Origin of the sequence: Bradyrhizobium sp. ORS 86, from assembly GCF_045571475.1 — a bacterium.
Taxonomy (GTDB): Bacteria; Pseudomonadota; Alphaproteobacteria; order Rhizobiales; family Xanthobacteraceae; genus Bradyrhizobium.
The window spans coordinates 4534701-4996073 of sequence record NZ_CP120699.1; the positions used below are offsets into that span (position 1 = coordinate 4534701).

Consider the following 461373-nt stretch of genomic DNA (forward strand, 5'->3'; position numbering starts at 1 on the left):
TCACTTCATGCCCGAATTGATCTCCGCCAAGGCGATCTGAAGCGACATGGCGCCGGGATCCTGCTCGAGCATCTTTTGAACCGCGCCCAGGTGGCTGCGCATCAGCCGGGCCGCGGCGACGGCATTCCGCTCCCGAAGCGCCGCCAGGAATTGCCGGCGCCGCTCACCCAGTCGCGTCATCGCAACGCCGCTGGACGCGACCTTTGCGTAAACGAACCGCATGTGGATCTCGGTGACCGCATCGGTGATCATGGCAATCACCTTGTTGCCGCAGGCGAGGCCGAGCAGCTTGTAGAACTCCCGCGCGCATTCCACCCGCTCCAGCAGCCGGCCCTCGCGGGTAAAAAGCTCCGTCCGTTCGACGTTGGCCTGCAACGCCTCGAAATCCGCCTGCCGGGCGTTCGCGCAGGCAAGGCGCACCACAAGGTCGAGCACCTGCACGCGAGCTTCCGACAATTCGCGGATCGAGATCGTTCCGAGGCTCAGCATGTCGCGCATGACCACGTTCATGCGGCTGGTATCGCCCTCCTGGACGAAGGCGCCACCTTTGACTCCCTTCTGCAGCCGCAGCACGCCGGCCATTTCGAGACTGCGAAGCGCTTCCCGAAGGACGTTACGGCTCACGCCGAGCTGCTGCGCAAGATCGCGCTCCGGCGGCAGCTTGTCGCCCGGCTTGAGAGCTCCGCGCGCGAGCTGCTCGCGAATCCGGTCGCAGATTTCCTCGAAGGCCCGACGCGTGTGGATCGGGCGAAACGCCACGGGGGCCGACGATCCCGCCATGCGATGATCCGAGGCTCGCTCGCGACGCTGGGATGACGCAGCGCGCACGCTGCCAGTTTTGTGGGGGCTTGACTTGGTCGACATTGGATGGATTATTAAATGGATCACCCATTCAATGGAAGCCCTTTTTTGGTCTTCCCAAAGAAAAAAACCCAACGGAGACGTTCATGAGCTTCAGCGAAGAGCAGATCGCCTTTCGCGACAGCATCCGCAAGATGGCCACCAAACACGTGGCACCGATCGCAGCCGAGATCGACGAGACGGACCGCTTTCCCCTCGAGCTCGTGAAGCTCTTCGGCGAGATGGGATTGATGCAACTGTGGGTCCCCGAACAATACGGCGGGCCGAACGGCAACCTGACCATGGCGTGCATCGCCCGCGAGGAGATCTCGCGATTCTCTCCCGCCTGCGCGTCAATCGCCGCACTGAACACGATGTTCATCATGCCGCTGCTCCACTTCGGCTCCGAGGAGCAGCGGAAGAAATACCTGCCGATCATCGCCAAGGGCGGCATCGTGACGGCAATCGCAATCTCCGAGCCACAAGCCGGCTCCGACGTGACCGCGATCAACACGCGCGCGAGGAAGGACGGCGATTGCTATGTCCTGAACGGCCGAAAGCAATGGTGCAGTTACGGAGTGGCGGCCGACTACATCGTCGTGATGGCGCGAACGAGCGACAGTTCCGGAGCGGACGGCATCAGCGCCTTCATCGTCGAACCGAGGAACATGCCGGGGATCACCTTCGGCCGGCACGAGCGCAAAATGGGCTTTCGCGGCGCACCGAACACGCCGATCTTCTTCGACAACGTCCGGGTACCCGTCGAAAATCTCGTCGGAGAGGAAGGCAAGGGATTTCGTGCGTCCATGCGCGCCCTCGACCTCAATCGTCCCACCATCGGCGCTCAGTCCGTCGGACTGGCCCAGGGAGCACTCGACGTTTGCGTCGCCTACGCGAAGGAGCGCAAGCAGTTCAAGAAATCGATCTCGGAATTCCAGGGCGTGCAGTTCATGCTCGCCGACATGGCCATGCAGATCGAGGCGGCGCGCGCCCTGGTCTACGAATGCGCGCGCGCGGGTGATGCGGGCGACTGGAAGCGACTGAACGTCCTTGCCAGCATGGCCAAGTGCGTCAGCAGCGACATGGCCATGAGAGTGACAACCGACGCCGTGCAGATCTTCGGCGGCTACGGCTACACCATGGATTATCCGGTCGAGCGCATGATGCGGGACGCCAAGCTGACCCAGATTTTCGAGGGTACCAACCAGATCCAGAAGATGGTCATCGCCCGCGAGCTTCTTCGATAGGCCTGAAAAACAATCAAAATTGGGAGGAAAGATCTTGAACAGCCATTTTGGGCGAACTCTGGGCATAATAGCCGCATCAGCGGTGCTGGCATCGACGCCAATCTACGCGCAAAAGGCCTATGGGCCGGGAGTCAGCGATACCGAGATCAAGCTAGGGCAGTCAACGCCGCTCAGCGGCTCCGCCTCCGCGTTCGGCGCCGGTGCGGGACGCGCCGTCGTCGGCTATTTCGAGATGATCAACGAACAGGGTGGCATCAACGGGCGCAAGATCATCTTCACCCAGCTCGACAACGCCTACAGTGCTCCAAAGGCCGTTGAGCAGTCGCGCAAGCTCATCGAGGACGTCGGGGTCCTCGCCGAGGTCGGCACCATTGGCACAGTCCCGAACGTCGCCATCCAGAAATATCTGAATTCGAAGCAGGTGCCGCAGCTCTTCATCACCGCCGGGGGGCGTCGCTTCAACGATCCGAAGACATTCCCCTGGACGGTGCCGCTCTATCCGGACTTCGAGACCGAAGGCCGCGTCATCGCAAAGTACATCCTGAATGCCAAGCCGGACGCGAAGATCGGCGTCCTGTTCCAGAACGACGATTTCGGGCGGGACTATGTCAAAGGCCTCCGCGCCGGCCTTGGCCTGAAAGCGTCGCAAATTGTCGCCGAAGCATCTTATGAGCTGGCGGACCCGACGATCGACTCCCAGATCGTTCAGCTCAAGGCGGCCGGGGTCGACACGTTGATCGAACAGTCCTCGGCCAAGGCGGCGGCGCAGTCCATCCGCAAGGTGCATGAGCTCGGCTGGAGGCCGCTCCACGTCATCGGCGGCTCGACGGCGTCGGTCGAGACCGTCCTGAAGCCGGCCGGCCTCGATGCATCGAAGGGATTGGTCACCACGCAATTCCTCAAGCAACCGGGCGATCCCGCCTGGGCGGACGATGAGGAGATGAAGGCCTACAAAGGATTCCTGAAGAAGTATGCCCCTTCGGCCAATCCCGACGACTACTCCGTCCTGGTCGCGTACATGAACGTGAACGCTCTCACCACCGTGCTCAAGAAATGTGGCGACAAGCTGACCCGGGAAAACCTGATCCGCCAGGCGACCTCGCTCCACGGCACGCGGATGCCCCTGATGCTCCCCGGCGTCTCCATCAGCACTTCCCCCGGGGACTATACTCCGTTCAAGATCCTCCGGATCGCCAAGTTCGACGGAACGAGCTGGGCGCTGTCCGGAGATCCCATCTCCGCTGAGTAGCACGGGGCGGCGATGGCCGCCGCAAGCATCAGGCGCCCGCCATCGCAGCGATCGCCTCCAGCGCATCAATCTCGTCGGGCGCGATGCCCCAATCCGCGAGAGCGCCGCGGCTGTCGCGCCCTGGCGTGGGCGGCGTTCGATGGAGATCGGATGGCGTACGGGAAAAGCGCGGCGCCGGGCTCGGGTGGCGCACGCCGTCGAACGCCGCGTAGACGTTCCGCGCCATCATCTGCGGGTGCGACGGTGCTTCGTCGATCGTCAAGACCGGCGCGAGACAGGCGTCTCGCCTGCTGGCGAGGGCAACCCATTCATCCCGGGTTCGTTCGGCGAATATCGCCGCGAAGCGTTCGCGCATCGCCGGCCACGCCGAGCGATCGTTCTGGGCCGGGAGCTCGCTCTCCTTTAGGCCCATCACCTCCAGCAAATTGGTGTAGAACTGCGGCTCGATCGCCCCCACCGCGATGAACTTACCGTCCCTGGTCGCATACGTCCGGTAGAATGGCGCACCGCCATCGACGATGTTGTCGCTTCGCCGTCCTGTCCAGCTTCCCTGCTGACGAAAGGCTTGAAATGCAGACATCAGATGCGTCACGCCATCGATCATGGCGACGTCGACGGTCTGCCCTTGTCCCGATCGCCTCACCTCCATGGCCGCCGAGAGCAGCCCCACGACAAGGTAGAGTGCTCCACCCCCGAGATCGGCGACGAGATTGAGCGGCGGCGGAGGCGCCCGATCGGCCTCGCCGAGACAATGCAGCGCACCGGTCAGCGCGAGATAGTTGATGTCGTGCCCAGCTTCCTGCGCCAGCGGGCCCTCCTGCCCCCACCCGGTCATGCGCGCATAGACCAGGCGCGGATTGACTGAACGGCAAACCTCGGGGCCGAGCCCCAGCCGCTCCATCACCGTCGGACGAAACCCCTCGATCAGCGCATCCGCCTGCGATGTCAGCTTCAGGACCGTTGCAACCGCCTGCGGCTGCTTGAGATCGAGCGCGATCGAACGCTTGTTGCGGTTATAGAAATCAAATCGCGCCGGCAGATCAGGTTCGGTGCCCGCTCGCGCGATCCGATCGATGCGCACAACATCCGCGCCGAGGTCGCCGAGCAGCGCGCCCGCAAAAGGCGCTGGCCCAATGCCGCCCATTTCGATGACACGAAAGCCTTCCAACGGTCCCGTCAAGACGCACTCCGTTCGTCAACAATCGGCCAATTGACTTCAGCGGTGAAAGTGCACGGTGTCATCGATCTTTGCCCGGTTCACACGCGCCGTGTTGGCCTTGACGTCGCAATCCTCGTAGCCGAACGAGATGCCGAACAGCAGTTTATAGTTACCGGGAATCTCGAGCTGCTCGCGGACAATGTCTGGAAACAGACCGAGCGCGCCTTGCGCGCATGAGCCGATTCCACGCGCGGTCAGCGCCAGCATGAGGGTTTGCGCATACATGCCGATATCGGTCGCTTCGCGTGTATCGAACGGCTCCGGCATGAAGATGAGCACTGCATGCGGCGCATCGAAGAATGCATAGTTGCGGACATAGGCAAGCTTGCGCCCCACCGTATCGCTGCGCGCAACACCCATCGCGCCATAGAGGGCCTGCGCCGCGCCGACCTGCCGCTCCCGATAAATGCCCGTGAACTTGCCGTCGGCCGGCCAGTCCGGCTTGATCGGCTCGTCTCGCAGCCCTGCCGCAACAAGCGCCTCGCGAAGGCGTTTGAGCTTCTCGCCTGACATCACATGCGGCGTCCATGGCTGCACGTTGCAGTTCGACGGGGCGCATTGCGCCAGGGCAAAGACCTCCCGCAGGATCGCATCAGGCACCTCGCGCGGAAGGAAGCCCCGCACCGAGCGCCGGAGGCGGATGGCCTCGTCGACATTCATCATGGGCTGCTCCGCCAGGCTCATCGCTCGTTCTCGATCATCGCCATCCCACGGGTCGCATACGCGCGCGCAAGGCGTCGCCCGATATTGGCGGCATCGGGCAGCACGTTGTTGCCGAGATCACCGCGCGCCGCCACGCCGGCACTTCCGACCGCGCCGCGAAACATCGCAAAGACCTGATGGAAGACCGTCAGGCGCTCGACTGCTCCCGAGTCTTCATAGTAGCGATCCAGATAGTCCTGCTCCGACGGAATCCCCGTGTCGCCGAGCAGCATCCCTAAAAGTCCCCCGTTCTCGTCCGGGGCCATGCGCCAGGCCTGGGTGTTGAAGGCGAGGTCGACGAGCGGATGGCCCAGGGTCGACAATTCCCAGTCGAGCACGCCGATCACGCGTGGCTCGGTTGGATGAAAGATGACGTTCGCCATCCTGAAATCACCATGGCAGAGCGCAAGGGTCTCGCTGTCCGGTACGCGGTCCCCCAGCCAGCGCACCATCCTGTCCAGGGCCGGATTGTCCTCATCACCCTGGCGATACTCGCTCCAGAGCCTGGACCAGCGATTGAGCTGCCGGGCAAAGTAGTTTCCCGGTCGGCCGAAGTCGCCGAGCCCCAATTCTTTGTAGTCGAGGGTGTGGATTGCAGCGAGCGTCGCGCCCATCGAGCGATAGCAGGCGGCGCGCTCCTCGCGCCCAAGTCCTGGCAGCGCGTAATCGTAGATGGCACGTCCGTTCAGCCACTCCATCAGATAGAATGGCGTGCCGAGGACCTCGCGATCCTCGCAATAACGGTACGGCTTTGGCGTCGGCACACTGCTGCCCTGAAGCGCGGTGAGCACGCGATATTCGCGATCGATAGCATGGGCCGAGGGCATCAGTACACTGTTTGGCTGCTTGCGCAGCACGGCGCGCCAGTCGCCGTATGTCACGAAGTAGGTCGGATTCGACATCCCGCCGCTGGTGCGCGCGACGCGCGTTGCGGCACCGCCACCCAGCCAATTCCTCAGATAAGCGTCGAGCCGTCGGAGATCAAAATCAAGGCCGCCTTCGCTCGCCTGCCCGCTCATCGCAATCAGCTCGCGCTCTTGCCGCTGAAGCCGAACAGATATTGCGCCACGCGCCGCATCTGCACCTCTTCCGTTCCTTCCGTGATGCGGTAGCGGCGATGATGGCGATAGATGTGCTCGAACGGCAAGGCGCGGCTATAGCCCATGCCGCCATGGACCTGCATCGCGCGGTCCGCGGCCTCGCAACACAAGCGGTTGGCACGGAAATTACAGATCGAGACCATGTCGCTGATTGTCAGCGGGTTCTGACGATCCATCTGCCACGCCGTGCGGAATATGAAGTTGCGCAGCATTTGATAGTCCGCCCAGAGCTCGACGATCGGGAACTGGACGGCCTGCTTCTTGGCGAGCGGCTCACCGAACGCGACGCGTGATTTCGCGTATTTGACCGCCTCTTGAATGCAATAGCGCGCCGCGCCAGCGCTGGCCGCGGCCTGACGGATACGGTTCTCATGCACAAAGCGTTGCGCGACGACGAGCCCCTCGCCTTCCCTGTGCAGGATCGCGCTGTCGGGCACGCGCACATTGACGAGCTCCGTTTCGGCGTGATCGCTCGGCATGTTGAAGGTCCAGTGATTGTAGAGCACGTTATGGCCGGGCGTGTTGGTCGGCACGACGAAGGCGGTAATACCCTTGGCTTCGCCCGGCTTGCCCGAAGTGCGGGCGAATACCAGATTGGCATGCGCCCGCGCGACCTGACTGTTCCAGCGCTTGCGGCCGTTGATGATCCAATGGTCTCCGTCGCGCACGCCGGTGGTCTCAAGCCGTGTCGCGTCGCTGCCATGCCCCGGCTCGGTCAGGCCGAAGGAGAGATGCTTCTTCCCCGTGATGATGCCTTCGATATAGGTCTTCTGCTCCTCCGTCCCGTAGTCGGACAGCGCCGGGATGATCGGAAAATTGCCGACGATCGATGATTCATCCTGCAAGTCGTTGTGCAAGCCCAGCCCCTTGGCCGCGAGATGCTCGCGGATCGCGGCGATCGCCAGATTCGAGGCGCCTTGCCCGCCGCAGGATTTCGGCAGGCCGTAGCGCAGATGCCCCGCCTTGTCAGCGCGGCGCTCCATCTCGCCGATGAGCGCCCGCCATTCATCGCGGGGACGGCCGTCATTGTCCCAGTCGGTTCGGGCGTTCTCGCGGCGGTGATCGAAGAACTTGACGTTCTCTCGCTCGAGCGGCTTGATCTCCGCCTCAATGAACGCGTCGAGCTCGGCGAGCTTGTCGGTGATCTCCTTCGGCAGTTCGAAATCCACGGCGTCTCTCCTGTCTCTGTTCTTGTTGGGCTGGCGGCCTTGCTAGAGCGCGATCCGGCCGTAGGGATGGGTGCTGCTGACGCCGCCGTCCACGGACAGCAGTTGACCGTCGACATAGGAAGAATCGTCACTCGCCAGGAATGCCGCAGCCGCCGCGATCTCCTCGGAGCGGCCCGGGCGTTTCAGCGGCGTCACGTGACCGAGCTTGAATTCGATGCCACGCGCGCGGGCGTCCTCGAACACTTTGCGCGTCAACTGCGTCTCAACGAGACCCGGCAGCACCGCATTGACGCGCACGCCAGTGCCGGCAAAGGCGTTGGCCGCGGTCTGCGCCAGACTGTTCACGGCGGCCTTGCTTGCGCTGTAGGAGATCGCACCCGCATTGGCGCGCAGCGAGGCGGCGGACGATGTCAGGATAATCGAACCATAGCCCTGCGCGGTCATATGGCGTCCGGCGTACTTGACGGCGAGGAAGCAGCTGATCGTATTGATACGGTAGACCTCGGACCATTCCTCCACCGTTTGCTCGAGCAACGGCGTATTGGTCCCGGTAACCCCGATATTGGCGAAGAAGATTTCCAGCCCACCAAGCTCCGAGACGCAGCGCGATACGATCGCGGCGACATTCTCCTCGACTGCGGCATCCGTGATCATGGCGGATGCGACGCCACCCTCGCCGCGGATCGCCGACGCGGTCTCTTCGGCATTGCCTGCGCGACCCACCACCAGAACGGATGCACCTTCACGCGCGAAGCGAATGGCGCTGGCGCGGCCGATGCCGCTTCCGCCACCCGTGACGACCGCACGCTTGCCTTCGAGCCGCTTCATGCGCCTTCTCCTATTTTGCAGGAACGGTCCAGCCGCCGTCGGCGGTGATGATGGCCCCCTGGATGTAGCTCGCGTCATCGCTCGCAAGGAACGCAGCGAGCGAGGCGATCTCCTCGGGCTGACCGAAGCGACCGGCGGGCATCTCGGCCTGACGTGCCGCAATCGTCTCTTCATCGAACTGCGCGATCGAGGCCGGCGTTCCGATCATGCCCGGCGCGATCACATTGACGCGGATCTTCTTAGCGGCAAGCTCGATGGCGGAAGCCCGCGAGAGCCCGACGACGGCTGCTTTGACCGCAGAGTAGGCAATTGAATCCTTGGCCGGATGAAACGCCGAGACCGAACTCAGATTCACGATCGCGCCGCCGCCGCGCCGCTCCATCTGCGGCACCACCGCCTGCGTCGCCCAGATCAGTCCATGCACGCCGACGGCAAACATCCGCTCCACCGTATCGACAGCGATCTCCGCCAGTGGCTCGAATCGCGCGAACACGGCATTGTTGACGAGCACCGCGACCGGTGCGTCGAAGTCGCGCTCGACGCGGGCGAACAGCGCATGAACGTCATCGCGACGGCCGACATCGATCTCGTATCCCCTAGCCTCGAACCCCAGGTCCTTCAGCCTGTTGACCGCGGGCTCCAGCCGCTTTGCGCTGATATCGACACAGGCGAGGCGGCCGCCCTCGCGGCCGAAGCGCTCGGCAATGGAAAAACCGATGCCGCGCGCCGCGCCCGTGACGACGCAGACTAGATCTTTCAGGCGTGCATTCATGCGCTGGCCTTTTGGGCCGGCTCGGCGAACGCCTTGGCCATTTCGCGGAGCTGATATTTCTGCACCTTGCCGGCCGGCGTCTTGGGCAGGTCGGCGACGATTTCAAGGCGCTCGGGCCAATACTGCTTGGCGACCTTGTGCTCGGCCATATGGGCCTGCACGGCGGCGAGATCGAGCGTCATGCCGGGACGCAGCACGACGAACGCGCAAGCCCGCTCTCCGAGCCGTGGATCCGGATAGCCAACGATCGCTACGGACAGCACAGCGGGAAGTTTGAACATCAGGTTTTCGATGTCCAGGACGGGGATGTTTTCCCCGCCTCGGATGATGATGTCCTTGATGCGGCCGTCGATCCGGATGTAGCCCTCGTCGTCCATATAAGCCATGTCGCCGGTGTCGAACCACCCCTCCGCGTCGAACGGCTCCATGTCCTGTCGCTTGTAGTAACCGAGGAACATCTGCGCGCCGCGGACCTTGAGCAGGCCGCGCTCACCGACCGCGGCCGGCGAGCCGTCCATGCGCAAGACCTTGACCGCGACGCCTTCGACCGGACGCCCGTCGGTCTTCGACGATTTCTCAAGCGCCCGCTCCGGCTCGGTCAGCGTGCTCGCGAGCGACTCGGTCATGCCCCAGAGCGAGCAGACCTTGAGATCGAGCTCCCGATAGGCGCGATCGATCAGCGCCGGCGGGATCGGCGCACCTGCGCAGAGGAACTTGCGCAGCTCAGCCGGCTTCGCGGCTCCCGCCGCAACCGCCTCGCACATGTCGGCCAAGAACGTCGCCGCGCCAGCGGAATAGGTGACGCCCTCCTTCGCCATGATCGAGACGCCGCGCTTCGGCTCCCAGATATCCTGGAAGATCACGGTCGCACCGATCTTTAGCCCGAGCAGCATACCAGCGGCAAAGCCGGTCATGTGGCCGAGCGGCGAGCAGACCAGCACCGTATCGCCGGTGTCGAGGCCGAAGCGCCCGGCGAGTCCGATGCAGCAGCCCATAAGCGTGTTGAGGCAATGCATGACGCCCTTCGGCGAGCCGGTCGTGCCCGAAGTGAACATCAGCACGGCCATCCGGTCTGCTGGCAGCGTGCCGATCTCACCGACCGGCGGCGGGCCGAGACGCTCGCTGCCGGACAGCAAAGCCTGCTCGAAGCCATCAGGCCCCTTGCCGTCGACGACGATGACGTGCGTTAGCTTCGGCAGGCTCGGCTGCAGCGAGAGTGCCATCGCCTCATGATCGAAACCGCGGAACAGCTTTGGCACCACCAGCAGCTTCGTCTCGGCAAAGCCGAGCATGTAGCTGAGTTCGTGCTCGCGGAAGATCGGCATCAGGGGATTGACGACCGCGCCGACCCGGAACGCCGCCAGCGCAATCACTGCGAATTCCCACCAGTTCGGCAACTGGACCGACACGACATCCGCTGGGCCGATACCAAGACGACGCAGCGCCGCCGCCGCACGCGAAATCATGTCACCCAGCTCTGCGTAAGTCAGGCGCTTCGGCGCGTCACGATCGGCACGGTCCGCCATCAACGCAAGCTTGTTGGGTGTGGCTGCGATCGCCTGCTGCAGGAACTCGTCGAAGTTCTTGTCGATCCAGAAACCGCCGGCACGCATCGCGCGCGCATGCGCCACGGGATCGAAACGATTCTCGCTCATGACGTTGCCTCCATGACGATTGATCGATGCACTTGACGGCATGTTAGTTCGCTAGTGTATTATATTTGAAGTGAACTGCAACACTAAATCAGACGGCAATCTCGGCGACCAGCGGTGCACGGAGCTCGATGTTTCGTGAGCTAGTGCATTAGTTTTTCGGTGCGACCGCGAGCAGGGAGGCGACCATGAAGGCAGCAGTGCTGGAACGACGCGGACCGGACGGGGCGGCCTGGCGCGATTTCCCCGACCCGGCACCAGTTGCGGGCGAGTCCGTGCTCAAGGTCGCAGCGTCCTCGGTCAATCGTGTCGATCTCTACATGCGCGACAATGGCGGCGGCATCACCCACACATTGCCGCAGGTGATGGGGGTCGAGGCCGCCGGGGAGATCGTCGAGGCCGCGCCCGGCAGCGGCCTGGAGCCGGGCATGAAGGCGGTGCTCTTCTCCGAGGCGTTTTGCGGCAAGTGCCGATACTGCCTGGCCGGCGACCAGCCGCTTTGCGAGAACGTCAAGATCATGGGCGAGCATCGCAACGGCGGCTTCGCAGACTACGTCGCGATGCCCAGCCGCTGCTTCTTTCCCCTGCCCGGCGATGCTGATCTGGTGGCGGCGGGCGCGCTGATGACTGGCCATCTGACGGCCTGGCGGATGCTGTTCGGCAAGCGCGGCTTGCAGCCCGGCGAAAGCGTCATGATCGTCGGCATCGGTGGCGGCGTCGCGGTAGCCTGCCTGCAACTCGCCAAGCTGGTCGGTGCTCGCGTCTTTGTCACCTCCTCGAGCGACGAGAAGATCGCCAGGGCCGTGGCGATGGGCGCGGATGGCGGCATCAACTATCGGAGCGACAAGGTGTCGGCTGCCATCCAGCAGATGAGCGGCGGCGGTGTCGACATGGTGATCGACAGCGTCGGCGAAGCCAGTTGGGGTGAATCGCTGCGTTCCTTGCGCCGTGGCGGCCGGCTCGTCACCTGCGGTGCCACGACCGGCTCGAACCCACCGGCCGATCTGCAGCGGGTCTTCATCCGCCAGCTCGAAGTCTATGGCTCGACCGGCGGCAGCATCGCGGAGTTCCGCCAGTTGCTCGACGTGTTCAATCGCGGCCTGATCCGGCCTGTGATCGACTCATCGTTCAGGATGGCAGACGCTCCTGCGGCCCTTGCTCGTCTCGCCTCCGGGGCACAGTTTGGCAAGGTGTCGCTCGTAGCATAGGTCTCGGTTCCACGAGCGACATGAGATCGACAGCGTCCGGGCGTCACATCTTGCAGGCGGGATCGAGGGGCGAGATGATGTCCTGTCCCGGCTCGATTTTCTTGATCTGGTAGACCGGCTTGCCCTCCGGACCCATCACGATCTGGCTGATCGCCATCCGCCGCGCAGTCTGATGGTCACCTGCACGTATTTCGACATCGCCGAGGACCGTTTCGGTTTTCAGGCCGGACAGCGCGGCGCGAACCGCGTTGATGTCGGTCGAATTCGCTTTCTGAAGCCCGGCAGCAATGAGCTGAATGGCAGCGTATTGATCGGCGCTGGTGTAAGGCGGAAGCTCACCGTTGTATTTCTCCTTGTACGCCTTCACGAAGGCTTCGGCCTGCGCGCCGGGGAAGCCGGCCACGAAACCGATATTCTGATAGACACCGAGCACGGTCTCACCCTGCGCCGGCAGGGTCTGCGGGATTACGAAGGAGTTTCCCAGCACCATCTTGTACTTCTTGAACAGCCCGAATTGCTGCTGCTGCTTGGCGAGGTTGATCGCGTCGCTGCCGAAGATGGTGACGAACAGGCCGTCGGCCGGATCGGCTCCCAGCTCCGAAATCTTGGCGCCGAAATCCGGCGTCCCGTTCGGCGAGAACAGGGTCTTTCCGATCGTTCCGCCCTGCGAGGTCACCAGCGCCTTGAACTTGTCCGCGGAGTCACGTCCTGCGGCGTAGTCGACCGCGATGATGTCCCATTTCTTGATGCCCTGATCTTTCAGGAATTCCCTGAAAGTCCCCATGATCATGGAGTCGTTGGCATTGACCCGAAAGTAATTCGGCGAGCAGTTCTTCCCGGTCAGCCCATCGGCATTGGCCATCACCTCCAGCATCAAAGCTTTCAGCGCCGGAAGCTTGGCTTGAAGCGCCGGCGTCACAGCGGACGTGTCCATGCCGGTGATGAACATTGCACCGTCCTTCTGGACGGCCCGGGTGGCGCCGTCCACCGCCGTATCGGGCGTGCCGGGATAGGAGATGAAAGTTGCCTCCAGCTTCTTGCCCGCCGCGCCGCCGGCGGCGTTGATCTGCTCGATCGCGAGGTTGACGGCCTTGACCTGGGTGTCCTTCAGGCCGGCGAGCGGTCCGCTATCGATCAGGAGAACGCCGATCTTGACCGTGTCCTCGGCCGAGGCCGTGGCCGCGACGGCAACAGCCATCGTTGCGCCGATGGTCGCCGCGCGCAGCATGCCGAAAGCCAGCCGCATGGATGATTTCTTCATTTTCCTCCCTCCTCCGTTTAGCCCGATGTTTCGCTACAAGGCCATGAGCGCCTGGTTCGCCGGCTTGCCGATGGCGCTGATCGCGCCCGAACCGACAACCTCGCCCTTCGCCAGGATGACGAACCGATCGGTGGCGCGCTTGACGAGACTGAGGTGTTGCTCGACCACGAGCACGCCGGTTCCGGCACCCCGGATCTTGTTGAGCGTGTCGACCAGACCGTCGATCAGAACAGGTGAAAGCCCTTCCGAGGGCTCATCGAGCAGAATGAGGCTCGGATTGGCCATCAACGCACGACCGATCGCCAGCATCTGCTGCTGGCCGCCGCTCAGCATGGTTCCCATGCGATCGGCGCGCTCCTCGAGCACCGGGAAGAGCTCGTAGACAGTCTTCAGCGTCCAGTGCCCTGCCCTGCCCGTCGACCGGCCCAGCAGCAGGTTCTCCTTGACGGTCAAGTTCGGCAGGATGCGCCGCCCCTGCGGTGCGATCGCCACACCAAGCTTGGCAGCCGCATAGCCTGGCAGGGCATCGATCCGGTGCTCGCCAACCCAGATCTCGCCGGACAAGATATTCGTCTCGCGAAAGACGGAGAGCAGCAGCGTCGACTTGCCGGCGCCGTTGCGACCGACCAAGGCCACCGACTCGCCCGCTTCGACTGTCAGGTCGATGCCGCGCAGCACGGTCGACGCCCCATAGCCGGCGAACAGCGATTGGATCCGAAGCGCACTCATGCCGCGGTCCCCAGATACGCCGCGATGACGCGATGGTCGGCGCGGATGGCTTCAGGCGTCCCTGTGGCAAGGTGCCGTCCGAGATCGAGCACGGTGACCATGCCGCAGCAGGCGAACACTGCGTCGACATCGTGCTCGACCACGACGGCCGCGATCCCGCGCTCGCGGACGAGCTCTCGCACATGCTCGAACAGGCGCAACGTCTCCGTGGCCGAGAGACCGGCTCCCGGCTCGTCCATCAGGAGAAGGCGCGGACACCCGATCAGGGCCAGCGCGACGTCGACCCGCCGCTGCACACCATAGGCGATGCGCCCGGCTTTCTGGTCGAGATAGGAGCCGAGATCCATGACCTCGATGACGTCGCCCACCCTGTCGTCGCCCAGATGTTGAGCAACGAGTTGAAGCTGCTCGTGCACGGTCAGGTCCTGGAAGATGCTGGTGCGCTGGAACGATCGCGCCATGCCTTGCCGGCGACGCCAGCCGATCGACCGCCGCGTGATATCCTCGCCGCAATACCGAACGCGCCCAGAGGTCGGACGCCGCCGGCCGCAGATCGCATCAAGCAACGTGGACTTGCCTGCGCCATTCGGACCAATGATGCCGTGGAGCAGGCCTTCGCCGCCAATCTCGAGATCGACATCGGTCAAGGCCCGCACCGACCCATAGCTCACCGACAGTTTTTCGATCGCGAGCATGTCAGGGTGCCTCCCGCCGCCAGCCGAACCGCTTCGACAGGCCCGGCAGCCCGCCGACGACACCGCGTGGGAACACCACGATGAACAGGACGATGGCGACACCGGTCAGAAGCTGCGTGAGCCCGCGCGCACCAAACTCGTCCTGCGCAAAGGAAAAAATCAGTCCGCCGAGAATCGGGCCGAGCGAGCCGGAGATGCCACCGATCAGCGCGGCGACCAGTGTATTGGTGCTGACGAACAGCCCCAGGCTCTCCGGCGAGACGAAACCGGCATTGAGCACATGCAGGAAGCCGGTGATCGCCGCCACGATATTGACGAGCACATATCCGATCAGCCTTGGCAGGAACGTGTTGAAGCCCGAGAAGCGCATGCGCTCCTCGTTCTCCCTGATGGCGCGAAGCACCGCGCCGAGACGGGAACGTGCGATGGCCCAGAACGCCAGTCCAACCAGGACGGTCACGACCCAGGCGATTGACCAGAACTGCGCCGGATCAGTAAAGCTAACGGCGTCGATGCCGAGGACGGTTCCGTTGGTCCGCACAACCAATCCGTCTGCGCCACCCGTATAATCGCGCAATCCCTCGAGCAGAACGGCATGACTGATCATTTCGCCGGCGGCGAGCGTCAGCATCATGAAGGCGAGCGGATTGGTCCGGACGATCAATGCGCCGAGCATGGCGGCATAGGCAAGAAGGATCAGGAACGCGACGCATAGCGCCGCCGTCGGCGTCAAGCCCCAATCGCTCATGCCGATCGCAAACAGATATCCGGCGCCGCCGTAGATACTGGCTGCGCCGAGCGCGACGAGGCCCGCCTGGTTCATCAGGAAAGCGACGCTGAGCGCGAGCAAGCCCAGCAGGAGGCCTTCGCTGCCAAGCCGAAGCACGAAATCGCCGGCAAGATAGGTCGGAACGACCGTACCCGCACCAAGCCCGATCAGTCCGACGACAATGACGAGCGAGACCCGTGACGGCGAGCCGCCGAACGTCGCCGTTGCAGATGCACGGAAATCGTCAGTCATCGTGCCGTTGCTCAACTCAGCACCCTCCCGCGCCCGATCCCACCCGGCGCGATCAACAGCACGACCATCAACAAGATGTAGGGCACCAGCGCCGCGAGATTGGGAAGAAACACCGACCCCGCCACCTGAACGAAGCCAAACAACAAGGCAGCAATGATTGCGCCGCCGATGCTGCCGGTGCCGCCGATCACGACAATGATCAGGCAGTTCACGATCATCACGACGTCCATTCCGGGATCGACCGACAGATAGGGCCCAGCCAGCACGCCGGCGATACCGGCGAAGGCCGTGCTGAGGCTGGTCACGAGCAGGCTGAGGCGATCGGCGTTGATGCCCATCATGCGCGCGACCGACGGATCCTGACTGACCGCGCGCACATAGAGCCCCGACGCAGTCCATCGAAGCCACAAGGCGAGCAGCGCGCAGGAGCCGAGCCCCATCACAATCAGGAAGAGGCGATAGACGGGGTAGGACAGGTGCAGGATGGTTACGGAGCCGGAAAGGATTTTTGGCGCATCGACGCTGCGCGCCTCGCCGCCGTAGATGTAGATGATGATCTGGCCGAGGATGATGCCCAGGCCCAAGGTGACTAGGGCCACTTCGATGTGCGAGCGTCGCTGCAGCGGCCGCAGCGCCAGATACTCGAAAGCTAGTCCGAGCAGCGCCAGCAGGATGGGAACAAGCAGCAGGGCCAGCCAGAATCCGCCGACAAGGGCGATCGTGTAGCCGAGATAGGCGCCGAGCATGTAGATCGCGCCGTGGCCGAAATTGATGACGTCGCGCAGGCCGTAGATCAAGGCGAGTCCGCTCGACAGCATGATCAGCAATGACGCGAGCGCCAACGAATTCGCGATCAGCAGCGCGATCATGGCAGCGATCTCCTGCCCGAGCGCATCCCAAGACGGCATACGACCGTCCGATGCGCCAGTCTGCGCGCTAGACCTCGCAAAGGGCCCTCCTGCCATTGCCCGGCGTTCGCAGCGGACTTCAATCGCGCTCCGGGCCGGCCTTCAGCATTTCCCCGTCCTGTCGGACGATTTCGAGTTCGACGCTCGATTAGTACACTGGCTTATCATATACTAGTATTCACCGCAAATCCAAATCGGGACCCGGCGCTGCGGCATCTCGTGCGCAGCGGCGTCTGGTCAGAGGCGTGCGAGCATTTCCGGGAGCCCTTATGGATATTGATCATGTCGTCGCTCGGCGTTTCACGCCGATCTGCCAATGCTACGACTGGCGCGACTCCGCCCTTTATGCGCTCGGCCTTGGTATGGGCGACGATCCGCTCGATGAGGACGAATTGCCCTACGTGTACGAAGGCCGCGATCAACGCGCCGTACCCAGCATGAGCGTGACGCTCGGCTGGCCGCCGCTGTGGATCGCCGAGCCCGAAACCGGGATTGCCTGGACCAAGGCATTACATGGCGAGCAGCGCCTGACGCTGCACCACCCTGTTCCGGTCAGCGCATCCATCCGCGCCGAGCATCGCATCAGCGCGATCGAAGACAAAGGGCCGATGCGCGGCGCCCTCCTCTATTTCGATACCGAGCTGTTCGACGCCACGAGCGGCGAGCGGCTGGCCACTCTTCAGGCGACGGAATTCCTGCGCGGCGACGGAGGCTGCGGCAACTACGGTTTGCCGCCCGCCGCGATCGCACCGATTGGGCGCGACGGAAGACCCAGCGCCAGCATTGCCTACCGAACGCCGCATCAGGCCGCGTTGCTGTATCGCCTTGTCAGCCGCGACTACATGCCGATCCACGCCGATCCAACCATTGCCCGCGAGGCTGGCTTCGACCGCCCGATCTCTCACGGCCTGAACACGCTAGGCCTCGCCTGCCGCGCGATCCTGAAGCGTTATGCGCCGGGACGTCCCGAGCTGATTAATGCGATGGCGGTGCGCTTCGTCGCGCCCGCCTTTCCCGGCGACACCGTCCGGATCGACATGTTCGAGGAAGGCAACGTCATCAGGTTCAGGGCGTGGGCGGCGGAGCGGCACACGATGGTGATCGATCGCGGCGAATGCCGGCTGACGGCGGCCTGACAGGCTGCCACTCCCCCTTCGTCGACGCCGATCAGCTGCGTAATGAATCCAGATCGGCCATCGCCGTCGAGATTCGCTCGATCATCGCGAGCGTCGTCGCCTCCGATTGCATGGCCGGCAACAAGGGCGAATGGCACAAGGTGATCGTCCACATCAGCAGCGCGTGCACCATCTGTTGCCGATAGTTGAGGAAACTCCGGTCGAAATCTGGCCTGGTCCCCGTCAATCCGGCAAACCGGTCGAGATAGCGAGAGAGCAGGTCCTTTTCCCAGTTGCGGCGGTCATCCGGTGTCAGCGCCGCCGTGACGGCATAGGAAAAGTCCCGTGACCAGTGACCGCGGGCAAGACACTGCCAATCGCACAGACCCATCTTCCCGGCCCCGGTGCGATACCAATTGCCGATATGCACGTCGGAATGGATCAATCCCTGCGGCTCGTTGTCGTGGACGGCAAGCGCCTGCACGGCGGCCGGCCAGACCGCGTCACGCTGCGCCAGCACGCTGTTCGGAATGACGTGGGCGGCAGCGTCGAACGCCTTCCGGGTGTAGTGCTCGAGGCTCATCTTGTCCGCACCGATGGTGAACCAGCGCGGATAGCTGGCGACCCACGGATACCGTGCCGAAAGCTCGCTATCGCCGTAGAAGCGCGCATGCAATGCGGCAAGAGCGTCGACCATGTCTTCCGCCATCTCGCGATCGACATAGGTCTTGTAGTTGCAAAAGGTCGCCGATTTGGTTGCGACCATGTCCTCCAGGAGAAGAATCGAGGCGTAGGTCTGGCGATCGAACGCCGCGTGATAGCCGATGGGCGCCTCGATATCGAGCTGCGGCCGTAGCTGCATGTAGAAGCGGCCTTCGACCCGCGCGGTGCCGTTGAAGCCGCCGATCATGCGCGTGACGACGCTCGGCAGCGACTTCGTGAACATCGACCGCGGCAAGCCTGCGCGCTGACCCGCGTCATTGTAGCTGACGATCAATTGGTGACGTTCGTGCGTCCCGGCGCTCGCGGGCTTCACCACGACGTCGGTGACGGCGGCGCCGGGATTCTGCTGGCAGAGCACGGCGGTCAGCCACTCCGGGGTGACGGCCCCCGGCGAGCACGGGACATCCTCGGCGCGGCGGGCTTTCGGCCGCACCAGGCGTTCGAAAGCGACGCGTCCGCCAATCCTGAGCGCAGCCAGTGCCGTTGCACCCGACGCAGCCATGGTCCCTCCCTTCGCCGGTAAGCGGCCGCAGCGCTTGCGACACGCCCCCGATATTTCGTACGCTTCCGTACTATCTTAGCCACAATCGCCTTGACGTCAAGGCGATGCCAGCGCCGACATGCGGATCGGCGGCCGGCGGCCTTCCGGTTGCAGCGCGACACATTTCGAGGTCCCCGACGTCAGCGCATTCTGCATTTTTCGGCTTCCAGGATATCGTACTATAGTGTACTTCTTTAATCCATAAAACAAGAAGCGATATGGGAGCCAGCATGAGAACTTCGATTTTGGTGAGCGCTTCGGTCCTGTTTCTATCCGGCGCAGCCGTGGAGGCGGGAGCCGCCGAAACGCAATATGGCCCAGGTGTTAGCGACACCGAGATCAAGATCGGTCAGACCGTCCCCTATAGCGGGCCGGCATCGGCTTTCTCGAGCTACGGCCGTGTGATGACCGGCTACTTCCAGATGCTGAACCAGCAGGGCGGGATCAACGGCAGAAGGGTCAACCTGATCTCCCTCGACAACGCATTCAGCCCGCCAAAGGCCATCGAACAGACCCGCAAGCTGATCGACGACGACGGGGTTCTGGCCGAGGTCGGCACCGTGGGTACCGTTCCCAACGTTGCCGTTCAAAAGTATCTCAACCAGAACAAGGTACCTCAGGTCTTCATCTCGGCAGGCGGCCGCCGATTCAACGATCCGAAGAATTTCCCGTGGACCGTCCCGTTCTATCCGCCATTCGAGATGGAGGGAGCCACCTTCGGCAAGTTCATCCTCAAAAAGCTGCCGAGCGCCAAGATCGCCGTGCTCTACCAAAACGATGACTATGGGAAGGACTACCTCGCGGGCCTCAAGGCCGGCTTGGGCTCTGCCGGACAGGCGAAGATCGTGGCGGAAGCTTCGTACGAGCTCAGCTATCCCACGATCGACTCCGAGATCCTCAAACTGAAGGCGGCCGGCGCCGATACGCTGATCTATTTCACGACGCCGAAATTTGCAGCTCAGGGCATCAAGAAGGCCAATGAGCTGAACTGGAAGCCGGTCCAGTTCCTCGCCAGTCCAGTCAACTCGATCCAAGGCGTTCTGACGCCTGCCGGCCTCGACAACGTCCAAGGCGCCTATACGACCCAATTCGCCAAGCAGGCCAATGATCCCGCCTGGGCCGAGGATGCCGAGGTCAAGGACTATGTCGCCTTCATGAAGAAATGGGCGCCGAACGACAGCCCGAACGACTTCATTGCACTGTCCGGTTACGTCAATGCGCAGGCGATCGCGAAGGGCCTCCAGCGATGCGGCGATAATCTGACCCGCGAGAATCTGCTCGCTCAGGCGACGAGCTTCAACAAGGAGCGGGTTGGCATGCTGCTTCCGGGAATCGAACTCACCAACTCCAAGGAGAACTACGCCCCCTACCGCTCGTTACGGATGGCCATCTTCGACAAGACCTCCTGGAGGCTGCTCGAAGACTAGCGATGGCAGCGCCCTGCCGCGCGACACGTGGCAGGGCAGACAACCCAACGGAGACTCTCTTTGACAATCAAGGCCAAGGCTTACATTGCCGGGATCTATGAACATCCAACTCGGCATGCGCCGGACAAATCCACCGCCCAGCTCCATGCCGAGGTTGCCAAGGGCGCGATCGAGGATGCCGGGCTGACCAAGGATGACATCGACGGCTACTTCCTCTCCGGCGACGCGCCGGGTGGCGCCTGGCCGATGGTGGATTATCTCGGGCTGAAGGTGCGCCATGTCGACAGCACCGATACCGGCGGCTGCTCCTACATTATCCATCTCGGTCACGCCGCCGAAGCCATTGCCGCCGGCAAGTGCTCGATCGCGCTGATCACGCTGGCGGGCAAGCCGCGCACGGGTCCGGCGCAGGTGCGCGCTCCGGGCGCCGAGGCCGATTTCGAGACCGCCTATGGCGCAACGACCCACAATGCCTATGGCATGTGCGCCATGCGCCACATGCACGACTATGGCACCACGAGCAAGCAACTGGCCTGGATCAAGGTCGCAGCTTCCCATCACGCGCAATACAACCCCCATGCGATGCTCAAGGACGTCGTCACGGTCGAAGATGTCGTGAACTCGCCGATGATCTCCGACCCGCTGCACAGGCTCGACTGTTGCGTCGTCACCGATGGTGGCGGCGCCCTGATCGTGACCACGCCGGAGATTGCGAAGAGCCTGAAGAAGCCGCTCGTGCGCCTGATCGGCCATGGCGAAGCCATGAAGGGCCCGCGTGGGGGCAAGGATCTCGACCTCACATACTCCGCCGGCGTCTGGTCCGGCCCGCGCGCCTTCGAGGAAGCCGGCATCACGCCGAAGGACATCAAATACGCCTCGATCTACGACAGCTTCACCATCACAGTGCTGATGCAGCTCGAGGACCTCGGCTTCTGCAAGAAGGGCGAGGGCGGCAAGTTCGTTGCCGACGGCAATCTGATCTCGGGCGTCGGCAAGCTGCCGTTCAACACCGATGGCGGCGGCCTGTGCAGCAATCATCCGGTCAACCGCGGCGGCATGACCAAGATCATCGAGGCCGTGCGCCAGTTGCGCGGCGAGGCGCATCCGAAGGTGCAGGTCAAGAATTGCGATCTCGCCATCGCCCATGGCACCGGCGGCCTTCTGGGCGTCCGCCACGCCGCCTCGACCGCCATTCTGGAGCGCGTGTGACGAGCGAAGCAAGAAAATACCCGGCACCGGTCACGAACCCCGAGACCGCTGCGTTCTGGGACGCGGCCAAGGAAGGCAAGTTCATGATCAAGCGCTGCACCGCCTGCGGCGAAGCACATTACTTTCCGCGCTCGATCTGCCCGTTCTGCTTCTCCGACAAGACGGAATGGGAGGAGTCTTCCGGCGAGGGCACGATCTACACCTATAGCCTGATGCGGAAGTCGCCGACCGGGCCGTATGCGATCGGTTACGTCACGCTGAAGGAGGGCCCGTCAGTGCAGACCAACTTCGTCGACTGCGAACTGGAGAAGCTGAAGATCGGCCAGAAGGTGAAGGTCGTGTTCAAGCCGACCGACGGCGCGCCGCTGCCATTTTTTACGACGATCTGACGCGCCAGGTTCCGATGTCGGACGCTGTGACACGCAGGCCGATCAGCTTACGATTTCCTCGCGACGCAATTCTGCAATGCTCGCGGCAGAAAGACCCAACTCCTTGAGGACATCATCGGTATGCTGCCCGAGAGCAGGTGGCGGCAGGCCAGGGCTGCGCTCCTCTCCGACAAACGTGACGGGATGGCCGACGCAATTCAGCCGTCCCGCCGCAGGATGATCATACTGCATGATCAGCTTGTCCGCCTTGGTGTGCGGGTGGTCGAGAAGTTGCGCCAGCGTGTTGATCGGCGAGCAGGGAATGCCGACCTCGTTCAGCGCTGCGTTCCAATGCTCAACGCTCTTGGTCGCGATCACCGCCTGGACGTGGCGCAATGTTTCGGCGCGATGCTTGACGCGATCCGCATTGGTCCGGAATTTCGGGTCATCCACGATGGCGTTCAACCCCGCGACTGCGCAGAATTTGCGCCAAAGATTGTCGTTGGCCACTCCGATCATGATCGGCCCGTCCGCGGCCTCGAACGCCTGATACGGGCATAACGATTCATGACTGGAGCCACATTTGGCGGGCTGCGTTCCCCGCTCCCAAAAAGTCTGGAGGTTGTAGCCGAGCAGCCCAAGCGCTGTGTCGAACAGCGACACCTGGATCGCCGCTCCCCTGCCCGACCTCTCGCGCGCAAACAGGCTAGCAAGTATGCCGCTGAAAGCATGCACGCCGGTCATCTGGTCGATCGGCGAGATGGGGCTGCGGATATAGCCGCCGCCCTCATCGCCCGTCATGGACATGATGCCGCTGAAAGCCTGCAAGATCACGTCGTAGCCCGGCGAGTTCTTGAGCGGTCCGGTCCGGCCGAAGCCTGAGATGCTGCAATGGATCAGCCGGTCATTGAGCGCGCAAAGGCTCGGAGCGTCGATTCCTAGCCGCTCGGCGACCCCGGTGCCGAAGCTTTCGATTGCGACATCAGCGGACCTCGCGAGCTCGTGCACGAGCTTGCGTCCCTTGTTGGATTTCATGTTGATCGCAATGCTGCGCTTGTTGCGGTTTGCACTCAGAAACACCGTGCCTAGCCCCGGCGCGGGAAACGGCGGCCAGCCCCGGGTCTCATCCCCTTGCCCCACCACCTCGACCTTGATCACCTCGGCGCCGAGATCGCCGAGATACTGCGCGCAGAGCGGACCTGCGAGCACCTTCGAAAGATCGAGAACCTTGATGCCTTCAAGAGGTCTGGACACGATATCTCTCCTTGTCCGAAACATGACTAGCTCAGCCCAGCGGCAAACAGGCCGCCGAGATAGGCGGGAAAGCCGGCCTGCGTGACCAGGACATAGTCCGCAGCGCGGCGCTCGGACTCGTCAAGCTGGGGGCGCCAGCTCGCGGCGGCGGCTTCGGCATCCTTCAGCCGCGCACGCAGCAGCTCCTTGCCCCAGGTTCGCGGCTCGTCGTCATGCCAGTAGACGGCGCCGGCGACACGCCCATCGAACTCGACCTTCTGCTCGACCCGAAAGCCCGCCCGCGCGAACGCCTCGGAGAGCTCCTTGCCACGCTCCGATGGAACCCCAAGCGCGTTCGAGACGGCGGCGACGGCCTCGGCGATCTTGGGATTCATGCCCTTTTTCCTCAGCCGCTCATGATCGAGCCGGCCGAGGAACAATGTCCTGATCATATTGCGCGGCTCCCGTCGCTGGATCAGCTTCGCGAAGATCTGCATCTCAGTGCGGATGGCTGTATCGAAGTCCTGCGGGAGCCCGTGCTCGACGCAGACGAGAATAGCGGAGAGCGCCGGATAGTGGCCGAGCGTCTCGGCCAGCATCTTGCTTCGTTTCGCTTCGATCGTCGTCCCGACCTGCAGTGCATCCGCCGCATGCCAATTCGGCCGATCCCATGGCTGCGCGGCCTGCGGTCGCGACAGCACCCAGCGCTCTGCAGCGGCGACTTCCTCCCCTGGCGCTACCAATTCCTGCGCAAGTCCCGCCGCGATCGCCGCCTGTCCGCCGATCCGCGCGCCGTCCAGCAACACGGGCAGCGCCGCCTCCATCCCGATAAGGCGAGGCAGACGCTGAGTTCCACCGCCGCCCGGCAGCAATCCGACAAGTGATTCCGGCAGGCCGAACGTCGCCTGCGGATAATCGGCAATGACCCTGTGATGCGCAGCAAGCGCAAACTCGCAGCCGCCACCCAAGGCAAGGCCGGCGATCGCAACCGCAACCGGCTTGCCAGCCGTCTCGAGCCTGCGCAGACCGTGGCTCAACCGGAAGAAATGATCAAAGGCAAGCCGATCGCGCTCGCCGGGCGGCGCCGCCATAATCATGTCATAGGCCGTTTCCAGCTCCGCCAGGTCCGCGCCCGCGCAGAAGGCGGATGATTTGCCGGAACGGATGACGACGCCCGCCAGATCGCTTTGCCTGAGCCAATCCGCAAACAAGCCAAGCTCCTCGATTGCCGCATTCGAGAACACGTTCATCGATCGTCCCGGCATGTCGAAGATGAGGTGCAGGACGCCATGCTCCGACAATTCGATGCGAAACTGCTTCAGCTCCGGCCCGACCGTCATCGTTCTCTCTCCCTTCCGGTTACCGTTCGTTGGTGTACGATCGTACTTCCAAGCGTGTCTTTTCGTGTTGTATGGCTCGACCAAATACTGTACACTAGCAAACTAAATCAGACAGAAAGCACTTTGACAATGATCGAGCGCACGATCTTTCGCGAGGAACACGAGATTTTCCGGCAGACGGTCCGCCGCTTCGTCGAGCGCGAAATCGTGCCCTTTCACGCCCAGTGGGAAGAAGATGGCATCGTTCCGCGGGATTTGTGGCTGAAGGCCGGCGCGGCCGGCCTGCTCTGCTGCACTGTCCCTGAGGAATATGGCGGCATGGGCCTCGACTACCTCTTCGATGTGGTCGTGTTCGAAGAGCTGTGGCGGGCCGGCGCCAGCGGTCCCGGCTTTCTCATCCACACCGACCTGGTCGCCACCTATCTTCTGTCCTTCGGAAGCGAGGCGCAAAAGCGCCAATGGCTGCCCAGGATGGTCTCGGGCGAAGCCATCGGCTCGCTGGGAATGACGGAACCTCACGCCGGCAGTGACCTCAAGGCGATCCGCACGCGCGCTGCGCGCGATGGCGACGAGTTCGTCATCAACGGCCAGAAGGTCTTCATCTCCAATGGCCAGCTTTGCGACTTCATCGTGCTCGCGACCAAGACCGACGGCCATGCCGGCGCCAAGGGCGTGACCCTGTTCATCGTCGAAAGCAATCGGCCCGGCTTCAAGCGCGGCCGAAATCTGGAAAAGCTCGGCATGAGGGCGCAAGATACCTCCGAGCTATTCTTCGACAATGTCCGCATTCCCGCCAGCAACATGCTGGGTGCGGAAGGCCGGGGCTTTGCGCAGATGATGACAAAACTATCGCAGGAGCGTCTGGCGCAAGCCATCCGGTCGGCGACCGTTGCCGAGACCGTGATCGACTGGACGCTGCAATATACCTCAGAAAGAAGCGCCTTCGGCCAGAAGCTTGCCGACTTCCAGAACACGCAATTCAAGCTGGCCGAGCTCAGGACCAAGGCTGCCGTCGCGCGTGTCTTCACCGACAAGTGCATCGCCCTTTTCATGGACGGCAAGCTCGACCCTGTCGATGCCGCCATGGCCAAGATGTTCACGTCAGAGCTGCACTGCGAGACGGTCGACGAGTGCCTGCAGCTTTTCGGCGGCTGGGGCTATATGTGGGAATACCCGATCGCCCGGGCCTATGCCGACGCTCGCGTCGTCAAGATCGCCGGCGGCTCGATCGAGATCATGAAGACGATCATCGCGCGACAAATGTACTCGCAGCGCGGATACGACATTCAGAAGAACGGGTCGGCCTCATAGCCCCCGCGCCTTCGCCTCATCGAAGGCCGTCAAAGAAACGACAAAACAACAAGGGAGATCGACGTTGAAGGGCCTATCGGGAAAAGTTGCCGTCGTGACCGGCGGCGGACAGGGCATCGGACGAGGATTGACGCTGCGGCTGGCCGAAGAAGGCTGCAAGATCGCCATCTTCGACATCAACCCGCAAGGCGGCGAGGAGACCGCAAAGCTCGCACCGCAGGCGGTCATCGAGACCTATGCCGTCGATGTGGGCGATGCGGATTCCGTCAACGCCGCGGTCGCTAAGGTCGAGGCCGAGCTCGGGCCGATCTGGCTGCTGGTCAACAATGCCGGCTGGGACCGGCCGATGCCGTTCCTGAAGACCGATCGGGAGTTGTGGGACAAGATCATCCGCATCAACCTCTATGGGCCGCTCAACACCCACAAGGCGATTGCTCCCCTGATGGCCGAACGCGGCGGCGGGCGGATCGTCAATATTGCTTCCGACGCCGCGCGCGTCGGCACCAGCGACGAGGCCGTCTACTCCGCCTGCAAGGGCGGACTCATTTCCTTCACCAAATCGCTGGCGCGCGAGCTGGCGCGCAAGAACGTCCTGCTCAACACCGTCTGCCCCGGCCCTACCAACACGCCGATGATGGCGGCGGTGCTTGGCGAGGGCGAGCACGCGGTGAAATGGAAGGATGCCATGCTCAGAGGTATCCCGCTGCGCCGCATGGGCGAGCCCGAGGACTACGGCGGGATCGTCGCGATGCTTGCCTCCGACGATGGCAAATTCATCACCGGACAAACCATCTCCGTCTCCGGCGGAATGAACATGATCTAACCTGCGCGAGGACATGCCATGACCGATCCCAAACAATTCACCGACGTCATCTACGAAGTTCGCGACCGCGCCGGGTGGATCATTATCAACCGTCCGAAGGTCTACAACGCCTTCCGGGGACAAACCCTCGAGGAACTCATCCAGGCTTTTCACTTGGCCGCTAACGATCGGCAGGTGGCAAGCATCGTCCTTACCGGCGCAGGCGAGAAGGCGTTCTGCACTGGCGGCGATCAATCCGCCCATGAAGGCCAGTATGACGGCCGCGGCGTGGTCGGCCTGCCTATCGATGAATTGCAGGGCCTGATCCGCGACGTGCCCAAGCCTGTCATTGCCAGGGTCAACGGTTTTGCGATTGGCGGCGGCAACGTTCTTGCAACCCTGTGCGATCTTACGATTGCGGCCGATACCGCCCAGTTTGGCCAGGTCGGCCCCAAGGTCGGCTCAGTCGATCCCGGCTGGGGCACGGCTTTCCTGGCGCGCCATGTCGGAGACAAGAAGGCGCGCGAGATCTGGTATCTCAACGAACGCTATACAGCAGAACAGGCGCGCGAGATGGGACTGGTCAACAAGGTCGTCCCCGCCGCACAGCTCGACGCTGCCGTGAAGGACTGGACCGACAAACTCGCGCAGCGATCGCCCACTGCCATCGCGCTGGCAAAACGGTCCTTCAATGCCGACTCCGACAACATCCGCGGAATCAGCAGCTTCGGTCTCCATGCGGTCAAGTTGTTCTACGACACGGCAGAGTCGAAGGAAGGCGTCGCGGCCTTCAACGAGAAGCGCGATCCGGACTTTCATAAGTTCGTGCGCTGAGCGGCCACGTCATGGCGCCCCACAAAGTTATCATCTCCTGCGCGATTACCGGGTCGATCCATACGCCGTCGATGTCACCGCACCTGCCGGTGACGCCGGCGGAGATCGCCGAGTCCGCGCTCGGCGCTGCGGCGGCGGGGGCGGCAATCGTGCACCTGCACGCGCGAAATCCGGTCGATGGACGACCGGACCAGTCGCCGGAGGCGTTCGAGCCCTTTCTACGTGTCATAAAGCAGAGTTCCAACGTTGTCGTGAATCTCACGACCGGCGGCTCGCCCTACATGACGGTCGAAGAGCGCGTGCGTCCGGCGGCAACCTGGAGGCCGGAAGTCGCGAGCCTGAACATGGGGTCGATGAACTTCGGCCTGTTTCCGATGCTGAAGCGGTACAAGTCGTTCAAATACGACTGGGAGCCGCAGATGCTGGAGGGCTCGCATGATCTCGTCTTCCGCAACTCGTTCAAGGACATCCGCTACGCGCTGGAGACGCTGAACAGCTCCGGCGCACGGTACGAGTTCGAGTGTTACGACACGAGCCATCTCTATAACCTGCACTATTTCTGGACGGAGGGCCTGGTGAAGGCGCCCCTCTTCATCCAGACCTGCTTCGGACTGCTCGGGGGCATCGGCTCGCATCCGGACGACGTCATGCACATGAAGCGAACTGCCGACCGGCTGTTCGGCGACAACTACCGCTGGTCGGTGCTTGGCGCCGGTCGTGCACAGATGCCGGTTGCGGCCATGGCAGCGGCGATGGGCGGCAACGTCCGCGTGGGGCTTGAGGACAGCCTCTGGCTCGGTGCCGGCCGCCTCGCCGAAACCAATGCGGCACAGGTGACGCAGGTACGCAAGATCGTCGAGGGTCTCGGGCTCGAGATCGCAAGTCCTGACGAGGCACGTGAAATCCTTCAGCTCAAGGGCGGCGACAAGGTCGCCTTCTAGCTCTCAACTCATGGCGAAACAGACATGCTGCCCAATCGCCCCGTATTCGACGAAGAGCACGCCCTCCTGCGCGAAAGCGTCCGACGTTTCGCCGCCTCGAAGATCGAACCGCACTTCCAGGAATGGGAGAAGGCCGGGATCATTGATCGCGCGCTGTGGCCTGCGGCAGGCGAAGCCGGCCTGCTCTGCCCCCAGGTGCCAGAGCAATATGGCGGCATCGGCGGCGATTTCCGCCACAACGCCGTTGTCATCGAGGAGCTCGCTTATTCGGGCTTCGCTGGCCCGGCGACCGACTTCTCGGTCCACAATGACGTCTGCTGCGGCTATCTCCTGAGCTACGGCACCGAAGAGCAGAAGAAGAAATGGCTGCCGCGGATGATTTCGGGTGAGGCCGTCTGTGCCATCGCCATGACCGAGCCCGGAACCGGCAGCGATCTCCAGGGCATTCGCACCCGCGCCGTGCGCGAAGACGATGACTACGTCATCTCCGGTCAGAAGACCTTTATTTCGAACGGCCAGATGTGCGACCTCGTCATCGCGGTGACGCGCACCAATCCGGACGGCGGATCCCGCGGCATGAGCCTGATCCTCGTCGAAACCGATCGGCCCGGCTTTCGCCACGGTCGCAACCTCGACAAGCTCGGGCATCTCTCCTCCGATACCTCGGAGCTGTTCTTCGATCAGGTCCGCGTGCCCGTAACCAATTTGCTTGGCTCCGAGGGTGGCGCGATGGCCGCGCTCATGAGCGAGCTGCCCCAGGAGCGCCTGACGATTGCGCTCCACTCGATTGCGTCGGCGCAGAAGGCGTTCGACATCACCAAGGCCTACGTCCTCGAACGCAAGGCATTCGGACAGGCGATCGGCTCCTATCAGAACACGCGGTTCAAACTTGCGGACCTCAAATCCGACCTTCAGGTCGGGTGGGCTTACGTCGATCAGTGCCTCAGCCAGCATGTTCGTGGAGAGTTGACGACCTACGCCGCGTCGACCGCAAAGCTGTGGGTCACCGAAATGCACGGGCGACTGGTAGATCAGTGCCTCCAGTTCTTCGGTGGCTACGGCTTCATGCGTGAATACGAGATCTGCCGGCTGTTCGCGGACGCACGGGTGCTGCGGATCTATGGCGGGACGTCGGAGATCATGCGGGAGTTGATCTCCCGCAATCTCTGACGCGCGATAGAAGCGCGTCAGTAGCTCTTCGGCAGATCCAGCACCTTCTCGGCAATGAAGCTCAGCATGAGCTGCTCGGTGATCGGAGCAAGGCGGGTAATCGAGACCTCGCGGAACAGCCGCTCGACGTGATACTCCTTGGCATAGCCGAAGCCGCCATGCGTCATGATAGCCTGCCAAGCGGCATCATGCCCGGCGCGCGCACCGAGGAATTTGGCACTGTTGGCCTCGGCGCCACACGGCTTTCCGGCATCGTAGAGCCAAGCGGCGCGCATCGCCATCAGCCACGCTGACTCGAGGTACATCCATTTCTCGGCAAGCGGGTGCTGGATGCCCTGGTTCTGACCGATCGGACGGTCGAACACGACCCGCTCCCTGGCATAGCGGGTTGCGCGGCGTAGCGCATCCTGCCCGATCCCGATGGCCTCGACCGCGATCAGGATACGCTCGGGATTGAGGCTGTGGAGGATATACGAGAAACCCTTGCCTTCCTCGCCGATCCGATCGGCCTCGGGGATGAAGAGACCATCGATGAAGATGGCGTTAGAATCGACGGCCTTGCGTCCCATCTTCGGGATACGACGGACCTCGATCTTGGAGCGATCGAGGTCGGTATAGAAGATGGTGATGCCGTCGGTCGGCCGCTTGCAGTCCTCGAACTTTGTCGTCCGCGTCAGCAGCATGATCTTGTTCGCAATCTGCGCGGTCGATGTCCAGACCTTTTGTCCGTGCACCCGATAACCACCGGGGACTTTCTCGGCGAAGGTCTTGATACGCGTGGTGTTCAACCCGGCATCCGGCTCGGTGAAGCCGAAGCAGCATTGATCCTCACCCGAAACCAGACGTGGCACCCAGCGGCGCTTCTGGTCGTCGGTCCCCTTCACCACAATCGGGTGCGGCCCGAAGAGGTTGATATGCACGGCCGATGCCGACGTCATCCCGCCGCCGTGGCTCGCGACCTCATGCATCATGATTGCGGCCTCGGTGACGCCGAGCCCGGCGCCGCCATACTCCTCGGGCATGGTGATGCCGAGCCAGCCGGCGGCCGCCATGGCGCGATGGAATTCGCGCGGGAACTCGCCGTCGCCGTCGCGCGCCAGCCAATATTCGTCATCGAACTGCGTGACGACCGCGCGCACACCTTCGCGGATCGCGGCGTGATCCTCAGGCACGTCGAGCTGATTGGAGAACGATCTATTGTCCATTCGAATGTCCCTCCCCGACCGAGGTCAAGGTTCGTCGCGCCGCAACCAGATGCGGAATGTCGTACATCTTTCCGTCGATCCCGACGGTGCCGACGTCAGGTGCCGCGGCGAACGCTGCGACGACACGCCGTGCATGAGCAAGATCGGCATCCGAGGGCGTGAAACAGGTATTGATGATCGCGACTTGATCCGGGTGGATCGCGACCCGACCGACGAAGCCGTCGCGGCGTGCGAGGCGGCAGCTCTCGGCGAGCCCGTCCTGATCCCTGAAATCCGCATAGAGCGTATCCAGCGCAGCGACACCGGCCGCACCCGCGGCGAACAGGCATTGCGCGCGAGCCACCTGGTAGGGGAAGGTCCAGTTGCCGTCCGCCTCCTTGTTCGTGAGCGCGCCCAAGGCCGCGCTCAGGTCTTCCGCTCCCCAGGTCATCGCAACCAGCCGCTCGTTCTTGCGAACGTAGCCGTTGAAGCCGACCATCGCGGCCGGTGTTTCGGTCGCAACAACCAGCAGCTTGACGTGCCCAGGTGCAACGCCAGTTGCGACCTCCAGCACATCGACATAGTGCGATACGAGATCGACGTCCTCGATGCCGTTGACCTTCGGGATGAGGATACCGTCGAGGCCCGGACGAACCACTGCCGCCAGATCTTCCAGCGTGAGCCCCGTACCGAACGGATTGATACGGACCAGGAACGACCAGTTGCGCGGCCCGCCGCCCAACAGATCCTTCACCGCACCTCGCGCAAAAGCCTTACGCCCCGGTGCCACGGAGTCCTCGAGATCAAGGATCAGCGCATCGGCGCCGATTCCGTCTGCCTTGGCGAACTTGCGTTCACTGTCGGCCGGAACAAAGAGCAGCGAGCGGAGCTTCATGCGGACCTCCGCAGCATCAACCCGCTCCTGCGGCAGTATACCACTTCCTCATCGCGCTGATTAAAGCCGCGATGTTCGAACGTCACGATGCCCTGCGTCGGACGCGACTTGCTCTCCCTGACCGCAATCACTTTGGTCTCGGCCCGCAATGTGTCACCGGCAAACACCGGCCGCGGGAATTTGGTGTCCTCCATGCCCAGGTTGCCGACGGTGGTTCCAAGCGTTGTGTCCTGAACCGACAAGCCGATGATCAGGCCCAGCGTGAAGATCGAATTCATCAAGGGCTTTCCGAACTCGGTGCCCTTGGCATATTCGTGGTCGATGTGGACCGCCGCCGGATTGTAGGTCAGCGACGAGAACAGGATGTTGTCCATGTCCGTCACCGTGCGCCGGATCTCGTGGACAAAGGCCTGTCCGACCGAGAACTGCTCGAAATAGAGCCCCGCCATGTTGCTTGCCTCTTGCTGTATCTTGCAGGGTAAGGCGGCCGCAGCCGCCGCGATGTCCTTGTCTCCCGATCAACTTCTACCGTATACTCATATCGTACACAAGCGTACTAATTATGAGGATCGCTCATGTCCCTGCGCGAAAATCGACAAGTGCGGCTGATGACCCGGCCATGTGGGATACCGCAAGCCGTGCATTTTTCGCTCGTAACCGAGCCGATCGTCGCGCCCGGCAAAGGCGAGATCCTGATCGAAAACCGCTATCTCTCGGTCGATCCTGCGCAGCGCGGATGGGCCAATGACGAGGGGAACTACAGCGCGCCGGTGCCGCTGAACACACCGATGCGCGCCCTAGCTGTCGGCGAGATCGTCGAAAGCAATGTACCGGAGTTTCGAACCGGCGAGTTCGTTTACGGATGGTTTGGCTGGCAGCGCTATTGCGTTGCCGCACCCGATGCCGTTCTGCGGCGCGTCGTTCCATCCGCCCTCCCGCTCAGCGCCAATCTGAGCGTGCTCGGCATGAACGGCCTGACGGCCTATCTTGCCTTTCACGGCCTCGGGGATCCCAAGCCGGGCGAGCACGTCCTGGTGTCGACGGCAGCGGGCAGCGTCGGGAGCTTCGTCGGCCAGCTTGCGAACATTGCGGGATGCCGCGCCGTCGGGCTCACCAGTTCCGCCGACAAGATTGCGCAGGCCAAGGCCCGCTACGGCTATCAGGACATGGTCAACTACCGCGAGACCGGCGATCTCGGCGCAGCGCTCCGCGCGGCGTGTCCTGATGGCAATGACATCTTCTTCGACAACACCGGCGGTGCGATCGCTGATGCCGCCATCCGGACCATGCGGTTGCGTGGACGCATCATCCAGTGTGGCACGGCCGCGAATGCGTCCTGGACTCCCGTCCCGAGCGGCCCGCGCCCCGAACGCGAGGTTCTCACGCGTCGCCTGCGCTGGTCGGGCTTCATCATTTTCGACCACCTCGCCGAATTCGACGCGGCTGCGGCGCGCCTCGCCGAGCTCGCGCTGGCCGGCAAGATCGTCCATGACGAGGAGGTGCTCCCGGGGCTGGAGCATGCCCCCGGCGCGATCGCGCAGCTTTACCGCGGTGAAAACCACGGCAAGCTGATCATCGCCGTCGACTAGGCTGTCGCTCCCTAGTCGCTGGCCTTCCGCTTCATTACCTCGGGCAGTTTTGCGCGATGGAAGCCCTCGAAGGGCAGGCTGCGGCTGTGCGGTTCGAGCTTCCAGGTCGTGCGGGCATTCGGCGTCCCGCCATCGACGCGCACGCAGGATCCGGTGATATAGGCGGCCGCCGGCGACAGCAGGTAGGTGATTGCAGCCGATATCTCGGCTTCGGTGCCGAAGCGCTGAAGCGGCACGCCTGCGGTGAAGTCATGGAGCTTCTTCTGCATCTCGGGCGTGTAGGTATCGAACCCGCTGGAGACGATGCCACCCGGAGCGACGGCATTGACACGAACGCCCGAGGACGACCATTCGCAGGCAGCCGTTTCCGTCAGGGTGAGCATGCCGCCGCGGGCCGCTGCCGAATGGCCGAACTCCGGCCAGCCATGCCAGATGTCGGCGATGATGTTCACGATCGACCCACCATTGGCTTCCATCCACCGGTTATAGACCTCGCGCATGAAGATGAAGCCGCCGGTCAGATTGTTGCGTACGACAGCCTCGAAGCCCTTGGTCGAGATGGCCTTCAACGGCGCGCGAAACTGCCCTCCGGCATTGTTGACCAGGCCGTCGATGCGGCCGTAACGCGCGAGCACGGCGTCGATCGCGCCAATTACCAAGGCTTCATCGCGGATGTCGCAGGCGCGGCTCATCGCCTGTCCGCCGTCTTCCTCGATCTCGTGCTGCACCTCGACCAGCTTTTCCATCGTCCGGCCGAGGATTGCGACATTCGCACCAAGGGCCGCCAGTTCGTGAGCGGTGCAACGCCCGATCCCGCTGCCACCACCGGTCACGATGATGGTTTGTCCCTCGAACAGGTCCGGCCTGAACACGGACTGGTATGGCATCTCCTGTCTCCCTTGAAGGTCGTATCGTTGGCCGTTCCGGCTTGCGCAACCGACGACGGCATTGCGCTCCATGATCGTACACTTTATTACTATATGGAATCAAAGACAATCAACGATGGAGAGCGAGCCCATGACGCAGCGGAGCACCATCACCGTCGAGAGCCGCGGCGCGATCGAAATCCTGACGTTGAACCGTCCGGCCCAGCTCAACGCCGTCTCCCCCGACATGATCGCGGAACTGACCGGCTATTTCTCGGGTCTGCACGATCGGCCGACGACGCGCGTCGTGTTGTTGCGCGGCAACGGGCCTCAATTCTCCGCCGGCGCCGAGCTCGGATCGGATGCGTTTGCCGCGCCCGGCGAGGGCCGGCCTCAACGTCAGCTCAAGATGCAGCAGAACTACTCCGGTGTGATCCGCCTGATGCGGTCATGTCCGCAGCCGATCATCGGGCTCGTCCACGGTGCGGCGTGCGGCGCCGGCTTCTCTTTCGTGCTCGCCTGCGACGTCCGATTCGCGGCACCCGATGCCCGGATGAATGCCGCCTATATCCGCATCGGGGTCGGCGGCTGCGATATGGGCTCCGGCTATCTGCTGCCCCGTCTCGTGGGTCTCTCCGTAGCCTCTGAGCTTCTTCTCACTGGCCGCTTCCTCAAGGCTGAACGGGCGAAGGCAATTGGACTGGTCAGCGACATCGTTCCTGCTGAAGATCTTCTCACAAAGGGCATCGAGCTCGCCGAGGATATGTTACGTGTGTCGCCGATGGGTCTGCGCATGACGAAGCAGGCGCTCAACACACTAATCGACGCGCCGAGCCTCGACGCGGCGCTGATGATGGAGGACCGGCAGCAGGTCATCCTCCTGGAAACCAATGATCATGCGGAAGCCGTCGCCGCGTTTCGCGAGCGACGAAGTCCGACCTACTCCGACCAATGATCTACTTTGCTTCGGCAATTGCCGCGGCAAGCTCGCGCAGCTTGAATTTCTGGATCTTGCCGCTGGCTGTGCGCGGAAGCTCGGCCACTAGTGCAATACGTTCCGGCCAAAACTGCTTCGCCATCCTCGCCTCGCCCAGATAGGCCTGCACCGCCGTCAGGTCGATCGTGCAGCCGCTGCGAGGTACGATGAACGCGCAGCCGCGCTCGCCGAGTCGGGCATCCGGAAATCCGACGACCGCGACTGCGGACACTGCGGGATGCTTGTAGAGCAGGTTCTCGATCTCGACGACGGGGACATTCTCGCCGCCGCGGATCAGGATGTCCTTCACTCGGCCAGAAATCCGGATGTACCCATCCTTGTCCATGTAGGCGAGGTCGCCGGAGTCGAACCAGCCATCGCTGTCGAAGGTCGGCAGCTCCGGCCGCTTATAGTAACCCTTGAACATCTGGGCGCCTCGGACCAACAATCGGCCCGGCTCGCCCGCAGGCACCGGATTGCCCTCGGTGTCGACGATCCTGACTTCCATCCCCTCCAGCGATCGGCCGTCCGTGCTCGCCGACTTCTCGGCTGCGCACGACGGCTCCGTCAACGTACCCGACAGGACTTCAGTCATGCCCCAAAGCGAGCAGACCTTGAGACCGAGCTCACCGGCCGCACGCTCGATGAGAACCGACGGAATCGGCGCCCCGCCACACAGGAACGACCGCAGACACTTCGGCTGCGGCGAGCCACTCTTCACGGCATCGCAGATGTCGCTCAGGAACGGCGTCGACGCCGCGGTATAGGTGACACCTTCTCGAGCCATCAGGCCGACGCCGCGCTTGGCTTCCCAGATGTCCTGAAGGATCATCGTGCCGCCGAGATAGACGGACAGCAGGACGATCGCAGCATAGCCGGTCATGTGGCCCACCGGAGAGGCCACCAGCAGCACGTCGCTGGAAACGAGCCCGAACCGACCTGACAACGCCTTGCAGCATGCAATCAGCGAATTCGACGTGTGCATGACGCCTTTTGGCTCGCCGGTCGTGCCTGACGTGAACATCAGCACAGCCATGTCATCCGGACGCAAGCCGGGCTGGAGCTCGTCCGCCTCGGACGATAGCAGCATCCTCTCAAAACCCGTGTCGCCCTCGACGTCGGCAACGATCACGTGCTTCAGGTGCGGCAGCTCGGCGCGCATGCCCTGCGCCATCGCGGCGTAGTCAAAGCCACGATATGTCTTCGGCACGATGAAGACCTTGGCCTGGCAGAAATTCAGGATGTAGAGCAGCTCGCGCTCCCGCAGGATCGGCATCACCGGATTCGTGACCGCGCCGATCTTGCTGCATGCGAACGCTGTGACGACAAACTCCCACCAATTGGGCAATTGCACGGTGACGACATCACCGCGCCCGACACCGAGCCGCAGCAGCGAACTCGCGGCCCGATTGGCGAGATCATCCAACTCCCTGTAGGTGAAGCGTGGGGCCTGGTCGCGATCGGCGCGGTCGGCAGCGATCGCGACCTTGTCGGGGGCTCTTGCAACGGCTTCCGTCAGAAGCTGGTCAACGGTTTTATCCAGCCAATAGCCGGCTTGCCGAAAGTTCGCATGAGACGCATCTCGTATGGCGGCGGCCACGGTCATTTCTCCCTCTGTCGTGTCCTTTCCGACTTCGGCGCCGGATTATTTCGTTGACTGATATACGTTACGGCAGCGTACGATTTGCTGCCACTGGTCAATATTGTCGCCTCCGGCGCGATCATTTTCCGGAAAACACCGGCTTGCGCTTCTCGACGAAGGCCCTGACGCCCTCCTGCGCGTCGGCCGTTCGCGACATCGCAGCGAGCGTCTGCGCCTCCTCCTCGAGCTGGCTCTCGAACGATCGATCAGCCGTTTGTGAAAACAGACGCTTGATCGCGCCAAACGCCTCGGTCGGGCCTACCGCGAACTCCTTTGCAAGCCGCGCAGCCTCGGACTGCACCCCAGCATCCGGAACGACGAAATCAACCAGTCCGAGCGACAGCGCCGTCGCAGCATCGAGCGTCTCACCGAGCAGGAAAAAACGCCTTGCGCGCGCGATACCGATGCGCCGCGTGACAGTCGTGGTCGATCCACTGTCCGGGCTAAAGCCAATCCTCGAGAATGCAGCCGAAATCTTCGCCGATTCCGCCATCACCACGAGGTCCGCCGCCGCCATCAGCGACACGCTGCCGCCCGCGACGTTCCCGTGAACCGCCGCGACGACGGGCGCCCGCATGCGCACCATCCTTGAGAGCGCTACGTGAAGATCAGCGGTCCAGGCCTTGATCGTTCCAGGCAGCGCGTCGCCCTGCTTCACCAACGCCATGAGGTCGCCGCCCACACTGAACAACCGCCCGCGTGCGGATAGGAGCACGGCCCTCACGTCGGCACGCTCGCTCAGTTCGGCAATCGCCAGGCCGAACTCGCGACAAAAGTCGCCGTCGATCGGATTGCCACGGTCAGGCTGGTCCAGAACAATGTGGGCAAGACCAGCGTCGATGGTGCATTCGAAGCTCTTTGTCGGTATGGCCAGTCCCATCGGCTCTCCCCTTCACAACGCGCTCGAAGCGCCGGCTCCCCGGAAGCTCAGATGGAGCGCGCCTGCTTCTCTTTCTGGACCGATGATTGAATAGCTTCGCGCGCACGCTGCCAGTCGGCCGCCGACAGTTTTGAAAGCCCCGCGAAAGTGCTCGGCGCGGCCAGATGATGCCCGCCATCGATACTGATCGTGTCACCCGTGATGTAACCGGAGCCATCCGACATCAGGAAGATCAGGAGATTGCGCAGCTCGTCCATCTTGCCGAAACGGCGTAGCGGCACCTCCTCGGCCTGGGTCGCTCCGACACCTGTCTCGGCGAGCGGATTAAGCTTGTCCCACGCCCCCTCAGTCGGGAACGGGCCGGGCGCGATGGCATTGACGCGGATACCCTTGGATCCCCACTCGACCGCGAGCGACATGGTCATGGCGTGCACGGCGGCCTTCGCCATCGCCGACGGCACCACATACGCCGATCCGGTCCACACCCAGGTGACCAGGTTGCTGATGATGCTGCCTGGGAGGCCCGCGGCGATCCACCGCTTGCCGCAGGCAAGTGAGGCATAGAACGAACCATCCATCACCGTGGAGCGGACGGCCTCGTAGCCGCGCGGCGACAGGCTTTCGGTGGGGGCGAGGAAGTTGGCCGCGGCGTTGTTGACGAGCCCGGTGAGCGGCCCCTCCGCCCAGATGCTCGACATCATCGCTTCGATGCTGTCGGGATCACGCACGTTGGCAAGCAGCGCGAAGACCGTTCCCCCGGACCGCTCGCCGATTTCCCGCACGGCCTGGTCGAGGACCTCTTTCCTCCGCCCGCAGATGTAGACGTGAGCACCGTGGGCGGCGAACCCCACTGACATCTCCTTGCCGAGTCCCGTCCCTCCGCCCGTTACCAGGATGCGCTTTCCCTTGAGCACGGCGGCGTCGAACATGGGCGACTTCCTTCCTGCGATTGAATTCCTATGAAGCGGGCGCTTTCCGCGGTCCAACGAGCGGGCGTCTCTTTACGGACTAATACACTAGCGTACTTCTTTTGTAAATCCGCGAATCGACAGCTAATTGGGGAATTTTCAGCCGATCCCACGACCTTTCCTTTAAAATACGCTGGTGTATGGTATTAGTGGAACCTCTACCTCCGAGTCGCCTCAAGGGAAACATCGATGGTTGATCAGCCCGATTGGGATCTTCGGCTTGGATATCTCATCCATGACGTGTCGCGGCTCAGGAGGATGATGTTCGATCGGGCGCTTGCGCCGCTCGGGATCACCCGCTCGCAATGGTGGGTCCTGGCGTTCATTTCGCGCAAGGATGGCCTTCCCCAGGTGCAGCTCGCCAACGAGCTCGACGTCGGCAAGGTCGCCGTCGGGGCCCTGATCGATCGGCTGGAGACATCGGGGTTCGTGATACGGCAGGCCGATCCGGTCGACCGGCGGATCAAGCGCGTCTATGTCACCAAGCAGGCCCGCGGATTCCTCGAAAAGCTCCGGAAGGAAACCGACAAGTTCAATGCAAGAATCGTCAACGGCATCGACCGCAAGCAACTGGAAGCCGCTTCGGAAGCCCTCCTTGCGATGAAGCACAACCTTCTGGCCATGTCTGATGGCACGGAGACCCAGAGCGGAGAGGACGAGGAGGAAGACGCGCCGCGGTCCAAAACCCGGAAAAAACGGCGGGCGGCGGCCTGAGGCCAGCCACCCGCCCAAGGTGCTCCGGGAGGAGTTCTTGGGAAGCTCACGAGACGATGTCGCGCCCCCAGATATCGGCGTTGGGCCGCGCTTCCTGCATCAGTTTCGCCACCTGAGGGCCGAGTTCGTTGGGATCCTCGACCGGGTCAATTCCCGGGCCCGCGTGCCAGCCCTCTGCCACCTTGAGAATCCCATCGCCTGCCTCGAATACGCGACCGGTCACGTCCCTGGACTCTTCGCTCGCGAGCCAGACCACGATCGGCGCGACCCAACGCGGATTCCGGCGCTTGATCTCCTCCTCGGTGCGCTCACGCAATCCTTCGGTCATGCGGGTCTGCGCGCGTGGCGCGATCGCATTCACCGTGATGCCGTATTGGCGGAGCTCCATCGCGCTGATGATGGTAAAGGCGGCGATACCGGCCTTGGCAGCCCCATAGTTGCTCTGGCCGACATTGCCGAACAATCCGGAGGCCGACGAGGTGTTGATCAGGCGGGCGCTGACCGGGGCTCCACGCTTCTTGGTTTCCTGACGCCAGTACTGCGCGGCATGGTGAGACGGGGCGAAGGTGCCTTTGAGATGCACCTTGATCACGGCGTCCCATTCCGCCTCGGTCATGTTGACCATCATGCGATCCCGCAAGATACCGGCGTTGTTGATGAGGACGTCGAGCCGGCCGAACGCGTCGATGGCGGCGTCGATCAGAGCCTTGGCGCCGGCCCAATCGCTGACATCGCTACCGTTCACAATGGCTTCGCCGCCGGCGCGCCTGATCTCGTCGACAACCTCCTGAGCAGGCGACATATCGGCGCCCTCACCCGCTGCCGTGCTGCCGAGATCGTTGACCACGACCCTGGCGCCCTGCTCCGCCAGCATCAGCGCGTATTCGCGGCCGAGTCCGCGGCCGGCACCCGTCACGATCGCGACCCGCCCAGCACATAGTCGTCCCATTTGTCGTCTCCCTGCCTAGTTCTTCGTTTCGCCGCTCATGACGTCGCCGAACAGATGCCAGTTCGCTCCCTCGAAGCGCATCAACTGCCATTGCTTCACCGGCGCGAAATCGTCCGGTGACGTATTCAAGCGGATGCCGGGAAGCAGCATACCCAGCTCGACGTCCTTCAGCTGGGCCGCCTGCCGCATCACGTTCTCGCGCGTGAGATCGTTGCCACATTGCTTCAGCAGGTAGACGAGCCCCTGCGCCGTGTTGTAGCCGTTCACGATCAGCGTATCGCTGCGATCAGCGCCGGGAAAATAGCCGTCAAGGAACTGATTGAGCTCCTTAAGGCCGGAATCGTCCGTCCACGCGAGGTCGTTCGGATCCTTGAAATAGGCTGCCGAGATCAACCCCTGTGCATGTTCGAACCCTGCGGGCTTGATCACGCTTCCGATCGACGCCGAGACATAGCTAAGAAACTGCAGCGGCTTCCAACCGAGCTCCGAAACCTTCTTGATTGCCTGCGCCGCAGATTTCGGTGTTGCGATATCGAACAGCACGTCCGCGCCGGTCGCCTTCAGCTTGACGAGGTGCGAGTCGATCGTCGGCTCCGACACGTCCGCGACGATCATTGACGCGGCCTTGTCACCGAGCGCCTTCCTGATCCCCCTGAGGTAGTCCTTTCCGAAATCGTCGTTCTGAAAGAAGATCGCGATCCTCGCCGTCGGCCGTTCCCGCAGCACATATCTTGCGTAAATGTAGCCCTCGGTCTCGTAGCTTGGGGTAAATCCCATCGTCCAGGGAAAGTTCTGCGGATCGTTCCACTTGGCCGCCCCGCTCGACACGAATAGTTGCGGCACCTTCCTGGCGTTCAGATATTTTTGCACGGCCGAGTTGGCCGCGGTGCCGAGCGCATTGAAGACCAGCAGGACCTCGTCGCTCTCGACCAGCCGTCTCGTCTGCTCGACCGTTTTCGGCGGCGAGTACGCGTCATCGTATGACAGAAAGACGATGCGGCGACCGTTGATGCCTCCCTCCGCGTTGATCTTGCGGAAGTAGGCCTCCTCGGTCTTGGCGACCATGCTGAAGGCGGATGCCGGGCCGCTATAGGGAGACGTGTTGCCGATCTTGATCTCAGTGTCGGTGACGCCTGGGCCATATCGCTTCTCGCCGGCCGCCGCCTGACTTGCGTGCAGACCAACCAGGATCACCGCCACGGCCCGGACGGCGCCGCGGCTTCCGTATCTGCCGAAAAGCCGTCTGTACGGTCCCACGACACGGTCCGCCCGACTTGAATGGCCAGCACTCCACTTCACGGCGCCTCTCCCTTTCCGTTCTCCTATTGCGTCGCCAATCGCAAATTAGTACGCTTGTGTACTATGTGTAGAAGCATGATTGCAACTGTCATTCGAACCGCACCCCGATGAATCGGGCCTCGCAAGCGTTGGAGGACATCTTGAACCTCGAAGCCGTACGACATTTCCGTTTTGAGCCGGTCACGCAGAGCTACACCCGTCGCGACACCATGCTGTACGCGCTCGGCCTCGGCTTTGGTTCCGATCCACTCGACCCGGCGCAGCTCGATTTCGTCTATGAGGCAAATCTCAAGGCCGTGCCGTCGATCTGCTGTGTCCTCGCGCATCCCGGATTCTGGGCGAAACGGCCGGAGTTCGGCATCGATTGGCTGAAGCTCCTGCATGGTGAGCAGCACTTCGAAATTCACGTTCCGATGCCGGCCGAAGGCACGGTGAGAGCCAACTATGAGATTGTCGCGGTGGCGGATAAGGGCGCAGAAAAGGGCGCGATCCTTCACCTCGTCAAGACACTCGACGACGCCGTCAGCGGACTGAAGTTGGCGACGGTTCGCAGCATGCTGTTCCTGCGTGGTGACGGCGGCTGCGGCAGCTTTGGTGATGTCCCTGCCGAGCCCGGTGCCCTTCCGGAAGAGGCTCCCTCGCAAACCTGTGACATCGCGACGCTGCCCCAAAGCGCACTGATCTATCGGCTGAGCGGCGACTACAATCCGATACACGCCGATCCTGCCGCTGCCGCAAAGGCCGGCTTCGACCGCCCGATCCTCCACGGCCTGTGCACGCTGGGGATTGCAACGCGCGGGGTCCTCGCCATGTTCGCGGATGGCCGGCCCGAACGTCTCCTCTCACTGTCGGCCCGCTTCAGCCGTCCGGTCTTTCCGGGAGAGACAATCCGAACGGAATTCCTCTCCGTCGGCGACCAAATCCGCTTTCGCTCACGGGTCCTCGAGCGCGACGTGGTGGTGCTCGATCGAGGAACAGCTGTGCTCCGCGATTAACCTACTTCTTCTCAATATTCGCGATCGCTACGATCTCGGCCCAGCGCCGCGTGTCGGCCTCCTCGAATGCCTTTAGCTCGCCGGGGCTGGCGGGAAACGGCTTTGCACCCACCGACTCGAGATAACCGGCAGTATCCTTGCTATTGACGAAGGCCAGCACAGCCTGGCTGAGCTTCGCGACGATGTCGGGAGCCGTGCCCGCCCGCACGAACACACCTACCCATGCGGTGAGCTCCGCACCGGACAGCCCAGCCTGCGCGAGCGTCGGAACGTCGGCCATGCCCGCCAGCCGATCGCTGCTCGTCACGGCGAGAATGCGGAGCCGGCCGTCCTGGATCAGTCCTTGCGCACTGGCGGGATCGGCGAAGACGCAGTCGATCTCGCCCGCCAGCACATCCGTCAGAGCCTGTGGCATTCCGCGATACGGAACATGCTGCATGTTGATCCCGGCCCTGGCCCGAAACAACTCCGCAGCACCCCGGCTCGATGTGTTGCCGCTTCCAAATGAGAGCGGCCTCTCGCGCGTCTTTGCCAAGGCGATGAACTCTGCAACGGTCTTTGCCGGAAACTCCGGCTTGACGGCCAGCATCATCGGAATGGTCATGATCCCCGCGACAGGCGCAAAGTCCGCCGCAGGATCATAGGGCATCGCGTTGAACAGGCTGATGTTGGCCGCCTGCGTCGAGTTCGTGGTGACGAACACGGTGTAGCCGTCGGCCTCGGCCTTCAGAACCGCAAGCGCCGCCAGATTGCCGTCGGCACCCGGCTTGTTTTCGATCAGCACGGTCGCACCGGTCGCGATGCGGATGCTTTCGGCGAGACGCCGCGTCACGGCATCGGTTGCGCTGCCTGCCGGAAACGGCACGATGAGGTTGATGCGTCGCGACGGATATGATTCCGCCGAGGCCTGCCACGAACCGGCTCCGACCGACACGGCAATCAGCCACAGGACCATCACAATCCGAAATCGCATGGTTTCTCCTTGGATGGGACGCGCTTGGCGTTCCCGCGCGGCGGCTTATGCGAGCCTCAGTCCCTGATCTGTTCCGATCGTACTCTACTTTACGATCTATGAGAACATTCCTTTAACGGCCGGATACAAGCAGCTTCCAATGCATATTTCGCTAGCTGAACGGCCCCGACTCACCGCTCGTCCCGCTCAATTCGACACGATCTACTCTCGGAAAGAGCGCGTCGTCGAGGCTGATATCGGCCGCAAAGTGCATGGCATCGGCGTGACCGCAGATCACATCCGGAAAGTGCCAGCTCGCGGTCCCCAGAACGGTTTCGCCGGCGAGCACGGCAATGTTCAGCGGATGCCTCGCACCCACCCCGCGCGCGCTCTGATAGCCGTCGGCGAAGCAGTAAAGTTCGAGCCGCAGTTTGTTCTCGCTGACGCGTTGGACGGATAGCTCGATCTCGCAGAAGCCAAAGGCGGGGTCATCCTGCGAGCCCTCAGCGTAGAAGTAGAAAGCGCCAATCTTGCCGTGCACGCACGGACCGAGCTTATAATCCTTCGGGACTTGCGGATCCGGCCGCGCCGGCGTGCGCGGCGGCAACGGACCGAGCGAGCAGAACTGGCGATAGGAATAGCACTGTCCCAATTTCTCCTCCCTACCCGAGCGCAAACAGCCGCCTTGCATTGGCGGCCAACGCTGCACGCGAAACTGACAAGGCCCGCTCGGCGAATTGCGCAGACCTGTCCTGCTTGATCGTGAACGGATAGTCAGATCCCACTACAAGTTGGTTCGTCCCGACCTTGTCAGCGAGGTATTGCAACGCCGGCCCGTCGTAGAGAATCGTGTCGTAGTAGAAGGATTGGGCGATCTCCGCCGGCGTTCTCGCGAAGAGGCTTTGGAGCGGCGCCCCCACCCCATAAGCGTGGCCCAGCCTTGGCAACAGCCAAGACAATGCGCCGCCGCCATGGCTCAGCAGGATGCGCAAAGTTGGAAAGCGCTCCAGCACGCCGTTGGTCATCAGCGAAACCGCGGCGAACGCCGTCTCCAACGGAAATGCCGCCACGGCCGCAAGCTCCGGGCGGCCGCCCATTCGATCAAGCCCGAGAGGATGCAGCGGATGGACCATCACCATCAACCCAGCCTGCTCCGCCGCGGCATAGACATCATCAAGGCGCGCGTCGCCGAGCGGCACGCCATTAATGTGCGTGCCGATCTCGACGCCGCGCAGACCAAGCAATCTGATATCTTCCATGTGCCGAACTGCGAGCGTGACATCCTGCATGGGAACCATTCCAATGCCGACGAAATGCCGCGGATGATCTGCGCACAGCGCGGCGATTCCCTCGTTGACATGACGGCATAGCGCGTCCGCGTCGGCGGGCGGAAACCAATGCGAGAGCAATTCCGGCATCGGTGAGACGACCTGCACCTCGATGTCGTCGATTGCCATATCCTCGAGCCGCCGGCGCGCGTCCCAGCTTCGGGAGTCGATTACCCGAAATACTTTGCCGCCCACGATAACCGCGGCCGATGCGTCCCGCAGCTCGACCGAGGGCCAGAGCGGATTGCGGGCCGGTTCCGCGGGGATGTGCCGCGGAACGAAATGGGTGTGTGTGTCGATCGCTTCGACCAAGGCGCTTCCCCGATGGATTTTTGCACCGCACCCCGCAGGACGTCCTTGGCCGGTGCAGGCCATTCACTTACAAGCAGGTTGGACTGTTTTTATCGTCTAGGCAATCTCATATTCGTATGCTAGTGAACAATCTAACCAACAATGCGGTCTGCGATCGGATCAGGGAGCGAAGCAAGCGTGGCGCGGACGATCAACGACATCGTGATCGCAGGAGCCGGCCAAGCCGGAGCGCGAGCCGCCGAGGCGCTGCGGGCGCGAGGCTTCAAGGGCTCGATCACCATGATTGGCGAAGAGCCTCACCCGCCCTACGAACGGCCGCAGCTCTCCAAAAGTTTGCTGCAATCCTCCGATGCGACTGTCGCCTACATCAAGAAAGCCGCGAACTGGACCGAGACGCTCGATGTCCGCATTGAGACCGGTGCCGCGGCCATCGATTGCGATCCCGATCGCCGCATCGTGTCGACCGCGGACGGCCGCACCTTCCATTTCGACGGCCTGCTGCTTGCGACCGGAACGCGGCCGCGGCGGCTTGCTGCCCTCGAAGATGCGCACATCGAGGTCCAGTATCTGCGCAGCCTTGAGGACGCACTCCAATTTCGTCGTCACATCCAGGCCGGATCGCGCATTGCGATCGTCGGCGGCGGCGTTATCGGCCTCGAAGCTGCTTGCGCTGCCGCCAGGAACGGCTGCCACGTCACTGTGATCGAGAGCGAGGAGCGTCTCCTCGCACGAGCCTTCCCAGGCCTGATAAGCCGTCTCGTTGCCGACAGGCATCGTAGTCACGGCGTCGAGTTTGTCTTCGGCGCGACGGTGATTGGAAGCACTTCAGCTTCTGTTGGGCTGAGCAACGGCGCGCAGATTCCAGCCGATCTGGTGCTGGTCGGCATCGGCGTCACCCCTTCCACCGAACTCGCCATCCGGCTCGGCCTGCCCGCCGCCGAAGGCATCGCTGTCGATAATTGCGGTCGCACCGCCGCTCCCGAGGTCTTCTGTGCGGGTGATGCCGCCCTGCAGTGGAGCCGCTGCCACGGCCGTGCGGTCCGCGTCGAGACCTGGGCCAACGCACAGAACCAGGCGATCTCGGTCGCCGCCAATATGATCGGCGACGCCGTGGAATACAACGATCCTCCCTGGTTCTGGACCGACCAATACGACCTGAACATCCAAGTCGCCGGCGACATGCGCGAGGCCGAGCACATCGTGCGCGGCAACCCGGACAGCGGACGGTTCTCGATCATTGCCATGCGGGGCGCCGAACCTGTCGGCGCGCTCTCGGTGAATGCGGCGAAGGACATGGCGATGCTGCGGCGGATCATTGCTGCCAACGCAAAGCCGCAGCGCGCCGATCTGGAGTCGCCGGGTTACGACCTCCGGGCCGCGTTGAAACCGCACTGACAAGTCCGAGGGAGGGACTGCAATGAATGCGTTTCAGCGAATGAATACCGCGCTGATGGTCGACGAGGCCAAGCAGATCTTCAAGGTGTCTCGCCAGGCTTTCGTCGACCCCGACATTCTCGAGGCCGAGCGCGCGTGCATCTTCGACAAATGCTGGCTCTATCTCGGCCACGCTTCGGAGCTTCCCAAACCCGGCGACTTCGTCACGCGCCAAGTCGGCGGGCGCGGTATTCTGTTTGCGCGCGACGCCAAGGCGGGCTTGCGCGCCATGTTCAACACCTGTCCGCATCGCGGCGCGCAGGTTTGCCGCGAGAAGCACGGCAACGCAAAGTCCTTCCAGTGTTTCTATCATGGGTGGGTCTTTGGGCTTGATGGCGCGTTGCGCAGCCAACCCGGCGAGGCTTCCTATGCCCCCGATTTCAAGGAGCGCAGCACGTCCAATATGCAGCAGGTGCCGCGGTTCGAAACCTACCGCGATTTCTGCTTCGTGTGCTTCGATCGGAACGCCGAGACGCTCGAGTCCTATCTCGGCCCGGTGAAGGAATATCTCAATATCATCGGCGATCAGGCCGAAACCGGTATGACCATCGTCGGCGGCACACAGGAATACTCGATGCGCGCCAACTGGAAGCTGCTCACCGAAAACTCGATCGACGGCTATCACGCGCTCACCACGCACGCGACCTATTTCGACTACCTCAAGGCCACCAATGGCGGCCTCGTGCCGGTGCCGCTGGAGGGTGCTGCGCGCGACCTCGGCAATGGACATGCGGTGCTGGAGTACAAGGCGCCGTGGGGACGTCCGGTCGCACAATGGGTTCCCATGTGGGGCGAGGAGGGCAAGCGCGAGGTCGAGCGGCTCTACCAGGGACTGGTGACGCGCTTCGGCGAGGAGCGCGCTAAGCGGATCGCCCTCTTCAATCGCAATCTGTTCGTGTTCCCCAACCTGGTCGTCAACGACATCATGGCCGTGACGATCCGCACCTATTATCCGCACGCACCCGATTTCATGACAGTCAGCGCATGGGCGCTCGCGCCCAAGGAAGAGACCGACTGGGCGCGCAAATACCGCCTGTTCAATTTCCTTGAATTCCTCGGTCCCGGCGGCTTCGCGACGCCCGACGACGTCGAGGCGCTGGAGCAGTGTCAGCGCGGCTTCCGCAACTCAACTGAAGCGCAGTGGAACGACATTTCCAAGGGGATGGGCAAGGAGACGCCCGCTTATGACGACGAGCTCCAGATGCGCGCGTTCTGGTCAAACTGGAACAAACACGTCTTCGCGGCATCTGCCTGAGAGAGGAGAGGCACATGCAGAACATCACCCGGGCCGATGTCGAGGATTTCCTGTTCGCCGAGGCCGAGCTGCTGGATGAATGGCGGCTACCGGAATGGCTCGAGCTGTTCACGGAGGACGCGATCTACTACGTGCCGTCGACCGACGTTCCCGCGGACTCTTCGCCCGACAAGAACCTTTTTTATGTTGCCGATGACCGCTTTCGCCTGAGCGAACGCGTCAAGCGGTTAATGAAGCGCACCGCGCACGCCGAATTTCCCCATTCGCGGACGCGGCACCTGATCAGCAATGTACGGATCCGCAGCCGCAGCGACAGCGAGATGGAAGTCGCCGCCGCCTTCATCACCTATCGCACCAAGGATGGCGTCACCGACACCTATTTCGGCAGCAACCGCTATCGGCTGGTTGCCGACGAAGGTCGCCTTCGCATCAAGGAGAAGCGCTGTCTGCTGGACAGCGAGGGATTGCGCACGCAAGGGCGCGTCAGCATCATTCTCTAGGAACGATCGACGGTGGACAAGAAGCTCAAAAACAATGTTGCCGTGGTGACCGGCGCCGCCAAGGGCATTGGCCTTGCAATCGCGGAGCGGCTCGCAAGGGACGGCGCGAGGTTGATCCTTGCCGATCTCGATGAGGCTGGGCTGAAGGAGGCCTCGGCTCGTCTTGCCAGCCAGTTCGACGTGGAGGTCGCGAGCGAGGCCGGCGATCTCGCGGAGCAAGGCGTCGCCGAAAAGACCATTCGCCTTGCGTCCGAACGGTTCGGCCGCCTCGACATCCTCGTCAACAATGCCGGCGGTGGTATTATCAAGCCGTTCGCGGAGCATACGCCGGAGACGTTGAAGACGACGATCGATCGCAATCTCTGGACGGTGCTGTGGTGCTCCTGGTACGCGGTACCAACGATGCGCAAGCAGGGGTACGGGCGCATCATCAATCTCGGCGCCGATTCCGTGCGCAACGGTCTCTGGGACCATGCCGCCTATAATGCGGCCAAGGGCGGCGTCCATGGCCTTACCACAGGCATGGCGCGCGAGTTCGCCAGGGACGGCATCACCGTGAACACAGTAGCTCCCTGCGCGGTGAATACGCCGCAGATGGCCGCCATCACCAAGAGCAACCCGGCTCTTGCGGCCAAATTCGTCAACATCATCCCGATGGGGCGTCCGGCCGAAATGGAGGAAGTCGCCTCAATGGTCTCCTATCTCGCGTCCGCCGAAGCGTCGTTCGTGACCGGCCAGGTCATCAGCGTCAATGGCGGCAGCACCATGCTCTAGGCTCTCGCCATGGCGGAAACAGTTGTTCTCTGCACTGCCGATGAAATCGTCGAAGGTGAGATCAAGCAGGCCACCCTGCCCGACGGCACCAACGTCGCGCTGTATCGGGTGGCCGGCAAAATCTACGCCACCGCCGACATGTGCACCCATGGCGAGGCTTCGCTGTCGGAGGAAGGCATCATCAACGGCAAGATCGTGGAATGCACCTTCCACTTCGGGACGTTCGACGTCACCACGGGCGAGCCCACTGGCATGCCCTGTGAGATTCCCTTGAAGACCTATCCCGTCACGGTCGTGGACGGGAAAGCCCAGATCGAGGTCTGACATGCCACCCCGCCCCAATCGCGCTTCTATCCCCCTTAAGACGGCACGGCGGTCGCTGGCGCCGCTGCGCCGCCGGACCCAGGCCGAGCGAACCGCCGAGACGCGGCTGCGGATCCTGAAGGCGGCTGCCAATCTGGTCCGGCGGCGCGGCTATGCGCGATTTCGCACCGCCGAGGTTGCTGCCGAAGCCGGCGTTTCCCGTGGCGCCCAGCTTCATCACTTCCCGACCAAGGATTCCCTCGTCGTCGCCACACTCGAATATGTGTTCGAGCAGGCGCAGATCCTCAGCCGCCGCCGCGCTGCTGCAGTGAACCGGCCACGGGATCTGATCGAGGCTGTCATCGCGGACGCGAGAGAATTCTTCTTCAGCGAGCATTTCATGGTGGCGATCGACATCGTTCTTTCGACCTCCACCGACCAGGCGGTGCGCCGGCGAATTCTCGATATCTCGCGCAAGGCACGCCGTCCGGTCGAGGCGGCCTGGGCCGAGGCGCTGGTGGCGGGCGGTGTGCCCCCAGCCGTCGCGGCCGATATCATCGCGCTCACCCTCAGCGTCGTTCGCGGCATGGCATTGCGGACGCTCTGGGACAACGATCCCAAATGGTTCGACCATCTGTTCGGGCTCTGGCGGCAGATGATCAGGATCTTCATCGAAGCCGAGCAAAAACGAGGGCGGCTGCGATGAAGGCGAACGGGATAGCGCCGTTAGTCACGTCAGTCTGCTACGTCCGCCACTCGGTGGACGAACCGCAGGCCTGCGCGCGCTTTGTCTCCAATATCTTCGGACTGCAACAGGTCGCGAGCCGGGACGGCGAGCTTGCCTTTCGCTCAGACGATCGCTTCCGCACCGTGAGCCTCAGCCGCGATCAGGACGACGGCACCAGCATCGGCATTGAGGCCTGGGACGACGCAGCGCTTCAGGAGATCGGCGAACGGCTGCGCGCGCATGGCTTTAGCGCTAGATCGGCCAGTCCGGAGGAATGCCAGCGACGATATGTGCAATCAGCCCTGCTGACGGAGGACGCCTCCGGAAATCGGATCGATCTCGTAACCCGCCCCACACGGAGCGGGCGGCGCTTTTTTCCGCCCCGGGATGCCGGCATCGTGCAATTCCAGGGCATCGGCCTGTGCAGCATCGATCACGCGCGCGATCTCGCCTTCTGGCGCCTGCTCGGCGCCGAGGTGACTGATTGGGTCGGTGACATCGCATATTTGCGCATCGACCGCCTGCACCATCGCATCGCGCTCTATCCGTCGCAGCGCCGCGGACTGCTCTACGCCGCCTTCGAGGTCGAGGCGCTCGATCAGATCATGCAGAACAGCTACTTCATGGAGGAAAATCAGATGCGAATCGTGCAAGGCCCCGGCCGGCAGCCTGCCTCGCAGCAGATCTTCCTTCATGTCGAAGGACCAGACGGGCTGATCCTGTCCTATGTCACCGGCACGGCCGAGATCGGCGATAGACCACGCCCTGCCCGGCAATTTCCGCTCACCGCAACCTCGCTCTGCAATTGGGGCAGCGAAAGCAGGGGCGTTCCCGAGCTGACGCCAAGCGCTAGCTGAACAGGAGAGAGGCATGATCCAATTGAAGGATGTGAGCTATGTCCGCTTGGGATCGCCGGATCTCGAGCAGGCCGAGCAATTCGCCACCACTTGCCTCGGCCTGCAGATCGCCGAACGCGGCAAGGCCGATCTCTACCTTCGGTCGGACGAGCGCGCGCATACACTGTGCTACTTCGAAGGCGATCCGAGGGACCAGACGGTCGGCTTTGAGGTCGAGGACGAAGCGAGCCTTCAGAACGCGGCGGCCACACTCGAGTCACTCGGCCACACCGTCCACGCAGGGACCACAGAGCAGGCAGAGCGGCGCAAGGTGAAGGCGTTCATCGGCTTCCGTGACCCCACCGGCAACCACATCGAGCTGGTAGTGCGGCCGGAACGCAGCGGGCGCCGCTATTTCGGAAGCCGCGATGCGGGCATCACAGGTTTCAGTCACGTCGGCCTCAACTCGACCGATCCCACCCGCGACGAGCGATTCTGGACCGAGGTCTGCAACGCCCGAGTCAGCGATCGCATCGGCGACATCCCGCTGATGCGGGTCAATGCCATCCATCACACCATTGCGCTGGTCCGCGCGCCGCAGGCCGGCATCCAGCACATCAATCACCAGGTTGAGAACAGCGACGATGTGCTGCGCTCCTATTACTTCCTAAACGAACAGCGCGTGCCGATCGTGTTCGGTCCGGGTCGCCATCCGACGTCGGGAGCCCGCTTCGTCTACTTCAAAGGACCGGACGGGATGATTTTCGAATATTCGGTGGGTGTCGATGAAATCGAAGATGAGGCAACGCACCGCCCGCGCCAGTTTGGATTCGAGCCAACGAGCTTTTGCATGTGGGGTTCCAAACCCGCCAGCATGACACTTCCGAACAAGTAACATGTCGCGCCGCAGTCGCGGCTAACCTCCAACGAGGACGCATGGATCTGGGATTGCGAGGCCGCAAGGCCATCGTCTGCGCGGCGAGCCAAGGCCTTGGAAAAGCAAGCGCCATGGCGCTGGCCCGCGAGGGTGTCGAAGTCGTGATTGTCGCCCGGCGGTGCGAGAACCTCGACAGTGCTTCTCGAGAAATCGAGTTGGCCACAGGCAACCGACCTCAAACAGTCGTTGCGGATGTAACGAGCCGCGAGGGACGCGAGGCCATCCTGTCCACCTACCCTGAGCCCGATATTCTCATCAACAATGCAGGTGGACCACCGCCGGGCGATTTCAGGAACTTCGAGCGTGACGATTGGATAACGGCGCTTGATGGCAACATGCTGGCGCCGATTGCGCTGATCAAATCCACCATAGACGGGATGATCGCGCGTAAATTCGGCCGCATTGTCAATATCACGTCGCACGCGGTCAAGGCGCCGGTCGCAATGCTCGCACTATCGAACGGTGCGCGAAGTGGACTCACGGGCTTCGTCGCGGGCCTAGCGCGCTCTGCCACCGAGCACAACGTGACCGTCAACAACCTGTTGCCGGGCACGTTCGATACGGACCGGCTGAGATCCAATCTTGCGGCACTCGCCCGAAACTCGTCACGTAGCTTGGCAGAGGTCACCGAGGAAGTCCGTACCAGCAACCCAAGCAAACGGTTCGGCCATCCGGACGAGTTCGGTGCGACTTGCACCTTTCTCTGTTCGGCTCAAGCGAGCTACATCACGGGACAGAACATTCTGATCGACGGCGGAGCCTACCCCGGCGCATTTTAATTCCGACATGTTCATCATGTCTAAATCTGCCGATCTGTTGGACAAGATTCGATACCAAAAATCGCACGATCGCAGGTTGGCGCGCAAAATCGCACGATTGGTAGCGGGAAAGCGCTACCAACCCACACGACACGAGTTCTTCACTCTCAGGATTGAGCAAGAGTAGTTGCTTTCCGCCAACAGTTGCCGCCGCCTGAGGCTTGGACCATCGCCTTCTTTACGATTGACTGCGCTGCAACACTCCACGAGTGAGAACGCGGTAGAATTCTGATCTCGATCGGACTAAACCAAGCTCACGAGTTCGGTGGCGTCCTCGATGCGAAAGGAAGAACGACTTCACCAAACTACGCCAAACTGCGCGATAGCAGCAGGTCGCACTACTCCCACTCGATCGTCCCTGGCGGCTTGCTCGTCACGTCGTACACCACCCGGTTCACGCCCTTCACCTCGTTGATGATGCGCGTCGCGGTTTCCCCTAAGAACTTCATCTCGAAGGGATAGAAGTCCGCGGTCATGCCGTCGGTCGAGGTCACGGCGCGCAGGCCGACGACGTAGTCGTAGGTGCGACCGTCGCCCATCACGCCGACGGTCTTCACCGGAAGCAGCACGGCGAAGGCCTGCCAGATTTCATCGTAGAGACCGTGCTTGCGGATCTGGTCGATATAGACGGCGTCCGCATTGCGGAGGATGTCGAGCTTCTCCTTGGTGATGTCACCGGGGCAGCGGATCGCAAGGCCCGGGCCCGGGAACGGGTGGCGGCCGACGAAGATCTCGGGCAGGCCGAGCTCGCGGCCGAGCACGCGCACCTCGTCCTTGAACAATTCGCGCAGGGGCTCGACGAGCTTCATGTTCATCCGCTCAGGCAGGCCACCGACATTGTGGTGCGACTTGATCGTCACCGAGGGGCCGCCGGTGAAGGAGACGCTCTCGATCACGTCGGGATAGAGCGTGCCCTGCGCCAGGAATTCGGCGCCGCCGATCTTCTTCGCCTCCGCCTCGAACACGTCGATGAAGAGCCGGCCGATGGTCTTGCGCTTCTTTTCCGGATCGGTGACGCCGGCGAGCTCGCCGAGGAACTGCTTCGACGCGTCCACGTGCACCAGCGGGATGTTGTAGTGGTGGCGGAACAGGTCGACGACCGTCTTGGCCTCGTCGAGCCGGAGCAGGCCGTGATCGACGAACACGCAGGTGAGCTGGTCGCCGATCGCCTCGTGGATCAGCACAGCGGCGACCGCGGAATCGACGCCGCCGGACAGGCCGCAGATCACCTTGCCCTTCCCGACCTGGGCGCGGATCTTCTCGATCGCCTCCTCGCGAAACGCGCGCATGGTCCAGTCGCCGGAGAACCCTGCGATCTTGCGCACGAAGTTGCGCAACAGCAATGCGCCGTCGGGCGTGTGCGCCACCTCCGGGTGGAACTGCATCGCGTAGAACTTGCGCTTGTCGTCGGCGATGACAGAGATCGGCGAGCCCGGCGCGCGCGCCACGGCGCGAAAGCCGTCGGGCAGCTTGGTGACGCGATCGCCATGGCTCATCCAGACGTCATACTGGCCGCCCTTCAGCCAGACGCCCTCGAACAGCGCGCAGTCCTCGGTGACCTCGATGGTGGCGCGGCCGAATTCGCGGTGATGCCCGCCCTCGACGATGCCGCCGAGCTGCTGGGCCATGGTCTGCTCGCCATAACAGATGCCGAGCACCGGCACGCCCGCAGTCAGCACCGACATCGGCGCCGACGGCGCGTTGGCGTCGAGCACGGAGGCCGGCCCGCCGGAGAGGATCACCGCCTTCGGCTTCATCTCTCCGAAGGCGGCCTCGGCCTTCTGGAACGGGACGATCTCGGAATAGACGCCCATCTCGCGGACGCGGCGGGCGATCAGTTGCGTCACCTGACTGCCGAAATCGACAATCAGAATCTTGTCATGCGCCGAGGCCACGGAGGGCGTCGACGACTCGCGGGCTGTTTGCTGGGCTGTCATGGCAAGCAGATACGCGACACCGCCCGCCCCCGCAACCGCGCCAAGCGGCACGCCCACATTCTTCTTTGGGCATGGACAAATCCATATAGGTAAGTAATGTTGACCTAATTTGGCCTAGACCGAAGACGGAGGAAATCATGCCAGACCACCACGATCCCGCCCGCCTCGCCGCGCTCGGCCGCGACTGGATCGCCGCCTGGAACTCGCACGACCTCGAGCGCGTGCTGGCGCTCTATGCCGAGGAGACCGAGATGACCTCGGACCGGATCCCGGCACTCGGCTTCGGTGCCTCCGGCACCGTGCGCGGCAAGGAGCGCTTGCGCGCCTATTGGAGCGCGGCGCTGGCCAAGCTGCCCGATCTGCATTTCGAGCTGATCGATTTGTTCGTCAGTCCTGACAGCATCGTGGTGTTTTACCAGAACGAGCGCGGCATGAAGATCTGCGAGTATCTGCGGCTCGATGCCGAGGGCAAGATCCGGCAGGGTTCGGCGAACCATCCGGTGCATTGAGCCAGCCGCGCGAGACCGTTGGTTGGGTTAAGCGCCAGCGTGCCCACCATGTCTTGCACCGCTCGCGATGCAGGGCACGGCGCTTAGCGCCTTAGCCCACTCTACCCATCTGATACCAGGACTGTGCCCATGAAAATCCCGACCCTTCCCTTCACCGTCACGGACTGGAGCAAAATCGAGCCGACCGTGCATCCCGGCGAGACCGGACAAGCCCTGTGGCGCACGCTCAATATCGGCGCCTTGCGGGTGCGCATGGTCGAGTATTCGCCCGATTATCTCGCCGATCATTGGTGCGATCGCGGCCACGTGCTGTTTGTCGTCCAGGGCGAGCTTGACACCGAGCTGCGCGACGGCCGCAAATTCAAGCTGAAGCCCGGCATGAGCTACCAGGTCTCGGATTTCGGCGACGCCGCGCACCGCTCGTCGACGGCAATGGGCGCGATGCTGTTCATCGTGGATTGAACGGCACTTCTCCTCTCTCCCGTCCCCCTGAGGAAATCGCGAAGCGATCGTCTCGAAGAGCGACAGCCCCGCTGCATCCCCATCCTTCGAGACCCCGACGCGCGCTGCTAACGCATCGTCCGTCGCGCGCCTATGCACGATGAGAGTCCATCGCTCAGCGCTTGCGCACACCGGCTTTCCGCACGCGGGTGTCCGACCATGTCAGCGCGCGGCCAGTCCTCGACGGCAGCACCAGTTGGCCGACCGGTTGGCCTGCGCCGTCGAGTAGCACCGAATGCGCCTCGCCCCGCGCGTAAAGATGCGCCTCGCCCCATTGCCGGAGACCGACCACGACCGGGAACAAATCCCGTCCCCTCTTCGTCAGCGCATATTCCTGATAGGCGCTGCCGTCGGAGGCCGCGACCTGCTCCAGCACGCCGGTTTCAACCAGCTTGCGCAGCCGTGTCGTCAGCATGCCCTTGGCGATGCCGAGATTCTTCTGGAACTCGCCGAACCGGCGCAGGCCGTCGAAGGCGTCGCGCACGATCAGCAGCGACCACCAGTCGCCGATCGCATCCAACGCGCGCGCCACCGGACATTCGGCCTTGGCAAAGCCGGTGCGCTTCATCCCGTCCTCCCGCTCGTTCACGATTTGAGATGGTCTTAAAATAAGACTAGACAGCAGGCGATGCAACTGGTCTCATTATAGGACCACGTGGATACGGAGGCGATAATGACAAACCGGGATGCGACGCAGGCGGAAGCGGCAAGCGCGGGCGGCGCTTCGACCCGCGATCTGTCGCCGGCCACCGTGCTGTTGTTCGCGGTCGCCTGCGGCCTGAGCGTCGCCAACATCTACTTCGCCCAGCCGCTGCTCGACACCATGGCGCGGGATCTCGAGATCGCACCGGCCGTGATCGGCATCGTGGTGACGCTGACCCAGATCGGCTACGCCTTCGGTCTTGTGCTGATCGTGCCGCTCGGCGATCTCGTGGATCGGCGCCGGCTGATCGTCGGCCAGACCCTGCTGTCGGCACTCGCGCTCGTCGTGGTCGGCACGGCGTCGAATGCGGTGGTGCTGCTCGCAGGCATGGTGCTGGTCGGGCTGTTGGCCGTCGTGATCCAGGTGCTGGTCGCGTTCGCTGCGACGCTGGCGACGCCGGCCGCGCGGGGACGCACCATCGGCACGGTCACCAGCGGCGTGGTGTCCGGCATCCTGCTCGCCCGCTTCGCCGCAGGCGCACTCGCCGACATCGGCGGGTGGCGGCTGGTCTACCTCACCTCGGCCGCGCTAACCCTCGTGCTGTCGGCGCTGCTGGCGCGGGCGCTGCCGCGGCATCAGCCGCAGCCGATGGCGGGCGCGTCCTATGCCAAGCTGCTGCGCTCGACGGCCGAATTATTCGTGCAGGAGCCGATCCTGCGCGAGCGCGCCACCTTCGCGCTGCTGATCTTCGCAAGCTTCAGCGTGTTCTGGAGCTCGGTGGTGCTGCCGCTCGCTGCTCCCCCGTTTTCGCTGTCGCATGCGACGATCGGGATGCTCGGGATCGCCGGCCTCGCCGGCGCGCTCGCGACGCGCAATTCGGGCCGTCTCGCCGATCGCGGCTGGGCGCAGCGCACCACCGGCCTGTCCTTGTTCCTGATGCTCGCCGGCTGGGCTCCCATTGCCTGCCTGCACAGCTCGCTGTGGCTGGTGCTGGCCGGCGTCGTCATGATCGACTTCGCGGTGCAGGCGATCCATGTCACCAATCAGAGCCTGATCGTCGCGGCACGGCCCGATGCGGCGAGCCGCCTGGTCGGCGGCTACATGGTGTTCTATTCGATCGGAAGCGGTGCCGGCGCGATCAGCTCGACGATGGCCTATGCGACGGCCGGCTGGATCGGCGTCTGCATGCTCGGCGCGGCGATCAGCGCCACAGCGCTGCTGTTCTGGATCGTGGTGGTGAGCAAGACGCCGGCGCGGGCGGGCTGCGTACAGACGTACTAGCAGCGATCGTCATTCCGGGGCGCGCCAAGCGCGAACTATGGCGCGCACTTGCGCGCCTGAGAATCTCGAGGTTCCCCGGTGCGCGACTGCGTACCTGAGGTTCGATGCTGCACATCCACCGAACGACGGAATTCAAATCACGCCTTCTTCAGCACCGACATGAAGAACCCGTCCGTGCCGGTCCGGCGCGGCGTCATCAGCCAGCCTTCGTCGGACCGCAGTGCGGCTTGCGCAAAAGTCTCGGCCTTGTCCCACAGCACGGATGCGGTCTGCTCCGGCGGCTGCGCGGAGAATTCCGGATGGCGCGCGATGAAGGCCCGCACCTGCTCGCCGTTCTCCTCTGGCAGCACCGAGCAGGTGATGTAGGCGATCCGTCCGCCCGGCTTCACCATCGGTGCGGCGCGGTCGAGCACCTCGGCCTGATCCTTCAGCCGCACCTCCAGCGCGCCGGGGCGCATCCGCCATTTGGCGTCGGGGTTGCGGCGCCAGGTACCGGTGCCCGTGCAGGGCGCGTCGATTAGGACGAGATCGGCGGAGGCCTTGATGTCGGACATCACATCCGCCTCGCCGCGCGGCGTGCGCACCTCGCAATTGTGCACACCGGCGCGCGACAGCCGCTCATGGATCGGCGCGAGCTGGCGCTTGTCATGATCAGTCGCGATCAGGCGGCCCTTGCCGCCCATCATCGCTGCCAGCGCCAGCGTCTTGCCACCGGCGCCGGCGCAGAGGTCGATCACCTGCTCGCCCGGCTTGGCGGCCGAGAACAGCGCTGCAAGCTGCGAGCCCTCGTCCTGCACCTCGATCGCGCCCTTGATGAAGTCCTCCTCGGAATGGATGCCGGGATTGCGGGCGTCGGCGCCGAGCTCGATGCGCAGGCCAAGCGGCGACCACGGCGTCTCCTTCGCGCCGAGATGCGCAAGTCGCGGCAGGATCTTCTCGCGCTTGCCTCTCAGCGTGTTGACGCGCAGGTCGAGCGGCGCGCGGCTCGCCATCGCGGTCGCTTCCGCCGCGCGCTCATCTCCGAACACCTTGGCAAGGTACGGATCGAGCCATTCCGGATAATCGCCCGCAACCGGCGCCGGCGCACCGCTGAGCGAGCGCGAGGTCAGCGCGGCCTCCTCGGTCGCGGTCAGCGGTTCCGGCGCGAAACGACTCCCGTCGAAGAACGCGGCGATCGTCGCCAGATCCATGCCGCGCTCGAGCTTGAGCATGCCGAGCACGCGCGCGCGGGCGCTGTCGTCGTCCATCAGATAGGCCGCGGAGGATTGCCGCCGCAGCACGTCCCAGATCAGGCCGGAGATCGCGGCGCGATCGCCGGATCCGGCATAGCGGTGCGCGGTGCCCCATTCCTTCAGCGCCTTGGCGGCGGGAACACGCTGGGCGTCGATGGTGGCGATCAGGTCGATAGCGGCGGAAAGCCGGGCAGCGGGTGTCATTGGTCTCTTTCGGTTGGGCGCGTCAGATCGCAAGCAGGATCCGGAGCGCGAAATACAGCCACATCGCCAGCAGCACCAGCACACCGGCGAACCAAGCGAGTGAACGCGGCCGCACGTCGTTGGAGGTGACGAAGATGCCGGCATGGACAAAGCGCGTCACCACGAACACCCAGGACATCAGCACGATGAACAGATCGGCATGCCGCAGCGGCAGCGCCAGTGCGATCAGAACGTAGAACAGGACCGGGAGTTCGAACTGGTTGGCGAAGCAGTTGCCGACCTGGGTGGCGCGGACCGGCCAATTCGGCTGGCGCAGCGCGATATCACCGGTCTTGGTTTCGCCGCTCGAAAGCGCCTGGCCGCGCATCGATGCCATTGCGAACAAAAGCGCGAAGGTCAATCCAATCTGGATGAAGACCGGCAGCAAAACCATTTGAATAGACATGAGAATCTCCGTCAGCCGCGGACGCTGCAGCTCCCTCTTAGCGGCCGCGCTCGCCGCTGACAATGAAGGCGTCGCGGGAGTTGCTTGAACCATCATCCGAGCTATCGTGACCAACCCACAGGAATGCGGTGGTTTCAGCCCTCTGGTCCAGCGGGAGTTCGCGATGAACATCACTTCCCCGATCCTGGCCGGCACAATCCGCTCGGCCAAGTTCCCCGGCGATTCCGCGGCCCCGTTGCTCAACCTGACCTGGCCTGTCACCGGTTGGTTCGATGAGTCCCTGGACGGCGGGCTAGGCGTGGTGATGTCGGGCCTCGCCGGTGTCGCGGCTGCGCTGCTGGTCGCAATCGTGCTCTCGTTCTATTTCCGCACCGGCTATCGTTCGACGCGCGACATCGTCAAGCACGGGCTGGCCACCGCGCTGCTGGTCGGGCTGGTGGCCTTCGCGATCTATGACCTGCGGCACACGGCCCTCACCTATCTTGGGCTCACCGCCGCGACGACCACGACGGTCGTGCCACCTCACGCTGGCCTGATCGCGATCGCCGACAGGCGGATCGTGCCGTAAGCCTCTCGCCAGCGTGCGACCGTCCCGGCCCGACAAATCGTCATCGTTCCGACTTCGCTGCGGCCTATGATCGGACCGAAAGGAACGATGCATGGCCCAGTTTCGTCTGACGCAAATCTCCGACACCCACCTCGCCCGCCGCTTCAAGCTCCTCACGGATAACTTCCACCGCGTGAGCGAGCACATTGACGTGACGCGGCCCGATCTCGTCCTCAACAGCGGTGACGTGTCGTTCGACGGACCGACCAGCCGCGACGACCTGGCCTTCGCCAGGGAGATGCATGACGCGCTGCCGGTCGATTGCCGGTATCTGCCGGGCAATCACGATATCGGCGACAACCCGACCGCGGTCGGCCCGACGCCGACGCAATTGCCCACCGAAGAGAGCCGTGCGGCATTCCGGACCGTGCTCGGCGACGACCGCTGGCGGTTCGAGGCTGCCGGCTGGTGCTTCATCGGCCTGAACTCGCTGATTATGAACACCGGCCTCGACAGCGAGGCCGAACAGTTCGATTGGCTCGCTGCGCAGCTCGACAAGATCGGCGGCAAGCCGGTCGCGCTGTTCCTGCACAAGCCGCTCTATCTCGACACGCCCGACGATCCGGAACGCGAGGCGACCGCGATCCGCTTCGTGCCGCAGCCTGCGCGCAGCCGCCTGGTCGAGATGTTCGGCCAGGTCGATTTGCGGCTGGTCGGCAGCGGCCACGTCCACCAGCGCCGCGACTACACCTTCGGGCGTATCAGACAGATCTGGGCCCCCTCGGTCGGCTTCATCATTTCCGACGAGAAGCAGGAGCGGATCGGCATCAAGGAAACAGGGATCGTCGAATACCGCTTCCAGCCTGATCGCTTTGAAGTGCGACACCTGAGGGCCAAGGGCCAGCTCGATGTCGACCTCGACATGCTGTTCGCCAAGCAACCGGCGAACTGAAGGGCCTCAGCTCTGCGGCGCCACCTCCAGATCCCGTTTTAGCTAGCGACCGGTCGCGGCGCCACCGGATGCGTGGTGCCGGTCAAGCAAATGGGGGCCAAAAAGCCCCCAAAGCCCATCGTTATGCGATCTTGAACCTTCTCCCTGCGGAACGGGAGCTGGCAGCCCGCCGCACTCACGCCTTGTCCGGCCCGACCCGAACGAGTTGCTTGCCGAAATTGGCGCCCTTGAGCAGACCCATAAAGGCCTCCGGCGCGCTGTCGAGTCCCTCGGTCACGAACTCCTTGTACTTGACCTTGCCCTCGCGCACCCACTGCGACATGTCGCGGATGAAGTCGCCGTGCATGGCGTTGAAGTCGCTGACGATGAAGCCGCGGAAGGTCAGCCGCTTGGTCAGGATGTTGCGCATCATCGCGCCGGCCCATTTCGGTGCATGAGCCTCTGTATCGTTGTAGTGCGCGATCAGGCCGCAGACCGGGATACGCGCAAATGCATTGAGCAGTGGAAACACCGCATCGAACACCGCGCCGCCGACATTCTCGAAATAGACGTCGATGCCTTTCGGGCAGGCTTCCTTGAGCTTCGCGGCAAGGTTGGGATCGCGATGGTCGAGGCAGTCGTCGAAGCCGAGCTCGTTCTTGACGTAGGCGCACTTGTCCTTGCCGCCGGCGATGCCGATCGCATGCGCGCCCTTGATCTTCGCGATCTGACCGACAGCCGAGCCGACCGCGCCGGATGCAGCCGCGACCACCACGGTCTCGCCCGCCTGCGGCTTGCCGATCTCGAGCAGCCCCGTATAGGCGGTCATGCCGGGCATGCCGAGCACGCCGACTGCGGTCGAGATCGGCGCGATCTTCGGATCGATCTTGGCGAGCCCCTTGCCGTCGGACAGCGCATGCGTCTGCCAGCCCGCGCGCGACAGCACGATGTCACCCTTGGCAAAGCCCGGATTGTTCGACGCCATCACCTCGCTGACGGTGCCGCCCTCCATCACGCCGCCGACCGGCACTGGCGCGGCATAGGACGGACCGTCGGCCATGCGACCACGCATGTAGGGATCGAGCGACAGCCAGATGGTGCGGAGCAGAACCTGCCCGTCACCGGGCGCAGGCGGCGTGAAGTCTTCGATCCGGAAATTGGCGGCCGTGGGCTCGCCGTGGGGACGCGAGGCGAGAATGACGCGCTTGCCTTGGAACATGGGGATTTCCTCCGCTCGTGGTTTCGTGGCGCACACGTAGGCATGCAATCCGCCTCCCCGCAAGGGAGACGGATGTGCTGTTTCACGTAGCGTGTTGTTTGAAATGTTGTTTGAAATGATGGCCGTCATTCGGACGAGTGAGATCCGAAATTGCGCCGCAATCGCCACATGGTAGTCGCCTGATGCCGTCCATAGAACGAGTTGACTATGCGCACGTCAACTCCAGATGACCGTTACGGTTTCGCTCCAATAAGAATGCGAACCTTTGCATCCGCGGCCTGTCCCGCCGGACCATTGTACGCGCCTGAGGGCGGCTCGTTGGCGGGGAATGGTGCCCAGCTTCCCGCCGCAAGACCAACGGAATTGAAGGCATCAACAATTCGCGCGGCAGCTTTCTTATCGTCGTCTAGCGCATCGGTGGAGTGACGAACTAGAATTCCCTTTACGACCGTGCCGTCAGCAAACGGCGTAAAGACATAAGCTTTAAATCCGGCCCTCCCGAGACCATCTCCAATCTGCCCAGCTAGCGCAGCAACGTCTGACGATCCTGTTTCATAGGACACTATGTCAACCCGCAAACCAGCCATCCCGGCAAGTTGGGATGCCAGAACTATTGGGTTGATAGAGCGGGGCGCCAGTTTCAATTCTAATTTTACGCGCTCAGCTCGCTCTGTTTCCGCCTTAAGATTTGCCTCTGCCGCACGGGCATTCGCTGAAGCGACGCCCTCGTTGGCTTTGGCTATTTCGCTGTTCGCCTTTGCAATGTCGGCCTGCGCTATCCCCAGCGCGGCATTTGCTTTGTCAGACTCCGCGACCGCCTTGCGCGTCTCAGCCTCATTGATAGAAATGCGCTCGTCAGAGAATTTCTCTTTTATGCCAGAGAACTTTATCGTTCCATAGGTTCCAGCCGCGACCAATACGGCTCCGGCGAGCAGAACTATATTTGAGATATCAAACCAAAGATTAGCCCCTTCTGGGGAAACGTCGAACATAAGGAATTTCGCCGATTTCTTGTTCGGTTTGTTCTGGCTCGCAGTCATCTTCGATGCCGAAAAGAGGTCGTAACAGCGCACAAGGACTCTAGGTTGAATTTCTACCGATACTATGTGTTCGCGTTCGACAGCCCAGGGACTGCACTCACCTCAATAAGCGGTTTGGCGCCAGGGTGACGATATTCTTCGTTGCTCGCCCAGATTCGCCATTGCAGGAACGGCGTAAAATCCACCGGGTGTTTATCCGTGAATTTGTTAGCTCTGAGATCGAAGCATGATTCTCTCCCCAATGGTTCTCTGAACTCGGCTGAAGCGACAGTCAGACGGCATGGCTATCCACCAATATTGCACCTGCGGACGCTAAATGGCTTCTGTTCCCAGCCCAGCTTTCATCATTGCCGACCCGATCAACGACCCAATTGAGACCGTATGAGAGGCACTTGAGGCCTTTGCTAACTTGTTTGAATGTTGGATATCGACTTCTCTGGTTGGTTTCTAAAAAGCCAACCAACGTTCCCTGGGCATCGCTATCTAGGATAACCGCAAACAGATTGCCAGCGGGTGTCTTGAGTTTCACAAACTCGCCCACGCTTGCCTGATCAAGCGTCTTCGTTGAAATGGTTTGGATCAAAAGCATTTTGCGTCCCCAAATAAGCGGCTACGCAGCCTTAGCGCGTTTGACACCAAGTCCGCAGCTATCCTTTAGGAGGTTATTTCAAATATGCCAGCCTATGATCGTGATGAGGACCGCCACTGCCACTATGATCCCGCACATAATCGAGACGTGCCATTGGTAATGATGGTCGCGCTCAACACTGCGACGGATTTCGCCGCGATCAACTTTCATGACGCTCTCCGTCGCAACGCCTGCCGCATCAGCGTCCGAGTAGTGCAGATCGGTCACCGCGAACGGCTGTCTTCAGTCAAGTCGAGTAAGCCAAGGACCTTTAATGAGTCTCTCACCTCGACCGCGGTCGAAAGTACCGCGAATTGTCGATTGGGGGACAAGGGTCGCCGCCAGTCGAACACGATAAACTGATCCGAATATCGATCGCGGTGGATTCCTCTAAATCCACCGACATTCCACTCAAATCGCGTCATCCAACTCTCGATTTCCGGAATGCGAGGGTGGGTTGTAACAGAGGCGCCCGACGCCCAGTTCTGCAGGCTGATCCGTGCGTTGCACAAGTTTGGAAAGCGGGCCATCCACACGCCCTCCCTTGCGAAGCGTGTGTCGAACGCGCAGCGTTCCAGCAGAAAGCACCGAACCGGAAATCCGTCGCGCCATTCCTCGTGAAACCACGCCCGCAAGCAGTCGTTCGGCCTGCGGAGGTGCTCAAGGAAACGATCCTGGCAAGCCCCCGAGGTTTCCCCGACGTAACGGACCTTGCCGTCTCTGCCCGAAACCAGCCCATAGATTTCAGCGGCCATAGTCTTGCCCTCGGAAGGCGGAGGAATCTCGAGATTCCGGGTTCGGTCCTTCGGACCGCCCCGGAATGACGGTGGCGAGGCTAACCGCCGCCCGGATAGTTCGGGGCTTCGCGGGTGATCGTCACGTCGTGGACGTGGCTTTCACGCAGGCCCGCACCGGTGATGCGGACGAACTCGGCCTTGTCGTGGAAATCCCCGATATTGCGCGCGCCGACATAGCCCATCGCGGCGCGGAGGCCGCCGGCGAGCTGGTGCATGACATTGCCGACCGGTCCCTTGTAGGGCACCTGGCCCTCGATGCCCTCGGGCACGAGCTTCAGCGTGTCCTTGATGTCCTGCTGGAAGTAGCGGTCCGCCGAGCCGCGCGCCATCGCGCCGACCGAGCCCATGCCGCGATAGGCCTTGTAGGAGCGGCCCTGCCACAGGAAGACTTCACCTGGCGTCTCGTCGGTGCCGGCGAGCAGCGAGCCGACCATCACGATGTCGGCACCGGCGGCCAGCGCCTTGGCGAGGTCGCCGGAATATTTGATGCCGCCATCGGCGATGACAGGGATGTCGGACTTCTTCGCCGCGGCCACCGCATCCATGATCGCGGTGAGTTGCGGCACGCCGACGCCGGCGACAATGCGGGTGGTGCAGATCGAGCCCGGGCCGATGCCGACCTTGATGCAATCGGCGCCGGCATCGATCAGCGCCTGCGCGCCGTCCTCGGTCGCGATGTTGCCGGCGACGACCTGCACCGCGTTGGAGAGCCGCTTGATGCGATTGACGGCGTTCAGCACATGGCGGGAATGGCCGTGCGCGGTATCGACCACGACGACGTCGACGCCGGCATCGATCAGCCGCTCGGTGCGCTCGTAGCCGGTCTCGCCGACCGTGGTGGCGGCAGCGACGCGAAGCCGGCCGTGCTCGTCCTTGCAGGCGAGCGGATGCGCCACCGCCTTCTCGATATCCTTCACTGTGATCAGGCCGACGCAGCGATATTGATCGTCGACCACCAACAGCTTCTCGATGCGGTGCTTGTGCAGCATCCGCTTCGCCTCGTCCTGGCTGACGCTTTCGCGCACCGTCACGAGGTTCTCATGCGTCATCAGCTCCGAGACCTTCTGCCGCGGATCGCTGGCAAAGCGCACATCGCGGTTGGTCAGGATGCCGACCAGCTTGCCCGGCGTGTTCTTGGCCCCGCCGGTGACGACCGGAATGCCGGAAATGCCGTGGTCCTTCATCAGCGTCAGGGCGTCGGACAGCGTCGCGTCCGGGCCGATGGTAAGCGGATTGACTACCATGCCGGATTCGAACTTCTTCACCTGCCGCACCTGCGCGGCCTGGCCTTCGGGATCGAAGTTGCGGTGGATGACGCCGAGGCCGCCCGCCTGCGCCATCGCGATCGCCATGCGCGCCTCGGTCACGGTGTCCATCGCGGAAGCGATAATCGGAATGTTGAGCGGAATCGCGCGGGTGACGCGCGAGCGAATGTCGACTTCCGAGGGAAGAACGTCCGACAGACCGGGCTTCAGAAGCACATCGTCGAACGTGAAGGCTTCACGGATAGTCCGAAGTCCCGTGGCCATTGCCAACTCCTTTCAGCGGCATCAGCCGCAACGATCTTACGGATGAACGCCGCCTGCGGCGACGCTGGCTGCGTCACCGTCGAATCGGTGCCCATCGGTGGGGTTGACGCTGGTCGATAGCATGGCGGCATGACGAATCAAAGTGTTTGCCAGCCATGCACAGGCTTTTTACGGGTTACGGGGCCCGATAGCCGGACGGCGGCCCGTGGCGGCGGATCGCCTCGACCACCTCCCGGTGGCGTCGCTCCTCCCGCTTCATATGGACCGCGATCACGGCATGGGCCGAGGGCACCACCAGCAACACGTGGAAAATCAGCCCGAAAATCGCGCAAAACACGATCAGAACCAGGTTGAACAGCGCCGAGAACGGCTGCCCGTTGAGGAGCAGCCCGATCGGCGGCAACAGGGCGGCGAGGACGTAGATCACGGCGTACACCTCAAACGCTGGCGGATGCATACCAGCGTCACGCTGGATTTAGGTGGTTTGGCCGGTTCCGCAATGGCATGGGGGGCAGCAGGGTGATACAGCCCCCTCGCCCGCCTTTTCAGCTCCCCCAACCGTCCGCTTCAATGAACAAAGAACGCCTGATCCCGCTCATCGTGGCCACCGCTCTGTTCATGGAGAACATGGATTCCACTGTTATCGCGACCTCGCTGCCGGCGATCGCCGCGGATATCGGCACCAGTCCCCTGACGCTGAAACTAGCGATCACCTCCTATCTGCTCTCGCTTGCGGTGTTTATCCCGGCCAGCGGCTGGACCGCAGATCGCTTCGGACCGCGCATCGTGTTCGCCGGCGCGGTCGGCGTCTTCATGCTGGGCTCGATCGGTTGTGCGCTGTCGTCTTCGGTGACCAATTTCGTGTTCGCCCGCATTCTGCAGGGCCTCGGCGGAGCGATGATGACGCCGGTCGGGCGTCTCGTGCTGCTGCGCTCGGTCGACAAGAGCGCTCTGGTCAATGCGATGGCCTGGGTAACCGTTCCCGCCCTGATCGGCCCCGTGATCGGGCCGCCGCTCGGCGGCTTCATCACCACCTATTTCTCCTGGCATTGGATCTTCCTGATCAACATCCCGATCGGGTTGCTCGGCATCTTCATGGCGCTGAAATATATCGACCCGATCAAGAGCGTCGATCCGGAGCGCTTCGACCTTTACGGCCTGGTGCTCGCCGGCATCGGCCTTGCCGGCATCGCCTTCGGCCTGTCGGTCGCCGGGCTCAACCTGCTGCCGTGGACGATCGTCGCGGCGCTGGTCGGCATCGGCGTCGTCTCGATCACGCTCTATGTCCTCCACGCGAGGCGCACCGGTTCGCCGGTGCTGGATTTTTCGCTGCTGCGGTTGTCGACGATGCGCGCAGCCATCATCGGCGGCTTCATGTTCCGCGTCGGCATCGGCGCGCTGCCGTTCCTGCTGCCGCTGTTGATGCAGGTCGGCTTCGGCCTGACGCCGTTCCAGTCGGGCCTTGTCACCTTCGCGTCCGCAGTAGGCGCCATGGGCATGAAAACGCTCGCCGCGAGCATCATCCGTGCCTTCGGCTTCCGCAATATGATGACTGTCAACGCGGTCGTCAGTTCGGCCTTCCTTGCCGCTTGCGCCCTGTTCACGATCTCGACGCCGCTGCTGCTGATCTTCATCATCCTGGTGGTCGGCGGCTTCTTCCGTTCGCTGCAATTCACGGCGATCAACACCGTGGCCTATGCCGAGGTCGAGGCCCCCCAGATGAGCCGCGCCACCACCCTCGTCAGCGTCAATCAGCAGCTCGCAGTGTCCGCGGGCGTCGCCATCGGCGCCTTCTCGGTCGAAACGGTGCTTGCGCTGCATCGCCAGACCGAGCTCACCGCCGATGCGTTCGCGCCAGCCTTCGTGGTGGTTTCGTTGATCTCGGCAGCGTCAGCGTGGTTCTTCTGGCAGATGCCGACCGATGCCGGCCACGAGATCTCCGGTCGCAAGGCGATCGAGATTTCCAGCCGCAAGGGCGCCGAACGTGGCGCGGCGGCCGCCGCCGTCAAACACGCAACCGAAGATACCCAGAACGCGCGGGATCAGCGGCTGGGCTAGTCAACCGAAGCGGTTAGCGCGAGGCACGGACATTCAGTGCAGACGTGTCGTCCAGTTGCGTCCAGGCCTTGGGGGCGGCCGGTCATGCCGGTCGTCTGTCTGATCCGGACATTCAACAAGTTCATATTGGGGAACGTGGGTGCTCTCCAGCCACGATTCCAGCGCTGCTCCGCAGACCATGCAGATCGCGTCACCCGTATGCGGCACCAAGAACTTTTCTTCAGTGCGTCTGTACTCAGCGCCGCAATTGCATTGAACAATTGTCGACATTACCGAATTATGCGCCTGACGTCGCCGATTTTCCAGTGCTCAAACAATCGGCCACGGGACGTCGCCCGCGATCCGCCGCCAATTAGCCGGCAGAACGGCAGGCGGAGCCGCAGCTAACCCCGATCGGATTGCCCGCGAAAACCCGTCGCCAGCACGTAGCGCTCGGAGGAATCCTGCCGGCTTGCCGCCGGCTTGACGTGGCGAACGGTGGCGAAGTCGCGCTTGAGCTGTGCCAGCAATTCCGCATCCGCCCCGCTCTGAAACACCTTCGCCAGGAAGGCCCCGCCCGGATTGAGCACTTCGCAGGCGAAATGCGCCGCGGTTTCGACCAGGCCGATGATGCGGAGCTGGTCGGTCTTGCGATGACCGGTGGTGTTGGCGGCCATGTCGGACATCACGACGTCGGCGCGGCCGCCCATCATCACGATCAGCTTTTCCGGGGCGTCGTGATCGAGGAAGTCGAGCTGCGCGAAGGTGACGCCGGGGATTTCGCCCATCTCCAGCAGATCGATCGCGACCACCTTGCCCTTGCCATCGGCAGAGCCAGTACGCTTGGCCGCGATCTGGCTCCAGCCGCCAGGCGCGGCACCGAGATCGACCACCGTCATGCCCGGCTTGAGCAGGCGATACTTGTCGTCGATCTCGAGCAGCTTGAAGGCCGCGCGCGAGCGGTAGCCCATCGCCTTGGCTTTGGCGACATAGGGATCGTTGAGCTGGCGCTCCAGCCAGAGTTTCGACGACAGCTTGCGCTTGCCGCCGCTCTTGACCGTGACGTGCAGCCGCCCGGTGGTATCTTTCGCCATTGTGCTTCTTGCGTCTCGGTGTGTGGTTCTCCCTCGCCCCGCTCTTGCGGGGAGAGGGTTGGGGTGAGGGGCTGCTTCCGCTCACGAGATGCGTGGAAACGGCCCCTCACCCGGATTGCACCGGACGATGCTTCGCATCGCCGAGAGCAATCCGACCTCTCCCCGCAAGAGCGGGGCGAGGTGATTCAGCGTCTAGCATGCCCGCAGGGCGCCGTCCTCGCGCATCATCTCCACCAGCATGCCCTCGCGAAGGCCGCGGTCGGCGACCCGCAGCCGCGGCATCGGGAACGCGTTGCGGATCGCGTCGAGGATGGCGCAGCCGGCGAGCACCAGGTCGGCGCGCTCGATGCTGATGCAGTTGTTGCTGACACGGTCCTCGTAGCTCATGCCGAGCAGCTTCTGGATCGTCGCTGACACGTCGGCATCGTTCATCCAGATGCCGTCGATGCGGCGGCGGTCATAACGCGGCAGATTGAGGAACACGCCGGCGAGCGTGGTCACGGTGCCGGAGGTGCCGAGCATGTGCATGTCGCGCAGGTCCCTGCCGTGCTCGGCCGCGAACGGCGCGACGTGCTGCGCGACCTCGTCCACCATGCGCGCATACAGCTCCTTCGTGACGTTCCTGCCGCCGAAATGTTCGGCCAGCGTGACGACGCCGAGCGGGATCGACATCCACGCCTTGATGCGCGGCGGCGCGTCAGGCGCATGCGGATCGCGCTCGATCCGCACCAGTTCGGTCGAGCCGCCGCCGATGTCGAACAGGATGGCGCCCCGCCCTTTTGGATCGAGCAGCGGGGAACAGCCGATCACCGCCAGCGTCGCCTCGGTCTCGCGGTCGATCACCTCGAGCTTGATGCCTGTCTCGGCGGCGACGCGGGCGCGAAAGCTCTCGGCATTGCCAGCGGCACGACAGGCTTCGGTCGCGATCAGCCGCAACCGCCGGGCCTTGCGATGGCGGATCTTGTCGCTGCAAATGCTCAGCGCCGCGATGGCGCGCTCGATCGCGGCCTCGCTGATGGAACCGGTCGCGGCGATCCCCTCGCCGAGCCGGATGATCCGCGAAAAGGAATCGACCACGCGGAACCCGTCGCCCGACGGACAGGCGATCAAGAGCCGGCAATTGTTGGTGCCAAGGTCGAGCGCGGCGTAGACGCCGGTGTCCGCGCCTACCACGGCTAAGCCTGACAGGACTTCGCGGGCCGGAGGACCGTCGCAAAGCCGCACATCGCTAGTCATCAAAACTGTCTTTCCGTCGGACCCGCGGTCAGCGGTCCACCGAAGAATTGTCCATTCACGGAAACTTTAGCAGCGCCAAGGACCTGTGCAATATCCGTTCACATTGGGACCATGCCCAATCGGGCGTTGTCGTTAAGGAGGGTGTGCGTTATCTGGTCGGCGCCCGCCAAAACGGCGCAAATCCGGGCATTTCAGGTCATTTCCGATGCAAGATCACACGCCTTCCGCCTCTATCGAGAACGCTATCGCACTGCAAAAATATGGTGTCGGCCAGCCTGTGCGCCGCAAGGAGGACGACACCCTGGTACGCGGTAAGGGCCGATACACCGACGATTTCTCGCTCGCCAACCAGGCCTATTGCTGGATGGTTCGTTCGTCCCATGCCCACGGCATCATCAAGAGCATCGACACTGCGGCCGCCAAGGCGATGCCCGGCGTGCTCGGGGTCTGGACGGGCGCCGATCTTGCGGCTGCCGGCTACAATCCCTTCACCTGCGGGCTACCACTGAAAAACCGCGACGGCTCGCCGCTGCTGCAGACCAACCGCCCGGCGCTGCCGACCGACAAGGTGCGCTTCGTCGGCGACCCCGTGGCTTTCGTGGTCGCGGAAACCGCGGCGCAGGCGCGCGATGCGGCCGAAGCCGTCGTAACGGAGATTGAGCCGCTGCCGGCCGTCACCGACGCGGCCGAGGCCGTCAAGCCCAGCGCACCGCAGCTCTATGACCACATCCCGAACAACGTCGCGCTCGATTACCACTATGGCGACAGCGCCAAGATCGAGGCGGCGTTCGCCGGCGCCGCGCACGTCACCAAGCTCGACATCGTCAACACCCGCGTCGCCGTGGTGTCGATGGAGCCACGGGTGGCGCTGGCCGATTATGACAAGAAGACCGAGCGCTTCACGCTGCAGGTGCCGACCCAGGGCGTCTCCGGCAACAAGGCGATCCTCGCGCGCCTGCTCAACGTGCCGCCGGAGAAGGTCCGCATCCTCACCGCCAATGTCGGCGGCTCCTTCGGCATGAAGAACCTCAACTATCCCGAATACACCTGCATCGCGCATGCCGCGCGGGAGCTCGGCCGCCCGGTGAAATGGCTGGACGAGCGCTCGACGAGCTTCCTCTCCGACAGCCAGGGCCGCGCGCAAAAGATCCATGCAGAGCTTGCGCTCGATGCGGACGGAAAGTTCCTCGCGGTACGGCTCTCGGGCTACGGCAATCTCGGCGCCTACATCACCGGCGTCGCGCCGGGCCCGCTGTCGCTCAATACCGGCAAGAACCTCGCCAGCGTCTACCGCACGCCGCTGCTTGGCGTCGACATCAAGACGGTCGTGACCAACACCACGCTGATGGGCGCCTATCGCGGCGCCGGACGGCCAGAGGCCAACTACTACATGGAGCGGCTGATCGATGCCGCCGCCGACGAGATGGGCATCAGCCGTCTCACCTTGCGCAAGCGCAACTTCATCAAGCCGTCACAACTGCCCTTCCCGGCGGCGAGCGGCGTCACCTACGACAGCGGCGATTTCGCCGGCGTGTTCCAGAAGGCGCTGGAGATCTCCGACTACGAGAACTTCGCCAAGCGCAAGAAGGAGAGCAAGAAAGCCGGCAAACTGCGCGGCATCGCCGTCGGCTCCTATCTCGAGGTTACCGCGCCGCCGAGTGGCGAGCTCGGCAAGATCACCTTCGAGCCGGACGGATCGGTGAAGCTCACCACCGGCACGCTCGATTACGGCCAGGGCCATGCCACACCGTTCGCGCAGGTGCTGTCCGACCAGCTCGGCATCCCCTTCGAGAAGATCACGCTCGATCAGAATGATAGCGACCGCGTCCGCTTCGGCAACGGCACCGGCGGCTCGCGCTCGATCACCGCGACCGGACAGGCGATCGTCGAGGCCTCCGCACTGGTCGTCGAGAAGGGCAAGAAGGCCGCCGCCCATGTCCTCGAAGCGTCCGAGGCCGACATCGAGTTCGGGCATGGCCGCTTCACCATCGCCGGCACCGACCGTTCGATCGGGATCATGGAGCTTGCCGAGCGCATGCGCGACAGCAAGATGCCGGAGGGCACCCCCGAGACGCTTGACGTGGATCACGCCACCAAGGAGACGGCATCGACCTTCCCGAACGGCTGCCACGTCGCCGAGGTCGAAATCGATCCGGACACCGGCGTGACGCAGATCGTCCGCTACTTCGCGGTCAACGATTTCGGCACCGTGGTCAATCCGATGATCGTCGCCGGTCAGTTGCACGGGGGCGTCGCGCAGGGCATCGGCCAGGCGATGATGGAGGAAGTGAACTACGATGGTTCGGGCCAGCCGATCACCGGCTCGTTCATGGACTACGCCTTGCCGCGCGCCGGCGACGTCCCGCCGATGCAGATCGACAATCACCCCTCGCCTGCGAAGTCGAACCCACTCGGCACCAAGGGCTGCGGCGAAGCCGGCTGCGCCGGCAGCCTCGTCTGCGTCGTCAACGCCGTGGTGGACGCGCTGTCGGACTACGGCATCAAGCACATCAACATGCCGCTGACGCCGGAACGGGTCTGGCGTGCGATCCAGGACGCCAAGGCCAAGGCGGCGTAAGGAAAGCCGCCCGCCCCCACAAGCAAGATGTCGTCACCCGCGCATGCGGGTGACCCAGTACTCCAGAGACGTTAGCGACGGGGCCGAGGCGCCGCAGCGTACTGGATCCCCCGCATGCGCGGGGGACGACGGCTGTGGATGCGGATGGATTGCCGGGTCAAGCCGGTCAAGGCTGGCAATGACAGTTTGGAAGTTGCCGCTGCCACAACCGTTGTTGTCGTCACCCGCGCATGCGGGTGATCCATCATGCCTTCTCGACCGCGCCGCCGCTGTCCACCCACCCCTTGAAGCCGCCGAGGTTGCGTACGTCCTTGTAGCCCATGTCTTGCAGGGTCTTACCCGCAAGCGCGGAGCGCCCGCCGGAGGCGCAGTAGACGATCACGGTTTTCTCGCGGTCGAACGCATTGTCATAATAGGGACTGGCAGGATCGGCCTTGAATTCAATCATTCCGCGCGCGACGTGTTTGGCTCCCTGAACCTTGCCTGAGGCCTGCAGCTCAAGTCCGTCGCGCACGTCCACCACCAGAGCCTTGCCGCTCTCGATCAGGACTTTTGCGTCCTGCGGGCTGATCCCAGGCACCGAACTGTTCGCGGCAGCGAGCATGTCCTTGACTGAACTCGACATCGCATTCTCCTTTGTTTTGCCGTCAGGGAGAGGATCGTAACGGACTTTATGGCGAAGCGCGGTCGTCGCGCCGGGGAAAGACATTTTGCCGCGAGTTGGCCGCAGGCGAGCGGCTTTCTTTGAACTGAAAGCAAAGCCGCGAGACTAAGCGGGCTGGCTCATGCGCCTACACCACGCCCTACGCCGCCGCCTGCTCGCGTGGCTGGGTGATCGCGATGTGCCAGCAATGCGCCAGCGGCGTTGTGCCGTTGGCGAGCACCAGGGCGTCGAGCTCGACGAAGCGGTGCCCTTTCTTGTCGTAATTGCCGACGACCTTGGCCCGCGCCGTCAGCTCGTCGCCGATCTTGCCCGCCGACAGAAGCTGCATGCGGGTGCCGACATGGATCCAGGGGCCGAGGATCGCGTTGTCGACCAGCACCTTGTTCATCACCCGCGGCAGCAGGCCGGGATGGCCGAGACCTTCGCGCAGGTAGATCGGATCGGTCTCCCTGATATCAGTGAGATATTCCTTCGCGGCATCGCCGGACCAATCGCGCGGGATGGTGCCGAGCCATTTGCCAAGCTCATAGGACGACGCGCTGACCGGCTTGCGCTCGGCCACCGCCGCAACCTCCTTGTAGTCGTCGATCGCGACCTTCGGCGCCGAGGCCGGTAGCGACGCAGTGCCGGTGGCGCAGAGCTCACCGCGGCTGTGCAGCTCGATCGACAACCCATTGCCGGTCTCCTGGCCGGTCAATTCCGCGATCTCGCCGTCATAGACCGGCTTCACGAAGCGCGCTTCGATCAGGCCACGCTCGAGGAAATCGCGGCCCCATTTCTCGACCGGCAGATGCATCATGTAGGCCATGACGTCGACGCCGGGCACCAGGCCGCCGGAGAAGCCGAACTTCCGCGCCACCGTATCGTCGTGGATCTTGTTCTCGGACAGTTTCGAGGTGTTGTAGGCCGAGACACGGTAGGTTTGCGGAGCCGCCATGGGGTTTCCCCTTATTTCGGTTGCTTTTCTGGCGATGATCGTAGTTGAACCGAACAGTGTGGCAAGCCTCTCGTTTTGCTCGCAATTTTCCGCCCGATGGAGTACACGCGGAGCCCGCGCGCGCCGCCACCCCCTGGATCGATGACTGAAACTCCTGCCCCCACCCGAATCTATGTCGATGCCGACGCCTGCCCGGTGAAGGACGAGATCTACCGCGTCGCGATCCGTCTCGGCGTGCCGGTCAGCGTGGTTGCAGGCGGCTTCATCCGCGTGCCCCAGGATCCGCTGATCGAGCGCGTCGCTGCCGGTTCCGCGATGGATGCCGCCGACGACTGGATCGCGGAACGCGCGCGTGAGGGCGACGTCGTGATCACGGCGGACATTCCGCTGGCGAGCCGCTGCGTCAAGGCCGGCGCCGAAGTAATCGCGCCGAACGGCAAGCCGTTCACGGAACAATCGATCGGCATGACGCTTGCCATGCGCAACCTGATGACCGATCTGCGGTCGTCGGGTGAAGTCACCGGCGGGCCGAAATCGTTCTCACCGCGCGACCGCTCGACATTCCTCTCGACGCTCGACCAGACCATCCGCCGCATCCAGCGCCGCCGCGCGGAGCAGGCGACGACGAGCCAGGGCTGACGCAATGGCACCACCGCTCATTCAGCTCAAGGACATCAGCCTCACCTTCGGCGGCACGCCGCTCTTGACCGGCGTCGAGCTGTCGGTTTCAGCCGGCGAGCGCGTCTGCCTGATCGGACGCAATGGCTCCGGCAAATCGACGCTGCTGCGGATCGCGGCCGGCCTGGTCGAGCCCGACTCCGGCAGCCGCTTCGTGCAGCCCGGCTCCACCATCCGCTATTTGCCGCAGGAGCCGGATTTCGCCGGACATGCGACCACGCTGTCCTATGTCGAGGCCGGGCTCGGCCCGGGCGATGACCACTACCAGGCGCGCTATCTGCTCGAACAGCTCGGCCTCAGCGGCGAGGAAGATCCCGCGCATGTCTCCGGCGGCGAAGCGCGGCGCACGGCGCTGGCGCGGGTGCTGGCGCCCTCGCCGGACATCCTGCTGCTCGACGAGCCGACCAACCATCTCGACCTGCCGACCATCGAATGGCTTGAGGGCGAACTGGAGAGCCGGCGCTGCGCGCTCGTGCTGATCAGCCACGACCGCCGCTTTCTCACCAACCTGTCGCGCACCACCGCCTGGCTCGACCGCGGCCAGATCAGGCAGATCGACCGCGGCTTCGGCGCGTTCGAGGCGTGGCGTGACGAGGTGCTGGCGGAAGAAGAGCGCGAGCAGCACAAGCTCGACCGCAAGATCGTCAACGAAGAACACTGGCTGCGCTACGGCGTCTCCGGGCGTCGCAAGCGCAACGTCAAGCGGCTTGGCAATCTGCACGCGCTGCGCGATCAGCGGAAGAACTATCGCGGCGCCACCGGCAACGCCACGCTGGCTGCTGCCGAGGCCGAAAAATCCGGCCGCCTCGTGATCGAGGCGAAGAGCATCTCCAAGGCCTATGGCGAGCGCACCATCGTCGACGGCTTCTCGACCAGAATTCAGCGCGGCGACCGCGTCGGCATCGTCGGCCCCAATGGCGCCGGCAAGACCACGCTGGTGCATCTCCTGATCGGCAACGATCCGCCCGATAGCGGCTCGGTGCGGCTTGGTGCCAATATCGAGATGGCAACGCTCGATCAGCACCGCGAAAGCCTCGATCCAAAGCTCACGCTGGCCGAAGCTTTGACCGGCGGCCGCGGCGACCATGTGATGGTCGGCGATAAGCCGAAGCACGTGATCGGCTACATGAAGGACTTTCTGTTCGCGCAGGAGCAGCGCGGCACGCCGCTCGAAGCGCTGTCGGGCGGTGAGCGCGGCCGGCTGATGCTGGCGCGCGCGCTGGCGAAGCCGTCCAATCTTCTGGTGCTGGACGAGCCGACCAACGATCTCGATCTCGAAACCCTCGACGTGCTCGAAGAGATGCTCGGCGACTACGAGGGCACCGTGATCCTGATCAGCCACGACCGCGACTTCCTCGATCGCGTCGTGACCTCGGTGATCGTGCCTGAAGGCCAGGGCCGCTGGATCGAATATGCCGGCGGCTATACCGACATGCTGGCGCAGCGCGGCGCCGACGTGAAGCGCGAGGCGGTGAAGGCGCAAAGCCCGGTCGAGGAGAAAAAGGAAGCGAAAGCCGCGGCGCCCGAGGCGGGCCCCAGGCGCCGGCTGAGCTTCAACGAGAAGCACGCGCTGGAAACGCTGCCGAAGACGATCGACAAGCTGCACGCCGAGATCGCCAGGCAGCAGAAGCTGCTCGACGACCCTGACCTCTACACCAAGGATCGCAACAAGTTCGATGCCGCATCTGCAGCGATCGCCAAGGCGCAGGAAGAGCTCGCCGCCGCCGAGGACCGCTGGCTCGAACTCGAAGTGCTGCGCGAAGAGATCGAACAGGCGTGAAGCGTAGGATGGGTAGAGCGAAGCGAAACCCATCATGACACGCCGATGCAATTGATGGGTTCGCTGCGCTCTACCCATCCTACGAGGCCGGAGAAGAGAAAAACATGACCACGCCCCTCGCCGCCAAGATCGCCCGCGAATACGGCACGCCCTGCGCCGCGATCGACATGGATCGGGTCGAGCGCAACATCGCCCGCATCCAGGCGGCCTGCGATGCCGCCGGCGTCGCCAACAGGCCGCATATCAAGACGCACAAGAATCCGACGTTGGCGCAGCTACAGGTCAAGGCCGGTGCGAAGGGCATCACCTGCCAGAAGCTCGGCGAGGCCGAGATCATGGCGGATGCCGGGATCGACAACATCCTGATCAGCTACAATCTGCTGGGCGACGAGAAGATGGCGCGGCTCGGCGCGCTGCAGGGTAAGGCGAACGTCACCGTCGCGGCCGACAATTCCGTCGTGGTCGGCGACCTGCCGAAGGCGGCCGCGGCGTCCGGCCGTCCGCTCTCCGTCGTCGTGGAATGCGACACCGGCCGCAAGCGCGCCGGCGTCGAGACGCCAGCGGAGGCGATCGCGCTGGCGCGGGAGATCGCAGGCTCAAAGGGGCTGAGCTTCGCGGGCTTCATGCTGTATCCGACCGAGACCGGCTGGGCTGACGCGCAGAAATTCTACGACGAGGCGCTGGCCGGCGTCCGCGCGCATGGGCTCGATGCTCCGATCGTCTCGACCGGCGGCACGCCGAACCTGAAGAATCTCGGCAAGCTGAAGGGTGGCACCGAGCACCGCTTCGGCACCTACATCTACAACGACCGCATGCAGGTCGCCGCAGGCGTCGCCACCTGGGACGATTGCGCGCTGCACATTTACTCCACCGTCGTCAGCCGCGCCGGTCCGGAGCGCGGCATCCTCGATGCCGGCTCGAAGACGCTGACCACGGATACCGGCGGCCTCGAGGGTCACGGCCTGATCCTCGAGCATCCCGAAGCCAAGATCGCGCGCTTTGCCGAGGAGCACGGCTTCCTCGATCTGTCCCGCAGCAACACCCGGCCCGGTGTCGGCGATGTCGTGCGGATCGTACCCAATCACGTCTGCGTCGTGGTCAACATGATGGACGAGGTCGTGATGGTGCGCGGCGATGAGATCATCGGCACGCTGCCAGTCGCGGCAAGGGGGAAGTTGCGGTAGCCTCCTGTCCACCTCTCCCGCTTGCGGGGGAGGTCGTATCGCATCGCCAGATGCGATACGGGTGGGGGCTCTCTCGACAATATGATTCGGGGTAATACCCCCACCCCAGCCCTCCCCCGCAAGCGGGAGAGGGAGCGCAGTGCCGTCGCGGTGCTATCCCGCCTAAGATCGACCTAGGCCCGCACCAGCGCCTGCAACTCCCGATTCAGCGCCTCGCGAAACACCTCGATCGGCCGCGCCAATCGGCCGGCCGGCGGGCGGTGCACGATCCAGGCGCGGACCGCGGGGTTGAAATCCTCGATCCTGACGATCTTGAGCCGGTTGCGGATCGGGCTGCGCTTCAGCGCCACCGGGGTCACGAGCCCGATGCCGAGCCCGCGTGCCACCAGCGACAGGCGCAGCTCGCTGTCCAGTGCCTCGACCGCGACGGTGAACGGCAGATGCGCCGCGTCGAAGTGGCGCTTCAGCGTCTGGCGAAAGCCGCACCCATCCTGGTTGATCACCCAGCCCATGCGGGACAGCCATTCGAGGCCGACCGACTTCGGCGTCTTCATGTCGCGCGCGACGACGAACACCACCGGCTGCGCGCCGAGATCGTCGGCAAGGAGCTCCGCCGGCGGCGCGGTGCCGTCAGGCAGGCAGATCGCCGCCGCGTCGAGCTCGTTGCGCGACACAGCCTCCAGGTGATGCGGCGACCAGCCGGAGACGACGCGCACCGCGAGCGCGGGAAATTCCGCGCGCACGGCATCGAGCGGCCCGGTGAGCCCCGCCTCCGACAGGAACGGCGTCAAGCCGAGCCTGAACTCGCCGCGCACCACGCCATCATTTGCGACCCCGGACTTGAGATCGTCGAGCATCCGCAGCAGGCGTCGGCCCTGCTCGTAGGCCTCGTATCCGGCCGGCGTCGGCTTCAGCGGCTTCGACAGCCGGTCCAAAAGCTGCGCACCGAGCATCTCCTCGAGATTCTGGATCCGTCGCGTCACGCCGGGCTGGGTCAGGTTCAGCCGCGCCGACGCCGCGACGATCGATCCGGTCTCCACCACCGCGACGAAGGCGACAAGGTCATGCGTATTCATAACAAACTCGCATATTCTTCATTATCTTATTTGAATTGTAGCATATTAGGCCGACCCTCTAAAGGGGGCTTCGCAACTCCATCCGCGAGGTCCCATGACCATCTCCGACGTCACCAAGCTCTCTCCGGCGCGCCCCGTCTCGGTGCGTCCCCTGATCTGGATCGGCGCCATCACGACCGGCACCGTCGTCACCAATCTGTTCGCGCCGCAAATCCTGATCGGACTGATGGGCCGTTCGCTCGGGATGACCGCATTCCAGGCCGGCCTGATCTCGACGCTGACGCTGCTCGGTTATGCCCTCGGCCTGTTGCTGCTGGTGCCGCTGGTCGATCTGGTCGAGAACAAGCGGCTGATCCTGCGCACGCTGGCTTGTGCGATCGTGGCGGCGCTGGGCACCGCGCTCGCGCCCACGCCCGACTTTCTGCTTGCCGCAACCTTCATCCTCGGCGCGTCCTGCGCTGCGATCCAGATGGTGGTGCCGCTGGTCGCCTCCATGGTGGCGCCGGAGCGTCGTGGTCAGGCGATCGGCGACGTCATGAGCGGATTGATGATCGGCATCCTGCTGTCGCGCCCCGCGGCGAGCCTGATCGCGGACGCCTGGAACTGGCGCGGCTACTACATCACCTCGGCCGTCCTAATGGTTGTGCTTACCGCGGCGCTGGCCCGCTGCCTGCCGACGCTCAAACCAGTCGCTGCCACGAGCTACGGTACATTGCTGCGCTCGTTTCCGAGGCTGCTGCGCGAGGAGCCGGTGCTGCGCGTGCGTGCCTGGACAGCGGCGCTGGTGATGGCATCGTTCACCGCGTTCTGGGCCGCGGTCGCATTGCGCCTGCCGGATGCGCCGTTCAATCTCGACGCCAGGGGGATCGCGTTGTTCGCGCTGATCGGCGTGGCCGGAGCCGCGGCGACCTCGGTCGCCGGCCGCTGGGGCGATAGAGGCTTTGCGCGGCCGCTCTTGATCGGCTCGCATCTGCTCATCATCATCGCGGTTGCGCTGTGCATCTGGGCCGCCATGCTCGAATCCCGGATCGCGGCACTGCTGGTGATGAGCATCGGCGCGATCCTGCTCGATCTCGGCATCACCACGGATCAGACGCTCGGCCGCCGCGCGGTCAACCTGCTGCGGCCCGAGGCGCGCGGGCGCATCAATGGGCTGTTCGTGGCGCTGTTCTTCATCGGCGGCGCGGTCGGAGCTGCGGCCGCCTCCGCCGCCTGGAGCTTTGGCGGCTGGACGATGGTGTGCCTGGTAGCCGGCGCCTTCGGCGTGCTCGGCGTCATCACCGATCTCGTAACAAAGACCGGCTCGTCATGAGATGTCGTAGGATGGATAGAGCGCAGCGAAACCTATCAAATCTCATCGGTGCGGGAGCTTGATGGGATTCGCTGCGCTCTACCTATCCTACCGTTTGAGCCATCTGAGCGCACCATTCCCTGCGGCGACACCGGTCGCGAACGCCGCCTGCAACAAATAGCCGCCGGTCGGAGCTTCCCAGTCGAGCATCTCGCCGGCGGCGAAGGTGCCGGGCAGCCGACGCAGCATGAAATGCTCGTCAAGCTCGTCGAACCTGATCCCGCCCGCGCTCGAGATTGCACGCGCGATCGGCGCCACGCCGGTGATCCGGATCGGCACCCTATTGATCATTGCGGCGAGATCGGCCGCCGGCAGCGACGCGAGCGGTCGGCCGGCAACGGCTGCCGCCTCCTGCAACAACCCGATGCCGACAGGCGAGAGCTGCGCGGCCTTGCGCAGGAAGTTGGAGAAGGATTGCTTGCCCTTCGGCGCCGACAGCCGCGCGGTCAATTCGCCCGTCGTAACATCAGGGCGCAGCGCCGCGTGAAGTGTTGCAGCTCCCTTCGCCAGCACCGCCTCGCGCAGTTCAGCCGACAATGCGTAGATCGCACCGCCTTCGATGCCCGCACCGGTGACGATTGCCTCGCCGCGCACGGTGTGCGCGCCGATCGTCAATGCGACGCCCTTCAGCGGCTGGCCCTCGAAGCGATCGCGGAAGACATTGGACCAGGCGACGGTGAAGCCTGAGTTGGCCGCTTTCATCGGCGCCACGGCAAAGCCCCTCGCGGCCAAGATCTCCGTCCATGCGCCGTCGGATCCAAGCCGCGGCCAGCTCGCGCCGCCGAGCGCGAGCACCGTTGCGTTGGGCTTGATCACGCGCGGACCATCGGGCGTCGCGAACTCCAGTCCGCCCGCCTCCCATCCGACCCAGCGATGCCGGAACGCAAACCGGACACCAGCAGCATCGAGCCGCAGCAGCCAGGCGCGCAGCAGTGGCGATGCCTTGAACGCCTTGGGGAAGACGCGGCCACTGGTGCCGACGAAGGTCGACTGTCCCAGCGCCTCGCACCACGTGCGCAGGGCGTCAGGCGGAAACGCCTCGACCGCAGCTTTCAGGTGCGGCATCGCCTCGCGATAGCGTGCGAGGAAATCCGGCAGCGGTTCAGAGTGGGTGAGATTGAGCCCGCCGCGGCCAGCGATCAGGAATTTGCGGCCAGCCGATGGCATCGCGTCATAGACGGTGACATCGGCACCATCAGCCGCAAGCACCTCCGCCGCCATTAGGCCGGCGGGGCCGGCTCCGATGACGGCGGCGTGCTTGGCGGATGACGATGACATGCTGCGAGAATAGAGCGAATCCGCGTCACACAAAATCGGTCGTCATGCCCGGGCTTGACCCGGGCATCCACGTGCCAACACCACAACGCACTGCAAGACGTGGATGGCCGGGTCAAGCCTGGCCATGACGAGTGCGTGCGTTGAAAGGACAGTGCGTCCCTTACAGCTTGATCCCCGCGCGCGCGGCGGCCTGGGCGACATATTTCTGCGTCTGCTCGAACGCGCCCTGCAGCGCCTTCGCGGTCGACATGTCGCCGATCTCATTGAAATGCGCGGCGACCGCGTCAGGCGTCCACTCGGACTGTGGCAGGTTGACGCCTTCGGTCTCCAGCACTTTGATGACGGCGAACGAGCCGGCGCCGGCGCCCATGATGGTGCGGGTCGGCGCGTCTTCGCTGAGCAGAAACTCGACCGCCGGCGTGATCGCTTCCGGCTTCATCAGCGCCAGCGCCTGCGGCGGCAGCAGTTCCTCGGTCATGCGGGTGGCCGCGGTCGGCGAGATCGTGTTGACCTTGATATTGTTCTTGCGGCCCTCCTCGGCGAGCACGTTCATCAGGCCGACCATGCCGGCCTTGGCGGCGCCGTAATTGGCCTGGCCGAAATTGCCGAACAGGCCCGACGACGAAGTCGTCAGCACGATGCGGCCGTAGTTGCGCTCGCGCATGCCGGCCCACACCGCCTTGCAACAGTAGAACGTGCCGGTGAGATGCACGCCGAGCACCTTGTCCCAGTCGGCGACCTCGAGCTTGGCGAACGACTTGTCGCGCAGGATCCCGGCATTGGCGCACAATAGGTCGACGCTGCCCCACTCCTTGGTGGCGCGCTCGACCATCGCGGTGACCTGCTCGAAATTCGAGACGTCGGCGCCGTCGGCCATTGCAGTGCCGCCCGCCTTGCGGATTTCCTCGACCACGGTCTCGGCCGGCGACAGCGAGCCGCCGGTGCCGTCGCGTGCGCCGCCGAAATCGTTGACCACGACCTTGGCGCCGCGGCTCGCGAGCCCCAGCGCATGTGCCCGTCCGAGGCCGTTGCCCGCGCCGGTGACGATAGCGACGCGTCCGTCAAACCTGATTGCCATGCCGTCGATTCCTGTACTTCTTCCCTTCTCCCCTTGTGGGAGAAGGTGGCGCGCAGCGCCGGATGAGGGGTTCTCTCCACAGATGAGCTCGCGGAGAGAGACCCCTCACCCGGCTTCATCTCGCTCCGCTCGATTGCGCCACCCTCTCCCGCAAGGGGAGAGGGTGTAGCTCGAACGGCCTGAAGAGGCTGGAGACGTTTTGAGCAGCGATGGATGGCCGGGTCAAGCCCGACCCTGACCGCCACGGGCGCGCTATACCGAAGGGGTCATCGATCCGCAGGGCTTCAAGGTTTTGAGCAGGTGCCCGTTCCAGCACTCGTGGTGCTCTTGGGCGAAGCTAATGAGACCAATCACAATCAAAGCGACCACGACAAGTCCGGCGACGATGTTCTGCACCATGGCTGCCACTCCCGGGACCGCACCGCCTACGGAGGGATGATGAACACCAGGGATCGTCGCCGTCAATGCGCTACGTGGACCAAGCGAGCAATGCACCACCTATGACGGCAGGTTGATCCGGGCTCGCTCCACCTCTCCCGCTTGCAGACCCGCAGGCGGGAGCGCAGTCTCTTCGCGACTGCTATTCACTCGATCTCATGACGCCTTAGTTGAAATAGATCAGGCCGAGCCAGTCGGCGACCAAGGCGGGCTTTTCCTCACCCTCGATCTCGACCGTGACGTTGGTGCGCGACAGCAATTCCTTCGGCTTGCGCAGCGTGGCCTCCGCCAGGACGAAGCGGCCACGGACCCGCTTGCCGGCGCGCACCGGCGAGATGAAGCGCAGCTTGTCGAACCCGTAGTTGACGCCCATCGCGGTGCCGTCGACGACAGGCATGACCTCGTAGGACATGATTGACATCAGCGACATCGTGAGGAAGCCGTGCGCGATCGTGGTGCCGAAGGCAGTTTCCTTGCTGGCGCGCTCGGGATCGACATGGATGAACTGGTGATCTTCGATCACGTCGGCATAGGTGTTGATGCGGCCCTGATCGATCAGATGCCATGAGGACACACCGATCTCCTTGCCGACCATGCCCTGGTAGGTTTCCAGGGACACCGGCGGTTTCTTCCAGACTTCATTCATCGATTAGCTCTCCGAACCCGACCGCACTTTCTGCAGCTCCGGGAATTCTTCCTCACGGAACTCGACTCCGCGCAACGCATCGCTGCGATTATCGTCATGTTCGAGCCGGCGCAACTGCACCCGGCGGATTTTTCCGGAGATCGTCTTCGGCAGTTCGGTGACCAGTTCGAGCTTGCGGATGCGCTTGAATGGCGCAAGGCGGCTGTGCAGATGCTTGAAGATCGAGAGTGCCGTCTCCGGCGTGCGCTCGACGCCGGAGACCAGCAGCACATAAGCCTTCGGGATCGCAAGCCGGATCGGATCCGGACTCGGCACCACGGCGGCCTCGGCCACCGCATCGTGCTCGAGCAGCACGCTCTCGAGCTCGAACGGCGAGATCCGGTAGTCGGAGGACTTGAACACGTCGTCGGTGCGGCCCACGAAGGTGAGATAGCCTTCGTCATCGGTGAACACGACGTCCCCGCTGCGATAGATGTCGCCGTCGGCGCCGCCGAGCTTGCCATCATCGCCCTGGTAGCCTTGCATCAGCCCAGCCGGCCGGTTGGCGCCGAGCAGCAGCGTCACCTCGCCTTCCCTGGCCGGCTGGCCGTCATTGTCTGACACCTGGACGCGATAGCCCGGCAGCGGACGGCCCATCGAGCCGACCTTCACCTTTTGTCCCGGCGGGTTGCCGGCGAGCGCCGTGGTTTCGGTCTGGCCGTAGCCGTCACGGATGGTGAGACCCCAGGCCGATTTGACCTGGTCGATGATCTCGGGATTGAGCGGCTCGCCGGCACCACAGACCTCGCGCAGCGAGACCTTGTAGCTCGCAAGCTGCTCCTGGATGAACATCCGCCACACCGTCGGTGGCGCGCACAGCGTGGTGACGCCGCAGCGGCCGATGATCGAGAGCAGTCCTTTCGCCTCGAAGCGTGGCTGGTTCGCGATGAAGATCGTGGCGCCGGCGTTCCACGGCGCGAAGAAGCAGCTCCAGGCGTGCTTGGCCCAGCCGGGCGAAGAGATGTTGAGGTGGATGTCGCCGGGCTGCAGCCCGATCCAGTACATCGTCGAGAGATGGCCGACCGGATAGCTGCGCTGACTGTGCCGCACCAGCTTCGGCTTCGCCGTGGTGCCCGACGTGAAATACAGCAGCATCGGGTCGTCGGCCTGGGTCGGGTCATCGGGCGTGAAGCTCTCGGAGGCCTTGGCCGCATCCTCGAACGGCAGCCAGCCCTCGGGCGACTGCGTCGCGCCGATCACGATGCGCACGAGCTTGTCGCTGCCAAGGCCTGCGAACTTCGCGACCTGATCCTGCGCCGCGACAACCGCCTTTGCCTTGCCGCGATCGAGCCGGTCGCGCAATTCGTCTCCCGTCAGCAGCGTGGTCGCGGGGATCACCACGACGCCGAGCTTGATCGCCGCCAGCATGGTCTCCCAGAGCGGCACGACGTTGCCGAGCAGCAGCAGGAGATGATCGCCGCGCTTCAGCCCCTGCGCACGCAGGAAGTTTGCCACCCGGTTGGAACGGCGCGACAGTTCGGCGAAGGAGAGCTTCGTCTCGTTGTTACTGGCGGCATCGACGATCCACAGCGCCGGCCGGTCGCGACTGTCGGGATGGCGTGCCAATTCGGCGTCGAACCAGTCCAGCGCCCAGTTGAACGGCACCGGGTCGGGCCAGCGAAAATTTTTGACCGCGGTCTCGTAGTCGGTGCGGTACTTGAGCAGAAAAGCGCGTGCGTCCTGAAATGTGGTCATGGTGCTTCACCACGTCTTCTGGGCGTCATCCTGAGAAGCCACGCCATTGCGCGGCGTCTCGAAGGATGGGCCACGGGCACCGCATCCTTCGAGGCTCGCTGGTGCTCGCACCTCAGGATGACGCAACCAAAATTACTTTCCAGCGAGGCTCCGAACGTGCTGGATAATCCCGGAAAAGTCGACCCCGCCATGACCGGTTGCGTCGAAGGTCTTATAGATCTCCTGCGCATGCTGGCCGAGCGGCGTCGCCGTCCCGGCGGTCCTGGCCGCGTCCTGCGCCAGCGTCAGGTCCTTCAGCATCAAGTTGGTCGCGAAGCCCGGCTTGTAGTCATTGTTGGCCGGCGAGGTCGGCACCGGGCCGGGAACCGGGCAATAAGTCGTCAGCGACCAGCACTGCCCCGACGAGGTCGAGGCGACGTCGAACAGCGCCTGATGCGACAGGCCGAGCTTTTCGCCGAGCACGAAGGCTTCGCCCACCGCGATCATGGAAATGCCGAGGATCATGTTGTTGCAGATCTTGGCTGCCTGCCCCGCGCCGGCGGCGCCGCAATGCACGATCTTCTTGCCCATGTTCTCCAGCACGGGCTTTGCCGTCGCAAACGCCTTGTCCGCGCCGCCGCACATGAAGGTCAGCGTCGCGCCCTTGGCGCCACCGGTGCCGCCCGAGACCGGCGCATCGACCGAGGCCATGCCGTGCTTGGCCGCAAGCGCGTGCGCCTGCTTGGCGCTTTCGACGTCGATGGTCGAGCAGTCGATGATCAGCGTGCCCTTGGCCATCACCGGAAGAACGTCGGTCCAGACGCCGAGCACATGCTTGCCGGCCGGCAGCATGGTGATGACGACGTCGGCGCCCTTCACCGCGGCGACGCTGCTTTCAGCGATCGCGGCGCCATCTGCCTTGGCCTGATCGCGCAACGCCGCGACCAGATCGAACGCGGTGACCTTGTGGCCGGCCTTGACCAAATTGGCCGCCATCGGCCCGCCCATATTGCCGAGCCCGATGAATGCAACGTTTGCCATGGAAGCTCCTCCGCTTGCGACGTTTCTATTTGCTGTCTGGAAATGTCAGTTCGTCGGCGCCGATCCCGGCGAAGTATGGCGCCACCATCTCCGGCGTCACGTCCTCAATTCGCGGCGGCGACCATTTCGGATTGCGGTCCTTGTCGATCACGGCGGCGCGCACGCCCTCGCGGAAGTCGTCGCTGGCGAACACTTCGAGCGCGGCGCGATATTCGCGCACCAGGCACTCCTCCAGCGTTGCAGTCGCCCGCGCCAGCCGCAGCAGCTTGAGCGTCACGACCATGCCGCGCGGCGACTTCTCGCCCAGCGTCGTGAGCATCGCCTGCGCAAGGTCGGACCCGTCGGCCTTCAGCGCCTCGACAATGTCTTCCATCCGACCGCGTGCGAACCAGCCATCGATTTTCGCCTGCAGCGCAGCGACCGGACCGGCCGTCTCGCCGGTCGCAAAGCCGCGGATCAGGCTGTCGATCGCGGCCGACGTCGTGCCCGGCCGAACCTGGGTCAGCGCCTCACGCAGCGCCGCAAGCTTCGCGCTCGGCACCACTGCGTCAGCGAACTTGGCGTAGATCGCGTCAGGGCCATTCATCGTCGCTCCGGTCAATCCAAAATAGGTGCCGAGCTCGCCCGGGGCGCGGGACAGCAGATAGGTGCCGCCAACGTCGGGGAAGAAGCCGAGCCCGACCTCGGGCATCGCGAGCTTGGTCTTCTCCGTCACCACGCGATGACGGCCGTGCGCGGACAGCCCGACGCCGCCGCCCATCACGAGGCCGTCCATGAACGCGACGTAGGGCTTCGGATATTTCGCGATCCGCGCATTCATGATGTATTCCTGGCGCCAGAAGACCTTGCCGAGGTCTCCCCCCACCTTCGAGCTCTCGTACAGCCCGCGGATGTCGCCGCCGGCGCACAGGCCGCGCTCGCCGGCGCCTTCCAGCAGCACCACGGCGACCTCGCCATCGTGCTCGAACCGGTCCAGCGCCGCGTCGATGCCCTCGGACATCTCGAGCGTCATCGCGTTGATCGCCTTCGGCCGGTTGAGCCGGATCACGCCCAGCGCCCCTTCGCGCCGGACGATCAGGTCGCCGTCTGCCGCTGTCGCGTCATTCATCGCGCGCCCTCGATCAACTTGCGCGACACGATCAGCCGCATGATTTCATTGGTGCCTTCGAGGATCTGGTGCACGCGCAGGTCGCGCACGATCTTCTCGATGCCATATTCGCTCAAATAGCCGTAGCCGCCGTGCAGTTGCAGCGCCTGGTTGGCGACCTCGAAGCCGACATCGGTGCCGAAGCGCTTGGCCATCGCGCAGAGCATGCCGGCGTCCGGATCCTTGCGGTCGAGCGCGGCCGCGGCGCGCCACAGGAAGGTGCGCGCAGCCTCGAGCTCGGTCGCCATGTCGGCGATCTTGAACTGCAATGCCTGGAATTCGTCGAGCCGCTTTCCGAACGCCTTGCGGTCCTTCATGTAGGCCAGCGCCTTGTCGAGCGCCGCCTGCGCGCCGCCGAGCGAGCACGCCGCGATGTTGAGACGGCCGCCGTCGAGACCGGCCATCGCGATCTTGAAGCCGATGCCCTCCTCACCGAGCCGGTTCTCGACCGGCACGCGCGCATTCTCGAACATGACCGCGCGGGTCGGCTGCGCGTTCCAGCCCATCTTGCGCTCATTGGCGCCGAACGATACGCCCGGCGTCTTGCCGTCGATCACCAGCGTCGAGACGCCGCCGGGTCCGTCGCCGCCGGTTCGCACCATCGCAACTAGAAGGTCGGTGCCGCCGGCGCCGGAGATGAACTGCTTCTGACCGTTGAGCACGTAGTGGTCGCCATCGCGCACCGCGCGCGTGCGGAGCGCAGCGGCGTCGGAGCCTGCGCCGGGCTCGGTCAGGCAGTAGCTTGCCAGCAGCTCCATGGTGCAGAGCTTCGGCAGCCACTTGTGGCGCTGGATGTCGTTGCCGTAGGCATCGATCATCCAGGACGCCATGTTGTGGATCGAGATGAAGGCCGACGTGGTCGGGCAGCCCATCGCCAGCGCCTCGAAGATCAACGCCGCGTCGAAGCGGGTCATCGCCGAACCGCCGACGTCGTCGCGGATGTAGATGCCGCCGATGCCGAGGCTCGCCGCCTCGCGCATCACGTCGACAGGAAAGTGCTTCTTCTCGTCCCATTCGAGCGCATGCGGCGCGATCTTCTCCGCGGCAAACGCGCGCGCCATGTCTCGAACCGCGATCTGGTCCTCGTTGAGAGCGAACTGCATCTCAATGCCCCCACAGGGTGAGGTCACCTCTCCCCAACGGGGAGCGGTCGATTTGCGCAGCAAATCGGGTGAGAGGGTACCGCTCCAACGAGAGACCGTGCCCCCTCACCCGGCGCTTCGCGCCGACCTCTCCCAAAGGGAGAGGTGATTTCCCGATACTGCCGAAGCTCACTCCAATCTCGCGTTACTTCATCGTCGGGATCGAGAACTCAGCGCCTTCCTTGACGCCGGACGGCCAGCGCGACGTCACCGTCTTGGTCTTGGTGTAGAAGCGGATCGAATCCGGACCATGCTGGTTGAGGTCGCCGAAGCCCGACTTCTTCCAGCCGCCGAAGGTGTAATAGGCGATCGGCACCGGGATCGGCACGTTGATGCCGACCATGCCGACATTCACCTTGGCCGCGAAGTCGCGTGCCGCGTCGCCGTCGCGGGTGAAGATCGCAACGCCATTGCCGTAGTCGTGGTCGGACGGCAGCGCCAGCGCCTCCTTGTAGTCGTGGGCACGCACCACCGACAGCACCGGGCCAAAAATCTCTTCCTTGTAGATCCGCATGTCCTTGGTGACGTTGTCGAACAGCGAGCCGCCGAGATAGAAGCCCTTTTCATAGCCCTGCATCTTGAAGCCGCGGCCGTCGACGGCGAGCGTGGCGCCTTCCTTGACGCCGACGTCGATGTAGTTCTTGACCTTCTCGACCGCCTCGCGCGTCACCAGCGGACCGTAATCGGCGGACGGATCGACCGAGGTGCCGATCTTGAGCGACTCGACGCGCGGGATCAGCTTTTCCATCAGGCGGTCGCCGGTGGTCTTGCCCACGGGCACAGCGACCGACACTGCCATGCAGCGCTCGCCGGCGGAGCCGTAGCCCGCGCCGATCAGCGCGTCGACGGCCTGGTCCATATCGGCATCGGGCATCACGATGGCGTGGTTCTTGGCGCCGCCGAAGCACTGGCAGCGCTTACCGGTCTGGGCCGCGCGGGTGTAGATGTATTCCGCGATCGCGGTCGAGCCGACGAAGCCAATCGCCTTGATGTCGGGATCGTCGAGGATGGCGTCGACCGCTTCCTTGTCGCCGTTGACGACGTTGAGGATGCCGGCCGGCAGGCCCGCTTCGATCATCAGCTCGGCAAGCGCCATCGGCACGCCGGGATCGCGCTCGGAGGGCTTCAGGATGAAGGCGTTGCCGCAGGCGATCGCCGGCGCGAACTTCCACATCGGGATCATCGCCGGGAAATTGAACGGCGTGATGCCGGCGACGACTCCGAGCGGCTGCCGCAGCGAATAGATGTCGATGCCGGGGCCGGCGCCTTCGGTGTACTCACCCTTCATCAGGTGCGGAATGCCGCAGGCGAACTCGACCACTTCGAGGCCGCGCTGGATGTCGCCCTTGGCGTCGGGAACGGTCTTGCCGTGCTCCCGCGCAAGCAGCTCGGCGAGCTTGTCATAGTCGCGCTGCACCAGTTCGAGGAAGCGCATCATGACGCGAGCGCGGCGCTGCGGGTTGGTCGATGCCCATTCCGGCTGCGCGGCCTTGGCGTTCTCGACCGCGGCGCGGACCTCGGCCTTGGAGGCCAGCGCCACCTTGCCCTGGACCTCGCCGGTCATCGGCTCGAAGACGTCAGCCGTGCGGCCCGAGGTGCCCTTGACCTCCTTGCCACCGATGAAATGTCCGATTGAGCGCATGAAAAACCTCCCTTGAAGACCTGAATCGCCAGCCTGCCGGCGAGATCGCTTTACAAACCCTATTGACCCTGCATTTTATAGGATTCAAGTCCGATAAATTGCACCATAGATGTGCGGAAATGCTGGATCAAGGCGGCGGCACAATCGACTGGGACGACTTCCGTTTCGTGCTCGCCATCGTGCGCGGCGGATCGGTTTCGGCCGCCGCCAAGCAGCTCGGCGTCGATCATGCCACAGTGATCCGGCGTGTCGACCGGCTGGAGCGCCACCTCTCCGCAAAACTGTTTGATCGCCGCAAGACCGGCTACCTGCTGACCGAGGCCGGCCAGCGCGTCGCCGACAGCGCGGAGGCGATGGAATCCACCATCGCAGCCAACCAAGAGGCGGTCGGCGGCTCGCGCGCGCATTTGACCGGCACGGTGCGGATCGGCGCCCCCGACGGGTTCGGCAGCCACTTCCTGGCCTCGCGGCTGGTCAAATTCGCCGAGAGGTATCCCGATCTCGACCTGCAGCTTGTCGCGACCGCCCGTCTCTTCAGCCTGTCAAAGCGCGAGGCCGACATCGCGATCAGCCTGACCATGCCGAAGGAAGGCCGGATCGTCGGCCGCAAGCTGCTCGACTATACGCTTGGGCTATATGCCGCACCCGCCTATCTCGCACAGGCGCCTGACATCACCGGACGAAGCGACCTGCCGCGCCACCGCTTCGTCGGCTACATCGAGGAACTCCTGTTCACGCCGGAGCTGGACTATCTGCCGCAGGTCTCGCCGAAGATCTCGGCCAAGTTCCGCAGCGCCAATCTGATCGCCCAGCTCAACGCGACCATCGCGGGCTTCGGCATCGCCGTGCTGCCGCACTTCATGGCGACCGCACATCCGGAATTGCAGGCCGTGCTGCCGGACGAGGTGCGGATCTCGCGCACCTTCTGGCTCTTGATGCACGCCGACAGCAAGGACCTCGCGCGCATCCGCGCGGCGGCCGATTACATCTACGAGACGGTCGAGGCCGAGCGTGGCCTGTTCAGCGGGCCGTGAGGAGTCTCGCCACTCAACCCGTCATCCTGAGGAGCGCGGTACGCGCGTCTCGAAGGATGCACGGCCCCGCTTGTGCCCGTCGCCCTTCGAGGCTCGCCGAAGAGGCGAGCACCTCAGGGTGACGGACCGGGCCGTCGCGACGAGCCTAACTCACCTTCGCCTTCTTCGCCGGCGCCTTCGCCGCCGCGGCGCGGCCGAGCACCGCCTCGCGGCCGGCGGCGAGCACCTCGTCGGACAATTCGCCGCTGCCTGCGATCCGCGCCATCACGATGGTGCCCATCATCGTCGCAAGCGTCGCCATCGCCTGCTTGCGCGCGGTCTTGCGCGGCACATCCAGGATCTGGTCGGCGATCATGTCGATCATCTGCTCGAGCTTGAGCGCGAACGCCTTGCGGGTCTTCGGGCTCTCGCGCGCGAGTTCGGCACCGAGCGCCGGGATCGCGCAGCCATGGCCGGGATCGTCGCGATGGACCTGCGTCAGATAGCCCTCGACGATGGTCGCAAGCCGCTTCTCTGGCGGCATCTCGGCGACAATCTTGCGCCAGCGTTCGGTGCCACGGTCCATCGCATGGTTGAAGGCCTCGATCACCAGCGCCTCGCGCGAGTCGAAATGCGCGTAGAAGCCGCCATGGGTCAGGCCGGCGTCCTTCATCAGATCGGCGACGCCGATGCCGTGCGCGCCCTTTTCGCGCAGCCGGACCGATGCCTTCCGCACGATCCGCGCATGGGTTTCCTGCTTGTGTTCTTTCGAATAGCGCATGCCGGTCTCATGGAATGTTTCCAATCATATAATAGCAGATTTGCGCCGGAAAAGCTGTAGTTATTTCGTCATTGCATCCGCCGCGATCGTGGAAAAGGTCGCGGTTGCGTGCACTGCAAGATTGCCGTTGCTGGTCTGGCGGCGGAGCTTGATTTGCCTTGCCTACGACCGAATGGTTCCCGAACGCACTGGCGCGTAACCGCGGCCTCGATCCCTTGACAGGAGCATACCTTGTCCGGGAAGTGGCGCGACCTATTCCTGTTGCGAGACTATCACCATGGACATGCTCAATCCCCATTGCGGTATCGACCGCGACTCGAGAGGCGTCGTCCGCTTGACGATCTGCAACGCCGGCAAGCTGAACATCGTGAGCTCGGCGGTGACCAACGGCGTCCGCGAGGGGTTCGAGCATCTCTCCGCCGACCCGTCCATCCGCGCGGTGATCCTGTCGGGCGAAAGCGAGCGGAGCATGATCGGCGGCGCCGACATCAAGGAGATGGCGAAGCTCGACCAAAAGTCCGCCGAGCAGTTCATCAGCCGCCTGCGCGACCTCTGCGAGGCCGTGCGCAAGTTTCCGGCGCCTGTCATCGCCCGGCTGCCCGGCTGGTGCCTCGGCGGCGGGCTCGAGGTCGCGGCCGCCTGCGATGTGCGGGTCGCCGCGCATGATGCGATGTTCGGCATGCCCGAGGTGCGCGTCGGCATCCCCTCGGTGATCCACGCCGCGCTGCTGCCGCGGCTGATCGGCTGGGGTCGCGCGCGCTGGCTGATGATGACGGCGGAAAACATCGACGCGCCTACCGCGCTCGCCTGGGGCCTGGTCGATACGGTCGCAAAGCCCGGCGGCCTCGACGAGGCCGTCGAGCACACCGTGAAGGCGCTGCTGGAATGCGGCCCGGAGGCGCTGCGGATCCAGAAGGATTTGCTGCGGCGATGGGAAGAGCTGCCGCTCACCGAGTCGGTCAATCTCAGCGTCGGCGTATTCGGACAGTCGTTCCTGACCGGCGAGCCGCAGCGGCTCATGCAGGGATTCCTGGATCGCAAACGGTAGCTGCCTGAAGCCTTGTAGCCCGGATGGAGCGCAGCGAAATCCGGGAGCGCGTCATCCAAGGGACGAGTTACCCCGGATTACGCGGAGCCTGTCATCGGGCGCGCATTCGCGCGACCCGTTGGCTGCATCAGGGTTACGCTCGCTTGCTGACAGTATTTCTTCGACAGCAGCCAAATGCCGATAGCGTTCAAGCTACCCGGAGCACTAAAGTCAATTGACGTTTGGATTTATAACCACCGAGGGTGCGCCGTGACGCTTGTTGTTGCCTATTGCACGGACGACATTTGCTTCATGGTAGGTGATACATTGGTAACCCATCAACACTTTGAACTGAAGGGAGATTTGGGGCCGATCAACGGGGAATATCACAGCCTTAAGATTCAAATCCTGAATGGAGCACTTGCTGTGGCATTCGCGGGCGACTTCGACGCTGCGTACAGCGCGGTTCAGGCACTCAAGTCACACCTCTATACGAATCCTAACATTGATCCCGTCATTTGGCTCTCGCAGCAAGAAGGGCTCAGCGGATGTGAATTTTTGGTACTGGTGAACCAAAAAGAGAAGCGATTATTCCTCGTTCGGAATGACGAACTTTTCGAATGCCGGAGGGCATACATCGGATCGGCCGATGACTACAAAAGATACACTGTACTGAGAAAGGAATATGCCGGCCCCGATGAGCGCCAAGTCGTAGCGGCTGACGGCAAACAGCTAAGGCTGCCGGTGACAGATGGCGAGAAAGAGTTCGACATTGTCTCAGATGCTATGGAAGCGCTCTCTCGTGATCTGGTGGGAAAGAAATACCAGCTTGTTGGAGCTGTAAGCGGGTTTGTGACACGCGTCGCTGACGCACGAACTTCCAAAGAGCTTGAATATCTTCAAAGCGTTGAGATTTCGTCCCAACCTTGGGAGCCTGCTGGCGGGTATTCGGTGCTTGCAGACAATACTGATACCCGTGGCTTGGGTATTTATTTTCGTGCTGGCGGCCGGGGATTCGTATTTCCCGTATGCGGCACACCTCCGTGCGTTCCAAGTGGTGCCGATAGTTTGAGTGCCTTCATCCAGGAAGCGCATGATAGATGGGGCATGAAGCTTGTTGGCGGGACTTGGCCATGACCTTTTGGACCGCACTGTTAGATCTAAGGATCGGGTAGCCAGCCGTTGCCACGATGTTGGCCATTGCGCCGCAGAGGAATGCAGCCTGTCCCAAGGCAACGCCCCTTAGGCCGGGCCGTCTACCGAACTTTCGTCGCGCTCAGCTCGCGACGGGAATCTCGACGAACACCCGCGTGCCGCAACCGGGCTTGCTCTCCAGCGCGATCCGGCCGCTCAGCGACGACACGACGATGTTGAACACAACGTGCAAGCCGAGCCCGATATTGCCCTTCTCCCGTCCGGTGGTGATGAACGGGTCGAACACACGCGCCTGCAACTCCTCGGCGACGCCAACGCCTTGATCGGCGCAGGCAATCCGCACCAGTGCCTGATCCGGTTGTGTCACCGTCACCGTGAACGGCCCGCCGCGGCCGTCGGGATAGGCGTGCGCCGCCGCGTTGAACGCCAAGTTGCTGATCACCTGCGCCAGCGCGCCCGGATAGCTGTTGAGAACGATTCCTTGCGGGCACGCGATGTCGACGATCAAACCCTGACGGGAGAGCAACGGCCCGAGCTTCGAGATCAGCTCGGCGAGCCATCCCCCGAGTTCAAATGTATGGCGCTGCTCGTCGGCTTGATGGATCGCGACCTGCTTGAAGCTGTGCACCATCTCGGATGCCCGATGCAGGTTTTCAAAGGTGATCCGCAACCCCTCCTCGATCCGCCCGATGCCCTTCGTCAGGTCGGAGCGTCGGACGGCGACACCGCTCAACGTGCCACGCAGCGCGCGCAGGTCAGCCTCCATCGCCGTGGACGTGGTCAGCGCCAGGCCGAGCGGCGTGCTGACCTCATGCGCGACACCGGCGACGAGCTGCCCGAGCGAGGCTAGCTTCTCGGCCTGCACGAGATGCGATTGAGTTGCGTGCAGATCGCGCAACGAGGCTTCCGAGCGCTCCTTTTCCTGCTTGAGCGCCTCCGCCGTCCGAAACTGCTGGCGCGCGCGGTACTCGCGCGCGGCGACGGCATAGAGCGACAGCGCATAGGCGTTGAGGACGAGGGAATGGTTGATGAAGCGCAGCCCTGCCGGCAAGCCCGGCGCGACGGATTCGGCGATACAGAGCGCGATCCACGTCGTGAGACAGAACACCGCCAGCGGCCCAATCCGCAGCGGCAGCATGGTCGAGACGAACAGGATCACCATGATCATGCCGGGTGCCGCATAGGTGAAGCCCGAGGGCAAGACGAGATAGACCGTCGGCAGCACGCAGCCCGGGATGACGCAATAAACCAGGAAGATCGTCTCGGCCCAGGCCTTCATCGCGGGCACGGCGAGCAAGGCCGTCAGCGGCAGCAGAACGAACACGGCGATGCCGCCGCGGATCGCAAGCGTAGTCGACACGATCTCGGGATAGAGAAACCAGTCCCAGAACGTATATCCGGCATAGGTCAGCGCGCCGAGCAGCATCGCGACCTGGGTCCAGCCGATGTTGCCCCGCACATACTGGTCCACGAACCGGCGCTCTTCGACGATGTCGTCGAAGCGCAGTCCAAGCCGGGTCAACAGGCTGAGCATCGCGGTATCAAGGTATGAAATCTCTTGGCACGGGCAATCGGCGCGCGAAAAACGATCCACGATAGCGTCTCCCCACCGCCGCGTCTTTGCCGCACGCCCGATCATGGCGCGGCATCGCGCCGCGCCCCCGCAACCTGCCTCTCACCTGGCATTCGCCGGGGCGTGGAGTGGCCAGAGGTCGGCGCGCCAATGCAGCGTGATGGCCAGCATCGCGACGAGACCGGCGGCGGCGTAGAGCGTGCCGGTCGCGGAATAGCCGATCAGGTCGATCAGGCTGCCCGCCGCCAGCAGGCCGAGCGGCAGGCCGTAGATCACCATCATGCGCACGCCCATCACGCGGCCGCGCAGATGAGCGCTGGCGTTGCGCATCAGCATCACCGCTGCCGAGATCATCGACATGCTCTGCGCGATGCCGGCGAGCACGAGGCAGGCCATCGCCACCGGCATGGTCCTGATCTCCACGAACACCAGCAGCATGGCGTACCACGCCACGGTCGCCCCGATCAGGAGCCGGGCGATGCGGACGCCGCCAGCCATGCTGAGCGTGATCGAGCCGATCAGCGAGCCGACCGCGAAGCTCGCCGACAGATAGCCGAGGCCGGTCTGGTCGGTCTGGAAGATGTCGCGGGCGACGTAAGGCAACAGTCCGTTGGTGAGGGGAAAGGCGGTGAGATTAGCGAGGAACGCGACGCAAAGCGCCGCGCTCATTCCCGGCCCGCTCCAGGCGTAGACGATGCCTTCCTTGAGATCCCGCAGCAGGGTGACCGCGAGCGTGGCATCCGCCGGACGGTCGGCCGTGCCATGGGATTGAACCGGACGGCTCATGCAGAGCATCAGGATGGCCGCCACGAAATAGAAGCAGGCGATTCCGACATAGACAAAACCGATGCCGAGCGCGGCGAACAGGCTGGCGCCGGTCAGGGCGCCGGCGATGCGCGCACTGTCCTGCGTCGTGCGCGCCAGGCTGATGGCACCGACCAGTTGCCCCGGCGGCATGATGTCGGCGAGCAGCGCGCCGCGCACGCCGAGATCGGAAGGCCGAATCAGCCCCATGATCGCGACGATGATCATGACGTTGAGCGGCGCCAGGTGGCCTGACAGCGCCAGCGTCATGATGGTGCCGGAGAGCGCCGTATAGGCAAAGCGCATCACGGCCAGCAGATCGCGATGCCCCATGCGGTCGCCGATCATGCCGACCACAGGCGCGATCAGCGTCCCGACATATTGCAGCGAGGCGAGCACCGTCAGCAGCAGCACCGAGCCGGTCTCGACCATGATGTACCAGCCGAGCACAAGAGTCTCGACCTCGAATGCCCAGGAGGTGAGCAGATCGGACGGCCATTGAAAGCGATAGTTGCGGATGCGGAATGGTGCGAGCGCGGATGTCCGCGTGCCTCCCCTCAAGACGCGATAACGCGTGTCACGGCGTTCCCTGCCCTTTTCTTGTTGTTTTGGGTCTTGATTATTTCGATTCCGGGGACAACGCCCCTTTCGGCAAGGTACCGCCGAGGTGGTCGCTGTCAATCGCGGCTGCTGCATGCGCCCATGCCGGGCGGCATGTGCTGCGCCGCAATCCAGCGATGAAGCGATGACCGTCTAGCCGCGGGCTTCGCCGAGGATGAGATCGACCGTGTGCGCTGCGATGCGGCGAAGCTTGGCCCCGTCGCCGAAGGCGCGTTCGAGCACCGCCAGGCCGCGCGTCACGGTGGCAATGTGGAGCGCCGCCGTCTCAGGCACGCCGTTGAACTCTCCGCGCGCGGCGCCCTCCGACAACGCCGATTGCAGCAGAGCGGAGATGCGCGACATCAACGCCGCGAAGGCCTGTCGCGCGTCCTCGTCGAGCCCCTCGCCTTCGGCCGATCCCAACTCCATCAATCCGCGCGTGGTCGGACAGCCGCGCGGCGGCGAGCCCGCGCACATGTTCTTGATCGTCACGTCGAAGAACGCGGTGAGGCGCGCGCGCAGGCTCCCGGAGCTCAGCGCGCGTTCGATGGAGGCGAGATAGTCGCGCGCGTAGCACTCATAGGCGGACAGAAACAGCGCCTCCTTGCTGCCGAAGGCGTTGTACAAACTGCCGCGCTGGACGCCGGCATCGCGCGCGATATCCGAGAGCGACGTGCCACGCACACCTTTGCGCCAGAACTGGTCGAACGCGATGCGCAGGACATCGTCATGATCAAACTCGCGCGGCCTCACGGCTGTCTCCTCTCGATGTCCGCAGGCGATCGCCTCGGGCTCTTGCCGGATATTATTTGACACAATGTCAAGAATGTGTTTTTGACATCACGTCAAGAACAAAACCGGTAGTTCAAGGCGACCCCGGCGCTGCGCCGGCCGCCTGACCGACAGGATCCGCGATGCCCCTCGTCCACATCTCCCTGCGCGCCGGAAAGCCGGACGCCTATCGCCGCGCCATCTTCGACGGCCTGTACCGCGCGATGCGCGAGACACTCAACGTGCCCGAAGGCGATTACTTCATGACGATCAGCGAGCATGACGCCGCCAACTTCCACTACGGCAACGGTTACGGCATCGCGCGCAGCGCCGGCGTCGTCTACATCCAGGTCACCGTGTTCAACACCCGCACCGCGGAACAGAAGCAGGCGCTGTTCCGGCGCACGGCGGAGCTGCTCAGCGAGAATCCGGGAATCCGGCCAGAAGACGTGTTCATCGTTGTGCTCGACGCCCCGAAAGAGAACTGGTCGGTCGGCCACGGCCTTGCGCAGTTCGCCTGACGCGCCGGATGCGAATGTGGCCGCTTCGTGCCGGCAGATTGTGCTAGTCTCGCGGCCTCGAAATCGCGGAGGAATGTCATGAGAGCCTTCGAAGTTTTCGCGATCTACGTGACGCCCTTTGTGATTATTGCGGTGGTGATCAAGCTTCTGATGAAGCGCTATGCCGTCGATCTGTCCGACGTCAAGAAGCAGGCCGGCCCGGCGCCGAAGCGACGATTCCTGCTCGGAATCTGGCGCACGGACTAAGGGAAAGTCGCGCGCCTCGCATGCGGGACAATCGCGCGCGCTGATCTTGCTGCGCGTTCGGTGCCTGCGGTTCGGCTGGTCTCCCGGGCGTGACAACGCGATCCCGTTTGTCAGGTGAGCCGATCAATGATGTTGAAAAGCTGGTCGCAGGATGCCTCGATTCTCTTTTGTGGAGACGTGGCGATGCCAAGCAGCAGACCGGATCGCGCCGAAGCTTTGGACGCATACCAGAGCGATAGAGGCGTAGGCGCCAGTCCGAATGATGCCGTTTCCCTGGCGATCGAGAGGTCAGAAGCGCCGTCCGGCAATCGCAGGACTGCGGCTAGTCCGCCGATCGTCACTGTTCTGCCGCGGGCCCTCAAGCATTTCAGCAATGCGTCGCGCTGCGCTGCATAGACCCGCTTCGTGCGGCGAAGATGCCGCAGATAGTGGCCGTCGCGGACGAATTCGGCGGTCGCGAGTTGCACCGACGGGCCAGGCGCCGGCGCGAGGCATGCGGCAACTTCGGCAAACCGGGGGGCCAGAGATGGAGGCGCAACGACGAAGCCCAGCCGCAAGGCAGGCGTCAAGGTTTTGCTGAACGACCCGATGTGAATGACGCGCCCGGCACGATCGAGAGAGGCGAGTGCCGGCGTAGCCCGGCCCTTCAACTGAAGCTCGCTCAGATAGTCGTCCTCGATCACCCACACCCGCTCCTGAGCGGCCCAATCGAGAAGCCGCGCGCGTCTTGCCAGCGATAATGTGAATCCGAGCGGCGCCTGCTGTCCGGGGGTTACGACGACGAGCGCTGCGTCAGCAGCGTGTTCCAGGCCGTAGCTGACGTCGATGCCATCTGTGTCAACCGGGATCGGTTCGATCGACAACCCGGCCAGCTCGAGACCGTGCCGGGTGAAGGGAAAGCCTGGATCCTCCATCCAGACCTTCTTCCGTTCGAGACCCAGAACACGAAGCGCCAGTCCGAGGCCGCTGCTGAAGCCTCCCGTGACGATGACCTGGGACGGCGTACACTCGATCCCACGTGCCAGCGCAAGGTACCCCGCGATCTCGCGCCGCAATTCCAACTCGCCACGCGGATCCGGGTAGAGCGCCGGCGCGCTCATTTCCGCGCGAACCGCCTGCGTGTACATTCTCGAGAATAGCTTGGCGGGAAATGTCTCTTGCGCGGGCACGCCCATCTGGAAGATGGCCGGCCCCGCGGTGAGTTCCTGATACATCTCCATGAACGAGCCCGCGTCGGGCGCTTCTTCCTGCACAACGGCGAAGGAAGGCCGATCCGCGACATGTGTTCCGGTCGCGCGCGAAGCGACGATCAGTTGAGCGGAGGAAAGTCTTTCATACGCCGCCCGCACGGTGCCTCGCGCGACACCAAGCTGAGCCGCCAAATCCTGCCACGAGGGCAGACGAGCCCCCGGGGCGAGCAGGCCGCTCTCGATCGCGGCGCCGATACCTTTGCGGATCTGCTCCGCCAGAGGCGTCTTCGCAGATCGATCAAGCTCCAATCGCAGCGGCCTGGCCATACCCCCTGGTACACGATTTTTGTGCATTCTTGGTACTTTTTTATGGACCAAGCCGGGAGCACCTATGGGAGCAAAGGAGAGCCCGACCATGCAAATTCCGTCCATCCTCGCCGCCTGTGCCGCCCTTGCGATTGCCACGGCAATACCTGCCTCCGCCGATGGAGCGGGCCAGACGGTCACCCCGACCTTCCAGCAGGCGATCACCAACATTCCCGGCAAGTCGCTGGTTGCCGTCGTCGTCGACTATGCGCCGGGCGGCGCGTCGCCTTCGCATGTCCACGCCAAGTCGGCTTTCATCTTCGGCTACGTGCTGTCTGGAGAAATTGAATCGCAGGTCAATGACGGGCCGACGCGGGTCTACCGCACCGGCGAAAGCTTCTACGAGACGCCGGGCTCTCGCCATCCGGTGAGCCGCAACGCGAGCAAGACGAAGCCTGCAAAGCTGCTCGCCGTGTTCGTCGTCGATACCGACGATAAGCAACTGACCGTCCCCATCGAACAGCACGATCATTGAGGAGCGCAACATGACCATGCGCCTCGACTACAACCGCATCGCGCCGGCAGGGGCAAAAGCCCTGGGCGGAGTCTACGGCTACGTCCTGCAGAGCAAGCTTCCGGCGACGCTGATCAATCTCGTCTACCTGCGTGTATCGCAGATCAACAACTGCGCCTATTGCCTCGACATGCACACGCGCGAGCTGCTCAAGAGCGGGCAGAAGATCGAAAAGCTGACGCTGGTGCAGGCGTGGGCTGAAGCGGGCAATCTGTTCGACGAGCGCGAACGCGCCGCCCTTGCATGGGCCGAAACAGTGACTCGCGTCGCGGATACCGGCATTCCAGATCACGCCTACGAGGCCGCCCGTGGGGTCTTCGATGAACGTGAACTCGTCGATCTTACCATCGCGGTCAGCGTGATGAATGCGTATAACCGCATGGCAATCAGTTTCCGGAATACGCCGCAGGCTGCCGTCGCAGTAGCGGCGGCTTGATGAAGATCGATGATTGAGCGAGGAGACTGGAAATGACCAACGTGATTTCCGGCGTCAAGATCCCCGACAGCAAGCTGGCACGGGATGCCGCCGAGCTGGTGCGCCAGTATGAAAACGAGATGTTGTTCAACCATTCAGTTCGCGTCTATGTGTTCGGCGCGATGAAGGGTATTCGCCAGAATCTGAAATTCGATTCCGAACTGCTCTATGTCGCGGCGTTGTTTCACGATCTCGGCCTGATCGATCACTACCACACCGAGACAAAGCGATTTGAGGTCGACGGCGCCGACGCAGCGCGCGAATTTCTCCGGGCACATGGCATCGCAGAGCCAAAGGCCGATCTGGTGTGGGAAGCGATTGCGTTACACACCACGCCCGGGATTCCACAATACATGCGACCGGAAATCGCTCTCACCAACGCAGGCGTTTTGGTGGATGTCGTGGGTATCGGATATGACGACTACACGCCAGAGCAGCGCGCGCACGTGATCGCCGCATTTCCGCGCGGCGACTTCAAGAACGAATTTCTCGAGATACAGACTTGCTCGGCCTTGAAGAAGCCTCAGACCACGTTCGGGACGGTCAACTTCGATTACATCGAGCATCGCGATCCTGCATTTCGCAAGCCGAACGCCTGCGTCCGCATCCGCAACACGCCCTGGCATAGCTGAACCTTCGTCGAGCCGTCCAGATCAGAGATCGATGTTGTCCGTGGCGCGAAGCCGACATGCGTCCGCGTCGGCTTCAGCGTCGCCGCTTGAGAGTGAAGCAGACGTGACGCATGTATGAGGCGCCGGCATGGTCGAGGTTTTCCGCCTCGTCGGCATCGCGAACTCTGAATCCTTGAGTTGCCCGACGGGTCAAGCCCCCGCAGCAAAAATATTTCGGTTTATCGTAATGACAACTCAGTGTATGAATAGCTCCGTCTCACCCGCCTGAGGGGCGCTTCGCGATCGTCACGAGTGCTAGGTCGAGATGCGGTGGACGCCGCTTGCGCAACTGACGAGTGCGCATAAGGCGGACGGCGAAGTCGTGCAGGCCTGACGCCCTCGTGGCAGGTGTCCTGTTGCAAGACGCAATTGCGTCTTGCAACGGCGGTGACAACCAAGCCCAGTCTCGCCGGGGCGAGCACGTATAAGCCGTAACCCATCGCGCAGGGAAAGCCGGAGTGTTTCCGGTTACACCTGTGGTCCTACCCCCGAGCTTTCTACCATTGCTCGGGGCCCATGGGTGCGATCGGCACCCGGCTTTCCCTGCGCCCTCGGTCCAAGAGAGGGCGGAACGAGATGCAAAGCTCGGGCAGATCATGTCGCGAGAACGCGAATGTATGACTCACAAGCTGCGCCACATACTCGCTGTCGTCCCGGCCTTGAGCCGGGACCCATAACCACGGCTGCGCATTGTCTTGCGAGGTTGGAGCCAGAGTGCGCTTCAGCAACGCAATCCTGTGGTTATGGGTCCCTGCTTTCGCAGGGACGACAGCGGAGAACTTGGCACTGTCGCGAGGTCATCCCGGACTTTCGCGGGTGATGACAGTGCGCTGCTTGAGATATGAACCTGGAACTATCCCCGTCATTTGCGAGGCGCGTGGCGCCGCGACAATCCGTGATCCCGCATATGCGGCGCAATGGATTGCTTCGTCGCGGAGCCTGTCATCGGGCGCGCGTTCGCGCGACCCGTTGGCGCCTCGCAATGACGGCGTTGAGACATCGAGCGAGATCTATCCCAGCGTCGTCCCGGCCTAGTGCGCAGTTGCGCACGGGGGCCGGGACGACGGCATGAATGAATGGCTCGAATTCATGCGACCACGACAATTTGTCATGTCGGTTGCCATTTTTTGCAATGCATCATATGATGTACATAATTCAATAGAACCTCCGGCACGCAAGGGAGTCCCGCCATGGCAACCAGCCACGATCCCGTCGTCATCCTCTCCGCCGCCCGCACTCCGCTCGGCCGCTTCATGGGTGACCTCACGCCCTTTCCCGCACACAAACTCGGATCACATGTGATCGGCGCGGCGCTGGAGCGGGCCAAGCTCGCGCCCGAACGCATCGACGAGGTGTTCATGGGCAACGTGTTGCCGGCCGGCCAAGGGCAGGCTCCGGCACGCCAGGCTGCGCGCGGCGCAAAACTGCCCGACGCCACTGGGGCGACTACCGTCAACAAGGTCTGCGGCTCCGGCATGAAGGCGACCATGCTGGCGCACGACATCATCAAGGCCGGCTCGGCCGAGATCGTGGTATCCGGCGGCATGGAGAGCATGAGCAACGCGCCGTATCTGTTGCAGAAGGCGCGCAGCGGCTATCGCGCCGGTCACGACCGCATCATCGACCACATGATGATGGACGGGCTGGAGGACGCCTACGAGACCGGCCGTTCGATGGGTGATTTCGGCGAGGCGACCGCGGAGGCCTATCAGTTCACCCGCGCCGACCAGGACACCTACGCGATGGAAACGCTGACACGCGCCCGCAAGGCGGTCGAGGGCGGCGCGTTCAAGGCCGAGATCGTGCCGATCACCCTGGCCGAGAAGGCCGGGTCGCGCGTCATCGCCAACGACGAGCACCCGCTGAAAGTCGATCCGGCCAAGATCCCCGGCCTCAAGCCGGCGTTCCGCGTGGGCGGCACCATTACGCCAGCCGCCTCCTCGGCCAATGCCGACGGTGCCGCGGCGCTGATCCTGGCGAAGCGCTCGCTCGCCGATCGCGACGGCCTGCCTGTGCTGGCCGAGATCAAGGGCCACGCCACCCACAGCCAGGAGCCGCAGTGGTTCACCACGGCGCCGATCCCGGCGATCCGCAAATTGCTCGACCAGGTCGGCTGGAGCGTCGACGACGTCGATCTGTTTGAGATCAACGAGGCGTTCGCCGTGGTCGCGATGGCGGCGCAGCGCGACCTTGGAATCGACAGGGGCAGGCTCAACATCAACGGCGGCGCCTGCGCGCTCGGTCATCCGATCGGCGCGACCGGCGCCCGGCTGATCGTGACGCTGCTGCATGCGCTGGAGGCGCAGAACCTGAAGCGCGGCGTCGCGGCGCTCTGCATCGGCGGCGGCGAAGCCACCGCGATCGCAGTCGAGCGGGTGACGAATTAGTCCTACTGCGTCGTCGGCCCCTCATGGTGAGGAGCACAAAGCGCGTCTCGAACCATGAGGTCCGTGCACGGCCTGCATTCTTCGAGACGCCGCTGCGCGGACTCCTCAGGAGTCCGAAAACGAGGGAACAATGTCATTTTAGACATGGCGTCCACGTGCCATAGTGAGCATCACGAATAAGACCCTCGCCCCGCTTTTCACCTCTGCTATTCACTTTGGACCCCAATGATCTCGAACTGGCTTGCTTCCGCCCTCGCCCGCCGCAACATCCACTACGGTTGGGTGATGGTCGGCGTCACCTTCCTCGCCGCGCTGATCTCGGCAGGCACCGTCGGCGCGCCCGGCGTCTTCATCGTGCCCTTGCAGAAAGAGTTCGGCTGGAGCACCGCCGAGATCTCGTCGGCGCTGTCGATCCGCTTCATCCTGTTCGGGCTGATGGCGCCGTTCGCCGCCGCACTGATGAACCGCTACGGCCTGCGCAACGTGACGCTGGCCGCACAGTTGATCGTCGTGTCCGGATTGCTGGCGTCCCTGTTCATGACGCAGGTCTGGCAATTGATGCTGCTGTGGGGCGTCGTGATCGGCATCGGCACCGGGATGACCGCGCTGGTGCTGGGCGCGACGATCGCTGCGCGCTGGTTCGTGGCGCGGCGCGGCCTCGTGGTCGGCATCCTCACCGCGAGCGTCGCGACCGGGCAGCTCGCTTTCCTGCCGCTGCTCGCGACCATCACCGATCACTACGGCTGGCGTGTCGCGCTCGGGCTGGTCTGCGTCCTACTCGGCGTCGCCGCCTTTGCCGTTCTGCTGGTGATGCGCGACCGGCCGAGCGATGTCGGTCTGCGCCCGTTCGGCGATGACGGCACCGCGCCCCTCCCCGCGCCACCGCCGGCCCATGCGCCGATCCTGGCGGCCGCGCTCGGCACGCTGCGCGACTCCTCGAAGTCACCTGCGTTCTGGATTCTGTTCGCGACCTTCTTCGTCTGCGGCGCCTCGACCAACGGCCTCGTGCAGGTGCACCTGATCCCGATGTGTCTCGACTACGGCATTCCGCAGGTGCAGGCTGCGAGCCTGCTCGCCGCGATGGGCATCTTCGACTTCTTCGGCACGATCGTCTCGGGCTGGCTGTCGGACCGTTACGACAACCGCTATCTGCTGTTCTGGTATTACGGTCTGCGCGGGCTGTCGCTGATCTACCTGCCGTTCTCGGATTTCACGTTTTACAGCCTGTCGCTGTTCGCGATGTTCTACGGCCTCGACTGGATCGCGACCGTGCCACCGACCGTGCGCCTGACCGCGCAGCGATTCGGCGCCGAGCGCGCCAATCTGGTGTTCGGCTGGATCTTCGCCGGTCACCAGCTCGGCGCCGGCGCCGCCGCATTCGGCGCGGGCCTGTCGCGAACGATCTATCAGACCTACCTGCCGGCCTTCTTCATCGCCGGCGCGCTCTGCGTGATCGCCTCGCTGATCGTGTTGGCGATCGCACGGCAGCAGGCTCAAGCCGAGGTGAAGCCAGCGGTGAAGCCGGCAGCGGCCTGATCCAGGCTGCGTCGTGCTATCCGCAGCGAGACCAGGACAACCGTTAAGGCCGCGTCACCATGTTGCGGGGTGGGCCCGGCGTGCGGATCGGCTCGGCGAGGCGCGCGAACTCGCACAACAGCGAGCGCGTCTTGCGCGGGTCGATCACCTCCTCCACCCAGAACTTCTCGGCGGAGCGGAACGGCGAGCGCAGCTTGTTGAGACGATCCTCGATCTCGCGCAGCTTCGCGGCGGGGTCGGCGGCCGCCTCGATCTCGGCGCGATAGGCCGCCTCGATGCCGCCCTCGAGCGGCAGCGAACCCCAATAGGCCGACGGCCAGGCGTAGCGCATCGAGAAGCGGTTGGCCGGCTGGTGTACCACGCCGGCGACGCCGAACGCATTGCGGATGATGATGGTGCACCAGGGCACCGTGCTCTGGTTGACCGCTGCCATCGCCCGCACGCCGTGGCGGATGGTCGCCGTCTTCTCCGCCTCGAGCCCGATCATGAAGCCGGGGCAGTCCATCAGATAGACCACCGGCAGATGGAAGGTTTCGGCGAAGTCGACCCAGCGTACCACCTTCTGGCAGGCGTCCGCCGTCCACGAGCCGCCGTAATGGAACGGATCGCTCGCCAGCAGCAGCACCGCCCGGCCCTCGATCCGCGCCAGCCCCGTGATCATCGGCCGGCCGAAATTGGCGCTGACCTCGAAGAACGAGCCCTTGTCGACGACCGCGTCGATGATCGGGCGCATCTTGTAGACCTGCCGGCGATTGCGCGGCACCGCCCTCAGCAGCGACTCCTCGGCCCGCTCAGGATCGTCGGTGCACGGGATCGTGGGCGGCAGCTCATAGACCGACGACGGCAAATAGGACAGGAAGCGCCGAGCATATTCGAATGCCTCCTCCTCGGTCTCGACGGCCTGGTCGATTCCGCCGGCGCGGGTCTGGATATCGGCGCCGCCGAGCTCCTGCTTGGTCAGATCCTGGCCCAGCCGCTTCACGACGGGGGGACCGGCGACGAACATCGCGGAATCCTTCGTCATGACGGAGTAATGCGTCGCCGCCAGCCGCGCCGCGCCGAGGCCGGCGACCGAGCCGAGCCCGAGCCCGACCACAGGCACGCGCGCCAGATTGGCGAGCGTGAACCAGTAGGAGCGCGTGCCGCCGACGCCGCCGGGCAGATTGGCGGCGCCCCTGGTCTCGATGGTCTTCACCGAACCGCCGCCGCCCGAGCCTTCGATCATACGGATGATCGGCAGCCGGAAGTCATGCGCCATCTCCTCCGCCATCAGCGGCTTGGCGGAAATCGACGCGTCGGCCGAGCCTCCGCGCACGGTGAAGTCGTCGCCGACCACCACCACGGTGCGGCCGTCGACCCTGGCGCGACCGAACACGCAGTTCGCCGGCGTCAGATGCTTGAGCTCGTTGTTCTCGTCATATTCGGCGATGCCGGAGATGGCACCGATCTCGTGGAAGCTGTTCTGGTCGACGAGCTTGTCGATGCGTTCGCGAACGGTCAGCCGGCCCTGGTCACGTTGTCGCTTGACCTTGTCAACGCCTCCCATCTCCCGCGCGAATGCTTCGCGCCGGGCGAGGTCGTCGAGTTCCGGCTTCCAGGTCATTCATTGCCTCCGTCTTGATCATCTTGTTGTTGTTATGAGCGGTCACCGGAAGCGACTTACGATCGAGCCGGTTGGAGAAGATATCGCCGTCGGCGCCTTCGAGCAGGCTGCCGACCGCGGCGCCGAGTTCGACCATCTGCGGCGCGACTTCGGCATGCAGCCGCTTCTCGTCATACATCGCCGACAGCAGGCCGATCGTGGTCACGACATAGGTCTGATATTGCGGCGACCACAGCGGCACCGCGACGCCGTTGATGTGCGGGCTCCAGAGCCCGCAGGCGACGACATAGCCATGTTCGCGCAGATGTCGGCGATTAGTCTCGATGCGCGGCGTCAACAGCTTCGCGCCATCGGGCATCTCGCGCTCCATCTCCGCAATCAGTGCATCGCCGACCTCCGGATCGAGCGCGGCCGTATAGGCGTGGCCGGCGGCCGTGGTCGCCATCGAGATGCGGCTGCCGGTGGTCTCGTGCAGTCCGAGTGCGTTCGCAGCGCGGGCAAATTCGAGATAGACCAGATGGAAGCGATCCGGGATCACGAAGCCCACGGTGCCCGGCAGTTGTTCGGCGACGTCCTGCAGGCGCAGCCGGATCAGATTGCGAAGCTGCAGCCCCTTCATCATCGTCGTGCTCATCGCCACCGCGCTCGGGCCGATGCGATATTTCTGATCGCGGGGCAGATAGACGAGCTGTCCCATCCGCGTCAGCGTGTGCGTCAGGCGCGACACCGTCGAACGCGGCAGACCGCAGCGATTTGAGATCTCGAGGTTGCCGAGCCGAGACTCGTGGCCCTCGAAGCACCGCAACACATCAAAGGCGCGCGAAACTACCTGAATGACATCGCCGTCGCCTGTCTCGCCGACGAGCATTCCCTGCCTGCTAAGCCGTTCCGAGCGCCGTCCCATATCCTTGGCTCCGTTCCGTCCTGCGGAATAAAATTCCGCTTGCAGAACAAGCTACCTCAGGCAATGTGCGGCCACAACAAAAAGCCGTTCGCCGGATGAAATTTCGGCAAGGCGGTATCGGAGGGTGGAATGCCAGACATCAAGATCGTGACCGAAGTCGCCGGGCGCGTTTGCGCGCTTCCTGTTGAGACCGGCAGCAGCGTCGGCGATGGCGACGAGATCGCGTTCGTCGAAGCCATGAAGATGGAAATACCGGTCACCTCGTCAACAGCAGGGAAAATCAAGTCGATTCTGGTCAAGATTGACGACGTGATCGCTGAAGGTCAGGCCGTCGCAATCATCGAGGCCTGAGTGCCGCCGCCCAAAGCTCACCCGCGACAATCTGTCTGGTGATGCCATGGCACAAATCGCCAGCTCGTCGCGTGCTGGCGTTGCCATCGCAGGATCGTGATGCAATCTTTCCCCCGCGAAAAGTTTCGCACAGCGAAACATTGGGAGGAATTATGATTCATCGGCTGATGGCGCTCGCGCCTGCCGCTCTTGCCGGCCTTTCCCTGACGACAGCGCTGCCCGCCTCGGCCGAGGACATCAAGCTGCCGCCGACCATGGCGGTGACGGCCTATGATACCGGAACCGCCGGCTTCAATATCGCGGTCGGTGTCGGCAAGATGCTGAAGGACAAATACGGCACCGACGTTCGGGTGCTTCCGGCCGGCAACGATGTCGCGCGCCTGGCGCCGCTGCGCGCCAAGCGTGCGATCTCCTCGGCGATGGGATCGGGGACCTACTTTGCGCAGGAAGGCGTGTTCGAATTCGGCGCCAAGGAATGGGGCCCGCAGCCGCTGCAATTGCTGCTGTCGTCGGTTGACTGCAATTGCGGCGCGCTCGGCGTCGCCGCCGATGCGGGCGTCAAGGAGATCAAGGATCTCCGCGGCAAGCGCGTCGGCTTCGTGGTCGGCTCGCCGGCCCTGAACCAGAACTCGCTCGCGATGCTTGCCTTTGGCGGGCTCACCAAGGACGACGTCAAGGTCGTCGAATTCGCCAGCTATGGCGCGATGTGGAAGGGCCTCGTCAACAACGACGCCGACGCCGCTTTCGGTACTACGATTACCGGCCCCGCCAAGGAGGCCGAGACATCGCCGCGCGGCCTGGTCTGGCCGCCGCTGCCCGCCAGCGACAAGGAGGGCTGGGCGCGCGTGCACAAGGTTGGCTCGTTCTTCTTCCCGCAGACTGCGACCTGCGGTGCCGGCATCTCGCCCGACAAGCCGATCGAGCTCGGCAACTACCCCTACCCGATCTTCGTCGCCTATGCCTCGCAGCCGGTCGAGCAGGTTTATGCCATCACCAAGGCGATGATCGTGAACTACGACGCCTACAAGGATTCCGCGCCGGGTGCCGCGGGGCTCGGCGCCGATCGTCAGACCAAGAACTGGGTCGTGCCGGTGCATCCTGGCGCCGTGAAGGCGCTCAAGGAGGCCGGTCACTGGAGCGACGAGCAGGACGCCCACAACAACGCGCTTTACAAGCGCCAGGAAGTGCTGGCCGCGGCATGGACGGAATATGGCAAGTCCAGCCCGCCCTCCGACGACAAGGCCTTCCTCGACGGCTGGATGAAAGCGCGCGCATCGGCGCTCGCCAAGGCCAACATGCCGAACGGCTTCGAGTAGCGGCGGAAAGCCGTCCACCGCATAAGGCAATCAGGATCCTGGGGGGACTGCGATGTCCGATAGCGCCGCGGCTGCGCCCGCGAAGAAGATCGAGTTCGAGGATCCTCATGCCGGCCTCGGCAACCTCCAGGAGGCCGAGGTCACGCGCGTGCGCACACTGCATGGCGGCTGGCGCTGGACGCTGGTCGTTGCCACCGCCGCCACCATCCTGCTCTGCATCAACCAGCAGTTCTCGCTGCGCTTCTTCATCGATTACACCCAGCTCAACACCGAGTATTTCTATCTCCTGATCGCGTTGATGCTTCCCTTCACGTTCCTGATCTTCCCGGGGGCGGACAGCGCGCCACTGAACCGCATCCCCTGGTACGACGTCGCGCTATCGTTGGTGACGTTTGCCGCCGCGATCTGGCTGATGCTGAACGTGCGCAAGGCCGCGCAGTTCGGTTGGGAATCCGATGGTGCACCACAGAACGTCATCGTTGCGGGCCTCGTGATGTGGGCCGCGCTGATGGAGGCGCTGCGCCGCACCGGCGGCTGGAGCCTCTTGCTCTGCGTGCTCCCCTTCACCGTCTATCCGCTGTTCGCCGAGGCCAACTGGCTTGGACCCTTCAGAGGCTCGCAACTCACGCTCGACCAGACCACGGCTTATCATGTGCTGTCGGGCGAGAGCCTGCTCGGCATTCCGATCCAGGCCTTTGCTGACACCGTGATCGGCTTTCTGGTGTTCGGCACCGCGCTGATGATGACCGGGGCTGGAAAGTTCTTCATCAACCTCGCCTTCGCGCTCTGCGGCACCTTCCGCGGCGGTGCCGCCAAGGTATGTATCTTTGCCTCGGGCCTGCTCGGCATGATGTCGGGCTCGATCGTCTCCAATGTTTTGACCGCCGGCACCATGACGATTCCCGTCATGAAGAAGAGCGGATTCCGCGCCTCCTATGCCGGCGCGATCGAAGCCTGCGCTTCGACCGGTGCGGTGCTGGCGCCGCCGGTGATGGGCGCAACCGCGTTCGTGATCGCGCAATTCCTCAACGTCAGTTACGCCGAGGTCGCGGTCGCCGCCATCATCCCGGCCGTGCTGTACTATGTCGGCCTGTTCATGCAGGTCGACTGCTACGCCGCACGCCATGGGCTGAGGGGTATTCCGCGCGCCGAGCTGCCGCGCGTGATGGATACGATCAAGGGCGGCTGGTACTACGTGTTCGTGATCGCGCTGCTGATCGTGATGCTGCTCTACTTCAAGCGCGAGAGCCACGCACCGTTCTACGCGACCGCATTGCTGTTGGTGCTGAACCAGATCTTCTCCAAGGATTCCCGCTGGACGCTGGCGACCATCGGCAAGTTCCTCGAGGTCAACGGCCGCACCTTCGTCGAGCTGGTCGGCATCCTTGCCGGCTGCGGCCTCCTGATCGGCGCGTTCTCGATGACCGGCGTGGTCTCGAGCCTCGCCAACGACCTGCTGACGCTCGCCGGCGACAATGCGCTCCTGCTGCTCGTGATGTGCGCGTTCACCAGCCTGATCCTCGGCCTCGGGCTGACGACGACGGCCTGCTATATCTTCCTCGCGATCCTGGTGGCGCCGGCGCTGGAGAAGCTCGGGCTCAACCGGATGGCGGTGCACATGTTCATCTTCTATTGGGGCATGCTGTCGTCGATCACGCCGCCGGTCGCGATCGCCTCGTTCGCCGCCGCCGGCATCGCAGGCTCGCCGGCGATGAAGACCGGATGGGAATCGATGTGGGTGGGCAGCATCATCTACTTCATCCCGTTCTTCTTCGTGCTCAATCCGGCACTGGTGCTGCAGGGACCGAGCCCCTACCTCGCCGGCCTCGGCTTGATGGCGCTCGCCGCTTTCGGCACGCTGTTTATCTGCGGCGGCATCCAAGGCTACCTGGCCTATGTCGGCGATCTCCGCGGCGCAGGCGCCCTGGAGTGGCCACTGCGCGTGCTGCTGGTGATTGGCGGCTTCGTGGTGGCGACGCCCGGCGGCGGCATCAACCCGCTCTCGCAGGTTCAGGTTACGCTGCTGGGGCTGGCAATCCTCGCCCCAACGGCTCTGATTGCACTCTTGTTAACCCGCCGTCGGGCGCCGGTCCTCAACCAGTTATGACGCAATCGCGACCGTTGCCGCGGCTTGCTGAACAAAGGACGACATAACCGTCTCGAGCCCCAGCCAAAAGCATGACGGCGGCCGATCAGAGGTCAGCATGTTGTCGAGCCTGTCGCTCCGGGCGATAGAGCCGCTGGGCGCGCGCGGTTTTAGGCCACTACAGGCGGCAATCTAATTACGATTGCGATCTGGTTGCCGCCTCGCACGGCGTCAATATATTTCCTCAGAGGTCAGGTCGCCGATCTCGGGGCGCTTGGCGTCAGTACTGGCCACGATAATAGCGCTCATCGCACTCGGCGACGTAGATGCTGCCGTCCGGAGCACGATAGCGGCACATGGTGCGCCCGCCGTACTGTGGCTGCTGTGTGGAATTGGCAACAGCAGCGCCAAGCAAGGCGCCTGCACCTGCGCCGAGAACCGTGCCTGCGGTGTTTCTGCCGATGGCCTGACCAATCAGCGCCCCGCTGGCCGCGCCCAAGCCTGCGCCAGCCAGTGTGCGCTGGTCTTGGGGGGTTTGCGCGCAGCCGGCAAGCGAAGTGCCAAGGGCCACCATAGCTACGGCGGCGATCTTTAGAACGTTCATAATGATCCTTTGCGTTGAGCGTACACGAATGGTCCTGGCCAAGCTTTGCGGTTGGATCGGCCGGAAGCCGCGCGAGAGCAATTTCGATTCGGACTTGGGCTGGGGAATGGGGCATAGTTAGGTCAACACGAATAACGCCCCGCGCAGAAGTGGCGAAAGTCATGTCGGCACGTTGCTCAGTGCGCAGGATTGCGCTCGTAAGATGCCGGCACGATAGGACGAGGCCCCTGCGGGCCTTTGTGTATGAGGAAGCAAGAGACGGCCCGGCGCCAAGGGCCTTGGGGTAGTCCTAGGAGTGGCCGGGCCGTCTATGCTGGGTGCCGCGTGTGTGGCGCCCAAGCATTACCAATAACCGGTTCTAGCAAGAGGGCGCGATCTCGGCCGCGGGGCTGGCTGAAGATGGTCTGACCGAAATCGCGCTAACCTCACGCTGGTGTTGCGACCGTGGCGAGCCATCATGGCGACGCTCTGGCCAGACCATGGCGTGATCATGGTTCACCACAGTTCGCGCCTATTGCGCACGAGATCATCGAGCATTGGAGCCAAGTCCGCAGGACGAAAGTAACTTGCCTCTCCCAAGGCTTCGTCATGTTGTCCGAGGCTCGCGACCTGAGGAGGACGGAGACTCGATGACCATTGCTAACGACGTTCTGCGTGTTGTGATGGCGCAGCCCGGACTGTCTGCGGAAGACATCGCCGGCAGGCTGTTCGGTGACAAGGCCACGATGCAACGCGTCAATGCAGCATGCCGTAAGCTTGTGGAAGAGCGGCGGCTCGTTCGCAGCGGCAGGGGCGGCCCAAGCGACCCATTCACCTATCACCTGCCGACGCATCCCAGCATCTTGACGCCGACCTGACGCGTCCAGCGACGGCTCGCACAGGCGCGTTTACCACCGGTGCAGCCGGCGACCAATGAGCGACAGCGGCGAGATCTGACAATGATCCTGACGCGATAGGCCGATCGGGACTAACCAGCGGTTTCCACGCCAAATGCGAGCCACGGGCCATCGTGGCAAGGAACGGTCGATGTTCGCTGCCGTTACATCGGTTCAACCTCAAGGAGGAAGTTCCGATGTTGAAGATTACTCTTGTCTTGGCGATAGCCGCAGCCGCGCTGACGACGACCCCGCTTGCCACTCCAGCCAGGGCTCAAAACGTCAAGATGGCGCAAGGCGTTGATGTCCAGGTCGGACGGGATCGCGACGACCGCTACTACCGAGACCGCTACAATCGCGACACGACAGTTGGCATCGGCCCCGGGGGCGTCACCGTCGGCCCAGGACGGCGATGCCGCACTGAGACAGTCACGGTGGAACGTGACGATGGCCGCAGGATCACGCGCAGGGAGCGCCGCTGCGACTAATTCGGTCGAGGGCGTCTCCGGCTCGTTCACTGACGAGGTCGTTATCCTCCGCGGTCGACCCCGCGGTACATCATCGGTCACACGCTGAAATCACTGACCGTCGTGAAAAAAAGCCCCCGGTCGTCGCGGCCGAGGGCCTAAGGACGTCTCTCGTCCGTCAGGCAGGGAGACACAACGCATCATCCCTGAGCCCGCCTCCAGCACAACGGTACTAAGGAAGTAGCGACGAGCGGAAGGCCGCCATGGCAACCCTTCTATCGTCAAGGACCGTCGATCATCCGAAACATCGCGGTGATCGCGGATTCCCCGTCATTGGACTGGTTCCGGATCAGTTGCGCGCGCCCTAATTGCGTTGCACAACGGAGGCGATGAAACGATCACCTCCACCCGTCACGCCCACCACCACGGCCTGGTCCAGCTCGAAGCCACCGTTGCTGCGGTTTCTGCACACTTGTTACGCAGATTTCCTGCTCGAGACCGGCGGCGCCGTCGCTGACTACATTCCCGAGCTCGGCAAGGCCGATCCTGCCCATTTTGGCATCAGCCTCGCGACCCTCGACGGCCACGTCTACGAGGTCGGCGACACCCGCACCCCCTTCACCATCCAGTCGATGTCGAAGCCGTTCGTGTTCGCGCTGGCGCTGGACACGCTCGGTGCCGAGCGGGTCGAGAGCGTGATCGGCGTCGAACCGTCGGGCGATCCCTTCAACTCGATCCGGCTGAATGCGCAAAACCACCCCTTCAACCCGATGGTCAACGCCGGCGCGATCGCCTGCACCGGCCTGATCCACGCGGCCAAGGGCGACGGTGCGTTCGCGTATATCCGCGAGGCGCTGGGGCGCTTCGCCGGCCGCGAGCTCGATGTCGACGAGGCGGTCTATGCCTCCGAGAGCGCGACTGGCGACCGCAACCGGGCGATCGGCTATCTGCTGCGCACCAATGACGTGATCACCGAGAACGTGCCTGACGTGCTCAACGTCTATTTCCGGCAATGCGCCATCCTCGTCACCGCGCGCGACACCGCGGTGATGGCGGCAACGCTCGCCAATCACGGCGTCAACCCGCTGACCGGCGAGCAGGTGGTGACGCCCTACGCGATCTCCCGCACGCTCTCGGTGATGACATCGTCGGGCATGTACGACTACGCGGGCGAATGGATCTACCGCGTCGGCATCCCCGCCAAGAGCGGCGTCGGCGGCGGCATCCTGGCGGCGCTGCCGGCGCGGCTCGGGCTCGGCAGCTATTCGCCGAAGCTCGACAAGCACGGCAACAGCGTGCGCGGCATCAAGGTATGCAAGGCGCTGTCGGCGCATTACGACCTGCACATGCTCAACCGCAGCGACGACGCGCGCCACAGCATCATTGCCGACTACAACATCGGCAAGAACCCGTCGCGGCGGGTGCGCCGGCCCCAGGAACAGGAGATTCTGGCCAGGCACTTCCAGGAGGTGCGTGTGATCGAGCTGGTCGGCACGCTGTCGCTCTCCAATGTCGACTACGTCTCGCGCCGCCTCGCCGGCGCGCCGCGTCCACAGTTCGTGATCTTCGACCTTCGCCGCGTCACCGCGACGACGCGCGCTGGCGCGCGGCTGGTGGCGGAAGCCTTCAAGGAGCTGGCCGAGCTCGGCGTCACCGTGGTCCTCTCAGGCATCAAGCGGACGTCGCGGGAGTGGGCGACGATCAGCGAGTGGACCAGCCGGCTCGGCAATATCAGGGACTTCTACCTGCTCGACACCGCGATCGAATGGGCCGAGGACCAGATCGTCTACCGCTACGGCGGCTCGATCGACTTCTTCGAGACCACCGAACTTTCGGAGCAGCCGCTACTCGCCGGACTGAGCGAGCAAGAACTCGCCAGCCTTAATGCGCTCAGCACGATCATGACCTATCAGCCGAACGAGAAGATAGTCGCAGCCGGCGACGAGGCGACCTCGTTGTTCTTCCTGCGCAGCGGCGTCGTCCATGTCACCCTGCCCGACGGCATCAGGCTGGCGACGCTGACCGCCGGCATGGCCTTTGGCGAGATGGCGCTGCTGGAGCCGCGACGCTCCGCCGACGTGCTCGCCGACATGTCGGCGACCGCCTATGAGGTGGCGATCAAGGACTTCGAACACTTCCGGCGCGAGCATCCCCATGCCGGTGAGCGGATCATGCGCAACCTCGCGCAGATCCTCGCCGAGCGGCTGATCATCGCGAATGCGAAGGTCGAACTGCTCACCTCGGGCTGAGTCTTCCCTCTCCCCGCTCTTCGCGGGGAGAGGGTTGGGGTGAGGGGCTGCATCAGCAAAATGACTCGGAATGGAACCCGCGGAGACTTCCCCCTCACCCGGATCGCATTTCATGCGATCCGGCCTCTCCCCGCGCGCGGGGAGAGGCAAAAGGAAGTGCTGCTCGCGCACTGACCTCAGCTCACCACTTCCGTCACAGGCTGCATGTCGATCTCGAAGGTCTCCAGGAACTTCGACGTCATGATGTAGAAGCCGACCGAGAGCTGCAGCTCGATCAGCGCGCCCGGCGTCAGCTTCGAGGCGATCGCCTTGAAGGTCGCGTCCGTCGGCTTCTTGAGCTTGACGATCTCGTCGGTGAAGGCGAGCGCCGCGCGCTGCACGTCGTTGAAGCAGGTCGCGACCTGCCAGTTCTCCAGCGCCGCGTTCTGCTCGTCGGTGACACCGACATTCTTGCCGATCCGTTTGTGCGCAACGATCTCGTAGGGAGCTTCGCAGAGAATGCCGGTGCGGGTGATCGCAAGCTCGCGTACGACGGGATCTAGCTCGCCCTTGTGACGGATCGCGCCGCCGAGCCGGCAGTACTGTTCGAAATAGCTCGGCGAATGCGCCATCATGCGAAAGATGTTGGCGTTGCGGTTCTTGTCGAGGATCTCGCGGGTCCGCGGGCTTGCCTGTGCGGGATCTGAGTAATCGATACGGGCCATTTCCTAACCTTGATCGTGTTGCCGTTTCTGTCGGTTCCAAAACACTATCTGCCGGCCGTCGCGCGAGCAACACGCCCGAGCCAAATTGCCGCCGCAATGCTAATCAACCTTCACGCGGTCGATATTCGCTGAGTGGGGACTCGTCAAAAGCGAATACTCGTCGCGGGGTGTTCCGAGTACAAAATCTGACCGTCGAGCGCTTGCAGCGCAACGATGAGTCACGCCCGGGTCTAGGGAGAACGCATGAAGGAAGCCACCAAGAGGGCGGCCTCGGAGGCGCTTGCGCAAGTGCTGGCGGTGACGGCGATGCTCGTCATCGCCAGCGTCATTTTCTACTGGCGATAGTATCTGTGACTTGGAGGGGCGAAGGCGAATGTTCAGGCTGGGTATCGCGTCCTGATCGGTTCGCCCTCGCCCCTCACCTTGCCTTCTCGAAATACGGAACGAGCCGTCCCGCGAATTGCGTGAAGCGGGCGGTGACCTTGTCGCCGATGGCAAGCGCATTGTCGCCGTGAGCCATCATGCGGAATCCCTCATCGGTATCGACGAGCACGATGTTGTAGGGCACGTGTGCCCGCGTCTCCGGCGTGGCGGCGCGGCAGACCAGCGAGGTCGCATACACCGTGCCTGCCCCGCTGGCGCGATGCTCGGCCACATCAGGCGAGCCACAGGCCGCGCAAAAGCTGCGGCGGAAATATTGCCGGGCGCCGCACGCGTTGCAGGTTTGATAGACGATGGCTTCTGCGCCCTTGGTCCAATCAATGATCTGCCCGCTCATCGTACGCGCTCCAGGAACATGCTGACATGCGAGGACAGCACGCCGCCGTCGCCATGGAGCAGCGCGATCGAGGCATCGCGGACCTGACGAGTGCCGGCGCGGCCGGTCATCTGCAGATGGGTCTCGACCAGATGGGCCATCGCACCGCCGACGCCGCAATGGCCGTAGCTGAGCAGACCGCCATGAGTGTTGAGCGGCATCTCGCCGTTCTGGTCGAAATATCCCGCTCGGACGCGGGCCGCCGCTTCGCCGCGCTTCGCGAGCCCCAGATCCTCCAGCAGCATCGCAAGCGTGATCGTAAAGCTGTCATAGACCGCAGCATAGCGGACATCCGAAATCGCAAGGCCTGCTGACTGCTTCGCCTTCGCGATCGAAATCTCCGCGCCGAGTTCGCTCAATGCGGGCGCGGCCGTGACATGCTGATGGGTGTGGGCCTGCGCGCAACCGCGGACCCGCACCTGCCTGTCGCCGGTCGCTTCGCGGCTGATCACGAACGCAGCGCCGCCATCGGACACCGGGCAGCAATCCAGCAGCTTGAGCGGCATCGCCACCGGCTTCGAGGCCATCACGTCGGCAACCGTGATCGGCTCGTGGAACTGCGCACCGGGATGCGTCAGCGCGTGCTTGCGCATCAGCACCGCGAACTCGGCAAGGTCCTCCTGCGTCACGCCGTACTCATGCATGTAGCGCGTCGCCACCAGGCCGTAATAGGCCGGGATCGTCGGCCCCAGCGCCACCTCGTAATCGGGATGACCGACCTGAGCCAACGCCTGGATCGAGGCGTCGCGGCTCTGCCCAGTCAGCCGGTTCTCGCCGCCGACCACCAGCACGTGCTTGGCGATGCCCGCATCGACCAATTGATGCGCCAGCATGGTCATCGCAAGACCGGTGGCGCCGCCGACCTGCACGGCGTGGGCATAGGACGGGCGAATGCCGAAATGCTCGGCGAACACGGTCGCCAGCATGATGTGTGGTGAGACCGTCGAATAGCCGCACAGGATGCCGTCGATATCGGAGCGCTTCAGCCCTGCATCAGCGATTGCGAGCTCGGCTGCCTTGCTCATCAGGTCGAGCGAGGACGAGCCTTCATGCTTGCCGTAGGACGTGAGGCCGACGCCGGTGATGAAGCTCATCGGTTCACCTCCCCTTGCAAACGGGAGGTCGGCTTGCGCAGCAAGCCGGGTGGGGATCTGTCTCCGCCCCATCTGCTCTCAGCCGTGGCTGACCCCGACCCTGCCCTCCCCCTTTCAGGGGAAGGAGAAGACAGCGGCGCGCCTCCCGGAACCCATTCTCATCAATACGACTTCGGCAGACCAAGCACCTTCTCCCCGATGAAGCTGAGGATCAGTTGCGGGCTGATCGGCGCGATGCGCGGGATCAGGGATTCCCGCAGATAGCGCTCGACGTGATACTCCTTGGCGTAACCGAAGCCGCCGTGAGTCATCACCGCCTGCTCGCAGGCGTGGAAGCCGGCCTCGGCCGCGAGATATTTGGCGGAGTTCGCCGCGGGGCCGCAGGGCAGGTTCTGGTCATACTGCCAGCCGGCGCGCAGCACCATCAGCCAGGCGGCCTCGAGCTCCATCCAGCACTTCGCCAGCGGATGCTGGATCGCCTGGTTCATACCGATCGGGCGGTTGAATACGATCCGACCCTTGGCGTATTCCGACGCCCGCTTCAGCGCAATCTGCCCGAGGCCGACGGCTTCGGCCGCGATCAGGATGCGCTCGGGATTCATGCCGTGCAGGATGTATTCGAAACCGCGGCCCTCCTCGCCGATGCGGTCCTCGACCGGGATCTCGAAGTTCTCGAAGAACAATTCGTTGGAGTCGACGGGCTTGCGGCCCATCTTCTCGATCTCGTGCACGGTGACGCGCTTGCGATCGAAGTCGGTGTAGAACAGGCTGAGACCATGGGTCGCGCTGCGCACCTCCTCGAGCGGCGTGGTGCGCGCGAGCAGCAGGATCTTGTTGGCGACCTGCGCGGTCGAGATCCACACCTTCTGGCCATTGACGATGTACTTGTCGCCCTGGCGCACCGCGCGGGTCTTGAGCTGGGTGGTGTTGAGGCCGGTGTTCGGCTCAGTGACGGCGAAGCAGGATTTGTCGCGGCCGTCGATGATCGGCGGCAGCATGCGCTGGCACTGCTCCTTGGTGCCGAACACCACCACGGGATTGAGCCCGAACACGTTCATGTGCACGGCGGAGGCACCGGACATACCGGCGCCCGACTCCGAGATCGTGCGCATCATGATCGCGGCGTCGGTGATGCCGAGACCGGAGCCGCCATATTCCTCGGGGATGCAGATGCCGAGCCAGCCGGCATCGGCCAGCGCGCGATGGAAGTCGACCGGATAGCCGCCCTCCTTGTCCTTCTTCAACCAGTAGGCATCGTCGAAGCGCGAGCAGATCTTCCCGATGGCGTCGCGGATCGATTCCTGGTTAGCCGAGAGTGCGAAATCCATGGGTGCTGTCCTTAAATGTTGTTCGCAAGCTTGGTGACGCCGTCGCGCACCATCGCGGCGATCTCCTCAGTGGAGTAGCCCATCTCCCGCAGGATCTCTTCGCCGTGCTGGCCGAGCCGTGGTGCCAGGCGTTGCGGCTCTGCCTTGGTCTCCGACCAGCGCGCCGACACCTTCATGCTGCGGATGCGCCCCTCGGTCGGATGCTCCGCAGCCGGGAACATGCCGGTTGCGACCATATGCGGATCCTGCAACAGGCTCTCGAGGTCATGCATCGGCATGACCGGCACATCGGCCTGCTCGAGGATCTCGTTCCACTCGGCCGTGGTCTTGGTCAGCAGGATACGCGCGAGCTCGGCATAGACCGTATCGATATTGGTGGCACGGCCGGCGAAGGTCGCGAACTTCGGATTGCTGCGCAGATCGTCGCGCCCGGTCGCCTTGAAGAAATTCTCCCACTGCTTGTCGTTATAGACGATCACGCAGATGTAGCCGTCGGACGTCTTGTACGGCCGCCGGTCCGGCGAAAGGTGGCGCGCATAGCCACCCTTGTCGAGCGGTGGATCGTAGGTCAGCCCGCCCATGTGATCGCCCATGACGAAACCGGCCATCGTCTCGAACATCGGAATGTCGACGCGCTGGCCCAGCCCGGTCCGGTCGCGATGCACGAGGCTCGCGCAGATCGCGCCGACCGCGGTGAGACCGACGATGCGATCGACCAGGGCATTCGGCACGTAGCGCGGTACGCCGTCGGACGTCTGCGCCATCAGCGCCGGCAACGCGGTGGCGCCCTGAATCAGATCGTCATAGGCCGGCTTGGCGGCATACGGCCCTTCCTGGCCGAAGCCGAACACGCCGGCATAGACCAGCCGCGGATTGACCTTCGCCACCACGTCGTAGCCGAGTTGCAGCCGGCCCATCGCCTGCGGGCGCACGTTGTAGACGAGCACGTCGGCCTTCGCGATCAGCCGCAGCACCGCCTCGCGCCCGTCCGGCTTCTTCAGATCGAGGCAGATCGAGCGCTTGCTTCGGTTGGTATTGAGGAACACCGGCCCCATGCCGGGATGTCGCGTCGGACCGATCTGCCGCGTCACGTCGCCATCGGGCGATTCCACCTTGATGACGTCGGCACCGTAATCGCCAAGCATCTGGGTGGCATAGGGGCCCATCAACACGGTCGTCATGTCGACGACCTTGATGCCCTGCAGTGGTCCCATCGTTCCGTTCACTCCCGGCTGTTCTGGATTGAAACCTAGTAACGGGAGGTTTTTGCCAAGATCAAGCTGCGCCGGGCGTATGGGCGTATGCGTGCCGGCGCCAGCCGCGCCGGCCGGGGCAGACAGGCGGAGATGCCGGACTATTTGTCGATCATCGCATCGCGTGCCTTCACGAGCTTCTCCAGCTCCGCATTCTGCTGCTCGATCCGCTCGGAAATGCGCTCCTCGACTTCGGCGCCTGCCGCACCGGCGGCCTGCTCGATCAGTTGCCTGATATTGTCCCGGAGGATCGCGATGCGGTCGTTCAGTTCCGAAAGCGACAGAGAGGTTTCAATTCCCATGGCAGGTACTCCGGATGACAGGCGCCCATGAGGTTAGCGCGACCGGGCGCAGCCGCCTATAGCCATCGCAAATGTCCGGGGCAGGCGGACCGGCCTACTTCGCCATCATATCCCGCAGCGCGGTCTTCAGCACCTTGCCGTAGTTGTTCTTCGGCAGCGCATCGAGATAGACGTAGCGCTTCGGGCGCTTGAACCGCGCGATCGAGGCGAGGCAATGCGCGTCGAGCTTGCGGTCGTCAGCCGCGGCGCCGTCCTGCAGCACGACGCAGGCGACGACGATCTCGCCCCATTCCGGATCCGGCACACCGATGGCCGAGACCTCGCGGACATCGGGATGGGTCAGCAAGGCTTCCTCGACCTCGCGCGGATAGATGTTGGTGCCGCCGGAGATGATCACGTCCTTGGAACGATCCGACAGCGTGAGGAAGCCGTCGGCGTCGAGGCGGCCGACGTCGCCGGTCCGCAGCCAGCCGTCCTTCAGGGTTTCCGCATTGGCCTTCGGATTGTTCCAGTAGCCGAGCATCACGGTTGAGCCCTTGACCTCGATCTCGCCGGTCTCGCCGGCGGGCAAGGGCTTGCCTTCGTTGTCGGTGATGCGCACGGTGACGACGCTCTGCGCGGTGCCGACCGAGGCCAGCCGCTCCAGATAGCGCGGATGATCGCTGCGCCGGTGCCAGTCGCGCGACAGCGCGGTGATGGTCATCGGCGATTCACCCTGACCATAGATCTGCACGAAGCGCTGGCCCATGGTCGTGATCGCGTCCCTGATGTCCGCGAGATACATCGGCCCGCCGCCATAGATGATGGTGCGCAGCCCCTCGCCGTTCTCGCCGCGCCGCTTCGCGGCATCGACCAGGCGGCGCACCATGGTGGGCGCCGCGAACATCACGACATTGTCGAGCTGACGGCCGAGGTTGAGCACTTCGTCCGGATCGAAGCCGCCGGACTGCGGAACAACGTGCCGACCGCCCATGCGCACATGCGGGAAATTGTAGAGGCCGGCGCCGTGCGAGATCGGCGCGGCATAAAGCGAGGCATCGTTCGGCGTTGCCGCATCGACATCGGCGAGATAACACAGCGACATCGCAACGAGGTTGCCGTGGCTGAGCATCACACCCTTGGGCCGGCCGGTGGTGCCCGAGGTGTAGAACAGCCAAGCGAGATCATCGGTCTCGCGTGGCAGCGGGGTGGGCGCGCCCTCGCCGCTGCGCATGGCGCGGTAGGTATCGCTGTCGACGGAGAGCATGGTCATGCCGGCGGGACAATCGTCCTTGGCCTCGGTCAGCGCGGCGATTGTGTCGTCGGACACGAAGGCGAGCTTGGCGCCGCCATTGCCACAGATCCACGCCGCCTCGCGGCCGTGCAGCTTGGCATTGATCGGGATCGCGGCCGCGCCGATCCACCAGATGCCGTAGAGACATTCGAGATATTGCGTGCAATTGCTGGCAAACAGCGCGACGCGGTCGCCGGCGGTGATGCCGTAATCACGCGCCAGCGCTGCCCCGATCGAGGCGGCGCGACGCGCAAAGGTCGCGTAGTCAGCGTCGAGGTCGAAGCCGGTCAGCAGCGCCGGCGCGTCGGGACGTGCCCGCGCCGTCGCTGCCAGCCATTCGGCAATGTTCATCGCCGAAGGCCCGCGATTACTTCGCCGGCTCGAGGATCGAGACGTAGTTGGCGACCGCGGCACCGCCCATGTTGAAGATGCCGCCGAGCTGGGCGTTCTTGAGCTGCATGCCCTCGGGCGCCTGCCCGGTGAGCTGCATCGCCGTCATGACGTGCATCGAGACACCGGTCGCGCCGATCGGATGGCCCTTGGCCTTGAGGCCGCCGGACGGGTTGACCGGCAGCTTGCCGTCCTTCTGGGTCCAGCCTTCCTTGATGGCGCGCGCGCCCTGCCCTTTCGGCGCCAGGCCCATCGCTTCATATTCGATCAACTCGGCGACCGTGAAGCAGTCATGGGTCTCGACAAAGGAGAGATCGGAGAGCTGCAGGCCGCCCTTCTGCAGCGCGCGCTGCCAGGCGACGGTGCAGCCTTCGAATTGCAGGATGTCGCGCTTGGACATCGGCAGAAAATCCTGGGCGTGCGCGGTGGCGCGGATGTTCACGGCCTTGCCCATCTTCTTCGCGGTCTCGGCATCGGTCAGCACCAGCGCCGCGGCGCCATCCGACACCAGCGAGCAGTCGGTCCGCTTCAAGGGACCGGCGACATAGGGGTTCTTCTCGCTCTCGGAGCGGCAGAACTCGAAGCCGAAATCCTTGCGCATCTGGGCGTAGGGATTGGCGACGCCGTTCTTGTGGTTCTTAGCAGCTATCATCGCCAGCGCGTCCGACTGGTCGCCGTATTTCTGGAAATAGGCCTGCGCGATCTTGCCGAACACGCCGGCAAAGCCGCCGACGGTGTCGCCGTCTTCCGGCAGGTACGACGCCTTCAACAGGTTCTTGCCGATCTCCGGGCCGGGCGTCCGCGTCATCTGCTCGACACCGACCACCAGCACGATCTTCGCCGCTCCAGCTTCGATGGCGCGAATGCCCTGGTGCACAGCGGCGGATCCCGTGGCGCAGGCGTTCTCGACCCGGGTGGTCGGCTTGAAGCGCAGCGCGGGATCAGCCTGCAGCACTAGCGAGGCGGTAAAGTCCTGCGGCGAGAAGCCGGCGTTGAAATGGCCGAGCATGATCTCGTCAACGTCGGAGGCGGAAATGCCGGCGTCAGCGAGCGCCTCGTTGGCGACCTTCACGACGAGACCTTCGATGGTCTCTGCGTCGAACTTTCCGAATGGCGTGTGGGCCCAACCCACGATGCTGGCTGTCATGGCCGATCTCCCTGTTCCTGTTCGAAATCCATGTAACCTATCTTCAGGCCGCTTTCAGCGATTTCATCGTCTGCGCACACATGGCGGTTATGCCGGACCAGTTGCCGGCGCGGATGTCCGAGGCCGGGCACAGCCAGGAGCCGCCGACGGCCAGCACGTTCGGCTCGGCGAGCCAGGTCGCCGCATTGGCCTCGCCGATCCCGCCGGTCGGGCACACTCTGACATTCGGGAATGGGCCGGCCAGCGCCCGCAGTGCCTTGATACCGCCAGCCTGCTCGGCCGGGAAGAATTTGACCACGTCAAAGCCATGCGCCAGAGCCTGCATCAGCTCGGATGCCGTGGCGATCCCCGGCGCGAAGGGCAACCGGCTGGCGGAGGCGGCCTTGAGCAGTTCGGGCGTCGCGCCCGGGCTGATGCCGAACCTGGCGCCGAGCGCCTCCGCGCGTGCCAGATCGTCGCCATTGAGGATCGTGCCGATACCGACGATCGCCTCAGGCACGTCGGCGATGATCGCCTTGGCCGCCTCGACCGCCACCGACGTGCGTAGCGTCACCTCGAGCGTCCGCACCCCGCCGGCGACCAGCGCCTTCGCAAGCGGCACCGCATCCTGCAGCCGCTCGATGGTCAGCACCGGGATCACAGTGGCTTGCCGGATCAGCTCCGCGGTCTGGTGCTGCTTTGATGCTGTCATGAGGAGGCCTTGCGGGATGTTGAGGGCCGTGGCGCCCGCTTGGGCGGCATGGCGTAGCGTGGAATGATCGCGCCGGGATAGCACACCACGACGCCGGCAAGACGATGGCCCGCGCGGGCGGCATCCTCCGGTCCGGCACCGCTGAGACGCGCCGCGAGATAGGCGGCGGCAAAGCTGTCACCTGCCGCGGTGGTATCGACTGCCGGCTTGATCAGTGGCTCCGCCCTCACCTCGCCCGATCCACCGGCGAAGCGCAGGATACAAGCCGGCTCCGCGAGCTTGAGCACCACCTCGGGGCTCGATATGCCGGCAAGCAGCGCTGCGGTGCTCTCGCCGGGATAAAGCGGCGCCAGATCTTCGGTCGATGCGAGCACGATATCCGCGCCCTCGAAGGCGGCACTGAACGCCTTGCGCGCGATATTGAGGTCAGGCCAGCCGCGGACCCGGAAATTGGTGTCGAACGCAAACCGCGTGCCCAGCAGCCGTGCCCGCTTCAGTGCCGTCATCAGGCGTTCCCGGCCGGCCTCGTCCAGGATGGAGAGCGTGATCGCCGAAAAATAGACCACGTCATAGCTCGCCAGCGAGTTCAGGATGTCTTCGGTCTCGGGCAGGTCCATTAGGCTGCGCGCGGCCGCACTCTCGCGCCAATGGAAGAAGCGCCGCTCGCCCTTGTCGTCGGTCTGGATCAGATACAGCCCCGGCAATTTGCCGGGCAGCCGCGCGACACGCTTGGTGCCGATGCCCTCCGCGGTCCAGCCCGCGATCATCTCGTCGCTCAGCGCGTCGTCGCCGAGCGCGGTGATGTAATCGACATCGACGCCGAGCCGGGACAGATAGACGGCGGTGTTGAGCGTGTCACCGCCGTAGCCGCGCGCGAAGAGGCCGCTGCTCGGACCACCCGTGGCCTGGCGCAGCTCGATCATGCATTCGCCGATGCAGGCAACCCGGGTCATCTCGGAACCCGTCTGAACGACACTTTAGGCGGCAAATTTACCGCCAAGCTCGTCCTCGATGTGGATACGAATGATGTCGTCGAACGTCTTCTCGGCCGTGGTGAACCCGAGCTTGAGCGCGCGCTCCGTGGCGAAATCGCGCGGCCATCCCGAGACGATGCTGATGATGGTCGGATCGGGCACCCGCTTGATGCGCGCGGTGACGTTCTTGCCGGCGACGCGCTCCAGCGCCGCGATCTGCTCGCCGACGGTGGCTGATAGCCCGGGCATGCTGAGATTGCGCCGTGGGCCGATCGCGCTGAGGTCCATGGTGCCGGCATGGATCAGGAAGCCGACCGCCGATTTCGGCGAGGCGTGCCAATGCCGCACGTCCTCGGAGACCGGCAGGATGGCCTCCTCGCCTGCGAGCGGCTCGCGGATGATGTTGGAGAAGAAGCCGGACGCCGCCTTGTTCGGCCTGCCCGGCCGCACGCAAATCGTCGGCAGGCGGATCGAGATGCCGTCGAGCAGGCCCTTGCGGGTGTAATCATTGATCAGGAGTTCGCAGATCGACTTCTGCGTGCCATAGCTCGTCAGCGGCGTGTGGAAGAATTCGTCGCCGATCTTCTCGGGGAACGGCGCACCGAACACGGCGATCGAGGACGTGAACACCAGCCGCGGCCTGTAGCCGCCGCCGACGGTGCGGATCGCATCGATCAGATGGCGGGTGCCGTCGAGATTGATCCGGTAGCCCTTGTCGAATTCGGCCTCTGCCTCGCCCGACACGATCGCGGCAAGATGGAAGATCACCTCAGGCCGCTCGGCGATCAGCGGCGCTGCGGCGCCGGCATCGGCGAAATCGGAGGCGACGACGTTGACCGGAATCTGCGCGTTCGCCGGCTTGGCCGGCGCCACCACGTCCTGCAGCGTCATTTTGGTGATGTCTTGCTTGCCGAGGCGGCCTTCGCGCAGCAGGCGTTCCGTCAGTTTCCGGCCGACCATGCCGGCGGCGCCGAGGATCAGAATATGCAAGACCCAACTCCTGTTGACTTGTCCAGTTGACTTGGACTTCGGACGCGGGGCCTTAGGTGCTCACTCTTTCACGGCTCCCGTCATGGCGGAGACATAATGCTCAACGAAGAACGCGTAAAGGATAACCAGCGGCAGCGAACCGCATAGCGCCCCTGCCATCAGGGAACCCCAGCGATAGACGTCGCCGTCGACGAATTCGTTGACGATGGCAACCGGCACCGTCTTGTTCGGGGTCGATTGCAGGAACGTCAGCGCGTAGATGAACTCGTTCCAGCACAGCGTGAAGCAGAAGATGAAGGCCGAGATCAGGCCGGGAACGGCGAGCGGCAGTACGATCTTGATCAGGATCTGCCAGCGGCTGGCACCGTCGATCAGCGCGCATTCCTCGAGCTCGAACGGGATGGTCTTGAAGTAGCCCATCAAGAGCCAGGTCGAGAACGGAATCAGGATCGTCGGGTAGGTCAGGATCAGCGCCAGCGGCGAATCGAACAGGCCATACTGGAAGACGACGGTCGCCAACGGGATGAACAAGATCGACGGTGGCACCAGATAGGCCAGGAAGATCAGGCCGCCGACAACGTTCGCGCCCTTGTAGCGCAGCCGCACGATCGCATAGGCCGCAAGCACGCTCGCGATGATCGAGAGCACCGTGGCGCCGACCGCCACATACATCGTGTTCCACAACCAGTGCGGATAGTAGCTCTCGAACAGGAGCTTGTGGATGTGCTTGAAGGTCGGATTCCAGGTCCAGAACGGATTGTACTTGTCGAGGTCGAGCAACTGGTCGTCCGGCTTCACCGCCGTCAGCGCCATCCAGTAGAACGGAAACAGCAGGATGACGACGATGATCGACAGCGGGAGATAGAGCGTCACGATGCGCCGCGGCACCGATTGCAGGTAGCTCATGCCCTCGCTGTTGTCGACGCGGGAAGCCGTCGACAGGATGGTCTTGAGATCGAGTTTCGATGCTGGGAGATCAGTCATTGTTCTCTCCCGGGCGCGCGCGGGGCCTGCCCCGTTCGCGCAAACGAATACGCAATACGGCAGGGATCAATCATTGTTCTCTCCCTGTTGCCACTTCCTGCGCTGCAGTCCGAACCAGGAGATCATGATCGCGCCGAGCAGGAACGGGATCATCGCGCTCGAGATCGCGGCGCCCTCGCCCAGTTGCCCTCCGATGATCGCGCGTTGATAGGACAAGGTCGCCATCAGATGCGTCGCGTTGACAGGGCCGCCGCGGGTCATTGCCCAGATGAGCTGGAAGTCGGTGAAGGTGAACAGCACCGAGAACGTCATGACGACGGCGATGATTGGCGTGAGCAGCGGGTACGTGATGTGGCGGAACATCTGCCAGGAGCTCGCACCATCCAGGGTCGCCGCTTCGTAAAGCGACGGCGAGACCGTTTGCAGACCTGCCAGAAGCGTGATCGCGACAAACGGCACGCCACGCCAGATGTTGGCGAAGATCACGCAGATGCGCGCCCATGTGGGATCGCCGAGGAAGTTGATGTTCTGGCTGATTAGCCCGAGATGCTTCAGCGACCAGGAAATGATCGAGAACTGGGAGTCGAAGATCCACCAGAAGGCCAGCGCCGACAGCACCGTCGGCACGATGAACGGGATCAGCACGGCGGCGCGCAGCAGCGCCTTGAACGGCATCCGCTCGTTGAGCAGCAGTGCCAGATACAGACCGATGGCGAATTTCAGGGTGCTCGCGACGAAGGTGTAGAGCAGCGTGTTGAACACCGAGAGCCAGAAGATGGCGTCGCCCCACAGCCACTCATAGTTCTCGGCGCCGATGAACTGGCCGATCCGGCCGATGCGGGCATCCGTGAACGACAGCCAGATGCCAAGCCCCAATGGATAGGCCAGGAAAAAGATCAGGAACGCCATCGCCGGCAGCATGAACCAGAAGCCGAGCCAGTTCCTGTTGTGGCGGAGTTGGTCCCAGGCGGTCGCTTCGCGCATTTCGGTCTTCGCGCGTCTTGGTGCAAGGGCGATGTCAGCCATAGGCAATGTCCCGGTTGCTCAACTGATTGAGCATGACCACGCAATAGTCCAACGATGGCATTCCAATGATGGCGCGGGCTGCGGATCGCGCCGCCCGCGCCAGTCTCGTCAGCGATAGATTCGCTTCAACTGCCGTTCGGCCTCGGCGATGGCGGTCTTGGCATCCTTGGCGCCGGTGCAGTAGTTGGCGAACATGTCGACCACGATGAAGTCCGCGATCGCGGTCGCGGCCTTTTCACCGGGCGAGCCAATGCCGGACGCCGGCAACGCCCGCTTGCTCGCCTCGGCGAACACCGCGTTCTTCGGGTCCGCGGTCCATACCGGGGCCGAGTCGTAGGCGTTCAGCGTATGCGTGAGGTAGCCGCGCGCGCCGGACAGCCATTTCTCGAAGTTTTCCTTCTCCAACATGAAGGCGATAAAGGCCTTTGCAGCGTTGGGGTATTTGCAGAAGTTGAAGGCAAGGATCGGCACCGCGAGCTGCAATTCGGTCGGCTTGCCGATCGGTCCGACCGGCCAGAGCGCGTGATAGGTGTCCTCGGCCAGGTCCTTCTTGCTCGGGTCGTCCTTTGCCGCGACGTAGATGGAAATGCCGTTCGAGGTGCAGTAAAGCTCGCCAGCGAGGAACGCCTTGTTGTTCGAGGAATCGTTCCATGAGGCCACGCCGGGAATGAAGGTCTCGGAAAGCGATTTGGCATATTCGAGCGCCTTCGCAGTCTCCGGCGAGTTGATGATGACCTTATCATCTTTGTCGACGGTCCAGGCGTTGTGGCCCCAAAGAACCCAGTACAGCCAAGCGTTGGCGTCTCCGGTCGCATGGCCAAGCGCGAATCCAGCGGGCGTATTGTTCGCCTTCATCGCCTTGCACATTTCCAGGAAGCCCGGAAAATCCTTCGGGAAATCCTTGAAGCCCGCCTTGTCGGTCGCCGACTTGCGATAGGTCATGTAGCCGCCGATGGTCGCGACGGGAATGCCGAGCCAGTCGTTGCCCTGCTTGCAGGTCTTGGCGGCTGCGTCGGTCCACCCGCCGTACTTCTTGCCGAGATAGTCGGCAACGTCGTTCATCTTGATGACCTTGGTCGGGAAGAGCTGCGGCAGCGTGTGCAGACCCCAGGCCATATCGAGACCCGAACCGGTGTTGGCAGCAACCGAGGCCTTGGGCTGGACGTCCTCGAACGACTCGCTGAACACGTTCATCTCGACGCCGGTCGCCGTCTTGAACGCAGCCACGATGGCGTTGAACGCGTCATCCTCGGCAGGCACGAAACGCTTCCAGCGCATCAAAGTGAGTTTGGCGCCGGGCTCCGCCTTCCAGGGCGCGGTCTGCGCCCAAGCCTTAGCGAAATCGAGCAGCGCCGGCCCGGTCAACATGCCGGTTGCGGCCAGCGCAGTGCCGCCCTGAAGTAGCGAGCGGCGAGTAAAATCGTGCATCGTCCTTCCCTCCCTATGAATGATTCTTATTACTCTTGAGCCCGGCTTGTTGGTCAGCCGTTGCAATCAGTCCGTCAGTCAGCCATTGAGCCGCTTCCCCGTTCCATCGTCGAACAGATGGACGAGCGCCGGATCCGGCTTGAGCCGAACCTTGTCGCCGGGGTTGAACAGATGCCGCTCGCGGAACACCGCGACCACCTGCTCACCGCCGAGCTTGGCGAACACCTGCGTCTCCGACCCGGTCGGCTCGACCACGACGATCTCAGCCTCCGCGCCGTCATCGGCGATGGTGAAATGCTCCGGCCGCACGCCATAGACCGCGGGCTTGCCGTCGGAATTGGCGGGCGCCGTTTTCAACGGCAGTTGGACCCCGTTCGGCCCCTCGAAATAGGCGGCGCCGTTCACCTTGACGTTGCCCTTGAGGAAATTCATCGCGGGCGAGCCGATAAAGCCGGCAACAAACTGGTTCGCCGGCGTGTCGTAGAGCTCGAGCGGCGAGCCCATCTGCTCGACGATGCCGTCATGCATCACCACGATCTTGTCGGCCATGGTCATGGCCTCGATCTGGTCGTGGGTGACGTAGACGGTTGTGGTGCGCAGACGCTGATGCAGTTCCTTGATCTCGGTGCGCATCGCGACGCGCAGCTTGGCGTCGAGGTTGGATAGCGGCTCGTCGAACAGGAACACCTGCGGATCGCGCACGATGGCGCGGCCCATGGCGACGCGCTGGCGCTGGCCGCCGGACAGTTGCCGGGGATAGCGATCGAGCAGCGGCGTCAGCGCCAGGATTTCCGCGGCGCGCTTGACGCCGGTTGCGATCTCATCGGGCTTGGCGCCGCGCAGCTTGAGCGAGAAGCCCATATTGTCGGCGACGGTCATGTGCGGATAGAGCGCGTAGTTCTGGAACACCATCGCGATGTCGCGCTCTTTGGGCTGGACATTGTTGACGACGCGGTCGCCGATCGAGATCGTGCCGGAGGTGATGTTCTCGAGCCCGGCCAGCATGCGCAGCAGGGTGGACTTGCCGCAGCCGGAGGGACCGACCAGAACGACGAACTCGCCGTCTTCGATCGGAATCGTCACGCCGTGCAGGACTTCAAAATTACCGAATGATTTCCGCACGTCGCGAATTTGGACCGACGACATCCACTTCCCTCCCTCAAGTTCCCGGCGGCGTCCGACGGATGCCGCGACCGCTCTGCTTTTCGATCGGCTTCGCTGTCACGACGCCCGATTGGACCAACGTTATTGTCCGCAGTTTGTCTGGTTTTGGCAATCGTTCGATTAGCAACGCCTTGGTAGCGCTGTCAATATCGGTTTGTCCGCGGCAAAGCCTGTGATATGAGCGATAAATGGCCCGAAAGCGCATCACGCCAGGCAAAATCCGGCTTACCGAAGTCGCCAAGCTTGCCGGCGTCAGCCCGATCACCGCTTCGCGCTTCTTCAGGAATCCCGAGGCTCTTTCCGCCGGCAAGCGCGCCCGGGTCGAGAGTGCGGCAAAAGAACTCGGCTATGTGCCCAACCTGGCCGCGCGCGCGCTGGCTTCGCAGCGCACCGAGGTGATCGGTGTCCTGATCCCGTCGCTGACCAACAACGTGTTCGCCGACGTGCTGCGCGGCATCTATGACGCGCTCGACGGCAGCCGTTACAGCATCCAGCTCGCCAATACCCGCTACAGCATCCTGCAGGAAGAGCGGCTGCTGCGTCTCTTCCTGGCACAGAAGCCCGCCGGCCTGATCGTGACAGGCATCAATCAGACCGCGGAGTCCCGCACCATCATGGAATCGGTCGATTGCCCGATCGTCCAGATCATGGAGACTGGTCCCGCGCCGCTCGACATGATGATCGGATTCTCGCATTTTGACGCCGCGAAAGCCGCCATCTCCCACCTGCTCGACCAGGGCTGCCGCCGGATCGGCTTTCTCGGTGCGCGGATGGATCCGCGGGTGCAGCGGCGGCTCGACGGCTATCGATCCGCCATGAACGAGGCCGCGCTGTTCGATCCGACGCTGATTGTCACCACGGCGGTGCCGACCTCGGTGACGTTGGGCGGCACGCTGTTCGCCGACCTGCTCGCCAAGGCTCCGGAGATCGATGCGGTGTTCTGCGTGAACGACGACCTCGCGCTCGGCGCACTCTTCGAATGCAAGCGCCGGCACATGGTGGTGCCGGACCAGATGGCGATCATCGGCTTCAACGATCTCGAATTCATGGCTTCGAGCGTGCCGACGCTGAGCAGCGTACGCACCAACCGCTACGAAATGGGCAGGAACGCAGCCACCATGGTGCTCGAGGCGCTGGACGGGCGCCGGCCTGCCGAGCCAGTGGTCGATCTCGGCTTCAGTATCATGGAGCGGCAAAGCTCAGCGCGCCGCGGCTGACATCCATCCGACGACGATTCGTCACAGATCGGCAAAAATGACAAAATGATAGCGCAACCAAAACTCTTCAACTAAGGTCCAATTCCGCCGGCAATCACATCTGCTCGCGATCGCCGGGTTTGTAATGCGCGACAATTTGCGCAAGGTAGAAACGACGTCGACATCAGCGCCCTTAGAACGGGCCGATACGAGTTTGCATTGCGGGAGAAACCAATGACAAAACCCCACACCAACGGGCACAGCGCCGCAGACCAGTCCAGCAAGGGCAAAGGCCGCAAACTCCGCTCGCAGGAATGGTTCAACAACCCACACAATCCGGGCATGACGGCGCTCTATCTCGAGCGCTACCTCAATTATGGGCTGACGCGTGAGGAACTGCAGTCGGGCAAGCCGATCATCGGCATCGCCCAGACCGGCAACGATCTGTCGCCCTGCAACCGGCATCACCTCGAGCTGGCGCATCGGGTGCGCGAGGGCATCCGCGCCGCCGGCGGCATCGCGATGGAGTTCCCGACCCATCCGATCCAGGAAACCGGCAAGCGCCCGACCGCAGCGCTCGACCGTAACCTCGCCTATCTCGGCCTGGTCGAGGTGCTGTTCGGCTATCCGCTCGACGGCGTGGTGCTAACCACCGGCTGCGACAAGACCACACCGGCCTGCATGATGGCGGCAGCGACCGTCAACCTGCCCGCGATCGTGCTGTCGGGCGGGCCGATGCTGAACGGCTGGCACGAAGGCCAGCGCACCGGCTCCGGCACGGTGGTGTGGAAGGCGCGCGAGCGGCTGGCGGCGGGCGAGATCAACTATGAGCAGTTTATCGAGATCGTCGCCTCCTCCGCCCCCTCGGTCGGCCATTGCAACACCATGGGCACCGCCTCGACGATGAATTCGCTGGCGGAGGCGCTGGGCTTCTCGCTGCCGGGCTGCGCGGCGATTCCGGCGCCCTACCGTGAGCGCGGCCAGATCGCCTATGAAACCGGAAAACGCATCGTCGAGATGGTCTGGGAAGACCTCAAGCCGTCGGACTTCCTGACCCGAGAGGCGTTCGAGAACTGCATCGTGGTCAACTCCGCGATCGGCGGCTCGACCAATGCGCCGATCCACATCAATGCGCTGGCGCGCCACGTCGGCGTCGAACTGTCGATCGACGACTGGCAGAAATACGGCCACGACGTGCCGCTGCTTGTGAACATGCAGCCGGCCGGCTTCTATCTCGGCGAAGAATATCACCGCGCCGGCGGCGTGCCTTCCGTGGTCCGCGAATTGATGAAGCATAGACGCATCCATGAAGGCGCCCTCACCGTCAACGGCCGCACCATGGGCGAGAACTGCAAGGATGCGCCGGCTCCGGACGGCGACGTGATCTGGAGCTACGACAAGCCGCTGGTGCAGGACGCCGGCTTCATCGTGCTGCGCGGCAACCTGTTTGATTCCGCGATCATGAAGACCAGCGTGATCTCCACAGAATTCCGCGAGCGTTACCTCTCCAACCCGAAGAACCTCAACGCCTTCGAGGGCCGCGCCATCGTGTTCGAGGGCCCGGAGGACTATCACGAGCGGATCGAAGACCCCGCGCTCGACATCGACGAGCACTGCATCCTGTTCATCCGCGGCACCGGCCCGATCGGCTATCCCGGCGGCGCGGAGGTCGTCAACATGCAGCCGCCGGCGGCGCTGATCAAACGCGGCATCCTGTCCCTGCCCTGCATCGGCGACGGCCGGCAGTCCGGCACCTCGGGCTCGCCGTCGATCCTCAACGCCTCGCCGGAAGCGGCTGCCGACGGCGGACTCGCGATCCTGAAAACCGGCGACAAGGTCCGTATCGACCTCAACAAGGGCAGCGCCAACATCCTGATCTCAGAGGATGAGCTGCGGACGCGCCGCGCCGAGCTGAAGGCCAAGGGCGGCTTCCCGCATCCGGCGAACCAGACGCCGTGGCAGGAGCTGTACCGGCAGACCGTCGGCCAGCACGCGACCGGCGCCTGCCTCGAGCTCGCGACCCGCTACCACGACATCGCTGGCAAGGTCGGCGTGGCACGCGACAACCACTGATACCTCAATCCGTCATTGCGAGGAGCGCAGCGACGAAGCAATCCATGGCCCCCGCAGCGGATAGTGGATTGCTTCGCTTCGCGCGCAATGACGACACCAACGCCAAGACGAATTCCGGGAGAAATAAATGGCTGATCGACTGAAGGGTAAGCGCGCCGTGATCACCGCCGCCGCGGCGGGCATCGGGCGCGCATGCGCCATCGCATTCGCGCGTGAAGGCGCCACGGTGATCGCGACCGATATCAACGAAACCGGCGTGTCCACCCTGGGCAAAGAGGGCATCGCCGAAGCCGTCCGGCTCGACGTTCGCAACACCGCCGATGTCAATGCCTTCGCCAAGCGCGTTGGAAAGATCGACATCCTGCTCAATGCAGCGGGCTTCGTGCACAATGGGACCATCCTGGACTGTTCGGAAGAAGACTGGGACTTCTCCTTCGACCTCAACGTCAAGTCCATGCATCGGACCATCAAGGCGTTTCTTCCGGCGATGCTGGCGGGCGGAGGCGGTAGCATCGTCAATATCTCGTCCTGCGCCGCACTGCGGCCGCCCGCCAACCGCTATGTCTACAGCGCGTCGAAGGCGGCGGTCTCGCTGCTGACGCGCGCGGTCGCGCTCGATTTCATCACCCAGGGCATCCGCTGCAACAGCATTTGCCCCGGCACCGTGGAGACGCCATCGATGCTCGATCGCGCGGCTGCCGCGGGCCCCGACGGGCGCGAGAAGTTCGTCGCGCGCCAGAAGATGGGCCGGCTCGGCACCGCTGAGGAAATCGCGGCCATGGCGGTCTATCTTGCGAGCGACGAGGCCGCGTTCACCACCGGTGTCGACATGGTCGTCGACGGCGGCTTCATGCTCTGACGTCGACGCGATCAAGGGCTTCTACATGAACAAGATCGATCTCAACGGCCGCTGCGCCGTCGTCACCGGGGGCGCGCAGGGATTCGGCCGCGCGATCACCGAGCGCTTTGTCGCATCCGGTGCCAAGGTCGCGATCTGGGATTTCGACCAGCCGCTGGCCGACAAGACGGCGAAAGCGATCGGCGACGGCGTGATCGCGATCAAGGTCGACGTCACCGATCCCGCCGCCGTGGATGCCGCGCGCGACGCGACGCTGAAGGCGTTCGGCAGGATCGACATCCTCATCAACAATGCCGGCATCACCGGAGCCAACAAGCCGGTATGGGAAACCGATCTCGACGACTGGCGCAGGGTGATGCGGATCAATCTCGAGGGTCCCTTCATCTGCTGCAAGGCGATCGTGCCCAGCATGATCGGCCAGAAATACGGCCGCATCGTCAACATCGCCTCGATCGCCGGCAAGGAAGGCAACCCGAATGCCGCGCACTATTCGTCGTCGAAGGCCGGACTGATCGCGCTGACAAAGTCGCTGGGCAAGGAGCTCGCGCAGCACGACATCCTGGTCAATGCAGTGACGCCGGCCGCGGCGAAGACGGCAATCTTCGACCAGATGACGCAAGCGCATATCGACTTCATGCTGTCGAAGATCCCGAAGGGCCGCTTCGTGCTGGTTGAGGAACTCGCCTCGATGGTGGCATGGCTCGCTTCCGAGGATTGCGCCTTCTCGACCGGCGCGGTGTTCGACATCTCCGGCGGCCGCGCGACCTACTAGACATGAACGGATTTTGGGTCGATCGGACACAAGCCCGGCCATGACGAGACGCGATTGCCTGACCGCCACAGGCGCGCGCAACCAAAAAAGTCGAAAACAACCCCATGCAAAGGAGCTGGCGGTTGCCGGCTTCGACAAGGCAACTTGACACGTCGGGCAAATCAGGGATACATTTCCAATATTCCGAAATTGCGCACGCGCCTCCGCCCTGCCCGCAAGCGGGAGGGGGGACGCCGTTCCGACGCGGCAGATACCTGTTCTAACTCGCTCGCTTCGCCGGCTGCCGAAGCGCGGCGACGAGATGATCAGCCAACAGTGATGCCGCACGCGACAGGTTTTGCGCGCGGTGCAGCCGGATCTCCGCCCGCGGCAGCGGCGGAAGACCGTCGCGTGCGCTCAGCCGTCGCAGCGTCGGCGGAAACGTGCCCGACTTCACCACGGTCACGGCGAGGCCCTGCGCCGCGATCGCCTCGACCGCGGACAGACTATGGCTGACGAAGGCGAGCCGCCACGGCCGGTTCGCTTGGTCGAGCGCCTGCATCGCCCAGCTCCGGAACAGGCAACCCTGCGGATAGAGCGCGACCGGGAGCGGGTCGCGCTGCTCAACACGATGCTCTGCGCTCGCGGCCCACACCGCCTGCTCGGTTCTCAGCAACTCACCCTCGCCGCGCCCTTCCGGATGCATGGCGATGACGAGGTCGTAAGCATCTCCGAGCCGGTCCGTCATCGATGACGTCAGGCCGGTTTCCATCTCGACATGGATCAGCGGGTAATTGGCGACAAAGCCCGCAAGCAGCGGCGGGACGATCAATGAGCCGTAGTCGTCCATCACCCCGAGGCGAACGCGCCCATCCATTCTGTGCGCGCGCACCCGGCCGACGGCCTCATCATTCAGGCTGAGAATGCGCCTTGCGTGGCCGAGCAATCCCTCTCCGGCTGCGCTCAGGTCGACATTGGACGTGGTGCGGTGAAACAGCTCCGCCTGCAGCCGCTCCTCGAGCCGCTTCACCTGCATGCTGATGGCTGATTGCGTCCGGTTCAGCGCCGAGGCTGCGCGGGTGAAGGACCGATGGTCCGCCACCGCGACAAAAGCGCGTAGGAGATCGGGATCGAGAATTGGAGTGCTCATAACAGTCTGTGATTTATCCCATCAGATATATTCCATTCCATGATTATGGCCCCAGCCCTAGATTGCGCAAGCAAAACGGAAGGATCGAACGGAATGGGCGAGGCTTGGGGAGTCCTGGCGGCGGTGCTGTCGAGTGCGCTCGGCGGCACGTCGATCGGGGCGACGCGCTTTCTGGTCGGGTTCATCGATCCGCTGGCGATCGGTTCGTTCCGGTTCGGCATTGGCATGCTGCTGCTGCTTCCACTGGCTCTGTCACAGCTCCGGGCCTGGCCGCCGCGGCGTGACTGGCCTGGGGTCGCGGCCCTCGGCCTGTTGTTCTTCGCGGCGTTTCCGATCCTGTTCAACGCATCGCTGATCTTCACCACGGCGGCGCGCGGCGCGCTGGCGCTCTCCACGCTGCCCTTGCTCACGATGCTGGTCGGCGCCGCGCTCGGCAGCGAGCCGCTCAGCGCCCGGAAGACTGCCGGCGTCCTGGTCACGATCCTCGGAGTTGCGCTCGCCCTGCTCTCCGGGCTTGCGATGGCGCCGGCAGGTGCCTGGCGCGGTGACCTTCTGATGGTCGCCGCCGCGCTTTGCATGGCGCTCTACAGCATCTGGTCCAAACCCTTCATCCGCCGCTCCGGCCCGATTGTCTTTACCACGCTGGCGATGGCAGCCGGCGCCGCGTTCCTCGTCGCGGCGTCGCTGGTTCGCGGCAGCTTCGCACCGGTCGCGGATTTCGGCGCAGCGCAATGGTTCGGCGCAATCTATCTCGGCGCCTTCGGCGCCGCCCTGACCTTCTACCTCTGGTCATTCGCGCTGGAACGGACAACCCCGACCCGCGTCGCGATCTCCGTCACGGTCAATCCCATCGCTGCCTCGCTCGTCGGCGCCGCATTCCTCGGCGAACCGCTGCGCTGGAACGTGGTGGCCGGGATCGTGACCGTCTTCGCCGGCATCTGGATCGCCACCACCGAGCCGCGCCCGCCGCAGGTGGACGCCGCCGTCGCCCCGGATACGCGCTGACCCCGGGGAACCCGCCACCGCTCGGCCAGCACAGGCGTTGGCAAATTCGTGCTAGCCTGACGGTTCGGTCCCTCGCGAACCAAGGCGGAGCGCATTTGAACATCTCTCTTTATGGCATCTCCGTCTGGGTGCTTCCGCTCATCATCGCCATCACCTTCCACGAGGCCGCGCACGGCTTCGTGGCGCACCGGCTCGGCGACAACACCGCCTGGCAGCTCGGCCGCGTCACCTTCAACCCGCTCAAGCACATCGATCCGTTCGGCACGCTGATCTTGCCGGCCGTGCTGCTCATGGCACAATCGCCGTTCCTGTTCGGTTATGCGAAGCCGGTGCCGGTGAACTTCCGCAAGCTCAACCATCCGAAGCTCGACATGGTGTGGGTGGCGTTGGCAGGTCCGATCACCAACATCATCCTTGCGATCGCGGCCGCGCTGGCGTTTCACGCGCTGCCTTTCGTGCCGGCGAACGCCGCGCAATGGACTGCAGACAATCTGAAAAACGCGTTCCTGATCAACATTGTGCTCGCGATCTTCAACATGATGCCGATTCCGCCGCTGGACGGCGGCCGGGTCGCGGTTGGGCTGCTGCCGCGTCCGCTGGCGATCCCGCTGGCGCGGCTGGAGCCGTTCGGCATGCTGATCCTGATCGGGCTTCTGATCCTGCTGCCCATGATCGGCGCCCGCCTCGGCCTAAATCTTGATGTTATTTCCGCGATACTGCGAACACTGACCGGATATGTAATCCAGGCCCTTCTCCTTATAACCGGGAACACATAGTTTGATTTTGGGCAGGAACGCTTCGAGGCCATGGTGATCAAAGCTGCCGATATGCTGATTGCACGACGTGCCGATACGCGTGCGCGTGCCGACTTTGCAACCTGGAAGATGATGGCCAAGCTGAACGGCACGTCCGCCCTGCCGCCGGAAGCGCAGAATTTCCTGGTCACCTACAAGAAGCTTCTGGACCAGATGGACGATGCCAAGGCCAGCGAAGCCACCATTCAGCTAATGTACCGGACCTATTATGCCGAGATGGGCGGGGCCGGCGCGGCTCCCGAGGTTCCAGCCCGCACGCGCGAACCGGTCGCCGACAGCGGAAACGTCACCGCCTTCCGCCGCCTTCCGGCCAAGCCGAAGCAAAGCGCATCCGGCCCGAACGCTCAGCGTCCGCTGCCGGTCGCGCTGATCTTCGGCTGCCTCGTCGTGGTCTACGTCGCGATCCGCTATTATTGGCGTTAGCACCGACGCGAACCGGCATCCGCTTCGCTCGACAACCCTCACCCGACAGCGCTCCAACAAACAACCGCGAGGCGGTCGCGTTCATGCGCGCGGGCGCGCTCGCTCCCGCTTCGCGTCGATCCATCGCCGGCCTGGCTCATTCGCCGCGACATGGAATATCGCGCGTGCTCGATTGGGTCGCACGACCTAGGCGACATCATTGCGGCCGGGCATAATGAGGAACTCAAAAACAAAATCATACTGGAGGAAAGATGAAGCGATCCATTGCAGCCCTTGCGGTGACCACGAGTCTGATGATCACCGGCAGCGCGCTGGCCCAGACCATGGACAAGATCGTCAAGGTCGGTGCGCTCGGCGATCAGTCCGGTCTCTATCAGGATATCGGCGGACCCGGCTCGACAGTGGCGGCGCAGATGGCGATCGAGGATTCCGGGCTGCTGGCAAAGGGCTGGAAGATCGACCTGATCTCGGCCGATCACCAGAACAAGCCCGACGTCGCCGTCAACATCGGCAAGCAGTGGATCGACGTCGACAAGGTCGACGTGTTCGTGGACCTCGCGGCCTCCAACGTGGGGCTCGCGATCGCCAACCTCTCCAAGGAGAAGAACGTCGTCAACCTGAACTCCGGCTCGGGCTCCTCCGATCTCACCGGCTCACAGTGCACGCCTAATACGGTGCACTGGCCCTACGACACCTATATGCTCGCCAACGGAACCGGCAAGGCGCTGGTGAAATCCGGCGGCGAAAGCTGGTTCTTCATCACCGCGGACTATGCGTTCGGCCAGGCACTGGAGCGTGACACCAGTGCGGCCGTCGCCGCAAGCGGCGGCAAGGTGCTCGGAAGCGTCAAGCATCCGCTCAACACTGCCGACTTCTCGTCCTTCCTGCTGCAAGCCCAGAGTTCGAAGGCGAAGGTCATCGGCCTTGCCAATGCCGGCGGCGACACCACCAACGCGATCAAGCAGGCGGCCGAATTCGGTATCGTCTCAGGCGGTCAGAAGCTTGCGGGCATGCTGATGTTCATCACCGACGTGCACGCGCTCGGCCTCAACATCGCGCAGGGTCTGAACTTCACGGAAAGCTTCTACTGGGACATGAACGACCAGACCCGCGCCTTCTCGAAGCGCTTCATGGAACGATTCAAGAAGAACCCACCGACCATGGTGCAGGCCGGCGTCTACGCGTCGCTGATCCATTACTTCAAGGCGCTGGAGGCGCTCGGCGGCAATCCGCACGATGGTCGCATGGTGGTCGCCAAGATGAAGGAACTACCCACCGACGATCCCCTGTTCGGCAAGGGCTCGATCCGCGCCGATGGCCGCAAGATCCACCCGGCCTATCTGTTCGAGGTGAAGAAGCCCTCGGAATCGAAGTATCCGTGGGACTATTACAAGCTGGTCGCGACCATCCCTGCGGAGGATGCCTTCCTGCCGCTCGACAAGAGCGCCTGCCCGCTGGTGAAGAAGAACTGATTGGTTCGCGCGACATGTACGGCGGATGGACACCATCCGCCTTCTCCGCGACATACCCCGGTCACGGCTTGTGGAACGGTCCGCGTTCCCGGAGCCGTGAATGCGTCAGCCTTTGCCCTTGACGCGGAAGATCACCGGGAGCGTGAAGCTGAGGCCCTCGTCGGCAACCAGCGGCGGCGGTGCCGGAACTGGATCTGAGCGTTTAATCATCGAAAGCGCCGCCTGATCGAACGCAGCGTCGCCCGATCCCTTCTCGATCGCCATGTCGAGGACATGGCCGAGCCGGTCGAGCGTAAAGCGGACATAGATTTCGGCCGACTTAAGCGCACGGTCGGTGGGATACTTCTTGTGCTTGTCGAGATGCGCCATCAGGCGCTTCTGCCAGGTTTCGCGTGCGTGCCGCAGGGCGTTGCCATTGCCGATGACCGGTGCCACCGAGCGCGGCGCTTCGGGCGCGGCTTCCACGGTCGGCATCGCCGTCGCCTCGGCGGCGACCGACTCCTGCGATGCCGCGGTCTGGACGGCGGCAACCTTCTGCTCTTCTTCGGTTGGCTTCTTGTTGTCGTTCTCGGTCACCACCCGATCGGCGTCTTCGGTCTCGGTCGGCGTGTCCTTCGGCAGATCGGTCTCCTTGACCTCGGCCTTTTGTTCGTTGACCTGCGGCGAGGCCACCGACGCATCCGCATCCGGACCCGCCGGCAAATCGGTGACCTCACGATTGGGTGCTGCCAGTTCGACCCCGACCTCGATTGCCGACACACCGGAGACATCCTCCGGCTCTTCCTCCTGCAGATTGGTCAGGGCAAGCGCCGCCCCGCCGACGTGCAGCACAAGGGCGATCACCGCGGCCGAGACCCACAGCGTTTGGGACGGCTTCTGTTCGAGATCGGACATCGGCGTCAGGCCTTCGTCATGGGTTCGGTGTCGTCGGCGCGCCCTGTGCCGCCGCCGCCGCATCCGGAACCCCTTCCAACGCGACCAGCTTGACCTTGGAATAACCGCCCTTGCGCAGGAACTCCAGGACATCCATCAGTTCGCCGTAGGGGACCGCCCGGTCGGCGCGCACGAAGATGTACTTGTCCTTGCTCATGTCAGGAATAGCGTCGAGCGCGCTCACCAGATCGACCCGCTTGACGAATGTTTCCCCGATCGCCAGCGACAGGTCCGGTTTGATGCTGACATAGGTCGGCTTGTCAGGCTTCTTGGTCGGCGTCGCGGTCGAGGTCGGCAGATCGATCGGCAGATCCACGGTCGAGAGCGGCGCCGCCACCATGAAGATGATCAGCAGCACCAGCATCACGTCGATGAACGGCGTGACGTTGATCTCGTGCGACTCCGCGAAATCGTCGTCGGTATCGTTCTCTGCGACTGAGAAAGCCATCGCCTACTCCGCCGCCGCAGCGCGCGCGTGCGAACCTTGCGGCAGGCTGCCATGGGTGCGGTCGAGATCGCGTGACAGCAGCCGTGCCGCGGCGCCCGAGGCGCGGCTGACGAGCTCGAGGTAGGTCTTCGTCACGCGCGAGAAATGGTTGTAGATGATGACCGCGGGGATCGCCGCGACCAGGCCGATCGCGGTGGCGAGCAGCGCCTCGGCAATGCCCGGCGCCACCACGGCGAGGTTCGTGGTCTGCGACTTCGAAATGCCGATGAAGCTGTTCATGATGCCCCAGACCGTGCCGAACAGGCCGACGAAGGGCGACGTCGCGCCGATGGTCGCGAGCAGGCCCATGCCGAGCCGGATCCGGCGAGCCTCTGCCCGGACGATCTCGGAGAAGCTGGACGCGGCGCGTTCCTTGATGCCGCTGTCGCTGGAGATGCCGGCCGACAGCCGGCCCTCGCGCATCGCGGCCGCGATGAAGGACGACAGCACATTGCCCTTGGCACCGAGCGCGAACTGCGCTTCCGCCAGCGAGCGCGCTTCGCTGATCTTGGCGAGCGCAGCCCGCAGCTTGCCTTGGGCCACGGTGAGCTCGATCATCTTAGCGATGAACACCGTCCAGGTGACCAGTGAAGCGAAGGCCAGACCGATCATCACTGCCTTCACGATGATGTCGGCGTTCATGAACATGGTCCACGGCGACAATTCGTGCAGACCGGTGGCGGTCGTTTTCAGCGACTTGGTCTCGCCGCCCGCCGCCGCGGGCGACGATGCACCGGTTGCCGGCGATTCCGACGTCTGCGCTGGGGCAGCGGCCGGCGCCGGGGCGGCGGGTGCCGGCGCGGCCTGCGCTTGCGGAACCGTTGGGGCCGGCTGAGCCAGCGGCGCGGGCTGCTCCGTCACGGCGGCTGGCGGCTGTGCCGCCGGTGCCGCCTGAGGCCTGACCGCGGGCGCAGCCTGCGCGGCAGGCGCCGCCTGCTGTTGCGCCGACGCCGGCGCAGCGAGCATCAACATTGCCAGCGAGGCGACCATGGCGGATGCAGCACGGAACAAGGATGTCTTCATCGTTACACTTCAGCCCAGTGGCGGATCAGGTTGTGATAAATGCCGGTCAATTTGACCGTTTCAGGGTCGTCGCGCCCCAGCCGTTCCACCAGGGCCTGTATCGCCGTATCGAGATCAAAGATCAGGCTGCGCGCGTGCGCATCCCGTACCATGCTCTGCAACCAGAAAAAAGACGCCACCCGCGTCCCCCTGGTGACGGGCGTGACCAGATGCAGGCTGGACGCAGGATAAAGGACCAGATCGCCCGCCGGCAACTTGATTTCATGCGAGCCGTAGAGGTCTTCGATGACGAGCTCGCCGCCGTCGTAATCTTCCGGCTCCGATAAAAACAGCGTGACCGACAGGTCGGTGCGGATCCGCATGCCGGTCAACCGGTCGCCACGCACCGCATTGTCGACGTGCAGGCCGAAATGATGCCCGTCGCTTGCGGCGTAGCGATTGAACAAGGGTGGAAAGATTCTAAGCGGGATCGCCGCCGAGATGAAGCGCGGGCTCGCCGACAGCGCAGTCAGAATCCGGTTGCCGAGTTGCCGCGCGACCTCGCTGTCGGGCGGCAGTTGCTGGTTGCGCTTCACCAGCGCGGAGGCCGCCCCGGCCGTCGAGCGGCCGTCTTCCCAGTCGCCGGCATCCATGATGCGGCGGAAGTCCGCCACATCCGATTTGCTCAAAACATTGGGGACACAGACCAGCATCTCGACGCTTCGAAGCCTCTCTCAGTAACGCGCTGAAACAACCAGATACGCGGCGCGTCCCGGCGCTTCCAGGACGAACGGTGCCGCACTCTGATACAGAGCGTCGTAGTAGCGCTTGTCGAAGATGTTGTTGACGAACAGCTTCACCGTCCAGTTCTTGTCGATCTTTGCTTCGGCAAAGGCGTCGAAGCGCCAATAGCTCGGGATCGACGTGCCCTGGTTGGCGGCGAGCAGCGTGCCACCATACACCTTCGAGCGATACACGGCCTGCCCGCCGATCTCCCAGACGTCGGTGAGCTGGTACTTCGTGAGCATGCTGAACGACTGATGCGCGACGTTGGCGAGCGGCAGCCCGATGTTGCTGGCGTACAGTATCCTGTTGGCCGGCGGTGCCAGCGACTGCGTCACCTCCGACTGCATCAACACGAGGCCGCCGAACACGCTCCACTTGTCTGTAATCTTGCCGCCGACGCCGAGATCGATGCCGCGGATGCGGTAAGCGGCGCCTGCTGTAATGCAGGACACATTGCCGGTCGTTCCCGCGGGATAGACACATCCCGGGATCGCGGCGGCTGCGGTCGCGCTAGCGACATTCTGCGCTTCGCGCGCGTTCTCCTTCTCGGTCTGGAACAAGGCTGCCGTCACCAGCAGATGGCGGTCGAACAGCTCCCACTTGGTGCCGATCTCGATGGCCGTGTTCTTTTCCGGCCCGAAGATCTGATTGTTGCCGCCGTTGAGAACCGGATTGATACCGCCATAGGCGGTGCTGGTGCCGTCGAACTCGGCGCCGACAGGGTTGGACGACGTCGCATAGGCCGCATAGACGCTACCGTTCGGCAGCGGCTTCAAGGTGAGCCCCAGGTTAAAGTTCGGCATCCCGAAGTCAGCCGACTGCCGGCCGATGGTGCCATTCGTCGCGTATCCGGACGTGTTGATGTTGTAATCGTCGTAACGGATGCCGCCATTGAGGATGACGAAGTCGTTGTAGTTGGCGGTATCCATGACGTACCCGCTCACGGTATCGATACCGATCTTGGTCGGCCTGCCATTGAGAGTTGGGCCGGTCGGGAACGGGATATTCGTGTATTGCGGATAAAAGACGCTGACGCCCGCCAGCGAGCCGGTGCCGTTGAAGGATGTCGGCCCCGTCGTCAGCTCCGACCGAAGTCCTGAATAGCTGTCGATCGAAGACCGCTCGTTGTCGTACTCGACGCCTGCCGTCGTCGTATGCTGGAACCCAAGGCCGTCGACCGACTTGTAGGTCGCTTCGGTCTGGTTCGCGAATACGTCGGTAATCTGGAGCCGGCTCTGCGGATTCGCAGTTAGCGTGTACGCGGTGAACGGAGCGCCAGGAGCCAGCGTCGGCGATTCAGGCAGAGTGCCGATATAGTTCTGGGTCGAACGCGATTCCCGTATCTTGTTGCTGATCACGAGGTCCGGCGTGACCTGGACCTCTGCGTTGATCGTGCCGATATCCTGCCCGGTCCTGAAGAAGTCGCGATTGACGAAGCCGTAGAAGTTGTTGCGGTTGACGCCAAAATCCGGGAACGGTCCGCCGGCCGTGCTGGCGGTGCTCGGCCGATAATAGGGCACGCCGAAATCCGGGATGCCGGTGAGCTCGGTATGGATGTAATTGCCGGTGATCTTCACCGCATCGATCGGCTTCCACGTTCCAGCGACAAATGCGCCGTCGCGATTGTCGGTGACATAGCTGCGTCCGGCGACGCCGGCATCTTGGAACAGACCGCCGGCGCGGATCGCCAGCGTCGGGCTGATCACCTGGTTGACATCGAGGGTCACCCGCTTGGTACGATCGGTGCCGAACGTGGTGTCCATGTTGTAGAAGCTGTTCTGCGTCGTCGCCTGCTTGGTGACGATGTTGATCGCGCCGCCGGTGGTGCCGCGTCCCGCAAAGGACGAGCCGGGCCCACGCAGGATCTCGACCTGCTCGGTGAAGAAGTTCTCGCGGACGCTGACGCCGGCGTCACGCACGCCGTCGATGAAGATATCGTTGCGCGCGTCGAAGCCGCGGATGAAGAAGCGGTCGCCGAAGGCATTGCCGCCCTCGCCGGTGCCGAGTGTCACGCCGGCCGTGCTCAGGATCGCAGATTTCAGCGAGGTTGCATTCTTGTCTTCGAGCACGTCCTTGGTCAGCACGGTGACCGACTTCGGCGTGTTCAAGATCGGCTCGGGAAATTTCCCGGATTCCTGCAAGCGGTCGCCTTTGTACGGCGCGGCCGGATCGGCGTAGGGATCGCGGTCGGCGGAAAGACCGCCGGCGTTGGAAAACGGCACCGGCGCCTGCTGCGCCTGCTGATTGCGCCGCGCCGCACGGCGCAGTGCCGTGCGGGCGCGGACCTGATCGGGCGTCGGTTTGGACGTCGCAGGACGCGGGCGAGCGACCGGGGCATCGACCGTCACCGGCGGGAGGTTAGACTGCTGCGCTTCGGCACCCGAAAAGGATGCCACGGCGATCAGACCTGCGACCGCCGACACCTTCGTACCCGAATAGCTCGCACCATCGTCGATCGAACCGAGCGCCGCGTCAAAGCGCAGCGACCTTGGTGCCTTTGCATTGCTCATTCCACACGCCCCCGAAATCAAGTTCGTCCACGAGTCCGAATTGCGACGAACTGTCTCCTCGGTTACTGAGCGTGAATTTTCGGGTCAATGCGATCGCAGCAACAACGCTCTTGAATCGCCCCAATTCAAAGCGATTCTAATCTGCGGTCTGAAATCGTTCTAAATCCAGATTTTTAAGCGTTCTAATAATCGTTCTAATAAGTACGAAGATACTGTTGGTTGACGGCGTTGCCCGCACCGGAGGCACGCAACATCAATCCGTGCTTGGCGGCTTCATCAGCGAAAACAGCTCATCGACGGTGCGTTGCGCGACCTGCCGCACACGCTCGGTATTGTCCATGCCGGCGATGTTGACGCCGTTGACTACGGCTTTGATCTCGTCGCGGAAGTCGGTGAGGAAGCGCAGGGGGTCACGCTGCTCGTTGGCAACCCGCGCGATCAGCCCCGTGATCAGGATCTGACACGCCATCATGCGCCCGTTCAATTCGTCCATCGCGGCCCTCCCCGTCTCACATCATCGACGCGCGATATGAACGACATCGCCCGGCGTTTCAACCGGCGCATGGCCCGCGGCGAACGAGTTGGCCGACGAACGCGGCGACAGGCTATTTCGCGGCGATGGTCTCCGGTCCGTCGCCGAGAGCCTTGATGCGATCCTTGACCGAGCGGAGCGTCGCCAGTCCGCTTTCTACATGCGCGTCCGACACACCGCGCAGCACGTCACTTGCGATCGCATCGCGCAGACTGTCGAGATCGTCCACGAGTTGACGTCCACGCCTGGTCAAGAACAAGCGATTGGCGCGCCGATCCTTTGGATCTGGCCGCCGTTCGAGCAGGCCGTGCTCAACCAGGCGATCGAGCAGCCGCACCAGCGAGATCGGCTGCAACTCGAGCACGTCGGCAAGATCGACCTGCGACAGTCCCTCCTGCTCGCGCAGACGGAAGAGCACGATCCATTGCGCGCGGGTTGTGCCACGTGCCTTGGCGCGGTGATCAATGTAGTTGCGGAGCAGTCGCGAGCTCTCGACAAGCTGTGCAATAAATTGGCGTTTGAGATCGGTCGACATCGTATTTCCCGGTCGGGACGTTTCCGTTTGTTTCTGACCTAAATCTTTCCAAATGTTTAGGATTCTCAAGTCGTAGTGTGTTTACACATTAAGTGCACGCATATTATATCCGCAAGCTCTGGGAACGGTTTCCATGACCCCCTATTGTTCGTCCGACCCAAGATTGTCCGTCGAAAGCAAGAGCGAGCATGTCCAAGTCACGCGCAATTGGTTGGGTTTTGCTGATCGCCGCGATAGGCGCAGCGGGCTACTTTGGCTGGCAGAAATATCAGGGCAACAAGCTGGCGGCTGAGGCCGCGCAGAAGCGCGCTGCCGCGCGCCCGGCGGTCCCGGTCAAGATTGCACCGGTCGAGAAGGCGGATTTCCCGGTCTACCTGACCGGTCTCGGCACCGTGCAAGCCTTCAACACAGTTCAGGTCCGCACCCGGATCGACGGCCAGATCACCAACATCCACTTCAGGGAAGGCCAGTTCGTCAAGGCGGGCGACACGCTGGTCGATATTGATGCGCGGCCGTATCAGGCAGCGCTTGACCAGGCCAAGGCGAAGAAGGCGCAAGACGAGGCCAATCTCGCCAATGCCAATCTGGACCTGCAGCGCTACACCAGGCTCGGCGAATTCGCCACCCGCCAGCAGACCGACACGCAGCGTTCCACGGTCGCTCAGTTGACTGCGCAGATTGCGGCCGACGATGCCGCCATCTTCAACGCACAGACCCAGGTGGACTACGCAACGGTGAAGTCTCCAATCGACGGCATCGTTGGGCTCCGACTGGTCGATATCGGCAACATCGTCAATGCCGCGACCCAGACCGCGATCGTGTCGATCACGCAGATCGAGCCGATCGCGGTGATTTTCACCGCACCCGAAGACCAGCTACCCGACATCCAGGCCGCGCTGGCCGAGGCGCCGCCGAAGACGATCGCCCTGTCCACCGACGGCAAGCGCCCGTTGTCGACGGGAACGCTGGCGCTGATCAACAACCAAGTCGACACCACCAGCGGAACAATTCGGCTGAAGGCGGTGTTCGACAACAAGGACCATGCGCTGTGGCCGGGCCAGTCGGTCTCGACCCGGCTGCTGGTCCGAACCTTGAAAGGTGCAACCGTCGTCCCGGATGATGCAGTGCAACACGGCACCGACGGCCTTTATGCATTTTCGGTGAATCAGGACAACAAGGCCGAGCTCCGCAAGATCAAGGTCAGCCAGTCGATCGACGGCAAATCGGTGGTCGACGAAGGCCTGTCGCCAGGCCAGCAGGTGATCGTTGCGGGCCAGTACAAGGTGTCACCGGGGACTCTGGTGACGACCGCGGTGGCCAGCTCGGACCAGGCTCACTCGAAGGTTAAGGACGAATGAGCGACGGAATTTCCGCACCATTCATTCGCTACCCCATCGGCACCTCGCTGCTGATGGCCGGCATCCTCTTTGTCGGTCTCGTCGCCTATCCGTTGCTGCCGGTGGCGCCGCTGCCGCAGGTCGACTTCCCGACCATCCAGATCACCGCGAGCTTGCCGGGCGCCAGTCCTGAGACGATGGCAACCTCGGTCGCCCAGCCGCTGGAGCGCCAGTTCGCCCAGATCCCGGGCATCGCCCAGATGACCTCGACGAGTTATCTCGGCACCGCGTCGGTCACGATCCAGTTCGATCTCAACCGCAGCATCGACGGCGCCGCCAATGACGTGCAGGGTGCGATTAACGCGGCAAGCGGCCAGTTGCCCAAGACCCTCCCCTCGCCGCCGACCTATCGCAAGGTGAATCCAGCGGACGCGCCGATCATGCTGCTGTCGGCGACCTCGGACACGCTGCCGCTGACCACGGTCAGCGACTCCGTCGACGCCCAGCTTGCTCAGCAGATCAGCCAGATTTCCGGCGTCGCGCAGGTCATCATCGGCGGGCAGCAGAAGCCATCGGTGCGCGTCCAGATCGATCCGGCCAAGCTGGTCGCGAAAGGGCTGTCGCTGGAAGACGTCCGCACCGCGATCGCAAACTCCACCGTCGACAGTCCCAAGGGCAATATCGACGGCGTCAGTCGCGCCTACACGATCTATGCCAACGACCAGTTACTCAAGGCAGACCCTTGGAACGACGTCATAATCGCTTACCGCAACGGCGGGCCGCTGCGGATCCGTGACATCGGTCAGGCGGTCGACGGGCCCGAAGACGCCAAGCAGGCCGCCTGGGCGAACGGCAAGCGCGGCGTGTTCCTTGTCATCTTCAAGCAGCCGGGCGCCAACGTCATCGACACCGTCGACAAGATCAAAGAGGCGTTGCCACGCCTGGTCGCGGCGATCCCGCCAGCGATCAAGATCGACGTGATCAGCGACCGCACCACGACGATCCGCGCCGCGGTCGAGGACGTTCAGTTCACCTTGCTCCTGACGATCTTCCTGGTCGTGATGGTGATCTTCATATTCCTGCGCAGCTTCTGGGCGACCGTGATCCCCGCGGTGACGGTGCCGCTTGCCCTGCTCGGCGCCTGCGCGCTGATGTGGATTTTCGGCTACACGCTCGACAACCTGTCACTGATGGCGCTGACGATCGCGGTCGGCTTCGTGGTCGACGACGCCATCGTGATGCTGGAGAACATCAGCCGCTACATCGAGGACGGCGAAAGACCATTGGCCGCCGCCTTCAAGGGGTCGAGCGAGATCGGCTTCACCATCGTCTCGATCAGCGTCTCGCTGGTCGCGGTGCTGATCCCGCTGCTTCTGATGGGCGGCATCATCGGCCGCCTGTTCCGCGAATTCGCGGTCGTGTTGGCGATGACGATCTTCGTTTCGATGTTCGTGTCGCTGACCTTGACCCCGATGATGGCGTCGCGCTTCCTGCGCGCCCACAGCGAGGAGCGGCACGGCCGCTTCTATCAGCTCAGCGAGCGCGGTTTCGTTGCGATGCTGCGCGGCTATGAACGCGGGCTCAACCTCGCACTACGCTGGAAGTTCACGACATTGATGATCTTCTTCGCCACGCTGGCGTTGTCGGTCTACCTGTTCGTCATCATCCCGAAAGGCTTCTTCCCGCAGCAGGACGTCGGCCTGATCACCGCGACCTCGGAAGCCAACCAGGACATTTCCTTCGCCGACATGAAGCGAAAGCAGGAGGCGCTCGGCAAGATCATCCTGGAAGATCCCGCCGTGGCGTCCGTGGCGATGGCGATCGGCGGCAGCGGCCGGGCCGGCAACAACGGCAACCTGTTCATCACGCTGAAACCGCTGAAGGATCGCGATGCGAACGCCCAGCAGATCATCGCCCGCCTGCGGCCGAAGCTTGAAAAGGTCGAGGGCGCCCGGCTGTTCATGCAGGCCGCACAGGACGTCCGCCTCGGCGGGCGGCCGACCCGCACCCAGTTCGAATTCACGCTGCAGGACGCCAACCTCGCCGAGCTGAACGAATGGGCGCCCAAGATCCTGACCAAGATGCAGACGCTGCCCGAGCTGCGCGATGTCGCGACCGACCAGCAGACCAAGGGCACCACGGTCGAGCTGCAGATCAACCGCGACACCGCCTCGCGCTACGGCATCCAGCCGCAACTGATCGACGACACGCTCTATGATGCCTTCGGCCAGCGTCAGGTGACGCAGTATTTCACCCAGCTCAACAGCTACCACGTCATCCTCGAGGTGCTGCCGGAGTTGCAGGGCGCGATCGACACGCTGAACAAGATCTACGTCAAGTCGCCACTGACTGGCGACCAGGTGCCGCTGTCGACCTTCGCGAAATGGACCAGCGTACCAGTGCGGCCGCTCTCGATCAGCCACCAGGGCCAATTCCCGGCGATCACCATCTCGTTCAACCTGGCGCAGGGCGTCGCGCTCGGCCAGGCGACTGAGGCCGTGCAGAGGGCGATGGTCGAGCTCGGCGCGCCGCCGACCCTGAGCTCGAGCTTCCAGGGCACCGCGCAGGCGTTCCAGCAGTCGCTGTCGACCGTGCCACTGCTGATCCTCGCCGCGCTCGTGGTGGTCTACCTGATCCTCGGCATTCTCTACGAGAGCTACATCCACCCGATCACGATTCTGTCGACGCTGCCGTCGGCCGGTGTCGGCGCGCTGGCGATCCTGATGGCGGCCGGCTTCGACTTCTCGCTGATCGCGCTGATCGGCATCATCCTGCTGATCGGCATCGTGAAGAAGAACGGCATCATGATGGTCGACTTCGCCATCGCCGCCGAGCGCGACGATCATCTGGAGCCGGAAGCGGCGATCCGTCAGGCTGCCCTGCTTCGCTTCCGTCCGATCATGATGACGACGATGGCCGCACTGCTCGGCGGCGTGCCGCTGATGCTCGGCACCGGCACCGGCTCGGAAATCCGCCAGCCGCTCGGCTATGCCATGGTTGGCGGCCTGATCGTCAGCCAGGCGCTGACGCTGTTCACCACGCCCGTGGTCTATCTCTACCTTGACCGGGTCTCCAACGCCTTCGCGAATTGGGGCCGCTCGCAGCGGCCGGGCGATGACACCGACGACCGCAGGGACGGATCAGTCAAGGAAGCTGCCGAGTGACTTGACTTTGCGCGTCCACCGGCACATCCGAAAGGCGTTCAGTTCGGAGCCGCTGCCGTGAAGGTTGTCACAAAGTCGCTGTTGGTCGTGCTTACCCTGTTCGGCATTGTCGGGTTTAGCCATGCCCAACCTTCCAAGGGCAAGAACGCGCCGGCCCCGGCTCCCGTCGCACCCCATGCCGACGCCGCGCCTTCGAACAATCCCGGCTGGGTCGCACGCTGCACCAGCGCAAGCCGCGACGCGCCGCTCGAATGCGCGATGGAGCAGACGGCCGTGCTCAGCAAGACCGGCCAGCTCGTCGTGCTGGTCAATATTCGCGTGCCGGGCGACACCCGCACTCCCGTCGCGCTGATCCAGCTACCGCTCGGGCTCAACCTGCCGGGCGGCGCCAGGCTGCAGATCGACGATGGCAAGAGCGCCGACGTGGCGATCCAGACCTGCGAGGCGCGCGGCTGCTACGTCAACACGCCGATCGCCGCCGACATCCTGAACGCGCTGAGATCGGGCAAGCAGCTCAAGATCTCGTTCCAGAATCTCGCCAAGGAAACCATCACCATACCGATGCCGCTCAATGACTTCGCGGCGGTGTACGACAAGATCAAGTAAGCAGACTGGCACCTGCGCCACTCCGCATCACGATCATCCGCCGAGATACGCCTTCTGCACTTGCGGATCGTCGGCGAGTGCGGCGGCCGTCCCCGAGAGCACGCTCCTGCCGACCTGTAGCACGGTCGCGAAATCGGAAACTTCAAGCGCCAGCTCGATCGACTGTTCGGCGAGCAGGATAGTCAACCCCTCGCGGTGCAGGCGGCCGAACGTCTCGTACATGGATTCGACCACCGCGGGCGCCAGCCCCAGCGACGGCTCGTCCAGCATCAGCAGCTTCGGATCGCTCATCAGCGCGCGGCCGACCGCCAGCATCTGGCGCTCGCCGCCGGACATGGTGCCGGCGCGCTGGAGGCGGCGCTCCTTCAGCCGCGGAAAGATGTCGTAGACGCGCTCCAGCAGCGTCTTGACGCGGCTCTTGTCGCGCAGCGGGGTTGCGCCGAGCAACAGATTGTTCTCGACGCTCTGCTGCACGAACAGCCGCCAGCCTTCCGGCGAGAGCGCGAGCCCTCTGCGCACGACCGCGAACGCGCTTTGCCCCGCGAGCTGTTGCCCGGCGAAGCTGATCGTTCCGGAATGCACGGGGATGAGACCCGCGATCGCGTTCAGCGTCGTGGTCTTACCGCCGCCATTGGAGCCGAGCAGCGCGACAACGCTACCCGCCGGCACCTCGAGCGAGACATCGGACACGCCGATCAGATCGCCGTAGCGCACCTCCAGATGCTCGATCTTGAGCAGCGGACCGGTCATGTCGTGGGCCCGCCCATCAGCTCGATCGGGGTGTGGCCGGCGGCGACCTTGGCAGCGGCGCGGGTACCGAGATAGGCGGCAATCACGGCCGGATTGGAGGTGACCTCCTGCGGCGTGCCGCGGGCGATCTCCCTGCCCTGATGGAACACCATGACGCGGCTCGCCAGCGACATGATCACTTCCATGATGTGCTCGACGATCACGAGCGTGATGCCGGAGCGATGAATGTTGCGGACGAGGTCGATCGCAAGCTGCACCTCGCGCTGGGTCAGCCCGGCCATGGCCTCGTCGAGCAGCAGGACCGTGGGTTCGGTGGCGAGCGCCCGCGCGATCTCAAGCCGCTTGCGGCCGGGCGTGCCGAGCGAGCGCGCCGGCGCGTCGGCGAGCCGTTCCATGCCGACCTGCGCCAGCACAGCGCGCGCCTTGGTCTCGGCCTCGGCGCGATGGCTGGTGCGCAGGAAGGCGCCGATCATGACGTTTTCGAGCACGGTCATGCCCTCAAAGGTCTGCGGCACCTGGAAGGTGCGCGCAAGCCCGAGCCGCGCCCTCGTCTCCGGCGACATGCTGGTGATGTCGTGGCCTTCGAGGAACACCTTGCCGGAGGTCAGCGCGAGATCTCCGGTCAGGCAGTTGAAGAAGGTGGATTTGCCGGCGCCATTCGGGCCGATCAGGCCGAGGATGTCGCCCTGCTCAAGCGTGACGCTCGCCGCGTTCACCGCCTTGAAGCTACCGAACGCCTTGGTGATGTCGCGTGCTTCAAGGAGCATTGGCCGCCCCCTTCGTGGAATCGTCCTTCGATTTCTTTGCCCGCAGGCGGCTGACCAGCGCCAGGATACCGCCCGGCTGGAAGCGCGCGATCAGCACGATGATTGCACCGTACACCACGAAGGTCAGGCCGGCGCCCTTGCCGCCGAGCAGGCTGTTGGAGATTTCCTCCAGCGGCACCAGGATTGCCGCGCCGACCAGCGGCCCGAACAGGAGGCCCGCGCCGCCGAGCGCGGCCATGATGAGGATCTTCACCGAGATCAACAAGCCGAGCCCGGACTCCGGGTCGACGAAGCCGAACATCATCGCGTAGAGCGCGCCGGCGACGCTGGTGAACCCCGCGCTCAGCATGTAGGCGTACAGCTTGACGCGGCTGGCCGGTGCTCCAAGCGAGCGTGCCGCGCGCTCGGAATCCCTGATCGCACGCAAATAGAATCCCATCCGGCTGCTCGCCATCCACCAGGTGATCAGGAGCGTGATCGCGAGGACAGCGAGGAAGAGATAGTAGTATGGCAGTGCCGAGATGAAGGAGAGATCGAACACGTTGCGCGGTACGGTCGGGCCGCTCAGACCGACCGCGGCGCCGAGATAATCGGTGTTGGTGACGATCAGCCGGGCGAGCTCGGCGACCGCGATTGTCGCCATGCTGAAATAATGCCCCGACAGCCGCAGCGTCGGCACGCCGATCACAGCCGCGATCGCAACGCTGGCGACTAGCCCGACCGGGATGCCAACCAGCGGCGACAGCCCATAATGCGCATAGGCTCCCATCGCGGCATAGGCGCCGCAGCCGAAGAACACGGCGTGCCCCACCGAGACCTGACCGGCATAGCCGCCGATGATGTTCCAAGCCGACGCCGCAATCGCATAGAGCAGCACCAGCGCGCCGAGCCGCTGCTGGAACGGCGTCGAGAACACCCAGGGGTAAGCCACGATCAGCACGATCGCGATTGCGGGCCAGAAAGTGCGGCGCATCACGTCTTGCCCATCAGGCCCTGCGGCCTGAACCAGAGGAAGCCGAGGAACAGGGCATATACCACCATGTCCTTGTAGACGGCGCCGATCAGATAGCCCGACAGCGACTCGATCACGCCGATCAGAAGGCCCGCGACCAACGCTCCCGGCACGCTGCCGAAGCCACCGAGCGAAACCGTGACGAAGGCGACGATGCCGAGCGTCTCGCCGACAGTCGGCACGACATAGAAGAAGGTCGCGATCAGCGCGCCGGCGAGCCCGGTGGCGCCCGCCGCGATCGCCCAGGCGATCGCCTGCATGCTATCCGGGCGGATACCCATCAACTGCGCCGCCGTGGAATCCTCGGCGACCGCGAGCATCCGCGAACCGAGCGTGGTGCGCGTCAACAGCAGATGCAGCCCGAGCGTCACTAACAGCGCGACGATGCCGGCGAGCAACCGCGACGCCTCGATGCGGATGCCAAGCACATCGAATGTGCCGCCGACGAGATCTCCGGGTAGCGACAAAAAATTGGCGCCGAACCACCAGAACACGGAATAGCGCAGCAGCAGCGCCAGCCCGAACGTGCCGAGGATCTGCGCCAGCATCGGCCCCTTCATGACGTCGCGGATCAGGCCGAAATAGACGGCGATGCCGAGCGTCGCGAGCAGCAGCGTCGCCAGCGGCGCGCCGGCGAGCGGGCCGCCACCGAGCAGCGTGTACACCACATAGGCGACGTACATGCCGAGCATGACGAAATCGCCGTGGGCAAAATTGACCACGTTCATCATGCCCCACACCAGCGTCAGGCCGGAAGAGAACAGCGCGTAAACGGCCCCGAGCAGGAGGCCACCCACGATCACCTGGACAAGAACAATGGACATCGATTAGCGCCCGATCAGGTGTGATGTCGCCGTGAAAGCACCTTGCACCTCTCCATGTCGGGGAGAGGTCGGCGCGCAGCGCCGGGTGAAGGGCCGCGGCTCCAACGAGAGAGCGTACCCCTCACCCGCGTCTTCGGCGCGACCTCTCCCGGCGGGAGAGGTCGAGCTTCAGCGTGGAGCCAGTTCAATCTCATCTCAAGCGCACCAATGCGTTGATGCCTTCGCCCCCATCGACGCCAGCAGGAAGGGCGGAGCCCTGCGCCCCGCCCTCCACCTCATCACCAGCCTTTGAAGGGCATGACCGGCGGCTTCACGGCATTCGCTTTCGGGAACACCGCGACGTAGTTCTCGCCGTCTTGCAACTGGATGATCAGGCCGGAGGCGAGGACGTTCTGGCCCTTGTCGTCGAACTTGACGCCCTTGTATCCGATCATCAGTTGATCCGGCTTCAGATCGGTCGCTTTCAGCGCGGCCTGGATCTTGGCCGGCTCGGTCGAGCCTGCGCGATCGATCGCATCGGCCAGCACGAAGAAGGCCTGCATCTGGCGCGCAGCCGTGTCGTCCATCTCGTCGCCGCTCTTCTCCTTGTACAGCTTGGCGATGACCGCGGTCGGCGAGCCGGCGGGGCCGACGCTCCAGGACGATCGGTTGAACACGCCTTGCGAGATCTTGCCCACCGCCTTGATGAAGGACGGGTCGGAATAGCCGGAGTCGTCGGCGAGCAGCATCGGCGGCTTGTAGTCCAGCGCCTGCATGGTCTTGGCGAACAGAATCGCATCCGACGTGTAGGAGATCATGATGACGATGTCGGGCTTCTTGTCCTTGAGCTGCAGCACCTGGCTCTGCACATCGGTCGCGTTTGTTGTGTAGGCGACATCCTGCGCGATCGGATGCCCCTTCTCCTTGAAGGTTGCGGCGAGCGTGTTGGCGACGGAGACGCCGTATTCGGTGGTGTCGTGCACCACCGCGATGTTGTCGGTCTTGGCGCCGGAGGCCTTCATCTCGGTGAAGAAGTCGTAGTAGACCTTGGCGAAATCGGTCGCGATCGGCGTGGTGCGGAAGAACCATTTGAAGCCGCGCTCGGTGAGATTGGAGGCAACCGACTCGCCGTTGACGAAGGGAATGCCGTACTTCTCGGCGATCGCGCTGGCGGTCAGCGTGATGCCAGATTGATAGGCGCCGGTGAGGGCCACCACCTTCTCTTCGGTGATCAGCCGCAGCGCCTGGTTCTGCCCGGTCGCGGGGCTGCCCTGGTTGTCGGCGAACACCACTTCGAGCTTGGCGCCACCGAGGCCGGCGAGCCCGGCATTCTTCGCAAGCGGGAAATTGCCGAGCTCGGGATGCGCATTGTTAATGATGTCGAGCGCGACCTCGATCGCGGCCTTGGCGTGCACGCCGGCGCTGGCGGCATTGCCGCTAAGGGGAAACACCGCGCCGATCTTGACGGTCTTCTGCTGTGCCATCGCACCCGAAGCCAGACCCATCGCGATCGCGGCCGCGACAAGCGGCCCGATAAATTTCGACACTCTCATGTGGACGTCTCCGAGATCCCGTGGCCGTGTTCGCGGAAAACGCTCGGGCAAACTGCCGCCGTCTCCCCGTTTTGTTTTTCTTGGTGTGCCAGCATCGCACGGGCCTCAGGAGCCGGCAAGCTAAGGCGCCGCCGGCGGCCTTCACCTGCAACTAAAGTCGCTGCAGCGGGGATGCCAGCGGCGATCCCGCGCGCGTGGCGTATGGTAGGCGCTTGCGCTTGCGATCGCGATCTGCGCGCAATGGTTGCACGGCGCTGTCGCCGCGCGATGGACGGTGAGGACCTGGGCAAGGCGGCACGGCTGCGCCGACCGATCAAGGTCAGCGATTTGCAGCGAACGCGGGTACCGACCGGGGCGAGATAGATATCACCAAATCTGGCTGGGGAACCTGGATTCGAACCAAGACAAACAGAGTCAGAGTCTGTTGTGCTACCGTTACACCATTCCCCAAAAATTGCTCAGCAGAGTCAATAGCTTAGCTGAATGACCGGGCAATCCTTGCGGCGAAGGCGGCCGACAAATCAGCGCCTCGCGCGAATGGGGTCCTTCTACCCGCTTGGTCCCGGACTTGGCAAGCATTGATGATATCTGATTGGCGCCAAATTGCCTTTCCTTTGGCGCTGGCCGGCGTTGGCGTGTCCGGACCGCCGTTCCCGGCGCTCGAAGCGAACTGGTCGACGCTACCGCTGCATCCGCATGATCTGATCCATCGGCATCATGTTATGGTTCAGGTTGGCCATGATCCACAACGATCCGCCGATCACGAGAAAGACGATCAGGACGCCAAAGGCCAGTGCCATCACGTTGTTGGTGTTATCGGGTCCCGTCGTGATGTGCAGGAAGAACACCAGATGCACGCCCATCTGGGCGATTGCCAGCACGATGATCGCCACGGGGATGCTCGGCTGCCACACCAGATCGGTGCCGGCGATGAAGAATGAGGTGACGGTCAGCACGATGGCGAGGCCCAGGCCGACCACGTAGCCGAGGATCCGGGTACGAACCTGGATTTCGCCTTCATCGCCCGGTGCGACGTCGATCGCGTGATGTTCCAGAAGATCGCTCATTGTCCTGCTCCAAGCAGATAGACCACCGAAAACAGCGCCACCCAGATGATGTCGAGCGCGTGCCAGAACAGTGCGAAGCACATGATGCGGCGCTGGATGTCGGCACGAAATCCCTTGGCCGTGACTTGCGCCATCATCGTCAGCAGCCAGAGCACGCCCGCCGACACATGCAAGCCGTGACAGCCCACCAGGCTGAAGAAGGCGGTCAGAAAGGCGCTCCGCGTCGGACCGGCTCCACGTGCGACGAGGCTGGCAAACTCCCGCGCCTCGAGCAAGAGGAATGCCAGCCCGAGCGCGCAGGTCAGCGCCATCGCCAACTGATAGAGCGTCTTCTCCCGCACATCGGCGGCGATGGTCGCGAGCCCGCAGGTGAAGCTCGACAACAACAGGCAGCCCGTCTCGGCCGCGACTGAGCGAAGATCGAATAGTTCGGATGCCTTTGGTCCTCCCGCGGTCCCTGATAGCACCGCATAGCTTGCGAAGAAGCACGAGAACATCACGATGTCGCTGAGCAGGAAGATCCAGAAGCCATAGCCGGTCACGATCCGCTTGGACGCAGGCCCGGCATGCTCGGCGGCGGCGGCGAGGCCACCCAGGTGATGCGGATCGGCGTGTGCAGTGGCGACCGTTGCCATCAGACCGCTCCGCTCATCAAGGCGCGGCGCTCGGCACGATTGGCCTGGTCGATCCGCGCCACCTCGGCCGCCGGGATCACGTACTCATCGTGGTCGCGCCAGGCGAACACCACAAACGTCGCGAAAGCGCCGATCGCGCCGGCGGCGACCATCCACCAGATGTGCCAGATTAGTGCGAACCCCATGACGGTGGCGAAGAATGCGCAGACGAATCCAGTCGGCGAGTTGCGCGGCATCTCGATATCCTGGTAGTCGGGCTTCTGATCGCCCATCCCCTGCAGCTTCGCGCGCTCCTTCATCGCCCAATAGGCGTCCTCCCCGCGCACATCGGGCGCAATGGCGAAATTGAACACCGGCGGCGGCGAGGCCGTCGCCCATTCGAGCGACCGGCCGTCCCAGGGATCGCCGGTGCGATCGCGCAGCTCGGCGCGACGGCGAATGCTGACCACGAGCTGCAGGATCTGACACACGACGCCGATGAGAATGATGATGGCGCCGACCGATGCGACCATCAGCCACGGACGCCACTCCGGGACATCGTAGTGCTGCATGCGCCGGGTCATGCCGAGCAGGCCGAGCACATAGAGCGGCATGAACGCCACGTAGAATCCGATCAGCCAGCACCAGAACGCCGCCTTCCCGAGCCCCTCGTGCAGGCGAAAGCCGAACGCCTTCGGAAACCAGTAGGTGTAGCCGGCGAACGCACCGAACAGCACACCGCCGATGATGACGTTGTGGAAGTGCGCAACCAGAAAGAGGCTGTTGTGCAGCAGGAAATCGGCCGGCGGCACCGCGACCAGGACGCCGGTAAGGCCACCGATCAGGAACGTGACCATGAATCCGATCGCCCACAGCATCGGCGACGTAAAGCGGACCCGCCCGAGGAACATGGTGAACAGCCAGTTGTAGATCTTCACGCCGGTCGGCACTGCGATGATCATGCTGGCGATGCCGAAGATCGCGTTGACGTTCGGCCCGGCCCCCATCGTGAAGAAATGGTGCAGCCACACCATGAACGAGATGACGCAAATCGCCATGGTCGCGAGCACCATCGAGCGGTAGCCGAACAGCGGCTTGCCAGAGAACGTCGACACGACCTCCGAATAGATCCCGAACGCCGGCAGGACGAGGATGTAGACCTCTGGATGTCCCCATGCCCAGATCAGGTTCATGAACATCATGACGTTGCCGCCGGCCTCGTTGGTGAAGAAATGGAAGCCGAAGTAGCGGTCGAGGATCAGCATCGCCAGCGTGGCGGTAAGGATCGGGAATGCCGCGACGATCAGCAGGTTCGAGGCGAGCGTGGTCCAGCAGAACATCGGCATCCGCAGATAGTTCATGCCCCGGGTGCGCAGCTTCAACACCGTGGTGACGAGGTTGATGCCGGCAACCAGTGTTCCGATGCCCGAGATCTGCAGCGACCAGAGATAGTAGTCGACGCCGACGCCGGGCGAATAGGTCAGCTCAGACAGCGGTGGATAAGGCAGCCATCCGGTTCGTGCGAACTCGCCGACAACAAGCGAGATATTGACGAGGAGCGCCCCGGTCGCCGTCAACCAGAAGCCCACCGAATTGAGCGTGGGAAACGCGACGTCGCGCACGCCGAGTTGCAGCGGGACGACGAGGTTCATCAACCCGATCACGAACGGCATCGCGACGAAGAAGATCATGATCGTGCCGTGCGCCGAGAAGATCTGGTTATAGTGCTCCGGTGGCAGATAGCCCTGCGACTGAAACGCGATCGCCTGCTGTCCCCGCATCATCAGCGCGTCGGAAAAGCCACGCAGCAACATCACCAAAGCGAGCAAGGTGTACATCACGCCGATCCGCTTGTGATCGACGCTTGTGATCCACTCTCGCCAGAGATACGGCAGGTGACCCGCGAGCACGATCCAGGCGAGCACCGCAAGGATGATGAACATGACCACGCCCGAGGCCACCATGGGAATCGGCTGGTCGATCGGGATCGCCGACCAGCTCAGCTTGCCGAACATCAGTGACTCCGTGGCGAGACTTCGGCCTCCCGATCCAGCGACGGACCGGGCCCTGCCGGGATATGCTGGGTCGCCACCGCCTGGAACAGCAGCGGGTCATCCAGCCGATAAGTGCGTTTCGCATCGTCCACCGATTGACGTGCCAGTTTGACGTAGCTGTCCGCGTTCATGGCTTCGCTGCTCTTGGCCGCTTGCGCCACCCAGTCGGTAAACCCCATCTGCGAGACGACATGCACGTCGAACATCATGTCGGGAAAGCCGTCGCCGCTGAAATGCGCGGACAACCCTTGATAGGTGCCCTCGTTGTCAGCGCGCAGTTGCAGACGCGTCACCATCCCGTTCATCGTGTAGATCATGCTGCCGAGTTGCGGGATGAAGAACGCGTTCATCACACTCGACGAGGTCAATTCGAATTGAAGCGGCGACCCGATGGGGACGGTCAGCGTGTTGACACTGGCGACCCGCTGATCGGGATAGATGAACAGCCACTTCCAATCGAGCGAGACGACCTGGATCCTGAGCGGCGGCCCTGTCCCCTCGACGGGACGCGCCGGATCGAGCTGATGCGAGCCGATCCAGGCGACGCCGCCGAGCAGGATGATCGTGAGTGCGGGAATTGCCCAGACCACCAATTCCACGCGGCCGGAATAGGCCCAGTCCGGTCGGTATTCGGCGCGAGGATTGGAGGCGCGGTACCAGTAGGCGAATCCGAGGATGGCTGCGATCGTGGGCAGGATGATCGCAAGCATGATGGCAACGGAATCCACCAGGATCGTCCGCTCCGCCGCGGCAATGGGGCCTTGGGGATCCAGGATATTCATTGCGGGATTGACCCTGCCCGGAACGCCTTCACAGCGACCAACGAAACCGGAACCAAACGGTTCCCGAAAACTGAGAACCCGTTGGGCGAAAGTCCCCCGGCAGCCCAGGGTCGCCTAGCTTCCTGCTCCAAGATCGATCAGCGCGATCCCCAATTCTGGCCGCTTGGTGCGCCTCAACCGGGCCGGCGTCTCCGTCATCACGACCTCGAGCGTCGGGCGGACCGTCGCGGCGAGAAGGTGCCCGCCCCGGGTCGTACCATCTGCCAGCCCCAGGACGACATGCATATGCAGACTTGGCCGGCCGTCGTCGGCCAGTGCGACATCGCCGATCGCGCTCAAGACCTCACACTGCTCACGCACCTCGATCTTCTTGTACGTCTTGCGCTCAAGATCAAACCATCCGACTGTCGCCTTCTCGAACGCGCCGATCGCAGTCAGCGACGCGGCCGGTATCGCCAGCTTTCTTGCGACGTCCGTGAGCGCTGCAAACGCCTCTTCACCGGAATCGAGAATCACGACGTGAATCCGATGTCCGGCCTCATCGGCCACGAGCTTCGTTTTCATCAATGCACCTCTGCCTGACCACGTTGGCGAACGCTAACGCTTATGGCGCCGGCTGGCCCAAAGCGGCTTCACCCTCCTGCCTTGCGGGGACGCTGACGTGGACCTCATGACCTTCCCGGATCGCCAGCGACGCCGCGGTCGCGGCCGCCTCGAACGCCGCCTCCTTGGTGGCGTATCCGCCGTTCAGATTGCCGTCGTGCAGGACGCCCCATTCGTTGTGAACCGGAACCACCGCGTACTGAGCCAATCCCATGATCCTCTCCTCATGCGTATCAATTCGACCGGGCTACATCTCGGGCTGCGCCCTCGCGGTAGCGCCGGCAGCCGTCGTCCGGCTTGGCCTATCGCAGGCTCGCGTTGGTCGGCTGGCGGTTCGAGCCGGTGACGCGCCAGACGGTGTTGCCGACGTCGTCCGCGATCAGAAGACCGCCCGACTTGTCGATCGCCAGCCCAACGGGACGGCCGCGCGACCTTTCGTCCTTGTTCAGGAAGCCAGTCACGACATCCTGTGCGGGGCCGTTGGGATGGCCGTCGGCGAATGGGACGAACACGACCTTGTAGCCGTTAAGCTCAGGCCTGTTCCAACTGCCGTGCTCGCCGACGAAAGCGCCGCCGCGATAACGCTCCGGAAGCGCGTCGCCGTTATAAAACGCAAGACCGAGCGGCGCGACGTGCGAGCTCAGCGCATAATCGGGGACGATCGCCTTCGCGACGAGATCGGGCCGCTGCGGCTGCACGCGCGGATCGATATGCTGACCGAAGTAGCTGTAGGGCCAGCCGTAGAAGGCGCCGTCCTTGACCGACGTCAGATAGTCCGGGACGAGATTGGGTCCGATCTCGTCGCGCTCGTTCACGACGGTCCACAGCGCGTGACTTTGCGGCTCGAAGGTCAACCCGTTCGGATTGCGCAATCCGCTCGCGAAGATTCGCCAGCGCCCGGTCGCACGATCGACCTCCAGGATCGCGGCGCGGTTCTTCTCCGCCTCGATACCGTTCTCGGTAATGTTGCTGTTCGAGCCGACGCCGACATAGAGCAACGAGCCGTCCGGGCTTGCCACCAGACTCTTGGTCCAATGGTGATCGATCGGCCCTCCGGGCAGCGGCGTCAGGGTTTGTCCGGGGACCGTGATCTTCGTCTCTCCGGTTTGATAGGGATAGCGGACGATCGCATCGGTATTGGCAACGTACAGATCGTTGCCCACCAACGCGACGCCGAACGGCGACTTGAGGTGATCGAGGAAAACGCTCTGCACCTCGGGCTTGCCGTCGCCATTCGCGCCGCGCAGCAGCGTGATGCGATTGCTTTCTCCGGTGTCGCCACCCGATGTCGCCCATGACTCCACCCACTTCATGATGAAGTCCTTCGGACGCTTGATCGGCTCGGTGCCCGGCGCCTTTGATTCGACGACGAGAATGTCTCCATTGGGCAGCACATAGAGCGATCGCGGATGCTGCAAGCCGGTGGCAAGCGCGTTGATCTGGAGACCGTCGGGCACTGCTGGCTTCTCGCCTTGCTGCCATCCCACGACCGGCGCGATGTGCATCGGCGGGATGAGGTACTGTTGCAGCGCCGGCAGGTCGGGCTTCGCACCGATCTGGGTTTTCGGATCAGGCGCGGATTCACCGCACCCTGCAAGGCATAGGACGGCCGAGAGCACCACGGCGAGCCGGATGCCGCTGATCTCGATCGGGCTGTTGATTGCAGGCATCAATTCGCAACTCCGACGTGACGGCGATAGACCATTTCCCAACCCATCCACCCCGTGAACAGCATCACGAGCACTGTGAGAGCGGACAGCACCAGTCCGACAGGAACGACCGAAGTCCAGGCATCGCGGCTGTGAATGAACGAGTTGAACAAGGCGAGCAGCAGCACCACCACGTTGCCGGCCATGTGCAGCCAGGCCGGTGCCAACTCGCGGATGCGGCGACTGGCGAGGAAATCAATCAGGCCCGCGATCGCCGCAAGCACGCCAAGGACCACGCCGGCAAACAGCAGCCACGCCGAGAAATCGGCCCACATCATCTGGGCGGTTTGCCAATAGGCGATGTCGCTGATTAGCGCGCCGACGAAGCACACGATCGGAAACGGCACCAACATCGGATGGATGGGGTGCGTGGCGATCCGCGCCGTCGAGTCCGGATTTGACGTGTGGGTGCCGGCTTGCGCTGCCTGTGACATTCCGAGCCTCCGAGATGAGCCACCAACGGCTCGCCCGAGGCGATGTTCCTAAGGGGCGCCGGTAGTCCCCGGAACAACAGGAACGAAGGCGCCGCAACGACGTCGACCCGTGGTCGTGATCACAGCGCAAGAGGCCTACCATGGTCCGCGAAGGTCCCGCTGAACCGCCACCCCCTCCCGCCGCAGAAACCACGGAAGCCAGGCAGACGCGCCCGTATGGGCTGCTGGCCACATCGCTGATCATCGCGGTGGTCGTCGTCGTTGTTGCATACATTATATTCAGATAGGTCACGATTGCCGCTTGCTGCCTTCCGGCAGTGCCGGCGCCTTCTTCCGAGCCCCTGCATCCTGGACCGCTTCGGTCCCGCTGCCCACGATATCGGCGTTTACGTCGGCCGCCTTCGGCAGATCTTGCAAAGGTCACTTAGAGCTGCGGCTGTTCGAGAACGTCGCTCCGGCGGGGCCGTCGTATTGGGAACAGCATAACGGTCAAGAAGCGACGTTGCGCCTCGAACCTGCGCGCTGCGTCAAACGCGCCGTTGATCGGGACTGAAGTCTTGATCGGACCCAAGTCTGCCTTGTCGCGTTGGTTCCTGTGCACCGCACCGACCTGCCGCTTCGCAATAAGCGCGCACCAGTGGAGTTCCGCTCGAGATCGACGGGCGCGTCAGACGATGACCAGCCGAAAAACCAAGGCACTTGCCATGACGGGGCCGTTGTGGGCGCTGCTCGCACTGAATTTCTTCATGGCCGATATGCAGTCGGGGATTGGACCGTTCGTCGGGGTCTTCCTGCAGAGTCACGGCTGGACCAGCGGGCTGATCGGAACGGCGCTTACGATCGGGAGCGTCGCGGGGATGCTGATCACCACGCCGATCGGCGGCTTCATCGATACGACCAATCACAAGCGCGCGTGGGTCATCGTTCCCGGTGTCGCAGTCGTCGTCTCATCGGCCATCATCCTGGTGTCGCAGACGTTCTGGGCCGTCGCGCTGTCCCAGATCGCAACCTCGGTCGCGGGCGCCGCAATCGTCCCGGCGGTGACCGGCATCACGCTCGGCATGGTCAAGCAACGCGGCTTCAACCGGCAGAACGGCCGCAACCAGGCCTTCAACCACGCAGGAAACATGCTGGGCGCAGCAGCCTCAGGCTATCTCGGTTGGCGCTACGGCTATGTCGCAGTGTTCCTGCTCGCGGCCGCGTTCGGCGTGCTGACGATTGTGAGCGTGATGTTGATCCCGGCCGATGCCATCGATCATCACGCCGCGCGCGGCAAGGAAGACGACCCCGAAAGCGCGCCGCACCGATTCCGCGTTCTCGCCAGGCACAAGCCGCTGCTGGTGCTTGCCGTCGCGCTCGCGATCTTCCATCTCGGTAACGCCGCGATCGTACCATTGTACGGATTGGCCGCGGTCGCGGCAGGTCTCACGAATGGAGCTGGCGTGGTGGCGACCACGATCGTGGTTGCGCAGGGCGTGATGGTGATCATGTCCGTCGTCGGCATGCATGCCGCCGAACGCCGCAATTTCTGGCCGGTCCTGCTTGCGTCGTTTCTGGCCCTGCCCGCGCGCGGCGTGCTGGCGTATTTCCTGTCGGGCTGGTGGGGCGTGTTTCCGGTGCAAATCCTGGATGGCATCGGCGCGGGTCTGCAAAGCGTCGCCGTCCCCGGCATCGTGGCCCGCACGCTCAATGGCACCGGGCGCGTGAACCTCGGCCAGGGGGCGGTCATCACTGTGCAAGGAGTCGGCGCCTCACTGAGCCCTGCGCTTGGTGGCTGGATCGCCCAATGGGTCGGCTACCACCTCGCATTCCTGTGTCTCGCGGGCTTCGGCCTGCTCTCGGTCGCGCTGTGGGTTTCGCTTCGAGGCGTCGTGAAGCACTATTGAGAGCGTCCACGCGCAACCGGACACAATATCGCGCTATCGTGACCCGCGAAGCGGATCTCTCAACGCCTCAGTACAGCCCGCCTGTCCCCGACCGCACGATCGCGCGATCGGCGTCCGGCGAAATTCCGGCCTGGGTGCCGTCGATCACGTCGGTGCCCGGCACGGTGTCATAGATCGGTGGCGCCTGGCCGGGCTTGAAGGCTTCAAGCAGCGTGCCGCTGGTCTCGCCCGGGCCCGCGCGCGCACCGGTCTTGGCCACGACCCGAACCAGCCGGATGCCGGGAGGGATCTTGAACGGAACCGGCGGCTTGTCGGCCAGCGCGAGCTTCATGAAGTCCCGTGCGATCGGCGCTGCGGTGTGGCCGGCCTGCGCGCTCCGGCCGAGCGAGCGCGGCTTGTCATAGCCGACATAGAGACCGACCACGAGGTCCGGTGAGAAGCCGACGAACCAGAGATCCTTGGCCTCGTTGGAGGTACCGGTCTTGCCGGCGATCGGCTTGCCGACCTCCTTCAGTGCCGCGCCGGTACCGGCCTGCACCACCCCCTCCATCAGCGATGTGATCTGGTAGGCGGTCATGGCGTCGAGCACCTGTTCGCGGTGGTCGATCAGTTGCGGCTCGGGCTGGTTCTTCCATCCTTCCGGCGCATCGCAGCCAATGCATTCGCGCTGGTCGTGCTTGAAGATGGTGTGGCCGTAGCGATCCTGGATGCGGTCGATCAGGGTCGGCTTCACCCGGCGGCCGCCGTTGTCGATCATCGAATACGCCGTCACCATGCGCATGACCGTGGTCTCGCCGGCGCCGAGTGCGTAAGAGAGATAGTTTGGCAGCTCGTCATAGACGCCGAAGCGCTTGGCATACTCGCCGATCAGCGGCATGCCGATCTCCTGCGCTAGCCGCACCGTCACCGTGTTCAGCGACAGCCGCAGCGCATTGCGCAGCGTGACCTGTCCTTGATAGCGGCCCGTGGAGAAATTCTCCGGCCGCCAGACGTTGCCCTGCCCGAGGTCGATCTCGATCGGCGCGTCGATCATCATCGTCGATCCCGTGTAGCCATTGTCGAGCGCCGACGAATAGACGATCGGTTTGAACGTCGATCCGGGCTGCCGATAGGCCTGCGTCGCGCGGTTGAACTGGCTCTGGTCGAACGAGAAGCCGCCGACCATCGCGAGTACACGGCCGGTCCGCGGATCCATCGCGACCATCGCGCCCGAAATCTCGGGGATCTGGCGCAGCCGGTATTGGCCCTCGACGAGATGGCCGTCCTTGTAGAGCGGGTCGGCGTAGATCACGTCGCCAGGCTGCAGCACCTGCGCGACCGAGGTTGGCGTCTTGCCCTTCAGCGGCCCGGAAGCAGCTCTCGCCCATCTCACGCCGTCGAGCGAGACAAGTCCGGTCTCGCGCTGCTTGCTGATGGCGCCGCCGAGCTCGCGGCCCGGCTGGAAGCCGATCCGCGCCGACTGCGGGCTGGTCTCCAGCACCACCGCCATCCGCCACGGCGAGATATCCGACAGTGACTTGATGTCTGCGAGACGTACGCCCCAGTCGCCGGAGATGTCGAGCTTTTGAATCGCGCCGCGATAGCCCTGCTGCTCGTCATAGTTCACGAGCCCCGCCACCATGGTCTTGCGCGCCATCACCTGGATCTTGGGATCCAGCGTGGTGCGCACCGACAGGCCGCCCTCATAGAGTTTCTTCTCGCCGTAGCGCTCGAAGATGTCGCGGCGGACTTCTTCCGAGAAATACTCGCCGGCGAAGGTATGCGCGCCGCTGGCGCGGTTGGTGACGACCAGCGGCTCCTTGCGCGCCTTGTCGGCGTCGGCCGCAGTGATCCAGCCGTTCTCCTGCAGACGGTCGATCACATAGTTGCGCCGCTCGACGGCGCGTGCGTGGTTACGCACCGGATGCAGGCTGGCGGGCATCTTCGGCAGCGCCGCCAGATACGCGGCTTCCGCGATGGTGAGCTCGTTCACCGACTTGTCGAAATAGACCAGCGAGGCTGCCGCGATGCCGTAGGCGCCGAGACCGAGGTAGATTTCGTTGAGATAGAGCTCGAGGATCTTGTCCTTGGAATAAGCCTTCTCGATCCGCATCGCGAGCAAGGCTTCCTTGATCTTGCGGGAGAACGACACCTCGTTGGTCAGCAGGAAGTTCTTGGCGACCTGCTGGGTGATCGTGGAGGCGCCCTGAGGACGACGGTTGGAACCGTAGTTCTGGATATAGGCGAGGCCAGCGCGCGCCATGCCGGTATAATCGACGCCGCCGTGCTCGTAGAAATTCTTGTCTTCTGCGGCGAGGAAGCTGTTGATCACGAGCTTCGGCACCGCCTGGATCGGGAGATAAAGCCTGCGCTCCCTGGCGTATTCAGCGAGCAGCGAGCCATCGGCCGCGTGTACGCGCGTCATCACCGGCGGCTCATAGTTCTGAAGCTGCGTATAGTCGGGCAGATCCTTGGAAAAATGCCAGAACAGCCCCGCGACCGCGGCCAGGCCAGCCAGAAACAGGATCGATCCTGCAGTGAACAGAAATCCAAAGAACCGAAACAGCAATCTCATCGACGAAGTCCCGTGGCGAATACGCGGCTCATTCTGAGCCCGCTGCCGGCCACACAGGCGGTCGGTATATCGGTCGCTCCAGGTACCTGCAATTCGATGCGGGAGAATAATAGCGGGTCAGCCGCCAAACTTATGCCATAGAGCCGGGTTCGCGCTCCCGGCCAAATCAGCGAGCGGCCGAGGAGCCGCGATCGGCGGGCCGAACCGAGCGATCCGCCGTGCTCGGCGCGCCCTGTCCCTCGTCGATTGAACCGGTCAATTCGGCTGGCGTCACATTTCGGTCGTCATCGCGTCGATCACATGCGCGCGACGTCGCCGATTCGCTCCGCCCACAACCCCTTCCCGTGCGTTGCCGGGCCCGTTGTGGAAACGGATTCGCGCCCCCGCCGGCTCCGGCAACTGCACCAGTGAGGCTTCCGCCCCCCGTCGGCACAACCAGAAATCGGCCACGATTAGCCATTCGTTAACCATATCGGCCACATCGTGACATCGCCCATAATGACTCGGCTGACCATCATGGCACTGCGCGGCTTCAGAAAGCCTTTTGCAACCGGCGAAAACATTCTCGACCTTCCGAAGCCACCCCCCTCCAATGTGGGTGCCGAGGCCCTCGACCTCGTCCATCAGGCGGCGGAGCTGTTTCGCAGCATCGAGGACCGGGCTCGCGCCACCGAGACGCGCGCCGAGGCCGCCGAGCGGGCCCAACTCGAGATCATCAACGCGGCCGAACGCAAGCTGAGACAGGCTTCCCGGGCGCTGGACGAAGCGCAAAAGCGCATCGAAGTCCAGCAGAAGCAACTGGAGGCGATCGAGTTTCGCGCCCAAGCCGCCGAGGCCGAGGCACGCGAAGCCCGCCAGACCCTGGCATTGGTCGAGGACGCGATTCGCCGGCGGCTCCTCCTCGCGGTCGAGCCTGCGGACAACAGGTCATCGGCCGTCGCCTGAGATGCGGCCGATTCCGCGAGCGGCTGAGTCCTCCCTTCATCGCAACGACGCTCAGTAGCCGGCCGCCAGTCCGGTGTTGAGCCGTGGATCGTTCGCCCCGTAGAAGCGATTGTTGCCGACCGGCTTGCCGCCTAGCGCCGGTGCGCCAACGATGATCATCGCGAGATGATTGGGGGGCTGCGGCGGACCGAACTTGTGTCCCATCCCTTCCAGGATCTTCTGCGTGTCCGGCGACAGCGTGTAGCGCTCCAGGTTGGTCGGCTCCGGAAGCCATTGCTGGTGGAAGCGCGGCATGTCGACAGCTTCCTGCGCGTTCATGCCGTAATCGATCGCGTTGATCATCGTCAACATCACGGCGGTAATGATGCGGCTGCCGCCCGGCGTGCCCACCACGATGACCGGCTTGCCGTCCCTGGTAACGATGGTCGGGCTCATCGAGGACAGCGGACGCTTGCCCGGCACGACTGCATTGGTCTCGCCCTGCACCAGGCCATACAGGTTCGGCACGCCGATCTTGGCGGTGAAGTCGTCCATCTCGTCGTTGAGCAGGACGCCGGTCTTGGCCGCCGTCACCTTGGCGCCGAACCAGTCGTTCAAGGTATAGGTCACCGACACCGCGTTGCCGTCCTTGTCGGCGATCGAATAATGCGTGGTGTTGCTGCCCTCGTGCGGTGCGACGCCTGGCTTGATGTCCCTGGACACACCGGCCTTGTTCGGATCGATCGCGGCGCGGATCTTCGCGGCGTAGGCCTTGTCGAGCAGATGCTCGAGCGGATTCTTCACGAAGTCGGGGTCGCCGAGATAGCTGTTGCGGTCGACATAGGCATGCCGCATCGCCTCGATCTGGTAGTGCACGGCCTGCGCGGAGTGATAGCCCAGCTCCTTGAGCGGATAGCCCTCCAGGATGTTCAGCATCTCGCAGATGATCACACCGCCCGAGCTCGGCGGCGGCGCGGAGATCACGTGGTAGCCGCGGTAGTCGCATTCGACCGGCGCCAGTTCGCGAACCTTGTAGTGGTCGAGGTCCTCCTGCGTGAGCAGGCCCTTGCCGGCCTGACTCGAGGCCACGATCGCGGCGCCGACCCAGCCCTTGTAGAATCCGTCGGTGCCGCGCTTGCTGATCTCGCGCAGGGTTTCGGCGAGCTCGTGCTGCACCAGCCGCTCGCCGACCTCGAACGGCTTGCCGTTGTTGAGGAAGATCGCGGCCGAAGCCGGGTCGTCCTTGAGGTCGTCGGTCGCGGAATGCAGCATGTCGACGTCGCCCTGGCGCAGCGCAAAGCCGTCCTCCGCCAGTTGCAACGCCGGCGCGATCAGGTCGGCGCGCTTCATGGTGCCGTATTTCTCGCGCGCATATTCCATGCCGGCGACCGAACCCGGCACGCCGACGGCGAGATGGCCCTTGGTCGACAGGCCCTTGATGACGTTGCCGTCCTTGTCGAGATACATGTTGGCGGTGGCGCCCTTCGGCGCCGTTTCGCGGAAATCCAGGAAGGTCTTTCGACCATCCGCGAGCTGGATGGTCATGAAGCCGCCACCACCGAGATTGCCGGCCGCCGGATAGACCACGGCGAGCGCATAACCGACCGCCACCGCGGCGTCCACCGCATTGCCGCCCCGCTTGAGCACATCCACACCCACCATCGTCGCCAGATGCTGGGCAGTCACCACCATGCCGTTCTCGGCCGCGACCGGCACAACGGACGCAGCATGGCCGGGCGCGGTTGTCGCAACGCCGATCGATACAATCGCGGCGACGACCCACCGCACGCCGGTCACTTTCTCTTGCATTGGAATTCCCCCGCGAAACGCCGACTGCTGCGGCGCTTGTTGCTATCTAGGCGCGCAAACCTAGCAGGCTGCGCGGCCATTCACCATGGGGGATGTTTCGCACGGCAGCGCGTCAGCCCGACGCCCGCATATTCGCCGGTCCGGCAAAGTCGAACACCGGCGTCGCCGCCAGCAGCGCCTTGGTGTAGTCATGCTGCGGGCGATCGAACACATCGTCGCGCGTGCCCTGCTCGACGATGCGGCCGCCCTGCATCACCACCACGCGATCGGCGACCTGCTCGACCGCGGCAAGGTCATGGCTGATGAACAGACACGCAAAGCCATATTGCGCCTGCAGCCGCTCGAACAGTTTGAGCACCTGGGCCTGGATGGTCATGTCGAGCGCAGAGACCGGTTCGTCCGCCACCACGAACGACGGATGCCGCACGATCGCGCGCGCAATCGCGATGCGCTGACGCTGCCCGCCGGAGAGCTCATGCGGCCAGCGCTGCGCGAAGCCGGCGAGCCCGACCTCGTCGAGCATGCCGGCGACGCGCTTGTCACGCTCGGCGGCCGAAAGTCCCGCGACATGACGCAGCGGCTCGGCAACGATCTCGCCGACGCGCATGCGCGGGTCGAGCGACGAATACGGGTCCTGGAACACGAGCTGCGCGGCAAGGCGAAACGCGCGGTCATGCGATGTCACGTCCCTGCCCTGAAAGCGGATCACGCCGCCGGTCGCAGGCACCAGCCGCAGCATGGCGCGGCCCAGCGTGGTCTTGCCCGAGCCGCTGCCGCCGACCACGGCCACCGTCTCGCCGGCACCGATATCGAGATCGACGCTGTTGACTGCCGCGACGTCGGCGTCGCGTCGGAACAGGCGCTGCCGGCCAGCGAACGACACCTTCAGGCCACGCACGCTCATCAGCGGCTCACCCGCAGCGCGCCGGGGCGCCGCGGCGCGACGGCGCGGCAGGGCGTCGACGAGCTGGCGCGTGTAGGCTTCGCGCGGCGCGGACAATATTTGCCGGACGCTGCCGGTTTCCACCACCCGTCCCTGCCGAAGCACCACCGCGCGCTGCGCGTAGCGCGATACCAGGCCGAGATTGTGCGTGATCAGCATCACCGAGGTGCCGTGATCGCGTGCCAGCTCCACCATCAGGTCGAGCACCTCGCGCTGGCTCAGCGTGTCGAGCGCGGTGGTGGGCTCATCTGCCAGCAAGAGCTTCGGCTTCAACAGCATCACCGAGGCCAACATGATGCGCTGGCGCATGCCGCCGGAGAACTCGTGCGGATAGGCGTTGAAGGTGTGCTCGGGATCTCGGATCTGCACCCGCGCCAGCATGTCGAGGCAGCGGCGCTTGATCTCGCGCTTGGTCAGCTTCTCATGCAACGCAAGGCCCTCGGCCATCTGCGCGCCGACGCTGATCGCCGGATTGAGCGAGACCATCGGCTCCTGGAATACCATGCCGACCGAACGGCCGCGCAGCGCGCGCATGCGGTTCGGCGCAACGGTCGCGAGGTCCTCGCCGTCAAGCCTGATCCGGCCGCCGGCCCGGCGCAGCCCCGGCGGCAGCAGACCAAGAATGGCACGCGCCGCCGCAGTCTTGCCGCTGCCGGACTCGCCAACCACGGCGAGGAATTCGCCGCGCTCGATCGCGAACGAGACGTCGTCGACCACCACGAGCCCGGTCCTGCCGGCCTCGATGCGCAGATGATCGACGGTGAGCAGCGGTGTCGTCATCCGTGTGCCATCCTGGGATCGAGACGATCCCGCAAGGAATCGCCGAGCAGGTTGATGCCGAGCAGCGTGAGCGCGATACACAGCCCCGGCGCGATGCTGAGCCAGGCCGCGGTTTCCATGTAGGGACGGCTCGCCGCCAGCATGTTGCCCCAGGTCGGCGCCGGGGGCGGCACGCCGAGGCCGAGGAAGCTCAGCGCGCTCTCGGCCAGCAGCACCCAGCCGAACATGCTGGTTGCGAGCACGGCGACCGGCGCCACCGCGTTCGGCAGCACGTGGCGGACCATCGAATAGAATTCCGAGTTTCCGATCACCCGCGAGGCCTCGATATATTCCTTCTCGCGGATCGACAGCACGGTGCCGCGCACCACGCGCGCGACCGAAGGAATGTAGGCGAGCCCGAGCGCCAGCACGAGGCCGGACTTGTTGGCGCCGATCACGATCATCACCGCCAGCGCCAGCAGGATGCCGGGAAAGGCCAGCAGCGCGTCATTGATCGCCATGATGATGCGGTCGGTCCAGCCGCGCAGATAGCCAGCGACGCCGCCGACCACGACGCCGATGCAGACCGCAAGCACGACGGTAGCGAGCGCCACCACGACGCTGGCGCTAGCGCCCGCCATCAGGCGGCTCAGCACGTCGCGGCCGAACTCGTCGGTGCCAAGCCAGTACATCGACGACGGCGGCTGCAGCCGCGCCTTCAGATTGATCCGCAAGGGATCGAACGGCGTCCAGAACGCCGCAGTGAGCGCGGTGCCGAGCAGCAGCGCGATCAGCGCCCCGCCGATGATGGTGTTGGCGCGCCACCTCATGCGATGGTTACCCTTGGATCGAACAGCGGATAGCAGAGGTCGACGATCAGGTTGACGACGACATAGATCACCGCGGTGAACAGCAGGCAGCCCTGCACCACCGGATAATCCCGCGCGAAGATCGAATCGACCAGTAGCCGCCCGAGGCCCGGCAGCGTGAACACGGTCTCGATGACAGCGATGCCGCCGAGCAGATGGCCGAGCACGAGGCCAATCAGGGTCCAGGTCGGCGCGAAGGCGTTGGGCAGTACGTGACGGCCGAGCACCAACCATTCCGGTACGCCCTTGGCGCGCGCATGCGTGACATATTCGAGCCGCAGCACCTCGATCGAGGACGCCCGCGCCATCCGCGTCAGCACGCCGATCTCGACGATGGTCAGCGTTGCGATCGGCAGCAGCATGAACATCAAAGCCTGCCAGAAATTCTCCGAGAACGGCACGTAGCCGATCACGGGCAGCCATTTCAGCGTGAGGCCGAACAGCAGGAGCAGCAGCAGGCCGAGCCAGAAGCTCGGGATCGACAGCAGCAGCGTGGCGCCACCGACGATCGCCAGATCGAGCGCGCTGTTCTGCTTCCAGGCCGCGATCAGGCCGGCCACGACCGCGATACAGGCGGCAAGGCCCACCGCGACCAACACGATGACGGCGCTGACCTGGAAGCGCTCCAGGATCAGCGGCAGCACCGAAAGGTTGTTGGTGATGGAGTGGCCGAGGTCGCCAGTCGCGAGCTTGCCGAGCCAATAGACGAATTGCAGCGGCACCGGCTGGTCGAGCCCGAGCTGCGCGCGCAGTTGCGCGGCCTGCGCGGCATCGGCGTTGTCGCCGAGCATCACCTGCACGGGATCGCCCGGGATCAGGCGCACCAGCGTGAACACCGCGACCGCCACCAGCAGCAGCGTCGGGATCGTCATCGCCAGCCGTCTTGCAAGGTAGCCCAGCATCGCCGCGATTCCTTCCCGTTACTCGACGCTGACGCCCCAGAAGCGCGGCTGCGCGAACAGCCAGCCGGCGTACCCCTTGACGTTCTTGCACAGAGCGGAAATCTCGGAGCCGTTGAACAGCACGACCATCGGCACGTCGTCGATGAAGCGCCGATGCAGCTCGTCGAACAGCTTCTGGCGCTTGGCCTTGTCATCGATCATCATCGACTCCTGCAGCATCCGCTGCGCTTCAGGATTGTCCCAGACCTTGCGCGGCTGCGTCGCCTTCGGTCCGGTCAGCATCTCGAAGCTCAGCGAGGGGTCGAGCCGCGCCGAGTAGACGAAGGCCATCGACTGGTAGTCGCCGCGGTTGTAGCGGTCGAGTTGGGCAGCCCAGTCCAGCACCTCGATGTCGATATTGATGCCGACCGCCTGCGCCATCGCCTGCACCAGCACCGCGGAATCGAACACGAAGGCGTAGCGCTTGTTGGCGATCATCCTGATCGGCTGGCCGTGATAGCCGGCCTGCGCCAGGAGCTTCTTGGCCTCCGCGATATTCTGGGTGTAACCGTGCGCCTCCACCTCGCCGTAGAACGGACTGCCGATCGGCAGCGCCGAATTGTTCGGCCGCGCCGTGCCCTGCATCACCGCATCGACGATCTGCGGCGTGTCGAGACAGAGTGCGATTGCGCGGCGGATGCGGACGTCCTTCAACAGCGGATCGCGGGTCTGGAACAGGATCCCGGTGAGGCCGAGGGCCGGCGTGACGCTGAGCTGCACGTCCGACCGCGCCTTGAGATCGTCGCGGTCCGGGATCGCGAGGTTGCTGATCACGTCCAGTGAGCCCGAGAGCAGACCCGCTTTCGCCGCCGAGCTGTCCGGAATGACGTTGAAGCGGACGCGATCGACCAACGCGGTCTTGTTGCCGGTGTAGCCGGTGCGCGGCTCGTTACGCGAAGCGTAGCCGTCGAAGCGCACTAGGTCGACATACTGTCCCCGCTTCCACTCGCCGAGCTTGAACGGCCCGGTGCCAACAGGCGCGATCCACTTGCCGTCCGCACCGACCGAGTCGCGATGGACTATGGCGGTCTGCCCGCAATCCGGCCGCGCGATGGTCGGCAGGAACAGCGCGGTCGGCTGGTCGAGCGTGATGACGACGGTCTGCGCATCAGGCGCCTCGATCTTGTCGATGCGGGCGATCCCATTCGCGCTGAACTCGGACAGGCAGCGCCACTGCGTGGCAGGATCGAGCCAGCGCTTGAACGACCACACCACGTCGGCCGCGGTCATGTCGGCGCCGTTATGGAATTTGACGCCCTGGCGCAGGTGGAAGGTGTAGGTCTTACCCTCGTTCGAGATCGTCCAGCTCTCCGCCAGCATCGGCCCGATCGAGGTATCGTCGCGGAACGCGACCAGCCCCTCGACGATGTGCGCCATCACGCCGTCGGTGTTGGCGTCGCGGTTGGTGCCGGGATCGGTCGAGCGGATGTCGGCGTTGAGCCGCGTGCGCAGCAGGGTCTCGGCGCCGGCGCGCATCGGCAGAGCTGCGAGCACGGCCGACAGCGCCATCAGGCCGACCATCAGCGCGCGCGATGGCCGACGCGACCTCATCACGACGCCCTCGCGGCCGCGGACGGCGCGGCCTCGTTGCGCGGGCTCGCCGCCACCTCGAGCCGATAGCTCGTGAACTGCCGGTTCAGCGCCGGCAGCGGCGCGACCTCCATCAGCCCGCTGGCCGGCTCCATCAGCACCATCGCGACCGTGGCGCTGAGATTGTTGCTGAGATTGCGGCGCGGCGGCCGGCACACCGACCAGGGATAGGCAAAGTCGTCGAACAGCGCCGACTTGACTGTCTCGAAGCTGATTGCGCCGAGATGCGGCCGCAGCAATTCGCGCACCCGGATGTCGCGATAGAGGCTATCCGGCGTGCTGGCGATACCGGTGTCCCTGAGCTTGCCGAGCGCCACCGGGCTGACGAAATGGTTGGCATGCACCAGGAGCCCGCGATCGGGATGCACCTGAAAGGTCTCGTCCGGCGCGCATTCGAAGTCGATCGCGACACCGTCGCGATGGCTGACGATCATGTTGTTGGCGGCGGATTTCCTCGTGCAATAGACCGTGCGCATCGCCAGCGCGACGTGATCGCTCTCCAGCACCTTGCGCCGGATCAGCGCCAGCGGCGCACCGATCTGACGATAGTCGCGGTCGCACTGCAGATAGTTCGCTGTGATCGCGATGCCGACCGCATTGAAGCCGCAGCGGCCGAGTGCGCCGGCCTCCGTGAAGGTCATGAGATCGGGACCATCATCGCGGCGCACCTTCAGCACGACGGCGGTCTCGGCACATTCGCGCTTCCAGTCCCAGTTCTGGGCGTGAATCAGGCGCCCGGAGGCGCTCGCCTGCGGCAGCACGACAACGCCGGTGCAGCCATCGGGCTCGTCTGGCGTCTTCAGCCGCGCCCGCACCGACGGCTCTGCGAGCTTGAGGATTTCGGTGCGGGCATTGAGCAGCACGATGTCCTCGAAGGGAACGCCGGCGCCCTCGGCGATGCCGCGCATCTCCTCAAGATAGGTCGGCTCGAACGATTCGATGATGGGAAGATAGTCGCGCACCAGCGCGGCGACGCCGGCGGCGTCGAGCGAAAGCTCCTTGAGCTGCGCGAAATAATGCGAGGTGCCCTTGCGGATGCGATCCGCTGCCTGGCGGCCGTATTGCTTGCCGCGCTCATGCGGCGGCCCGGAAATCTCGATCAGGGGAAATGGTTCGACCATCGCTTGCGCCAACTTCCTTTTGCTTTTCGAGGAAGGCTAATGTATTTTGTGCTGACATGAAACAAAAATCTTTGCCCATCCCCAAGGCGGCACCGAGCCGCCTTCAACGCGAACTTTCGGCGAGCATCCTGGAGGTGATCCGGGCGGACAAGCTCGCGCCCGGTGCGCGGCTGGCGGAGGTGGCGCTGGCGGAGCGGTTGCAAGTGTCGCGCACGCCGGTGCGCGCGGCGCTGAAGCTACTGGCAAGCCGCCGCCTGGTGCGGCCCGGCGCGAGCCGCGGCTATTTCGTGGCCGATACGATGCCGCCTGCTCGGAAGCCTCCAGCCAAGCCCGTCCCCGCCGACACCGATCGCTTGTTCCTTGCGATCGCGCGCGACCGGCGGAGCGGGCGCCTTCCGGTCGATGTCTCCGAGCGCGACCTGATGCAGCGCTACGGAGCGACGCGTCCCGTCGTGCAGCGCGTGCTGACCAAGCTTGCCGAGGTCGCGGCCGTGCAGCGCAAGCCCGGGCACGGCTGGCGCTTCCAGCCGATCATCGCAGATGCCGCCGCGCGCGACGAAAGCTACCGTTATCGGATCCTGATCGAGCCCGCCGGCCTGCTGGAGCCCGGCTTCCACCTCGATCCGTCGTGGGCGGCAGAGATGCGCGAACGCCATCAGGAGACGATGAAGCTGCCGTGGAACGACACCGCAAGCATCGCGCTCTACGAGATGAATGCGGCCTTCCATGAAGGCCTGGCCGCCGCCTCCGGCAACCGCTTCCTGCTGGTCGCCGTGCAGCAGCAGAACCGGCTGCGCCGATTTGCGAACTACGACTGGACCTTCGGCTATGAGCGCGTGCTGGTGAACTGCCGCGAGCATCTTGAAATCCTCGACCGGCTCGAGGCCGGCGAGCGCGAGACCGCGGCGGCGCTGCTGCGCAGCCACCTCGAAAACGCTTCGAAGCTCACGCGCATCACCGACAATCCGGCCTATGGCCGCATCACCAACGTCAGGAAGTAGCAGGAGGCCTCCATGCATTCGCCGCACGTCGCACCATCGAACACGCCCCTCACCCGCGAGGCGATGGAGCCGTTCTGGATGCCGATGACGCCGAACCGCCAGTTCAAATCCAATCCGCGCCTGTTCGTCAGCGCCGAGGGCATGCATTACATCACGCAGGATGGCCGCCGCATTCTCGACGGCATGGCGGGGCTTTGGTGCGTCAATGCCGGACACGGCCAGAAGCGGATCACCGAGGCGATCCAGAACCAGGCCGCGAAGCTCGATTTCGTCTCGTCGTTCCAGATGAGCCACCCGGCCGCGTTCGAACTGGCCGGACGCATTGCCGAGATCGCGCCCGAGGGGCTCGATCACGTGTTCTTCACCAATTCCGGCTCGGAATCGGTCGATACCGCGCTCAAGATCGCGCGCGGCTATCACCGCGCCCGCGGTGACGCGAGCCGCATCCGCTTCATCTCGCGCGCCAAGGCCTATCACGGCATGGGCTGGGGCGGACTGTCGGTGAGCGGCATCGTCCGCCATCGCCGCGACTTCGGCCCGCTGCTGCCCGAGGTCGACCACCTACCGCATACCCATGATCCCGAGCATGCGGCGTTCTCGCGCGGCCAGCCGCAATGGGGCGCGCATTTCGCCGACGAGTTGGAGAAGCTGCTGGCGATCCACGATCCCTCGACGATCGCGGCCGTCATCGTCGAGCCCGTCACCGGCTCGGGCGGCGTCTACCCGCCACCGGTCGGCTATCTGGAGCGGCTGCGCAAGATCTGCGACCAGCACGGCATCCTCTTGATCTTCGACGAAGTCATCACCGGCTTCGGCCGGCTCGGCGCGCCGTTCGCTGCCAACGCGCTCGGCGTGACGCCCGATCTCATCACCTGCGCCAAGGGCATGACCAACGCAGCGGTGCCGATGGGCGGCGTCATCACCAGCGGCAAGGTCTACCAGGCGCTGATGAACGGGCCGGAAAACACCGTCGAGCTGTTCCACGGGTACACCTATTCGGCGCATCCGCTGGCCTGCGCGGCGGGGCTCGCCGCGCTCGACGTCTATCAGGATCTCGGCCTGTTCGACCGCGCGCGGCGCATCGCGCCGGTCTGGGAGGCGGCCGCGCATGCGCTGAGAGACGCGCCCCACGTCACCGATATCAGGAACATCGGCCTGCTCGCGGCGATCGATCTCAAGCCGCGCGACGGCGCGGTGGGTGCGCGCGGCACCGAATGCGCAACGCGCAGCTACGATGACGGCATCCTGATCCGCGCGGCCGGCGACACCTTGATGATCTCGCCGCCGCTGATCATCACCGAGGAGCAGATCGAGGCGATCTTCGCAGCGATCCGACGCGCGCTAGGCGCGATCGCCTGACGCTTAAGCGAAATCGCTGGCCGCGAGCAGCGCGCGTAACTCCGCATCGCTCGCCGCGGCCAGTTCGAGCAATCCACGATAGGGATCGCCGCCGATGCCGAGCACGGCGGCGAAGGCCGGCTCGGTCTTCATCCCAGCACCTCTTTGTGTGCCGACGGCCTGACGGAGCCGCCCATCATCGAGCGCGAGCAACCGCCGCTCGACCTCGAAGTGGAGCCAGCCCGACTGCTCCTCCACGGGACGCGTATCACCGAACAGCTCGAACGGCCAGCCGTCCCACATGAACCGCGCGATCGCAGGGCTCGTACCCGACCTCCATCGGTAGAGCACAAAGCCGTCGGCCAGGTGGTAATGCTCCCACACAACCGCCGCGAAAGCGTTCAGGTCAGCCGCGTGGCAGACGATATCGATGTCGCTGCCGGGTACCGCGAGGCCAAGCGGCAGCGTGCCGACCACACGCGGATCGAACGGACCGAGCGTCGTGGTCACGGCAGAATTCGTGATCGCCGCCACATAGTCCGGAACAACCATCCCACAGCCCTCGCTGTTGCCGAACACCGGCAATAGCAACTCTTGCTGGAGATGTCTGCGTCGTCCGCGCCGCTACCGCCCGTCGCAGGCCGCTGTTCGTGCCGCCTGCGATCAAGCGCCGTCAGTAATGTCGATGGTACGCTTTGCCGACAGAGCGACCGCTGTACCCGCGCATTTCCGCATGTGCGTTCCTCGTGGAACGCGGCAATGTGGCACTGTTTGGCCGGACCGCCGGTGCCGGCGTCTGCTTCACCACCAAGCCCTGGGTGAAGGGATCACGATCCGGATACTGCGCACATTCCTGACACTGCGCCGACGCGTTCGACGCATACGCGACGGACGCGAACGCCGCTGCTGCAACCGTAAGCGACGTGACAGCCAACTGTTTCTTGCGGTTCCTCATTGTTCTTTTCCTTTTTTCTCCATCATCAGCCCGCGTTTGAGGTGGCGTGTCTTCCGCGAACAGTTAGCCCGCATCTGGTGGGGCTGGTATGCATTGAACGGTCAGGCTACATGCGCCCGTCGCGACGGCCATTCGGAACAGGACCAACGCCGCGAACGTTGGGACTGCGCTTTCCGTTGGCGCCTGTCGCGTGATCGACCTCCAGCGGCAATTCGGAGACGACAATGCGCAAGAACAACTACGCGATCGTGATCATCGTCGGTCTCGCCCTCGCACCGGCTCACCTGCTCGCGCAAGGCGTGGGGGGCGCCGCGCCGCCGCCACGCCCCGGAGATCGAGCGGCTCCCTCAGGCGGCGTCGGCGGCAGCGCGCTTCCATCCAAGCCCGGACAACGGATCGGACCTTCCGGTGGCGTTGGTGGCGCCGCGCCACCCGCCGCTCCTGGAGCAGCGAGCGGCGATTCCGGCAGCAGCCGGAGCACAACAGGAAGCAGGAATACAAGGGGAAGATGAGCCGACACGTAGCCGGATCGACAGCAACTGTGGTCCTACCCCGGTGCCTTTTTTCACTGCACCGGGCCCATGGGTGCGATCGGCACGCGGCTTTCCCTGCGCCCTTGTTCTCAGAGTGGGCGGAACGAGACGCAAACCTCGGACAGTTCATGTCGCGAAAACGCGAACGTATGACTCACAAGCGGCGCCACATCCTCACCGTCGTCCCGGCCTGGTGCGCAGTTGAGCACTAGGCCGGGACGACGCGATGGAGCGAGCCGCAGCCTCTCATTTCAGTCGCTGGCGTCTCTGGAATACTGGGTCACCCGCATGCGCGGGTGATGACAGCAGCACGCTGTTTGACAATCAAAGCCGAAATTCGTGTGTGCGCAGGGACGACAGCGCTGATGACGCCCACAGATCGGCCTACCCGCCGCTCGCGCGCAGCCGGCTGTGGCGTCGACCGTAGACCGCGTAGATCGCGAGCCCGACGACCAGCCACACCACGAGCCTGATCCAGGTGTCGAGCGGCAGGCCGAGCATCAGGAACAGCGAGGTCACGGCACCGGCGGGCGCCACCAGCCAGATCGCGGGCGCCCTGAACGGGCGCGGCAAGTCGGGATCGTGCAGGCGCAGCACCAGCGTGCCGATCGAAACCACCATGAACGCAAACAGCGTGCCGATGCTGACGAGCTCGCCGACCAGCCCGATCGGCAGCAGACCGGCGAGAATCGCGGCGACCACACCAGACACGATGGTCGAGACATAGGGCGTCTGGAAGCGCGGATGGATTTTTGCGGCGACCGCCGGCAGCAGGCCGTCATGCGCCATCGAGCGGAAGATCCGCGGCTGCGCCAGCAGCATGATCAGGATCACCGAGGTCAGCCCGAACAGGATTCCGAGCTTGATGAAGGGGCCGAGCCAGCGGACGCCGACGGTGTCGATGCCGACCGCGATCGGATCGGGCACGTTCAGCCGGTCGTACGGCACGATGCCGGTCAGCACGAAGCCGACGGCGACATAGAGCGCGGCGCAAATGACGAGCGAACCGAGAATGCCGATCGGCATGTCGCGCTCCGGCGTCTTCGCCTCCTGCGCCGTGGTCGAGACCGCGTCGAAGCCGATATAGGCGAAGAACACCACGGCCGCGCCCCGGATCACGCCGGACCAGCCAAAGGCGCCCGGGCCGGCATTCGGCGGGATCAGCAAGCCATCTGGATTGCTCGCGGTGACCCAGTTCGCGGTCGTCACCGACGACGCTGTGGTAGCGAGGAACAGCGCGATGACGATCAGCTTGAGCACAACGATGAAGCTGGTGAAGCGCGCGGATTCGCGGATGCCGATCACCAGGAGCGTCGTGATGAAGGCGATGATCGCCATCGCCGGAATATTGATGATCGCGCCGGTCGACGACCACCCCCCGGTGTTGACGTCATAGGCGAGCGGCGCCGAAGTCAGTTGCTGCGGCAGGTTGATGCCGAAATCGCGTACGAAGCTGACGAAATAGCCGGACCAGCCGACCGACACTGCAATCGCACCGACCGCGTATTCGAGGATCAGGTCCCAGCCGATGATCCAGGCGATCAATTCACCGAGCGTCGCATAGGCATAGGTATAAGCGCTGCCGCAGATCGGCACGGTCGACGCCATTTCGGCGTAGCACAGCCCGGCAAAGGCGCAGGCAACGGCGCCGAGCGCGAAAGAGATGGTGACCGCGGGGCCGGCATTCGCGGCTGCCGCGTGGCCGGTCAGCACGAAGATGCCGGCGCCGATGATGCCGCCGATGCCAAGGCTCACCAGTTGCAGCGCCGAGAGCGAGCGTTTGAAGCGAGGTGCCTCCGCGTCGCCAACCGCCTGAACCGCCTCCTGCAGCAGCTCGGCCGTCGATTTCCGCATCCAGACGTCGGTCAAATCGCTCACCTCCGCCGTCGCCCCGTCGAGGTCCGACACGATCTCCGCAACTATAACGCGTTGAACGCAAGGGCGTTCAAACAAGCGGCAGCCAACGGCGCCTTTATCCACCGCAGCGATCGGTGCGTGGCGCCATCGCAAGGCGCACCGGCGGCTGTCGAAGCCGCTGGGCGCTGGGTTGCGCGACCGTCAGTGGTTATGCACGTCGGGCCGCGGATCGCCGACGAAGCCGCCACGGTTCGGCATCTTGATCGCGGCAAGCGACTTGGCGTCGAGCACGGCGTCGGCCGGCACGATGCCGTTGAGGCTGAGGATGTAGGCGGATACCGCGTAGACATCCTCATTGCTCAGCGACTGCGGCGCATTCTGCGGCATGGCGCGGCGGATGTAGTCGAACAGCGTCGGGGCGTAGGGCCAGTAGCTGCCGACGGTGCGGATCGGCTTGGCGGTCGCGAGCGTACCCTGTCCGCCGACAAGGCGATCGCCCACGCCGCCCTGCCCCTTGTCGCCATGACAGGCCACGCATTGCTCGCTGAACACCACCCGGCCGCGCTCGGCGCTGCCGCTGCCCGGCGGCAGGTTCGAGCCGTCACGTCCGATATCGATATTCCAGCCGGCGATCTCGGCAGGTGTGGCCGGCCGGCCGATGCCGTAGCGCTCCTCGGCCTGCGCAGCAAAACCGATCGCGGCGATGGCGCCCGCCAGCAGCGCGACCTTGAGATCAAGCCTGCGCATTGCTCACCTCGCCGTTCGCATCGATCCGCCAGGGCCAGATCGCATTGTTGTGGTAGAAGGAGTTGACGCCACGCACCGCCACCAATTCAGCAAGCGTCGGCTGCACGTAGCCGGTTTCGTCGATGGCGCGGCTCTGGATCACCGCGGGCGCTCCATCCCAATGCCAGGGCAAGCGGAAGCGCGTCAGCGCCCGCGTCAACACCGGCTCCTGCAGCACGGCGTCCTGCCAGGTCTTGCCGTCATCGACCGACACCTCGACCCGCTTGATCTTGCCGTGGCCGCTCCAGGCAAGCCCCATGATCTCATGGAAGCCCTTGGTGGTCAGCTTCTGCCCACCCGAGGGCCGCGTGATGATCGATTTGGCTTCCATATAGAAGGTGAATTCGCGCGCCGTGCCATCGGGCATCGGGTCGGTATATTTCGAGGTCTCCTCGCGCGAATAGGCGGGCTCTGCCACTACCTTGAGCCGGCGCAGCCACTTCACGTTCATGTTGCCTTCGAAGCCGGGCAACAGCAGCCGCAGCGGATAGCCCTGCTGCGGGCGCAGCCGCTCGCCGTTCTGGCTGTAGACCAGCATCGCGTCGTCGAGGCATTTCTCGATCGGGATGCTGCGGGTCAGCGCGGCGGCATCGGCGCCTTCGGCCACGACCCATTTGGCGCCGGCCTGCAAACCGGCCTCGTTCAGCACCGTCTTCAGTGGCACGCCGGTCCATTCGGCACAGCTCACGAGGCCGACGAGGTCCGATGCCGTTTTGCCGTAAGGCTTGGTGTAGACCGGGTTACCGGAGCACTCGAGGAAATGGATCCGCGACTGCGACGGAAAACGGCGGATGTCGTCCATCGTGAACACCAGCGGACGATCGACCATGCCATGCAGCATCAGCCGATGCTCGGCCGGATCGATGGTCGGCACGCCGCCATGGTGGCGCTCATAGAACAGGCCGTTCGGCGTGATGATGCCGTCGAGCTCCTGCAGCGGCGTGCGGCCGGAGGCAGAGATGTATTGCGGCAGCGTCTTCGAGATGTTCTTGATGACGCCCTTCTCATGAACCGAGGGCGTGCCGTAGGGTTGGCTTCCCATCGGATCGCCCGGCGCCTTCATCCATTCGGGGACGTTGGGCGGAAGGTTGCTCTCGGCTTCGGCAAGCGCGCGCGAGCCACCGAGCCCCGCCACAGCGGAGCCACCGGCCAATGCCGCACCGGCCTGCAGGAAATGCCTGCGGGACGCCTCCCGCACGCGCTTGTCCGTCGTCTGTTCGCTCATCGACGTTTTCCTCTGACGTTCGTGTCGCAGCGCAGCCTAGCACCGAACGCCGGAGGTCAAGCAACGATCCAGTCGCATACCCCGTCAGCCGCCGGCGACGACCGGCAATGTGTCGATCGCGCGGATGCCCGGACGCCCGCGCCAGCGAACTTGCTCAGGCTTGACCGCAAGCTGCAGGCGGGGCCACCGGGTGAACAGGGCCTGCAGCGCGCAGGCCGCCTCGATTCGCGCGAGCTGGTGGCCGAGACAGAAATGGATTCCGGTCCCGAACGAGACGTGCCGGTTCGGCCGGCGTTCGAGATCCATCCGTTCAGGATGCTCGTGCGCGGTCGGATCGATGTTGGCGGCTGCGATCATCGCCATCACACGATCACCCTTCTTCAGCCTGACGCCACCGAGCTCGACATCGCGCCTGACATAGCGCGGCTTGGTGAACTGCACCGGCGACACGAAGCGCAGGAATTCCTCCACCGCGAGGCCGATGCGGCTCCAATCGGCCGCGAGCCAATCGCGCCGCGCGGGATCCCGCAGCAGTTCGAACACCGATCCGCTGATCAGATGCGTCGTGGTCTCGGAGCCGGCGCCGAGCAACAGGAACATCATCGAGACCATCTCGTCCGGCGTGATCCGGCCGCCCTCCTTCTCAACCTGCACCAGCTCGGCGATCAGCCCCTCACCGCCACGCTCGCGCGCCGACTGCAATTGCTCCGCGAGATAGCGCCGCATCTTCGACAGCGAGCCCATCATGCGCAGGAAGCTGATCGGGCCCCTGAGCTGCGTCATCGCATTGGCCCAGGCGATGAATTTCGGCCGGTCTGCCGTCGGCAGGCCGAGCAGTTCGCAGATCACCGACACCGGCAGGATGCGCGCATAGCGCTGAACGAGATCGGCCGGGCTTCCGGCCGCGAACAGCTCGTCGGCCAGGCGATCGGCGATGGCACGGATATGCGGCTCCATGCCGAGCACGGCGCGACGGCGGAAGGCCTCATCGACGATGCTGCGCAGCCGCGTATGATCGGGCTCGTCCATCGTCAGCATGTTGTTGGCGACGGTCGCGATCGACTTCGGCATCCACCAGCGCAGACCGGCGACCTCGCCATCCTCCTTGCGGAGCGTGAAGGTCGTGCTGTCCTTCAGCATCTCCGACGCCGTCTCGTAGGTGGTCGTCAGCCAGACCCGCCCGATGATCGGAAATTTCACCTCGACGAGCCGCCCGCGAGCACGCAAAGCCGCGATGCCGGCGGCGGGATCTCGGTTGAAGGTCTCACTGGAGAAGTCGGGTTGCGACGCCATGGCGCCACCTCGTGCTGCCGTTCGGGCCTCCGAGACATGGTGAGGAACGCAGCGCCCGCAAGGCCGCAGCGCCACTTACATTCGTTCGCCGGGCAGTTGACTGGCTTGCTTGACCCAGGCGGCGAACTGGGTTTCGTCCAACTCATCGGTCTGGTGGATGTTGAGATAGCGCGTATCCGGCCGCTTGGATTCGCCCGGCGGGACAGGACGCAGCGATGCGCCGCGGAAAAACGCCACTTTGACGTAATTCGTGAAGGTGTGAATTCCGAGGAACCAGCCTTGGCCTTCCATGCCGTAAAGCGGCGAATTCCATTTCACTGCCTTGTGCACACTGGGCACGGTGCGCGAGATCAGCGCGTCGAGGCTGCGTCCGACGTCGCGCTTCCAGCCCGGCATCGCCGCGATATAGGCCTGCACGGGAGCGTCGCCCTCACCCTTCGGAATCTGGGGATTGCCGCCCGCAAGGAGACGCGGCTTTGCAGCACTCCGTTTGGCGGGGACTTTCCTTGCGATCTTCGCCGATCCCTTCGACGTCATGCCTTTCATTGTGCCGATCCTCTCGAACCAGACCATGTCGATCATGCGTCAGATACTATAGCCATCGACCGCTTGTGGTCGCGGCGGCGTATCGACGCGTTTCGCAATCGGCGCCGTGTAGCCGGCCGGCGATGCCGGATCGCGAGTTGCGTCTCAGCGCGTCACCGGCGGTGTACCGTGGGTGTGGAACGACTCGATCGTCTTCAAACCCCACGCCTGCCCCTTCTTGCGCTCCGCCTCGGTCCAGACGATCGGCTTCCAGTCCGGCGCGAGGATCAGGCGGGCGCCGGCATTGGCGACCTCGACGCGATTGCCGCCGGGCTCGTAGACATAGAGGAAGAACGTCTGCTGGATCGCGTGCTTGTGCGGCCCGGTCTCGATGTGCACGCCGTTCTCGAGAAAGATATCGGCGGCGCGCAGGATCTCCTCGCGGCTGTCGAGCGCGTAGGTGACGTGATGGAAGCGGCCGGAAACACCGTAGTGATCGCGCGTATAGGCGAAGTCATAGCTCTTGTTCGACATCGTCATCCACATCGCGGCTTCGCTGCCGTCATTCAGCACGATCTGCTCGGTGGTCCGGCAACCGAGATAATTTTCGAAGAACAGACGATTGGCCTTGATGTCGACCGCGAGGCAGTTGAGATGATCGAGCCGGCGGACATTGACGCCGCGCGCCGGAAAGCGCTGCGCCTGATTCTTCAGCGCGGGCTTCAGCTCGGCAGGCGCCTCGTACCACTCCGTCTCGTAATAGAGTTCGATGACGTGACCGTCGGGATCACGGCAGCGGAATGCCGGCCCCTGCCCCATGTCGCCATCGATCCAGCCGATGTCGAAACCCGAGCCCTTCAGCGCCGCGACGCGACGCTCGAGCGCCTGCGGGCTGCGGGCACGCAACGCCATGTGCTCCATGCCCGAGGTCTTCGACGCCGTGAGCTTGAGCGAATAGCGTTCATAGTCGTCCCAGCCCCGCAGATAGACCGACTCGCCTTTCCGCCCGCTGACGGTCATGCCCATGACATCGACGAAGAATTTGAGGCTCTCGTCCGGTTTCGGCGTCAGCAGCTCCGTATGGCCGAGATGAGCGAGATCGAAGATCGGTTCGGGCTTCATGAGGCGACCTCCTTCCGCGGGCGACTCCAGATCGATATCGCAAGCGATTGCTGTGACGGGATCAGCGCGGCATTTGTACTAGTGTATAAAGGATTAGGTCTCATCAACAAGATGGTGGACGGCGGCCAGCACCGCGCGAAACCAACCGGGAGACCCCACGCTCAACCGCGGCGCCGGCACATGTGGCCTCAGCGCAATCGCCGACACCGTCAACACGCCGGTGAGCGCGCACACCATGGACAATGCCTGGCGTCAGGCGACCGAGGCCACATTCTCGCGGCGCGACGACAGCAGCTTGCGGATCTCGACCGCCGGCACCGGCCGGCTGAACAGATAGCCCTGCATTTCGGTGCAGCCGAGGATACGGAGCATGTTGCGCTGCTGCTCGGTCTCGACGCCCTCGGCGGTGGTGGTCATGTCGCTGGCAGCGGCAATGTTCACGACCGCCTGCACAATCGTCGAGGACGCACCAGCGCCGGCGAGATCCTTGATGAAGGCGCGATCGATCTTGATCTTGTCGAACGGGAACCGCTGCAAATAACTCAGCGAGGAATAGCCGGTGCCGAAATCGTCCAGCGCGATCCGCACGCCGAGCCCGCGCAATTGATGCAGGATATCGAGCGCGGCATCGTCGTCGCGGATCAGCACTGCTTCGGTGATCTCGAGCTCGAGCCGCGAGGCCGGAAGCCCCGATGCCGCAAGCGCGGCGGCGACGTTCAACGCCAGCGTCTGACTCTTGAACTGAATTGGGGACACGTTGACCGCGACATGAACGTGGTCGGGCCAGTTCACCGCCTCGCGACATGCGCTATTGAGCACCCAGTGCCCGATATCGTTGATCAGGCCGGTCTCCTCGGCGACCGGAATGAAATCCGCCGGCGAGATGGTGCCGCGTTCGGGATGGCGCCAGCGCAGCAGCGCTTCGCAGCAACGGACCTGGCCGGCCTCGAGATGGAGCAGCGGCTGATAGTGGAGCTCGAAGCTGCCATCGGCGATGGCTCGACGCAGCTCGAGTTCGAGGCTGCGCCGCGCCTTGGCACGCGCATCCATGCCGGCCTCGAAGAACCGGTAGGTGCGGCGACCATCGCTCTTCGCCCCGTGCAACGCGAGGTCCGCGTTGCGCAGCAATTGATCGAGTTCGAGGCCGTCGGCGGGCGCCACCGCGATCCCGACGCTGGCGTCGGTGGTGATCAGATGTCCGACGCAATCGATCGGCTCGCGGATCGTCTGATAGATCGCAGCCAGCAACTGCATGGTCTCGGTGTGGTTGCGGATGGCGGTCTGGATCACGGCGAACTCGTCACCGCCGAGCCGCGCCACGACGTCGGTGTCCTTCAGACAGGAGCTCAGGCGGTCGGCGATCGCCTTGAGCAGCTCGTCACCAATATCATGGCCAAACGCGTCGTTGACGCTCTTGAACTCGTCGATGTCGATGTACATGACGGCGAGCTGCTCGCCCGGCCGGATCGCCTTCAGCGCCTGCTCCAGCCGCTCGCGGAACAGCACACGGTTAGGCAGATCGGTCAGCGCATCATAGTGCGCCATATGGGCAATCTTCTCGTCGGCGCGGGTGCGCTCGGTAATGTCCTCGATCGTCGCGACCCATCCGCCCTGGGGCAGCGGCTTGTTGACGATCTCGATTGCACGCCCACCCGGCGCCTCCGTGAGCTGACGCGTTGCCTTGCCGAGCGCCACATTGCGGATGATGGCATTGCAGAATTCGTCGACGTCGCCGTCGAACGATCCGGTCTCCTGGCGGTGCGCGATCAGCCGCTGCATCGTGCAGCCTGGCTTTGCGATGTCAGGCGAGAGGCCGAACATCTCGAGGTAAGTCCGGTTGCAGATGATGATGCGGGCCGACGCATCGTAAAGGACAAGTCCCTGCGGAATGTTGTTCACCGCGGTCGAGAGATTGCGGCGCTCGACGGCGAGCCGCTCATCCGAGATCTGATGTCGCTTCAACACCAGGAAGACAATGACGCCCAAGATCGCGACCGCCGCCATCAGCAGCCCTTCGCGCACGCTCCAGCTCGATGTCGCACTCCCAAGCAGGCTGCCCACCAACAGGCCGGCGCAGAACGCAAGCCCTTTGGCCGAGCCGCTCTCGACATTTCCTGGCGTCGGATTGCGATCCTCGATGCTCACGTTGGTCTCCCCCCGAGAGACCGCATCGTTACGCGCGACAAATGGAGAGCGCGTTACAACTCGCAGTTAGCAATCGGTTACACGATACCGAGAAACGGCGTGGCAATGCATGCAACACGCCGACGACGATGATCCGCAGAATGCACTCGTTGAACATGGTAAATCCGACGTTAACGGAAACACTGCGAAACAATTGCGGGCTGTCCCGGAAAGCGACGATTTCTTCCCGGAGACCACGCCGCTTCATCGCACCTCATCGCATTACGAGAACAAATCGTCACTGCGAAGCACTAGATTTAGCCGACCAGGAACCGTGACGATTTAACGGATTGTCCAACCCCGCCCCGGCATATTGGTCCGGACGTTTAATTTTTCGGAACAACCAGGCCACATCAGTGACATCCTTCGGACGTGTGATCTCTGTGCGCGGCTCGCAGGCCCGGGTCGGGCTGATGGCCACTGGCCAGATGCCACTTTCGGAAATGCGTGCGACGGTCGGCCGGTTCGTCAGCATCCGTTGTGCGACCTCGGTCATCGTCGCCATGATCACCGAAGTCTCGTGCGAGGACCTGCCGCCTTCCGACACCTATGTCGCGACCGCATCGGTCGACCTGCTCGGCGAGATCCTCGGTGGCGAGCGCCCCAAGTTCCAACGTGGCGTCACCCACTATCCGACGATCGGCGACGGCGTCGAGCTGATCACCAACCAGGAGCTGCGCACGGTTTACGCGCCGAACGGCTCGGACCAGATCAACGTCGGCACGCTGCAGCAGGACCGCTCGGTGATTGCCTATGTCGATGTCGAGGAAATGCTCTCCAAACACTTCGCGGTGCTCGGCTCGACCGGCGTCGGCAAGTCGACCGGCGTGTCGCTCCTGCTCAACGAGATCCTGAGGTCGCGGCCGAACCTGCGCATCTTCCTGCTCGATGTTCACAACGAATACGGCCGCTGCTTCGGCGAGCGCGCGCAGGTGCTCAACCCGCGAAACCTGAAGCTGCCGTTCTGGCTGTTCAACTTCGAGGAGATCGTCGACGTGCTGTTCGGCGGGCGCCCGGGCGTGCCCGACGAACTCGACATCCTCGCCGAAGTGATTCCGCTCGCAAAGGGCATCTATACCCAATACCAGAGCTCCGACCGGGTCGGCCTTGGGTTGAAGCGTGTTGACCCCAAGCAAGTCGGCTACACCGTGGATACGCCGGTGCCCTATCGCCTCGTCGACCTGATCTCGCTGATCGACGAGCGCATGGGCAAGCTGGAGAACCGCTCCTCGCGCATCATCTATCACAAGCTGATCTCGCGCATCGACACCGTGCGCAACGATCCGCGCTACGCCTTCATGTTCGACAACGCCAATGTCGGCGGCGACACCATGGCGGAAGTGATCAGCCACTTGTTCCGCCTGCCGGCCAACGGCAAGCCGATGACCATCATGCAGCTCGCCGGCTTCCCGGTCGAAGTCGTCGATTCCGTCGTGTCGGTGCTGTGCCGCATGGCGTTCGATTTCGGCCTGTGGAGCGACGGCGTCTCGCCGATGCTGTTCGTCTGCGAGGAGGCGCATCGCTACGCCTCTGCTGACCGCAACATCGGGTTTGGTCCGACCCGCAAGGCGGTGTCGCGCATCGCCAAGGAAGGCCGCAAATACGGCGTCTATCTCGGCCTCATCACCCAGCGTCCAGCCGAGCTCGACGCCACCATCATCTCCCAGTGCAATACGCTGTTCACGATGCGCCTTGCCAACGACCGCGACCAGGCGCTGCTGCGCTCCGCGGTGTCGGACGCAGCAGCCAACCTGCTGTCGTTCGTGCCCTCGCTCGGCACCCGCGAGGTGCTGGCGTTCGGCGAAGGCGTGGCGCTGCCGACGCGGCTGCGCTTCAAGGAGGTTCCGCCGCATCAGGTGCCGCGCGGCGAAGCCACCATCGCCACGGTGCCGTCGGTCACCGCCGGCCACGACCTGCATTTCGTCAGCGCCGTGCTGGAACGCTGGCGCGGCGCCACCTCGCATCGCGACGCGCTCGGCGATTCCGGCGCCAACGACCGGGCGCCGCCGCGCTCGCTCGCTCCGGCGGAAACCCCGATGCTCCAGCCCTCGCTCGGGCTCGATCCGGATCGCTTCTCGCTGCTGAAGAAGCCGCTGCGCTAGCCCGCCGTCATCCGCCGACAAGGACCACGGCCGCGGGCCGATGCGCCTTGCACCGCGGCGATCATCCACTATGGTTTCGGATGACGCCGCATTCCTGCGGCATGCCGGAAACCATCTCATGACCCAGCCGACCGCAAAGCGTTTCGCTCCACCCGCTCTCGACAAGCTTCCCGATGACATCCGCACGCGTATCCTCGCGGTACAGGAGAAGTCGGGTTTCGTGCCGAACGTGTTCCTGTCGCTGGCCTATCGCCCCGACGAATTTCGCGCGTTCTTCGCCTATCACGACGCGCTGATGGAGAAGGACAGCGGGCTCTCCAAGGCCGAGCGCGAGATGATCGTGGTCGCGACCAGCGCCGCCAACCAATGCCAGTATTGCGTGATCGCCCATGGCGCGATCCTGCGCATCCGCGCCAAGAACCCGCTGATCGCTGACCAGATCGCAACCAACTACCGCAAGGCCGATATTACGCCGCGGCAGCGCGCGATGCTCGATTTCGCGATGAAGGTGAGCCGCGCGGCCGAAGAGGTCTCGGAGGCCGACTTCGCCGCCCTCGCCGCTCACGGCTTCAGCGACGACGACATCTGGGATATCGCCGCGGTCGCGGCGTTCTTCGCGCTCTCGAACCGGATGGCCAACGTCACCGCAATGCGTCCGAACGACGAGTTCTACATGCTCGGGCGGCAGCCGAGGTAGATCCCGCCTGGGCCGACTGGAGCAGGATCATCCGCGTCTCGGCGCGCCATCCTGGTCGGAGGTTCGGCGGCGCCGGATCCGACACCGACGCACGCCAAGGTTGATCAGTCGTCCGATGCCGGCCCGCACCAACCCGGCAGGTAGACCGCATCCTTGCTGCGTCCGAGCGCCAGCCCCTTCTCCAGCGCCTTCTCGAAATTGTTCTCCACCGTCTTTCGCGGGATATGCCGGCGCAGGAAATCCGCCCACAGGAATTCACTGAACGGCGTCGTGTCCTTCGCGAAGCCGCCGGCCCGGCGCATCTCGCCGGCCAGGCTGCGGAACGGATCGTCCTTCAGATCCTTGATCGTTTTCGGAATGTCCTTGAAATGCCGCCGTTCGCCCTTGGCATCGTAAGGGTAGACCCAGCGCTTGTTGTCCATCACGCCCCAGAACACGTCACGTTCGACCATCGTCAGGTCGCCGATCACCGTGACCAGGATGTCCTTCACGCCCTCTTCGTGCAGCGCACGCGCCATGTGATGGTGATCGACGACGTAGTACCGATCATCCGGCCCATGGACTACGGGGATCATATGCTTGCCGAGCAGTTCCGCGCGCTTCTTGTCGGAGGCGTGCTCGCGCCAGCGCTTCCGCTTCTCCTTCACCTCATGCATGCCGACCGTCATCTGGGTCGGCCGCAGCGACAGGATCGGTACCGGCTTGACGTAGGGCTCGCGCGTATGGGCCATGATTTGTGCTCCCCTTAGCCGGCATCGCCGGCCGGGTTCCATTATGACATGACGTCTCAGCGGAGTGAAAGGCCAGCTTCGCGCGATTGACCGCAACGCGTGGACGCGGAAATCATCCGTTCGAGGCGCGGTCGTATCGTTTCGGGATATGACGCCGTTGCAGCGCAAACTGTGCATGCGCGAAAGTCATCCGACCATTCCGACATCCGCAGCGGCCATCGCCCGCTGAGATTCTCCGGCCTTTAGCGATGGTCGGCTCAGGATCCGCGACGGCTGGTTCCACGCCAGGGTTTGGCGCATGAATACCACCTCCGCGAGCACTAAGATTTTAGGTGAGGAGCACGGCGAACGTGCTACATATTGGTTGCGACGCGACCGGACTAACAGCAGTGAAAACGCAGCGGCCAATCACCTCGGATGAGGAGCACGTGGTGCTCAAATTCCGGCCGCGTACCTCAGCGCAAACGCCCGGCAAGCATCAGGAGCCGACCCGGCCGGTCCGTCCGGCGTCAGTCGCCAATGACTTGTCCCGCTACGAGAAGCCGCGCGAGGAGCCCGACGACTTCCGCCAGCGCATGCTTGCCAACGTCGCCGCCTTCGCCTTCACGGTCGCGCTCACCGCGATCGGGATCTGGCTCGCCGTGAGCATCGCCGACCTCCGCAAGACCCAAGACTGCGTGCTGATGGGCCGGCGCGACTGCGCGAAGATTTCGGTGATGCCGCGAAGCTAGCGCATGATCCGGAAAGGCGTGAGGCGGCTTCCCTCAAGAGCGTTCAAACAAGGAGCCGAAGCGCGAGGACGCTTCCATGCAATCTCATCGCGCCTCGGGCTGGCCGGAACCCCTGCCCGGAAAAACAGCCCCCTGCCGGGTCGGCCAGCTCCATTGAACTAACGGCCCCGCTCCGATATACGGGCACACGACTCCGGCAACAAAACTAGGGGAGGCTGGGGCGACGCATCCGTTTTCTCCGAAGCCGCTCCGGAATTACCCCCAATATATCAAAGGCTTAATGATGTCCTCCACATTCGAGCAGATCGCCAACATTATCGCGGAGACCTGCGATATTCCGCGCGACACGATCAAGCCGGAGAGCCATGCGATCGACGATCTGGGAATCGACAGCCTCGACTTCCTGGACATCGCCTTCGCCATCGACAAGGCGTTCGGAATCAAGATGCCGCTCGAGAAGTGGACCCAGGAGGTCAACGACGGCAAGGCGACCACGGAGCAGTACTTCGTGCTGAAGAACCTCGCCGATCGCATCGACGAGCTGGTCGCGGCCAAGAACGCGGGCACGGGCACGGGCTCGTAATCGCCCGCCATGCAGCTTGACACTTTTCAGCTCATTGACCGGATCGTCGACCTCAACCTCGACGCCAAGACGATTACGGTCGAAGCGCAGGTTCCGGCGACGCACAGCATTTTCCAAGGGCATTTTCCGGGTTTCCCCATCATGCCCGGGGTGCTGCTAACCGAAGCGATGGCGCAGAGCTCGGGATGGCTCTTGCTCGGCCTGTTGAAGTTCGAACGCATGCCGTTTCTCGCAATCGTAAAGGAAGCGAAGATGCGGGGCTTCGTCAGCCCCGGTCAGCTCTTGACGATCGATGCAAAGCTCGAGCACGAAGGCTCAGGCTTTGCGGTCACGAAGGCCAAAGGCCGCGTCGGCAAGGACTTGAAGTGCAGCGCTGAAATAACCTTCGGCCTTACACCCTTCCCCGATCCCGCCCTCCGCGTCCACATGGATGCGATGGCCAACAAGATCGGATTCCCGCTGCAGGCAATTGCCCATGGCTGAGCCAAAAGAAGTCTGGATCACAGGAATTGGTCTGCTGTCCTCGCTTGGCGAGGGGTTGGACGCGCATTGGGAGGCACTGGCCGCCAAGCGCGTCAACGTCGATGAGCAGCGCATCGCGCCTTACGTGATCCACCCGATCGCCCCGGTCAGCTTCGACGCTCAGATCCCCAAGAAAGGCGATCAACGCCAGATGGAGATGTGGCAGCGCATCGGCACCTATGCGGCCGGCCTTGCGCTCGACTCCGCCGGCGTCAAAGGCAATCAGGAAATCCTGTCGCGGATGGACATGATCATCGCGGCCGGTGGCGGCGAGCGCGATCTCACGGTCGACCTGGCGATCATGAATGCCGACGCGCAAGGCAACTTGCCGTCCGGCGCCATCAACGAGAAGCTGATGAACGAGCTGCGGCCGACGCTGTTCCTGGCGCAGCTCTCCAACCTGCTCGCCGGCAATATCGCGATCGTCCACGGCGTGTGCGGCACCTCGCGCACCTTCATGGGCGAGGAAGCCTCGAGCATCGACGCGGCGCGCAACGCGGTCGCCCGCATCGGCGCCGGCCAGAGCGACATCGCCTTGGTCGGTGCCGCCCACAACGGCGATCGCGGCGACCTCTTGATGCTCTATCAATTCGGCGGCTTCAGCCTGAAGGACCGGTATGTGCCGGTCTGGGCCCGCAAGGACAAGCCGGGGTTCGCAATCGGTTCGGCCGGCGCATTCTTGGTGATGGAATCGCGCGAGCATGCCGAAGCCCGCGGCGCGAAGCCCTACGCCAAGTTGACCAAGGTGGTGGCCGATCTCGCCCGGCGCAAGGAATCCGGCGCCCTGACACGATCGCTGCAGGCGATGTGGCCGCAGCTCGGGGTCAACGACGAGCATCCGGTCCTGATCACGGGAGCGACCGGTGCCGAACCCGCCACCGCGGAAGAGCGCGCCTTCCTGAGCGAACATCCCGGCCTCGCAGTACGGGCCACCGGGACGACCTTCGGCCATTTGGTTGAAGCGCAGTTTCCGCTCGGGCTGGCGCTCGCCGCATTGTCGATCTCGCGTGGAGCGCTCTACCCGGCCAACGATCCGACCGGGTTCGAGGTTGAAAAGGCGGATGCACCAACCCAGATTGTCGTCATGGGGGCCGGTCACTACCAGGGCGAAGGCATGGCGCTGGTCGAGGCCGTCAAGTAGGTCTGGCGCAGCACCGACGGGGAAACCATGACAGCACCACGCGATAAATTCGGCCGGCCGATCGTTGTCGTGACCGGCATGGGAATCGTGACCTCGCTCGGCGCGGGCAAGACGGACAACTGGAAGCGGCTGACGGCGGGCGAATCCGGCATCAAGACCGTAACGCGCTTCCCGATTGACGGCATGAAGACGACGATGGCCGGTGCGGTTGATTTCGTCACGGTCGATCCGTTCTCGTCGACCAGTCTTTCCGAACGCCTCGCGGTGATGGCCACCGAGGAAGCGCTCGAGCAATCCGCCATCGGCAGCAAGGGCGATTTTCCCGGTCCGCTGTTTCTGGCCGTTGCCCCGATCGAGACCGAATGGCCGCAACGGCTGGAGGTCGCGCGCGCCGTCGAGACCAAGGATTTCGGACTAGTTGAGTATCTGGCAGCCTGCGGCAGCGGCAAGTTCACCAGTTTCCATCGCCGTTTCACCTTCGGCTCCGTCGCGCTCCATCTCGCGGAAACCTTCGGCACCAAGGGGTCGCCGATTTCGCTGTCGACGGCCTGCGCGTCCGGTGCAACCGCGATCCAGCTCGGCGTCGAGGCGATCCGACGCGGTGAGGCCGATGCGGCGCTGTGCATCGCAACCGACGGTTCGGTCAATCCGGAAGCCATGGTGCGCTTCTCGCTGCTGTCGGCCCTCTCGACCCAGAACGATCCGCCACAGGGCGCCTCGAAGCCATTCTCGAAGAACCGCGATGGTTTCGTTATGGCCGAAGGTGCCGGCGCGCTCGTGCTCGAAAGTTACGACGCCGCGATGGCGCGTGGCGCAACCATCCTCGGCGTCGTCGCCGGCTGCGGCGAACTCACCGACTCCTTCCACCGCACGCGTTCGAGCCCGGATGGCAAGCCTGCGATCGGCTGCGTGCGCAAGACGCTTGCCGATGCGGGCATGGAGCCGAACCAGATCGACCACATCAACGCGCACGGCACATCGACGCCGGAGAACGACAAGATGGAATATCTTGCGACCGCGGCAGTGTTCGGCGAACACACGCCCAATATCCCCGTGTCGTCGAACAAGTCGATGGTAGGCCACACCATCTCGGCGGCCGGCGCGGTCGAGGCGATCTTCTCGCTGCTCACGCTTGAGCATCAGCGGATTCCGCCGACCATCAACTACGAGGTGCCTGATCCGGCAATCCCGTTCGACGTAGTCGGTAACAAGGCGCGCGACGCCCGCGTCACCGCCGTGATGTCGAACTCGTTCGGTTTCGGCGGGCAAAATGCCTCGCTGATCCTCACGCGCGAACCCGCCTGAGCCCACGCTCTCGCTGCGCGCGATGAACCGCCTGCTCCTTCGCACCAGGGCGCGCCTTCGCGATGCCGCGAAGCCGATAACCGAGGTTGCGGTCGGCGCGCTGACGATCGGCCTGTTGCGGGCCACGCGCTATTTCGATCCGGACAAGACGGCGGACTTCTTCGGCCGGGCCGCCCATTTCATCGGCCGCAGGTTGCGCGAGGACCGCATCGGCCGCGAGAACCTCAGGGCGGCGTTCCCGGAAAAGTCGCCGGAGGAAATCGAGACGATTCTCGCCGGCGTCTGGCATAATCTCGGCCGTCTCGGCGCCGAGTTCGTCCATCTCGATCACATCTGGGACTACGATATCGATCACCCGGAGAAGTCCAGCCGGATCGAAGTCTCGCCTCGCAGCAAGGAGCTGTTCGATCAGCTCCGCGACGACGGCAAACCGGCGCTGTTCTTCGCCGCGCATCTCGGCAACTGGGAGCTTCCAGCGCTTGGCGCGGTGGCCCACGGGCTCGATGCCGCAATCCTGTTCCGCCGCCCGAACATCGAATCCGCCGACCGCGCCATCGAACGCATCCGGGCGGTCAAGATGGGAACGCTGATCCCGGCCGGCCGAAACGCACCGCTACGGCTCGGACAGGCCCTGCAGAACGGCCAGCACGTTGCGATGCTGGTCGACCAGTACCTCACCAACGGCGTTCCGGTCACCTTCTTCGGCCGCAAGACGACCGCCAATCCGCTGCTGGCGCGTCTGCGCCGCCTCGTCGACTGCCCGATCCATGGCACCCGCATCATCCGCCTGCCCAACAACCGATTCCGTGCCGAGCTGTCGGAGGAAGTGAAGCCGGTGTTCGATGCATCCGGCCAAATCGACATCCAGGGCACGATGCAGGCGGTCACCGATGTCGTCGAGGGCTGGGTTCGCGAATATCCGGATCAGTGGCTCTGGCTGCACCGGCGCTGGCGATAAGGCCAAACCCTTGGTTACGTCATTGGGTCGCGCGAACGCGTGCCCGATGACAGGCTTCGCGAAGCAATCCATCTTGCCGTTTGTAGAACCACGGATTGCTTCGTCGCCAGCGCTCCTCGTAATGACGGTGTACGGCGCGCCGACGAGAACGTCACCGCCCCGTCTTCACCCGGGTCCACAGCCGGTTGATGATCCGCTGGGTCGCGGGGTCGCGCGCCGTGATCACGAACAGCTTCTTCTGCATCGCCTCGTCGGGATAGATGTTCTTGTCGTTGAATATCTTCGGATCGATCAGCTTCTGGCTCGCCAGATTGCCGTTGGCGTAGGACAGGAAGTTCGAATTCTTCGCCGCAACATCTGGGCGGTAGAGGTAGTTGATCAGCGCGTAGGCCTCCTCGACATTCTTCGCGTCGGCAGGGATCGCGAGATTGTCGAAGAACATCTGCGCTCCCTCCTTCGGGATCGTGTAGCCGATCTCGATGCCGGACTTGGCCTCCGCTGCGCGGCTGCGCGCCTGCATGATGTCACCCGACCATCCGACCACGAAGCAGATCTCGCCCGAGGCCAGCGCGCTGAGATATTCGGACGAATGGAATTTGCGCACATAGGGCCGGATCTTCATGACGAGCTCGGCGGCCTTCTCGAGGTCCGCCTGCTTGGTCGAATTCGGATCGAGCCCGAGATAGTTCAGAGCCGCCGGCAGGATATCGTCGGGGGAATCCAGCATGTGGATCCCGCAATCCCTGAACTTGGCGAGGTTCTCCGGCTTGAACACCATCTCCCAACTGTCGATCTTGGCGTCGGGCCCCAGGACCTGCTGTGCCTTCTTGACGTTGTAGCCGATGCCGGTGGTGCCCCACATGTAGTTGGCGCCATACGTATTGCCGGGGTCATAGGTCGCAAGCTGCTTGGTCACCACGGGCCACGCATTGGCGAGGTTGGGCAGCTTCGACTTGTCCAGCGGCAGAAGCACCTTCGCAGTGATCTGACGCTGCAGGAAATAGCCGGTCGGCACGACGACGTCGTAGCCCGACCTGCCGGCGAGCAGGCGGGTCTCGAGCGTCTCGTTGGCGTCGAACGTGTCGTAGACAACCTTGATGCCGGTTTCCTTGGTGAAATCCTCCAAAACCCCGGGCGCGATATAGTTCGACCAGTTGTAGAAGTTGACCGTGCGCTCTTGCGCATGGACGGAGACGGACAACAGCAACGCCGCGGCGACGACACCGATCAGGCACACGTGACGACGGCTCTGCTCTCGCATTCCGGGCTTACCTCCTGCGGCGGTGGACCGCATCCGACAGACGCTCCAATGCCGCATCGAGCGTGGCGTCCTTCTTGGCGAAACAAAAACGCACGACCGACGTCACCGCGTCCTGTTCATAGAATGCCGACACCGGGATCGCCGCGACCTTGTAGTCCTTGACGATACGCCAACAGAACTCCGCATCGGTCTCGTTGAGGCCGAGCGGCGACAGGTCCACGGTGAGGAAATAGGTTCCCTGTGACTTCAGCACTGGAAAGCCGAGGCTTTCGAGCCCCTTGGTCAGGCGGTCCCGGCTCCGCGCCATATCCTTGCGCATGTCCAGGAAGTAATCGTCGGGCTTGTTGAGGCCGTAGGCCACGGCCGCCTGCAGATTTGGTGCGGTCGTGAAGGTGAGGAACTGGTGCACCTTCGCTGCGACCCGCAACAGCGGCGGCGCAGCGCAGACGAAGCCGATCTTCCATCCCGTCAGCGAGAAGATCTTGCCGGCGCTGCCGACCTTGATCGTGCGGTCGCGCATGCCCGGGATCGTGATCAGCGGGATGTGCTCGCGTCCGTCGAACACCACGTGCTCCCAGACCTCGTCGCAGATCGCGACGCTGTCGAACTCCTGGCAGAACCGCGCGAGCAGTTCGAGGTCCTCACGCGGATAGACCACGGCCGCCGGATTGAGCGGGTTGTTGAACAGCACCGCCTTGGTCTTGCGATTGAACGCGTTCCTCAGCATCTCCTCGTTCAGCCGCCAGTGCGGCGGCTCCAGACGCAGCAGCCGCGGAATGCCGCCGGCCTGCCGGATGATCGGCAGATAGGAATCATAGACCGGCTGAAACACGATCACTTCGTCGCCGGGCTCGACGACGGCGAGGATCGCGGAGGTCAGCGCCTCGGTGCCCCCTGACGTCACCATCACCTCGGTCATCGGATCGAGCGCGAGGCCGTGCCAGCGGCCATAGTGTGAGGCAATCGCCTGACGGAGCTCCGGAATGCCCATCATCGACGGATACTGGTTGTAACCGTTCACCGAAGCGTCCGCGGCGGCGCGGCGGATATCCTCCGGCCCGGGATCGTCGGGAAAGCCTTGTCCGAGATTGATGGCGTTGTTGTCGCGAGCGGCTTGCGACATCGCCTCGAAGATCGTGACTGGAAGGTCTGCGAAGACCTTGTTCATGGAGGTCATGTCGAGGATCAGCCGCCCGTCCTGGTGGGCAATCCCGCAGCCTTCCAGCCGATGATGCCGCCGGCCAGATGCTTGTCGTAAGGCAAGCCGGCCGCCTGGGCGGCCAGCGAGGCTGTCACCGAGCGCTTGCCGGAGCGGCAGGCAAACACCACCTGCTTGCCCTGTGGATCCGGAATCGCCGCCGGGTCGAAGGTCGACAGCGGCACGACGACGCCATCGGGATAGGCCTCGACGGCGACCTCATTCGGCTCGCGGACGTCGACCAGGAGATAGCGACCTTCGGCTACTCCCTTTGACACCTCGTCCGGAAACAAATCTTGCACCTTGTGGTCCGCCACGGAAAAATCCTCCCGATATCAGAATGGCCGGCTGCGCGCCCCGCCGGTCCGGGCCGCAAAGTCGCCTCTCGCGCTGAGAAAATCAAGCGCCCAAAACGGGTTACGGCCCTGCGTTGAGCTAGATCGTGACCTGGGTGCCGACCTCGACCACCCGCCCGGTGGGGATCTGGAAATAGTCGGTGGCATCGTTGGACGCGCGGCTCAAGGCAATGAACAGATGGTCCTGCCAGCGCGGCATGCCGGAATGGGCGGCCGGCTTCAGCGCTCGGCGGGACAGGAAGAACGACGTCGACATGATGTCGAACTGCCAGCCGAGCTTGCGAGCGATCGCCAGCGTCTTCGGCACGTTCGGCGATTCCATGAAGCCGAACTTCAGCGTCACCTTGGAGAAGGTTTCGCTCAATTGCTCCATCCGAACCCGCTCGGCGGGATCGATGCGCGGCGTCGGCGCGGTTTCGATGGTGAGGATGACGTTCTTCTCGTGCAGCACCTTGTAGTGCTTGAGGCTGTGCATCAGCGCGGTCGGCGCGCTGACGGGATCGCTGGTCAGGAACACGGCAGTGCCGGAGACCCGCTGCGGCGGCCGCTTTTCCAGCATCGCGACGAGATCGGCGAGCGGGAATTCCAGCTTGCGCGACTTCTCGAACAACAGCCGGCTACCGTGACGCCAGGTGTACATCACGATGATCATGGCGCCGCCGAGCGCCAACGGCACCCAGCCGCCCTCGAATACCTTCAGGAGATTGGCGGCAAGGAAAGTGAGATCGAGGAACAGGAACGGCGCGACCAGCGCGGCGGCCGCGATCGGTGACCACCTCCAGACCCGCCAGATCACGACAAAGCCCATCATCGCCGTCACCACCATGGTGCCGGTCACGGAGATGCCATAGGCCGAGGCGAGCGCGCTTGACGAACGGAACATCAGGACCAGCACGATGACCGCGATGAACAGCATGCGGTTGATGCGCGGCATATAGATCTGCCCGGAATGCGCTTCCGAGGTGTGGCGGATTTCGAACCGCGGCAGCAGGCCCAACTGGATCGCCTGGCGCGTCAGTGAATAGGCACCGGTGATAACCGCCTGGCTCGCGATCACGGTCGCTACCGTCGCAAGCGCAACCATGGGGATCAGCGCCCAGTCCGGGAACATCAGGAAGAACGGGTTCTCGATACCCTTGGGATCACCGATCAGGAGCGCGCCCTGCCCCAGATAGTTCAGCGCCAGCGACGGCAGCACGATGACCAGCCACGCGGTCTGGATCGGCCGCTTGCCGAAATGGCCGAGATCGGCATAGAGCGCCTCGGCACCGGTCACGGCAAGGAAGACGGCACCGAGCGTGATGAAGCCGATCACGCCGTGATGCAGCATGAACGACACCGCGAGGGCCGGATTGAAAGCGTACAAGACTTCCGGATGCCGCACGATCTGTGGCAGCGCGGCGGTCGCAATCAGCGCGAACCATACGCACATCACCGGGCCGAAGAACGCGGCGACGCGGGCCGTGCCCCGCGACTGCACCGAGAACAGCACGACCAGGATGACCACCGTGATCGGCACGACATAGGGATCGAAGGTCGCGGTGACGAGCTTGATGCCTTCGATCGCTGACAGCACCGAGAGCGCCGGGGTGATGACGGCGTCGCCGTAGAACAATGCGCCGCTGATGATGCCGAGCAGCACGATCACGGCGGCGCCCCTGGTCGCGGCACGCTGTGCCAGCGCCATCAGCGCCAGCGTACCGCCTTCGCCGTTGTTGTCGGCCCGGAGCAGGATCACGACATATTTCAGCGTGACGACGACGATCAGCGCCCAGAGGATCAGCGAGATCACGCCGAGCACCACATGGGCGGTTACGCCCGCTTCACCGCCGCTCGCCGCGACGACAGCCTCACGCAGCGCGTATAGCGGGCTGGTGCCGATGTCGCCATAAACGACACCGATGCTGCCGAGCATCAGCGCCTTGAAGCCTGCAGTGGAATGCGCCTCGCCATGCCCATTGGCCGCGGGCGTTTCCGCCGCGGTGATCGCACTCTCGGATGACATGGGAAGCCGTGCCTCTACCTTCTACCGCACCGCACAATACAAGGCGCGGGCTATACTCCCGGCCGGAATGCATAGGTTAGCCCGGATTCAGGCCCCGGCTATGCATTTGATGCATGGGTTGATGCGTGCTTTTCTGTGATTCCTATAGCCGTGTCAGATAGTTACCTGAGTACCGACTTCAACGACCCGCCCGGTCGGGATCTGGAAATAGTCGGTGGCATCGTTGGCCGACCGGCTCATCGCGATGAACAGGTGATCCTGCCACTGCGGCATGCCGGATTGCGCCGCCGGCTTCAACGAACGGCGCGACACGAAGAACGACGTCGCCATGATGTCGAACTGCCAGCCGAGCTTGCGGGCGATCGCCAGCGCCTTCGGCACGTTCGGCGATTCCATGTAGCCAAAGCGCAGCCGCACGGTGGAGAACTTGTCGCTGATCTTCTCCATGTTTACCCGCTCGGAGAGATCGACGCGCGGTGTCGGCGCAGTCTCGATGGTCAGGATCACGTTGTGCTCGTGCAGCACCTTGTTGTGCTTGAGATTGTGCAGCAGCGCGGTCGGCACGAAGTTCGGGTCGCTGGTGAGGAATACCGCCGTGCCTTTCACGACATGGGGCGGCCGCTTCTCCAGACTGTGGATCAGATCGCGCAGCGGCACCTCGGTGCGGCGGGTCTTCGCCACCAGGATCGCGGCGCCGCGCAGCCAGGTCCAGATCATGATCGCGACAGTCGCGCCGAACAGCAGCGGTACCCAAGCGCCCTCGAGCAGCTTCAGCAGGTTGGCGCTGAAGAAGGTCATGTCGATGATCACGAACGGCAGGATCAACGCCGCCGCCGACGCCACGCGCCAATTCCACAATTTCCAGATCACGATGAAGCCCATGATGCCGTCGGCGACCATGGTCGTGGAGACCGCGATGCCGTAAGCGGAAGCGAGCCCGCTCGAGGTCCGGAACAGCAGCACCAGCAGCAGCACACCGATCAGCAGCAGCCGGTTGACGCGCGGCAAATAGATCTGGCCGGCATGGGTCTCCGAGGTGTAGCGGACCTCGAAGCGCGGCAGCAGCCCGAGTTGCACCGCCTGGCTGATCAGCGAATAGGCGCCGGTGATGACGGCCTGGCTTGCGATCACGGTCGCTACCGTCGCGAGCACCACCAGCGGCAGCAGCAGCACATCCGGCACCATCCGGTAGAACGAGTTCTCGATCGCGGCCGGATCGGACAGCACCAGCGCGCCCTGCCCGAAATAGTTCAGCAGCAGCGACGGCAGCACGAAGAACAGCCAGCCGGACTGGATCGGCTTGCGGCCGAAATGCCCGAGGTCGGCGTACAGCGCCTCGCCGCCGGTCACCGCGAGGAACACCGCGCCCAGCGTCACCAGGCCGATGGTACCGTGGGTCAGCACGAACTGGACCGCGTAGTACGGATTGATCGCCGCCAGCACCGACGGATTGTCGGAGATATGTGCGAGCCCCATCGCCGCCAGCGTGGCGAACCACACCACCATCACCGGCCCGAAGGCGGAGGCGACCCGCGCGGTGCCGCTGCTCTGCACCGAGAACAGCAGGACGAGAATCAGGATCGTCAGCGGCACCACATAGTGCTCGAGATGCGGGGTGGCGAGCTTGAGGCCTTCGACTGCCGACAGCACCGAGATCGCCGGCGTGATCATGGAATCGCCGATGAACATCGAGGCGCCGATCACGCCGAGCACCAGTAGCGGCCAGCTCCGGCTTCCGATCGCGCGCTGGCCGAGCGCCATCAGGGACAGCGTGCCGCCCTCACCGTTGTTGTCGGCGCGCAGCAGCAACAGCACGTATTTCGCGGTGACGACGGTGAATAGCGCCCACAGAATCAGGCTGAGCACACCGAGCACCATGATGCGGGTGACCGGCTGGCCGTGCGCGGCGCCGCCTACCGCCTCGCGGAATGCGTAGAGTGGCGAAGTTCCGATGTCGCCAAACACCACGCCAATGCTGCCCAACGTCAGGGCCCAGAAGCCCGAGGTGCCTTGCCCCTCTTGGGCTTCGGTGGATGAGACGCTGACAGCCATGGCGAGGTTGGAACGCTCGATCGGTTGATTTGATCCGCGCGGCTATCGACGCTTCCGTCGCGCGTGTCAACAGAGCAACACAGCCGCGCCTACAGCAACATGATACCTCAGATTTACGGTTTCAAGTCTGGCGGCAACGGTGGATTTTCGCGCATTAACGTGATGGTCACGCGACGATTGGCGGGAAGCGTTGGATCGTCGGGAAACAGCGGTTCGCCGTCAGCCTTGCCGGAAACCGCGAAAATATGGGACGGCGGCAATCCTTCCCGCTCCAGGATCTGGCGCACCGCATTGGCGCGGTCCGCCGACAGGTCGAAGCCGTCGTAATCGCTGCGCGCAGGCACGAAACCTGCGGCAGTATGTCCTACGATCGCAATCCGGAGCGGCGTCGCCTTCAGCGGCGCGGCGAGCTTCTGGATCAGCCGGCGGGTGCGGTCATACGGCTCCCTGGAGCCGTCGGCGAACATCGAGCGGCCATCCTGGTCGACGATCTCGAGGTTGAGTCCCTCTTTCGTCTCCTCGAACATGATGTTCTTGGAGATCTCGGTCAGCTCAGGCATGTCCTGCAGCGCCTGCCTCAGCGAAGCGGAGGCCAGTGCAAACTCGCGGTCGATCTTTAGCCGGGCGCCATTGATCTGACTGCGCTCCTTCTCGTCCGGAGTAGGATTGGCGGAGGACTCCTCCGGCGAGATGTGGTCGACATTCTTCAGCTTCGGCCGCGTCGGCAGGCCATCGGACTCGACGATGCCGGAATAGCGCACGTTGCTCTGCACGCCGAAGGCATCGCGCATCGAGCCGGCGACGATCTTCAGCTTGTTGTTGTCCATGGTGGAGAAGGCGACGAGCATCACGAAGAAGCTCATCATCAGTCCCATCAGGTCGGCGAAGGTCACGAACCAGCCGTGACCTCCGGTGTGGGCGTCGCCGCGCTTCTTCTTTGCCATCGCTGCTGTCCCGAGAGCGTCGGTCCGGATCGTCAAGCCGGAACGGGCTCACCCTCCTCCTGGCGGTGTTTCTCCGGCAGATAGGCCAGCAGCATTTCACGGACCAGCGCCGGGCTCTTGGAATCGCGGATCATCAGGATGCCGTCGATGATCAGCGTGCGGTTGGTCTCCTCGTCGAGCAACTTGCCGTGCAGCTTGTCGGCGATCGGCAGGCAGAACAGGTTGGCGACCAGCGCGCCGTACAGCGTCGCGAGCAGCGCGGTGGCCATGAACGGGCCGAGCTTGGAGGGGTCGGTCATGTTGGCGAACATCTGCACCATGCCGATCAGCGTGCCGATCATGCCGAAGGCCGGCGCGCAGTCGCCGATCGCGCGGTAGATCTTGCTGCCTTCATCGAGGTGCATCAGGAAATTGTCGCGATCGCGTTCCATGTTGTCGCGGATGAATTCGAGGTCGTAACCGTCGGCGACATAACGGATTCCCTTGGCGAGGAACGGCTCGTCGGTCTCGACCTTTTCGAGCCCGACCGGGCCCTGCTTGCGGGCGATCTCGGCGATGCGGGCGAGCTCGTCGACGAGGTCGCGCGCCGACAGCCGGCTCATGGTGAAAGCATATTTTGCGCCGAGCGGCAGGCCATGCAGCATCACACCGAGCGGGAAGCGGATCATGGTCGCCGAGATCGAGCCGCCGAAGATGATGATGATGGCGTGCTCGGAAATGAACATGTGCAGGTCGCCGCCCATGAACATCATGACCGAAATGACAATCGTGCCAGCCAACAGCCCGGCGCCTGTCATGATATCCATCAGAGACTCCAACGCGAACGCGACAGCCGCCTGTCCTGGACGGCGCGCAGCCCAACGCGGGCCGCGTGGAAAAACCCTAGCGTTGCTGCCATTAAGGACGCGTTACTGAATTCGGTAGGGATAACAACGGGTAAATGCGCCTCTTTTCGTGATGTCGTTGAAGATGCTGGCTTTCCGCAACGACCGTCGCGGCATGCGCGAAGGGCCTCCCCGTAGAACAACGGACATGACATACCTTCTCTCATCAGAGGAAACGAACCAGCGAGCAGGACACAATGAAGGCGGTCGTCGTCGAGCAATATGCGCCCATTGACCAGATCGGACTGAAGGAGATCGCCGCGCCCGAACCTGGGCCGGGACAGATCCGGGTCCGGGTGCAGGCCGCGAGCATCGGCTTCGTCGATGGATTGAAAGTCGAGGGCCGCTACCAGACCAGAGATCCCCTGCCCTTCACCCCCGGCGCCGAGTTCGCCGGCGTGGTCGATGCCGTCGCCGACGGCGTCACCGGCATTGCGCCGGGCATGCGTGTGATGGGCGCGGCGCGCTCGGGCGCACTCGCCGAGCAGATCGTCGTGCCGGCCGCCGCGGCCGAGATCATGCCCGACGGGCTGTCGATGGAGGCCGGCGCTGCCTTCCGCACCAACTACCTCACCGCGCTCTACGCGCTCGGCGAACGCGGCCGGCTGCGCACCGGCGAGCAGTTGCTCGTCCTCGGCGCCGCCGGCGGCACCGGGATTGCCGCGATCCAGATCGGCAAGCTGCTCGGCGCGCGCGTCATCGCCGCGGCCTCGACCGAAGAGAAGCGCAACTTCGCCGCAAGCTTCGGCGCCGATGCGGTCGTCGATTACACGAAGTCCGACTGGCGCGATGCGCTGAAAGAGGCGAGCGGCGGCCACGGCCCCGACGTGATCTTCGACCCCGTCGGCGGCGAGGTCTCCGTGCAGGCCTTCCGTTCGATCGCCTGGAACGGCCGTCATCTCGTGGTGGGGTTTGCCGCCGGCAGCATCCCTGCGCTGCCGTTCAATCTGCCGCTGCTGAAAGGCGGCCTGTTGATCGGCGTCGACGCCGCCCAAATCGCGCGCCGCGAACCGGACGCGCAAACGCGCGTGATGACGCAATTGTCGGCCTGGCTGAACGATGGCAAACTGACGCCCGTCGTCGGCAAGGTTTTCACATTTGATGACTTCCGCGCCGCGTTCAAGACCATGCAGACCCGCGCCGCGCTGGGGAAGATGGTCGTGAAGATCGGGTAGTAGTAGAGGACGCACGACGGTGAGAATAGTTTTCGCTCGATGTCTCACGCCGTCATTGCGAGGAGCCAACGGGTCGCGCGAACGCGCGCCCGATGACAGGCTCCGCGACGAAGCAATCCATTGTGTCACATATGCGGAACCATGGATTGCTTCCGCCTTCGCCAAGGCTTCGACGGACAAGTCGCTTCGCTCGGCGGACGCGAGTTTGCGATTTAACTGTCAAACAGCGTAGTGCCGTCATCACCCGCGCATGCGGGTGATCCAGTATTCCAGAGACGCCAGTGCTTGAGCCGAGAGGCCGCAGCGTACTGGATGCCCGCCTGCGCGAGCATGACGACTGAGAGGGATGTGACTCCGCATTTCTCGCGACATGATGTGTCCGAGCTGTGCATCTCGTTTCGCCGCTCTGAAAGAAGGCGCGGGGAAAGCCGGGTGCCGATCGCACAGTTCTGTGCGTCAAGTTCAGCAAAATTGATCATGGGGTCCGGCCGAACCATCCTCTCGGAGCCGCCGTCGCTCGCTTGCCCAACAGCGCAGCGCTGGCGAGCGACGGCGGCCCAGGCAGCGCCGCGGCTCGCCGATCAATCGCTCGAGGATTGCATTTGCGCGCTATCGGGAATCCGCGTCACGGTATGCCGCATCGCCGTCGAAGCCCAAGGAGGGTCTCCGTGGCGAAGCCCGCCAAGAGTCGCAGCATCAAGATCGAGTTCGAAAAAACGGATGAAGACCCGGCACTCGGCGCAGCGGAAACCAGAGGCTCCGTCGCTGGCCATCGGCCTATTGCACGAGATGCAATTCATGTGTCCTGCAATGCGAGAGCATTCCATTGGTTCCAAAATTCGGACCATGCGTCGCTTCGGCGTAGGAACCGATTGAATCTGCTGGCGTCGGTGAACTCGGGCAACCTCGCCATTGAATTAACAAAGGGCAACCGAGACGGCGATCTCTGCGGTTACGGTCTGTCGAGAGCGCAACGCCTCTCACCCGGATTGCGCCGGACGATGCCTCGCATCGCCGAGCGCAATCCGACCTCTCCCAACGGTGAGAGGTGGACCGACGCCCCGGCGAGTCGATCGACCCAAACTCATCTCGCTTTTAGGCAGCAGGACGAAAGCAGCACGAAGACGGTTGTCCGCGCCCTGCTCGGTCAAACGCAAGACATCAAGCATCGCCGGCGATCAGCCTGCACCGGCCAAGACACGTGATCGCACCCGCCGCCACCGCGGCGCGGCAAGATCTGAGGCCGGCGCCGCGGCTAGAGGAAACGTGACGGCGCAAACGGCTGAAGCCGGATCTCCGGCTGTTTGCCGCTCACCAATTGCGCGACGACCCGGCCGGTGCGCGCCGAGCCGACCAGACCGACATGACCGTGGCCGAACGCGTAAACGACGTCGCGGGTGGCGCGCGCATAGCCAATACAGGGCCGTCCATCGGGCATGCTCGGGCGGTGGCCGAACCAGGTCTTGATGCGTGATGCGGGAATAGTCCTGGGCAGCTTCGGAAACATGCTGAGCAGATTGTCGCGCAGGATCTCGGCGCGCTTCCAGTTCGGCTCGGCGTCCAGCCCTGCGATCTCGACGGTGCCCGCGGCGCGCAGACCCTTGTCGGTCCAGTTGACGACCATCTTGGCGTCTGACGCCATCATCGAATTGCGCGGACCCGATTCCGGATCCTCGATCATGACGTGATAGCCGCGCTCGGTCTCCAACGGCAGCGGATCGCCGATCGATGCGGTGAGTTGCTTCGAGCGCGCGCCGGCGGCGACGACGGCGGCATCGCAGGCGATCTCGCCGCGCTCGGTGACCACGGCGACGAGCTTGTCGCCGTCGAGCTTTAGGCCGATTGCCTTGGCCGCGACGCGGACGGCGCCGTTCGCGATCGCAAGACTGGCGAGCGCTGCGACATAGGCCCCGGGATCGCGGCAGCGCCCGGCCTCCTCCACCACGACGCCGAATTTGTAGCGCGGATCGAGATCGGGCTCGCGCTGGCGCATCTCGTCTTCATCGAGCTCCAGCCATTCGATGCCGACGCGCTTGCGGATGCGCCAGCCGAGATCGCGGTCGAACGGCGCGCGGGACGGAAACACGTGCATCACCCCTCGCCGCTCGATCAATTCAGGCACGCCGGCTTCTTCGGCGAGTTGCCTGTGCAGCAGCGGCGCATCCTTCAAGAGATCGCGCATCGCCCGCGCGGTGGCTTCGACCTGCGCCTCGGTCCAGCTCGACAGCAGATACCTGACCAGCCAGGGCAAGGCCTTCGGCAGATAGGACCAGCGGATCGCCAGCGGCCCGAGCGGATCCATCAGATAGCCAGGGACCTTCTTCCAGGTGCCCGGCTCGGCCGGCGGGATTACCGAATGCGACGAGAGCCAGCCGGCATTGCCATAGCTCGCCGCCTGTTCACCTCCAGGCTCGCCCGGATCGATCAGCGTGACGCGATGGCCTTCGCGCAAGGCCTCGATGGCGCTGATGACGCCGACCGCGCCGGCGCCGATGATCGCGACGTGACGACCCGCAGGCTGTGCCATCAACGCGCCGCCTGCTGCGGCACAAAGTCCTTGCCGACCGACAGCGCGCGCTGATCGACCAGGCAATGCAGGATTGCGGGCTTGCGGGAGGCCAGCGCGCGCTCGAATGCCGGCGCGAAGTCCTCGGTGCGCTCGACGCGTTCGCCGTGGCCGCCGAACGCCTTGGCGTAGAGCGCGAAGTCCGGATTCTTCAGTTGTGTGCCGACGACGCGGCCCGGATAATCGCGCTCCTGGTGCATGCGGATGGTGCCGTATTGCGCGTTGTCGATAATGACGACGATCAGCGGCGCGTCGTACTGCACGGCGGTGGCGAACTCCTGCCCGTTCATCAGGAAGCAGCCGTCACCGGCGAACGCCACGACGACGCGATCCGGAAAGTGCCGCTTGGCCATCACAGCCGCCGGCACGCCGTAGCCCATCGAGCCCGAGGTCGGCGCAAGCTGGGCCGCGAACGCGTGGAAGCGATGGTGGCGATGCAGCCAGCCGGCGTAATTGCCGGCGCCGTTGCAGACGATCGCGTCCTTCGGCAGCCGGTCGCGCAGCCAGGTGACGACCTGACCGTACTGGAAGTTACCGGGCAATTCGCGCGGCTTCTCGGTCCAGGCGAGATAGTCCGCATGCGCCTTCGCGGCCTCACCCTTCCAGGCCGGCGTTGCTGATGGCTTCATGGCCTCGACCGCGGCGGCGAAGGCGGCCGGCGTTGCCTGGATCGCGAGCGCCGGCTGATAGACGCGACCGAGCTCGTCAGAGCCGGGATGGACGTGAATGAGCTTCTGCTGCGGTACCGGAATGTCGAGCAACGTATAGGACGAGGACGGCATTTCCGACATGCGGCCGCCGATCAGCAGGATAACGTCGGCACCGGTGATGCGGTCCTTTAACTTCGGGCTGGGGCCAATGCCGAGGTCGCCGGCGTAATGCTGATGATCGGCATCGAACAACGAGGCGCGGCGGAACGAGGTCGCGACCGGCAGATCGAACCGTTCGGCAAAGCGCGCAATGCCCTTGGCCGCCTCCGCCGTCCAGGCCGAGCCGCCGAGCACGACGATCGGCGCCTTGGCCGAGGCCAGCATCGCGCCGAGACGCTCGAGATCTGATGGCGCCGGCCAGGTTGCGGCGGGCTCGACGCGCGGCGCATCGGCGACCGCCGCGGTCTCGGTGAGCATGTTCTCGGGCAGCGAGATCACGACAGGACCGGGGCGGCCCTGCAACGCGACACGGAAGGCGCGCGCGACCAGTTCCGGGATGCGGTCGGGGCGATCGATCTCGACCGCCCATTTCGCCATGGTGCCGAATACTGCCTTGTAGTCGAGTTCCTGGAACGCCTCGCGCTCGCGCATGCCGGTGTCGACCTGGCCGACGAACAGGATCATGGGGGTCGAGTCCTGCATCGCGATGTGCACGCCATGAGCGGCATTGGTCGAGCCGGGGCCACGGGTCACGAAGCAGATGCCCGGACGTCCGGTGAGCTTGCCATAGGCCTCCGCCATCATCGCCGCCCCGCCTTCAGCGCGACAGATCATCACATCGATCGGGCTGTCATGGAGGGCGTCCAGCGCCGCGAGATAGCTCTCGCCCGGCACGCAGGTAACGCGCTCCACCCCTTGCGCGACCAGTTGGTCGATCAGGATCTGGCCTCCGGTGCGGGCATTGCTTTTGGTCATGAGGGCTCCCTAACGGATAGTGGCGCGTGTCGAGGCGTCGCGCGGATTGCTCCGAACGGGGTATGATAGACGGAAATACGGCGCAAGGCCGAAGTCGCCGCGGGAGACCGCGGCAACGACGAGCCATGCGACAGGGAAAGGACAGCGCGGCGGCGTCACCGATTTCCGCAGAACGGGCGGTTGCTGCCCGATCGGCCCAGCACGTCTGCGGACGCCGCGTTGCCCCTCATGGTGAGGAGCGCGGAACGCGCGTCTCGAACCATGAGGCCCCGCCTTCGGCCTGCATCCTTCGAAACGCCGCTTCGCGGCTCCTCAGGATGAGGGGTTATGGCGCTTGTGACGCAGCAGAACGGTTGCCAGCCTCACAGCGAGCGCGCGATGAGGAGCTTCATGATCTCGTTAGTGCCGCCATAGATCTTCTGGATGCGGGAATCGATGAACATCCGCGAGATCGGATATTCCTGCATGTAGCCGTAGCCGCCGTGGAGCTGGAGGCATTCGTCCGCAGTCTCGACCTGCTTCTGCGAACACCACCATTTCGCCATCGAGGCCGTCACCGTATCGAGATCGCCGGCAACCAGGCGCTCGACGCACCAGTCGACAAAGACGCGGGCGATCATCGCCTCGGTCTTGCGCTCGGCCAGCTTGAAGGCGGTATTCTGGAACTCGAGCAGGGGCTTGCCGAACGCGTTACGCTCTTTGGTGTACTCAGCGGTGATCTTCACCGCGCGCTCCATCGAGGCGACGGCGCCGATCGCGAGCGACAGCCGCTCTTGCGGCAGTTGCTGCATCAACTGCACGAAGCCGTTGCCCTCCTCGCTTCCGAGCAGGTTCTCCGGCGGCACCACGACATTGTCGAAGAACAATTCGGAGGTGTCGGAGGCGTGCAGGCCAATCTTGTCGAGGTTGCGGCCGCGCCGATACCCTTCCGCGCCTGCGGTCTCGACCACGATCAGCGACAGCCCCTTGGCGCCCGGACCGCCGGTGCGCGCGACCACGACGACGAGATCGGCAGCCTGGCCGTTGGTGATGAAGGTCTTCTGGCCGTTGATGACGTAGGAATTGCCCTGCTTCCTCGCCGTGGTCTTGACGCTCTGCAAATCCGAGCCGGTGCCGGGCTCGGTCATCGCGATGGCGCCGACCATCTCGCCGGACGCCATCTTGGGCAGCCAGCGCGTCTTCTGCTCCTCCGAACCGTAGTTGAGGATGTAGTGGGCGACGATCGCGCTGTGCACGGAGACGCCGGTGGTCAGCTCCGGCACCGTGCTCTCGAGATCGTCGAGCACGGCGGCGTCATAGGCAAAGGTGGTGCCGAGACCGCCATAGGCCTCCGGCACGCTCGGCAGCAACGCGCCCATCTCGCCGAGCGCGCGCCAGGCCGAGCGGTCGACCAGTTTCTGCGCGCGCCAGGTCTCGGCGTGCGGCGCCAGATCCTTGGCGAGAAACTTGCGGAACTGGTCACGGAAGGTGTCCAGCTCCTCGGTCATCCAGGACGATCGGTATTGCATCATGCCCTCGCAATCAAATCGGCAGACCGCCGCCCGCGACGATCACCCGACCGCTGATGTAATTCGATTCCTGGGAGCAGAACAGATCGACCATGCGGGACCTCAGGCACGCTCGTAGAGCGTCACGACGCAGGCGCCGCCGAGGCCGAGATTGTGCTGCAGCCCGATCCGCGCGCCCTCCACTTGCGTGGCCGCCGCGATGCCGCGCAACTGCCGCGTCAGTTCGTAGCATTGCGCAAGTCCGGTGGCGCCGAGTGGATGGCCCTTCGAGAGCAGGCCGCCGGACGGATTGGTCACGATCCTGCCGCCATAGGTGTTGTCGCCGTCATCGATAAAGCGCGCCGCCTCGCCCTCGCCGCACAGCCCAAGCCCTTCATAAGTGATCAGCTCGTTGTGGGCGAAGCAATCATGCAGTTCGACGACGTCGAGATCGTCAGGCCCGATGCCGGCCTCTTCATAGACCTTCTTTGCGGCATCGCGCGCCATGTCGTAGCCGACCACCTGCATCATGTCGCCGGCCGCAAAGGTCGAGGGCGTATCCGTCGTCATCGCCTGCGCCGCGATGCGCACCTGCTTGTTGAGGCCGTGCTGGTCGGCGAATTTCTCCGAGACCAGGATCGCTGCGGCGCCGCCGCAGGTCGGCGGGCACGCCATCAGCCGCGTCATCACGCCGGGCCAGATCACCTGGTCGTTCATCACGTCGTCGGCCGTGACTTCTTTACGGAACAGCGCCAGCGGATTGTTCTTGGCATGGCGGCTCGCTTTCGCGCGCACCTTGGCGAAGGCGTTCAGCGGCGTGCCGTATCTCTTCATGTGGCTTAAGCCCGCGCCGCCGAAATAGCGCAGCGCCAGCGGCACGCCGGGCGCGTCGACCAGCTTGGCGGCGGCGGCATCGAAATCGTCGAACGCGCTGGGGCGATCGGTGAAGACAGCCCCTAACGCGCCGGGCTTCATCTGCTCGAAGCCGAGCGCCATCACACAATCGGCCGCGCCTGATTCAATCGCCTGCCGTGCCAGGAACAGAGCGGTCGACCCGGTCGAGCAGTTGTTGTTGACGTTGACGATCGGGATGCCGGTCATGCCGACCGGATAGAGCGCGCGTTGCCCGCAGGTGGAGTCGCCGTAGACGTAACCGACATAGGCCTGCTGCACACGGCCGTAATCGACCCCGGCGTCGGCCAGCGCGAGCTTGGCGGCTTCCGCGCCCATCACGTGATACGGCGCGTTGGCGCCGGGCTTGACGAACGGGATCATGCCGACCCCGGCAACATAGGCGCGCGACGTCATGGTCGTCCTCCCGAAATTACTCCCTGGACTATTTATTACCCATGGGTAATATACGGCACATTTCCTGGAGTCAATGCGACACGCACCGCACGCCATGGACGCCCGCGCTCCCTCCTCCAACTCCCCCTCGCCCTGGCTGCCGTTCGAAAGCCGGCGTCGCGCCCGCGACGAGAAGCGCGAAGCGGTGTTGCGCACTGCCGTCGCGCTGTTCCTGGAACAGGGCTATCACCGCGCCACGCTGAACGATGTCGCCAAGCGACTCCACATCACCAAGCCGGCACTCTACAATTACTTCCGCAGCAAGGACGAGATCCTGTTCGAGTGCTGGTCGCTCGGCAACGAGCTGGTCGACGATTGCATCGCCGAGACTTCGGCCGGCGGCGGCAGCGGCCTCGACAAGCTGCGCAAGCTGACCGTCCGCTACGCCGAGCTGATGACCACCGACTACGGCAAGAGCCTGGTCCGCTTCGACCTCCGCGATCTCAACGAGGACAATCGCAAGATCGTGCAGACGGCGAAGCGGCGGATCGACCGCGCCTTCCGCAGCTATATCGCCGAGGGTATCGACGACGGGTCAATCAGGTCGTGCGATCCGAAGCTTTCGGCCTTCGCGATCGCGGGCTCGTTGAACTGGATCGGTCACTGGTTTCAGCCCGGCGGCCCGATGACCGGCAAGGCGGTCGCCGAGGAATTCGCGATCCGCCTGACCGAGGGGATCGTCGCGACGACAACGCGCAAGAAGGCGGACAAACCGCCTCGCACGGGAAACGCAGCAAGGGAGGACAGGAGTGAACATCACGCACGGACTGCGGCGCGCGCTGCAGGTCAATCCAAACGGGCTCGCGGTCGTCTGCGGTGAGCGGCGTCGCAACTGGCGCGAGGTCGGCGACCGCGTCGCCCGACTCGCCGCCGGCATGCGCGCTATCGGCGCCAGCGACGGCGACCGCGTCGCGATCCTGTCGCTGAATTCCGACCGTTATCTCGAACTTTATCTCGCCGTCGGCTGGGCCGGCGCGGTGATCGTCCCGCTCAACATCCGCTGGTCGCAGATCGAGAACGAGGACGCGCTGCGTGATTGCCGCGCTGGGATCCTGTTCGTCGATAAGGCGTTCGCGCCGGTCGGCTCGACGCTGGCCAAGGCCATTCCAGGATTGACCCTCGTCTATGCCGACGATGGTGCGACGCCCGAGGGCATGGAGAACTACGAGACTCTGATCGCGCACAACCAGCCGATCCCGGACGCGATGCGCGGCGCGAGCGACCTCGCCGGCATCTTCTATACCGGCGGCACCACCGGCCGCTCCAAGGGCGTGATGCTGAGCCACGGCAATCTGATGGCCAACGCGCTGAACGCGCTCGGCGAAGGCCTGTGGCCGGGCACCTCGGTGTACCTGCACGCCGCACCGATGTTCCACCTCGCCAACGGCGCGGCGATGTATTCGGTGCTGCTGTCCGGTGGCTCCAATGTCGTGATCCAGAGCTTTACGCCCGAGGGCGTCGCAGCGGCCATGCAGAAGGAGCGCGTCACCGACGTCTTGCTGGTGCCGACCATGATCCAGATGTTCGTCGATCATCCGACCCTCGGCAATTACGACCTGTCATCGCTGCGACGAATCTCGTACGGCGCCTCGCCGATCAGCGATGCCGTGCTGACGCGCGCGATGAAGGCGCTGCCGCATGTCGAGTTCACCCAGGCCTACGGCATGACCGAGCTGTCGCCGATCGCAACGCTGCTGCACTGGAAGGAGCATATCGGCGAGGGCCGCGCCAAGGGCCGGCATCGCGCTGCCGGCCGCGCCACGCTCGGCTGCGAGGTCAAGATCGTCGACGCGAACGACAAGATCGTGCCGGCGGGCACCGTCGGCGAGATTGCGGTGCGCGGCGACGTCGTGATGATGGGCTATTGGGAACGGCCGGAGGAGACCGCGCGCGCGGTGATCGACGGCTGGATGCACACCGGCGACGGCGGCTACATGGACGAGGACGGCTTCGTCTACGTCGTCGACCGCGTCAAGGACATGATCATCTCCGGCGGCGAGAACGTCTATTCGGCCGAGGTCGAGAACGCGCTGGCGCAGCATCCTGCGGTGGCGCAATGCGCCGTGATCGGCATCCCGAGCGAGCGCTGGGGTGAGCAGGTCCATGCCGTCGTCGTGATGAAGAGCGGCGCCAGCGCCACGCCGGACGAGCTGATGGAGCACTGCAAGGCGCTGATCGCCGGCTACAAGTGTCCGCGCAGTGTCGACATCACCTCGACACCGCTGCCGCTCTCCGGCGCCGGCAAGATCCTGAAGCGCGAGTTGCGGCGGCCGTACTGGGAGAACCGCGACCGGCGCGTGAGCTGACGCGCGCTACGTGGCGCTGCTACAGACCGCAGCGTGGATGAACGATGCGTAACCACCGTTTCGCGGCCAAGATGGTGGGTTACGCCTCCGGCTAATCCATCCCACGCGGTCAACCCGACAATCCGGCCAACTTTAGGCTTAGCGCTCGTAACTTGCTGCGCGCTTCGGCATCGTAGGCTTGCGCGTGGGCGCGGGCCTCGCGCATGCCATCGAAGAACAATCCGCTTCGGTCGGCGACGTCGTCGCCATGGACCAGATGCAGGATGGCGTCGCCGCCCTGCTCCACGGTCGACATCGGCGTGGTGCCGCTGGCCCGGACCATCGTGGTGTTCATGTAGGTCGCCGGATGCAGCGCGTTCACGGTGACGCCGCTTCCCTGTAACTCCGCTGCGAGGTCGATCGTGAACATGATCTGCGACAGCTTGCTCTGCGCGTAGGCCCTGCCGCCGCTGTAGTTCCTCGTGATCATCACGTCGTCGAAATCGATCGGATGCTGGCCGAGCGAGGCGACTTGTACAATGCGCGCCGGGGCGCTCGCCTTCAGCCGCGGCAGCAGCAGATGCGTGAGCAAGAATCCGGCGAGATAGTTCACCGCGAAACGCAGCTCGTGCCCGTCCTTGCTGGTCTGTCGCGCCGGCCCTTCATTCTGCGAACCGATGCCGGCGTTGCTGACGAAAACGTCGAGCCGCTCCTGATCGTCCAGCACCAATTGGGCGAACTCGCGGACATCAGCGAGCGAGGAGAGATCGGCCTGATAGAACATCGGCTCGCGGCCGCTGACGCGCTTGATCTCGTCGGCGAGCGTCTGCGCCCGCTGCGTGTCGCGGCCATGGATCAGGACGTGGGCGCCGGCGGTGGCGAGCTTCATCGCCACATAGCGACCGACGCCATCGGTGGACCCGGTGATCAGCACCGTCTTGCCTTCCATCTTCATCGCCGTCGTCCTTTTGTCGTCCGTGCACCAGCATCAAAGATAGTCGGCGATATCGACTTTGCCATGGCGTGAGACCTGCCGCCAGAACGGCTTTATAAGTGCAACGATGTAGTCAGACACCTTAAGATCGTCGTGATCGTCTCCACCCCGGGTCATTGCCACGCAGTCGGTCGCGCGGCGCGGCGCCGCACGGAACACCCGCTCCTGCGGCGCCACGCCGCGTCTCGACATCAAGCGGTTCTGGTATCCTCCGCATAAGTCGACGAAGCCAAGGCGGGCGATTGCGGCCAGGCAGGCGCGAACGGGCACAGGATGTTCCGATCGTCTACAGACAGGATCATGCGGAATACTCCATCACCGGAGCCATTCGGCATGCTGGTCCTGTTCGGCGTGCTGACCGCATTGCCGGCGATCGTGGCGCTCCGGCTGCTTGAGCCGGGGCTGGTCCTGCCCGTGCTCAGCATCCTGCTGTTCGCGCAGGCCGCAATCGCCGCGGTCGTGGCGTACGCCATCCGCGTGCGAACCACTTCGGCGCACTTGAACCTATGGGATCTTGCCGGTGCGTTCACCCTGATGGGATGTGCAGCGGCGATCCTCGGCGAGCCGGATCAGGCGGCGCTGTTCTTCGAGGAACAGGCCGCGCTGCGTCCGGCGTCGCGACCGTAAATCCCAGGCCGGGCCCCTCTGGCAGCCACAAGCTGCGATGTCGGACTGGAACATTTGGAGTGGCCCTGCTTCGACCCGCGACGCGAATTTGCGCCGTGGTGGATTTTGTCGTCGCACGACGGCAACAACCAGCACTGTCGAACCCGGTCCACTCTCCGACCTCAAGGGGAGCATGACCCATGTCCGAACTTCTCACACTCGATACGTTCAGCGCGTTGTTGCAGGTCATCCTGATCGACCTCGTGCTGGCCGGCGACAACGCCGTCGTCATTGGTCTTGCCGCCGCGGGCCTGCCCGAGCGGCAACGCACCAAGGCGATCCTGATCGGCATCGGCGCCGCGACGCTGCTGCGCATCCTGTTCGCCGTCGTCACGACGCAGCTCATGCAGGTCGTCGGTCTGTTGCTGGCGGGCGGCATCCTGCTGCTGTGGGTATGTTGGAAGATGTGGCGTGAGCTGCGCGCGTCCGCGGCCGGCGAAACGGGGGGGCACGGCGCTGACGGCGCGAAGGTGCCGCGCAAGACGCTGCTTCAGGCCACCACCCAGATCATCGTCGCTGACGTCTCGATGTCGCTGGACAACGTGCTGGCGGTCGCGGGCGCCGCGCGCGAGCAGCCGATCGTGCTGGTGTTCGGCCTGATGCTCTCGATCGCGCTGATGGGCGCGGCCGCCTCGTTCATCGCCCGGCTGCTGCAAACCCATCGCTGGATCGCCTATGTCGGCCTGCTGGTGATCCTCTATGTCGCGATCGACATGATCGTTCGCGGCGTCTCCGATGTCGCCCGGATCGCGCCGGCCTGACCGGCACCGGCGGTGCCGGAAATTTACCTCTCCCTTGGGAGAGGTCGGCGCGTAGCGCCGGGTGAGGGGTCACGGTCTCTCGTAAGAGTTGCGCCCCTCACCCGATTTGCTGCGCAAATCGACCTCTCCCCGCTGGGGAGAGGTGATCGAGAGAGCGCGTGGAAACCTTGTACGTCAGTGGATTTCGGCCGAGCGCTTCAGGGCGTCCTTCAGCTTCTCGAGCGTGAAATCCTTGGAGCGCGCGATCTCCAGGATCGGCGCCTCGCGGCGGCCACACAGCTCGGCCGCTTCGGGCAGCTTGGCCGCGACCTCGTAGGGGATCACGACAGCGCCGTGGCTGTCGGCGTGGATCAGGTCATTGGAGCGTACCGTCATCCCAGCGACGCGGACCTCGCCGCCGAAGCTCTCCGCATGCACCCAGGCATGCGACGGGCCGATCGAGCCGGCCAGCGCCTGGAAGCCCGGCGCCCATTGCGGCGTGTCGCGGATCGAGCCGTCGGTGATGACGCCGAGGCAGCCCAGCGCCTTGTGCACGTTGCTCTGCACCTCGCCCCAGAACGCGCCGTAGCCGACGTCGGGCCCGTCGATGTCCTGAATCACCGAAATACGCGGTCCGGCGCCGGTGCCGACATATTCGTAATATTCGATGCGGCGCTTCGACTGCTCCTCGGCCGAAAGGCCGGATTTCAGCACCGAGCGAATCGTCGCGGTGCGGGCGTAGCCGACGATCGGCGGCAGGGTCGGAAACGGGCAAACCAGCGGCTTCACGGTGTAGCCGATCAGACGGCGCTCCGGCGCCACGATCTCCATCGCGTTGCAGATCGTCGGCGTGTCGTAGCGCGCCAACGCTTCGAGGACGGAGGCTGGAAGCGGGGCGGAAGCGGATGTCGTCACGGCGTTTCTCTCCTGATTATTTGGCATCGGCCGGCCTCAGGCTATAGCCGAGATCGAGCACGAACCCAACCAAGGCAACGCTCATGGCTGATATTTGGGAGATGCGAACCGGCGTTCTCCGTCATTGCGAGTTCGGACCGGCTTGAAGTCGCCTAGATGCACTGGACCAAACTTGATCTGGCACTCACCCACTTCTTCCTAGAGGGCGGATTCTTCCTAGAGGGCGGAACGAGATGCAAAGCTCGACAAATCATGTCGCGAGCATGCGGATGCACATTCTCTCTCAATCGTCATGGCCCGCCACCGGGTCGCGCGAACGCGCGCCCGATGACAGGCTCCGGCGGGCCATCCAGTACACCGCGGCCTCTCGGTTCAAGCACCGGCCCCTCTGGAATACTGGATCACCCGCATGCGCGGGTGATGACACCGCGCTGTTTGACGGAGCGAAGCGACGAAGCAATCCACGGTTCAGCATGTGTGGCCGGATGGATTGCTTCGCGGCCTGTCATCGGGCGCGCATTCGCGCGGCCCGTTGCCTCGCAATGACGTGGATAGGGCTTGGCTTTCAGACCTGCGGCCCGCCTCAGTTCAACCTTGCCGGACGATTGTCCTGGTCGTTGCTGGCGGCCGGCGGCGCATAGGCCGGTGCCGCTGTCGGCGCCGGTGCGCTCGCTCCCTGGGTCTGCACGGCAAGCTTGCGCTCCTGGTCGCGATACGACTTCCAGCCCCACGGCAGGCTGATCAGATAGAGCACCGAGCCCGCCGACAGGATGTGCCAGGGATAGCCGATCAAGAGCGCGACGAAGAACACCACCGCGACGAACACCGGCAGCACCATTTCCGGCGGCACCCGCATCTTCACCGTCTTGCCGGAGAATACCGGCAGCCGCGACACCATCAGGAACGCAACCAGCAGCGTATAGAATGCCGTCAGCGTCGCCGGCGGCATCGGCACGCCGAGGAAAGCGAGATAGATCGGCAGCAGCACGGTGATCGCGCCGGCCGGCGCTGGCACGCCGGTGAAGTAATTGGCGGCGAAGGCCGGCTTGTTGGGATCGTCGATCGAAGCATTGAAGCGCGCCAGCCGCAGGCCGCCGGAGATCGCGAACACCATCGCGGCGATCCAGCCGCCATTGTTCAGCTCATGCAACTGCCAGAAATACAGGATCAGGCCGGGCGCGACGCCGAAATTGACGAAGTCGGCCAGGCTGTCGAGCTCGGCGCCAAATTTCGACTGGCCCTTGATCATGCGCGCGACCCGGCCGTCGATGCCGTCGAGGATCGCGGCGAACACGATCGCGGCGACCGCAAGCTCCATCCGCCCTTCCGTCGACAGGCGGATCGCGGTCAAGCCGGCACAGATCGCCAGCAGGGTGATCATGTTCGGCACGAGCATCCGCACCGGGATCGGGCGGAACCGCCGGCGGCGAAACTCGGGGGAGTCTGGGTCGAATGGCATCATGGCTTACGAATATAGCAAGCACGCGCCCGCTCCGCCAATGGCAGGAACCGGCTGATTGGGCTGGCAAAAGCAGCGTTAATCGGCGCGGAACGTCCGGCCGGCATCGGCGCCGCGGAAATCCGCCAAAATCGTCTCGCCGGCGATCGCGGTCTGGCCCTCGGAGACCAGCGCCCTGGTGCCCTCGGGCAGATAGACGTCGAGCCGCGAACCGAAGCGGATCAGGCCGAAGCGCTCGCCGGCGCCGATCGACTGTCCTTCCTTGACGAAGCAGACGATGCGCCGCGCCACCAGCCCGGCGATCTGGATCACGCCGATCCGGCCGTTCGGCGTCGAGATCACCAGCGAATTGCGCTCATTGTCCTCGCTCGCCTTGTCGAGCTCGGCATTGATGAAGGCGCCCGGCCGATAGGCGATGCGGTCGACGCGGCCGGCCACCGGGCTACGGTTCACGTGGCAGTTGAACACGCTCATGAAGACCGAGACCCGCGGCAGCGGCTTGTCGCCGAGACCGAGTTCGGCCGGCGGCAGTGCCTGGCCCACCATGGAGACGCGGCCGTCGGCCGGCGACACCACGATGCCGTCGCGCACCGGCGTCACGCGCACCGGATCGCGGAAGAACAGCGCGCACCAGATGGTGAGCAGCGTCCCGATCCACCCCAGCGGGGTCCAGATCCAGAACAGGATCAGACTCGCGAGCGCGAAGCCACCGATGAAGGGATAGCCCTCCGGGTGGATCGGCGGGATCTGCGCGCGGATGGAATTGGCGATGGACATCAGGACTCGCTGGGTTCCCCGCCCCTTCGGCGGGAGATCGGCGCCCTACTTCCTCTATTCCGCGGCGGTCGGCAAGGGTTTCTCGACCGTGACGGGGGCGGAATCCTGGCCCGGCTCGGCGACTGAGGGCGGCAGGCGGTTGGGCGTCTCGCTGTCGTCATCGATCTGCGCAAGCCGCTCGCGGGCCTCTTCGGCCTCGCGCTGCCGGTTCCACATGCCGGCATACAGCCCGCCGGCGGCCAGCAGCCGCGCGTGCGTGCCGCGCTCGGCGATGCGGCCCTGATCCAGCACGATGATCTCGTCGGCGCCGACGATGGTCGACAGCCGGTGCGCGATCACCAGCGAGGTGCGGTTGCGCGAGACCCGCTCCAACGCGTCCCGGATCTCGGCCTCGGTATGGCTGTCGAGCGCGGAGGTCGCCTCGTCCAGCACCAGGATCGGCGGCGCCTTCAGCACCGTGCGCGCGATCGCGACCCGCTGCTTTTCGCCGCCGGAGAGTTTCAGCCCGCGCTCGCCGACCTGCGTCTCATAGCCCTTCGGCGACATCCGGATGAAATGATCGATCTGAGCCAGCCGCGCCGCCTCCTCGACTTCGGTGTCGCTGGCGTCCCAGCGGCCGTAGCGGATGTTGTAGCGGATGGTGTCGTTGAACAGCACGGTGTCCTGCGGCACCATGCCGATCGCCGATCTGAGCGACGCCTGCGTCACCGATTTGATGTCCTGGCCGTCAATCAGGATGCGGCCGCCCGAGACGTCATAGAGTCGAAACAGCAGCCGCGAGATGGTCGACTTGCCGGCCCCGGACGGACCGACGATCGCGACCGTCTTGCCGGCCGGCACCTCGAAGCTGAGCCCTTTGAGGATCGGCCGGTCAGCCTCATAGGCGAAGCGGACGTCCTCGAAGCGCACACTGCCGGACGACACCACGAGCGGCCGGGCGTCCACCGTATCCTTCACTTCCGGATTACGCGCCAGCACATCGAACATCTTCTCGATGTCGATGATTGCCTGCTTGATCTCGCGATACACCATGCCCATGAAATTGAGCGGCTGGTAGAGCTGGATCATCATGGCATTGATCATGACGAAATCGCCCACGCTATGGGTGCCATTGCGGATGCCGAACGCACACATCAGCATCGTCGCGGTGAGACCCACGGTGAAGATCACCGCCTGCCCGGTGTTGAGCACCGCGAGCGAGGTATAGGTCTTCACGCTGGCCTGCTCGTAGCGCTCCATCGAGCGGTCGTAGCGCTTCGCCTCGCGTTCCTCGGCGCCGAAATACTTCACGGTCTCGTAGTTGAGCAGCGAGTCGATCGCCTTGGTGTTCGCCTCGGTGTCGGAATCATTCATCTTGCGGCGGATCTCGATCCGCCATTCGGTCGCGACATAGGTGAAATACATGAACACGACGACGGTGAGCAGCACCGCCAGCACGTAGCGCCAGTCGAACTGCCAGAGCAGCACCGCCGCCAGCAGGGCGACCTCGACGATGGTCGGGATCAACTGCAGGATCACCATCCGCACGATGGTCTCGATACCGGTGCGGCCGCGTTCGAGGACGCGGGTCAGCCCGCCGGTCTTGCGCTCGAGGTGGAAGCGCAACGACAGCTCGTGCATGTGGACGAAGGTGATGTAGGCAAGCCGCCGCACCGCGTGCATGGCGACATGGGCGAAGATGCCGTCGCGCCATTGCGTCAGCACCGCCATGATGACGCGCACCGCGCCGTAGCCGATCGTCATCAAGAGCGGCGACGCAATCAGCCACATCATCCAGTTGGAGGAAGCGACGGGCGCCGAGCCGGCGCCGTTCAGCGCATCGATCGCCCATTTGAAGGTGAACGGCACCGACAGCGTCGCAAGTTTCGCGAACAGCAGCAGCACCACCGACCAGACCACGCGCATCTTCAGATCGGCGCGATCGCCCGGCCAGATGTACGGCCAGAGATGAACGAGCGTGCCGATCAGCGTCGCCTTTTCGGCCGCCTGCGTCGTGGCTGCGGGCGGCTCGACGGCAGGCACATGCGCGTGCGGGGGCGCCATCAGGAGCCCGCCCGGGCCGCGGCGGCGCGCCCACTTGCCGACACATCTTTTCCACGGTTTGACATTCTCGCCGTCATATAGACCGTTTGATTGCCGCGTACAGAGTTGCGGCGAAAATCTTTCGCGATTCGCGGGAATTTACGGGATTTTTTCGCTCTCAATCCCCATATGCTATGCTTGACCCTTTTTACGCTGCAGTGCCACAAGGATCACATGAACCAAATTAAGACTGTCTGTGTCTATTGCGGCTCCGGCCCCGGTAACAATCCCCGCTTCGTTGAAGCTGCTGTCGCGCTCGGCAAGACCTTCGCCGAGAACAACGTTCGCCTGGTTTATGGCGGCGGGTCGATCGGCCTGATGGGCGCGGTCGCCAAATCCACCCTTCAGCACGGTGGCTCCGTCACCGGCATCATTCCGGAATTCTTGCGGGCGCGTGAGAACGCGCTGACATCGGTTCAGGAAATGATCGTCACGCCCGACATGCATGAGCGCAAGCGGCTGATGTTCGAGCGCTCGGATGCGTTCGTCGCCCTGCCCGGCGGCGTCGGCACGCTGGAGGAATTGGTCGAGCAATTGACCTGGCAGCAGCTCGGCCGTCACTCCAAGCCGGTGCTGCTCGCCAATATCGACAATTTCTGGGTGCCCCTGCTCTCGCTGTTGAACCACATGCGCTCGACCGACTTCATCCGCTCGACGCTCGACGTCAACGTCCTGATGGCCGACCGCGTCGAGGACATCCTGCCGCGGTTGCGCACGGCGCTGGCGCGGACGCCGGAGAGTGCCAAGGAGCTCGCACCGGACGTCGCGCGGCGGCTGTAACGCCGCCACGCGCTCGCAATCTATCTCCGTCATGCTGAGGAGCGGCGCTTGCGCCGCGTCTCGAAGCACAACGGCCCCGCCGGTAGCCGTCCGCCCTTCGAGGCTCGCTTCGCGAGCACCTCAGGACGACGGGTCGACAGCGACGCGGGGCTGAGTCCACCTCACTCGCTCGGAAAGGTCACGGCCTCGATACGATTGCCGTCGGGGTCGAGCACGAATGCTGCGTAGTAGCGGACGCGATCATGCGGGCGCAGGCCCGGCGCTCCATCGGAGCGGCCGCCCGCGGCAAGCGCGGCAACATGGAATGCGTCGACATCGGCGGTAGTTTTCGCGCGCAGGCAGATGTGCGTGCCGCTCTCGTGCGGCACTGGCGGCATTCCGGCGCGCAGATTGATCCAGAATTCCGGATAGGCCTTGCCGAAGCCGATCGTCGCCGGCCGGGTGACCAGGCACGTCAACCCGAGTGCGGCGAGCGTCGGCTCATAGAAGTGCGCCGCGTGTTCGAGATCGCGGACGCCGACGGAGATGTGATCGATCATGACTCCCTCCCTCCCGTCATTGCGAGGAGCGAAGCGACGAAGCAATCCATGCCACAGCGGGTGCGGAGGGATGGATTGCTTCGCTCGCAATGACGGCTGGCGCGCACCGCCCTCACGTCGGTGCGCCCGACTTCACCAGCTTGTACACCAGCGAATCCATTAGTGCCTGGAACGAGGCATCGATGATATTCGGCGAAACGCCGACCGTCGTCCAGTTGTCGCCGCTCTCGTCCTCGCTCTCGATCAGGACGCGGGTGACCGCCTCGGAGCCGCCATTGAGGATACGCACCCGATAGTCGATCAGCTTCAGGCCGTCGATGTACTTCTGGTACTTGCCGAGATCCTTGCGCAGCGCGACGTCGAGTGCGTTGACCGGGCCGTTGCCTTCGGCGGCCGAGATCAGCCGTTCGCCGTCGACGTCGACCTTCACCACGGCGAGCGCCACCGTGACGCGCTTGCCGTTGGCGTTGTAGCGCTGCTCGACGTTGACGTCGAACTGCTCGACCTTGAAATATTCCGGCACCTTGCCGAGCGTGCGCCGCGCCAGCAGCTCGAACGAGGCGTTGGCGGATTCATAGGCGAAGCCCGCCGCCTCGCGTTCCTTTAACTCTTCGACCAGTCGCGTCAGCCGCGGATCGCTCTTGTCGTAGGCGATACCGGCGCGGTCGAGCTCGGCCATGACGTTGGAGCGGCCGGCCTGGTCCGACACCAGCACCTTGCGGTGATTGCCGACCGATTCCGGCAGCACGTGCTCGTAAGTGTGCGGATCCTTCAGCACCGCGGAGGCATGGATGCCGGTCTTGGTGACGAAGGCGCTCTCGCCGACATAGGCCGCATGACGGTTGGGCGCCCGGTTCAGCATGTCGTCGAGCGTGCGCGACACCTTCATCAGCGTCGCCATCTTGTCCGCGGTGACGCCGATCTCGAACTTCTCCGCAAACTCTTGCTTCAACCGCAAGGTCGGGATCAGTGAGCACAGATTGGCGTTGCCGCAACGCTCGCCGAGCCCGTTGAGCGTACCCTGGATCTGCCGCGCGCCGGCACGCACCGCGGCCAGCGAATTGGCCACCGCCTGCTCGGTGTCGTTATGGGCGTGGATGCCGAGATTGGCGCCCGGTACATGCTGGATGACATCGCCGACGATGGTCTCGACCTCGTGCGGCATCGTGCCGCCATTGGTGTCGCACAGCACCACCCAGCGCGCGCCGGACTCGTAGGCTGCTTTCGCGCAGGCCAGCGCATAGTCTCGGTTTTCCTTGTAGCCGTCAAAGAAGTGCTCGCAGTCGACCATCACCTCGCGGCCGAGGGCCTTGGCCGCGGCGACGCTGTCGCGGATCGAGGCGAGGTTTTCCTCGTTGGTGGTCTCGAGCGCGACACGGACCTGGTAGGCGGAGGACTTTGCGACGAAGCAGATCGCATCCGCCTTGGCCTCGAGGATGCCGGCCAATCCCGGATCGTTGGAGGCCGAGCGGCCAGGCCGCCGCGTCATGCCGAAGGCGGTAAAGCGGGCATGGTCGAACACGGGCTTCTTGCTGAAGAACTCGCTGTCGGTCGGGTTGGCGCCGGGATAGCCGCCCTCGACATAGTCGATGCCGAGCTCATCGAGCATCCTGGCGATCACCTGCTTGTCCTGCAAGGTGAAGTCGACGCCGTTGGTCTGCGCGCCATCGCGCAGCGTGGTGTCGAACAGATAGAGGCGCTCGCGGCTCATGCGTGGCCTCCCGGGGTCGCAACACCGTCGAGCTTCTTCTGCATCGTGGTGTTGGCGAGCCATTCGCCATTGATGGTCACCGAATTGCGCTGCTGCGCGACGTAGCCGCGCTTGCGGAAGAACTCGAGCGCGGTGTCGCTGGCATCGACGGTCAGGGTCTTGGCGCCGCGCGCGCCCGCGATCTTCTCCAGCGCATCGCACAGCGCCGCGCCGACCCCCTGCCCCACCGCACTCGGATGCACGTAGAGCATGTCGATTTGGTCGGTGCCCTTCAGCGAGGCGAAGCCGACCGGCGCGCCCTGCAGCGTTGCGATCAGCGTGAGCTGGCCGGCGAGCTTCTTGCCGAACGCCGCTTCGTCCTCGGCGGCCAGCGCCCAGGCTTCCTGCTGCGCCTCGCTGTAGTCATCGCCAGTGAGGTCCGTGATCGACGCCGCGAAGATCGCCGCCAGGATCGGCGCATCTTCCGGCAGGAACGGACGGAGTGCGGGGGCGGAACGGCTCATGGTGCGACCTCCCAGGTCGTCATTGGCTTTCCTTCGGCATCCTTGCCGTCCTTGATCGCCACGCCCATGGCGGCGAGCAGATCACGGATCCGGTCGGACTCCTTGAAGTCCTTGCGCGCACGGGCCGCGCTGCGCTCAGCGATCAGCGCTTCGACCGCGTTGGCGTCGATCCCGCTGGCTTGCTGCTTGCGGCTCTTCCATGCAGCCGCGCTCTCCGACAAGAAGCCGAGCTGCCGCAGCGAACCGGCGAGCTCCCTGCGAGCCTGCTCGTCGGTTGATGCGGCGTGCCGCAGACCGTGCAGCACGGCCATCGCCTGCGCGGTGTTGAGGTCGTCGTAGAGCGCTTCGATCATCGCCGGCGACGGCGAGCCGGGTTCGGCGTCGGCCGCGACCGCGTACCAGTCGTCGAGCGTCTTCGCGGCCTCTTCGGTCGCCTTCACCGTCCAGTCGAGCGGCGAGCGATAATGCGTCTTCAGCATCGCAAGCCGCAGCACCTCGCCCGGCCAGTCGGCCAAGAGATCGCGGATCGTGAAGAAGTTGCCGAGCGACTTCGACATCTTCTCGCTCTCGATCTGCAGGAAGCCGTTATGCATCCAGACATTGGCCATGCGGTCGGCGTGGAAGGCGCAGCAGGTCTGCGCCAGCTCGTTCTCGTGGTGCGGGAACACCAGGTCGATGCCGCCGCCGTGGATGTCGAACTTCTCGCCGAGATGCTTCCAGGCCATCGCCGAGCACTCGATGTGCCAGCCGGGCCGGCCTTCGACCTTGATGCCCGCGGGTGACGGCCACGACGGCTCGCCCGGCTTCGACGGCTTCCACAGCACGAAGTCGGTATTGTCGCGCTTGTAGGGCGCGACGTCGACGCGGGCGCCCGCGATCATCTCGTCGAGCGAGCGCTTGGACAGCGAGCCATAGCGCGGCAGCACCGAATTGGCCGCATTCATCGCCTGCGGCGAGAACAGCACGTGATCCTCGGCGACATAGGCGAAGCCGCCGGCGACCAGCTTCTCGATGATCGCGCGCATCTCCGGGATGTGCTCGGTCGCGCGCGGCTGCACCGTCGGGGCCAAGCAGCCGAGCGCCGTGACGTCGTCCTGGTACTGCTGGTAGGTCTGCTCGGTGACCTTGCGGATCGCCTCGTTCAGCGGCACGCCGGGAAAGTCCCGCGCGGCGCGAACGTTGATCTTGTCGTCGACGTCGGTGATGTTGCGGACATAGGTCACATGACCCTCGCCATAGCGATAGCGCAGCACGCGGAACAGCACGTCGAAGACAATCGCGGCGCGGCCGTTGCCGATATGGGCAAAGTCATAGACCGTCGGTCCGCAGGCATACATGCGGACGTTATCGGCATCGAGCGGCACGAACGGCCGCTTCTCCCGGGTCAGCGTATCGTAGAGTCGCAATTCCATGGAAAACCCATCCCTTGCGGCCGGGCGGTCCAATGATCTCAGGGTGATTGAGAAAAGACGGCCTCAGCCAGCGAATCGCTAGCTAATAATCTCGCGGCAAATGCTGCAGATGGCGAGGTGGCCGTTCATGGTTCCACCGTGTCTCATGGCCGCTTTGTGCCGTCAAGAGCCTGTTCTTGGATCGCTTGCACCTGTCCAGCAGCGAAAATCGCTCCAAGCCCCTCAAGGTTAATCATTATTAAGGATTCGGGCGTATCCGGTGATGCAACGGAGACCATCCGGTTCCCTTGTGCACCATGCGGTTCATTTCAGCATTCATCGCCTGCGCGTCCCTGCTCAGTGCCTCAGCCGCGCTCGCCGACAGCCGTGTCTTCATCATCGCCAACCAGGCCGATGGCTACGGTGTCGACCAGTGCCTGGCGCACGGTGACAAATGCGGCGCCTATGCCGCGCGCGCCTACTGCCAGTCACGCGATTTTGCACAGGCGACGAATTACCGCCGCGTCGAGCCTTCCGAGATCACCGCCGCGATTCCGGGCGCAGCCAGCGACAAATGCAACGGGAATAGCTGCGGCGACTACGTCGCCATCACCTGCCAGCGCTGAATGCGGGCCAAGCGGCTGGTCAAGCCGGGCTTTTTGCCACATCGGTGCCCCGGAAACGACGTGACGCTGCCCCGAGAAAAGGCTATTGCAGGCCCGCCTTGGCCGCACTTTGGCGTTTGCTCGCTGCGCGGCGTCGTTCTAATGGCCAGATATGCCCAAGACCTCCGATCTTCGCTTCTCCCGATGGCTTTTGACCTGCGCCGTTCTTGCCGGCATTGCCCTGCCCGCCTCCGACGCTTTCGCGCAAGTGAACCCGGGCCCGCCCGGACCGGCTCCGCAACAGGCGCAAGCCAACCCGATGTGCGCGCGGCTTGAGGGACAATTGGCGTCTATCGACCGCGGCGGCGGCAGCGGCGATCCGGCCAGGGAAGAGCAGATCCGCCGCTACCAGGACGCGGCAACCAGGCAGCAGGGCGAGCTTGATCGCGTGACCGCGCAGGCTCGCCGCATGGGCTGCGACAGCTCCGGCTTCTTTTCGCTGTTCAACAACAACTCGGCGCAGTGCGGTCCGGTCAACAACCAGATCCAGCAGATGCGCGCCAATCTCGACCAGATGACCGCCAATCTCGAGCGGCTGCGCTCCGGCGGGCTCGGCGGCGCCGACCGCGAGAACCAGCGCCGCTCGGTGCTGACCGCGCTGGCGCAAAACAATTGCGGCCCGCAATATGCGGCGGCCGCAGCGCGCGGCCCGGGCAGCTTCCTCGAGAACCTGTTCGGTGGCGGCGGCAACGCCAGCCCGGACCCGGAGATACCCCCGCCCGGTCCCGAATACGGCGCGCAGTCCGGCACCTATCGCACCGTCTGCGTGCGCACCTGCGATGGCGCTTATTTCCCGATCTCGTTTGCGACCGTGCAGGCGCGCTTCGCCGACGACGAGCGCGTGTGCAAGGCGCAGTGCCCTGCCGCTGAAGCGAGCCTGTTCGCCTATCGCAATCCCGGCGAGGACATCAACCAGGCGGTGTCGATCAGCGGTCAGCCCTACACCTCGCTGCCGAACGCCTTCAAGTACCGCACCGAGTTCAACCCTTCCTGCTCCTGCAAGGCGGCCGGCCAGAGCTGGGCGGAGGCGCTGAAGGGCATCGACGACAGGGCCAGTGTCGAGCAGGGCGACATCGTCGTCACCGAGGAGAGCGCGCGGAAAATGCAGTTGCGGGCGCAGCAGCAGGCGACGAAGTCCGGCAAGAAGGGTGCGCCAGCAGCGGCGCAGCAGCAGCCGGCAGCAGCGGACGCCACGGCTCCAGCCGTGCCGTCCAGCGACGGTCAGATCCGCACGGTCGGACCGACCTTCATTCCACCGAAGCACTAGATTCTTGTTTTGACGCGTTTTCTTCACGCGAACCGGTAGCCAATTCGCTCGAAAACGCTCGATGACTCAGCCCTCGAACGCCTCCGCCGACGCACGGCTGGTGCGCGCCACGAGTTGCTCGTCCGGCGCGGGCCAGACCTTGCCGGGATCGCGGAAGCGGTTGGTGATGGGATAGCGGCGGTCGCGGCCGAAATTCTTGGCGGTGACCTTGACGCCCGGCGCCGCCTGCCGGCGCTTGTACTCGGCGATATAGAGCAGGCGGTCGACGCGTGTCACCACGTCGCGGTCGAAGCCGGCGGCGATGATGGTTGCCAGCGGCTCCTCGCGCTCGACCAGACGTTCGAGGATCGCGTCCAGCACGTCGTAAGGCGGCAGCGAATCCTGGTCGGTCTGGTTCTCGCGCAATTCCGCGCTCGGCGGACGGGTGATGATGTTGACCGGGATCACCTCGCCCGACGGTCCGAGCGCGCCGTCCGGCTTCCACGAATTGCGCAGGGACGACAGGCGGAACACCTCGGTCTTGTAGATGTCCTTGATCGGGTTGAATCCGCCGTTCATGTCGCCATAGAGCGTGGCGTAGCCGACCGACATCTCCGACTTGTTGCCGGTGGTCACTACCATGGCGCCGGTCTTGTTGGAGATCGCCATCAACAGGGTGCCGCGGGCGCGCGCCTGCAGGTTCTCCTCGGTGATGTCGCGCTCCAGGCCGGCGAACGCCGGCGCCAGGATCTTCTCGAAGCCGTTCACGGCGTCGGCAATCGGCAGCACCTCGTAGCGGATGCCGAGCGCGGCCGCGAGCTTGGCGGCATCGTCGAGCGACACCTGCGCGGTGTAACGGAACGGCAGCATCACGCCACGCACCATCTGGGTGCCGAGCGCATCCACCGCGATCGCGGCGCACAGCGCGGAATCGATGCCGCCGGAGATGCCGAGCAGCACGCCCGGAAAACCGTTCTTGCGGACATAGTCGCGCAGGCCGAGCACGCAGGCCGCGTAATCCGCCTTGTCGCCCTCGACAAGCTCGACGATCGGACCATTGCAGCGCCAGCCGTCCGGCGTCTTGCGCCAGGACAATGTGGTGATGTTCTCCTCGAACGCCGGAAGCTGCGCCGCGAGCGAGAGGTCGGCGTTCAGCGCGAACGAGGCGCCGTCGAAGACCAATTCGTCCTGACCGCCGATCTCGTTGAGATAGATCAGCGGCAACCCGCTCTCGGTGACACGCGCCACCACGATCGACAGGCGGAGGTCGGTCTTGTCGCGGGCGTAGGGCGAACCGTTCGGCACGATCAGGATTTCGGCGCCGGTCTCGGCCAGGCACTCGACGACGTTCTCGTATTCCTCTGATTCCTCGAGCCAGATGTCCTCGCAGATCGGCACCCCGATCCGCACGCCGCGCACCGTTATCGGGCCCGAGGCCGGCCCGCGCGCGAACAGCCGCTTCTCGTCGAACACGCCGTAGTTCGGCAGGTTGGCCTTGAAGCGAAGTGCAGCGATACGGCCCTCGTCGAGCAGCGCGCAGGCATTGTAGAGCTTGCCGTCCTCGACCCAGGGCGTGCCGATCAGCATCGCCGGCCCGCCATCGGCGGTCTCACGCGCCAGCTCCTCGATCGCAAGCCGGCAGGCCGACTGGAACGCCGGTTTCAAGACCAGATCTTCCGGCGGATAGCCGGCGATGAACAGTTCCGAGAGCACCACCAGATCGGCGCCGTCGGCCTTCGCCCGCTCGCGCGCGGTGCGCGCCTTCGCGGTGTTCGCGGTGACGTCACCCACCGTCGGGTTGAGTTGCGCCAGGGTGATCTTGATCTGTTGTTCGCTCATATCCTTAAGTTGTCCTGCTCGAGGCCAAACTTCAATCTGCCCGGATTAGAACGCGCCCATGCGTTCGGCGAGGGCGAACAGCCAGAACAGCCCGGCCATGACCAGCGCGACGCCGACCGCGGCGGAGCCCATGTCCTTGACCCGCCCGATCTGCGGATCGTGATCCATGGTCAGGCGATCGGCGAGCTTCTCGATCGCCGTGTTGAGCAGCTCGATGACCAGCACCAGCACCACGGTCGCAACCAGCTCGACCCGGCGCATCATCGTGGCGCCGACCAGCCAGGCCAGCGGCAGCGAGAGCGCCAGCGCCACCACCTCCTCGCGTATCGCCTGCTCCGAGCGAATCGCGAAGGCCAGCCCGTTGCGCGAGTTGATGGTGGCTCGCCAGAACCTCAGCAAGTCACTGCCCCCAAATCACAGCCCCGCGACGGCCGGCATCGGCTTGGTCCTGCCGGCGCGTTCCTGCTTTAGAAGCTCGGCGATCAGGAAAGCCATGTCGATCGACTGTTCAGCGTTGAGGCGCGGATCGCAGACCGTGTGGTAGCGGTCGTTGAGATCCTCATCGGTGATGGCGCGCGCGCCGCCGATGCATTCAGTGACGTCCTGCCCGGTCATCTCCAGATGCACGCCGCCGGCATGCGTGCCCTCGGCGGCGTGGGCCTGGAAGAACGACTTCACCTCCGACAGCACGCGGTCGAACGGCCGGGTCTTGTAGCCTGATGTCGATGTGATGGTATTGCCATGCATCGGGTCGCACGACCACACCACCACGCGCCCTTCCCGCTGCACGGCGCGGATCAGGCCCGGCAGATGGTCACCGACCTTGTCGGCGCCGAACCGGTTGATCAGCGTCAACCGTCCCGGCTCGTTGTCCGGATTCAGCACATCGATCAGCTTCAGCAGCTCGTCCGGCTTCAGCGACGGACCGCATTTCAGGCCGATCGGGTTCTTGATGCCGCGGAAATACTCCACATGGCCGTGGTCGAGCTGACGGGTGCGGTCGCCGATCCAGATCATGTGGCCCGAGGTCGCGTACCAGTCGCCGGTCGTGGAATCGACCCGCGTCATCGCCTGCTCGTAGCCGAGCAACAGCGCCTCGTGGCTGGTGTAGAAGTCGGTGGCGCGCAGCTCGGGATGGCTTTCGAGGTCGAGGCCGCAGGCACGCATGAAGTTCAGCGCGTCCGAGATGCGGTCGGCCAGCTCTTTGTAGCGGCGTGACTGCGGCGAATCCTTCAAGAAGCCGAGCATCCACTGATGCACGCTGCCGAGATTGGCGAAGCCACCGGTCGCGAACGCGCGCAGCAGGTTCAGCGTCGCCGCCGACTGGCGATAGGCCATCAACTGCCGCTGCGGGTCGGGAATCCGCGCTTCGGGCGTGAACGCGATGTCGTTGACGATGTCGCCGCGATAGCTCGGCAGCTCGACGCCGTTCTGCTTCTCGGTCGGCGACGAGCGCGGCTTGGCGAACTGCCCGGCGATGCGGCCGACCTTCACCACCGGCAGCGCGCCTGCATAGGTAAGCACGACCGCCATCTGGAGCAGCACGCGGAAGAAGTCGCGGATGTTGTTGGCGCCGTGCTCGGCAAAGCTCTCGGCGCAATCGCCGCCCTGCAGCAGGAAGGCTTCGCCCGCGGCGACCCGGCCCAGCGCCTTCTTCAGGTTGCGCGCTTCGCCGGCGAACACCAGCGGCGGAAAGGTCGCAAGCTGGGCCTCGACGTCCGCCAATGCCTTGGCATCGGGATAGTCGGGAACCTGCACGACCTTCTTGGCGCGCCAGCTATCGGGTGTCCACCGCTCGGACATGAGGTCAACTCCTGAGCAAAAACCGCAAGTTAATCCACGGTCGAGGAAAGGCCCGGGTTATACACAGGCTCCCCCAACCCCGCTAGAAGGATTCCGGCAACTCCGTCAATCTCTTGCAGGAAAGGCCGGATTTGCATTTGTTGGATCATACCATGAATGCTCGAGGCCATCTCGGTTCTTCCGCGGGGAGCATCGCGACAGGTTGTGGCGCGGTGCGGCGGAGTGGATCGAGACGGAAGACTAAGCGCAGACCTCCGTCATTGAATCGCAAGCTCGCCCCATCTGTAGTGTCATCGCCCGCGCATGCGGGCGATCCAGTATTGCAGAGACGCCGGTGCTTGAGCCGAGAGGCCGCAGCGTACTGGATGCCCGCATGCGCGGGCATGACGACGGAGGATGTGCCCCGCATTCTCGCGGCAGGTTTCGCCCGAGGCTTGCGTCTCGTTTCGCCTTCTCCTCAAACAAAGGGCGCAGGGAAAGCCGGGCGGCACACGACGTGCGCTCTCCGCATTCGTAACAACGACAAGCGAACGCAAGTTGCGAGGGCGATGCCGTCATCGGTGATCTCGCCCCGGGACTACCCCTCTCCCTACCCTGACGAACGTACCCACCTCACCACGGACGCGGACGGCCGAGTCGGGAATGGCTACAATCTCAACTGCGGTGCTGGACCGCCTTTCTTGGCTTGCTGGATTTCCTCCAACGCTCCGCCTGATGGGAGGGCTCCTTCTGGCATTCGGCCACGTCGGAGGAGCCGTCTCGGCGGCCGGATTTCTTTGAGAGCAATTCCTTTTCGGCCTGATACCAGAGCACGTCCATCTTGCACCGAGGTTCGCCGGCAGCCTTCCAGAGTTCGTAGGCGCGGGTCCGGATCTCCTGCTCGGTTGGACCAGTCATGGATGGCCTCCCTCCTGAGAAATCGTTTGGAAATGCAATCGCTACCGCAACGACGTAGCTCATCTGCCGCGCTTTACGCCCGGAACACCCGGGATCGCCGCGCAGCTCTTGCTACGTAAGTCCAACTTCCAGCCCGCCGCGAGGTTCCTCGATCACTCTGCTGACGCTCTTTGGGATCGCAGCCGGCCGGGCGCGTCAGCATAGCACACCTATGGCAGGTCTGTCGCAGCCCGCGTCAGCATGGGAGCGGCTGGGTGCTGGCGCACCGTCCGATCTCAGGTCCCTTTCGGGGGCATCGGGATAATCATCGACACACGCTGCTGGTACTCGACATAAGCCTGGCCGTGGAATTTCACGAGGTCGCGCTCCTCCAGCAAGATGCCGATCAGGATGTAGCAGGTCGTCGCGACTGCAAACAGCAGATGCCCGACCGTCATCGTCGGAGTGGACCAGAAGGCCAGCATAAAGCCCAGATAGATCGGATGGCGAACGAACCTGTAGAACAGCGGCGTCTTGAAGCTCGGTGACTCCGCCACCTTTCCTTGCGAATGGGCGTAGACCTGCTGAAGCCCAAAGAGATCAAAATGATTGATCAGGAACGTGCCGAGCAACACGATGCCCCACCCGATCCAGAAGATGGCTTGCAGGATCGCAACGCCGGCCGGGGCGCTGACGGTCCAGACCTCGGAGGTCAGCGGACGCCATTGCCAGAACAACAGGATCAAGATCAACGTGGCGAACAGCACATATGTGCTGCGCTCGACATAAGCCGGTACAAATCCGGTCCACCATCGCTTGAAGCCCTGCCTGGCCATGACGCTGTGCTGGACCGCGAACAGACCGAGCAGCACGAGATCGACGACAAATGCTTCCGTGGTCGAGGCGGCTGCACCGCCATGATCGATGGATTTGGGAACGACGATATTCCCGACGAAGCCGATGGCATACAGGAACGTCAACAGAAATAGGATGTAAGAAAGCACTCCATAAACCAGCGCGGCCATGAGTCCCTCCCGTGTCGCCGGGCAGCACCCTTGCGCACAACAAGTGCCGCATCGAGGCTGCACCGTCGCCATCATAGGACAACGGAACCGGCACGCCAATCAGCCCGCGGCGAGTCGGCGGGGTAACTCGAACGGCTGTAGCGCGATGCGATTAGGTTGAGCTGGAGGAGCACAACCGAGGCTCACCTCTCCCTCGGGAGAGGTCGGCGCGTGGCGCCGGGTGACGGTTACGGTCTCTCGTGAGTGTGAAAGGCCCTCACCCGATTTGCTGCGCAAATCGACCTCTCTCCACTGGGGCCACCGGGGAGAGGTGAAGCGAGTCCGTAGCCGAACCAATTCGATCCAAATTCATCTGCCCTGAACGTCGCCGGGCTCGGAGAAGTCGCGCACAGTTTTCAGGTCTTTCAGGCCGCGAGGGCGCACCCTACTCCGCCGCCTGCCGGACGTGGCGCGCGGTGGGGCTGCGCATCGTCACCAGCTCTTCGGCGGCTGTCGGATGCAGCGCCATCGTGGCATCGAAATCGGCCTTGGTCGCCTTCATCTTCACGGCGATCGCGACGACTTGCGTGATTTCGGCGGCATCATCGCCGACGATATGGCAGCCGAGCACGCGGTCGCTTGTGCCGTCGACCACGAGCTTCATCAGCACGCGGGTGTCGCGCCCGGACATCGTCGCCTTGATCGGACGGAAATCGGTCTTGTAGATGTCGACGTGGCTGAACTGCGCCCGCGCCTCTTCTTCCGTGAGGCCGACGGTGCCGATCTCGGGCTGTGAGAACACCGCAGTCGGGATCGTCGCGTGATCGACCTGCACAGGCCGCTTGCCGAACACGGTGTCGGCAAAGGCGTGCCCCTCGCGGATCGCGACCGGCGTCAAATTGGTACGGTGGGTGACGTCGCCGATTGCGTAGATGTTGTCGACCGAGGACTTGGACCAGCCGTCGACCTGGATGCCGCCGTTGGCCGGATTGATGGCGACGCCCGCCGTCTCGAGGCCGAGATTGGCGACGTTGGGATGCCGGCCGATCGCGAACATCACCTGGTCGGAGGCGATGCTTGAGCCGCTGGAGAGATGCGTGGTGAACCCCTCACCGTGCTTGTCGACCTTCGTCACCGTGCAGCCGGTGATGATGGTGATGCCACGCTTCTCCATCTCGGCCCGGGCATGCTTGCGCACGTCCTCGTCGAAGCCGCGCAGAATGTTGTCGCCGCGATAAATCACGGTGACGTCCGAGCCGAAGCCGGCGAAGATGCCGGCGAATTCCAGCGCGATATAGCCGCCGCCCTGGATCACGATGCGCTTCGGCAACTCCTTCAGGTGAAATGCCTCGTTGGAGGAGATCACGTGCTCGATGCCGGGAATCGCCGGGCCGTGATTGGGCGCGCCGCCGGTCGCAATCAGGACGTACTTCGCCGTGACCTGCTCGCCGGTCGCGAGCCTGAGGGTGTGAGCGTCTTCCAGCACCGCGCGGGTCTTCACCACCGTGGCGCCGGATTTCTCGACATTGGCGGTATAGGCGCGCTCGAGGCGGGCGATCTCCTTGTCCTTGTTGGCGACCAGCGTCGCCCAATCGAAGGAGACCTGCCCGATGCTCCAGCCGAAACCGGCTGCGTCCTCGATCTCTTCATGGACGTGGCTGCCGATCACGAAGAGCTTCTTCGGCACGCAGCCGCGGATCACGCAGGTGCCGCCCATCCGATACTCTTCGGCGACCATCACCCTGGCGCCATGGCCGGCCGCGATGCGGGCGGCGCGAACCCCGCCCGAACCACCACCGATGACAAACAGGTCGACGTCGAAATCAGCCATGGTCAAATCTCAGTTTCAGCAACTCCGCCGGAAACCGGCTCGCACAACTCGCTCTCCTCATCCTGAGGAGCCCGCGAAGCGGACGTCTCGAAGAATTGAGGCCGCTGGTGGAGGCCTCATGGTTCGAGACGCATGGTCCGCGCTCCTCACCATGAGGAGGCCCAATGGCATGGCGCGCTTTAGATGTCCTTGCCGCGCTTCTTCATTTCGGCCTTGAACTGGGCCGCGACGATCACGCCGAACTGCTGCGCCCATTGCTGCATATAGTTCAGCGAGTCCGTGATTGCCTTAGGCTCGGAGGTCAAAAGTTTCTGACCGAGCGGCGACTTGTAGAACGCCACGAGGTCCTTGAGCTCCTGCTCGGTGAACTCGCTGGCATAGATTTGCGCCATGCCCTCGCCGATCTCCTTCTCACGGCCGGCCATGTTCTTGGCGACGATGACCGCGACCTCGTCGAGATCCTTCTGGTAGTTGAGATATTGTTGCAGCAGACCGGTCTTGGTCTTCTCGACAATGCCCGGAACGGCGCCCGCATACATGGTCGCCACGTTCTTGAGCGCCAGGATCTCCTTGGCGTAGGCGATCGCCGCGGGCGAGGACTGCTTGACCTTCGGCGGCGCGGGCTGCTGCTGCTGCGCCATGGCCGGCGCCGAAGCCAGCGCCAATCCGACCGCAAGGGTCGCAGCCGACAAAAGTCCCGAGAAACGCTTCATTCCAAGTCTCCTTGCTTGCGGCGTCATCGCCGTTCAACAACCCGAATTCCCTGCGCGCCGGCCAGAACGACACCGCTCGCGAGCCCAATGAACAAACCATGCTCCACCACGCCCGGGATCACGCTGAGCAGACCGGCCAAGCGCGGCGGATCGCCGATCCGGCCAAGATGGGCGTCGACGATCCAGTGGCCGCCATCGGTGACGAAAACGTGACCGTCCTTGCCTTTGCGAATAACCATTTCTCCGGACACGCCGGCCTTTGCGAAGGCGTGCGCCATCGCCGCCCTGGTCGCGGCAAGCCCGAACGGAATCACCTCGACCGGCAAGGGAAAGCGGCCGAGCGCCTCGACCCACTTGCTGTCATCGGCAATCACGATCATGCGATCGCTGGCGGCCGCGACGATCTTCTCACGCAACAGCGCGCCGCCGCCGCCCTTGATCAGGTTGAACGCGGGATCGATCTCGTCGGCGCCGTCGACGGTGAGGTCGAGATGATCGATGTCGTCCAGAGTGGCCAGCGGGACACCGCAGCGGATCGCATCCGCGCGGGTTGCCTCCGAGGTCGGCACGCCGACGACATTCAGGCCGGACCGCACCTTCTCGCCGAGTAGTTCGACGAAATGCTTGGCGGTGGAGCCCGTGCCGAGCCCGAGCTTCATGCCGTCGTGCACCTCGTCGAGCGCGCGCGCCGCCGCCTGGCGTTTCAGTGCGTCCATGTCCACGTGCCGAGCCCCTATGTTCTGCGCCTTGCCGGCGGGCATGCCATCCGCCCCATCCGGCGGGCGCATATCTAGCGTCGTTTTGTGGGGAGGAATAGCACCATCAACGGTCCGTCAGACCTATTGCCGAGACCGGCTATTGGTCGGAAAACGCATCGATTGCGGCCAGAATCGTCGCAAAACGGTCTTCGACCTCGGCCCGCATGCCGGGATGGGTGAAAATGTAGAGCCGATTCTCGCGGATCGCGGAAACAACTCGCGCCGCCACCACCGCAGGATCGAGCCCGGCCTCAAGCTGCTGCGCGATCTCCGCGACCATCGCGGCCGCCGGCCCGGTGGGATCGAACTCGGGGGTCGGCCCGTACCGCCGGGGGCGGTTGCGCCCGCTCTCGCCGATCCGGGTGCGCACATAGCTCGGGCAGAGCACGCTGACCCCGATGCCATCAGGCGCGAGCTGCCAGGCGAGTCCCTCGGACATGCTGACGACGGCGAACTTGCTCGCCGAGTACGGGCTGAAGCCGAGCCCGGCATTCATCCCGCCCATCGACGCGGTGTTGACGATATGGCCGCCTTCGCCGTGCCGGCGGATATGCGGCAGGAAACTCTTGATGCCGTGCACGACGCCCATCAGGTTGACGTCGATCACCCAGCGCCAGCTCTCGATCGAAATCTGCTCGATGCCGCCGCCGGCGGCGACGCCGGCATTGTTGCAGAGAACATGGACATTGCCGAAGGCGCGGAACGCGGCGTCTGCTGCGTCATCCATGCTGACGGGATCGGCGACATCACAGACGACGCCACGGACCTCCGCTCCGGAGGCGCGCAGCGCCTCGACGGCCCGGTCCAGCGGCGCCGATTCGATGTCGGCGAGCATGACTTTCATGCCTTCGCCGGCAAAGGCCGTGGCCAACGCCAATCCGATGCCGCTGGCCGCACCGGTGATAAATGCGGTCTTTCCAGCAAGTTGCCGCATCGCCGCCTCCCTTTTGCGACGTCCCAGCATCTACTCTTGCATCACGGCGCGCCGCCCGATAGCCAAATGCATCATGCCCGCCTCATCTCCCCCCATCATTGTCTTCGATCTCGACGGGACGCTGGTCGAGACCGCTCCAGACCTGATCGGCGCACTCAATTACGTGCTCGACCGGGAGGGCCTGCGGCCGGTGCCGTTCACCTCCGCGCGCAACATGATCGGCGCCGGCGCACGCAAGCTGATCGAACGCGGGCTGGAGGTGGAGGGACGCGCCGTCACCACGGCCGAACTCAACCGCCTGACGACGGATTTCGTCGATTATTACGCCGAGCATATTGCCGACGGCTCGCGGCCATTCGACGGGCTCGAAGCCGCGCTCGACAGGCTCGACGCGCAGGGCCATCGGCTTGCGGTTTGCACCAACAAGCTCGAATGGCTGTCGAAACTGCTGCTCGACCGGCTCGGTCTGAGCCCGCGCTTCGCCGCGATTTGCGGCGCCGACACATTCGGCGTGGCAAAGCCGGATCCCGCGTTCCTGCGCGAGACCGTCGCGCGCGCCGGCGGTCAGCTCCCGGGGGCCATCATGGTGGGTGATGCTGGGACCGATGTCGGGGTGGCGCGGCGCGCCCAGGTTCCGGTCATCGGGGTCGATTTCGGCTATACCGACGTACCGATGGCGGAGCTCAAGCCGGACCGGCTGATCAGCCATATGCGCGACCTGCCGGACGCCGTCGCTAGCCTGACGAGGCCATAAAATATGTCCAAGCCATTGATATTGCTTGGATATGTTGAGCTATGCGATTTTTCTGTTAACTATCCTTTAAGGAACAGGGCCCACCCGGTTGCGCCTCTGTTCCGACGCCCCTATGGTCCGCCCGGGGATTGTGGCTGATAGCCGCAGTAGAGTGTGGATCATGCGTCGTGTCATCGCGATTGCGGCCGCCGGGTTGAGCCTGGCCGGCTGCTCTTCCTTTTCACTGGATTCGTTCAAGTCGGCGCCGCCGCCGATGCAGGTTCAGCTCGATTCCGCGCCGCAGGGCGCGGATGCGGTGACCTCGCTCGGGCCGGGCTGCAAGACGCCGTGCTCAGTATCGGTGCCGACGCCGGAAACGAACTTCTCCGTCACCTTCAACCTGCCGAAGTACCAGCCGGAGACGGTGCCGGTGACAGTGACGCATACGCCGGGTGACTTCACCACGCCGGCCACGACCGCGCTCGATCCGAGCCCGGTGTTCGCGGAACTGAAGCCGTCCGGCCCGCCGCCGCGCAAGGCGCATCCGAAGCACAAGAAACCGAAGCCGGCCGCCGCCGCAGCAGCGCCCGCACCCGCCGCCGGCGGCTCACCGTTCCCCGATCCGAACGCAGCGCCGGCAGCCACGGCCGCGGCTCCGGCTGCCGCTGCGCCGGCCCATTGAATCAGGATCGCACTGCACAAGACCCGGCTCCGGCAACAGAGCCGGGCCTTTTGCCTTGGCCGTACTGCGATCGAGATCCGGCATCGAGCGATGTCCTGCGCCTATCGTGCGCGAGCCGCTGTGCATGTTGCGGATCATCGCTTGGATCATCCGTTGGGACGCATTGTGAGGCCGCACCAACATGCATAGATTGCGGGAAGCGGAGCCCGTCGTCGCGGCTCCCGTGCGGGGAACAAGGTGCAGGGCCTGAGTTGAATGAACGGATCCACGCAGCCGCCTTCTGATACGCTGTCCCGTCCGATGACCGATCCGTTCGGCCGGACGATCCGCTACTTGCGTGTCTCCGTGACCGACCGCTGCGACCTGCGCTGCTTCTACTGCATGTCCGAGGACATGACCTTCCTGCCGAAGGCCGATCTTCTGACGCTGGAAGAGCTCGACCGGCTGTGCTCGGCCTTTGTCGCCAAGGGGGTGCGCAAGATCCGCCTCACCGGCGGCGAGCCGCTGGTCCGCCGCAACGTAATGAGCCTGGTGCGCTCGCTGTCGCGCCACCTGTCGACCGGCGCGCTCGACGAGCTGACGCTGACCACCAACGGCTCGCAGCTCGCACGCTTCGCCAGGGAACTCGCCGATTGTGGCGTCCGCCGCGTCAACGTCTCGCTCGACACGCTCGATGCCGCCAAGTTCCGCGCCATTACCCGTTGGGGCGACATCGACAAGGTGCTGGCCGGGATCGAGGCCGCGCGATCAGCAGGGCTCGCGGTCAAGATCAACGCGGTGGCGCTGAAGAACCTGAACGAGAACGAGATCCCCGCGCTGATGGAATGGGCGCACGGCAAGGGGATGGGCCTGACCCTGATCGAGGTGATGCCGATGGGCGACATCGGCGAAGGCCGCATCGATCAGTATGTGCCGCTGTCGCTGCTCCGCGCCCGGCTCGAGACGCACTACACGCTGACCGATCTCGACGACAACACCGGCGGCCCTGCCCGCTACGTCAGCGTCGCCGAGACCGGCGGCAAGCTCGGCTTCATCACGCCGATGACCCATAATTTTTGTGAATCCTGCAACCGGGTGCGGATCACCTGCACCGGCACGCTGCACACCTGCCTCGGCCACGAGGACGCCTCCGATCTGCGCCGTCCGCTGCGGGCCTCGCCCGACAATGACCTGCTCGCGGCCGCGATCGACCGCGCCATCGGGTTGAAGCCGAAGGGGCACGACTTCATCATCGACCGCCGCCACAACCGCCCAAGCGTCAGCCGCCATATGAGCGTGACCGGCGGGTAGGGTTACCGGCACCTGGCCGCAGATCCGGCCGAAATCCCTTTCAATATCAACAAACTTCCGATTGACGGCAGCACTCCCCGCTGGTTTGGTGCGCCGGCTTCAGGCTAGCTCGGCTGGATAGGCCACTGCGCCTCCCGGGCGCGGTCAAGACTGCTGGGGCCCATTTGGGGAGGAATGACGTTGCAATCGCTCTTGAAATTGAGCAGTGGAATCGACGCGTTCACGCGCTGGATCGGCAAACGCCTGTCATGGCTGATTCTCGTCGCGGTCATCATCTCGGCAATCAATGCGATCGTCCGCAAGACCCTGGACATGTCCTCAAATTCCTGGCTCGAGCTGCAGTGGGTGCTGTTCAGCATCGTCTTCCTGTTGTGCTCGCCGTGGACCCTGCTTGACAACGAGCACATCCGGATCGACATCGTGAACAACCTTCTGCCGAAGCGCGTGCGTGACGCAATCGACGTGGTCGGGCATCTGTTCTTTCTGCTGCCGCTGTGTGTCGTCATGATCATCACCGGCGGCCCGTTCTTCTGGCGCTCCTATGAAATCAACGAGCAGTCGGGCAACGCCGGCGGACTGCCGCAATGGCCTGCCAAGTCGCTGATCATCATCGCCTTCTCGTTCCTGTTCATTCAGGGCATTTCCGAATTGATCAAGCGTATTGCGGTGATGCGCGGGCTCATTCCCGATCCGCACGCATCCCAGGTGACGGCTATCGAAGCCGAAGTCGAACACCTCGTCGAGGCGATCGAAAAGCGCTGATCGTCGGTCGCGATCGCAGGGGGACACTGGATGACTGCGTTTCTTATCGAGAATATGGCGCCGATTATGTTCGCGTCGCTGGTGGTCATGCTTCTGCTTGGCTATCCCGCGGCCTTTTCGCTCGGCGCGGTCGGCCTGATCTATGCCGTCGTCGGGATTCAGCTCGGGGAATTCCGGCCGGACTTCCTGCAAGCGCTGCCGGAACGCGTGTACGGCGTAATGAACAACGACACGCTGCTTGCCATTCCATTCTTCACATTCATGGGCCTTGTGCTGGAGCGATCTGGGATGGCGGAGGATCTGCTCGACACGATCGGGCAGTTGTTCGGGACCATTCGCGGCGGCCTTGCCTATGCGGTCGTGTTCGTCGGCGCGCTGCTTGCCGCGACCACCGGCGTGGTTGCGGCCTCCGTGATCTCGATGGGCCTGATCTCGCTCCCGATCATGCTCCGCTACGGCTACGACCGCCGCGTAGCGACCGGCGTCATCGCGGCATCCGGCACGCTGGCGCAAATCATCCCGCCGTCGCTAGTGCTGATCGTGATGGCCGATCAGCTCGGCAAGTCGGTCGGCGACATGTACGAGGGAGCGTTCATTCCAGGACTGGTGCTGGCTGGCCTCTATGCCGGCTACGCCTTCCTCATCACGCTGATCTTTCCAAAGGCGGCTCCTGGCCTGCCCGCTGAGGCCATCGGCTTTCGCGAGAAAGACGGCAGCCGCGGACTGTGGTCGCTCGGCGTCTTGTTCCTGGCGAGCTGCGTGTTCGGTTGGTTCATGATGCGAAATTCGGAAGCGCACGGCGCCGATTTCGTCGTGCTCAGCATGTTCTTCGGCATCCTGTTCGCGTTCTTCGTCGCGGTGATGAACTGGATCGTCAACAAGCTTACCGGCTTCCGCTTCCTTTCCGCGATGGCGCAGCAGACCACCTTCGTGATGGTGCCGCCGCTCTTCCTGATCTTCCTGGTGCTCGGCACCATCTTCATCGGCGTTGCGACTCCGACCGAGGGTGGCGCGATGGGGGCCGCGGGGGCCTTGATCCTCGGCGCGTTCAAGCGCCGGCTAAGCTGGGATCTGATCCGTCAGGCCACGGAATCGACCGCGAAACTCTCCGCCTTCGTCGTCTTCATCCTGGTCGGCGCGCGCGTCTTCTCGCTCACCTTCTATGGCGTGAGCGGCCATGTCTGGGTCGAGCATCTCTTGACCTCCCTGCCCGGCGGACAAGTCGGCTTTCTGATCTTCGTCAACTTCTTCGTGTTCGTGCTCGCCTTCTTCCTCGATTTCTTCGAGCTCGCCTTCATCGTTATCCCATTGCTCGGACCGGCCGCGGAGAAGCTCGGCATCGACCTGATTTGGTTCGGCGTGATCCTCGGCGTCAACATGCAGACCTCTTTCATGCATCCGCCGTTCGGCTTCGCGCTGTTCTACCTGCGCTCGGTGGCGCCCAAGGACTCGTATCTCGACCGCGTGACCGGCAAGCGCATGCAACCGGTCACCACAGGGCAGATCTACTGGGGTGCGGTGCCGTTTGTCGTGATCCAGATCATCATGGTCGGGCTCGTCATTCTGTTCCCCGCGATGGTCATGCACTACAAAGGCGCCGCATCAACTATCGATCCCAACTCCGTCAAGATCGAGGTGCCGCAGATCGACCTGCCGCCGCTGGACTTTGGACAGCCGAAGAACTGAGCGGTCGACGCCGACCGGCTCCTGAAGCCGGCCGGGCCACCCGCAAGTCCAGGGGATCTCGATGCTGGCCGCCGCAATCGTCGCAATTTTCGTGGTCGCCTATGCCGCGATCGCGCTCGAACATCCGATCGGGATCAACAAGTCGGCCTCGGCGTTGCTCGGCGCAGGACTGACGTGGACGGTCTACGCGATCTGGAGCGGCGATCCCGCCCTGATCGATAGGCAACTCAGCGAGTCGGTCTCCTCCACTGCCCAGATCGTGTTCTTCCTGATCGGTGCCATGACGATCGTCGAAGTCATCGACGCCCACAATGGCTTCGAGGTCATCACGTCGCTGATCAACACGAGGAAGCAGGTCACCCTGATGTGGCTCGTGGGCTTCGTGACATTCTTTCTCAGCTCCGTGCTGGACAATCTGACGACCACGATCGTCATGATCTCCCTGATGCGCAAGCTGCTCGACCGCCAAAGCGATCGCCTGTTCTTTGCTGCGATGATCGTGATCGCGGCCAATGCGGGCGGCGCCTGGTCGGCAATCGGCGACGTCACCACCACGATGCTATGGATCGGTGGCCAGATCACCCCGATTGCGATCGTCAAGGGTGTGTTCCTTGCCTCCCTGATCAATCTTGTCGTGCCGCTGCTTGTCGTCAGCGCGTCGCTGAGAGGAAAAATGGTGGTGGCGCCGGACAGGCAGGCGCAGTCCGCATCGATCGGCGTGTTCGAGCGCAATGTGACCTTCTACCTCGGTCTTGGCATTCTGATCATGGTCCCGGCGTTCAAGGCCGTCACCCATCTGCCGCCCTTCATGGGGATTCTGTTTGGTCTCGGTGTCCTCTGGACGGTCGGCGAACTGATCCATCGCGACAAGGAAGAGGATGAAAAGAAACGCCTGACGCTGGTTCACGCCCTGACCAGAATCGACATGAGCTCGATCGTCTTCTTCATCGGGATATTGCTGGCGGTGGCCGCGCTCGAGCACACACATGTTCTCGAAATGCTGGCCAATTGGCTCGACGCCACTTTCGGACGATTGGACGTCATCGTGGTGCTGCTCGGTCTGCTCAGCGCGGTCATCGACAACGTTCCGCTGGTGGCAGCTTCGATGGGCATGTACAGCTTGAACCAGTATCCTCCCGACAGCTTCCTGTGGGAGTTCATCGCCTACTGCGCGGGCACCGGCGGCTCGATCCTGATCATCGGCTCGGCCTCCGGTGTCGCCGCGATGGGCCTCGAGAAGATCGAGTTCTTCTGGTATGTCCGCCGCATAACCGGGCTCGCGCTCCTGGGCTATTTCGGCGGTGCCGCAGCCTACATTGTTCAATACCGGCTGCTTCACTGATCAGCGCGGCTGATCGGCGCAGCCCGACCTGCTCAGGCCCCGATTTCGGGAAATCGGACCCGCAAGACGTTCAGGATGCGACGTCTGCGAGCCGGAAGCTCAGTGTGAACTGGGCGCCGCCCTCAGGCAGATTCTCCACCTTGACCGCTGCCGCGTGGTCGTCGACCACGCCCTGCACGATGGAGAGCCCCAGCCCGGCGCCGTCGGTGCGCCGGCGATCGCCGCGCCAGAAGCGCTGGAAGATCAGGCTCTGCTCGCCCAGCGGAATGCCCGGCCCGCAATCCCGCACCCGGACCGAGCCGTCGTCGCGCACCTCGACATCGACGGAGGTCTGGTCCGCGGTGTACTTGATTGCGTTCTCGGCGAGGTTGAAGATCGCGCGTTGCAGCATCTCGGCATTGCCCTTGACCGGCACCGGGTCCTCGGTGCCGCGCAGCGCGATATCCTTCTGCCGGGCCAGCGCATAGGGCGCAATCGAGCCAACCACCTCGGCGCACACTGCGCGCAGATCGGCGGTCTCGCCGGGATCGAGCACCAGCGTGTCGAGCTCGGCGATCTCCAGCAATTGGCTGACGATGCGGCTCATGCTTTCGATGTCGGCATGCAGCTCCTCGGTGCCCTCGCCCGCCTTGAGCGTCTCGATCCGGGTCCGCAGAATCGCAAGCGGCGTGCGGAGCTGATGCGCGGCGTCCGCCGTGAATTGCCGCTGTACGCGAAATCCGTCCTCAAGCCGGTCGAAGGCTTGGTTGACGGCCGTCACCAGCGGCAGGATCTCGCTCGGAATCCGCTCCGTCGGCAGGCGGATGCCGGTTCGCGCCGGCCCGATGTTCTTGGCCTCATCCGATGCCCGCAACAGCGGCACAACGGCGCGGCGGAAAATCACGATGTCGGTGGCGAGCAGGAGCAGGAGTGTCGGAATCGTGATCCAGCCGACCCGGCGGAAGAAATTGGCGACGATGTCGTCGGTGATGACGTCCCGGTGCGACAGGTCCTCGGCAACGTGGATGCGGACGGTCTCCCCTCCGACGTTCCTGATCACGCTAGCGCCCGCGATCGTGTCTGATGACGTCTGCCCTGATCGGTTGCCGCTATGCGATGAAAACAGAACGCGGCCATCGGCATCGTAGATGTCGTAGCGGTAGCGGCCATAGGCCTCGGAATAGAGATCCTTCAAGCTCTCCGGCAGGTTGAGCGCCACCTTGCCGTCGCGGCCGACGGCGAGCTTCTCGCCGAGCACATCGGCCTGGTCGCGCATCGCCTCGCGATGCAACTGGTCGATTTCGGAATTCAAGAGCCAGAGCAGCAGGACCGGCAGGAAAACCGCAGCGATCGTGACAGCGACGATGTGCAGGAACACGATCCGCGAGGTCAGCGACGTGAAGCGGAACACGCTATTTCTCCTCGGCCATCAGGTAGCCGACCCCGCGGATGGTGTGGATCGTGATCCTGGCATTGTGTTCAGCGAGCAGCTTGCGCAGCCGCGACACATAGACCTCGACAGCGTTCGAGGCGACCTCGCCGGCAAGCCCGAAGATGTGGTCCTCGACGTTCTTCTTCGGCACCACCCGCCCCTGCCGCCGCAGCAGGATCTCGAGCACCGAAGTCTCGCGCGAAGAGAACACGTGGGGCGCGCCATCGATGAAGACCTGCCGGCTCTCGGTGTCATAGACGAGATTGGCAAGGTTCAGCGAGGAGCCGAGCAACTGGCCAGGGCGGCGCAGGATCGCCTCGAGCCGCGCCACGAGCTCCTCAAGCGCGAACGGCTTGGCGAGATAATCATCGGCGCCGCTGCGCAGACCGTTGACCCGATCCTGCAATCCATCGCGCGCGGTCAACACCAGCACCGGCAGCGGGTCCGTCTTGCGGCGAAGCTCGGACAGCACCGACAGGCCGTCGCCGTCGGGCAGGCCGAGGTCGAGGATCATGGCAGCGTAGGTCACACTGCGCAACGCGTCGCGAGCCTCGGCAACGCTGTGCACGACATCAGCTTCATAGCCTGCGGCCATCAGCCCGGCGGCCAACAGGCGCGACAGCTCGATGTTGTCCTCGACGATCAGAAGTCGCACCGTAACAATCCTGTCTTCATTCAAGCGTACGTCCGATTGTACCACACCGGCCACGCCGCGCATTCCCGGACCAGCACTCCCCGGGCAACTGGATCGCGCAAACAACGCACATCTAGCACGCACATCTGTTGTCAGACCGCATGGCACACACATCATACGCTATGTTCTCTCCGCGACAGCTCAGTCGAGTCCTATAAGACATAGATAAAAGCGCGCATGCCGCAACGGAAATTCGTCTGCCGCCGACGTCAATATGCGAAGCAATGTCAGGTTTGCGTAAGCTCGCCCTGATAACAGGTTCCTGGCCTCGCCGAGACCAACGCTCCTGCCCGCGATGCGGATAGGTCTCAGGTCGTGTGCGGCCCCTCAAATCTCGGCGAACCAGGCAGGCGATGTCATTTCGGACGAAGTATGCAGGTTATCTGGCGTTGCCCGTGCTGGCAGGGCTCATGGCAGCCGTATGGCTGCTGACGCGCACGGATGGCGTCGAGAGCGTCAAGGCGGCGCAGACCACGACTGCGCCTGACGTCAACGTCGAGGAGCAGTACGTCGTCCTGACCGACAAGCAAGCCGCCAACCTCAAGGTCATGGCTGCGGAGCGGCGCTCGTTCAGGACATTGAGGAACGCGGTCGGCTCGATCGACTTCAACCAGAACATGCTGGTGCAAGCGTTCACGCCGTATCCCGGGCGGATTGTCGATACGTTCTTCAACGTCGGCGACGAGGTCAAGAAGGGCGACACGCTGTTCACCATCGACAGTCCCGATCTGCTGCAGGCCGAATCCGGCCTGCTCGCGTCGGCCGGCGTGCTCGAGCTGCAGACGAGGACGCTCGCGCGGGTCAAGCAGCTCCTCAAGACCGGCGGCGGTGCGCAGAAGGATGTCGATCAGGCGACGTCGGATCAGCAGACCGCCGAAGGCAACTTCAAGGCCGGGCGCGACGCGGTCCGCCTGTTCGGCAAGACCGACGCCGAGATCGATCGCATCCTCGCCGACCGCAAGGTCGATTCCACCCTGGTCGTTCCGAGCACGATCTCCGGCCGGATCATCGCACGCAACGCCGCACCCGGCCTCTATGTGCAGCCTGGCAATGCGCCGGCCCCCTATTCGCTCGCTGACATCTCGACCATGTGGATGGTGGCCAACGTGATCGAAACCGACGCGCCCGCCTACCGGATCGGCCAGCCGGTCGAGGTGCGACTGCCAGCCTATCCGGACGAAGTGTTTCGCGGCCGCGTGACCACGCTCGGCCTCAACATCGATCCGAACTCGCACCGGCAGCTCGTGCGTTCGGTGATTGATGATCCCCAGCACAAGCTGCGCGCCGGCATGCTCGCGAGCTTCACCATCGAGACGGAGCCGCCGAAGCTGTCGGTCAGCGTGCCGATCGACGCCATCGTGCGCGAGGGCGATGGAACGATGACGGTGTGGGTTACGACCGACGGCCGGCGCTTCGACCGAAGAGCTGTGAAGATTGGAATGGAGCAGGACGGCTGGCGCCAGATCATCGATGGCCTTGCCGCGGGCGAGACGATCGCCTCCACCGGCGCAATCTTCCTCAGCAACAAGTTCGCCAATGCAGCCACGGGATAGCCGTGGCGCACAGTGCTAGCCGCGCCATCCGCCGTTCAAGACCGAGTGCAGCAATCCTTTGATCAAGAGCATCCTCCAGTTCGGTCTGACACGAAGCGCCGTCATTGTGCTCGGTCTTGCGGTGTTTTGCGCCGCCGGCATTGCCGCGTTCTACAGGCTGAACATCGAGGCCTATCCTAATCCGGCGCCGGTGATCCTCGAGATCACCGCGCAGGCCGCCGGCCTCTCCGCCGAGGAGATGGAGAAGTACTACACGATCCCGATGGAGGTCGGCCTCTACCCGACGCCCGGCGTCGTCAACATCCGCTCGACCTCGTTCTACGGCCTGTCGTTCGTACGGGTCACGTTCAAATACGGCGTGGACTACTATTTTGCGCTCACGCAGGCCACCAACAGCATCACCCAGAACGTCCAGCTTCCCGGCAACCAGGTCCCGCAAATCCAGCAATCGAGCCTGGTCGGCGAGATCTATCGCTACCAGCTCGTCGGCCCGCCGAATTTCGGCCTCACCAACCTCAGAACATTGCAGGATTACGTCGTCGCCCGCCGGCTGATGACGATTCCCGGCGTGGTGCAGATCAACTCCTGGGGCGGGACGACCAAACAATTCAACGTCGACGCGGACCTCGAAAAGCTCGAGGCCTACAACATCACCGTCCCCCAACTGATCAGCGCGCTCGGCAACTCCAACGTCAATGTCGGCGGCCGAGAAATCGCGATCGGGCAGCAGTCCGTCAACATCCGTGGCATCGGCCTGATCAATTCCGGCGGCGAGGACGATGTGACCCAGGGTTACAGGGTCCGGGACATCGAGAAGATCGTCCTGACCCAGTCGAACGGGTTGCCGATCCTGATCAAGGACGTCGCCAAGGTTTCGGTCGGCTATGTGCCGCGGCTCGGCATCGCCGGAAAGGACAGGGATGACGACGTCGCGGCAGCCATTGTCGTCATGGGACGCACGCAGCATACCAACGACATCGTCCCCAAGGTCGAGGAGGAGGTCGCCAAGATCAACAGCGACGGCACCCTGCCTCCCGGCGTCAAGGTCGTCCCCTACTACGATCGCACCTCGCTGGTCAGCGTCACAACCCACACCGTGCTGCATAACCTGGTGTTCGGTTGCCTTCTGGTGTTCGTAATCCAGTGGGTCTTCCTGGGCGACCTGCGCAGCGCGCTGATCGTCAGCGCCAACATCCCGTTCGCGCTGTTCTTCGCCATCATCATCCTGGTGCTGCAGGGCGAGGACGCCAACCTGCTGTCGCTCGGCGCGGTCGACTTCGGCATCATCGTCGATTCCGCGGTCATCATGATGGAGAACATCTTCCGCAACTTCCAGTCCCCGCCCGAGACCCGGCTGCGGGTGCTGCAACACCTTGCCCAGGGCTATTGGGGGACCGATCCGACCACATCGGCAAATGGTGAGGCCGCACCCGGCTGGACCGAGCGGCTGCGCATGATCTTCGTCAGCGCATTGCAGGTCGACAAGGCGGTGTTCTTCACGGCGGCCATTACGGTCACTGCTTTCGTGCCGCTGTTCACCATGCAGGGCGTCGAAGGCCAGATCTTCGGACCCATGGCACGCACTTACGGCTATGCGCTCGCCGGCGCGCTGCTCGCGACGTTCACGGTGACGCCGGTATTGGCTTCGCTCCTGCTGCCGAGGCATATCGAGGAAACCGAAACCGTGATCGTGCGCGGCCTGCGCAGGACCTACACGCCGCTGCTGCGCTGGTCGCTGGCGCATCTGAAGGTCGCCGTCGCAGCCGGCGTCATTTTCCTCGGCCTCAGCGGCCTCGCCGCGAGCCGGCTCGGCAGCGAGTTCCTGCCTGCGCTCGAGGAAGGCAATTTCTGGATTCGCGCCTCGATGCCGCCGACCATGTCGCTCAAGGCCGGCACAGAGCCGACCCGCAAGATGCGCGAGATCCTGTTGCGTCACCCCGAGATCATCACGGTGGTGTCGCAGCACGGCCGTCCCGACAACGGCAGCGACGCCTCGCCATTTTCCAATGTCGAGCTGTTCGCGCCGATCAAGCCGTTCGACCAATGGCCGCCCGGCCTGACGAAGGAGAAGCTCACCGAGCAATTGCAGAAGGAGTTCGACGAGGAACTGCCCGGCGTCACCTTCAACTTCTCGCAATATATCCAGGACAACGTCGAGGAGGCGCTGTCGGGTGTCAAGGGTGCGAACTCGGTCAAGATCATCGGGCCGAACCTTGCCGTGCTCGAACAGCTCGCGACCAAGGTCGCCCAGGAAATGGCCAAGGTGCGCGGCGTGGCCGATCTCGGCATCTTCCATCTGATCGGGCAACCCAACCTCAACATCAAGGTGAACCGTGAGAAGACCGCGCGCTACGGTCTCAACTCCGGCGACGTGACCACCGTGGTGCAGGCCGCGCTCGGCGGCACCAATGCGACGACGGTTCTCGAGGCCGACAGGCAGTTTGGCGTGGTGGTGCGGCTCGACCCGAAATTCCGCCAGAGCATCGACGCGGTGCGCGAGATCAAGGTGGCCTACCAGACCCCATCAGGCACCAACGCCTATATTCCCCTGAGCGAGCTCGCCGACATTTCGCTCGATACCGGCGCGTCATTCATCTATCGCGAGCGCAGCCAGCGCTACATCCCCATCAAGTTCAGCGTGCGCGGCCGCGACCTCGGCAGCACCGTGGCGGAGGCCCAGGCGCGCGTCGCCGAGGCCGTGCCGCTTCCGACCGGTTACCGGATGATCTGGTCGGGCGAGTTCGACAATCTGCAAGCCGCCAAGGCGCGCCTGATGATCGTGGTGCCGGTGACGCTGCTGTTGATCTTCGTCTTGCTCTACAGCCTGTTCAACTCGTTGCGCGACAGCCTGCTGGCGCTGGCCGGCATCCCCTTCGCGGTCGGCGGCGGCCTGATCGCACTGTACCTTACCGGGCTCGATTTCTCGATCTCGGCCGCGATCGGCTTCATCTCGCTGTTCGGCGTCGCAGTGATGGACGGTATCCTCAACATCACCTATTTCCGCGAACTGCGGGCCTCGGGCCTGAGCATCGCGGAGGCGGTGTTCAACGGTGCCGAGCAGCGCATGCGTCCGATGTTGATGACGGCCCTGTCGGCGGGTGTCGGCTTGTTCCCGGCCGCGCTGTCGCATGGCATCGGCAGTCAGGTGCAGCGGCCGCTTGCGACGGTCGTGGTCGGCGGCATGTTCATCGGGCCGCTGTTGCTGCTGATCGTCGCACCGGCGTTGCGCAAGATATTCTTGTCGCGCGAGCGTGTCCCATCACCTGACGAGGCGTCTGCCGCGGCGCCGCCCGAAGTAGCGCATTAGAGGCGCCCGGTCATGTACGCCCTCCGCGCAAAGACACCTCGTCGCACAACTGTCGCCCCGGTGCACGCGCTGGCGGTGGCCGCTTGTGCGCTCATGCTTGCGAGCTGCGCGGTCGGCCCGAATTTCGTCCCGCCGGCCGCTCCGGACGTCAGTCGCTACACGCCGGAGAAGCTGTCTTCCCCCAGCATCAGTGCCGGGGGCCCCAGCGTGCCAAAGCAGCATTTCGTCAGCGGAGAGGACGTGTCTCTGCGGTGGTGGACGGCATTTCGGTCGAAGCCGCTCGACGAGTTGATCAAGATGTCGGTCGAGCACAACCCTTCCCTGCAGTCAGCCGAAGCGTCGATCAGAATCGCGCAATACAACGCGCTGGCCCAGCGCGGGCTCTTCTTCCCGCAAGTCGGCGCAAATTACACGCCCTCTCAGCAACAAATTTCAGGAGCATCGGGTTCGGGCCCGGGTGGCCAGTCTCCCTCGGTATTTTCGCTTCATACCGCGCAATTGAATGTCAGTTTCGTGCCGGACATTTGGGGCCAGAATATTCGCGCGGTCGAGAGTCTCGACGCGATATCCGAGCAGCAACTATTCCAACTGGAAGCGGCCTACCTCACGCTGACGGCCAACGTCGTCACCGCGGCAATCCAGGAAGCATCACTCCGCGGCCAGATTGCCGCAATCCAGCGCGTTGTGAAGATTGAACGCGGCATTCTGGACATCGTGAAGAACCAGTTCAAAGCGGGCAGCGCCGCCCAAGTCGACGTGCTGGCGCAGGAGGCCGCACTGGCCCAGTCCGAGCAACTCCTGCCACCGCTCGAAAAGCAGCTCGCCGTTCAGCGCGACCTCTTGACGTCGCTAGCCGGGCAATTCTCTGCGGACGAAATCCTGCAAAAGTTTACGCTCGACCGCCTGGCGCTACCAGCAAACTTGCCGGTAAGCCTGCCGAGCAAGATGCTACGCCAGCGTCCGGACGTCAGAGCCGCTGAGGCGCTGTTGCATTCGACGAACGCCCTGCTCGGCGTGTCGATCGCGGCGCGGCTGCCCAATGTCACGATCACCGGAAATGCCGGAGCCGCTGCCTTCAGCCTGGCCGAGTTGTTCACGCCGGGGACCAGCTTCTATGTCATCGCGGCGAGCATGACCCAGCCATTGTTCGATGGCCTGACACTTTACCACAAGCAGAAGGCCGCGGAGGCCGCGGTGGACCAGGCCGACGCACTCTATCGTCAAGCTGTCATCACGGCGATGCAGAACGTTGCCGACGCCTTGCGAAGTCTGCAAGCGGACGCACGCGCCTTGCAAGCTGCGGTCAAGGCCGAACTCGCCGCAAAGGCCAGCCTCGACATCATTCAGAAGCAGCTTGCTCTCGGGCAGGTCAATCAGGTGGTCGTGCTCAATGCCCAGCAAGTATACCTGACGGCTGCAGTCGTCCGCGTTCAGGCCCAGGCGACGCGCCTGTCGGACAGCGCCGCCCTTTTCATGGCGCTTGGTGGCGGTTGGCCGACAAACTGCGCATCCGACGACTGGCGCAAATGTGCCCTGGAGGACGTGCCTGTCACCACGCCGCAGTTGGCTAGCGAAAACGGTGCCCCTGCCCGCTGACAAACCCTCGTGCAAGATGACCAACTGGAGGAGCCGACGAATGAAAAACATGCTTGCTCCGGCGGCAATTCTCGCCGCGCTCTGGGCGGGATCCGCGACCGCGCAAAGCGCCATCGGCGGTCCGAAAAAGCAGAACAATCTCGGCGGGCCCACCGTCCAGAAGAACCCGGTGGTCCGGGCTACGCAGAGTGTCGCATCAACGCTCCCATCATCGCCGCCAAAGCAATCGCCAAGGAAATAGAGGCGCGCGTCCGCAACTGAGTTGCCCCCGTGATTCACCTTGATCCGCTCGAAGGATCGGTAGCCTCGCAAGCGTCACGATGAGACAAATATGAAAAACATAACGCTTCTGTTTCTCATCGCCGCGGCTGCTGCGATGGTGGCATCGGACGTCTGGGCGATGCCCGTTCACGTCGCGATGCTGTCGTCGCAACACCCCGCTAGCGTCGACCGGGTTCGGCTCGCTTGTGACCAGAACTGCCGTTGCTGGCAGACACTCTATCGACAGCGAAGCCATCACCGGAAGATCGACGATCGAGAGCGTCAGGATCCGGATTATTGCCCAGGTGGGGGGCATTATAACGGCCATTACCGCACCGGACCGGCTATCGGATTGGGCTTCGAAAGTCGTCTTCCCGTGCGCTCCTTCCCGTTCCCATTCTGATCGACAGGGTCGTGCAAATGGCAGCCACTCGGTACGGTGTCGGGCAGGTCCTTTGAAGGAAAGACGCCTTGAAACCGCCGCCTTGGGCGTTGTGCCATTGGTGGCCGCGGAATGCTTGGGGGCCTCGTCGAACGTCCAGGCGTCCCCGCCAGCCCCGACAATTACACCGCCCGACGCGATCAGCGGAGGCGTCTACCAGATAACGACCGCGAATAGCAGCGCCAACGGCACCGCGGCGCTCCCGATGACAACCCACCTGCGCATGTCCGCAGGATCTCTGGAATACCTGAATATCTGGACCGCTACGAAGGCGCAGACCGCAGCACCCAGGATGATGCGAAACAAATCGGATGGCGTATCGTATGCCGACAAAAAGGTTTCGTTTTGCGGGCTTGCGACGCGGGCAGTTATGACCACTACAAGGATCAGAAACAGCGTCCGTAGGATAAGACCGAGGAAACGCATGTGGCGCCCTGATTCACGCTCCCTGGGCAACGATAGCACGAATTTGGCAAAAAAGTATTGATTTGCCGGATTCTCGCCGGCTCCAAATAAAAAATCCCGGAATTCTGCCTCCGGGATTTTTGCTGGCGATGAAGGTGAGTGTCGTCACGTCTGCGCGTGGCGCGCCATGAAGTTGTCGTAGCCGACTTCGGCGACCTGGAACCACTGATAGCCATTGCTGGCAAAGCTACTGAGGGACTCGTAGACCTTCTTGAAGTCCGCGTTGCTCGCGGAGACCTCGTTGTGCAGTTCCTTCGCCGCCTTGAACGAAGCCTCCATCACCGGAGCCGGGAAGGCGTGCAGCTTGGCGCCGGCCGCAAGCAGCCGCTTGAGAGCTGGCGGATTTGTCTGGTCGTACTTCGCCATCATCCAGTTGTTGGCGTAGTGACCGGCCTGTTCGAGAACGGACTGATAGTATTTCGGCAGTGCGTTCCACTTGTCGAGGTTGACGAACGACAGCAGCATCGGACCGCCTTCCCACCAACCCGGATAGTAATAGTGCGGAGCGACCTTGACGAATCCCAACCTCTCATCGTCGTAGGGACCGACCCATTCAGCCGCGTCGATGGTGCCCTTCTCAAGCGCGGGATAGATGTCGCCGCCCGCGATCTGCTGCGGCACCGCACCCAACTTCTGCATCACGCGTCCGGCAAAGCCACCGATGCGGAATTTGAGCCCCTTCAGGTCGTCGACGCTGGCGATCGGCTTGCGGAACCAGCCGCCCATCTGACAGCCGGTGTTGCCGGCGAGCAGAGAGGTGACGTTGTATTTCTTGTAGAACGCGTTGAGCATGTCCCTGCCGCCGCCCAGCACGTACCAAGCCTGGTTGATGCGCATGTTCGGGCCGAACGGCACTGCCGAGCCGAAGGTGAAGGTCGGATCCTTGCCAAAGTAGTAGTACGATGCCGTGTGTCCGATCTCGACGGTGCCGTTTTGCACGGCGTCAAGCACCTGCAGTCCGGGAACGATCTCGCCGGCAGCGAATGTCTGAATCTGGAATTTGTTGTCGGTGGCCTCGCCGACCATCTTGGCCATGATCTCGGCGCCACCGTACAGCGTATCGAGCGATTTCGGCCAGCTCGTCGGCATTCGCCATTTGAGTTCCGGCATCGACTGCGCGATAGCCGGCGCAGCGATCGTCGCAGTGCCCGCGACACCCAAACCCGTGACCTTGATGAAATCTCTTCGCTTCATTTTGAATCCTGCCCTTTGTGCTTGTGTTCACACGAGCGGTGACGTTCTGACCGTCCTTACGCTCAGCCTTTTCTTGCCACGACCCGACCAGGGGTCGTGCATGCCTTCGTAGCGAGGCTTGGCGGGAGCATGGAACATCCTCTCCCCGAACACCAGACGCAAAAAGCCCGGCCTTCTGGCGAAGGCCGGGCGACTTAAGTCGAAGAGAGGTCAGATCAGCCGCGGGTGCGCGAGCGGATCATGAAGCTGTCGAAGGTGTATTCGGCAACCTGCCACCACAGATACTGATCGGAACGGTAGGCCTGCATGGCCTCGATCGATTTCTTGAAGTCGGCGTTCTTGGCCGAGATTTCACCCCACAGCTCGTTGGTCGCCTTGAGGCAGGCCTCGAGCACCTCGTTGGTGAACGGACGCAGCTGCGTGCCGCCGGCAACCAGCCGCTTCAGCGCTGACGGGTTCTGCATGTCGTAGCGCGCAGCCATCCAGCTATTGGCGTTGGCACAGGCGTTGGCCAGGATCGCCTGGTAGCCCTTCGGCAGCGCATTCCACTTCTCGAGATTGGCGAAGGCGTGGACCGTGGGACCGCCCTCCCAGAAGCCCGGATAATAGTAATACTTCGCGACCTTGGCGAAGCCGAGCTTCTCGTCGTCATAGGGGCCGACCCACTCGGCGGCGTCGATCGTGCCCTTCTCAAGCGCCGGATAGATGTCGCCGCCGGCGAGCTGCTGCGGCACCACGCCAACCTTCTGGAGGACCTGGCCGGCGATACCGCCGATGCGGAATTTCAGGCCGGAAAGATCGGCGACCGTCTTGATCTCCTTGCGGAACCAGCCGCCCATCTGGGTGCCGGTGTTGCCGCAGGGAAAGCCGATCACGCCGAACTTCTTGAAGAACTCGTTGCCGAGCTCCTGGCCGCCGCCCTGGTACCACCAGGAATTCTGCATGCGGGCATTGAGGCCGAACGGCACCGACGCGTAGATCGCAAAGGTCGGATCCTTGCCGACATAGTAGTAGGCGACCGTGTGCGACATCTCGACAGTGCCGTTGGAGGTCGCGTCCAGCGCTTGCAGACCGGGCGCGAGCTCACCGGCCGCGAACACCTGGATCTGGAACTTGTTGTCGGTCATTTCGGCGACGTACTTCGAGACCTGCTCCGCGCCGCCATAGATGGTGTCAAGCGACTTCGGGAAGCTCGAGGTCAAGCGCCACTTGATTTCCGGGGAGGACTGCGCGATCGCCGGCGAGGCAACGGCCGTCGCGGCAGCACCGGCCGCAGAAACTTTCAAAAAATCACGACGCTTCATCGTAAGGCATCTCCTTGAGGGGCGTTTCCCACTGACTGCAAGCCTCTCCTCCGGCGAAAAGGCAGCCGGGGCGCTCTGGCGGGCCCTTTAACACGGAAGCGGCTTCACGGAAACGCGACGATGGCATGACTGCGCCGATTAAACGAAAGTCTGATGGCGCGGAAATGTGCCGGGAAATGCAGGCTGCGGCCGCGGCCATGACGCCTTACAGCAGCTCGCGGAGCTTGGGCCGGTCGCGCGGTAAATCGCCGCGTGCGGGCGGCGTTACCTGGGCAATCAGCGCCGCGGCGTCTCCCGCGACTTCTTGGCTTGATTGGCCAAATGTCGCCCACGCCGAATCCAGCTCTGCGCGGTCGTCTTGCTGACGCCAAACGTCTTCGCGATCGCCATGGCGGCCTCGCCGATCGAGTCGGATTTCTTCGCAATGTTGAATGCCATGCGGGACGCCTCTTCGCGTTTCTCCCGCGTCAGATGTTTGCGGCGTTCTTTCTTTGCTTCGCGTGCTGCTGCCATGTCGACGCTCGCCAGACGGCCCTTCCCACAGTTTGGGCTTCACCCGTGGCCGCCTTCAACTGATGGAATGGTGGTACGATTCGGCCGATCCTGTACAAACGTACAGCACTGAACCGATTCAGCAATCGTCCGGGACGACAGGCCTGTGAAGAAAGCCGCCGGGGCGCGGCCTCAAGCCGCGGCAATGACGCCTTGGAGCTGGTCGCGGACCTTGGCGCCGATCGCGCGGTATATCGCTGCGTGCGGGCCGTCCGGCTCGCTCGCGACCACCGGGTTACCGGAATCGGAGGTGGTGCGGATCGCCATATGCAGCGGGATTTCGCCGAGGAACGGCACGCCCAGCCGTTCGGCCTCGTGGCGGGCGCCGCCATGGCCGAAAATGTCCGAACGCGTGCCGCAATGCGGGCATTGGAAATAGCTCATGTTCTCGACAATGCCGAACACGGGCACGTTGACCTTCTTGAACATGGCAAGCCCGCGCCGCGCGTCAATCAGTGAGAGGTCCTGCGGCGTCGAGATGATGATGGCGCCCTTGAGCGGAACGTTCTGCGCCAGCGTAAGCTGGGCATCGCCGGTGCCCGGCGGCATGTCGACCACCAGCACATCGAGCGTGCCCCAGGCAACGTCGCGCAGCATCTGGGTGATTGCCGACATCACCATCGGCCCGCGCCAGATCATCGCGGTGTCCTCCTCGACCAGGAAGCCGATCGACATGATCGACAGGCCGAAGCGGTTGAGCGGAATCATCTTCTTGTCGTCGTTGAGCTGCGGCTTCTCGCGGATGCCGGTCAGCCGCGGCACCGACGGCCCGTAGATGTCGGCGTCGAGCAGACCGACGCGCAGGCCAAGGTCGCGCAGGCCGAGCGCAAGGTTGAGCGCGGTGGTCGACTTGCCGACCCCGCCCTTGCCGGAGGCAACCGCGATGACCGCGGAGATGCCGGGGATCTCGGCCTGCCGCGCCATCGGCGAGCCGGCCGCGCCCTGCGGCGGGTGGCGATGCGCTGACGCAGGCGGAACACCGCCTGGCGGGCGCGGCGGCGGCGCAGCTCCCGCACTTCCCGGCTTGCGCTCCGCGGTCAGCGCGACCATCGCGACGCTGACGCCGGGAAGGGCACGCACGGCGTTCTCGGCCTGCGCCCGCACGCTCTCCCAGGCGCGGGCCTCTGCGGCATCGACGTTGATCGAGAAGAACACCTTGCCGTCGGTGACGGTGACCGCCGACAGCACATTGGCGTTGGTCAAGGCGACGCCGCGCGGCGACATCACCTTGGCAAGGCAATCGAGGACCTGTTGTTGCGTCACGCTCACCGCGCATCTCCTAAAGCAGTTCGGATGCGACCCTTAGAGCGTTGCGGCGCAAAAGGCTACCTCGCTCCGACGTCGTCCCGACGCTCGGCCGGGGCCGCACCGGCCTCTTCCTTGGCGGCTTCGTAGTTCAGCTCGATCATGACCCCGTTGGGATCGTTCACGAAGATCTGCCAGAGATCGCCGCCCGGAACCTGGCGCGAGTCGAATTCCATGCCCTTGGACCGCAGGCGGTCCTTCATCCCGGCAAAGCCCCGGCTGGCAAAGGCGACATGATGGACGACGCCCGAATCCGGCTTTTGTGCCTCGTCGGTCTTCGAAATATCGACCAGATGCACCACGGCCTTGCCCTCGCTGTACATCCACGCGCCGGGAAACGCGAAGTTCGGCCGCGGGCCCTTTTCCAGGCCCAGAATGTCCTCATAGAACCGCACCGTATCGGCGAGATTCCTGGTCCTGATGTTGAAATGGTCGAGCACGCCCACGCTCACGCCCATGCGAAACACTCCCGTTTTTGTGAGGTTCTTTGGTACCCCGATCCTAGCACGAAACCGGCGGGCGCCACCAAACGAAGGCGTTGCCCTCCGCTGCTGAGGGGGTATGGTGCGGCTCCCTCCATGGAAGGAATGCCCCGCCCGCCCCAGAGTTGCCGGCGCGGCCTCGGGGCGATCACCAAGGCAAATACCAAGACAAAACAAGGTAGCAGACATGGCTAAAGTCGCTTTTCTCGGTCTCGGCGTGATGGGTTTCCCGATGGCGGGACACCTCGTGAAAAAAGGCGGCCATGAGGTGACCGTGTACAACCGGACCGCAGCGAAGGCGAAGGACTGGGCCGACAAGTTCGGCGGCAAGACCGCGCCGACGCCGAAGGCTGCTGCCGAAGGTCAGGACTTCGTGATGTGCTGTGTCGGCAACGACAATGACCTGCGCTCGGTCACGATCGGCCCCGACGGCGCCTTCGCCGGGATGAAGAAAGGCGCGACCTTCGTCGACCACACCACCGCCTCCGCCGAGGTCGCCCGCGAACTCGACGCCGCCGCCACCAAGGGCGGCTTCAAGTTCGTCGACGCGCCGGTGTCCGGCGGCCAGGCCGGCGCCGAGAACGGCGTGCTGACGGTGATGTGCGGCGGCGCCGAAGATGCTTACGCGGGCGCGGAGCCGATCATCACCGGCGCCTATGCGCGGATGTGCAAGCGGCTCGGACCGGCAGGCGCCGGCCAGTTGACCAAGATGGTCAACCAGATCTGCATCGCCGGCCTCGTGCAGGGCTTGTCGGAGGGCATCCACTTCGCCAAGAAGTCGGGCCTCGACGTTGCCGACGTGATCGAAACCATCTCCAAGGGCGCCGCGCAATCCTGGCAGATGGAAAACCGCTACAAGACTATGAACGAGGGCAAGTACGATTTCGGCTTCGCCGTCGAGTGGATGCGCAAAGACCTCTCGATTGCACTGGCGGAAGCCCGCCGCAACGGTGCCACCCTGCCGGCGACCGCGCTGGTCGACCAGTTCTATGCCGAGGTCGAGAAGATGGGCGGCAGGCGCTGGGATACGTCGAGCCTGCTGGCCCGGCTGCAGCGCTAAATCCTTCGCAGAACGAAGAGGCACCGGCGCGGTGCGACCGCGCTTGGCCATCCGTTACCGATGGTCCACGGAGCCGACCGCGCAACGGGCTTTGCGCGGTCGGCTCAACGCGAGGCCAAAGGTTAATTTAACTCCCGGTTAACGCGTTTCTTTAGCTCTTTAAGTTATCGCTTAATGATTTGGCGTCACAGATAGACGATGCAAAAAGCTCGCGCGGTCCGCGAGCAGGATTTGTGTTGTTTATGAGTAATCCCGCAGAAAAGCCTGAAGTTGTACAGCTTCCGGCAGGGCCTCAGGTGGTGGCGCCGGTGAACAACCGGCGCGCCTCTGCGCAGCGGGTGCGCGAAGCGCGCGATCGGTTAACGTCGACCAGTGGAACCCGCCCCGCCTTCGACGCCGAACTGCTCAGACAATACGCCCAGACGAGGATGTCGGCATCCTACGTCGTCATGCTGCTGGTGGTTGCAACCGGCGCGCTGTTTGGCTTCTGGATGCAGCCGATCGTGGCCGCCGCGTGGACCTGCGGCATGCTCTGCATCCACGCCGCGATCATTCGCGGTTGCTCCCGCTTCCTCGCCGAGCAGCCCTCGGTCGCGGTGACCCGCAAATGGCGCACGCGCTTCGTGCTGCTCGACCTGCTCTATGGCCTGTGCTGGACCGCGATCCTGATGCATCCCGCCGGCCGCGACCTCGCCTCCAACACGCTGATGATGTTCCTGATGCTGCTGGTGATCGCGGTGTCGAGCATGCTGGCGGCGAGCCTGCCGATCGCCGCGCTCGCGGCGACGATCCCGGTGACGGTGGCGATTGCGCTCGATCTGGTGCTGAGGGGCTCTTTCGACAATTACGTGCTGGCGCTGCTGGCGCTCGCGGCCGAAGGCTACTTTGCGCTGCTCGCCCACCGCCTGCATTCGACCACGCTCGCGACGCTGGAGGCACGTGCCGAAAAGGACGCGCTGATCGGCGAACTGGAACAGGCCAAGGCGATCTCCGACGAGGCGCGGCATCGTGCCGAATCCGCCAACGTCGCCAAGTCGCGCTTCCTCGCCCAGATGAGCCACGAGCTGCGCACGCCGCTCAATGCGATCCTCGGCTTCTCCGAAGTGATGAAGAGCGAGATCTTCGGTGCGCACACGGTGCCGGTCTACCGGGAATATTCCGCTGACATCCATAATTCCGGCGTGCACCTGCTCAACCTCATCAACGAGATCCTCGATCTGTCGCGGATCGAAGCCGGCCGCTACGAGCTGAACGAGGAAGCCGTGGCGCTGGTGCATGTCGTCGCCGACTGCCACCATCTCCTGAAGCTGCGCGCCTCGAGCCGCGGCATCACCATCCACGAGGTGTTCGAGCACGGCATGCCGCGGATCTGGGGCGACGAGCGCGCCATCCGCCAGGTCGTGCTCAACCTGCTCTCCAACTCGATCAAGTTCACCCCGCAGGGCGGCGAGATCTGGCTGAAGGTCGGCTGGACCGCGTCTGGTGGACAATATCTGAGCGTCAAGGACACCGGCTCCGGCATAGCAGAAGACGAGATCCCGGTCGTGCTGGCCTCCTTCGGCCAGGGCTCCAACTCGATCAAGTCGGCCGAACAGGGCGCGGGGCTTGGGCTGCCGATCGCCAAGAGCCTCATCGACATGCACGGCGGCACCTTCACGCTGAAATCGAAGCTGCGCATCGGCACCGAAGTGATCGTCACGTTCCCGCCTGAGCGGGTCATGAGCGCGCTGGCGCCGATGTCGGAGGACGCGCCGCCGATGCAGCCGGAGCCCGTGGTGAGCTCGGCGAGCAGCGACCGGCAGCGTGTACGCCGCAGATCGATCATGAGTGCAGGCACCGGATTGTAGAGCATGGCCCGGAAAGGTGTGACGCGGTTTTCCGAAGATCATGCTCTGGACAAGCAGCAGAAGCGCGAGGGAACCGTTGCGCTTCGACCCGCTTGTGCAAACGGCTGAAACCGTTCAACACTGAAGAATGAGCTCAGAAACGCCGTGTATCGCAGTCTGCATGATGGATCCCAGGACCAAGCTCTGCTTCGGATGCGGTCGCACGCTTCCGGAGATCGCGCGCTGGCACAAGATGGACAGCGCGGAGCGGTTGGCGGTGATGGCACTGCTCCCCGCGCGCATGGCGGATGCCGGGCTCGAGCGTATGGAGCCGCGTCCGAAACGCGCCTGAGCCTGCGCGGGATGCGCGGAGGCGCACGATGAGCCGCATCCTCCTCGTCATCCTGCTGCTGATGGCGACCGCCGGTGCGGTCGTCGCCTACGGCGATCCCAACCAGATCGCGCGCGCCAGAGAAAACATCTCGCAAATCCTCGGCCGGAGCAGCGGTAGCGGCAATCCGTCCGCAGCCCCTGCGGTTGAGATCGCGCGCAGCCTGGGCGGCGAGTTCGCATTCCGCGCCAAGATCAACGGCGTCAGCGCGCCAATGGTGATCGACACCGGCGCGACCTCGGTCGTGCTGACCTGGGAAACGGCGAGGGCGATCGGCCTGCCCACCGAGATGCTCGAATACAATGTCGACCTCGAAACCGCCGGCGGTCACACCAAGGCGGCGCGGCTGACACTCGATCGGCTCGCTGTCGGAAAGCTCGTCGAGAAATCGGTACCGGCGCTGGTGGTCCAGCGCGGCCAGATGAAGACCAACCTGCTCGGCATGAGCTTCCTCGACCGGCTCGAAAGCTGGGGCGTGCGCGCCGACAAGCTGATGCTGACCGGCTACCCCGAACTGTCCGCGCACAGTCATCGGCGCCCGCGCACGGCGGTCGATTAAAGCATGGGATTACCTTGACCTGACACAGCACGGAAGGTCACCTCTCCCTTGGGAGAGGTCGATTTGCGCAGCAAATCGGGTGAGGGGTTGCGGTCGATCGAGAGGCCAAGGCCCCCTCACCCGGATTGCTTCGCAATCCGACCTCTCCCCGATGGGGAGAGGTGGGCCGAAGCCGCAGCAAGGTCGATTCAACTCAAATTCATCCGCCTCACCGCCATCGTTGCGACCTCAGACTCGCTTCTGATGGAAGCGATAAAGCAGGATGCCGAGCGTGATCGCCGCAATCACGTAGAACGTCAGGGCATCGGTGTTGGGATGTCCCTCGAAGAAAGCCAGCATCATTCCCCTCCTCGCTAAGAAAATCACAGATGTCTCGGCGTCATCGCATTGCGCCCTGGTGCTCGCCCACGGCCCATTCCTTCGCACTGGCGCCGGCCATCGAGCGGACGCGCTCCTCGTCGGTTGCAAGCTCGGCGGCGCTGCCGCTGTAGATGATGGCACCGTCGTCCAGCACATAGGCGCGATCGGCGATGGCGAGGCTGACGCGAACATTCTGCTCGACCAGCAACACCGAGATCCCCTCCTTGCGCATCGCTTGAATGATCTGGAAGACCTCCTTGACGATCAGCGGAGCCAGCCCCTGGCTCGGCTCGTCCAGCAGAAGCAGCTTGGGATTGAGCAGCAATGCTCGCGCGATCGAAAGCATCTCCTGCTCGCCCCCGGAAAGCTGACGGCCACGACTGTCCCGCCGCTCCGCGAGGCGCGGAAAGGTCTTGAAGACGCGCTCGGTGTCCCAAGGACCGGGCCGCGCGACCGGCACCCGCAAATTGTCCTCGACGGTCAGGTTGGCGAAGATCTTGCGGCCTTCCGGGACGTAGCCCACGCCGAGCGCCGCCACCTGATAGGGTGACATCCGGGTCGCGTCGATTCCGAACAAGGTGACATTGCCATTACGCGGTGGCGTCAGTCCCATGATGCTGCGCAGCGTCGTCGTCTTGCCGGCGCCGTTGCGGCCAAGCAGCACGACGATCTCGCCTTCGTTCACCGTCAGGCCGACATTGTGCAGGATATGGCTCTTGCCATAGAACGTTTGCAGCCCCGCGACCGTCAGCGGCGTCATCGGCTCTCTCCAAGATAAGCTGCCTGCACCGCTTCGGAGGCTGCGATCTCGTCAGGCCGCCCCTCGGCAAGCAAGCCGCCCTGATCGAGCACCGTGATGTAGTCGGCCAGGTGGAACACCACGCGCATATCGTGTTCGATCAGCACGATGGTGTAATTTCTTTCCCTGTGCAGGCGACGAATGAGGGTCGTGATCTCGTAGGTCTCCTGGTCGCCCATGCCGGCGGTCGGCTCATCGAGCAGCAGCAGGCGCGGAAGCTGCGCCAGCGCCATCGCGATCTCGGTGGTCCTCTGGTCGCCGTGAGAGAGTTCGCCGACCAGCCGGTCAGCCTTGGCGCTGAGCCCCACGAGCGCCAGCATTTCAGCCGCGACGTCGTTGGCGAGCTTTGCATCAGCCCGGTTCGGCAGCATGTGCAACGTCTGTCGCGCCGCGACCTCGGCCGCGGTGAGCACGTTCTCATGGACGGTCAGTTCCGGAAACACTTCGGTGATCTGGAACGTGCGTCCCATGCCGAGCCCGACCCGCAGGTGCGCCGGCAGGCGCGTCACGTCCTTCCCTTGAAACAGGATCGATCCCCTGGTCGGCGGAAAGTAGCCGCTGATCATGTTGAAGAAGGTCGTCTTGCCCGCCCCGTTCGGGCCGATGATGGCGCGCAGCTCGCCCGCCTTGACGGACATCGACACGTCCTTCACGGCGACCAGGTTGCCAAATCGCTTGGTGATGTTGCGAACCTCGAGCATGGTTACACCGACTTGCGCGCACGCCGCATGCCGAGCAGGCCGCGCGGGAAGAACAGCACCACGATCACGAAGATCGCGCCGACAAAGGACATCCAGTTCACAGTCATTGACGAGATGTAGTCCTGCAACACCACGAACACGGTTGCACCGACCAGCGGTCCCCAAAACGTCCGCATGCCGCCCATCACGCACATCACGACCAGATAGCCAGACAGCGAGTAGTGCAGCGCCAGGGGATCGGCGAAGTTATTGAGGAGCGCGTAGAGGGTGCCCGCAAGTGCGGTGAAGAAGCACGAGATCGAGAACGACAGCCAGATTTGTCGTTCGACCGGGATCGCCAGGAACCGCGCGCGGCGCTCGTTCTCCCGGATTGCCCGCAAGGTGTGGCCGAACGGAGAACGCACCAGTAGGCCCAACAAGCCCACGGCGAGCGCGAAGACGGCGAGAAGGAAGAAATAGAATCTGTTACCGCCGTCGGTGATGTCGAGCGTCAGCGGACCAAACCCGATCGGCTCGCGGTGAAAATCGCGCAGGCCGTCAAAGCCGCCGGTGAAGTCGTTCCAGCTATAGGCGAGATAGTACCAGAGCTGCCCGAACGCGATCGTGCACATCGCAAAGTAGACGCCGCGGCGGCGCACGATCAGAAGACCGAACAGCGTCCCGGCCAATCCGCCCAGCAGCGTTCCCAACAGCATGGCGAGCGGCGTGCTGTGCACGAGATATCGCAAGGTGAGCCCAGCCCCATAGGCGCCAAGGCCAAAATAGGCGGCGTGGCCGAAGCTCAAGACACCGGTGAAGCCCAGCAGCAGATTCAGTCCCATCGCGGCAAGCCCGAACACCAGCACGCGTCCGGCGAGCGCCGTGTAGCCGCCGAGCAAGGGGAGCCAGTACGGCACCGCGAGCAGGACGGCCCAGACGACGGCGAGCATGACCCATCTGGGAACGGCGGGCGTCCGTCTTGCACCAATCGCCGCGGCGGTTGCGCTCGTGCCGACGTCGGCGCTCATGCCATCATTCCTTCCTCGCCCATCAGACCTCGCGGACGAACAAGAAGCACGATCATCATGATGGCATAGATCACAGCCTCACTTGCCGAAGGATAGAAGACTGTGGTGAGCGCCGCGGCCACTCCGATCAGCAGCCCACCGAACAGCGTGCCGATCAGGCTGCCGACGCCGCCGACGATGATGGCGATGAAGCTCGGCATCAGCAGGTCGTCGCCCATATTGGGATTGAGGCCGATCTGCCCGGCGGCCAACACTCCGCTCAACCCGGCGAGCAGGCAGCCAAGCGCGAAATTGAACGTGCGTAACAGGCTGATGTTGACCCCGAGCGACGCCACCGTCTCGAGATCAAGCGTGCCTGCCCGGATGCGTATGCCGACTTGGGTGTAGCGCAGGAATGCGAACAGTCCGGCCACCGCAATGACGACGACGCCGACCATGAAGACGCGGTACCAGGTGATGAAGAATAGTGTCGCGCTGATCGGCTGCGACAGGAACTCCGGCAATCCGAGCGGCAGCCCGTTCGGTCCCCAGATGTAGCGGGCCGCATCTTGCATTACGAAGGCGAAGCCGAAGGTCAGCAACAGGCTATAGACCGGATCCCGGTTATAGACCCGCCGGATCATCAGCCGCTCGACCGCAAGACCGATCAGCGCCGTGATGAAGGGCGAGACCAGCAAGGCGCCCCAGTAACCCAACGTCGGCGACAAGGTAAAGGCAAGATAGCCGCCGAGCGCCAGGAAGTTGCCGTGAGCGAAGTTGATGACGTTGCTGAGGTTGAGGATCAGGGATAAGCCCAGCGCCATCAGCACGTAGAATGCACCGATGATCAGACCATTGGTGACGTTGAACAATATAACTTGGAACATCCCGCCCTCGGCTCTGGTGATGGTTCAGGGGCGGTTGACTCAGGCCGGCGCCACCATCTTGCAGCCGGTGTCGGCCACCGAGCCGGCAGCCTCATCGCCCGGGACGAGCGACGAGACTGCGAACAGATCATCCGGTTCACCCTTCGGCGGATGAACTTCGCCGACGAAGATATTCGGCATCAGTTCATGATCTCCCGCGCGATAGCGCACCCTGCCCGGCTGCAGTGCGACGTCCGGCGGCAGCTCGAGGTCCTCCAGTGCCTTCGCCATCTTCGGACCTTCGAGGGACTTCGCTTTCTCCGCGGCAAGCCGGACCGTATGCATCGCCACGTAGCCGAACCAGTCGCGCGCAGTGGGCGTCTTCTTCGTGGCAGCGCGGAAATCGCCCACAAACTTGACGACCTCGGGCACCTTGGGCTGGTTCCACCACCATTCCATGACCCACCAGCCGGTCTGCGCATCAGGCGGACATCCCTTGACGCTTTCCAGCTCGAACAGCGCACCGCCCAGTGCCATTTCCTTCTGCATTCCGAACTGGGTGAACTGCTTCATGCAATTGATCTGCGTCAGGCCGCCCATGTTGTTGAGCAGAACGTTCGGCTTATAGGCCTTCGCCTTGATCAAGGTCGCGGAGAAATCGGTATTGTTGATCGGGAGCATATCGCCTTCGAATGTTCCGCCGGCCTTCTTCAGTGCCTTGATGAAGGCGTCCTGCAAGGTGTGGCCGTAAGCATAGTCCGGCGTGATGAAGAACCACTTCTTGCCGAACTTCTTCACCAATTCCGGCGTGATGGCATTGGCGTCCATCGTCGTGGTGTTGCAGATGCGGAAGACGTTCCACTTACAGCTCGTTCCGGTGATCGGGTCGGTATGACCGCCAGGAACGATGTGAAAGATCTTCTTCTCGTTGGTCACCTGCGACATCGCATAAGCGATGCCGGAATTCACGTCACCGAGGATGACTGCGACATTGTCGCGATCGATCAACTTCCGGGTCTTCTGCACCCCGGTCCCGACATCGTTCGCGGAATCTTCGACGAGGAGCTGGACCTGGCGACCGAGAATACCGCCCTTCTTGTTGAGTTCGGCTTCGGCATATCGGGCGCCGTCGACCTCACTCTGCGCCAGCGCGGAAAGCACGCCGGTCAGTGGATTGACCATTCCGATCTTGACCGGCTCGTCCGCGAGCGACTTGACGATGAAGGGCGCGCCAATCGCCTGGCTGCCGGCCAAAGCCAATCCGGACTTGATGAGCGTGCGACGATTGATCGACAACCGAATCGTAGCCATTCCAGACCTCCCGGTTTTGTAATTTTTCGCGGACGTTATTTCATGAAGACAAGGTCACTCCGGCTGCTCCAAGTGATCGTGAAGAGATCACGATCTCAGAGATCAAGGGCGATTTGACATCGCTGTTTGGAATTGGGCGCGCGAGGCGGCTGGCTCTTCTTCCCGCATCGAAGGATGCGGCAGTCGCGGCGCTCCGGTGCGGCAGATTGCCCCACTCCTCCTGCGGCACAAATCCACAATTCGTCTAACCGGATGCAGATGTAGCGCCCGGGCCGCCGCCGGTGGTGTCACACACCGAAACGACAGCCAACGTTTGGTTCGGCGTGGCGGCAGCGTGGCTGACCTGGAAGATCAAGGCGATCGGTCCGTCGGTCGAGATGCCCGGATCACCGGCGGTCACTGCTGGCGCGGCGGACGCTCGGCAAGGCGTTCCGCACGATCATGCGCTTGGTGCGGCCGCGACGCATCGCGATGAGATCATCACGCCAACTGATCTATTTGAACATATAATACACTTAGTCGTCTGCGTCCACCCGCTCGAGCTGGGGATGGGCGAGCCGGCTGGCCGCATCGATGTGGCTGCGCATCAGCGCCGCCGCGACCTCCAATTCGCCGCGCTCGATCCGGTCCAGGATCTCCAGATGCTCGTTGCAGGATGCGACGACGCGCTCATGGCCGAACGTCCAATCGTAGTTGACGAAACGCCGCAACCGGTTCTGCTGCTCGAGCGCCAGAAGCAAGTAGCGATTGTCGGCGCCGGCCGCGATCCCCTGATGGAACGCAGCGTTCATCTCGAAGAAATCGACACTCGAGGATTTGCGCCAGGGCGCGGCCAGTGCAGCGCGATGGCGTGCGCGCATCTCGGCCATCCAGGCCGGATCGAGGCGAAAGCCCGGCATCAGGATCGCCGCAGGCTCCAGCAGCCGACGGAAGGCAAAACTCTCCGCCCTCGCTTTGGGATCGTCGATCGCTTGCGAAAACAGCCAGCCCCGCCCCGGCTTGCGCTCGATCAGCGCGACCCCGGCAAGCCTGTTCAAGACCTTGAGCAGGAACGGCCGCGTCACCTGATAGCGCCGCATCAGATCGGACTCGGAGACTTCGAGCGGCAGGGCGCCGGCGAGCCGGTCGCGGGCGATCTCGACGCAGAGCTCGCTCGCCTCGTCGGAAATGGCCGGCGCATCGTCAAGCGACAGGCTCGTGACGCTCTTGCGCAACACGAAACCGCGGCGCGGGCGCGCCTCGACGAGACCGCGCCGCGCCAGATGCTGGAGGGCGGCGCGCACCGGCGTGCGCGACACCTGCAGCCGCGCCGCAAGGTCGGCTTCGGTCAGACGCGCGCCCGGCCCGAGCCCGTCGCCGCGCACGAGCTCGACGATTTGCGGCAACAGGTCCCGTTGCAGGCGGGTGGGACGAGATGTCGATTTTTGTTTCATGTGACTATAAAATACACTAGTGTCCCCGCCATGACCAGAGGAGAGTGAGCATGACCGAGCGGATCGCTGATGACGCGAGGCGCGCGCAAGACGCGCCCGGATCGCTCGACGGCCCACTCTGGCGCGCTGACGCCACCGCGCTCGCCGCAGCAATCCGGGCGCGGAAGATTTCGGCGCGCGAGGCGGTCGAAGCGGCACTCGCGCGCATGGCCGACGTCAATCCTTCGCTCAATGCCATCGTTCTGTCGCTCGCCGACGAAGCGCTCGCCACCGCGGACGCGCTGGACGCCAAGCAGCGCGCCGGCGAGGAATTGGGCCCGCTGCATGGCGTGCCGGCGACGATCAAGATCAACATCGATCAACGAGGCTGCCCGACCGACAACGGCATCGTCGCCAACAAGGGTCTGATCGCCGAGCACGACAACCCGGTCGTCGCCAACCTTCGCCAGGCCGGCGCCATCCTGATCGGACGCACCAACGCGCCGGGCTATTCGATGCGCTGGCACACCGGCAACGCGTTGCATGGCGAGACTCGCAATCCATGGCGCGCCGACCGCACCTGCGGCGGCTCCAGCGGCGGCGCGGCGGTCGCGACCGCCATTGGCATGGCACCGATCTCCCATGGCAACGATATCGCCGGCTCGATTCGCTACCCGGCCTATTGTTGCGGCGTGTTCGGCCTGAAGCCGTCGCTTGGACGGGTCCCCTCCTACAATCCGAGCTTCCAGGGACTATCGCCGATCTCGTCGCAGTTGATGGCGGTGCAAGGCCCGCTGACGCGCAGCGTCAGGGATTTGCGCCTCGCCTTCGCAGCGATGGCGAAACCCGATGTGCTCGATCCCCGCACCGTCGCACCGGCTCCCTTCCCTCCGGCGCGCCAGCCGATCCGGGTTGCACTCGTCGACAGCCTTGACGGCACCGCTTTCCATCCGGCGGTGAGCGCAGCGCTCAGGGCTGCCGCACGTGTACTCGAGGACGCCGGCTATCACGTCGAGCCGGCTTCGCCGCCGGAGCTCATCACCGCCGCCGAAACCTGGCCGCGCCTCGCCATGCCCGATCTTCTCGCCCAGCTCGAACCCTATATCGAGACGAACGGCGATGACGGCGTCCGCCGCGCCGCCGGTCTGTGGCGGCGGGTGTGGCCGCAACACGATCCGGCCGAAGTGCTCGTTGCGCTCGGCGAACGGCTGAGATTGCTGCGGCAGTGGCAGATCTTCCTGATCCGCCATCCGCTCATCCTCATGCCGGTCTCGACTGAACCGGCTTTCGAGGTCGACGCCGACGCGCGCGACGAAGCGATGACGGCTGCGATCATCCGCTCCCAGCGACCGATGACTGCGGTCTCGCTGCTCGGCCTGCCCGCAATCTCGGCGCCTACGCTGGTGTCCGATGGACTGCCGATCGGCGTCCAGCTCGTCGCTGCGCCCTTCCGCGAGGACCTCTGCTTCGATGCGGCCGGAGCGATCGAGGCGCGGCTGCCGCCGGCGCTGCCGCCCGAGCCGCGGCGATGAGCGCATCCGCCCCGAAGCCCCAAGGCCACCGTGCGCGCCTCTCTTACTATGATTTCGGCCGCACGACCGTCTATTGCTGCCAGCGCGACCCGCGCTTTTCCTATTGCGCCTATGTTCCGGAAAGCTATGGGGAGGATGGCGCTGGTCGCTACCGCCTGCTCGTTGCCGTCCATGGCTCGCGCCGCGAGATGATCGCCTATCGTGACGTCTTCATCGCGCTTGCCGAGCGGCGCCGGCTGATCGTCCTTGCGCCCTTGTTTCCGGTCGGCATCCTCGCACCCGACGATCATTCGAGCTACAAGATGCTGCGCGTCGGTGCGATGCACTACGACGCCGTGCTGTTTGCGATGATCGCAGAGCTTGAGGCGCGCTACCGGCTCGATGCCGATCGCTTCGGTCTGTTCGGCTTTTCCGGCGGCGGGCAGTTCGCCCAGCGCTTCCTCTATCTGCACCCGGAGCGGCTCAGCGCCGTATCCATCGCATCGCCAGGTGTCGTCACCCTGCTCGACGTCGAACGCGACCACTGGGTCGGCGTCCGCGACTTCGCCGATCGCTTCGGCAAGCCGCTCGACCTTGCCGCGATGCGTCGCGTCGCCGTGCAGATGGTCGTCGGCGCCGACGACAGGGACACCTGGGAAATCACCATCAAACCGGGCGACGCGTGGTGGCAGCCGGACGCCAATATCGCCGGCGCCGACCGGCCGGCCCGGCTCGATGCCCTCAAGGCGAGCTTCGAGGCGCATGGCATTTCGGTGCGACGGGACATCGTTCCCGGCGTCGCCCACACGCTGCCCGGCCTGATCCCGGTCGTCGAGGATTTCTTCAATGCGGCTTTCGCTGGTGAAGCGGATCATAGGGAGGGCGTGCGATGAAACGAGCGCTGGTGGCAGCCTGGCTCTGCACGATGCTGGTCACGCAAGCCGTTGCCGAGGAGCAACCGAAGCAAGGCGGCATGCTCACGATCCGGCTCAATTCCGACATTCGCAGCCTGGAGCCCGGCGTCAACCGGGACACCAACACCGATAACGTCCTCAACCACATCTTCGAGGGTCTGGTCGCCTATCGCGCCGATATGAGCGTCGGTCCGGCGCTTGCAGACTCCTGGACCGTCTCCGGCGACGGCAAGACCTATCGCTTCGTGCTGCGCGACGGCGCGACGTTTCACAATGGCGCCCCGTTGACGTCGGCCGAAGTGAAATGGAGCTGGTCGCGACTGCAGGCCAATCCCGCCTGGCAATGCCGCAACGTCTTCGACGGCAGCCAGGGCGTCAAAGTGATCGACGTCGAGGCGCCCGAGCCGCGCATCGTCGTCTATCATCTGGAAAAGCCGAGCGGCATGTTCCTCAAGCAACTGGCGAACATCCAATGCGCGGTGCTCGTCGCCCATCCCGACAGCGCGGATGCGCAAGGCCAATGGCGCGCGCCGATCGGCACCGGTCCGTTCAAGCTCGCCGAATGGAAGCATGATCAGTCTATCGATCTCGATCGCGTCGCCGACTACCGGCCGAGCACGGCACCAGCCAGCGGCTACGCCGGCGCGCGGATTGCTCATGTCGACCGCGTCCGCTTCAGGATCATCCCCGATGACAGCGCAGCGCGAGCCGCGCTGCGGACCGACGCCGTCGACGTGATCACGGAAGTACAGCCTGAACGCATCGCAGAGTTGCAGGCCGGCGGCGTAAACGTGCAGACGGCGTCCGGCCTTGCCCGCGACGCGCTTCTGATCAACGACAAGGACCCGCTGCTCGCCAATCCGAAAATGCGCGAGGCAATCGCCACGGCCATCGACCGCGAGCAGATCGCTGAGATCCGCAGCCAGGGCCTCGCCAAGGCCAACTCGTCGGCGGTCAGCGCCTCGATGGCCTATTTCGATCCGGCCTTTCTCGCCTGGCCCGCTTATGACCCGAGCCGCGCCGCCGCACTTCTGAAAGAGGCCGGGTATCACGGCCAGCCGATCAAACTGCAGACCAACAAGCGCTATCCGGGCATGGATGCCAATTCCATTCTGCTGCAGGCGATGCTGTCGGCGGTCGGCCTCAACGTGCAGATCGAAACCCTCGATTGGGCGACGCAGCTCGACCGTTACATGAAGGGCGAATTTCAACTGCAGTCCTTCACCTATTCCGGCCGCTTCGACCCGGCCTTGACCTACGCGACCTTTCTTGCCGACCGCACCAGGTTCAAGTGGGCGCAATGGGACGATCCGAAAGCGCTCGATCTGCTGCGCGAGGCGATGGAGACGGCTGACGATGCGCGGCGCAAGCAGCTCTTCCTCGACCTGCATGGCTTGCTGAGGGCGCAGATTCCAACCATCGGGCTGTTCTACGAGCCGGCGGTTGACGCAACCACAAAGCACGTGCACGGCTACAGGGTATGGGCGCCGGACCGGCCGATTGCCTGGGGCGTGTGGAAGGACTGACGTCAGGCAAGCAATAAGGCGACGACCTCATGGCCCAGCAATCAGCGAGCGGCTCGCCACCCGCAACCGGCGACAAGTTCTTCTCCGCACCGCATTTCCGCCAGGCCGATGCGGCGCAGGCGCTGCAATGGCTGCGCCGCTATCCTTTCGGAGTCCTGATCACCACGGGCGCGTCGGGCGTGCGCGCGACGTCCCTGCCCTTCGTCGTGGAGAACGACGATCCCGCCGACATCCGGTTGCTCGGGCATATCGCCTTGAGGAACAGCCACGCGGCAGACCTCCCGTCCGTGAACGAGGTTCTGATCGTTGCCAATGGTCCGAGCGCCTATATCTCGCCGCGCTGGTATGCCGGCCCCGCCAATGTGCCGACCTGGAACTATGTCGGCCTGCAATTGCGCGGACGGATCGAACTGCTGCCCGCCGAGACGGACCGGCGCTATGTGCTGGAGCGCACCGTCGACGAGTTCGAGCGTCGCGCCGCCGCGCCCTGGCGGTTGAGCGATGCGCCGCTAGATCTGGTCACGCGGCTTCTCGGCGGCATTGTCGCCTTTCGCATCGGTCCGTGCCGGCTCGAATGCGTCGAAAAGCTCGGGCAGAACAAGCCCGGCGCCGACGCCGAGGGCACCATGGCCGGCTTGCGCGAAGAAGGCGACGAAATGAGTCACGCGGTGGCCCGCATGATGCAGCGGATCTTCGCAAGCCCAAGCTAAAGCGCGATGTGATTGAGTTGAATCGTCATCGCGCTTTAGCTCTTTGTTTGAGCATGATCTTCTCGGAAAACCGCTTCACACTTTTCCGGATCATGCTCTAGATCAGGCGGCGATCGACGCCGGGACGCGCTCCTCGACCAGCGCGATCGCATCGCGCAACACATCGGCGCCGGCCCCCGGCTTGACGCCGTGCTGCGCCAGGTGACGGCGGAACGCACGCGCGCCCGGCACACCGTGGAAGGCGCCAACGAAGTGTCGCGTGATCGCATGCAGCCGCGTCCCGAGCGCGAGCTGCGCCTCGATATAGGGCATCATCGCCGCGAACACGTGCTTCATCGTCGCATGCGGCGACACCTCGCCGAACAGTTCGGAATCGACGGCAAGCAGCCGCCACGGCTCCTGATAGGCCGCCCGTCCGAGCATCACGCCATCGACATGCGCAAGATGCTGCCGCGCCTCGGCAAGGCTCGCGATGCCGCCATTGATGATGACGGGCACATCCGGCAACGCCGCCTTCAAGCGATAGACGCGATCGTAATCGAGCGGCGGGATATCGCGGTTCTCTTTCGGCGATAGCCCGTTGAGCCAGGCCTTGCGGGCGTGAACGATCAGCATGTCCGCCCCCGCCGCAACCACCCCGCGCGCCAGCACATCGAGGGCGACTTCCGGATCCTGATCGTCGATGCCGATGCGGCATTTCACCGTGACGGGAATGCTCACCGCACGCTTCATGGCCGCGACGCCGTCGGCGACCAGCGCCGGCTCGGCCATCAGGCAGGCGCCGAAGCGGCCATCCTTCACGCGGTCGGAGGGGCAGCCGACATTGAGGTTGATCTCGTCGTAACCGAAATCCTCGCCGATCCTCGCGGCGGTCGCGAGATCGCGCGGATCGGAGCCGCCAAGCTGCAGTGCCACGGGGTGCTCGCTCGCATCATGCCCGAGCAGCCGCATCCGATCGCCGTGGATCACCGCGCCGGTCGTCAACATCTCCGTATAGAGCCGCGCCCGCCGCGACATCAGCCGGTGGAACACGCGGCAGTGCCGGTCGGTCCAATCCATCATCGGCGCCACGGAAAATTTCCATTCCATCTCAACTGCTTACCCGCAAGCCGGGCGCAATGCAACACGATGTTTGGAACCGCTGCCGGGCGAAGCAGGTCCGGCCCAACCAAAATATCGAAAACAACCCCATGCAAAGTAGCTTTGCGGGTGCGCGTCGGCCGAAGCGCGACAAACCGTCTACGCTCTCGCAGATGCCGACACCATCGTCGACCGCCCAGGCCGCGCGCGTGGTCAAGAGCCGTCGCCCGCTCCGGACCTCTACCGCCGCCTCTACTGGCGATACAGGCTCTGCCGGATCATGATGCGTTTCCGCGGAATTGCATCATGATTTGATCTCTTTGTTTGAGCATGATCTTCTCGGAAGACCGGCTTCCACTTTTCCGGATCATGCTCTAGAGGAACCCGATCGAAATCCACGGCACAGCCGCGACAATAATCGTGCCGATCAGCAATGCGATCATGTAGGCGGCCATCGGCTTCATGCCTTCGTCCGGATTGATGCGGCTGATCGCGCAGGCGGCGTAGTAGCCGACGCCGAAGGGCGGCGCGAACAGGCCGATACCCATCGCAAGCACGACGACCATTGCATAATGCACCTCGTGCACGCCGACCTGCCGTGCGATCGGGAACAGCAGCGGCCCGAACAGGACGATGGCCGGAATGCCTTCGAGCACGCTGCCCAGGATAACGAAGGCGACAATGGTAACGGCAAGGAACATCGAGACGCCGCCTGGCAGTGCGGTCATGACCTTCGCGAGCGAAGCCGAGAAGCCGGATTGCGTCAGCGCCCAGGCCATGCCGGTGGCCGCGCCGATGATAAGCAGGATGGCGCCGGAGAGCGAGGCGGTCTCGACCAGCATCGGATAGAGGCGTCGCCAGGAGAACTGCCGGTAGATCAACAGTCCTGCGAGCATCGCGTAGACGATGCCAATGGTGGACACTTCGGTCGCGGTGGCAACGCCCTCCACCACCGCCGCCCGGATCACGAAGGGCAGCGCGATAGCGGGAATGGCGGCCACGAAGGCACGGCCGATCTCGCGCCCCGTCGCCCGCTTGACATGCGATAGGTTCTCGCGGCGGTAACGCCACCAGACCACGGCGCAAAGCGTGACCGCGAGCACGATGCCCGGTAGTAGGCCGCCCGTGAAAAGCGCGGCAATCGACACGCCCGTGACTGAGCCGATCGTGATCAGCACCAGCGAAGGCGGGATGGTTTCCGTCTGCGCCCCGGTTGCAGAGAGCAGCGCCACGAGGTCGCCGGGCCTGGCGCCGCGTGCCTTCATTTCGGGAAACAGCACAGGGGCAACGGCTGCCATGTCGGCAGCCTTGGAGCCGGAGATCCCGGAGACGAGATACATGGCTCCGACCAGCACGTAGTGCAGGCCGCCGCGGACGTGCCCGAGCAAGCTGGCGAGGAAGCTCACCATGGCCCGGGCCATGCCGGTCATTTCGATGAGCAAGCCGAGGAAGACAAACAGCGGCACCGCCAGCAGGATCAGATGGCTCATGCCCTCGTCCATCCGGCCGATCACGACCACGCTCGGTGTGCTGGTGGTCAGGGTGAGGTAGCCGACCGTGGCGAGGCCGAACGCAAAGGCGATCGGAACCGCCGCAAAGACCATGGCGCCGACTAGGAACACAAAAAAGATGAGCAGGTTCAAGTTGCCCAATGGTTTGAGCACAGGCGCCAGAAGCGCAAGGACAGCAACGAGACCGCCGACCAGGGCGACAGCCGCAAGCCCGCTGCGCAAATCGGCGATCGCGGCCAGACGCAGCACCGCGACGACCAGCATCAGTCCGATGCCCAGCGGCAACGCGGCCGCCCGCCAGGAATTGACGATGTCGAGTGCCGGCGTTCGGACATAGACCTCGTCGACCGCGAAGTCATAGGCGGGATGGATGACGAGAAGCAGGAAAGCCAGCGACGCCGATATAGCGACGACATCGAGAAATGCTCGTGCAGACGGACCGAGCATGCCGACGATCGCGGTCATCCGCATATGCTCGCCGCGCTGGAATGCGATGACCGAGCCGAGCATCGCCAGCCACAGGAACAGGATGCCGGCCAGTTCGTCTGTCCATACGATCGGCGCATGAAAGACGTAACGGGCAATGATGCCGAGCAGGAGCACAACGATCTCCGCGACGACCAACAGCGCGGCGGGAATGGCAACGGCCGGCTCGAGCACGCGGGTCAGGCGTGCAACGCCACGGCGCCATCCGGACAGAGGCGCCCCCGCAGCCTCCAACTCGGTTGCAGGTGCATGGGCCATGGCGCTCACCCCAGCTTTCCTGCGGCTCTCTCCAGTTGCGTCCAAGCCTCCTCGCCAAACTTGGCCTTCCAATCGGCGTAGAAGCTCGTTTTGGCCAGCGCCTGCCGGAAGCCTGCACGGTCGACCTCCAGGAACTGAATGCCTTTCGCCGCCAGATCGGACCGCAGCGCGTCGCTCAGCTTTGCGATATCGGCACGTTCGTCGTCCGCGGAGTTGTCGAATTCGCGGGTCACGATCGCTTGCAGATCCTTTGGCAGTTTCTCGAATGCCCGCTTGTTGCCGAGGATCCAGTAGTTGTCCCAGACGTGGCCGGTCAGGCTGCAGCTCTTCTGCACCTCGTAGAGGCGCGCGGTCGCAATGATCGGTAGCGGATTTTCCTGCCCGTCGACGACCTTGGTCTGCAGCGCGGAGTAGACCTCGTTGAAATTGATCGGGGCGGGACCTGCGCCAAACGCCTGGAACAGCGAAGTAAGATTCGGCGCTGCCGGCACCCGAAGCTTGAAGCCCTTAAGATCGTCAGGCGTTTTGATCTCGCGGCCCGATGAAGTGACATGGCGGAAGCCGTTATCCCAGGCCTTCGATACCGTCATGATCGGCGTCTTGGCGATCTGCGCACGGATGTAGGCGCCGAGATCGCCATCCATCGCTTTCCAGACCGTATTATAGCTGGTGAACAGGAAACCCAGATTTGCGATTCCCGCAGCCGGAACCAGCGTCGCGAGGACCAGCGAGGACAGGTTAAAGAACTCGACGCCGCCATTTCTCACCTGGGTGAGCAGGTCGGTGTCCGAACCGAGCTGGTTCGCCGGGAAGATGTTGATCTCGAGCCGCCCGCCGCTGGCCTCGCGGATGCGATCGGCCGCCTCTTTGGCGCGAATGTTGACCGGATGTGTGGGATCCTGCCCGGTCGCGAGCTTGTAAGTGAACTCCGCCGCGGAAGCGCGGCGGGTAACAATGCTACAGAGCGGAACGGCGGCCGCGCCCATCATCAACGTGCGGCGGCTCACGGTTATCAGCTTGCGCGTGCTCATCGTTTCCTCCTTGAGATTTTGGCTCCGACTGGCGGATTGGCAGCAACGGTTGCTCCCGTTGATTTTCTTGTTGACCGGCGCGAGAAGGCCGGCGAAGGGCGGCAGCCGTCGTCGCTCTCCGCAGCGGAGCTGCGAAGCAAAGGACGTGGCCAGGTCTGTTGTGGAGCTGCGGCTAAGGCCTCAGCGCCCAAGCCACTGCTTGATCTGCCTTGATACTTCCGCGGTCGAAATTCCGTAGCGGTCGTGCAGGGTCGGAAGCGCGCCGGCGGCGAGAAATTCGTCGGGCAGACCAATCTGGCCGAAGGTGGGATGAACCCCGGAACGCATCAGCAGGCCGGCGACCGCTTCGCCGAGGCCGCCGATGACCGTGTGGTTCTCGGCGACGACGACCATGCGGCCTGGCTTTGCGGCCTCGCGCAGGATCGTTGCCGCATCGAGCGGCTTGATGGTTGGGACGTGCAGCACGGCCGCATCGACGCGGTCGCCGGCCAGCGCCTTTGCGGCCTCGAGCGCGCGCATGGTCATGATGCCGGTGGAGATAATCAGCACATCGCCGCCGTCGCGGATCAGGGACGCCTTGCCGAGCTCAAACTTGTAATCGTACTCGTCCAGCACCAGCGGCACCTGACCGCGCAGCAGCCGCACATAGACCGGGCCTTGGTGGGCAGCGACGGCAGGCACCAATTGCCCGATCTCGTGCGCATCGCAGGGGTCGACCACGATCATGTTCGGCATGGCGCGGAACAGCGCGAGATCCTCGGCTGCCTGATGGCTCGGGCCATAGCCGGAGGTCAGGCCGGGCAGCGCGCAGACGATCTTCACGTTGCGGTCTTCCTCCGCGATCGTCTGATGGATGAAGTCGTAGGCGCGCCGGGACGCAAACACCGCATAGGTTGTTGCGAAGGGCGTGAAGCCTTCGGCAGCCAGCCCCGAGGCGGCACCGAACAGAAGCTGCTCGGCCATACCCATCTGGTAGTAGCGATCGGGAAACGCCTTGGCGAAGATGTGCAGGTCCGTGTACTTGCCAAGATCGGCGGTCATGCCGATCACGTCAGGGCGGCTGCGCGCGAGCTCGACCAGCGCATGCCCGAAAGGCGCGGGCTTTGTTCGTTGCCCTTCGGCGGCGATCGAGGCGATCATGGCCGAGGTGGTCAGTCGCGGCTTGCCCGACGGCATGGTTGGTGCGGCGGGCTTCATGACGGCCTCCCTGCTTCGAGTGCGCGCAGAGCGAGCTGCCATTCGTGCGGCTCGACCCGGATGAAATGATTCTTCTCCCGCTGCTCAAGGAACGGCACGCCTTTGCCCATCAGCGTGTCGGCAACGATTATGCGCGGCTTAGGCTCGGGATAGGATTTGGCGGCATCGAAGGCGGCCACCACCGTATCGAGGTCATTGCCGTCGACGCGCTGCACGAACCAGCCGAACGCCTTGAGCTTTTCCACGAGAGGCTCGAACGCCATCATTTCCGTCGAAGGGCCGTCGGCCTGCTGGTTGTTGACGTCGACGATGGCAATCAGATTGTCGAGCCTGTGGTGAGCGGCCGACATCATCGCTTCCCAAACCGAGCCTTCGTCGAGTTCGCCGTCGGAGAACAGCGTGTAGATCCGCGCCTTCGATTCCTTCCGCTTCAGACCGAGCGCCATGCCGACACCGATCGCAAGGCCCAGCCCGAGCGAGCCGCCCGACATCTCCATGCCCGGAGTGTAGGAGGCCATGCCCGACATCGGCAGGCGGCTTTCGTCGCTACCATAGCTTTCCAGCTCCGCTTCCGGAATGATGCCGGCCTCGATCAGGGCGGCATAGAGCGCGATGGCATAGTGGCCGTTTGAGAGCAGGAAGCGGTCGCGCCCTTCCCAGGACGGCTCCTCCGGCCGGTACTGCATGGCATGGAAGTAGGCGACCGCAAGCACGTCGGCGATATCGAGCGCCTGCGCGATGTAGCCTTGACCCTGGACCTCACCCATCCGCAGCGCGTTGCGGCGGACATTGTGGGCGCGCTGCGCCAGCGTCGGCGCGTTGGCAATCATCCCGGCATTTCCCATGGCGATCTTCCTTTCGCGCTCAGTGGATGAGCATACCGCCGTTGACATCGATCACCGCCCCCGTGACATAGGCAGACAGGTCAGACGCAAGGAAGGTGTAGATCCCCGCAACGTCTTCGGCTTGGCCGAGGCGGCCGAGCGGAATGCCTTCAAGTATTTTTGCCCTCATCTCATCAGTGAGCTTGCCGGCGGTGATATCGGTTCCGATCAGACCCGGCGTGACGCAATTGACGCGGATGCCGTCGGGGCCCAACTCGCGGGCCATCGCCTTGGCCAGGCCCAGCACGCCGGCCTTCGCCGCCGAATAATGCGGACCGCCGAAGATGCCGCCGCCGCGCTGCGCCGAGACCGACGACATGCAGGCGATCGACCCGGACTTGCGACGGCGCATATGCGGGATCACTGCCTGGGAGAGGAACAGCACGCCCTTGAGATTGACGTTCTGGATGCGGTCCCAGTCCGCCGGCGTGATGTCGAGCAGCTTCACCGGCTGGGTAATGCCGGCGTTGTTGATCAGGATGTCGATCTGGCCGAAGACGGCGGCGATGGCCTCGATCACCTTCGCGCAGGATTTCTGGTCGGCGACATCGCAGGTCAGGCCGATGTGAGGCTCACCGGAAATGGCTTCCAGGCTTTTCGCTGCGGCTTCCGCCGCGGCGCCGTCGAGATCGAGGATCGCAACCCGGGCACCTTCCGCCGCAAACCGTCGCGCGGTCGCCAGCCCTATCCCCCGCGCTGAGGCTGCGCCTGAAATGACTGCCGTCTTGCCGCGTAGCAGCATGCCTTCCTCCCTGACCTTCGACCCGGCAAGGCACCGTCGATCGGCGCCCGTCTTCTTGACGCCATCGACTACGCCTGAGCGGCGATGGCGACAAACGCGCAGTTGTCGCCGACAGGTGAATCTGGTTCACTTATCGGATGTTGCTGTCCAGTATCCCGATTTCGGCGATCCGCGCCTTCGAGGCGGCCGCGCGCACCGGCTCCTTCCGTGATGCCGCCAGCGAACTCCACCTGACGCCGAGCGCCGTCAGTCACGCGATCCGCAAGCTGGAAAGCACGATGAGTACGACGCTGTTCGAGCGCAGCGCCCGATCGATCCGGTTGACGCCGGCCGGACATAACTTGATGCGTCATGCCGGGGCCGCGTTCGACAATCTGCGGCGCGGCATCGAGGAGGTCGCCGGCCGCGGGCCGCAACTGCTTCGCGTGCACTGCGCGCCGAGCTTCGCGGCGCAGTGGCTGGCGCCGCGTCTTGGCCAATTCATCGCTGCCGAACCCAAGCTCGAAGTGCGGCTCGCCGCCAGCACCGAATATGCCCGCTTCAGCAACGACGATTTCGATCTCGATATCGTCTACGGTCAGCCGAGAAGCGAGGCTCTGGAAATCATCCCGCTCGGCGATGAGACCGTGACGCCGCTGTGCACGCCGGCGCTTGCAAAGAAAATTCGCAAGCCGAAGGATTTGTTCGGCCAGGTACTCATCCGTTCAGACGTGAAGCAGGTGCAATGGCATCAATGGTTCGCCGCGAACGGGCTTGAGTCACCCGCGATTCATGGCATGCGTTTCGACCGCAGCTTTCTTGCGATCGCCATGGCTTCGAGCGGTCTCGGCATCACTCTGGAGTCGACGCGGCTTGCCGAACGCGAAATCGAGACGGGCAAATTGGTCGCTCCGCTGGCCGGCCGCGCCGTCGATGTCCGCTATGTCGGCCATCATCTCGTGTTCCCCCGTGCCAACCGGCAGCGCCGCGCGGTTCGGACATTCGCCGATTGGATCATGGCGGAGCTGGCGCCGCCGAAGCGCTAAAGCTTGCCCCATCGCTCATACTGGGCATCGCAGTCGCAAGGAACTATTCTGAAACGCGAAATACCGTGTACCGGCTACCCGGGCAGCCGACAGACATCCGGATGCAGCAGCGTCGCCTCCTTCATCCAGATACTTGCGCCTTGCGGGCCAACCGCAGCTTTCAGGTCGACGCCGGCGGGGAGCCGCCCCCAGCTCTGCGGCTGCAGCGTCTCATCCCCGATCGTTAGTCCGCCCGATAGGACAAGGAACTCGAGCCCGCGCGCATTCGCAAGGCTGATGGTTTCACCCGGCTGCCAGTCTTCAAGGCGGACCTCCTCGTGGCCGTCGTCAAATAGAACGCGAGCGCTGCTTGCACCGGGGCGCGGTGCAACCTGTCGGCCCTGCCCTGGCTGACGCACGACCTGGGTCCGGTCCTCGTCCCGGAACTGCCAGAGCCGCACGAAGATGGTGCAGCCGTCCTTCGCAGCGGGGACATGTGACGTCCCCGGCGGATTGCGGAAGTAGCTGCCGGCGGGATAGTCGCCATGCTCATCCTGAAAGATACCCTCAAGGACGACGATCTCTTCTCCACCGCCATGCGTATGACGCGGGAAGACGCTACCGGGAGCATAGCGCACGATCGAGGTGGCGCGCGCGACCTCGCCGCCAATCCGAAACAGCATGCGCCGATCCACGCCGGCCGACGGACTGGCCACCCAGTCCAGTTTCGCGGCGTGAACGATCACAGGCTTCGATAGATCATCGTTGATGCGCATCGTTGCTCTCCCTCAGGGTAGCATCATCCGAAACTCGCCGCTTCGCTATTTCGGATCATCTTACCATTGCAAGGACCTAAGCTAGGACACGTTTGCAGTCGCGAACTGGTCTAACGAGCTCCTCCTTAATCCCGTCATTCGTCCATAAATTCTTGCAGGAAGCCGCCGCCTCGGCCGTGTAGATCAATTCCGCGAGAAAACTGGCTGGCTCTGATTGCGACGGTTGACCAAATATTGTCGAGCATTATCGATGCTGCCTTAGAAGTGACATAACAGTCTACTCGATTTGGAGTTGTATGGTCTTGCGGGGCGAATGGAACAAGACAGACTTCCAGGTCTTCAAGCCGGGCGAGCAATCGCAGCGCTTTCGGTTGTCTATTTTCATTCATATATTGCACTGCGTTGGTTCCCGACAGGTGCCGTCCATCCGTTCCCCCCTCTGGCTGCTGGCGGCTTCTTCGGCGTCGATTTCTTTTTCGCAATCAGCGGCTATGTCATTTCGGTCGTAACGGACCGGCCGCGCTTCTCGACTGTGCAGTTCCTGATCAAGCGGATATTTCGCCTTTATCCGGTAGTCATCATCTTCTCCCTGTTGCAGCTTTGGCTACACAGAGCCGCCATCGTGGATGTGACCGTCGACCATTCGTGGTCAAGGGTTCTCTACGGTATGTCGCTCCTGCCGGATGACGGCGAGCGTTACTATGCGGTCACTTGGACACTCGAGCACGAGATCATCTTTTATGTGCTCGCTGCAATCTTGGTCCCCCTTATCGGTCGGACTGGCCTAATGCTCCTGCTGTTCGTGCTTACCGCGATCGCCTATCTCGTTCGGCCTGAGATCGGCAAAGGACACATCTTCACGATGGTACACGCCAACTTTGCTGTCGGCATCCTCGCCTATGAGTACCGGAACGCGCTGCAGAAGCTTGGCACTCTGGGGCCGATCCTGACGGCGCCGCTGCTCTACTGGGCCAGTTTGTATGGCTATCAACTCGCTATTCCGGCGGCGTCATTGCTGGCTTTGGTCGGCTTCGTCAATTTGCGTGGAAGCGGCGGAGCTTGGCGCTCCGTAGTCCTGCTCGGCGACGCGAGCTATTCGATCTACCTCTCGCACTGGATTATTCTCTATCTGTCGAACCGCCTTGCGTTCGATATCGAAGCGTCGGTCCCAGCCGAGATTTGGCGTTTCGGAACGATGGTCGCAGTCTGTGTCATATCGATTGCGCTATGGTTCGGGATCGAGCGGCCCATCAACGCTATTGGTCACAGATTAGCTGGTCGTTACCGACACCATGCAGAAGACCGACAGCTCTCGACTGCTTGATGGCTACGGATTGAACGATCTCTTTCCCATTGCCGAGCAACAGCTAGCCAGCCAAGCCAGCACTGCCGAAGAGGGTCAGCAGCACTTAACATCCAAAGCTCGTAAAGTCATCATTCCGCGATGATCTGGCCTTTCACCGCGAGTAGATCTTCAGGCGCATATTTCCGGAATTGCTGCGCTGGAACAAGGTCCGCTGGCGGCATTCCTTGAACTGAGCTCTCTTCAACGATCTGGAACCCGGCCTCGCGAAACAGTCTCAAGTAGTCGCTATGGCGCAGTCGATTGACGAACTGACGACCGCTGTTAAACGGCCGCCATTCCTCATCCGAGTAGCGCAGGAAGTTTAGCCGCGAAACGTTCCGATCGCTCCTCGCATAGTGGTCGCTGTAGTCAATCGAATGCGTCGTCACGCCTTTGGTTACTGCACGCAACGCCGAGAGAAGCCGCAGCAGTTGGTCTGCCGGGACATGCTCAAGCACTTCATTTGAGCATGAGCAGTCGACCGGCTCGTCATTCGACCCGACATGGTGCGGCGCCCTATAGACGACGCCTGACGCTTCCAGCGCAGCCCATGAAGAGGCATCAATCCCCCCCGGATTTAGCTGCCGGGCGGCGTGATCCACGAGATCTAGACGTGCCAGCCTCTCGACATCGGACGCGATCACACGCTCTACACCAAGCTTCCGTAGGCTGATCGGCACCGCCAGATCCCGGCCCGCGCCGATCTCTAGCACGGTCGCAGGACGGCCTCCTTTGTATCGAGCATAATCCTCAAGCACTCGCCCCGCGATCCCAGCCAGCGACTTCAGCGTGTTCGACCGGCGCGGCCAAGTCCGCGTAACGTGCCGTTGCAATAGATAGTGGAGTGTTCCGCCTCCCGGAACTTCCAACACCCGGAACGCCAGTGCTTTCACGCGCCAGTCCATAGCTCCACAACCTATAGGCGAGGCAGCCGAAGCGCAAGCTATCGATTGAAGTAGCCCAGCGATCTTTCGGTTTGGCATCGGCCTTTGAGCTGCGTGGGAAGTGAACTTACACGTTACGACACTCCTCAGTCTGCTTGGCCTTGGCTTGCCGCTGTCGGCGCTCGTCACCTAGCTTGAGCAGCCGCTCGCGATCCTCCGGATTTACTCGTCCGTACCGTGGCCGCCAGAGCGAACCGTCCTCCTTCCACGCAAATGGCGCCTTCACGGTCGTTCGGGGCGCCGTCGCCGTGTCAAAAAGCGCGAGCGCCTGGCGCATGATGTCACGCTGCATGTCAGGTCGCCACGGATGCCCGCACGGATTGCCGAGGGGAAAATCCGTGAAGTAGAACCGTGGAACGCCGCAGTGCTCCACGACATCCAACGCCGAGCCGATAATGACGGTCGGAATGCCGTTCGCTTCCAGATGCCGGGCCACCAGGCTTACGGTCTGATGACAAACAGGGCATAGCGGGCAAAGGATCGCAGCGTCCGCCCCATCGTTTCGCACACGCGCCAGGATTTCAGGTGCATCCTCGGTGCTTGTTTTCCGTTGGCTGTATTCTGTCGGCACACCGTGAAAGTGCCGGGTCAGTCCGACGAGCGCTCCTTCGCCGACCAATCCGAACGCGGCTGCTATCGGCAAGAAGCTGCCCGGGTCATCGGTGTGGGTCGACTCCTTGTCCCACGCAACATTGTCGGTAAATAGCTTCTTGGGCGGCGGCGATACCAAACCGGACCACACCCGCTTCACGCCGTCGAAATCTGCCGGACTAGCCGTAGTAATCAGCGCGATCCGCAGGTCCGATGATGGCTTGGCAGGCAAGGTGAAAGGAACATCATCAAAGGTCGCCCAGACATAGTCGTTGTCGTAACCGAGGGCACGGTAATAGTGGCGCGTTCGCTCCATATACTGAACTGGCATTTCCGCTGCGGTCATGTGGAATCTCCTCGAGACGCTAGCTCCGTCGTGCGGTGGGCCGACATGAAAAGCCAATGAGTGCCAACAAGGCGGCGAGCAACGGCGCGAACGACAGCATCAGGACAGTCGACCAGCCGAACGACGACAGCAACCCGCCCGAAAGGAAGGAGCCGACCGTCATCGTTCCGAAGACCACGAAGTCGTTGAGCGACTGGACGCGCGCCTTTTCCTCGGGACGATGGCACTCCAGAACCATGGCCGAAGCGCCGATGAAGCCGAAATTCCAGCCGATCCCGAGCAAGCTCAACGTCGCCCAGAAATGGACGACATCGATCCCAAGCAGGCCCACCGACGAAGAGGCCGCGATGAGCGCGAGGCCGACGGCGACGACAGCGGAGGCGCCGAACCGTGTGATCAGACGGCCGGTCCAAAAGCTCGGGGCGTACATCGCGATGACGTGCCACTGCAGACCGAGATTGGCCGATTCCTGCGACAGCCCGCAGAACTTCATCGCCAGCGGGGCTGCCGTCATGAGGAAGTTCATCAGCAGGTACGAGACCACGCCACAGATCACGGCCAGGATGAAACGCGGCTGCCGGGCGATGACGGCGAGCGGCCTTCCGGCGCTTGGATGAGCTGCAGCCAGCGGAGGAAGCTCAACGCCCGCCAGAATGACCGCCGAGAGCGCGGCAACTGCCGCCTGGCCGACAAACGTCGCAGCAAAGAGGTAAGGCGTCCACAGGTTCATGGTGTGCGTCACAAGCTGTGGACCGATCACACCGGCGAACACACCGCCAGCCATCACGGCGGAGAGCGCACGCGGACGCCGCTCCGGTGCTGCGCAATCGGCCGCCGCAAAGCGAAACGAGAGCACCACTGCCGCATAGACGCCGCCAAAGAAAGTCCCCGCGCAGAATAGCCAGAACGACGCGCGGAGCACTGCGAGCAGCGCAATCAAGCCCGCGAGGACCCCGCTGCCTGCACCGAGCAGAAATGTTGGACGCCGGCCATACCGCTGCGCGATAGCGCCCGCCGGCAGCGTGCACAGGGCCATGCCGACGACAAAAACCGAAACCGGCAGCGTCGCAAGCGCCTTGCTGGGCGCCAGCATGTCACCGACCACGGCTCCGGTTGCGTAGACCACGGTGGAATTGGCGCCCGCGAGGGCCTGGGCGACTGCAAGCCTTACGACGTTGCTGCGCTCTCGGCGAATGGCCGTCGGCGCCTCATGGCCGAGAGCGGAGAAATTGAAGTTCACGCTGCCGCTTGCTCCACTGGTCGATTCCATCCGTAAGACGTGGCCGGCAAGACCTGTGGCGGGTCCACCAGGCCGTGGTTCACGCGTCAGAGTAAGAACAAAATCGTTGGACTTTTCCCTCTACAGAATGCCAATTTATATCGATGAAACGTCACATATCGCCGGGGAATACTGGCTGGAAGACCGTCGAGGCGCCGCAGGGCCTTGGCTCGCCGAAGCCTTTGATCGTTCGCGTGCAGTCGCTTCCCGCGAGAAGCTACTTCGCCGAACACAGTCACACCTGGAATCAACTCGTCTACGCGATCTCGGGCGCGCTCACCGTGAACGCGGATGCACGGAGCGTGGTCATTTCTCCGGAACAAGCCGTCTGGCTGCCGGCCGGCACGAAGCATTCGGTCGGCTCCCTCATGGGAGCGGAATTCCGGAGCCTCTGGGTCGCCAACGATGCCAGCCGAGACATGGCTTCCGAGACGACGGTCATCCAAGCGTCCCCGCTCCTGCGGACCCTGATCGTGGAAGCCGCGTCGCTGAAAAGGGAGGATCGTCACTACGCCGCTCGCGTGATCGGACTCATCCTCGATCAGTTGCGGCGGGCGACGCCCATCTCGGGAGCGCTACCGTGGCCCACCCACCCTGGCCTGCTGGCACTCTGTGAAACCCTCTACGCCGATCCTGCGAATCCCCGCCACGCTGACAAATGGGGGCGTGAGATCGGCATGTCCCCGCGAACATTGACGCGGCACTTTGAGCGCGAAGTCGGCATGAGCTTGCGCGCCTGGCGCCAACGTGTTCGCCTGTTCAAGGCTATCGAATTGCTGGGCAGCGAACTGCCGATCACGGAGATCGCGTTGCGTCTCGGCTACTCATCGGCCTCGGCATTCATATTCATGTTTCGCTCGGAAATGCGCATCAGTCCCCTGCAACATCGACGCAACCTAAGCCGCGCAGCCAGCAGAGGGACCTCATAGAGGCATCGATCCGGACCGTCATTGCGAGCCACCCGGTCGGCGCGAAGCGCCGCCGGATGACCGGCTCCGCGAAGCAATCCACCGCGCCGCATATGCGGAGGAATGGATCGCTTCGTCGCTTCAGCGCAAAATTGCTTTGCAATTTTGTCGCGAGCGCCTCGCAATGACGGTATACCGGGTTGAATAAAGGAACTGCGCCGCTCCGACGATGGTTACGTCTCGGGAGAGTCCCATGGCTAGCAGGGTCAGCGCGCCGGCTCCACGAAGGAACGACGAGGGTTGGAGCGCCGCCGCGGCGCTCGTGCTGCTGGCCGCGGGCTTTCTGATGGGACGTCTTGTGTCGTCGGGCTGGCAGATGCTTCCAGCGCAACGGGGCGGCGATCGGGACACTTCCGCCATCGGCCCAGAGACTGGCATTCGCGGCCGATCGACGAACTCTCCAGCAGGGTTTCCTGCCGCGGTGTGGAAGGACATCCTGCTGCGGGTTTATGGCAATATCGGCCAGCATCGCATCCTCGCGCTGGCCGCGGGCATCACCTACTACAGCATCCTCGCGCTCTTCCCCGCCATCGCGGCACTCGTCGCCATTTACGGAATGTTCTCCAATCCCGCCAGCATCGCCACACAGCTCGACGGCGTTGTGGGGCTGATGCCGGGTGGCGCAATCGACGTGACGCGCGAACAGCTCACACGCGTCGCCTCAGGAGAACACCACACGCTCGGCCTGACATTCGTCGTCGGCCTCGCTGTCGCGCTCTGGAGCGCGAATGCCGCGACGAAAGCGTTATTCGACACCCTGAACGTCGTCTACGGCGAAGAGGAGAAGCGCGGCTTCCTGAGGTTGAATGCGGTCTCTCTTGCGTTCACCGTCGCGGCGATCGGGTGCGGTCTTCTGGCCCTCGGTGCTGTCGTCGTAATACCGGTGGCATTGAACTACCTGCCGCTCTCGAGCTCCGCCGATCTTCTCATTCGTCTCGCGCGCTGGCCAGCTCTGGTCGCGGGCCTGGCGCTGGCTCTCGCCTGCGTCTATCGCTTTGGACCCAGCCGCAAAGCGCCATATTGGCGATGGATCACGTGGGGAAGCGTTGCAGCGGGCTTGCTCTGGCTTGTCGCGTCGGCGCTCTTCTCCTGGTACGCGGCAAACTTCGGCACCTTCAATCAGACCTACGGCTCGCTGGGCGCGGCCATCGGGTTCATGACCTGGCTCTGGATCTCCGCCATCGCGATCTTGCTTGGCGCAGAGCTCGACGCCGAGATCGAGCACCAGACGGCGCGCGGCACTGGGACGGGGACTGCAAACCGCTGAAGAGCGCGCGCGGTGCAGAGGTCCGACTCCACCAATGCGATCAGAGATCGTCGAGCCAGGTCCGCAACAGGCCGTTATCCCGAAATCCTAGCAGCCGCCCAAATCACCGACTAAGCCGCGGTCTGCCTCTCGCGCAACCGCGCGATCTTCTGCCGCGCTCGACTGATTCGGCTTTTGACGGTGCCGATGGGAAGGTTGAACGTGTGGGCCAGATGCTCGTAGGAGCAGCGTTCGTTCAAGAAGGTTGTTAGCAAACTGCGTTGCTGAGCCGGCACTGCGTCAAGTTCGGCCTCGGTGAATTCGTCGCTCGAGTCAGCAGGCTTGGTCATTGCACTACGTCTCCCTTTCTCGAGAACATAATGCCGGTCCCTCGATTGGTGCGGCCCTCGGAGCGTCGATCTTCATCACAGCGTGCCGACGCCGAACAAACGGACCGGCAACTGGATCTCCCGTCTGAGCCGCCGGGCCTCCGCGGATGATGAAGTGGACGCGGATATTCACCTCCATCTCGTCCGCAGGATGAGGCCCGGTCTTATCGAGCTCCGTCATCACCGCAAGGGCGATGGCAGCGAGGTCTCTAATAGCCCCTCGAGCCGACGCGATACTGGCACCGACCGCCAACGCTCAAAAGCGAGTTTTCGCATTGCCATTCTTCTTGTTTCATCTGGGGCAACAATGCGTGACCTACCCGCGGGTTCCTAAGCCACCTCGGGCTTGATTGGACACGGCGCGCCCAAGGAACCCTCTAGGCAGTTGCGGTTGGTTTCGCGGGGTGTGCTGTCCGCGGATGGTGATCGTGCAAATAGACAGCAAGACTTAGCCGGAGGGCTTCGTCACCTGCGACGGCATCCTCAAACAGATGCTCCTGCACGTCGCGCGGCATATCGGCCCAGGTACGCAGTGCAGCACGTCCGAGGACCTGCGCAAATCGTGTCGCGTCGCTCATTGCTTCACTACCCAATCTTAGCCGAAAGGCCGGCGCCGAGCGTATTGCCCACTCAACCGCCTCCCTCCCCGGGAATAGGATCTTGTTGGAACGCTGAGGATAAACGCTCGTTCCCGCTGCACGGTCGATTGGCCGGAACTCACCTAGGAACGTCTGTCTTCCGCATCGATTTGCACAGCAGGAGATGGAGGCGCCAACGCATGCGGTCTCGCGGTGAGGCACCGGACTCGAGAGCAGAACCCACGGCGGAGGCCGAGGGGTACCGGCGTGCAAGTCTCGCACAGGCGGAGCGGTTTTATGCCGAAGTCCTGTCGGATCTGCTCAAGGCTCGGGTCCGGTTCCTGGTCGGTGGCGGATTCGCCGTGAACGCCTATACGGGCGCGCGTCGTCCGACCAAGGACCTCGATATTTTTACGACCGCGGACGAGTTGCCCCGCCTGCTCGGCTGCCTGCAGCAGGGGGGCCGCACTGCATCGATGGTGGACGAGCGCTGGATCGGAAAGATCCACCATGGGGCCAATTTCGTCGATATCATTTTTGGTTCGAGCAACGGCCTCGTCCCGGTCCAAGCCCAATGGTTCAAGTACGTGCGAGAGGCCTGTGTGCTTGGGCATAGCGTGCCTCTGATCAGCCCCACAGAGCTCATCTGGTCCAAAGTCTTCGTTCAGAAGCGGCAGCGCCACGATGCCAGCGATATTGCCAACGTCATCTTGATACAGCGCAACGATATCGACTGGCACCGCCTCGTTGCTTACGTGGACAAGCATTGGGAGGTTCTGCTTTGCCATGTGCTGAGCTTCCGCTGGATTTACCCCAGCGAACGGGACGCCATCCCAGAGTGGCTGCTCGATGAGCTCCTCGATCGCCTGGAGCGACAGCGCGAGCACGCGGCGCCCGGCGCCCGGATCTGCCGCGGCCGACTGCTGTCCAGCTCCGACTATCGGATCGCCGTCGAGAAGTGGGGCTTTCTGGATGCAATAGGTGAACATGGCAATGACAGGTGATGCCAACTCATTCACATTTGCGGGTATCGGCGACCTTCACGTCAAGGACAATCAGCCGACCTCGCTTCGCGACATGTTCGAGGAGATATCAAAGCGCGCCGGCGCGCTAGTCCTTTGCGGCGATCTCACCGACACCGGAACGCCGACGCAGGCTGCACTTCTGGCCAAGGAGCTGCGTGCCTGCGCGATCCCGGTGATTGGAGTTCTGGGTAACCACGATTACGAGTCTGGGCATGCGGATCAGGTGAAGCAAATCCTGTGCGATGGAGGCATGCGCCTGCTTGATGGCCAGGTCACCGAAGTGGACGGGGTGGCGTTCATCGGTGTTAAGGGCTTTGCCGGAGGGTTTGGGCCACGAATGCTGAGTTCTTTCGGTGAACCGGCCATCAAGACCTTCGTCGCCGAAGCCATGAACGAAGCGATGCGGCTGGAAAACATCATGCGGACCGTCAACAGGGAGCGCGTCGTTGTGATCTTGCACTACGCCCCGATTGTCGAGACGGTCGAGGGTGAACCATTGGAGATTTATCCGTTCCTCGGGTGTTCGCGCCTCGCAGAGACGATCGATCGATTCAAGGTAAGCGCGGTCGTGCATGGTCACGCCCATCGCGGCAGGTATGAAGGTCGCACGCCTGCCGGAGCGCCGGTGTACAATGTTGCCAGGTCAGTGTCGAAGCCCTCGGCTCTCCCCTATGCTCTCGTGTCCGTCTGACGAATCCCGCCGGCCACAGACATGCGGCTGACTGAGACAGTCCCATAGCGGCGTCCCGGCTTCCTCCTTGCGCGCGAACTCTCGCCGCAGGTGGAAGCGCCCGCGGCAATAAATCGCGCTCGCGAAAGCACAGACCCGTTAGGCAGCCGCTGAACTCTGGTTGTGCTGCTGGCTCGGGCGAGCGATGCCGTGCAGCGCCTTCGCAGTCCCTGCTGAATGGCGCGCCAAGTCGCTGAGCGATACAATCCCAACCAGGCGCTTGCTCCGGTTCATGACGGGCAACCGCCGCACCTGGATCTCACTCATGTTCGCACAGACGTGTGCTATGTCCTCGTCTTCGAAACAGAATTTCACTTCTTTGCTCATCGCGTCGCGGACCTTGGCGTCCGGCCCCTTGCCCTCAGCGATGCAGCGCACTGCAATATCGCGGTCGGTGATCATGCCCACGAGGCGGTCGCCCTCGCCGACCGGCAACACACCGCAGTCGCAAGCTTTCATCAGTTTCGCTGCGTGTTGGAGAGTGTCGTTGGGATTTACGAGCTTCGCGTCGCGCGTCATCACGTCGCTGATCTTCTTCATGGTTACCTCCGATGCCGCGTTACCACCGGCAAGTCTTGCTGATGCGGTGGCGTCGTCGATTGACAGGTCAACTCAACTTTAACGGACGCGATGGTGACGCGTTCCAAAAGGGGACAGGGACGCTACTGATGCCAGACGCGAAGTCGCAAAGCAGTTCCTCGCGAACCCGGCGCTACCGCTGTGGGGGCGTCTGTATCGGGACGCCGGGCGCGCGATCGAGCGGCGGATGGGGCTTCGCCAGCCCGATCGTGCCCGGTGGCGTGTCATTGCTGGCCACGCGCGTGTTGACGTTATTCAGCGTGAGTATGGTTGCGGTGACGCATGCGATCGCGAGGGCGACAGCGAAAAGGACCAGTGCCGTTCGATGACTGTTCATCACACTCACCTCCAACGGAAACTGGCATAACGAACCGCAGCGAATTTGGGTTCCCGGCCAACCTGCCCAAGGTGCTTCGATCCTACGAAACGAGGGCGGCCTCAACGGGAGGCGAACGAGAAACGTTGGTGCTTCAAGCCGGATCGTCGACACCAGACAATCCGGCGAGGAGCACCTCGTCCACGTTTGGGTGGATGCTCCCCGTCAGGCTTCTTCCTGGATGGATGAAAGGCGTGCGGAAACCGTCGTGGCCGCGAACGTTCCTACTTCAACATCTTCGCAACGTTGTCCTTCGTCACGATGTCGAGGCCGGTGTAGATGATCTCCGGCACCTTCTGACCTTTCTTGATGGCCAGGAGCGTATCCATCGCCTTTTCGCCCATCTCGAACGGACGCTGCCCGACCAGCGCATTGGCATAACCCTCGTTCAGAAGCTCAAGCTGCATCTTGAGGGTATCGGCCACGACGAGCGTGAACTTGCCCGCATCGATGTCCTTCTTGCTCTTGCTGGCGAATGCCTTGAAGCCTTCCGGCGCGAACATGGGCCAGCCGCCGACCGGGACGATCGCCGCGAGGTCAGGTGTCGCGGTGCGCAGATCCGTCATCTGCTGTACGCCAAGCGCGGGGTCGTCGTTGCAGAACGTCGGCGAGCCCGGGACTTCGGTCCACTTCGAACCCTTGAGCGCTTCGCGGACGCCGTTGACGCGTTCGGCCAAATTCTCCGCACCCGGCCCGCCCGAGACCATCGCGTACTTGCCGCCACCGGGCCGAAGCGCCAGCAATTGCTTGCCAAGCGCGACGCCGAACTCCTTGTTGTTGGTGCCGATATAGGCAATCCGCTTCGAGCCCGGCGCGTCCGCGTCGAACGTGATGACGGGAATGCCGGCGGCCGTTGCCGCCTCGATCGACTTGGTCATCGCGGCCACATCGGCAACCGAGATCGCCAGGCCATCCACCTTCTGGGTGATGAAATCCTGGATGATCTGCGCCTGCGTCGCCGGCTCGTGCTCGACAGGGCCTTTATAGACGCATTCGATGTTGCCCAGCTCCTTGGCACGCTTCTGGCAGCCGTCGCGCGCGAAATCGAAGAACGGATTGTTCATGGCCTTGGGAACGATCACGAATTTGTAGCTCTGGGCGAACGCTGGCGTCGCCATCATGGCAACTGCGATGCCGACAAGAAGTACCTTCTTCATTGCTTCCCTCCACATTTCTTGTGCCTATCCCTTGCAGTCAGCGGGCTCCGGGAGGCGGATAGACGAACATGATGATCCTCCGGGATGAAACTCCTTAAGCCATGCGCGAGCGGAGGCGATCGACCAGCACCGCCGCGATGATGATCACGCCCACCAGAGCCTGCTGCCAATAGGAGTTGACCTGCGCGAGCACGAGGCCGTTGCGGATCACCTCCAGCAGGGCGCAGCCGACGATGGCCCCGAGCGGGCCGCCGACGCCGCCGGCGAGATTGGCGCCACCTATGACGGCGGCGGCAATGACGTTGAGCTCGTAGGACGTGGCCATGTTCGCGGGCGCCGATCCCAGCCAACCGGAGACGATGATCCCCTGCAGTCCCGCTGCGAGCGCGCAGATCACGTAAACCTCGATCTTCACGCGCACGACAGAAATGCCGGTCAGCGCAGCCGCCTTCTCATTGCCGCCGAGCGCAAAGACGTGACGGCCGAAACTGGTGTGATGCAGCACGGTCGCCATCACCACCGCGAGGATCACGAGATAGACGAACGGCGCGGGCATGCCGAACACGACGCCCGATGTCAGCGCATAGAAATAATCGGCGTCGGGGCCGCCGGGAAAGCTGCCGCGGCCGTTGGAGACCACGTAGCCGAGGCCGCGCACGATCGAGAGCATGCCGAGCGTGGTGACGAAGGGCGACAGCTCAAGCACTGCGATACAGAAGCCGTTGACGAGGCCGACCAGCAAAGCAACGCCGAGCCCCGCCAGGACCGAGACCAGCAGGATCAAACCGGGGACATTGGCGATCACGGTCTTGCCGTCGGCCGCCAGGTGCACGAACCACTCCGCCCCGGGCGCGCCCGGTGTCGAGAGATGCGTCATGACCATCGAGGTGATCATCGCGGAAAAGCACATCATCGAGCCGACCGAGAGATCGATGCCGCCGGTGATGATGACGAAGGTCATGCCGAGCGTGGCGATGGCGATGAAGGAAAAGTTCTTCGCCACGTTCTGCATGTTGCCTTCAGTGAAGAAATAGGGGCTGGCGAAGTTCATCACCACGAACAGCGCCACCAGCGCGAGCAGGACATATCCGGTCTGCGAGGCAAAGAAACCGGTCTGCCACCATTTGGCCTTGCCGACATTGCTGAAGGTGATGCGAGATTCCAGGGGGGTGGCCATCACGCAGTCTCCTTCGCTCCCGTGATGAGGGAGGTGACTTCCTCGGGGCTGGTCTCGCCGATCGCCTTGTCGGCGCGCTTCTCGCCGCGCCGCATGACGACGACACGGTCACAGACCGCGAACACGTCAGGCATGCGGTGCGAGATCAGCATGACCGCGACGCCCTGCTCCTTCAGTCGATGGATCAGGCTCAGAACCTGCTCGACCTGGCGAACCGAGATCGCGGCTGTCGGCTCGTCCATCATCACGAGCTTCGCATTGGAGAGCCGCGTCCGCGCGATCGCGACCGCCTGACGCTGGCCGCCCGACATCTGCTTGACGAGGTCGTGCGGACGGGTCTCCGAGCGCAGTTCTCCAAACAGCTCCAGCGCCCGCGCCGCCATCGCCTTGTGATCGAGAAAGGCGAACGGACCGAGCTTGCGCTTGAGCTCGCGGCCGAGGAACACATTGGCTGCCGCCGTGAGGTTATCGGCAAGCGCAAGGTCCTGGTAGACCACCTCGATTCCGACGGCGCGGGCATCGATCGGACGGGTGAAATGAACCACCTTGCCGTCAAAACAAATCTCGCCGTGACTCGGCGGGAAATTGCCAGCGATGACCTTGACCAGCGTCGACTTGCCGGCGCCGTTGTCTCCCATCAAGCCAACCACCTCGCCGGCAAAGATGCGCATGTCGACGTCGTGCAGGGCGCGAATGGCGCCGAACTCCTTGCCGATGCCCTTCAACTCCAGGACCGGTTGTCCGGCAGCAGGAGGGGTTACCATGGTTGGCCTCGTTCAGACGGGCTGGTTGACCAGCGATGTCCAGATATTTCTGGTGTCCCGAACGCGGTTGCGGATCGAACCCAGGCGCATGCGCGGTCGCCGAGCGAACCCTCCCTCGCGAGGATTGCTCGACCCCGGCATGGCCCATCCCTCACACCGCGTCAGGGTCGCTCAGTGCTTTGACCCGGACGGCTACCGTCGCATCAGAAGTGAACCTCGGTGCGCATACCAAGGACCACGGCATTATCGGTCTTCACGCCGGCTCCATTGTACCCGCGCCCGCCGGGATTGATCACATACTGTGCGTCGAACTTGAGGTTCATCCAGCCCGTCGCCTGCCATCCGTACCAGACTTCGATCGGAACTTCGTTGCCGCCCGCATTCGGGGTGAGAGCGGCAGAATTCACGTGGGTCGTGCCCACCGCGAAGCCGACTTCGTCGTCCGGGCGCCAGGAAAACGTTCCGGTGTGCTTGAAGCCCAGGGCGATCTGGTAGTCCTGGAACGACGTCCGGTGATCGGCAACGGTCGTGTTGAGGAAGGTATACCAACCTTGCGCCTTCGGACCCTCAACGGTCAACCGCTGCAGGATCGACTCATAGAAGCCATAGCGGCCTCGTTGATCGCCCAGATTCTGGTCCGGGACACCGCCGACGCCCGGGATGGTCGTGATGATACCCGGGAGGCCACCATCAATCGTCGACGCATCGTCATACCAGCCGCCGAATCTCCAGGTTCCGCTCAACGGACCGCTCGGCGCCCAGACCAACTCCACCGGCACCAGCACGCCGGAGGCCCGGCTCGAGCCCGGCACGCCCGGCAAGAAGTAAACGCTGGAGTCTGAGGTCGTCAGATAATTCGGATTGGCGTCATAGACACCGACCGACAACGTCAATTCCTTGGCAAAGTTGTAGTGGACCACACCGCCCCATTGGCTCACCGGCCAATTATAGATGTAGCCACCCTGGATATTGCCAGGCTGACCGCCGCAGAAGGTCAGGTTGATGAACTCGCACAAACCGAAGAAGAAGTCGGAGCCCACCGGAAGACGGCCGCCCTTGATTTCAAGGTGATCGTCGAAGAACTTCTGAGAGTAGTAGAGTTGGGTCAGGCGTAGAATATTGCCGCGGCCGAAGACTTCGTTGGTCAGTTGCAGGGCCGGAATGCCCGCCTCGCTGTTCAGATTGTCGCCGAAGCGGTCGACCAGCGTAAGGCCGACCGTGCCACCGGGGATACCGGCAAGCTTCCCCATGTCCAACTTGGCCCCGAACCACAACTGTCCAGCGTTGGCCGCGGTGTTCCTGCTTCCTCCCGACAGGTTGCCGACGGATTCATTGCCCAGCGTCAGGCCGATATCGATGCCTTGTTCCTTCAGCTTGGTTCTGCCGAGATCGCCGAACAGATACGGCCTTGTCCAGAAATCGTCGGTCTCCGCATAAGGAAGAGGCGGAGCTTTCGTCAAAAGATCAGCGGCATATGCCCCACCGCTCAACAGGGATGACAAAGCAATCCCCACGCCGCACAGACGTGCCGCGTTTACAGACCTATGCAACATTTTTGCACTCCCAGCGTCCCCGGCTTTGTCCTTTTTTGTCACGTTCCGGCCCAAAGCCCTGCAGCCTGGAACGCGCCCCGTAGATTTCCTGTATTGCGCTCTCATGCATGGTCGCCCGTTCTCGTTGGCAACGCAGTTGCTCCACGCGGCGACGCGCTCTGCTTTTCTTGCGCAGGCGTAGATCTCGGCGCCGTTCGAGCCAGCCCAGCCAGCGCCATCTTTTGCCGCCGACGGGCCTGCAATTGCTGATCCGCCAGCACACCGAGCAGAATCACCGTCCCCATCACCGCGAAGTTCAGCGAATTGGGGATGCCCAAGATATTCACCAAGTTCTGCAGCACCTGCAGCAGCGCCGTTCCCAGCACGATGCCTAGAATAGAGCCCTCCCCCCCGCGCAGGCTGCACCCGCCGAGAACGGCGGCCGCGATCGCATAGAGCTCGTAGAAGTTGCCGAACGAACTCGGAGAGACGGAGTTGGTGTAGAACACGAACAGCACGGTCGAGACGCCGGCGAGCCCGCCGCTGATGATATAGGCCGTCGCAATCACGATATTTGTGCTGATGCCGGAGAAGCGCGCCGCTTCCTCGTTCTTGCCCACCGCATAGAGCCAACGCCCGTAGACCGAGCGGTGCAGCAGCACGCCGAGGATCAGCGCCAGGATGATCAGGAAGATGAAGGTGTTCGGGATGCCCGCGATATTGCCGGAGGCGATGTTGCTCAGCGTGCTCGCCTCGTCACCGTAGCCGAAGCCGCGCGTCGAATCGCTCGTGTAGTAGCGCGCGACACCGCGATAGATCAGCAATCCGCACAAGGTCACGATGAAGGGCTGCATCTTCAGCCGCGTGATCAGGAAACCCTGGATGCCTCCCAGCGCCAGCCCGCCCAGCAGGACCAGCAACAGCGCGAAGGGCCAATAGATCTGATACGTCGTCAGAAGGTCGACGAAGACGACACCGAGCAGCGCGAACATCGAGCCGAGCGAAAGATCGATGCCTCCGGTGATGATCACGAGCCCCTCACCGAGAGCGAACACACCGAACAGGCCGATCAGATTGGCCATGTTCAGCAGGTTCACCAACGACAGAAAGGCCGGGTTGATCGCGCCTGTGATGGCGAACACCACCACCAGAAGCAGAAATAGGCCCAGTTCTTTCTTCATCATGACGCAGCGGCTTCCATGGTTTCCAGTGTCTGGCCCATCGCAAGCCGCAACACGTTGTATTCGCTGAACTGGTCGCGCTCGAGCACGCCGCTGATACTGCCTTCGTGCATCACTGCGACCCGGTCGGAGACGCCGATGACCTCCTCCATGTCCGAAGAAATCATCACGATGGCGACGCCCTGGTCGGCGAGCTCGCGCATCAAGGCGTAGATCTCGCTCTTGGCACCGACATCGATGCCACGGGTCGGCTCGTCGAAGAACATCACTCGCGGCTGCATCGAAAGCCATTTGCCCAGCACGACTTTTTGCTGGTTGCCGCCGGAGAGCGTCACGGCCTCGATATCGATGCTCGGCGCCTTTATGGACAGGCTCCTGGCCTGTTGCTTTGCGACCTTGCGCTCGGCCGCGCCGCTCACCAGCCACATCCGCGCATAGTTCAGCAAGTTCGCGAGCGTCACGTTCTCACGGATCGGCAGCTCCAGCACCAGCCCGGACTTCTTGCGGTCCTCCGGCACCAGATAGATCCCTTGCCTGATCGCGTCCCGCGGTGAGGCGACACCGACCGGCGTGTTGTCGATCCTGATCTCGCCACCCAGCAGCGGGTCAATGCCGAAGGCCGCGCGCGCAAGCGAGGTGCGACCTGCGCCCACCAGCCCTGCCAAGCCAAGGATCTCGCCGCGCCGCACGGACAGGTCAATCCGCCGGTCGGGAAAGGCTGATGTCACAAGGCCGGCGATATCGCAGCCGCCGGGCTGCGGTGGCCGCATCGGCGGCGTATACAGTGCCTTCAGGTCGCGGCCGATCATCAGCCGGATCATGGCGGCATGGCTCAGCTCGTTCCGCGCCAGCTCCCCGACCGTGCGGCCGTCGCGCAGCACCACGACGCGATCAGCGCAGGTCATGATCTCGCCGAGCCGGTGAGAAATATAGATCACCGAGATGCCGTGCGCCTTCAGGTCGGCAATCACCTCCAGCAGCCGTTCAGTCTCGGAAATCGTCAGACTGGAGGTCGGCTCGTCCATGATGATCACACGGGCGTCAATCGAGAGTGCCTTGGCGATCTCCACCATCTGGCGCTCGGCGATGGACAGGTTGTCGACCAGCGTGTCCGGCGTGAAATCGGCGCCCAGCCGCTCCAGTAGCGGCGTCACGCGGGCGCGCATCTCCGCGTTGTCAACCAGCTTCAGCGGACCGCCGGTGAGCTTCTCGCGCCCGATGAAGACGTTGGCCGCGACGTCGAGATTCTCGAACAGGTTCAGCTCCTGATGCACGAAGGCGATGCCGGCCTGCGTCGCCTCATTCACCGTCATCCGGGCGTGGTCGTTGCCGCCGATACGGATCACGCCCTCGCTCGGCGCGATCACGCCGCCCAGCACGCGCATTAGCGTCGACTTGCCGGCGCCGTTCTCGCCGATCAGGCCCAACACCTCGCCGCGATACACGCGCAGGTTGACATCATCGAGAGCCTTGACACCGGGATACGTCTTGCTGATCCCGATGAGTTCGAGCAGCGTCTCTGCCATTTAGCGGTTCCTCCGGCTCATCGCCCGGCAGCTTGCGGCAGCCGGGCGATGAGCATGCTGATGTTACTTCTTCAGCAGCTCCTTCAGATTTGCCGTGAACTCGGCGACATTGGACTTATTGATCACCTTGGTCGGCACGATCAGCTTGCTGTCCGCCGGGATCCAGGACTTGTCGCCATTCAAGGTTTTGATGATGTTGGTAGCGGAGAGGTAGCCGAACTCATACGGCTGCTGCACGACCGTGGATTCGATCGTGCCGTCGGAAATGCCCCGCAGCGTGCGCTGGTCCTCGTCGAAGCCGACGATCTTCACCTTGCCCGCCTTGCCCGCGGCCTTCACCGCGTCATAGATCAGCGGCGTCTCATAGCTCCACAGGCCGGACAACAGCGCAATGTCGGGATATTTGACGAGCACGTTCTCCATGTTCGCCTTGGCCTTGGCGAAGTCCACCTGGTCGGTGAACACGTCGACCAGTTCGACCTTGGTACCGGCAATCGCGTCCTTGATACCCTGCACCCGCTCGCGAGCGTTGTCAGCGTCCATTGTTCCGACGAACAACGCGATCTTGCCGCCGTTCGGCAGCGCCTTCTTGATCTCCTCGCCCGCCTGCCGGCCGGCCGCGACGTTGTCGGTGCCGATATAAGCGAGACGCTTGCTCTGCGGCGCGTCGCTATCCGTCGTGATCAGCACGGTCTTGGCCGCAACCTTGTTGAGTTCTTCGGTTGCATGCGGCGCATCGTCGACGGAGATAGAGATGCCGGCAACTCCACGCACCAGGAGGTCGTCCAATTCGCGCCGCTGGCCCGCCGCCGTTCCTTCGTTGGTAACGATTAGCTCGATATTGTAGTCCGGGTGCTCTTTCTGCGCCTTCTCGAGCCCGCGGCCCGCGATAGTCCAGAAGTCGGCCGCAACATTGGTCACCAGCGCAATGGTCTTCTTTTGCTGTGCCTGCGCCATCCCCGTCGCGATCACGAGCGCGGCTGCGCCCGCCAATAGCGGCGCGATCAATTTTTTCACTGAGTCATTCATGTGCACCTCCCTGTCGACACCCCCAATGAGGGGATTTCACACGCGACGCTTGTTCGCGCCTTATTTTATTCACGTAACTAATAAATTATCGCGACAAAATGTCCAGTCAAGGACGCTCTCCATTGCCACCTCAACCAACAATAGTTTCCCAATGATGCATTTCCGCCACTCTTGCTTCTTTTCCGTACTTTTTGCGCCTGCACTCGAGTCGCTCTCATTGAATAACTTCATCAAATGAACTAAAGGGGACACATGAACGAACAGCCCGAGCCACTGAGACGCGCTTCCAGCCTGGCCCGCGGATCGAATCGTGGCCGGCTCGTCGAGGTCTTGCGACGTCAGGGGCCACTGCCGCGCGTCGAGCTCGCACGCAGCACGGGGCTGAGCTTCCCGGCCATTTCCGCCATCACGTCCAAACTGATGGCGGAAGAACTGCTGTGCGAAGCCGAGACGGAGACGGTGGCGGCAACGCTGTGGCCCGACGATACCGATGAGGAGGACGCGGACGGGCTGAACGGCCGTCGCCGAGGCCGGCCGGCGACCCTGCTGACCCTGAACCCTGAATTTGGCCGCGTCGTTACCGTCTCGCTGCGCATGAATCTGATCGAGACATTGATCGCTGATTTCAGCGGCGCCGGCCTGGCGCAATCGCGACTTGAACTCGCGACGCGCGCGCTCGATGCGGACGCGTTGTGCGATCTGGTGATCGCACAGATCGGCGCCATGCTTGACGCGACCGCCACGCCGCGGCATCGGCTGCTCGGAATCGGAATTGCGCTCCAGGGCATCGTCAACGGCGATACCGGGCGGCAACTGTGGAGTCCGGCACTGTCGGTCACAGACGTCGACCTGGCGAAGCCGGTCCGCCAGTCATTTGGCGTCGAGGTCGTGATGGCGAACGACGCGGTCGCCGTTGCGCTGGCCCTCGCAGCCGCGGAACCGGCGCTGGCGCAGGGCCTCACGGCCACGATCATGGTGGGCCATGGCGTCGGCATGGGCGTCGTCGTCGACGGTGAAGCGCGCTTGGGTGCCGGCGCGGGCAGCGAGATCGGCCATGTCAAGCTGGCGCCGAACGGTCCGCAGTGTCGCTGCGGTCAGCGCGGCTGCATCGAGGCCCATCTCGCCGATTATGCGCTCTACCGCGACGCCCGCACCTTTCTCGACTTGCCGCCGGCAGTGTCGCAGCAACCGTCCGAAGCGCAGATGGCTTTGCTGCGCGAGCGAGCGCGAGGCGGCGATCCCCGTCTTGAGCACTTGTTCCGGCAGGCGGGCCACGCGCTTGCCGAGGCGGTCGCCACGACGATATCAGTGCTGCGCCCGCATCATGTCATCCTGGCGGGTCCCGGCGTGCAGGCCTTCGACATGATGCGTAGTGCCTATCAGGAACGGCTCGATCAGGCGGTGTTGCCATGGCTGCTCAAGTCCACGGCAATATATGTGCGTCCGAGCGAGTCGGCGGCAATTGTCGACGGCATGGTGCGGCGAACGCTAAGGGTCGTGGATCGAAGCCACATGGAGACGACCGAGTGAATACCGGGAGCTGCGGCCCATGCTCAGGGCGCAGCAAACGCAACCGACGCCCTTCAGGCGCCAAATCGAGAGGATGCCAATGCAGGGTGCCACCTATCCAAGCCTCAAGAACCGGACTGTGCTCGTAACCGGCGGCGGTTCCGGTATCGGCGAAGCCATTGTCCGCCAATTCGTCAATCAGGGTTCGCGCGTCAGTTTCATCGACATCGACATCGACGCCTCAAAGCAACTCCTGGCCAGCTTGCCGGCGCACGCGAGTGTGCACTTCGAGCACGCCGATCTGCGCGACATCGGCGCTTTGCGACGCGCGATCGCCGGCGTCCGCGAGGCGCTCGGGCCGATCACCATCCTGGTCAACAACGCGGCCCGGGACGACCGTCACTCGATCGAGGACGTCACCCCCGAATATTGGGACGAGCGGATCGCGGTTAATCTGAAACATCAGTTCTTCAGCGCCCAGGCGGTTGCGCCGGACATGAAGCATGCAGGGGGCGGCGCAATCGTCAATATGGGCTCGGTGAGCTGGGTGATCGGCCAGGGCAACATGCCCTGCTACACCACCGCCAAGTCAGCGGTTCAGGGCCTCACCCGTGCGCTCGCCCGCGATCTCGGGCCGAACAACATCCGGGTCAACTCCATCCTGCCCGGATGGATCATGACAGAGCGGCAGCAGGATCGGTGGTTGACGCCCGAAGGTGAGGCCGAACTCATGCAGCGCCAATGCCTCAAGCGCAAGCTCGTGCCGGACGACATCGCCCGCGTCGTCCTGTTCTTCGCCGCCGAGGACAGCGGCGCCTGCACCAACCAGAACTACATCGTCGATGGCGGCTGGGTCTAACCATAACCGATCCCGGTCAGGGAGCGGCGGCGTCTCGCCGTCGTCAACTTTGATCCGGGGAATCATCCGAGCCGCCGTCCTGCCGAACGGCGCGGCCCGTTCGACTGCCGACAGTCCGGACGCCTGTCGTCACCACACCGGCTATCGCTTCTCGCAGGCGCAAGGAGGCAGGAGACCGACATGATCGAGCATGTGCCGACCTCCGTTCTTTGCGCGGAGCATTGCCATCTCGGCGAGGGCGCGACCTACGATGCGACGACCGACACCGCGTGGTGGTTCGACATTCTCGAAGGTCGGTTGTTCGAGGCGCGTCTTTCAAGCGGCCGCATCAATATTCATCAACTCGGCCGCATGGCGAGCGCCCTTGCACGCATCGATGCGGCGCGCCAACTGATCGCCGCGGCGGACGGTCTTTATATCCGCAACGTCGCTGACGGTGCGACGACCCTCTATCGCCCGCTAGAGGCTGATAATCCCCTCACCCGCTCCAATGACGGACGCGTACATCCCTCAGGAACATTCTGGATCGGCACGATGGGACGCAAAGCGGAACCTCGTGCCGGCACCATCTACGCCCTTCATCGCGGAGAAATCCTGCGCCTCTTTCCCGACATCACCATTCCGAACGCAATCTGCTTCTCGATCGACGGCACGATCGGCTATTTCGCCGACACAGCCGAGAACGTGCTGTACCGCGTGCCCCTCGATCCGCAGACAGGGCTGCCGCGCGGCGCGCCCGAGGTCTTGCTGCGCCACCGCGGCATTGGTGGCCTTGACGGCGCCGTGGTCGATGCCGACGGCCTGATCTGGAATGCCTGCTGGGGTGGCGGCTGCGTCGACGTCTATAGCCCCCAAGGCAGACACCTGCGCTCTCTGCATGTGCCGGCGCGACAGGCGAGTTGCCCGGTCTTCGTCGGACCAAGACTGTCGCAACTTCTGGTCACCACGGCGTGGGAAGGCATGGACGGAGCGGCGCGTGACGCCGATCCACAGGCCGGCTGCACCTTTCTACTTGATATCGCTGCCCGGGGGCGCAGCGAGCCGGACGTCAAGCTTGCAAGCGCGTAAGGGACACCAAGAAATTCCAGCGCGTCAATCGAGTTTTCGAAAAGAAACAAAGGGAGTGAAGAAATGCCGAAGCTAACAACCACATTCGCAACGCTTGTGCTCGCGGGCCTTTCCGCGATCGTACTAGGTAACGCCGCATTAGCCCAAAACAAGCCGACGATCGGGATCGCGATGCCGACAAAATCGTCCGCGCGATGGATCGATGACGGCAACAACATGGTCAAGACGCTGCAAGGGCGCGGCTACGGCACCGACCTGCAATATGCCGAGGACGATATTCCAAACCAGCTTTCGCAGGTCGAAAACATGGTGACCAAGGGCGTGAAAGCCCTTGTCATCGCCGCCATCGACGGCACCACGCTGTCGGACGTGCTCAAGCAGGCCAAGGCCGCCGGCATCACCGTGATCGCCTACGACCGCCTGATCCGGGACACGCCAAACGTCGATTACTATGCGACGTTCGACAACTTCCAGGTGGGCGTGCTGCAGGCGCAATCGATCGAACAAGGGCTCGGGCTGAAGGATGGCAAAGGGCCATTCAACATCGAGCTGTTCGGCGGCTCGCCCGACGACAACAATGCCTATTTCTTCTACAACGGCGCGATGTCGGTGCTGAAGCCTTACATCGACAGCCACAAGCTCAATGTGGTCAGCGGGCAGATGGGCATGGACAAGGTCGCGACCCTGCGCTGGGACGGTGCGACAGCTCAGGCCCGCATGGACAACTTGCTCAGCGCGTACTACGGCAACAAGCGTGTCGATGCCGTGCTGTCGCCCTATGACGGCCTTTCCATCGGCATCATCTCCTCGCTGAAAGGCGTCGGCTATGGCAGCGCCGATCAGCCGATGCCGATCATCAGCGGGCAGGATGCGGAAGTGCCGTCGATCAAGGCGATGCTGCGCGGCGAACAATATTCCACCATCTTCAAGGATACCCGCGACCTCGCGAAGGTGGCAGCCGACATGGTGGATGCGGCCCTCGCCGGCAAGCAGGTCACCGTCAACGACAGCAAGACCTATAACAACGGCGTCAAGGTGGTACCCTCCTATCTGCTCAAGCCGGTCGTGGTCTACAAGAGCAATTGGGAGAAGGTCCTGATTGACTCCGGCTACTACAAGCGCTCGCAATTTGAGTGATGCAATGCCACCGGTGGGCGCGAGACCGCGCCCGCCGGCGGCGCGACGATGCGGGACATTGCGGGACATGATGCGATGACGGCGATGCTTCAGATGCGCGGTGTCAGCAAGGCGTTTGCCGGCGTGCAGGCGTTGCGCGACGTTAGTTTCTCGGTGGAGGCCGGCCAGATCCACGCCCTGGTGGGCGAGAACGGCGCGGGCAAGTCCACGTTGATGAAGGTGCTCAGCGGCGTCTACCCTCATGGTAGCTATGAAGGAACCATCACCTTCGACGGCGAGGAGCGGCGCTTTCGCGACGTCAACGATTCGGAGGCGCTCGGCATCATCATCATCCATCAGGAGCTCGCGCTGATCCCGCTGATGTCGATCGCCGAGAATATCTTTCTGTCGCACCCTCCGGCACGGTTCGGAGTCGTCGACCGCGACGCGGTGTACCGGCGCACACGGGAGCTCTTGGCCCAGGTCGGCTTGCGCGAGCAGCCTGATACGCTCGTCACCGACCTCGGCATCGGTAAGCAGCAACTGGTCGAAATCGCCAAGGCGCTTTCCAAGCGCGTGCGCCTGTTGATCCTGGACGAGCCGACGGCGAGCTTGAACGAGGCCGACAGCACAGCCCTGCTCGACCGCCTGATTGCCTTCCGCGACCAGGGCATCGCCTCGATCCTGATTTCCCACAAATTGAGCGAAGTCGCCCGCGTCGCTGATCGCATCACGGTGTTGCGCGACGGACTCACGGTCGACAGCCTCGACTGCCGGACCGAGCCCGTGGAGGAGCAGCGGATCATCCGCAGCATGGTCAATCGTGATCTCGCCCATCGGTTTCCCGAGCGCGACGCGCGCATCGGCGATACGGTGATGGAGGTCAAAAACTGGTCCGTGCATCATCCGCTCCACCCCGAGCGGCGGGTCATCAAGAATGTCGACTTCCACCTCCGACGCGGTGAGGTCGTGGGCATTGCCGGCTTGATGGGCGCGGGGCGTACCGAGTTCGCCATGAGCCTGTTCGGCCGCGCATGGGGCACCGCGATCACCGGCCGCATCACGCTGGACGGACGCGAGGTCGAGCTGTCCAGCGTCCCGGCGGCGATCGACGCAGGGCTCGCTTACGTCACCGAAGACCGCAAGCAGCTCGGCCTGATCCTGGCCGACGACGTGCGCAAGAACGTCACCCTGGCGAGCCTCGAGCAGGTGGCGCCAAGGTGGGTGATCGACGACATCGGCGAGTTGAAGGCCGCCACAGCCTATCGGAACCGGATGCGCATCCGCTGCTCCGACGTCTATCAGGAGGCCGCGACCCTATCCGGCGGCAACCAGCAGAAGGTCGTGCTGTCGAAATGGCTCATGACAGACCCAAAGGTTCTGATCCTCGATGAGCCGACCCGCGGCATCGACGTCGGGGCCAAATACGAGATTTACCGCATCATCAACGAGCTCGCCGCTGCCGGAAAGGGCATCGTCGTGATCTCGTCCGAAATGCCGGAGCTGCTCGGCACCTGCGATCGCATCTACGTCATGAACGAGGGGGCTTTTGTTGGTGAATTTGCGCGTGATGATGCGACCCAGGAAAAGATCATGCATGCTATCATGCGCAACAAAAGCCTGGGGAACAGGATCAGCGTCAACGACGCGCTTGCGGAGGGAATGAGGCTATGACCGACAAGACGGTATCGCTGCCGGAAGAGCGGCGGCATGCCAGCTTCATCAAGAACAACTTGCGAAACTACGGCATGCTGCTGTCGCTGTTCGCGATCATGCTGTTCTTCGAGCTTGTCACCAACGGCACGCTGCTGCAACCACTCAACCTGACGAATCTGGTGCTGCAGAACAGCTACATCGTCATCATGGCACTCGGCATGCTGCTGGTGATCGTCACCGGCCATATCGATCTTTCGGTCGGCTCGGTCTCGGGCTTCGTCGGCGCGGTCGCAGCCGTGCTGATGGTCCGCTATCACCTCGACCCGCCGCTCGCCTTCCTCGCCTGCCTCCTGCTCGGCGCGGCAATCGGCGCGGCTCAGGGGTATTGGGTGGCCTATTTTGGAATCCCCTCCTTCATCGTCACATTGGCGGGCATGCTGGTGTTCAAGGGCCTGGCGCTGGCGGTCCTGCAGGGCCAGTCGGTGGGGCCGTTTCCGCCGACCTTCCAGAAGCTCTCGTCGGGTTTCATACCTGAACTGCTCCCCGACACCGGCACGCTGCATCCGACCTCGCTCCTGATCGGAGCCGCGCTTGCGTTTGCGATGGTCTACGCCAGCGCGAGAGGCCGCGCGCGGGAGCAGTCGCATGGCATCGAGGTCGAGCCCTATGCACTTTTTGTCGGAAAGAGCGTGGTACTGGCCGGCGTGGTCCTCTACTTCACGTACATGATCGCCTCGCATCGCGGCCTGCCGAACGTGCTCGTCGTCATGACGGCACTGATCGCGCTCTACGGCTTCGTGACGCGGCGAACCGTGGTCGGCCGTCACATTTACGCGGTCGGCGGTAATGCGAAGGCGGCGAAGCTATCCGGCATCAAGACGGAGCGCCTCACCTTCCTGACCTTCGTCAACATGGGCGTCCTGGCGGCCCTGGCCGGGCTCGTCTTCGCCGCGCGCCTCAACACCGCAACGCCGAAGGCAGGCCTCGGCTTCGAACTCGACGTCATTGCCGCCTGCTTCATCGGCGGCGCCTCCGCCTATGGCGGCGTCGGCCGGGTCGGCGGAGCGGTGGTCGGCGCCATGATCATGGGCGTGATGAACAACGGCATGTCCATTCTCGGTATCGGCATCGACTATCAGCAGGTCATCAAGGGGCTCGTGCTGCTGGGTGCGGTGTGCATCGACGTCTACAACCAGCGCAGATGACGAACGGAAACGCACACTGACATCCGCCCGCTCCTATCGCGGCATCGTTCCGGTTATCCCGACCAGCGGCCGGCGCGACCGGCATCAACTGGCCCCAAGCAATGTCAGCCGCCAAACCGCTTGACCAGTCTTGAGCCCTTGGCCGTCTCAATTTGCTGCTTGGTCAAGTCGCTGCCGACGCTCAAGCCTTTCGCCATGAGGTTGCCGTGTAGTGCGGCCGCCTGCTTCTCGTTCATGTAATCGATGTCGACGTGGTCGACACTCATGAGATGACCGAGTTCATGCGCGAAGGCGCGTCCATTCGCGAAGTCATCGCCATACCACTGGACAAAGCTGGCCGGCTCCGGATCGCTATGAAGGTATGAGCCCCCGCCTGCTGGAAGATTTTGAATCGGATTGACCAGATAGATATGGACCGCATTGTCGGGATCATGGCGCAGGCTCAGCACACCCAGCATCCGCTTATCATCGTTGCGGGCGCTCTTGGCCATGTCGAGCGGCTTGTCTATCAGGCAATCATTGATCACGAACGAAATCTTGGCCTTTGACCAGATCGTATTGACCACATCCAGTGCCTTCTTGGCCGCATCGCAACTCCATTTTCCGGGCTCCAGAACACCTTTCTCAGCAAACGGCGTGATGTAAATTCTCAGCGGAATGGACATAAGGTTCTCCAAATTGGATTTCGATTCAATCTTCGTGCGTTCTGGGCAAATGGTGTTGGATAATGATTTGCAGATCAAGCGAGGTGAGCGCCGCACTGACTCCGCATCGCGCAATGCGATCAGGCCCGACATCCGGCCGTAATCATCAGCATGGGAACCTTCGAGCGGTTCTCGCCGGTCTGTCCGATCAAGCGCTGCTAGCCTTCGCCCACTTCACATGCCGCTCGCCGAAACGTGTTTTTCGAACGGCGTGCTCACGGCGCAGTGGCAGGATCGCGCGATGGCTTCAATCACAAGGCATATCAATGCCTTACGCCGCAACTGACAGCAACCGATGACCCCTCATTCGAGCCCGTTGGCCGCCACAATCTTCGCTGCGGGCTTGAACATGTTCACTGCGTCGAACGACAACATGAGGAATGGATCGGGCTCATAATTGTCGCTGTACGCGGACAGGTGGCCGCCAGTAGCGTGCGAATTGGTTCACTGAGCATTTTTTAGGGCCATCTTCGCAAGGCTACCTGTCTTCGGGCAGCCGCAGGATGTTTCGCCATGAGATTGCATAGGCACCTCCGCGTTTGCCTTCTTCTTGCTGCTTCACTGTTCCTGGCCTGCCAGCCGGCTTGGGCGACCAAGCGCGTGGCCTTGGTGATCGGCAATTCCAGCTATCAGAACGTCCCATTGCTTCCAAACCCGGCCAACGATGCGGCCGCCATCGCCGCAACCTTGAAAGGCGCCGGCTTTGATGTGGTTGACTCGAGGCTCAACCTCGCCGCCAGCGACATGCGGCGGGCACTGAGAGATTTTGCCGATCAAGCGCGGGATGCCGACATTGCGCTGGTCTACTACGCGGGCCATGGTATCGAGATCGACGGGACGAACTATCTGATCCCAACAGACGCGAAACTTGAACGCGACACCGATATCTATGACGAGGCGTTCTCGCTCGATCGTGTCCTGCTGGCGATCGAGCCGGCGCGGCAGCTCCGTGTCGTGATCGTGGATGCGTGCCGCAACAATCCCTTTGCCGACACGATGAAGCGAACGGTTGCATCGCGATCAATCAGTCGCGGGCTGGCCAGGGTCGAACCCACCGTGTCCAACACGTTGATCGCATTCGCGGCGAAGGCCGGATTGACGGCGCTCGACGGCAACAGCAAGAACAGTCCTTACGCGACGGCTCTCGTGAAATATATCGCCAAGCCGGGGCTCGACTTGCGCAGAGCTTTCGGCTTCGTCCGCGACGATGTCTTGCAAGCCACGGGCAACCGGCAAGAGCCTTATGTCTACGGCTCGCTGGGCGGCGAGGACGTCGCTCTCGTCCCCGCGCCCAAGACGGAGGAGCCGACGCAAGCGGCCAATCCCCAGTCCGAGATTCGTCGTGATTACGAGTTGGCCTTGCAGCTCCGCAACAAGGCCGCCTTGAACGCGTTCCTGAGCCAGCATCCGGACGGATACTACGCTGATCTGGCCAAGTTGCAGCTTAATCAACTCGAGGCCGAGGATGCACGCGTCGCAGCGATCGAGAAGGCGCGGCAGGCCGAACAACAGCAGGCGCGGCTGACGTCCCAAAACACCCAGCAGGCCGACCGGGAGAAAGCGGCCGCCGATCTCAAGGCAGCGGAAGACGCCCGCATTGCCGCCGAAAAGGCAAAGCAGGCGGCGCAGGACCAGGCAGCCGAGGCCGAGCGGAAGCGAACTGACTCGGAAACCGCAATGGCTGCCCTCTCCGGAAACAAGCCGGCTGTTGAGAATACCGTCGCAGGCAATCCTGAGACCGTCGCGCCCGTGCAGGCTGACAAGGCTCCCAACCTCGCCGCGCTGAGCCCGGAGCCGCGCCCGACTGATGTTGCCAAGACTGATGCCGACAAGAGCGATATCGCCAAGTCCGTGCAGAGCGAGCTCAGCCGCGTCGGCTGCTTCACCGGTGCCATTGATGGCCAATGGAATGCGGCTTCGCAGCGCTCGCTGGCCCTCTTCAACCGGCACGCGGGAACCAAGTTTGACGCCAAGCTCGCAAGCCTTGATGCGCTTGACGCGATCAAGCTCAAGCCGTCGCGGGTCTGTCCCCTGATCTGCGATCACGGCTACAAGGCCGACGGCGGCCAATGCGTGAAGATCACCTGTGCCGAGGGCTCGTTCCTCAACGACGACAATGAATGCGAGAAGCGGCGCGGGAAGAAGCCGGTTGCAAAACGAAATACAGACGAGCGTCCGTTACGTGCGGATCGTCCAGCCCGCGAAAGGCGAGAGCCGACAGTGGACGCTCCACGACGACAAGCGACGGCGAGGTCCGGCGGCAGCACCGGTCAGATCGTTTGCGATCAATATCTGTGCCGACAGGTGCGGAGCGGCTGTCACCTCGAGTACCGCGGCGGCGGCGGTCCCGGAGGCAACACCGGCAATGTCGAGGTCTGCCACTAGACGCGGAGCAGCCTTGTGGTGGCGTGCGAGCTTGAGCAGAAGGACGTCAGCGCCTTTCCGGGGGTGACGCTCTTCACGAAGCGCCAGGCGCCCGGCATGAAGCCGACAGCCGTCTATCTTCCGCCAAAACACGTCACAGCCGCGACCAAGTTCGATGTCGTAATCTGGCTGCACGGATTCTACGTCAAAGATCATGAATTCCTGTTCCACAACGATCCGGCGCGATTGCGCGAGCAGGTCCGCGATTCCGGCAAGGACGTGGTGCTCATCGCACCATTCCTGGGCTACGAATACGCCGTCGCCGACGGCTTTGCCGGAAGCTACAGCGTCAAGGACCTCGCAAGCCCGAAATGGGGCGAACGCTACCTCGATGAGATCCTCGGGGCTCTTGCAAGCTTCCTGGGCGCCTCCTCCACGTCCATTCCTCAGCTCCAGATCGGCAGGCTCATCATCGCCTGCCATTCCGGCGGCGGCAATGCGATGCGCAATCTCGTCGGAAGCCTCGGAAAGTATGACTCGAACCTGACGGCATGCTGGGGATTTGACTGCCTCTACGGTGCCAGAGCGCAATCCGACGATGCGACGTTCTGGTACCAGTGGCTGTCGGGACAGAGCGGCCGCGCACTCGAGATCGTGTACGGCCCCTCAACTCTGCCACAATCCGTGAAACTGGACCTGATCGGACGCGGGCTGGCGACAATCGACGGCAATCGAGCTCAGCCACAGCGCCCCGCCCTCAAGAACCTCAACGTGACCCTGGGCCATTACGACTTGTTCCCAGCGTTCGGGCAGATGGTCCGGGTCAACGATCTGGACCCGGCCTTCGTGGATCGGTTCATGATTCCGCAGGTCGCCGACCAACCCCGGTTGCACCACAGGCCGTCGCCACAGCACGGGGAGTTTCTCCAGCAAGCCATCTCCAACGTTCGCGACGCTTTTCCCTTTCCGAAGGATATTCATTACATGATCGCCCGGGGTGGCTTCTTCAGCCGCCTGAGCAAGCTGTAACCTCACGGAGGTCGCTTGATGGAATAAGGCTTGACGTCGAACGACCAGTTGTTGGTCACCAGCTTTCCGCTGCCGTCGTCCGGTACCCGCAGCTCACTGGTCCAGGTCGACAAATAGCTCAACGCTTCCGCCTGCCCTTGCAGCTTGCGGGGCAAGTCGGGCAGATCGAGCAACTGCACCCGCCGCTCGCTCAGGATCGCCACCATCAGCGCAGCCCCGGTCGGCGGCGCGACGACATATTCAAATCCGCGCTGCCGCGTCGCCGGCGTCGGAATAACGAATTCGACCCCAGGCCTGACGAGATTGATGTCGCGTCCGTCCGTCTGCGCCAGCAGCTCGGGAGTCGGAAAGATCTGAGACATCCGCCCTTCCGCGTCGACATCGACCAGGATGAGATATCCCCGCTTCCTGGCGGTCACGCCGAACGAGATCTTGGCACCGACGTCGACTGTCTGGCTCGGCAGTATCTCGAGGGACACATTTGCTGTATTGGTCTGCCCGCGTGCGGCCTGTACGGGCCAAACCCGTGGTGCGTTCGCCATATTTACATATGGCGATGCCGATGGCGGCGGCGCTGCCGACGCAGCCCCGCTTCCCGCCAGCAGCAGCAGGAATGCGAGCCAGGATCGCTCGTGGAGGATCGGCTGCGATGACGACATGGCCGGTGCTTCTCCCCAAACGTCAGGGAGCGCTGAAGAAGCCGATCGAGGCAATCCGTGCGTCCGCAGGCAGGTAGCGCTCGAGGCTCTTGATGACCTGCCCCGAGGCACGGCGGCGATTGAGCTGCATCAGCACCGTCTCGAGGTCGGCCATGCGCTGTTGCGAGGTCACCGCAATAACCTGTTCCGCACCGAACGGCTCGCCCACCCTGAGTGGCAACCGCAGGCTTGCCGACCGGGACAGCGCCGCATCCGAACCCACCGGATACAACATCTGGATGGTACCATCGCCGGACACGTTGAACAGCAGCACCGCCCTTGAGGCCACGTCGGACAGGTCAACTTCGATCGTCTGGCCGGCACGCTGCTGTCGATCGTCCGGCCAAATACGCATCATCTGCGGTGACCGGGTCGCCATGCGCTTGAGCTCGCGGATCGCTGCGGTCCGGTCAACCACCGTCGGCAAACCCGTCACGTCCACCCCATAGGCGACCACATCACCCCAGGCGATCACGTCGTGGGACACAGGGTCCCATATCAGGTCCGGATTATCCGTCGGTTGAACGGCCTGCACTGTGACGTCCTTTGGCGTCACGCCCGCAAAATAGTTCGTCTTGCCGTCGAGCGCTGCCAGTCGGATCGGTGCCGTGAGACGAACAGACGTCGGCGCGGGGTTGGTCGGAACCGCGCTGGTTGGAGCTGCCTTGGTCGCAGCGGCTAATGTCGGAATCGTGGGCGCCTTGGCCATGACAGTCGACGGCGCCTGCGCCTGTCCCTCGGCGGGCGCCGCCGCTCCGGCCTGACCAGAGGCCGCTCTCGCGGACGGTCCCTGGATCAGCACCACGCCGCGTGTCAGTTCGAAGGCGACATCGGTTTCCGGCGTCTGCGCCGGCGATGATATCGTCACGATGTTCTGGCGCTGGTCCGAGAGCTGATACACCACCTGCCGAACATTGCTGAAGAGCTCCTTGAGCGTCACCTTGCCATCGTGATTGATGTCCGCGCTGCCTTCCATCGCCCGCGCCACCGCGTAGCTGAGAGCCCCGCGCAGACCATCGATGCCGGGAATACGCACTTCCGGCGCCTTGGTGTAGCGATCAACCGCAGCCAGGAACGCGGTATGGTCGAAATCGAGCTCGGACTTTGGATCGTTGCTGTCCGATACCGGCTTCAGTTCGTCGACCAGCAACGTGTAGCGCGGCACCTGCCGGAAGCTCATCTCCGCGGCACGCGGATCGATATCGCGCACCATTCCGCCGCCATGACAAGTGTCGGCCACGAAGATCACCTTGGCGCCGCGCAGCTCGAACTGCCGAATGAAATGGTTGAACTCACTGCCCAGAATGCGCTCGACGGAGCCGCTTGGCGTCGTTTCGAAGCCCGGCAGCAGAAACACGTTCTCCATCCCATCCGGTTCCGAGCCTTTGACGCGCTCCGGCTCCTGGCTGCCATGACCGGCGATCGACAGAAGGATGAGGTCGTTGTTCCTGGTGCGCTCCACCAGCGCGCTGATCTCACGCAGGACGCTTGCCCTGTCGGCTTGGGCGTTGGTCAGCTCGATGACATCGCCAACACCCATGGACTTCAGGCTGGTCACGATGTCCGTTGCGTCGGCCACCGCGCCCTTCAGCTTGCGCACGTGCTGATAGTCGTCGATGCCGATCACGAGCGCGCGTACGGCGGCACCGTCCGGATTGCTGATCGACAGGCCATCTGCCGCGTGCGCCCGCGGGATTGCCAGACCGATCAATACGGCGAGCCCGATCGTGACGAATAGCCGCCCGACCCCGCGATCAAGTCCTCTGGGCATCCGCATCGTGACCCACCTCGCCATCATGCCTACCCATTCTGTAGCGCCAACGACACGCGTGGTTCAGCGTCTCTTAGTTGCCGTTTTGCGGCCCGCCGGCGCTTCGGTCTCCTGATAGGCGCTCGCCGAAACGGTGGTCTGATCATCCGCAAAGGCGCGAAAGCGGACCGGAATGTAGCCGCGCGCGAGCAGACTCGCCAATGGATAGACGTTGCGGCAGACGCGGCCGTTGCAGCCTCCCGTCGAGGATTCCATGACCTCCGCCTTGCGATCGGGCGTGAACCGCAGGAACAACATCACGTGTGAGCCCGGCTTGTTCAACGCATCGCCAGGCTTGAGGTCCCACGGATTTGCCACCGGCGCTGCGATCGCGGGAATGGCGGCGGTCGTATAGTGGACGGACAGTCCCCACGCGGCGCTGACGAATGCCGAACAATCAACGCCCGCCACATCCGGGCGCGGCGCGTTGCGGGTGCAGACATTTCCGGCCAGCGTCCCGCTCTCGATCCGTTGCCGGAAGTTCGCGAGCGAACCGTGGCAACCCCAGCAATAGGGTACGCCGCGCACCTCCTGGTTCACCTTGCCCTGAAGATACCACGGCCGGCGAATCCGATTGAGGCCGCTGCATTGGCTGTCCGGATCGCTGCCGTAATTCGCCTGCGTCAGCTTCCACTGGAAGCCTTCGAATGCAAACGCGGTCTCGATCGCTTGCTGACGATTGGATGGCCGCACAGCGGCTGTCGCGCTGAACTTCACCTCGGGTTTCTCCGCCGGCGCCGCAGCCGCTCGCGACGGCCGCACGTCGATCGCCGCAACTTTACCTAGCGGACGGAATCCGACACCAACCACTTCGATACCGTCCGGCTTGGTGCGCAGGAAATACACATCGCCATCGCCCGAGACCGTGACGAACCGCCTCGTCAGCGGCGTATTTTCCAAGGGCAGTTCGTAGATTCCCTCGAGACGGCCGTTCGCGGCATAACGCGCGACGAATGTGGAGGCGTTCTTCCCCGATGGCGGAATGTCCTCGGCCAACACATAGAAGCGGTCGCTGTTGTCTATCTCGAGAAACTCCACGGTGCCGAGCTGGTTGCGCACGCGCAGGCCGAGCTGTGCAATGATCTCGTTGGTGACCATCGTCTGGATCTCGATCCGCACGCTGGCGTTGCCCTTGTCCGGAATGATGTCGGCGATCACCGAGCCCTTGCTTCGGGACGCGACATATTGCCGGTCGGGTTGCCGCGTCGTCTTGACGATGGCCGCGCGGGTGTTCTGATCAAGCAAGTCGGTCGCGCTGTCGAGCGCCTGCGATCCCATCTGCGCGAAAGCCGAGACAGCGACCTGATCGTCCGCACCACGGCTCGAGACCTCCTCAAGCTGGATCACGTCGCCACCGAGTCCGCGCGTGGATTGTCCCGGTGCCGCCTTCAGCGTCCGCACCCCGCCGTCCCAGACCATGATGTCGTCGTTGTGGACGACAAGGTCGGTCGGCTGGACGTCCTTCGGCATCTTGAGGACGTCAGGATCGGAGCTCGGCTGCTTGGGATCGAACTGGAGAATGCGGCCGTTGACCTGATCGAGCACAAACAAGTTGCCCTGCCCGTCGGCAGCGAGCGCTTGCGGGCCTGCGAGTTCCACGTCCTCGCTTGCCGGAATGATGCCGACCATGGAAGCCGCCGAGCCGCCGGCAAAACTGCGCACGACGGTGTCGTCGGCATGCGCCCCGACAGGGAGAGAAATCGCGCTAACGATGAATAACCAAATCCAATGAATTCGACGAAGCATGTTCGCCTCAACATACCCCGAACCGAATGCCGCGCCGGACCGACTAACTCGACATGCCGGTAATGCGGCACGTCAATTAGTGGTTGGAAATTTCAATCGCGTTCAATTCATCACCGGACGGTGATCGTCCGAACCTCTTCAGCTTGCGGTGCGAAATCATGGCTCGAAATAGATTTGAGCAGGTCAATGAAGTCCAGCCCGACGCTATCACGCTGGTCCTGAAGCGCGACAGCAATGGCGCCACCGGATCGGTCGTGCTGCCTGCGGCCGCGAGTGGAGGACGGCTAACCACCGACCAGGTCAGCGCCCAATTGCCGGCTCGGGACGCCTTTCGCGGCGCGATCCGGCTGGCCAACGACCTGAAGCTCGCGATCGTGGTGTGCGATCCAGACGCAGTCTGGAAGTCCGAATGGGGCGATCTTTACCAGGCGATCGATTGATCCACACCGGCTGGAACAGGCATATGTTGCGACGCCACATGGACAGTAGCATGGTGGACAAAGCGCTCATCTCGCCGTCGCTTCGACTTCGGACCTTCGCGGTCGCGCTGTCGATCGCGATGACCTGGCCGGCGCGGGCCAACGACTCGGCCGCGGAACTGTCGATCGGCGGGCTCCAGTTCGTTCGCACCAATGACGTGGCCATGGCGAGCGAGGACCTTCATATCGCGCTCGACAGGATCAGTGTTCGCTACCAGTTCACGAACCTCACCAGCAAGCCGGTGACGCTGACTGTCGCTTTTCCGCTGCCGGACATCGACCTGTCTGACGCCGAGACCATTGCGCTGCCGTCGAACGATCCGGTGAACTTCGTCGACTTCGAGACCAAAGTCGACGGCAGCCCGGCGCCGTTGACCATCGATCAGCGCGCTATGGTTGGCAACAAGGATGTCAGCGCCCTGCTCCGTGAGCTCAGGCTGCCGCTGCTGCCGGTCGGTGGCCGCGAGATCCGGGCGGCCGACCTGCCCGCGGCGACCCGAACGCGGCTCGTAGACGACGGGCTGCTTATGCCTGCCGGCATGAGCGACAACGGGCGCCAGCAATATGCGCCGGGCTGGGTTACCAAGACCTCGGCCGTGCGCCAGCAGGTCTTTCCGCCCGCGCGAACCGTCACGGTCGAACACCAGTATCGGCCAAGTGTCGGGTCCAGCCCCGACACCATTCTGCGCTCCAGCCTGCGCCGTAGCAGCGCTCTCAGTCAGGAGGTCGCGCGTTACCGGAAGGAGTATTGCATCCAGGATGCGCTCCTCGCCGAGATCGACAAGCGCGCAGGCGACAGCCAGGCCAACACCGCGAAGCTGCAGGAACGGCGCATATCGTACGTGCTCAAGACCGGCGCGAATTGGGCCGGGCCGATCCGGTCGTTCAAGCTGACCATCGATCCAGGCGGCAGCGACCGCTTGGTCAGCTTCTGTCCAGGGCGGCTCAAGCCATCCTCTTCCGGAAACACGCTTGAATATACGGCAAACGACTTCAAGCCGGATGCCGACCTGAAGATCCTGGTGATCGGAAAGTTCTGAGCGGGCCGATCAGTTCGTCAGCAGCACGTAGCGCGCCGCTGCGGTGATTGTGATCTTGTTGCGCTGCGCCTCGCTGAGCGCCTGCAGGAAAAACGTATCGGCAGCCGTCGGCCGCGGCTGGCGCAACGAGTCCAAGACCTGCGGGGTCGCCACGACCAACAGCAGTTGCGGACCGCTCGCGCGCGCTATCGGAAGCGTAAACGAAAGCGAGTCGATGCCGGGCTTGAGCAGATAAGACAGGCTCTGAACCTCGCCGCGATCAGACACCATGAGCAACTCCACGACGCGATTGGCGAAGTTCTCGATCGTGCCATTGAGCGTTTCGCCGGCCTTCAGCTCGGTCGCCGACAACGTGATGCGGGGCGCTCGCGCCTGATCGCCGCCGACCTGACTCAAGAACTGTACGGCCGGACATTGCGCGGGGGTCACCTGCCTGACGCCGACCGAGGCCTCGAATCCCTGCTCCCGCCGGAACGCCTTGTCGAAGGTCTCGAACGGGGCCGTCGAGGCGCCGAAGCCTTCGATGATGGCGGCGCTTTGGCTCACGGCCACAGGAAGGATGAAGAAGCAGTCACCGCCGGAATATTGGGCCACATATTTGCGGATCCGCTCGGCTCGCCCTGGCCCATCGAGTGCCGGAGTTGGTGTCACCGTCGGCTGCGCCGACAGCTTCACTGGCTCCTGGCGTCCAGGCGGCGGTCCAGCGGGTTCGACCTTCGGGGGTGACGGTGTCCCGGCGAGTTTCGGAGGTGGCGGCAAGGCCGCGACGCCGGGCGCGGACCAGACCATCTTGTAGAAGCCATATCCACCTCCGCCGAGCAGAAGCAGCACCATTGCCACGCCCGCACCCAGCCAGAGGCCGCGCAGGCTCCGCGCCGTTGGTGGAATCCCGTCCCGCGACGCCGGCGCCGTGCTTTCCGGTCGCCGCAGCGGATCGAAGCCGTACATCGGCGTGGAAGGTGTCTCAGCCGAACCGGTCGGCATCCAGTTGGCGACCTCGGCCATGGTTGGACGCAATGCCGGATCAGGCTGGAGCATCTGCTCCAGCAAAGGCCGGATGCGCATGTCCACCGCACCGAGATCGGGCACACGCCGGCGCTTCTCCACCAGTTGAAACTGGCTGCCGCCCATGTCGAGCTTCTGTCCGGTCAGTGCGTGGAACAGCACGAGACCCAGGCTGTAGACATCCGATTTCGCGGTGACCTCATTGCCGTGCAGCCCTACCTGCTCCGGCGATGCGTAATTGTCCTTGCCGGCAAAGCTCGAGCCGATGATGGTCTTGTCACCCACTTGGGTCGACCGGGCGATACCGAAGTCTATGATCTTGGCCCGCCTGACATCATCGAGCGGCACGATGATGTTGTCGGGGGAAACGTCGCGATGGATGATGCCGTGCTCATGGGCGGCCTCCAGACCCGATGCGACGCGCTGCTTCAGCTTGATCAGTGCCTCGAAGGTCAACGGTCCTTCGTCGAGCATGTGCGAGAGCGAGCGGCCGTTCACGAACTCCATCGCGAGGTATGGTCGCTGCAGCACCGGCTCCACGGTGAACAGGAAGTAGCGGACGATCGCGTCATGCGGAAGATTGTGCAGCGCTGCGGCTTCGCGACGGAACAGCGCCAGCGCCGCCTCGTTGTCGATCATGTCGGGCAGCAGCATCTTCACGGCAACCGCCGATCCGGTTTGGATCTCACGGCACTTGTAGACCTCACCCATGCCGCCGGCGCCGATCATCGCTTCGATCTCGTAGATGCCATTGAGGCGGGTGCCGGGCGGCACGCCGTGATAGGACGCTCGGAACGGATCGTTCGAATTCATTGTTGCGACTCCCGATCGAGCGGCGATCGTGTCGGCTCCGAGGATCGCGGCATCAGCAGCCGCACGATCACGATCGTCACGTTGTCGAGCCCGCCGCGATCAAGGGCCATGGCGAGCATGTCATCGCAAGCCGCCTGGGCGCGCCGCGTGACCGCCTGCTGCAGGATCTCGTCATCCTGCAAGTGCTTGGTCAGGCCATCGCTGCAGATCACGAAGATGTCCTCCGGCTCGGCCGGCCCCGTCACCACCTCGAACTCCGGATCATCGGCAACGCCGACGGCCCGGGTAATGGCATTGTTCGGCCAATCCTTCACGTCCTCACGCGACAGCGCGCCTTCAGCGATCAGTTCCTCCAGTTCGCTGTGATCATGCGACACCTGGTTGATGCGGCCGCGGTTGATCAAATAGACCCGGCTGTCGCCCGCCCATATGCAGGCGTAATAGCCGTCGCGCACGAGCAGAACCGCCGCTGTCGTACCCACGGTGGCACCCTGCCGTTCACGGCTAAGTGCCAATATCTGCTGGTTCGCGCTGAACAGCCGCTCCTCGCAGTCCGCCAGCAAGTCAGCCGCCGATTCCGGCGTGCCGATCGTATCGAGCGACTCCACGACGATGCGACTGGCGAGATCACCGGCCTCATGACCGCCCATGCCGTCGGCGACCGCCCACAGGCCGACATCGGTTCGGACCAGACATGAGTCCTCGTTCCGCGCCCGCACCCGTCCGGCGTGGGTCACGCTACCGACGTCGAACGAGGATGGGATGTGGATCATCGCCCGTCATCCCGATTTGGATGCTGCGCGGTCGAGATCGCCGGTGATCAGCGCGGAATAGTGGAACGGATCCGGCAATCCGCGGCTACACAGCGCCAATGGAGGAAAGCCTTCGCCTCCGGCAGTCCACCAGAAGCTGGCCGCCGCATAGACCCGTGGGTTGGCGGCGCAAAGTGCGGCAAACGACCCGGCGAATGCGTCGATCGCCGAAGCCCTCCCGATGGTCGCGGCGCCCAGCGATGTGATCGGTGGACCGTCGGTGACACTCGCCTGAAGTCGTGGCACCGCGAGACGATCGAGCGCATCGGAGATTTGCTCGAAGGTTGCGGCGCGATCCAGGGTCGAAAGCAGGAAGGCCTCCGCCTGCCCGAACCATTCGTCCTGCGGATCAATGTTCGGCGGCGGCAGCGAGGCGTCATCGTCTGTCACCGCGTGCAGCGTCAATGGATAGTACCGCCCGACCCCGTCGAGCGAGGGCATCACTGCACCCGCCACCGTGGTGCCGCAGATCGCGGCGCCGAGCCAGAATCGCCAGACCGGCGCGGTCAGGAACGCTTGCTGCCAGGCTGGCCCAAGCTGGTGGCGGCTTGCCGACAGCGCAGACTGCATCCACGGCTCCCAGGCTTCAAGGAAGCTGCGCGGGGTTGCGATCGCGATGAAATCGCGCTTCGCGCCGATCTTGCCGAACAAACCGCAGCGCATGGTCATATCCCGGTCGGGCAACGGAACTCGCGGAGCACTGACAGATTCAGCGGATTGCGTAACGAACCGGTCGAAATGCGATAGTTGAGCTCGCGCCCGGCGACGATGAAAGTCGCGCTGGCTGTTTCCGCCTTCGCCACCAACGAGCCTGCTTCCAGCATCCGGAATAACGACCAGGGACCGATGCGCTCCAGCACGGACGGCGGGCCGGTGTCGTTGCTGACTGAAATCGCCGTCCGCGGCGATGGGCCCGGCCAGAGGACGGTCGTCGGCGCATTACTCTGTGGCTGTGGTTGCGGCGCCGGCGGCGGACCGGCGAACATGGACGAAGCGGCCGGTGCCGGAGTGGTGGGGCTTGTAATAACGGTGCCGCCGATCTCAGTCTTGACGGTCACACCCGGCTCGCCTGCCCCTGGCGGCCGGATCGCGAATGACACCGCCGGCACGCCCCCGCCCGTCTGGAAGAAGGCATCGCGGATATAGGCCGCATGCTGGAACTGTTTGAGCGTGTCTGGTGAGAACGACCGGCCGACGGGGCTCTCTTTTCGCCACACCCAGTCCGACCGCGACGTGTCGGCATAAGGTGCCAGGTACTGGCTGAAGAACTTGTCCATAACGCCGTTGGGGCTGAACAGCTTGGCGAAGTCCGCGAGCGGGACCTCCTGGCTGCTGCTGCGGACAAACGGATAGCGGTTGGTGATCGTCTGTTGGCAGACCGGCGTGACCTGATCGCGCAGCGTTTGAAGGATCTGTCCGGCGGTCGAGGCCGCGATACTACCTTCGAACTCCCCGGCCGCCGCCCGCAGCATGTCGGAAAACGGCGGCGGCATGCGCGAGGCGTTGTTGCGAAGCGCTGCGACCTGGGTCTGAAGCGCAGCGGTCGCCTGCGCGGTCAGTTGCGGACTCTCGATGATCAGCGTCAGGTTCTGCGCGATGTCGTTCAGATTGGCGATGGTCGAGTCGATCGGCCGGCGCGTGCTCTCGCCTTCGAGCACCGCATGATAGGGCTTGAATTGCGCCTCGATCGTCGCCCCGAGCGGTCCGTCCTGGGCATTGCTGAAGAGTGCCGGCGCCGTCGCCGCGGCGGCCGCGGCAGGCGCTGTAGCGGTCGCGGACTTCGGCCTTTCCTTGGTCAGCATCGTCTCGTCGCGCACCGATTCCAGGATTTGTCGCATCGGCGAAGTCGGCGCCGACAGCGCTCTCAGCACCTCGTATTTCGGCTTGTCGGCGAGCAGCTTCTTCAAGCGCAGGCTGCCCAGCGCCGTTCGCCAGGCCGTCACGAACTCGTTGGAATAGATGTTGAGCAGATCGCCGGCCAGACTGTCGTACTGTTGATCGATGGCCGACTGCTGACCGGCATCGCCCAAGACCCAACGCTCCCGCTTCATGCGCTCCGACAATCCGGGAAGCCGGGAGACGAACTTCTCATGGAAGCCGTTATACGTGAAGAACTCAGGCACCCGCACCGCGTCCAAAGGCTGCCCTGTCGTGGTTTCGAACACGACGGCCATGTCGGGACCTCCGCGGCGGCCGGCGATCCAGTCGCCAGCGGTCGATGTGCGTGCTTCCGATTTCAAAAACTCGTAGGCACGCTGCGACACGCTGAGGCGCGCCAGGGAAGTCTGGGCCTGCTTGATCAATCGGCCGTCAAGCTCGACCAGTGGCGGCTGCTCGGTCTCGAGGTCGAACATCGCCACCAGATTCTCGTCGAGCAGACGCCTCCCTTCCGCGTTGGTCGCGCCGGGATAGAGATTGTCCGCCCAGTCACGTTGCATCCAGGAGCGGATCAGCTCGCGGTCGGGCGCCTGCAGGCCGCCGAGCATCAGATAGACCTTCAGCGCCTCGTAGACGAAGGCAGGTTCGTTGATGCGTGCATTGAGCTGCTCCTCCAGCCGATACAGCAGGCGGGGCCGGAACATGCGCTCGAGCGCCGTGTGATAGGCCGCCTTCGAGGGCGACAACAGCCGGGCGTGCTGGCTCAGCCCATAGCGCGCCGACAGTGCCACCGGCTCGTTGCGCGATTGGTACCCCGCCGGGGCGTTGCGCAGCCGGTAGAGCAGCGGCAGCACCTTGTCGAGATCATGATCGGCGATCAGCGTCTGCTTGATGAGGGGCGCTCCGGCGACCGCGTATTCGCTATCCGCCTGCAGGCTCTGCTCGATCAGATCGGAGTTGCGCTTGTAGCTCGTCAGCCACGCCGCGATCAATCCGACCGAGATCAGGCCGATCAGCGACAGAGCTGCGGTTTTCAGGATCAGTGCACGACGCACCGCGGCACGGTCGGTCGAGACCCAGTCGGCCTCGCCGATGATGACCTTGGAGATCAGATCGGCGAGGAAGTAGCTCTTGCCCGTGCCGGAATAGGATCCGGCGCCGACCTCTTCTGCGCCGAACGTACGCGCCAGCGAGCCGATCAATTGGTCGATCGGCGTGCCCTGCTGTGTGCCGGACGTAAAGTAGAACCCGCGCAGGTTCGCGTTGACGTGATAGCGCGTCGGCTCGAAGATCTGGTTGAGGAAATCGTGGATCTGGGGCTTGAGCCGCGCCATCTGCGCCGGAAAGCCGAACAATTGCACGCGGTGCTGCGGCGTCGGTTCGTCCTGCAGGCGGTCGAGCGTCTCTTCGCTGAGACGCTCCAGCAGACGGTCGAACTCGACCGGGATCTGGCCCACCAGATTGCGGGTTTTGTCGGCGGTCTGGAACGTGGCGCCCCAGACCTGGCGGCGGCCGGCCTCGTTAAGATAGGCGAAGTATTCGGTGAAGCCGGCGACGAGATCGGCCTTGGTAAACAAGGCGTAGACCGGGAAGCTGACCTTGAGCCTTTGGTGCAGCTCGAGCAGGCGCATCCGGATGGCATCGGCGTGAAGCGCGAGCTCCTGCTTTGGCAGCGTCAGCACGTCTTCGATACTGATGGCGACAAGAACGCCATTGATCGGCTGGCGCGACCGGCTCTTCTTCAGGATGTCGAGAAACGCCAGCCAGCTATCCTTGTCGGCCTTGCTGTTGGAATCCTGGGTCGTGTAGCGGCCGGCGGTGTCGATCAGCACGGCTTCCTCGGTAAACCACCAATCGCAGTAGCGGGTACCGCCGACGCCCGCGATCGCCGCCGGCGTCGCCCCGCGCGCGAGCGGAAATTTGAGCCCGGAGTTGACCAGCGCCGTTGTCTTGCCGGCGCCGGGCGGACCGATGATGACGTACCACGGCAGATCGTAGAGATAGCCCGACTTGTTGCCGCTTGCAGTCTTGAGCGTTGCGAGCGCATCCTTCATGCGCTCCTTGAGCACCGGCTCATCGCTGGCTGGTTGATCCGCGCCTGCGATGCCGTCGGCAATCTCCTTGGCATTCTTGCGCCGCTTGAACAGATTGAGGCCGACGATGCCTGCCACGGCCGTGGTGAGCAGCAGAATGGCAATCTCGCGGACGATATGGCTCTCCAGCGGACGCCAGTCGCCGAACGCGACAAAGGGACCGGCGAAATAGATCACCGCGCCGAGAGAGCTGAGCCCGACGCCGTAGAGAACGATGCGGAGAATGTCCTTGGCAAGCATCTAACCCTACCTGTCGCAGACCGCGTGAGCTGGCGGTATCTGCCTATTCGCTGCGTTCGATAAAGATCTCGACGCGCCGGTTCTTGGCGCGCCCCTCAGGTGACGTATTGCTCGCGATGGGCGCATCGGCTCCCTTGCCCTCGACGTCGACGCGCGAACCGTCGGTCAGGCCCGGTTTCAATGCGGCCGCAACTGCCTTGGCGCGCTCGACCGACAATTCGAAGTTCGAAGGGAAGCGCACGGTGTGGATCGGTGAACTGTCGGTATGGCCGACGACCCGGATTCGTCCCGGCTCCTTGTCGAGGGTGGCCGCGACACGGGCTGCGACCGGCTTGAAGCCGTCGAGGATGGTGGCCTGCCCCGACGCAAACAACGCCAAGTCGCAGACCCTGATCACAATGAAGCTCGCGGTCTGGTCCGCCGTCATGGCACAGGCGGTGTTCTCCTTCGCGAGCGCGTTGCGGATGCGCTGCAACTGGGTGATGCGGTCCGGTGGCGGCGGCGGTGGAGGCGGCGGCGGTGGCGCAGCAACCTGGCGCTTGAGCTCGATTGGGTCGCCCGGATGCAGCGCGAGCGCGACCTGGGCAGCATTCTCTGCGCGGCCAGCAAGGAGCGTCCGCAGGACGAAATAGGACCCGGTCAGCAGCGCGGCAGCGACGGCCGCCACCAGCCACACCGGAATCCGCAAGCGCTGCCGGCGGCCAGCCAGCGCCTGCCCGCGCCAATTGGGCGACAGGTCGCCCATCGTCTTGGGCCGGACCCGGCGCAGCGTTTCATAGAGGTTGCGCTGGATCACCTGCAGGTTCGCAAGCCCACCCGCCGACGTGCGGTGAATGCCCTGGAAGCCGAGCGCAAGGCAGGCGTGCTGAAGCTCGAGCACCGGATAGTTGACCAACGGATCAGCCTTCAGATGGTCGAGGATCTCGAAGAAGCGGACGCCGCCGACCCGCTCGCCAAAGAACCGGCTCAGCATCGAATATTGCGTCCAGACGTGGCGATCCTCGGTCGGGATGTGTTGCACGATGTCGTCGGCCGTGGCGCACAGGATGTATTTCGCCGTGTTGGCCTGGTGCTCGGAAATGCCCGCGGAACGGATATCCTTCTCGAAGAATTTGATGGCGTCGGCGACCTGCTCCATGAGGCTCGCGAACGACGCACGCATCAGCGCCACCCGCAACCGGCCAAGCAACTGCAGCAACGGACCCGCAGCGCGCATCACCGGATTGGCGTTCGGCGCAACCAGATCGTCGACGCGCAACGGCGGTCCCGGCGGCACTATCGGATGCGGCGTCTGGGCTTGCGCTGACGTCGAGATCCACTCTTCGGTCGGATGACTGATCGGTGCGGCGGCGTAGCCCGGGCCCTGCGGGACAGGAGAAAAGGATGACAGCGGCGCCGGCGCGTCAGCGGAAGGCAGAGGCGACGGCGAATAGGCCGGACGTGCCGCAGGTCCCTCCCCCGGAGGAGGCTCGGAGGTCGGCGCCGGCGGCACCTTCCCGCCGGGGTTGGGACGGATGATGGTCCGTTCACCCCGACCGAAAGGATTGACCGGCTTGTCCCTGTCGTTCATGGCCTGTCTTCCAGGATAGCCCAAAGGTACAGCTCGAGCTCTGGCCAGTCGCCGGAGAAGTGCATCCCGATCGAGGCCGCGGTGCTGAACTCGGGCCACAGCGGCGACTTGCGGTCGAGATAGAAGTAAACGTGATCCGTGATGGCCCGGATGTGCGGCGGCGGCGTCGGCAAGTGCACCAGCGTCAGCCCCGGCAGGTTTGCGTGCACGATCTCGTTCATCTTGGTGTTCGGGCCGACCTTGAACAGGTGCGGGAAGTCGTTCTGAATCTCGACGAGCGGCCGCCGTGCGGCAACCTCAAGCACCAGCGTCGCATTGCGGAACAGCGCCCGATCGCGGATCGGCGATACGAAAGCGTTCTGCGCGCGTTCGATGATTTCCAGCCGGATCGCCCGACGACCCAGTCGCGCGCTCAGGAAGTCCTGAATGTCGCTCACCAAGGGTGTGAAGACGTTCTCGAGATCGTCATGATCGTACGCCGGATAGTTGCGCGCGCGCCGCTCCGCCGTGGCAAATGTCGCAAGCTCACCCGCGAACCTCAGTAATTCCTCGTACAGCCGCTCGGGGTGCACGCAGCCCGAACGCTGGAAATGGGTCAGCACAGGAATCGTGCGATTCAGGACTTGCAGCACGAGGTAGTCGACGCTCTGCAAGCCGCCACCGGACGACGGATCAACTGCGTAACGCGCGAGCTCGTCGAGCTTGGTCTCGACCCAGCCAATGATGCGGTTGAGCCAGCCATCGATGATCGGATGTGCGGCGCAAACCAGCATCGGAGGGACGAATTTGTCGTCAAAAAGGATATTCTTGTCGCGTACCTCCAGAATGCGCGCGATGCCGAGGCCCATGTATCCGGGCTTGCTGGTCTTGCGAAGTTCGAACGACAGCCGGGGATAAGCGATGTCGATCTCTTCCTCGATGCGCAACGCCGAGGTCGAGTCAATGAAGGTCTCCGAAGTACGAACGTAACGACTGGCACTGTCGGTGCGGTCCTCGTCCACCTCGCGGGTGTTTGGCGCTGCGACCGGCATCATCAGCCAGACGATCTGACCTGCGGCCGAATCCGGCACTTCGATTGCCTCCGGGATGGGGCTATCCGCAGGAATATCGAACGGCGTTCCGTCCGGCATGACGCCGGACGCATTGCGTAGCGCGAACTTGCTTTGCTCAGTAAGGTCCCTATCGATCTCGAGCTGAGCGAAGCCCCAGGGGTAAGGAGTCGTGTAGCGAACGCGCTTCTCCAGCAAATGTTCGATGTAGCGATCGTTCTGCTGCAGATGATGCGGTCGCAGAAACAGACCTTCTGACCAGAAAACCTTGCTGTACCAAGACATTCCTGCATCCACTTAGCAATTTGTCGGCGACCGCGTGGTCGCCAGTAGTTCATTTTGACCCGGCCTTGTCGGCGCGGTCGTAATAGTCCGAGAAATGCAACATAAAGGTATCGATCGGCGCGCTGCTGTCGCGGCCGAGATGCGCCTTCCAGCGCGTCAGAAATTCGTCCCAGAGCTTGCTCTTGTTCGTGCCGAGCCAGGAGCTTGCGCCGCGCTGAAGCTCGAGCTCTCGCGCCATCAGCGTCGGATCGATACTGGCGATCAGCTCATGGACGGCGTGCTGCATCGCCGTGTAGGTCTTCAACTGATGCAATTTGAGGTCGCTGAATCCTTGTGCAAAGGCACGCTGCGCGCCGAGGTAGCTACGCGTCGGCGGCCCGAACAGAATGCGCATCGCCTCTTCCGAGGTCGGCGAAAACTTCAGCGGATTGTTCTCGATGGCCTGGATGGTGGTCTGGCTCGTGCTGCGGGTGAGCTGCTTGGCCTGTGTTCGCGCCTGCAACAGCGCCATCAGATTATCCACCGTCATGCGCAAGATGATGCCAAGCTGTTCAGCGAGCTCGGCATCGGTGCTGTCGGCGAAGAAGTTGTCCGGCAATCCGGCCGCGCGAGCCACCAGCGGAGTGAACTCGGCACGGCCGACTGGCGAGGCCATGGCAGCCCCTCCGGCTGCTGGCTGCGCCGGTCGCGGCGCGTCACCCTGCGGCCGCGATGCTGACGGCGTTGGCTCTATAGCCGCAGGCTCATCACCGGCCCACGCCGACGGCCGGCGCGGGATCGGTACGGCGGGCGGGCGCTCGACCTGCGGTTTCGGCGCGGCGACCGGACCGGCCGCCCAGCTCATGTCATCCTGGATAGACGGCTGGTACGGTGGCATCGGCGATGAACGTCGAACAGGGTCCACACCCGGCGCCGGGACGCTCGCTGCCCAGTCCAGAAATTCGGGATTGACGGGCCGCGCGGCCTCGCGCGGCGTCTTCAACTGCTGCGGATCAATCGGCGGCGGCACGTCACGATCGGCCGCCCAAAGCTCTTCGCCATTCGCGTGTTGCCGGACGGGTGGCTCGTGCGGTTGTGCGTCATGGTAAGGGACACGATCGCCACCCTCACCTTCCAGCGAAACCGCGATGATGTAATGGCCGATCGTGAGCCGATCGCCATCCCGCAGCCGGTGCGGCGCCCGCATGCGGTGGTCGGCGCCATTGAGAAAGGTACCGTTGGTCGAGACGTCGTGCAGCCAGTAGCCGCCGTCGCGAAAATGCACCTCACAATGCTTTCCCGAAATCATCCGCGCCGGGTCCGGCAACGTCCAATCGAGGTGGCGGTCGCGGCCAATATCGACCGAACGCCGGCCGGTGACCGCAAATGACACAGGGCCGCCGTCGGGAAGATTCGGTTCGTTCTCGATATGGAAGCGAAGCACCATCACATCGTCTCGTCAGCGTGAAGGGCGCGGTTCGCCGCGTGCCAATTGAATACCATCCTCCAGGCAAGCCGTCATTATCCGGTCGCGGCAGTCGCGGGGCAGCCGGCAAAGGCCGATCAGCAGGGCCGCACGCACCGCTCGCGCGGCTTGGTCTGGCTTGGCCTCGACCGGCGGAAATTCCGCGGGAACCACGCTTCCGCCGGACCAGCCGGCCGCCAGCGCCAGCCATGTCGCCGGCTGCTCGGGATCGTTGGCATTGCCAACAGCCAGCGCCTTGTTCCGGGATTGCTCGTCCGGTTGCCGAACCCAGGTCTCCGTGAAGTTCAGCGACCTAGTATCGTTGGCGTCGAATTGGTCGAACATGCGCCGCAACGATCGACAGCCCCAGGCAATGGCCACGCGCCTGGGGAGCAGATAGGCGCAGAACGACACGGCCTGGTGCCAGTTGCGTGCATCCGCAGCCTCCTGAAGGAAATCCAGCGAAGACTTATTGGCGTCGGCCTTGCCGACATCATAGCGCGCCATGGGATAGGCCTGCAGCAGATCCTGAACCATGGCGAACCGAAGCTGACCCATGAGCGTCATCCGACCAGGGTTGGCGTGCCGTGGGCCACCAGCGGGCCCCCGGCCGCAAGTGCCATCGCGCCTTGCGCCGTCATGGCGATCGTCGGCGCGTTGATCACGATACCTGCGGGCGACAGGATGATCTGGCTGGGACCAACCTGCAGCGTGATGTTGACGTTGGCCATCAGTGTAATGCTGATGCCGGCGTTGACCGATTGATCCATCGCAAGCGTGATGTGTTGACCGCCCAACTCGATATCGAGCTTGTCGTTGCCGTTCTTGAGCGTGGTCTTGCGCGTGTCACCGCCCAACGCAGCTTCGCCGATGGTCCGCGTCTCGCTGTCGCGGACCGTGACGTCGTAGTCCTTCTCTGCATGGAGCGTGATCTTCTCGGATCCCTTCTTGTCCTCGAAGCTCCATTCGTTGTAGCCGCCGCCCCCCTTGGTGGAGTCCGACTTCAATCCGGCGATGGTCTTGTTCGACGGCAGATCGTAGGGCGGCTTGTATTCGTCGTTGTACACGGTCCCGATCACCAGCGGCCGATCCGGATCCCCTTCCAGGAATTCGACCACCACTTCCTGTCCGACCCGCGGTATGACCTGGCCGCCCCAGCGCTTCCCGGACCAGACCTGACCCACGCGCAACCGGCACGATCGCTTGTTCTGATGGTCCCAGAAGAAGCGGACGTAGATCTCGCCCAGTGACTCGACGTCAATTTCCTCGTTCGAAGTATCCTTCTTGGCCACCACCTTGGCCGTCTGGATGCCATTGATCCTTGGCTTCGGGGTCATCATCGGTGCCCGGAACGGCCGGTCGCTCGGCAGAAACTCGTAGCTGCCGAAATAGACGTGTTGTCCGGCATCGCTGAGACCACCGGACCGATAGGATTCGATCGAGAACGAATGGGTGGCGCGCACCGCGAGATATTCGATGTTTTGCGAATCCTTGGAGTGCTTCGCGAGCCTGGTCAATCCGCCGGGGAACAGGTTGACCGCGTCGCCATTGCCGCGGCGCCGGCGATCCATCGCCTGCTCGGCCTGGAGTTGGATCTTCGCGTAGCGCTCGCCGTCGGATTTCTCCTTGTACTTGCCGGGGTAGTCGTAGAACTTCATCTCCGAGCGGGCGTAGTGCTCGGAGCCGTTGGCATCACAAAGCATCTGCGCATTAGGCTTCTCGTAGTTGTAATCCTTGAGCTCGACCTTCCCGGTGCGAAACCGGCGCTCGGAGACCCACTCGTAGATGTGCTGCTCCCCTCGACGGTCGGCGCCGGTCAGTGGGATGTAGGGAATCGTGGCGAGGCCCTGGATCGGACTGTGCGACGACTTGGAGTCTGCCAGCACCAGCGTGTGCTTACCGCCCTCATGCTTGAAGAAGTAATAGATGCCATGCTGTTCCATGAGCCGGCATACGAAATTGAGGTCGGTCTCACGATATTGAACGCAATACTCGAGCTCCGGGCAGGAGCCCTCCTCAGTCAGCCTGGATTCAAAATCCGTGAAGCCACGTTCGGTGAAGACCTCCTTGATGATGTCGGGTGCCTTCTTGTCCTGAAAGATCCGGCAATCGGTGGTGCGCGACAGCAGCCATAACCATGGCCTCAGCACGATCCGGTAACTGAAATAGTCGTTCTTCACGCCGAGCCACTGCGCTTCCGTCAGAATGCCGCTGAATTCGCGCTCCTTTCCATGCAGCTTGATCGTCAGCGTGCACTGCTGACCGATCGCACGGTCGAAGTCGAGATCAGCATCCTCGCTGAGACATTCGATGCGATATTCAAACAGTTCGCTGAGACCTTCCGAACCTTCGAATCCGACAAAAACCAGAACGTCCTTGCCGAGAGGCGTCTTGAGTTCGCAGAGCCGGGTATCCTGGGTAAGCTGGCCCATGTGGGCGTTTAAACTCCCTGACTAGCCACCTGATCGGCCGCAGCACAGCAGATCAGGCGTCACGCAAGAACCACGGAAATCCCGCCCGCCACTGGCAGTGCCGGCAAATCCGCCCCGGGGCCGAGCCTCCTGACGCGCCACAAGCAGCCGTCCAAAGAACCACCCCGGCCCTCAAGTAGTCGGCTTCAAGAGCTTGCCGGTTCACGCGAAAATGTCATGATCGTCGGGAGTGAACCGGGACCGGCAAGCATCTGACCCATAAGCAATCGGATCATGATGCCCCCTGCGTGATCCGCCACCGTCGCGTTCGGCAGAGGGGCCATGGCCGAGCAGAGGACGATCCTCGCATGCTTGATGTCGCCTCCCTGACACAGCCGATAGCCGCGGAAGATCCCTGCGGGCCGGATCTCGACGCCATCGGAGACGTCCAATATCTCAACTTCTTCGCAAGTGCGGAATCGCTGCTGCCGATGTCATTCTTCGAGGTCGTCAACGCCAACGGAGAGCGCGGCCGGTTCGATCCGAAGGCGGTCGACTTCGCCGGCCAGTTTGCCGCCGCGCAGCCCCTTCTGGCACGCACCCGCGATCTGCGGCTGAACGTGTTGCTGGCCAAGTTTTCCATCCTCAACCGTGATCTCGACGGCTTTCTCAACTGCCTGAGGGCAACCAACCTGCTGCTGCGCGAACAGTGGGACGCGGTGCATCCGAGGGGCGAGGACGGCAACTATGCACTTCGCGCCGTCACGGTCGAAGCCATCGACGTGTTTCCGACGGTGATCAATCCGCTCCAATTCCTTCCTTTGATCGAGAACCGCAGGCACGGCAGCCTCAACTACCGTGCCTATCAGGTGGCCAAGGGCGAAATTCCCGCTGGCGACGCCGACGTCGACGGGCCCGATCTGGCGACCATCGAGCGCATCGTCAGCGAAACGGACCTCGACACACTCAAGGCCGCCAGCGCGCGGTGCGCCGCCGTCGCCACCGAACTGTCCGACCTCAAAGCGATCTGGCACGAAAAGTTGAACTCGGGCCAACCGATCAGCCTCGACAGGCTCTCCGGCCTGGTGAACGAAATGGCTGCCTGGCTTGCGGGTCTCGTCACGGCACGTGACCCGGCTGCGATCGCCGCACCTGCTGAAGTCTCCGCCGTCGACGAGCAAGTGGCGCCCGACGCGATCGGCGTGCTGGCCTCCTCAGCGCAGGCGTCCGCAGCGCTTGCCGCTGTTGCCGACTACTTTGCCCGAATGGAACCATCCAGCCCGGCGCTGTTGCTGGTGCGTCAGGCGCAAGAGATGGTCGGCAAGTCGTTCATCGAGGTAATGCGGATGCTCGTGCCGTCTCACCTGGAGAACGCTGCGATCAACATCGGCCGCGACAAGGTCTTTGACCTGCCGATCGAACGGATGGCGGAGCTTGCCCCCGCGCCGTCATCGACGACCGAGAGCGATGCTCAAGATATTGTCTTTTCAATAGAAAACAGGGCTCAAGCCCTAGACTTGCTGACCAAGGTGGCGTCGTTTTTCCGGGCCGCGGAGCCCTCCAGCCCGATCCCGTTTTTGGTTGATCGCGCGCGCGATCTCGCACAACGAGACTTCCTCAGCCTGTTGAATGACGTCCTGCCCGAGGGCGCGCTGAAGACAATCGACAAATCGCATTGAACCCGCTTTTCGCTCGAGCGGACTAACCGGACATAAGGAAGCTTTGCCGACCGTGAGCTGAGGCGCCTTGTCACTCCGCGTCGCGCAAATCGGCTTCCCAAAGCGATTTCGTGGAGAGGAAATCATGGCTACCGACAGCGGTCAGAAATTCATTCGGCGCAATCGTGCACCACGCGTGCACATCACCTACGAAGATCCATACGATGCCGAGCGGCTGATCGAATTGCCGTTCGTCATGGGCGTCCTCTCTGATCTGTCCGGCAACAATCCCGGGGTCGAGAAGCCGAAGGTCGAAGAACGCAAGTTCCTCGAGTTCGACATGGATAATTTCGACAACCGCATGGCGGCGATCCAGCCCGGCGTGACGGCCCGCGTCGCCAACCGTCTCAGCGATGCCGACGAGAAACTCTCCGTCAATCTGCGCTTCAACAAGATGGCCGACTTCACGCCGGTGGCGGTCGCCCGCCAGGTGCCGGCTACGGCCAAGCTGCTCGAGGCGCGCGAACAACTCGCCAACCTGCTGCGCTACATGGATGGCAAGGTGGCCGCCGAGGATCAGCTCAAGAAACTTCTCGCCGATCCTCAACTGATGGCCGCGCTGCACGAGCGCGCCACCAGCCAGTCTACCGAACCCGACGTTCAGAGCTAAGGGAAGGAATGGGGACCATGGCAAACGAAGCTGCTCATCAAGTCACCACCCAGGTCGGGACCGTCGAGGCAGACGAGTTCGCTGCTCTGCTGAAGCAAAGCTTCAAGCCGCGCACCGAACGCGCAGCGACCGAAGTCGAGAACGCGGTATCCACGCTCGTTCAAGAAGCGTTGAAGGACTCGAGCGTCATCAAGTCGGATGTGCTCGATACCATCGAGGAGATGATTGCGCGGATCGACCAGAAGCTGACCGCGCAGATGAACGAGATCCTTCATGCACCCGAGTTCCAGGCGATCGAAAGTGCCTGGCGCGGCCTCCACTACCTCGTCTTCAATTCGGAAACCGACGCTAACCTCAAGATCCGGGTGATGAACGTCTCCAAGAGCGAGCTGTATCGGAATCTGCGGCTCTACCCCGATGCGCGCTGGGATCAAAGCCCGCTGTTCAAACAGATCTACGAGTACGAATTCGGCCAGTTGGGCGGCGAACCGTTTGGTTGCCTGATCGGCGATTACTATTTCAGTCACCTGCCCACCGACGTCCAGTTGCTCCGCGACCTCAGCAAGATCGCCGGCGCGGCACACGCCCCCTTCTTCAGCGGCGCCGAGCCGACACTGATGGGAATGGATTCGTGGACTGAACTGTCCAACCCCCGCGACATCGGCAAGGTGTTCGACACGCCGGAATATGCCGCGTGGAAGGGACTGCGCGATCAGGACGACTCGCGCTATCTCGGCCTGTGCATGCCGCGTGCGCTGGGGCGTCTGCCCTACGGCGCGAAGTCGGAGCCCGTGGAAGAGTTCGCCTTCGAGGAGGAGACGGACGGGCACACCGGCGACAAATACGGTTGGATCAACGCCGCCTATGCGATGGCGGTCAACATCAACCGTGCCTTCAAGGAGTACGGCTGGTGCACCCGCATCCGCGGCGTGCAATCCGGCGGCGAGGTCATCAACCTGCCGACGCATACATTCCCAACCGACGACGGTGGCGTCGACCTGAAATGTCCGACCGAGATCGCGATCAGCGATCGCCGCGAGCACGAACTTGCCAAGGCGGGCCTCATCCCGCTGATCCATCGCAAGAACACCGACAAGGCCGCCTTCATCGGCGCCCAGTCGCTCTACAAACCGAAGAAGTATTTCGGTGAGAAGGGCGTGGATGCAACCGCGTCCGACAACCTGTCGTCACGTCTGCCCTACATGTTCGCAGTATCTCGCTTTGCGCATTATCTGAAGTGCATGGTTCGCGACAAGATCGGATCCATGAAGGAGAAGGATGAGCTGACGGTCTGGCTGCAGACATGGATCAACGAGTACGTTGACGCCAACCCAGCCCTGTCGTCAGAAGCCGAGAAAGCGCGCAAGCCGCTGGCCGCTGCGAAAGTTGAGGTCATAGCAAACGAGGAGAACCCGGGATATTACAACGCGCGCTTCTTTCTTCGCCCACACTTTCAATTGGAGGCGATGGACGTCGGCCTCAGCCTGGTTTCACGCCTGCCCGGCCCCAGCTCCTGACGCTATACCGTCGCAACCGCAAACATGCAGAATTTTGAGAGGACTATATTATGGCTGTCGATATCTTCTTAAAGCTCGATCCGATCAAGGGCGAGTCGCTGGACGACAAGCACAAGGACGAGATCGACGTTCTGAGTTGGTCGTTTGGCGAGAGCCAGAGCGGCACCTTTCACAGCGGCCCGGGCGGCGGCGCCGGCAAGGTCAACGTACAGGACCTCCACTTCACGCACTTCGTCGACAAGGCCACGCCCGAACTGTTCAAGGTCTGCGCGAACGGCAAGCACATCGATAGCGCCATCCTGACTGTCCGCAAGGCCGGGGAGCACCCGCTCGAATATCTCAAGATTGAGATGAAGCAGGTTCTGGTCAGCAGCGTATCGACGGGCGGCTCGCACGGCGAGGATCGCCTGACCGAAAACGTCAGTCTGAACTTCGCGAAGGTCAAGATCACCTACAAGACGCAGACGGAAAAAGGCGGCGCCGGAGCTTCGCCAACGTTTGGCTGGGACATTCCGGCCAACAAGGAGTGGGCCTGATTGCAGGCCTCGCCTGGCGCCGGATGCGAATAGCGCGAGCCGGCGCCAAGCGGTGCGATTGGCGACTTGACGTCGCAGGCCAACTGACGCGCCGCCAAATCATATGCAAGTTGGGTGTCATGGGGACATGAATGACCATTACGCCAAAGAAGGATCGGCTCTGTCCCCCGTTAATGCTGGCCTTTCGCTCGGCGCACGACGCGCGCGATGCGCGCAAGAAACTCAATCTGCGCGATGAGTCCGGCGAGCGGGTCATTGCCGGACGGCGCAGCGCCGGCCGTTTTCCGATCTCGGAAACATTGCTCCGGCGCGAGGTGTCCCACGACCTTGAAATGCTCCTCAATACCATCGCCCTGGAATCGACCCTGGACCTGAGCGGCCGGGATTGCGTTCGAACATCAATTTTGAACTACGGCTTTCCCGATATTGCCCACCGTTCGATCGACGAGGTCACGGACGACGAGCTCACCGACGCGCTGCGTGCAACGCTGACGACCTATGAACCCCGGCTCGATCGCAAGACGATCCGGGTCCGCCGCGACGGCTCGGTCGGCCCCGAGCAGCTCAAGCTGCGCTTCATCGTTCATGCCGACCTGAAGGCCGAGCCGCTCGACGTCCCCGTGGAATTCGTCGCCGACGTCGATCTCGACAGCGGCGATATCCAGATCAACCGACTTTAACATGAATCGCGAATTCCTGGATTTCTACAATCGCGAACTGTCACTGCTGTACGAGCAGGCAGGAGATTTCGCCGAGGAATACCCAGGCATTGCGGAGCGCCTCGGCGGCCTGATCCGGGATCGCTCGGATCCGATGATCACCGGGCTGTTGGAAGGTGCCGCGTTTCTCGCCGCCCGCGTTCAACTCAAGCTCAAGCACGAATTCCCGGAATTCACCGCAAACCTGCTCGAGCAACTGGTTCCGAACTACCTTGCTCCCACTCCGTCGGCCATGCTGGTCGCGGCGCGGCCACCCTATGCCGACCCTGCGCTGCGCGATGGCAAGAAGATCGCACGCGGCGCCTATTTCGATGCCACCTACCGCGAGCGGGAGCGAAGCCTTTCCTGCCGATTTCGACTTTGCAGCGAGATCGTGCTCTGGCCGTTCGACGTCACCGGCGCGGAATACTTCTCGACGGCAGGCGCGCTGCAGGCGCTCGGGGTTCCGGTGGGCAGCGACGTCATCGCCGGGCTGAGGCTGTCGTTAACGCATCGCACTGCGGCCCGGCTTGATGAGGAATTGCCAGACGCAGAGGCTCGGGCCAAGCCGGAAACCTGGTTTGCAGGCTGTCGCGTCAGCGACCTCTCGATCTACCTGTCCGGCGCGGAATCCGATGCCATCGCGCTCTACGAGCAATTGATCTCGAATTGCAGGGGTGTCTACTTCCGCCATCTCGACGACTTCGGCGATCCCGTGGTGACCCGTGCGCCACATGACTGCGTGCAGCAACTTGGCTTCGGCGAGAGCGAGGCTCTGTTTCCCAACGACAACCGGATCTTTCGCGGCTCGGAGCTGCTGCGGGAATATTTCATGTTTCCGCGCAAGTTCCTCGGCATCAACCTGACGGGCCTTCGCGGCCTGATGCCGCGGCTGCGCAGCAAATCGGTCGACATCGTCTTTGCCTTCGATGAACACAATTCGCGGCTTGCCGCCGCGGTGCGTCCCGACACCTTCAGGCTCTACACCGCGCCAGCGATCAACCTGTTCGAGAAGACGAGCGATCGCATCCCGGTCAAGTCGAACACCCATGAGTACCATGTGGTGCCCGATCGCAGCCGTTATCTCGAGTACGAGCCGCACCAGGTGCTCGACGTCTACGCGCATTTTCCGGCAGAGAGGGATAAGCGGCCGGTGCGCCCGCTGTATTCGGCCGCCGTCGACCGGACCAGCGGATCGGTCGAGGGACTTTACTTCACTGTCCGCCGGTTGCCCCGGCGCCGCACGGTGGAAGAGAAGACGTATGGCGCGTCCTCCGACTACACCGGGACGGATATGTTCCTGTCACTGCTCGAGCCCGGTGAACTGAGCGGCGAAGGCGCCGTCGCCGAACTCAGCGTCCGGGCTCTGTGCTCCAACCGCCATCTCACCGAGCACCTGCCCGTCGGCCAGGGCGGCGCCGATTTCCGCTTGCTGGACGATACCTCCCTCGACCTGATCTGCGTCGCTGGCCCTACGCGGCCTCGCGAGCCGGTGGTGGCTCAACTGCGCAGCCGGAGCAAGATCGCCAATAGCGGAGCCGTCAGTTGGTCGCTGATCAACATGCTGACCCTGAACTACCTCGGCCTTGTCGAGCGTGGTGGTGGCAAGAACGCCGGAGCGCTGCGCGAGATGCTGTCGTTGTTCGCCGACCAGTTCGACGATGCCACCGAACGCAAGATCCGCGGCGTGCGCAGCATCGAAAGCCGGCCCGTCGTCCGCCGGGTGCGCGAGCGCACCGGCAGCGGCGCGGCGCGGGGACTGGAAATCACCGTCACCCTTGACGAGAAGGCATTCGAAGGCAGCGGCGTGTTCTTGCTCGGCGCCGTGCTGGAACGCTTCTTCGCCGACTATTCCGGCTTCAACACATTCACGCAGACGGTCATCTCGACGCCGGAACGCGGCGAGATCATGCGGTGGCCGCCGCGCATGGGCACGCGGAGACCGCTGTGACGCTGATCGAGCAGATGACGGCCGAACCCTGGCGGTTCGATTTCTTCAATACACTCCGCCAGTTCGAGCGGGCCCATCCGGATCGGCCGCGGATCGGGGACAGTGCCGCGCGCCGCGAGGAATACATCGAGCTCGGCCAGGTGCCGTATCTGGAGTTCCCCGCTTCCAACCTCGCGGCGGTCGACGACCAGAACGGCCGCCTCAGGATCCTCGTCAAGTTCTTCGGTCTGCTGGGGCCGCAGGGCGCGCTGCCGCTTGCCACCACCGATGAAAGTCTCGGCTGGTGGCTGATGCGCGATGACGCCTTCCCGCGCTTTCTTGACCTCCTCAACGGACGCTTCCTGCAATTGTTCTTTCGCGTCTGGGCCGACGCGCGGCCGATCGCCCAGCATGACCGGCCGGTCGAGGATCGCTTCATCGCCTATGTCGGCTCTTTCGCCGGCTTGGGCTCCGACGTTTTCGCCAATCGGGACACCGTACCCGATATGGCGAAGCTCAGCTTCGCCGGGCTGGTCGCACCCAGGGCCAAGTCCGCGTCGCGGTTGACTCGGTTCCTGCAGGGGCTGTTCGACGTCCAGGTCGAGATCGACGAATTTGTCGGAACCTGGCTCTCGTTCGACCCGGCTCACTGCAGCCGGCTCGGCGGGACGCATGCCAGGCTCGGCCGGGATGCTCTTCTGGGCTCCCGCGTGTTCAGCGTCGAGGACAAGATCAGGATTCGTGTCTTCGTCAGGAATTTCGCCCAGTACGAGAAATTCCTGCCGACCGACGCGCGCAACTTGTCGGAGCCGCTGGCGGATGCCGTGTTCTTCTATATCGGCGATGAGTTGGAATGGGAGGTGGAGCTCGCCATTCCAGCGGGCGAAGTGGTGCCGGTCAGGCTCGGACAGAGCGGGCGACTGGGATGGACCACCTGGGTGTCGCCGAATTGGACCTCCACGGACGACTATCGCCGCGATGCGCGCTTTGCGCTCGGTGAACGCTTGAGGGCCCGTCGGAGCGCCGCAGACGATGCCGCCGCGATTTGAACCTATCTGCCGCGCCGATCGCCCAACTGCATGGGAGTCGAGGCGATTTCCGCCAACCCGGGCATCCCGGAGCAATTGAGCAGGAGGTGCCGCAGTGACCGACATCAGCCTTGAAGCCGTGACAGGCAAACTGAACCGGGTCGGCTACGATGCCTTCATCCAGGCACTGCGCCACGCCAAGAGCGCCGGTAACCGCAACGTCGAGCTCGCGCACTGGCTGTTTCATATCCTGCAGCAGGAGCGCAACGACCTCAGCCTTTCGGTGGATCACTATAAGCTCGACCGGTCTCGATTATTGTCGGACCTCGCCGGCGTCATCAACGGCTTTCGCAAGAACGAAACCGACATGCCGGGTGTCGCCAATTCGGTCATCGATCTCCTCGACCGCGGCTGGCACTATGCCACGCTGTTCTTCGGCGAGACCCAGATCCGCACCGGTCATCTGCTGGTGGCAGGACTGAAGTCGAACGATATCCGTCGTGCACTGAACAATCTCTCGCAGGAATTCTCCAAGCTCAATGTCGACGCGCTCGCCACGGAGCGCCGCGCCGTTTGGGCCGGCTCCGACGAGGAGACCATGAGGCCGATGGACGGCTCGGGATTGGTCGGCGCCGGCACAGAGGGCGCCGAACAGACCGGCGCCAGAGGGACGACACCGCTCGACCGGTTCTCCCAGGATCTCACAGCCAAGGCCAAGTCGGGCCAGATGGACCCGATCCTCGGCCGGGACGAAGAAATCCGCCAACTGATCGACGTGCTGATGCGCCGGCGGCAGAACAATCCAATCCTCACCGGCGAGGCCGGCGTCGGCAAGACCGCCGTGGTCGAAGGCTTCGCCCAGCGCATCGCCGCCGGCGACGTGCCGCCGCCGCTGCGCAATGTGAGGCTCTGCGCGCTCGACATCGGCCTGATGCAGGCCGGCGCTTCCATGAAGGGCGAGTTCGAACAGCGCTTGCGCTCGGTGATCGATGAGGTCCAGAGCTCACCCACTCCCACCATCCTGTTCATCGACGAAGCCCATACCCTGATCGGCGCCGGCGGCGCGGCCGGCACTGGAGACGCGGCCAATCTCCTGAAGCCCGCCCTCGCCCGTGGCACGCTGCGTACGATCGCCGCCACCACATGGGCCGAATATCGCCAATATATCGAGAAGGATCCCGCGCTCACGCGACGGTTCCAGCCGATCCAGATCGACGAACCCGACGTGGAGACCTGCTGCATCATGCTGCGCGGACTTCTCGGTCCGATGGAAAAGCATCATGGCGTGCGCATCTCGGATGCGGCGATCGTTGCAGCAGTCAATCTTTCGCACCGCTACATTCCTTCACGGCAGTTGCCGGACAAGGCAGTCAGCCTGCTTGACACCGCCTCGGCGCGGGTGGCCATCAGCCAGAGCGCGACGCCGGCCCTGATCGAGGACACTCGCGTTGCGATCACCGCTCGCGAGGCGGAGCGGTCGGCCCTCGTCAGCGATGGCGATCTGGGGACCGAAGACAGCGAGCGCATTGCCGCGATCGACAGCGACATCGCAGCACTGAAGGACAAGCTGGCGAGCCTCGAGGCCGATTGGGCCGCCGAGCAGGAGCTCGTCAAGGACATCCGCAGCCTTCGTGAGCTGCTGTCCAAGCCGGACGAAAGCGAGGATCCGGCAACGGCGCGCGCGGAGCTGCGCGGCAAGTTCGAGACGCTGGAGCGGATCAATCCGGAAAAGCGGATGGTCTACGCCCATGTGGACCAGCAATCGGTTGCGTCTGTCGTGTCTGACTGGACCGGCATCCCGGTCGGCCGGATGATGCGGGACGAGATCGAAACCGTGCTGAAGCTGCCGGAGATTCTCAACCGCCGCGTGGTCGGCCAGTCCCATGGACTGACCATGATCGCCAAGCGAATTGAGACCAACCGCGCCAAGCTGGACAATCCGTCAAAGCCGATCGGCGTGTTCATGCTGGCCGGACCATCCGGGGTTGGCAAAACCGAAACCGCCCTGGCGCTGGCAGAGACCCTCTATGGCGGCGAGCAGAACATGATCACGATCAACATGTCGGAATTCCAGGAGGCGCACACCGTTTCTAGCTTGAAGGGTGCGCCTCCCGGCTATGTCGGCTATGGCGAGGGCGGTCGTCTCACCGAGGCAGTCCGGCGCAAACCCTACAGCGTCATCCTGCTCGACGAGGTGGAGAAGGCCCATCCCGACGTCCACGAGATATTCTTCCAAGTGTTCGACAAGGGAATCATGGAGGACGGCGACGGCCGCCGGATCGACTTCAAGAACACCTTGATCATTTTGACCACCAACGTCGGCACTGATCTGATCATGGGCCTGTCACGCGATCCGAAGTATCGAAATGAGCCGGAAGAGCTCGCCAGGATGCTGAGACCGGAGTTGTTGAAGGTGTTTCCGGCCGCGCTGCTCGGACGTATCGTCTCGATTCCGTACTTCCCGCTGTCGGACGAGATGCTTGGCGGGATCGTTCGGTTGCAACTCGACCGGATCGGACGGCGTCTCCGTGACAATCACAACGCGGCCTTTAGCTACGACGATGCGGTCGTTGAGCACATCGTGTCACGCTGCAACGATCCGGATTCCGGCGGTCGCATGATCGATAACATCATCACCAACACCCTGCTGCCGGAGCTATCGCGCGAATTCCTCAGCAAATCGATTGCCAAGGAGGAGGTAAAGCAGGCACGGGTCTCGATCGAGAACGACAAGTTCGCATATTCGTGGAACTGAGGCGATGAACGTTCAAACCGAGCATCGCTCCCCGGCGATCGGCCTCACGCCATACGACGAGGTCTTCTACCCCGGTCACGTCTACGGCCTAACTCACCCGAACCACCTCGCAACCATTGCCGCCGTTTACGGCATGCAGCCGGCTCCGGTCGAGCACTGCCGGGTGCTGGAGCTCGGCTGTGGCGTTGGCGGCAACCTGTTGCCGATGGCTTTTCAGCATCCGGCCAGCGAATTCATCGGTGTCGACCTGAGCGGCGTGACGATCGAGCGCGGCCGACGAAATATCGCGACACTGGGCCTGAACAACATCAAGCTCCTGCATTGCGACATCATGAACGTCGACGCCAGCTTCGGACTGTTCGACTACATCATCGCGCACGGCGTGTATTCATGGGTACCTCCGGCGGTACGCGAGAAGATGATCACGATTTTCAAGCAGAACCTTGCCCCGCACGGGGTCTGCTACGTCAGCTACAACGCGCACCCGTTCTCGCATCTTCGCGACATGGTCCGCGACATGATGCGGTATCACACCCGCCGCCTTACCGGCATGAAGGAGAAGGTCGGACAGGCTCGCGCGATCCTGAAGTTCCTGAGCGAGGGCTCGAAAGCCAACTCGGTGCACGGTGCGGTCATGCGCGACCAGTACAATCGCGTGCTCAAGTGTCCGGATGAGCTGCTGTTTCACGACGATCTCGACGAGGGCGCCGAGGCCTTCTTGCTGCATGAGGTCGTCGAAGACGCGGGCCGCCATGGTCTGCAATATCTGAGCGACGCTGATTTCTCACGGCGCTATCTCGCCGGCTATTCCGAGGAAATCCGCACGACGCTGCAGCGCTTCCCGGACAGTGAGTTCATGGCGCGCGACCAGTACCAGGATTTCATCGACGGCAACGGCTTCCGGCGCACCTTGCTCTGCCACGACAGCGTTTCACTGCGCCGCCAGATCGACCTCGATTTCGTCACCCGGTTCTACCTGCTGAGCACCACCAGCCCGGTCGATCCCAACGCCTGCGTGACCGACAATTCCGCGATGGAATTTGAGCAGCAAGACGGCAGCAGGGTTACGGTGGCCAAGCCGCTTCTGAAGGCTGCACACCTCTGTCTCGGCCGGGCCTGGCCACGCGCATTGTCCTTTGGCGAATTGCTCGATGGCGCCCGAACGCTGCTGGGCGGCCGGCGGGCAGATGATGATCAACAGGTGCTGACGGAGGCGATGTACATCCTGGCTTGCAGCGGCGAGGTCACCTTCTTGGTATCATCTCCCTTTCTCCGGAACGAAGCGAGCGATCGTCCGCAGGCGAGCCTGCTCGCGCGAAAACAGGCGCAAATCGGTCCGTTGGTCACCAACCTGCTCCACCAAACGGTGCAGTTGGAGAACGATCGGACAAGGGATTTTCTGCAGTTGCTGGACGGTGTCCGGACCATCGACCAGATCATTGCCGAGATGACCGAAAGGTTCGGTCCAACCATCCGGATAGACCAAGCCGATCGTGCCGGGCAGCCTGCCGAGCCGTTGCTGCTGTCAATGCGAGAGAGCGTTGAACGCTCGCTCGCGATCGTCGGCAAGCTGGGTTTGCTGGTCGCCTGACGCGCTCAACGGCATCGACCCCTGTCCAGGAAGGGCAAGAAGCCGGAAGCCGGTGCCGCCCTTTTTTGGAAGCGGCTCGCGCCACTCAGCCATCGTGAGTGTATTGCTGGCCGAGGAGCCATCCGGTGAGAATGCCGGCGGGTCCTCTGGTATAAACCGGATCAGTGCCGACACCGGCGCGCAACAGCCGCCATTCGTGCTCGCCGACCCAGGGAATTCCGGGATCCCCCTTTTGGTATTGCGATAGCAACGTTCGGGCGACCTCAGCGGCATTGGCGTAGATCGGCCCGTTCGCCCACCGAGGTCGCGGCAGACCTGTCATGCGGCAATAGAGCGCCGTGCAGACGTAGGCAGACGCCTCTTCCGCATTGGCGTCAAGGCCGGTGCGCAACAGATCGTAGGCCGCATGCAGACTCTCATGGACGATGTACGCCTCGTCCAGCCGTCCGGTCGCGGACACGACCTCCAACGTGTTCGCCGCAACCACTGTACCGTCCGCTCGGGTTCGCGCGACATCGTTATATTGCGCTGCGACGTCTGCCGCGAGGTCGGTCGGAACCCTGACATGGACTTGCCCCAACCGGATCGCGCGCGCGACATGCTGGAACGTCTGTGGCGCGATCGTCACGTGGCTCCCGCGGATCGGAAACCGGAAGCGAATGCGCGCGACCGCCGGACCATTGAGCACGTCTAGCACCCTGCTCCGCAGTGACATCGGATCGTCCTCGTTGCTGACACCGCCCCACGGATGGTGGTCGGCCGTTCTTGTTGGGAGGTTCAAACAGCTCTACGCGGGCATGACAGGACGTCGACCTTCACCGGAAAGCAAAGTCATTCAGCCGGCCGACATTGAACCCCACCCCGTTCGCGCCAGACCAATCGGAGATCAGCCTTGACCCGGAGGCGGCCCGTGACGACCATCAACCCGACCACGACCGACACCTACCGGAAGATTGCGGCGCGGCTGACCATGTTTCGGCCGCAGATCGATCTGGCGCAGTACTTCGCCGGGCCCAACCCGGACGTGCGTCTCCATGACGAGAAGCCCTACATCCGACACCAACTCGAGAAGTACGGCGTCGCTGCCGCGACAAACACACTGGACGGCGTCACCTTCCTGCCGAAAAACTGGGACGACCTGATCCAGAAGCTGCGCACTGCCAAGACAACGGACGGATACGACGCCTTCGCCGAAGGGCAGAGCCTGGACAAGCCGCATTGGGCCCTCGATTTGTCGATGGCCGCCACGATCGGCAAGGGATTTCGCGAGATCTGGCGCCCAAAGCTGTCCGACAGGCCGCTCTCGACGCGAGACCTTCCGGGCCAGCACGGCTTCGGGCTCGGACGCGACCGCGGGCAGTGGAGCGACGCGTACAGTTCGCAATTCGGCAAGGACCCGCAGCCGCAGGACATCACCTCGCTGCATTTCGCGGTAGCACCCGATCGGGTCAACGTTCACATCGACGAAACGGGATTCGTGTTCGAGGGCGCCGACGGTGCACTCACGGTCGGGCCGAACTTCGCGCACCACGCCGGCAATGAGCTGTTCTGGAAGAGCAACCCGCACCTGCCGCGTTGGGCCGCCGAACACATCGACCTGATCCTGCCGAACAGCGCGAACGACTTTTCGCGCATGGGCATTTCGGTCGATATGTACCAGCGCAAGGATCTGCGCGTCACGGTCACCGGCTCCTGCGGATTTTTCGGCGGATTCGAGTGCGCGGGAACGGTGAGCATCAGCGGGACGCACGATCTGCTCGGTTCGAAGCCCAAGGGCGCGCGCTGAGGTGGGTCTGGACTATGGAGTTTTTGGGAGAAACACGCCCTGCGGCCATCCTTCGAGACGCCCGCCTTTGGCGGGCTCCTCAGGATGAGGTCTTGTTTTGCGGCACAACTGTAGACCCTCATGGTGAGGAGCGCCGCTTGCGGCGCGTCTCGAACCACGAGGCCAAGTATGTGCGCAGCCGCCCAAGGCGGCATATGCGATAGCCCTGCCGTCGGGAAGAGGTGACCTCCGCCGCTGTTTCAGATCAAGCTCATTCCATCATGCTTTAGTGGCTGATCATCCACGGGCGTGCGGTCGGAAAGCCCTTTGCACCGCTCCTGCTCTTTGCCACCGGCCGTGCCGGCTTCTTCCTGCCGGTCGAACAGCAGCCGCAACCCGGACCGTGCGCGGCCTTGTATTGATCGAGCGTCTTCGGCGCATGTCGGCTCTGCTCGTTCACCGCGTGCGCCTTGCGCTTGTCCGAGGGCATGCAAAAGAACGCCGGCGCAGTGAGGATCACGCGCGGCGACGTCGCCTCGCATTGCGGACAGTCCTGCGGCAGGTCGCATTCCGCCATCGGACGCATATCGGTGAACGGTCCACAGTCATTGCAGAGATATTCGTAGATCGGCATCTTTGATCCTTGCACAATCGTCCACACTTCCGGGCGACGGATGCGGGATGGCGCGGAACGAGACCGTCCCGCATCCTTCGCAAAGGGTTCACTTGTCAGGTGAGATCGGCATTTGCACGTCGCCCTTGATGTGCTTGATCGGCCCCGCCGCCGACGGCATCACATCGAAGTCGAAGATCTCCGTCGGCAACCATAGCGTGGCGCAGGCGTTCGGCACGTCGACGACGCCGGAGATGTGGCCCTGGCACGGCGCGGTACCGAGGATCGAATAGGCCTGGGCGCCGGAGTAGCCGAACTTCTTCAGATACTCGATCGCATTCAGGCAGGCCTGGCGATAGGCGATGTGCACGTCGAGGTAATGCTGCTTGCCCGCCTCGTCGACCGAGATGCCCTCGAAGATCAAATAGTCCCTGTAGTTCGGCGTGATCGGCGACGGCTTGAACACCGGGTTCTTGATGCCGTATTTCGCGACGCCGTCCTTGATGACGTCGACCTTGATGTGCAGCCATCCGGCCATCTCGATGGCGCCGCAGAAGGTGATCTCGCCGTCGCCCTGGCTGAAATGCAGGTCGCCCATCGAGAGACCGCCGCCGGGCACATAGACCGGGAAATAGATTTTCGAGCCGCGCGAGAGATCCTTGATGTCGCAATTGCCGCCATGCTCGCGCGGCGGCACGGTGCGGGCGCCCTCGAGGCCGATCTTGGCCTTGACGTCGCCCTTGGCCTGGCCGGCATGCGCGGTCGGCGCGAACGGCGGGTTGGCAAGCCCCGGCACGCGAGACGGGTTGGTCGCGATCAACTCCGCCTCGCGCGCGTTCCATACCGAGAGCAGCTTCGGATCGGGCAGGCAGCCGATCAGGCCGGGATGGATCAGGCCGGCGAAGTTGACGCCGGGCACGTGACGCGACGAAGTGTAGAGACCCTTGATGTCCCAAATCGACTTCTGCGCCAGCGGGAAATGATCAGTCAGAAAACCGCCGCCGTTCTGTTTGGAGAAGAAGCCGTTGAAGCCCCACAGGCTCTCCTTCAGCGGCCCGACATCGAGCAGGTCGACCACCAGCAGATCGCCGGGCTCGGCGCCCTTGACGCCGATCGGGCCGGAGAGGAAGTGCACGATCGACAGATCGATGTCGCGTACATCGTCGGCGGAATCGTTGTTCTTGATGAAGCCGCCGGTCCAGTCATACGTTTCGATGATGAAATCGTCGCCCGGATCGACCCACGCCACGATGGGAATGTCGGGGTGCCACCGGTTGTGGACCTTGTCGTTTTCATAGGCCGACTTGGTCAGATCGACCTTGATCAGTGTCTCTGGCATCGAGATGCTCCCCTTGGTTTACCGACGATGATTACACGGATAGATATTTCGAGATCTGAGCGGCATCGACGCTCTGGCGCGGATCGTCGCGCACGATCTCGCCGTTCTCGATGACGAGCACGCGATCGGCGATCTCAAGGGCGAAGCTCAAGACCTGCTCGGAAACGACGATCGACAGACCCCGCTCGTCACGGATGCGCTTCAGTGTGCGCGCCATGTCCTTGATAATCGAAGGCTGAATGCCTTCGGTCGGCTCGTCCAGCAGCAGCACGTTTGGCTTGGTCGCGAGCGCGCGGGCGATCGCGAGTTGCTGCTGCTGGCCGCCCGAAAGATTGCCGCCGCGGCGACCCTTCATTTCGAGCAGCACCGGAAACAATTGGTAGATATCGTCGGGCACTTCCGAGCCGCCGGAGACGACAAGGCCCGTCTCGATGTTCTCCTTCACCGTCATGGTGGAGAAGATCATGCGGCCCTGCGGCACGTAGGCAAGGCCCCTCGCCACCCGCTCGTAGCTCTTCAGCGCACCCAGCTCAATGCCGTCCATGGTCACCTTGCCGCTCTTAGCCGGCAGGATGCCCATCAGCGACTTCATCAGCGTCGTCTTGCCCATGCCGTTGCGGCCCATGATCGCAACGATCTCGTTGGGCGCGACTGACACGTTGAGCCCGTGCAACACTTCGCTCTGGCCGTAGGCGACGTGAAGATCATTAATTGCCAGCATTGAATAGCTCCCACGACCGATTGGTCTTCTCCACCTCTCCCCATCGGGCAGAGGTCGGCGCGCAGCGCCGGGTGAGGGGCAACAGGTGCCCCGAGAGAGCAAGACCCCTCACCCGGATCGCATCTAGCGATGCGATCCGACCTCTCCCATTGGGGGAGAGGTGAACCGAGTTCGCGGCTCGACCTATCGCAACCATGCGTCAATGCCCCAGATAGACTTCGATGACCTTCGGATCGTTTTTGACGTGCTCCATGGTGCCTTCCGACAGGATCTGGCCCTGATGCAGAACGGTCACCTTGTGGGCGATGTCCTCGACGAACTTCATGTCGTGCTCGATCACCAGCACCGAGCGGTCCTTGATGATGCGGTTGAGGAGCTCCGCGGTCTTGGCGCGCTCCGAGACACTCATGCCGGCCACCGGCTCGTCGAGCATCAGGAGGTCGGGGTCCTGGATCAGCAACATGCCGATCTCGAGCCACTGCTTCTGGCCATGGCTGAGCTGGTCGGCATAGGTGTGCAGCCGGTCCTTCAGGAAGATCATTTCAGCGACCTCCTCGACCCGCCGCTTGACCGTCTCGTCGCGCTGGAAGGTCAGCGAACCGAACACGGTGCGGCCGCGCGGGAAGGAGATTTCGAGGTTCTCGAACACCGTGAGATCCTCGAATACCGACGGCGTCTGGAACTTGCGGCCGACACCGGTCTGCACGATCTCGTTTTCCTTCAGCCTGGTCAGCTCCTGGCCGCGAAACTGGATCGAGCCTGAGGTCGCCCTGGTCTTGCCGCAGATCAGGTCGAGCACCGTGGTCTTGCCGGCGCCGTTCGGGCCGATGATGACGCGGATCTCGTTCTCTTCGACATAGAAGGAGAGATCGTTGACCGCCTTGAAGCCATCAAAGGAGACGGTGAGACCGCTGACGGCGAGCAGGAAGTCCTTGGGTTGATGACCGATGAGCATGGTGATCTCTCCTCACTCGGCCGGTGCGCCGTCGGCGACATAATTGGCCGATTTCGGCTTGCGGGACGCCAGCAGGCGGTCGATGCACGGCTGGACATGGTCCTGCCAGATGCCCGACAGACCGTTCGGAAAGGCCAGCACCACCGCGATGAACAGCGCGCCTAGGCCGAACAGCCAGAGCTGCGGAAAGGATTCCGACAGGCTCGTCTTGGCAAAATTGACCAGGAGCGAGCCCCAAACCGCGCCGAAAATCGACATCCGCCCACCGACCGCGGTGTAGATCACCATCTCGATCGACGGTACGATGCCGACAAACGACGGTGACATGAAGCCGACCTCGAGCGTGAACATCGCGCCGCCGATCGCAGCGAACACCGCTGCGGCGCAGAAGGCGAAGATCTTGAAGTTGGCGACGCTGTATCCGGAGAAGCGCACGCGGTCCTCCTGCTCCCTCATCGCCACCAGGATGCGCCCGAGTTTTGTCAGGCGGATGAATTGCGCGGCACCGATGCAACCGAACAACAATGCCACCTCGACGAAGTACAGGATATATTTGGCGTGATCGGTGCGGATATCCCAGCCGTGCAGGGTGCGCAGGTCGGTAATCCCGTTGATGCCACCGGTATAGCCCTGCTGTCCCACGATCAGGATGGTCACGATCGCCGCAATCGCCTGCGTGATGATCGCGAAATAAACGCCGCCGACCCGGCGCTTGAACATCGCTGCGCCAATGATGAAGGAGAAGAGCGCGGGCACCAGGATGATCGCGATCACCGCTACGGGGAAGCTGTGGAACGGCTTCCAGAAGAGGGGCAGCGAGGTGATCTGGTTCCAGTCCATGAAGTCGGGGATCCCCGGGGTCGACTGGATCTTGGTGTTCTCGACGCTCGATGCTTCGAGCTTGAGATACATCGCCATGCAGTAGCCGCCGAGGCCGAAGAACACGCCCTGCCCCAAGCTCAGAATGCCGCCATAGCCCCAGCACAGCACCAGCCCGATGCCGACGAAGGCGTAGGTCAGATATTTGGCGACCAGGTTGAGACGGAAGATATCCAGCGACAACGGAAGAATGACGAGCAGGAGCGCCGCGAGCGCAAGGAAGCCGATCAGTTCGGATCGATTGAAAAAGCGCGAGTTGATGATCATGGCAGCCTGCTTGTTCCTACTTGCGGACCTTGAGCGCGAACAGACCCTGCGGACGCAGCATCAGGATCGCGACGATCGTCAGCAGCGTGATGACCTTGGCCATCGAGCCCGACATAAAGAACTCGAGCGTCGACTGGGTCTGCGAGATCGAGAAGGCGGAAGCAATGGTTCCGAACAGCGAGGCGGCGCCGCCGAACACGACGACCAGGAAGGTATCGACGATGTAGAGCTGCCCTGCGGTCGGACCGGTCGAGCCGATCATGGTGAAGGCAGAGCCCGCAATCCCGGCGATGCCGCAGCCGAGACCGAACGTGTAGCGATCAACCTTCTCCGTGTTGATGCCGACGGCGCCTGCCATCACGCGGTTCTGTACCACGGCGCGCACCTGCTTGCCCCAGCGCGACCAGAACAGCACGTAGGCGACCGCGATGGTGATCAAGATGGTGAGTGCCATCACGAACATGCCGTTGATCGGAATCTGGATAGAGTCGGTCGCCTGCCAGGAACCCATCATCCATTCCGGCAATTCGACGCCGACCTCACGCGCGCCGAAGATCGAGCGATAGGTCTGCTGCAGGATCAGGCTGAGGCCCCAGGTTGCCAGCAGCGTATCGAGCGGACGCTTGTAGAGATGACGTATCAGGGTCCACTCGACCAGCATGCCGAGCGCACCGGAGGCGATGAACGCGAGGATCATCGCGATGAAGAAGTAGCCCGGAAACAGCCAGGGCGCGAAGCTCTGCACCGCGTTTGACGTCATCCAGGTGACGTAGGCCCCCAGGATCATGAACTCGCCGTGGGCCATGTTGATGACGCCCATCTGGCCGAAGATGATGGCGAGCCCCAGCGCCATCAGCACGTAGACCGAGAACAGGATGAGCCCAGCAAATCCCTGCATCGCAAGAATGGCGCCGAGATCGCTGATCGAGTAGTCGCCGAACATGTTGGGTCCTCCAGTTCAAGGAGCATGCGCCGCGGCGCCCGGTGCGCGCCGCGATGCGCTAAGAGTGAGCTTGCGCCTCAGGCGTTCCGTCTCACTGATACCCCTTCGGGAATGGGTTCGGCTCGACGAGATCGGCCGTCTCGTAGATCAGCTCATACTGGCCGTCGGCCTTGGCGCGGCCGACGCGGGTCTTCGACCAGAGGTGATGGTTCTCATGGATGCGCACATAGCCTTCCGGCGCTCCCTTGAACTCGACACCGGGTGACGCGGCCGCGACCTTGTCGATGTCGAAGGAACCTGCCTTCTCCACCGTCAGCTTCCACAGCCATGGGCCGAGATAGGCGGCTTGCGTCACGTCGCCGATCACGGTCTTCTCGCCCCACATCTTCTTGAAGGCAGGCACGAAGGCTTTGTTGTTTGGATTGTCGAGCGACTGGAAGTACTTCATGCAAGCATAGGCGCCTGCGATGTTCTCACCACCGATGCCGTCGATCTCGTCCTCGGTCACCGAGATCGTCAGCAGCGTCTGCTTCGACAGATCGATGCCGGCCGCCTTGAGTTGCTTGTAGAAGGCGACATTCGAGCCGCCGACGATGATCGCGTAGATCACATCGGGCTTTGTCAGCTTGATCTTGTTGATGACGGAGTTGAACTGGGTCGAGCCAAGCGGGAAGTATTCCTCGCCGACGACCTTGCAGCCCTGCAGATGGCCTTCGATATGCTTGCGCGCGATCTTGTTAGAGGTACGCGGCCAGATGTAGTCCGAACCAAGCAGGTAGAAGCTCTTCGCGCCCTTGGTCTTGTTGACCCAGTCAAGCCCGGCGATGATCTGCTGGGTGGCCTCCTGGCCGGTGTAGATGACGTTCTTGGATTGCTCGAGGCCTTCATAGAAGGTCGGGTAGTACAGCATGCCATTGTACTGCTCGAACACCGGCAGCACGGCCTTGCGCGAGGCCGAGGTCCAGCAGCCCATCACCGCGGCGCACTTGTCGTTGACCAGCAGCTTCTTCGCTTTTTCCGCAAAGGTCGGCCAGTCACTGGCACCGTCCTCCTGGATGAACTTGATCTTGCGGCCGAGCACGCCGCCAGCGGCGTTGATCTGCTCGATTGCAAGCTTCTCGGCTTCGACCGACCCGGTCTCGGAAATCGCCATGGTGCCGGTGACAGAGTGCAGGATGCCCACCGTGACTTCGCTATCGGTGACTGCAAGACCGGTCGTGTTGACCGCGGAGGTTGCAGGAATGTCTGCAAGTGAGGGCCGGGACAGCATCGAAACGGCCGGCAATGCGGCCATTCCCATCAATAGCTTGCGGCGGAGCTGCGACTGCAGCCCTGCTTTTGTTTCGTCTGACATGAGCACCCCATTTGGTTCGAGAACGCTTGGTGATGAGGGGAGAATTGCTCACTTTTGTGCACCGCACTGATACGCAAGATCGCGTATACGGCACCGCAAAATAGCGACGTAGATTTTGGTACGGGATTTGCTCCGCAACGGGAGCGGAGCATCACGGACCAGGAGCAAGAGCGAGTGGCAGGGCGGCAGCGGATTGACCGCGTCAGACGCCAGTACAACCAGTGGGTGGCAAACCAGACGCTGGAGGACTACGCGCTGCGCTTCACGGCCAAGAGCGCCCGGCGATGGTCGGCCGCCCGGGTCGCCAACACGGCGCTCGGCGCAATTTCCTTCCTCGCGCTGGAAGCGATCGGCGGCACCATCACGCTGAACTACGGCGCGATGAACGCGTCCGCAGCGATCCTGGTCGTCAGCGTCATCATCTTCCTGTGTGGGCTGCCGATCGCCTACCATGCCGCAAAATGCGGCATCGATATCGACCTGCTTACCCGCGGTGCGGGCTTCGGCTATATCGGCTCGACAATCACCTCGCTGATCTACGCCTCCTTCACCTTCATCTTCTTCGCGATCGAGGCGGTGATCCTCGCCAGCGCGCTCGATATGTGCTTCGGCATTCCGCGCCCGATCGGATATCTGATCAGCGCGGTCGTGATCATTCCGTTGGTGATCTATGGCATCACGCTCATCAGCCGCTTCCAGCTCTGGACCCAGCCGCTGTGGATCATTCTTCACATTATGCCGTTCGCGGCCATTGCCTGGGCCAATCCACATTCCTTCGCCGACTGGCGTAAGTTCGCCGGTGACCACGGCGATCCGACGGGCCATCTCGATCTCCTGCTGTTCGGCACGGCCGCCTCGGTCGTATTCGCGCTGGTGGCGCAGATCGGCGAGCAGGTCGACTTCCTGCGGTTCCTGCCGCGCGATCGCCGTACCTCGCGGAAGGCATGGTGGATCGCGCTGCTTAGCGCCGGTCCCGGCTGGATCGTACTCGGCGCGCTGAAGCTGCTCGCCGGCTCCTTCCTTGCCTTCTTCGCGCTGAGCCACGGCGTCTCCGCCGAGCGCGCCGCAGAGCCTGCGAGCATGTATCTCGAAGCCTTCCGCTACGTGCTGTCGCAGCCGGATCTGGCGATGGCGCTAACCGGAGCGTTCGTGATCCTGTCGCAGGTCAAGATCAACGTCACCAATGCCTATGCCGGCTCGATCGCCTGGTCGAACTTCTTCTCACGCCTCACCCACTCCCATCCCGGCCGTGTGGTGTGGCTGGTGTTCAATGTCGTCGTCGCGCTGCTGTTGATGGAAATCGGCGTCTACAAGACGCTGGAGCAGACGCTCGCGCTCTATTCCAACGTAGCGATCGCCTGGGTCGGCGCTCTGGTCGCCGATCTCGTCATCAACAAGCCGCTCGGCCTGCGCCCCCAGCACATCGAGTTCAAGCGCGCCCACCTCTGCGATATCAATCCGGTCGGCGTCGGCGCAATGACGATCGCGACCGTGGTCTCGATCAGCGCGTTCTATGGCCTGTTCGGACCGACCACGAAGGCGTTGTCGGCCTTCGTCGCCCTCGCGGTCGCATTCGTCGCGGCACCGCTGATCGCCTGGGCGACCGGCGGCAAGTACTACATCGCACGCAAGCCGAAACGGAGCTGGCAGAACCTGGAGTCGATCCAGTGCTGCATCTGCGAGCACACGTTCGAGCCTGAGGACATGGCCGCCTGCCCCGCCTATGCCGGCCCGATCTGCTCCTTGTGCTGCTCGCTCGACGCGCGCTGCCACGATCTCTGCAAGCCGGATGGGCGGATCGGTGCGCAGGTATCGGACGCCCTCGGCAAGGTGATGCCGCAGCCGATCTACGCCCGCATCAACTCGCAACTTGGGCATTATCTCGGCGTGTTCGCGATTTCCGCCGGACTCGTCGCGCTCGTGCTAGGGCTGATCTATCTACAGACCTCGGCGGCCGTGCATGCCGACGAACTGCTGGCCGACGTGCTGTGGAAGGTGTTCTTCGCGCTGACCTTGATCATCGGCGTGGTCGCGTGGCTGTTCGTTCTGGCACAACAGAGCCGACGCGCGGCGGAGGCGGAAACGCGGCGGCAGACCACGCTGCTGATCCAGGAGATCGACGCCCACAAACGCACCGACGCAGAGTTGCAGCGCGCCAAGGAGGTGGCGGAATCAGCCAATCTCGCCAAGAGCCGCTATGTCGTGGGTCTCAGCCACGAGCTACGCTCGCCGCTGAACGCGATCTCCGGCTACGCGCAATTGCTGGAGCAGGACGAGAGCATGCAGGCGAGGCCACGCGAGCAGGTACGCGTGGTCCGCCGCAGCGCCGACCACCTGTCGGGGCTGATCGACGGCATCCTGGACATCTCGAAGATCGAGGCCGGGCGTCTCTATCTTTCGCGCGACGAGGTGCGCTTGAGCGACTTCCTCGAACAGTTGGTCGGCATGTTCCGCCTGCAGGCCGCCGCCAAGGGCATCGACTTCGTGTTCAAGCGACCTGCCGTGCTCCCCGTCGTGGTTTATGCCGACGAGAAGCGGCTGCGACAGATCCTGATCAACCTGCTTTCGAACGCGATCAAATTCACCCAAGCCGGACAGGTGCAGTTTGTCGTGCATTACCGTAGCCCGGTCGCCGAGTTCGAGGTGATCGATACCGGGCCGGGGATTCAGCCCGATGATCTCGAACGGATTTTCGCACCTTTCGAGCGCGGCGCGCTCGGCGTCGCGCAGCCGCAAACCGGCACCGGCCTGGGCCTGACCATCAGCCGCCTACTCGCGGGCGTGATGGGCGGCGACATCAAGGTGGTCAGCACAGTGGGTGCCGGCAGCACGTTCCGTGTGAAACTGCTGCTCTCCGAGGTGACCAATCCACGGCGCGAGGCGCCGGTCGATGCGACCGTTTACGGTTACCATGGCCCGCGCAAGACCATCCTGATCACCGACGACGACCCGACACATCGCGACCTGCTGCGCGAGGTGCTGGCGCCGCTCGGCTTCATCCTGCTCAGCGCGCCCGACGGACCGGGCTGCCTTGCGCTCGCGCGGCATTGCCGGCCGGACCTGTTCCTGCTCGACATCTCCATGGCGGGCATGGACGGCTGGACCATCGCCGAAACCTTGCGCTCCGACGGGCATCACCAGGCCCGCATCCTGATGATTTCGGCAAGCGCGCTGGAGGCCCATGGCGCACCACTGGCCCAGCCATTCCACGACGGCTATTTGATGAAGCCGATCGACATCCCGCGGCTGCTCGAGACCATCCGCCAGTTGCTCAAGATCGAATGGCAGTATGAGCCCGAGCAAGCCCCTCCCCCCCAATGGAAGCCCGACAGCGCCGTCCATCCGCCGGTGAAATACGTCGAGGAGCTGATAAGCCTCGGGCAACTGGGTTACATCAGGGCGATCCAGCTCAAGCTTGACGAGATCGGCAATGAACATCCCGAACATGCCGACTTCGTCGCGCAGATGCGCACGCTGATCGACCGCTTCGACCTCGACCAATACATGGCGACCTTAAAGATATTGCACAGTTATGACCATTGACCAGAAGAAGCGTGACATCGCCCTCGTTGTTGACGATTCACCCGAAACATTGCGCTTGCTGACTGACGCGCTCGACGGCGCCGGCATGACAGTGATGGTCGCGCTCGACGGCGCCTCTGCAATGCGGATCGTCGAGCAGATCACCCCCGACATCGTGTTGCTGGATGCCGTGATGCCCGGCATCGACGGATTCGAGACCTGCAGGCGGCTGAAGCGCGACGCCGGGCTCGACGGTGTGCCGATCATCTTCATGACGGGACTGGCCGAAACCGAGCACATCGTCCGTGGGCTTGAGGCGGGCGGCGTCGACTATGTCACAAAACCGATCGTGGTCGAGCAGATGCTGGCGCGCATCCGTGTCCATCTCGCCAACGCGCGGATGACGTGGAGCGCCCGTGCGGCGCTGGACGTCTCCGGCCGCTATCTGCTTGCGGTCAACAGTGCCGGCGAGCTGCTGTGGGCGACACCGCAGGCGCAGAAACTGCTATCAGATACCCTCGTCGACGCCGCCGACAACTTCGCGCTGCCGGACCCGATGCCGCAATGGCTCGACCAGGCGCAAAAGGGCAAGTCGGACTCGAAGACGGCGACCGTGGCGTCGTTTCCCGGTCACGAACCACTCCGCCTGCAGTATATGGGTAAGCTCGGCCCGAACGAATTCCTGCTTCGGCTCGCCAAGGACACCAGCGGCGACGTGCCGACCGAGTTCTCCAGCGATCTCGGCCTGACCACGCGCGAGGGCGAGGTGTTGTCCTGGCTGTCCAAGGGCAAGACCAACCGCGACATTGCGCAAATCCTCGGCTTAAGCCCGCGCACCGTCGACAAGCATCTGGAGCAAATCTATGCGAAGCTTGGGGTCGATAATCGAACCGCCGCCGCTACGATCGCCGTCAACGCAAGACATCGCAAAACCTGACACGCCCGTTCGTGAAATCGGCTGCTCAGATGCTCGCTGGATTGTGCACCCTCGATGATCTTGCAAATTCCGGTCCGGTCTCGTCCAAAGTGGGGCGTAACCCGAACTCTCTGCTTGCTCGCGCCAGATCCGCTGGATTAGCCGAGATCGGTAACCTCTACTCAAACGGTCGCGATGCCTGGGAAGAACAGATAACAAGCGACTCCAATGAGCACGAGATAGACCAGCAGCACGAAAGTCCAGCCCATGTTATGCCGGATCACTGCACCTTCGTCGCGGACAAACCTTGTCGTCGAGACACCGACGCTAGCGGTTTGCGGTGCAACTGGTTTTCCGATCTCGGCTCCGACCGAGTTGAGCGTTGGCAAGATCAGCGGCGGGAAACCGAGCAGTTGACCGACCAACGCCTGGAACTTGCCGAACATTGCGTTGGTCGAGGTATTGCTGCCGGACAGCGCCACGCCGATCCACCCCAGAATTGGCGCAACGACAATGAACGCCACTCCGATCTCGGAGAACGCTTTCGCAAGCGAGCCCGCCATGCCGGAATAGTTGTAGACATACGCAAGTCCAAAAATGAACACGCCGACCAGGCACGCGCCCCACATTTGCCGCCAGCTCGTTTTCCAGATCTCCGCGAGCTGCCGACCGTTGATGCGCAAGAGCAGCGCAACGACGATCCAGGAGACGAGGATCGCGGTCCCGCCGACGCCGGGTTTGAAATCGAATGCAGCCGAGACGGTCGCTCCCTGGGTTACCGAGGACTGCGCGGTCACGGCGGCGTGGAGCCAGTTGATTGTCGGCAACCTTGACCACGGACCGGTCCATGCCACGACGACGACCACGAGCACGATGATCGGTAACCAGGCTTGCAATATTTCGCTCGCGCCAAGCTCGGAGTCGCGTTGGTTTTTCGGAAGCTCGCTGATCGCCAAGACCGTGCCGCCATAGCCAAGGACACGTCGGGGACGCCAAAACCTGAGCAGGACGAGCAACGCTGCGAAGCAGACGATCGCTCCGGTCACATCGGGCAAGTAAGGTCCGAGATAGACCGCGACGGGAAATTGGCCTGCGATGTAGCCCAAAGAGCCGACGATCGCGAGCGGCCAGCCGTCCCGGAAGCCATCCTTGCCGGCGACGAGATAGATGAGAAGCCATGGAGGCAACAAAGCCAGAATAGCCACGATATGGCCGACCGAGGCCGAAAGCGCCATCAACGGATAACCGGTGACAGCCGCAAGCGCTATGATTGGCGCGCCGAGCGCTCCGTACGAAACCGGCGCATTATTCGCGATCGCAGCCACGCGCACGGCGTCGAGGTCGGGTATTCCGAGTGTGATCAGTATGGGCGCGACGAACGCCCAGGGGTAGCCGAAGCCGACGAGCCCCTCGAGCAGCGCGCCAAGCGCCCATGCGAATAGCATGGTCTGAACGCGGACATCCTCAGTACCTTGGGAAATCAGCCATCGGCGGAATTTCTCGAAGGTGCCGGTCACCACGAGCGTGTTGAACAACATCACGCCCCAGAAAGTAATCCAGTCGACATTCCAGATGCCCGTCGCCGAACCATAGATATAGGCCAGAGCGCCGTTCCCAAGCGGCATCTTCCAGACCCACAGGCCGAGAAGGAACGTTACGATCGATCCGATCAACACGGCGAGCCATGCCGACACACGAAACACGGCGAGCAGAACCAGCAGGAGAATGACCGGGATCAGTGCCACGATCCAGGTGACGAAGAGATTTCCCGTGGGGTTGAGTATTTGTGAAAACATCGAAGGGATTCCTCAATTGATCCCAACGGGCGCCGCGCCGTGTGGCCTGACGGCGTACGTGGCTCACCCACCTGCCGCCTGAACGGAGCTGCCTCCCCGGCAGCCGCAAAGCAGTTCTCTCGCCGACGACTCAACGACTCGCTCACACAAGTCGTCGCATGTATCGGCTGTGAGGTCGACGTCACGCCGACTGCACAACGCGCGCCTTCCCTGTTGGTTCCAGCATCCAGCCTGCTTGAGCGATCTCCTGCTGAGCTGCTCAGGCGAGACTTGGATGCAGACCGCTGGCAACCCGTCTCTCCGCCTTGGCGGTGTGCGTGAGACATTCCCGTCGGTTGCACGCGCCGCAAGCAAGGACTCGCTCGCAACTGCCGACGTCGTTCTGGCATTCACGCCGCCTGCCGGCGGGACCGTGCGCCTACCTTGCCCCCGATTGCGAGGCGGCCTTCACCAGACTGCATGAGCCTTTCTCCTCGGCAAGTGGGCGGAATGCCTGATCAGCGGGGATCTTGGCGAGGACCTTGAAGTAATCATAAGGACTCTTCGACTCCGCCGGCTTCTTGACCTCGACCAAATACATGGCATGAACGGCCCGTCCGTCCTCGCGAACCATGGTGTTTCCAAAGAGCGGATCCTCGTAGCGGGTCGCCTTCATGGCCTCGACGACCTTCGCGCCGTCAGTCGCAGAGCCGGTCTTGGCGACGGCTTCGAGATAGTGAAGCAGCGAGGAATACACCCCGGCCTGAACCATGGTCGGATATTTTCCGCCGTTCCGGGCAGCGAAGCGTTTGGCGAACGCCCGAGTTTGATCGTTGAGGTCCCAGTAGAATGCCGTCGTCAACGTCAGGCCCTGTGCAGTCGGCAAGCCGAGGGCATGTACGTCGGTCAAGAAAACGAGAAGTCCGGCGAGCCGTTGCCCGCGTTGCACGATCCCGAACTCGGCGGCCTGCTTGACCGAATTGATGGTGTCACCGCCGGCGTTGGCAAGCCCAATGACTTGCGCCTTTGAGCCTTGTGCCTGCAGCAAATAGGAGGAGAAATCGGCCGTGTTCAGCGGGTGGCGCACAGCGCCGAGTACCTTGCCGCCGGCCGCTTCCACGACGGCCGCCGTATCGCGCTCAAGGGCATGGCCGAAGGCGTAGTCCGCGGTCACGAAAAACCAGGTCTTGCCGCCCTGCCGTACGATCGCGCCGCCGGTTCCGTGCGCGAGTGTCCACGTATCATAGGTCCAGTGCACAGTATTGGGCGAGCATTGCTTGTCAGTCAGATCGGAATCGGCTGCTCCCGAGACGAGAAAGACGCCGTTCTTCTCGCGCGTCACGTTGCTGACCGCCAGCGCAACCGCCGAGTTGGGTACGTCGGCAACAGCATTGACGTGCTCCGTGTCGAACCACCTGCGAGCAATCGCTGATCCGATGTCAGGCTTGTTCTGATGATCGGCGGAAACGATCTCGACCTTCATGTGATGATTTTCAGGATTGAAGTCCTCGACCGCCATTTGCGCGGCAGCAACGGATCCAGGTCCGCCGATATCGGCGTAGAGCCCGGACATGTCGCTAAGGACGCCGATCTTGACGGTGAGTGAGGTATTGCTGCTCGGCTGCTGCGCCGGCGCCGACGTGGTGAAGAGCGCAATGGTCAACGGCATCACCAACGTGATTGCAGCTCTCATCTTCCGTCTCCCTCGTGAGAGCGCCCCCACACAGGTTCTGTTTAGATGAACGCTGTTCGGCCCTCTTTTGATCCTTTGGCATAAAGTCGGATCAGCCACGCCGGCTGCCGAAGCACCCTGGCCTCACCAGAGGCCAGATTATGCTGATCCGTGCGCCGAGCCTGAGCAGCGTACGGCGACGCAAGCAGACAACGCTGTTCGCAGCGAGCCGTTTTGTGTAGACTCCCACGGCATCTTGATCCCTTTGGGAGAACTGCAATGAAAGCCTTCTTGCTCGCCTGCGCGGCCGCCATCGCCGTGGCAGCGGTCGCGGCCGCGGTTCTCAGCCGTGTGCAGGAGCCCGTCGAACAGGCCTTCGCGACGACAGGCGTGCGCCTTTAGCGAATGTACGCTGAACGGCTAGGCCTGCGCGTCTCGCCTACTCTGCTGCAGTCGCGGAGGGCTGGGGCCGTGCACCGCCTGCGCCGGTACGCGCATTTTCCTGTTCGAGCCAGAGGCTGTGATGCTCCCTGGCCCAGTTGACATCGACGGTGCCGCTGCCCATCGCCTCGAACGCACCTTCCATGCCGATCGTGCCGATATAGATATGCGCGAGCATCACGGCGATGAAAAGCATCGCAACGATGGAGTGGACCACCTGCGCGAGCTGCATCCCCTCGATATCCGACAGATAGAAGGGAAACATCAGGTTGTACCCGGTAGCCGCCACCAGCGCTCCGCCGATTATCACGACCCAATAGATCGCTTTCTGTCCGGCATTGAAACGGTAGGCCGGCGGCTGATCGTGACCAACGATGCCGCCCCCGCGCTTCAGCCAATCGATGTCCGCCTTATTCGGGATATTCCCTGAGATCCACATCAGGAAAATCAACACGACGCCGATCGTGAAGGGGAAGCTCAGGTAGTTGTGCGCGTATTTCGCCCACTGCGACCACGTGGAGAACGCCTCGTGGCCGATCAACGGCAACAGCAATGGACGGCCAAAGCTGATGTTCAATCCGGAAATCGCCAGTACGATGAAGCAAGTCGCAGTCATCCAATGCACGAAGCGCTCGAACGCCGTAAACCGCACGATGGTTCGGCCGGAGCGACCGTGCTCCAGTCGCACCATGCCGCGGGCGAGATAGAAGATGATCAGCACAGCCAGCATGCCAAGAATTGAGATGCCGCCAATCCAGGGCAGCGCGACGTTCCGGAACTCCCGCCATTCGCGGCCCGCCGGCTGCTCAAGCAGTCCGGATTTCTCATCGGGAATGCTGACGCGCCCCTGGACCCGGTTCAGTTCTTGCAGCAGTTGTTGCTCCTTGACCGAACTGGCGGTCGGGTTGACCTGCTGGGCCATCGACGGTGAAGCTGCAGCGACGAACAGCACCAGCGCCGCCGCGCCGATGGCGAGCCGAATAAATCGTGCAACACACGCCATACCTTCCTCCCGATTTTGACGCGACAGCAAACGGTCGCGCCGTCAGGACTCGATCGTCTCGCGATAAGCGGTCTTCCAGCCCCAGGCACCGGAGCCGTAGCCGCGCTTCATCACCCGCTCCTTGTAAATCTGGGCGATGATCTCGCCGTCGCCTGCAAGCAGCGACTTGGTTGAGCACATCTCGGCGCAAAGCGGCAGCTTGCCCTCGGCCAGACGGTTCGCGCCATATTTCTCGTACTCCTCCTTGCTGCCGTCCGCTTCCGGACCGCCGGCGCAGAAGGTGCATTTGTCCATTTTGCCCCGCGAGCCGAAATTGCCGACCTTCGGGTACTGCGGCGCTCCGAACGGACACGCGTAGAAGCAATATCCGCACCCGATGCACAAATCCTTCGAATGAAGCACAACGCCGTCGGCGGTGGTGTAGATGCAGTTCACCGGGCAGACTGCCGCGCACGGCGCGTCGGTACAGTGCATGCAGGCCATCGAGATCGAACGCTCACCGGGTTTGCCGTCATTGATGGTGACGACGCGGCGCCGATTGATTCCCCAAGGCACCTCGTGCTCGTTCTTGCAGGCGGTGACGCAGGCATTGCACTCGATGCAACGGTCGGCGTCGCAGAGGAATTTCATACGTGCCATGGTCGTTGCTCCCTATGCTGCCGCGATTTGGCAGAGCGTCACTTTGGGCTCCTGCATGCCGGTCGCCGGATCGTAGCCGTAGGTGGTGATCGTGTTCGCGCTTTCGCCGAGCACGATCGGATCGGTACCTTTCGGATAATTGCCACGGAGGTCCTTGCCTGCGAACCAGCCGCCGAAGTGGAATGGCATCCAGGCAACGCCTTTGCCGACACGGTCGGTCACCAGTGCCTTCATCCTGGCGCGCGAATTGTTCTCAGCGCCCGTGACCCAAACCCAGCCGCCGTCCTTGATCCCGCGGTCGGCCGCATCGGCAGGATTGATCTCGATGAACATGTCCTGCTGCAGCTCGGCAAGCCACGGGTTGGTGCGCGTCTCCTCGCCGCCGCCCTCGTACTCGACGAGACGGCCCGAGGACAGGATGAGCGGGAATTGCTTGGCGATTCCCTTCTCCACCGCGGCCTTTTGCACGGAAAAGCCGATATTCGGCATCCTGAATTGCTTGGCATCGGGCAGCGTCGGATATTTCGCGACCAGATCGACGCGCGGCGTGTAGATCGGCTCGCGATGAACCGGAATGGGATCGGGCAGCCCGAATGCATTCATGCGCGCCTTGCCGTTGCCGTACGGCACGCAGCCGTGCTTCAGCGCGACCCGCTGGATGCCGCCGGACACGTCGAGTGACCACGACACCGCATCCGGGTTGGCGGAGTTTATCTTGGTGATGGTGGCCATTTCAGCTTCGGTCAGGTCCTTGTCCCAGCCGAGCTTCTTCAGGCTCGCCAGCGTGAATTCCGGATAGCCGTCCTGGATCTCCGAGTCCTTGGAATAGGATCCTTCGGCAAGCAGGCTTACCTTCCGGGTCGTGCCGTCGGCGAGTTTCTCCTCCCGTTCGATGCCGAAGCGCGGGCGGAATGTGCCGCCGCCGTCCATCACACTGAGATTGGTGTTGTAGAGCAATGGAGTGCCGGGATGCCGCACCTCGGGCGAACCCCAGCACGGCCATGGCAGTCCGTAATAGTCACCGCCGACTTCCGGAGCGTCCTTCGGCGCGCGCATGGTCAGCATGTCGAACTTGGCCTGGTTCCTCATATGCGCCTTGAGCCGCTCGGGCGACTGCCCGCAATAGCCGGTCGACCAACTGCCGCGGTTCATTTCCCGAAGCACGTCCTCGGCCTCCGGCAGATTGTTCTCGACCTTGATGTTCTTGAACATCTTGTCGGCGAAACCGCACTTCTTCGCCATCAGGTAAATGACCTCGAGGTCATCCTTGGACTCGAAAACCGGCTTTACGATCTGCTCGCCCCACTGCAATGAGCGGTTCGAGGCGACCCGCGAACCCTTGCACTCGAATTGCGTAGCGACCGGAAGAAGATAGAGGCCATCCCTGCGTCCGGCCTCCACCGCCAGCGATGCCCAGGTGGTCGGATGCGGGTCGGCGACGACAAGCAGTTCGAGCGCCTTCAGGCCCTGCAGGGATTCTGGAATGCGCGTGATGCTGTTGCTGGCGTGCCCCTGCACGAAGATCGCCCGCACATTATCCTTCTGCGCAACCTGGTCTTTCGGCAGTATCACCGCTTCGAACCACCGGGTGAGCGGGATGCCGGGGGTCTCCATGATCTGCTTGGAGTCGAAGCGCGACTTCAGGAAGTCGTAGTCGACTTCCCAAACGCGCGCCCAATGCTTCCACGCGCCTTCGGCAAGGCCGTAATAGAATGGCAGGGTGACGATATCGAGCCCGACATCGGTCGCTCCCTGCACGTTGTCATGGCCGCGGAAGATGTTGGCGCCCGTGCCGGGCTTGCCGACGTTGCCGGTCAACAGCAATGCAATGCAGCTCGCCCGCACGTTTGCGGTGCCGACCGTCTTCTGGGTTTGGCCCATGGCCCAGATCAGAGTGGCGGGCTTCTCCGTGGCCAGCATCTTGGCGACGCGCTTGAGCTGCTCGCCGGGAACGCCACTGACGCGCTCAACTTCTTCCGGATTCCACTTTTCTATTTCCTTCCGGAGATCATCGAAGCCATAGACCCGCTGCTTGATGAATTCCTTGTCCTCCCACCCGTTCTGGATGATGTGCCACATCATGCCGTAGAGCACAGGAATATCCGTGCCCGGCCGCATCCGCACATATTCGGTCGCGTGCGCCGCGGTACGCGTCAGCCGCGGATCGATGACGACAAGGTTGGCCTTTTGCATCTCCTTGCCCTCGAGGAGATGCTGCAACGATACGGGATGGGCCTCAGCGGGATTGCCGCCCATGATGATTTGGGTCTTGGCATTGCGGATGTCGTTGAAGCTATTGGTCATCGCGCCGTAGCCCCAAGTGTTGGCGACGCCGGTGACGGTCGTTGAATGGCAGATGCGTGCCTGATGGTCGGTGTTGTTGGTCCCCCAGAACGCACCGAGCTTGCGAAACAGATACGAGCCCTCATTGGTCATCTTGGCTGATCCGAGCCAATAGACCGAATCGGGGCCCGACTTCTCGCGAATTTCGAACAGCTTGTCGCCGATCTCGTTGATCGCGGTGTCCCAGGAGATGCGCGTCCACTGTCCGCCCACGAGCTTCATCGGGTAGCGGAGCCGGCGTTCGCTATGCACGAGCTCACGCACCGAGGCGCCCTTCGCGCAATGCGATCCGCGATTGATCGGAGAATCCCAACTCGGCTCCTGGCCGATCCAAACCCCGTTCAGCACCTCAGCGGTCACGGTGCATCCAACGGAGCAATGTGTACAAACGTTCTTGCGAACAGTCGCTCCCGAGGTCAGGGGGCCCGCCACCGCCGCATTCGCTTTGCGGACGCTGCCGATCGGCAACGTTCCCAACGCGGCAAGCGCGCCGCCGGCAAGGCCGGACCGGCGCAGAAAGGTACGGCGGTCGAGACCATCGGTTTGGCCGGACAAGCCTGCCGCGATTGATCCTCGTGAAGCCCCTTCGGAACGCTGTTGTGTTCTCCTGATCAGCACGACCGCCTCCCTCAGCCAGGGTAACGATTGACGCGGTAGTAGGCTTTCACGTGGTCGGTTTCCTTGTAGCGCGGCTTGCGCTTCTCGTCGTCCGACTCGCTGTCGGCGTGCGCCGAAGTCGTCAAAGGTGTCGCCAGCGTTGCTCCGGCGCCGGCGGCGCCGAGGCTGAGCTTGCGAAGAAAGTCGCGGCGACCGACGGTCGTTCTCTTGCTGTCTCTCATCGCGCTTCTCCTGGACCAGCAGCGCCGATCAGTTGGCGAACGTGAAAGCTTTCGATTCTATTTCCAGAAAGACGCGTCCAAGCGTGCCGACTGACCGGTAGAACCTGGCGCTTTTCGCCTTCTCCATGTCGGCGAACAAACGTCCCATCCAGCACGACAGATGCTTCTCGAAGAAGGTGCGCTGTGCTTGCTGCGATGCTCGGAGGCGGCCGCTTATGACGCCCGCCATGATCTCGCACAGCGTCGCCGCGTGATCCTCTGGCTCACAACTGTTCTCCACCCGTTCGATGCCGAGCGCAGCGAGATCGTCGCGTAGGCGCGACAGCGGACGTTCGTTGAGGAAGCCAGTCAGGTAATAGGAAGCGTAAGGCAGCAGTTCGCCACGGCCGAGACCGACGAACAAATCAAAAAATTCGCGCTCGACTTCGAATGCGGTCGCGATCGATGCGGCGTCTGCCAGGGTTGCATGAGCGCGGCCGAGCGGCGTCGTATCACCCTTGAGCTGCGCGATTTGATCCAGCAGTGCGGCCGGCGGTGCTGACGAGAGCAAGCTCGCGAGCAGCGCGTATTCCCGCGCGCGATCCGCATCGATCGGATCAACCGAATCGTTCGTTACGACTGGCTCGCTGTAGAGATCCGGACGAAGCACCTTGCGCGATATGCCGGTTGCGCCTTCGACCGCAATGATGCGCTGCGCGGGCACCCTGTTCCAGTTCGACACCGAGGGCTGCGCAATACCGATTTTCCGGGCAAGCTGGGCAACGCCGCCCGCCGCATCGATGGCACGTTCAAGGCCTGCATCGCGCACGCTGACCTCCCCATCCTCGGGGTCAATTGCGTTTGCACACCAAAGATTACGACGCACCTCGCAAGGCGGTCAATCAAGGAGCATAGCTTCCGGCTATCGCACTTAGTCGCAGTCTACCGGGGTAACGCTCCGCCATGTGTGCGACGCAGAAGAGGAGCTTGTTCGCCCGGAGCCAGCGGTTGCGATGCAGCAGGCTCCGAGGACCGGCCAGTCACTGCGTACTCACCCTGCGGCCGAGGATCCGTGGTCGCTTTCGCCGCGTTTGACGCTTGCGCGGGGCCGATTTCCTCCCCAGCCGGCCGCCCGGCACCTTCCTCTCCGGGCTGACCAGCGAGGTTCTCGGCGGTCTCTATCACGCCGCCAATGACGCGGCGAACCAGTGCGTCAACCCGCTCGGGCGAATAGTCCAGAGGACCGAAGCCAGCCATGGCGTTCGGGTCATTGAAGTCCCAAGCGTTTTCTGCCAATCCGAGGAAATCGCGAATGGCGGGATCAGCGCTCCATGCGCGACGAAGCGCCGCGCGGCTCAACTCCTGCGGAATGCCTTTGCGCAGGAAGGCGGTGATGTCGGTGGTTGCATCGATAGCTTCAATTGGGGGCAAGTCCGGAAATTCCGTCTCGGCAGGACTTGGCGCTGGCGCGACACGGTCGAGCGGCGTCGATCCTTGCGCCTGAGAAGGTTGTTCCGGCACGGGTTCAGCGCGCTCGGCCTTTGCCTCTTGCTTGCGACGCGACCAACGCGCCAGAAATTCCTCATCGCTCATTTCGTACCCCCTTCGGGGTAACGACGCGCGAGCGCCTCCGGATCGGCGCGCCGCCGCTCGCGCTTGACGAACTCCGTGTCGACGTGGTGCTCGGCGACGAAACATTCAATCGCCTCACGCAGCGTCTCAGGCATCGGCACTGCGTCGACCAGATTGTCGCCCGCCTCTGTGAATGCTTCGCCCTCCGCGGGGTCCGCGGTGACGGCCGAAACGGCGTAGGGCCGGGCGCCTCCTGAAGGAGTCAATACGATCCAGATGCTGGGCGCACCGCTCGCAACGTTATCACGGTAGCGCGCGGTTTCCGAACGATAGAGGTCGACCGTCGCGCTCCCGGCATAGAACAGGGTCGTTCCCTCCTGCTCCCGTAGAACAGTCCACGGTGTCATTTTCGGTTCATCCGGCAATACGCCGGTGCCGCGCCAGACAAAATCGATCCATGTTGAATCCGCTTTTCGCCGCTCAACCACGACGCCGACCGGAATGCGCAGAGCTGGAACGACCGCTGGGCTCACGTTGCGGCCTCCAGGTGTCTGATCGGCAACCCCGTCAACAGATTCTGCGGCTTCATTCGCACCAACTGATCCGAGCTCATTGCCAGGATCAAATGGACCGGCTCGCGCCCCACCGCATCGACAACCAGGTCCCCCTCAGGAAAGGTAAGTTGAAACAGCGCCAGCACACGGCCCGCGGTGCGTTCATCCAGCGTCTCTCCATGCCAAAGCCGGTCGCCTATCCGGGTGGCTTCTATATCTAGGCCAACATACCAGGACAGGCTTGCGTCGCGCACGGCGGTGAGCGGTTCGATGGCGACGTCGACTCCGAGCAAATGAGAAATCCATAGCCTCATGGCGTCGGCGAGCGCAGCCGGCCCCCGCGTCCCGCCGGTGAAATCCAGCGCAAGATCAAACTGATCGCTGCGCCGCCAATAGGTGTCGGCATTCCCCGCGTTCAATATTTCGAGCTCGGCGCTCGTTGCCCCCAGCATCGATATCAGCGATAGCACCGGCGTCACATTGGGCCCGCCAATGACTTCCTCGTCACCCAGCAGCAGCACATGTTCGTGCGGCACGATACGTTGCGGCCGGAAGAACAGCTCGGCCGCGCGCAGCACGAACGGATCCTCACAGCCATCAAGCGCATTTCGCAGGATCACGTGAGCGAGGTGGTTCACAAACAGCGGCGGCAAGTTGACGGATCCTGACCGAACCAACGCGAGATAGGCCGCTTCCAGCGTAGGCTCACGCAGTAGAAGCTTGCGAAGCGCCAGTACGAATTGCCAGTTCTCCCGTGCATCCGCATCGGCGATCGCGGCGACCTCCTCCGCAGCCACGGCCCGGCGCGGGTCAGCGAGCAGCTCTTGGTGCAGCATGCGTTCGACCGCGCAAGCACCCTCCGGCGGCATGAGCTCTGGACGTGCGAAATAGGCCCTCAGGAACTCGTCGGTCACCACGAGCCCGCCATTTGGATGGCGATCAAGCAGGTGGTGACCGCAGGCGATCCAGAAATCCTTCATCGGCGGCGCTGCTCCTCGCCCATCTTCGCCAGATCAAGAGTGCTGTCAGGCTCGATCTCCTCCTCGATTTCCATGAACGAGAACGCCTTGCCGTGACGCTGGCCTTCACGCAGTTGCAATCTGCGGAACGACTCACGGATCTCGCCATCGCGCGCTGCGCGGTGGACCCCAACCAGCGCACCGATGGGATGCGTGCAGAGCGACTGCGCAAAGGCGACCTCCTCTTCGGCGGCCAGGCGTGCGGTTGCAAGATCCGGCGCGCCGAACCGCTCGACAAGCCGGCTCGCAAGGAGTTCCACCAACGTCCGGCGATCCTCCTCGGTCGCATGGACGATTTGCGCTAGCGTCGACCAGCCCCAGGACCGCACTCCGAGAAAACCGCTGCGGAACGCCGACCGCTCTTTGCCGCCCAGCCTCGCCGGATCCCGGTCGCAAAATCGGAACGCGCCCGACACCGCCCAATCGCCCGGGTCAGCCGGCACGTCGAACACGAAAGCGTCGGACGGATCGAGCGCGATGGTGCGCAGGAGTTTCACAAACGCGGTCCTCCAAGTTTCGGATCAAGCCACGAAGGTAACAGCAAGTCCCGCTTCAACTCGCGCCGATCGGCTCTGCTTGTCCCGATCCGGCGCACCAGAAGGTCGCCATTGTCATCGACAACGCAGCAGGCCTGCCATTCGCGCATCAGCCGGCTCAGGAACTCGCGTGCGATGCGGTCGAATCCGTCGGTTTGCCAGATGTCGAGAGCACGCATCAGATGCCGCGCAAAGCTCTCCGTCACCTGAACCGCACCGGCCTCGCCAAACCCCTCCTGATCCAATGCGGAAGCGAGCGGATGCACGCCGGCTTCCCTATCGGTCATCGCCACCGTGCGGATCATCGCGCCGAACACCAACCAACGCGGCGGCTCTTCTTCCCTCGTGCGTGGGGGCCAGCCGAGCCGCCCGCCACCAACAAGGCCGCCATCGACCCGGATCGCGTCGGGCCAGTCGATCGCGACCTCCTTGTTCGGCGGTGCATAGGCGCGCAGGGCGTCGGTCAGCGCGACTATTCCCGCGTAGAAGGCGCGGCGCGCGCTGCGCAGGGGCTCGCCGGGCTCGAGCACAACTGCGAACTCGGCAACATCGAACCGTCCGACATAGGTCAGCGTCCCTGCCCCGCTTTCCTCGGCGATATCGATGGCGTGGGCAAAGGCGTCACGATTCTCGCGCAGCCGCACCAGTGTGAATGGCGGCGGCAGATTAATCGGCTCCGCGATCGCGGAGTGCCTAGGGGCCGTCGGTATCAGTCGGACCTCCAGCTTCCTTTTCTTCTCTTGTAAGAATAGCTTAATCGAGCGGGAGGATCGAGGCGAGTCCGCTCGCCGGTTCTCAGCCTCGTCGAGGGTCGTAGCTGCGTATGTCGGATCCGCCGAAAACCATCGTGATCTGCTCGTGCGAAGACACGATGCGTCTCGACACGGCCGCCATCAAACGAGGGTGCGGTAAGAACGAAATCGCCGAATTCCGTCAGCTCTGCCGGGCAGAGCTCGATTATTTTCGCGACGCGGCAAAGACGGAAGGAATGCTCGTCGTCGGCTGCACCCAGGAAGCCGCGCTATTTGAGGACGAGGCGAAGCGGCGCTCGGGGACATTGCAATTCGTCAACCTTCGCGAGATGGCCGGCTGGTCGACGGAGGGAGCCAAAGCTGGGCCAAAGATGGCAGCGCTGCTCGCATCAGCGTCCGACGAAGCGCCGGCTTCTCCTTTTGTCACCTTATCGAGCGAAGGTGTGATCCTGATCTACGGCCGCGACGATGTTGCGGTCGAGGCAGGCCAACTGCTCGCCGACCACCTCGACGTCACAGTCATGATCACGAGGCCGGCGCAGATCATGCCGCCGGCGGTGACATCCTTTCCGATCGTCCAGGGGACGATCCGCAGCGCAACGGGCTATCTGGGAGCGTTCGAGGCAACGATAGATGACTATGCGGTCGCCCGTCCCTCCTCGCGCGATGCGCTCACGTTCGGGGCGCCCCGCGACGGCCTGACCTCGCGATGCGACATCCTGCTCGATCTTTCCGGCGGGAGGCCGCTCTTCTCAGCTCATGGCCTGCGCGATGGCTACCTACGCGCGGACCCCGGAGATCCGGCTGCGATGTTGCGCGCGGTGCTGCGCGCGCGCGACCTTGTGGGCAGCTTTGACAAGCCGAAATACGTCGATTTTGCCGCAGACATCTGTGTTCATTCACGCTCGGGGCTGACCGGATGTCATCGCTGCCTCGATCTCTGCCCAACCGGAGCGATCACCCCGGATGGCGATCACGTCAAGATCAGCGCCGAGGTGTGCGCCGGATGCGGCCAGTGCGCCGCAGCCTGTCCGACAGGTGCGGCAACCTATGCCCTGCCGCCAGCCGACGCGCTGCTCCACAAGCTGCGCGCACTGCTCTTGTCCTTCCGTGAAGCTGGCGGCGCCAATGCCATTGTGCTGTTCCACGACGGCCAACACGGCGCCGCGCTGATCGATGCCCTCGCCCGGCATGGCGACGGGCTTCCGGCCAATGTCCTGCCGTTCGCCGTCAACGAGGTGACGCAGATCGGACTCGAAGCATTCGTGGCGTCCTTTGCCTATGGCGCGATCGGGATCCGCCTCCTGCTGCGGGCAAAACCGCTCCACGACACAGCCGGCTTCTCCCAGACCATCGCCATGGCTGATGCGATTGTTTGCGGGCTCGGGCTTTCCGGGCAGCGTGTCTCGACGATCGAAACCGACGATCCGGACGTCCTGGGTCAAGAGTTGCGGGCGATCGAACCACTGCCGGGCGTCGAGCGTGCGGCCACCTTCAAAGCGACAGGCAGGCGCCGCGAGTTGCTTCGCTTTGCCCTTCATGAATTGCATCGTGTTGCGCCTGCGGCGACCGACATCATTCCGTTGCCGCAAGGCGCGCCGCTTGGTGCGGTCGCCATCGATACGGACGGATGCACGCTTTGCCTGTCTTGCGTCTCGGCCTGCCCCACCGGCGCGCTCCGCGACGATCCCGAACGCCCCGTGCTCAAGTTCGTCGAAGACGCCTGCGTGCAGTGCGGGCTGTGCCAGAGCACATGTCCCGAAAGGGTCATTACGCTGAAACCGCAGATCGATTTCGGCGCCGCAAGGGCTCCGGCCCGGATCATCAAGGAGGAAGAGCCGGCGCTTTGCGTTCGCTGCGGCACGCCGTTCGGCGTGAAGAGCACGATCGACAAGGTCGCCGCGAAACTCGAGGGCCGGCATTGGATGTTTCCCGCGGGCGACAAGCGGCTGGATGTTGTCAGGATGTGCGCGGATTGCCGCGTCGTCGCCATGAGCGAGCAACAGTTCGACCCATTTGCCGACGTGCCCGAACGCGCGCCGCCGCGCACAACCAACGATTATTTGCGCCAACGGAACACCAAGGCCTAAGACGCGGACTGACGAAAGCAGCTATTCCCGGGAGCACGTGATGTCTCGATTCATCAAAGTGATGTCGTTCGTTACGACGCTGTTCGCGAGCGTCGTCGCAGTGATGCCGCAGCCTGCTGATGCTGCGAGCCCGTCCAAAGCTGACAAAGTCGCGCTCAAGCGGGCGATTGTGGCCTGCAAAGCCGAAGCGAAAGGCAAGAAGATCAAGTGGCTCTCGCGCCGGAAATACGTCAACGCTTGCGTCACCGAGGCTATGAAGGCCCATCCCACCGTAGACGTCACGACCATGCTCAAAGAGCATCCGGACTTGACCGATCTTCCGGTCGAGCGGTGGCCCGGCTTCTAGACGAGAAGCCGGGATACAAGCCAGACGGCCAGAACTTATCTTGATCTGCACCACCGATGACCAGCGTCCTTCATTTCGATGTTGCCCGCCCCAGAAAATCGGTGAGCGCCTTGCGATCCTCCGCCGATCCTATTCGTTGCTCCGGCATCTTGGTTCCCGGCGTATAGGTATTTGGACCGAGCTCGAACAGTTTTGACACCGTCTCGGGCGTCCACACGATAGTCATCCCTTTCAGGGCCTCCGAGAAACGATAGCCGGGCAACGACGCAATCCTGCGGCCGTACAGGCCCGCAAGCGTGGGGCCAGCACGCTGCGGATCGTTCGCCGACAAGGTGTGGCATGCAACGCACGCTCTGAACACCTCGGCGCCACGGTCTCCGGGAAAGCCTGCAAGCGGATCACGCGGCGTGGCTTGCAACGATGAGCCAATGGCATCGCCGGTCCGCGCATTCCAGCGCCGGATCTTGCCGTCGGCGCCGCCGGTCAGCAATGTTGCGTTGTCCGGCAGGAAAGCGACCGACCATACGGGCGAACCTGAATCGTCGAACGTTCGCACGATGCTGCGCGACTTTCGGTCGATGATCGTCACGGCTCCGGTAATTCCTGAAGCAGCGATCAGCGAGCCATCCGGCGAGATCGCCAGCGCAACGATCGGCATCCGGCTCGCTTGCGCCTCATCATTTTCCGAACCGTCCGATCTGAGAAAGCGCAGCCTGCCGTCGGCGCCGGCGGCCACGATCTCGCCGTCGGGCGCGATTGCCAGGGCGTTGAGCGGTGCGGCCAGCCTGATAACGCTCGGGGTGCCACCCGCGAGCGGCCAGATCCTCAGCTCACGGTCATAACCCACGCTGACCAGTGATCGTCCATCCGGCGTGAATGCGACGCCGTTGACGTTCTGCGCATGCCCCTCCAGCACCTGTTGCGCGCCGTCGCGGAGCGACCAGATGCGAACCGTATGATCCCAGGAGGCGGAAGCCAGCCTTTCACCGTCCGGCGAGACGGCGAGGGAAACGATCGGCGCGGTATGCCCCTCGTAAACCTGATCCGGCTGCTGCCGCCCGGCCGTCCAGATTGCGATCTTCGCGTCCGCTCCGGCGGTCGCCATTCGACCATCCGTCAGGAACGCGACTGCGTTCACCGCGCCGGCGTGGAAACGAAGCACCTGCTCGGCCGCTTCGGTCTTAAGCGACCATCGGATGGCCGCGGTGTCGAAGCTGCCCGACAGGACACTGTCGCCGTCGCTGGAAATCGCAATCGCCCTCACCGGTCCGCCGTGACCGGCCAATTGCGCATGCGCCGGCACTGAATGGATCGCCAGCAAGGCGGCCACAACGCGGAGACTGCTGGCAAAACGTCGGACCCAACGCATCTGCAATCTTCAGGTCGCCTGCGATCAATCGGATGTTCAGGCGCTCGGTGTCGTCGACGGCTGAAGCCATCCTCCGGCCAATGCTGCATCGCAGGAGTGGTCCCCTGCTACTCGATGCCGCAACGGCGGTTGTTAACTTGAACCGGGCATAGCCTGGACCTATCGTCGATGTATGCATTGAGGACGACGTCATGCAAATACGGCCGAAGGCGTATCTGCATTTCATCTCCCGGTGGCGATCACATCGCGATACGCTGCCGCCGCACCATTCTGACGTACGCGACAGAGCGTCGCCCACCCTCATCTATGCCACGGTCGTGCTGGCGTTTCTCCTGGCTGTTCTGGAAATAGACGCTCATCGGCTGGAACTGGAACAGCTTGGTCTGCTGAGCGGTAACCATCCCGTCCAGGTCGGCTTGTTCAGTCCGTAAGCGCGGGGGCAGCGTCCCGCAGGCACCGATTCATCTTCGGCTAACGGGCCGCGTGCGTCGCTTTCTGCCTAGCGCTTAGAGTCCCTTGGAAAGACCAATGACCGATCGTCAAAGTCCTCGGCCTGCAGCTTGCCTCCGAGGGTGCTTTGCATGTCGTGCAGTGTCGATGTGCTCGCCGGCCCGGCATGTCCGATCGTCGAGCCCGAGTTTGGTCGCGGGATGCCGGTCGCGGCAGCCAGCAATCCGGCCGCGGCGATGACAATGATGATCAGAGGCTTCATGCAAATCTCCCGTTTGGCTGAAATCCAGGAAATGCTTGCGCCGACCTGATTACTGCGAGGCGCGAGGACAGGGTGTGAACCGCCTCACAGCCACTGAGGAATTCTTGCTGCAAAGCGCCCGCAGGTTCCCGGCCTGGAACTTACAAACGCGCGAGCCAGAACGGAGCAACGCTCCGTTCGTTGCGTTTTCCTCCTAGGGGATATCGGACAAGGATGAACGGCCATGAAGGCTTCAACCGTATTGGCTGCGCTCGCGATGATGCTGAACACTGGCGCAGTCGCATTCGCGCAATCGAATGTCCAAGGCGCAGTCGAGCTCAGCAATGGCACGAAGATTTCGCAGGATCCATCGCTGCCGAAACTGAACCTTACGAACATGCAGCGCGAGCAAATTCGCAAGGCGGTGCTTACCGAGCACAACGAAGTCCAATTTCGATTGCCGACCACCAAGTCAGCGAAGGACTTCACCCCCGCTGTTGGCGCAAAGATCCCGAACGGAGTTAAAGCGCAATCGCTGCCAACACCGGTTCTTGCGCAAATGCCAGAGCTGCGTGACTACATGTACGTCAAAATGAAGGATCAGGTGCTGATCGTGAACGGCATGACGAGCAAGGTCGTTGATGTGTTCCCGGAGACGCAGCCCCCCTCCTGACCGTCAACGGACTCGATGGCGATCACGCGAGGTTTGCGTCCCCGAAGGCACCCTTGGACGCGTAGTCGGACACTTCCCTTTGCGTCCATCCGAGCCAGGTCTCGAACACCTCGAAGGTGTGCTCGCCCAACGTCGGCGGCGGGGTCGAAGGCGCCGGAGGACGATCATCGAAGCGCAGCGGACGGGCGACGAACTTGACTTCACCGGCGACCCTGTGCGTCACAGTTTGGACCATGCCGCGTTGGATCAGTTGCGGGGCTTCACAGACCTCGCCGACCGTCCGGATCGCGCCGCACGGAACGCCGGCGCGGCTGAGGACTTCGAGCCAATGGTCGCGCGGCGCGGACTTGAATATGGGCCGCAGAATCCCGGCTAGCGTCGCGCGGTTGGCCGCGCGCTTGGGAGCGCTATCGAAGCGCGGATCGGTTTCCATGGCCTCGCCGCCGATGACACCGCAGAACAGCGACCAGAACTTATCGTTGGCGATCCCGAGATTGAGCCAGCCATCACTGGCTTCGAAGGTTTCGTAGGGACTGATCGTGGGGTGGGCGTTGCCCCGGCGCTTCGGGCTTTCTCCGGACGCGAAGTACATGCCGGCATTGAACGTCAGCAATGAGGCCATGGCATCGAGCATGGAAACATCGACGCGCCCGCCAACACCCGTCCTCTCGCGCCTCATGAGCGCCGCGAGCACGGCCTGCGACGCGTAGAGACCGGTCACCAGATCGGCGATCGAGGTTCCCACCTTCATGGGCGGACCATCCGGGTCGCCGGTGATGTCCATCACGCCGGATTCCCCCTGCAGGATGAGGTCGTAGCCGGGCCGCTCAGCGTCCGGACCGGTGCGCCCGAACCCGGAGATGCTGCACTGGATCAGCCTGGGGTTGCCAGAACTCATCGCTTCGTAGGTCAGGCCCCACTTGTCGAGCGTTCCGGGCCTGAAATTGTCGATCACGACGTCGGCGACATCAGCGAGCGCGATGACCGCGCTCCGGCCCGCAGACGACTTCAGATCGATCGCGCAGCTTCTCTTGTTGCGGTTGACCGACAGGAAGTACGAACTCTCCCCGTTGACGAACGGAGGACCGTACCGCCGACTTTCGTCGCCGAGACAGGGATCTTCGATCTTCACAACGTCCGCACCGAGGTCGCCGAGATGCATCGTGGCGAAGGGGCCGGAGACGACGCGGCAAAGGTCCAGGACCTTGATGCCGCAGAGAGCTTCCGTCCTAGACGATCGCATCCGCAAGGTCCTTCATCGTCGGGACGGTGATGTCGGGCTTGTGCGGCGTCTCTTCGAACGGCCGGTCGCGCCGATTGATCATCGCGCTGCGCATGCCCGCCGATTTCGCGCCGATGACATCGAAGGCATGGTTGGCGACGAAGAGGATCTGTTCCGGCTTGAGGCCAAGGATTTCTGCGGCCCTCGTGTAGGTCGCGCGATGCGGCTTGAAGGAGTTCGCTTCGGCAACCGATATCACCTTGTCGAAGGGGACCTTGTGATACTGCTTGGCCGCCTCGAGCATGTCAGGATCTCCGTTGGACAGCACGACCAGCTTGTACTTGGTTTGCAGCTTCGCCAAAGCCGCCGGCACCTCCGGGAAACACTCCAGCTTCACGATCTCGCCGACGAGATACTTCACGTCGTCCTTCGTGTACTTGATGCCGGAGCGGTCCATGACGTGCGACACCGCACGGTGGCCGATCTCACGATAAGGCGTGTGCTCGCGATGGAGCAGCGCATCGATCATCGAGTTCTCGAAGTGGGTCCGCCGCCACCAGGTGACGAAGGAGTTCGGATTGCCGGTCCAGCCCTTCTCCTTCAGGAACGGCGTCGCGATCTTCACCAGCCCGCCCTGCATATCGACCACCGTGCCATATTGGTCGAACATGCAGACTTTCACTTCGCTCTTGATGCTCTCAAAGCTCATACGCGCCTCCTCGGTTGCGCTCGGTGTGTACCGGGTCCGGCATGATCGGTGAAATGGATTTGTCCTCTGCTCACATTCACGATATGAATGATCGGATGAACCTTCGCTCGATCGACCTCAACCTGCTCGTCGCGCTGGATGCGCTTCTGACGGAGCGCCACGTCACCAAGGCGGCCGAACGCGTCGGTCTCAGCCAGCCGGCGATGAGCAATGCGCTGAGCCGGTTGCGAGCGATGTTTGAAGACGAGCTCCTGGTCCGGACCACAACCGGGATGAAGCCGACGCCCCGGGCGAGCGAGCTTGCCGAGCCGTTGCGGCAAGTGCTGCGCCAGGTCGAACGCGTGATGGTGAGCGATGCCGGGTTCGACGCGTCCCAGGCAGAACGCACCTTCACCATCCGAATGTCGGACATTCTCGCCTGCCTCCTGCTTCCAAGGCTTGCAGCCGCGAGACCGCCGAATTCGAGAATCTCCTACAACACGATCCATCTGTCGCCTTCGCTGACTGTAGATGCGCTGGAAAGGGACGAGATCGACATCGCCGTCAGCATGGGTCTCGAGCACTCAGCCTCGATCCGTTCGGAAACGCTGCTCCAGGACCGTATGGTCTGCCTGATGCGGCGTCTTCACCCGATCAAGCGCGGCCGGCTGACCTTCGACAGCTTTATCGCTCAGGAGCAGATGAAGGTTTCCATGAGCCCGACCGACCTGCGGTTTGTCGATGATGTGCTCGCCGAACGGGGCCATCGGCGGCGGATAACCCTGAACGTACCACATTGGCTGGTTGTGCCCCACGTGCTCAAGCAGACCGATCTTCTTGCGGTGATGCCGAGACATCTCGCCGCCGTCTTGATGGACGAAGAGCTCAGGATGGAGGACCTCCCGTTCGAGTCCGCGCCGTTCGACTGGATGTTGTACTGGCATCGACGCTATGATCAGAGCAACGCGAATGCGTGGCTGCGCGAACGGATCAGGACGGTCTGCACCAATCTGAGCTAGGCGCCGACATCGACGGCCTCGCGCGAGACCGAGGCTCGGCTCTCATCGGGCGCGACCGCAGAAGCGTTCTCCAGGGACCGACCTTTCGTCTCGAATCCGAAGATAAGAAAAATTACAGCCTGAAAGACCAAGATACCGGCCAATGTCGTCAGCACGCCGGTCAAGCCCTGCCAGACGAAAATCGCCACCACAACGTACTGGACCAAAGCGGTTGCGATGCGTCCCGACGTCGCGCAAATAGCGGTGCCACGAAGCCGATATCGCGTCGGAAACAGCTCGGGCACGTGCATGGCGAACCCGGTCGCCAGCATCACGTAGATGGCGGTGACGAGCAGAAATCCCGTGCCCGCGAGAGCGGCGCCATCGGACATATAGGGGTATGCGATCCCGAGCGCTGCGGCGGCCACCGATGAGAAGATGATCGACAGCCTGCGCCCGAGCCGGTCCGCCAGCGCGAGCCCGATCAGCGATCCGAGCGGGCCGCCCAACGCCATCACCGTCGTGTAGCCAAGCGAGGAGACGACGCTGTGGCCATTCTTGACCATGAATGTCGGGAGCCAGCCGATGAAGCCGTAGAGGCTGAATCCGACGACGATGTGCAGCAGACTTCCGAGCAGCGTGCGTCCGAGATACGGCGGCTGGAACAGCCGCCAGACCGAACCTGGGCTCTCCTCGGCGACCGCCTTGGGCGCAACGGGGGCAAGCGGGCCCTTGCGCGCGGCCTCGGCTTCGATGGCGGCGAGGATTGCTTCGGCGTCTTCCGCGCGTCCATTGGCCGCCAGCCAGCGAGGCGACTCCGGCATCGACTTGCGCAAGAACCAAACGATCATGGCGAGCACGCCGACGAGGCCGAACATGTAACGCCATCCGAAATTCGGAATCACCCACAGGCCAACCATGGACGACACGAACAGCGAAAAATTGGTGATTACGGCGAGAAGGCCGATCCAGCGCCCGCGCGACGATGCAGGGACGAACTCGGTCAAGGTGGCATACCCCACGACGATCTCGGCGCCGAGACCGATGCCGATGATGAAGCGAAGACCGATCAGGACGATCATGCTAGGCGCGAAGGCAGCCGCGATCGATGCCAGGCCGAAAATCGCGAGATTTACCTGGTAAGAGAAGCGGCGGCCGAAGCGGTCTCCGAGGATACCGGAGCACCAGGCACCAATGGTCATTCCGACGAAGGTCGCCGCGACAAAGGCGGCGTTCAGCTCGATGGTGGACCATCCCTCCTTCACGACGGCCCCCAGCACGCCTCCAGCGAGATAGATGTCGAAAGCGTCGAGGAACATGCCGGCGCCGATCAAGGCCAAGATGCGCCAGTGGAAACTGCAGATTGGCAGCCTATCGAGGCGTGCACCGGCGTTGACGTCGACGAATGCGGATCGAGCCACTTGTAACCTCCCCTGCCTGGCGTCTGGGCGCCGAATGCTCCGATCGGCAATTGATCAACGCGCGCGAGATCGCCGTCCAATCGAAATCGGAAATTCAAGTATTTGCTTCAGTGATGGAGGGAAACGCGATCGGCACTGCACACCCGCACGGCGTCCGGGCCTGCACGAGCGCGCATGGGGCGCACGGCGAACGGGCGAGACCCAGGCTCCCTCCGCAACCTCCGCTCCTTCGGCCCACTTGGTCCGTCGTGCGCTCGGACCGCCGCGCTGCCGCAGAGGCCGAGCGATCCTCGCCGGCGCGATCGCAATCGCCCCGATTCTCTTGGCCCTGGCGGAAGTGATCGATCAGGATCGCCTAGCGAGGTCCAGCGCCAGAGGCGCTGGACCTCGCCAACAGCATGGAACTTGCTGCGTTCCCCTCACGGATCATCCCCCTGCGCCGGATTTTCGGGAACGACTCCCTCCACCATCGGTTCTTTAAAGAGGCCGCTGATATTGCCGTTCTCAACACATGCAAATGGAGTTGAAGTATGCTCGGCGCCGCCACCACTCCACTTCCGCTCGTGATGCTCTGGTGGGCCGGGGCCGCTCTGCTCGGGCTTGCCCTGGTCTTTGCCGTGGTGCGAGCGGGCCGGCTGCGCCGCGACGAGCGGGAGCGGCTCGATCAGACCACACGGGAATTGGTGGATGAGGAGGACGCGAGGGCGCGAGCCGTCTCCGAACAGCAAGAGCAAGCGGCGCGTTCGGCGGGTGCGGGATTCGCCCCACGCCCGAACGTTTCCAAAGAATTCGGCATGCCGGGTGCGCTCGCTTTCCTTGCGATCATCCTGATGATCTTGGCGACGACGAAAAGCCCCGAACCGGCGAACGAAGTAACGACGACTGGTCGTGCGCCCGATCAGGCCGCGCAAAACCCGCCTGGCGGCCAGCAACAACCGGCGCAAGCGAGGCCCGGCAACGAGCCCGGCAGCGACAGCGCACGTGGCTCCCAGGAGCCCCTGACCAAACGTCAGTGAGGCCACGTCAACACCGCACAAATCGCGCGGACAGCGGTCAATTCGCCGAGCTAAGGAGTCGGCAAGCTCAACCGAAATGGTCAGATAACAATTCGGTCGAAGTCATTTGCTATTCTGCTGTTCGGGAAGACACGTGCCGCCTCGGCGAGTATCTCCTCGTCTGGGTATCGCCCCGAGATGTGCGTGAGCAACAACATCTTCGCGTTGGCTGCGGCGGCGAACAGCGCTGCCTCCCGCGCCGTGAGATGGTTATAGCCCCGGGCCATTGGGGCATCGCGATCCAGAAATGTCGCCTCGATCACCAATGCGTCGGCGTCGGCGGCGTAGCTGGACAGGCCATCAGTTGTCTCGGCGTCGCCGATAACGACAAGCTTCTTGCCGCCGCTCACGGGTCCGAGAACGTCCTCGGGATCAATGGTCCTGCCGTCCGCGATCGTCACCGATCGTCCCTCCGCTAGCTCTTTGCGCAGCGGGCCGTCCGGCACGCCGAGGGCCGCGAGGCGGTCCGGCTGAAGGTGGCGGCGCGCGCGGATTTCGAAGGTGAAGCCGAAGCTGTCGGTATCGCGATGGCGAACCCGAAAGCAGCCAATCACGCATCCTCCGGCGTCGATGACTTGACCTTCCGTCAAGGGGATGAACTCCAGCGGTAGCGGCGCTCTCCCTTCGCCCCAGAAACCTGCGAGCATCCGGATGACGACATCGAGAGTTTGCGGGCCGCCGTGGATCGCCACGGCACCGCTCCCCTGCCGCAATCGCAGGGTGGACAACAGGCCGGGAATGCCAAGCACATGGTCAAGATGGGCATGCGTCAGAAGCATACGGTCAAGCCGGCGAAAGCCGGCGCCGGCGCGCAGCAATTGGCGCTGGGTGCCCTCGCCGCAATCGACCAGAATGCGCCGGCCGGCCGCCTCCACCAAAAGCCCCGGATGATTGCGATCCGCCGAAGGAACGCTTGCCGATGTCCCCAGGAATGTGAGAGCGAACATCCGATGTCACTCGTCCAGAAGATCCAGGAACTCCCCGACCCGATCAAATGGGTCCTCATGCGTCCTGCAGATGCAGACCACGCGATCGCCGTCGCGTTGCAGCGATCGTGCCTTGGATTTCCGCAGTCGCCCGGGCAAGAAATTCGCCGCGATCGCCTCCGGTCCGATATCGAGCCGGATGATCCCCCTCCGCTTGCACTCCATCCTCAGCTTTGCGGCCGCGAAGAAAGCCTGGGCCGGCGCCGGCAGCCTGCCGAAGCGACGCGTGGTTTCATCTTCCAGGTCGTCGAGATCGTCTTCACTCAGGCATCTGGCAACGCGACCATAGATCTCGAGCCGGACCGCCTCCGATTGGACGTAGCTTTTGGGCAGCGTGTCTTCGAGGGGCAGGTTGAGATCCGGCACCCAAAGATCAGCGGCGCCGTTATTGGCTTTCTCAGAGGCAATCTTCAGGAGGTGACTGTAGAGCACAGGTCCGAGCACCTGGACATGGCCCGATTGCTGCTCCGAAAACAGGTCGCCGGCGCCCCTGAGGTCGAGGTCACGCTCGCTGATGGCAAAGCCGGCACCTGGCCTGCTGAACTCCTCCAGAACGGCCAAGCGCTTTTCGGAATGCTCCGAGCCGGACTCAGTCAACAAGTGGGCGAACGCGCGCGTTCCACCTCGCCCCACGCGTCCCCGGAGCTGGTGCAGTTGCGCAAGACCGAACCGTTCGGGCCAGCAGACCACGATGGTGTTCGCGCGCGGAATATCGAGACCACTCTCGACGATATTGGTCGCCAGGAGAACATCAGCTTCGCCCTCGACGAAGCTCATCATCCGATCGTCAATCTCGTCGGCAGGCAGCTTGCCGTGGAGGCAGACGATGCGAAGGTCGGGAGCCACTGCCTGCACCCGTGCCAGGATCGGGTCGAGATCCTGAATGCGGGGACAAATCAGGAAGCTTTGGCCGTGCCGACTGCGTTCGCGCAGCAATGCGGAGGCGATAGCGGCATCCGAAAGCGGGGCTATTCTGGTCGCGACCGGCAGCCGATGCACGGGCGGGGTCGCGATGACGCTGAGATCCCTGAAGCCCGCAAGACCCGCCGCGAGGGTCCGCGGGATCGGTGTGGCGCTCATCAAGAGCGTATGAGCTCCCTTGGATAGCTCCGAAAGCTTCGCCTTCTCCGCCGCTCCAAAATGCTGCTCCTCGTCGATGATCACGAGACCGAGATTCGCGAACTTCACGTCCTTCGAGGCGAGTGCCTGCGTGCCAATCACGATCTTGAGCTTTCCGCTCTTGAGCCCCTCTTTCGTATCTCTGGTCTCGGCCGCCGACGTGGCCCGCGAGAGGCCTCCCACCTCGATATCGAACGGGCCGAAACGTTTGCGGAAGGTCGCGATATGCTGTCGCGCCAGGACGGTTGTCGGTACCACAACCGCCACCTGCTTGCCTGACAGTGTCACGGCGGCCGCCGCCCGCAACGCTACCTCAGTCTTTCCAAATCCGACGTCACCGCATATGACGCGGTCCATAGGATGACCCGACGCAAGATCATCCAGGACATCTCGAATAGCCTTCGCCTGGTCGATCGTCGTAAAGTACGGAAAACGCGCGACGAACTTCTCGTAGGCAGGGCCTGGCGGCACCAGCTTGGGAGCGCGCCGGCGGCGCCGCTGTCTGATGTGTTTGGCGAGCTCTTTGGCGGACGTTTGAATCTCCTTCTCCGCCCCGGTACGCCGCACCCACCAGGAACTTCCGTCCGCCCGGTCGAGGGTCAGCTTGCCCAGCTCCGCGGCATAAGGCCAGATCAGAGCCAAGTCCGCGGGCGGAACGAGGACGGCATCATCTGCCGCGAATACGAGCTTGACCATCTCGCGCGACGCCCCGCCTCCCGCTTGCACGGCCTGCAAGCCATCGAGCAACGCCAGTCCTCGCTGCAGATGAACGACTACCGTGCCCTGCTCGGGCACCTCCGGATGATCGAACGCCGCATTCCAGGCTCGCGCCATGGGTTGCGGATGATGAGCCCTGCTGCCGAGGACATCGGCCGCCGTCACCACGACAAGAGGCTTTGCGCCGGCCCCGACAAAGCCTGCATCGAAGTCAGCCAGGAGCGCCCCTTCTCGGCTCCGCCCCGCCGTCGCTTCGGTCCAATCCGCAAAGCGCTCCGCCTTGATGCCGGCGATCCGCTCCATCGCGCGCAAGTCCTCCTCCAGCGCTGCAACGAAAAGCAGCCGCGATCCGGCGCGCTGCATGTCGGCGACAAATGCACGGAGGGCCTTCCTCGGCGAGGCCAGCTTTGAGAAATCCGGCGTCGATTTGAACGGCGACTTTTCAGGCAGCACGCCGATGCGCTTCGCCAGTCCCTTCCAGTCACTCCGTCCGAGATATTCGCGCGCGGCCTCCTTGCGACCAGCCGCCTCTCCGATCGTATCCAGCCAGCTATCGGCATGCGCAGGCACGCCTGCATCCGCGATCCACTTGGCTCCGCCACAATAGTCGAGCAGCGTCGCCCGTCCCGCACGCTTGCCGGCGAACGCAAGCCGCTCCGACATCGGGTCGATCGGAAGCTCCTTGGTCTCGTAGATGATCTCGTGTTCGACCGGGTCGACCGCCGCGATCTTTCGGATCACGCCTTTGGCGTGCTCTATCCTGAACGGACCGAGAGCGCCTGCCGGAAACACCTCGAACGTCATTCCGTGGAACAGTACGCCGCCTGGATACTCCGCTTCTTCATCCACGGCGTATCCGAGCGCTTCGAGGCGCGTCTTCAGATCCCGCTCGGAATACGTCGCTCCAACCTTCAAGCCCAACCCAACGCGCGACCAGGCCGACGGCATCGGCAGGCGTTCCATCACGGCCTCCGCCGTCGAAACCAGCAGGACAGGCTTTCTTGCCTTGGCCAGACGTCGCAACACCGAGCTTCGTCGACCTGCGATCTCCCGGGACGGCTCCAACTGGTCAAACGGTAGCGTATTCAGCCGCGGCAAAACCAATACCCCGCACGAAGGATCAAGCGAGTGAACCACACTCCCGAGCCGCTCCGCCCTGTTCTCGCTTTCGGCAAGGAAGACGACGCCGCCGCGCGCGGATTTTCGCAACTGCGCAAGAAGGTGAAGAGCCAGCATGCCGAGCGGCGACGACGAGGAGACTTCGATACGCGATGCCCTCTTGCTCTTCTTTGTCGCACGGCTGGCGGCGCGCACCTTTTTTGAATGTCCCACGCTGAATCCGTCGTTGTTTCGCGGTCACGGCTGACGCGAGTACCTCTGATCGACCCGGTTGATGCCGCTGGCCCAGATCTTGATCCTGTTGGACTGGCCGCAGAAAAGCCACCACCGCGGCAGGCTTGGCGGCCGGCGGGGATATCCCACTGTGCAAGGTCAATCCAGCAATTGCCTGCACGAACGGCCTAGGTCAAGGTCGTTCAGCTCGATCGATGGGGAACGCCGAGCGTTCCGGAGGAATGCTCCCCTCAGCACGACGTCTCATCGGAGCAACCCGGACCGTCAGTTCGAGTCCAAACACTCTCAATCCGCGAGTTCAATGAACACCGGTTGATGATCGGAGGCACTGGTCTCGCCATTGACATCGATGTGATTGATACGGCCAATCAGATCTTCCGTCACGAAAATGAAGTCGCGACAATCGGGTCCATTCGTCCATTGGACGTGATCATATAGTCCGCAGGTCGGTGACCGCTGACAATCGGGACGACCAGCCGTCCAGGCATCGCGATAGTTGAGGCCTGGACGACTCGACCGGTGTATCAAGGCGTGCTGCGGATCGGTGACATCGAAGTTGAAATCGCCGCACATCAGGCTCGATGCCGCAACGGTCTGGCTTTCATAGGGTTCGTCTGGCGGCGCTGTGGGCGCCTTTGGGCTGGTCGATGCGTCCTGCTGCAAGTCCAATAGTCGCGTAATCTGCGCTTCTCGCTGAGCGGCCGAATAATACTCGAGATGAGTATTGACGACGCGCAGCGTGCCAAAGGAAGCCTGAACCGTCACGTCCAGGGCATGGCGGCGCATGCTGCGCACAGCGCCCGCTTCAGGCCAAGGCAGAAGATGATTGGTGATCTGCACGACCGGCAGGCGCGACAGGGTCATGTTGCCGAACTGATGCAGCCGGCCGGCTTGATCGACGGTCTCGATCGCCGGTCGGAACACGGGCATGTAGCCGGGCAGCAGCGCCGCAAGTTGCGCGCTCTGATCGCCTCCCCCGTCGTGTCTGGAAAAGTTCGAGCTGACCTCCTGGAAGCAGAAGACGTCAGCATCTGATACCTGCTTGGCGGTCGCGACAATCCTCGCAAGATCGGTCACGCCATCGCAGCCCTTGCCACATTGAATGTTCCAGGTGAGGAGACGCATCAACGAATACCTGCGCGCATGAACGACTGGACAAACTGTCGCTGGAAGAGAAGGAATGCAATCAGCAGCGGCGCCATGGTCATCACGGTTGCCGCCGTGATGACCGACCAGTCCACCCCCGTCTCTGGCGCGCCGAACACCGCGAGGCCAACTGTCAATGGCCGCGCCTCGACCGAGTTGGTGACAATCAGCGGCCACAGAAAATTGTTCCAGTGATAGCTCACCGAGACGAGCCCGAACGCCACATAGGTCGGGCGCGCCAGCGGGACGTAGACCCGCCAGAGAATCCCCAATGGCCCCGCTCCCTCGACCCGAGCGGCTTCGACGAGTTCCTGCGGGACGCTCTTGAAAGTTTGCCGCAACAGGAAAATGCCGAAGGCGCTGGCGAGATAAGGCACCGCAATCGCGGGGATCGTGTCCAGCAGGCCCAACTTCGCGATCATGCGGTAGTTTTCGACGATCAGCACGTCAGGCATGATCATCAACTGGAGCAAAACGAGCGCAAACGCGATGCCGCTGCCCTTGAATTTGAAGCGCGCGAAAGCATAGGCGGCTAGCGTCGACAGGATCAGTTGCCCGATCAGGATCAGGCTCACCAGCACAATTGTGTTGAGGTAGTAGCGGGCGAACGGCGCTTGCTTCCAGGCCCGGGCGAAATTCTCCAGCGTCCACGGCGCGGACAGGCTGAACGATGTTGCGTAAGCGGCCGGATGCACCGCGCTCCAGAACGCATAGGCCAATGGCGCGAGCCAGATCAAGGCCAGGAACCAGGCGGCGGCCGCCTCGACGGGATGGGTCCGGCCTCTCATTGATAGTGGATCCTACGGTCGAGATAGCCGAACTTGATCAGCGCAACGGCGCTCAGCAGCACCAGGAGCACCACCGTCAGCGTTGCCGCGTACGAAGAGTCCTGGAAGGTGAAGGCGACCTCATAGATATAATAGAGCAGCAGCGTACTCGCATTGTTCGGGCCGCCCTTGGTCATGATGACGAGGTGATCCACCAGCTTGAACGAGTTGATGACGGCGTTGATCGCCACGAACAGCGTGGTCGGCATCAGCAAGGGGAATGTGATCCGCCGGAACGTGTACCATCGGCTCGCCCCCTCGATCGCCGCGGCCTCGTCGAGGTCCGGCGAGAGTTGCTGAAGGGCCGCCAGGTAGAAGATCATGAAGAAACCGGCTTCCTTCCAGATCACCATCACGATCAGGCACCCCATGACCGTCGAAGGATCGCCCAACCAGTTCCAGCCGGCGAGACCGAACAGCCCGCGCAACTGGTCGAGCAGCCCGTAGTCCGGCGTGTAGAAGAACAGCCAGATGTTGGCGACCGCGATCATCGGCAGCACCGTCGGCGTGAAATAGGCCAGGCGCAGGAAGCCGCGGCCGCGCATGTTGCGATTGACCCAAATCGCCATCACCAGTGCAAGCGCGATCGACGTCGGAATCGTGCCGAGCGCGAACCAGAAATTGTTGACCAGTGCTTTCCAGAAGATCGGATCGGCCGCCATGGCCTGGTAGCTGTCGAGGCCGACGAAAACCTCGGTGCCGTTCCGGCGCGTGACGAACAGCGAATGCCGGATCGTCGCCAGGATCGGGTAATGGGTGAACGCGATCAGGAGGACCGCCGCCGGCAACAGCAGCAGCCAGGCATTCGCTGCATTCCACCACGCCCGCGATCCAGCGCGGTGTCGGGAGATCGGCGATGAAGCGGCGTAGTCGGACATCCGTCAATGGTGGGATGGCAGCGAGCCGCCACCCCACCATTTCCCTTACTTGTAGGCGCGCAGCACGCGGTCGGACTGCTGCTGCGCGGCAGCCAGCGCCTCCTGCGGCTTCTGCGTGCCGGTGACCGCGGCCTGCACGGCATCATTGACGAACTTGTAGATGCGGCCGTTCTCGTGGACGGAGAGCTCCGGAACCGCATGCTCGAGTTGATCGCGCGCGACGACAGCCTGCGGAAAGCCCTTCGCATATTCCTGCATCGCGCTGGTTTGGTAGGCAGCCGGCGATACGGCGACGTAGCCCGTCTTCATGCTCCATTCCGCCGCACGCTCCGGTGCCGTCATCCACTGGATGAACTTGACGGCTGCCTTCTGCTGCTCGGGGGACGCGCTCTTGAAGAGGTAGAAGTTGCCGCCACCGGTCGGCGAACCCCGCCGTTCCTTGGCGGGCAGCATGGCGACGCCGAAGGGAAACTTTGCGGCATCCTTGACGGCAGTCAGGTTGCCGGTGGTGTGCCACATCATCGCCGTCTTGCCTTCGACGAAGTCTGTGCGCAGCGTCGCCCAGTCGATGCTGCCCGCCGGCATCACATTGTGCTTGCGCGACAGCTCGACCCAGTAGTCGAGCGCGGCGACCGTCTTCGGCGCGGTCAGATGGACCTCGTTACCGGGATCGTTCATCATCTTCTGGCCGTTCTCGATGGCCAGCGCCTGCAACATCCAGTAGCCATAGCCGGTCGACGGAATTTCGACGCCCCAGCGCGTGGTGTTTCCGGAGCCGTCCTTCTTGATCAGCTTCTTGGACATCTCGACCATCTCGTCCCAGGACGCCGGCGCTTTCTCGGGATCAAGGCCCGCCTCCTTGAAGGCCTCCTTATTCCAGTACAGCACAATCGTCGACCGCTGGAACGGAATGCTCCAGGTCTTGCCGTCGATCTGCCCGTTCGCCATGAACGCCGGATAGAACTCCTTGAACCACGCCTTGTCGCTGACGAGCCCGTCGATCGGAACGATGGCGTTTTCGTCCATCAGCGTGAAGACATCGGTGGATAGCAGCACCGACAGTTGCGGTGGCTGCCCGCCCTTCATGGCCGTCATCGCCTTGGTCATCGTATCGGTGTAGTTGCCGGCGTAGACGGCCGTGACCTTGATGTCCGGATTGTCCTTCTCGAACCGCGCGACCATGTCGTCGATGATCTTCGTAACGGGACCGCCGACGGCAACCGGATAATACATCGTCAAATCCACCGCGGCTGCAGGATGGGCGCCCATGGACAGCGCAGCGAGTGCGGCCGCCATCAATATCGTTCGTCGCGCAAACATCTTTTAGTCTCCCTCATTGAAGCGATTTCGCCGACCCGAAAATCACCGCGATTGGCCCGACGCCGTGAGTTGCCCCTCTTTGAAGGTGGTCACCAATCGCCGTTCCGAGGCCGGATCGAACCGATGCTCGTCGCCAGGCTCCCAGGCAATCCAGACGTCCTCGCCTGGCTGCACGCTGCTGAAACCGTCGAGCCGAACCGCGACCGGCTGACCGTCGATCTCGCACAAGACGATGCTGTCGGCGCCGAGATGCTCGACGGCCTTGACGCGTGCAGTGCGATCGCCATCCGGCACGATGCGGATGTGCTCAGGCCGGATACCGATGAGATGATCACCCTGACGCAGCAGATTCATCGGCGGCGTGCCGATGAACCGTGCCGTGAACGCCGTTGCTGGACGGTTATAAAGCTCCTCCGGTGAGCCGTTCTGCTCGATCCGGCCGTCACGCATCAGCACGACGCGATCAGCCATCGTCATGGCCTCCGTCTGGTCGTGAGTCACGTACACCATGGTCATTCCAAGACGCTGTTGCAGCGCGCGGATCTCGGTGCGCATCTCGTGACGCAGCTTGGCATCCAGATTTGAAAGCGGCTCATCCATGAGGCAGACCCGCGCTTCCGCGATGATCGCTCGTCCCAGCGCCACACGCTGGCGCTGACCGCCGGACAACTGAGACGGCTTGCGTTCAAGCAGGTGCGAGAGGCCAACAATGTCGGCGACGCGCCGGAGCCGCTTGTCTCTCTCGGCGCGCGACACGCGCCGCACGCGGAGGCCGAAAACAATATTCTCGGCCACACTCAAATGCGGAAACAATGCGTAGGACTGGAAGACCATGGAAATCTTCCGTTGCGCCGGGGTGAGATGGGTCACGTCGATGCCACCGATGGCAATTGTGCCGGCATCGGCCTCCTCAAGCCCCGCGATCAAGCGAAGTGTCGTCGACTTGCCGCAACCCGAGGGACCGAGCAGCACCAGCAAACAGCCTTCATCCGCCGTCAGACTGACATCGTCGACCGCGCGCATCGCCCCCCAAGACTTGGAGACGTGACTCAGCGTAATCGCTGACATGCCCTGTTTGCTCTTGGCTGCGGGCATCGGTGCGGGGTGCAGGCGTCACGTGCGCTCACTGTGTCCTGCCCCGGCGGAGCAGCCGAAGGCCGGCCACCAGAAGCAGACCGATCCATATCGTTCCTCCCAGACCGCGCACCATTCATCGGCGCAGTGCGTATAATGTTCATATGAACATAATGTGACGCCATATGAAACAGAAAATTGCGCACCAAACGTTCAAATGATACTTTGGTTGCAACGGATAACCCAATGCTCAAGATCGCCGTCTCACGTCAGGCCCACATACTGGAGATCGTGCGCGAGGAAGGCTTCGCCTCGATCGAGCACCTTGCGACGCGCTTTGACGTGACGCAGCAGACTATTCGCCGTGTCGTGAATGCGCTCTGCGATCAAGGACTGCTCCGCCGAATCCACGGCGGCGTGAGCCTCCCGGTCCAGAACCAGAACCTTGCCTATGGCAGCCGACAGGGATTGAACGCCGACGCCAAACGGCGCATCGCGCATGCGACCGCGAAGTTCATTCCCGACGGCGCCTCGCTCATGATCGGGCTCGGCACGACGCCCGAATACGTCGCGCAGGCGCTATCGCGTCGTCACGATCTGCGCGTGATCACCAACAATCTGAACGTCGCCGCCGCGTTCGCACATAATCCGGACGTAGAGATCACGATCGCCGGCGGGACGCTCCGCCCGCTTGACCGCGACATCGTCGGCGAGGCTGCCGCGCGCTTTTTCGCGGGCTTTCGAGCCGACTACGGAATCTTCGGGGTTGGCGGCGTCGACCAGGATGGCACGCTGCTCGATTTTCACCTCGGCGAAGTTCAGGCGCGGCAATCCATCGTCGCGAATTCGCGCACAGCCGTCCTCGTCGCCGACACCACCAAGTTTGGCCGCAACGCGAGCGTGCGAGGTGGCCATCTCGACGAGTGCCATCACCTCTTCACCGATGGTCCGCTGCCGACAGCCTTTGCGCCGATCAGCGCAAAGTACACCGACCGCATTCACGCAAGCAGCGACACCGCTCTGGCTCGGTGAGTTGACGGCCGAAGCAATCCTTGCGGACGGCTCTTTCGAGACAGCTCGACAGACGACCCGGGAGAATCTGCCGACGGAAAGCGTCCAGACCGACCGATCCGCACATTGCCCGGCCGCACCGCCGTCGCCTGTCTGCACGCGCACCGTCACTGCTTCACCGCCGGTTTGCCAGTTCGCTATTGGCCATCGAGATAGTTTAGGCTTAAAGTATTCACCCAAAGCCATCGTCGCAGCACGGGCTGCGTGCGAAGGGCCCCGCCCGCTGCGGCGGACCCGAAGGCGTCAAAAGGAGCCAGGGCCGCAATGAGCCGCGACATCCGCTATCGATCGCCAGCCGATGCTTTCGCGGCCACAGCCGCAAGGCTGCCGGACGCGCCGTTCCTGATTGCGCCGGCAAGCGCGGGGCTGCCCTACGCGCCAGATGGGTTCAGGATCAAATACGGGAATTTCAAGACCGACGTCGATCGCCTGCGCGCGGAATATGCGGCCGCCGGCTATGGACGCGGCGCCCGGGTTGCCCTGCTGCTTGAAAATCGTCCGGTCTTCTTCTTGCACTGGCTGGCGCTCAATGCGCTCGGAGTTTCGATCGTTCCGATCAATCCCGACGTCCGCGCCGAGGAGCTGTCCTTCCAACTCGAGTTGTCGCAGGCCGACCTGCTGGTGGCGACGTCTGATCGCATCCATGTGACCCGGGATGCGGCACTCGGACGTGCCCGCCTGATCGATACTGACAGCCGCATTCCCGCGTGCGAAAGCGACGTTACCGGCCAAGACCCAAGTTTCGAAAGCGAATGCGCGCTGCTGTTCACCTCCGGCAGCACCGGCAAGCCCAAGGGGTGCATGCTCTCGAACCGCTATTTCCTGCAGGTTGCCGACTGGTATCTCGCACAAGGTGGCGTCGCTGCGTTACGGCCGGACCGCGAAATCAACCTGACGCCTTTGCCGATGTTCCACATGAACGCGCTTGGCTGCAGTGCCGTCGGGATGATGGTGCTTGGCGGCGCCGTGGTGCCGCTCGACCGCTTTCACGCCAACCGCTGGTGGCAGTGCGTGGCCGATAGCGGCGCAACTGTCGTGCATTGCCTCGGAGTCATTCCGGCCATTCTGCTGCAACTTTCAGTGACCGAGGTCGAGCGACAGCACAGCGTGCGCTTCGCGTTTGCACCGGGCGTCGACGTCCGCCACCGCGCCACCTTCGAGGAGCGCTACCGCATCCCGATCGTCGAGGCCTGGGCGATGACCGAGACCGGAGGCGCCGCAGCCACCACCACCGCACGGGAGCCCGCCGGCTTCGGCGCGCGCTGCGTCGGCCGGCCATCCGACGGCATGGAGTATCGCCTCGTCGACGATCAGGGCGCCGACGTCGCACCTGGCAAACCCGGCGAATTGCTGGTGCGCGCCAAAGGCGATGCCCCGCGAGCTGGCTTCTTCAGCGGCTACCTGAAGGATGAAGAGGCCACCGAAGCGGCCTGGGACGGCGGCTGGTTCCATACCGGAGATCTTGTATACGCCGACGAAGACGGCCTGATGTATTTCTTCGACCGCAAGAAGACCATCGTGCGGCGCAGCGGTGAGAATATCGGCGTGCTCGAGGTCGAAAGCGCGCTTTACATGGATGCTCGCATCGGCGGCTGCGCGGTCACCCCTGTTCCGGACGACATCCGCGGCGAAGAGGTTTTTGCCTTCATCGTGCCGAACACAAAGGTCGACGACGACGACGCACTCGCGACATCGATCGTCAAGGTCTGCGCGGAGCGCCTCGCCTATCACAAGGTGCCGGGCTACGTCGCAATCGTCGACGAACTGCCCTTGTCATCGACGCGCAAGCTTGCCCGCGGTGAGATCAAGACGCTGGCGGCTGCCGCCGTCGCGTCCAACCGCGCGATCGACATGCGGGCCCTCAAGGCGAAGTTGCGTCATAGCTGAGCTGCGGGCCGCAACCATTACGGCAGCAGCTTGTACTTGCCGTTCTCGATCTGAACCAGAATCCGTGCGCGGTCGTCGACGCCATGACGGTCGGCCGGCGTATAGGTGTAAATGCCGTGCGTACCCACCACGTCCTTGGTCGTGAACAGCGCCTCGCGCAGCGCGTTGCGGAAGGCTGGCGTGCCGGGCGCCGCACCCGTCGCCTTGGCGCGCCTGGCGGCATCCATGAACACCAGCCAGCCGTCAAAAGCATAAGGGGAAAAGGCATCGGCCGGCGCCTCGCCATTGGCCTTCTCATAGGCTGAACGGAACGCAAGCGCGACCTTGCGGATTGGATTGCTCTCGGGAAGTTGCTCGGCGGCCGTCACCGGCCCGGTCGGGCAGATGATGCCCTCCGCCGATTTGCCGGCGAGCCGCAGGAAATCGGCGCTGATCATGCCGTGATTGCCATAGAGCGGCCCCTTGTAGCCGCGCTCGGACAGCGCGATCACGGGCAGCGCGCCGGGCGTCCCGGTGCCGCCAAGCATTATCGCATCGGGGCGCGCAGAGATCGCCCGCAGCACCTGCGCGGTGACCGAAGTGTCGGAGCGCGCATAACGTTCGTTCGCGATCACCTTGATCCCGACCTTCTCGGCGCCTTGCACCAAGGACGTGTACATCAGATCGCCGAAAGCATCGGAGAAGCCGATGAACGCCACGGTCTTCACGCCACGGCCCTTCATGTGATCGACGATGCCTTTAACCAAAAGCGGCGTCGGCTGCGGCGTTTGCACCACCCATGGCCCGCCCTCGCCGGCCGGCACCGGCGCGATCGGCGAAATTGCGACCATCGGCACCTTCATTTCGACCGCGGCCGTGGCCATCGCCAGCGTCTGCGGCGCGCCTGATGTCCCGATCAGGAAGTCGACCTTTTCCTGCTCCACGAGCTTGCGCGCGTCGCGCGTCGACGCGGCCGGATCCGATCCGTCATCGAGCTGGATGACGCGGACCTTCTCACCATCGACCTCGCCGACATACGCCTGGCCCGCAGCCAGCCCTTTGGCATTCGGCACGCCGATCGAAGACACCGGCCCGCTCAGCCCGGTCACGAATCCCACAAGGATTTCAGCGCGTGCCGGCGTCACGAGGCCCAGCAAGAGTGTGGCGCCGACAACGAACGTCTTGTTCATGATTTCACTCGATGCGAACGGAGAACTCTAACCCTGCGGTGCGGGCACCAGCGCGAGCACGCGCAGCGGGCTGCCGGAACCGTTCTGGATTTTGAGCGGCGCGGCCACGACCACTGCGCCGGTTGGCGGGAGCTGATCGAGATTGCACAGGCATTGCAGCCCATAGCGTCCACCACCGTGCAGGAAGTGGTGCGCCGGATACGGCGGATCGAGATGACCGGCTTGGCCGGCATCGGTCCCGATCGTCTCCGTACCCAGCCCGATGATGCCGCGCTCCTCGACGAGCCAGCGCATGACGGCAACATCCGGTCCGGGCGTGTGCGCACCGTCGTCCCTTAGATTGGCGTAGTCGCGCCAACCCTTCTTCGACCAGTCGGTGCGCAAGAGCACCCAATGGCGTTCCGGGATCCGTCCGTGGTTTTTCTCCCAGGCCTCGACGACCGGTATGGTCAGCAGGAAGTCCGGATCCTGCGCAGCTTGCGCCGAGCAATCAATCACGCAGGCCGGCGCAATCATGTCGCGCACCGGCAGCGTGTCGACCGAATTGTTCGGCAGATCCTTGCCGGTAAACCAATGGATCGGCGCGTCGAAATGCGTGCCGGTGTGCTCGCCGAAGCTGAGGTTGTTCCAGTACCAGGCGGGGCCGGCCGCGTCGTATTGCGAAATCCGCTGGATGCGCACGGGCGCGGCCTGGCCAAATTCCGGCGGCAGCACGATGACCGGGAAATCCGGACTGAGCGTGAAGGTCAGATCGACAACCCGCACTGCGCCGGATGCCACCGCCCCGGCAAATTGCATCAGACTGCTGCTGTCCATTGCGCTTCTCCCGTTTCGACACGCTGGTTATGTCCCTAGCTCGCGTTCGACCGCCTTGGGATTGGCCGCAAGACGCTGGCGAATGTCCTCGGCAACGTCGCCCACGAACACGTCCTCAAGTCCGCGCCTCAGCGCCGACACGATTGAGGTCGCGACCACGCGAGGCGCGACCTTCGGCGGCGGCACTGTCTGGAACCACTCGATGTCGAGCGGGCCCGTAAGCACATTCACCACCTTGACGCCGCCGGGCCGAAGCTCCGCGCGCAGGCAGTGCGACAGCGACAGACAGGCGGCTTGCGAGGCCGAATATGCGCCGAACACCGGCCAGTTCGCCAGCGCATAGACCGAGAGGATATTGACCCAGGCGGCAGCACTGTTAATGCCATCGGCGCCCCGCATCCGCATCGCCGGACCGAACGCCTTCGCCAGATGCACGAAGCCGAGATAGGCCTGGTCGATCTCGTCGCGCACGACGCTGGTCCCCCGGCGGTCGAGCAACCCGCCGGAGCGGACATGCTCGGCGGTGTTCACGAGGATATCGACTTTGCCGCCGATATCCGCCGCCAGATCGGCGACAGACTTTTCGTCGCCGACGTCGAGCGGCACAATCTCGACGCCGTCAAGCGCGCGCAAGGCTTCCTCGCCGCGGAACGGCTTCCACGGCTCGGCGACGCCGACGAACACAATCGACGCGCCGGCGTTCTTCAGTGCGGTCACCACCTCCTGACCGACGATGCTCCGTCCGTTCGTCACCAGGACGCGTCGAAGCTTCGGATCGGCCGTCATCTCACGCCACTGCTTGTCGTCCGTCATGTTGGGGGTCTCACGTTCGGGGTGCGCGAAGGCCACGGCCTGCCCGCTCTTGTCGAGTTGAAGCGACATCACGACCGGCCGCCCCTCCTCGCAATTGGCATGGAGATGCGTCACCAGCGTGGGTCCGCAGTCCATCGCAACCAGCCCAATGCGCCACGGCGCGCGCTCGCGGAAATGCACGTCGGCCGGAACATGCAGCGTGGTTTCGCTCAGCAGCGTTCCGCGGCGCGGCGCATCTGCAAAAACGAGATCGGCCGACAGGCACGCAGGGCAGGCATCGCGCGCCGGATAGCAAAAGCTCGCGCAGGCGCTGCAACGCTGCAGCATGAAGCGCCCCTCGGCAGCGGCGTGTGTGAGGCCGTGCGACGTACGGCTTCGTGCGCCCGGCGGCGACGTCGGCAGCCGCGTCCGCGCAAGGGGATTCTTCCGACGCGGCTTTGCGATCGGGTCGATCATGAGCTTGGTCCCGCGAGGATCGCCGCGCCCGAGGCGAGGCCGCGATCATAGTTGATCATTCCGAAGCCCGACGCCAGGCCGATGCGGGCATCCTTGACTTGTGTCGAACCCGCGAGCCCGAGAACCTGGCGCAACGCCTCGACCAGCCCGAGATAGGCGCCCCCCGCACCGGCCTGCCCGACCGACAATTGACCGCCGGAGGTGTTATGCGGGAACGAGCCGTCGATCGTGAGGTCATGCTGCCGCACGAAATCGGGCCCTTCACCCTTGCGGCAGAAGCCAAGGTCCTCGAACTGCATCATCGAGATCACGGGGTAGTCGTCATAGGTCTCGACGAAATCGAGATCGTCCGGCTTGACGCCGGCCATCGCATAGAGCTCGTCGACGTCCATCGCCCAGCCGCCGCGAACCTGAACGGGATCCTCGCTGAAGGCGTTGTGGCGCTCGATCGTGGCCAGGATTTTTGCGGACGGCAAATTCAGCGACGCGGCAACATCTTCCCCCATCACCAGGAAAGCCTCCGCGCCGGCGCACGGCATCACGCAATCGAACAGATGGATCGGATCGGCAATGGGGCGCGCCGACATGTACTGCTCGATGGTCAGCGGCGTTTTCATCAAAGCGTGCGGATTGCGAAGCGCGTTGCTGCGCTGGGCGACGGCGATCTTGCCGAAATCCTCACGCCGGGCACCGTACGTGCGCATGTAGTTGCGCGCGATCAGCGCAAAGCTGGCGTTGGCGCCGCCGGCGCCATAGGGATAGACCGCGTCCTGGTTGAAACGCGAGAAGTTTTCGAGTGTGAAACGGAACGAATCGACGTGGTTGGTGTCGCCGGCCACGCAGGCGACGATGCGGGCATCGCCCGCCTGCACCGCCCGTGCGGCGCGACGCAGCGCGGCAATCGCGCTCGCACCGCCGAGCGGAATGGTATCGACCCAGCGCACGCACAGCCCGAAATGCTGGGTCAGCCCGATCCCGCTGTCGAGCCCCGCCGTGAAGCTTGAAACGCAGAACCCGTCGAGATCGCGCGGTGTGATCCCGGCACCCTCGACCAGCGATTTCAGCGCACGGCCGATCCACCACTGCGCGCTTTCAATCGAGTAGCGCACATATGGGATCGTCACCGGAACCGCCATCACAACCCGGTCATAAGGTGTTCGGATGGAGCGCTGCATGAGACTGCCGGTTCCCTACCGCAAGGCCGCTCAGAGCACGGTCAATTTGACGTCGACATTGCCGCGCGTTGCGTTCGAATAGGGACAGCGTTCGTGCGCGCCGGCAACGATTTCCTCGGCGACGGATTTCTCTACACCGGGGAGCAGCACCTTGAGCTCGACCGTGAGCGCGTAGCCGACCGCGACCGGTCCCATGCCGACCTTGGCGGTGACGGTGGGCTCTGCCGATGGCGCGATCTTGCGCGTGCGCGCAACGAGGTTCACCGCACCGAGAAAACAGGCTGCATAGCCTGCGGCAAAAAGTTGCTCTGGATTGGTTCCTGGCCCGCCCGGGCCACCCAGGGATTTCGGCAGCGACAGCGACACCGACAGACGCCCGTCGTCGCTCGCGGCCTTGCCGTCGCGTCCGCCGGTTGCAGTGACTTCGGCCTCATAGAGAATCCTGGCGGGCGACAGCATGCTTGTCCTCAGGTTATCCGGGTTCGTTGCTCTGCGTGCGGCTCACGAGTGCGCGAAAATCCTGGCGGGCACGGTCATTGGCCAGCGCGAAGCTCGGCCCGCGGCTCGGTTCGGTGCCGTTGAGGCGCTGCAATTGCACCCACATCTCGGCGCTCTTCAGCGCGACCGCCGCGCAATTGACCACAGGCGCATGACCAACCTTGAAACCATACTCGCTCGCAATCAGAAGCCCCGGCAGGACGCCGGCCGGTATGACGACGTCGGCACCGCGATCGACCAGCGGCTGCGCGCAGACCGCAAAATCGCTCAGCATGCGTGCCCTTGCCGTAACATCGCCCGCGAACGCGGCACTAAAATCCTCCGGCCGGCAGCCCATGCCGGTGACGTGCACCACCCGGCCGCTCAGGCCATAGCGATCGGCCTGTTCGTAATGCCAAACTTCGAAAGCTGAATCGAGCGTAACCAAGCCAAGGCGCCGTCCGAGCTGGGAGGCGGCCAGCAGTGTGGCCTCGCCAGCGCCGACCACGGGAATCGTCAGCGCCGAGCGCAGTTCATACAATCCCGGATCCTGGAAGTGGCCCATGACATAAGCGTCAAAGCCGCGCTCTTGCGCCGCAAGCCCATTGTCGACCGCCTGAATCGCGCAGCGAAATTCGCTCAAGCGGCCAAAGTCGCGATCGGCGGGCGTGATGCCCTCGACGTGCACGGTGACACCAGGCGCGGCAATCTCGTTCAGATAAGTCGCAAGTCGCGCCATGTAGGGCGCGCTCGTTGTCCGGTCGACGAAGCTCTGCCAGAAGATGCGCACAGCGGACATCCTGTTCACGGGCGGACGGTGCCGGTCCTCGAACTGCCGACGTCTGAGAGACCGACAACACGCACAAGCATGTCGTTGCCAGCGCCATGGCGATGACGCCCTCGACCAAAATATTTCAATCACAAAATAATTTTGGCGTCAATTCAACGGCGCGCCCGCACGCTCTGGATGCGACGAGGATGGACTGCCGGGAGGACAGGCAGATCGCGCCCTCGTAGTTTGCACAAGCGAATTCAGCGTCCCGTGAGCACGTTCGCCGCGACAAACTTTTCCGCAGGGCACCAAGCGGGCATATTGACGTTCGGCCGAAAGATACTTTAGGCTTTAAACAATTGACGGGGACCGGCGCTCCGCACGCGCGCGTCGCGTTGATGGTTGCGTCGATCAAGGGTTCCTCCAACGTGGCTGAGATCATCGACCTCCGAACGACGTGGGCAGCCGGCGGGTTCGCATTCGCCACGGCCGATGCTTGCATGTCAGCGTTCGGCGATGTGCGCGATCACGAAGTCGCGCACGAGGCCGGCAAAAGCCTCCGGCATCTGATCGGGAAGCGGCACCATGCCTCCTGAGAGTTCGCGTAGGATGCTGCCGCCGATAGCTCCAGCGACCTTAGGGGCCACGGGATGAGCGTGCGGATCGCCTGTCGGAGCAATAACCAACGTGGGGCACCGGATGTGTCCCAGACGGTCTTCCATCCGATAGCGATTCACCACTCGGTGGCCCTCCGCCGCCATCTCACCCGCCCTAAGGGCGTCGATCATGAAGCGCCGCAGCAAGTCCGTATCCCCAGCCGGATAGAATGGCTGCCGCCGCGCCCAGAGCTCCGCGAGATGGACGCCGTCGGTACGCGTCTCGACATCATCAATAACCCGCATGCCGGCGTGCTTGGCGCGGCGCGCTGCATCGACAAAGGGACAGGCCGAGAGCACCAGCGCGCGTACCCGCGTGGTTGCCGCAGCGGCCACTTCCACGGCGATCGCCGCGCCGGTGTGATGGCCGACGATCGCAGCATATGGCTCGTCCAGCGCGTCGAGCAGTCCAAGCGCAGACTGCGCCCACAATTCGATCGAAGGCACACCGGCCGGCCGGTCGGAATCGCCGAAGCCAGGCGTGTCCATCGCGATCACGCGGAAATCGCGGCCGAGCAGCGGCAGCACATCGCGATACTCATCCCACGACCGCGGCGTCTGATGCAGGAGCAGGACAGGAAATCCCGCTCCCGCGATCGCCACATGGATGCGGCCATGCCGTGTCGAAACGAAGCGGCGTTCGACGCGGGAACCGGCTCCGGTGGCGCTCATTTCACAACTCCTGTCGGCACGCGAGGACCAGCCAATCCAGGATATCAATCGCGGCATCGATCACGCTGGTCCGATCTCGATCCATGCTGACATCTCGCTCAGGTCACCGCTATTTGCAACCAAGGGGGAATGCAATGCGCAACATATTGGGTTTGACTGTTTTCGTCGGCGGCCTTCTCGCAGCCTCGGTCGCACAGGCCGACATTACGGTCGGCTTCGTGACATCGCTGAGCGGACCCGGCGCCTCGCTTGGCATCCCCTACGGGCGCGGCATCCAGGCCGCGCTCGAGTACAAGGGCGAAGTCAATGGCGAGAAGATCAAGTTGATCCAGCTTGATGACGGCTCCGATCCCTCCGCCGCCACTCGCGCCGCGCGCAAGCTGATCGAGGAAGAGAAGGTCGATCTGCTGATCGGCACCGCGACCACTCCGTCGACCATCGCGATGACGGCCGTCGCGACCGAGTTGAAGGTGCCGATGATCGCCGTCTCCCCGCTTGCCGGGCAGCCCGATCCGGCCGATCAATGGGGCGTCTCCGTTCCGCAGCCCGCCTCATTGCTGGTCAAGGTCGTCGCCGATCGCATGAAGCGCGATGGGATGAAGAATATCGGCTATATCGGCTTCTCCGATGCCTGGGGCGATCTCGTCTACAGCGGCGCCAAGGCCGCCGAAGCTGCAGATGGCCTCAAGGTGCTGACCAACGAGCGCTATGCACGCGTCGACACCTCGGTGACGGGCCAAATCCTCAAGGTGCTTGCCGCACGTCCGGATGCCGTGCTGATCGGCGGATCGGGCACGCAGGGTGCGCTGCCGCTGCTGGCGCTTAGCGAGCGTGGCTTCAAGGGCAAGACCTACGGCACCGTCGCACTGGTCAATCCGGATTTCGTACGCGTCGGCGGCAAGGCGGTTGAAGGAATCCAGGTCTCCGCAGGTCCGGTCATCGTGGCCGAGCAGCTTCCGGACAGCCATTTCGCCAAGAAGCTCGCGCTTGAATTCCGCGCGGCCTACCAGAAGGCCAACAATATGCCGACGACGGACGGCTTCTCGGCCTATTCCTTTGACGGTTGGAGGATTTTCACCTCCGCCGCGGAGCGCGCCCTGAAGACCGCGAAACCCGGCACCGTCGAATTCCGCAAAGCCCTGCGCGACGAGATTCTCAACACCAAGGAACTCGCCGGCGTGCACGCTGTCTACAATTTCAAGCCTGGCGCCTATCACGGCGTCGACGAGCGCGCGCTGGTGATCGTGCGCTTGAGCAATGGCGCTTGGACCTACGCGCCCTGAGCCAAGGACAGCAAGAAGATCGGCTGAGACCATGACGGCAGACATCGCAGCGATCCTTGCGATCGACGGAATAGCGACCGGGGCAGTCTACGCCCTGGTGGCGATCGGTACCGTGCTGATCTTCACCGTCACGCGGGTGATTTTCATTCCGTTCGGCGACATTACGGCCTTCACCGCCCTGACGCTGGCGGCGCTCGACGCGAGGCAGCTTCCCGGGACGGTCGGGCTGGTCGTCGTGCTGGCCTGCCTGGCTTGCGTCATGGAGATCACCTCGCTGGCGCGCGCCGGCGAGCTTCGCGCGGTGCCGAAGGCCGTGCTCGGCTATCTCGCACTTCCCTTGCTCGCGGTCGGCATCGTCTGGCTGGGCATGCGCTTCAATCCGCCGATGCCAGTCAGGATCGTGCTGGCTCTGATATTGATCATGCCGGTCGCGCCCTTGCTCGACCGGATCGTGTTTCGCCCGATCGCGGACGCCTCCGTGCTCCTGTTGCTCACGGTCTCTGTCGCGCTCCATTTCGCACTGGTCGGACTGGGGTTGCTGTTCTTCGGCCCCGAAGGCGTCAGGACCGAGCCACTGACCTCGCTGGCGATCGAGATCGCCGGCGTTAATGTGTCCGGACAGACGATGCTGATCCTGACGGCTGCCCTCGTGTTCAGCGGCCTGCTCCTTCTGTTCTTCGACTTCACCCTCATCGGCAAGGCGTTGCGCGCGACCGCCTTCAATCGGACCGGCGCACGACTGATGGGAATCAGGCCGGCCCGCGCCGGGACCATCGCCTATCTCTTGGGATCGCTGATGGCGGGTGTGTCCGGCATCCTGATCGCGCCGGTCAACACGATCTTCTACGATTCCGGCTTCCTGATCGGCCTGAAGGCCTTCGTCGGCGCCATCATCGGCGGCATGACCAGCTATCCGGGAGCTGCACTCGGCGCGTTCGGCGTCGGTCTTCTCGAAAGCTTCGCCTCATTCCAGAGCAGCACCTTGAAGGACGTCATCGTCTTCTCGCTGCTGATCCCTGTCCTGCTCTGGCGCTCGCTCGCCTCGCAGCATTCCGAAGAGGAAGTCGAGGAATGACCCCGACGCAGATTCGCCTCATCATTGCCGCGGTGATCGCCTGCCTCCTCGCCGCTCCGCTGGTGCTGAATCCGTTCAGCATCACATTGATGAACTACATTGGCATTTACTCACTCGCGGCCATCGGGCTTGCGTTGCTAACCGGCGTCGGCGGCATCGTGTCGTTCGGTCAGGCTGCTTTCGTCGGGATCGCAGCCTATTCGACGGCGTGGGTTACCGCGCTGAACGGCTATTCGCCCTGGCTCGGACTGGTCTTGGCCGTCCTCCTGACCTGCAGCGTCGCGGCGATCCTCGGCTTCGTGACGTTGCGCCTGCAGGGACACTTCCTGTCGTTGAGCACCGTCGCCTGGGGACTGGCGATCGCCTTCCTGTTCGGCAACATCGAGGGGCTCGGTGAGCATAACGGCATCTCGGGCATTCCGCCGATCTCGATCGGCCCGTTCGTCCTGGTCGAGAGCTGGCAGATCTATTTCCTGATCTGGGCCATCGTCGGGGCGGTTCTGCTCGTCTGCTACAACCTGCTGGACTCGCGCATCGGGCGCGCGATGCGTGCGCTGCGCGGCGGCAATACGCTGGTCGAAAGCCTCGGCATCAACGCGTTCCAGATCAAGCTGGTGACGTTCGTCATTGCTGCGTTCCTCGGCGCGCTGTCCGGGTGGCTCTACGCCCATCTCGGCCGCTTCGTCAGCCCAGGACCATTCGACGCCAGCATGGGCATCGAATATCTGATGATGGCGATGGTCGGTGGCGCAGGCAGCGTCTTGGGCGGCGTGGTGGGGGCTGCGATCGTCACGCTGCTCAAAAATTCTGTGCAGGACTACCTTCCGTTGATCGCGAAGGGCGCCTCGGGCCAGTTGGAGATCGTCGCCTTCTCGGCCTTGTTCATCCTGTTTCTGCAACGGGCGCGACAGGGCATCGTGCCGCTCGTCGCCGGCTTCCTGCCGGACCTTAAATTGTCTCGTCCGGACACCGCCACTCCCCTTCCGCGCCGTGAACAACCCGCACCAAGCTCGCTCCTGCTCAAGGTCAGCGGCGCGCAACGGCGATTTGGCGGCCTGGTCGCCGTCAACAATGTCAGCTTCGAGGTGAGGTCCGGCGAGATCCTCGGCTTGATCGGGCCGAACGGCGCCGGCAAGACCACGATGTTCAACCTGCTCACCGGCGCCCTTCGCACCAACCAAGGCGAGATCAAGTTCGCCGGCCGGTCGATTACCCGTGACCAGCAATTCCGCATCGCCCGCTCCGGGATCTCGCGCACGTTCCAGCATGTCAAATTGCGCCCGCGCATGACGCTGCTCGACAACGTCCTGCTCGGCACCTATTCACGCACCAGGACTGGTCTGCTCGCCGGCGCCTTTCGCCTGAACCAGGCCGAGGAAGCGAGTGCGCGCTACGAAGCCTTGCAGCAGCTCGAACGGGTCGGGCTCGGCGAGAAGCCGTTCGAGCTCGCCGGCAACCTGCCGCTTGGCAGTCAGCGCGTGCTCGAAATCGCCCGCGCCCTTGCCGCGGATCCGACGCTGCTCGTGCTCGACGAGCCGGCGGCCGGGCTGCGTCGCCAGGAGAAGCTCAAGCTCGCCGAACTGCTGCGGTCATTGCGCGCGGACCACCTCACCATCCTGCTCGTCGAGCACGACATGGAGTTCGTGATGTCGCTGGTCGACCGCATCGTCGTGCTCGATTTCGGCTCCAAGCTCTGCGAGGGCGGCCCGGCGGCGATCCGCAGCGACGCTCGCGTGCAAGAGGCCTATCTCGGAGGCGTCGCGTGACGCAGATGCTCTCGATCGAGAACGTGTCTGTCGCCTATGGCAAGGTGGAGGCGGTGCGGAACGTCTCACTGTCCGTCCAGCAGGGACAGATCGTGACCGTGATCGGCCCCAACGGCGCCGGCAAGACCACGCTGCTCATGGCGGCGATCGGCCTGTTGCGATCGACCGGACGAATGATCTTTCAGGGGACCGATCTGGCGAAAATCGACGTCGAGGGCCGCGTCGAGCGCGGCCTCTGCCTCGTGCCCGAGAAGCGCGAGCTGTTCGCCGACATGACGGTCGCCGACAATCTCCTGCTCGGCACCTACAGCCTGCGCGATCGCTCGGCGACGCGGAGATGCCTCGATGACGTCTTCGATCGCTTTCCGCGGCTCAAGGAGCGCAGCAAGCAGGCCGCCGGCACATTGTCGGGCGGAGAGCGGCAAATGCTTGCGCTCGGCCGCGCGCTGATGGCAAAACCGAAGCTGCTCGTGCTCGACGAACCGAGCCTTGGGCTTGCACCGCTGATCGTCCGCGAAATCTTCCGCACCATTGCCTCGCTGCGAAGCCTTGGCGTATCGGTTCTGCTCGTCGAGCAGAACGCGCGGGCTGCACTCGAGACCGCGGACTACGGCTATGTGCTGGAAACTGGCGAGATCATCCAGTCGGGACCTGCCGACACCCTGATCCACGATCCAAAACTGATCGCGGCCTATCTCGGCGGGCATTAGAGAGCGGGACTAAAAACTGCGAAAACAACCCCATGCAAAGTAGAAATGGGGCCTCGCAGTCATCCGACCTACTAAATCTGGGACGCGTACGCCATCAATCTTCATCAATGTCCGGTTCGCCCCGATCCCGACCGCCTTGTGCGATCGCAACAAATGCCGCGATGGGTCAACAGCCGACGTCCGGGCGACCAAGGGGGCCGCGTCCGGAATGAGGCGCCCAGGCGCAACAAGCAGCGCTGCGATCCGCAATGAGCGTTCTGGCCTTCGTTCCCGCGATCTATGAGGACGGAACGCCAAGCCTTTCGCCGAAGGCCTCGCCAACTTGATATGCTGCTTCGGCGCTTCACTTCCTCGAGGTCTTATGTCTCAAGTCGACTGGTTGAGTCATCTCCTGCAAATCATCACGGTTACCGGCCAACTCGAGGTCCGCTGCGCCTACGGCGCACCGTGGCGTGTTATCTGGCCCCGGGCGGCGGCGAACGAGATCCCGTACCATGTCATCGTCAAGGGCCGGGCCATTTTCGAGGACCCTGATTCGAGAACGGTGCAGGAGCTTGGGAACGGGGATATCGTGCTGCTCCCTCACGGTTCGGCGCATATGCTGCACGACGGCAGCGGCGAAACGCCAGTCAGCACGCACGAAAGCACGGGCTCCGCAGGATGGATGTTGAGCGAGAACGATGGACGCGGTGAGCAACTAGATCTGCTGTGCGGACGGTTTTTCGTCGTGCCACCCCATGATCGACTCATCCGCAACTACCTGCCAACAAATCTGGTCGTGCGGGCTTTGGAAAATCATAGAGAAGAGGACATCGCGTCGGCATCGAGTCAACTTTCCGGACTGGTCGGGCTGATGCGAATGGAGTCCGCTGGTGACCGAGCGGGAGGACGCGCCATTCTCAACGCGCTTTCTTCGGTCTTATTCACTCTAGTTCTACGCGCCGCAAGCGAAGCCGGAAAATCCACTGAAGGCTTGTTGGCCCTTGCTGGCAATCCGAGGTTGGCACCGGCCATTGCCGCGATGTTCGCTGATCCGGCGCAACCTTGGAAGCTTCCCGATCTGGCCGATTTATGCGGCATGTCACGGGCGACATTCATGCGCCAGTTTCAGGACAAGTTAGGTCGCTCCGCCCTCGACCTGTTGACCGATCTTCGCATGAGTATGGCCGCCAACGAGCTTAAGAGGCCAAGGATCAGCACGGAAGCTGTGGCTGAGACGGTCGGGTATCAATCCGTTTCGGCATTCCGGCGGGTATTTGCGGAGAGGATGGGGATGACGCCGGGGGAATGGCGCCGACAGGCACACAACGGCGAGTAGTCCAGAGGGGATCCATACCGACGCAAATGATCCTTTTGCGCATCATTTTGAGCAGATAGAGGCTCGAAATTATCAACGCCGTCCGTAAGTTGGGCTCCGTAATCATTTGATGAGGGAGTCACCCAATGAACTACACCGCTACAACAGCCGATCCCGAAACCTTTAGTTCGCTCGCGGGGCCGCTGCCGACAAACGCCGTGATCGAAACCATTCTGAGCCGCAGTGCTGCCAAGTACTATGACTCGACCGCTACCTTAAGCGATGACCAGATCCGCGACCTGGTGCGGATCGGGACTTCGGCGCCGACATCCTTCCATCTGCAGAACTGGCGCTTCATCGCCGTGCGCTCACCGCAAGCAAAGGCACGGCTGCTTCCGATCGCCTGGAATCAGCCCGCAATCACCGAAGCAGCCGTGACCTTCATCATCATCGGCCAGTTGGCCGATGCCAGCACCGTCCCTGAGCGCCTGGCGCCAGTCGTGGAAGCCGGAATCATGCCGGCACATTTGGTGCCGGAATGGGAAGGGCCTGCGCGCGGTCTGTACGACAATCAACCGCAGCGCCAGCGCGACGAGGCCGTACGCTCCGCGACCTTCGGTGCCGCAGCTATCATCTATGCAGCCCGCTCGCTAGGCCTGGGGTCGACACCGATGATCGGTTTCGATGCAGAGGCCGTGCACAAAGAGTTCGGCCTGGCCGAAGACGAAGTCCCGGTCATGCTGCTGACCGTCGGGCCGGAGCGGCCCGGCAACTGGCCGCAGAAGCCGCGCCTGCCCGTGGCCGATGTGCTGCACTTCGCATAATCAACCTTGAAGTCAATCATTGCAGGAGAAATGTCATGGCGAGAGCTGCTGCTCTGAAGCCGGACCATGTGCCGGCCGATTCGAAACCAACCCTCGATACGTTCACCAAGAACATCGGGTTTACTCCAAACATGATGGCGACCTTCGCGCAAAGCCCGATCGCGTTCAACGCATGGGCCGCTCTGCTCGGCTCGTTGAGCAAGGCGCTCGACGTCAAGACGCGTGACAGCATCGGCCTCGCGGTCTCCGAAGTGAACGGCTGCGACTACTGCCTGACGGTGCACAGCTTCACGGCGGAGCATATGGCAAAGCTGCCGGCCGAGGACATCATCCTCGCCCGAAAGGGTCACGCCAGGGACCCGAAGCGGGATGCCGCCGTGCAGTTTGCACGCAAGATCATCGAGAGCCGTGGCCATGTCACGGACGCCGATCTGCAAGCCGTCCGCGATGCGGGCTACATGGATGCGAACATCATGGAGATCGTCGCGCTTGTGGCCATGTATTCGCTGACGAACTTCTTCAACAACGTGTTCAGTCCCGACAAGGACTTCCCCGCGGTGGCACCGGCCGGCTCGATCTGAGCACGGTGCTCTCGGTTCGCAGACCGGGAAGCTCGGAATCTGAAACGACATCACACATGCAGGAGGCGAAGATGAAAGCGATTATTGTGACGGACCAGGCTGCCGGATTTGCCGGGATGAAGTTGGTGGAACGGCCCGAACCTCAACCAGCGATCAACGACGTTATCGTAGAAGTTCACGCATCTGGATTCGTTCCGACGGAATTGGAGTGGCCCTCAACGTGGACCGATCGTCGCGATCGGGACAGAACTCCGTCGATCCCTGGGCACGAATTGGCCGGCATAGTCACGGCTCTTGGCTACGGCACGACGGGACTGTCGGTGGGACAGCGCGTATTCGGCCTTGCCGACTGGTATCGCGATGGCACGCTCGCTGAATACGTTGCCATTGAGGCGCGCAATCTCGCGCCGTTGCCGGGTGACGTCGATTTCAAGGTGGGCGCAAGCCTGCCGATCTCGGGCTTAACCGCGTGGCAGGGGCTTTTCCAGCACGGCCGTCTTCAGGCAGGCCAGAGCGTGCTTGCGCATGGTGCGGCGGGCGCGGTCGGTTCTATGGTGGTTCAACTCGCACGAGAGGCTGGTGCCTATGTCATCGGAACAGGACGCGCAGCCGACCGGCAGAAAGCGCTCGACTTCGGCGCGAATGAATTCGTCGACCTGGAAAACGACGCGCTCAAGGATGTCGGCAGCGTCGATCTTGCATTCGACGTCATCGGCGGCGACATCCAGAAGCAGTCTGCAGCCCTTGTTAGAGCCGGAGGGACGCTGGTGACTGTCGTCGGCCCGGCGCAGGCTCGGCCGCTGGACGGTTTGGCCATCGACTTCGTTGTGGAGGCCGATCGTCGTCAGTTGAGTGAGATCGCCCAGAGGGTGCGAGACGGAAGACTGCGCACAAACATCGGAAAGGTCTCCTCCCTCGACGATGCTGTTGCCACCTTCAACTCGGGCCAGCGAGTCCAGGGCAAGACGATTATTCATGTCCGCTCGTAAGGGCTTGGCAGGACGAACGGTTCAGCTCTGCCCAGCAAGTCATCGTTCCGCTTCTGGATCGTGGCGAGTGCCTTGGCACACCTCCACGCGGAGGGGAATCGCATTTGGGAGAAGGGCGCCTGCGGCCATCCTTCGAGACGCCCGCCTTTGGCGGGCTCCTCAGGATGAGGTCTCGTTTTGCGGCACAATAGTAGACCCTCATGGTGAGGAGCGCCGCTTGCGGCGCGTCTCGAACCACGAGGCCGAGTATGTGCGCAGCCGCCCAACGCGGCATATGCGATAGTCCTGCCTCCAGGCGGAGGATGTAATCGTCAGTCCGCTTGGGTCGCGAGTCGCTTTGCCCCGGCGCCGATCACGTCGGAAATGTCCCTGTTAGCCGACGTCGAAACAAGCTTTGGAGGCGGTCGAAAAGGGCCAACCAGAGACGTCGCGAGCCGATTGCTGCATGCAGATCACTGAGGCAGCACCACCGCGTCGATTTGCATGACACCAAGCTGGTCGAACAACTCAATCCGTTCACCGTTCAGCACTGGAATGTAGCAGCGACGACTGGCACCCGAGTTCAGGATACAGAGCTTATCCTCCGCGACCGTCCATGTCCCGGCTGCAGGTCCAAGGGACTCTTTCCAGTGCGGATAGGTCATCCGGCCGTCGGGCTCGAATCGCATTGTGAACGGACCATCCCTGAGCTTGGGACCGAAGCTGATCGTCTTGCCCTGCAATTTTGCAGCCAGGGTCTCACCTGTCAGTCGTTCGCCGATCGCTGCCGTGAGCGAGGCATCGGGCCCCGGATCATAGCCCTCGGCCTTCAGGATCAGCCAGAAGAGCCTGGCAAAACTACGCATAGAAGGTTCAGTGTAGGGCGTGTCACGGTCGACACGATGCACCACGACGAGGTCGAGTGCGGGCACGACCAAAGCGTATTGGCCGCCGGCACCTTCGGCCCAAAAGCTGCCCTCGGGCAAAGTCACCGTAGGCGCAACGGCACCGCCCAAAAAACCGGTCCACCAGAGATAGCCATAGCCCGGCCCGAACGCCGCTCTCGAATAGACACGCGTGCTCTCTTCCACCCACTCCCGCGGCACGATCTGGTGTCCGGCCCAATTGCCTTTGTGCAGATAGAGAAGTGCAAAACGCGCCAGGTCTCGTGCGCTCATGCGGATCTCATAGGCGGGGTGGATAGACGCTTCGCCGCGGACGTAGCTGCCGTCCTGTGGCCGGTAGTCCTGCATGCCGATTGCCTTTGCGATCTTCTGGTCGAGCGCCTGGAAGATGCCGGTGCCAGTTGCGTGCTCGTAGATCGTGCCGAGCGCGTTGAAGTCCCAATTGTTGTAATACCAGAAGGTGCCGGGCGGGTGGCTGCCGCGCGGCGGTCGCATCTTGGCATTGTCCGGCGTCTCATAGAGCGCCGCGTGGTAGACCCCAGAACGCGCTTGGAGGAGTTCACGCACCGTCGCGCCCTTCTCGACCCCGGTCAAGCCAGGCGGATTATCGTCGATGCCGAGTTCGCCAAGCGTGCTGTCGAGGTTGATCTGGTGACCCGACACTGCGATGCCGATCAGGGCACTGAGCAGGCTCTTGCGGATTGAAGCGACTTCCATCGGCTTCGTCGTATTGCCCCACTCGGCCACCACCTTTCCGTGCTGAACGATCACAATCGCGCTCGAGCGAATCTGATCCGAAAAGGATCGCGCTTGCGCCAATACGGACTCCGACCAGCCCAATTCTGCAGGAGTGACGCGCTCCCACTTCGCTGCCGGGAAGCCATCTTCAGCCGTGGCAGGCCCGAACCGAACCAAAGCGCCGAGCAGCACGACGGCGAAAACAAGCTGGCGAATACGCATTGGATTCCCACACGCTGCGAGCTTGACCTGATCGCTGCACAATACTCATCAACGGAGCTACAGAACGCCTATTGAAGTATCTTCTTTGGATTCCAGTTAACGCATTCTCGCAGCGACGTCCGTTCAGGGTCAAAAGCTGCCGATAGCGACCGACCTGGAGGGCTTCCGCTTCATCCGGGAGTGCCGACGCTCCCGATGGTCATACAGATGGTCAGCTAGGAGCCAGAACCGGACTTGTCTCACACCGCCGCGAGGCTTCGCGATTCTGGCAAACGCTGTGGCCGGGGACAAGCCACGATCATGGCTGGCAGCCAGGATCGCAGGAGCGTTCTCTTTTGCCCGCCGTCGGTGTTTGGTCGCGACCAGCGGGAGGACGGGCGATGCGGGAATCCCTCGGGGAGAAGATCAATCAGGGCGGCACGGCGGACATCCACGCCTGGGCGCCAGGTCAGGTCGTAAAACTGTTCAAGGAAGGCTTCCCGTCGCGGCTCGGCCAGCAAGAGGCGCGGATGACCCGGGCAGTCTTCGCCGCTGGCGCGCCTGCGCCGGAGGTGTTCGGCGAGGTGACGCTCGACGGACGCTTCGGCATCGTGCTCGGCCGCCTCGACGGGCCGACTCTGCTTGAGCTCACGCGCAGCGGCGCCGTGACGTTCGCCCAGGCGGGCGCAATCATCGCGTCCGTCAGCCTGTCCGTTCACAGGTTGTCGCCGCCGCCGGAGACCTTCCATCTGCGCGGCTGGATGGACACCGCCTTCAGGCGCTCGGGCGACGTCGTGCCCAAGCACATCGCCTCCGGCATCCTCGCGCTGATCGACCGCCTGCAGCAGCCGGGCGACGGGCTGTGCCATGGCGACATCCATCCCAACAACGTGATCATGACGACGGATGGTCCGCGGCTGATCGATTGGACCTTCTCGATCCGCGCGCCTGCGGCCCTCGATCATGGGTTCACTCACGTCAGCCTGACCGAGTTCGCCCTCGACGTCACCGACAATCCGCAGCGGCCGCTTGCGGTCAATGCGGCCGCGCAATCCGAATATGCGCGGCTGTCCGGCACGCCGATAGCGGCGCTGACGCAAGCGATGGAGACCTGGCTGCCGATCGCGATCGTCCGCTACTTCCTGATCATGGGCGGGCCGACAAGTGAGCGATGGCAGCGCATGATGCAACGTGCCGAAGCCGCCCTGCGCCCGCAGGACTGATTCCTTCATCGCGCGCGTTACGCGACAGGATCGCGCGCCAGACCCATCGCCCGCAGCGCCGAGGCAAAGGCCGCGAGGCGCTGCTCGCGATAGGCGGCTTGATCGACGCCGTCGTAGTTCATAAAGCCCTGCCCGGTCTTCATGCCGATGCGTCCCTCACGCATGTTCGACGCGATGATCTCCGGCGCGGCGTAACGGCTATTGCCCAGCGCCTCGACTAGATAGCGGCTGGCGTGATGCAGGATGTCGCCGCCGCCCCAATCGATGAATTCGAGCAGGCCCAGCACGGCGAAGCGGAAGCCGAAGCCATGGATGACGGCCTTGTCGATATCCTCCGCCGAGGCAACGCCCTCCTCTACCATGCGGGCCGCCTCGTTCATCGCCAGCGTCTGGATACGCGGCACGATAAAGCCCGGTCGCGCCGCACAGACCACCGGCACCTTGCCGATGCCTTCGAGCAACTCCTTCATCCGCGCCGTGGTCTCAGGTGCGGTGCGTTTGCCGGGCGACAGCTCGATCAGCGGCACCAGAAAGGCCGGATTGAGCCAGTGCGCGTTGAGGAAGCGACCGGGGTGCTCGATCGATCCGGCGAGGTCATCGACCAGGATCGTCGACGTGGTCGAGGCGATGATCGGACCCTCGCCGGCAAGCCGCGAGGCCTCGGCCAGTGCCGCGCGCTTCAGATCGAGGATCTCCGGCATTCCTTCGAAGATGACGTCGCAACGCGGCAGCGACGCGGCTGCCTCCTGCCGCGACACGATCGTGATCCTCTCGGCGATGGTGGACACAAGCTCCGACGGCAGGAGGTCGATGCGCGAGAGAATATCGAGCGTCGAGCGGATTTCGGCCGTAGCGTCGGCCGCCAGCGTATCAAATGCCGATGCTTCCCGGTCCTTGAAGTCGACCACCACGACCCGGTGCCCGGCGAATGCGAAGACCACCGCAATGCCGCGCCCCATTCGTCCGGCACCGAGGCATCCGATGACTGGCTTCATCGAAAGCCCTCCGCGAGAAGATTTTGCAATGCAGCCCTATCGAGATCTCCAAGGCCGAGAGAAACCAGGGTCCGGCCGGTCGCCATGAAATTCTCGCCGGTCACGGCAGAGCCGATCGCGAGGAACGCCTTCACAAGCGGCGTCTGCACGCCAGCAAGATCGCCCACCGAGGCGAGGAATGACAGACCCAGGCGCAGGTCCTCCAGCATGTAGCGATGCTCGGTCAGAACAAGCCGCTCGGACCAGTCGCCGGAATCGGTGAGCTGCTCATGCGCGTCGCGCGCATACATCCAGGGCTCGCCATCGCGTGAATAGTGGTCAGCGAGCGGAAAATGCGGACCTCGATAGCCAAGCGCCTCGCGGATCGCGATCCGTTCGGCATCAAGCGCGTCGGTGACGCGGCGGATCGCCGGCTGGGTTCCCTCCTTGTGGATATCCCACTTGTCGAAGTGTTCGATCGGACCGGCGTTCATTGTGATCAGCGGCGGATGGATGATCGGGCCGGCATTCATCAGCGCTCCTGAGAGCGCATCGCCGCACGGTTCGATCGCATTCGGAAACGCGCCCTCGATCACACCCAGCGCGTGGCGGGTGAGGCGCGACGGAAACACGCCGGTCGGCAGCCGCGCACCCCGGCCCGAGATGCGAACCGCATAGGGACCCTGCTTGCGCGCAAGCCATGGCAACGTCCCCGTCTCTGCGGTTGCGATCTCTGCCTGGTTGCCGGCATCGCGCGCGGCGCGGGCGAAGATGTAGGAGCCGAAGGTGCCGGGCGGCAGGAACGCGACCTGGCCGCTGCGCAAGTGCGGCGCTGTGAGCTCGGCAATCGCCGGCTGCGCGAACGCGGGCGCCGGACACAGGATGAGATCAGCCGCCTCGACGGCTTCTGCGATCGACGCAGTGATGGCCGCGAGCCTGGCATCGCGGCGGCCCGACCGATCGATGACGGTGATCGTGCCACCCTGGGCCCGATGCGCCTCGACATCTTTCGGATTGCGCCGCCATAGCGTGACGTCGTGCCCGGCCAACGTGAGATCGCCCGCGGCCGCGAACGAACCATTGCCTCCACCCAACACTGCGATCTTCAAGATGCCCTCCCACTTCAAACCGTTACGCAGGCTTCGCTTTGAGTTGCTGTTCCTGCCAAGCCGCCCAGGTCGGGCGGTCAATCTGGAACAAATCGGTGGAGCGCGCATACCAGCCGCTGCCGTGCATGCGGGCAATCAGGCCCAACGCCTGGGTGTCGATGTGGCAGCGCTCCTTATCCAGGATCACCGCGTCATCGATGTAGGCGCGGACGACGCGGCCGATGACGGCGGTCTGCCGCGGCCCCGTGACCAGCGACGCAAGAACCCGGCATTCGAACGACACGGGCGATTCCGCGATGCGCGGCGGACGCACCGCCTGCGAAGCCGCCGGCGTCAATCCGGCCAGCCGGAGCTCATCGATCTCAGGCGGCGCATCGATGCAGGTGATGTTCATGGCTTCGGCATTGCGCTCGCCGACGAGATTGACGACGAATTCGCCGGTATCGAGAATATTCGCAGCGGTGTCCTTGAAGCCCTCCGCGCCTGCCAGGAGCCCGATCGCGATGGTGGGCGGCTCGTGCCCCATCACGTTGAAGAAGCTGAAGGGAGCGGCATTGATCACGCCGTTCGCGGAGAGCGTGGTGACCCAGGCGATCGGCCGCGGCGTCACCGTGGCCGTCAGAATCTTGTAGCGGTTCTGCGCTTCGAGCGTCTCCATGTCGAAGATCATGGTGACCTCTCAGATCGCCACCACCGGGTGGCGCAGGCGGCCGATGCCCGTCACTTCCGCCTCCACCACATCGCCGGGCCACAGCCACTCCTGCGGGCTCCGCCCGGCGCCGACGCCCTCGGGGGTGCCGGTTGCGATGATGTCGCCCGGCTCGAGGGTCATCGCGGCCGAAATATCCGCGATCAGATGCGGCACCCTGAAGAGCATGTGGCGCGTGTTGGAACGTTGCTTCTCGACCCCGTTCACGGTCAGCCAGAGATCGAGCGCGTGAGGGTCCGCGATTTCGTCCGCGGTGACGATGCATGGCCCGAACGGCGCATAGGTGTCCTGGCCCTTCGAGTAGATCCATTGGCCGGCGCGGCGATTGTCGCGCGCGCTGACGTCGATCATCACGCTGTAGCCGAACACGAAGCCGAGTGCGTCGGCCTCCGTCACGCGGCGCGCGGTCCGCCCCATCACCACCGCAAGCTCGACCTCCCAGTCGAGCTGCCGCGTGATCTCCTTGTTGTGATGGATCGCTTCGCCCGGCCCGATGACGCTGGTCGGCGGCTTCGAGAAGATGATGGGCTGCTTGGGCAGGTCCTTGGCCGTATCGAGGGCGCGCGAGGACTCCGCAACGTGCTCGACATAGTTCAGGCCGATGCCGAAGATGTTCTTGCGGGGACGCGGGATCGGCGCCAGCAGGCGGACATTGGCAAGCGGCAAAGCAGCGCCGACCGGCCAGCCGCCTTTGCCTTCGTCCAAGATCCTCCTGAGCGCTGCCAGCGCCGGTGGTCCTAGATCGATAAAGTCGAGCATCGACGATGGAAGGCAAGCCCCGGCATGCTGCCCTGCCTTCTCGACGTCCACGATGAGATCGTCGACAACCGCGCCGAGACGGGCGGCAGCTTCAACGCCGCTGCGAAAGGTGACGAGACGCACGGATTCTCTCCTAGGACACCAGGGTAATCACATATGACATTTGCGGAGGCTGTCCGCGGGCTCCATTCGCCTCTCCCGCTTGCGGGGGAGGCCGACGCGTGCGCAGCGCGCGGCGGGTGGGGGCTCTTTCCACGATGTGACTCGTGGAGAGAGCCCCCACCCCAGCCCTCCCCCGCAAGCGGGAGAGGGAGCCGACTGCCGATGTCGTTGCCACGCGAATCCCATATGCGATAGCCCTGTCCTAGGACACGAGGGGCTGGCGACCGCCATTGTCGCCGTAGGCTTCCTCACGATAGAGCCCGAGCGCGTGCATGACCGGCAGATCGTTGAAGGTAAAGAGACAGGCGTCTTCGCTGGCGGAGGCGTTCACATGCTCATGCCAGGCCCAGGATGGCACGCAGAAGATGTCCCGCTCCTTCCAGTCGAAACGCTTGCCGTCGATGATCGAATGGCCGCGTCCCTTGGCGACCTGATAGATGAAGCTGCCGGTGTGGCGATGGGCACGCGTGCTTTCACTGGGCCGCAGCATCTGCATCGATGCGCCGATCGTCTGCATGACAGGACCGCCAGTCACCGGATTCACGTAGTTCATGAGAACGCCGTCAAAGAGCGAGCCGTCGGCGGCCTTGGCATAGCGTTGCAGGGCCTCATAGGTGGGGCCCCACTCGTATTTCAGGAGCGGAGAGTATCCCCTCGACCATTCAGCACCCGCCGGACGCAGGCCCGGGTTGCCCCAGGTGTGCGTCATGTCATCGACGGGATAGCCGACACTCTGCTGCAGGTCGGGGTGGACCACGTAGAAATTGGCCTCGAGCGCGTTGACCAGGGGAATATCGAGACCGTCCTGCCAGATGCAGGGCGAGCCGTCGCTGGAGACGCCATGTTCATGCCAGGTACCGTTCGGCGTCAGCACGAAGTCGTTGGCGCCGAGCGTCATCTTGTGACCATCGACGATGGTGTAGGCACCCTCGCCCTCCATGATGAAGCGAAGCGCGGATGCCGAATGGGCGTGGGCGGACGCGACCTCGCCCGGATGCATGACTTGCAGACCCGAATAGAGCCAGCCAACCGCGGCGGCGTGGTCGCGGCGGCCGGGATTATTCAGGTAGATCACGCGCCGTCCGGCCTTCTCCGGCGACACCAGTTCGACGGAGCGCAACACGTGTGCGCGGAGATCCTCATAGCGCCACAGCACCGGAACGGAAGACGATTTGGGCTGCCAGGGCTCGATCTTGTTGGCGACCGTCCACAGCGCCCCGGCGTCCAGCCGTTCGAGCTCGTCATAGTAGGCGAGCAGTTCAGGCGTATCCTCGACATTGGCGCGTCCGGCCACGTCTTCCCGATGGTTTTCGCGCGCTTTCGTACCCATCTCGCCCTCCCGTGCTGGCGCCTGGTCGGTCGCTACGACGTCAATTGGACCCCGACGTGATCGTTGATCAGGCCCCCTTCAGGACGTCGCGTCCAATGATCAGCTTCTGGACTTCGGTCGCGCCTTCATAGATGCGCAAGGCACGTATCTCGCGATAGAGCTGCTCGACGATCTCGCCCGAGCGCACGCCGCGGCCACCGAACATCTGCACCGCGCGGTCGATCACCGTCTGTGCGGTTTCGGTCGCGACCATCTTGGCCATCGCCGCTTCGCGCGTCGTGGACGCCTTCTGCACATCGCGCCGCCAGGCGGCCCGATAGGTCAGAAGCGCGCTGGCATCGACGCCCGCGGCCATGTCGCCGAGCGCTGCCTGTGTCAATTGCTGGTCGCCCAGCACCCCGCCGAACATCCGCCTGCTTTTTGCATGCGCCGTCGCCTCATCGAGCGCGCGACGGGCGAAACCGAGTGCAGCGGCGGCAACGGACGCGCGGAAGATATCGAGCGTGCGCATCGCGATCTTGAAGCCTTCGCCCGGCGAGCCCAGCAGCCGCGCCGCCGGAATCCGGCACCTCTCGAACCGCAGCGTCGCGAGCGGGTGCGGCGCCATCACGTCGATGCGATCGGCGATCGAAAAGCCGGGATCATCAGGCAGAACCACGAAAGCCGAAATGCCGCGCGCGCCCGGCGCCTCGCCGGTTCGCGCAAACAACGTATAGACGTCGGCAATGCCGCCGTTGGAAATCCAGGTCTTCTCGCCATCCAGGATGTAATGGTCGCCCTCGCGTCTGGCACTGCAGCTCATGGCTGCGACGTCAGAACCTGCCTCCTTCTCCGACAAGGCAAAGGCCGCCACCCATTCGCCGCGGCGCGCCTTCGGCAGCACCAGCGCGCGCAACTCGGGTGAACCTGATATCGCCACCGCGCCCGTGCCAAGCCCCTGCATCGCAAAGGCAAAATCGGCAAGCCCGCTGTGCCAGGCCAACGTCTCGCGGGCGAGGCAGATCATCCGGGAATCGATCACGGCATCGACCTGATCGCCGGCGACCGATGCTTCGAGCAGGCCTGCGGCGCCGAGCCTGCGAACCAGGGAACGGCAGGTTCCGTCGACGTCATGACCATGGGTATCGCCGAGATCGGCGGCAAACGCATCGAGCGCGGCTGCATAATCGCGGTGGCGGGACTCGAAGAACGGCCACGCGAGGTGTTCGCGCGACGGCCCGCGTGGTGGCGAAACCGGGGTCATGTGACTCTCCCGCAAAGGCCCGCACGCCGCCAAACGCAACGCGCGTCAATAATGTTTCACCATTAAAATATCATGTCAAGCAGTGCCGATCGGACCACAGAGCCACGGCATCACGCACAAAGCCTGCGAAACAAGCCTGCAATGCATACAGATCGATATCTTTCTGCTCTCCCCGCATCGAAGCCGGCGAGTCCAATTGACATCATTTTTGTTTGATGACTAAACTATATTCAGTCTTGCGGAACACCGCAGACGGCCGAGGAGACGAGCATGGCAGAACGCTCTTTCGCGCGCGAGGTGCAAGACCTCAAGCTCGGCGCCGGCCAGGAATTTCGCGGCGAAGGCATCCTCGCCATCACCAAGGCCTTGCTCGAATGCGGCGTCAGCTATGTCGCCGGCTACCAGGGCGCCCCCATCTCGCATCTGATGGACGTGCTCTCCGACGCGCAGGACATTCTGTCCGATCTCGGCGTGCATTTCGAATCCAGTGCCAGCGAGGCAACCGCGGCGGCGACGCTGGCCGCATCGGTGATGTACCCGATCCGCGGCGCGGTCACCTTCAAGGCTCCGGTCGGCATCAATGTCGCGTCCGATGCCCTCGCCAACCTCACCTCGGGCGGCGTCACCGGCGGCGCGCTGATCATCATCGGCGAGGATTACGGCGAGGGCTCCTCCATCATGCAGGAGCGTTCGCACGCCTTCGCCATGAAATCGCAGCTCTGGCTGGTCGATCCGCGGCCCAACGTGGCTTCGATCGTCAAGGCGGTGCGGGACTCCTTTGATCTGTCCGAGGCGTCGAATACGCCGGTGATGCTGGAAGTGCGGATTCGTGCCTGCCATGTGCATGGCCGGTTCGCCACGCGCGACAATGTCAGGCCGAGCTTTCCACTGTCCCGCGCGCTCGATCAGCCGTCACGCGACACCAATCGCATCGTGCTGCCGCCGGCCTCGTTCCTGCACGAAAAAGAGAAGATCGAGAAGCGCTGGCCTGCGGCGATCGAATTCATCCACGCTCGCGGCATGAACGAGACCTTCAATGGCGATATCGACGATATCGGCATCATCATGCAGGGCGGCATGTACAACGGCGTCGTTACGGCGCTGCGCGAGGCCGGGCTCGCCGATGTCTGGGGCGAAACGCGCGTGCCGCTCTATGTGATGAACGTGACCTACCCGATCGTCGACCGCGAGGTGATCGACTTCTGCCGCGGCAAGAAGGCCGTGTTGATGGTCGAGGAGGGCCAGCCCGAATTCATCGAACAGGCACTGCACAAGATCCTGCGCAATGCGGACATTCCGGCGAAGCTGCACGGGAAAGACCTATTCCCGATGGCCGGCGAGTACACCGCGCAAGTGATGAGCGAGGCGATCGGCGCCTTCATCCGCCGCTGGCGCCCGGATGCGCTGCCCGATTCCGCGCGCGCGCCGAACACTGACCGCGTCGAGATCGACGACAAGATCCGCGCGCTCGCCGACGTGGTGCCGCCGCGGCCACCGGGCTTCTGCACCGGCTGTCCGGAGCGGCCGATCTTTTCCGCGATGAAGCTGGTGGAAAAGGAGCTCGGCCCGCACCATGTCGCCGCCGACATCGGCTGCCACCTGTTTTCGATCCTGCCCCCATTCAACATCGGTGCCACCACGATGGGTTATGGCCTTGGCCCCGCATCGGCCTCGGCCTTCAACGTACCGGCGGGGAAACGCTCGATCTCGATGATGGGCGACGGCGGCTTCTGGCACAACGGGCTGACCAGCGGCGTCGGCAACGCCGTCTTCAACCAGCACGACGGCGTGATCGTCGTGGTCGACAACTACTATTCTGCCGCGACCGGCGGCCAGGACATTCCCTCTTCACGCGCCAACAACCGTTCGCGTTCGACCAAGCATCCGATCGTCGAGGCGGTGAAGGGTGTCGGCGCCACATGGGTGCGCCAGATCGACCGCACCTACGACGTGACGAAAATGCGGGATACGCTGCGCGAGGCGCTGACGACCGAGGAAAAGGGCCCGAAGATCATCGTCGCCTCCTCCGAGTGCATGCTGAACAAGCAGCGACGGGTGAAACCCCTGGCGGCGGCCGCCGCCAAACGCGGCGAGCGGATCGTGCGCGAGCGCTTCGGCGTCGATGAAGATGTCTGTTCCGGAGACCACGCCTGCATCCGACTGTCCGGTTGCCCATCGCTGTCGGTGAAACCGACCAGCGATCCGCTGAAGGATAATCCGGTCGCTGCCGTCGACAACAGTTGCGTCGGCTGCGGTCACTGCGGCGAGGTTGCGGACGCCGCCGTGCTGTGTCCCTCCTTCTATCGCGCCGACATCGTGTCCAACCCGACCGCGTTCGAGATGAGGCTCGACCGTCTCTGGCGGCGATTGATCGGCGCCTTGCAGCGCTGGCGGGCGGGACGGCGCGTCACGTTTGAGCAGGAGGCGGCATGAACGTCTCCGTCGCACCCTCCTCCATCGGCCTCAGCCAGGCGCGCCCGATCAGCGTCGCGGTGCTCGCGATGGGCGGCCAGGGCGGCGGCGTGCTGGTCGACTGGATCGTTGCGCTCGCCGAGCGCCGCGGTTGGTATGCGCAGTCGACGTCGGTGCCTGGCGTCGCGCAGCGTACCGGCGCCACCATCTACTACATCGAGATGATCGCACCCGATGCGAGCAAGCCCGAGCGGCACCCTGTGCTGTCGCTGATGCCGGCGCCAGGCAAGGTCGATGTCGTCATCGGCGCCGAGCTGATGGAAGCCGGCCGCGCCATCCTGCGCGGACTGGTCTCGCCCGACCGAACGCTCTTGATCGGCTCGTCACACCGCTCTCTGGCCGTGATCGAGAAGACCGCGCCCGGTGACGGCACCGCAGATGCGGCGCAGGTTTACGAGGCCGCGAATGTCGCAGCCAATCGCTTCATCGCATTCGACATGGCCGAGATTGCCGATGCCACCGGCAGCGTGGTCTCCGCCGTGCTGTTCGGTGCACTGGCGGGCTCAGCCGCCCTGCCCTTCGCGATCGAGGATTTTGAAGCCACGATCCGAGCCGCGGGTGTCGGTGTCGATGCCAGCCTGCGCGCCTTCGCCGCCGGCCGCGAGCGCGGCGCCGCCGCGCTCAAGCAGGACCCGAAGGTCAAGCCCGCGGCAAAGCCGGCACCCGCAAAGCGCTTTCCGAGGCTCGAGCCGATCGGCCATGCTGACTACGACGCGCTGGTCGCGCGGGCACGGAAGCTGCCCGCCGAGCTGCATGGCATCGTTGCGGCCGGCCTGCAACGCGTCGTCGATTTCCAGGACGTCGCCTACGGCAACGAGTACCTTGATCGATTAGAAGCCCTGCCGCGCGATGCGACCGGCCTGTTGCAGGCCTTTGCCAAGTATCTCGCGGTCGCGATGGCCTATGACGACGTCATTCGCGTCGCCGATCTCAAGACGCGCGCAGGAAGGTTCAACCGGGTGCGTCGCGAGGTACGAGCCGGCGACGATCAAGTCCTCGCCATCACCGAGTTCTTTCATCCGCGGATCGAAGAAATGGCCGGGCTCTTGCCGCAGCGGCTTGGCGAGAGGCTGGAGCGCAGCAAACACCTCGCCCGGCTCATCGACCGTGGACGCAAGCTCCGCACCAGCGCGCCGCCGTCTTTCCTGCTTTTGTACTGCGTTGCCGGCCTGCGCCGCTTCCGCCGCGGCACGCTGCGGCACGCCCGCGAGATGCGCCATCTCGACGCGTGGGCGCAGCGCGTGCACAGATTCGCGGCAAGCGATCCCGCGCTTGCAACTGCCGTCTGTGAAGCCCGCCGTCTCGTCGGCGGCTATTCGGATACGCATACCCGCGGCGAATCCAAATTCGACAAGGTGATGCGCGCGTCCGAGCGCCTGGCCGGCCGGCGCGACGCCGCCGAATGGGTGCAGCGGCTGACTAGGGTCGCGCTGAAGGACGCTGATGGCGCCGAACTCGACGGCGCGCTGCGCACTGTCGAGACGCTGTTCGAGGACGCCTGAGAATGGATCACTTCGAAGTCGTGGTGTCGAAGACCGAGGCGCTCACGCCGCGCATTCGCGAATTCGTGCTCAAGCGCGCCAACGGCGCGCCGATGCCGGGCTGGGCGGCCGGCGCCCATATCGACATCCATCTGCCCGATGTCGGCCGGCGTTCCTATTCGCTGATCGAAACCGGCTCGCCGCGCGCGGCCGCCGAACACCCGACCAGCTATCGCATCGCCGTGCTGCTGGAAAGCAAGAGCCAGGGCGGCTCGACCTATATGCACGGTCTCAAGCTCGGCGATCGCCTGACGATCTCGCCGCCGGCAAACAACTTTCCTCTCGGCACCGCCGCAAGCGAAGTTGTGCTGGTCGCGGGCGGCATTGGCGTCACGCCACTGCTCACGATGGCCTGCGAGCTCAGCGTCGCGAAACGGCCGTTCTCGTTCTACTATGCCGGGCGCAGCCGCGCCGAGCTCGCTTTCCTCGGCGAGATCGAGCGGATCGCAGGCGCCAACGCGAGCATCCACGCCGACGACCAAGCCGGCCGCTTCTTCGATCTCGATGGCTTGATGACGCGGCTCGGCTCCGACGTACCGCTCTACCTCTGCGGACCGCTGCCGATGATCGAAGCAGCGATCGCGCTGGCCAAGCGGTTGAACTGGCCGCCAGGCCGGCTGCATTTCGAGATCTTCTCCGCGCCCGAGGAGAAATCCGGCGACGCCGGCTTCGAGGTCGAGCTGAGGAGCAGCGGCCGCGTCTATGAAATTCCCGCCGGCAAGACCATCCTCGACGTCCTGCTCGAGGCCGGCGAGGATCCGATACACGACTGCAAACGCGGCGATTGCGGGATTTGCCAGACCGCGGTGATCGAGGGCATCCCCGACCATCGCGACTACATCCTGAGCGACAGCGAGCGGGCGTCGAATAAGGTGATGCAAATCTGCATTTCGCGCGCGAAGACCAAGCGACTCGTGCTCGACCTGTGATGGAGGAACGCATGTCCCGGTATGCCGGCAACTCCGCGGCGATCCGCGCTCTGGTCCGCGACCAGGAAGTTCACCGCGATGTCTATGTCAGCGAAGAGGTGTTCCAGCTCGAGATGGAGCACATGTTCCCGAACAGTTGGGTCTATGTCGGCCACGACAGCCAGGTGCCCAACGCCGGCGACTATTTCGGCACGACGATCGGCACGCAGCCGGTTCTGATGGTTCGCCACACCGACGGCACGGTGCACGTGCTGTACAACCGCTGCCCCCACAAGGGCACGCGCATCACCTCAGAGACCTGTGGGAACACCGGAAAGTTCTTCCGCTGTCCCTATCATGCCTGGAGCTTCAAGACCGACGGCTCGCTGCTCGCGATCCCCCTGAAGAAGGGTTACGAGAACACCGGCTTTGAGCAGAGCCAGGCCGCGCGCGGCATGACGCCGGTGCGCCACGTCCGCAACTATCGCGGCTTCGTGTTCGCCAAGATCAACGACGGCGGCCTCGACTTCGAAGAGTTCTTCGGCGACAGCCTGTCCAGCTTCGACAACATGATCGACCGATCGCCGGTCGGGCAGCTCAAGGTCGCCGGCGGTGTGCTGCGCTACATGCACAACTGCAACTGGAAAATGCTGGTCGAGAACCAGACCGACACCTGTCACCCGATGGTGGCACACGAGTCATCCGCCGGAACCGTGGTCGAGGTCTGGAAGAAGGCGCCGCCCGGCACCAAGAAGCCGATGGCGGTCGAGATCATTGCTCCCTTCATGAGCCCGTACGAGTTCTTCGAGAACATGGGCATCCGGATCTGGGACAACGGCCACGGCCATACCGGCGTGCACCACTCGATCCACTCCGACTATTCGGCGGTGCCTGGCTATTTCGAGAAGATGACGGCGGCCTATGGCGAGGAGCGCGCAAAGCTGATCCTCGGTGAGAACAGGCACAACACGGTCTACTTCCCCAACATCATGATCAAGGGGCCGATCCAACTGTTGCGGCAATTCAAGCCGATCGCCGCCAACAAGACGCTGGTCGAGTCTTGGACGTTCCAGCTCGTCGATGCGCCCGACATGCTGCTCGAGCGCACGCTGATGTACAACCGCTTGATCAATGCCCCCACCTCCATCGTCGGCCACGACGATCTCGAAATGTACGAACGCGCACAGGAAGGCTTGCATTCGAACGGCAACGAATGGGTCAATCTTCAGCGCCTCTACAGCCCCGACGAAGCCCGCCAGACCAATGTGGCAGTCAACGGGACCAGTGAGTGGCCGATGCGCCACCAGTTCCGGGCCTGGACCAAGTTCATGACGATGGGGATGTGACCATGACGATCGTTGCCGAAGCCCCGCTCGTGAATGCCGAGCCCACCGATCGCGAACTGATCGACTTCGTGATACGCGAAGCGCGGCTGATCGATCAGCAGCGGTTCGACGAGTGGCTCGCCCTGTACGCCGATGATGCCTTCTACTGGATGCCGCTGGAATGGAATCAAACCGATCCACGGCTAACCTGCTCGCTGATGTATGAGGACAAGCTGTTGCTCTCGATCCGGGTCGAGCGGCTCAAGGGCGCGCGAACCTTCAGCCAAAAGCCGAAGAGCCGCTGCCATCACGTGCTGCAGACGCCGCAGGTCGATGCGCGCGACGTTGCCGCCAACCGCTACGTCACCTGGACCCCCATGCATTATATCGAGACCCGCATGGAGGAGCAGACGCTCTACGCCGCCTGGGCCACACACCATTTGAGCGTCGAAGACGGCAGGCTACGGATCAAGCTCAAGCGCGTCGATCTGATCAATTGCGATGCCGCCTTCGGCAACATCCAGCTCTTCATGTAGGGAACAATGAGCGTGGCCAACTACACGGCAATCGTGACCGGCGGCAATACCGGGATCGGGGCGGCGATCGCGCGTGATTTCCTTGCCGAGGGATATCGGGTGATCTCGCTGTCGCGCCGCAAGCCGGACTGGAGCCATCCGAAGCTCTCCTCGCACGAGGTCGACCTGCTCGATGCGGCGGCGACGCGCCAGGCGGCCGCGGCGATCGCCGCGACGGTTGCGATCACTCATGTCGTGCACAATGCGGGAGCGATCCGGGCCAAGCTGCTAGAAGAGGTCGAGGACGAGGACGTCGGCGCCTTGGCGCAACTGCATTTCGGCGCCGGAATTGCGCTGGCGCAGGCGGCATTGCCCAGCATGAAGCAGGCGCGCTTCGGGCGCATCGTGCTGCTGTCCTCCCGCGCGGCGCTCGGCGCTGTCACCCGCACGGTCTATTCGGCGACCAAGGCCGGTATCATCGGCATGGCGCGGACCTGGGCACTGGAGCTCGCCCCGTTCGGGATCACGGTCAATGTCGTAGCCCCTGGCCCGATCGGAGATACCGAGATGTTCGAGAGCGTGATGTCGCCGGAATCCGAACGCGCCAAGGCGCTGGCGCGCTCGATTCCGCTTGGCCGTCTCGGCAGATCCAGCGACGTTGCGCACGCCGTCCGTTTCTTCAGTTCACCAGATGCCGGCTTCATTACAGGGCAGACGCTCTATGTCTGCGGCGGGGCCAGCATCGGGTCGATCTCCATTTAGCTTCGGTGAGAACGCCAGCCATGGACGCCACGGTCAAACGAAAGGCCCGATCCCCGAAGAATGCGCGCCCGCCGCCGCTGCGGTCGATCGAGTCCGCGCACGAGTCCGATGGCGCGCATCTCGAGCTACGGATCTGGCTCCGACTGCTCGCCTGCGCAACCAGGATCGAAAAGGCGCTGAACGCGCGGCTGCGCAAGGAGTTCAACACCACGCTGGCCCGCTTTGACCTGCTGGCGCAGCTCGAACGCAAGCCCGAAGGTGCGACCATGTCCGAGGTCTCCGATCTCCTGATGGTCTCGAACGGCGCCATCACCGCGCTGGTGCAGAAGCTGGAAGCCGACGGCTTGATCCATCGCGAGGTCGATTCCGAGGATCGGCGCACCTTCCGCTTGCGCCTGTCGCAGGAGGGCGCAAAGGAATTCGGCCGCATGGCGCGTCGCCACGAGGAGTGGGTGATTGCTCTGATCGGAGAGCTGTCGCCCGTCGCGCAGTCCGATCTATTGCAACATCTGACCTTGCTCAAGCGCCGCCTCGACAAGCATACCTGACGACGACCCTGGCCACTTTCAACGGGTCGACGTCCCGCCGAGATTCCAGCCGCGGCCGTTTTCGCCGAACATTTCGTATCCGGTCGCCGTCACCGCGATCGTGTCTTCCAGCTTGATGAAGCCGCGCTCGGGATGCTTCATCGTGGTTTCGACGGAAATGACCATGCCAGGTTCGAGCGGGCGGCCGGCATCGGCCGCATCGTAGCGGACGGGACCCGAGGCGGTCAGCCGCGGCGCTTCGTGGCTGACAAGGCCCATGCCATGAGCCAGGAACTCGGTGTTGTTGCGCTGGCTCGTCCCCTCGAGCGCGCGTTCGGCTGCGGCGTAGATCACGCCGCCCATCGCGCCCGGTTTGATCACCGCGAAAGCCGCTTGCTGCACAGCGTCGATCTCGGCCAACAGGTCCCGCAACTCGGCATCCGGCTCGCCGAGCACAGCCATGCGGGCGAGGTCGCCGATATAGCCGTGATAATTCCCGCCTGAATCAAGCGAGAGCACGTCGCCCTCTTCCCAGCGCTGCTCCGACGGCGCGCGGTTGTGGCTCCTGCCTGCGGCCAGCAGGCAATATTCAAAGGTCAGCCCACGCTTCACCTCGGCGACCCGTAGTGCTTCGAACAACTGCCGCTTGGTGACGCCCGGGCCGTGGTGGGCAATCACATCGAGCATGGCTTCGGTTACGAGTTCGGAGGCGGCGCGCAGCTTGGCGAGTTCGGCGGGCGTCTTCACGGCGCGCAGCCGCTCCAGCGCATACAGCGCGTCCTTGATCTCGCTATTGGGAAACGCGTCCTGCAGCGCCTTGCCCGCATCCATCGGCAGGAAGGCCGTCTCGACGCCGATGCGCTTGGCGGGCACGCCGCTGGCGCGAACCATTTGAACGGCGGTCGCGATCGCATCCAGACTGCCGTGGCCGGAGGTCTTGAGCGTCGGCACCCAGGGACGCACCACCTCCCGCTGATGCGTCTCCAGCCCGTGGCCGACATAGCCGGCCTTGTCAGGCGCACCCTTGGCGTAGATCATCACGGGCAGATAGCGGCTGATGCCGAGCGCATCCATGTAATCGAAGAAGATCGCCCGCTCGACATCGAGCATGTATTGCACATTGTGTTTGGACGTGACGAGCAGCACGTCGAGGCCCGCCTCCTCCATCAGCCGGTCAAGCTTGTCCGTATCGAATGGGATTGCCTGGGAGCCCTGTCCAGTCTGAACGCTGTCCTGCATGACATACTTCCCTGTCTTCCGTGTTTGTCGTGACGGCGCCTTGGCAAAAGCTATGACGGCGTCGGCCGCACCGCAACGCCGACCTCTGCCTCGCGGCCGGGACGGGCGACACCTGTTCCCGCACCTTCATCAGGTTGCGACGCCTCTAACGCGAGCGGGCGGCCATGGGTTTCGACACCAAGCAACGTGAAAGCGAGCCCGATCGCCAGCCCGCAGGCTGCAAGGAACAGGAACGCCGGCGTTACGGCATCGATGGTCGCCTTGGGCGTGATCAGATTCGAGGTGCCGGCAATCAAGGCGAGGCACAAGGGACCCGCGATCTTGCCGACGCCATTGGCGGCCTGCGCGAGCCCGACGCCGCGCGCACTGAGGCGGACGGGAAAGATTTCGGCCGAGTAAGGCGCGATGTTGGAGAAGCCGCCGTCAAAGAACAGCGCTGCCGGGATCAGGAGCACCACGAAGGCAGGATAACCGAACAGCGTCCGGTCGAAGAACAGTCCGGCTGCACCGAGCGACAATGCGATGCCATAGCCCATGATCTCGCCACAGCGCCGGCGGCCGATCCGCTGCGCCAGCACGGAAAAGACGGCACGCCCGATCATGCCGGTGAGCGAGACGATCACGAATAAATGAGCTACCTCGACGGCCGAAACACCCATCAGCAGTGCGACGATCGTTGGCCCCCACAGAAACACGCCGTAATTCGCCGTGCTGGCGCCGAACCAGACGATCAGTGTCAACCAAACCCGTCTCGGTTCCTGTAGCAACTCCGCAAAGCCCGCACTTTGCGCTTTGGCGGTTATCTCGATCGCCGGTGACGACGGCAACGCTTCCGGCGCGACGCGCAGCGCGCGTGCGACGATCCGGCGCGCCTCCGCATCGCGGCCGCGCGACACCAGCCAGCGCACGGATTCCGGCATGATCAGCCCAATCAAGAGCGCCGGCAGTAAGGGCAGGAAACCAAGCGCGGCAAGGCCACGCCAGCCGATCTGGTCCAGCAGGGTCGCGGCCGACAGCGACGCGGCAAGGATGCCGAGCGAGACCGGGATGACGGTCGCGCTGGTGACCAGGGTGCGGTGGCGCGTCGGCGTATACTCCACGATCAACGGCACGGCGACCGAGGCTGCGGCGCCGACGCCAAAGCCGACGAAGAAGCGCAGCACGGCGAACGCGATCCATGCCCCGTCCGGTATCAGCGAGACAGAGCCCGCGCTCAACGCGCAGAGCGTGACACCGGCAACCAGAAGCACCTTGCGGCCGAACCGGTCGGCAAGCGCGCCCCACGCCAGCGATCCCATGATTGCACCGATCCCTGCGCTGAGCAGGATCAACGAGGTCTGCCCGAAAGTGAGCTGCCATTGCGGCGCCAGCACCGCAACCAGGAAGCCGACGACGAAATAGTCGAAGTAGTCGAACACGCTGGTCGAGATGCCGAGCGCGATGCTGATCCAGTAGCGGGCGTCGAGCCGCGCTCCGTCATAGGCTGTGACGAGATCCTCCCCTTCCTTCGCCATGGTCGTCCTCCTCCACGATTTGCTTTAGTTATCGTTTTGCAGAAAGGCTCTCACGTGCGCCGCCATCGTCGCCGGATCCTGAATCGTGCCAACATGGCCGACGCCTTCGACAATGGCGCTGCGCGCGCCCGGAATCTCTCGCGCCAGCGACAGCGTGTGCGCGGGCGGAATCAGGCGGTCCTCGCTTCCCGCCAACACCAGCGTCGGCGCCTTGACGGCACCGAGCGAGATCTCGATCGGCTGTGCCAGCACCGCACCGCGACGTTCTCTTTGTCCGGCGTCACGCTTGTTGCCCGCGAAGAGGGAGAGCGCATCCGGATGAGCCGCAATGTAGCCTGGCGTGAAGAAATATTCGGCGAAGGCCGGCAGACTCTCCGGCAGACGTGCGCGCAGCTCGGCAAACCTCGGAAAGCCTTCCGGGTTGATCGAGGCGACGGGCACACCAACGCGGAAGGTCGAGGCGAGTATCAGGCGATCAATGCGTGCGGGGTGACGAACGGCTGCCACCTGCGCGATGGCGCCGCCGAAGGAGGTGCCGAACACATGTGCGCGCGCATAGCCGAGCACTGCGACCAGCGCGGCGAGGTCGTCGGCAAGCTCACCCAGGCCATAAGGCTCCGGCGGGTTGCGCGTAGCACCGGAATCGCGCTGGTCATAGGCGATGACGGTGAAATGCGGCGCAAGCACCGCCGCAAACGCGTCGAACATGGAATGATCGGCCTCCGCGCCATGCAGCAGGAATAGCGGTGGCCCCTCGCCGCGGCGCTTGAAGCTGATCGAGATGCCGTTGGCTTCAACTGTCTCCATGGCTAGTGCAACACGGATTGCAGAGCGCCGGCGAGCTCGCGTGCGGGATCCTGCGGGATGTAGGGCATGCGCCAGGCCACATGACCGTCCGGCCGGACCAGCGCGGCGCCGCGCAGGCCCATCTGGATGCCGTCCGATTGATGCGCGTTCGGGAGTTGCTGCAGGTTGAGCGGGATGCCAAGCCTGTCGGAAACCGCGCGGCCGGCCTCCAGCCAGTCGCCGCCTTGCGGGCCGGTGACGACAGTGAACTCCTTGTCGAACCAGTCGAGCGTCGAGCGCTTGCGCGCCATGTCCAGCCACAAATGCGGAAAGCGTCCGCCCGGGCGGTCCGATGGGAAATAGGTCCGGGTCAGGTGGCCGCCGCGTGGCGTGCCGTCGGGGATCACGGCGCCCTCCTCGTAGGAGAAGCCGAGCGCCTGGCCGATCGAGTGCAGATGGTTGTCGAGGTCATTGACCCAGAAGCGGATGCGGTCCTCATTGCCGGAACGCACGGCCTCGTCGAGACGGCGGAATCGGATCATGTTGCCGTAACTAAAATCAGCGTTCGACTGCGCGACCGGCCGGCGCTCGACGTCATAGCTCTCGAGCAGCCGCTCCGAGGCCGCCCCGCGCAACACATAGGCGAGCTTCCAGGCGAGGTTATGTGCGTCCTGCACGCCCGAGTTCAGCCCGAAGCCGCCGGTCGGCGGAAAGCGATGCGCGGCGTCGCCGACCACGAACACGCGGCCCTTGCGGAACTGCGCGGCAACCTGCTTGCTCATCCGCCAGATCGAGCGGTTGAGCAGCGTCACGTCGAGGTCGGGGACGCCGGCGTGGGTCCGGATGATCTCGATGGTCTCGGCATCCGTCCACGGCCGCGGCCGCTCATCCTTCTCCTCGCCGATCTGGATCACCGACAACCAACGGTCGCGGCCGTTGGTGTTGAGAATGCCGGCTCGCCGCGGCATGCCCGGCTTGTCGCTATAGACCTGATAACCGGCGGCCTCGCGCGTGATCGGAAAACGCGAGAGGTCGCCGCGCCAATATTCGTTCAACATCACCGCAAGCGTCGCCGGGCCCACCATGTCGATGCCGGCGCGGCGCCGGGTCTGGCTGCCGGCACCGTCGCAGGCAAGAAGATATCTGGCGTGCCAACGCTCGCTGCGACCGGTCTCCACCGAGCGGATCTCGCAGACAACGCCGTCTTCGGCCTCCTCGAAGCCAACGAATTCGGTCGAGAAATGCACCTGCACGAGGTTCGAATGCTCGATGACCTTGTAGATCTCCTCCTCGACCGCATCCTGCGCGACCAGCGATTTCCACGCCGGGGTCTGGCCGAGATTGGGCTCAGGCCGCGAGCGGCTGATCTCGCGGCCGGCGATGCTTTCAACCTGCACGAACATGTCGGACGAATCCTGCAAGCCACGATCGCGGATCGCCTGCTCAATGCCCCATTGGCGGAAAATCTCCATGGTGCGGACCCAGCAGCCGCGCGACTTCGGGTGATCGGTTGTGGTCGGGCTCTTCTCGACGATGATGGCGTCGATGCCGAAGCGGTCGAGCAGCAGCCCCATCGCGAGCCCAACCGGTCCGCCACCGACGATCATGATCGATGTCCGGCGCGGCGTCTCGACAGACGTGCCCATGTGCGTTTCCTTCCCGTTGCGCGTTGTTGGCCCACAGGATGCGCTGCTTTTGACATCTCGCAAGAATATGTTTGATATGCTCTCCATCTCATTCCGAGATGGAGGCGGCGATGGACCTGCGTCAGCTTCGCTATTTCATCGGTGTCGCCGAGCGCGGCGGCTTTGGCGCCGCCGCCAGCGCGCTGAACGTGGCGCAGTCCGCGCTCAGCCGTCATGTCAAGGAGTTGGAAATTGAGCTGGGCGGCGCGCTGCTCACGCGCACCGCGCGCGGTGTCGCAGTGACGGAGTCCGGCAAGGTGCTGCTGGAGCGCGGGCGGTGGCTGCTCGGCTTGGTCGACGACGTCAAGGCGGAAGTGCGCACCGAGAACCGCGAGCCGAGCGGCACCGTGCGGCTGGGCGCGCCGTCGAGCGTTGCGGAGATCTTCTACCCGCCACTTGCCCGCCTCGTTGCCGATCGCTTTCCCCGGGTCCAGCTCGAACTCGGCGAAGCTCTGACCGAGCTTGCCTGCGACCGCCTGCTGCGCGGCCAGCTCGATCTCGCGATCGTCACGGCGCCGCAACCGAACGACCATCTAGCCTATGAGACGCTGGTGGTGGAGCAGGTGTTTCTGATCGGCCCGCCACGCGATCCCCCGCTCAAGCGCGGCAGGATGACAGTCAATGACGTGAAGCGCCTGCCGCGTGCCATCCTCCCGTTGAGCCGCACGCCGTTCCCCGCGGAAGTCCCCTCGTTCGTGCGGGTGGAGAGCAGCACGCCGATGAAACGCATCGTCGCGTCCGGTCTTGGCTACGCACTATTGCCGTACTCCGGCATCTCCCAGGAGATTGCCGCCGGTCAGCTCTCCGCGGCGCTTTTGCCCTGGATGCGCGCCGAACGGGTGCTCGCTCTGCCGCGCGGCCGCCCCATCAGCAGAGCAACGCGCGAAACTACGACCCTGCTCAAGGAAATCTGCGGCGACCTGATCCGGGATGGAGTCATCCGGACTGCGCAGCGCGCGATCGCGCGCAAGAGGACGACCTGATGGGCCGTCCCCGAAGCGACGCATCCCGTCGGTCGCAGCAACCGGGCTAGTCCCGAAGGCTCTGGATGCCTGTCGGCGCGCGGAGCGGCGATAACGCAAAAATCCAGAGCGCCGGTTCTGATGCGATCAAAACCGACGCTCCAGTATCGAAGCGGTCGATGCTCTACTTGCCTTTCCAGTTCGGTGCGCGCTTTTCCGCAAAAGCAGCCGCTGTCCAATTCAGCGCGGTGCCATCCGGATGGCGCCGTCCAGCCGGACGTCCTCGCCGTTGAAATAACCGTTCTCGATCATCGTGAGGGCGAGATGCGCGTACTCGTGGGCGCGGCCAAGCCGCTTGGGGAACGGCACGGAAGCGCGTAGTCCGGCCTTCACATTCTCCGGCGCACGCGCCAGCAAGGGCGTGTCGAAGATGCCGGGCAGGATGGTGTTCACGCGGATGTTCTCGCCGGACAGGTCGCGAGCAATCGGAAGGGTCATGCCCACGACCCCGGCCTTTGACGCCGTATAGGCAACCTGCCCCATCTGCCCGTCTTCCGCCGCGACCGAAGCCGTGTTCACGATCACGCCGCGGTCACCATCCTCCTGGGGTGGCAGGCTCAGCATGCCCGCGGCGGACTTGGTGATGCAGCGGAATGTCCCGACCAGATTGACCTCGATGATCCGGTAGAAATTATCCAACGGATATTCCCGGATCGAACCATCCTCTTTCGAGCGGCTTGCCGTCTTGGTCGCGCCGCCGCCGACGCCTGCGCAATTCACCAGGATGCGCTCCTGGCCGTGAGCCGCGCGGGCCTTGGCGAAGCCGGCCACGACGGACTCTTCGTTTGCGACATTCACCTCGCAATAGATGCCGCCAATTTCCTTGGCGACTGCTTCGCCAAGTTCGCGATTGAGATCGAACAGCGCGACCTTGACGCCCTTGGCGGCAAGCGCGCGCGCCGTCGCGGCGCCAAGACCCGAGGCTCCGCCCGTGACAACGGCAGCGACCGAGGAATCGAGCTTCATTGCAGTATCCTTTCGAGGTCAGATGCGTTCGATGATGATGGCGGGCGCCATTCCGCCGGCGGCACACATGGTGACAAGGCCGTAGCGTCCGCCGCTGCGCTCGAGCTCGTCGAGCGCGGTGCCGATCAGGATCGATCCGGTCGCGCCGATAGGATGGCCGAGCGCGATGGCACCGCCGTTGATGTTGACCTTTGCCCGATCCAGCTCGAGATCGCGAATGAACTTCTCGGCGACCACCGCGAAGGCCTCGTTGATCTCCCAGACATCGATGTCGTCCTTGGTCAGGCCGGCCTTGGCGAGAACCTTCTTTGCCGCAGGAACGGGAGCGTTCAGCATCAGCGTCGGGTCGTCACCCTGATTGGCATAGGCCACGATCCGGCCGCGCGGCTTGAGACCGTGTTTCTCGGCATATTGCTTTGAGGTGATCAGGACGGCGGCTGCGCCGTCCACCACGCCGGAGCTGTTGCCGGCGTGATGCACGCCCTTCCACTCGAGGCCCGGATAGCGGCGCTGGATCTGCTTCTTGAATGTCGTGCCGTTGCCGAGATCGAAATCGGCAAGCTGCTCGAAGCTGGGCTTCAGCGCGGCGAGTCCTTCGGCCGTCGTCTCAGGGCGTGGAAACTCCTCGCGATTGAGGGCGACGCTGCCGTCGTCGTTGTAGACCGGGACCACCGACTTGGCGAAGCGGCCTTCATCGATTGCCCTCTTGGCCCGCTGCTGGCTGACCAGCGCCAACGCATCGCAGGCCTCCCGGCTGATGCCCTCGCGGGTGGCAATGGCGTCGCCGCATACGCCCTGGTGAGACTGCGGGTGAATGGCGTCAAGCGCCGCGTTGCCCGCGCCCATCATCCGCGCCGGCTGTCCCGCCTTGGACCGCTCCGCTGCCAGAGTCTGTTGATAGCTCATCATCTCGGTGCCGCCCGCGATGACGCAATCCTCCATTCCCGACATCACCGAAGCAGCCGCAAGGTTCACCGATGTGATGCCGCCGCCGCAGAAGCGATCCAGCGTCGTCCCGCTGGCATTGATGTCGTAGCCGGCCGCAAGTGCCGACATCCGTCCAAGATCACCGCCCTGCTTGCCCTCCTGGGTCGATGTCGACCAGATGATGTCATCGACCGTCGACGTATCGAGCTTGTTGCGATCCTTGAGCGCCTTGAGCACCGTCGCGGCCAAATGCTGCGGGTGCAGATGCGACAGCGCTCCCTTGCCCGGCTTGCCGATGCCTCGTGGCGTGCGAACGGCGTCAATGATGTATGCTTCGGACATACGTTCCCCTTGGTTTCGAATGTTATTGTTTCATTGAGTAGTGACGATGGTTCTGACCATACGATGCGTCGGTCCACGCTGGACCAGCGCTGCGCTGATCTTCAAAATGCTCAAAGCGCGAGTTGATCCCTCGCCACATGGGCGCTCGCGCTGCCGTGGAGCTCCTGCTCTTCGATACAAACCGCCTTGTCGCAGCTTTCCGCAAACAGCGAGGTGCCGAGCGCGATGGCATGGGGGCCCAGAGCATATTTCTGCTCTTGCGGCAGGTAGATCAGTTGGCCGATCCGGGTGAGGGTCAACATGAGGCGAGAGACCGTCGACCGAGGAAGGCCGCATCGGTCGGCGATTTCCCGATTGCCCAGGCGCATGCTTCGACCTTCGAAACAGCGCAAGATGTCGAATGCGCGCGATACGACCTGTATCACTTGCCTGTCTTCCGCGCCGGTCGAAGACCCGTCGTGCGCCATCAGTTTCTCAGATCGACGTCCCATCGCTTACGCTCCCAAACAACCCAGTCCCACTTTTGTACGCGTGAACGGATTCCATCCCGGTTGGTGCAAGCCCGCCGCTTGACCTTGATTTCACCTGGTTGAAGACCCGGTTCTCACGGGCTCCATCCACACCGGACTCGAAGCGGCCGAGAGCGGCTTTGTCAGACCAGCTTCTTTGCCGATGCGTTCATTCTCAGGGCTTGCGCCGAGCCTTAATTAGTTGATTAATTAGTTAATCAGGTGATTAAAGTGGCCGGCGTCCCGTGTCAACTGCACTTGCAGCAGACCCGACACGCCCCGGCCGGGGGTCTGTCACCCGGTTGCCTCGCTCGGGCACGGCTTGTCAGATCAACGCTTGGGTTCCCATCGCGGATGACATCTCTCGCGGCGCTAAATGGGCGACCGAACCGGTCGCCCCGACCGGCGGAACCGTGTCCATTCAGCACATCAATGGGAAGCCAGCGATCGCTCGACGAAGGTCGGCCATCCGGGCATGGATCAGGCTTGGTGGGAAGCACGACGTGATCAGGGAGCGAAAGGCCGCCATTGGACGGTCTTCGCTTCTCATCAGGATCCGCGTTGCATTGGCCAGGTCACGCCGCCGCCGATCCGGCGGGCATCGTTGCCCGCAACCGGGACTCAAGCGTGGCCACGGTCGAGAGCAGTTTGGCTCTGCGCTCCCTGAGGTGCTTCGCGAGCGTAGGGTACGTACAGCTTGTCTCATCGCGAACGCGGGAACGCTGCTCCTCTTCCGCGATGTCGGAGCTGAGGAGCTGGATTCTCCAGTTAAGGTCCGCGATCAACGCTTGTAGCGATAAGGCACTCTTCGTTCCGTAATCGGACGGCTGCTTCATGACGATTGCCTCATGGTGAAGCAACCCCTCGCGGGTTGCCAGATAGGTCAATCAAACAGCAAGAGCGATGCCATGCTTGCGACCAGCGTCGCATTGCTGCGGAATCCGAAGCCGCGCAGCAACGGCACTCCAGCATTCAATGGCGTGTCATATTTTTTTCGTCCTGCTGTAGTCGGGCTCTGAAACAGTCGGCGCGCTGGGGCAAATCGCCGCAGAAATCCCCTTCGATTTGTCTTTGAGGACCCACAGGGAGAAACCTCCAATGCACTTGTCCAAAACGCTCGGACTGGTCTCTGTTCTCGCGCTGTCGCTGATGGGCGCGGGCGCTGTTGCCGAAGACGACCACGGCCGCTCTGACAACTCAAATTTCGGCCACGACCACGACCACGACCGTGATGGCCACCATCACGTGCATACGGCGACGCCGATCAAGCACCTCGTCGTGATCTTTCAGGAAAACGTTTCCTTTGACCACTATTTCGGCACCTACCCGAACGCGGAGAACCGCCAGGGCGAAACGCCTTTCCATGCAAAGCCGTTCACCCCGGTGGTCAACGGCCTGAAGACGCCGCTTGACGTCAATCACGGTTTTTCAGCGCTCAAGGGCGTCGATCTGCTCGCTCATAATCCCAACAGTAATCCGAGCGCTCCGGTTGCCCCCAACAACAAGGTCCAGAACGGCGCCGGCGCCTCCAATCCGTTCCGCCTCGCACCGGGACAGGCGCTCACGGCCGATCAAGGCCATAATGAAGCGCCCGAAGAGAGCGCCTACAACAACGGTCATATGGACGGCTTCCCGGCCTTCACCGGCACCGCGGGTCCGCCGCCGGCCGGCATCGGCACCAAGGCGCTGGTGATGGGCTACTATGACGGCAACACGGTCACAGCGTTGTGGAATTACGCCCAGCACTTCGCGATGAACGACAACAGCTACTCGTCGCAATTCGGTCCGTCGACGCCGGGCGCGCTGAATCTCATCTCGGGCCAGACCAACGGTCTCTCGGCGACGATGAATGTGATCAACGGCTCGGGCACGTTGCTGCACACAACTCATGAAGCCTTCGGCGACGCCAGCCACACGACGAGCAACATCACCCTGATCGGCGACGCCGACCCGATCGGCGACGTCTGCTCCAATCCGACCGGAGACCAGGTGACGCTGGGCGGCCGCAATATCGGTGACTTGCTCAACGACAAGGGCATCACCTGGGGTGCATTCATGGGCGGCTTCGACCTCACCGTCGTCAACGCCAACAAGACGACCGGTTGCCAGCGCGAGACCGATCCGACCGCGCCCGGCACGCCTGCGTTCACGTCGGCTGACTACATTCCGCACCACGCCTGGTTCCAGTACTACGCCTCGACCCGGAATCCGCAACACACCCGGCCAAGCTCGGTCGAAGCCATCGGCCACAGCTTCATCCCCGGGACCAAGACGCCGGAGCCCGCCAATCACCAGTACGACAGCAATGATTTCTTTGCTGCGCTCAAGGCCCACAACCTGCCTTCGGTCAGCTTCCTGAAGGCCCCCGCCTACCAGGACGGGCATGCCGGCTATTCCGATCCGCTCGATGAGCAGAATTTCATCGTCAGCGTGATCAATGCGGTGCAGCAGAGCCGCGATTGGGAAGATACCGCCATCATCATCGCCTACGACGACTCCGATGGTTGGTATGATCACCAGATGCCCCCGATCGTGAACACCTCGGCGAGCCCGACCGTCGACACGCTGAACGGCCCCGGCGTTTGCAACACCAGCAACGGCTTCCAGCAGGGCCGCCAGACTCCGAGCCAGCCGCTCAACGGCAACTTCGGCCAGCCGGCCTGGGGCCGCTGCGGTTACGGCACCCGCCAACCGCTGCTTGTGATCTCGCCGTTTGCCAAGCGCAACTACGTCGATCACACGCTGACGGATCAATCGTCGGTCCTGCGCTTCATCGAGGACAACTGGCTCAACCGCGAGCGCATCCAGCCCGGCGGATCGTTCGACACCATCGCAGGTCCGATCGACAACATGTTCGACTTCGACCGTCGCGACGAGGACTATCCGCGCAAGCTGATCCTCAACCCCAGCAACGGTGCCGTGGCGTATCTCGGGCATTGATGCTCGAGACCCGGTCGCTGGGCATGCACGAGCACGTCCCCGGCATCGAGCCGGGGACGTGCTGTTTTGAGGACGCCGGCTGCTCACGCTTCGGTCCTGCGGCCGTCCGCATGACATGTTGACTACGCGCGAGCCGGACCCGGCTCGCACGAATACGCTATGTGGCTTATGAACGGCACGGAATCAGGATCGCGCGATCCTGTCCCTCGGTTCACCTGCCCTCAGGGGAAATGTCCATTCCCATCACTGCGGCTTCTGGTGATGTTCGAGCGCCTGTCTTAGCGCCGCATAGTGCGCGTCATGGACCTTCGGGTTGAACAGCGACCATTGCTCGGCATTATAGAGCAGCGTCGGAACCTCGATCTTCATCTTGCCGCGATAGAGCTCGTAGTCTGCGGCCGCATCGTCGAAGCGTCCGTCAGCAGCCGCCATGTCGATGCGTCGCAGCGTCAGAACCTGCTCCTTGAGCGCCTGACGCACCAGCATGCGCTCGCTCAATCCATCGGGCGTCAGGCTGGTGTCCTTGCGATCGGGATATTGCTCGGTGAGATCGCGCAGCTCGGCGCCGATCGTGTCGACAGCAAGAGCGATCACGTCCCTGTCGTGGTTCGCGATCGCCGTACCCAACACACTCGCGAAGTCGTTGAGCTCCTTGGTCGTCGCGACATAGCCTTCATACTCGTTGGGTGATATGCCGGCGCCGACAGCCTGCAGGTAGATCACGAGGTCCTGCCGCTCCGCGTCCGACAGGCCGAGGTCGAAGCTGCGGTTGAAGAACGCGACCACCTGATCATAGCTGTCGAAACGACCGTCATGGAAGTAAGGCGCGTTGTAATTGGCGTTCAGCAATGTCGGCGTCTTGAACAGGCCACCGGAGCCAACGTCGTGCTGCTGGTGATCGACGAATGCCGCCGAGGGAACGTGGCAACCGGCGCAACTGAGCTGCGGGTTGTGCGGAAACGGCTTGAAGAACAACGCTTCGCCGCGCTGCTCGCTATCCATCGCCAGCGGGCCGAGCCGTCCGCCCGGAGCGAGATTCGGATTGGCCAGGAAATCGATGTCCTGAATGTAGGCGACCATGGCGTCAAGTAGCGTCGACGACGGCTCGGGGCCGGCAAACTCGTTGACGATCACGTTGTGGACGAAGTCGCGCAGCGAAGCCATGCGGCCGTCATGGCCATAGGGGCCGAGAAACCGCGCGCCGCGGAGACTTGGGATCCGAACGGGATCGAACACCAGATTGTCGGCCTTTGGATTGAACAGCGGCCCGGTGGTGTCAAAGGTGCCGGGATGGCCGGACATCTTCGGCATGTAGAATTTCGGGTTGGCAGCGCCGTTCACGTGGCAGGTCCCGCAACTCATTCCGGCCTGCCGCGCTACCCCACCCAAGACACTCGGCGAGTTGAAGGCGAGATCGCCGAGATTGACCAGATAGGATTTATGGCCGCGATTGAGTTCACTGTGGAACGCCTCGCGCGGCTTGATCAGCGCATCCTCATTGAACTCGGTGGTGACGGGCAGCAGCGTCTGCCGTCCATCGAGCGGAAATGCCGCGAGCCTGTCGGCCGCAAGCACGACACAACCGAGCATGGCGAATGCCCAAACGCCTTTCTTTGCCATTTCGGGAGATTCTCCAGCGATGCGGGACGCGTGTCACACGCTTGCAAATATTGTCGAGTTCCTTTGCCGATTTGTGACGGCCGACCACGCTGCGGTCACATCAAGGCCGCGGCTCGGGTTTCTGGTCGGCAACCCACACGTCGCTCTGCTTGATCTGTTCGATCAGCGCCTCCGGGCTGAACTTCCGAGCACGCGGCGGTAGCTCAAAGGATGCAGCCGACTGCGGTTCATCCCTGATATTCTCAACCGAAATCACCGTCCCGTCCTCGCTCTTGATCCGCAGCGGAAACCTTCGCTCGCGGTCAATCCAGCCGAGAAGCGCCGGCCCGGCGACGGGAGCGGCGCGGACCATGGTCGTGTTGCGGCCCTGAATCACATCCTCCCCTGTCCGCTCGCAGCGCCACTCGCCACCCTCTTCCAGTCCGGCGAGACGCGCCATCGACTGCCATTGCCGGCAAGGGTCATCCGGATCGACGGGCACCAGTAGCCGGGTGAACTGGCTCGACTGCCGGGCCTCCATATAGATCCGTGCGACGGGCCGAACGAACCAGGCCACCGGCTTTGCCGCGTCGACCAGAAAGAAGCCGTCGGCAAACTCCGGCGTCTCGATCCTGATCTTGCTGCCGAGAACGTTGAGCCGTCCCGCCGGCGACGACACGGCGCCACGTTGCACGACAATATCGGCGGAGAATTGTTGCGCCTGTGCCGCAACCGCACTGGCGACAAGAGCGACGCCAAACGCGGCGATGCGGGATCGCATCATTCGGCGCAGACCGGCCGGAATCACGTCCTTCATCATCATCTTCAACCAATGGACGACGCCGACCGAACCGCAAGGTTCGATCGGCATCGGTCGTGGGCCCGATGTCAGAGCCGATCACTCGAGGTAGGAGATATCCACCGGCTTGTCGAAGTCGAACGCATCGAACAGATCAGCGAGCGCCGGGCTGTTGGTCGGCACATAGTGATTGCCCTTCGTGTACGTTGGGTTCGGCAGGTTGTCGCGGCTTCGGTTCGTGAGCGGCTTGAGGTTCCAGTTGCGCTCGATGAACTTCAGCAGCGACACGTGGTCACCGTAGTTGTGGTAGACCTTACCGCCGGTCGAATACGGCGACAGGATCAGGATCGGCATGCGCGCGCCATCGCCGAAGAAGTCGATCGACTGGATGTAACCGGAATCCCAGTAGCCGCCGGCTTCGTCCCAGGTGATAAACACCGCCGTTTCCGCCTTCAGCTTCGGATTGGCTTCGAGCGCACCGAGGATGTTGGCGACATAGGCCTCGAACAGATCAACCTTCGAGCTCTGCGGATGACCGTCGAGCAGGCCATCCGGCTTGCCGAACGCCACAGAAGGCAGCTCGTTGTTCTGGATCGCGGTGATCAGATCGGAGGTGTCCTTGATATGCGCCGCGCGGACCGTCGGGTCGGCCATGATCGAGGTCGCGTACTGGAACGGGTTGCAGATCTGACAATAGGCCACGCCGAGCGCGTGGGCCGGATCGGCAAGTGCCGCACCGTTCAGGTCCGGGCTGGTCGCATTCTTGGCCACTGCCTCATTCGAGAGAACCACGGCGTCGTTATACGCACCGCCATAGTAGGCCCACGAGATCTTCTTCTCGATCAACGCGTCGCCGATCGTTCTGACCGACGATGGCGGCAGGCTCTTGCCACCCGAGAGCGCGCCGTTCGGTAGATAGCCGGGGTTGGTATTGTTGAGCATATAGTAGTGGTTCGGCTTGCAGTTCGGCTCCGCGGCGTATGGCAGCGCCTCGAGGTAGCTGACGATCGGCTTCACGCCCGGCTGGCTGAAATCGCCGCAATTGCTGAAATTGCCGTCGACCGTGTACTTGTTGACGGTGCCCGCGGCGGGATTCGGATTGGCGATCAGGTTCGCGGGCGGCGTGACCGGGTTACCCTGGCCGTCGCTCCAGAAACCCGCATCACCGGTGCCGAGCATGAAGTGATTGGCGCCGGTGCCACCGTGGAACGACTGATGGAAGTTGTCACCCAGGGTGAAGCGGTCCGCCAGCATCTTCAGGATCGGGACCTGTCCCTGCTCGACGTTGTAGAAGCCCATCTCGTTGCCCTGGCTCTTGTTGGTCGCCGAGTAGGTCGCCATGACGAACGGAAACAGGTCGCTCAAGCAACCAGAATTGTTGCTCTTCGACGCGGTGGCCGCGCTGCAATCCTCCTGCTGCCAGTCCTGGTAGAAGCGGTGGGTCGTGTCACCGGTGTAGTCGTCGTCGGTGATATTCGCACCCTGCAGCAGGAACGGCCCGGCGAGGCTGCCCGCACCGGGAACGCGCGTATCGAGGGCGCCCGTCGGCAAACCGGTGGGACCGGTCGTCAGGATGTCGAGGTCGCTCGGATCCATATCCCTCTCGACGCCAGCTTCCGCAACTGTCTTGAACGGAGCGCCCGTGTCGCTCTGCGCCTGCGGAGCACCGTTCGTGTTCGGCTGCGGCATCACATTGGTCGGGCTGTAGGGCGTCTTCGCGATCGCCGGAGCACCGACATAATAGGACGACTGCGCTGCGGCCGAGAACTGCTGCGCCTTGGCGACGTTAGGGCCGGGCGAGCCGTCCTCGTTGACAATGCCCTTCGACAGCAGGTTCGAGATCGTCTCACCCCTGCCCTTCGGCTTGTACACGCCGAATGTATGATCGAAGCCGCGGTTCTCGCCAATCAAGACGATGACGTGCTTGATCGGCGACGCCGTCTTCACCCTGCTCGCCGGATCGTGGTCCCTGTTGGGGCCATTGTGCTCCTGTGCGTTGGCGTTTTGGTGATGCGCGTGTGAGCGCGTGTCCCAATCGCTGCGTCCACCGAAATTCGCTGCGTAAGCTGCCGTGGTCACCACGATCGTTGAAGCAATGCAAAGCGCCGTGGTTGTTCGCCAGTGATCTTTGAAGTTGAAAGCCATGTCGACTCCAAGCGGTTGTTGTTTAGCGCCGCCGGTAACTAGTGCATCAACATGACGCAGGCATATCGCCGCGATGAAACGACGCACGAAACGCAAAATGATGCCTGTTATTTTTCTCCCTGCAGCTCGCACGCGATGAGCTCGACGCCATTGCGTGTCATTGCAAGGAGCTCGCGATAAAATTGAAAAGCAATTTTGTGCTGAAGCGACGACCATCCTTCCAGTGCGCGGAGCTGTGGATCGCTTCGCTGCCAATGACGCGGACAGGATTGCGCGCCGTCACCCTGAGCTGCGCGATCGCGCAAATGCCGAACAGGCGTTATCGAGCCACGCGCCTTGATTCAAGAACGCGGCGGAGAGCGGCGTAGTGCTGGTCGTGCACAGCGGGATTGAAGAGCGACCATGGTTCGGCGCCGGCCAGCAGCGAAGGCACGGCCGCAGCCATGAGATAGCGGTAGTTGCGGTAGTCGGCCGCAGCGTCTTCGGTTCTCCCGTCGTCGACCGCGACCTCGATTCGCCGCAGCAGCAGGACAACCTCCTTGAGGGCCGCCCGCGCATTCACGCGCTCCCGGTCGCCACCCGACACGCTGGTATTCTTGCGGTCGGGATATTGCTCCGTCAGCTCGCGCAGCTCGCCGCCGATCGTCTCCACGGCCAATCCGACCACATCCCTGTCGCCGGCGGCAATGGCCGCGCCCAACACGGTCGCGAAATCGTTGACCTCCCTCAGCGAAGCGCCGGCGCCCTCGTGCTCGTAAGGCTGTGTGCCATCGCCGACCGCCATGAGATAGGCCACCAGATCTCTGCGATCCTGCGCGGTCAGGCCCAGTCCGAACACCGTATCGAAATGCGTCACCACCTGATCGAACGTATCGAAGCGACAGTCATGAAAGTACGGCGCGTTGAAGTCGGCGTTGCGCAGCGTCGGTGTCTTGAACAGACCGCCCGATCCGACGTCATGCTGCTTGTGATCGACGAAGGCACCTGACGGGACATGGCATCCGGCGCAGCTCATGCCGGGATCATGCGGGAACGGCTTCCAGAACAGCGCTTCGCCGCGGCGCTCCGCTTCGCTGATTTTGCCGACCAGGCGGCCCGTGGGACCGAGGCTCGGATTGGGCAGGAAATCGATATCCTGGAGATAGGCCACAATGGCGTCGAGGATCACGGGCGACGGTTCGGGACCAGCAAATTCATTGACAATGACGTTGCGCACGAAATCACGCAGCGAGGCCATCCGGCCATCGGCACCGTAAGGCGCGAGATAGCGCGCACCGCGCAGGCTCGGAATTCGCACGGGGTCCAGCAATCCATTGTCCGCCTTCGGATTGAACAGGGGCCCGGTCGTGTCGAAGTTGCCGGGCCGTGTCGACATCTTCGGCATAAAGAACCTGGCATTGCCGGCGCCGTTGACGTGACAAGTGCCGCAACTGACGTTGGCCTGCCGCGCAACGTCGCCGAGGATCGATGGCGAACTGAAGGCCAAATTGCCGAGATTGACCAGGTATGACTTCCCCCCTGACATCTCCGAGCGAAACACCTCGCGCGGTCGTTCCAGCGCGTCCTCGTTCAGCTCGGTGTTAACAGGCAGCGCCGTCTGGTTACCGTCGACCGGAAAGGCCAAGACCGGTCCATGCCAGACAGCAATCAGGAGGCCGAACGCGGCCGCGACGGTGCCGAGACAGCGCAAGCTCATCGCGACTGAGCCTCCAGCGTCGGCCGCTGCAATCCAAGCCTGAGCGAGGCGGCCTGCAGCGAGACCACCAGCTCTTCACTTGCGCGCCGCAAGGCGCGAACATCGACATGCGGCAGATCATGCGCTGCGACGATGGCCTTGAGTTCGTCGATGCGCTCGGTCACCTGCTTGGCGAGCCGCGCGTCGGTCACCTGAAGCGCCTCCGCAAAGATGGTTCGATAGGCAAAGTCGATGCCGTCGACATTGTTGCGCATGTCGTCGAGCGAGGTCCCGCTGATCCGGGACTCACCGCCATCCGCTTTGCTCTCACCCACCTCGTAGGCTAGGCGCACGGTGCCGTCGAGCAGGCCTTGCGGGGTCAATGCCATGGTCGGCAGCCTGCTCTCGAGCTGGTCGAGGTGCCCGATCAACGCATCGGTGTCGCGCTCGACGTCGATTTCTCCGGCGCCGAACAATTTTGCTTCGATGGCGTGGAATCCGCTGTCGGCGTTCGGCCAAGCGTCGATCAGCGTATCCAGCTCAGGCACGAAACCGGCCGTGAAGACTTCCGAACGCTCCCAGCCGGCGCGGGCTGACAGCCAGGCCCTTTTTGCGCCCGCCAGATCCTTGGCGGCAACCCGTTCGCGCAGCTCCTTGATGCCTGCCAGTGCTGACCCGATGCCCTCGATCATGTAGGGACGATAGCGCTCCGCGGCGTCGTCCAGTGCGGTGGCACTCACTGGACCGACGCTATTCGCAATAGCGAACGAAACAAGGCACAGCACCACGCTCTTCTTCATTGCCCCCTCCACCACGCGGAGTGCAGCCGTTCGCGACGCTGCGTCCAACGGTCCCACAATATTGTCGGCTTGTTATACTGTTTTGTGACGGTATCGCGTCTCTTCACGCCTTCCCCGCAAATCAAACAGAATTGCCGCGAAGCAACTCCTTGCTTGCGCATCATCGCCAAGAGCATGCGCACGCGGGTCGGCGACAATAATAATTTCTTCGAGTAGACTTCATGCCCTGGCGGCGATGCCAAAGTTCGTCGATCGACGCCGCGTTCCTTGTCCTACAGCGAGTGACATGACAGCCAACACGCCATCGCTCCTGATTGCAGGATTCTTCGCTGCGCTATGCCTGCTGTGTAGCAGCCTCGCTTTGATCGACTTTCGTCGGGGCATCATTCCAGACGCCCTCAACCTTGCAGTCGGCGGTATTGGTCTGGCCCGGGCTATCGTTACGGGCGGCGCCATGGCCGGCGTCGAGGCCACAGCGGAGGCGATCATTGTCGGACTAATCTTCTGGCTATTTCGCAGGCTCTATTTCGCCGCAAGGAAAATCCAAGGGTTGGGGCTCGGGGACGTCAAGTTTCTCGCCGCGGCCACGCTATGGATCGGCCTCCCTGGCATCCCCGTTCTGATCCTGATTGCTGCGCTCTCGGCCTTGATCGCAGTCGGTGGCGCGCAACTGGCCGGACAAAACCTGACGCGGCAGACCTCGTTGCCGTTCGGCCCATTCCTGGCGCTCGGCTTGCTGTCGGCCGTCGTCGCCGAGCAATGGTTCGGCTTGAGCTAGCGCGCGATGAGGTGAGGTTGAGCTGGAGCGGCGGCGGTGCTCCACCTCTCCCTTGGGAGAGGCATAGGCCGCCTTCGGCGGCCGTCCTTAAGAGAACGCCGAAGCGCTGCTTCGGCTATGGCGCAGTGCCGGGTGAGGGATTACGGTCTCTCGTTAGCGCCGCAGCCCCTCACCCGATTTGCTTCCGCAAATCGACCTCTCCCCGTTGGGGAGAGGTGAACCGAACGCGTGGCTAAAGCACTGGCTGATGTCAGTGATCCCAACCTTCGCCATGGCCACCGCGGTGGTGGCCGCCGTCGAAGTCGAAGAGGTCGAACAGATCGCTCAGCGCTGGGCTGTTCACCGGAACGTAGGCGTTGCCCGGTGCGGCAACCGGGTTCGGGAAGTTGTCGCGGCTGCGGTTTGTAATCGGCTCCAGGCGCCAATTCCGCTCGATGAATTTGACGATCGAGACATGATCGGCATAGGCATGCGAGATGTGCCCCTGCTTCACGAACGGTGAGACCACGATCAACGGGATGCGGGTGCCGTCACCGAAGAAATCGAGCGGCTGCACGTAGCCCGAGTCGAAGTAACCGCCGCCTTCGTCGAAGGTGATGAAGATCCCGGTATCCTGGGCGTAGTCCGAGGCCTCGACCTGGTCGACGATCTTCTTCACGAAGCCTTCAAACAGGTTGAGCTTGGAGGAGGCCGGATGACCGTCGGTATAGCCGCTCGGCTTCACGATCGAGACGGCCGGCAGAGCGTGCTTGGAGATATCCGAGTACAGGTTGACCGTGTCCTGGATGTGGGCGGCAACCTGATCCGGATGCGACATGATCGACGTGTCGTACTGGAACGGATTGCAGATGTTGCAATATTCGTCGGCGGTCGGTCCGGCTACACCCCAGTTGAGCTGGTAGGGATCGTTGACATAGTTGTTCCACTGATCGCCGTAATACTTCCACGAGATGTGTTTCTCGTTCAGGCTGTCGCCGATGCTCTTTCTCGTCGACGGCGGGATCGTAAACGGGGTGTTGGACGGGTTGGTGTCGGTGTAAGCATTCTTGCCGTTGCCGAAATAGCCGGGATTGTAGTTGTTCAAGAGATAGTAGTGACCCGGCTCGCAATTCGATTTGATCCGGACCGATTTCAGATAGTCGAGGATCGGCTTGACGCCGGGCTGGCCGGCATCCGAGCAGTTGCTGTAGGAGCCGCCGCCGGAGACCGGGTTCGTCGAATAAGGCGGCGGAGAGCCGCCATTGCCGCCGGCGCCGTAGCCATCTTGGATGTACCAATTGTTGGTGCCCATCGCCGGATTCGGATTCTCGATCTCATGGACCGTACCGGCGTCGGGAGTGCCGCCGAAAACCTGCGTGCCGTCCGGCGGCGCGACCGGATTGCCATAGGCGTCGCTGAAATAGATCATGTCGGCGTGTCCGAACATGATGTGATTGGCCCCGGTGCCGCCGTTGACGGACTGATGGAAGTTATCGCTCATCGCGTACTTCTGCGCGAGACTAGTGAAGTACGGCACGTCGCCCTTCTGCACGTTGTAGAAGCCGAGCGCGGTCGACCCCTCGCCCGTGGTCGTCGCGGTCGGCGAATATTCGGTCGAGAAGTTGGAAGGCGGCTGCGCACCGTTGCTGCCGGCACCGACCGTCACCTCGACCCAGGCGAACAGGTTGCCGTTGCAGCCCGACGGATTGTCGCGGCTGGCGGCGGAGGTGTTGCAGTTGAGCTGCTGCCACATCTGATAGAAGCGATGCACCGGGCTTGCCGCATAGGCGTCATAGGGCATGGCATCGCTGTTGGTGAGCTGGAACGGCCCGGCCGGCAGCGCACCGACATTCGTGATGCGCTGGTCGGGGGTCTTCGACGTCTGTCCCGTGCCGCCGGTCAAAAGATACTGGTAGTACTCGGAAGGCAGGCCGGATTCGGATTGCTGCGCCAGCGCCAGGGACGCCTCGCAGGTCGTGATCGGCGAGCTGCCGCACTGATTGGGGATGTAGGAGTCCTTGGGACCGCCCACCAGCGGAGCCGGCAATTGATCCTTGGGGAAGGTCTGCTTCGGCGGGCTCAGCAGGAATGCATCGTTCAAGCCGGTGTCCGTGGCGGAGAGCTGATGTGCCTTTTCGAAATTGGACCCGGGCACCGCATTCTTGTTCTGATCGAGCTTGACGATGCCCTGCGACAGCAGGTTCATCACGCTCTCGCCGGGCCGGTTGGGCACGTAGGTGGCGAACACATGATCGAAGCTGCGGTTCTCGCCGATGATCACGATCGCATGCTTGATCGGGGTCCTCGTCTCGTGGCCACCGTGGTGCCCCCACTCTTCCGCAAGCACGGGACTCGCGGTGAACTGACCCAGCGCCAGCGCGCTGAGAGTAAGGCGGCACCCCTGCAGCCAACGTGACGTGTGCTTGTCGCGCATCAAAGCTCTCCTCTGTTCTGTTGGTTGGATGGCGTCGTTGAGGTCGCGGTGCTCCTCGGCACCACCTTGATCCGTCCCATCATGCCGCCGTCCTCATGCTCGAGGACGTGACAGTGATAGACGAAGGTGCCGACGATGTTGGGATCGCGGAAATCCATGCGCAGTCGCACGCTGGGATATTTCAGCATTCGGCCGTTGTAATAGGGAACGTTGACCGTATCGCGCAGGAACGGCTCGTTGACTGCGATCCCGGACCAGTCGCGCAACTGGAAGTGAATCTGGTGGATGTGAAAATCATGGAGCTCCATCGAGCGGTTCTCGATGATCCAGTCCTCGACGTCGCCCTGCCTTACCACGATGTCGGGGATGTCGGACTGCGGGTCGAAGGGCCTTGGCGTGTTTCCGTCGATGGTCAGAAAGAATTGCGTGCGACTGCTCGGATCGTTCGGGTTCTCCGGTCGCTCGGAGAAAAACAGCTTCCTGACGCGCACCGGTGCAACATCGCCAACCCACGGCAAATCGGGCGGCGGCAACGGCTCCGCTGCGATCGGCAGCGTTGCTTGCGGCTCGCCCGCATCTGTCGTGCCCGTGATCGTCATCAGCGCGCGGTTCGGGTCGTTCTCTCCGGCCGGCCCGGTATCGACGGCGCGCGTCACTAGCAATGCGGACGCTCCCGCCGACGGACCTTCGACGATGAACTCCGCGCGAGAGCCAGGCGGCAAGCCGATGTGATTGACCCATCGCACCGCCGAGGACAGGCTGCCCTGGAAGCGCAGCGGGACTCCGTCGATACCGACCACGCCGATCTGCTGCGGCGCGCGGCCGACCAGCAAAGCGAGGTTGAGATACGTGATCGCGGACGCGTTCAGGACACGCCATAGCTGCCGCTCTCCCGGCTTCATCGACAACCTCGCCGGCGGGTAGTCCGGATACGGCACCGGCACGAAGTTGACGGACAGGTCCTTCGACGGCTTGCCGAAGCCGGTGCCGGAGTTGGCAACGTCGCCGTCATTATCGAGCTGGCTCTTCGACATCACCGGCTCGCGCCTCGACGGCAGCGCGTCGGGATTGACGAGATCCTGGTCGCGGACCACGAGCACGCGCTCGGGCAATCCGGCAAGCGACGGATCGGCGCGTTCGATGCCTTCGACGATCAGGGCGCCGGAGGCTCCGCCGAGCACCTGCGTCTTGCTCAAGCCATGAAGATGCGGGTGATACCAGTAGAGCCCGGGCGGCGCATCGTCAGGGATGCGCAGGCGATAGTCGAACGCCTTGTCGTCGGGCTGGATCGATGTCTTCAGCACATCATCCTGGTGACACACCGGCGGCACTGTCAGTCCGTGGAAGTGCAGATTGGTTGACACCGGCGTCATTGCGCCGCTCTCACAGGGATCCGCTTCCTGCTTCGCCGTGCAAATCGGTCCACCGGCGAGCGCCTGATCAATCGCGGGCGTCGTGGCACCGAGATCAACAAGATCGTTCTTCAAATGGATGACGAGCTGATCGCCCGGCTTCACGCGCAAGGTCGGCGACGGCTTGCCGTCCGACGTCAGGTAGCAGTAGCGGCTCGTCCCGTCCGGCAGCTTCTCGTCATGTTCACTGAGATCGACCTCGAGGATTCCGTCGCGACTGCGCAGATCCACCGGTTCGGCGATCGCGCTTCCAGGCTCCGGTCGAGCGCACACATCATTCTGCGCGCGCGGCACGGTCGGCAGCTCCGCCGCCCCCAGCCAGGCGGCGGTTATGCCACTCGTCGCGAGCCCGATGCCGGCCGCGACGATGATACAAGAAGTTGTCGAGTATCGTCGAAGCACGCCATCCTGCCCATGCGCCGCGGCCATGCAAAGGCACGCTGACGCCACGCATGGTGCCAGCCAGCTTCGCGACCACAGTCGCCAACGAGTGTTCTGTTTGACCTCGCAACGCTACATGCGCGTTGTTGCGGGAATCTGGCAGGTTTCTAACAGCCAAATGACAGTGGATTGCGGCATTTCAGCGCGGAACACTTTCACGATGCTGACAGGCCAGGTCTCCCGGGGGCGAAGCGCAGCCGCGCAGCAAATTGACGTTTCATCGCCGCCTCAGCTCGGCCTGCGGCGTCGAGCCGTCGGCGCTGACCGGCGTCACCAGCACCGGCGCATTGGCGTGTTCGCCGGGTTGCGGCAACGTCAGTATCGCTGCCTCGTGATCCATTTCCATCGTGACCTCGCGGCCCTGGATCATAAGCAGCTTCCAGCCTTGATAGTTTTCGCCGAGCTTCAAGCGCAGGGCCTGCTTGGTCGACTGATCGAGAAAGATGCCAAAGCTCTCGTCGTCACTTGCGATCGTTCCAACCAGCGACAACGGCGGCGGGCGGATTTCCTTCTTCCGCGGCGGCGGGGGTGGCGGCGCCGCCGCCGGCACCGAGGCGACCGCTGGCGGCGGCCGCCGTGACGGCGAAAAAATTGGACGATCGCGCGTTCCCGACAATCGAGCGAGCGGTATCGCCCATAGCGGGTTGGCGCTCGGCGGCTGCTCTTGCGCTGGCGGCGGGGCAACGACACGAACGGACGTCACCGGTTCGCCCGAACGCGGCGCGGCCGTCCCCCCAAGCCGCGTCTCCTCGGCAATGCCGGCGTCGAGATCGTCGGTCGTGATTGCGACCGTTGCCGCCATGGCAACATGGAGCGACAACCCAAGCGCCATTGCCACAATGATAAGGCTGCGCCTCATTTGGCGCCTCGCCATTGCCCCGACACTCCCAGCAGAACCCGCAACTTGCCGGGCTGCGACACGGATGAGGTTGTCGGGGTCTGGACCACCAACTGATCGACAAACAGGAACGGCATTCCCGCCTCGATATCGTAAAGCAGCTCCTGCAATTGAGGCTGCTCGATCTCGCAGCTCGCGATCATGCTGAGGAACCCCGGCTTGCTCGATGAGCTCTGCACGTCAAGCTGTGTCGACAACACGTTGCCGCCGAATTTCGTGACGGCGTTCGCCACCCGCTGCAGCAAAGTCGCGCCGGCAATCGTGACGGTGGCGCCCTCGAGGTACGGCGACCCGGCCGGCATCGCACCCTCTGCATTCGGCTTGGCCGCTGCGCGGTGCCCCCCAAGCTGCTCCAGCATGGTCGCGGCGGCAGCGACCTCGCTGCGCTGGTCGATCAGATCGGATATCGACATCACCACGGTGAACAGCAGCACGATGACCAGGCCGACATAGGCCACCGCCGCCAACAGCGGCGAGGACGTTACCAACCTGAAGGGTGTGGACTGGATATTCACGAGCCTGATCCGAAATAGGCGGTGATGTGAGCTTCGATGTGGAATCGTTCGCCGGGCTCATTCGCCGCATGCGTGGTAGGGGCAAAGAAGGTCGCGCGGGTGAATTGTGGAGAGGACTGTTCGATCAAGCGGATCAGCGAGGGGGCATCCTGGGTCATCCCGACGATCTGGATCTTGTCCCCCTCGATCCGCAGTTCCGTCACATAGGTGGAATCGGGCAACGCCCGCGAGATCGCCTCCAGCACCATGACGCTCGACGGCGTCGTTTGCTTGCGCTTGGCGAGCAGGCCGAGCCCTGAGCCGCTCGTGTCAAGACGCAATGCGGCGCGGCGCTGGGCGATATGCTGCTGCAGGTCGCCGAGCTCCGATTGCAGCGAGCCGCCAAGATAGGCACTGACCAGGAGCGACGCGGCCGCGGCGAGCGCGCTCGAGAGCAGGATGACGCGCAGCAATCGGGGCACGTTGACCGCGGCGCCGATCACGCTGCGCAGCGGCCGGTCGAGCAGCTTGATCGGCGCGGACCCATCGGCTGGCGCCAGGATCGCAACCGATGCAGCGCCGACGATCTCCGCGAACCGCAACAGCGGCGCGACCTTCTCTCTCGACGTCGCCGCAAAACTCACCTCGATCCGGTCATTCGCGGCAGGCGCGGGCGCCCCCCAGCCGAACACCGCGTCATTGGCCGACCATGGCGTCAAGCGATCGACCTGAGCCCTGATCATTCCATCGAGGAAATCGGCCGCCCTGCTCGGGAAATCGAGCCGGTGCGTCATGACGTGATCCGCGCGCAGCAGCGCCTCGATGCGGCTTCCCCGGAGCACGACCTTCCACGTCTCCGGCAGCGGCGGGTGCGGCGCATCGCTATCGAAGCGAAAGGACAGATCGGGCAGATCGGCTCCGCCCTTCGCGTTGCTCGCACTTGCCGTGAACGTGCCGTCATCCTGTTCCGCAAGCTCGATGCGCGGCGCGCGGCCGAAGCGGCCAGCCATCGCGTCGATCGCGCGGCTCACCGCATCGATCCATTCGGTCAGGAACAGTTTCGCGTCCGATATCAGCGCCATCAGGACCTCCGGCGAAGAGGCAGGTGAGCGGATTCGACATCGTCCTGCCACGACAACACGCGATAGGGCTCACGCTTGTCGCCGAGAGCAATCACCACTTCCGACGTGGCGCGCCGGCCGTTGGCAAAGCCGATCGTCGTTTCGACGCGGTAGCACGGGCTCTTGGCTTTCGGCAGGCTCTTCGCCGGAGCGGACGGGTCGGCACCGGCAAGCGGATCGTTCGAAAGTCCGATCGCAGCGCCGAATAGATCCGCGCCTGCACTGGAGCGTTTTGCGAAGGCCGCGACCACTTCCGGCGCAGCGATCGTCGCATCGATGTCCGCCGACCCGTTGAAGATAGTCACAAACGGCAAAGCGCGATCGACGAGTGCCGGCGGAAGCCCAGCGACCAGGGCAAGCTCATTGACATGCGTGAACAACGACTGCCGTGGCGTATACCCCAAGGCCGCGTAGCGCGCCGCCTCTTCGTTGGTGCTGCCCGGCGCGGGACGGGTGCGCCAGCCGACGATGCGGTCAGCATCCTCGTTGGCCGCATCCTTGCTGGCACCGAGCCCAGCCAGAAACGCGGCGAGCACCTCTTTCGACGCAAGATTGAGATCGATCCGAGCCGCTTCCGAGGTAAAGGTCACGCCGACATTGGCGTCGTCCATCCGGAAATGGAATGAACCCTGCGCCGGCCTTGCATCGTCGCTGGCCAGGATCAACTGATAGGCCGTGAGCTCGACGCCGGCCGACACCAATGCTTCATTCTGCAGGGCGGTATCGCCGAGCGCCATCGCGCGAGCCGATGCCGACAGATAGAGCGTGAAGATCATCGCCAGTGATGACAGCGTCAGGAGAATCCAGAGCACCACGACGATCACGAAACCGCGTTGGGAATCACTGGCAGCGCGTCCCGCACTGGTCATAACTGAC

General features: G+C 63.5%; 412 protein-coding genes, 1 tRNA gene and 1 pseudogene (1 of these 414 cut by a window edge). 159 read left to right on the forward strand and 255 right to left on the reverse strand.

All coding sequences use genetic code 11. The features are described 5' to 3' along the window. Positions 1–936, reverse strand: a complete 936-nt coding sequence (locus P6U25_RS21250; protein WP_407146714.1) for a FadR/GntR family transcriptional regulator — start codon at positions 934–936, stop codon at positions 1–3. Between the two features lie 11 nt (positions 937–947). On the opposite strand from P6U25_RS21250, the gene P6U25_RS21255 reads away from it, so the two are divergent. Both P6U25_RS21255 and P6U25_RS21260 read left to right on the forward strand, forming a co-directional pair. Then, on the forward strand, positions 948–2087 hold the full coding sequence (locus P6U25_RS21255; protein ID WP_407146715.1) for an acyl-CoA dehydrogenase family protein: 1140 nt from the start codon (positions 948–950) through the stop codon (positions 2085–2087). Positions 2088–2145: 58 nt separating this feature from the next. Continuing rightward, positions 2146–3336 carry an ABC transporter substrate-binding protein gene (locus tag P6U25_RS21260; protein ID WP_407152569.1) on the forward strand — a complete coding sequence of 397 codons (1191 nt, stop codon included), beginning with the start codon at positions 2146–2148 and terminating at the stop codon, positions 3334–3336. Positions 3337–3364: 28 nt separating this feature from the next. Here the strand turns inward: P6U25_RS21260 and P6U25_RS21265 are convergent, their stop codons facing one another. From P6U25_RS21265 to P6U25_RS21295, 7 genes are read right to left on the reverse strand one after another with little or no spacing between them, the layout of a single operon-like run. Further along, a complete protein-coding gene (locus P6U25_RS21265) occupies positions 3365–4516 on the reverse strand; it encodes a CaiB/BaiF CoA transferase family protein (RefSeq protein ID WP_407146716.1) in 1152 nt (383 codons plus the stop codon). Between the two features lie 36 nt (positions 4517–4552). After that, positions 4553–5218 carry a nitroreductase gene (locus tag P6U25_RS21270; protein ID WP_407146717.1) on the reverse strand — a complete coding sequence of 222 codons (666 nt, stop codon included), beginning with the start codon at positions 5216–5218 and terminating at the stop codon, positions 4553–4555. Between the two features lie 17 nt (positions 5219–5235). Continuing rightward, positions 5236–6276: a phosphotransferase family protein gene (locus P6U25_RS21275; protein WP_407146718.1), complete on the reverse strand. Its 1041-nt coding sequence runs from the start codon at positions 6274–6276 to the stop codon at positions 5236–5238. Between the two features lie 5 nt (positions 6277–6281). Beyond that, a complete protein-coding gene (locus P6U25_RS21280) occupies positions 6282–7526 on the reverse strand; it encodes an acyl-CoA dehydrogenase family protein (protein WP_407146719.1) in 1245 nt (414 codons plus the stop codon). Between the two features lie 42 nt (positions 7527–7568). Next, positions 7569–8354, reverse strand: a complete 786-nt coding sequence (locus tag P6U25_RS21285; RefSeq protein ID WP_407146720.1) for an SDR family NAD(P)-dependent oxidoreductase — start codon at positions 8352–8354, stop codon at positions 7569–7571. Positions 8355–8364: 10 nt separating this feature from the next. Further along, the gene (locus P6U25_RS21290; protein WP_407146722.1) at positions 8365–9126 is read right to left on the reverse strand and encodes an SDR family NAD(P)-dependent oxidoreductase; all 762 of its coding nucleotides are present in this window, start codon (positions 9124–9126) and stop codon (positions 8365–8367) included. Next, a complete protein-coding gene (locus P6U25_RS21295) occupies positions 9123–10781 on the reverse strand; it encodes an AMP-binding protein (RefSeq protein ID WP_407146723.1) in 1659 nt (552 codons plus the stop codon). Before P6U25_RS21295 ends, P6U25_RS21290 begins: the two co-directional genes overlap by 4 nt. A 185-nt stretch (positions 10782–10966) precedes the next feature. On the opposite strand from P6U25_RS21295, the gene P6U25_RS21300 reads away from it, so the two are divergent. Then, positions 10967–11986, forward strand: coding sequence for a zinc-binding dehydrogenase (locus tag P6U25_RS21300; RefSeq protein ID WP_407146724.1), 1020 nt, complete (start codon positions 10967–10969; stop codon positions 11984–11986). A 43-nt stretch (positions 11987–12029) separates the two neighbouring features. Here the strand turns inward: P6U25_RS21300 and P6U25_RS21305 are convergent, their stop codons facing one another. The 5 genes from P6U25_RS21305 to P6U25_RS21325 are packed head-to-tail and all read right to left on the reverse strand — an operon-like array spanning position 12030 to position 16600. Continuing rightward, positions 12030–13247, reverse strand: a complete 1218-nt coding sequence (locus P6U25_RS21305; RefSeq protein WP_407146725.1) for an ABC transporter substrate-binding protein — start codon at positions 13245–13247, stop codon at positions 12030–12032. 33 nt (positions 13248–13280) lie between these two features. Next, positions 13281–13925, reverse strand: coding sequence for an ABC transporter ATP-binding protein (locus tag P6U25_RS21310; RefSeq protein ID WP_407146726.1), 645 nt, complete (start codon positions 13923–13925; stop codon positions 13281–13283). A 47-nt stretch (positions 13926–13972) separates the two neighbouring features. Next, positions 13973–14671 carry an ABC transporter ATP-binding protein gene (locus P6U25_RS21315; RefSeq protein ID WP_407146727.1) on the reverse strand — a complete coding sequence of 233 codons (699 nt, stop codon included), beginning with the start codon at positions 14669–14671 and terminating at the stop codon, positions 13973–13975. Position 14672: 1 nt separating this feature from the next. Then, entirely contained in the window at positions 14673–15692 is a 1020-nt protein-coding gene (locus P6U25_RS21320; protein ID WP_407146728.1) for a branched-chain amino acid ABC transporter permease, read from the reverse strand. A gap of 11 nt (positions 15693–15703) precedes the next feature. Then, positions 15704–16600, reverse strand: a complete 897-nt coding sequence (locus P6U25_RS21325) for a branched-chain amino acid ABC transporter permease (RefSeq protein WP_407146729.1) — start codon at positions 16598–16600, stop codon at positions 15704–15706. Positions 16601–16962: 362 nt separating this feature from the next. Here P6U25_RS21325 and P6U25_RS21330 point away from each other — a divergent pair, with 362 nt between their 5' ends. Further along, complete coding sequence (locus tag P6U25_RS21330) at positions 16963–17736, forward strand: MaoC/PaaZ C-terminal domain-containing protein (RefSeq protein ID WP_407146731.1); 774 nt, start codon at positions 16963–16965, stop codon at positions 17734–17736. A gap of 31 nt (positions 17737–17767) precedes the next feature. Here the strand turns inward: P6U25_RS21330 and P6U25_RS21335 are convergent, their stop codons facing one another. Continuing rightward, positions 17768–18940, reverse strand: coding sequence for a phosphotransferase (locus P6U25_RS21335; protein ID WP_407146732.1), 1173 nt, complete (start codon positions 18938–18940; stop codon positions 17768–17770). A 269-nt stretch (positions 18941–19209) separates the two neighbouring features. Here P6U25_RS21335 and P6U25_RS21340 point away from each other — a divergent pair, with 269 nt between their 5' ends. Genes P6U25_RS21340 through P6U25_RS21350 form a run of 3 tightly spaced genes read left to right on the forward strand, consistent with a single transcriptional unit; the run spans position 19210 to position 22004 of the window. Further along, complete coding sequence (locus P6U25_RS21340; RefSeq protein WP_407146733.1) at positions 19210–20406, forward strand: ABC transporter substrate-binding protein; 1197 nt, start codon at positions 19210–19212, stop codon at positions 20404–20406. Between the two features lie 60 nt (positions 20407–20466). After that, positions 20467–21615, forward strand: a complete 1149-nt coding sequence (locus P6U25_RS21345) for a thiolase domain-containing protein (RefSeq protein WP_407146734.1) — start codon at positions 20467–20469, stop codon at positions 21613–21615. Further along, positions 21612–22004: a Zn-ribbon domain-containing OB-fold protein gene (locus P6U25_RS21350; protein WP_407146735.1), complete on the forward strand. Its 393-nt coding sequence runs from the start codon at positions 21612–21614 to the stop codon at positions 22002–22004. The genes P6U25_RS21345 and P6U25_RS21350 overlap by 4 nt, the downstream gene beginning before the upstream one ends. Positions 22005–22046: 42 nt before the next feature. On the opposite strand, the gene P6U25_RS21355 is transcribed toward P6U25_RS21350, so the two are convergent. Next, the gene (locus P6U25_RS21355; RefSeq protein WP_407146736.1) at positions 22047–23237 is read right to left on the reverse strand and encodes a CaiB/BaiF CoA transferase family protein; all 1191 of its coding nucleotides are present in this window, start codon (positions 23235–23237) and stop codon (positions 22047–22049) included. Positions 23238–23263: 26 nt separating this feature from the next. Beyond that, the gene (locus tag P6U25_RS21360; protein WP_407146737.1) at positions 23264–24556 is read right to left on the reverse strand and encodes an enoyl-CoA hydratase-related protein; all 1293 of its coding nucleotides are present in this window, start codon (positions 24554–24556) and stop codon (positions 23264–23266) included. Here P6U25_RS21360 and P6U25_RS21365 point away from each other — a divergent pair. From P6U25_RS21365 to P6U25_RS21385, 5 genes are all read left to right on the forward strand, one after another. Then, entirely contained in the window at positions 24494–25867 is a 1374-nt protein-coding gene (locus P6U25_RS21365) for an acyl-CoA dehydrogenase family protein (RefSeq protein WP_407146738.1), read from the forward strand. The two genes, P6U25_RS21360 and P6U25_RS21365, sit on opposite strands and share 63 nt — an antisense overlap. A gap of 64 nt (positions 25868–25931) precedes the next feature. Then, positions 25932–26690 carry an SDR family oxidoreductase gene (locus tag P6U25_RS21370; protein ID WP_407146739.1) on the forward strand — a complete coding sequence of 253 codons (759 nt, stop codon included), beginning with the start codon at positions 25932–25934 and terminating at the stop codon, positions 26688–26690. Positions 26691–26708: 18 nt separating this feature from the next. Beyond that, positions 26709–27503 (forward strand): enoyl-CoA hydratase-related protein, encoded by a 795-nt coding sequence (locus P6U25_RS21375; protein ID WP_407146740.1) that lies wholly within the window; start codon positions 26709–26711, stop codon positions 27501–27503. Between the two features lie 11 nt (positions 27504–27514). Further along, positions 27515–28444 (forward strand): 3-keto-5-aminohexanoate cleavage protein, encoded by a 930-nt coding sequence (locus tag P6U25_RS21380; protein WP_407146742.1) that lies wholly within the window; start codon positions 27515–27517, stop codon positions 28442–28444. Positions 28445–28468: 24 nt separating this feature from the next. Further along, positions 28469–29614: an acyl-CoA dehydrogenase family protein gene (locus P6U25_RS21385; RefSeq protein WP_407146744.1), complete on the forward strand. Its 1146-nt coding sequence runs from the start codon at positions 28469–28471 to the stop codon at positions 29612–29614. A 17-nt stretch (positions 29615–29631) separates the two neighbouring features. Here P6U25_RS21385 and P6U25_RS21390 read toward each other — a convergent pair whose 3' ends face one another. Genes P6U25_RS21390 through P6U25_RS21400 form a run of 3 tightly spaced genes read right to left on the reverse strand, consistent with a single transcriptional unit; the run spans position 29632 to position 32142 of the window. Continuing rightward, entirely contained in the window at positions 29632–30819 is a 1188-nt protein-coding gene (locus P6U25_RS21390) for an acyl-CoA dehydrogenase family protein (protein WP_407146746.1), read from the reverse strand. Continuing rightward, positions 30809–31693, reverse strand: a complete 885-nt coding sequence (locus P6U25_RS21395; protein WP_407146747.1) for an HpcH/HpaI aldolase/citrate lyase family protein — start codon at positions 31691–31693, stop codon at positions 30809–30811. The genes P6U25_RS21390 and P6U25_RS21395 overlap by 11 nt, the downstream gene beginning before the upstream one ends. Beyond that, positions 31690–32142 (reverse strand): MaoC family dehydratase, encoded by a 453-nt coding sequence (locus P6U25_RS21400; protein ID WP_407146748.1) that lies wholly within the window; start codon positions 32140–32142, stop codon positions 31690–31692. Before P6U25_RS21400 ends, P6U25_RS21395 begins: the two co-directional genes overlap by 4 nt. 189 nt (positions 32143–32331) lie before the next feature. Between P6U25_RS21400 and P6U25_RS21405 the strand changes: the two genes are divergently transcribed. After that, positions 32332–33282, forward strand: a complete 951-nt coding sequence (locus tag P6U25_RS21405; protein ID WP_407146749.1) for an NADP-dependent oxidoreductase — start codon at positions 32332–32334, stop codon at positions 33280–33282. An 11-nt stretch (positions 33283–33293) separates the two neighbouring features. Here P6U25_RS21405 and P6U25_RS21410 read toward each other — a convergent pair whose 3' ends face one another. Then, a complete protein-coding gene (locus tag P6U25_RS21410; RefSeq protein ID WP_407146751.1) occupies positions 33294–34169 on the reverse strand; it encodes an SDR family oxidoreductase in 876 nt (291 codons plus the stop codon). 130 nt (positions 34170–34299) lie between these two features. Between P6U25_RS21410 and P6U25_RS21415 the strand changes: the two genes are divergently transcribed. Continuing rightward, positions 34300–35103 (forward strand): enoyl-CoA hydratase/isomerase family protein, encoded by an 804-nt coding sequence (locus tag P6U25_RS21415; protein WP_407146753.1) that lies wholly within the window; start codon positions 34300–34302, stop codon positions 35101–35103. A gap of 1 nt (position 35104) precedes the next feature. Here the strand turns inward: P6U25_RS21415 and P6U25_RS21420 are convergent, their stop codons facing one another. The 3 genes from P6U25_RS21420 to P6U25_RS21430 all read right to left on the reverse strand — a co-directional run bounded on the left by P6U25_RS21420 (position 35105) and on the right by P6U25_RS21430 (position 38575). After that, the gene (locus tag P6U25_RS21420; RefSeq protein WP_407146754.1) at positions 35105–36730 is read right to left on the reverse strand and encodes an AMP-binding protein; all 1626 of its coding nucleotides are present in this window, start codon (positions 36728–36730) and stop codon (positions 35105–35107) included. A gap of 115 nt (positions 36731–36845) precedes the next feature. Beyond that, positions 36846–37646: an enoyl-CoA hydratase/isomerase family protein gene (locus P6U25_RS21425; RefSeq protein WP_407146756.1), complete on the reverse strand. Its 801-nt coding sequence runs from the start codon at positions 37644–37646 to the stop codon at positions 36846–36848. A gap of 47 nt (positions 37647–37693) precedes the next feature. Further along, positions 37694–38575, reverse strand: coding sequence for an SDR family oxidoreductase (locus P6U25_RS21430; RefSeq protein WP_407146758.1), 882 nt, complete (start codon positions 38573–38575; stop codon positions 37694–37696). A 300-nt stretch (positions 38576–38875) separates the two neighbouring features. On the opposite strand from P6U25_RS21430, the gene P6U25_RS21435 reads away from it, so the two are divergent. After that, positions 38876–39328 carry a MarR family winged helix-turn-helix transcriptional regulator gene (locus tag P6U25_RS21435; protein ID WP_407152570.1) on the forward strand — a complete coding sequence of 151 codons (453 nt, stop codon included), beginning with the start codon at positions 38876–38878 and terminating at the stop codon, positions 39326–39328. A gap of 46 nt (positions 39329–39374) precedes the next feature. Here the strand turns inward: P6U25_RS21435 and P6U25_RS21440 are convergent, their stop codons facing one another. Both P6U25_RS21440 and P6U25_RS21445 read right to left on the reverse strand, forming a co-directional pair. After that, on the reverse strand, positions 39375–40277 hold the full coding sequence (locus P6U25_RS21440; RefSeq protein ID WP_407146759.1) for an SDR family oxidoreductase: 903 nt from the start codon (positions 40275–40277) through the stop codon (positions 39375–39377). A 15-nt stretch (positions 40278–40292) separates the two neighbouring features. Next, a complete protein-coding gene (locus P6U25_RS21445) occupies positions 40293–41534 on the reverse strand; it encodes an ABC transporter substrate-binding protein (RefSeq protein ID WP_407146760.1) in 1242 nt (413 codons plus the stop codon). Between the two features lie 182 nt (positions 41535–41716). On the opposite strand from P6U25_RS21445, the gene P6U25_RS21450 reads away from it, so the two are divergent. Further along, positions 41717–42571, forward strand: coding sequence for a MaoC/PaaZ C-terminal domain-containing protein (locus P6U25_RS21450; protein ID WP_407146762.1), 855 nt, complete (start codon positions 41717–41719; stop codon positions 42569–42571). Between the two features lies 1 nt (position 42572). Here the strand turns inward: P6U25_RS21450 and P6U25_RS21455 are convergent, their stop codons facing one another. The 3 genes from P6U25_RS21455 to P6U25_RS21465 all read right to left on the reverse strand — a co-directional run bounded on the left by P6U25_RS21455 (position 42573) and on the right by P6U25_RS21465 (position 45163). After that, a complete protein-coding gene (locus tag P6U25_RS21455) occupies positions 42573–43544 on the reverse strand; it encodes a Bug family tripartite tricarboxylate transporter substrate binding protein (RefSeq protein WP_407146764.1) in 972 nt (323 codons plus the stop codon). Positions 43545–43695: 151 nt separating this feature from the next. Next, complete coding sequence (locus P6U25_RS21460; RefSeq protein WP_407146766.1) at positions 43696–44175, reverse strand: hypothetical protein; 480 nt, start codon at positions 44173–44175, stop codon at positions 43696–43698. 10 nt (positions 44176–44185) lie between these two features. Continuing rightward, positions 44186–45163, reverse strand: a complete 978-nt coding sequence (locus tag P6U25_RS21465; protein ID WP_407146767.1) for an amidohydrolase family protein — start codon at positions 45161–45163, stop codon at positions 44186–44188. Positions 45164–45340: 177 nt separating this feature from the next. Here P6U25_RS21465 and P6U25_RS21470 point away from each other — a divergent pair, with 177 nt between their 5' ends. The 9 genes from P6U25_RS21470 to P6U25_RS21510 are packed head-to-tail and all read left to right on the forward strand — an operon-like array spanning position 45341 to position 52708. Beyond that, on the forward strand, positions 45341–46558 hold the full coding sequence (locus tag P6U25_RS21470; protein ID WP_407146768.1) for an NAD(P)/FAD-dependent oxidoreductase: 1218 nt from the start codon (positions 45341–45343) through the stop codon (positions 46556–46558). A 22-nt stretch (positions 46559–46580) separates the two neighbouring features. After that, complete coding sequence (locus tag P6U25_RS21475; RefSeq protein ID WP_407146769.1) at positions 46581–47852, forward strand: aromatic ring-hydroxylating oxygenase subunit alpha; 1272 nt, start codon at positions 46581–46583, stop codon at positions 47850–47852. Positions 47853–47866: 14 nt separating this feature from the next. Further along, positions 47867–48352 carry an aromatic-ring-hydroxylating dioxygenase subunit beta gene (locus tag P6U25_RS21480; protein WP_407146770.1) on the forward strand — a complete coding sequence of 162 codons (486 nt, stop codon included), beginning with the start codon at positions 47867–47869 and terminating at the stop codon, positions 48350–48352. Positions 48353–48364: 12 nt separating this feature from the next. Next, the gene (locus P6U25_RS21485) at positions 48365–49126 is read left to right on the forward strand and encodes an SDR family oxidoreductase (RefSeq protein WP_407146771.1); all 762 of its coding nucleotides are present in this window, start codon (positions 48365–48367) and stop codon (positions 49124–49126) included. A gap of 9 nt (positions 49127–49135) precedes the next feature. Continuing rightward, entirely contained in the window at positions 49136–49450 is a 315-nt protein-coding gene (locus tag P6U25_RS21490) for a non-heme iron oxygenase ferredoxin subunit (RefSeq protein ID WP_407146772.1), read from the forward strand. Between the two features lies 1 nt (position 49451). After that, entirely contained in the window at positions 49452–50135 is a 684-nt protein-coding gene (locus tag P6U25_RS21495) for a TetR/AcrR family transcriptional regulator (RefSeq protein ID WP_407146773.1), read from the forward strand. Next, positions 50132–51013 carry a VOC family protein gene (locus P6U25_RS21500; RefSeq protein WP_407146774.1) on the forward strand — a complete coding sequence of 294 codons (882 nt, stop codon included), beginning with the start codon at positions 50132–50134 and terminating at the stop codon, positions 51011–51013. Before P6U25_RS21495 ends, P6U25_RS21500 begins: the two co-directional genes overlap by 4 nt. A 13-nt stretch (positions 51014–51026) precedes the next feature. Continuing rightward, complete coding sequence (locus tag P6U25_RS21505) at positions 51027–51887, forward strand: VOC family protein (RefSeq protein ID WP_407146775.1); 861 nt, start codon at positions 51027–51029, stop codon at positions 51885–51887. 41 nt (positions 51888–51928) lie between these two features. Then, positions 51929–52708, forward strand: coding sequence for an SDR family oxidoreductase (locus tag P6U25_RS21510; RefSeq protein ID WP_407146776.1), 780 nt, complete (start codon positions 51929–51931; stop codon positions 52706–52708). A 377-nt stretch (positions 52709–53085) separates the two neighbouring features. On the opposite strand, the gene guaA is transcribed toward P6U25_RS21510, so the two are convergent. Further along, positions 53086–54684, reverse strand: a complete 1599-nt coding sequence (gene guaA, locus P6U25_RS21515; RefSeq protein WP_407152571.1) for a glutamine-hydrolyzing GMP synthase — start codon at positions 54682–54684, stop codon at positions 53086–53088. Between the two features lie 137 nt (positions 54685–54821). On the opposite strand from guaA, the gene P6U25_RS21520 reads away from it, so the two are divergent. Further along, positions 54822–55193, forward strand: a complete 372-nt coding sequence (locus P6U25_RS21520) for a nuclear transport factor 2 family protein (protein WP_407146777.1) — start codon at positions 54822–54824, stop codon at positions 55191–55193. Between the two features lie 129 nt (positions 55194–55322). Then, the gene (locus P6U25_RS21525; RefSeq protein WP_407146778.1) at positions 55323–55655 is read left to right on the forward strand and encodes a DHCW motif cupin fold protein; all 333 of its coding nucleotides are present in this window, start codon (positions 55323–55325) and stop codon (positions 55653–55655) included. Between the two features lie 154 nt (positions 55656–55809). On the opposite strand, the gene P6U25_RS21530 is transcribed toward P6U25_RS21525, so the two are convergent. Continuing rightward, complete coding sequence (locus tag P6U25_RS21530; RefSeq protein WP_407146779.1) at positions 55810–56262, reverse strand: winged helix-turn-helix transcriptional regulator; 453 nt, start codon at positions 56260–56262, stop codon at positions 55810–55812. Between the two features lie 105 nt (positions 56263–56367). Here P6U25_RS21530 and P6U25_RS21535 point away from each other — a divergent pair, with 105 nt between their 5' ends. Continuing rightward, the gene (locus P6U25_RS21535; protein ID WP_407146780.1) at positions 56368–57618 is read left to right on the forward strand and encodes an MFS transporter; all 1251 of its coding nucleotides are present in this window, start codon (positions 56368–56370) and stop codon (positions 57616–57618) included. A gap of 137 nt (positions 57619–57755) precedes the next feature. On the opposite strand, the gene P6U25_RS21540 is transcribed toward P6U25_RS21535, so the two are convergent. Together P6U25_RS21540 and P6U25_RS21545 are read right to left on the reverse strand one after the other, a co-directional pair. After that, positions 57756–59054 carry an RsmB/NOP family class I SAM-dependent RNA methyltransferase gene (locus P6U25_RS21540; protein ID WP_407146781.1) on the reverse strand — a complete coding sequence of 433 codons (1299 nt, stop codon included), beginning with the start codon at positions 59052–59054 and terminating at the stop codon, positions 57756–57758. Between the two features lie 22 nt (positions 59055–59076). After that, on the reverse strand, positions 59077–59499 hold the full coding sequence (locus P6U25_RS21545) for an MAPEG family protein (protein WP_407146782.1): 423 nt from the start codon (positions 59497–59499) through the stop codon (positions 59077–59079). 163 nt (positions 59500–59662) lie between these two features. Here P6U25_RS21545 and P6U25_RS21550 point away from each other — a divergent pair, with 163 nt between their 5' ends. Together P6U25_RS21550 and P6U25_RS21555 are read left to right on the forward strand one after the other, a co-directional pair. Further along, positions 59663–60067 carry a hypothetical protein gene (locus tag P6U25_RS21550; RefSeq protein ID WP_407146783.1) on the forward strand — a complete coding sequence of 135 codons (405 nt, stop codon included), beginning with the start codon at positions 59663–59665 and terminating at the stop codon, positions 60065–60067. 91 nt (positions 60068–60158) lie between these two features. Continuing rightward, entirely contained in the window at positions 60159–60998 is an 840-nt protein-coding gene (locus tag P6U25_RS21555; RefSeq protein WP_407146784.1) for a metallophosphoesterase family protein, read from the forward strand. Positions 60999–61173: 175 nt separating this feature from the next. Here the strand turns inward: P6U25_RS21555 and P6U25_RS21560 are convergent, their stop codons facing one another. The 7 genes from P6U25_RS21560 to P6U25_RS21590 form a co-directional block, all read right to left on the reverse strand. Beyond that, positions 61174–62196: an NADP-dependent oxidoreductase gene (locus P6U25_RS21560; RefSeq protein ID WP_407146785.1), complete on the reverse strand. Its 1023-nt coding sequence runs from the start codon at positions 62194–62196 to the stop codon at positions 61174–61176. Positions 62197–62429: 233 nt separating this feature from the next. Further along, the gene (locus P6U25_RS21565) at positions 62430–63236 is read right to left on the reverse strand and encodes a hypothetical protein (protein WP_407146786.1); all 807 of its coding nucleotides are present in this window, start codon (positions 63234–63236) and stop codon (positions 62430–62432) included. Positions 63237–63507: 271 nt separating this feature from the next. Further along, entirely contained in the window at positions 63508–63825 is a 318-nt protein-coding gene (locus P6U25_RS21570) for a hypothetical protein (protein WP_407146787.1), read from the reverse strand. Positions 63826–63903: 78 nt separating this feature from the next. Beyond that, a complete protein-coding gene (locus P6U25_RS21575; RefSeq protein ID WP_407146788.1) occupies positions 63904–64035 on the reverse strand; it encodes a hypothetical protein in 132 nt (43 codons plus the stop codon). A gap of 53 nt (positions 64036–64088) precedes the next feature. After that, positions 64089–64619 carry a hypothetical protein gene (locus tag P6U25_RS21580; RefSeq protein WP_407146789.1) on the reverse strand — a complete coding sequence of 177 codons (531 nt, stop codon included), beginning with the start codon at positions 64617–64619 and terminating at the stop codon, positions 64089–64091. An 80-nt stretch (positions 64620–64699) separates the two neighbouring features. Then, positions 64700–66190: an IMP dehydrogenase gene (guaB, locus tag P6U25_RS21585; RefSeq protein WP_407146790.1), complete on the reverse strand. Its 1491-nt coding sequence runs from the start codon at positions 66188–66190 to the stop codon at positions 64700–64702. Positions 66191–66365: 175 nt separating this feature from the next. Then, entirely contained in the window at positions 66366–66617 is a 252-nt protein-coding gene (locus P6U25_RS21590; RefSeq protein ID WP_407146791.1) for a hypothetical protein, read from the reverse strand. A 143-nt stretch (positions 66618–66760) separates the two neighbouring features. On the opposite strand from P6U25_RS21590, the gene P6U25_RS21595 reads away from it, so the two are divergent. Beyond that, positions 66761–68248 carry an MFS transporter gene (locus tag P6U25_RS21595; protein ID WP_407146792.1) on the forward strand — a complete coding sequence of 496 codons (1488 nt, stop codon included), beginning with the start codon at positions 66761–66763 and terminating at the stop codon, positions 68246–68248. Positions 68249–68631: 383 nt separating this feature from the next. Here the strand turns inward: P6U25_RS21595 and P6U25_RS21600 are convergent, their stop codons facing one another. Both P6U25_RS21600 and P6U25_RS21605 read right to left on the reverse strand, forming a co-directional pair. Continuing rightward, positions 68632–69321 (reverse strand): RlmE family RNA methyltransferase, encoded by a 690-nt coding sequence (locus P6U25_RS21600; protein ID WP_407146793.1) that lies wholly within the window; start codon positions 69319–69321, stop codon positions 68632–68634. Between the two features lie 192 nt (positions 69322–69513). Next, positions 69514–70557: a Ppx/GppA phosphatase family protein gene (locus tag P6U25_RS21605; protein WP_407146794.1), complete on the reverse strand. Its 1044-nt coding sequence runs from the start codon at positions 70555–70557 to the stop codon at positions 69514–69516. Between the two features lie 205 nt (positions 70558–70762). Here P6U25_RS21605 and P6U25_RS21610 point away from each other — a divergent pair, with 205 nt between their 5' ends. Then, positions 70763–73135 carry a xanthine dehydrogenase family protein molybdopterin-binding subunit gene (locus P6U25_RS21610; protein WP_407146795.1) on the forward strand — a complete coding sequence of 791 codons (2373 nt, stop codon included), beginning with the start codon at positions 70763–70765 and terminating at the stop codon, positions 73133–73135. A gap of 244 nt (positions 73136–73379) precedes the next feature. Here P6U25_RS21610 and P6U25_RS21615 read toward each other — a convergent pair whose 3' ends face one another. Then, positions 73380–73760, reverse strand: coding sequence for a rhodanese-like domain-containing protein (locus P6U25_RS21615; protein ID WP_407152572.1), 381 nt, complete (start codon positions 73758–73760; stop codon positions 73380–73382). A 178-nt stretch (positions 73761–73938) separates the two neighbouring features. Then, the gene (locus P6U25_RS21620; RefSeq protein WP_407146796.1) at positions 73939–74736 is read right to left on the reverse strand and encodes a hypothetical protein; all 798 of its coding nucleotides are present in this window, start codon (positions 74734–74736) and stop codon (positions 73939–73941) included. 141 nt (positions 74737–74877) lie between these two features. Between P6U25_RS21620 and P6U25_RS21625 the strand changes: the two genes are divergently transcribed. The 3 genes from P6U25_RS21625 (at position 74878) to P6U25_RS21635 (ending at position 78378) form a co-directional block, all read left to right on the forward strand. Then, the gene (locus P6U25_RS21625) at positions 74878–75375 is read left to right on the forward strand and encodes a YaiI/YqxD family protein (RefSeq protein WP_407146797.1); all 498 of its coding nucleotides are present in this window, start codon (positions 74878–74880) and stop codon (positions 75373–75375) included. 4 nt (positions 75376–75379) lie between these two features. Further along, complete coding sequence (locus P6U25_RS21630; RefSeq protein WP_407146798.1) at positions 75380–77194, forward strand: ABC-F family ATP-binding cassette domain-containing protein; 1815 nt, start codon at positions 75380–75382, stop codon at positions 77192–77194. Between the two features lie 104 nt (positions 77195–77298). Continuing rightward, a complete protein-coding gene (locus tag P6U25_RS21635) occupies positions 77299–78378 on the forward strand; it encodes a D-TA family PLP-dependent enzyme (RefSeq protein WP_407146799.1) in 1080 nt (359 codons plus the stop codon). Between the two features lie 173 nt (positions 78379–78551). On the opposite strand, the gene P6U25_RS21640 is transcribed toward P6U25_RS21635, so the two are convergent. Continuing rightward, complete coding sequence (locus tag P6U25_RS21640) at positions 78552–79454, reverse strand: LysR family transcriptional regulator (RefSeq protein ID WP_407146800.1); 903 nt, start codon at positions 79452–79454, stop codon at positions 78552–78554. Positions 79455–79548: 94 nt separating this feature from the next. Here P6U25_RS21640 and P6U25_RS21645 point away from each other — a divergent pair, with 94 nt between their 5' ends. Further along, positions 79549–80766 carry an MFS transporter gene (locus P6U25_RS21645; protein ID WP_407146801.1) on the forward strand — a complete coding sequence of 406 codons (1218 nt, stop codon included), beginning with the start codon at positions 79549–79551 and terminating at the stop codon, positions 80764–80766. Positions 80767–80853: 87 nt separating this feature from the next. Here the strand turns inward: P6U25_RS21645 and P6U25_RS21650 are convergent, their stop codons facing one another. The 9 genes from P6U25_RS21650 to P6U25_RS21690 all read right to left on the reverse strand — a co-directional run bounded on the left by P6U25_RS21650 (position 80854) and on the right by P6U25_RS21690 (position 90930). Further along, on the reverse strand, positions 80854–82026 hold the full coding sequence (locus tag P6U25_RS21650; RefSeq protein WP_407152573.1) for a TIGR03862 family flavoprotein: 1173 nt from the start codon (positions 82024–82026) through the stop codon (positions 80854–80856). Between the two features lie 217 nt (positions 82027–82243). Then, positions 82244–83161 carry an SDR family NAD(P)-dependent oxidoreductase gene (locus P6U25_RS21655; protein WP_407146802.1) on the reverse strand — a complete coding sequence of 306 codons (918 nt, stop codon included), beginning with the start codon at positions 83159–83161 and terminating at the stop codon, positions 82244–82246. A gap of 252 nt (positions 83162–83413) precedes the next feature. Then, positions 83414–83560: a hypothetical protein gene (locus P6U25_RS21660; RefSeq protein WP_407146803.1), complete on the reverse strand. Its 147-nt coding sequence runs from the start codon at positions 83558–83560 to the stop codon at positions 83414–83416. 205 nt (positions 83561–83765) lie between these two features. Then, on the reverse strand, positions 83766–84245 hold the full coding sequence (locus P6U25_RS21665) for a MaoC family dehydratase (RefSeq protein WP_407146804.1): 480 nt from the start codon (positions 84243–84245) through the stop codon (positions 83766–83768). A 3-nt stretch (positions 84246–84248) separates the two neighbouring features. Further along, entirely contained in the window at positions 84249–85979 is a 1731-nt protein-coding gene (locus P6U25_RS21670; protein WP_407146805.1) for an AMP-binding protein, read from the reverse strand. Between the two features lie 132 nt (positions 85980–86111). After that, on the reverse strand, positions 86112–86999 hold the full coding sequence (gene mmsB, locus P6U25_RS21675) for a 3-hydroxyisobutyrate dehydrogenase (protein WP_407146806.1): 888 nt from the start codon (positions 86997–86999) through the stop codon (positions 86112–86114). A 25-nt stretch (positions 87000–87024) separates the two neighbouring features. Next, a complete protein-coding gene (locus P6U25_RS21680) occupies positions 87025–88107 on the reverse strand; it encodes an enoyl-CoA hydratase/isomerase family protein (protein ID WP_407146807.1) in 1083 nt (360 codons plus the stop codon). Next, on the reverse strand, positions 88104–89249 hold the full coding sequence (locus P6U25_RS21685) for an isobutyryl-CoA dehydrogenase (protein WP_407146808.1): 1146 nt from the start codon (positions 89247–89249) through the stop codon (positions 88104–88106). The genes P6U25_RS21680 and P6U25_RS21685 overlap by 4 nt, the downstream gene beginning before the upstream one ends. A 184-nt stretch (positions 89250–89433) precedes the next feature. Further along, positions 89434–90930 (reverse strand): CoA-acylating methylmalonate-semialdehyde dehydrogenase, encoded by a 1497-nt coding sequence (locus P6U25_RS21690; RefSeq protein WP_407146809.1) that lies wholly within the window; start codon positions 90928–90930, stop codon positions 89434–89436. A 119-nt stretch (positions 90931–91049) separates the two neighbouring features. Between P6U25_RS21690 and P6U25_RS21695 the strand changes: the two genes are divergently transcribed. Then, on the forward strand, positions 91050–91964 hold the full coding sequence (locus P6U25_RS21695; RefSeq protein WP_407146810.1) for a LysR family transcriptional regulator: 915 nt from the start codon (positions 91050–91052) through the stop codon (positions 91962–91964). Between the two features lie 145 nt (positions 91965–92109). Here the strand turns inward: P6U25_RS21695 and P6U25_RS21700 are convergent, their stop codons facing one another. Then, positions 92110–92724, reverse strand: a complete 615-nt coding sequence (locus P6U25_RS21700) for a TetR/AcrR family transcriptional regulator (protein WP_407146811.1) — start codon at positions 92722–92724, stop codon at positions 92110–92112. Between the two features lie 277 nt (positions 92725–93001). On the opposite strand from P6U25_RS21700, the gene P6U25_RS21705 reads away from it, so the two are divergent. Both P6U25_RS21705 and P6U25_RS21710 read left to right on the forward strand, forming a co-directional pair. Then, positions 93002–93772, forward strand: coding sequence for an enoyl-CoA hydratase (locus tag P6U25_RS21705; RefSeq protein ID WP_407146812.1), 771 nt, complete (start codon positions 93002–93004; stop codon positions 93770–93772). A 249-nt stretch (positions 93773–94021) separates the two neighbouring features. Further along, the gene (locus tag P6U25_RS21710; RefSeq protein ID WP_407146813.1) at positions 94022–94888 is read left to right on the forward strand and encodes a hypothetical protein; all 867 of its coding nucleotides are present in this window, start codon (positions 94022–94024) and stop codon (positions 94886–94888) included. A 139-nt stretch (positions 94889–95027) separates the two neighbouring features. Here P6U25_RS21710 and P6U25_RS21715 read toward each other — a convergent pair whose 3' ends face one another. The 3 genes from P6U25_RS21715 to P6U25_RS21725 all read right to left on the reverse strand — a co-directional run bounded on the left by P6U25_RS21715 (position 95028) and on the right by P6U25_RS21725 (position 98636). After that, positions 95028–96440, reverse strand: coding sequence for a sensor histidine kinase (locus P6U25_RS21715; protein ID WP_407152574.1), 1413 nt, complete (start codon positions 96438–96440; stop codon positions 95028–95030). 141 nt (positions 96441–96581) lie between these two features. After that, positions 96582–97844, reverse strand: a complete 1263-nt coding sequence (locus P6U25_RS21720; RefSeq protein WP_407146814.1) for an MFS transporter — start codon at positions 97842–97844, stop codon at positions 96582–96584. Positions 97845–98036: 192 nt separating this feature from the next. Then, on the reverse strand, positions 98037–98636 hold the full coding sequence (locus P6U25_RS21725) for a TetR/AcrR family transcriptional regulator (protein ID WP_407146815.1): 600 nt from the start codon (positions 98634–98636) through the stop codon (positions 98037–98039). 161 nt (positions 98637–98797) lie between these two features. Between P6U25_RS21725 and P6U25_RS21730 the strand changes: the two genes are divergently transcribed. Beyond that, entirely contained in the window at positions 98798–99175 is a 378-nt protein-coding gene (locus P6U25_RS21730) for a tautomerase family protein (protein WP_407146816.1), read from the forward strand. A gap of 78 nt (positions 99176–99253) precedes the next feature. Further along, positions 99254–99421, forward strand: coding sequence for a hypothetical protein (locus tag P6U25_RS21735; RefSeq protein ID WP_407146817.1), 168 nt, complete (start codon positions 99254–99256; stop codon positions 99419–99421). 110 nt (positions 99422–99531) lie between these two features. Here P6U25_RS21735 and P6U25_RS21740 read toward each other — a convergent pair whose 3' ends face one another. Further along, positions 99532–100938 carry a PLP-dependent aminotransferase family protein gene (locus P6U25_RS21740; protein WP_407146818.1) on the reverse strand — a complete coding sequence of 469 codons (1407 nt, stop codon included), beginning with the start codon at positions 100936–100938 and terminating at the stop codon, positions 99532–99534. 88 nt (positions 100939–101026) lie between these two features. Here P6U25_RS21740 and P6U25_RS21745 point away from each other — a divergent pair, with 88 nt between their 5' ends. From P6U25_RS21745 to P6U25_RS21765, 5 genes are all read left to right on the forward strand, one after another. Then, positions 101027–101452 (forward strand): cupin domain-containing protein, encoded by a 426-nt coding sequence (locus P6U25_RS21745; RefSeq protein WP_407146819.1) that lies wholly within the window; start codon positions 101027–101029, stop codon positions 101450–101452. Between the two features lie 10 nt (positions 101453–101462). Next, positions 101463–101927 carry a carboxymuconolactone decarboxylase family protein gene (locus tag P6U25_RS21750; protein WP_407146820.1) on the forward strand — a complete coding sequence of 155 codons (465 nt, stop codon included), beginning with the start codon at positions 101463–101465 and terminating at the stop codon, positions 101925–101927. A 32-nt stretch (positions 101928–101959) separates the two neighbouring features. Beyond that, positions 101960–102598, forward strand: a complete 639-nt coding sequence (locus P6U25_RS21755; RefSeq protein ID WP_407146821.1) for an HD domain-containing protein — start codon at positions 101960–101962, stop codon at positions 102596–102598. 1229 nt (positions 102599–103827) lie between these two features. After that, positions 103828–105024: a thiolase family protein gene (locus P6U25_RS21760; RefSeq protein ID WP_407146822.1), complete on the forward strand. Its 1197-nt coding sequence runs from the start codon at positions 103828–103830 to the stop codon at positions 105022–105024. Between the two features lie 225 nt (positions 105025–105249). After that, positions 105250–106560 carry an MFS transporter gene (locus P6U25_RS21765; RefSeq protein ID WP_407146823.1) on the forward strand — a complete coding sequence of 437 codons (1311 nt, stop codon included), beginning with the start codon at positions 105250–105252 and terminating at the stop codon, positions 106558–106560. A gap of 43 nt (positions 106561–106603) precedes the next feature. On the opposite strand, the gene P6U25_RS21770 is transcribed toward P6U25_RS21765, so the two are convergent. Together P6U25_RS21770 and P6U25_RS21775 are read right to left on the reverse strand one after the other, a co-directional pair. After that, positions 106604–108163 (reverse strand): acyl-CoA carboxylase subunit beta, encoded by a 1560-nt coding sequence (locus P6U25_RS21770; RefSeq protein ID WP_407146824.1) that lies wholly within the window; start codon positions 108161–108163, stop codon positions 106604–106606. Further along, positions 108093–109067, reverse strand: a complete 975-nt coding sequence (locus P6U25_RS21775; RefSeq protein WP_407146825.1) for an IclR family transcriptional regulator — start codon at positions 109065–109067, stop codon at positions 108093–108095. The genes P6U25_RS21770 and P6U25_RS21775 overlap by 71 nt, the downstream gene beginning before the upstream one ends. Positions 109068–109196: 129 nt before the next feature. Here P6U25_RS21775 and P6U25_RS21780 point away from each other — a divergent pair, with 129 nt between their 5' ends. From P6U25_RS21780 to P6U25_RS21790, 3 genes are all read left to right on the forward strand, one after another. Continuing rightward, a complete protein-coding gene (locus P6U25_RS21780) occupies positions 109197–109418 on the forward strand; it encodes an acetyl-CoA carboxylase biotin carboxyl carrier protein subunit (RefSeq protein ID WP_407146826.1) in 222 nt (73 codons plus the stop codon). Positions 109419–109570: 152 nt separating this feature from the next. Next, positions 109571–110734, forward strand: a complete 1164-nt coding sequence (locus P6U25_RS21785) for a TAXI family TRAP transporter solute-binding subunit (RefSeq protein WP_407146827.1) — start codon at positions 109571–109573, stop codon at positions 110732–110734. 52 nt (positions 110735–110786) lie between these two features. Continuing rightward, positions 110787–112841: a TRAP transporter permease gene (locus P6U25_RS21790; RefSeq protein WP_407146828.1), complete on the forward strand. Its 2055-nt coding sequence runs from the start codon at positions 110787–110789 to the stop codon at positions 112839–112841. Positions 112842–113100: 259 nt separating this feature from the next. Here the strand turns inward: P6U25_RS21790 and P6U25_RS21795 are convergent, their stop codons facing one another. Continuing rightward, the gene (locus P6U25_RS21795; protein ID WP_407146829.1) at positions 113101–113424 is read right to left on the reverse strand and encodes a YMGG-like glycine zipper-containing protein; all 324 of its coding nucleotides are present in this window, start codon (positions 113422–113424) and stop codon (positions 113101–113103) included. A 629-nt stretch (positions 113425–114053) separates the two neighbouring features. Here P6U25_RS21795 and P6U25_RS21800 point away from each other — a divergent pair. The 3 genes from P6U25_RS21800 to glsA all read left to right on the forward strand — a co-directional run bounded on the left by P6U25_RS21800 (position 114054) and on the right by glsA (position 117015). Then, a complete protein-coding gene (locus P6U25_RS21800; protein WP_407146830.1) occupies positions 114054–114281 on the forward strand; it encodes a hypothetical protein in 228 nt (75 codons plus the stop codon). A 215-nt stretch (positions 114282–114496) separates the two neighbouring features. Further along, the gene (locus tag P6U25_RS21805; protein WP_407146831.1) at positions 114497–114787 is read left to right on the forward strand and encodes a hypothetical protein; all 291 of its coding nucleotides are present in this window, start codon (positions 114497–114499) and stop codon (positions 114785–114787) included. Positions 114788–115155: 368 nt separating this feature from the next. Beyond that, the gene (glsA, locus tag P6U25_RS21810; protein ID WP_407146832.1) at positions 115156–117015 is read left to right on the forward strand and encodes a glutaminase A; all 1860 of its coding nucleotides are present in this window, start codon (positions 115156–115158) and stop codon (positions 117013–117015) included. Between the two features lie 176 nt (positions 117016–117191). Here the strand turns inward: glsA and P6U25_RS21815 are convergent, their stop codons facing one another. The 15 genes from P6U25_RS21815 to P6U25_RS21885 form a co-directional block, all read right to left on the reverse strand. After that, entirely contained in the window at positions 117192–117719 is a 528-nt protein-coding gene (locus P6U25_RS21815) for a carboxymuconolactone decarboxylase family protein (protein ID WP_407146833.1), read from the reverse strand. Positions 117720–118137: 418 nt separating this feature from the next. After that, positions 118138–118497: a Zn-ribbon domain-containing OB-fold protein gene (locus tag P6U25_RS21820; protein ID WP_407146834.1), complete on the reverse strand. Its 360-nt coding sequence runs from the start codon at positions 118495–118497 to the stop codon at positions 118138–118140. Then, positions 118494–119630, reverse strand: coding sequence for a thiolase family protein (locus P6U25_RS21825; RefSeq protein ID WP_407146835.1), 1137 nt, complete (start codon positions 119628–119630; stop codon positions 118494–118496). Before P6U25_RS21825 ends, P6U25_RS21820 begins: the two co-directional genes overlap by 4 nt. Before the next feature lie 161 nt (positions 119631–119791). After that, positions 119792–120958: an acyl-CoA dehydrogenase family protein gene (locus tag P6U25_RS21830; protein WP_407146836.1), complete on the reverse strand. Its 1167-nt coding sequence runs from the start codon at positions 120956–120958 to the stop codon at positions 119792–119794. 11 nt (positions 120959–120969) lie between these two features. Next, positions 120970–122172: a CaiB/BaiF CoA transferase family protein gene (locus P6U25_RS21835; protein ID WP_407146837.1), complete on the reverse strand. Its 1203-nt coding sequence runs from the start codon at positions 122170–122172 to the stop codon at positions 120970–120972. 140 nt (positions 122173–122312) lie between these two features. After that, positions 122313–122513 (reverse strand): hypothetical protein, encoded by a 201-nt coding sequence (locus P6U25_RS21840; RefSeq protein WP_407146838.1) that lies wholly within the window; start codon positions 122511–122513, stop codon positions 122313–122315. A 94-nt stretch (positions 122514–122607) separates the two neighbouring features. Beyond that, on the reverse strand, positions 122608–124137 hold the full coding sequence (locus P6U25_RS21845) for a class I adenylate-forming enzyme family protein (RefSeq protein WP_407146839.1): 1530 nt from the start codon (positions 124135–124137) through the stop codon (positions 122608–122610). A gap of 16 nt (positions 124138–124153) precedes the next feature. Continuing rightward, complete coding sequence (locus P6U25_RS21850; RefSeq protein ID WP_407146840.1) at positions 124154–125323, reverse strand: acetyl-CoA acetyltransferase; 1170 nt, start codon at positions 125321–125323, stop codon at positions 124154–124156. 43 nt (positions 125324–125366) lie between these two features. Then, positions 125367–126014: a bifunctional 4-hydroxy-2-oxoglutarate aldolase/2-dehydro-3-deoxy-phosphogluconate aldolase gene (gene eda, locus P6U25_RS21855; RefSeq protein WP_407146841.1), complete on the reverse strand. Its 648-nt coding sequence runs from the start codon at positions 126012–126014 to the stop codon at positions 125367–125369. Next, positions 126011–126967 carry a sugar kinase gene (locus P6U25_RS21860; protein WP_407146842.1) on the reverse strand — a complete coding sequence of 319 codons (957 nt, stop codon included), beginning with the start codon at positions 126965–126967 and terminating at the stop codon, positions 126011–126013. The genes eda and P6U25_RS21860 overlap by 4 nt, the downstream gene beginning before the upstream one ends. A 24-nt stretch (positions 126968–126991) precedes the next feature. Beyond that, a complete protein-coding gene (denD, locus tag P6U25_RS21865) occupies positions 126992–127978 on the reverse strand; it encodes a D-erythronate dehydrogenase (RefSeq protein ID WP_407146843.1) in 987 nt (328 codons plus the stop codon). Between the two features lie 60 nt (positions 127979–128038). Then, on the reverse strand, positions 128039–128962 hold the full coding sequence (locus tag P6U25_RS21870) for a carbohydrate ABC transporter permease (protein ID WP_407146844.1): 924 nt from the start codon (positions 128960–128962) through the stop codon (positions 128039–128041). 66 nt (positions 128963–129028) lie between these two features. Further along, positions 129029–129946 carry a carbohydrate ABC transporter permease gene (locus P6U25_RS21875; RefSeq protein ID WP_407146845.1) on the reverse strand — a complete coding sequence of 306 codons (918 nt, stop codon included), beginning with the start codon at positions 129944–129946 and terminating at the stop codon, positions 129029–129031. Positions 129947–130096: 150 nt separating this feature from the next. After that, on the reverse strand, positions 130097–131416 hold the full coding sequence (locus P6U25_RS21880) for an ABC transporter substrate-binding protein (protein ID WP_407146846.1): 1320 nt from the start codon (positions 131414–131416) through the stop codon (positions 130097–130099). A 78-nt stretch (positions 131417–131494) separates the two neighbouring features. Next, positions 131495–132562 (reverse strand): ABC transporter ATP-binding protein, encoded by a 1068-nt coding sequence (locus P6U25_RS21885; RefSeq protein WP_407146847.1) that lies wholly within the window; start codon positions 132560–132562, stop codon positions 131495–131497. Positions 132563–132768: 206 nt separating this feature from the next. Between P6U25_RS21885 and P6U25_RS21890 the strand changes: the two genes are divergently transcribed. The 4 genes from P6U25_RS21890 (at position 132769) to P6U25_RS21905 (ending at position 137480) form a co-directional block, all read left to right on the forward strand. After that, positions 132769–133797 (forward strand): LacI family DNA-binding transcriptional regulator, encoded by a 1029-nt coding sequence (locus tag P6U25_RS21890; RefSeq protein WP_407146848.1) that lies wholly within the window; start codon positions 132769–132771, stop codon positions 133795–133797. 213 nt (positions 133798–134010) lie between these two features. Further along, the gene (locus P6U25_RS21895) at positions 134011–135849 is read left to right on the forward strand and encodes an IlvD/Edd family dehydratase (protein WP_407146849.1); all 1839 of its coding nucleotides are present in this window, start codon (positions 134011–134013) and stop codon (positions 135847–135849) included. A gap of 127 nt (positions 135850–135976) precedes the next feature. Then, positions 135977–136708, forward strand: a complete 732-nt coding sequence (locus tag P6U25_RS21900) for an SDR family oxidoreductase (RefSeq protein WP_407146850.1) — start codon at positions 135977–135979, stop codon at positions 136706–136708. Positions 136709–136733: 25 nt separating this feature from the next. Beyond that, complete coding sequence (locus P6U25_RS21905) at positions 136734–137480, forward strand: SDR family NAD(P)-dependent oxidoreductase (protein WP_407146851.1); 747 nt, start codon at positions 136734–136736, stop codon at positions 137478–137480. Positions 137481–137739: 259 nt separating this feature from the next. Here P6U25_RS21905 and P6U25_RS21910 read toward each other — a convergent pair whose 3' ends face one another. After that, a complete protein-coding gene (locus P6U25_RS21910; RefSeq protein WP_407146852.1) occupies positions 137740–138609 on the reverse strand; it encodes a LysR substrate-binding domain-containing protein in 870 nt (289 codons plus the stop codon). A gap of 93 nt (positions 138610–138702) precedes the next feature. Between P6U25_RS21910 and P6U25_RS21915 the strand changes: the two genes are divergently transcribed. From P6U25_RS21915 to P6U25_RS21930, 4 genes are all read left to right on the forward strand, one after another. After that, positions 138703–139614, forward strand: coding sequence for a DMT family transporter (locus tag P6U25_RS21915; RefSeq protein WP_407146853.1), 912 nt, complete (start codon positions 138703–138705; stop codon positions 139612–139614). A gap of 95 nt (positions 139615–139709) precedes the next feature. Continuing rightward, the gene (locus P6U25_RS21920; protein ID WP_407146854.1) at positions 139710–140390 is read left to right on the forward strand and encodes a site-2 protease family protein; all 681 of its coding nucleotides are present in this window, start codon (positions 139710–139712) and stop codon (positions 140388–140390) included. Between the two features lie 51 nt (positions 140391–140441). Continuing rightward, positions 140442–140852 (forward strand): hypothetical protein, encoded by a 411-nt coding sequence (locus tag P6U25_RS21925; protein WP_407152575.1) that lies wholly within the window; start codon positions 140442–140444, stop codon positions 140850–140852. Positions 140853–141103: 251 nt separating this feature from the next. Next, positions 141104–142324 carry an ABC transporter substrate-binding protein gene (locus P6U25_RS21930; RefSeq protein WP_407146855.1) on the forward strand — a complete coding sequence of 407 codons (1221 nt, stop codon included), beginning with the start codon at positions 141104–141106 and terminating at the stop codon, positions 142322–142324. Between the two features lie 105 nt (positions 142325–142429). Here the strand turns inward: P6U25_RS21930 and P6U25_RS21935 are convergent, their stop codons facing one another. The 7 genes from P6U25_RS21935 to P6U25_RS21965 all read right to left on the reverse strand — a co-directional run bounded on the left by P6U25_RS21935 (position 142430) and on the right by P6U25_RS21965 (position 149109). Next, positions 142430–143218, reverse strand: a complete 789-nt coding sequence (locus P6U25_RS21935) for a TonB family protein (RefSeq protein WP_407146856.1) — start codon at positions 143216–143218, stop codon at positions 142430–142432. Between the two features lie 16 nt (positions 143219–143234). Then, complete coding sequence (gene exbD / locus P6U25_RS21940; protein ID WP_407146857.1) at positions 143235–143705, reverse strand: TonB system transport protein ExbD; 471 nt, start codon at positions 143703–143705, stop codon at positions 143235–143237. A gap of 3 nt (positions 143706–143708) precedes the next feature. Further along, positions 143709–144767 carry a tonB-system energizer ExbB gene (gene exbB, locus P6U25_RS21945; RefSeq protein ID WP_407146858.1) on the reverse strand — a complete coding sequence of 353 codons (1059 nt, stop codon included), beginning with the start codon at positions 144765–144767 and terminating at the stop codon, positions 143709–143711. Positions 144768–144769: 2 nt separating this feature from the next. Continuing rightward, positions 144770–145459, reverse strand: a complete 690-nt coding sequence (locus tag P6U25_RS21950) for a Fe2+-dependent dioxygenase (RefSeq protein WP_407146859.1) — start codon at positions 145457–145459, stop codon at positions 144770–144772. 21 nt (positions 145460–145480) lie between these two features. Further along, on the reverse strand, positions 145481–148042 hold the full coding sequence (locus P6U25_RS21955; protein WP_407146860.1) for a TonB-dependent receptor: 2562 nt from the start codon (positions 148040–148042) through the stop codon (positions 145481–145483). A gap of 253 nt (positions 148043–148295) precedes the next feature. After that, complete coding sequence (locus tag P6U25_RS21960) at positions 148296–148535, reverse strand: hypothetical protein (protein WP_280979466.1); 240 nt, start codon at positions 148533–148535, stop codon at positions 148296–148298. A 112-nt stretch (positions 148536–148647) separates the two neighbouring features. Next, positions 148648–149109 (reverse strand): MarR family winged helix-turn-helix transcriptional regulator, encoded by a 462-nt coding sequence (locus tag P6U25_RS21965; protein ID WP_407146861.1) that lies wholly within the window; start codon positions 149107–149109, stop codon positions 148648–148650. Positions 149110–149297: 188 nt separating this feature from the next. Between P6U25_RS21965 and P6U25_RS21970 the strand changes: the two genes are divergently transcribed. From P6U25_RS21970 to P6U25_RS21980, 3 genes are read left to right on the forward strand one after another with little or no spacing between them, the layout of a single operon-like run. Further along, positions 149298–150467, forward strand: coding sequence for an efflux RND transporter periplasmic adaptor subunit (locus P6U25_RS21970; RefSeq protein WP_407146862.1), 1170 nt, complete (start codon positions 149298–149300; stop codon positions 150465–150467). Beyond that, the gene (locus P6U25_RS21975; RefSeq protein ID WP_407146863.1) at positions 150464–153610 is read left to right on the forward strand and encodes a multidrug efflux RND transporter permease subunit; all 3147 of its coding nucleotides are present in this window, start codon (positions 150464–150466) and stop codon (positions 153608–153610) included. Before P6U25_RS21970 ends, P6U25_RS21975 begins: the two co-directional genes overlap by 4 nt. A gap of 57 nt (positions 153611–153667) precedes the next feature. Beyond that, positions 153668–154216, forward strand: a complete 549-nt coding sequence (locus P6U25_RS21980) for an invasion associated locus B family protein (RefSeq protein WP_407146864.1) — start codon at positions 153668–153670, stop codon at positions 154214–154216. 33 nt (positions 154217–154249) lie between these two features. Here the strand turns inward: P6U25_RS21980 and P6U25_RS21985 are convergent, their stop codons facing one another. The 14 genes from P6U25_RS21985 to P6U25_RS22050 all read right to left on the reverse strand — a co-directional run bounded on the left by P6U25_RS21985 (position 154250) and on the right by P6U25_RS22050 (position 166364). Further along, positions 154250–154966, reverse strand: coding sequence for an ABC transporter ATP-binding protein (locus tag P6U25_RS21985; RefSeq protein WP_407146865.1), 717 nt, complete (start codon positions 154964–154966; stop codon positions 154250–154252). Then, positions 154963–155733: an ABC transporter ATP-binding protein gene (locus tag P6U25_RS21990; RefSeq protein WP_407146866.1), complete on the reverse strand. Its 771-nt coding sequence runs from the start codon at positions 155731–155733 to the stop codon at positions 154963–154965. Before P6U25_RS21990 ends, P6U25_RS21985 begins: the two co-directional genes overlap by 4 nt. Further along, positions 155723–156706, reverse strand: a complete 984-nt coding sequence (locus P6U25_RS21995; protein WP_407146867.1) for a branched-chain amino acid ABC transporter permease — start codon at positions 156704–156706, stop codon at positions 155723–155725. The genes P6U25_RS21990 and P6U25_RS21995 overlap by 11 nt, the downstream gene beginning before the upstream one ends. Continuing rightward, positions 156706–157569, reverse strand: coding sequence for a branched-chain amino acid ABC transporter permease (locus P6U25_RS22000; RefSeq protein WP_407146868.1), 864 nt, complete (start codon positions 157567–157569; stop codon positions 156706–156708). Before P6U25_RS22000 ends, P6U25_RS21995 begins: the two co-directional genes overlap by 1 nt. Before the next feature lie 278 nt (positions 157570–157847). Next, positions 157848–159101 (reverse strand): ABC transporter substrate-binding protein, encoded by a 1254-nt coding sequence (locus P6U25_RS22005; protein WP_407146869.1) that lies wholly within the window; start codon positions 159099–159101, stop codon positions 157848–157850. A 376-nt stretch (positions 159102–159477) separates the two neighbouring features. Then, positions 159478–159551 (reverse strand) — tRNA-Gln (locus P6U25_RS22010). 230 nt (positions 159552–159781) lie between these two features. Next, positions 159782–160168 carry a cytochrome o ubiquinol oxidase subunit IV gene (gene cyoD, locus P6U25_RS22015; protein WP_407146870.1) on the reverse strand — a complete coding sequence of 129 codons (387 nt, stop codon included), beginning with the start codon at positions 160166–160168 and terminating at the stop codon, positions 159782–159784. After that, positions 160165–160803, reverse strand: a complete 639-nt coding sequence (locus P6U25_RS22020; protein WP_407146871.1) for a cytochrome (ubi)quinol oxidase subunit III — start codon at positions 160801–160803, stop codon at positions 160165–160167. The genes cyoD and P6U25_RS22020 overlap by 4 nt, the downstream gene beginning before the upstream one ends. Beyond that, entirely contained in the window at positions 160803–162797 is a 1995-nt protein-coding gene (gene cyoB, locus P6U25_RS22025) for a cytochrome o ubiquinol oxidase subunit I (protein ID WP_407146872.1), read from the reverse strand. Before cyoB ends, P6U25_RS22020 begins: the two co-directional genes overlap by 1 nt. Beyond that, complete coding sequence (gene cyoA / locus P6U25_RS22030; RefSeq protein ID WP_407146873.1) at positions 162797–163618, reverse strand: ubiquinol oxidase subunit II; 822 nt, start codon at positions 163616–163618, stop codon at positions 162797–162799. Before cyoA ends, cyoB begins: the two co-directional genes overlap by 1 nt. A gap of 114 nt (positions 163619–163732) precedes the next feature. Next, a complete protein-coding gene (locus P6U25_RS22035) occupies positions 163733–164182 on the reverse strand; it encodes a PPC domain-containing DNA-binding protein (RefSeq protein WP_407146874.1) in 450 nt (149 codons plus the stop codon). Between the two features lie 40 nt (positions 164183–164222). After that, on the reverse strand, positions 164223–164435 hold the full coding sequence (locus P6U25_RS22040) for a hypothetical protein (protein WP_407146875.1): 213 nt from the start codon (positions 164433–164435) through the stop codon (positions 164223–164225). Between the two features lie 88 nt (positions 164436–164523). Then, a complete protein-coding gene (locus P6U25_RS22045) occupies positions 164524–165891 on the reverse strand; it encodes a PQQ-dependent sugar dehydrogenase (RefSeq protein ID WP_407146876.1) in 1368 nt (455 codons plus the stop codon). Continuing rightward, positions 165891–166364 carry a DUF2231 domain-containing protein gene (locus P6U25_RS22050; protein ID WP_407146877.1) on the reverse strand — a complete coding sequence of 158 codons (474 nt, stop codon included), beginning with the start codon at positions 166362–166364 and terminating at the stop codon, positions 165891–165893. Before P6U25_RS22050 ends, P6U25_RS22045 begins: the two co-directional genes overlap by 1 nt. A gap of 674 nt (positions 166365–167038) precedes the next feature. Here P6U25_RS22050 and P6U25_RS22055 point away from each other — a divergent pair. Beyond that, on the forward strand, positions 167039–168250 hold the full coding sequence (locus tag P6U25_RS22055; RefSeq protein ID WP_407146878.1) for an MFS transporter: 1212 nt from the start codon (positions 167039–167041) through the stop codon (positions 168248–168250). Between the two features lie 67 nt (positions 168251–168317). Here the strand turns inward: P6U25_RS22055 and P6U25_RS22060 are convergent, their stop codons facing one another. Next, positions 168318–170804, reverse strand: coding sequence for a penicillin-binding protein 1A (locus P6U25_RS22060; RefSeq protein ID WP_407146879.1), 2487 nt, complete (start codon positions 170802–170804; stop codon positions 168318–168320). Between the two features lie 498 nt (positions 170805–171302). Here P6U25_RS22060 and P6U25_RS22065 point away from each other — a divergent pair, with 498 nt between their 5' ends. Continuing rightward, complete coding sequence (locus tag P6U25_RS22065) at positions 171303–171749, forward strand: hypothetical protein (protein ID WP_407146880.1); 447 nt, start codon at positions 171303–171305, stop codon at positions 171747–171749. Between the two features lie 51 nt (positions 171750–171800). Here P6U25_RS22065 and ggt read toward each other — a convergent pair whose 3' ends face one another. The 6 genes from ggt to P6U25_RS22095 form a co-directional block, all read right to left on the reverse strand. After that, entirely contained in the window at positions 171801–173537 is a 1737-nt protein-coding gene (gene ggt / locus P6U25_RS22070) for a gamma-glutamyltransferase (RefSeq protein ID WP_407146881.1), read from the reverse strand. 112 nt (positions 173538–173649) lie between these two features. After that, positions 173650–175260, reverse strand: a complete 1611-nt coding sequence (locus P6U25_RS22075; RefSeq protein ID WP_407146882.1) for an ABC transporter ATP-binding protein — start codon at positions 175258–175260, stop codon at positions 173650–173652. Continuing rightward, entirely contained in the window at positions 175257–176069 is an 813-nt protein-coding gene (locus P6U25_RS22080) for an ABC transporter permease (protein ID WP_407146883.1), read from the reverse strand. Before P6U25_RS22080 ends, P6U25_RS22075 begins: the two co-directional genes overlap by 4 nt. After that, a complete protein-coding gene (locus tag P6U25_RS22085) occupies positions 176066–177010 on the reverse strand; it encodes an ABC transporter permease (RefSeq protein ID WP_407146884.1) in 945 nt (314 codons plus the stop codon). Before P6U25_RS22085 ends, P6U25_RS22080 begins: the two co-directional genes overlap by 4 nt. Before the next feature lie 18 nt (positions 177011–177028). Then, entirely contained in the window at positions 177029–178600 is a 1572-nt protein-coding gene (locus P6U25_RS22090) for an ABC transporter substrate-binding protein (RefSeq protein ID WP_407152576.1), read from the reverse strand. Beyond that, the gene (locus P6U25_RS22095; protein WP_407146885.1) at positions 178600–179760 is read right to left on the reverse strand and encodes a C45 family autoproteolytic acyltransferase/hydolase; all 1161 of its coding nucleotides are present in this window, start codon (positions 179758–179760) and stop codon (positions 178600–178602) included. The genes P6U25_RS22090 and P6U25_RS22095 overlap by 1 nt, the downstream gene beginning before the upstream one ends. A 56-nt stretch (positions 179761–179816) precedes the next feature. On the opposite strand from P6U25_RS22095, the gene P6U25_RS22100 reads away from it, so the two are divergent. Beyond that, complete coding sequence (locus P6U25_RS22100) at positions 179817–180761, forward strand: GntR family transcriptional regulator (RefSeq protein WP_407146886.1); 945 nt, start codon at positions 179817–179819, stop codon at positions 180759–180761. Between the two features lie 12 nt (positions 180762–180773). Further along, a complete protein-coding gene (locus tag P6U25_RS22105) occupies positions 180774–182120 on the forward strand; it encodes an aspartate aminotransferase family protein (RefSeq protein WP_407146887.1) in 1347 nt (448 codons plus the stop codon). Positions 182121–182123: 3 nt separating this feature from the next. Here the strand turns inward: P6U25_RS22105 and P6U25_RS22110 are convergent, their stop codons facing one another. The 8 genes from P6U25_RS22110 to P6U25_RS22145 all read right to left on the reverse strand — a co-directional run bounded on the left by P6U25_RS22110 (position 182124) and on the right by P6U25_RS22145 (position 192540). Continuing rightward, positions 182124–182678, reverse strand: coding sequence for a DUF4269 domain-containing protein (locus tag P6U25_RS22110; protein WP_407152577.1), 555 nt, complete (start codon positions 182676–182678; stop codon positions 182124–182126). Positions 182679–183971: 1293 nt separating this feature from the next. After that, the gene (locus P6U25_RS22115; RefSeq protein ID WP_407152578.1) at positions 183972–185441 is read right to left on the reverse strand and encodes an amino acid permease; all 1470 of its coding nucleotides are present in this window, start codon (positions 185439–185441) and stop codon (positions 183972–183974) included. A gap of 204 nt (positions 185442–185645) precedes the next feature. Next, positions 185646–186191 (reverse strand): c-type cytochrome, encoded by a 546-nt coding sequence (locus P6U25_RS22120; RefSeq protein WP_407146888.1) that lies wholly within the window; start codon positions 186189–186191, stop codon positions 185646–185648. Further along, positions 186178–187455, reverse strand: coding sequence for a sulfite dehydrogenase (gene soxC, locus P6U25_RS22125; RefSeq protein WP_407146889.1), 1278 nt, complete (start codon positions 187453–187455; stop codon positions 186178–186180). The genes P6U25_RS22120 and soxC overlap by 14 nt, the downstream gene beginning before the upstream one ends. A gap of 84 nt (positions 187456–187539) precedes the next feature. Then, a complete protein-coding gene (locus P6U25_RS22130) occupies positions 187540–188748 on the reverse strand; it encodes a cytochrome P450 (protein ID WP_407146890.1) in 1209 nt (402 codons plus the stop codon). 75 nt (positions 188749–188823) lie between these two features. Beyond that, complete coding sequence (locus P6U25_RS22135; protein WP_407146891.1) at positions 188824–189294, reverse strand: DUF1801 domain-containing protein; 471 nt, start codon at positions 189292–189294, stop codon at positions 188824–188826. 144 nt (positions 189295–189438) lie between these two features. After that, positions 189439–190395 (reverse strand): catechol 2,3-dioxygenase, encoded by a 957-nt coding sequence (locus P6U25_RS22140; protein ID WP_407146892.1) that lies wholly within the window; start codon positions 190393–190395, stop codon positions 189439–189441. 252 nt (positions 190396–190647) lie between these two features. Next, entirely contained in the window at positions 190648–192540 is a 1893-nt protein-coding gene (locus P6U25_RS22145) for a putative bifunctional diguanylate cyclase/phosphodiesterase (protein ID WP_407146893.1), read from the reverse strand. A gap of 452 nt (positions 192541–192992) precedes the next feature. Between P6U25_RS22145 and P6U25_RS22150 the strand changes: the two genes are divergently transcribed. Both P6U25_RS22150 and P6U25_RS22155 read left to right on the forward strand, forming a co-directional pair. Beyond that, positions 192993–194681, forward strand: a complete 1689-nt coding sequence (locus P6U25_RS22150) for an ATP-binding protein (protein WP_407152579.1) — start codon at positions 192993–192995, stop codon at positions 194679–194681. Between the two features lie 118 nt (positions 194682–194799). After that, on the forward strand, positions 194800–195378 hold the full coding sequence (locus tag P6U25_RS22155) for a peroxidase-related enzyme (RefSeq protein WP_407146894.1): 579 nt from the start codon (positions 194800–194802) through the stop codon (positions 195376–195378). A gap of 104 nt (positions 195379–195482) precedes the next feature. On the opposite strand, the gene P6U25_RS22160 is transcribed toward P6U25_RS22155, so the two are convergent. Then, complete coding sequence (locus P6U25_RS22160; protein WP_407146895.1) at positions 195483–196109, reverse strand: ParB-like protein; 627 nt, start codon at positions 196107–196109, stop codon at positions 195483–195485. 389 nt (positions 196110–196498) lie between these two features. Here P6U25_RS22160 and P6U25_RS22165 point away from each other — a divergent pair, with 389 nt between their 5' ends. The 6 genes from P6U25_RS22165 (at position 196499) to P6U25_RS22190 (ending at position 201349) form a co-directional block, all read left to right on the forward strand. Continuing rightward, complete coding sequence (locus tag P6U25_RS22165; RefSeq protein WP_407146896.1) at positions 196499–196840, forward strand: hypothetical protein; 342 nt, start codon at positions 196499–196501, stop codon at positions 196838–196840. Positions 196841–197123: 283 nt separating this feature from the next. Continuing rightward, positions 197124–197423, forward strand: a complete 300-nt coding sequence (locus tag P6U25_RS22170; protein ID WP_024582229.1) for an acyl carrier protein — start codon at positions 197124–197126, stop codon at positions 197421–197423. 9 nt (positions 197424–197432) lie between these two features. After that, entirely contained in the window at positions 197433–197906 is a 474-nt protein-coding gene (locus tag P6U25_RS22175; RefSeq protein ID WP_407146897.1) for a 3-hydroxyacyl-ACP dehydratase FabZ family protein, read from the forward strand. Continuing rightward, positions 197899–199086 (forward strand): beta-ketoacyl-ACP synthase, encoded by a 1188-nt coding sequence (locus tag P6U25_RS22180; RefSeq protein ID WP_407146898.1) that lies wholly within the window; start codon positions 197899–197901, stop codon positions 199084–199086. The genes P6U25_RS22175 and P6U25_RS22180 overlap by 8 nt, the downstream gene beginning before the upstream one ends. A gap of 27 nt (positions 199087–199113) precedes the next feature. Beyond that, the gene (locus P6U25_RS22185) at positions 199114–200391 is read left to right on the forward strand and encodes a beta-ketoacyl-ACP synthase (protein ID WP_407146899.1); all 1278 of its coding nucleotides are present in this window, start codon (positions 199114–199116) and stop codon (positions 200389–200391) included. A gap of 22 nt (positions 200392–200413) precedes the next feature. Further along, complete coding sequence (locus P6U25_RS22190; protein WP_407146900.1) at positions 200414–201349, forward strand: lipid A biosynthesis lauroyl acyltransferase; 936 nt, start codon at positions 200414–200416, stop codon at positions 201347–201349. Positions 201350–201500: 151 nt separating this feature from the next. Here P6U25_RS22190 and P6U25_RS22195 read toward each other — a convergent pair whose 3' ends face one another. The 7 genes from P6U25_RS22195 to P6U25_RS22225 form a co-directional block, all read right to left on the reverse strand. Next, positions 201501–202610: a polyamine ABC transporter substrate-binding protein gene (locus tag P6U25_RS22195; RefSeq protein WP_407146901.1), complete on the reverse strand. Its 1110-nt coding sequence runs from the start codon at positions 202608–202610 to the stop codon at positions 201501–201503. A 7-nt stretch (positions 202611–202617) separates the two neighbouring features. Then, complete coding sequence (locus P6U25_RS22200; RefSeq protein ID WP_407146902.1) at positions 202618–203787, reverse strand: aminotransferase; 1170 nt, start codon at positions 203785–203787, stop codon at positions 202618–202620. A gap of 8 nt (positions 203788–203795) precedes the next feature. Then, entirely contained in the window at positions 203796–204125 is a 330-nt protein-coding gene (locus P6U25_RS22205; RefSeq protein ID WP_407146903.1) for a rhodanese-like domain-containing protein, read from the reverse strand. Positions 204126–204243: 118 nt separating this feature from the next. After that, positions 204244–206169, reverse strand: a complete 1926-nt coding sequence (locus tag P6U25_RS22210; protein ID WP_407146904.1) for a potassium transporter Kup — start codon at positions 206167–206169, stop codon at positions 204244–204246. 153 nt (positions 206170–206322) lie between these two features. After that, positions 206323–208221 carry a potassium transporter Kup gene (locus tag P6U25_RS22215; RefSeq protein ID WP_407146905.1) on the reverse strand — a complete coding sequence of 633 codons (1899 nt, stop codon included), beginning with the start codon at positions 208219–208221 and terminating at the stop codon, positions 206323–206325. 113 nt (positions 208222–208334) lie between these two features. After that, complete coding sequence (locus P6U25_RS22220) at positions 208335–209165, reverse strand: flagellar motor protein MotB (RefSeq protein WP_407146906.1); 831 nt, start codon at positions 209163–209165, stop codon at positions 208335–208337. A 32-nt stretch (positions 209166–209197) separates the two neighbouring features. Further along, complete coding sequence (locus tag P6U25_RS22225) at positions 209198–209971, reverse strand: motility protein A (RefSeq protein ID WP_280979499.1); 774 nt, start codon at positions 209969–209971, stop codon at positions 209198–209200. A gap of 275 nt (positions 209972–210246) precedes the next feature. Between P6U25_RS22225 and P6U25_RS22230 the strand changes: the two genes are divergently transcribed. Together P6U25_RS22230 and P6U25_RS22235 are read left to right on the forward strand one after the other, a co-directional pair. Continuing rightward, positions 210247–211224, forward strand: a complete 978-nt coding sequence (locus P6U25_RS22230) for an NADPH:quinone oxidoreductase family protein (RefSeq protein ID WP_407146907.1) — start codon at positions 210247–210249, stop codon at positions 211222–211224. Positions 211225–211892: 668 nt separating this feature from the next. Further along, positions 211893–212429: a hypothetical protein gene (locus tag P6U25_RS22235; protein WP_407146908.1), complete on the forward strand. Its 537-nt coding sequence runs from the start codon at positions 211893–211895 to the stop codon at positions 212427–212429. A gap of 50 nt (positions 212430–212479) precedes the next feature. On the opposite strand, the gene P6U25_RS22240 is transcribed toward P6U25_RS22235, so the two are convergent. The 4 genes from P6U25_RS22240 to P6U25_RS22255 form a co-directional block, all read right to left on the reverse strand. Beyond that, entirely contained in the window at positions 212480–213751 is a 1272-nt protein-coding gene (locus P6U25_RS22240; protein WP_407146909.1) for an NAD(P)/FAD-dependent oxidoreductase, read from the reverse strand. Continuing rightward, positions 213751–215415, reverse strand: coding sequence for a thiamine pyrophosphate-binding protein (locus P6U25_RS22245; RefSeq protein WP_407146910.1), 1665 nt, complete (start codon positions 215413–215415; stop codon positions 213751–213753). The genes P6U25_RS22240 and P6U25_RS22245 overlap by 1 nt, the downstream gene beginning before the upstream one ends. Positions 215416–215777: 362 nt before the next feature. Then, positions 215778–216923 carry an acyl-CoA dehydrogenase family protein gene (locus P6U25_RS22250; protein ID WP_407146911.1) on the reverse strand — a complete coding sequence of 382 codons (1146 nt, stop codon included), beginning with the start codon at positions 216921–216923 and terminating at the stop codon, positions 215778–215780. 102 nt (positions 216924–217025) lie between these two features. Next, on the reverse strand, positions 217026–218210 hold the full coding sequence (locus P6U25_RS22255) for a lipid-transfer protein (protein ID WP_407146912.1): 1185 nt from the start codon (positions 218208–218210) through the stop codon (positions 217026–217028). 73 nt (positions 218211–218283) lie between these two features. Between P6U25_RS22255 and P6U25_RS22260 the strand changes: the two genes are divergently transcribed. Next, a complete protein-coding gene (locus P6U25_RS22260; RefSeq protein ID WP_407146913.1) occupies positions 218284–219069 on the forward strand; it encodes a TetR/AcrR family transcriptional regulator in 786 nt (261 codons plus the stop codon). Further along, complete coding sequence (locus P6U25_RS22265; RefSeq protein WP_407146914.1) at positions 218999–220555, forward strand: acyl-CoA synthetase; 1557 nt, start codon at positions 218999–219001, stop codon at positions 220553–220555. The genes P6U25_RS22260 and P6U25_RS22265 overlap by 71 nt, the downstream gene beginning before the upstream one ends. Before the next feature lie 109 nt (positions 220556–220664). Here P6U25_RS22265 and P6U25_RS22270 read toward each other — a convergent pair whose 3' ends face one another. Then, the gene (locus P6U25_RS22270; protein WP_407146915.1) at positions 220665–221489 is read right to left on the reverse strand and encodes an SDR family NAD(P)-dependent oxidoreductase; all 825 of its coding nucleotides are present in this window, start codon (positions 221487–221489) and stop codon (positions 220665–220667) included. A 33-nt stretch (positions 221490–221522) separates the two neighbouring features. Beyond that, on the reverse strand, positions 221523–221705 hold the full coding sequence (locus tag P6U25_RS22275) for a hypothetical protein (protein ID WP_407146916.1): 183 nt from the start codon (positions 221703–221705) through the stop codon (positions 221523–221525). A 156-nt stretch (positions 221706–221861) separates the two neighbouring features. Between P6U25_RS22275 and P6U25_RS22280 the strand changes: the two genes are divergently transcribed. Together P6U25_RS22280 and P6U25_RS22285 are read left to right on the forward strand one after the other, a co-directional pair. After that, entirely contained in the window at positions 221862–222155 is a 294-nt protein-coding gene (locus tag P6U25_RS22280; RefSeq protein ID WP_407146917.1) for a hypothetical protein, read from the forward strand. A 179-nt stretch (positions 222156–222334) separates the two neighbouring features. Then, positions 222335–222955, forward strand: coding sequence for a TerC family protein (locus P6U25_RS22285; RefSeq protein ID WP_407146918.1), 621 nt, complete (start codon positions 222335–222337; stop codon positions 222953–222955). Between the two features lie 174 nt (positions 222956–223129). On the opposite strand, the gene P6U25_RS22290 is transcribed toward P6U25_RS22285, so the two are convergent. The 4 genes from P6U25_RS22290 to P6U25_RS22305 form a co-directional block, all read right to left on the reverse strand. Next, on the reverse strand, positions 223130–223876 hold the full coding sequence (locus P6U25_RS22290) for an RraA family protein (protein WP_407146919.1): 747 nt from the start codon (positions 223874–223876) through the stop codon (positions 223130–223132). Between the two features lie 556 nt (positions 223877–224432). After that, complete coding sequence (gene pssA, locus P6U25_RS22295; protein ID WP_407146920.1) at positions 224433–225308, reverse strand: CDP-diacylglycerol--serine O-phosphatidyltransferase; 876 nt, start codon at positions 225306–225308, stop codon at positions 224433–224435. 78 nt (positions 225309–225386) lie between these two features. Then, on the reverse strand, positions 225387–226085 hold the full coding sequence (locus P6U25_RS22300; RefSeq protein WP_407146921.1) for a phosphatidylserine decarboxylase: 699 nt from the start codon (positions 226083–226085) through the stop codon (positions 225387–225389). Between the two features lie 54 nt (positions 226086–226139). After that, the gene (locus tag P6U25_RS22305; RefSeq protein WP_407146922.1) at positions 226140–228128 is read right to left on the reverse strand and encodes an ABCB family ABC transporter ATP-binding protein/permease; all 1989 of its coding nucleotides are present in this window, start codon (positions 228126–228128) and stop codon (positions 226140–226142) included. Positions 228129–228341: 213 nt separating this feature from the next. Here P6U25_RS22305 and P6U25_RS22310 point away from each other — a divergent pair, with 213 nt between their 5' ends. Then, complete coding sequence (locus tag P6U25_RS22310; RefSeq protein WP_407146923.1) at positions 228342–228947, forward strand: TIGR00730 family Rossman fold protein; 606 nt, start codon at positions 228342–228344, stop codon at positions 228945–228947. Between the two features lie 161 nt (positions 228948–229108). On the opposite strand, the gene P6U25_RS22315 is transcribed toward P6U25_RS22310, so the two are convergent. The 4 genes from P6U25_RS22315 to cysS form a co-directional block, all read right to left on the reverse strand. After that, positions 229109–229486, reverse strand: a complete 378-nt coding sequence (locus P6U25_RS22315) for a VOC family protein (RefSeq protein ID WP_407146924.1) — start codon at positions 229484–229486, stop codon at positions 229109–229111. A gap of 112 nt (positions 229487–229598) precedes the next feature. Then, positions 229599–231197: a citramalate synthase gene (gene cimA, locus P6U25_RS22320; protein ID WP_407146925.1), complete on the reverse strand. Its 1599-nt coding sequence runs from the start codon at positions 231195–231197 to the stop codon at positions 229599–229601. Further along, on the reverse strand, positions 231194–231700 hold the full coding sequence (locus P6U25_RS22325) for a GNAT family N-acetyltransferase (RefSeq protein WP_407146926.1): 507 nt from the start codon (positions 231698–231700) through the stop codon (positions 231194–231196). Before P6U25_RS22325 ends, cimA begins: the two co-directional genes overlap by 4 nt. Beyond that, positions 231697–233112: a cysteine--tRNA ligase gene (gene cysS, locus P6U25_RS22330; protein WP_407146927.1), complete on the reverse strand. Its 1416-nt coding sequence runs from the start codon at positions 233110–233112 to the stop codon at positions 231697–231699. Before cysS ends, P6U25_RS22325 begins: the two co-directional genes overlap by 4 nt. Before the next feature lie 296 nt (positions 233113–233408). On the opposite strand from cysS, the gene P6U25_RS22335 reads away from it, so the two are divergent. Next, a complete protein-coding gene (locus P6U25_RS22335) occupies positions 233409–233717 on the forward strand; it encodes a hypothetical protein (RefSeq protein ID WP_407146928.1) in 309 nt (102 codons plus the stop codon). A gap of 151 nt (positions 233718–233868) precedes the next feature. Continuing rightward, positions 233869–235023 (forward strand): DUF2865 domain-containing protein, encoded by a 1155-nt coding sequence (locus P6U25_RS22340; protein ID WP_407146929.1) that lies wholly within the window; start codon positions 233869–233871, stop codon positions 235021–235023. Positions 235024–235089: 66 nt separating this feature from the next. Here the strand turns inward: P6U25_RS22340 and P6U25_RS22345 are convergent, their stop codons facing one another. From P6U25_RS22345 to P6U25_RS22385, 9 genes are all read right to left on the reverse strand, one after another. Further along, a complete protein-coding gene (locus P6U25_RS22345; protein ID WP_407146930.1) occupies positions 235090–236841 on the reverse strand; it encodes an NAD+ synthase in 1752 nt (583 codons plus the stop codon). 45 nt (positions 236842–236886) lie between these two features. Beyond that, positions 236887–237240 carry a diacylglycerol kinase gene (locus tag P6U25_RS22350; protein ID WP_407146931.1) on the reverse strand — a complete coding sequence of 118 codons (354 nt, stop codon included), beginning with the start codon at positions 237238–237240 and terminating at the stop codon, positions 236887–236889. Positions 237241–237255: 15 nt separating this feature from the next. Then, positions 237256–238644, reverse strand: coding sequence for a class II 3-deoxy-7-phosphoheptulonate synthase (locus tag P6U25_RS22355; RefSeq protein WP_407146932.1), 1389 nt, complete (start codon positions 238642–238644; stop codon positions 237256–237258). Between the two features lie 654 nt (positions 238645–239298). After that, positions 239299–239604, reverse strand: coding sequence for a DUF2934 domain-containing protein (locus P6U25_RS22360; RefSeq protein ID WP_407146933.1), 306 nt, complete (start codon positions 239602–239604; stop codon positions 239299–239301). Positions 239605–239816: 212 nt separating this feature from the next. Then, a complete protein-coding gene (mddA, locus tag P6U25_RS22365) occupies positions 239817–240545 on the reverse strand; it encodes a methanethiol S-methyltransferase (protein ID WP_407146934.1) in 729 nt (242 codons plus the stop codon). Positions 240546–240969: 424 nt separating this feature from the next. Further along, complete coding sequence (gene gor / locus P6U25_RS22370; RefSeq protein WP_407146935.1) at positions 240970–242355, reverse strand: glutathione-disulfide reductase; 1386 nt, start codon at positions 242353–242355, stop codon at positions 240970–240972. 179 nt (positions 242356–242534) lie between these two features. Further along, positions 242535–243068 (reverse strand): DUF2059 domain-containing protein, encoded by a 534-nt coding sequence (locus tag P6U25_RS22375; RefSeq protein ID WP_407146936.1) that lies wholly within the window; start codon positions 243066–243068, stop codon positions 242535–242537. Between the two features lie 23 nt (positions 243069–243091). Next, complete coding sequence (gene rpiA / locus P6U25_RS22380; protein ID WP_407146937.1) at positions 243092–243790, reverse strand: ribose-5-phosphate isomerase RpiA; 699 nt, start codon at positions 243788–243790, stop codon at positions 243092–243094. A gap of 133 nt (positions 243791–243923) precedes the next feature. Then, entirely contained in the window at positions 243924–244760 is an 837-nt protein-coding gene (locus P6U25_RS22385) for an SDR family NAD(P)-dependent oxidoreductase (RefSeq protein WP_407146938.1), read from the reverse strand. A gap of 73 nt (positions 244761–244833) precedes the next feature. Between P6U25_RS22385 and P6U25_RS22390 the strand changes: the two genes are divergently transcribed. The 6 genes from P6U25_RS22390 to nhaD all read left to right on the forward strand — a co-directional run bounded on the left by P6U25_RS22390 (position 244834) and on the right by nhaD (position 251255). Continuing rightward, positions 244834–245514, forward strand: coding sequence for an HAD-IA family hydrolase (locus P6U25_RS22390; protein WP_407146939.1), 681 nt, complete (start codon positions 244834–244836; stop codon positions 245512–245514). 160 nt (positions 245515–245674) lie between these two features. Next, positions 245675–246175, forward strand: coding sequence for a hypothetical protein (locus P6U25_RS22395; RefSeq protein ID WP_407146940.1), 501 nt, complete (start codon positions 245675–245677; stop codon positions 246173–246175). 255 nt (positions 246176–246430) lie between these two features. Next, positions 246431–247465, forward strand: coding sequence for a GTP 3',8-cyclase MoaA (gene moaA, locus P6U25_RS22400; RefSeq protein ID WP_407146941.1), 1035 nt, complete (start codon positions 246431–246433; stop codon positions 247463–247465). A gap of 180 nt (positions 247466–247645) precedes the next feature. Continuing rightward, positions 247646–248227, forward strand: coding sequence for a TRAP transporter small permease subunit (locus P6U25_RS22405; protein WP_407146942.1), 582 nt, complete (start codon positions 247646–247648; stop codon positions 248225–248227). Positions 248228–248257: 30 nt separating this feature from the next. Further along, positions 248258–249913 (forward strand): TRAP transporter large permease subunit, encoded by a 1656-nt coding sequence (locus tag P6U25_RS22410; RefSeq protein WP_407146943.1) that lies wholly within the window; start codon positions 248258–248260, stop codon positions 249911–249913. Between the two features lie 64 nt (positions 249914–249977). Further along, positions 249978–251255: a sodium:proton antiporter NhaD gene (gene nhaD / locus P6U25_RS22415; protein WP_280978137.1), complete on the forward strand. Its 1278-nt coding sequence runs from the start codon at positions 249978–249980 to the stop codon at positions 251253–251255. A gap of 70 nt (positions 251256–251325) precedes the next feature. On the opposite strand, the gene P6U25_RS22420 is transcribed toward nhaD, so the two are convergent. Both P6U25_RS22420 and P6U25_RS22425 read right to left on the reverse strand, forming a co-directional pair. Then, positions 251326–252645 (reverse strand): sensor histidine kinase, encoded by a 1320-nt coding sequence (locus tag P6U25_RS22420; RefSeq protein WP_407146944.1) that lies wholly within the window; start codon positions 252643–252645, stop codon positions 251326–251328. Between the two features lies 1 nt (position 252646). Then, positions 252647–253321: a response regulator transcription factor gene (locus P6U25_RS22425; protein ID WP_407146945.1), complete on the reverse strand. Its 675-nt coding sequence runs from the start codon at positions 253319–253321 to the stop codon at positions 252647–252649. Positions 253322–253770: 449 nt separating this feature from the next. On the opposite strand from P6U25_RS22425, the gene P6U25_RS22430 reads away from it, so the two are divergent. The 4 genes from P6U25_RS22430 (at position 253771) to P6U25_RS22445 (ending at position 260480) form a co-directional block, all read left to right on the forward strand. Then, positions 253771–254913, forward strand: coding sequence for an efflux RND transporter periplasmic adaptor subunit (locus P6U25_RS22430; protein WP_407146946.1), 1143 nt, complete (start codon positions 253771–253773; stop codon positions 254911–254913). A 58-nt stretch (positions 254914–254971) separates the two neighbouring features. Further along, entirely contained in the window at positions 254972–258220 is a 3249-nt protein-coding gene (locus P6U25_RS22435; RefSeq protein WP_407146947.1) for an efflux RND transporter permease subunit, read from the forward strand. Between the two features lie 12 nt (positions 258221–258232). After that, on the forward strand, positions 258233–259816 hold the full coding sequence (locus tag P6U25_RS22440) for an efflux transporter outer membrane subunit (RefSeq protein WP_407146948.1): 1584 nt from the start codon (positions 258233–258235) through the stop codon (positions 259814–259816). Positions 259817–260147: 331 nt separating this feature from the next. Continuing rightward, positions 260148–260480, forward strand: a complete 333-nt coding sequence (locus P6U25_RS22445; RefSeq protein ID WP_407146949.1) for a hypothetical protein — start codon at positions 260148–260150, stop codon at positions 260478–260480. A 609-nt stretch (positions 260481–261089) separates the two neighbouring features. On the opposite strand, the gene P6U25_RS22450 is transcribed toward P6U25_RS22445, so the two are convergent. The 5 genes from P6U25_RS22450 to P6U25_RS22470 form a co-directional block, all read right to left on the reverse strand. Further along, the gene (locus P6U25_RS22450) at positions 261090–262178 is read right to left on the reverse strand and encodes a TRAP transporter substrate-binding protein (RefSeq protein ID WP_407146950.1); all 1089 of its coding nucleotides are present in this window, start codon (positions 262176–262178) and stop codon (positions 261090–261092) included. Between the two features lie 215 nt (positions 262179–262393). Beyond that, a complete protein-coding gene (locus P6U25_RS22455; RefSeq protein ID WP_407146951.1) occupies positions 262394–263482 on the reverse strand; it encodes a TRAP transporter substrate-binding protein in 1089 nt (362 codons plus the stop codon). 276 nt (positions 263483–263758) lie between these two features. After that, positions 263759–263920: a hypothetical protein gene (locus tag P6U25_RS22460; RefSeq protein ID WP_407146952.1), complete on the reverse strand. Its 162-nt coding sequence runs from the start codon at positions 263918–263920 to the stop codon at positions 263759–263761. A 246-nt stretch (positions 263921–264166) separates the two neighbouring features. Continuing rightward, entirely contained in the window at positions 264167–265303 is a 1137-nt protein-coding gene (locus P6U25_RS22465; protein ID WP_407146953.1) for an Mrp/NBP35 family ATP-binding protein, read from the reverse strand. A 56-nt stretch (positions 265304–265359) separates the two neighbouring features. Beyond that, the gene (locus tag P6U25_RS22470; RefSeq protein WP_407146954.1) at positions 265360–265797 is read right to left on the reverse strand and encodes a VOC family protein; all 438 of its coding nucleotides are present in this window, start codon (positions 265795–265797) and stop codon (positions 265360–265362) included. Between the two features lie 211 nt (positions 265798–266008). Between P6U25_RS22470 and P6U25_RS22475 the strand changes: the two genes are divergently transcribed. From P6U25_RS22475 to P6U25_RS22490, 4 genes are all read left to right on the forward strand, one after another. Further along, positions 266009–266881, forward strand: coding sequence for an NAD(P)-dependent oxidoreductase (locus P6U25_RS22475; RefSeq protein ID WP_407146955.1), 873 nt, complete (start codon positions 266009–266011; stop codon positions 266879–266881). Between the two features lie 242 nt (positions 266882–267123). Next, complete coding sequence (locus P6U25_RS22480) at positions 267124–268728, forward strand: sensor histidine kinase (RefSeq protein WP_407146956.1); 1605 nt, start codon at positions 267124–267126, stop codon at positions 268726–268728. 127 nt (positions 268729–268855) lie between these two features. Next, positions 268856–269059 (forward strand): DUF1289 domain-containing protein, encoded by a 204-nt coding sequence (locus tag P6U25_RS22485; RefSeq protein WP_280972183.1) that lies wholly within the window; start codon positions 268856–268858, stop codon positions 269057–269059. A 28-nt stretch (positions 269060–269087) separates the two neighbouring features. Next, a complete protein-coding gene (locus P6U25_RS22490; RefSeq protein ID WP_407146957.1) occupies positions 269088–269657 on the forward strand; it encodes a TIGR02281 family clan AA aspartic protease in 570 nt (189 codons plus the stop codon). Between the two features lie 379 nt (positions 269658–270036). On the opposite strand, the gene P6U25_RS22495 is transcribed toward P6U25_RS22490, so the two are convergent. The 6 genes from P6U25_RS22495 to P6U25_RS22520 form a co-directional block, all read right to left on the reverse strand. After that, positions 270037–270777 (reverse strand): ABC transporter ATP-binding protein, encoded by a 741-nt coding sequence (locus P6U25_RS22495; protein ID WP_407146958.1) that lies wholly within the window; start codon positions 270775–270777, stop codon positions 270037–270039. After that, positions 270774–271517, reverse strand: a complete 744-nt coding sequence (locus P6U25_RS22500) for an ABC transporter ATP-binding protein (protein WP_407146959.1) — start codon at positions 271515–271517, stop codon at positions 270774–270776. The genes P6U25_RS22495 and P6U25_RS22500 overlap by 4 nt, the downstream gene beginning before the upstream one ends. A gap of 2 nt (positions 271518–271519) precedes the next feature. Next, positions 271520–272524 carry a branched-chain amino acid ABC transporter permease gene (locus tag P6U25_RS22505; protein ID WP_407146960.1) on the reverse strand — a complete coding sequence of 335 codons (1005 nt, stop codon included), beginning with the start codon at positions 272522–272524 and terminating at the stop codon, positions 271520–271522. After that, on the reverse strand, positions 272521–273390 hold the full coding sequence (locus tag P6U25_RS22510; RefSeq protein WP_407146961.1) for a branched-chain amino acid ABC transporter permease: 870 nt from the start codon (positions 273388–273390) through the stop codon (positions 272521–272523). Before P6U25_RS22510 ends, P6U25_RS22505 begins: the two co-directional genes overlap by 4 nt. A gap of 39 nt (positions 273391–273429) precedes the next feature. Beyond that, positions 273430–274680, reverse strand: coding sequence for an ABC transporter substrate-binding protein (locus P6U25_RS22515; RefSeq protein ID WP_407146962.1), 1251 nt, complete (start codon positions 274678–274680; stop codon positions 273430–273432). 515 nt (positions 274681–275195) lie between these two features. Then, positions 275196–276065, reverse strand: a complete 870-nt coding sequence (locus P6U25_RS22520; RefSeq protein WP_407146963.1) for a GntR family transcriptional regulator — start codon at positions 276063–276065, stop codon at positions 275196–275198. Between the two features lie 98 nt (positions 276066–276163). Between P6U25_RS22520 and P6U25_RS22525 the strand changes: the two genes are divergently transcribed. Genes P6U25_RS22525 through P6U25_RS22540 form a run of 4 tightly spaced genes read left to right on the forward strand, consistent with a single transcriptional unit; the run spans position 276164 to position 280753 of the window. Next, positions 276164–277624 carry an amidase gene (locus tag P6U25_RS22525; RefSeq protein WP_407146964.1) on the forward strand — a complete coding sequence of 487 codons (1461 nt, stop codon included), beginning with the start codon at positions 276164–276166 and terminating at the stop codon, positions 277622–277624. After that, positions 277621–278496: an alpha/beta hydrolase gene (locus tag P6U25_RS22530; RefSeq protein ID WP_407146965.1), complete on the forward strand. Its 876-nt coding sequence runs from the start codon at positions 277621–277623 to the stop codon at positions 278494–278496. Before P6U25_RS22525 ends, P6U25_RS22530 begins: the two co-directional genes overlap by 4 nt. Then, positions 278493–280043: an ABC transporter substrate-binding protein gene (locus P6U25_RS22535; protein WP_407146966.1), complete on the forward strand. Its 1551-nt coding sequence runs from the start codon at positions 278493–278495 to the stop codon at positions 280041–280043. Before P6U25_RS22530 ends, P6U25_RS22535 begins: the two co-directional genes overlap by 4 nt. A 29-nt stretch (positions 280044–280072) precedes the next feature. Then, the gene (locus P6U25_RS22540; RefSeq protein ID WP_407146967.1) at positions 280073–280753 is read left to right on the forward strand and encodes an FMN-binding negative transcriptional regulator; all 681 of its coding nucleotides are present in this window, start codon (positions 280073–280075) and stop codon (positions 280751–280753) included. Between the two features lie 102 nt (positions 280754–280855). Here P6U25_RS22540 and dusA read toward each other — a convergent pair whose 3' ends face one another. From dusA to P6U25_RS22570, 6 genes are all read right to left on the reverse strand, one after another. Next, complete coding sequence (gene dusA / locus P6U25_RS22545) at positions 280856–281815, reverse strand: tRNA dihydrouridine(20/20a) synthase DusA (protein WP_407152580.1); 960 nt, start codon at positions 281813–281815, stop codon at positions 280856–280858. Positions 281816–282207: 392 nt separating this feature from the next. Next, positions 282208–284088: a TRAP transporter large permease subunit gene (locus P6U25_RS22550; protein ID WP_407146968.1), complete on the reverse strand. Its 1881-nt coding sequence runs from the start codon at positions 284086–284088 to the stop codon at positions 282208–282210. Positions 284089–284093: 5 nt separating this feature from the next. Beyond that, the gene (locus tag P6U25_RS22555) at positions 284094–285119 is read right to left on the reverse strand and encodes a TRAP transporter substrate-binding protein (protein WP_407146969.1); all 1026 of its coding nucleotides are present in this window, start codon (positions 285117–285119) and stop codon (positions 284094–284096) included. A gap of 180 nt (positions 285120–285299) precedes the next feature. After that, positions 285300–286316 carry a transketolase family protein gene (locus P6U25_RS22560; RefSeq protein ID WP_407146970.1) on the reverse strand — a complete coding sequence of 339 codons (1017 nt, stop codon included), beginning with the start codon at positions 286314–286316 and terminating at the stop codon, positions 285300–285302. Beyond that, positions 286313–287161 carry a transketolase gene (locus P6U25_RS22565; protein WP_407146971.1) on the reverse strand — a complete coding sequence of 283 codons (849 nt, stop codon included), beginning with the start codon at positions 287159–287161 and terminating at the stop codon, positions 286313–286315. Before P6U25_RS22565 ends, P6U25_RS22560 begins: the two co-directional genes overlap by 4 nt. 19 nt (positions 287162–287180) lie before the next feature. Beyond that, positions 287181–287942, reverse strand: a complete 762-nt coding sequence (locus P6U25_RS22570; protein ID WP_407146972.1) for an SDR family NAD(P)-dependent oxidoreductase — start codon at positions 287940–287942, stop codon at positions 287181–287183. Between the two features lie 140 nt (positions 287943–288082). Here P6U25_RS22570 and P6U25_RS22575 point away from each other — a divergent pair, with 140 nt between their 5' ends. Beyond that, on the forward strand, positions 288083–288967 hold the full coding sequence (locus P6U25_RS22575) for a LysR substrate-binding domain-containing protein (protein ID WP_407152581.1): 885 nt from the start codon (positions 288083–288085) through the stop codon (positions 288965–288967). A 74-nt stretch (positions 288968–289041) separates the two neighbouring features. Here the strand turns inward: P6U25_RS22575 and P6U25_RS22580 are convergent, their stop codons facing one another. Then, positions 289042–289722: a cupin domain-containing protein gene (locus P6U25_RS22580; protein ID WP_407146973.1), complete on the reverse strand. Its 681-nt coding sequence runs from the start codon at positions 289720–289722 to the stop codon at positions 289042–289044. A 313-nt stretch (positions 289723–290035) separates the two neighbouring features. Between P6U25_RS22580 and P6U25_RS22585 the strand changes: the two genes are divergently transcribed. Further along, the gene (locus P6U25_RS22585; protein ID WP_407146974.1) at positions 290036–291046 is read left to right on the forward strand and encodes an acyltransferase family protein; all 1011 of its coding nucleotides are present in this window, start codon (positions 290036–290038) and stop codon (positions 291044–291046) included. Positions 291047–291156: 110 nt separating this feature from the next. On the opposite strand, the gene P6U25_RS22590 is transcribed toward P6U25_RS22585, so the two are convergent. The 3 genes from P6U25_RS22590 to P6U25_RS22600 all read right to left on the reverse strand — a co-directional run bounded on the left by P6U25_RS22590 (position 291157) and on the right by P6U25_RS22600 (position 294143). Then, positions 291157–291972, reverse strand: coding sequence for a methyltransferase domain-containing protein (locus P6U25_RS22590; RefSeq protein ID WP_407146975.1), 816 nt, complete (start codon positions 291970–291972; stop codon positions 291157–291159). 106 nt (positions 291973–292078) lie between these two features. Further along, on the reverse strand, positions 292079–292948 hold the full coding sequence (locus tag P6U25_RS22595; protein WP_407146976.1) for a glycine reductase: 870 nt from the start codon (positions 292946–292948) through the stop codon (positions 292079–292081). A 19-nt stretch (positions 292949–292967) separates the two neighbouring features. Continuing rightward, positions 292968–294143 (reverse strand): MFS transporter, encoded by a 1176-nt coding sequence (locus P6U25_RS22600; RefSeq protein ID WP_407152582.1) that lies wholly within the window; start codon positions 294141–294143, stop codon positions 292968–292970. 188 nt (positions 294144–294331) lie between these two features. Here P6U25_RS22600 and P6U25_RS22605 point away from each other — a divergent pair, with 188 nt between their 5' ends. After that, positions 294332–295156, forward strand: a complete 825-nt coding sequence (locus P6U25_RS22605) for an AraC family transcriptional regulator (protein ID WP_407146977.1) — start codon at positions 294332–294334, stop codon at positions 295154–295156. A 301-nt stretch (positions 295157–295457) separates the two neighbouring features. After that, complete coding sequence (locus P6U25_RS22610) at positions 295458–296462, forward strand: YihY/virulence factor BrkB family protein (RefSeq protein ID WP_407146978.1); 1005 nt, start codon at positions 295458–295460, stop codon at positions 296460–296462. A 110-nt stretch (positions 296463–296572) separates the two neighbouring features. On the opposite strand, the gene P6U25_RS22615 is transcribed toward P6U25_RS22610, so the two are convergent. Beyond that, positions 296573–296791, reverse strand: a complete 219-nt coding sequence (locus tag P6U25_RS22615) for an RNA polymerase sigma factor (RefSeq protein ID WP_407146979.1) — start codon at positions 296789–296791, stop codon at positions 296573–296575. Positions 296792–297608: 817 nt separating this feature from the next. On the opposite strand from P6U25_RS22615, the gene P6U25_RS22620 reads away from it, so the two are divergent. Continuing rightward, positions 297609–298412 carry a nucleotidyltransferase domain-containing protein gene (locus P6U25_RS22620; RefSeq protein ID WP_407146980.1) on the forward strand — a complete coding sequence of 268 codons (804 nt, stop codon included), beginning with the start codon at positions 297609–297611 and terminating at the stop codon, positions 298410–298412. Then, a complete protein-coding gene (locus P6U25_RS22625) occupies positions 298402–299124 on the forward strand; it encodes a metallophosphoesterase (protein ID WP_407146981.1) in 723 nt (240 codons plus the stop codon). The genes P6U25_RS22620 and P6U25_RS22625 overlap by 11 nt, the downstream gene beginning before the upstream one ends. A 138-nt stretch (positions 299125–299262) precedes the next feature. Here the strand turns inward: P6U25_RS22625 and P6U25_RS22630 are convergent, their stop codons facing one another. The 9 genes from P6U25_RS22630 to P6U25_RS22670 form a co-directional block, all read right to left on the reverse strand. Next, positions 299263–299703, reverse strand: coding sequence for a CBS domain-containing protein (locus P6U25_RS22630; protein WP_407146982.1), 441 nt, complete (start codon positions 299701–299703; stop codon positions 299263–299265). A gap of 172 nt (positions 299704–299875) precedes the next feature. Next, positions 299876–300079, reverse strand: a complete 204-nt coding sequence (locus tag P6U25_RS22635) for a hypothetical protein (protein WP_407146983.1) — start codon at positions 300077–300079, stop codon at positions 299876–299878. A gap of 263 nt (positions 300080–300342) precedes the next feature. Further along, positions 300343–301275, reverse strand: a complete 933-nt coding sequence (locus P6U25_RS22640) for a sugar-binding protein (protein WP_407146984.1) — start codon at positions 301273–301275, stop codon at positions 300343–300345. Positions 301276–301369: 94 nt separating this feature from the next. Beyond that, a complete protein-coding gene (locus P6U25_RS22645) occupies positions 301370–302452 on the reverse strand; it encodes an ABC transporter permease (RefSeq protein WP_407146985.1) in 1083 nt (360 codons plus the stop codon). Then, positions 302452–303216 carry an ATP-binding cassette domain-containing protein gene (locus P6U25_RS22650; protein ID WP_407146986.1) on the reverse strand — a complete coding sequence of 255 codons (765 nt, stop codon included), beginning with the start codon at positions 303214–303216 and terminating at the stop codon, positions 302452–302454. The genes P6U25_RS22645 and P6U25_RS22650 overlap by 1 nt, the downstream gene beginning before the upstream one ends. Before the next feature lie 203 nt (positions 303217–303419). Further along, positions 303420–304769 (reverse strand): carbohydrate porin, encoded by a 1350-nt coding sequence (locus P6U25_RS22655; protein ID WP_407146987.1) that lies wholly within the window; start codon positions 304767–304769, stop codon positions 303420–303422. A 101-nt stretch (positions 304770–304870) separates the two neighbouring features. Then, complete coding sequence (locus P6U25_RS22660) at positions 304871–305932, reverse strand: ABC transporter permease (protein ID WP_407146988.1); 1062 nt, start codon at positions 305930–305932, stop codon at positions 304871–304873. After that, positions 305929–307455: a sugar ABC transporter ATP-binding protein gene (locus P6U25_RS22665; protein ID WP_407146989.1), complete on the reverse strand. Its 1527-nt coding sequence runs from the start codon at positions 307453–307455 to the stop codon at positions 305929–305931. Before P6U25_RS22665 ends, P6U25_RS22660 begins: the two co-directional genes overlap by 4 nt. 63 nt (positions 307456–307518) lie before the next feature. After that, positions 307519–308484, reverse strand: coding sequence for a sugar-binding protein (locus P6U25_RS22670; protein WP_407146990.1), 966 nt, complete (start codon positions 308482–308484; stop codon positions 307519–307521). 252 nt (positions 308485–308736) lie between these two features. Between P6U25_RS22670 and P6U25_RS22675 the strand changes: the two genes are divergently transcribed. The 6 genes from P6U25_RS22675 (at position 308737) to mmsB (P6U25_RS22700) (ending at position 315897) form a co-directional block, all read left to right on the forward strand. Beyond that, positions 308737–310014, forward strand: a complete 1278-nt coding sequence (locus P6U25_RS22675) for an ROK family protein (protein WP_407146991.1) — start codon at positions 308737–308739, stop codon at positions 310012–310014. A gap of 79 nt (positions 310015–310093) precedes the next feature. Continuing rightward, positions 310094–310852: an SDR family NAD(P)-dependent oxidoreductase gene (locus tag P6U25_RS22680; protein WP_407146992.1), complete on the forward strand. Its 759-nt coding sequence runs from the start codon at positions 310094–310096 to the stop codon at positions 310850–310852. Positions 310853–311032: 180 nt separating this feature from the next. Further along, positions 311033–311920 carry an SMP-30/gluconolactonase/LRE family protein gene (locus tag P6U25_RS22685; RefSeq protein ID WP_407146993.1) on the forward strand — a complete coding sequence of 296 codons (888 nt, stop codon included), beginning with the start codon at positions 311033–311035 and terminating at the stop codon, positions 311918–311920. Positions 311921–311983: 63 nt separating this feature from the next. Beyond that, positions 311984–313057: a multiple monosaccharide ABC transporter substrate-binding protein gene (gene chvE / locus P6U25_RS22690; protein WP_407146994.1), complete on the forward strand. Its 1074-nt coding sequence runs from the start codon at positions 311984–311986 to the stop codon at positions 313055–313057. Positions 313058–313132: 75 nt separating this feature from the next. Next, complete coding sequence (gene mmsA, locus P6U25_RS22695) at positions 313133–314710, forward strand: multiple monosaccharide ABC transporter ATP-binding protein (protein ID WP_407146995.1); 1578 nt, start codon at positions 313133–313135, stop codon at positions 314708–314710. Beyond that, a complete protein-coding gene (gene mmsB, locus P6U25_RS22700; RefSeq protein WP_407146996.1) occupies positions 314707–315897 on the forward strand; it encodes a multiple monosaccharide ABC transporter permease in 1191 nt (396 codons plus the stop codon). Before mmsA ends, mmsB (P6U25_RS22700) begins: the two co-directional genes overlap by 4 nt. Positions 315898–316001: 104 nt before the next feature. Here mmsB (P6U25_RS22700) and P6U25_RS22705 read toward each other — a convergent pair whose 3' ends face one another. Next, complete coding sequence (locus P6U25_RS22705) at positions 316002–316694, reverse strand: hypothetical protein (RefSeq protein WP_407146997.1); 693 nt, start codon at positions 316692–316694, stop codon at positions 316002–316004. 420 nt (positions 316695–317114) lie between these two features. Here P6U25_RS22705 and P6U25_RS22710 point away from each other — a divergent pair, with 420 nt between their 5' ends. Together P6U25_RS22710 and P6U25_RS22715 are read left to right on the forward strand one after the other, a co-directional pair. Further along, positions 317115–318986: a caspase domain-containing protein gene (locus P6U25_RS22710; protein ID WP_407146998.1), complete on the forward strand. Its 1872-nt coding sequence runs from the start codon at positions 317115–317117 to the stop codon at positions 318984–318986. A 15-nt stretch (positions 318987–319001) separates the two neighbouring features. Then, positions 319002–319994 (forward strand): hypothetical protein, encoded by a 993-nt coding sequence (locus P6U25_RS22715; protein WP_407146999.1) that lies wholly within the window; start codon positions 319002–319004, stop codon positions 319992–319994. A gap of 2 nt (positions 319995–319996) precedes the next feature. Here P6U25_RS22715 and P6U25_RS22720 read toward each other — a convergent pair whose 3' ends face one another. Genes P6U25_RS22720 through P6U25_RS22730 form a run of 3 tightly spaced genes read right to left on the reverse strand, consistent with a single transcriptional unit; the run spans position 319997 to position 324248 of the window. Next, positions 319997–320653, reverse strand: a complete 657-nt coding sequence (locus P6U25_RS22720) for a DUF4384 domain-containing protein (protein WP_407147000.1) — start codon at positions 320651–320653, stop codon at positions 319997–319999. Positions 320654–320675: 22 nt separating this feature from the next. Continuing rightward, positions 320676–322469 carry a caspase family protein gene (locus tag P6U25_RS22725; RefSeq protein WP_407147001.1) on the reverse strand — a complete coding sequence of 598 codons (1794 nt, stop codon included), beginning with the start codon at positions 322467–322469 and terminating at the stop codon, positions 320676–320678. A 57-nt stretch (positions 322470–322526) separates the two neighbouring features. Then, positions 322527–324248 carry a hypothetical protein gene (locus P6U25_RS22730; protein WP_407147002.1) on the reverse strand — a complete coding sequence of 574 codons (1722 nt, stop codon included), beginning with the start codon at positions 324246–324248 and terminating at the stop codon, positions 322527–322529. Positions 324249–324406: 158 nt separating this feature from the next. Between P6U25_RS22730 and P6U25_RS22735 the strand changes: the two genes are divergently transcribed. Continuing rightward, positions 324407–324688 (forward strand): hypothetical protein, encoded by a 282-nt coding sequence (locus P6U25_RS22735; RefSeq protein WP_407147003.1) that lies wholly within the window; start codon positions 324407–324409, stop codon positions 324686–324688. A 50-nt stretch (positions 324689–324738) separates the two neighbouring features. Then, a complete protein-coding gene (locus tag P6U25_RS22740) occupies positions 324739–325767 on the forward strand; it encodes a DUF4424 domain-containing protein (protein WP_407147004.1) in 1029 nt (342 codons plus the stop codon). Between the two features lie 9 nt (positions 325768–325776). Here P6U25_RS22740 and P6U25_RS22745 read toward each other — a convergent pair whose 3' ends face one another. The 9 genes from P6U25_RS22745 to P6U25_RS22785 are packed head-to-tail and all read right to left on the reverse strand — an operon-like array spanning position 325777 to position 339388. Next, positions 325777–327585, reverse strand: a complete 1809-nt coding sequence (locus P6U25_RS22745) for a protein kinase domain-containing protein (protein ID WP_407147005.1) — start codon at positions 327583–327585, stop codon at positions 325777–325779. Next, entirely contained in the window at positions 327582–328358 is a 777-nt protein-coding gene (locus P6U25_RS22750; protein ID WP_407147006.1) for a PP2C family protein-serine/threonine phosphatase, read from the reverse strand. The genes P6U25_RS22745 and P6U25_RS22750 overlap by 4 nt, the downstream gene beginning before the upstream one ends. A gap of 6 nt (positions 328359–328364) precedes the next feature. Beyond that, positions 328365–329066 carry a type VI secretion system-associated protein TagF gene (gene tagF / locus P6U25_RS22755; RefSeq protein ID WP_407147007.1) on the reverse strand — a complete coding sequence of 234 codons (702 nt, stop codon included), beginning with the start codon at positions 329064–329066 and terminating at the stop codon, positions 328365–328367. After that, positions 329063–332608: a type VI secretion system membrane subunit TssM gene (tssM, locus tag P6U25_RS22760; protein WP_407147008.1), complete on the reverse strand. Its 3546-nt coding sequence runs from the start codon at positions 332606–332608 to the stop codon at positions 329063–329065. The genes tagF and tssM overlap by 4 nt, the downstream gene beginning before the upstream one ends. 43 nt (positions 332609–332651) lie before the next feature. Beyond that, the gene (gene tssL / locus P6U25_RS22765) at positions 332652–334178 is read right to left on the reverse strand and encodes a type VI secretion system protein TssL, long form (protein ID WP_407147009.1); all 1527 of its coding nucleotides are present in this window, start codon (positions 334176–334178) and stop codon (positions 332652–332654) included. Then, positions 334175–335512 (reverse strand): type VI secretion system baseplate subunit TssK, encoded by a 1338-nt coding sequence (gene tssK, locus P6U25_RS22770; protein ID WP_407147010.1) that lies wholly within the window; start codon positions 335510–335512, stop codon positions 334175–334177. Before tssK ends, tssL begins: the two co-directional genes overlap by 4 nt. A gap of 49 nt (positions 335513–335561) precedes the next feature. Continuing rightward, positions 335562–336938, reverse strand: coding sequence for a type VI secretion system-associated FHA domain protein TagH (tagH, locus tag P6U25_RS22775; protein ID WP_407147011.1), 1377 nt, complete (start codon positions 336936–336938; stop codon positions 335562–335564). Between the two features lie 12 nt (positions 336939–336950). Beyond that, entirely contained in the window at positions 336951–337514 is a 564-nt protein-coding gene (locus tag P6U25_RS22780; protein WP_407147012.1) for a DUF6931 family protein, read from the reverse strand. 5 nt (positions 337515–337519) lie between these two features. Then, a complete protein-coding gene (locus P6U25_RS22785; RefSeq protein WP_407147013.1) occupies positions 337520–339388 on the reverse strand; it encodes a type VI secretion system Vgr family protein in 1869 nt (622 codons plus the stop codon). A gap of 347 nt (positions 339389–339735) precedes the next feature. Here P6U25_RS22785 and P6U25_RS22790 point away from each other — a divergent pair, with 347 nt between their 5' ends. The 9 genes from P6U25_RS22790 (at position 339736) to P6U25_RS22830 (ending at position 351750) form a co-directional block, all read left to right on the forward strand. Beyond that, entirely contained in the window at positions 339736–341046 is a 1311-nt protein-coding gene (locus tag P6U25_RS22790; RefSeq protein WP_407147014.1) for an ImpA family type VI secretion system protein, read from the forward strand. A 124-nt stretch (positions 341047–341170) separates the two neighbouring features. Continuing rightward, the gene (gene tssB / locus P6U25_RS22795) at positions 341171–341695 is read left to right on the forward strand and encodes a type VI secretion system contractile sheath small subunit (protein ID WP_407147015.1); all 525 of its coding nucleotides are present in this window, start codon (positions 341171–341173) and stop codon (positions 341693–341695) included. Positions 341696–341712: 17 nt separating this feature from the next. After that, positions 341713–343212 carry a type VI secretion system contractile sheath large subunit gene (gene tssC / locus P6U25_RS22800; RefSeq protein ID WP_407147016.1) on the forward strand — a complete coding sequence of 500 codons (1500 nt, stop codon included), beginning with the start codon at positions 341713–341715 and terminating at the stop codon, positions 343210–343212. 50 nt (positions 343213–343262) lie between these two features. After that, positions 343263–343748, forward strand: a complete 486-nt coding sequence (locus P6U25_RS22805; protein WP_407147017.1) for an Hcp family type VI secretion system effector — start codon at positions 343263–343265, stop codon at positions 343746–343748. 173 nt (positions 343749–343921) lie between these two features. After that, positions 343922–344428 carry a type VI secretion system baseplate subunit TssE gene (gene tssE, locus P6U25_RS22810; protein WP_407147018.1) on the forward strand — a complete coding sequence of 169 codons (507 nt, stop codon included), beginning with the start codon at positions 343922–343924 and terminating at the stop codon, positions 344426–344428. Position 344429: 1 nt separating this feature from the next. Beyond that, positions 344430–346397: a type VI secretion system baseplate subunit TssF gene (gene tssF / locus P6U25_RS22815; protein ID WP_407147019.1), complete on the forward strand. Its 1968-nt coding sequence runs from the start codon at positions 344430–344432 to the stop codon at positions 346395–346397. Then, complete coding sequence (tssG, locus tag P6U25_RS22820) at positions 346361–347425, forward strand: type VI secretion system baseplate subunit TssG (RefSeq protein WP_407147020.1); 1065 nt, start codon at positions 346361–346363, stop codon at positions 347423–347425. Before tssF ends, tssG begins: the two co-directional genes overlap by 37 nt. 94 nt (positions 347426–347519) lie before the next feature. Continuing rightward, positions 347520–350159, forward strand: coding sequence for a type VI secretion system ATPase TssH (gene tssH, locus P6U25_RS22825; protein WP_407147021.1), 2640 nt, complete (start codon positions 347520–347522; stop codon positions 350157–350159). A gap of 4 nt (positions 350160–350163) precedes the next feature. Next, positions 350164–351750 (forward strand): methyltransferase regulatory domain-containing protein, encoded by a 1587-nt coding sequence (locus P6U25_RS22830; RefSeq protein ID WP_407147022.1) that lies wholly within the window; start codon positions 350164–350166, stop codon positions 351748–351750. 85 nt (positions 351751–351835) lie between these two features. Here P6U25_RS22830 and P6U25_RS22835 read toward each other — a convergent pair whose 3' ends face one another. After that, positions 351836–352465, reverse strand: a complete 630-nt coding sequence (locus P6U25_RS22835; protein ID WP_407147023.1) for a hypothetical protein — start codon at positions 352463–352465, stop codon at positions 351836–351838. Positions 352466–352660: 195 nt separating this feature from the next. On the opposite strand from P6U25_RS22835, the gene P6U25_RS22840 reads away from it, so the two are divergent. Beyond that, on the forward strand, positions 352661–353536 hold the full coding sequence (locus P6U25_RS22840; RefSeq protein ID WP_407147024.1) for a hypothetical protein: 876 nt from the start codon (positions 352661–352663) through the stop codon (positions 353534–353536). A gap of 265 nt (positions 353537–353801) precedes the next feature. Here the strand turns inward: P6U25_RS22840 and P6U25_RS22845 are convergent, their stop codons facing one another. The 7 genes from P6U25_RS22845 to urtA all read right to left on the reverse strand — a co-directional run bounded on the left by P6U25_RS22845 (position 353802) and on the right by urtA (position 360586). Then, a complete protein-coding gene (locus P6U25_RS22845) occupies positions 353802–354149 on the reverse strand; it encodes an FmdB family zinc ribbon protein (protein WP_407147025.1) in 348 nt (115 codons plus the stop codon). An 88-nt stretch (positions 354150–354237) separates the two neighbouring features. Continuing rightward, positions 354238–355467 carry a formamidase gene (fmdA, locus tag P6U25_RS22850; RefSeq protein ID WP_407147026.1) on the reverse strand — a complete coding sequence of 410 codons (1230 nt, stop codon included), beginning with the start codon at positions 355465–355467 and terminating at the stop codon, positions 354238–354240. 31 nt (positions 355468–355498) lie between these two features. Beyond that, entirely contained in the window at positions 355499–356188 is a 690-nt protein-coding gene (gene urtE, locus P6U25_RS22855; RefSeq protein ID WP_407147027.1) for an urea ABC transporter ATP-binding subunit UrtE, read from the reverse strand. A 199-nt stretch (positions 356189–356387) separates the two neighbouring features. Continuing rightward, complete coding sequence (gene urtD, locus P6U25_RS22860; RefSeq protein WP_407147028.1) at positions 356388–357143, reverse strand: urea ABC transporter ATP-binding protein UrtD; 756 nt, start codon at positions 357141–357143, stop codon at positions 356388–356390. Positions 357144–357155: 12 nt separating this feature from the next. After that, on the reverse strand, positions 357156–358289 hold the full coding sequence (gene urtC / locus P6U25_RS22865; RefSeq protein ID WP_407147029.1) for an urea ABC transporter permease subunit UrtC: 1134 nt from the start codon (positions 358287–358289) through the stop codon (positions 357156–357158). Positions 358290–358305: 16 nt separating this feature from the next. After that, complete coding sequence (gene urtB, locus P6U25_RS22870; RefSeq protein ID WP_407147030.1) at positions 358306–359232, reverse strand: urea ABC transporter permease subunit UrtB; 927 nt, start codon at positions 359230–359232, stop codon at positions 358306–358308. A gap of 91 nt (positions 359233–359323) precedes the next feature. Further along, positions 359324–360586 (reverse strand): urea ABC transporter substrate-binding protein, encoded by a 1263-nt coding sequence (gene urtA, locus P6U25_RS22875; protein WP_407147031.1) that lies wholly within the window; start codon positions 360584–360586, stop codon positions 359324–359326. A gap of 174 nt (positions 360587–360760) precedes the next feature. Between urtA and P6U25_RS22880 the strand changes: the two genes are divergently transcribed. Together P6U25_RS22880 and P6U25_RS22885 are read left to right on the forward strand one after the other, a co-directional pair. Beyond that, on the forward strand, positions 360761–364129 hold the full coding sequence (locus P6U25_RS22880; RefSeq protein ID WP_407147032.1) for an ATP-binding protein: 3369 nt from the start codon (positions 360761–360763) through the stop codon (positions 364127–364129). Next, the gene (locus tag P6U25_RS22885) at positions 364119–365045 is read left to right on the forward strand and encodes a response regulator (protein WP_407147033.1); all 927 of its coding nucleotides are present in this window, start codon (positions 364119–364121) and stop codon (positions 365043–365045) included. Before P6U25_RS22880 ends, P6U25_RS22885 begins: the two co-directional genes overlap by 11 nt. A gap of 161 nt (positions 365046–365206) precedes the next feature. On the opposite strand, the gene P6U25_RS22890 is transcribed toward P6U25_RS22885, so the two are convergent. Both P6U25_RS22890 and P6U25_RS22895 read right to left on the reverse strand, forming a co-directional pair. Then, positions 365207–366820, reverse strand: a complete 1614-nt coding sequence (locus P6U25_RS22890; RefSeq protein ID WP_407147034.1) for an L-lactate permease — start codon at positions 366818–366820, stop codon at positions 365207–365209. A gap of 418 nt (positions 366821–367238) precedes the next feature. Beyond that, positions 367239–368492, reverse strand: a complete 1254-nt coding sequence (locus P6U25_RS22895) for an ABC transporter substrate-binding protein (protein ID WP_407147035.1) — start codon at positions 368490–368492, stop codon at positions 367239–367241. Between the two features lie 258 nt (positions 368493–368750). On the opposite strand from P6U25_RS22895, the gene P6U25_RS22900 reads away from it, so the two are divergent. Further along, positions 368751–368873, forward strand: coding sequence for a hypothetical protein (locus P6U25_RS22900; protein WP_407147036.1), 123 nt, complete (start codon positions 368751–368753; stop codon positions 368871–368873). Between the two features lie 37 nt (positions 368874–368910). Here P6U25_RS22900 and P6U25_RS22905 read toward each other — a convergent pair whose 3' ends face one another. The 10 genes from P6U25_RS22905 to P6U25_RS22950 form a co-directional block, all read right to left on the reverse strand. Beyond that, positions 368911–369915, reverse strand: coding sequence for a formate dehydrogenase subunit gamma (locus P6U25_RS22905; protein ID WP_407147037.1), 1005 nt, complete (start codon positions 369913–369915; stop codon positions 368911–368913). Positions 369916–369957: 42 nt separating this feature from the next. Continuing rightward, on the reverse strand, positions 369958–370554 hold the full coding sequence (gene fdh3B / locus P6U25_RS22910; protein WP_280972248.1) for a formate dehydrogenase FDH3 subunit beta: 597 nt from the start codon (positions 370552–370554) through the stop codon (positions 369958–369960). Between the two features lie 12 nt (positions 370555–370566). Continuing rightward, complete coding sequence (locus P6U25_RS22915; RefSeq protein ID WP_407147038.1) at positions 370567–373515, reverse strand: formate dehydrogenase subunit alpha; 2949 nt, start codon at positions 373513–373515, stop codon at positions 370567–370569. Between the two features lie 11 nt (positions 373516–373526). Next, complete coding sequence (locus P6U25_RS22920; RefSeq protein WP_407147039.1) at positions 373527–373736, reverse strand: twin-arginine translocation signal domain-containing protein; 210 nt, start codon at positions 373734–373736, stop codon at positions 373527–373529. A 28-nt stretch (positions 373737–373764) separates the two neighbouring features. Continuing rightward, positions 373765–374544 (reverse strand): molecular chaperone TorD family protein, encoded by a 780-nt coding sequence (locus P6U25_RS22925; RefSeq protein WP_407152583.1) that lies wholly within the window; start codon positions 374542–374544, stop codon positions 373765–373767. A gap of 113 nt (positions 374545–374657) precedes the next feature. Then, positions 374658–375308, reverse strand: coding sequence for a DUF3306 domain-containing protein (locus P6U25_RS22930; protein ID WP_407147040.1), 651 nt, complete (start codon positions 375306–375308; stop codon positions 374658–374660). Further along, complete coding sequence (locus P6U25_RS22935) at positions 375305–375820, reverse strand: DUF3305 domain-containing protein (RefSeq protein ID WP_407147041.1); 516 nt, start codon at positions 375818–375820, stop codon at positions 375305–375307. Before P6U25_RS22935 ends, P6U25_RS22930 begins: the two co-directional genes overlap by 4 nt. Then, a complete protein-coding gene (locus P6U25_RS22940; RefSeq protein ID WP_407147042.1) occupies positions 375817–376821 on the reverse strand; it encodes a DUF6352 family protein in 1005 nt (334 codons plus the stop codon). The genes P6U25_RS22935 and P6U25_RS22940 overlap by 4 nt, the downstream gene beginning before the upstream one ends. Further along, positions 376818–377357: a DUF6505 family protein gene (locus P6U25_RS22945; protein WP_407147043.1), complete on the reverse strand. Its 540-nt coding sequence runs from the start codon at positions 377355–377357 to the stop codon at positions 376818–376820. Before P6U25_RS22945 ends, P6U25_RS22940 begins: the two co-directional genes overlap by 4 nt. Further along, the gene (locus P6U25_RS22950) at positions 377354–378040 is read right to left on the reverse strand and encodes a biotin/lipoate--protein ligase family protein (protein WP_407147044.1); all 687 of its coding nucleotides are present in this window, start codon (positions 378038–378040) and stop codon (positions 377354–377356) included. Before P6U25_RS22950 ends, P6U25_RS22945 begins: the two co-directional genes overlap by 4 nt. 227 nt (positions 378041–378267) lie before the next feature. Between P6U25_RS22950 and P6U25_RS22955 the strand changes: the two genes are divergently transcribed. Together P6U25_RS22955 and P6U25_RS22960 are read left to right on the forward strand one after the other, a co-directional pair. After that, positions 378268–380238, forward strand: a complete 1971-nt coding sequence (locus tag P6U25_RS22955) for a 4Fe-4S binding protein (protein ID WP_407147045.1) — start codon at positions 378268–378270, stop codon at positions 380236–380238. A 40-nt stretch (positions 380239–380278) separates the two neighbouring features. After that, a complete protein-coding gene (locus tag P6U25_RS22960; RefSeq protein ID WP_407147046.1) occupies positions 380279–380584 on the forward strand; it encodes a hypothetical protein in 306 nt (101 codons plus the stop codon). A gap of 70 nt (positions 380585–380654) precedes the next feature. Here P6U25_RS22960 and P6U25_RS22965 read toward each other — a convergent pair whose 3' ends face one another. After that, positions 380655–381953: a c-type cytochrome gene (locus P6U25_RS22965; protein WP_407147047.1), complete on the reverse strand. Its 1299-nt coding sequence runs from the start codon at positions 381951–381953 to the stop codon at positions 380655–380657. A gap of 191 nt (positions 381954–382144) precedes the next feature. Here P6U25_RS22965 and P6U25_RS22970 point away from each other — a divergent pair, with 191 nt between their 5' ends. Then, a complete protein-coding gene (locus P6U25_RS22970) occupies positions 382145–382384 on the forward strand; it encodes a hypothetical protein (RefSeq protein ID WP_407147048.1) in 240 nt (79 codons plus the stop codon). A gap of 68 nt (positions 382385–382452) precedes the next feature. Here P6U25_RS22970 and P6U25_RS22975 read toward each other — a convergent pair whose 3' ends face one another. Beyond that, positions 382453–382665 (reverse strand): hypothetical protein, encoded by a 213-nt coding sequence (locus tag P6U25_RS22975; RefSeq protein ID WP_407147049.1) that lies wholly within the window; start codon positions 382663–382665, stop codon positions 382453–382455. Between the two features lie 223 nt (positions 382666–382888). Here P6U25_RS22975 and P6U25_RS22980 point away from each other — a divergent pair, with 223 nt between their 5' ends. Then, entirely contained in the window at positions 382889–383317 is a 429-nt protein-coding gene (locus P6U25_RS22980; protein WP_407147050.1) for a hypothetical protein, read from the forward strand. A gap of 22 nt (positions 383318–383339) precedes the next feature. Here P6U25_RS22980 and P6U25_RS22985 read toward each other — a convergent pair whose 3' ends face one another. Next, entirely contained in the window at positions 383340–384479 is a 1140-nt protein-coding gene (locus tag P6U25_RS22985; RefSeq protein WP_407147051.1) for a CaiB/BaiF CoA transferase family protein, read from the reverse strand. A 67-nt stretch (positions 384480–384546) separates the two neighbouring features. After that, positions 384547–385248 carry a haloacid dehalogenase type II gene (locus P6U25_RS22990; protein ID WP_407147052.1) on the reverse strand — a complete coding sequence of 234 codons (702 nt, stop codon included), beginning with the start codon at positions 385246–385248 and terminating at the stop codon, positions 384547–384549. Between the two features lie 95 nt (positions 385249–385343). On the opposite strand from P6U25_RS22990, the gene P6U25_RS22995 reads away from it, so the two are divergent. Then, positions 385344–386246 carry a LysR family transcriptional regulator gene (locus P6U25_RS22995; protein ID WP_407147053.1) on the forward strand — a complete coding sequence of 301 codons (903 nt, stop codon included), beginning with the start codon at positions 385344–385346 and terminating at the stop codon, positions 386244–386246. Here the strand turns inward: P6U25_RS22995 and P6U25_RS23000 are convergent. Further along, positions 386243–387646, reverse strand: a complete 1404-nt coding sequence (locus tag P6U25_RS23000) for an MFS transporter (RefSeq protein ID WP_407147054.1) — start codon at positions 387644–387646, stop codon at positions 386243–386245. The two genes, P6U25_RS22995 and P6U25_RS23000, sit on opposite strands and share 4 nt — an antisense overlap. 530 nt (positions 387647–388176) lie before the next feature. Between P6U25_RS23000 and P6U25_RS23005 the strand changes: the two genes are divergently transcribed. Continuing rightward, positions 388177–388662: a hypothetical protein gene (locus tag P6U25_RS23005; RefSeq protein ID WP_407147055.1), complete on the forward strand. Its 486-nt coding sequence runs from the start codon at positions 388177–388179 to the stop codon at positions 388660–388662. Between the two features lie 80 nt (positions 388663–388742). Here the strand turns inward: P6U25_RS23005 and P6U25_RS23010 are convergent, their stop codons facing one another. Both P6U25_RS23010 and P6U25_RS23015 read right to left on the reverse strand, forming a co-directional pair. Beyond that, positions 388743–389648, reverse strand: coding sequence for a ribonuclease Z (locus P6U25_RS23010; protein WP_407147056.1), 906 nt, complete (start codon positions 389646–389648; stop codon positions 388743–388745). Between the two features lie 6 nt (positions 389649–389654). Further along, positions 389655–392759 (reverse strand): DEAD/DEAH box helicase, encoded by a 3105-nt coding sequence (locus P6U25_RS23015; RefSeq protein ID WP_407152584.1) that lies wholly within the window; start codon positions 392757–392759, stop codon positions 389655–389657. Here P6U25_RS23015 and P6U25_RS23020 point away from each other — a divergent pair. After that, a complete protein-coding gene (locus P6U25_RS23020) occupies positions 392758–392889 on the forward strand; it encodes a hypothetical protein (protein WP_407152740.1) in 132 nt (43 codons plus the stop codon). The two genes, P6U25_RS23015 and P6U25_RS23020, sit on opposite strands and share 2 nt — an antisense overlap. Positions 392890–393161: 272 nt before the next feature. On the opposite strand, the gene P6U25_RS23025 is transcribed toward P6U25_RS23020, so the two are convergent. From P6U25_RS23025 to P6U25_RS23045, 5 genes are read right to left on the reverse strand one after another with little or no spacing between them, the layout of a single operon-like run. Further along, positions 393162–394001, reverse strand: a complete 840-nt coding sequence (locus P6U25_RS23025) for an endonuclease/exonuclease/phosphatase family protein (protein WP_407147057.1) — start codon at positions 393999–394001, stop codon at positions 393162–393164. Further along, a complete protein-coding gene (locus P6U25_RS23030) occupies positions 394001–394810 on the reverse strand; it encodes a carbohydrate ABC transporter permease (RefSeq protein ID WP_407147058.1) in 810 nt (269 codons plus the stop codon). Before P6U25_RS23030 ends, P6U25_RS23025 begins: the two co-directional genes overlap by 1 nt. Next, a complete protein-coding gene (locus P6U25_RS23035; RefSeq protein ID WP_407147059.1) occupies positions 394807–395727 on the reverse strand; it encodes a carbohydrate ABC transporter permease in 921 nt (306 codons plus the stop codon). Before P6U25_RS23035 ends, P6U25_RS23030 begins: the two co-directional genes overlap by 4 nt. Positions 395728–395772: 45 nt before the next feature. Beyond that, entirely contained in the window at positions 395773–397047 is a 1275-nt protein-coding gene (locus P6U25_RS23040; protein ID WP_407147060.1) for an ABC transporter substrate-binding protein, read from the reverse strand. 42 nt (positions 397048–397089) lie between these two features. Further along, complete coding sequence (locus P6U25_RS23045; protein WP_407152585.1) at positions 397090–398115, reverse strand: ABC transporter ATP-binding protein; 1026 nt, start codon at positions 398113–398115, stop codon at positions 397090–397092. A gap of 252 nt (positions 398116–398367) precedes the next feature. Here P6U25_RS23045 and P6U25_RS23050 point away from each other — a divergent pair, with 252 nt between their 5' ends. Then, positions 398368–399153 (forward strand): DeoR/GlpR family DNA-binding transcription regulator, encoded by a 786-nt coding sequence (locus P6U25_RS23050; protein ID WP_407147061.1) that lies wholly within the window; start codon positions 398368–398370, stop codon positions 399151–399153. 303 nt (positions 399154–399456) lie between these two features. Next, positions 399457–401079, forward strand: coding sequence for an AMP-binding protein (locus tag P6U25_RS23055; RefSeq protein ID WP_407147062.1), 1623 nt, complete (start codon positions 399457–399459; stop codon positions 401077–401079). A 17-nt stretch (positions 401080–401096) separates the two neighbouring features. Here the strand turns inward: P6U25_RS23055 and P6U25_RS23060 are convergent, their stop codons facing one another. The 7 genes from P6U25_RS23060 to P6U25_RS23090 all read right to left on the reverse strand — a co-directional run bounded on the left by P6U25_RS23060 (position 401097) and on the right by P6U25_RS23090 (position 408085). Then, positions 401097–402248 (reverse strand): ABC transporter substrate-binding protein, encoded by a 1152-nt coding sequence (locus P6U25_RS23060; RefSeq protein ID WP_407147063.1) that lies wholly within the window; start codon positions 402246–402248, stop codon positions 401097–401099. A gap of 27 nt (positions 402249–402275) precedes the next feature. Next, a complete protein-coding gene (locus tag P6U25_RS23065; protein WP_407147064.1) occupies positions 402276–403064 on the reverse strand; it encodes a cyclase family protein in 789 nt (262 codons plus the stop codon). Positions 403065–403091: 27 nt separating this feature from the next. After that, the gene (locus tag P6U25_RS23070) at positions 403092–404333 is read right to left on the reverse strand and encodes an SDR family NAD(P)-dependent oxidoreductase (RefSeq protein WP_407147065.1); all 1242 of its coding nucleotides are present in this window, start codon (positions 404331–404333) and stop codon (positions 403092–403094) included. Next, positions 404330–405508: a thiolase family protein gene (locus tag P6U25_RS23075; protein ID WP_407147066.1), complete on the reverse strand. Its 1179-nt coding sequence runs from the start codon at positions 405506–405508 to the stop codon at positions 404330–404332. Before P6U25_RS23075 ends, P6U25_RS23070 begins: the two co-directional genes overlap by 4 nt. Before the next feature lie 30 nt (positions 405509–405538). Next, the gene (locus tag P6U25_RS23080; protein ID WP_407147067.1) at positions 405539–405967 is read right to left on the reverse strand and encodes an organic hydroperoxide resistance protein; all 429 of its coding nucleotides are present in this window, start codon (positions 405965–405967) and stop codon (positions 405539–405541) included. 13 nt (positions 405968–405980) lie between these two features. Next, positions 405981–406784 carry an aspartate/glutamate racemase family protein gene (locus tag P6U25_RS23085; protein ID WP_407147068.1) on the reverse strand — a complete coding sequence of 268 codons (804 nt, stop codon included), beginning with the start codon at positions 406782–406784 and terminating at the stop codon, positions 405981–405983. 476 nt (positions 406785–407260) lie between these two features. Further along, positions 407261–408085, reverse strand: a complete 825-nt coding sequence (locus tag P6U25_RS23090) for an alpha/beta fold hydrolase (protein ID WP_407147069.1) — start codon at positions 408083–408085, stop codon at positions 407261–407263. A gap of 134 nt (positions 408086–408219) precedes the next feature. Here P6U25_RS23090 and P6U25_RS23095 point away from each other — a divergent pair, with 134 nt between their 5' ends. The 8 genes from P6U25_RS23095 (at position 408220) to P6U25_RS23130 (ending at position 416610) form a co-directional block, all read left to right on the forward strand. Then, the gene (locus P6U25_RS23095) at positions 408220–409368 is read left to right on the forward strand and encodes an ABC transporter substrate-binding protein (protein WP_407147070.1); all 1149 of its coding nucleotides are present in this window, start codon (positions 408220–408222) and stop codon (positions 409366–409368) included. A gap of 31 nt (positions 409369–409399) precedes the next feature. After that, the gene (locus P6U25_RS23100) at positions 409400–410443 is read left to right on the forward strand and encodes a branched-chain amino acid ABC transporter permease (protein ID WP_407147071.1); all 1044 of its coding nucleotides are present in this window, start codon (positions 409400–409402) and stop codon (positions 410441–410443) included. Continuing rightward, entirely contained in the window at positions 410440–412209 is a 1770-nt protein-coding gene (locus tag P6U25_RS23105; protein ID WP_407147072.1) for an ABC transporter permease subunit, read from the forward strand. The genes P6U25_RS23100 and P6U25_RS23105 overlap by 4 nt, the downstream gene beginning before the upstream one ends. Then, the gene (locus P6U25_RS23110; RefSeq protein WP_407147073.1) at positions 412206–412919 is read left to right on the forward strand and encodes an ABC transporter ATP-binding protein; all 714 of its coding nucleotides are present in this window, start codon (positions 412206–412208) and stop codon (positions 412917–412919) included. The genes P6U25_RS23105 and P6U25_RS23110 overlap by 4 nt, the downstream gene beginning before the upstream one ends. Before the next feature lie 361 nt (positions 412920–413280). Next, positions 413281–414237 (forward strand): AraC family transcriptional regulator, encoded by a 957-nt coding sequence (locus P6U25_RS23115; RefSeq protein ID WP_407147074.1) that lies wholly within the window; start codon positions 413281–413283, stop codon positions 414235–414237. Between the two features lie 125 nt (positions 414238–414362). Continuing rightward, positions 414363–415040: a nitroreductase family protein gene (locus tag P6U25_RS23120; protein ID WP_407147075.1), complete on the forward strand. Its 678-nt coding sequence runs from the start codon at positions 414363–414365 to the stop codon at positions 415038–415040. 35 nt (positions 415041–415075) lie between these two features. Continuing rightward, positions 415076–415621, forward strand: coding sequence for a carboxymuconolactone decarboxylase family protein (locus P6U25_RS23125; protein WP_407147076.1), 546 nt, complete (start codon positions 415076–415078; stop codon positions 415619–415621). 71 nt (positions 415622–415692) lie between these two features. Then, positions 415693–416610 (forward strand): NADP-dependent oxidoreductase, encoded by a 918-nt coding sequence (locus P6U25_RS23130; RefSeq protein WP_407147077.1) that lies wholly within the window; start codon positions 415693–415695, stop codon positions 416608–416610. A gap of 452 nt (positions 416611–417062) precedes the next feature. On the opposite strand, the gene P6U25_RS23135 is transcribed toward P6U25_RS23130, so the two are convergent. Then, entirely contained in the window at positions 417063–418454 is a 1392-nt protein-coding gene (locus P6U25_RS23135) for a serine hydrolase domain-containing protein (RefSeq protein WP_407147078.1), read from the reverse strand. 380 nt (positions 418455–418834) lie between these two features. Between P6U25_RS23135 and P6U25_RS23140 the strand changes: the two genes are divergently transcribed. Further along, entirely contained in the window at positions 418835–419656 is an 822-nt protein-coding gene (locus P6U25_RS23140; protein WP_407147079.1) for a phosphotransferase, read from the forward strand. A gap of 17 nt (positions 419657–419673) precedes the next feature. Here the strand turns inward: P6U25_RS23140 and P6U25_RS23145 are convergent, their stop codons facing one another. The 6 genes from P6U25_RS23145 to P6U25_RS23170 all read right to left on the reverse strand — a co-directional run bounded on the left by P6U25_RS23145 (position 419674) and on the right by P6U25_RS23170 (position 425942). Beyond that, complete coding sequence (locus P6U25_RS23145; RefSeq protein ID WP_407152586.1) at positions 419674–420615, reverse strand: 3-hydroxybutyryl-CoA dehydrogenase; 942 nt, start codon at positions 420613–420615, stop codon at positions 419674–419676. Between the two features lie 32 nt (positions 420616–420647). Further along, the gene (locus P6U25_RS23150) at positions 420648–421739 is read right to left on the reverse strand and encodes an NAD/NADP octopine/nopaline dehydrogenase family protein (RefSeq protein ID WP_407147080.1); all 1092 of its coding nucleotides are present in this window, start codon (positions 421737–421739) and stop codon (positions 420648–420650) included. Between the two features lie 22 nt (positions 421740–421761). Then, positions 421762–422409, reverse strand: a complete 648-nt coding sequence (locus tag P6U25_RS23155) for a flavin reductase family protein (protein ID WP_407147081.1) — start codon at positions 422407–422409, stop codon at positions 421762–421764. A gap of 9 nt (positions 422410–422418) precedes the next feature. Beyond that, positions 422419–423330, reverse strand: coding sequence for a fumarylacetoacetate hydrolase family protein (locus P6U25_RS23160; protein ID WP_407147082.1), 912 nt, complete (start codon positions 423328–423330; stop codon positions 422419–422421). Between the two features lie 241 nt (positions 423331–423571). Then, a complete protein-coding gene (locus P6U25_RS23165) occupies positions 423572–424699 on the reverse strand; it encodes a cupin domain-containing protein (protein WP_407147083.1) in 1128 nt (375 codons plus the stop codon). A 67-nt stretch (positions 424700–424766) separates the two neighbouring features. Then, positions 424767–425942, reverse strand: coding sequence for an acyl-CoA dehydrogenase family protein (locus tag P6U25_RS23170; protein WP_407147084.1), 1176 nt, complete (start codon positions 425940–425942; stop codon positions 424767–424769). Between the two features lie 270 nt (positions 425943–426212). Here P6U25_RS23170 and P6U25_RS23175 point away from each other — a divergent pair, with 270 nt between their 5' ends. The 7 genes from P6U25_RS23175 to P6U25_RS23205 are packed head-to-tail and all read left to right on the forward strand — an operon-like array spanning position 426213 to position 434013. Then, positions 426213–428375 (forward strand): thiamine pyrophosphate-dependent enzyme, encoded by a 2163-nt coding sequence (locus P6U25_RS23175; protein WP_407147085.1) that lies wholly within the window; start codon positions 426213–426215, stop codon positions 428373–428375. Beyond that, complete coding sequence (locus P6U25_RS23180; RefSeq protein WP_407147086.1) at positions 428372–429916, forward strand: indolepyruvate oxidoreductase subunit beta family protein; 1545 nt, start codon at positions 428372–428374, stop codon at positions 429914–429916. Before P6U25_RS23175 ends, P6U25_RS23180 begins: the two co-directional genes overlap by 4 nt. A gap of 2 nt (positions 429917–429918) precedes the next feature. After that, a complete protein-coding gene (locus P6U25_RS23185) occupies positions 429919–430884 on the forward strand; it encodes a PDR/VanB family oxidoreductase (protein WP_407147087.1) in 966 nt (321 codons plus the stop codon). Positions 430885–430895: 11 nt separating this feature from the next. Then, complete coding sequence (locus P6U25_RS23190; RefSeq protein ID WP_407147088.1) at positions 430896–432209, forward strand: aromatic ring-hydroxylating dioxygenase subunit alpha; 1314 nt, start codon at positions 430896–430898, stop codon at positions 432207–432209. A gap of 2 nt (positions 432210–432211) precedes the next feature. After that, positions 432212–432724 carry an aromatic-ring-hydroxylating dioxygenase subunit beta gene (locus tag P6U25_RS23195; RefSeq protein ID WP_407147089.1) on the forward strand — a complete coding sequence of 171 codons (513 nt, stop codon included), beginning with the start codon at positions 432212–432214 and terminating at the stop codon, positions 432722–432724. 6 nt (positions 432725–432730) lie between these two features. Continuing rightward, a complete protein-coding gene (locus tag P6U25_RS23200; RefSeq protein WP_407147090.1) occupies positions 432731–433465 on the forward strand; it encodes an SDR family NAD(P)-dependent oxidoreductase in 735 nt (244 codons plus the stop codon). 20 nt (positions 433466–433485) lie between these two features. Beyond that, positions 433486–434013, forward strand: a complete 528-nt coding sequence (locus tag P6U25_RS23205; RefSeq protein WP_407147091.1) for a MarR family winged helix-turn-helix transcriptional regulator — start codon at positions 433486–433488, stop codon at positions 434011–434013. A gap of 18 nt (positions 434014–434031) precedes the next feature. Here the strand turns inward: P6U25_RS23205 and P6U25_RS23210 are convergent, their stop codons facing one another. Genes P6U25_RS23210 through P6U25_RS23225 form a run of 4 tightly spaced genes read right to left on the reverse strand, consistent with a single transcriptional unit; the run spans position 434032 to position 439177 of the window. Continuing rightward, complete coding sequence (locus P6U25_RS23210) at positions 434032–435231, reverse strand: M24 family metallopeptidase (RefSeq protein ID WP_407147092.1); 1200 nt, start codon at positions 435229–435231, stop codon at positions 434032–434034. A 50-nt stretch (positions 435232–435281) separates the two neighbouring features. Then, positions 435282–436745 (reverse strand): MFS transporter, encoded by a 1464-nt coding sequence (locus P6U25_RS23215; RefSeq protein ID WP_407147093.1) that lies wholly within the window; start codon positions 436743–436745, stop codon positions 435282–435284. Positions 436746–436769: 24 nt separating this feature from the next. Further along, positions 436770–437552 carry an alpha/beta fold hydrolase gene (locus P6U25_RS23220; RefSeq protein WP_407147094.1) on the reverse strand — a complete coding sequence of 261 codons (783 nt, stop codon included), beginning with the start codon at positions 437550–437552 and terminating at the stop codon, positions 436770–436772. 2 nt (positions 437553–437554) lie between these two features. Continuing rightward, on the reverse strand, positions 437555–439177 hold the full coding sequence (locus tag P6U25_RS23225) for an FAD-dependent monooxygenase (RefSeq protein WP_407147095.1): 1623 nt from the start codon (positions 439175–439177) through the stop codon (positions 437555–437557). Positions 439178–439287: 110 nt separating this feature from the next. Here P6U25_RS23225 and P6U25_RS23230 point away from each other — a divergent pair, with 110 nt between their 5' ends. Next, on the forward strand, positions 439288–440199 hold the full coding sequence (locus P6U25_RS23230) for a LysR family transcriptional regulator (protein ID WP_407147096.1): 912 nt from the start codon (positions 439288–439290) through the stop codon (positions 440197–440199). Between the two features lie 219 nt (positions 440200–440418). On the opposite strand, the gene P6U25_RS23235 is transcribed toward P6U25_RS23230, so the two are convergent. From P6U25_RS23235 to P6U25_RS23245, 3 genes and pseudogenes are all read right to left on the reverse strand, one after another. After that, positions 440419–441204 (reverse strand): SDR family NAD(P)-dependent oxidoreductase, encoded by a 786-nt coding sequence (locus P6U25_RS23235; protein WP_407147097.1) that lies wholly within the window; start codon positions 441202–441204, stop codon positions 440419–440421. A gap of 18 nt (positions 441205–441222) precedes the next feature. Then, positions 441223–442473, reverse strand: a complete 1251-nt coding sequence (locus tag P6U25_RS23240) for an acetyl-CoA C-acetyltransferase (protein WP_407147098.1) — start codon at positions 442471–442473, stop codon at positions 441223–441225. A gap of 206 nt (positions 442474–442679) precedes the next feature. After that, positions 442680–442964, reverse strand: a pseudogene (locus P6U25_RS23245) (helix-turn-helix domain-containing protein); the annotation flags it as partial. A gap of 1116 nt (positions 442965–444080) precedes the next feature. Here P6U25_RS23245 and P6U25_RS23250 point away from each other — a divergent pair. Beyond that, a complete protein-coding gene (locus P6U25_RS23250; RefSeq protein ID WP_407147099.1) occupies positions 444081–445922 on the forward strand; it encodes a phospholipase C in 1842 nt (613 codons plus the stop codon). 243 nt (positions 445923–446165) lie between these two features. On the opposite strand, the gene P6U25_RS23255 is transcribed toward P6U25_RS23250, so the two are convergent. The 5 genes from P6U25_RS23255 to P6U25_RS23275 all read right to left on the reverse strand — a co-directional run bounded on the left by P6U25_RS23255 (position 446166) and on the right by P6U25_RS23275 (position 452940). Continuing rightward, a complete protein-coding gene (locus tag P6U25_RS23255; protein ID WP_407147100.1) occupies positions 446166–447542 on the reverse strand; it encodes a cytochrome c peroxidase in 1377 nt (458 codons plus the stop codon). A 100-nt stretch (positions 447543–447642) separates the two neighbouring features. Continuing rightward, positions 447643–448392, reverse strand: coding sequence for a hypothetical protein (locus tag P6U25_RS23260; protein ID WP_407147101.1), 750 nt, complete (start codon positions 448390–448392; stop codon positions 447643–447645). Positions 448393–448419: 27 nt separating this feature from the next. Continuing rightward, the gene (locus tag P6U25_RS23265; RefSeq protein ID WP_407147102.1) at positions 448420–450465 is read right to left on the reverse strand and encodes an alkaline phosphatase family protein; all 2046 of its coding nucleotides are present in this window, start codon (positions 450463–450465) and stop codon (positions 448420–448422) included. A 319-nt stretch (positions 450466–450784) separates the two neighbouring features. Further along, a complete protein-coding gene (locus tag P6U25_RS23270) occupies positions 450785–452161 on the reverse strand; it encodes a cytochrome c peroxidase (RefSeq protein ID WP_407147103.1) in 1377 nt (458 codons plus the stop codon). Continuing rightward, the gene (locus tag P6U25_RS23275) at positions 452158–452940 is read right to left on the reverse strand and encodes an EfeM/EfeO family lipoprotein (RefSeq protein ID WP_407147104.1); all 783 of its coding nucleotides are present in this window, start codon (positions 452938–452940) and stop codon (positions 452158–452160) included. The genes P6U25_RS23270 and P6U25_RS23275 overlap by 4 nt, the downstream gene beginning before the upstream one ends. A 286-nt stretch (positions 452941–453226) precedes the next feature. Between P6U25_RS23275 and P6U25_RS23280 the strand changes: the two genes are divergently transcribed. Beyond that, entirely contained in the window at positions 453227–453718 is a 492-nt protein-coding gene (locus tag P6U25_RS23280) for a prepilin peptidase (protein ID WP_407147105.1), read from the forward strand. Positions 453719–453968: 250 nt separating this feature from the next. Here the strand turns inward: P6U25_RS23280 and P6U25_RS23285 are convergent, their stop codons facing one another. The 7 genes from P6U25_RS23285 to P6U25_RS23315 form a co-directional block, all read right to left on the reverse strand. Beyond that, positions 453969–456131 carry an alkaline phosphatase family protein gene (locus P6U25_RS23285; RefSeq protein ID WP_407147106.1) on the reverse strand — a complete coding sequence of 721 codons (2163 nt, stop codon included), beginning with the start codon at positions 456129–456131 and terminating at the stop codon, positions 453969–453971. Continuing rightward, positions 456131–457972, reverse strand: coding sequence for a multicopper oxidase family protein (locus P6U25_RS23290; RefSeq protein ID WP_407147107.1), 1842 nt, complete (start codon positions 457970–457972; stop codon positions 456131–456133). The genes P6U25_RS23285 and P6U25_RS23290 overlap by 1 nt, the downstream gene beginning before the upstream one ends. A gap of 229 nt (positions 457973–458201) precedes the next feature. After that, positions 458202–458843, reverse strand: a complete 642-nt coding sequence (locus P6U25_RS23295; RefSeq protein ID WP_407147108.1) for a hypothetical protein — start codon at positions 458841–458843, stop codon at positions 458202–458204. Then, positions 458840–459397, reverse strand: coding sequence for a type II secretion system protein GspM (gene gspM, locus P6U25_RS23300; RefSeq protein ID WP_407147109.1), 558 nt, complete (start codon positions 459395–459397; stop codon positions 458840–458842). Before gspM ends, P6U25_RS23295 begins: the two co-directional genes overlap by 4 nt. After that, positions 459394–460458, reverse strand: coding sequence for a PilN domain-containing protein (locus P6U25_RS23305; protein ID WP_407147110.1), 1065 nt, complete (start codon positions 460456–460458; stop codon positions 459394–459396). The genes gspM and P6U25_RS23305 overlap by 4 nt, the downstream gene beginning before the upstream one ends. Next, complete coding sequence (locus P6U25_RS23310; protein ID WP_407147111.1) at positions 460458–461366, reverse strand: general secretion pathway protein GspK; 909 nt, start codon at positions 461364–461366, stop codon at positions 460458–460460. Before P6U25_RS23310 ends, P6U25_RS23305 begins: the two co-directional genes overlap by 1 nt. After that, on the reverse strand, positions 461363–461373 hold the end of the coding sequence (locus P6U25_RS23315) for a type II secretion system protein J (RefSeq protein WP_407147112.1). Its footprint extends 706 nt past the window's final position; the window shows 11 of its 717 coding nt (coding positions 707–717); the start codon falls outside the window, past its right edge; its stop codon occupies positions 461363–461365. Before P6U25_RS23315 ends, P6U25_RS23310 begins: the two co-directional genes overlap by 4 nt.

Coding starts and splice junctions, on each gene's coding strand:
- P6U25_RS22780 (WP_407147012.1), bottom strand. CDS start 337,514: ATGGGTCAGCTTCGGTTCGCCATGGTTCAGGATCTGCTGCAGGCCTAT.
- P6U25_RS21565 (WP_407146786.1), bottom strand. CDS start 63,236: ATGACTGCGAGCCAGAACAAACCGAACAAGAAATCGGCGAAATTCCTT.
- P6U25_RS23135 (WP_407147078.1), bottom strand. CDS start 418,454: ATGCGTATTCGCCAGCTTGTTTTCGCCGTCGTGCTGCTCGGCGCTTTG.
- P6U25_RS22430 (WP_407146946.1), top strand. CDS start 253,771: ATGGCAGCCGTATGGCTGCTGACGCGCACGGATGGCGTCGAGAGCGTC.
- P6U25_RS21655 (WP_407146802.1), bottom strand. CDS start 83,161: ATGGCAATCAGGTTTGACGGACGCGTCGCTATCGTCACCGGCGCGGGC.
- guaA (WP_407152571.1), bottom strand. CDS start 54,684: ATGACAGCCCAGCAAACAGCCCGCGAGTCGTCGACGCCCTCCGTGGCC.
- P6U25_RS23105 (WP_407147072.1), top strand. CDS start 410,440: ATGACCCCGACGCAGATTCGCCTCATCATTGCCGCGGTGATCGCCTGC.
- P6U25_RS22095 (WP_407146885.1), bottom strand. CDS start 179,760: ATGGTCGAACCATTTCCCCTGATCGAGATTTCCGGGCCGCCGCATGAG.
- pssA (WP_407146920.1), bottom strand. CDS start 225,308: ATGCCATTCGACCCAGACTCCCCCGAGTTTCGCCGCCGGCGGTTCCGC.
- P6U25_RS22490 (WP_407146957.1), top strand. CDS start 269,088: ATGAGCCGCATCCTCCTCGTCATCCTGCTGCTGATGGCGACCGCCGGT.
- P6U25_RS21780 (WP_407146826.1), top strand. CDS start 109,197: ATGCCAGACATCAAGATCGTGACCGAAGTCGCCGGGCGCGTTTGCGCG.
- mmsB (WP_407146996.1), top strand. CDS start 314,707: ATGACCGACAAGACGGTATCGCTGCCGGAAGAGCGGCGGCATGCCAGC.
- P6U25_RS21835 (WP_407146837.1), bottom strand. CDS start 122,172: ATGGGACCACTGCAGGGCATCAAGGTCGTCGACATGACGACCGTGTTG.
- P6U25_RS21860 (WP_407146842.1), bottom strand. CDS start 126,967: ATGACCCGGGTTGCCTGCATCGGCGAATGCATGATCGAGCTGCGCCAG.
- P6U25_RS21730 (WP_407146816.1), top strand. CDS start 98,798: ATGCCCCTCGTCCACATCTCCCTGCGCGCCGGAAAGCCGGACGCCTAT.
- P6U25_RS23180 (WP_407147086.1), top strand. CDS start 428,372: ATGAACGTCTCCGTCGCACCCTCCTCCATCGGCCTCAGCCAGGCGCGC.
- urtB (WP_407147030.1), bottom strand. CDS start 359,232: ATGTTCGGCGACTACTCGATCAGCGATCTCGGCGCCATTCTTGCGATG.
- P6U25_RS22460 (WP_407146952.1), bottom strand. CDS start 263,920: ATGGCATTCAACATTGCGAAGAAATCCGACTCGATCGGCGAGGCCGCC.
- P6U25_RS22035 (WP_407146874.1), bottom strand. CDS start 164,182: ATGAAAACGAAGCTCGTGGCCGATGAGGCCGGACATCGGATTCACGTC.
- P6U25_RS22140 (WP_407146892.1), bottom strand. CDS start 190,395: ATGAAGCCCGAACCGATCTTCGATCTCGCTCATCTCGGCCATACGGAG.
- P6U25_RS22995 (WP_407147053.1), top strand. CDS start 385,344: ATGAACCTTCGCTCGATCGACCTCAACCTGCTCGTCGCGCTGGATGCG.
- P6U25_RS22885 (WP_407147033.1), top strand. CDS start 364,119: ATGACCATTGACCAGAAGAAGCGTGACATCGCCCTCGTTGTTGACGAT.
- P6U25_RS23085 (WP_407147068.1), bottom strand. CDS start 406,784: ATGTCCGCTGTGCGCATCTTCTGGCAGAGCTTCGTCGACCGGACAACG.
- P6U25_RS21990 (WP_407146866.1), bottom strand. CDS start 155,733: ATGCTCCTTGAAGCACGCGACATCACCAAGGCGTTCGGTAGCTTCAAG.
- moaA (WP_407146941.1), top strand. CDS start 246,431: ATGAACGGATCCACGCAGCCGCCTTCTGATACGCTGTCCCGTCCGATG.
- P6U25_RS21750 (WP_407146820.1), top strand. CDS start 101,463: ATGACCATGCGCCTCGACTACAACCGCATCGCGCCGGCAGGGGCAAAA.
- P6U25_RS23290 (WP_407147107.1), bottom strand. CDS start 457,972: ATGGCCGCGGCGCATGGGCAGGATGGCGTGCTTCGACGATACTCGACA.
- P6U25_RS21295 (WP_407146723.1), bottom strand. CDS start 10,781: ATGAGCGAGAATCGTTTCGATCCCGTGGCGCATGCGCGCGCGATGCGT.
- P6U25_RS21870 (WP_407146844.1), bottom strand. CDS start 128,962: ATGACTGATCTCCCAGCATCGAAACTCGATCTCAAGACCATCCTGTCG.
- guaB (WP_407146790.1), bottom strand. CDS start 66,190: ATGGCCACGGGACTTCGGACTATCCGTGAAGCCTTCACGTTCGACGAT.
- P6U25_RS22340 (WP_407146929.1), top strand. CDS start 233,869: ATGCCCAAGACCTCCGATCTTCGCTTCTCCCGATGGCTTTTGACCTGC.
- P6U25_RS21820 (WP_407146834.1), bottom strand. CDS start 118,497: ATGAGCGGGCAGATCATTGATTGGACCAAGGGCGCAGAAGCCATCGTC.
- P6U25_RS23065 (WP_407147064.1), bottom strand. CDS start 403,064: ATGGACAGCAGCAGTCTGATGCAATTTGCCGGGGCGGTGGCATCCGGC.
- P6U25_RS23295 (WP_407147108.1), bottom strand. CDS start 458,843: ATGAGGCGCAGCCTTATCATTGTGGCAATGGCGCTTGGGTTGTCGCTC.
- P6U25_RS22050 (WP_407146877.1), bottom strand. CDS start 166,364: ATGTCACAGGCAGCGCAAGCCGGCACCCACACGTCAAATCCGGACTCG.
- P6U25_RS22830 (WP_407147022.1), top strand. CDS start 350,164: ATGAACGTTCAAACCGAGCATCGCTCCCCGGCGATCGGCCTCACGCCA.
- P6U25_RS21510 (WP_407146776.1), top strand. CDS start 51,929: ATGGATCTGGGATTGCGAGGCCGCAAGGCCATCGTCTGCGCGGCGAGC.
- P6U25_RS22785 (WP_407147013.1), bottom strand. CDS start 339,388: ATGGGCCAGCTTACCCAGGATACCCGGCTCTGCGAACTCAAGACGCCT.
- P6U25_RS22245 (WP_407146910.1), bottom strand. CDS start 215,415: ATGACCAAAAGCAATGCCCGCACCGGAGGCCAGATCCTGATCGACCAA.
- P6U25_RS23265 (WP_407147102.1), bottom strand. CDS start 450,465: ATGGCTTTCAACTTCAAAGATCACTGGCGAACAACCACGGCGCTTTGC.
- P6U25_RS21935 (WP_407146856.1), bottom strand. CDS start 143,218: ATGTCCGATCTCGAACAGAAGCCGTCCCAAACGCTGTGGGTCTCGGCC.
- P6U25_RS22890 (WP_407147034.1), bottom strand. CDS start 366,820: ATGTTTTCACAAATACTCAACCCCACGGGAAATCTCTTCGTCACCTGG.
- P6U25_RS22075 (WP_407146882.1), bottom strand. CDS start 175,260: ATGACGACACCGCTGCTCACCGTCGATCATCTGCGCATCGAGGCCGGC.
- P6U25_RS21775 (WP_407146825.1), bottom strand. CDS start 109,067: ATGGGACGGCGCTCGGAACGGCTTAGCAGGCAGGGAATGCTCGTCGGC.
- P6U25_RS21550 (WP_407146783.1), top strand. CDS start 59,663: ATGAACATCACTTCCCCGATCCTGGCCGGCACAATCCGCTCGGCCAAG.
- P6U25_RS23185 (WP_407147087.1), top strand. CDS start 429,919: ATGGATCACTTCGAAGTCGTGGTGTCGAAGACCGAGGCGCTCACGCCG.
- P6U25_RS21685 (WP_407146808.1), bottom strand. CDS start 89,249: ATGCAGTTCGCTCTCAACGAGGACCAGATCGCGGTTCGAGACATGGCG.
- P6U25_RS23255 (WP_407147100.1), bottom strand. CDS start 447,542: ATGGCAAAGAAAGGCGTTTGGGCATTCGCCATGCTCGGTTGTGTCGTG.
- P6U25_RS22115 (WP_407152578.1), bottom strand. CDS start 185,441: ATGCGGAAATCGACGGCCGAGCTGCTGCAGGAGGCGGTTCAGGCGGTT.
- P6U25_RS21610 (WP_407146795.1), top strand. CDS start 70,763: ATGCAAGATCACACGCCTTCCGCCTCTATCGAGAACGCTATCGCACTG.
- tagF (WP_407147007.1), bottom strand. CDS start 329,066: ATGACCATGCGCTGCGGTTTGTTCGGCAAGATCGGCGCGAAGCGCGAT.
- P6U25_RS22805 (WP_407147017.1), top strand. CDS start 343,263: ATGGCTGTCGATATCTTCTTAAAGCTCGATCCGATCAAGGGCGAGTCG.
- P6U25_RS21375 (WP_407146740.1), top strand. CDS start 26,709: ATGACCGATCCCAAACAATTCACCGACGTCATCTACGAAGTTCGCGAC.
- P6U25_RS22570 (WP_407146972.1), bottom strand. CDS start 287,942: ATGCTGCTACGCGGCAAGACGGCAGTCATTTCAGGCGCAGCCTCAGCG.
- P6U25_RS21630 (WP_407146798.1), top strand. CDS start 75,380: ATGGCACCACCGCTCATTCAGCTCAAGGACATCAGCCTCACCTTCGGC.
- P6U25_RS23025 (WP_407147057.1), bottom strand. CDS start 394,001: ATGCGTCTCCTCACCTGGAACATTCAATGTGGCAAGGGCTGCGATGGC.
- P6U25_RS22505 (WP_407146960.1), bottom strand. CDS start 272,524: ATGAGCGCCGACGTCGGCACGAGCGCAACCGCCGCGGCGATTGGTGCA.
- eda (WP_407146841.1), bottom strand. CDS start 126,014: ATGACAGCATCAAAGCAGCACCAGACCGCGGAGCTGATCCGGCAAGCC.
- P6U25_RS22085 (WP_407146884.1), bottom strand. CDS start 177,010: ATGCTGGGCTACCTTGCAAGACGGCTGGCGATGACGATCCCGACGCTG.
- P6U25_RS21270 (WP_407146717.1), bottom strand. CDS start 5,218: ATGATGAATGTCGACGAGGCCATCCGCCTCCGGCGCTCGGTGCGGGGC.
- P6U25_RS22150 (WP_407152579.1), top strand. CDS start 192,993: ATGGCCACTGGCCAGATGCCACTTTCGGAAATGCGTGCGACGGTCGGC.
- P6U25_RS22185 (WP_407146899.1), top strand. CDS start 199,114: ATGACAGCACCACGCGATAAATTCGGCCGGCCGATCGTTGTCGTGACC.
- urtC (WP_407147029.1), bottom strand. CDS start 358,289: ATGATCATCAACTCGCGCTTTTTCAATCGATCCGAACTGATCGGCTTC.
- cyoD (WP_407146870.1), bottom strand. CDS start 160,168: ATGAGCGATCTTCTGGAACATCACGCGATCGACGTCGCACCGGGCGAT.
- P6U25_RS21415 (WP_407146753.1), top strand. CDS start 34,300: ATGACGCAGCGGAGCACCATCACCGTCGAGAGCCGCGGCGCGATCGAA.
- P6U25_RS23050 (WP_407147061.1), top strand. CDS start 398,368: ATGCTCAAGATCGCCGTCTCACGTCAGGCCCACATACTGGAGATCGTG.
- P6U25_RS22345 (WP_407146930.1), bottom strand. CDS start 236,841: ATGAGCGAACAACAGATCAAGATCACCCTGGCGCAACTCAACCCGACG.
- P6U25_RS22920 (WP_407147039.1), bottom strand. CDS start 373,736: ATGAGAGACAGCAAGAGAACGACCGTCGGTCGCCGCGACTTTCTTCGC.
- P6U25_RS22605 (WP_407146977.1), top strand. CDS start 294,332: ATGAAACGTCACATATCGCCGGGGAATACTGGCTGGAAGACCGTCGAG.
- P6U25_RS22745 (WP_407147005.1), bottom strand. CDS start 327,585: ATGAATTCGAACGATCCGTTCCGAGCGTCCTATCACGGCGTGCCGCCC.
- P6U25_RS22090 (WP_407152576.1), bottom strand. CDS start 178,600: ATGAGGTCGCGTCGGCCATCGCGCGCGCTGATGGTCGGCCTGATGGCG.
- P6U25_RS22735 (WP_407147003.1), top strand. CDS start 324,407: ATGGCTCGAAATAGATTTGAGCAGGTCAATGAAGTCCAGCCCGACGCT.
- P6U25_RS21925 (WP_407152575.1), top strand. CDS start 140,442: ATGCTGATTGCACGACGTGCCGATACGCGTGCGCGTGCCGACTTTGCA.
- P6U25_RS21380 (WP_407146742.1), top strand. CDS start 27,515: ATGGCGCCCCACAAAGTTATCATCTCCTGCGCGATTACCGGGTCGATC.
- P6U25_RS23100 (WP_407147071.1), top strand. CDS start 409,400: ATGACGGCAGACATCGCAGCGATCCTTGCGATCGACGGAATAGCGACC.
- P6U25_RS21575 (WP_407146788.1), bottom strand. CDS start 64,035: ATGAAAGTTGATCGCGGCGAAATCCGTCGCAGTGTTGAGCGCGACCAT.
- P6U25_RS22195 (WP_407146901.1), bottom strand. CDS start 202,610: ATGCGAGAGCAGAGCCGTCGTCACGTGTGCCTGATCGGTGTCGTCGCC.
- P6U25_RS22650 (WP_407146986.1), bottom strand. CDS start 303,216: ATGGTAACCCCTCCTGCTGCCGGACAACCGGTCCTGGAGTTGAAGGGC.
- P6U25_RS22250 (WP_407146911.1), bottom strand. CDS start 216,923: ATGCAATACCGATCGTCCTGGATGACCGAGGAGCTGGACACCTTCCGT.
- P6U25_RS21900 (WP_407146850.1), top strand. CDS start 135,977: ATGGCTGATCGACTGAAGGGTAAGCGCGCCGTGATCACCGCCGCCGCG.
- P6U25_RS22055 (WP_407146878.1), top strand. CDS start 167,039: ATGACCAGCCGAAAAACCAAGGCACTTGCCATGACGGGGCCGTTGTGG.
- P6U25_RS22955 (WP_407147045.1), top strand. CDS start 378,268: ATGCGTCTCGACACGGCCGCCATCAAACGAGGGTGCGGTAAGAACGAA.
- P6U25_RS21735 (WP_407146817.1), top strand. CDS start 99,254: ATGAGAGCCTTCGAAGTTTTCGCGATCTACGTGACGCCCTTTGTGATT.
- P6U25_RS23175 (WP_407147085.1), top strand. CDS start 426,213: ATGGCAGAACGCTCTTTCGCGCGCGAGGTGCAAGACCTCAAGCTCGGC.
- P6U25_RS21420 (WP_407146754.1), bottom strand. CDS start 36,730: ATGACCGTGGCCGCCGCCATACGAGATGCGTCTCATGCGAACTTTCGG.
- P6U25_RS21320 (WP_407146728.1), bottom strand. CDS start 15,692: ATGACTGACGATTTCCGTGCATCTGCAACGGCGACGTTCGGCGGCTCG.
- P6U25_RS22930 (WP_407147040.1), bottom strand. CDS start 375,308: ATGAGCGATGAGGAATTTCTGGCGCGTTGGTCGCGTCGCAAGCAAGAG.
- P6U25_RS22620 (WP_407146980.1), top strand. CDS start 297,609: ATGCGGTCTCGCGGTGAGGCACCGGACTCGAGAGCAGAACCCACGGCG.
- P6U25_RS22220 (WP_407146906.1), bottom strand. CDS start 209,165: ATGGCAAAGAAGAAGCGCGGCGACGCCCACACCGGAGGTCACGGCTGG.
- urtA (WP_407147031.1), bottom strand. CDS start 360,586: ATGTCAGACGAAACAAAAGCAGGGCTGCAGTCGCAGCTCCGCCGCAAG.
- P6U25_RS22470 (WP_407146954.1), bottom strand. CDS start 265,797: ATGGGCGTGAGCGTGGGCGTGCTCGACCATTTCAACATCAGGACCAGG.
- tagH (WP_407147011.1), bottom strand. CDS start 336,938: ATGGTGCTTCGCTTCCATATCGAGAACGAACCGAATCTTCCCGACGGC.
- P6U25_RS22685 (WP_407146993.1), top strand. CDS start 311,033: ATGATCGAGCATGTGCCGACCTCCGTTCTTTGCGCGGAGCATTGCCAT.
- P6U25_RS21605 (WP_407146794.1), bottom strand. CDS start 70,557: ATGACTAGCGATGTGCGGCTTTGCGACGGTCCTCCGGCCCGCGAAGTC.
- P6U25_RS22705 (WP_407146997.1), bottom strand. CDS start 316,694: ATGTCGGGCCTGATCGCATTGCGCGATGCGGAGTCAGTGCGGCGCTCA.
- tssB (WP_407147015.1), top strand. CDS start 341,171: ATGGCTACCGACAGCGGTCAGAAATTCATTCGGCGCAATCGTGCACCA.
- P6U25_RS21765 (WP_407146823.1), top strand. CDS start 105,250: ATGATCTCGAACTGGCTTGCTTCCGCCCTCGCCCGCCGCAACATCCAC.
- tssF (WP_407147019.1), top strand. CDS start 344,430: ATGAATCGCGAATTCCTGGATTTCTACAATCGCGAACTGTCACTGCTG.
- P6U25_RS22835 (WP_407147023.1), bottom strand. CDS start 352,465: ATGTCACTGCGGAGCAGGGTGCTAGACGTGCTCAATGGTCCGGCGGTC.
- P6U25_RS21385 (WP_407146744.1), top strand. CDS start 28,469: ATGCTGCCCAATCGCCCCGTATTCGACGAAGAGCACGCCCTCCTGCGC.
- P6U25_RS22630 (WP_407146982.1), bottom strand. CDS start 299,703: ATGAAGAAGATCAGCGACGTGATGACGCGCGACGCGAAGCTCGTAAAT.
- P6U25_RS22175 (WP_407146897.1), top strand. CDS start 197,433: ATGCAGCTTGACACTTTTCAGCTCATTGACCGGATCGTCGACCTCAAC.
- P6U25_RS22550 (WP_407146968.1), bottom strand. CDS start 284,088: ATGGCCCATGCACCTGCAACCGAGTTGGAGGCTGCGGGGGCGCCTCTG.
- P6U25_RS21390 (WP_407146746.1), bottom strand. CDS start 30,819: ATGGACAATAGATCGTTCTCCAATCAGCTCGACGTGCCTGAGGATCAC.
- P6U25_RS23190 (WP_407147088.1), top strand. CDS start 430,896: ATGTCCCGGTATGCCGGCAACTCCGCGGCGATCCGCGCTCTGGTCCGC.
- P6U25_RS21800 (WP_407146830.1), top strand. CDS start 114,054: ATGACCATTGCTAACGACGTTCTGCGTGTTGTGATGGCGCAGCCCGGA.
- P6U25_RS22615 (WP_407146979.1), bottom strand. CDS start 296,791: ATGACCAAGCCTGCTGACTCGAGCGACGAATTCACCGAGGCCGAACTT.
- tssM (WP_407147008.1), bottom strand. CDS start 332,608: ATGCTTGCCAAGGACATTCTCCGCATCGTTCTCTACGGCGTCGGGCTC.
- P6U25_RS21520 (WP_407146777.1), top strand. CDS start 54,822: ATGCCAGACCACCACGATCCCGCCCGCCTCGCCGCGCTCGGCCGCGAC.
- ggt (WP_407146881.1), bottom strand. CDS start 173,537: ATGCAAGAGAAAGTGACCGGCGTGCGGTGGGTCGTCGCCGCGATTGTA.
- P6U25_RS21495 (WP_407146773.1), top strand. CDS start 49,452: ATGCCACCCCGCCCCAATCGCGCTTCTATCCCCCTTAAGACGGCACGG.
- P6U25_RS21785 (WP_407146827.1), top strand. CDS start 109,571: ATGATTCATCGGCTGATGGCGCTCGCGCCTGCCGCTCTTGCCGGCCTT.
- P6U25_RS22290 (WP_407146919.1), bottom strand. CDS start 223,876: ATGCCAAATAATCAGGAGAGAAACGCCGTGACGACATCCGCTTCCGCC.
- P6U25_RS22120 (WP_407146888.1), bottom strand. CDS start 186,191: ATGCGCAGGCTTGATCTCAAGGTCGCGCTGCTGGCGGGCGCCATCGCC.
- P6U25_RS21790 (WP_407146828.1), top strand. CDS start 110,787: ATGTCCGATAGCGCCGCGGCTGCGCCCGCGAAGAAGATCGAGTTCGAG.
- P6U25_RS21440 (WP_407146759.1), bottom strand. CDS start 40,277: ATGGGACGACTATGTGCTGGGCGGGTCGCGATCGTGACGGGTGCCGGC.
- P6U25_RS23130 (WP_407147077.1), top strand. CDS start 415,693: ATGAAAGCGATTATTGTGACGGACCAGGCTGCCGGATTTGCCGGGATG.
- P6U25_RS21805 (WP_407146831.1), top strand. CDS start 114,497: ATGTTGAAGATTACTCTTGTCTTGGCGATAGCCGCAGCCGCGCTGACG.
- P6U25_RS21540 (WP_407146781.1), bottom strand. CDS start 59,054: ATGACACCCGCTGCCCGGCTTTCCGCCGCTATCGACCTGATCGCCACC.
- P6U25_RS21895 (WP_407146849.1), top strand. CDS start 134,011: ATGACAAAACCCCACACCAACGGGCACAGCGCCGCAGACCAGTCCAGC.
- P6U25_RS21330 (WP_407146731.1), top strand. CDS start 16,963: ATGGGCGACGATCCGCTCGATGAGGACGAATTGCCCTACGTGTACGAA.
- P6U25_RS21880 (WP_407146846.1), bottom strand. CDS start 131,416: ATGCACGATTTTACTCGCCGCTCGCTACTTCAGGGCGGCACTGCGCTG.
- P6U25_RS22395 (WP_407146940.1), top strand. CDS start 245,675: ATGCGTCGTGTCATCGCGATTGCGGCCGCCGGGTTGAGCCTGGCCGGC.
- urtE (WP_407147027.1), bottom strand. CDS start 356,188: ATGCTGGCAATTAATGATCTTCACGTCGCCTACGGCCAGAGCGAAGTG.
- P6U25_RS22565 (WP_407146971.1), bottom strand. CDS start 287,161: ATGGGAAATGCCGGGATGATTGCCAACGCGCCGACGCTGGCGCAGCGC.
- P6U25_RS22965 (WP_407147047.1), bottom strand. CDS start 381,953: ATGCGTTGGGTCCGACGTTTTGCCAGCAGTCTCCGCGTTGTGGCCGCC.
- P6U25_RS22000 (WP_407146868.1), bottom strand. CDS start 157,569: ATGTCCATTGTTCTTGTCCAGGTGATCGTGGGTGGCCTCCTGCTCGGG.
- P6U25_RS23120 (WP_407147075.1), top strand. CDS start 414,363: ATGAACTACACCGCTACAACAGCCGATCCCGAAACCTTTAGTTCGCTC.
- P6U25_RS22255 (WP_407146912.1), bottom strand. CDS start 218,210: ATGACGTCGCGCGCCTATGTTGCCGGGGTCGGCATGATCCCGTTCGTC.
- P6U25_RS21715 (WP_407152574.1), bottom strand. CDS start 96,440: ATGCTCAGCCTGTTGACCCGGCTTGGACTGCGCTTCGACGACATCGTC.
- P6U25_RS21660 (WP_407146803.1), bottom strand. CDS start 83,560: ATGGTGCAGAACATCGTCGCCGGACTTGTCGTGGTCGCTTTGATTGTG.
- P6U25_RS21315 (WP_407146727.1), bottom strand. CDS start 14,671: ATGCTCGCGATCGAAAAACTGTCGGTGAGCTATGGGTCGGTGCGGGCC.
- P6U25_RS21985 (WP_407146865.1), bottom strand. CDS start 154,966: ATGACCGGTCCGCTGCTCAAGATCGAGCATCTGGAGGTGCGCTACGGC.
- P6U25_RS22240 (WP_407146909.1), bottom strand. CDS start 213,751: ATGGCACAGCCTGCGGGTCGTCACGTCGCGATCATCGGCGCCGGCGCG.
- P6U25_RS21535 (WP_407146780.1), top strand. CDS start 56,368: ATGACAAACCGGGATGCGACGCAGGCGGAAGCGGCAAGCGCGGGCGGC.
- P6U25_RS22580 (WP_407146973.1), bottom strand. CDS start 289,722: ATGCGCATCAACGATGATCTATCGAAGCCTGTGATCGTTCACGCCGCG.
- P6U25_RS21600 (WP_407146793.1), bottom strand. CDS start 69,321: ATGGCGAAAGATACCACCGGGCGGCTGCACGTCACGGTCAAGAGCGGC.
- P6U25_RS23240 (WP_407147098.1), bottom strand. CDS start 442,473: ATGTCCGAAGCATACATCATTGACGCCGTTCGCACGCCACGAGGCATC.
- P6U25_RS22895 (WP_407147035.1), bottom strand. CDS start 368,492: ATGAGAGCTGCAATCACGTTGGTGATGCCGTTGACCATTGCGCTCTTC.
- P6U25_RS21400 (WP_407146748.1), bottom strand. CDS start 32,142: ATGGCGGGGCTCTATTTCGAGCAGTTCTCGGTCGGACAGGCCTTTGTC.
- fmdA (WP_407147026.1), bottom strand. CDS start 355,467: ATGCCAGAGACACTGATCAAGGTCGATCTGACCAAGTCGGCCTATGAA.
- tssE (WP_407147018.1), top strand. CDS start 343,922: ATGCTGGCCTTTCGCTCGGCGCACGACGCGCGCGATGCGCGCAAGAAA.
- P6U25_RS21670 (WP_407146805.1), bottom strand. CDS start 85,979: ATGACCACATTTCAGGACGCACGCGCTTTTCTGCTCAAGTACCGCACC.
- P6U25_RS23020 (WP_407152740.1), top strand. CDS start 392,758: ATGCCGAGCGGCGACGACGAGGAGACTTCGATACGCGATGCCCTCTTG.
- P6U25_RS22155 (WP_407146894.1), top strand. CDS start 194,800: ATGACCCAGCCGACCGCAAAGCGTTTCGCTCCACCCGCTCTCGACAAG.
- P6U25_RS22080 (WP_407146883.1), bottom strand. CDS start 176,069: ATGAGGTGGCGCGCCAACACCATCATCGGCGGGGCGCTGATCGCGCTG.
- P6U25_RS21830 (WP_407146836.1), bottom strand. CDS start 120,958: ATGGATTTCGCACTCTCGGCTAACCAGGAATCGATCCGCGACGCCATC.
- P6U25_RS23230 (WP_407147096.1), top strand. CDS start 439,288: ATGGACCTGCGTCAGCTTCGCTATTTCATCGGTGTCGCCGAGCGCGGC.
- cyoA (WP_407146873.1), bottom strand. CDS start 163,618: ATGAATATCCTGGATCCCCAAGGCCCCATTGCCGCGGCGGAGCGGACG.
- P6U25_RS22980 (WP_407147050.1), top strand. CDS start 382,889: ATGAAGGCTTCAACCGTATTGGCTGCGCTCGCGATGATGCTGAACACT.
- tssC (WP_407147016.1), top strand. CDS start 341,713: ATGGCAAACGAAGCTGCTCATCAAGTCACCACCCAGGTCGGGACCGTC.
- P6U25_RS22455 (WP_407146951.1), bottom strand. CDS start 263,482: ATGAAGCGTCGTGATTTTTTGAAAGTTTCTGCGGCCGGTGCTGCCGCG.
- P6U25_RS21770 (WP_407146824.1), bottom strand. CDS start 108,163: ATGACCTGGAAGCCGGAACTCGACGACCTCGCCCGGCGCGAAGCATTC.
- P6U25_RS23015 (WP_407152584.1), bottom strand. CDS start 392,759: ATGCTGGCTCTTCACCTTCTTGCGCAGTTGCGAAAATCCGCGCGCGGC.
- P6U25_RS21410 (WP_407146751.1), bottom strand. CDS start 34,169: ATGCCATACCAGTCCGTGTTCAGGCCGGACCTGTTCGAGGGACAAACC.
- P6U25_RS21435 (WP_407152570.1), top strand. CDS start 38,876: ATGTTCGATCGGGCGCTTGCGCCGCTCGGGATCACCCGCTCGCAATGG.
- P6U25_RS22750 (WP_407147006.1), bottom strand. CDS start 328,358: ATGATCCACATCCCATCCTCGTTCGACGTCGGTAGCGTGACCCACGCC.
- P6U25_RS22215 (WP_407146905.1), bottom strand. CDS start 208,221: ATGGCTGTCAGCGTCTCATCCACCGAAGCCCAAGAGGGGCAAGGCACC.
- P6U25_RS22180 (WP_407146898.1), top strand. CDS start 197,899: ATGGCTGAGCCAAAAGAAGTCTGGATCACAGGAATTGGTCTGCTGTCC.
- P6U25_RS23270 (WP_407147103.1), bottom strand. CDS start 452,161: ATGAGCTTGCGCTGTCTCGGCACCGTCGCGGCCGCGTTCGGCCTCCTG.
- P6U25_RS21545 (WP_407146782.1), bottom strand. CDS start 59,499: ATGTCTATTCAAATGGTTTTGCTGCCGGTCTTCATCCAGATTGGATTG.
- P6U25_RS22480 (WP_407146956.1), top strand. CDS start 267,124: ATGAGTAATCCCGCAGAAAAGCCTGAAGTTGTACAGCTTCCGGCAGGG.
- P6U25_RS22190 (WP_407146900.1), top strand. CDS start 200,414: ATGAACCGCCTGCTCCTTCGCACCAGGGCGCGCCTTCGCGATGCCGCG.
- P6U25_RS23165 (WP_407147083.1), bottom strand. CDS start 424,699: ATGGGTACGAAAGCGCGCGAAAACCATCGGGAAGACGTGGCCGGACGC.
- P6U25_RS22040 (WP_407146875.1), bottom strand. CDS start 164,435: ATGGGATTGGCTCAGTACGCGGTGGTTCCGGTTCACAACGAATGGGGC.
- P6U25_RS23125 (WP_407147076.1), top strand. CDS start 415,076: ATGGCGAGAGCTGCTGCTCTGAAGCCGGACCATGTGCCGGCCGATTCG.
- P6U25_RS21300 (WP_407146724.1), top strand. CDS start 10,967: ATGAAGGCAGCAGTGCTGGAACGACGCGGACCGGACGGGGCGGCCTGG.
- P6U25_RS21580 (WP_407146789.1), bottom strand. CDS start 64,619: ATGGCCGCTGAAATCTATGGGCTGGTTTCGGGCAGAGACGGCAAGGTC.
- tssL (WP_407147009.1), bottom strand. CDS start 334,178: ATGAACGACAGGGACAAGCCGGTCAATCCTTTCGGTCGGGGTGAACGG.
- P6U25_RS21745 (WP_407146819.1), top strand. CDS start 101,027: ATGCAAATTCCGTCCATCCTCGCCGCCTGTGCCGCCCTTGCGATTGCC.
- P6U25_RS21825 (WP_407146835.1), bottom strand. CDS start 119,630: ATGAGCTTCATCACCGGCGTCGGCCTCACGTCCTACGGCAAGCATGAA.
- P6U25_RS22975 (WP_407147049.1), bottom strand. CDS start 382,665: ATGAAGCCTCTGATCATCATTGTCATCGCCGCGGCCGGATTGCTGGCT.
- P6U25_RS23280 (WP_407147105.1), top strand. CDS start 453,227: ATGACAGCCAACACGCCATCGCTCCTGATTGCAGGATTCTTCGCTGCG.
- P6U25_RS22670 (WP_407146990.1), bottom strand. CDS start 308,484: ATGAATGACTCAGTGAAAAAATTGATCGCGCCGCTATTGGCGGGCGCA.
- P6U25_RS22940 (WP_407147042.1), bottom strand. CDS start 376,821: ATGAAGGATTTCTGGATCGCCTGCGGTCACCACCTGCTTGATCGCCAT.
- P6U25_RS22540 (WP_407146967.1), top strand. CDS start 280,073: ATGGCCCAGCAATCAGCGAGCGGCTCGCCACCCGCAACCGGCGACAAG.
- P6U25_RS22440 (WP_407146948.1), top strand. CDS start 258,233: ATGTACGCCCTCCGCGCAAAGACACCTCGTCGCACAACTGTCGCCCCG.
- P6U25_RS21395 (WP_407146747.1), bottom strand. CDS start 31,693: ATGAAGCTCCGCTCGCTGCTCTTTGTTCCGGCCGACAGTGAACGCAAG.
- P6U25_RS22720 (WP_407147000.1), bottom strand. CDS start 320,653: ATGTCGTCATCGCAGCCGATCCTCCACGAGCGATCCTGGCTCGCATTC.
- P6U25_RS21700 (WP_407146811.1), bottom strand. CDS start 92,724: ATGCGCTATTCGAAAGAACACAAGCAGGAAACCCATGCGCGGATCGTG.
- P6U25_RS22555 (WP_407146969.1), bottom strand. CDS start 285,119: ATGAGCACGCGCAAGCTGATAACCGTGAGCCGCCGCACGTTGATGATG.
- P6U25_RS22680 (WP_407146992.1), top strand. CDS start 310,094: ATGCAGGGTGCCACCTATCCAAGCCTCAAGAACCGGACTGTGCTCGTA.
- P6U25_RS22790 (WP_407147014.1), top strand. CDS start 339,736: ATGCTTGATGTCGCCTCCCTGACACAGCCGATAGCCGCGGAAGATCCC.
- P6U25_RS23080 (WP_407147067.1), bottom strand. CDS start 405,967: ATGCTGTCGCCCGCCAGGATTCTCTATGAGGCCGAAGTCACTGCAACC.
- P6U25_RS21815 (WP_407146833.1), bottom strand. CDS start 117,719: ATGGCCCGTATCGATTACTCAGATCCCGCACAGGCAAGCCCGCGGACC.
- dusA (WP_407152580.1), bottom strand. CDS start 281,815: ATGATGGATTGGACCGACCGGCACTGCCGCGTGTTCCACCGGCTGATG.
- P6U25_RS23195 (WP_407147089.1), top strand. CDS start 432,212: ATGACGATCGTTGCCGAAGCCCCGCTCGTGAATGCCGAGCCCACCGAT.
- P6U25_RS22020 (WP_407146871.1), bottom strand. CDS start 160,803: ATGGCAACGGTCGCCACTGCACACGCCGATCCGCATCACCTGGGTGGC.
- P6U25_RS21840 (WP_407146838.1), bottom strand. CDS start 122,513: ATGGGAATTGAAACCTCTCTGTCGCTTTCGGAACTGAACGACCGCATC.
- P6U25_RS21255 (WP_407146715.1), top strand. CDS start 948: ATGAGCTTCAGCGAAGAGCAGATCGCCTTTCGCGACAGCATCCGCAAG.
- P6U25_RS23055 (WP_407147062.1), top strand. CDS start 399,457: ATGAGCCGCGACATCCGCTATCGATCGCCAGCCGATGCTTTCGCGGCC.
- exbB (WP_407146858.1), bottom strand. CDS start 144,767: ATGAAGACATCCTTGTTCCGTGCTGCATCCGCCATGGTCGCCTCGCTG.
- P6U25_RS22225 (WP_280979499.1), bottom strand. CDS start 209,971: ATGGATATCATGACAGGCGCCGGGCTGTTGGCTGGCACGATTGTCATT.
- P6U25_RS23060 (WP_407147063.1), bottom strand. CDS start 402,248: ATGAACAAGACGTTCGTTGTCGGCGCCACACTCTTGCTGGGCCTCGTG.
- P6U25_RS21475 (WP_407146769.1), top strand. CDS start 46,581: ATGAATGCGTTTCAGCGAATGAATACCGCGCTGATGGTCGACGAGGCC.
- P6U25_RS21480 (WP_407146770.1), top strand. CDS start 47,867: ATGCAGAACATCACCCGGGCCGATGTCGAGGATTTCCTGTTCGCCGAG.
- P6U25_RS22230 (WP_407146907.1), top strand. CDS start 210,247: ATGAAGGCGGTCGTCGTCGAGCAATATGCGCCCATTGACCAGATCGGA.
- P6U25_RS23070 (WP_407147065.1), bottom strand. CDS start 404,333: ATGATCGACCCGATCGCAAAGCCGCGTCGGAAGAATCCCCTTGCGCGG.
- P6U25_RS21595 (WP_407146792.1), top strand. CDS start 66,761: ATGAACAAAGAACGCCTGATCCCGCTCATCGTGGCCACCGCTCTGTTC.
- P6U25_RS23030 (WP_407147058.1), bottom strand. CDS start 394,810: ATGAGAGGCCGGACCCATCCCGTCGAGGCGGCCGCCGCCTGGTTCCTG.
- P6U25_RS22485 (WP_280972183.1), top strand. CDS start 268,856: ATGAGCTCAGAAACGCCGTGTATCGCAGTCTGCATGATGGATCCCAGG.
- P6U25_RS22645 (WP_407146985.1), bottom strand. CDS start 302,452: ATGGCCACCCCCCTGGAATCTCGCATCACCTTCAGCAATGTCGGCAAG.
- P6U25_RS22280 (WP_407146917.1), top strand. CDS start 221,862: ATGCTGGTCCTGTTCGGCGTGCTGACCGCATTGCCGGCGATCGTGGCG.
- P6U25_RS21705 (WP_407146812.1), top strand. CDS start 93,002: ATGGACATGCTCAATCCCCATTGCGGTATCGACCGCGACTCGAGAGGC.
- P6U25_RS22655 (WP_407146987.1), bottom strand. CDS start 304,769: ATGTTGCATAGGTCTGTAAACGCGGCACGTCTGTGCGGCGTGGGGATT.
- P6U25_RS22445 (WP_407146949.1), top strand. CDS start 260,148: ATGAAAAACATAACGCTTCTGTTTCTCATCGCCGCGGCTGCTGCGATG.
- P6U25_RS21950 (WP_407146859.1), bottom strand. CDS start 145,459: ATGCTGGTCTGTGTCCCCAATGTTTTGAGCAAATCGGATGTGGCGGAC.
- P6U25_RS22535 (WP_407146966.1), top strand. CDS start 278,493: ATGAAACGAGCGCTGGTGGCAGCCTGGCTCTGCACGATGCTGGTCACG.
- P6U25_RS22635 (WP_407146983.1), bottom strand. CDS start 300,079: ATGAACAGTCATCGAACGGCACTGGTCCTTTTCGCTGTCGCCCTCGCG.
- P6U25_RS22730 (WP_407147002.1), bottom strand. CDS start 324,248: ATGCTTCGTCGAATTCATTGGATTTGGTTATTCATCGTTAGCGCGATT.
- P6U25_RS22625 (WP_407146981.1), top strand. CDS start 298,402: ATGACAGGTGATGCCAACTCATTCACATTTGCGGGTATCGGCGACCTT.
- P6U25_RS22060 (WP_407146879.1), bottom strand. CDS start 170,804: ATGAGATTGCTGTTTCGGTTCTTTGGATTTCTGTTCACTGCAGGATCG.
- P6U25_RS22260 (WP_407146913.1), top strand. CDS start 218,284: ATGCGACACGCACCGCACGCCATGGACGCCCGCGCTCCCTCCTCCAAC.
- P6U25_RS22595 (WP_407146976.1), bottom strand. CDS start 292,948: ATGACCGCAGCGGAAATGCCAGTTCAGTATATGGAGCGAACGCGCCAC.
- P6U25_RS22525 (WP_407146964.1), top strand. CDS start 276,164: ATGACCGAGCGGATCGCTGATGACGCGAGGCGCGCGCAAGACGCGCCC.
- P6U25_RS22450 (WP_407146950.1), bottom strand. CDS start 262,178: ATGAAGCGAAGAGATTTCATCAAGGTCACGGGTTTGGGTGTCGCGGGC.
- P6U25_RS21690 (WP_407146809.1), bottom strand. CDS start 90,930: ATGCGCTCAATCGGACATTTCATCGGTGGCAAGGAGGTCAAGGGCACC.
- glsA (WP_407146832.1), top strand. CDS start 115,156: ATGAAACGATCACCTCCACCCGTCACGCCCACCACCACGGCCTGGTCC.
- P6U25_RS21645 (WP_407146801.1), top strand. CDS start 79,549: ATGACCATCTCCGACGTCACCAAGCTCTCTCCGGCGCGCCCCGTCTCG.
- P6U25_RS21490 (WP_407146772.1), top strand. CDS start 49,136: ATGGCGGAAACAGTTGTTCTCTGCACTGCCGATGAAATCGTCGAAGGT.
- P6U25_RS22590 (WP_407146975.1), bottom strand. CDS start 291,972: ATGGACTGGCGCGTGAAAGCACTGGCGTTCCGGGTGTTGGAAGTTCCG.
- P6U25_RS23005 (WP_407147055.1), top strand. CDS start 388,177: ATGCTCGGCGCCGCCACCACTCCACTTCCGCTCGTGATGCTCTGGTGG.
- P6U25_RS21930 (WP_407146855.1), top strand. CDS start 141,104: ATGAAGCGATCCATTGCAGCCCTTGCGGTGACCACGAGTCTGATGATC.
- P6U25_RS22970 (WP_407147048.1), top strand. CDS start 382,145: ATGCAAATACGGCCGAAGGCGTATCTGCATTTCATCTCCCGGTGGCGA.
- P6U25_RS22475 (WP_407146955.1), top strand. CDS start 266,009: ATGGCTAAAGTCGCTTTTCTCGGTCTCGGCGTGATGGGTTTCCCGATG.
- P6U25_RS23275 (WP_407147104.1), bottom strand. CDS start 452,940: ATGAAGAAGAGCGTGGTGCTGTGCCTTGTTTCGTTCGCTATTGCGAAT.
- P6U25_RS22725 (WP_407147001.1), bottom strand. CDS start 322,469: ATGCGGATGCCCAGAGGACTTGATCGCGGGGTCGGGCGGCTATTCGTC.
- P6U25_RS21795 (WP_407146829.1), bottom strand. CDS start 113,424: ATGAACGTTCTAAAGATCGCCGCCGTAGCTATGGTGGCCCTTGGCACT.
- P6U25_RS21360 (WP_407146737.1), bottom strand. CDS start 24,556: ATGACGGTCGGGCCGGAGCTGAAGCAGTTTCGCATCGAATTGTCGGAG.
- P6U25_RS22515 (WP_407146962.1), bottom strand. CDS start 274,680: ATGGCTACGATTCGGTTGTCGATCAATCGTCGCACGCTCATCAAGTCC.
- P6U25_RS22325 (WP_407146926.1), bottom strand. CDS start 231,700: ATGAGCCGTTCCGCCCCCGCACTCCGTCCGTTCCTGCCGGAAGATGCG.
- P6U25_RS22710 (WP_407146998.1), top strand. CDS start 317,115: ATGAGATTGCATAGGCACCTCCGCGTTTGCCTTCTTCTTGCTGCTTCA.
- P6U25_RS21885 (WP_407146847.1), bottom strand. CDS start 132,562: ATGTCGTCGGTCCAAATTCGCGACGTGCGGAAATCATTCGGTAATTTT.
- P6U25_RS22530 (WP_407146965.1), top strand. CDS start 277,621: ATGAGCGCATCCGCCCCGAAGCCCCAAGGCCACCGTGCGCGCCTCTCT.
- P6U25_RS23285 (WP_407147106.1), bottom strand. CDS start 456,131: ATGCGCGACAAGCACACGTCACGTTGGCTGCAGGGGTGCCGCCTTACT.
- P6U25_RS22160 (WP_407146895.1), bottom strand. CDS start 196,109: ATGGCCCATACGCGCGAGCCCTACGTCAAGCCGGTACCGATCCTGTCG.
- P6U25_RS22210 (WP_407146904.1), bottom strand. CDS start 206,169: ATGTCATCCGAGAGTGCGATCACCGCGGCGGAAACGCCCGCGGCCAAT.
- P6U25_RS22585 (WP_407146974.1), top strand. CDS start 290,036: ATGGAACAAGACAGACTTCCAGGTCTTCAAGCCGGGCGAGCAATCGCA.
- P6U25_RS21530 (WP_407146779.1), bottom strand. CDS start 56,262: ATGAAGCGCACCGGCTTTGCCAAGGCCGAATGTCCGGTGGCGCGCGCG.
- P6U25_RS22510 (WP_407146961.1), bottom strand. CDS start 273,390: ATGTTCCAAGTTATATTGTTCAACGTCACCAATGGTCTGATCATCGGT.
- chvE (WP_407146994.1), top strand. CDS start 311,984: ATGCCGAAGCTAACAACCACATTCGCAACGCTTGTGCTCGCGGGCCTT.
- P6U25_RS21695 (WP_407146810.1), top strand. CDS start 91,050: ATGCTGGATCAAGGCGGCGGCACAATCGACTGGGACGACTTCCGTTTC.
- P6U25_RS21275 (WP_407146718.1), bottom strand. CDS start 6,276: ATGAGCGGGCAGGCGAGCGAAGGCGGCCTTGATTTTGATCTCCGACGG.
- P6U25_RS22660 (WP_407146988.1), bottom strand. CDS start 305,932: ATGATGAAGAAAGAACTGGGCCTATTTCTGCTTCTGGTGGTGGTGTTC.
- P6U25_RS22360 (WP_407146933.1), bottom strand. CDS start 239,604: ATGAGCTACGTCGTTGCGGTAGCGATTGCATTTCCAAACGATTTCTCA.
- P6U25_RS21960 (WP_280979466.1), bottom strand. CDS start 148,535: ATGGACGAATTGAACGGGCGCATGATGGCGTGTCAGATCCTGATCACG.
- P6U25_RS22335 (WP_407146928.1), top strand. CDS start 233,409: ATGCGGTTCATTTCAGCATTCATCGCCTGCGCGTCCCTGCTCAGTGCC.
- P6U25_RS21325 (WP_407146729.1), bottom strand. CDS start 16,600: ATGCCGTCTTGGGATGCGCTCGGGCAGGAGATCGCTGCCATGATCGCG.
- P6U25_RS21755 (WP_407146821.1), top strand. CDS start 101,960: ATGACCAACGTGATTTCCGGCGTCAAGATCCCCGACAGCAAGCTGGCA.
- P6U25_RS23140 (WP_407147079.1), top strand. CDS start 418,835: ATGCGGGAATCCCTCGGGGAGAAGATCAATCAGGGCGGCACGGCGGAC.
- P6U25_RS22985 (WP_407147051.1), bottom strand. CDS start 384,479: ATGCATCTCGGCGACCTCGGTGCGGACGTTGTGAAGATCGAAGATCCC.
- P6U25_RS21850 (WP_407146840.1), bottom strand. CDS start 125,323: ATGACAGCCAGCATCGTGGGTTGGGCCCACACGCCATTCGGAAAGTTC.
- P6U25_RS22045 (WP_407146876.1), bottom strand. CDS start 165,891: ATGCCTGCAATCAACAGCCCGATCGAGATCAGCGGCATCCGGCTCGCC.
- P6U25_RS21955 (WP_407146860.1), bottom strand. CDS start 148,042: ATGAGCAATGCAAAGGCACCAAGGTCGCTGCGCTTTGACGCGGCGCTC.
- cimA (WP_407146925.1), bottom strand. CDS start 231,197: ATGAGCCGCGAGCGCCTCTATCTGTTCGACACCACGCTGCGCGATGGC.
- P6U25_RS21285 (WP_407146720.1), bottom strand. CDS start 8,354: ATGAAGCGGCTCGAAGGCAAGCGTGCGGTCGTCACGGGTGGCGGAAGC.
- P6U25_RS22135 (WP_407146891.1), bottom strand. CDS start 189,294: ATGAAAGGCATGACGTCGAAGGGATCGGCGAAGATCGCAAGGAAAGTC.
- P6U25_RS22065 (WP_407146880.1), top strand. CDS start 171,303: ATGACTCGGCTGACCATCATGGCACTGCGCGGCTTCAGAAAGCCTTTT.
- P6U25_RS22100 (WP_407146886.1), top strand. CDS start 179,817: ATGAAACAAAAATCTTTGCCCATCCCCAAGGCGGCACCGAGCCGCCTT.
- P6U25_RS21910 (WP_407146852.1), bottom strand. CDS start 138,609: ATGAGCACTCCAATTCTCGATCCCGATCTCCTACGCGCTTTTGTCGCG.
- P6U25_RS21995 (WP_407146867.1), bottom strand. CDS start 156,706: ATGCGCCGCACTTTCTGGCCCGCAATCGCGATCGTGCTGATCGTGGCT.
- P6U25_RS21525 (WP_407146778.1), top strand. CDS start 55,323: ATGAAAATCCCGACCCTTCCCTTCACCGTCACGGACTGGAGCAAAATC.
- P6U25_RS23035 (WP_407147059.1), bottom strand. CDS start 395,727: ATGTCCGACTACGCCGCTTCATCGCCGATCTCCCGACACCGCGCTGGA.
- P6U25_RS23225 (WP_407147095.1), bottom strand. CDS start 439,177: ATGGGCACGTCTGTCGAGACGCCGCGCCGGACATCGATCATGATCGTC.
- P6U25_RS23115 (WP_407147074.1), top strand. CDS start 413,281: ATGTCTCAAGTCGACTGGTTGAGTCATCTCCTGCAAATCATCACGGTT.
- P6U25_RS23075 (WP_407147066.1), bottom strand. CDS start 405,508: ATGCAGCGCTCCATCCGAACACCTTATGACCGGGTTGTGATGGCGGTT.
- cyoB (WP_407146872.1), bottom strand. CDS start 162,797: ATGTTCGGCAAGCTGAGCTGGTCGGCGATCCCGATCGACCAGCCGATT.
- P6U25_RS23045 (WP_407152585.1), bottom strand. CDS start 398,115: ATGTCAGCGATTACGCTGAGTCACGTCTCCAAGTCTTGGGGGGCGATG.
- P6U25_RS23090 (WP_407147069.1), bottom strand. CDS start 408,085: ATGAGCGCCACCGGAGCCGGTTCCCGCGTCGAACGCCGCTTCGTTTCG.
- P6U25_RS22170 (WP_024582229.1), top strand. CDS start 197,124: ATGTCCTCCACATTCGAGCAGATCGCCAACATTATCGCGGAGACCTGC.
- gor (WP_407146935.1), bottom strand. CDS start 242,355: ATGGCTGATTTCGACGTCGACCTGTTTGTCATCGGTGGTGGTTCGGGC.
- P6U25_RS22270 (WP_407146915.1), bottom strand. CDS start 221,489: ATGAAGATGGAAGGCAAGACGGTGCTGATCACCGGGTCCACCGATGGC.
- mddA (WP_407146934.1), bottom strand. CDS start 240,545: ATGGCCGCGCTGGTTTATGGAGTGCTTTCTTACATCCTATTTCTGTTG.
- P6U25_RS21500 (WP_407146774.1), top strand. CDS start 50,132: ATGAAGGCGAACGGGATAGCGCCGTTAGTCACGTCAGTCTGCTACGTC.
- P6U25_RS21455 (WP_407146764.1), bottom strand. CDS start 43,544: ATGCGATTTCGGATTGTGATGGTCCTGTGGCTGATTGCCGTGTCGGTC.
- urtD (WP_407147028.1), bottom strand. CDS start 357,143: ATGCTCATCGGTCATCAACCCAAGGACTTCCTGCTCGCCGTCAGCGGT.
- P6U25_RS22130 (WP_407146890.1), bottom strand. CDS start 188,748: ATGGCGTCGCAACCCGACTTCTCCAGTGAGACCTTCAACCGAGATCCC.
- P6U25_RS21845 (WP_407146839.1), bottom strand. CDS start 124,137: ATGAACATTGCCGAATGGCTGGCAGCGACGGCGCGGGCACGTCCCGAC.
- P6U25_RS22200 (WP_407146902.1), bottom strand. CDS start 203,787: ATGACCTCCATGAACAAGGTCTTCGCAGACCTTCCAGTCACGATCTTC.
- P6U25_RS21640 (WP_407146800.1), bottom strand. CDS start 79,454: ATGAATACGCATGACCTTGTCGCCTTCGTCGCGGTGGTGGAGACCGGA.
- P6U25_RS21425 (WP_407146756.1), bottom strand. CDS start 37,646: ATGGGACTGGCCATACCGACAAAGAGCTTCGAATGCACCATCGACGCT.
- fdh3B (WP_280972248.1), bottom strand. CDS start 370,554: ATGGCACGTATGAAATTCCTCTGCGACGCCGACCGTTGCATCGAGTGC.
- P6U25_RS21915 (WP_407146853.1), top strand. CDS start 138,703: ATGGGCGAGGCTTGGGGAGTCCTGGCGGCGGTGCTGTCGAGTGCGCTC.
- P6U25_RS22495 (WP_407146958.1), bottom strand. CDS start 270,777: ATGACGCCGCTGACGGTCGCGGGGCTGCAAACGTTCTATGGCAAGAGC.
- P6U25_RS22960 (WP_407147046.1), top strand. CDS start 380,279: ATGTCTCGATTCATCAAAGTGATGTCGTTCGTTACGACGCTGTTCGCG.
- P6U25_RS23040 (WP_407147060.1), bottom strand. CDS start 397,047: ATGTTTGCGCGACGAACGATATTGATGGCGGCCGCACTCGCTGCGCTG.
- P6U25_RS21970 (WP_407146862.1), top strand. CDS start 149,298: ATGTCCAAGTCACGCGCAATTGGTTGGGTTTTGCTGATCGCCGCGATA.
- P6U25_RS23250 (WP_407147099.1), top strand. CDS start 444,081: ATGCACTTGTCCAAAACGCTCGGACTGGTCTCTGTTCTCGCGCTGTCG.
- P6U25_RS22410 (WP_407146943.1), top strand. CDS start 248,258: ATGACTGCGTTTCTTATCGAGAATATGGCGCCGATTATGTTCGCGTCG.
- soxC (WP_407146889.1), bottom strand. CDS start 187,455: ATGAGCGAACAGACGACGGACAAGCGCGTGCGGGAGGCGTCCCGCAGG.
- P6U25_RS21665 (WP_407146804.1), bottom strand. CDS start 84,245: ATGAATGAAGTCTGGAAGAAACCGCCGGTGTCCCTGGAAACCTACCAG.
- P6U25_RS21965 (WP_407146861.1), bottom strand. CDS start 149,109: ATGTCGACCGATCTCAAACGCCAATTTATTGCACAGCTTGTCGAGAGC.
- P6U25_RS21505 (WP_407146775.1), top strand. CDS start 51,027: ATGATCCAATTGAAGGATGTGAGCTATGTCCGCTTGGGATCGCCGGAT.
- P6U25_RS23215 (WP_407147093.1), bottom strand. CDS start 436,745: ATGGCGAAGGAAGGGGAGGATCTCGTCACAGCCTATGACGGAGCGCGG.
- P6U25_RS23305 (WP_407147110.1), bottom strand. CDS start 460,458: ATGGCGCTGATATCGGACGCGAAACTGTTCCTGACCGAATGGATCGAT.
- P6U25_RS22990 (WP_407147052.1), bottom strand. CDS start 385,248: ATGAGCTTTGAGAGCATCAAGAGCGAAGTGAAAGTCTGCATGTTCGAC.
- mmsA (WP_407146995.1), top strand. CDS start 313,133: ATGACGGCGATGCTTCAGATGCGCGGTGTCAGCAAGGCGTTTGCCGGC.
- P6U25_RS22560 (WP_407146970.1), bottom strand. CDS start 286,316: ATGAAGCCCGCCGCACCAACCATGCCGTCGGGCAAGCCGCGACTGACC.
- P6U25_RS22900 (WP_407147036.1), top strand. CDS start 368,751: ATGAAAGCCTTCTTGCTCGCCTGCGCGGCCGCCATCGCCGTGGCAGCG.
- P6U25_RS23260 (WP_407147101.1), bottom strand. CDS start 448,392: ATGCCGATCGAACCTTGCGGTTCGGTCGGCGTCGTCCATTGGTTGAAG.
- P6U25_RS22740 (WP_407147004.1), top strand. CDS start 324,739: ATGGTGGACAAAGCGCTCATCTCGCCGTCGCTTCGACTTCGGACCTTC.
- P6U25_RS22315 (WP_407146924.1), bottom strand. CDS start 229,486: ATGATCGATCACATCTCCGTCGGCGTCCGCGATCTCGAACACGCGGCG.
- P6U25_RS21890 (WP_407146848.1), top strand. CDS start 132,769: ATGGCCCGAAAGCGCATCACGCCAGGCAAAATCCGGCTTACCGAAGTC.
- P6U25_RS22355 (WP_407146932.1), bottom strand. CDS start 238,644: ATGTCCGAGCGGTGGACACCCGATAGCTGGCGCGCCAAGAAGGTCGTG.
- P6U25_RS21560 (WP_407146785.1), bottom strand. CDS start 62,196: ATGTTCCAAGGCAAGCGCGTCATTCTCGCCTCGCGTCCCCACGGCGAG.
- P6U25_RS23095 (WP_407147070.1), top strand. CDS start 408,220: ATGCGCAACATATTGGGTTTGACTGTTTTCGTCGGCGGCCTTCTCGCA.
- P6U25_RS21905 (WP_407146851.1), top strand. CDS start 136,734: ATGAACAAGATCGATCTCAACGGCCGCTGCGCCGTCGTCACCGGGGGC.
- tssK (WP_407147010.1), bottom strand. CDS start 335,512: ATGTCTTGGTACAGCAAGGTTTTCTGGTCAGAAGGTCTGTTTCTGCGA.
- P6U25_RS21305 (WP_407146725.1), bottom strand. CDS start 13,247: ATGAAGAAATCATCCATGCGGCTGGCTTTCGGCATGCTGCGCGCGGCG.
- P6U25_RS21975 (WP_407146863.1), top strand. CDS start 150,464: ATGAGCGACGGAATTTCCGCACCATTCATTCGCTACCCCATCGGCACC.
- P6U25_RS22675 (WP_407146991.1), top strand. CDS start 308,737: ATGAACGAACAGCCCGAGCCACTGAGACGCGCTTCCAGCCTGGCCCGC.
- P6U25_RS21290 (WP_407146722.1), bottom strand. CDS start 9,126: ATGAATGCACGCCTGAAAGATCTAGTCTGCGTCGTCACGGGCGCGGCG.
- P6U25_RS23155 (WP_407147081.1), bottom strand. CDS start 422,409: ATGATCTTCGACATGGAGACGCTCGAAGCGCAGAACCGCTACAAGATT.
- P6U25_RS21635 (WP_407146799.1), top strand. CDS start 77,299: ATGACCACGCCCCTCGCCGCCAAGATCGCCCGCGAATACGGCACGCCC.
- P6U25_RS22500 (WP_407146959.1), bottom strand. CDS start 271,517: ATGCTCGAGGTTCGCAACATCACCAAGCGATTTGGCAACCTGGTCGCC.
- P6U25_RS21650 (WP_407152573.1), bottom strand. CDS start 82,026: ATGGCGGCGGAGGTGCTTGCGGCTGATGGTGCCGATGTCACCGTCTAT.
- P6U25_RS21740 (WP_407146818.1), bottom strand. CDS start 100,938: ATGGCCAGGCCGCTGCGATTGGAGCTTGATCGATCTGCGAAGACGCCT.
- P6U25_RS21620 (WP_407146796.1), bottom strand. CDS start 74,736: ATGGCGGCTCCGCAAACCTACCGTGTCTCGGCCTACAACACCTCGAAA.
- P6U25_RS22845 (WP_407147025.1), bottom strand. CDS start 354,149: ATGCCGATCTACGAATATCTCTGCAATGACTGTGGACCGTTCACCGAT.
- P6U25_RS21555 (WP_407146784.1), top strand. CDS start 60,159: ATGGCCCAGTTTCGTCTGACGCAAATCTCCGACACCCACCTCGCCCGC.
- P6U25_RS21875 (WP_407146845.1), bottom strand. CDS start 129,946: ATGCGCGAAGCGACCGCCTGGGACCAACTCCGCCACAACAGGAACTGG.
- P6U25_RS22105 (WP_407146887.1), top strand. CDS start 180,774: ATGCATTCGCCGCACGTCGCACCATCGAACACGCCCCTCACCCGCGAG.
- P6U25_RS23010 (WP_407147056.1), bottom strand. CDS start 389,648: ATGTTCGCTCTCACATTCCTGGGGACATCGGCAAGCGTTCCTTCGGCG.
- P6U25_RS22005 (WP_407146869.1), bottom strand. CDS start 159,101: ATGAGAGTGTCGAAATTTATCGGGCCGCTTGTCGCGGCCGCGATCGCG.
- P6U25_RS23200 (WP_407147090.1), top strand. CDS start 432,731: ATGAGCGTGGCCAACTACACGGCAATCGTGACCGGCGGCAATACCGGG.
- P6U25_RS22310 (WP_407146923.1), top strand. CDS start 228,342: ATGAACCAAATTAAGACTGTCTGTGTCTATTGCGGCTCCGGCCCCGGT.
- P6U25_RS21625 (WP_407146797.1), top strand. CDS start 74,878: ATGACTGAAACTCCTGCCCCCACCCGAATCTATGTCGATGCCGACGCC.
- P6U25_RS22305 (WP_407146922.1), bottom strand. CDS start 228,128: ATGGCGCCCCCGCACGCGCATGTGCCTGCCGTCGAGCCGCCCGCAGCC.
- P6U25_RS23145 (WP_407152586.1), bottom strand. CDS start 420,615: ATGGGGCGCGGCATTGCGGTGGTCTTCGCATTCGCCGGGCACCGGGTC.
- P6U25_RS22640 (WP_407146984.1), bottom strand. CDS start 301,275: ATGAAGAAGGTACTTCTTGTCGGCATCGCAGTTGCCATGATGGCGACG.
- P6U25_RS22385 (WP_407146938.1), bottom strand. CDS start 244,760: ATGCGGCAACTTGCTGGAAAGACCGCATTTATCACCGGTGCGGCCAGC.
- P6U25_RS21680 (WP_407146807.1), bottom strand. CDS start 88,107: ATGAATGACGCGACAGCGGCAGACGGCGACCTGATCGTCCGGCGCGAA.
- P6U25_RS23210 (WP_407147092.1), bottom strand. CDS start 435,231: ATGCAGGACAGCGTTCAGACTGGACAGGGCTCCCAGGCAATCCCATTC.
- mmsB (WP_407146806.1), bottom strand. CDS start 86,999: ATGGCAAACGTTGCATTCATCGGGCTCGGCAATATGGGCGGGCCGATG.
- P6U25_RS22300 (WP_407146921.1), bottom strand. CDS start 226,085: ATGTCCATCGCCAATTCCATCCGCGCGCAGATCCCGCCGATCCACCCG.
- P6U25_RS22390 (WP_407146939.1), top strand. CDS start 244,834: ATGCCCGCCTCATCTCCCCCCATCATTGTCTTCGATCTCGACGGGACG.
- P6U25_RS23310 (WP_407147111.1), bottom strand. CDS start 461,366: ATGACCAGTGCGGGACGCGCTGCCAGTGATTCCCAACGCGGTTTCGTG.
- P6U25_RS22285 (WP_407146918.1), top strand. CDS start 222,335: ATGTCCGAACTTCTCACACTCGATACGTTCAGCGCGTTGTTGCAGGTC.
- P6U25_RS21335 (WP_407146732.1), bottom strand. CDS start 18,940: ATGGCTGCGTCGGGTGCAACGGCACTGGCTGCGCTCAGGATTGGCGGA.
- P6U25_RS21430 (WP_407146758.1), bottom strand. CDS start 38,575: ATGTTCGACGCCGCCGTGCTCAAGGGAAAGCGCATCCTGGTAACGGGC.
- P6U25_RS22375 (WP_407146936.1), bottom strand. CDS start 243,068: ATGAAGCGTTTCTCGGGACTTTTGTCGGCTGCGACCCTTGCGGTCGGA.
- P6U25_RS23220 (WP_407147094.1), bottom strand. CDS start 437,552: ATGGAGACAGTTGAAGCCAACGGCATCTCGATCAGCTTCAAGCGCCGC.
- P6U25_RS23170 (WP_407147084.1), bottom strand. CDS start 425,942: ATGACCCCGGTTTCGCCACCACGCGGGCCGTCGCGCGAACACCTCGCG.
- P6U25_RS23205 (WP_407147091.1), top strand. CDS start 433,486: ATGGACGCCACGGTCAAACGAAAGGCCCGATCCCCGAAGAATGCGCGC.
- cysS (WP_407146927.1), bottom strand. CDS start 233,112: ATGGAATTGCGACTCTACGATACGCTGACCCGGGAGAAGCGGCCGTTC.
- P6U25_RS21570 (WP_407146787.1), bottom strand. CDS start 63,825: ATGCTTTTGATCCAAACCATTTCAACGAAGACGCTTGATCAGGCAAGC.
- P6U25_RS21615 (WP_407152572.1), bottom strand. CDS start 73,760: ATGTCGAGTTCAGTCAAGGACATGCTCGCTGCCGCGAACAGTTCGGTG.
- P6U25_RS22905 (WP_407147037.1), bottom strand. CDS start 369,915: ATGGCGTGTGTTGCACGATTTATTCGGCTCGCCATCGGCGCGGCGGCG.
- P6U25_RS23235 (WP_407147097.1), bottom strand. CDS start 441,204: ATGAAGCTCGATTCCTCGGTCGCTGCCGTTGTCACGGGCGGAGCCTCG.
- P6U25_RS22665 (WP_407146989.1), bottom strand. CDS start 307,455: ATGGCAGAGACGCTGCTCGAACTCATCGGGATCAGCAAGACGTATCCC.
- exbD (WP_407146857.1), bottom strand. CDS start 143,705: ATGGCTTTCTCAGTCGCAGAGAACGATACCGACGACGATTTCGCGGAG.
- P6U25_RS21340 (WP_407146733.1), top strand. CDS start 19,210: ATGAGAACTTCGATTTTGGTGAGCGCTTCGGTCCTGTTTCTATCCGGC.
- P6U25_RS21760 (WP_407146822.1), top strand. CDS start 103,828: ATGGCAACCAGCCACGATCCCGTCGTCATCCTCTCCGCCGCCCGCACT.